Consider the following 452,103-nt stretch of genomic DNA (forward strand, 5'->3'; position numbering starts at 1 on the left):
GCCGCGATGGGGGCGGCGAGGTGCGCGGCGTCGCCCGCCAGGTACAGCCGCCCGTACGACATGGGTTCCACCACGTAGTTGTGCATGTCCAGGACTCGCTTCTCGATCAGTGGCCCCTCGGTGAGCGGCGGCGCTCCCGCCACCGTGAGGCGGGCGTGCAGCTCGGACCAGACGCGCTCGTGCGGCCAGTTCTCGGGGTCGTCGCCGGGCGGGCACTCCAGGTAGTAGCGGGTGACCTGGGGGCTGCGGGCCATGTGGGCCGCGAAGCCACGCGGATGGAGGCCGAAGACGACGCAGTCCGATGACGGCGGGGCCTGGGCGAGGAGGGCGAGCCAGCCGATGCCGTAGTCGTGCCGGGCGACGGTGGCCTGCTCCGCCGCGGCGTAGGTGCGCGTCACGCCGCGCGCGCCGTCGCAGCCCGCGATGGCGTCGCACTCGATGCGTGTGCGCTCGCCCGTCTCCGGGTCGGTGTACGACACCGAGGGCTGGTCCGTGTCGATGCCGTGCAGCTCCACGTCGCGTACGCCGAACCGGATGTCGCCGCCCGCCCGGTCGGCGTAGGCGCCCACCAGGTCCGTCACCAACAGGGGCTGGGGGTAGACGAAGTGGCGGTGCCCGGAGAGCTCTCCGTACGCGAAACGGTGGCGCTCCCCCGCCCAGCGGAACTCGCATTCGCCGTGCGTCTGCGCGTGGGTCAGGAGACGGTCGGCCAGACCCCGCTGTTCCAGGGCGCGCACGGCCCATTCCTCGATGAAGCCCGCGCGGGGCCGCTGCTCGATGAACGCCCTGCTCTCCGTCTCCAGGACCACGCAGTCGACGGAGGCGGCACGGAGGATGTTGGCGACGGTGAGGCCCGCCGGTCCGGCTCCCACGACGACGATGCGGGCACGCCGTCGGGGCGCGGAGGGCTCGGGAGCCGAGGCGAGGTTCATCCGGAAATTATGACGCGGACACGACGAGCGGGAGACCACCGGGCAGGAGACCGCCGGTCAGGTGTCCGTCCGGGCCGCGACCGTCGGATGGGGTGCGACAATCTGCCCGGGACCACGCCCGTGCCCGAGCTCCGGCGCGTCGTCCCGTTGCGGGAAGCGCCGGTCACGGACGTCCCCGGGGCAGCGGCGCCCCGGCGGGCCGGCGGTGGGGAGGAAACGATGGTCGTGGAGTGGCGGTACATCGCCAAAGGCGTGCGGGTCGTTCCCGAACCTGTGGCCACGCCCTTCATCTGGACGGGAGCCTATGCGGGCGCCTTCGTGCTGGTGACGGCGCTCGATCTGCTCGGTGCGCTCGACCGGACGGGAATCGCGCTCGCGGCTCTTTCGGTGCTTGCCGCGCTCCTGGGGGTGCGGGGCCGTTTCGTCGCGGCGCCGGGGACGGCCCTGTTGTGCTGGCTGCTTCTGAACTTCTTCGCCGCGCATCCCATCGGTGAGATCTCCTGGGCCGGACACCGGGACCCTGAGTGGATCACGTGTCTGCTGGCCGCGGCGCTCGTCGGTACGACGGCGGGCCGGGTGCTCCACGCGCGGGCCGCCTACCGACGCGTCGGCCCGTACGACAGCACACGCTGACCGGGCGAATCGCGGACGACACCCGGGACGAGCCCGACGAAAACCGTTTCCGGTGTCGCGATGTGGCTCCTACCCTGGCGCGGTGACCACTCAAGTGATCGTTCTCAATGGCGGTTCCAGCTCCGGGAAGTCCGGCATCGCGCGGTGCCTGCAGGCGGTGCTGCCCGATCCGTGGCTGGCATTCGGCTGCGACACACTGGTCGACGCCATGCCCGCGTCCATGCGGACCGGTTCGGAGGGAATCGAGTTCGCCGACGACGGCAAGGTGGCCGTCGGCCACGAGTTCCGGACGCTGGAGGCGGCCTGGATCGAGGGAATCGCGTCGATGGCCCGCGCCGGAGCCCGGATCATCGTCGATGAGGTCTTTCTCGGCGGTCCGGCGTCGCAGGAGCGGTGGCAGAAGGCCCTCAGGGATGTAGGGGTGCTGTGGGTCGGCGTCCGCTGTGACAGCACGGTCGCCGCGGGCCGGGAGACGGCACGGGGCGACCGGGTCGCCGGAATGGCCGCGTCCCAGGCCGCATTGGTCCACCACGGCGTGCATTACGACATGGAAGTGGACACGACGCACACCGAATCCTTGGAATGCGCCCGGACCATCGCCGCACGCGTCCGCTGAGCGAAAGCACCGGTGGACATGAATTCGGCCGGGATGGTCCCTCCGCGTACACCCGCATAAACGCCTGATGGCGTCCGAGGCATGAGGTGCCTCGGACGCCATCGTGTCAATGGGGCGGAATGTTCACGCCACCGCTTCGGATCAGTGACCCGGGCCGAGGCCGCCGTAATAGCCGCCGAGCTGGTCACGGTAGGCGGGGTCGCCCAGGTGCTTTTCCTTGTCGAACTCGGGAGCGTCCTTGATCTGCTCCTTGGTGCGCGAGACGAGGATCTTGCGCGCCTCGTGGTCGATGGCGGTGACGGTGCTCGCAGGCAGGAGCACCTCCTTGCCGAAGATCCACACTCCGGTGTCGACCACGATGTACTGGTTGGCGACCTCGTTCGAGTGCTTGTCGACCTTGCCGATGGCGCCGTCGGCGGCCTCGACCTTGTAACCGGTCAGATCGGCGTCCGGGCCGTGCCCGGCGGTGGGAGCGTAGCTCCAGATTTCGTTGCTCATCGAGAACTCCTCAATTCGTTTTCCCCGAGACGCGGGGATTCACATAGCGGGAGGAGATGATCAACCTCCATCGCATCGGGTGCCCTGCCGTTCAGAGGCCAAACAGAAACTTCCGGCCGTCTCACCGCGGCTCATTCAGCCGTGGTGTCACAACAAGCGTGGTGTCACAGCAAGTCGCGGGGCACGGTTTCATTCCAGGTACGCGAGAAAACCCTCCGGTCACCCTCGTAACCGTCCAGGGTGGCGTCCACCCGGAAGGTGTCCTCGTCGCAACTGAGAACCGTGCGGGTCTCCACCCGTACGTCCCAGTCGTCGCGCTTGAAGGACATCGTCCAGGCCGACTCGCCGGCCGCGGAGGTGAAGTCCTCGGCCCGGGAGGTGTAGCGCTCGTAGGCCCGGCGCCCGACGTCGAGGTTGATGTCCTCGAGGCGCACAGTTCCCCGGTCCTTGACGATCTCCAGCTCGGCGGCGTAGTCGACCAGGTCACGCTTGACCTGCCAGCGCTCCTCGGGGGCGGACAGCTGGACGGGAGACCTCGGCCGCGTGCCTTCCGGCTCACCGAAGGGCTGCTCCGGCAGTGCGTCGGGCTCCGACACCGGGCGGACGGGGAGCGTCAGGGTGCTCGACGTCTCGTACACGGTCAGGAGCACCGGCTTGGGCGGCGGCCAGGCCAGCGGCCAGTACGAGGTGGACAGGGACACCCGGATGCGGTGACCCGGCGGGAACGCCTGGGCGACACCGTTGAGCGGGATGGCCGCGCGGTAACGGCGCCCGGGTTCGAGGGGACGCGGGTCACCGTGGGCCTCGCTGCGGGTGAGGTTGAGCAGGCCGTAGCTGACACGGGTGGCGCTGCCGTCGGGCGCCACGTCGGACAGCCGGACCGCGACCATGGCCACGGGTTGGTTGACGCTCAGGTCGAGTTCGACGCTGGGCGAGCCGAGGATCTCCGTGCGCTCGGTCAGCGGATCGGTCTCGAAGACCAGCGAGCCGCCGTCCTCCTCACGCTGGTCGTAGGGCAGGTCGGGGGGCGCGTTGTAGGAGGCCCACTTCCCGCCGAACTGGCCTACGGACAGCGGTGATTGGACGGACATTCCCGCCTCCGCACCCACCGGCTCCCCCTCGGGGGAATCACGGGACCCGGCGGTCCCCGTGATCGGCTCGGAGAGACCGTGGCGGGTGAGGCGCCGCACGACGGGCGTGATGTGCGGGGACGGCCAGGACGGCTCCCCCACCCAGCGTCCCGGACGTTCCTCGTACGACGTGGAGGGCGGCACGCTGTCCTGCATCCACGTTCGCAGCATCGGCCCGTCCATCACGCCGTTGTCGACGCCCTTCAGCCAGTGGTCCCACCAGCGCACCACTTCCTGGAGGTAGCCGATGGCGGGGCCCGGCTGACCGAGATGCGGGAACTTGTGGGACCAGGGGCCGATCAGCCCCTTGCGCGGCACGTCCAGATTGCCGAGCAGTCGTGTCACGGCGTTCGAATAGCCGTCCGCCCAGCCGCTGGAGGCGAGGACGGGGGTGCGTACGGCCTGGTAGTCCTCGCAGACCGAGGCGTGCCGCCAGTAGTCGTCACGGCGCTGGTGCTTGAGCCATTCGAGCACCCAGGGCCGGGTGCCCTCCATGCGCTCGTGCCACATGTCGCGCCACCGGTCCCCCACCATCATCGGGTCCGGGGGCATGGTGCCGTAGGCGAACATGGTGCCCGCCTCGGCCAGATTGTCCGACAGGAGGGCACCGCCCATGTAATGCATGTCGTCGGCGTACCGGTCGTCGGTGAAGGACGCGATGACGATGGCGCGCAGGCTCTCCGGCTGCCGCGCGGCGACCTGGAGTGCGGCGAAGGCGCCCCAGGAGATCCCCATCATGCCGGTGTTGCCGTCGCACCAGGGCTGGTCGGCGAGCCAGGCCAGGATGTCCTCGGCGTCGGCCTGCTCCTGTTCCAGATACTCGTCCTTGAGCACCCCCTCGGAGTCGCCGGTGCCACGCAGGTCCACACGGATGCAGGCGTAACCGTGCCCGGCGATGTAGGGGTGGTGGATGGAGTCGCGCTCGGCGGTCAGGTCACGCTGACGGTAGGGGATGTATTCCAGGACCGCGGGGACGGGTTCCTGGTCGGAGGACGTCGGCCGCCAGATGCGGGCCGCGAGGCGGGTTCCGTCCGCCACGGGGATGGTGACGTTCTCCTCTTCCTTGGTCTCGTACGGAAGGTCGCTCACGTAGCGCAAGCCGAGACGCTCCTTCGTGTTGCGGGGTGCTTCGGTGGGGGGTGTTTCGGTGGGGGTGTTCGCCGTTCAGTCGTTCTTCGTGTCGCGGCCGCCGGGCTTCGCCTCGTCGAAGGTCAGGCCGAGGGCCGCCACGCACTGGTCGTACTTGGCCCGCATGTCCTCCTCGCTCTCCCCGCCCGTGAAGATGTGAGCCAACTCGTAGCTGTAGCTGTCCTGTTCGGACGCGTCGGACAGCCGCTGCCCCTCCTCGACCAGCACGTCGACGCGCACGCCGGGGATACGGCGCTCGATGGTCTCGATGTCCTTGCGGGAGGGGACGTTGTGCACGGTGGCGTCGGCGAACCAGCGGTAGTACCACTTGGCGGCCGTGGCGTACTCGCCCTGGCGGTGGGGCAGTTGGGGGTCCTTGCCGAGGGCGAGGCTCAGCATGCAGTGGTGGTTGGGCACGCCGTCGACGTACTCGAACATCTCCGCGTGCGACTGGGAGTGCCGCGGGTTGATCTCCAGGAGGTTGATCGCGTCGGTCCGAGGGTCGTAGAAGTACTCGATGCTGAAGGTCGCCGCGTCCATGCCGATCTGCCGCATCACCCGCTCCGACACGTCCCGCAGCCGCTCGAGGACGGGCTCGGGGAGGGTGGAGGGGTACTGGTGGCGCAGGAAACACGGCGAGTCGGGGTACTGGATCGAGTCGAGGATGCCGTAGATGGTGACCTCGCCCTCGTGGACGTAGCCCTCGATCGCGACCTGGATGCCGTTCAGCGCGCCTTCGGCGAGGCACACCTGGCCGCCCACGTCGGCCATCTCCGGGGGCAGATCGACGCGGGCGAGGATGTCCTCGAACGGGCGCCCGATGCGTCCCATCCCGTTGCGGATACGGTCGGCCGCCTCGGTGAACTCGGCCTGGTCACCGACGCCGTAGGCCAGCTCCGACGAGTAGGACAGCGCGGGCTTGAGCCACATCGGGAAGTCCATGCCCTCGGGGGGCTTGGGGTCGGCGCTTTCCATGTCGACCCGCCCGAACGGCGGGTGCGCGTCGGTGACCCGCCGCTGTTCCAGGCGGCTCCAGTACTTGTGCTCGCACTTGACCACGGAATCCAGACTGGTGCTCCGCGTCCCGTAGCGCTCGCTGAGGATCGGCACGAGCGTGCTGACGGGGAAGTCCCAGTAGCCGACGATCGCGTCGATGTGACCGTCGAACGCGTCGAGTATTCCCTCCGCCTTCTCAAGGAGCGCTGGGACGGACACCTCGCCACTCTGCAGCTCGTCGACTGTCAGGAGGGGGTGGAAGACGTAGTCCTGCGCGTCGGGGACCGCGCGCAGCGTCGGCAGGTTGGCCTCGTCGAGGCCGAGTACGAAGATATTGAGCGGCATGGCGCCCTTTCTGTGTTCGGGGTGCCAGCGGCTGTTCCGCTGAGTGGCTGAGAAGGCCGCGTACCCAGGTCGCAGTGGCGCAATCGCGCCCCTTCCCCACGTCGGGCCTCGGATCACGTCTTCGGTGGCTCCCGGCGGCCCGCACGTGTGCGCCCCGGTTCGCAGGGCACCTGGGAGATCGACAGTCGCGGGAGCGAGCCCCGAGCAGCCGAGGAATCCATGAGGCCAGAGAGACACCCGGTCGGTTCGATTCGTCACTGTGCGTCACCACCCGAGTGGTGGCAGGTGCGGGAACAGCGGAGTGTGGTGAGAGGGCCGGTCCAGGAGGGGCATCGTCCGACCGGCCCCGCAATCACCGGAGGTGCGTGATGGTCGTCGATACAGCCGCTGGTGCGGCCCCGGGACGCCTGATGACCCTTCCCGGGGTCTATGCGCCGCAGGACGACACGGGTCTGCTCGCTCGCGCCCTGGGCCGCGAGGCCATCGGCCCCGGCACGGAGCTACTGGACCTGGGCACCGGCAGCGGCGCGCTCGCCGTTCACGCGGCGCGGCTCGGCGCCCAGGTGACGGCGGTGGACATAGCCCGGCGTGCCGTCCTGACCGCCCGTCTCAACGCGCTGGCGGCACGGCAGCGCATCACCGTCCTGCGGGGCGACCTCACGTCCGCCGTCCCTGGGCGGTCCTACGACTTCGTGGCGAGCAATCCTCCGTACGTGCCCTCCCCTTCCGGCCGGCTGCCGCGGCGCGGCGCGGCGCGTTCCTGGGACGCTGGACGGGACGGCCGCGCGTTGGTGGACCGCATCTGCGACGCGGCGCCCGCGGTGCTGCGCCCCGGAGGTGTGCTGCTCATGGTCCATTCGGCGCTGTGTGACACCGACGCCACGCTGTCCCGGCTCTCCAAGGCCGGTTTGGAGGCCTCGGTGTCCGACCGCGCGCTCATTCCGTTCGGGCCCGTCCTGCGCTCACGCCAGGCCTTCCTGCGCGGGCAGGGGCTGCTTGGCGACGAGGACATGGAAGAACTGGTGGTCATCCGTGCCGAACGCACCTGAATCCGCGCCGGCCGGGACGGACCGGCTGCCGCGTGACCCGCGGCCGCGTCGCGTGACGATCGACCCCGAGGGACCCCTGCTCGTCGAGGGGCCCGTCGAGGTCGTCGCCGAGGACGGCAGCGTCATCGCTTCCCGGCGCTTCACCACCGCGATCTGCACCTGCCGCCGCAGCCGCGCCTACCCGTGGTGCGACACGAGCCACCGCCGCCGCGTGAAGCCTGAGGACACCGAGCGCGCCGAGAACGCCGAGAACGCCGGAAAAACCGACGGCACCGACGAGCACACCAAGGGGGAGGAAGCACCCGATGCCCGCTGAGAACCAGACGCTCTCGGACGCTCTCCGCGAGTCACGCCACACGAGCCCGGTTCTGCCGGAGCCTCGCGGCGTGCTGTCCGAGCTCGTCGTCAACACCCTGCGTGAGGGCGGGAGTTCGGGGCCGCTGTCCCTCGACACGCACGACGCCGACCCGTACGGGGACGACCTCCAGCTCGCTCTCTACACGCTCTACGAGCTGCACTACCAGGGCTTCGACGGGGTCCGCGAGGACCTCGAATGGGACCCTGAGCTACTGGGCCTTCGCCGCGCGCTCGAAGGACGCTTCCTCGGCGCGCTGCGCGCCAACTGCCGCTCCACCGACAGCGCCGAACGCGCCTTGGCCGATCTGCTGCTGGAGCCGATCGGCCACGTCCCGACCAGCGTCAGCCACCATCTGCAGCGTGACGGCGAGCTTTGGCAGATCAGGGAGTACGCGGCGCTGCGCTCCCTGTACCACCTCAAGGAGGCCGACCCGCACGCCTGGGTGATTCCCCGGCTGCACGGCCGGGCCAAGGCGGGCATGGTGGCCGTCGAGTTCGACGAGTTCGGGGCGGGCCGGGCCGAGGACATCCACGCCCGGCTCTACGCCGACCTCATGCGGGACCTCTCCCTGGAGACCGCGTACGGCCACTACCTCGACGCGGCCCCGGCGGAGGCGCTCGCGACGGTCAATCTGATGTCCCTGCTCGGCCTGCACCGGGCGCTGCGCGGAGCCCTTGTCGGACATTTCGGCGCCGTCGAGGTGACGTCGTCCCCGGGTTCGCGACGGCTGGCCAAGGCCATGCGCAAGTGCGGTGCCGGTAAGGCGGCCGAGCGGTTCTACGACGAACACGTGGAGGCCGACGCCGTCCACGAACAGGTGGTGCGCCGCGAAGTGATCGGCGGCCTGCTCGCGAGCGAACCCGGCCTGGAGTCCGACGTGGTCTTCGGCATCGAGGCCACGGACTTCCTGGAGGAGCGCCTGGGCGCACGCCTCTTGGCGGCCTGGCACAACGAACGAAGCGCACTGCGCACACCGCTGCCGACTGCGGGCTGAGGCCCCAGGGCGCCCCGGGTCTCAGCCGTCTCCCCCGTCCGACCGCGACGTCGCCAACGCCCTGCGTTCCAGGCCGACGCCCCGCCCAGGCTGGCGGCCCCCAGCGCCGCCGGCAGCAGGCTCACACCCCCGGGGCCCCACGCCGTCCCCTGGTCAGCCGCGGTCTCGCCGCGGGCCCTGCCAATCCGAGTCAACGCGCCCCATCGTCTGGCGGACCCAAGCACCGCCGCCGCGGCAAGCTGACACCCCTGAGACCTCACGCCGTCCCACGGCCAGCCGTGGCTCCGCCGCGCACCCTGCCGATCTGAACCAACGCCCTAGCGCAGACTGGCGGGCCCAGCCCCTGCCTAACGGCTGACGGGCGGCGGGTGGCACACGAGGCGTCACGCGATCGTGCGGCCGGTCGCGGCGCCACCACGCACCTCGCCAAGCCGACGCCCCGCGCAGGCTCGCGCCTCTGGGGCTTCACGCCGTCCCGTGGTCGGTTGCGGTCTCGGCGCGGGTCCTGGTGATCTGAAACCAACGCTCCAGCACAGGCTGTTGACTGGCGGGCCCAGCCCCCTGCGTAAGCGACTGACGCGCAGCGGGTGGCACCCGAGGCGTCACGCGATCGTGCGGCCGCTCGCGGCGTCACCACGCACCAAGCCGACGCCCCGCGCAGGCTGGTGCATCTGGAGCTTCACACCGTCCCGCGGTCGGTTGCCCTCTCTCCGCGGGTCCTGGTGATCTGGGACAGCGCCTCGTGCAAGGTGGTGGGGCGTAGTGCGCCGCGTACCGTTGAGCCCGCCCAGCCGGGGCCGGCCAGCATGACCGTGGGGCGTCCGCGGGCGCCTCGTACCCCCCAGCGGGTCTCGGCGATGTGGCGGGCCAGTGGGACGCTCGCGGTCGAGCGGGCCTGTGCCCACAGGACCACGACGGCCGGGCCCGTCCTGCGCACGGCGGACGAGACCGCCTCGACCGGCACGGCGGCGCCGAACATGCGCTGCGGGACGCCCAGTTCGCCCAGTGCCGCGCTCAGCGCCTCCAGCGGGAGCGAGTGCTGTTCGCCCGGTACGCAGGCCAGCACCAGCGGGGCGTTCGGCGCGGCGGGAGCCGTCGGCGCCATGGAGCAGCGGTGCAGGGTGCGCGAGACGTGCCACGACAGCAGGTGCTCCACCTCCACGTAGCGGTCGCCGGCCTCTTCCCACTTGCGGCCCACGGCGTGCAGCGTCGGCACCATCACCTCCTGCCACGCGGTGACCAGGCTGTGGCTCTCCACCGCGTCGTCCAGCAGGTCCTGCATGGTGGGCGCGTCGAGCCGCACGGCGGCGCGCGACAGGCCCCGCTGCCGACGGACGAACGTGTCGGGGGACAGCCGCGCCTGACGTGCCCGCCGTCTCGGCCGCGGTACGGAGGCGGGGCCTGGCGCGGTCCCGGAGGCCACGTCGGGATCGAGCAGCTTCAGCGCCTGGTGAGCGGCCTCGGCAGGTGGCACCCCCGAGGAGGTGAGGCGGCCCATCTCCTCCACCATGGCGACATCACGCTCGGACCAGCGGCGATGGTGACCGGGATCGCGCCGGGCAGGACCCAGGCCGTACCTGCGGTCCCAGGTCCGCAGCGTCGTGGGTGACACCCCCAGCCGCCGTGCCAGAGCGCCGGTGGTGACTCCGGTGCCCGCCGATTCGCTGCCCTGACCGCGGCGTTTCCCCTCGCTCATCCGGCCACGATACGACGCACAACCGATGCGAGTTGCCGTGCCGGAGCAGCTGTTCCCAGGATGACCGGATCGCGGCCACAGCGACGGCGCGACTGCCCGATTCCGTTCGTTCGTACGGCGATTGCGATCGCCGGAAGGAGCTGACGACACGCCGATGAGCAAACTGGTGCCACAGCCGGTGCGAGCCCCCGTCAGGGAGCGGACCACAGACCTGGCCCGAGGCCTCGCCGGTGGAGACGAGGCGAGTCTCACGGCGGTGTACCGCCGGTGGGGGCCGCTGGTGCACGCCCTCGCCCAGCGCGCACTCGGCGACAGCCGGGAGGCGGAGGACATCACGCAGCAGGTGTTCTTCGCGGCATGGCGCGGCCGGGACGGCTACCGCCCCGAACTCGGCACTCTGGGCGCCTGGTTGACGGGAATCGCCCGGCACAGGATCGCGGACGCGCTCAGCGCACGCACCCGGCGGGCGGCGCTCGTCGAGGGCGCGGTGGCGCAGTTCGCCACGATGGATCACGGCGTCCACGAGGGCATGGACTCGACGGTCGACCGGGCGCTGCTGACACAGGAGTTGGCAAGGCTCCCGGGCCCCCAGCGGACGGTGTTGCGCCTGTCGTTCTACGAGGACCTGACCCATCCGCAGATCGCGGATCACACCGGGTGGCCGCTCGGCACGGTGAAGAGCCACGCCCGGCGCGGCATCCACAGTCTGCGCCTGCGCCTGGAGGACGTGCAGGAGGACTGCTGAAAAATCTTGGTACCTGGTGCATCCGAGTGCCCGGTCGCGACGGAAGCAGTAGGTAGCTCGCCGTGACCGTCATTGTGCCTGAGGTCGGCAGGACCGCCCGGACCCTGCTCCCTGTTCGGCCTCAGCGGAGTCGGTGCCGCTGAGGCTGTCGCCGTCACCCCCGAGACGGCGGCCGAGCGGACTGTGGGTGGCGCATGTGTCGGTGGCGCCACCCACAGTCGTCGCCTCGCGGCACTCGGCTCGCGGGACTCGGCTCGCGGGACTCGGCTCACGGCTTTCGGCTCGCGGGACCCGGCTCACGGATCAGGCGGCGTACCCCTTCGGCGGGATGAGGGTGGCGAGCTGATCGAAGGAGAGCCAGTAGATCTGGTTGCCGCCGAAGGAGGCGGGGTCGGCGATGAGGACGCTGCGGTTCGCGTCGTCGTAGCCGATGACCGTGAAGTAGTGGTAGATCGTCTGGTCCGAGGGGTAGCCGGGCGGCTGGTTGCCGGGCGGGGCCACGATGTTGGTCACCAGCGGGTAGTTGTTGTCGATGTCCAGGACGATGTCGTTCCACAGCAGGTCCTTCTGGGCCTGGGTGGGCGGGTCGTTCGGCATCTCCTTGGTCTCGTACCAGCCGGTGCCGAGGTTGGCGTTGAGCACGCCGGTCACCTGACTGATGTGATCGGTGCCCGCCTCGGTGGTGCCGAGCTGCGCGGCCAGAGCGCCCTGGCTCGGCGGGGCGATCCGTGCGGACAGGGCGATGCGGGTGGCGGCGGGTCCGCACCAGTAGCCGGTCTCCTGGACCTGGTAGTCGACCGGCAGGGTGTGTGCGCTCCTGGTCCGCGCACCGCCGATGCTCAGCCGGGTGCCGGGTTCGTTCTGTCCGCTGACGACCGCGGTCCCGGCCTTGGAGCCTTCGGCGAGGACGGAGACGCTGTGCGGGTGTGCGGGTTCTGCCTGGGCGACGGCCGGGGTGACGAGTGCGCCGACGGCGGCGACGGCGATCGCTGTGGAGACAAGTCTCTTGCGCATACGGACTCCTGACGTGAGGGGTTGTGCGGGAGCAATGGGGGCGCTGGCGTGCGGGTCACGGGATCGGCGGGACCGTGGGCCCTTCCTGGGCGAGCAGATCGCGGGCGAACTGCTCCCACTGCGCGTACCGGTCGGGGTAGGCGGAGACCTGGACCGCCTGGCAGACGTCACCCGGGGGCATCGTCTGCCAGCCGTCGATCTGGATCAGGCCCGGGTTGCTGCCGAAGGGAGCCACTCCGAAGAAGGACTTGGACGAGGTGGCGACATCGGTGATCTGCTCCGGGGTGCCCCAGCCGGTGCTCGGACGCTGTTGGAAGATCCCCAGGGAATCGTGGTCCACCGGCGTCAGGTAGTTGACGAACTTCGATTCCTGCATGGCGGTCATCAGGGCGATGACCAGGCCCTGTTCGGGGATCTGCGCACCCTTGCCGACACCGATGACGGTGCGTGCGTTGGCGAGTTCCTCGGGCCCGAGGTCGGCCGCCGTCCGGAACGTGCGGCGCAGTTCGGCGTCGGGCGCCTGCCGCAGGGCTCTGGCGGTCGCGCCGTCGACCGAGCCGGTGCGGGGCAGGCCGTGGCGCTCCTGGAACCACTTCAGGCCGTGCCCGGAGGAGGCCGCGGGCGCCTCGTGCTCCGTGGGCGCCGCGGCGGCCTGGGCTATGCCGGGTACGGCGCAGAGGGTGCCGGCCAGGGCGAGCGAGGCGGCCACGGCCGCCCGGCGGGTGAGAGGGAGGGTGGAGGTGAGGGTACGAGTAGTGCGCAACGCCACTCCTTCATCGGATCGTCGAGGCGTCCCGGCGTGCCGTGCGCGGAAGTTCACACGTGGACGCGCGTTGAACGGCGCGCAGGGCGGGGTGTCGGAACGCAGGACGGTGGGGGGATGCGTGGGCAACTGCTCGGTCAGCTTCCTTGCATGCCCATGCCAGACGCAATCGATGAAAGCCCAGACTTACGACCCGCAGCTGCGCAGCAGCGCGCGCCCCTCCGCGGTGGCGACATGAAGCGACCGCCCCTCCCTGCGGACGGTGGTCAGCAGGCCGGCCGCGCGCAGCACCTTGACGTGCTGGCTTATCGCCGGGTGGGTGACCGCCAGCAGACGGGCCAGCTCGACCGTGGAGGAGCCGGTGCGCGCCGCCTTGAGGACAGCGGCCCGCGTATGTCCGACGAGCGGCCCGAGGGCGCCGTCGTCCGGACGGTCGGCGACGCATGCGGGGTGGGCCCAGTCCATCGCGTGGTCGATGGGATACACCAGGACGGGCGGCAGGTCACCGTCGGCGAGCGTGACGGGCGTGGGCCAGCAGAAGAACGAGGGCTGCAAGGTGATTCCCCGGCCGTCGAGGCGCAGCTCCTGATCCACCGGATAGTCGGCCTCCAACACCGGCGGGCGCCACCGCAGTTGCGGCCCGAGGCCCGCGAGCAGACCGTCGGTCCCGCCGTCGAGGAGGCTGTGCAGGCGGATGATGCGGTCGGCGTCGATCTGGGCGTGGATGCGGGGCCAGAACGGCGCGAGCGCCTCCAGGTGGTACGTGTGCAGAGCTCGCCCCAACTCCCGTAAGGCGGCCGCGTCTCCTTGCGCGAGCGACTCCGTCCAGCCCGGCAGCCGACGCGAGGCGGCCACCCGGGTCAGATCGGTGCGCAGGCGCGGCCGAGGGGTGCGCACCAGGGTGTCGACCGCCGCCTGGAGCGTCTCGCCCTGCCCATGGGTGGGCGTGAGGAAGTCCGGGGAACAGCCGTGTGGCGGCAGGAGGGGTGACAGGAGGCGGCCGCTGTCCGAGAGGCGCGGCCTCGCCCAGCGGCGCCACTGGCCGAACACCCGCGCCCCGTCACGCCGTTGGAGCGTCTGGACGCTGTTGCTGATCTCCCAGAGGAAGTCCGGCCCCGATGCGACCCGCACCCGCGCCAGGTCCTCGGCCGTGAAGTGCACCCGCAGCATGGCCCTCTCCCCCTGTGCCCCGTGCCCGGTTCCGTGGCCGCCGCGTCACCGCGCGGCAGGGCTCAAGGCCAACGCCGTGGGGTGGTTGCTGTCAAGGGAGTCGAGTGGTGCCCGAACCCTCAAGTCTTGCTCTGAAGGGGCGCGGAAGAGGGGTGCGCGCTCCCGGTGTCGGGCACCACAGGCGAAAGACGGGGTGTCCGAAGGGGGCGGGGGCATGCGGGTGTATTTCAGGCGGGCCACGACGGCGGCGGCAGCACGACGGGCCCTTGGTGCGTACGACATCGCCTATCTGGCGGGTGGGCCGCGACGCGTGGTGGAGTGCGCGGTGATCGGGCTGGCCGAGCGCGGGCTGCTCAGGCTGCGGGCGTCGCGGGTGTGCGCCGTGGGCGATGAGACACCCGAGCACCCGGTCGAGCGTGCCCTGCTGGCGGCGTGCCCCAGCAGCCGGGGCTCTGCCTCGGTGTGCGCGGAGGTACGCGAATCCCCTGAGGTGGAGGAGATCGGCGACCGGCTCGCGGAATGGGGCCTGGTGACCAGGTCCCGGCACCAGCTGACCCGCGTCGGCAGACAGCGGCTTCAGGCGGCCGAGGAGGAGGGAATCCTCCCCGGCCACGTGTTCGCCGGGCCCGACGTGCTTCCGAAGGGCACGGTCCGGCGCGCCGTCACGGAGGCGCAGTTCGTTCCGTCCGGTCTCGGCCGGGCCATGATCCGCTTTGGCAACGCCCTGGAACGCGAATCGGGCTCCGATCACGCGGGCTCCAGTTGCGGGGGCGGCGGAGGCGGAGGCGACTGACGGGGCGAGCAACGGACGGAGCGGGCCCGCGCGCGAGGGTGACGCCTTGTCAGCCCCCACTCACGGGCCCGCACTTGATGCGCTCCGCGCCTAGCGCAGGGTGCTTCCGAAGAGTGCCGCGGCGTCCGGGGCCCCGACGTCCTTGGGGCCGAACGCGACGGAGTGGGTGGCGGTCAGGCCGGTCGAGGTGCCGCGCAGCGACCAGATCGCGCCCGCTTGGGCGTTCTCCCGTACGGAGGACACCGCGAGGTCGCGGTGCCCGTCTCCCGTGACGTCCAGCAGCGCCGATGCCGCACCGAACTGGTCGTTCGCCTCGGCCACTCCGGGGATGCCCGCGGTGTCCTGGTGGAAGGCCTGGGCACCGGTGCCGGTCACGCCGTTCGCACTTCCGTGCACCAGCACGACGGCGCCCGCGTCGCCGACGGTCTTGACATCCTCGCCCACGACACCGATCGCGATGTCAGCGAAGCCGTCGCCCGTCACGTCGCCGACGGAGACGGAGCTGCCGAAGCGGTCGCCCGTCTCCTCGGCTCCGGGGATACCGGGCAGGTCCTGGTCGATCTTCTGGACCTCGGGCTTCAGACCGTCCGCCGAACCGTAGGCGACCATGACCTGGGCCTCGGTTTCGCCGTAGTCGCTCTCGCCGACGACCAGGTCGTCGTAGCGGTCGCCGTTGATGTCGCCGATGCCGAGCTGCCCCCTGGCCCCCGCCGCCTCACCGCGCTTGAAGCCGGTGGGGCTGCCGTACAGGATGCTGTTGGTCCAGGTGCCGTCGCCGGTGTAGTCGTTGACGGCGATGTCGGAGCGGCCGTCGCCGTTGATGTCGCCGACGGCCTCCGGAATCACCGGGCCTTGGACGGAGAGCGGTCCGTCGACGCAGATCTCGGGCTTCTCGCGGCAGCCCGGGTAGGGACGCTCCTCGCTCTCGTAGCTCCACCACTCCGACTTGTCCATGAAGTCGAGGGTGGCGGCCGGGGCGCCGGTGCGCGCGATGGGGCCCTTCCACAGACGCGCCTTCTGCTCCACCGGGTCGTCGCCGTGATACCCCACCAGGTCGAACAGCGCCAGGTCGGTGGTGCCGTCCCCGTCGAAGTCCCCGGCCTGCGGGGCGAATCCGAAGGTGTTGACGGCGGTGCCGCCGGTCGGGCCGCTCGCGGAGCCCCACAGGATCACCGAGCCTCCGCCGACGACACCGGTGCCGACGACCAGGTCCGCGTACCCGTCCTGGTCCAGGTCGGCCTTGGTGAAGTGCCTGCCGAACTCCTGCTTGGCGGTGGCCGCGCCGGGCACGCCGCTCGTGGAGCGGCTGATGATCTTCTTGTTGGCGGGGTCGAGTCCGTCCTTGGAGCCATACGTCACGACGACGTACCCGGCCTTGGCCTTGCCGGAGACGGTGGCGCCCGGGGCGCCGACGACGAGGTCGGCGTAGCCGTCGCCGTTGAGGTCGTCCGTCACCTTCGCGGCGGCGGCGCTCACACGGCCGGCATCGGCGTCCGTCGTGGCCGCCCAGGCGCTGCCCTGCCCGATGGCCAGGGCCGAGAGGCCGCTGCCCACGAGGAGGGAAGCGGCCATCAGGGGCAGGGCGCGGCGGGCGTTGCGGCCGACGGCGTGCTGTTTGGCTCGCGACATACAGGTTCCCTTGGTTCAGAGTGCGGTGGGGTGGCCGCCCGGCGGATTTCACCGCCGGTTCATGCCGACCGAACACTTGACCCCTCACGTCCACCAAAGGTTGTACGACGCCCCACGGCGCCCAGGGTTACTGAGGCACGTTCAGGACGAAGTCGAAGTCCGCCTCCTTCGCGTTTCCGACGGTGCGTACGTTCATGAGCAGCCGTGCGTCGAAGATGGGGTCGGTGTTGTTGCGCGGTTCGCCGGGGAAGTACAGCTGGGTCGTGAGGACCGGGCGCCCCGGGGCCTGCACCTTGACGTGCAGGTGCCGGGTGCGGCCCGGGTAGAGTCCGGGCACGACCGTGGTGAGCCTGAACGCGCCGCTCGCATCGGTGAATTGGTGGCCCCGGAAGCGGAACCCCGTGTTGTCGTACGTCCCGTAGGTGTCGGCCTGCCAGAAGTCCAGCAGGACCCTCGGTATGGGCCGGCAGGCGCTCCCGAAGACGTAACCGGTGACGGTGAGGCGCACACCCGGGGTGCCGGGCTGGAGGAGCGAGGTGCGCCGGGGCGAGTTGGGTTTGAAGTACGGCCCCTCCATCTGCGGGGGCGTCGGGTCGTCACCGTCGTCGCAGGCAGGGGTCGCCTCCGGCGCCACCCCGCGTTCGCCCGCGGTCCTGGCCAGGGCGGGGACCCCCATCAGGGCCACCGGCAGGGCCATGCCCACCGCGGCGGCCGCTCTCAGGACGGTCTTGCGACTCGGACCGTCGCCGCGCTGTTCCTCGGCCGGGCCGGCTCCGTCGTCGTCACGTATGCCGTCCCCTGTCGTGCCGATCTCGTGCTCCATCGCTCCTCCTGAAGGGGTGGGGTGAGTTCCGGATCGGCTCCGAAGTTATGCGGGCGGCAGGGCCCGGGCGATGGACTCAAGTCGGTGGTCGTGGTGAATATCGCCCTCGCCGCGCCGGAAGTCCCCGGGGCTCGCGCCGGTCTCGCGGCGGAAGAAGCGACAGAAGTAGGCGGGGTCGCCGAAGCCGACCCGGGCCGCGACCTGACGGACCGACAACTCCGTACGCAGCAGCAGGCGTTTGGCCTCGTGCACCCGTGCCTGCCGGATCAGTTCGCCGGGCGTGCGGCCGGTGGACGCCTTGACCGCCTCGCTGAGGTAGCCCTCGGAGACACCCAGATGCCGTGCGCATGCGCGCACCGACCGCAGGGGGCCCTCCGGGCTGCCGAGCAAGGTCACGAACCGCGCTGCCACGGAGCCGGGCCGGGTGCGCGGAGCGGCCGGGAGCCCGGCGGACCGGCGTGCGGGCAGCCGCGCCGCCCGCACCACCAGGACGTGCAGCAGGGCCCGCAGCACGCCCTGGAATCCGTCGGCGCCCGCACGGTACTCACCGTCGAGGTCGGCGACGAGGCGCGCGGTCCGGTCGGCTTCCTCGTCGGGGAGTTCGACCCAGGAGCGCTGTCCAAGGCCGCGCAGCGTGTGGCGGTCGGCGGGATGGTCCAGGAGGAAGTCGTCGGTGAAGAGGATGACGCTCCCCTCCAGGCCGGTGACGTTCTCCCAGTGGTGGACCTGGCCGGGGGCGATGAAGCACAGGTTCGGCGGCCGCAGGGCGAAACGGGTCAGGTCGACGACATGTCCGCCGGTGCCGCCCGTGACGTGGACGATCTCGTGGAAGGTGTGCCGGTGCGGGAACGACGCCCGCGACATCGGTCCGATGGTGTCGAACGTGCCGATGGCGAACGGCAGCGCATTGGGCATGGGCACTTCCAGGCGGTGCGTCGGCATGCCCTCCTCGCCGGGTAACCCGCTGTTCCCCTCGCCGGGCAAGACCGTTGTGCCGCGCATGCGTACGCTCCTCACCTGACCGGAGACTGGTCCAGACCAGCCGACTCCCCCACCATGGCACGCCCGGCCGCCGCCGGGCAGGGGCGGCGCCCCCGGCCCGCCACTGAGCCGGGAGCGGCTCACGGCGTGACAATGGTCTTGCGGAACACGCCCGCCGCAGCGGAGAGGCAACTTACAGATGCCCTACATCACAGTCACCGCGCTGAGCCATCCCGGGCTCGTACGCGACCACAACGAGGACAGCCTGGCCGTCGGCCCCTGGACGCTGTGCGGGACGATGACCGAGAACCCGCAGACCCTGGGGTTCCCGCTCGGCAATCCCCTCGTCGTCGCGGTCGCCGACGGCATCGGCGGTCAGCCGGGCGGCGAGGTGGCCAGCGGCCTCGTCGTACGACGGCTTGCGGCGCTCGGGTCCTTGCTGGACAGCGAAGAGGCTGTGCGTGACGCGCTGAACGCCTGCAATCACGCCGTGTACGAGGCCGCCGAGCGCGACCCGGAGCTGGCGACGATGGGGACGACGGTCGCGGGTGTCGTGCTCCTCGGGCAGGAACTCCTCGTGTTCAACGTCGGCGACAGCCGAGTGCTCGACGTCGGCCGCGTCGGCGTGAACGGCACGCTGCGCCAGGTGAGCGTCGACGACAGCCCGCCGCCCGCGCCCGGCCGGCGCACCACGTCGATCGTCACGCAGGCGCTCGGCGGCGCCCTCCGGTTCAGCGCGATCACACCGCATGTCAGCACGGTGCCGCTCGTCGGGGGTGAACGTTTCCTGGTGTGCTCCGACGGCCTGACCGACCCCGTGCCCGAGGAGACCCTGGCCGAGCTGCTCGCGGCCCACGACGGAGGCCGGGCGGTCTTCGAACTGTGGAAGGCCGCCATCGAGGCCGGCGGCCCCGACAACATCACGCTCGCGCTGATCACGGTCGTCGACGACGACTGACCCACGTCACGTGGTTCGGCTGCGCCCCGTGAGAAGCCCGGTTCCGCTGAGGCGATCACGTAGGCTCGGCGGATGGCGAAGTATTTTGACGTGCACCCCGACAACCCCCAGCAGCGCAGCATCAGCACCGTGGCCGACAGCATCCGCTCCGGTGCGCTGATCGCTTATCCGACGGACTCCTGCTTCGCGCTCGGATGCCAGCTGGGCAACCGCGACGGTCTCGACCGGATCCGCAAGATCCGGAACCTCGACGATCGCCACCACTTCACCCTGGTGTGCCAGAACTTCGCGCAGCTGGGTCAGTTCGTGCACGTCGACAACGACGTGTTCCGCGCGATCAAGGCAGCCACGCCGGGCAGCTACACCTTCATCCTGCCCGCGACGAAGGAAGTGCCGCGCCAGCTCCTGCACCCGAAGAAGAAGACGGTCGGCGTCCGGATCCCCGACCATGTCGTCACGCAGGCCCTGCTCACCGAGCTCGGTGAGCCGCTGCTCTCCAGCACGCTGCTCCTGCCCGACGAGGAGGAGCCGCTGACCCAGGGCTGGGAGATCAAGGAACGCCTCGACCACGTGGTGGACGCGGTGGTCGACTCCGGCGACTGCGGCACGAGCCCGACCACGGTCATCGACTTCTCCGGCGGCGAGGCGGAGATCGTGCGCCGAGGCGCGGGCGACACCTCGCGCTTCGAGTAGCCGAGCGGCCCGGTCCGCTCAAGCAGCTCGGTCCGCTCGTTCAGCCGGTGAGGCCGGTGACCCGCATCGTGATGTTCAGGCGGCCCGAGGCCAGGCCGGTGGCGGGGTCCGCGGTGCCTTCGTGCACCTTGGGCACGCCGTGGAAGATGTGTCGCGAGGGGCCGCCGAAGACGAACAGGTCGCCCGAGGCCAGTTCGATGTCCGTGTAGGGCTTGGTACGGGTCTCCGTGTTCCCCACGCGGAACACGCAGGTGTCGCCGATGGACAAGGACACCACCGGGGCCGACGACCGCTCGTCCTTGTCCTGGTGCATGCCCGTCCTGGCCTGCCCGTCATAGAAGTTGATCAGCGCGGTGTCCGGCGTGTAGTCAGTCGCGGCCGACGCGTCTTCGTAAGCCGTCGTGAGCGCCCGGCGGCCGAGCGCGACCATCCAGTCCGGGAAGGCGGCGACCCGCCGGCCGTTCACGTCACCGGCGGTCCGCGTGTACCGGTACGGCTGCCAGTGCCAGCCGACGCACACCGTCCGCACGGACATGACGCCGCCGCGCGGCAGCTGGGTGTGGCGGATCGGCACGGGTCCGGTGGCCCACTCACGGCACGCCGTGACGAGTTGGCACTGCTCGTCCAGGGTGAGCCACTCCGGCACGTGTACGGCGCCAGGGGCGATCTCCCGCATGGGCCTGGGGATCAGGGCGCTCACGAGTTCACTTCCGCGGACAGGTGGGTGGTGACCCAGCGGTGGCGTACGTCCCAGGTGTCGCCGTCGGGGGTGGCGCCGCGCAGGCCGTGCAGTACGTCGTCCCCGGCCAGCGCGGGGACGCGGGAGTCCCGCAGGGAGGCGAAGGCGTAGGTGCGGGCCGGGTCCCAGTCGGTGGAGTGGCGCAGGCGCCGGGCCAGCTGGGCGAACCCGAGGGGCGCGGCGGCCATCACCCAGGCGTCCGGGAGCTCCGCGGTCAGCCGGTGCGCGGGGCGCAGCCAGGACGCGGCGGTCTCCGGCCAGCTCACCGTGGCGAGTACGGTGCCGCCGTGGGCGGTCCACGCGGCGGCGAGGGCTTCGGCGGCGGCTCGGGATGCCGGGTCGCGGCTGTGGCCCACCGTGACGGTCTCGATCCGCGCTTTCGGCAGGGTCAACAGGCCGACGAGGGCGGCGAGTTCGGCTTCGGTGTGCGCGGCGGGCGCGGGGAGGTCCGCGTGGGCGGCCAGCTCGGTGCCGCTGACGAGGGGCGAGCGGGAGGCTTCCCGCTCCTTGAGGATGCTCATGATGTGCCGGTGCTTTCTGGGTCTGCTTTCCAGCGAGCGTACTGAGCGGGCAGGCAGACCGCACAGGGGCGGTATCCGGCCTTGATCGCCGCGGCCTCGTCGGGGAAGAACACCCGGTGGGTGACGTACGGGCCGCGGGCGACGGCCCGCAGCTCTCTCCCCGGCGGGGAGGGATTCGACAGGTTCACGCAGCGTCGTGGAAGACCAGGCCGAGCGTGTGCCTGCGCCCGGAGCGGACGGTGCTCACGCCGTGCCGCATCGGCCCGGTCGACCAGCCGCGCTTGGAGGCCACGGGGCGGTCGCGGGTCGTGAAGACGAGCCCGTGGCCCTGCGGCAGGGTCGTGGCCGAGCCGCGTGACTGGGCGCGGGGGCGCTGCTCGGTCATGATGAACTCGCCGCCGGTGTAATCGGATCCCGGGGCGTCGAGCCCGATGACGACCTGGAGCGGGAAGAGCATGTCGCCGAAGACGTCGCGGTGCAGGGCGTTCCAGTCGCCGGGCCCGTAACGGAGCAGGATCTGGGAGGACTTGGCCTGTCCGGCCGCGTGGCACATCTCCAACCACTCCCCCAGGCTGTCGGGCCAGGGGGCGGGCTTGCCGAGTCTGGCGGCCCAGTCGCGGGCGACGGGAAGCAGCCGAGGATAGAACGCCTCACGCAACTCCCGTACGACATCAGGCAGTTCGTGGTTGAAATACCGATACTGGCCCGAACCGAAGCGGTAACGGGCCATGTCGATGGTGCTGCGGAAACGGTCGGTCTCGTCGTACAGGGCGGCGATGTCACGGCAGGCTGCCGGGTCCAGGAGCTGACCGGTGAGGGCATGACCGTACTCGTCGAGCTCGGCGGCCAGCGCGCCCCAGACCTCCGCCGCGACGCGTTCGCCGACGCGGGTGGCTGCGGCCGGTTGAATGGTGTCGATCATGGTGAGAGCCCTTTGCGTTGGTACAGGTGGTGCGGGTCGTCCGAGTCGTGCGGGTCAGAGGAGGGCGGGTTGCAGGGCGCCCTCGTGGGTGAGGAGCTGGACCTTGCGCTCCGCGCCGCCCGCGTAGCCGCGCTTTCCACCTCCAACAGTGGGGTGCAAAGGAAGCGAGTGCTGGCGGGAATCGGACGTCGCACTGATGTCGCAGCGGGCGTTGCTAGAGGGTGATCCTCACTCCGCAGGGTGACCGCTGTGCCCGAGCAGGCCCAGCGCCGTCAGCACAGTGACGCTGAGTGTCATCCAGGCGATGAAGGCGCCGCCTCCATACAGCACCGCGCCGGCCGGGGGCACCCCGGCCTCGCGCGAGAGCAGTCCCGCCACCACTGCCACCAGTAGCGATGACACGAGGGACAAGAGCGTCAGAAGTACCTGCGCGGGAAATGTGAGCCTCACCAGTCGATCCCTTCACGAGGGTGGTCGACCAGTCGGCGGGCAGCCTCAGCTCGACCACCGATTGCGATGGCCTGCTGAGGCTCTGCGACGATTAGAGACTCATGGTGCTCATGATCAGCCGAGATGGAAGCACTGTCCCCCATCGGACACGTCGCCAGTGCTTGTGGCTCTCGGATGAGCAACACGAAGCCTAGCGACAGGTGTTGGGGATCGCTAGGGCCCTACAGGGTGGTCACGACCTAGTCGCCGTCGTTGATCCCGGGCTCGATGATTTCGTCCAGGACCTTTCGGACTGCCTCGTACGCGACGGCGGAGGTTCTTGCCCTCGAGGCTTCGGTCGCGTTTTCTGCTTCCGCTCTGTCGGACTGTGTCTTCCAGTGCTGCTCCTCCTGCTGGGCCCAGGCTCGGGCCCGCTGGATGCGGCGCAGCAGTTCGTCGGAGTCCACGGCATCAGTCATGCGGGGAATGTACCCACGGATCCCGGGCGCCAGCCGGATGACTCGAAGGTTCCGGGATCTTCGCCGACGGTGTGGCCGGGGTCCGCTTCCGATGGCGGGTCATGCTCACCCCGATGAGTACGACCGCCATCCCCGCCGCCACCCGGAAGCTGAATGCCTCGTCCAGCACGATGGCACCCAGTGCCACGGAGACCACCGGCAGCAGGTACCCGACCGTCGCGGCGTTGGTCGCGCCTTCGTCCGCGATGATCCGGTAGGTGAGGTGGAAGGTGATGCCGGTGGCGAAGATGCCTAGGATGGTGACGGCGATCAGGGTCGTGGGGGCGATGTCGATCGCCTCCAGGCCGCCCACCGGCAGAGCCAGCGCCGTCAGGCCCGTCGCCGCCATGAGCTGGGCGGCGGAGAGGGACAGGGTGGGCATGCCCTTGCCGACGAGGTGGTGCCCCATGTATGTGAAGCCGACGGCGTAGCTCGCCGCCGCTCCCACGATCGCGAGGGCGCCCCAACTCGTCAGCCCCGACTGCTGCCATGGGGCGAAGATCAGCGACGTACCCGCGAAACCGAGGAGGAGCCCGGCGAGACGGACGGGGCGCAGCCCGCGTTCCGTGCCGATGCCGAGGCCGATCAGGACGGACCACAGCGGAGTCGTCGCGTTCAGCGCCCCGGCCACCCCGGAGTCGACCGTCTGCTGCCCGACGCTGAAGAGCCCGAAGGGCAGGGCGTTGCAGAAGAAGGCTGCGATGACGATGTGCTTCCACGTGGCGCGCCCCCGTGGGAGGCGGTTGCGCGTGGTGAAGAGCAGGACCGTCAAGGTCGCTGCCCCGAGCGCGCAGCGCAGGAGCGTGACCTGCACGGGAGAGAAGCCTTCCAGGGCCAGTTCGATCCACAGGAAGGTCGATCCCCACAGGAGGGCGAGCACGCCCACCCTTGCCGCTGCCCACGTTCTTGCGGGAACGCCGTTCACTGTTGATCTCCCTGTCCTGGCCGGGCCGTTGTCACTGCACGAAACGATGCCGCCGCCGACCTGAAAGGACAAGCAACAAGTTTTGAAGTATCGTTAAGCTGAGCTACATACGCTGAGCTGCCTACGTGGTGACCGCGGGCCCACAGTCGCCTCAGCGCCGCCTCACGACACTGATGCCGTTCGCCGTCACGATCGCCGTGATCGCCAGCCACTCCACCCAGACCAGGGACTGCCCCAGGACAGCCATGCCCACCAGGGCCGCGAGAACCGGGTTGACGCTCATGAAGATCCCGAAGAAGCGGGCTTCGACCCGGCGCAGGGCGAGCAGGTCGGCGAGGAACGGGACCGCGGAGGAGAGAATTCCGGCGGTTGCCGCGCAGGCCAGGGCGGCGGCCGTCGGCGGGTTATGGGCGAGCACCACGATGCCGACCGGCAGATAGAGGAGTCCGGAGATCCCCGCCGCCGTGGCCGAACCCTCGACACCGGGGAGCCGGGCTCCGACCGTACGGTTGAGCAGGATGTACGAAGCCCAGCAGGCCGCGGCGAGCAGCCCTAGGCCGATGCCGACGTAGTCCGTGCTGGGCTGCGGACGAGCCAGCGCGACCACCGCCGTCCCCGCGATGACCGCGCACCCGAGGTCCACCGCACGGCGCGAGGCGGCCAGCGCGACCGTCAGTGGGCCCAGGAACTCCAGGGTCACCGCGAGACCGAGGCCCACGCGGTCGATCGCGGTGTAAAGAGAGAGGTTCATGGTGGCGAAGACCGCCGCCAGGCAGAGCAGTGGCCACCATTGGCGCCAGGTGAAGGCGCGCACCTTGGGCCTGCCCACCGCCAGGAGGACGACTCCCGCGACCCACTGCCGTATGGCCACGACACCGGCGGGGCCGATGACGCCGAACGCCAACGCACCGGTGGCGGCGCCGACTTGATTGGACAGACCGCTGCCGAACATCATCGCCATGCCGGCGAGGCGGCCTTGTGAGCCGTTCGCCGGATCGGTCGACTTCTCCGGGATGCCCTCGGCGAGGACGGGCACGGCCTGACTCTGAGTCGTTCGCATGCACCGCAGGATGCGCCCCTGGCACACATTCGAAAAATGCATGCGAGCCACCATGCATACGCTCTGGTTATCCATGGCCGACGGTCATCCCTACACTGCGGACATGGATCTGGAACTACGGCATCTGCGCTGCCTGGTCGCCATCGTGGACACCGGCGGCTTCACCGATGCCGCCGCCGAGCTGGGCGTCTCCCAAGCGGCCGTCTCCCGCACCCTCGGCGGTCTTGAAGAGGTGCTCGGGGTGCGGCTGCTGCACCGCACCAGCCGGAGCATCACACCGACGACCGCGGGAGTCCAGGTGCTCGCCAGGGCCAGGCATCTGCTCGCGGAGGCCGACGACCTCATCCGGGAGGCGACCACCGGACACACCCGGCTGCGCATCGGCCACGCCTGGTCGGCGATGGGCCGCCACACGGCGGAGTTCCAGCGCCGCTGGGCCGCCGGACACCCCGACGTCGAGCTGTACCTGATCCGGACGAACTCCGCGACGGGCGGCCTCGCCGAGGGCCTGTGCGACCTGTCCGTCGTGCGCACCACCTTCGACGAGACCCGTTTCGCCAGCGCCGTCGTCGGTCACGAGCGGCGCTTCTGCGCACTGGCGAGCGACGACCCGTGGGCCAAGCGGCGCTCCGTACCGCTGGCCGACATACGGGACCGTACGCTCCTCATCGACCGGCGCACCGGCACCACCACCGCCGAGTTGTGGCCTGAAGAGGCCCGTCCCCCGGTGGAGTACACCCAGGACATCGACGACTGGCTGGCGATCATCGCGTCGGGCCGCTGTGTCGGCCTCACCCCGGAGAGCACCGCCAACCAGTACCGCCGTGACGGCGTCGTGTTCCGCCCGCTGCGCGACACCGAGCCCATCGCCGTCCATCTCATCTGGCGCCGCCACGACCCGCACCCCATGACGCACGCCGCGGTGGCGCTCCTGACCGATCTCTACCGCAGGTGATGCGCCGGGCCGTCGCCGTACCGGCCGCACAGCGTGTGACCGGCTCGTCGCCTCACGCACCCGACCCCAACACCCCATGCTCAAGGTGATGTTGCTGTGGCAGACTGCGGCGACCAAGCGTCTCGCAGCAACGGAGTACGTCATGACCGCAGGTGCGCCCAAGCCGACGATCGACACCAGCAAGCCGCATCCCGCGCGTGTCTACGACTGGTTGCTCGGCGGCAAGGACAACTACCCCGTCGACGAGGCCGTGGGCGAGAAGCTGCCGCCCGAGGCGAAGGACGCCGCGCGGCAGAACCGCGCGTTCATGAATCGTGCGACCGCCTGGCTCGCCGCCGAGGGCGTGGACCAGTTCCTCGACATCGGCACCGGCATCCCCACCGCGCCGAACCTGCACCAGATCGTCCAGAAGGCGGTGCCGTCGGCGCGGGTCGTCTACACCGACAACGACCCCATCGTGCTGGCCCATGCGGAGGCCCTGCTGGTCAGCAGCCCCGAGGGGATGACCGACTACATCCAGGCGGACGTCCGCGAGCCGCTGGAGATCCTCGGGCACGCCCGCGGCCTCCTCGACTTCGACCGTCCGATCGCCCTCTCCCTCATCGCGCTCATGCACTTCCTGCCCGACGACCAGGAGCCGTACGGCATCGTGCGCACGCTGGTGGACGCCCTGCCTTCCGGCAGCCACCTGGTGCTCTCGCACGCCTCATCCGACATCTTCCCGGAGCTGGCCGAGCAGGTCACCGCCGAGTACGCGAAGGGCAGCATCAAGCTCGGCTTCCGCAACCGGGCCGAGGTGGCCCGGTTCTTCGACGGTCTCGACCTCGTCGACCCCGGCCTGGTGACGGCCACGGAGTGGTTCAAGGGTGACGCGCGGCCGGAGGCCGAGGACAGCGGAATCTACGCGGCAGTGGCGCGCGTCCGCTGAGAGAAGGGCCCTGGCCAGGGCCCTAGTTGCCGGCGAACAGGTCGAGCAGGCCCTGCGGGGCGTCCTGGCGGAAGCAGCGTACGAGACTGTCGGCCGACTCGGCGGCGGTCTTCTCGCTGCGCGGGAACAGCGCCTCTTCATAGGAGGCCAGAGCCGCTTCGACGTCTCCGGGGCGTGCCGCGAGGGCCGCCGCGAGTTCGGCTCCGTCGAGCATGGCGAGGTTGGCGCCCTCCCCCGCGAAGGGGGACATGAGGTGCGCCGCGTCGCCGAGCAGCGTGACGCCCGGGACGCGGTCCCAGCGGTGGCCGATCGGCAGGGCGTGGATCCGGCGGGGGATCAGCGCTCCGTCGGCGTCGGCGACGAGTGCCTGCAGGCTCTTGTCCCAGTCGGCGAAGTGTTCGAGCACGGAGGCCTTGGCGAGGCCCGTGTCGTCGGCGGTGAAGTCGATGGTCGAGATCCAGTCCTCGGGGGCCCTGAGCGCGGTGTAGATGTGCAGGCTGCCGTCGGACTCGCGGTGGGCGAGGAAGCCCTTGTCCTCGCCGAGCGCGAAGAGCATGCCGCCGCCCACGACCGCGGCGCTGTCCGGGTGGCGTACGTCGGCGTCGAGGAGGTCCACCTCGACGAACGAGATGCCGGTGTAGGCGGGCACGGCGTCGGAGACCAGCGGGCGGATCCGGGACCAGGCGCCGTCCGCACCGATCAGCAGATCGGTGGTGAAGGCGGAGCCGTCGGCGAGGGTCACCTCATGGCGGCCGCCACCGAGCGGACGCGCCCCGGTGATCTTCGCGCCCCAGTGCACGGCACTGTCGGGCAGCGAACCGAGCAGCAGGTCACGCAGCTGGCCGCGATCGACCTCGGGTCGGCCGCCGTGGCCGTCGTCCGCCTCCTCCATGCGGACCACGGCGTCCTTGTCGAGGACGCGCATGGCCTCGCCGCCCGGGTGGATGAGCGCGCGGAACTCCTCGTACAGACCGGCGGCGTGCAGGGCGGCCTGCCCGGACTCCTCGTGGATGTCGAGCATGCCGCCCTGGCCGCGGGCGGCAGGTGAGGCCTCCAGGTCGTACAGGGCGGCCTCGATGCCGTTGACGTGCAGGACGCGCGCGAGAGTGAGGCCTCCGAGGCCCGCTCCGACGATGGCTATCGGGTGGTGTGTGGTCATGGTGGTGCTCCTCGTACGTGGCGTGCGGGTGGTGGTCTCGCTGTCAGGCTTCGACCGCGCGAGGGCTCAGCCCCGGGCGCCGTCGACCGGGACGGGCGTGCCGAGGATGCCGTGGATCAGCGTCCGGAAGCCCCAGGAGATCCGGTCCTCCGGCCGGCCCGACACGAGTTCCCCGGCGAGCCGGGCGACGTGCGGGTGCGTCTGGTCCGACGCGTCCCGCAGGGCTCCGGCGAGCGCGTCCCACTCCTCCTGGGCGCCGACGGCCTGATCGGCAGGTGAATGCTCGGCGGCGGTCGCGGTGGCGTACTGCAGCAGCAGGTCGACGCCCCATGCAGCCTGGCCGGGCGGGACCTCGCCCTCGTCGAGCAGGGCGAGCAGGGTCTCTACGAGACGCAGATAGTGCTCGCCCCGGGGCCGCGCCACGAGCGCGGCCTTCGCGAGGCCTCGGTGGCGGAAGAGCACCGCGGTGTAGGAGGTGAGGACCCCCTCCAGGCGCTCCCGCCAGTCACCCCCGGCCCGCGGTGCCTCGACCCCTGCGAGGAGTTCGTCCAGGATCGCCGCGTGCAGCTCGGCGGTGTTGCGGACGTAGACGTACAGGGAGGCGGGCCCGGTGTCGAGCTCCTGGGCGAGGCGGCGCATGGTCACCTTGCCCAGGCCCTCGACGCGCATGATCTCCACCGCGGTGGCCACGATCCCGGCCCGGGTGAGGGCGGGCTTCGCGGGGCGCTCGCGGCGGCTGCGCGGGGCGTCGGAATGAGCTGTCATACGACCAGTGTAACGAACATGTTCGTTACGAGCGCGTTCGGAGCGAACATGTTCGCCCACCGCAGGTCGCAGCCCCGGCAACGGCCCGGGTGACAGCCCGCCGACAGTGCCGACAGCTCCACTCCCAGGCACTTGGTTGGCGATCAGCAGAGGCGGGCATGACCGTGGGACAGCACCGGCCGCGCATGACAGGGCGTGGCCCCGGCAGGCGGAAGTCGCCGCGAGTACGCCGGTTGTCCCAGGGGAGGGAAGTGAGTTGCCATGCGTGCGCACCAGCGCGCCCATCGGCACGTCGCCCGCGTTGAGTACGCATTGCCGCAGGAAGCCGCATCGGCCGGGCGGGCGCGGAGGCTGACCTCCGCGTTCCTCACCAGGCCGCGACGGCAACTGACGAATGTGGACGCCGAACGGGTGGACGATGCCACGCTGATCGTGTCCGAACTCGTCGCCAACGCCACCCAGCACGGCCGCAGTCCCTGCCGTCTGCGCCTCGAGGTGTCCGACGACCATGTGACGGTCGAGGTGCACGACTCGAGCCCCGACGGCCCACGCGTGCTCGCGCCGAGCACCGAACGGGACAGCGGGCGCGGCCTCGCGATGGTGCGTCACCTCGCCGCGCGGCTTGAGGTCGTCGGCAGCGGCAGGCGCGGCAAGGCCGTCCGGGCGATCCTCGCCTGACGACGGACACGGACACGGCCGCCAGCCGCATAGGCATCCACATCCGCATCCGCATCCGCATCCGCAACGTCCTCGCAACGTCGCCCGGAGTTGACTGGGCGCCAGTGACAGCGACGGTGACGTTGACGGCGACCAAGGAGCGGCAGCCCATGACCGATACTCCACGCGTGGAGCTGACCCCTGCCGCCGCCGATCTGGTGCGGCGGCTGCGGGACCTGCACGGCCCGCTGATGTTCCATCAGTCCGGCGGATGCTGCGACGGCAGTGCGCCCATGTGCTATCCGGAGGGCGAGTTCCGTACCGGCGGCTCCGATGTGCGCCTGGCCTCGCTGGCCGTCGATGGCGTGGCGGAACCGGTCGGCTTCTGGATGTCGAGGAGTCAGTACGACGTGTGGAGCCACACCCGGCTGATCGTGGACGTCGTGCCCGGCCGCGGCAGCGGCTTCTCCCTCGAAGCCCCCGAAGGCGTACGTTTCCTCATCCGTTCCCGTTTGGTCGGCACCTAGCCACCGGCCCTGCACCCGTCCGGCGCTGCCCTCTGGTGCACTTTCTGACCGACCCTCAGACTGGTGCGATTGGTCGGCAGGAGACTTCAGGGGGCATGGGTGGCAGCTCGACACCAGCACATCGTGGGACGGTTCAGAACGGCGAGAGCGGCGCTCTCGGCCATGACGGCACTCGGCACGCTGGCCGGTGCGGCTCTGATGGGAGCGGCACCGGCCGGCGGCGTGGAGGCGGACGGGAAGCCGGCCGCCTCACGGATCGCGCCGGGCGTGGAGTACCGGCAGTTCGACATCGCGGCCTCGCACGGCAAGGCTCGCGCGCACCTACTGGACGTCGACCTGAGCAACAAGAGCACGAGCGTCGGCCTGCTCTACCCGGGCGCAGTGGGCGCCCGCTCCGTCGTCTCCGCGCTCGCGGACGGGGCGGGGGCGGTCGGCGGGATCAACGGCGACTTCTTCAACATCTCCGAGACCCAGCATCCGGGCGTCGAGCCCACCGGCGCGCCCGTCGGCCCCGCGGTCGCACGCGGCCGGGCCCTCAAGGCTGCGGTGCCGAACGGGCAGCGCTTCGGACCCGCGATGCCTCCCGGAGTGACCACCGAGGCCGTGCTCGGCGTGGGCTACGACCGGCGGGCCCGCCTGGACAGCCTCCGCCTCGACGGTGAAGTGCGCACCCAGCAGACCCGGCTGCCGCTCGGCGGGCTCAATCAGTACGCCCTCCCCGTGGGTTCCGTCGGCGCGTTCACCAGCGACTGGGGCAGCACCTCGCGGGTGCGCTCCACCTGCGGCACCGACACCAACCGCGGCGCTCCCTGCAGCACGGACACCCATGAGGTGACGTTGCGCGACGGCCGTGTCGTGGCGTCCGCGGCGACACCCGGCAGCGGTCCGGTGGCCGACGGAACCACGGTCCTCGTCGGACGCGAGGCGGGCGCCCAGGAACTGCGCAAGCTCTCCATCGGCCAACGGGTCGGCGTCAAGCACCGGCTGGTGGCGGCCGAGTCACGCAGCCCGTTCCGCTTCGCACTCGGCGGCTACCCCGTCCTGCGCGACGGCGCACCGCTGCCCGGCCTGGACACCGCCACCTCGGCCGTGCGGACGGCCGCCGGGATCTCCGACGACGGCCGGCGCCTCCTGCTCCTGTCCCTGGACGGCTCCCCCGAGTTCCGTACGGGACTGACCATCGCCGAAGTCGCGGACACCTTGCGGGGGTTGGGCGCGCAGGACGGTTTCAGCCTGGACGGCGGCGGTTCCTCCACCCTGGTCTCCTCCGCGACGCTGGTCGCGAAGCTCCCGGGCGCGGACGAAGTGACCGTACGCAACAACCCCAGCGGCGGCGTGGAACGCCCGGTGCCGAACGGCATCGGCGTCTTCTCGGGCTGACCGGCGCCGGGGCCCCGAGGGTTCAGTCGGTGTCCCGTACCGCCACCAGGCCGTTGAACACGCCCACGTACGCCGTGCCGTCCGGGCCCAGGGTCACCGGGGCCCAGTTGTTGTCGTACGCGATGCCCGTGCCGGCGAGGCGCTTCCACTTGGTCTCGCCGGTGCGGAAGTCGACGGCCGTCAGGTACCAGGCGTCCACGCCGAGGCTGTTCGGCTCCTTCGTGTAGAAGTACAGGAGTCCGTTGGCGGTGGACAGTTTGGGCACGTTCGACGGGGCGCGGACGTCGCTCTCCCACACCGTGTCGCAGCCGCTGCCGTCCTCGCGTACGTCGATCCTGCTGACTCCGCCGACGACGCTGCGTCCGAAGGTGAGCGAGGTGATGTTCTCGTAGCCGTAGTTGTTCTCGACGACGAGGCTGTTTCCCCAGGTGATCAGCGAGTTGTCGGTGGTGGACGCGCCGGAGCGGAAGACGGGGACCTTGCAGACGAGACGCTTGTCGTCGGCGATGCCGTCGCCCCTGCGGTAGACGAGGACGTTCATGCGGTCGTCGGCGTTGTCGGTGATCGCCACGTAGTCGTCGTCGCCCTTGCCGAAGAGGTCGGGCGTGGTGCCCGAACCCTGGTTGACCGAACCGGGCTTGGTGCCCGTCCCCCGGTCGTACGTCTGGCGCCAGACGGCCTTCGGGGTGCCGTCCGCTGCGGCGCGGAAACTGTAGAGCGCGTGGTCGGAGACGATCGACACGCCGTCATCGGCGACGGAGAAGGAGTTCTGGATCTCCTCGCCGTCGAGGCGGACGGAGCGGATGGCACCGGACGTGGGGTCCACCGTGCCGACGCGGCCCTGCCGGGTCACCCACCAGATGCGGCCCTCCCAGTCGGGCATCACCGAGGTGACCGGGTCGCATTCGCCGCTCGGGTAGAGATTCGACCAGGTCACGCAGTCGTGCGGGACGTGCGCCGTCAGGTCCCAGTCCTTGTCGACGACGAAACGCCAACTGCCGTCCGCCGCCTGCTCGTGCGCGAGTCTGACGATGTGCTGCCGGGAGTCGGCGAGGACGAGCCGGTCCTCGTTGTCGAGGTAGGAATAGGCACCGCCCGAGGTGTCCTTGAAGATCTTGGCGAAGTCCAGGCGCGTGATGGCCTCGACGGTGGAGGGCCGCTGCGGGAGCTTGTACTCGGCGAGCGTGTCCATCGTGTCCGGGTCGAGGAGCTTGACCAGGAAGCCGGTGAACGTGCCGCAGACGGTGACGATGCGGCCGGCCTTGTCGAAGGTGACGGTGGCGCACTCACCGCCGAGCGCCGCCATCTTCTCGCTGCTGACCTGGGGCTTCTTCCCCAAGGGCCCGTTCCACGGGTATGTTCCGCTGCCCGCCGCGTCCGCGTGCATCCCGCTGCGGCCGTTGGCGGCCATGTACGGGTGCTGGGGCGGCTGTTCGCCGGGCAGCGGGCGGGCGTCGGCGGGGGCACCGGTGTACTGGTCGACGAGCCGGTGGCCCGGCGCCTTCGGTATGTCGTCCGCCTGGGCGGCGGGCGCGAAGGACGCGGCCGAGACCGTGAGAGCGGTCAGGGCGAGGGCACTGCTGAGGGTTCTGCGACGCGGCATGGGCCGAAGCTAGGGGCCGCGTCTTGAAGTGTCCATGGAAACGTGACAGTTGTTCATGAACACGCAATGACCATGGCGGGACGGTCAGGGCTGCAGGCCGCTGACGATGTCCGCTGCTGCCGTGACGCCGTTGTGGATGGTCGGCGCCATGCTCGAACTCGCCAGATAGAAGCCGAGCAGCGCACAGACCACCGCGTGCGAGAACTTCAGCGCGCCGTTGCGCAGAAAGACCACTGCCAGGATCACGAGCAGCAGCACCACAGAGACCGAGACGGCCATGGGGACAACCTCCTCCGCCACGTCAACATCGCGGCTTTGGGCCGAGTGTGGCGCAGCGGAGGGACCGTCCGGGCGACCGGCATGTCCTCCGAACGGGTGCTATGTGCCGGGACGTTGCTTCGGCCGGGCCGGGGCCTACTGCCCGTGGGCGTCCAGGAAGGCCTCGAGCCCCGCCAGGTCGTCCGTGTTCAAGTGGTCGACACCCGCGGCGAGGAGCTCGCCCCACACCGCGTCGCGCGCCGGACCGGCGAGGTCGGGCGTCGCCCAGAAGCGGACGCGCTGACCACGCTTGTGCGCGGTCGAGACGATGCCGCGCAGCTTGGCACGCTCGGCGGCGGGAATCGCGCCCACGCCTTGCCAGCTGAAGTTGAGCGTCCAGTTGTCGCTGATCAGCGGGATGAGCGAGGCGGGCGCCGCGCTGCCCAGGTCGGCGAGGCGGCCGTCGTAGAAGGCGCGGCGCACGCGCTGGGCCTCCATGGGGGCGCGGGCGGCCCGGTCGCCGGATATCACTGCGGTCACGGGGCCGCGGCGCACCTTGCCGTGGGAGTACGTGGTGAACAGGTGCCGGTAGCGGCGCAGCTGCCGGTCGAGTTCCAGGTACGTCGCCGCGCCCTCGGTCTTGATGTCGATCAGGAGCTGGAAGGGGGTGCGGTGGTAGCCGCGGTACACGGAGCCGTGGTGGGCGCGGACGCGGGCCGCCAGGGGGCCCAGATAGAGCGACTCGAGGGTGCGGGCGGGGTCGAGGTCGATCGGGTCGTGCGCGACCAGGAGCTGTCCGTCGACGAGGTAGATGTCGGCCTCGACGCTGCCGAAGCGGTGCTCGAGCGCGTCGAGCAGCGGCCGGGGGTGCTCGTAATCGTTGTGCGCGTGGGCGCGGATGAGGGGGCGTGGGTGATGCCCTCGCTCGGTGGCCTGGGCGTACGCGGGAACGGCGGCGGTGCCGGCGAGTGCGGCGCCGATGGTGAGGGCTCTACGACGGGTGATGAGTGCCACGGAGACTCCCGGGGAGGACGAGGACGACGGGCGGGCCTCAGTGAGTATGAGGCCATGCTCGCGTCAAGAAACCCCTTGGCGACGGGAGTTGGCGCTCTCGACGGCCCGCGTTCATTGCGAACGCCTCACGCGCCCCGTGGAGTCTCCCGAGGGGTCTCCCCCGCCAGTTCGGTCCAGTGGACGGTCCGCTCGCACCACCGCTCGAGGAGCACCCGGTCGTGGCCGACCGCGAGCAGTCCGGCGCCGCTCTCGCGCCGGTAGGCCTCCACGGCGTGCACGAGTGCCGCCGTCGTCGAGGCGTCGAGCATCGCCGTCATCTCGTCACAGATCAGCCAGCGCGGGCGGAGCACCAGGGCGCGGGCCAGGCAGGCACGCTGCAACTGACCGTCGCTGACCTCGTGCGGCCTGCGGCCGAGGAGGTCCTCGCCGAGGCCGACCGTGGCCGCCAACTCCCGTACCCGCGCGGTGGCTTCGCTTCCGCGCCCGGCCGCGCGCAGCGGCTCGGCGATCAGGTCCGTGAGGGTGAGGCGGGGATCGGCGGAGAGGCGGGGCTGCTGGAAGACGACGCCGAAGGCGGTGCGCTGGGCGCGCGGGGCGCGGTGCCGCCAGCCGCGGGCGGGCTCACCGTCGATGACGACGCGGCCCGCGTCGGGCTTGTGCAGCAGCGCGGCGACCCGGGCCAAGGTCGACTTGCCGCAGCCGCTTGGGCCGAGGAGACCGACGGAGGCGCCGGGCGCGAGCGTGAGGTCCACGCCGCGCATGACGGGGGCGCGGCGGTCGTATCCGGCGGTGATCGACAGGAGTTCAAGCACGGGGTGCCTCCAGCACGGCCGCCGCATGGGGGTGGTGGCAGGCGACCCCGGCCACGGCCTGCGGCACGGTTTCGCAGGTCTCGTCCGCCCCGGCGCAGCGCGCGGCGAACGCGCATCCTCGCGGCAGCGCGGAGAGTTCGGGCGGCATGCCGGGGATCGGTGTGAACTCCCGCTCGGGGAGGGCGTTCAGGAGGCCGCGGGCGTAGGGGTGCCTGGGCCCGGGGGTGCCGAAGAAGTCCTCGGCGTCGGCGAGTTCGACGATGCGGCTCGCGTACATCACGGCGACGCGGTCCGCGATGCGCTCGGCGGCGGCCAGGTCGTGGGTGATCAGGAGCAGCGCGCGGTCCTCGCCGACGTGCTTGCGCAGCTCGTCCACCGTGCGGTCGACGAGGTCGCGGTCCAGGCCCGTCGTCGGCTCGTCGGCGAGCAGCAGCGGCGCGTCGCCGATGAGCGCGAGCGCGGTGGCGGCGCGCTGGGCGAGCCCCCCGGAGAGTTCGTGCGGGTAGCGGTCCAGGTGCCCGGCGGGGAACGCGGCGCGCTCGGCGGCGGCTTCGGCGGCCTTGCGCAGCTGCGGGCGGCGCACGTCCGCCAGCTCCCGCAGGGTCTCCTCCAGCTGGGCGCGGACCGTGCGCACCGGCGTCAGGTGCGCGGCCGGGCTCTGCGGTACGAGGCCGACGCGCCGCCCGCGGACCGTGCGGGCCAGGGTGCGCTCGTCGGCGGTCAGCAGGTCGACGTCGCCGATGAGCGCGGACCCGGCGGTCTCAGCGTTCTGCGGAAGCAGCCCGAGCAGCGCCGAGGCGAGCACGGACTTGCCGCAGCCGCTCTCGCCGACGAGGGCCAGGCACTCCCCCGCCGCGAGGTCGAAGTGGGCGTCGGTGACGGCGGAGACGAAGGTGTCGCCGCGCATGCGGAACCGTACGGAGAGTCCTCGTACGGAGAGCACCGGGGACGAGACGGGCTCGATCGCGGTCTCGGTCTTGGTCACGGCGGTCACAGCATCAGCTCCGATCGGCGCCGGGGATTGATCCGTTCCCGCCAGGCGCCCGCGAGGCCCGCGATCGCCAGGGTGGGCACGATGATGAACAGGCCGGGGAAGAGCGTCGGCCACCAGTCCCCGGCGAGGAGCGAGCCGCGCGCGCTCTGCACGAGGGTGCCGAGGCTCGCCTGGTGGGTGGGCAGACCGAGTCCGAGGAAGGACAGCGCGGACTCGTGCCAGATGGCGTGCGGCACCATCAGGACGGCGGCGAGTCCGGCCTGCGGGAGCACGCCGGGCAGCAGATGGCGCACGATCACGCGCATCCGTGACGCGCCGCCGGAGATGGCAGCGTCGACGTAGGGACGTGACCGCAGCGAGAGCACCTCGGCGCGCACGATGCGGGCCGTGGACAGCCAGTGCGTGAGCGCCACCGAGACGACCACCGGCCAGACACCCGGCCGGAACATCGCCACGATGAAGATGCCGAGCAGCAGGTGCGGCACGGACGAGAAGACGTCCACGAGCCGCATGACGATCCGGTCGACCCAGCCGCCCGACGCGGCGGCGAGCGCGCCCACGGCGGTGCCGATGACGGTCGCGACGACAGCCGCCACCACGCCCACGAGGAGCGAGACCCGCAGCCCGTACACGCAGCGCAGGAGCAGGTCGCGTCCCACGTCGTCGGTGCCGAAGGGGTGCTCCCGGGAGGGCGGTTGCAGCTTGGACGCCAGGTCGACGGCCTGTTCGTCGAGGTTCACGAGCGGCGGTACGAGAAGCACGGCGAGCACGATGGCCGCGACGATCACCGCCGAGGAACGCACCCGCCACGCGCGCGTGGAGCGGCTTTTGGAGGCACTCCCGAGGGAGGCACGCCACGTAGTCGTCTCAGCCATCGAATCCCACCCTCGGGTCGGCGAGGCCGTACAGCAGGTCGGCCAGGAGGTTGCCGAGGAGCACCGCGGCCGTGGCGAGGACGGTGAGGGCGGCGAGCAGCGGGAAGTCCACGGCGGTCGCCGCCGACACGGTGGCCGCGGCGATGCCGGGCCAGCTGAAGACGGTCTCCACCAGGAGCGCCCCGGTGATCAGTTCGGGCACGCGGGAGCCGATCAGCGTGAGCACCGGCAGCATGCCCGAGCGCAGGGCGTGCCCGAGCAGGACGGTCCGTTCTGCGAGGCCACGCGCGCGTGCACCCCGGACGGGGTCGTCGCCGAGCGCGTCGCCGACCCCTTGGCGTACGTAGAGGACGAACCACGGCAGCTGCGAGATCGCCAGGACGGCGGCGGGCAGCACGAGGTGGCTGGCGACCTGCCCGGCGGTCACGGCCGAGCTGGCGGTGTCCGTGAGCCCACCCGATGGCAGCACCCCCAGCTTCAGGGCGAACAGCCAGACGGCGAGCAGGCCGATCCAGAACGGCGGGGCGGCTTCGAGCGTGTACGCGAGCGAGGTCACGGCACGGTCGAGCCAGCCGCCGGGGCGGCGCGCGGCGAGGACACCGAGCAGGGTTCCGACGAGGATCGCGAGCAGGAACGCGGTGGCGGCGAGCAGCACGGACCAGCCGATGCGTTCACCGATGACGTCGGAGACGGGCTGGCGCAGGGTGCTGGAGTCGCCCAGGTCGCCGTGCACGGCCGACGTCAGCCAGTCCCACCAGCGCTGCGTGAGCGGCTGGTCGACGCCGAGGTTGCGGCGCAGCTGGTCGAGGTTCTCCTGCGACGCGGTGAGCCCGGCCGTGCCCGCGTACGCCTTGACGGGGTCGAAGGGGGACGCGGCGGCGATGGCGAAGACGCCGAAGGTCACGGCGAGCAGGACCGGGACGGCGAACAGGGCCCGCCGTCCCGTCATGCGCGCCATCGGCCCCCAGGGGAGCTTCTGGAGCGCGGACATCACTGCTTCGGCTGCCAGTCCTCGACGTTCCACCACGGGCCGGACGCCAGACCGTGGTCGTGCGGCTCGATCTGGGTGGTCAGGTCGCCGAAGCGCTTGTCGACGACGTAGAGGTGGTCGATGTGGGTGAGGAAGGTGTAGCCCGGGTTCTTCACCAGCTCACGCTGGACGGTGTCGTACGCGGCCTGCCGCTTGGCGTGGTCGCCGCTCTCGCGGGCCTCGTCGAGGGCCTTGTCGACCTTGGGGTTGTCGTAGTGGGCCATGTTGTTGAAGCCGTCACCCGCGAGCGAGGACTTCAGGAGGGTGTACTGGTCGAAGTCCGGGTCGGCCGGGGAGCCGCCGCCCGCGAGGACCGCGTCCTTGGGCATGCGCGGCTCGATGACCTCCCACGTGCCTGCCTGCACCTCCACCTTGATGCCGATCTTCTTGGCGTCGGAGGCGTAGGCGAGGGCGTGGTCCTGGCGGAGCTTGTCACCGGAGAGGTACCAGAGCGGGAACGTCGCCTGGACGCCGTCCTTCTCGCGGATGCCGTCCTTGCCCGGCTTCCAGCCCGCCTGGTCGAGGATCTTCTTGGCGGCGGCGAGGTCGTGCTTGCGCTCGGTGCCCTTGGTGAACCAGGGGCTGTCGGTCGGGACAGGCCCGTAGGCCTCCTTGCCCGCCCCGTCCAGGATCGAGTCGACCATGGCCTTGCGGTCGACGCCGGTGTCCAGGGCGCGCCGGATGTCGGTGTCGCCGGCGACCTTGTTGCCGGTGGGCAGGGTCACCACGCGGTAGTCGAAGGTCGTGGCGGCGTACGACTTCTTGTTGCCGTCGCTCTCGTACTTCTTGGCGAGGTTGGGCGGCAGGATCGCGCCGTCGAGCTCACCGGCGTCGAGCCGGGTGGCGCGGATGTCGTCATCCTTGATGATCGCCATGGTGAAGTTCTTGACCTTCGGCGCGCCGCCCCAGTAGGCGGGGTTGGCCTTGAAGGTGAGCTTCTCGCCCTTGGACCACTTCACGAGCTTGTACGGGCCCGTGCCGACCGGCTTGGTGGTGAACTCACCGGTGTTCACGTCCTGCTTGCCAGCTATGTGCTGAGGCGCGATCGGCAGGACGGTGCGCTCGGCGAACGGCGCGTAGGGGTACTTGAGGTGGAAGACGACGGTGTCGTCGCCCTTCGCCTCGACGTTCTTGACGGCGTCGAGCTCGGTCTTGGCGGCGTTGTTGGTCTTCTTGTCGAGGATCGTCTCGTACGTGAAGACGACGTCTCTGGACGTGAAGGGCTTGCCGTCGCTGAACTTGACGCCCTTGCGCAGCTTGAAGGTGTAGCTCTTGCCGTCGTCGCCGACCTCGGGCAGCTCGGCCGCGAGGGCGGGCTTCAGCTTCATGTCGACGTCGTGCGTGAGCAGACCGTCGAAGATCTTGGAGTTGCCGTCCTTGCCGTAGCCGAGGAGCGGGCTCAGGGTGTCCGGCTCGTACGCGATGCCGACGACCGCGGAGTCCTTGGCACCACCGGCGTTCTTGCCGTCGCCCGGCGCCGAACAGGCCGATGCGGCGACCGCCAGTGAGGCGGCCGCCGCTACCGCGCCCGTACCCCGTATCGATCGGGCCCTCATGCTCCACACCCCTACTGAAGATCAAACGTTATTGCGAGTGGGTCGCAATTATGCCTCATGTAATGGGTGGGTAAAACGTGCGGTCCATACTCAGTGGATCACGGCGTTCGGGCCGCCGGAAGGGGTCAGGGAGCCGGCAGATGGGCGCGGGCGGCCAGCTCCTCCCGGTGGCGCCCCACCGTGCCGAGCGCGATCGAGTCGGCCTTGGCCCGCTTGAGGTAGAGGTGGACGGGATGCTCCCACGTCATGCCGATGCCGCCGTGCAGCTGGAGCGCTTCCTCGGCGACGTGCACCGTGGCCGGCGAGGCGTAGGCCTGCGCGAGAGCCGCCGCGACATCGGCGTCCTCGTCTCCGGCGGCGAGGGTGTCGGCCGCGTTGCGGGCGGCGGCGCGGAGGTTGACCACCTCCAGCCAGAGCTGGGCCAGGCGGTGCTTGAGCGCCTGGAAGGACCCGACGGGCCGGTTGAACTGATGCCGCTCCTTCGTGTGGCGGACCGTTTCGGTCAAGCACCAGTCCGCGAGGCCCAGTTGCTCGGACGCCAGGAGCCCGGCCCCTGCCCGGAGCCCTCGCCGTACAGCAGGCGCGGCCTCCGGGCCGACCACACGCGCGCGTGCCGCCTCGAAGGTGACGGTGGCCAGCGGCCGCGTCAGGTCGAGCGAGGTCTGCGGCGCGACGCTCACGCCGGTGTCTTCCGCGTCCACCGCGTACAGCCCCGCGCCCGTCGGCACGAGCAGCACATCGGCGGCGACGGCGTCGGCGACCCCGGTGACGCTCCCGTGCAGGGCGCCGCCCTCCACACGTACGTCGGGCAGGGCGCCGCCAGGAGCGGTGGTCAAGGGCACGGCGAGCACGCCGACCGTGCGTCCCGAGGCGAGCGCGCCGAGGAGTTCTCTCGCCGCGTCACCGTCGCAGGCCAGCAGCGTCTCGGTCGCGATGACGGCACTGGTCAGATAGGGCACGGGCGCCACCGCGCGGCCCAACTCCTCCAGGACCACGGAGGCTTCGCGGTGCGTGGCGCCCTGACCGCCGAGGTCCTCGGGCACGAGCAGGCCCGCGAGCCCCATGCCGTCCGTGAGCGCCTTCCACAGCTCGCGGTCGTGCGGCTCGGCGGTCTCGGTGCGGGCGAGCACGGCGGTGGCGTCGCAGTGGTCGGCCAGCAGGCCGCGCACCACCGAGCGCAGCGCCTCCTCCTCTTCGGAGTACAGCAGGTCGCGCTGGGCGGGCTGCGAGATCTGTGAGGGCTGCGTACTCATCGGGCGAGGTCCTTCCAGGCGACGTCCTTGTCGGTGCGCGGCTCGGAGGGCAGTCCGAGCACGCGCTCGGCGACGATGTTGAGCAGCACTTCGCTCGTGCCGCCCTCGATGCTGTTGCCCTTGGCCCGCAGATAGCGGTAGCCCGCGTCCCGGCCGACGAAGTCGACCTTCGCGGGCCGCCGCATCGTCCAGTCCTCGTACAACAGCCCTTCCTCGCCGAGGAGTTCCACCTCCAGGCCGCTGATCTCCTGGTTCAGACGGGCGAACCCGAGCTTCATGCCCGAGCCCTCCGGGCCGGGCTGCCCCGCGACGAGCTGCTGCCGCAGGCGCTCTCCGGTGACCCGGGCGACCTCGGCCTCCACCCACAGCTTGAGGAGCCGCTGGTGCAGGTCGTGCGTGCGCAGCTCGGGACGGTCGCGCCAGGCCTCGACGACCGGGCCGATCATGCCGCCCTCCCGCGGGATCCGGCTGCCGCCGATGGACACGCGCTCGTTCATGAGGGTGGTCTGCGCGACCTTCCAGCCGTCGCCGATCTCACCAAGGCGGTGCGCGTCCGGGATGCGTACGTCGGTGAGGAAGACCTCGTTGAACTCCGCCTCGCCGGTGATCTGCCGCAGCGGCCGCACCTCGACGCCCGGGTCGGTCATGTCGCAGACGAAGTAGGTGATGCCGCGGTGCTTGGGCACCTCGGGGTCGGTGCGGGCGATGAGGATGGCCCAGCGGGCGGCGTGCGCGCCGGACGTCCACACCTTCTGCCCGTTGACGACCCAGGTGTCGCCGTCACGGACGGCACGGGTCCCCAGAGCTGCGAGGTCGGACCCTGCGCCCGGCTCGCTGAAGAGCTGGCACCACACCTCGTCGCCGACCCACAGCGGCCGCAGGAAGCTGCGCTTCTGCTCGTCGGTGCCGAAGCGCAGGATGGTCGGCGCGGCCATGCCGAGGCCGATGCCGATGCGGCGCGGGTCGTTGTCGGGCGCTCCGGCGGCCTCCAACTCGGCGTCCACGACGACCTGCAGAGAACGCGGCGCTCCAAGCCCGCCGAGGCCCTCCGGGTAGTGCACCCAGGCGAGTCCTGCGTCGAAGCGGGCCTTGAGGAAGGCCGCACGTTCCGTCGTCGCCGGTGGGCGCGCGGCGAGGAACTCCTGGGTGCGGCTGCGCAGTTCGGTGGCATCCGTCATGCGGCGCCTCCCTCGGGGACCACGGCCACCCGACCCGTGGTGACGCCGTCCGCGACGCGCTGGACGGCGGCGGCCGCGTCACTCAGCGGCACGCGCTCGCTGATCAGCGGCTTGATGGCACCCTTGGCCGCGAGCTGAGTGAGCTCCTCATGGCAGCGGAGGATTGCCTGCGGGTCCTTGGCGTTGTAGAGACCCCAGTGCAGTCCGAGGACCGCGTAGTTCTTCACCAGGGCGTGGTTGAGCGCGGGCGTCGGGATGACACCGCTCGCGAAGCCGACGACGATGATCCGCCCCTCGAAGGCGACGCACTTCGTGGACTGGGTGTACGCGTCGCCGCCCACGGGGTCGTAGACGACATCGGCGCCACGGCCGCCGGTGGCTTCCTTGACGGCGCCGATGACGTTGTCCGTACGCCGGTCGATGACGACATCGCAGCCGAGCTCCCGCGCGACCTCGGCCTTCGCCGCGCCCCCGACGACGCCGATGACCTTGGCGCCCGCGGCCTTGCCGAGCTGGACGGCGGCGCTGCCGACACCACCGGCGGCCGCGTGCACCAGGAGGGTCTCGCCCGCCTGGAGGTGGGCGCGGCGGTGGAGGCCGAACCAGCCCGTCTGGTAGCCGATGTGCAGCGCGGCGGCCTCGGCGTCGTCCAGGGCGTCGGGCGCGGGCAGCACGGCCGCCGCGTCGGCGAGCGCGTACTCGGCGAAGCCGCCGTACGGGAGGGCGGGGTTGGCGATCACGCGCCGCCCGTCCTCGGTCTCGCCGCAGATCTCCACGCCGGGTGTGAACGGCAGCGGGGGCGTGACCTGGTACTGCCCGCGGCAGAGCAGGGCGTCGGGGAAGTTGATGTTGGCGGCGCGGACCTTGAGGAGCAGCTGTCCTTCGCCGGGCACCGGCCGGTCCACGTCCTCGAGGCGCATCACCGCGCTCGGCTCGCCGTTCTGGTGCACTTGCCATGCCTGCATGCGGGGCCTCCACGGGGCTTTCGTAGACCGGGCTCCGTCGCATACTAAGCGGTCGCTTGCAGGCAGGGGAACCGTCTCGTCAGTCCGTTTCGCGCTTCTGCCGGCCGGGCCGCGCCCGTACGTGCATCCGCTCGCCCTGCGGTCCGAACAGGCTGAGGAATTCCGCGGGCCCCTCCCCCGTGGACCCGAACCAGTGCGGAAGCCGCGTGTCGAACTCGGCGGCCTCGCCCGCCGTGAGGATCACGTCATGGTCGGCCAGCACGAGCCGCAGCCGACCGGACAGCACATACAGCCACTCATACCCCTCATGGGTCTTGAGATCGGGCTCCGAGGAACGCTGGGGCTCGAACACCTTGTACGCCTGGAGACCGCCGGGTTGGCGAGTCAGCGGCACCATCGTGCGGCCGTGCCGGACGATCGGCTTGGCCCGCACCCGCGGGTCGCCGACGGGCGGGGCACCGACCAGCTCGTCCAGGGGGACCTGGTGGGCACGGGCGATGGGGAGCAGGAGTTCGAGGCTGGGCTTGCGCCCGCCGGACTCCAGGCGCGAGAGGGTGCTCACGGAAATCCCGGTGGCGTCGGCGAGACCCGCCAGCGTCGCGCCGCGCTCCTTGCGGATTCTGCGCAGGCGGGGCCCTACTTCGGCGAGAACGCCGTCGAGATTCGCGCTGTCGTCATCATTCTCTGTCGCGGTCATCTCTCTATTGCAGTATCGGCAAACTTGATTGTCAATCCGGCATGGCCGATGCAGTTTGCGTGCCGACATGACGTCCCTGCGGCCATGGAGCTTTGAAGCGATACGCGGTATCGATGCCGCCATGACGGACGACGCGAACGAAGGGGTCCTGCCGGGGCTCCCTGCCCCTGCCCCGCCGGGCGCGAGCGCCCTTCCCGAGGGGACGTACGACGGAACGGTCGTCCTCGTGACCGGCGGCGGCAGCGGGCTCGGCAAGGCGATCGCCACGGAGTTCGCGCGACTCGGGGCGGACTTGGTGATCGCCGGCCGCAAGGAGGAGCGGCTGAAGGCCGCGCGGGACGAGCTCGCGGGCCTTGGCGGGCGGGTGGCGGCCACCCCGTGCGACATCCGTGACCCGGACCGCGTCGCCGAGGTCTTCGACGCGGCTCAGGACGCGTACGGCCTGCCGGGTGTCCTGGTCAACAACGCGGCGGCGAATTTCCCCGTGCCCGCGGAGGACATGTCCCCGAACGCCTGGCGTTCGGTCGTGGACATCACGCTGAACGGGACGTTCTTCATGACGCGGGAGTTCGCCCGCCGTCACCTCGCGGCGGGCACGCCCGGCTCGGTCATCAACATCGGGGCGTCGTACGCGTGGACGGGCGGCCCCGGCTTCGCACACAGCGCGGCGGCCAAGGCGGGCGTGAAGAGCCTCGTCGAGAGCCTGGCGGTGGAGTGGGGCCCGTACGGGATCCAGGTCAACGGCCTGGTGCCGGGTCTGATGCCGCACGAGGACATGACCGCCGACATCCGCGGCAACCTCGACCGGGCCGCGACCACGGAGGAGCGTGAACCGGGGCCTCATAGGCGGGAGTTGGACTCCCGCCAGCCCGCCCTGCGCGTCGGCGCCCCGCGCGAACTGGGCTGGGCCGCGACGTTCCTGGCCTCGCCCTACGCCCGCTTCATCACCGGCCACACGCTGGTGGTCGACGGCGCGAACTGGCAGCGGCGGGGGTTGGTGAGCCCGGAGGTGGTGACGGTGCGGGAGCAGATGGGGCGGGGTCGATTCGGGGGATAGCGAGCTCCCAGCGGACACGCGGGACGGAATGGGGGCGCCTCGCCTCCCCGCGCCCCCGGCCGCGCCCTGCGCGGCCCTGCTCTCTTCGCAGCCCTGCTCCCTTCGCGGCAGCGGTGGCGGTTACTTGCCCTCGAACCGCGCTGTCCGCCGCTCCCCCTTCGCCGCGTACCCGGCGCGCGAGTCCTCGGACGTCAGCGTGATCGCCGCGTTCATCGCGACCCGGTCGAGAGCCGCGTCCATCCCCGCGTCCGCGTACGCGTCGATGCCGCGCTTGATGCCCTGGACGGCCAGCGGGCCGTTCGCCGCGATCTCAGCGGCGATCTCGCGGGCCGTTTTCGTCATCTCGTCCACGGGCGTGACCAGTTGGACGAGCCGCAGCCGTTCGGCCGTGGCCGCGTCGATGCGGCGCCCGGTGAGCGAGAGCAGCTTGGCCCAGCCCGCACCGGCCTCGCGCGCGATGCGCAGATCGCCGCCCGCGTCCACCGCGACACCGATCTGCGCCTCCGGAAGCGCGAACACCGCGTCGTCGGATGCGATCCGTACGTCCGCCATCAGCGCGAGCTCGAAGCCGAACCCGAGGCAGTACCCCTGCACGGCGGCGACGATCGGCTGCGGAAGGCCGGCGAAGGTGCGGAAGCGCTCATGGACCCAGCGCAGGGCCTCGTAGTAGTTGCGCGTGCGCTCGGAGCCCGAGCGGCCTTCGATGACGCCGCCGACGTGCGCGGTGATGTCGATCCCCGCGCAGAAGGCCCGTCCCTCCGCCCGCAGCAGCACCGCCCTGATCGAGTCGTCGAAACGGATCCGGTCGGCGAAAATGCCCAACTGGCGCGTGGACTCCCAGCTCCACGCGTTGAGCTTCTTCGGGTGGCAGAGGGTGAGGATGCCGAGGCCGTCCTCGATGTCGAGGCGCAGCCGCTCCTCACCCTCCGGGATGTCCGTGCCGATGGTGTCGATCATCCAGCACCAGCTCCTGCCTACGTCTCTGACGGCACGTCAGGGAATTGACGTGCCGTCAGCGTAGTGGCGGTGGCTCAGCGGCTGAAGACCTCGAAGGACACGGCGGGCTTCCCGCCGAAGCGCGGCGCCACGCTCTGTGCGTTGCCGGTCAGGAACTCCCGGCAGTACTTCTCGGGGTCCTCCTGGGTCAACCCCTCGATGTACGTGCGGTGTTCGAGGAGCGAGCGCATGGAGCGTTCGAGCCCTGCCGTGGCGTCGGCGGCGTGCGTGGGCGAGGAGGAACCGGCGACGGCCACCCAGCGCACGCCGTTCCAGGGTTCGAGCGCGTCCTCCTCGATCAGCTCGGGGAAGATCCAGCGGTTGCCCGCGTCGGCCACGGCGTCCAGGGTGGCACGGCCGACGGCGACGTGGTCCGGGGTGTTCCAGGCGACGCCGCCCCACGTGTCGCGGTGGTTGAGCGTGATCACGAGCTCGGGCCGGTGCCTGCGGACCGCGGCGGCGATGTCCCGGCGCAGCGCGATCCCGTACTCGATCACGCCGTCCTTGTGGTCGAGGAACTCGACGGTCGACACGCCGACGACGGCCGCGCTCGCCCGCTGCTCGCGCTCGCGCAGCGGTCCGCACGTGGCGGGGTCGAGCGTGTCGATGCCCGCCTCGCCGCGGCTGGCCAGGAGGTAGGCGACCTCGCGGCCGCCGTCCGTCCACCCGGCGATCGCGGCCGAGCATCCGTACTCCAGGTCGTCGGGATGGGCGACGACGGCGAGGGCCCGCTGCCAGTCCTCGGGCATGGGAGTGAGCTGGTCGTTCTCGTTCAACGGCTCTGTCATGCCCGCAGCCTAGCTTCGCGGGACCCGGCCGCTAAGGGCTCAGGCCTCGCCCCTGGCGAGGGCGAGGAGCCGGTCCAGGACGCGCGGCGAACCCACCCGGAGCCCGTCGTGCTCGTACTCGTCGGTGACCCAGGTCCGCAGGCCGCGGATGGAACGGGCGGTGCGCAGCGAGTGGCCGGTGTCGACGTACATGTCGTCGTGGTAGATCGCGGCGGCGGCCGGCACCTCGTTCGCGGCCAGGCGCACCGTGTCGTACAGAGGTGCCCAACCGGTGCGTGCGGCGAGCAGTTCGGCGGTCTCGCGCAATGGCCGCAGGGCGGGGTCACAGTCGAACTGCCAGCGCTGGACGGCTTCCCCGGTGAAGAGGAGCGGCGCGTCCCCGGCGAGCGCCTTGCCGGGGTCGAACTGCGGGAACTCGCCGCGCATCCGCTCGGCCGACCAGTCGGTGGGGTGCTCGCCCTGGCCGTAGATGGTCTCGTGCAGGAGGGCGAAGAGCGGGTGCGCGCGGTGCGAGAGGGCGGTCTGCACGGCTTCCCGGAAGGCGTCGGAGAGCGTGTGGCCCGCCGGGGTCCGCACGAAGGCGTCTTCGAGCAGGTAGTGGAGGCGGTGGCTGCCGTCGCCCGTGCCGAGCAGCATGCCGAGGGACTGGAACGCCTCGACGGTGAGCCGGTAGCCGCCGTCGAGCACCGGCTCGTGCTCGGCGAGGTGAGCGGCGATGCGGCGGGCGCGCTCGATGTCCTGGGGGTAGCGGGCGTAGTGGGCGCGGGTCTTGCGCTCCATGCGCGGATAGGCGGCGCGGTAGACGTCGTCCGCGTGGCCGTCGAGTGCGGGCAGGCCGCCGGTGATGATGGCGGTGTGCAGTCCTTCGGGGGCCGCCGACAGGTAGTGGGTCGCGCAGAAGCCGCCGAAGCTCTGGCCGAGGACGGTCCAGGGGGCGCCGCCGGTCAGCTCGCGCCGGATCAGCTCGCAGTCGCGGACGATCGAGTCGGCGCGGAAGTGCGTCAGGTAGTCGGCCTGGTCGCGGGGTCCGCCGCGCAGCGGGAGCGTCTGGCGCGTCGCCGGCGTCGAGCTGCCGGTGCCGCGCTGGTCGAGGAGCAGCACCCGGTAGTCCTGCAAGGCCCTGCCCAGCCAAGCCTCCTTGCCCACGAACCGGTTGGCCCCGAACCCCGGGCCGCCCTGGAGGTACACCAGCCACGGCAGGTCAGCCCCGCGGTCCCCGTGCGCGCTCGCCACGGCCTCGCGGGCGAAGACCTCGATGCGCTCCCCCGCCGGGTCGTCGTGGTCGAGAGGCACGGAGAAGCGGTGGTCGGTGAGGACGACGCCGGGCTGACGGTAGGAGGCGGTGGCGCTGGCGGCGGGGGTCAAGAGGGCTCCTGGGCGACGTACGTGAACGGGACGGTTCGCCCCAGTCCAGCACACCCGCCCCAGGGGCGGTCAGCGGGCCCCGGAGGCGCTCAGCGGGGCGTCAGGCTGGATCGGCGCACCACGAGCTCCGGCTGGAGCACCACGCGCCGGTGATCATGGTCATCGGCGTCGGTGTCCGCCTCGGTCTCCTCCAGGAGGAGTTCCGCGGCCATCGCGCCCATCTTGATGGCGGGCTGGCGGACCGAGGTGAGCGGGACGACGGCCGCGGCGGCGAACTCGATGTCGTCGTAACCGACGATGGCGATGTCCTCCGGCACGCTCACCCCTGCCGCGTACATCGCCTGGAGCACCCCCAGAGCGAGCAGGTCGTTGGCACAGAAGACGGCGGTCGGCCGCTCGGCGAGGCCGAGAACACGGGCGCCCGCGTCCCGCCCGGCGGCCACGTCCAGGCGCTCGGTGGGCAGTTCCCGCAGCGCCGAAGCGGGCAGACCGGCCTCGGCGAGGGCTTGCAGCGCCCCTTGCCTGCGGTCCTTGACCTGGTTGAGTCCGGGCGGGCCGCTCACGTACGCGATGCTGCGGTGCCCCGTGTCGAGGAGATGGCGTACCGCGAGCGCCCCACCCAGGACGTCGTCCACGGAGACGGAGCACTCGGTGGCGCCCTCGGCGACCCGGTCGACCAGGACGAAGGGGATGTCGTGCCTGCGGAAGGCCTCGATGTTGCGGCCCGTCGCGTCGGCCGGGGTCAGCAGGACACCGCGTACCCGCTGTTCGGCGAAGAGCGCCAGATATTCGGCCTCTTCGGAGGGGCTCTGTCCGCTGTTGCACATCATGACGCGCAGCCCCGCGTCGCGCGCGGCCCGCTCGGCGCCGCGCGCGACGTCCACGAAGAAGGGGTTGCCCATGTCGAGCACGAGCAGGGCCATGATGCGGCTCTGGCCCGCCCGCAGCTGCCGCGCGGACTCGCTGCGGACATAGCCGAGCCGGTCGATCACGGACTGCACCCGGTGGCGCGTCTCTTCGGAGACGACGTCCGGGCGGTTGATCACGTTCGACACGGTGCCCACCGACACGCCGGCGTGCTTCGCCACGTCTTTGATGCCGACCATGCGTCCCCTTGTTCCGTTGCGCGTGCGGTGCATTGTGCACCGCCGCGTGCGATCCCCTCAGAATTTGTACTGGTCGATGTTCTTCTTGTCGAAAACGGTCGGTTCGCCGAGATCGACGACTCCCTTGTCACCGATGGTGAAGCTGCCGAGGTCTCCGGCCTCGAACTTCTCGCCCTTCTTGCCGGTGATCTGGCCGGACTTCAGGGCCACGGCGGTGTGCGCGGCGAGCGCGCCGAGCTTGGCCGGGTCCCACAGCTCGAAGCCCTCGACGGTGCCGTTCTTCACGTACTGGCGCATGTCGTTGGGCGTGCCCAGGCCGGTGAGCTTCACCTTGCCCTTGTATTTCGATCCCGAAAGGTACTGGGCGGCCGCCTTGATGCCGACGGTCGTCGGCGAGATGATCCCGGCCAGCTTCGGGTGCTCCTGAAGCAGACCCTGGGTCTGCTGGAAGGACTGCTGGGCGTCGTCGTTGCCGTAGGCGGTCTTGACCAGCTTCATGTTCTTGTACTTGGGCTTCTTCAGCTCGTCCTTCATGTAGCGGATCCAGGTGTTCTGGTTCGTCGCGGTCTGGGCGGCGGAGAGGATCGCGATGTCGCCCTTGTAGTCGAGCTGTTTGCCGAGCAACTCCACCTGGGTGCGGCCGAGCGCCTCGGCGCTGGACTGCGAGACGAAGACGTCACGGCACCCCGGGTTGGTGTCGGAGTCGTACGTGACGACCTTGATGTCGTTCTTCATGGCCTGCTTGAGGGCGGTGCACAGGGCGCCGGGGTCCTGCGCGGAGACGGCCATCGCGTCGACCTGCTGCTGGGTGAGCGTGTTGACGTAACTGACCTGCCCGCTGGTGTCGGTGGCGCTGTTGGGGCCGGTCTCCTTGTACGAGGAGCCCAGTTCCTTGAGCGCCTTCTCGCCGCCCTTGTCGGCGACGGTGAAGTACGGGTTGTTGACCTGCTTGGGCAGGAAGGCGACCGTGAGGCCCTTCTTGGTCGGTGCGTTCGGGTCGGCCTTGGCGTTCGAGGCCTTGGCCGCGTCGTCGTCCTTCGAGGACTCCTTGGTGGTGCCTCCGCAGGCGGTGGCGGTGAGGGCGAGCGAGGTGACGGCTGCCAGGGTCACGCAGGCGCGGGTGAGGGCGGAGCGGCGGACGGAGCGGCGGGGAGATCGGCGGGGAGAGAGCATCGTTGGTCCCTTTCGGACGTGCGGACGGTACGAGGGGTCAGCGGGCGGGAGCGGCGGCGGCGCGGCGGCCCGCCCTGGCGACGGCGATCTGGCGGGCCACGCGCGGCCCGAGGACGGACACCACGAGCAGCACTCCGGTGACGACGATCTGCGACTGGGCGGAGACGTTCAGCAGGCTCATCGCGTTCTGCAGCGCGCCGAGCAGGAAGACCCCGGCGATGGCCCCGCCGAGGGTTCCCTTGCCGCCGTCGAAGTCGATGCCGCCGAGCAGGACGGCGGCGACGACGGACAGTTCGAGGCCGGTGGCGTTGTCGTAGCGGGCACTCGCGTAGTGCAGGGCCCAGAAGATGCCCGTCAGCGAGGCCATGAGGCCGGTGGCGACGAACAGCCACAGCTTGTGCCGCTTGACGCGGACCCCGGCGAAGCGCGCCGCCTCCTCGTTGGCGCCGATGGCGAAGAGCGAGCGACCGAAGGGTGTCGCGTGCAGGACGAGGACGGCGATCGCGAGCAGCGCGAGGAAGGGCAGGAACGCGTACGGCAGGAAGGTGTCGCCGATGCGTCCGGCCGCGAAGTCCAGGTACTGCGAGGGGAAGTCGGTCACCGCGTCGGAACCGAGGACGATCTGCGCGATGCCCCGGTAGGCGGCCATGGTGCCGATGGTCACGGCGAGCGAGGGCAGCCCGAGCCGGGTTACCAGGAGGCCGTTGACCAGGCCGCAGAGGACTCCGATGAGGAGCACCAGCGGAATGATCGTCTCGATGGCCATACCCGCGTTCCACAGCGCGCCCATCACGGCTCCGGAGAGCCCCGCCGTCGAGGCCACCGACAGATCGATCTCTCCGGAGACGACGAGAAGGGTCATCGGCAGGGCGATCAGCGCGATGGGCAGCGTGTTGCCGATGAGGAACGACAGGTTGAGCGCGTTGCCGAAACCGTCGACAAAGGAGAAGGACATCAGGAGCAGCACGACAAGGAGAGCGCCGACAACGGTGTCCCAGCGGACGGCGCGCATGACGGTGAGCCGGTTGGAGTCAGCCATGGCGGGCGTTCCTCTTCTTCAGGGCCTTGGCGACGCGCAGGGCGACGATCCGGTCGACGGCGATGGCCAGGACGAGCAGCACGCCGTTGATGGCGAGCACCCACACGGAGCTGACGCCGAGCGCGGGGAGCACGCTGTTGATGGACGTCAGGAGCAGGGCGCCGAGCGCCGCTCCGTAGACGCTGCCCGAGCCGCCGGTGAAGACGACGCCGCCGACCACGACGGCGCTGACGACGGTGAGTTCGTAGCCGTTGCCGGTGGCGGAGTCGACGTTGCCGAAGCGGGCCAGGTAGAGCGCGCCCGCGAGTCCGGCGAGTGCCCCGCACGCGGTGTAGGCGGCGAGGATGCGCTTGCGGACCGGGATGCCGGCGAGCCGGGCGGCCTCAGGGTTGGAGCCGAGGGCGTAGAGCTCGCGTCCGCCGCCGAAGTGCCGCAGGTAGTACGCGACCACGACCAGGACGGCGAGCGCGATCAGCCCCAGGTAGGGCACCGCCGAGATCCCGCCGGAGCCGAAGTCGACGAAGCCGTCCGGCAGGTCGGACGCAGTGATCTGCCGGGAGCCGACCCAGATGGAGTCGATGCCCCGGATGATGTAGAGGGTGCCGAGCGTGACGACGAGCGCGGGGACTTGACCGAGGCTGACGAGCGCGCCGTTGAGCAGACCGCAGCCGACGCCGAGCGCGACCGCCAAGAGGATCGCGAGTGTCGAGTTGCCGCCGCCCTGGAGGTAGTTGCCCGCTGCGAAGGCGCTGATCCCGAGTGTCGAGCCGACCGACAGGTCGACGTTGCGGGTGATCACGACGAGGGCCTGGCCGGTGGCGACCAGGACGAGGATGGTCGCGTTCAGGAGCAGGTCCTTGATGCCCTGCTCGGAGAGGAACTCGCTGTTGCCTGCTTGAGTGATGCCGATCATCACCAGGAAGACAAGGAGGATGGCGAGTTCGCGCATCTTGAAGACGCGGTCCACCAGGCGGGTGCCCGCGGCCTTCTCGGGGTCCACGGCGGGTGCCGGGCTCTGGGTGGTCACGCTCATGCCGTCCTCCCGGTGGCGGCCGCCATCACGGACTCCTCGGTCGCCCGCGCGCGCGGGATCTCGGCCGTGAGCCTGCCTTCGTGCATGACGAGGACCCGGTCGGCCATGCCGAGGATCTCGGGCAGGTCGGAGGAGATCATCAGGACGGCGACCCCGTCGGCGGCGAGTCCGGACAGCAGGCGGTGCACCTCGGCCTTGGTGCCGACGTCGATGCCGCGGGTCGGTTCGTCCACGATCAGCACCTGGGGCCGGGTGGCGAGCCACTTGGCGAGGACGACTTTTTGCTGGTTGCCGCCGGACAGGGTGCCGACGGCGTCGGCGATGCGCGCGTACTTCACCTGGAGGCGCACCGCCCAGTCGAGGGAGCGGCTGCGCTCGGCGCCGCGGTCCATGAGGCCCGCGCGCACCGTCGTACGCAGCCCGGTGAGGCCGATGTTGCGCTCGATCGACATGTCCATCACCAGGCCCTGGGCGCGCCGGTCCTCGGGGACGAGCGCGAGGCCGGCCGCCATGGCGGTGCTGGGGGCTCCGTTGATCAGCTCCTTCCCCTGCACCTCGACCGTGCCGGCGTCCCACCGGTCGACGCCGAAGACGGCCCGTGCGACCTCGCTGCGTCCGGCGCCGACGAGCCCCGCGAGCCCGACGATCTCTCCGCGCCGCACGTCGAACGAGACATCGGTGAAGACGCCCTCGCGGGTCAGCCGCCGGACGCTGAGGGCGACCTCGCCCACCTGGGTGTCCTGCTTCGGGTAGAGCTCGTCGAGGTCACGGCCCACCATGCGGCGCACGAGATCGTCCTCGGTGAGGCCTTCGAGCGGCTCGCTCGCGATCAGGCCGCCGTCGCGCAGCGTGGTGACGCGCTGGCACAGCTCGAAGATCTCCTCCAGGCGGTGCGAGATGAAAAGGACCGCGGCGCCCTGTTCGCGCAGGGTGCGGACGACGCCGAAGAGACGGGCCACTTCGCTGCCGGTGAGCGCGGCGGTCGGCTCATCCATGATCAGGACCCGGGCGTCGAAGGAGAGCGCCTTGGCGATCTCGACGATCTGCTGGTCGGCGATGGACAGGCCGCGCGCGGGCTGTTCGGGGTCGAGGTCCACGGCCAGGCGCTTGAAGAGCGCGTCGGCCGCGCTGTGCACGGCCTTGTGGTCGACGCGGCCGAGCGAGCGGCGGGGCTGGCGCCCCATGAAGATGTTCTCGGCGACGGAGAGGTCGGGGAAGAGCGTCGGCTCCTGGTAGATGACGGCGACGCCCGCGTCCCTGGCGTCCCCCGGGCCGTGGAAGACCACCGGGGACCCGTCGAGCGTCAGCTCTCCCGCGTCCGGCCGGTGGACTCCGGCGAGGGTCTTGATGAGGGTGGATTTCCCTGCGCCGTTCTCGCCCGCGAGGGCGTGCGCCTCACCGGCGTACAGCTCCAGGGAGACGTCGTGGAGGGCGCGCACGGCCCCGAAGGACTTGCTGAGGCCCTGCACGGCAAGGACGGGGGGCTCTCTCATAGGTAGCACCGATCGGTCACGAAGGGCATGCGGCTTCTGGCATGGGGGCTCGGGGGCTCAGGCGTCGGGCGTCGGGCGTCGGGCGTCATCGGGAGTCACCCACCGGACACCCGGCGTGAAAGGTTTCAATCAATTTTCGAGGAAGCTAAACCCGAGCCAACTGCGGCGTCAATGGGCAGGACTTGAAAATCCTGTCGCGGCTTGGTGCAACAAGGGGCCAGCCACCCAGAGCCCTTGACAGCGGGCGGCACGCTCCCTAGCTTCGCCTCTCGTGAAACGATTCATCGTCGAGTCGTTACGGAGTCGAGTTGTGATCAGCAGAAGACGACTGCTCAGCACCACCGCCACGGCCGCCCTGGGAACAGCGATGGCCGCCGGGCCCCTACCGACGGCCCATGCCGCCCCTTCCGCAGGGGGCCGCGCCCTACGCGTGACCAGACCGACCGTGGAGTACGTGAGACACCCCCTCGGTCTCGACGTGCCGCGCCCGAGGCTGAGTTGGCCTCTGGCGTCAACCAAGGAGGGCCAGACGCAGAGCGCGTATCAGGTGCGCGTGGCCACCGCCGCGAGCCGCCTGACCGAGCCAGACATCTGGGACAGCGGCAAGGTCGCGTCCGGCGACTCCGTCCTGGTCCCGTACGCGGGCCCCGACCTCAAGTCGCGTACGCGCTACTACTGGTCGGTCCGCGTCTGGGACAAAGCGGGCAAGGCCTCCGACTGGAGCGAGGCCTCCTGGTGGGAGACCGGACTCGTGGCGGCGAAGGACTGGACGGCGCGCTGGATCGGCGCGCCCGCCTCCCTCGTCGGCGCGCCCGCCCTGGACGACACCTCCTGGATCTGGTTCCCCGAGGGCGACCCCGCGACCAGCGCTCCGGCTGCCACCCGCTGGTTCCGCGGCCGCGTCGATGTCCCCGAAGGGGTGACCCGCGCGCGGCTGGTCATGACAGCCGACGACGGCTACACCGCGTACGTGAACGGCACGCGCGTGGCGCACACCGAAGCGGACAGTGCCGCCGACAACTGGCGCCGTCCCGTGGTCGTGGACGTGACCGGCCAACTCCGCGCGGGCGCCGCGGTCATCGTCGTGTCCGCCACGAACGCCACCACCGGGCCCGCCGGACTGCTCGGTGCGCTGGAGTTGACGACCGCCGACGGCGTGCGCGTCCTGAGCACCGACGGCACGTGGAAGACCACCGACAAGGAGCCCGTCGGCGAGTGGCAGTCGACGGGATACGACGACGCCTCCTGGTCGGCGGCCAAGGTCGCCGCAGCCTGGGGTTCGGGCCCGTGGGGGAAGGTCGCCCCCAACCACTGCCCCGCCGCTCAGTTGCGCCACGAGTTCCGCCTGCGGCCGGGGAAGAAGGTCGCCCGGGCCCGGCTGTACTCCACGGCCCTCGGCCTCTACGACGCCTGGCTGAACGGCGAACGGGTCGGTGACGACCGTCTGGCGCCGGGCTGGACCGACTACGACAAGCGGGTCCAGTACCAGACGTACGACGTCACCAAGCAGCTCAAGTCCGGTGCCAACGCGCTCGGCGTGACGGTCGCGGTCGGCTGGTACGCGGGCAACGTCGGCATGTTCGGTCCGCACCAGTACGGCGAACGCCCTGCGCTGCTCGCCCAGTTGGAGGTCACGTACACCGACGGTTCCACCGACCGTGTGCTGTCCGGCACCGACTGGCGCGCCGCCACGGGCCCGGTCACCGCCGCGGACCTCCTGTCGGGCGAGGACTACGACGCCCGCCTGGAGACCGCGGGCTGGACGCGTGCCGGGTTCGACGACTCGAAGTGGGTCGCCGCTGACGCCGTCGACAAGGTCAAGGCCGCCGTCGTGGCCCAGATCGACGGGCACACGCGCGTGGAGAGCGAGATCTCCGCCCGGAAGGTGAGCGAGCCGAAGCCCGGCGTCTTCGTCTTCGACCTCGGTCAGAACATGGTCGGCGCGGTCAGGCTGAACGTGTCCGGGAAGGCCGGTACGAAGGTCCGGTTGCGCCACGCGGAGGTCCTCAACTCCGACGGCACGATCTACACCGCCAATCTGCGGTCCGCCGGCGCCACCGACACGTACACGCTCAAGGGCGGCGGCAAGGAGACGTTCGAGCCGCGGTTCACCTTCCACGGCTTCCGCTACGTGGAGGTGACGGGCTACCCGGGCACGCCACCGCTCGACGCCGTGACGGGCCGCGTCATCCACACCTCCGCGCCCTTCACGATGGACTTCGAGACGAACGTCCCCATGCTCAACCAGCTGCACAGCAACATCACCTGGGGCCAGCGCGGCAACTTTCTCTCCATCCCGACCGACACCCCCGCGCGCGACGAGCGGCTCGGCTGGACGGGCGCGACATCAATGTCTTCGCGCCGACCGCCGCCTATACGATGGAGTCGGCGCGCTTCCTCACGAAGTGGCTCGACGACCTGCGCGACGGGCAACCCGAGGACGGCGCGTTCCCCGATGTGGCCCCGTTCGTCGGTACCGTCGGCAAGGGCGTGGCCGGCTGGGGCGACGCAGGCGTGACCGTACCCTGGGCGCTGTACCAGGCCTACGGGGACAAGCGCGTCCTGGAGCAGTCCTGGTCCTCGATGCTGAAGTGGCTCGACTACCTGGAGAAGCACAGCTCCGGATATCTGCGTCCCGCCGAGGGCTACGGAGACTGGCTCAACATCCAGGACGAGACCCCCAAGGACGTCATAGGCACCGCCTACTTCGCCCACAGCGCCGACCTCGTGGCGCGGGTGGCCGAAGCGCTGGGCAAGGACCCCGCCCCGTACAAGAAGCTGTTCGGGAGCGTCCGTGACGCCTTCCGTGCGGCGTACGTGACCGGCGGCGGGCGGGTGAAGGGCGACACACAGACCGCGTACGTCCTGGCCCTGTCCATGGAACTGCTCGACGACGGCGACCGCGCACCGGCGGCCGCCCGCCTGGTGGAGCTCATCAAGTCCAAGGACTGGCACCTGTCGACGGGCTTCCTCGGCACACCACGCCTGCTCCCCGTCCTGACGGCCACCGGCCACACGGACGTGGCCTACCGCCTCCTCGTCCAGAAGTCCTTCCCCAGCTGGGGCTACCAGATCGACAAGGGCGCCACGACGATGTGGGAACGCTGGGACTCCATCAAGCCGGACGGGAGCTTCCAGGACGCCGGCATGAACTCCTTCAACCACTACGCCTACGGCTCGGTGGGCGAGTGGATGTACGCCAACATCGCGGGCATCGCACCGGCCGACCCGGGCTTCCGCAAGATCCTCGTCCGTCCGCGGCCCGGCGGCGGTGTGACCGAGGCCCGAAGCAGCTTCGACGCGCTCTACGGCCCTGTCAGCACCCACTGGAAGACGGACGACGAAGGATTCCGTCTCACCCTCACCCTGCCCGCCAACACCACGGCGGAGGTGTGGATCCCCGCCGACAAGCGCACTCAAGTGACGCATGGCGCGGCGGAGTTCCTGCGGATGGAGGACGGCTGCGCCGTCTTCGCCGCGGCCTCCGGCACGCACCGATTCTCCAACTGACCCACCTCGACCGCTCTTTCGGAAGGCTGCGCGATGACCGCCGGAACCAGCAAGGACGCCGTGAAAGCGGCACTCACCACCCAGGCCCTGGAGACCCCGTCCTGGGCGTACGGCAACTCCGGTACGCGCTTCAAGGTCTTCGCGCAGCCAGGTGTCCCCCGCACGACCCGGGAGAAGCTGGACGACGCCGCCCGCGTGCACGCCCACACGGGCGTGGCGCCCAGGGTCGCCCTGCACATCCCCTGGGACAAGGTCGACGACTACGCGGCGCTCGCGGACTACGCCGCCGAGCGCGGCGTGACGCTCGGCGCGATCAACGCCAACGTCTTCCAGGACGACGACTACAAACTCGGCTCGGTCACCAACCCGGACCCGACGGTCCGGCGCAAGGCACTCGACCATCTCCTCGAGTGCGTGGACATCATGGACGCGACGGGCTCACGCGACCTGAAGCTGTGGTTCTCCGACGGCACCAACTACCCGGGCCAGGACGACCTCCGCAGCCGCCAGGACCGGCTCGCGGAGGCCCTGCGGACGACCTATGACCGGCTCGGCGACGACCAGCGCATGCTCATCGAGTACAAGCTCTTCGAGCCCGCCTTCTACGCGACGGACATCCCGGACTGGGGCACTGCCTACGCGCACTGCCTGAAACTCGGTCCGAAGGCCCAGGTGGTCGTGGACACCGGCCACCACGCGCCCGGCACCAACATCGAGTTCATCGTGGCGACCCTCCTGCGCGAGGGCCGCCTGGGCGGTTTCGACTTCAACTCGCGCTTCTACGCGGACGACGACCTGATGGCGGGCGCCGCGGACCCCTTCCAGCTCTTCCGGATCATGTACGAGGTCGTCCGGGGCGGCGGCCTGGACTCGGACATCGCGTTCATGCTCGACCAGTGCCACAACATCGAGGCGAAGATCCCCGCGATCATCCGGTCGGTGATGAACGTGCAGGAGGCCACAGCCAAGGCCCTGCTCGTCGACGCGGACGCGCTGGCCGAGGCGCAGCGGACCGGCGACGTGCTCGCCGCCAACGCGGCCTTGATGGACGCGTTCAACACGGACGTCCGCCCCCTACTGGCAGAAGTCAGGGAGGAGTCGGGGCTCGACCCTGATCCCATGAGGGCCTATCGGGAGTCAGGCTGGCAGGAGCAGATCGTCAAGGACCGCGTGGGCGGCGAGCAGGCCGGATGGGGGGCATGAGCGACATGACACAGCACGCACGGATCACCGAACTTCTCGACCGCGCCCACCGCTTGGGCGCCGACCCGCGCAACACCAATTACGCGGGCGGCAACGCGTCCGCGAAGGGCACGGCCCCCGACCCGGTCACGGGCGCGGACACGGACCTGATGTGGGTCAAGGGTTCGGGCGGCGACCTGGGCACCCTCACCGAGGAAGGCCTCGCGGTCCTGCGCCTCGACCGCCTCCACGCCCTGAAGGAGGTGTACGCGGGACCGGACCGTGAGGACGAGATGGTCGGCGCCTTCGACTACTGCCTGCACGGCAAGGGCGGTGCGGCCCCCTCCATCGACACCGCGATGCACGCTTTGGTGGACGCACCGCACGTGGACCATCTGCACCCGGACTCGGGTATCGCCCTGGCCTGCGCCGCGGACGGCGAGAAGCTGACGGCAGAGTGCTTCGGCGCCGCGGTGGCCTGGGTGCCCTGGCGGCGCCCCGGCTTCCAGCTCGGCCTGGACATCGCCGCGGTGCAAGCGGCCAACCCCGACGCCATCGGCTGCGTCCTGGGCGGGCACGGCATCACGGCCTGGGGTGCCACGGCGGAGGAGTGCGAGCGCAACTCACTGCACATCATCCGCACGGCGGAGGCGTTCCTCGCCGACCGTGGCAAGCCCACCCCCTTCGGCCCGGCCCTGGAGGGGTACGGCCCTCTCCCCGCCGCCGCACGCCGCGACCGTGCGGCCGAACTGGCCCCGCACATCCGCTCGCTGGCGTCGCGAGACCGCCCCCAGGTCGGCCACTTCACCGACACGGACGTCGTCCTGGACTTCCTGTCCGCCACGGAGCACCCGCGTCTGGCGGCCCTGGGGACCTCCTGTCCCGACCACTTCCTCCGCACGAAGATCCGGCCGCTGGTCCTGGACCTGCCGCCGACCGTCCCGCTCCAGGAGGCCGTCGCCCGCCTCAAGGTGCTGCACGCCGCCTACCGCGAGGAGTACGCGGCGTACTACACCCGCCACGCCGACCCGACCTCTCCCGCCATGCGCGGCGCCGACCCGGCCATCGTCCTCGTCCCGGGCGTGGGCATGTTCTCCTTCGGCAAGGACAAGCAGACAGCCCGAGTGGCAGGCGAGTTCTACGTGAACGCCATCAACGTCATGCGAGGCGCCGAGGCGGTCTCCACGTACGCCCCGATCAACGAGTCGGAGAAGTTCCGCATCGAGTACTGGCCGCTGGAGGAGGCCAAGCTGCAACGCCTCCCGAAGCCCAAGCCTCTGGCCACCCGCGTCGCCCTGGTGACCGGGGCGGGCAGCGGCATCGGCAAGGCGATCGCGCACCGCCTGGTGGCGGAGGGCGCCTGCGTTGCGGTGGCGGACCTCGACGCGGAGAACGCGGCCGCTGTGGCGGACGAGCTGGGCGGCCCGGACAAGGCCGTGGCCATCCCCATGGACGTCACGTCCGAGGAACAGATCGAGGCCGCCTTCAAGTCGGCGATCCTGGCCTTCGGCGGAGTCGACCTGGTGGTGAACAACGCGGGCACCTCCATCTCCAAGCCTTTGCTGGACACCACGGCCCGGGACTGGGACCTCCAGCACGACATCATGGCCCGCGGCTCCTTCCTCGTCTCCCGCGAGGCGGCCCGCGTCATGCGGGACCAGTCGCTGGGCGGCGACATCATCTACATCACGTCGAAGAACGCCGTGTTCGCGGGCCCGAACAACATCGCGTACTCCGCCACCAAGGCGGACCAGGCCCATCAAGTGCGGCTTCTGGCAGCCGAGTTGGGTGAACACGGCATCCGCGTGAACGGCATCAATCCGGACGGGGTGGTCCGCGGCTCGGGGATCTTCGCGGGCGGCTGGGGCGCGCAACGCGCGGCGATGTACGGGATCGAGGAGGAGAACCTGGGCGAGTTCTACGCCCAGCGCACCCTCCTCAAGCGCGAGGTGCTCCCCGAGCACGTGGCCAACGCCGTCTTCGCCCTGACGGCAGGCGATCTGACCCACACGACGGGCCTGCACATACCGGTGGACGCGGGCGTCGCGGCGGCCTTCCTCAGATAGCCCGCGTACCTCAGGTAGCCCGCGCCCCCTCCGACCACCGAACACCTGGACCCACCCTCAACCCTGCGAGCCACCATGCCCCACTCCCGCCCGCGTCCCCGCACCCACTCATCCCGACTTTTCGCCGCCGTCGACCTCGGGGCCTCCAGCGGACGCGTCATGGTGGCCGAGGCAGGGCCCGACACCCTCACTCTCCAGGAGGCACACCGCTTCCCCAACCGCCCGGTCCGGACTGCCGGCACCCTGCACTGGGACGTCCTGTCCCTGTACGCCGGGGTCCTCGAAGGTCTGCGCGTCGCAGGATCCGCTGCCCCCCTCACGTCCATCGGGATCGACAGCTGGGCAGTCGACTACGGCCTGCTCGACGCGGACCGCACCCTTCTGGGCAACCCGGTGCACTACCGCGATGCCCGCACCGAGGGCATCGCGCCCACAGCGTGGACGACCGTCCCGCCCACCGAGCTCTACGCCACCACAGGCATCCAGTACGCCCCCTTCAACACCCTGTACCAACTGATCGCCGCACAGGAGACGGCTCAACTGGCAGCGGCCGAACACCTGTTGCTGATCCCGGATCTGCTCACGTACTGGCTGACGGGCGAGCTCGGCACCGAGCTGACCAACGCCTCCACCACACAGCTCATGGACCCCGGCACAGGCAACTGGGCACACGAGGTGGCGACGCGCCTCGGCGTCGACCTGGCGCTCTTCCCACCGTTGCGGCATCCGGGCTCCCCCGCAGGACACTTGCTCCCTCACGTTCTCGAAGACACCGGACTCACCTCGCCCGTCCCGGTGACGACCGTCGCCTCGCACGACACCGCGTCAGCCGTCGCCGCCGTACCCGCCACGACCGACAACTTCGCCTACATCTGCACCGGCACCTGGTCCCTCGCAGGCCTGGAGCTGACCGCTCCCGTCCGCACCGAGGAGAGCCGAAAGGCCAACTTCACCAATGAGCTCGGCATCGACGGCACGGTGCGCTACCTGCGCAACATCATGGGCCTGTGGCTGCTCCAGGAGTGCCTGCGCACCTGGAACGCGGGCCCGAGCGCCCCCGGCCTGGAAGCGCTGCTGCTCGAAGCCGCCGCCGTTCCCGCCCTGCGCTCCCTCGTCGACGCGGCGGACCCCGCCTTCCTGCCTCCCGGCAACATGCCGCACCGCATCGCCGACGCCTGTCGGGCCACCGGACAGCCCGCTCCCGCCACCCCCGCCGAGACGACCCGCTGCATCCTCGACTCGCTGGCCCTGGCACACCGACGGGCCATCGAGGACGCCCAGCGCCTCGCGGACCGCTCCGTGGACGTGGTGCACATAGTCGGCGGCGGCGCGCGCAACGCTCTCCTGTGCCAACTGACCGCGGACGCCTGCGGGCTGCCCGTCGTCGCGGGTCCGGCGGAGGCGGCGGCGCTTGGCAACGTACTCGTCCAGGCCAGGGCGCACGGCCTGGTGGGCGATGACCGCCACGAGATGCGTGCCCTGCTGGCCCGCACCCAGTCCCTGGCGCGCTACGAGCCGGCCAGAGACCCGGCGAGCCGTGCGGCGTGGGACGCGGCGGCACGACGCGTCCCGGCGTCATGACTCCCGCACAGCGCGCGTAGCGCTTACGCTGCATCCATCCGATGATCGACGAGGAGGAACCCGCGATGCGTGTCGCTCTGTTCCTGACCTGTGTCAACGACACGCTCTATCCGGACACAGGCCGAGCGGTGGTGAAACTGCTGACCAGGCTGGGAGTTGAGGTTGACTTCCCGATGGCGCAGACCTGCTGCGGGCAGGCGCACTACAACACGGGCTACCGTCACCAGGCTGAGCCACTCGCCCGTCATTTCTCCGATGTCTTCGGCTCGGATGAGTACGACGCGATCGTGACGCCGTCGGGTTCGTGCGGGGCGATGGTCCGCGAGCTGTACCCCCGCATGGGAGAACGGGCGCGTTCGGAGGGCCGCGGTGGAGGCCTGGCGGCGACGCTGGCGCCCGTCGTGCCCAAGACGTACGAACTCACCGAGTTCCTGGTGGACGTCCTTGGTGTGACGGACGTCGGGGCGTACTACCCGCACACGGTGACCTACCACCCGACCTGCCACGGTCTGCGCAGTCTGGGCCTCGGCGATCGCCCCACGCGACTGCTCCAGGCGGTCAAGGGCCTGGAGCTGCGCGCGCTCCCCGGCGCCGACGAGTGCTGTGGATTCGGCGGCACCTTCGCCATGAAGAACTCCGATGTCTCGTCGGCGATGGGCACGGACAAGGTGCGCACTGCCGAGTCCACGGGCGCCGATGTCCTGTGTGCGGCGGACAACTCCTGCCTGATGCACATCGGGGGCACCATGACCCGCCTGAAGAGCGGCCTGCGCCCGGTCCACATCGCGGAGATCCTGGCGAGCACGGAAGAGGAGCCCCTGTCATGAGCGGCCTGAGCGGCACGAGCGGCACGTTCGTGGGCATGCCCGCCTTTCCCGTCGCGGCCCGCGAGGCCGTGGCCGACAAGACCCTGCGCGCCAACCTCCGGCACGCCACGCACACCATCCGCGACAAACGGGCTCGCGCCGTCGCGGAGTTGGACGACTGGGCGCAGCTGCGCGAGGCCGGAAAGCAGATCAAGGACCACACCCTCTCCCGTCTCGACCACTATCTGGACCAGTTGGAGGAGTCGGTCACGGCGGCGGGCGGCATCGTGCACTGGGCCGCCGACGCCGACGAGGCCAATCGCATCGTGACCCGCCTCGTCCAGGAGACCGGCGAGTCGGAGGTCGTCAAGGTCAAGTCGATGGCCACGCAGGAGATCGGCCTCAACGAAGCGCTCGAAGAGGCGGGCATCCATGCCTACGAGACCGACCTCGCCGAACTGATCGTGCAGCTGGACAAGGACCGCCCGTCCCACATCCTGGTGCCCGCCATCCACCGCAACCGCGGCGAGATCCGCGAGATCTTCGCGCGCGAGATGAGCGAGTGGGGCCGCCCCGCCCCGGACGGCCTCACCGACACCCCCGCCGAACTCGCCGAGGCCGCCCGTCTCCACCTCCGGGAGAAGTTCCTGCGCGCCAAGGTCGGCGTCTCCGGGGCGAACTTCATGGTCGCCGAGACGGGCACCCTGGTCGTCGTCGAGTCGGAGGGCAACGGCCGCATGTGCCTGACGCTCCCCGAGACGCTGATCTCGGTCGTCGGCATCGAGAAGATCGTGCCGAGCTGGCAGGACCTGGAGGTCTTCCTGCAGACCCTCCCCCGCTCCTCGACGGCCGAGCGGATGAATCCGTACACGTCGATGTGGACCGGCACCTCGGAGGAGGACGGCCCGAGCACCTTCCACCTCGTGCTCCTCGACAACGGCCGCAGCGACACGCTCGCCGACGAGGTGGGCCGCCAGGCGCTGCGCTGCATCCGCTGCTCGGCCTGCCTCAACGTCTGCCCGGTGTACGAACGCGCGGGCGGCCACGCGTACGGCTCGGTCTACCCCGGCCCCATCGGGGCGATCCTCAGCCCTCAACTGCGCGGCACGCAGAGCGAGATCGACGCCTCACTCCCGTACGCGTCGTCCCTCTGCGGGGCCTGCTACGAGGTGTGCCCGGTGGCCATCGACATCCCCGAAGTCCTCGTCCATCTGCGGGAGCGGGTGGTCCAGGGCGGCGAGGTGACCCGGCACGGTTCGAAGGTGACGCTGCGGCCCGCGAAGGGGCACGCCGCGGAGCGGGCGGCGATGCGCGCGGCGGGCTGGGCATTCGGTCGTCCCGGGGCGCTGCGGGCCGGACAGCGGCTGGCGTCCGGGACCCGGCGCGTCCATCCGCGCACGCTTCCCGGGCCGGGGCGGGCGTGGAGCGGGACACGGGACCTGCCGAAGGTGCCCGCGGAGCCGTTCCGCGACTGGTGGCGGCGTACGTCCGGCGACCGGGCGGAGAAGGGCGGCGGGAAGTGAGCAGCAGGGACCAGATCCTGGGCCGCGTCCGGCGAGCACTGGCTGACGTACGCGATGGCGACAGCGCCCCTGTCCCACGCGACTATCTACGCGAACACGGCCACCGCACCACCGACCAGACCGTCGAGCTGCTCGCGGAGAACCTCGCCGACTATCGCGCGCTCGTGCACCGCTGCGCGGACGCGGAGCTGCCGGATCTGCTCATGCGGTTGCTCGCGGAACGCGGTGCGCGGACCGTACTCGTGCCGCCCGGTCTCCCGCCGCACTGGCTCAAGGCCTCCGACACGACCCGTGTCGAGGACCGTGCCGAGAGCACTCCGCACGAGCTCGACGCGGTCGACAGCGTCGTCACCGGCTGCGCGGTCGCCGTCGCCGAGACCGGCACGATCGTCCTCGACGGCGGACCCGACCAGGGCCGCCGGCGCATCACGCTCGTCCCCGATCACCACATCTGTGTCGTACGCGTCCGGGACCAGGTGGTCTCCTCCGTCCCGCAGGCACTCGAACGGCTCGACCCGGCCCGCCCGCTGACCTGGATCTCGGGACCGTCCGCCACCAGCGACATCGAACTGGACCGGGTGGAGGGCGTGCACGGCCCGCGCACCCTGGAGGTGGTGCTGGTGAGCGGAGTGTGAGGGCCACGGTTAGCGTGAGTGCATGATCCGGTTCGAGCAGGTGAGCAAGCGCTATCCGGACGGCACGATGGCTGTGGACGATCTGTCCTTCGAGGTCGCCGAGGGGGAACTGGTCACCCTCGTCGGACCGTCCGGCTGCGGCAAGACGACCACGATGATGATGGTGAACCGCCTCATCGAGCCGACCGCGGGCCGCATCTTCGTGAACGGCGAGAACATCGCGGACGTCGACCCGGTCCGGCTTCGCCGCCGTATCGGCTATGTCATCCAGCAGGTGGGGCTCTTCCCGCACCGGACGATCCTCGACAACACGGCGACCGTGCCCGCGCTGGTGGGCTGGAAGAAGGCGAAGGCACGGGCGCGGGCGGCCGAGCTGCTCGACCTGGTGGGCCTCGACCCGAAGACGTACGGCTCCCGCTACCCCGAGCAGTTGTCGGGCGGGCAGCGCCAGCGCGTGGGCGTGGCACGCGCCCTGGCCGCCGATCCGCCCGTACTCCTCATGGACGAACCCTTCGGGGCGGTCGACCCGGTGGTGCGCGAGCAGTTGCAGGACGAGTTCCTGCGGATGCAGGCGGCGGTCCGCAAGACGGTTCTCCTGGTCACGCACGACATCGAGGAGGCGGTCAGGCTCGGAGACCGGATCGCGGTGTACGGGCAGGGACGCATCGAGCAGTACGACACGCCCGGCGCGGTGCTCGGCACCCCGGCGACGCCGTACGTCGCCGGGTTCGTGGGCGCCGACCGGGGCCTGAAGCGGCTCTCGGTCACCGAGATCCAGCCGGACGACCTGGAGCAGCCGACGGTGGTCCGCCTCGACGAGCCCGCCGCGCACGCGGCGGCCCTGTTGCGCGCGGAGGACGCCCGCTGGGGCGTCGTCCTGGACGCGGGCGGAGATCTGCACGGCTGGGTCGGCATCGACGAGGTGGCGCTGGCCGGCGAGGGCGGCAGGGTCGGCGATCTGGCCCATCGCATGAAGGCGTGGGTCCCGGTGGGCGCCCCGCTCAAGCAGGCGTTCGGTGTGATGCTCCAGCACGACGCGGGCTGGGTCGCGGTCCTCGACGGGGCTCGCTTCCTCGGCGTGCTGACCCCGGCGAAGCTGCACGAGGCCCTGCGCCGCTCGGTGGACGCGGACGCGCAGGGCGTGCCCCGGGATCAGGTGGAGTTCGACTCGGTGGCCGACGCCTGAGACCGCACAGCCCGCATCTGACCCCGCGCGGCCCGCGTCACAGCAGCCCCTTGTCCTCCAGGTAGGTCCGCGCCACGTCCTCCGGCAGCCTGCGCCAGCTGTCCACCTGTTCGTTCATGGAGGCCAGGTCCGCCGTCGTCAGCACGGAGTTGAGGCGGCCGAGTGCTTTCGCGACGCCCTCGCTGCCCGCGCGGGAGCGGTTGACGACCGGGACGATGTAGTCGGCGTTCTGGAGTTTCTTGTCGTCGTTCAGCAGGACGAGGCCGAAGTTGTCGAGCGTGGCGTCCGTGGATGTGGTCAGGACCATCTGGTCCTGCCCGCTCTGCACGGCCTTCTTGGCCTGTGTCGTGCCCACGCCCTTGGGGTCGACGGAGGTGATGTCGATGCCGTAGACCTTCTTCAGACCGGGTTCGCAGTACGGGCGTTGCACGCATTCGTCGCCCGCGGCGAGGCGCACCTTCAGGCCGGACTTGCCGAGGTCGCTCAGGGTCTTGAGGTGGTGCTTCCTCGCGAAGGACTCCGTGACGGCGAACGCGTTCTGGTCCACGGCTTTCCCGGCATCGAGGACGGTGAGGCCGCGTGGGGTGGCGAGGTCGCGCAGGGCCTTCATCGTGGCGTCCAGGTCGGGCGAACCGACCGGCTTCGCGTCCGCGCCGTTCTTCTTGGCGTTCAGCCAGTCCGCGAACGTCGCCGCGTACTCGGGGACGACGTCGATCTGGCCGGACTCCAGGGCGGGTTCGTACAGCTCGCGGTTGGCCACGGAGAGGATCTCCGCGCCGTATCCGGCCTTCTGCAGGAGCAGGGAGTACATCTGGGCGAGCAGATCGCTCTCGGTGAAGCCCGCGGAGCCGACGACCAGGTGATGGCTGTCGCCGGGTGGCGCGGTCACCTCGCCCTGGGTCTCCAGGGACGGCCCCGAAGAGCACCCGGCCAGCAACAGGGCGACCCCGGCAGCAGCCGCCCCACCACGCACCGCGCCCCGCCTCATCCCGTCCGTCCTCTCCCGCGCGCCCAGCCGGGAGCGAGCCGTTCGCCGATCTCGAAGAGGCCCTCGACGATCAGGGCGAAGACGGCGACAAGGACCGCCCCCGCCACCACCTGCGGGGTGCTCGCCAGGTTGAAGCCTGCCGTGATGATCCGGCCGAGTCCCCCGCCTCCCGCGAGGGCCGCGATGGTGGCGGTGGCCACGAGCTGCACCGCCGCGATCCGCACCCCGCTCAGGACCAGCGGCATCGCGAGCGGCAGTTCGACCCGCCACAGCATCTGCCGCCCCGTCATCCCCATGCCACGGGCGGCCTGGACGACGCTGCGGTCCACCCCGCGCATCCCGACGTAGGCGTTGGTGAGCAGAGGCGGCACCGCGAACAGGACGAGCGCCACCACCGTGGGTCCCTCGCCCCACTGCCCGATGGGGGTGAGGAGCAGCAGGACGAGCACCGCGAAGGTCGGCACCGCGCGCCCCACGTTGGAGATGTTGACCGCGAGCGCGCCGCCCTTGCCGAGGTGGCCGAGGACGAGTGCGACCGGCAGCGCGATCAGGCAGCTCAGGATCAGGCACACCACGGTGAGCACGAGGTGCTGGGTGAGCCGGTGCCAGATGCCGTCGTCGCCGGCCCAGTGTGCCGAGTCGGTGAGCCACTGCCAGGCATCGCTGATGGTGTTCATGAGCGGACCGCCCTCGTCCACGGGGTGAGGATCCGCTGCACGCCCAGGAGCAGCAGATCGGCCAGTACGGCGATGACGACGCACAGCACGGACGCGGTCAGGACCTGTGCCTTGAAGTAGGTGTTCATGCCCGCGTAGATCAGGTTGCCGAGCCCGCCGAAGCCTACGATCGCGCCGACCGTGACGAGGGAGACCGCGGAGACGGTGGCGATGCGCAGGCCGGCCATGGCGGCGGGCAGCGCGAGTGGCAGTTCGACGGTGAGCAGGAGGCGGATCGGGCCGTAGCCCATGCCGCGGGCGGCCTGCCGCGTGTCCTCGGGGACGGCGCGCAGACCGGCCAGGATGTTGCGGACGAGCAGCGTGAGTGAGTACAGGACGAGTCCCGCGACCACCAGGGAGGCGGAGAGGCCGTACACGGGAAGCAGCAGCGAGAACATCGCGAGCGAGGGGATCGTGTAGAGGACCGTGGTCAGCGCGAGGACGGGACCTGCGGCGAGGGCCCAGCGGCGGGCGACGACGGCCAGCGGTACGGCGATGACGAGCGCGATGAGGATGGAGACGGCGGTCAGCTCCAGGTGCTGGAGGACCGCGTCGACGATGATCTGGCGGCGGGTGCTCAGATACTCGCCGCAGATCCACTCGTTGCGCGCGAGGCAGTCGTCCGGGGGCGCGGTCACTCGTCCATTCCAGCGGGCGTGGCGTGTGACGGCGCGTTCTGGTCCCCCGTACGAGCAGTGACCGGAAGCTCACCATTCACCCACGACTACGCATAAAGAAAAAATAAGCGCAGAATGGATGTGCGCGACATTCCGCCGCGCGAGGTCATCAGGCCTGCACCAAGCAGAGGAGACGAGTCTCATGGCCGACGTCTCACACAGGGGAGACATAGCCGCTCACCCTGACGTATCCGAAATGCGGGATCGATACGCCCGCGTGCTCGGTGGGAAAGATGTGGCGCTCGTGGACGGACCTGTGTTCCTCACGGGTCTCTTCTGTGCCATCTCCCCCTGGGTGGTCCACTTCACCACCAGCCAGCCAGTCCTCACGACGCACAACCTCATCATGGGCATCGCGATCGGCCTGCTGGGCCTCGGATTCACTGTCGCGCCTGCCAGGATGTACGGCCTGAGCTGGGCCATGTGCGCCATGGGCGTATGGATGATCGTGTCGCCGTGGGTCGTCGGCACGAGCCCTGACATGGGCGTCATCCTCACCAACATCATCATCGGCGGACTCACCCTCCTCCTTGGCCTCGTGTGCATCGGCGCGGCGGCGAAGGAGGGACGCAAGGTGAACACGACCTGACACGGGAAGGCAGAGCCACACAAGCGCGGCGGCCCCCGGATCGGCGGAGAGCCGGGAGCCGCCGTCAGCCGTGCGTGCGCGTCAGGCCGCGCGGCTCACCCGCCCCTGGTGGCCGCGGATGATGTCGGCATAGCGCAGACCGCTGCCCTTGACGGTGCGGCGCTGCGTCTCGTAGTCGACGTGGACCAGGCCGAACCGCTTGTCGTAGCCGTAGGCCCACTCGAAGTTGTCGAGCAGGGACCACGCGTAGTAACCGGCCAGGGGCGCTCCCTTGCGGGCGGCGCTCGCGCAGGCGGCGAGATGCCGGACCAGGTAATCGGTGCGCTCCGGGTCGTCGATCGTTCCGTCGGGGCGTACGACGTCGGGGTAGGACGAGCCGTTCTCGGTGACGTACAGCTTGCGCGCCCCGTATTCGTTCGTCAGGCGCAGCAGGAGCGTCTCGATGCCGCTCGCGTCGACCTCCCAGTCCATGCCGGTACGGGGGACTCCCTCGCGGCGCACCTGGTGGGCGTAGGGCGCGGGGCCCGCGGGGTCGTCGGAGACCACGGCCGGGAAGTAGTAGTTCAGGCCCAGCCAGTCGAGCGGCTGCGCGATGGTCGCCAAGTCGCCTGCGCGCTCCGGGAGTTCGACGCCGTAGACCTCCTGCATGTCGGCCGGGAAGCCGCGGCCGTGGACCGGGTCGAGCCACCAGCGGTTGGTGTGGCCGTCCACGCGGCGGGCGGCGGCCACGTCCTCGGGGCGGTCACTCGCGGGCTCGACCGTGGAGAGGTTGTTGACGATGCCGATCTGCGCGCCGGGCGCCGCGGCACGGATGGCCTGGGTGGCGAGACCGTGCCCGAGCAGCAGGTGGTACGAGGCGCGCACGGCGGCGGTCAGGTCGGTCAGGCCAGGTGCCATCCGCCCTTCGAGGTGGCCGATCCAGGCCGAGCAGAGGGGTTCGTTCAGCGTCGCCCACTGGGTGACGCGGTCGCCGAAGCGCTCGGCGGCGATGGAGGCGTAGGCGGCGAAGTGCTCGGCGGTCTCCCGCTCGGGCCAGCCGCCGCGGTCCTGGAGCACCTGCGGCAGATCCCAGTGGTAGAGGGTCACTGACGGCGTGATGCCCGCGTCGAGCAGGCCGTCGATCAACTGGTCGTAGAAGTCGAGGCCCTTGGCGTTGGCCGGTCCGTCGCCGCCGGGCACGATGCGAGGCCAGGCGAGGGACAACCGGTAGGCGTTGGTGCCCAGTTGCTTCATCAGCGCGATGTCCTCGCGCCAGCGGTTGTAGTGGTCGCAGGCCACATCACCGTGATCGTCGTTGTCGATCTTTCCGGGGGCGTGCGAGAAGGTGTCCCAGATCGAGGGGGAACGGCCGTCCTGGGTGACGGCCCCCTCGATCTGGTACGCCGATGTGGCCGTGCCCCACGCGAAGTCGTGCGGAAGTGCGGCAAGGTCGATGAGCTCGGACACAGACGTCCTTTCAGACGGGGCGGCGGCAGTGGTGGCCGGGGGATGGGTCACTTGACGGCTCCGGCGGTGAGGCCGGCGACCAGATAGCGCTGGAGCAGGAGGAAGCCCGCGACCACCGGCACGCTCACGACCAGCGACGCGGCCATGATCTGGTTCCAGTAGACGTCGTTCTGGGTGGAGTAGCCCTGCAGGCCGATGGCGAGCGTGCGGGTGGCCTCGTTCGTCATGACGGAGGCGAAGAGCACTTCTCCCCATGCGGTCATGAACGCGTAGACGGCGACCGCGACGATGCCGGGGATCGCGGCGGGCACCACGACCCGGAAGAGCGCACCGATCGGACCGCAGCCGTCGACGAGCGCCGCCTCGTCCAGGTCGCGCGGCACCGAGTCGAAGTACCCGATCAGCATCCAGATCGAGAAGGGCAGCGAGAAGGTCAGATAGGTGATGATGAGCCCGGCCCGCGAGCCGAACAGGGCGATCCCCGTGGCGTTGCCGATGTTGACGTACATCAGGAAAAGCGGGAGCAGGAACAGGATGCCGGGGAACATCTGGGTGGACAGCACCGTCACCGTGAAGACGCGCTTGCCGCGGAACTGGTAGCGGCTGACGGCATAGGCGGCGAAGACGGCGATCACCACCGAGCAGACGGTGGCCGCACCCGCCACGATCAGCGAGTTCATGAAGTAATCGGCCAGCGGGACGGTGTTCCAGATGTCGATGTACGGGCGGATCGTGAGCCCGCTCGGCATCCAGCGGAACTTGCCCGACACGTCTTCCAGTGGCTTGAGCGAGCTGGACACCATCACGAACACCGGAAGCAGCACGAAGCCCGTGAGCAGCGTCAGGAAGATCCGCCGTGACCAGAGGAACGAGCGGGGCGCCGCCATCGGCGACCGGGGCTTCGCGGCCCCGCGGGGCCGCACGGCCATGCGAGCGCTAGACATGAGCGGACTTCCTCTCGCGTGACGTGACCCACAGATAGACGCCCGTCACCACGAGCAGGAACAGCAGCAGCAGGACGGACATGGCGGAACCGGTGCCGAAGTTCCAGGTGACGAACGAGGACTGGTAGATGTGGATCGAGACCAGGTCCGCGGCCTCGGGCGCCGACCTGCCGAACAGGACGTACGGCGTGTTGAAGTCGTTGAACGTCCACAGGAACAGGACGAGCACGAGGACCTGGTTGACGGGGCGCAGGGACGGCAGCGTGATGCGGCGGATCTGCTGCCACATGCCGGCGCCGTCGAGCGCCGCCGCCTCGTACATGTCCTTGGGGATGTTCTGCAGCCCCGCCATCAGGATGAGGAAGGCGAACGGCCAGCCCTTCCACACCGAGACGGTGAGCAGCGCGACGAAGCTGTTGTCGCCGATGAGCCAGAACGGTGCGCTGTCGGTGAGGCCCAGCTGATCGTGCAGGACGTGGTTGATGAGGCCGTTGTCACGCTGGAACATGAAGCCCCAGGTGATCACCGCGGCGTACACGGGCAGTGCGTACGGGATCAGGAAGAGCGCCCTGAGGAAGCCCCGCCCCTTGAACGTCTCCTGCAGATAGATCGCGGCGGTCGTCCCGATCAGCCAGCACAGGCCGACCGAGAGCACCGTGAACGCGCAGGTGACGAGGAACGAGTGCAGCAGCCCCTCGCCGACCGGCGCGTCGAAGTCCACCGCGATCTTGTAGTTGTCCAGGCCGGACCAGGGCGCGGCGCCCCAGTCGCGGATGAAGAACTGGGTGAGCTCCTTGAAGCTCATCGTGATGCCGATGACGATCGGCAGCAGATGGACGAGGACTTCGAGCAGGAGGGCCGGCAGCAGCAGGAGGTAGGGCAGGCCGATGCGGCGGAGCCGTCCGGGACGGCGGCGCGGGCCGCGCTCCGTGTCCGGGGCGGTCGCGGACGGCTCCTTGAGGCCCTGCACGACGGTCGTGCTCGTGGTGGTCACGGACGTGTCGCTCACTGCTGGGACATCTGCTGCTGAGCCTTGGACAGTTCGGCCTTCACCGACGCGGTGGTCACCTCACGGCCGGCGGCGGCGTTCGCGAAGAGATTCTTGACGGCGGTGCCGACCGCGGTCTCGAACTGCGACTCGTTGGCCACCTGGGGCAGCGGCGCGGCGCTCTTGGCGAGGGTGTCGCGCAGGACCTTCAGCTCGGGACGGTCGAAGGCGGCGTCCTCCTGGGCGGCCTTGACCGGCGGCACGGAGCCGTAGGACTTGCAGAGGATCTTCTGCTCGGCGTCGCTCGTCATGAACTTCACGAACTTCAGCGAGCCGTCGATGTTCTTGGTGTTCTTGAAGACGGCCATGTTGATGCCGGCGACCATGGAGTTGGTGGCCTTGCCCTGACCCGGCGCGCCGGACTCGACGGGCACGGGCGCCACGCCCCACTCGTCGTCGCTCATGCCCTGCGACTTGAAGGTGGTGGCCGCCGCCTGCCACAGCACCATCGCCGTCTTGTCCTTGGCGAAGTCGCTCAGGGACTGGTTCTGCGCGTACTCGGCGTTACCGGGCGCGATGATCTTGTCCTTGCCCATCATGTCGACGTACTGCTTCACGGCCGCGACCGCGCCGTCGGAGGTGAAGTCAGGCTTGCCGTCCGGGGTGAAGAAATCGGCGCCGTGCTGCTTGCCGAGCGCGAAGACCTGGTGGATGTTGTTGGAGAGGTTCGCCCCCTCAGCGCCCAGGGCCCACTTGCCGCCCTTGGAGATCTTCTTGCCGTCCTCGACCAGCTCGTCCCAGGTGGCGGGCGGCTTGTCTATGCCGGCCTCCTTGAACATCTTTTTGTTGTAGTAGAGGGCGTACGCCATGGAGTACAGCGGTACGGCGGCCGGGTCCTTGTCCGCCGCCCCCGCCGAGCCGAGCGCGGACTCCACGAAGCGGTCCTTGCCGCCGATCTTGTCGAAGTTCTTCTCGTCCCAGGGCAGCAGGGCTCCGCTGGCCTGCAGGGACGCGCTCCAGGTGTTGCCGATGTTCAGGACGTCCGGCCCCTGACCCGACGTCGTCGCGGTCAGGATCTTGTTGAGCAGGTCCGACCAGGGGATGACCTCGAGCTTCACCTTGATGCCCGTCTTCTTCTCGAACTTGTCGAGTTCGGGCCTGAGGATCTTCTTGTCGGCCTCGATGTTGGGGCCTTGGTTCGACGCCCAGTAGGTCAGCGTCTTCGGCGAGTCGTTGGACCCCTCGCCACCCGTCGTCGAACCGCCTCCGCAGGCGGTCGCGGTGAGGGCGAGCGAGAGGGTGACGGCGCCGACGGAGGCGGCGGCTCGGAATCTGCGCATGGCTCCAGGTGTCCCTTCCGGAGGGAGTCATGGGGAGGACGGCTGGCCCAGCGCCGGGTCGAGCAGCGCCGCGTTCAACTCTTGAATGCCCTCATGACTTAATTTAGGACGTGAGTTAAACCGGCGGGGAAGATACCGTCAAGGGGTCACACAGAACCAACTTCGAGGCAGGACAGGCCGGAAGGAACCACATGGCTGGGCAGCGCAACGGGCGCACGGTGCACGACCTGCGGCGGGAGAACCGCGCCGCCGTACTGCAGCGGTTGTACTTCGAGGGACCGATGAGCCGCTTCACGCTCGGCCCCGCCACCGGACTGAGTTCAGGTTCCATCAGCAACGTCGTGGCCGAGCTGGTGACGGAGGGGTGGGTGGAGGAGGCGGGCAGCGTGGAGTCCGACGGCGGACGCCCGCGTACGCTGCTGCGGGTCGCGCCCGGCCGTGGTCAGCTGATCGGCGTGGACGTCGGCGAGACCCGCGTACGCGTCGAGCTCTTCGACCTCTCTCTGTCCGAACTAGCCCGCGCCGAGCGACCGTTGACCCTGAAAGGCCACGACGTCGGCGGCATCACGGAACTCATCCGCGACGGGATGGGAGAGGTGCTCGGCGCCGGGGGCGTCACGGAGGAGGGCCTGCTGGGCGTCGGGATCGGCGTACCCGGGATCGTCGCGCGCGACAGCGAACTCGGCGCCGTCGTGCACGGCCAGACCATCGGCTGGAACGCGGTCCCGCTGGAATCCCTGCTGCGGGAGACCGGCCGGGGTGGCCTGGGTGGGTCCCAACTCCCGGCTTCCGTACCGTACTTCATCGACAACGGCGCCAAGACCCTCGGTCAGGCGGAGATGTGGTTCGGCGCGGGGCGTGGGACGCGCAACGCTGTGGTGGTCCTGTTCGGTTCGGGTGTCGGCGCGTGCGTCGTCACCGAGGACGTGGAGCAGGGCCGCGCCCTTGAGTGGGGGCATCTCACGGTGCGGGTGCAGGGCAGACGGTGCCGGTGCGGGGCCCTGGGGTGCCTGGAGGCGTACGCGGGTGCGGAGGCGCTGCTCGAACGGTGGCAGGAGGCGGGCGGGCTCCCGCCGAAGAACACCGACGAGGAGAGCGCGCTCACCGCCATGCTCAACGCCGCCTACCCCGAGGGCGGAGGCGCGGCCGACCCGACGGCGCTCGCGGTGCTGGAGGAGACCGCCGAATACCTGGGCGCGGGTCTCGCCGACCTGATCAACCTCTTCCAGCCGGAGCGGATCCTCGTCGGCGGTTGGGCCGGCCTCCAGCTCGGGCAGCGCTTCCTGAGCGCGGTGAAGCGGTACATCCCGACCTACGCCCTGGCCTACCCTGCGGGGCGCGTCGCCATCGACCTGGGCCGTCTCGGCCCGGACGCGGTGACGGTCGGTGCCGCGACACTCCCGCTGGCCGACTTCTTCGCCCGGGGCGGACGGCGGGCCGCACCGGTACGCGAGGCCGAACTGCCGGGCTGGCAGACGGCGTTGGAGGGGCGCACTCCCTCTTAGGACTGCCCTCCGAAGCCGTGGGCCGCACCCGGTCGGTCCGCGTCTTGGGGGAGGCGGCCGTCGGCCCACTGGCCGTCGGCGCGCGGGTGGTCCTCGGCGGTCGCGCCCTGCCCGAGGAGGGTCACGGCTTCCCTCGACGGCGAGCCTGGCTCGGTGACGGCGAGCACCAGGTGCTGGTCCTGCGCCTGAGGGAGGTGAAGGCTCTGCTGGGTGACGGTGAGGGTGCCGACGAGGGGGTGGCGCATCTCGTAGCGGGCGAAGTCACAGGGGTGCACCCGGTGGCCGGTCCACAGTGCGGCGAACTCCGGTGACTTGACGGTGAGTTCCCCGATGAGCGAGGTCAGCAGCGTGTCGTCGGGGTGGCGCCCCGCGACCATCCGCAGGTTCTCGACAACGGCCCTGGCCTTCGCCGTCCAGTCGGCGTACAACCCGCGGGTGTGCGGGTCGAGAAAGAGCATCCTGGCGAGGTTGGGGCGCTCGGCAGGCCGCTGGGGGCTGTCGAAGCTCAGGTGCGACGCGAACAGTGCGTGGCCAAGGCGGTTCCAGGCGAGCACGTCGGTGCGACGGCCGCTGACCAGCGCCGGAACGCTCTCCAGGGTGCTCAGCAGATGGAGCGTGGTGATCCCCGCCTGCTCGGCCCGCGGTCGGCGGGCCGGAGTCCGCCTCCTGCCTGCGTCGGCGAGGTCGTGCAGATGCCGCCGCTCCGACTCGTCGAGGCAGAGGGCCCGCGCCACGGCGTCCAGGATCTCCGGGGAAGCTCCCACCGACTGCCCCTGCTCCAGCCGTGTGTAGTACGAGGCGCTGACCCCGGCGAGCAGCGCCAGCTCTTCCCTGCGCAGGCCCGCCACGCGCCGCCGGTCGCCGTAATCCTTGAGCCCGACGTCCGCGGGACGCAGCTGTGAACGTCGTGCGTACAGGAAGTCGCCGAGCCGGCCTCGTTCGCTCATGTCCCCCAGTCTGCATCGGCCCCCGCGCGGCAGCCTGACCCTGTCCGGGGTAGGCAGCGGCGGGTCTGGCTGACCTGCGCGGACCCGGCGACGGTGGTGCTCCGACACCCGTACCGGCCCCGGAGCACCCGATGGACCAGATAGACCAGATCGACCAGATCGACAGCATCAGCCATGCCGACCAGACGCATCAGATCGAACTCGGAAACGTCAGCGTCACCCGCGTCAAGGAGTACTACGGCCCCGTCGACATGGCGCCCGGCCAGTTCCTCCCCACTGTCCCGGAGGGCGCCTGGCGCGAAGGCGTCGCCTGGCACCCGCCGCACTTCCTCGACCCGCGGACGAACATCGTCAACTCCGCGGTCCAGAGCTGGCTGCTGCGCAGCGAAGGGAAGACCATCCTCGTCGACACGGGCGTCGGCAATCACAAGGAGCGCCCGTATTCCCCGGTGTGGAGCCACCTGCGCACCGACTTCCTGGCCGGCCTGGCCCGGGCAGGCGTCACACCCGAGGACGTCGACATCGTGATCAACACGCATCTGCACGTCGACCACGTCGGCTGGAACACCCGCCTCGACGGCAGGGACTGGGTTCCCACGTTCCCGAACGCCACCTATCTGCTGCCCAAGGACGACTACGACTTCTGGAATCCCGAGAACGGTCACAAGGCGCTGCTCGGCCGCGGCAACCAGAACGTCTTCGAGGACAGCGTCACCCCCGTGCACCGCGCGGGGCAGGTACACCTGTGGGAAGGAAGCCACCGGATCGACGCCGCTCTGCGCCTGGACACAGCACCCGGCCACACCCCGGGGTCGAGCGTTCTCACCCTCGTCAGCGGGACGGACCGAGCGGTCTTCGTCGGCGATCTGCTGCACAGCCCCGTCCAGCTCGTCGATCCGGACCACAACAGCTGCTTCTGCGAGGACCCCGTCGGCGCGCGCACCACGCGCCGACGGATCCTGGGCTGGGCCGCGGACCACAACGCGCTCGTCGTTCCCGCGCACCTTGGAGGCCACGGCGCCGCCGAGGTCGAACGCACGGGCAGCGCGTTCGCCATCAAGGGGTGGGCGCCCTTCACACCGTACGAGCGCACGGACGGGGTGACGACGGCATGACCACCGAGCACCGCCCCGGGCCCCGTCCCAGCCACGGCCACGGCACCAGCACCACCGTGGTCACTGCGCAAGGAGCGGTGGCCGGCGCACGGCACGGGGGCTTCACCGTCTTCCGCGGCATCCCGTACGCCGCTCCCCCGGCCCGCACCGGCCGCTTCGCCGCGCCTCAGCCGCACGCCCCGTGGGAGGGCGTGCGGGACGCGACAGCGGCTGGGCCGACCGCGCCGCAGGCCGAGCGGAATCTGGGCGCCATCGACATGTCGCCCTACTTCGGGCCAGGTTGGGTCTCTGGGGAGGATTACCTCACCGTCGACCTTTGGGCTCCCGAGCATCCCGTCCGCCGAGGGCAGGCCGCCCTGCCGGTCATGGTCTTCGTGCACGGCGGAGGCTTCGTGGCGGGTTCCACCCGGGCCGGCTTGTACGACGGCACCGCCTTCGCGCGCAGCGGCGTCGTCCTGGTGACCGTCAACTACCGCCTGGGCATCAGCGGTTTCCTCGACCTGCCGGGAGCGCCGCGCAACCGCGGCCTTCTGGACGTGCTCGCCGCCCTGCGCTGGGTGCGGGAGAACATCGCCGCGTTCGGGGGCGACCCCGACCAGGTGACGCTGTTCGGCCAGTCCGCCGGTGCCACCCTCACCGGTGCCGTCGTCGCCGCCCCGGAGAGCAGGGGACTCGTGCGGCGCGCCATCGTGCAGAGCGGCAGTGGCCTCGGCGCCTTCTCGCCCGAACAGGCCGCCCGCGTGACGAAGGCGGCAGCGGCGGCCCTGGGCATCGCGCCCCGGGCCGACGCCTTCGAGGCCGTCCCGGACGCGCGCTTGGTCGACGCCATGGCCGGTCTCGGCGGGATCGACCTGCGGACCCCGACCGCGTACGACCCGCTGATCGGGCTCAGTCCGTTCAGCGTGGTCGCGGACCGTCAGCCCGCTGACGCCGTCGCCGCCGGAGCCGGGAGCGCCGACGTCGATCTCCTCATCGGCACCAACGCGGATGAGGGCAACCTCTACCTCGTCCCCTCCGGCGCCTACGCCGCATCGACGGCGGCCGATGTCCATGCCGCGGCCCAACTCTCGCACCCGGACCCGGACTTGCTCGTCGACACCTACCGCGCCACGCACCCCGGGGCCTCCCCCGGACAGCTGCGCTCGGCCGTCATGGGCGACGCGCTGTTCGGCAAGGGGAGCTGGGCCCTGGCCGACGCACACGCCGAGCGGTCGTCCGGCGCCACGTACAGCTACCGGTTCGACTGGCGCTCCCGTGCCTTCGACGGACTGCTCGGGGCCACCCACACGACGGAACTCCCCTTCGTCTTCGGCCTCGACCGGGCCCGACTGGCTCAACTACGGGGCCCTAACGCCCTGTTCGACCCCGGCAGCCCACCTGCCGACCTGGCTCCCCGCATGCACGCCGCCTGGATCCGCTTCGCCCGCGACGGCGATCCCGGCTGGGCTCCGTACGACACCCGACGCCGGATCACGACGGTCATCGACCGCCGCTGGACGGTGCAGGAAGATCCCCGCGGTGACATCCGCCGGGCCTGGAGGCGGTGAGCGGCCGCCGCACGCGGGTAGGGCGGCGCCCCGTACCTGCCGAAGAGAGGGTATGAACTCATTGCTCGACCGGGCCGCCGCCTTCCTCTTCCCCGACACCGAGGGTCACCACGGCGTACTGCCCCCGCTACTCGTCGTGCTGACCTTCGTCACGGGGCTTGTCGACGCCGTCAGTTATCTGGGCCTCGACCGTGTCTTCGTCGCCAACATGACCGGCAACGTGGTCTTCCTGGGCTTCGCGCTCGCCGGTGACGTGCAACTCTCGGCGACCGCGTCACTCCTCGCCGTCGGCGCGTTCGTGGCGGGCGCGTGGACGGGGGGCCGGATCGCGCCACGGGTCGCGCGGCCGCTGCGGCTGTTCGCGCTCCTGGTCGGCGCGCACGCCGCGCTGGTGGCGGCGGCGCTGCTGCTCGACCTCGCGGCCGACGCCCGGCACGCCCTGATCGTGCTGCTCGCGCTCGGCATGGGGGTGCAGAACGCCGTGGTCGGCAAGCTCGCCGTACCCGACCTGACCACCACCGTCCTCACGCGCACCCTGACCGGCCTGGCCTCCGACCGGCTCGGCCCTGCGTCCGTACGCAGGTCCGTGTCCGTCGCCGCCATGTTCGCAGGCGCCCTCGTGGGCGGGCTGCTGCAGATCCATCACGGCACGGTCGCCGCCCTTGCGCCCGCGCTCGTGCTGCTGGCCGCGGTGACCGTGGCGGCGGCCCTGCCCGGCGCGACCGCGCCGCGTGCGGGCTGAACCGCTATCGCGCCTTCTCGACGAGCCGGGCGAGGTTCGCCAGCGCCATGCGCGTCCCCGTCTCGTTGTCCGCGGCGGGAACACTGTCGGGGATCCCGTCGTGCAGGATCTGGATGTCGGTTCCGCCGTCGTCCGCGTCGGTGAGCGTGGTCGTCATCGTCATCGTGCCGCCCATACCGGGGTCGTCGGTCTCGAACGCGAGCACCTCGACCACCTGCTCGTCCGGTACGAGCTTCGCGAAATGGCCGTGGTACGTGTCGGTGTGCGAGGCCGACTTGCCGGTGCCCGACTGCCCGTCGTAAGTGAGCGAGACGCGGAAGCGCCCGCCCTCGCGGGCGTCGAAGGTGTGCACGTGACTGCTCATGCCGTCCGGGACGCGCCAGCGCGCGATGGCGTCCGCGTCGAGGAGCGCCCGGTAGACGGCCGCGCGCGGGGCGTTCACATGTCCGGACACCTGTGTCGAGTACATGCGGGCCAATCTAGGACGCCGACCGCCCGCGCGGGAGGCCGTCCTCCTCCGGAAGCCTGCGCCCCAGGCGGGCCAGCGGGGACAGGGCCATGAACAGCGGGGACAGCGCCAGACAGACGGCGGTCAGGAGCAGACTCGTGCGCAGGCCCCACGCACCGGCCAGGAATCCGCCGAGCAGCGATCCGACGGGCGTCAGGCCCATGCCGACGAAGTTGATGGTCGCGACGACGCGTCCTTGCATCGCCACGGGCGTGATGGCCTGGCGTACGGCCATGAGCGTGACGTTGACCAACTGGCCGAAGACACCGAAGACGAAGTTGATGGCCATGAGCGCGCCGATGGTGACGGCCGTGGATCCGTGCAGGGCCGGCACGCAGAGCATCACGCCGTCGGCGAGGACCGCCGAGGCGACCACGACCCTGCCGTATCCGAACCGCTCCGAAAGCCTCGCCGCGAGCAGCGAACCCACCACGGCGCCCGGTCCCATGGCGGCGAGCGCCAGGCCGACCGCCAGGCCCGACAGGTGCAGTTCGCGTGGCAGGAAGAGCAGGTAGACGGTCATCACGGCCGCGAACGAGAACTGGAAGAGGGCCGAGGCGAGCCCCACCGACCGCAACGACGGATTGCCGACGACGAAGCGCAGGCCTTCCTGGATCTGTCGCCGGACACGCGGAGGACTGTCGAACGGAGGCCTGTCGGACGGAGGACTGTCGGACGGAGCCCGCAGCGGCAGCACCTCTCGGCGACGGATGCGGCGGATCGACACGAAGGACACCGCGAAGGCGAACGCGGCGGCCAGGGTGGCGACCGGCGCGGAGAACAGCGACACCAGGGCGCCGCCGAGCGCGGGCCCCCCGATCTGCGAGGCGGATCTGCTGCCTTCGAGCGCACTGTTGCCGCGCAGCAACTGGTCGCGCCGCAACAGCCGTACCAGCGACGCCTGATAGGCAACGTCGAAGAACACGCTGAGGACACCGACGAGGAAGGCGACCACGAGGAGCGCCGGAATCCCGAGCACTCCGAGCAGGTACGCGAGGGGGACCGCGGCAAGGGCGACGGCGCGGCCGGCGTCCGCGACGACCATGACGTCGCGGGCGCGCCGCCGGTCCACCCAGGCCCCGGCGAAGAGCGAGAAGAGCAGGATCGGCGCCTGTTCCACCGCGCGGAGGACGCCGAGCTGACCGGCGCCGACGTCGAGCGCCAGCACGGCGACGAGCGGCAGTGTCACTTGACCGGCCTGCGCGCCGAGCTGCGAGGCGGTCTGCCCCGACCAGAGTCTGCGGAAGTCGGCGTCACGCCACAGGCTGAACCGATGGCGCGCGGGAACGGCACGGGGAGCGGACGGCACAGAGAGCCCCTTGAGACAGGGAAGGTGGCGCGGTGCCGCAGCTCATGGGCGGCACGCGATGACGGGTCGATGGCGACCCAAGGCGTCAACGCGCGCTTCAGCGACCGGGCATCTCAACTCTCAACGGGGTAGGCGGTGTTGGCAGGCTACCCGTCGGCCACGCCGCCATGGAAACACTTTTTACGGGGCCCGCGTACCCTCGGCGCATGACCCGCCGCACGCCGCCGCGCCCCCTGGACGTGGAGCGGCTCTTCCCCGAGGTCGTGCGCTTCAAGAAGGAGGCGGTGCGGCTCCACCCGCGCGCGGGCGACCCGACGTACCGAGAGAGTTCCGTCGGCGGTCCCTTGCTCTGGCCCGCGCGGGAACCGTGGCCGGTGTGCGACGAGCACGGCGGGGCGCCGATGGTGGCCGTCGCACAGATCTACCGGGCCGACGTCCCGGACGTCGTCGCCTTCCCGGCGGGGTGCGACGTGCTCCAGGTGCTGTGGTGCCCGCGGCAGCACAGCGGCGGCCCGTGGGTAGTCCCCCTCGTCCACTGGCGGGCTGCGGACGAGGTGCGCCAGGTGCTCGACGCTCCGCCGGTTCCCGCACAGCGGCACGAGCGCTACGTGCCGCGCCCCTGCGTCGTGCATCCGGAACGGGTGACGGAGTACCCGAGCTGGGACCTCGCGGACACGGTCTGGGATGCCCTGGAGGGGCGGTTCGAGCAGGTGGAGAAGGAGACCGGCTGGGACTACCAGTCCCACCTCTCCACGGCTCCCGGCACGAAGCTGGGCGGGTATCCCGGCTGGGGCCAGGACCCGCAGCCCGCGTCCTGCACGCGGTGCGGCCGGCCGATGGAGCACCTGCTGACGTTCGAGAGCTCCGAGGGCGACGCCGAATCCTCGCGGGCCTGGACTCCTGTCGAGGATCGCGAGGTGCGCCACGAACACGCGGGGATGATGTTCGGCGACATGGGCGGGGTCTACCTCTTCGAGTGCCTCACCTGCCCAGGCCGCCCGAACACGTACCGCGTCGACTGCGCATAGCCCCGACCGGGCGGACCCGGCCGGGCGCAGCGCGGGCGTCAGGCAGCGGCGGGCGTTGCCTGCCGGGTGAGGTGGGCGACGACCTCGGTGAGGGCCGTGACCACCTCGGTGTCGTCGGCCGGGTGGATCTCGGCGAAGCGGGTCAGGGAGGCGGGGATGGACAGCTTGACGTCCTCCACGACGACGCCGCCCGCGATGCCCGCGGCCTTGCGTGCGTCATCCTGCGCCCACACGCCGCCGTACTGGCCGAAGGCGGTGCCGACGACGGCGACCGGCTTGCCGGAGAGCGCACCGGCGCCGTACGGGCGGGACAGCCAGTCGATCGCGTTCTTGAGCACGGCGGGCATGGTGCCGTTGTACTCCGGCGAGAAGAGGAGGAATGCGTCGGCGCTCCCGGCGACCTCGCGGAGGCGGGCCGCGGCGGCCGGGACGCCGCCCTCGACGTCGACGTCCTCGTTGTAGAAGGGCACGTCCGCGAGGCCCTCGAACAGCTCGACGTCCACACCGGCGGGCGCGTGCTTGGCAGCGGCCTCGGCGAGCTGGCGGTTGTGCGAGCCGGCGCGGAGGCTGCCGACGAGGGCGACGATGCGTACAGACATGGCGGAACTCCTGAAAAGTGGGGCGGGACTCACAAACGGGCTACGAAGCAAGCGGACCGGGGTCCGTTTAAAGTTGTACCACCTATCCGGACCGCGGTCCACTTAGCGGCTCGGGGCGCTACGCTGGATCCATGACCGGCTCCGTTCTCCCGCCTCCCCCCTCGCCCGACGGACCGGGCGGGTCGACCGAGCTCGCCCTCACCCCGGTCGGCGAGCCGCCGTCGCTCAGGGCCGACGCGGCGCGCAACCGCACGCGGCTCCTCGAGGCCGCCTCACAACTGATGGCGTGCTGCGGCGCCGCGCAGCTGACCATGGACGCGGTGGCCACGGCGGCAGGAGTCGGCAAAGGGACCGTCTTCCGGCGCTTCGGCGACCGCACCGGGCTCCTGGTCGCCCTGCTCGACCACCGGGAGCAGCAGCTCCAGGCCGCTTTCCTCTCAGGACCCGCCCCGCTGGGCCCCGACGCCCCGGCCCTGGAGCGCCTGCACGCGTTCGGGCCCGCCCTGATCCGCCACGAGCGCGACCACCACGAACTGATCCTGTCCTCACGGACCGACCCGCTGCGCGCCTACGCCGTCCCGGCGAACCGGCTGCGGCTCACGCACGTCACGATGCTGCTGCGCCAGGCGGGCGTCGCGGGCGACGCCGAACTCCTCGCGCACACCCTGCTCGGATCGGTCGACGGTGTCCTCGTGCACCACCTCACCGTCGAGCGCGGCATGCCGCTCGACCGCCTGGACGCGGGGTGGCACGACCTCGTCACCCGGCTGGTGACGTCCCCGTCCTCTCCCGCCTGATCCCGCCTGATCCCGCCTGACCTCGCCGACGGGCAGAGGCGGGCATCCTCTGCGTGGCGGGGGCTCGTCTATACGCCGATCGCGCCGTCGATCCGCTCGCGGAGCAGGTCGGCGTGGCCGTTGTGCCGGGCGTACTCCTCGATCATGTGGAGGAGCACCCAGCGCAGCGACACCGTTCCGCGCCAGCCGTCGTCGCCCTCGATGTCGAGGTCGGGCGCTTCGGCCACCAGGCGGTCGGCGAACGCCACCTCGGCACGCCAGGCCTCCCACGCGGCGGCGATGACGGCAGGCTCGGGGACGGCGCCGTCGAAGTCATGGTCAGGGTTCGCGTCCGAGCCGAAGAGGAGCGGCGCCTCCCGGCCGGCGAGTACGCGCCGGAACCAGCGGCGCTCCACATCGGCGAGGTGCCGGACCAGGCCGAGCAGCGAGAGCGTGGAGGGTTCCACGGACCGCAGGGCCAACTCGGCCTCCAGGCCCGCGCACTTCAGCTCCAGCGTCGTGCGCTGGGCCGCGAGGAACCCGACGAGCATGCGCCGCTCGTCGCCGGTGGTGGGTCCGGCAAGGCGGCCGTCCCGCTCCTCGTCCACGAACAGTTCCGCACGTCTGCGCCCGCTGGTCATGCCCGCCATCCAATCCCGGGTGTCATGTCCGGGGCCAGCCCTTTTCGGCGGCCGTGCGGTCGTGAACGGTGCGGTCGTGAACGGTGCGGTCATGCCGTCGTGGCGAGGAACTGGGTCGCCGCCAGTTCCCCGTACAGCGGGTCGGCCGCCACCAACTCCTCGTGGGTGCCGGACGCGCGGACCCGGCCCGCGTCCATCACCACGATCCGGTCGGCCAGCGTCACCGTCGACAGGCGGTGCGCCACGACGAGGACCGTCACCTCACGGGAGACCTCGGCGACCACGTCACGCAGGGCCAGTTCGTTCACCGCGTCGAGCTGCGAGGTCGCCTCGTCGAGGAGCAGGAGGCGGGGCTTGCGCAGGAGCGCCCTCGCGATGGCCACGCGCTGGCGTTCGCCGCCGGACAGTTGGGAGCCGCGGTGCCCGACCAGCGTCTGAAGACCGTCCGGCAGCCGGTCGACGAGTGCGTCGAGCCGCGCGCGCACGAGAACGTCCCGTATCTCGTCGTCGGTCGCGCCCGGCGCCCCGAAGAGTAGGTTCTCGCGCAAGGTGCCCGCGAGGACGGGCGCGTCCTGCTCCACATAGCCGATGACGGAGCGCAGTTCGGCCAGTGGCCACTCCCGCACGTCGCGGCCGTCGACCAGTACGCGGCCGCCCGTGACGTCGTAGAACCGTTCGAGCAAACCGAAGACGGTGGTCTTGCCCGCGCCCGAAGGGCCGACGAAGGCGGTCATGCCGGGGCCCGGGATGTCGAAGCTCACGCCGTGATGGACGTACGGGAGGGACTCCCGGTAGCGGAAGGTCACGTCGTCGAAGGTGACGGCGGCGGGACCGCGTTGCCCCGCGTCCGCGGCAGGCGCGGTGACGTCCTCCGTCTCCAGGCGTTCGGCCCGGACGATCCGCGCGATGGCCGCGGAGCCGACCTGGTACTGCGAGACGCCTTCGACGAGCCGGGAGACCGGGTCGATCAGGTAGAAGAGGAAGAGCAGGAAGGCCACGAGCGTCGAGACCGAGATCGCGCCGGACGCGACGCGGGCGCCGCCGATGCCCAGGACGGCGAGGAAGGAGACCTGCACCGCGAAGCCGACCGAACTCCACGCCACCGCCTGCCACTTGGCGGAACGCACCCCGTGCCGCCAGGCCTCCTCCGCGGCGGCGCGCACGGCTGCGGTCTCGCGCTCCTCGGCGCCCGACGCCTTGAGCGTGCGGAACGCGCCGAACGCCCGCTCCAGCGCGGTCGAGATCGTGCCGACCGCTTCCTGGGCCCGCTCGGTCGCCCGCGCGATCTTCGGCATCACCAGGGCCACCGCGCCGCCGATGAGCACGATCACGCCCAGGGTGACGCCGAGCAGGACGACGTCCATGAGGCCCATCATCACGATCGTCGCGATGAAGGTGAGACCGCCCGCGACGGCGGACACCACGGATTGGGTGGTGACCGCGCGCAGCAGTGTCGTGTCCGAGGTGATCCGGGACATCAGGTCGCCGGGCTGGGTGCGCTCCACCTCCGGCAGGCGCAGTCGCAGGAGGCGTCCGATCAGGGTGCGCCGGGCCGCGAGCACCACGGATTCGGCGGTGCGTTCAAGGACGTACGCGCCGATCGACTCGACGGCGGTGCCAAGGACCACGAGCGCGGTGAGCAGGACGATGATCCCGGTGATCGAGTCGTCGCTGCCGAGCCGGTCCACCAGGGCTTTCGCGGCGAGCGGCTGGGCGAGGCCGGTCGCGGCGCCGATCAGCGTGCACAGGGCGCCGAGCGCGACGACCCAGCGGTGCGGGCGGAAGTAGCGGTACAGCGCACGCCAGGTCTCCCCCGCGGAAAGCCGCTCCTGCCTCTGGTGGGCCGGCTGCTCCGGCTCGTTCTTGGTCACGTGGGACAGGACGCCACTGACGGCTGATCTGCCTGAGCGGCCGCCCGGACCTTCGCCCCGTGACCCGCCCCGTAACCCAGATCGGGACACGGAGTTAGAGGATCTGGCGAATTCATTGCAGAAACGATTCTGCAAAGCAGTGTGGCGCGGGGCGGGCGGCAGGGCTCGCGGCAGGGAAGGGCCCGGGCATGAAGGGGATGACAGGGCGAGTGCGTGTGCGCGGGGGTGGCCTCGTTGGCCGGGCCGATGAGCTGTCGGGACTTCGCCGCTTGCTGGCCCGGAGCAGGCTGGTGACGGTGACGGGCGGCCCGGGTGTCGGCAAGAGCGCCCTCGCCGCACATGCCGCGGCGGCGGTGAGCAGCCAACTGACGGACGGCGTGGTCATCGTGCGCTGGTGGGACGGCGCCCCCGCGCGGGGGCAGTCGGTGGCACGGACGGTGATCGAGGCCATGGACGGGGAGCCGGGCGGGATGCCGGGCGAGACGCCGGACGAAGTGCCAGACGGGGAGCCGGGCGACGTTCCGGACGGGAAGCCGGCCGGATCGCCGGGCGACGTGCCGGACAGGATGCCGCGCGGAGTGCCGGGCAGGGAGCCGGGCGGGATGCCAGGCCAGACGCCGGACGAAGTACCGAGCCGGCTGCCAAGCGAGACGCCGGGCAGAGAGCCGAACGGACAGCCCGACAGGATGCCAAGCGAGGCGCCGGGCGGAGAGCCAGGCCAGACGCCGGACGAAGTGCCAGGCGAGGCATTGGACGGAGAGCCAGGCGGAGAGCCGGACGGGTTGCAAGGCGGAGAGCCGAGCGGGATGCAAGGCGGAGTGCCGGACGGAATGCCGGGCGAGGCGTCGGGCGGAGAGCCGGGCGAGGCGTTGGGCCGCGTCGCGGATGTTGTCGGTGCGGTCTCTGTCGGAGGTGGGGAGGGCGCGGGGGTCCAAGGTGGGGGCGGGGAAGCCGAGCTCATTGCGCGGCTTCAAGATCGGCGGGTGCTTGTCGTGCTGGATGACTTCGATCCCGTACGTGACGAGTGCGTACGGCTCGTGCAGGCGTTGCTGCTGCGTGCGCCCGGCGTGCGCGTTCTCGCCGCGGGGCGGCAGCCGCTGGGCCTCGGCCAGGAGTTGGTGCTGCACCTCAGGCCGCTCCCGGTGGGCGCTCCCGGCGCGGAGGAGGGGCCGGGGCCCGCGGTGGAGCTGTTCATGGAGCGTGCGCGTGGTGCCCGGCACCGGACGGACACGCGGCCGACGTCGGGCGCCCCCCACTCCCCGCCCCCTCCCGCCGCACCCGACGAAGCCGAACTGCGCGCCGTGGGTGAAATCTGCGCACGGCTCGAGGGCGTACCGCTCGCGGTGGAGCTCGCCGCGGCGCAGACCGTCCTGCATCCGCCGGCGCGTCTCGCGCACATGCTGCGGCACGCCCAGGGCTGGCTCGGCAGGCCGGAGGCACCCGTACGGCGTCACCGGTCCCTGCGGGCCGCCGTGGGCGCGAGTTACGCGCTGTGCGGACGGGAGGAGCGCAGCGTCTGGGCGCGGCTCAGCGTGTTCCCGGGCGAGTTCGACGAGGACGCCGCCGTCCACGTGTGCGCGGGCGGCGGCCTTGACCTGTCGCGGGTGGCGTCCTGTCTGGCCCGCCTCGTCCTGGCCTCGGTGCTTGAGCCGGTGCGTGACCCCGGTGGCGTGCTGCAGCCCCGCTACCGGCTGCCCGCGGCGGCCCGCGGCTTCGGCGGCGAACGCCTGGAGTCCGCGGGCGAGTCCGCCGCGGCGGCAGCCCGCCACCTCGACTGGTACCGCACCGTCGCCTCCACCGCCCACCATTTGTGGAGCACCGGACGGCACGAGCAGGCGACCCTGCTGCTGCGCGACGAGGAGCCGAACCTGCGGTCCGCCATCGAGTGGGGACCGGACAGCGCCGACCGGGGTGCGACCGCCCTCGGCATGGTCGTGGACCTGTGGTTCTGGTGGGCGGTCTGCGGACACGCCGCCGAGGGGCGCGCGCATCTGCGGCGACTGCTGCCGCTCGGGCGCGCGGACACCGTGGGCCGCGGCCAGGCCCTGTGGCTGGCCGGCTGGCTCGCGGCCTGCACGGGCGCGCCGGAGGCCGAGGAACTTCTCGGCCAGGCCTGGCGGGCCGCCGTGCTCTCCGGGGACGACGCGACCATCGGCCGGGTCGCCCACGTACAAGGCGTCATCGCGCTGCGCGACGGCGAGACCGAACGCGCCATCGAGCACTTGCGGGAGGCCGCTCACACCGTCCCCGTCCACGCCGACCACGGCCCGCCCGCCGCGGTCAGCTGGGCCGGGCTCGCCGTGGCGCAGGCGCGCGTCCGCCCGGCCGACGCCCTGCACAGTGTCCGCCGCGCGTCGGCCGGCACGCAGACACGGCACGACATATGGGCGCGCTCCATGACGCAGTACGCCCACGCCCTCGTCGAGCATCTGCGCGGTCGGCACAGCAGTGCCTGGCGCCGGGCGCACAAGGCGCTCGCCGGAGTCGTCTCCGTGGCCGGGCCGCCCGGTGCCGCCTCGGTCCATCAGCTGATCACCGCGATCGAACACGGCCCCGCGCTCGGCGCGGTCGAGTGGACGCCGCCGTGCGGGTGGGATCCGCCGGGCACGTGAGGCACTTGGGTCAACTTACCGAAAAGACACCTGTTCATCTGATTCGTTCATCTTCACGCGGTCTACACATGGTTCGACCAGGAAGCGAGCCCCGCGCAACCGGGTCCGAGCGGGTAACCAACGGACAGATGGAGACAAGAAGTTGACCGTGAACCGGTTGAAGCTGAAGTACGCATCGGTGAAGTACACGGCGGTGGCGGGAATCGCGGCTCTGGCCGTTCTGGCTGGTCCCGCGGCGCCCGGTGCCGGCGCCGTGAGCCCGCACACCTCTCCCGCACCCGGAGCCGCCGCGACCGCGGCCCCGCGTCCGACACTGACGGCGAAGTCGACCACGGCCAAGGTGCGCGCGTGGCAGAACTTCTACATCTACGGAGTCGGCCGCTACATGAAGGCCGGTACGCGCGTCACGCTGCAGCAGAAGCAGGGCAAGCGGTGGGTGTCGCTGCCCGCGTCGGTGAAAACCGCGCGCAACGGGACCTACAAGATGCGGGTCAAGCTCGGCCTCAAGGGCCGCAACGCCCTGCGCATCGTGGGCGGCCGCGCCATCTCGCCCGTCGTCTTCGTGCGGGTGCGCTGAGCCCCGGACGCACGCGAGACGGGCCCTCCCACCGAACGGGAGGGCCCGTCTCCGCTCAGGTCAGGGCCGCACTCCGCTTCCCGAGACCGGTCCTCGGCGCGAGCGCGAGCACGCCGACCTTTCCCGTGTGGCGGTTCGTCTGGACGAGGCGGGCGGCCTCGGCGGTGTCCTGGAGGCCGTACGTCACCGACAGGGCGGGCCGGATGTGTCCGAGGTCGAGGAGGCGGGCCACAGCGGCCTGTTCCTGGAGATTGGCGCCGTGGCTGCCGATGACGCGCTTGAGGCGCATCCAGAGGTAGCGGTTGTCGAACTCGTGCAGATAGCCGGTGCTCGATCCGCAGGTGACGACGGCGCCGCCGCGGCGGACGACGAAGACGGAGACCCCGAAGGTCGCACGGCCGACGTGCTCGAACACGATGTGCGGGTCCTCCCCCACTGCGGCGCGGATCCGCTTCCCGAGCCTCTTGCCGACCGCCGCCGGATCGGCCGGAGCGGTGCCGGTCAGCCCGATCTCGGCGCGGTTGATCACCGCGTGACAGCCGAAGGCATGGGCGCGCTCCGCCTTCTCCTCACTGCCGACCACGCCCACCGCGATACCACCGCCGTTGCGGACGAGCTGCGCCGCGTACGCGCCGAGGCCGCCTGCCGCGCCCCAGATCAGCACGACGTCGCCCTGGGTCATCCGCGCGCCGCGGTCGCTGACCAGCATGCGGTAGGCGGTGCCCGCGCACAGCGGATTGGCGGCCGCCTCCTCCCAGGTCAACCGGTCCGACTTGGGGAGGAGTTGACTGGCGCGGGCCACGCAGTAGTGGGCGAGGCCGCCGAAGTTGGTCTCGAAGCCCCAGGCGAGCTGCGCGTCGCCCAGCATGCCGTCGGCGTGGGTCGCCGGTTCCTCGTCGTCCACGTAGGCGGGGCTGACCACGACCTCGTCGCCGATGCTCCAGCGGCGCACTCCGGCCCCCGTACGGACGATGACACCGGCCGCGTCCGAACCCACCACGTGATAGGGCCGGTCGTGCCGCTCCGCCCATCCTCCTTTCGCACCGAAATGCCGCAGGAAGGAGAACGTGGATAACGGCTCGAACATCGCCGACCACACGGTGTTGTAATTTATCCCGCTCGCCATGACGGCCACCAGGACTTCGTCCGGGGCGAGTTCCGGCATCGGCACCGGGCCGACATGAAGCGTCTTTCGGACATCTTTGTCCGCGACCCCCGTAAAACTCTCCACGTCCTCCCTCCGCAGATGCGCGGCGGTGAATTCGGCGGGTACGGGAAGCCGGCGCAGCTCGTCCGCCTCGGCTCCCGCGACGACCGCTTCTGCGAGCACATCCATGAGGTTCCTCCTTCGGCACAGTTGTCCAACGGGTTCATACAGTGCGGCGGAACACCTGCTCTCCACAAGCAGATCGACCGCAATTCATCGGGATCGCTCATCCGACCAAGGTCCTGTCATCACTTTCCGAGTAGAGGCCTCCACAATTCCGTCGCTAACGTCCGGCTCACCCGCACTGAAAGGTGAGAAAATCTCATGGAAGAAGTGAGTGTGAACGCCGCTCGGGGCGAACGCATGGGCACAGCGGACCGGGTCGTCGTGGGGGTGTTCGTCGGAATTCCCTTCGTCGCGGTGATCGCGTCCGTCGTCGTGCTGTGGGGGTGGGGGGTCACCTGGCACGACCTGGTGATCGGCGCGGTGATGTACGCCGTCGCCGTGCACGGCATCACCATCGGCTACCACCGCCTGTTCACGCACAAGGCGTTCAGAGCCGCCCGTCCCCTCAAGATCGCCCTCGCGGTGGCCGGGACACTGGCGGTCGAGGGCGACGCGATCACCTGGTGCGCCGATCACCGCCGCCACCACCGGTTCGCGGACCAGCCGGGAGACCCGCACTCCCCCTGGCGGTTCGGGACCTCCGTACGCGCCCTGCTCAAGGGCATGGTCTGGGCGCACGTCGGATGGACCTTCAACAACGACAAGACGGACCAGCGCAAGTACGTCCCCGACCTCCTCGCCGACCGTGACCTGGTCCTGGTGGCGCGCTGGCAGCCGCTGATCGTGCTGCTCTCGTTCGGCGCGCCCGCGGTGGTGGGAGGTCTCTGGGGTGAGGGCGCCTGGGACTCCGGCGCCGCCTGGTCCGCCTTCTTCTGGGCGGGTCTCGTCCGCATCGGTCTGCTCCACCACGTCACCTGGTCGATCAACTCGATCTGCCACATCAGCGGGGACCGCCCTTTCCGGGTCCGGGACCGCTCGGGGAACGTCTGGTGGCTCGCGCCCTTCTCCGGCGGCGAGTCCTGGCACAACCTCCATCACGCCGACCCGACGTCCGCCCGCCACGGAGTGCTGCGCGGCCAGCTCGACTCCAGCGCCCGGCTGATCCGCCTCTTCGAGCTGGCCTCGTGGGCGAGCGCGGTGCGCTGGCCCGACGAGCGGCGGCTCGCCCGCCTCTCCGCTGACGTCAGGACGCCCGCGGGGGAAGCCCAAGGCCCGCCGCCAGCGTCGGCCAGGAAGCCTTGAACTCCCGCTGCCAGGACGGCCAGGCGTGCGAGCCGCCGCGGTAGAAGTTGACCGTCGCCGGGACACCGGCACGGTCCAACTGCCGCTCGAACGCGTGCGCCTGGCTCCACAGCGTGCCCTCCAGGATCGCGCCCTCGAGGTTGCCGAAGTCACTGCTGGGGATGCCACTGCCCTGTGAGACGTAGAGCCGGGTGCCGGTCAAGTGCTTGGCGAGGGCGGCGGGGTTGTGGCGGTTCCAGTTCTCGCGGTGCAGGAAGGGGCTGCCCCAGAGGGCGGAGGGCAGCTGGAGCTCCCGGGCGACGATGGCGTTCATCACCGTCGGCATGCCGAGGGCCGTGGTGTCCAGGACGCCGCTGTACGAGGCCGCCGCGTCGAAGGTGCCGGGGTGCCGGGCGGCGAACGCCATGGCGCCGTAGCCACCGGTGGAGACTCCGGCGACGGCGCGGGTGCCGTTGGCCCGGTAGGTGTCGCGCAGAAGTCCCGTCAACTCCTCGACCTGGAAGGTCTCGTAGTCGGGGGCGGTGGGGCTGCCGTGGTTCCACCAGTCGGTGGGGATGCCGGTGGGGCCCGACGCGGGGATCACGGTGATGACGTCCTTGTCGGCCAGGAACTCCTCGACGTCCGTCTCCCGGGTCCAGGACGTGTAGTCGTCGTGCGCGCCCTGGAGGAGGTAGAGCACGGGCCAGGTGCGGTCCGGCTGTTCGTCGAAGTGGGCCGGCAGGATGACGCGTACGGGGAGCTGCTTGCCCACGGCGGGTGAGTCCACGGTGAGGTCGACAGTGCGGGAGTCGATCCACTTCTCGCCGACGACGCGCGGGCCGTCGGCGGCTCGGACTGCCGCCGGGGCCGCGGTGGGCGCCCCCAGGGCGGTGGAGGTGCCCAGGGCTCCGCCGGTGGCGAGGAGCGCGGTGGCCGCGGCGAGGGCGGCCAGCTTCTTGCGTGGTCTGCGGTGTTTCTGCGGCATGGGAGCGGTCCTCTTCTCGGGCGGGAAGGCGGTTGGAGGTGCGAACGGTCAGGTGTCACGCAGGTCGCGGGTCAGGAGTTCCGCGAGGGTGTCCACGACCGGCGGGTCGAGCAGGGCGAGGTGGTGTCCCGGCAGTGGGGTCACCGTGAGGTCGGCGCAGTGGGCGTCCCACCCGAGTGCTTCGTCGTCGCGCTCGTAGCGGACGTCGCGCACGGTGTGCGGGGCCGCTTCGGTCGCCCGGTAGAGGAGGGTCCGGCCCTCGTAGGGACCGGGCCTGTGGCGTTCGCCGCTGCGGAGGTCGAGGGCCGAGGTGCGCTGATGGTCGAGGACCGCCTGGGGGAGGTCGACGGCCTGTTCCAGGAGTTTCATCACGAGGGCGATCTGCTCGGCGTCGTCCCGGCGCGCCAGTTCCTCGTAGGGCAGGGGGAGTTGGGCGCGGTAGGTGCGCTCGATGTACGCGGCGAAGTCGGCGTAGCGGCGGTGTGCTTCCTCCACCGGGGTCAGGCCCGGCGGCACGGGCAGAGGCAGTACGGAGTCCAGGAGCACCAGGGCGCGGACGGTGCCGTGCGGCGTGAGGAGCCTCGCCGCCTCCTGGGCCAGCAGCCCGCCGTAGGACCAACCTCCCAGTAGCCAGGGGCCGTTGGGGCACATGGCGCGGATACGGTCCGCGAACTCCGCCGCACGGGGCTCGACGTCCTCCGGGGTCGTCAGCCGGTCGAAGCCGTGCACGGGGCGGAAGGTGGACAGGCGGTCGGCGAGGCGTGCGTACACCTCGGAGGTGCCGCCCGCGGCGTGCGCCAGGAAGAGGGGGGTGCCGTTCCCCGTGTCGGCCAGCACACGGAGGGGGCCCTCCTCGCGCCTCGGCTTGGGTTCTGCCCGAACCTCCCCGATACCCCGCCCCTCCGGCAGCAGCTCCGCGACCCCTCTCAGCGTCGCCTGCCGCAGCAGTACGCCCGGCTCCAGCTCCACCCCGAACTCCCGCTCCACCGCGGTCCGGATGCGTGCCGCGCTGAGCGAGTCGAGCCCCAGGTCGGTGAGGGGGGTGTCGGCGTCGATGCGGTCCGGGGTGTAGCCCATGACGTCGGCCACACAGCCACGGAGACGGTCGAGCGGGCCCGTGACGCGGGCGGGCGCGGGTGCGTGGCACGGCGTCTCGTGCGGGCCGGGTGCCTCCCCCGCCCAGAAGCGGCGATGCCGCCAGCGTGGGGTGGGGACGTCCACGACGCGTGCGCCGGGATGCAGTTCCTGAAGGCGCGCGGGTCCGCCGACACCTCGTACGAGGAGCGTGGCCAGCGAGGTGCGGAAGGTGAGCGCGTCGTCGGTGCCGCGGCGCAGGGTCGGAACGATGAGCGGGTCTTCGGCGCCCGCTTCGCGCAGCGTCTCGGTCAGCGGGTGCAACTGCGTGGGATGCGGCGCCACTTCGACGAACAGCCGGTGGCCGTCATCGGCGGCGGCGCGTACCGCCTGTGTGAAGCGGACGGGACGCCGCAGGTTGGCGACCCAGTAGTCGGCGTCGCAGGGCGCCGGGTCGCGCGGGTCGGCGAGGACCGTGGAGTAGCGATGGCAGCCGGGCCGTGCGTGGCGCACGGTGCCGAGCTCCCTGGCGAACTCGCCGAGCAGCGGGTCGACATGGGGCGAGTGTCCGGCGCCGGTGACGTGCAGGGAGCGAGCGAACCCGCCTTCCCCGGTGACGTGGTCGATGAGCCCGCGCACGTCGTCCGCGGAGCCGGTGACGACGCTCTGCGCGGGGGACGCGTGCACGGCGACCTGGAGCGTGCGGAAGTCGGCGGCCAGGGCTTCGATGTGCTCGCCGGGGCGGTCCACCACGGCCATGGCGCCGCCCGTGAGCCCGGCGAGGAGCCGCGAGCGGATCGCCACGACGCGCGCGCCGGTGGCCTCGTCCAGGGCGCCGCTGACGACGGCCGCGGCGATCTCCCCCAGGGAGTGGCCGATCACGGCGGCGGGTTCGAAGCCGTAGGACCGCCACAGCGCGGCCAGGGCGACCTGCATCCCGTAGAGGGCGGGCATGACGACGGCGGGCGAGGACAGATCGGCGCCGTAATCCATGCAGTCCCGCAGCGAGATGCCTGCCTGGTCACGCAGCAGCGGCTCCAGACGGTCGACGGTGGCTGCGAACTCCGGTTCCGTGGCGAGGAGTTCACTGCCCATGCCGGGCCATTGCGACCCGTAGCCGGAGAACACCCACACGGCCCCGGGGTCGGTCGACGACGCGCCGGGCGTGGATGCCGCAAGGACCAGCCGTGCGTCGGGCTCCCGCCCGGCCAGATGCGCCAGTGCCGTGCTCAGCTCCTCCCGGTCGCGGGCGACGACCGCCGCTTTGTGGCGGCCCCTCCCCACCCGGCCGCACAGGGTGCGGGCCAGGTCCGCGGGGCGGACGGAGCGGCTGTCCGGGCCCGCCAGCCACTGGGCCAGCTCACCCGCGTACGCGCGGACGCGGTCCCCGGTGACACCGTCGAGCAGGGCGACGGCCACGCCGGTGGCCGCTGGGCGTGGGCCGCGCGGCACGCGATGCTCGGCGAGGACGACGTGCGCGTTCGTGCCGCCGAAGCCGAACGCCGAGACGCCCGCGCGTGCGGTGCCCGAGTAGCGGGGCCACGGCTCGGGCCCCGTGACGACGCGCAGGCCGAGCGCGTCGAGGTCGGCGTGCGGGCCCGGGGCGGTGAAGTGCAGATGGGGCGGTATCTCGTCGTGGTGCAGGGCGAGCACCGTCTTGATGAACCCGGCGATGCCCGCCGCCGCCTCCAGGTGACCGATGTTCGTCTTCACCGAGCCGATGAGCAGCGGCTGGTCGGCGGCCCGCCCCTGCCCCGCGCCGAGCGCGGCCGAAAGGGCGGACGCCTCGATCGGGTCGCCCAGTGCCGTGCCGGTGCCGTGTGCCTCGACGTAGTCCACCGAGGCGGGCGAGGAAGCGGGCGAGGCGGCATGGCACTGCTCCAGGAGCGTGCGCTGGGCATCGGCGTTGGGGGCGGTGAGTCCGTTGGAACGGCCGTCCGAGTTGACGGCGGTGGACTCGATGACCGCGAGGACGCGGTCCCCGTCGCGTTCGGCGTCGGCGAGACGCTTGAGGACGACGACTCCGCAGCCCTCGCCGCGCACCATGCCGTCGGCCGAGGCGTCGAACGCCTTGCACCGCCCGTCCGCGGCCAGCGCGCCCGCGCGCTGGAAGCCGAGCGTCACCGCCGGGGAGAGCAGCAGGTTCACCCCGGCGGCGAGTGCCGTGTCGCTCTCCCCCGCGCCGAGGCTGCGTACCGCGTGGTGCACGGCGACGAGCGAGGAGGAGCACGCCGTGTCGACGGCCATGCTCGGGCCGCGCAGGTCCAGGAGGTAGGAGAGGCGGTTGGCGGCCACGCTCAGGGCCGCGCCCGGCGGGGTCCAGGCCCCGACCGACTCCGGGTCCGCGGTGGTGAGATGGGCGTATTCGTTGCCGCTGATGCCCACGAAGACCCCGGTACGGGTGCCCGCGAGGGACGGCGCGGGTAGTGCCGCGTGGTCGACGGCTTCGCGGGTGACCTCCAGGAGCATGCGCTGCTGCGGGTCCATGGCGGTGGCTTCGTCCGCGCCGATGCCGAAGAACTCGGCGTCGAAGCCCGCCACGCCGTCGATGGTTCCGTCCCCGAGGACGCCGCCGTGCCTGCTGAGGTCGTCCGGCAGGCTCCTCCCCGCCCGGACGAAGGGCGCCCAGCGGTCCTCGCCGACCGTGCCCACGGCGTCTCGGCCCTCGCTCAGAAGCCGCCAGAAGGAGGCGGGCGAGGTGACCGCGCCGGGCAGCCGGCAGCCGACGCCGATGACCGCCACCGGCACGCCGCCCTGCGCGGGCAACGCACCCGCACCCGTACCCGCACCCGTCTGCTTCGACGGCACACCACCGTGCTCCGGTTCGCCGCGCGCCACCCGCTCGGTGAGCGCACCGATCGTGGACGCCTCCCAGAGCAGCGTCGCGGGCAGCCGGGTGCCGGCCAGGTCGCTGAGCCGTGCCGTCAGGACGACCGCGTCGCGTGAGGTGAGGCCAAGCTCCGCCAGCGGGCGGTCGTCCGCGATCTCCTCGGCCGCGAGGCCGTACCAGGCGCTCAGGCTCTCGACGATCGCGGTCCGGATCTCCGCCTGGCCCGCCTCCCTCATCGCGTGTCCTCCGCGCCGCTCCTGCCGCCTTCGCCGAAGGCGCCGAGCAGATGGCGTGCCCGGGCCGCGGCTCTGGCCACCTTGCCGCTGCTGGTCCTCGGCAGTGAGCCCGGCGGGATGAGGAGGAGTTCGGCGAGGCGCAGTCCGTGCCGTGCCGAGACGGCGGCCGTGGCGGTGCGCAGGGCGGCGAGCACCTCCTGTTCCGTGGGTACGGCGCCGCGCCGGTGCTCGGCGACGACGACCAGGACATCGGTCTCGGTGCCCGTCCAGGGGACGCAGAACGCGGCGAGACGGTCCCTGCGCACGAGGTCGACGGCCGACTGAACGGTCTCCTCGATGTCCTGGGGGTAGTGGTTGCGGCCGTCCACGATGATCAGGTCCTTGAGCCGGCCCGTGACGTAGAGCAGTCCGTCGTGGAGCGCGCCGAGATCGCCCGTGCGCAGCCATCCCGCCTCGCTGTCCTCGCCGCCAGGAGTGCGGAAGCCGAAGACCTCCTCCGAGAGGCCGTTCCGTTTCCAGTAGCAGAGGCCGATGTTGGGGCCGCGCAGCATGATCTCGCCGACCTCGCCCGGCTGGAGTGCGGCGCCGGTCACCGGCTCCGCGATGCGCAGCTCCTGCCCTGCCGGGGTGCCGCAGGCGACCAGGCGCGTCGCGTCCGGGGCCGGCAACTCCACTGTTTCCAGGCGCCCTTCGGAAAGGGCGAGCGGATCGCATGCCACGACGGTGGGCGGCGCGTCGAATGCGTCGGTCGTCACGAACACGGTGGCCTCGGCGAGGCCGTAGGCCGGGCAGTGCGCCGCGGGTGCGAGTCCCGCGTCGGCGAACGCGTCGCGGAAGCGGTCGACGGTGCCGGGGCGCACGGGTTCGCTGCCGTTGATGAGGACCTTGACCCGATCGAGGCGCAGCTCGGCGGCCTCGTCCCGGTCGACCCTGCTCGCGCAGTAGTCGTACGCGAAGTTGGGGGCCGCGCTGATCGTCCCGGGATAGGCGGCGAGCAGCCGCAGCCAGCGCACCGGGTGCTCCAGGAAGGCGACCGGGTCCATGAGGACCGAGGGGAAGCCGCCGACGACGGGTGCGGCCACACTCAGGACCAGGCCCATGTCGTGGAAGAGCGGCAGCCAGCCGACCGTCGTGTTGCCCGCCGCGTCGGCCGCGAAGGCGTCGATGGCCTGGCGGGCGTTGGCCACCACGTTGGCGTGGCTGATCACGACGCCCGCCGGGCTGCGTGTGGAGCCCGAGGTGTACTGGAGGTAGGCGATGTCGTCCGGTTCGGGCCGTTCGGGCAGGGCTGCCTGAGCCGTCTCACCCGGCCGGTCCACCAGGACCACGGGGACCGGCGGCAGCTTCTGCTCGGCCATGAACCGCTCGACCCCCGCCGCCGTAGCGGCGTCGGCCAGCACGCACGCGGGCTCGCAGTCGGCGAGGACGGCCGCCAACCTGCCGCCGTGTCCCGGGAGTGCAGGGCTGAAAAGCGGTACCGCGATAACCCCGGCGTAGAGGCAGCCGAGGAACGCCGCCGCGTAGTCGAGACCCTGCGGAAGCAGCAGGGCCGCCCGCTCACCTGGGCCCGCGCTCGCCGCGACGCGCCCGGCGATCGCGCGGGCCCGCACATCGAGCCCCTGCCAGCCGAGGGTGTGGTGCAGACCGGGGGACGACGGTTCGGGGAACTCCACGTAGGTGAAGGCACGTTGGTGCGTCCGAGCGGCGGCCCAGTGTGCCAAGTGGTCGGTCAGCAGCGGGCCTTCGGGCGGCTGGAGGGTCTGCGTGGTGGACATGGCGGCTCCAACTGGACGGCGCGGGGGCCGGGGACGGGCCTCGCGGGGACCGGGACGAGCGACGTGCGGGACCGGACGAGTGACGTGAGAGACCTGAACGAGCGACGTGCGGGAGCGGGACGAGCGGTGCACCAGGTTCCGCCCGGATGTGACCCGTGAGTAAGACGGGCTGCTGACAGATCGTCTGACAACCTCTGTCACTTCACTGACAAGCCGCCGCACCCGATTCGGCGTCGCGGGCAGCAGCGACGGCCGCCGCGGGCCCGGAGAATCCCCCAGCGGAACGGCATCGCGACCGAGGGGAGCCGCACGTGGGACGTGGCAGGCTGACCGCTCTGCTGGCGATGCTCGCCCTCGCGGGTTTCATCACGACGCTCGACAACACCGTCATCAATGTCGCGCTGCCCACCGTGCAGCGTGACCTCGGCCTGAGCGTCACGGACCTGGAGTGGGTGGCCACCAGTTACGTGCTGAGCTTCGGCTCGCTCCTGCCGGCCGGTGGCAGGCTCACGGATCTGCTCGGCCGCCGGGTGGTCCTCGCGGCGGGGATCGTCGTGTTCACCGTGGCCTCGCTGGCGGCCGCCCTCGCGGACAGCGGCGGGACGCTCATCGTGGCGCGCACCGTGCAGGGTGTGGGCGCCGCGCTCGTCATCCCGGCCTCGCTCGCGGTGGTCGCCGCCGATCTGCCCGCCCGCAAGCGCGCCATGGCGGTCGGTCTGTGGACGGCGGCGCTCGCTGTCGCGCTCGCGCTCGGGCCGGTGGTGGGCGGCTTCGTCACCGAGCGGTGGGACTGGAGCTGGGTGTTCCTGCTCAACGTCCCCTTCGGTGTCCTCGCCCTGCTGCTGGTGCCCGCGGTGCCCAAGGCCGTCACGCGCGTGCGCCGCGGCCTGCTGCCGCTCCTCGACCTGCCGGGCGTCGCACTGTCGACGACCTCGCTCTTCCTCCTCACGTACGGCCTGGTCAGGGGCGGGGAGCACAGCTTCAGCACGCCGCCCGTGCCGCTCTGCCTCTGGCTGTCGGCGGCCACCGGGATCGCCTTCATCGTCGTCGAGTCGCGTACGTTCCTGCCGCTGGTGGACCTGCGTCTGCTGCGCAACCGCTCACTGAGCGGGGGCGCGGCCGCTCAAGTGTTGTGGGGCATCGGCGTCAACGGCGTGTTCTTCTTCACCGCGCTCTATCTCCAGCGTGTGCTCGGCTTCTCCCCCACCAAGGCGGGGCTCGCCTTCCTGCCGCTGGCGGGCGCGCTGCTCGTGACGACGCCGTTCGCCGAGCGTGCGGCGAAGGCGGTGGGGGCGCACTGGTCGATCGCCGGCGGGCTCGTCCTGGTCGCGGGCGGGCTCGTCTGGGTCTCGGGGACGGGGCTGCACGCGCAGTACTGGGATCTGCAGCCGGGGCTGCTCCTGATCGGCGCGGGGTCGGCCCTGACGACTCCGCTGACGGTACGTTCCGTCGCCGATGTCCCCGCGACTCGCACCGGCATGGCTTCGGGCCTGGTGAGCGCGGCCCGTGAGATCTCCGGGGTCTTCGGGGTCGTCCTGGTCGGCGTGGTCCTGACCCGGACGGAACGCACGGCGCTGCGGGGCGGCGCCGATCCGCGCAGCGCCTTCCTGGACGGCTACGACACCGGGCTGCAACTGGCCGCCCTGTGCGTCCTGTTGGGAGCCGTCGTCACCGCGGTCACCCTGCGGCGGCCCGCCAGGCACCGGCGGCCGGGGGCTCCTTCCGGTGTCAGGCGGGACCGACGTCCGGTGCGTCAGTGAGAGGCTGACCAGCAGTCAGGTTCCGGTCGGCGGTGACGTACCTATGCAGAAGGCCCGCTGCGGCCAGCATGGCCGTCGAGCGCGTGGCGACGCCCGCGAGGCGCCCCGCGATGGCTTCCCGGAGCGCGTCGGGGCTGCCCGTCTCGCGCAGCCCGTCGAGCACGGCGTGGATCTGCGGCAGGGGGTAGTGACCCTGCCGCAGGATGCTGACGATGCGGGCGTCGCGTACGTCGACGGGGCTGAACCAGCGGTAGTGGGTGCCCGGTTCACGCCGGGGTTTCAGCAGGCCCGCCGACTCCCACACCCGTAGCGCGGAGGTGCGCACGCCGAGGCGGGCGGCCACCTCGCCGATGCGCAGGTGCGGTGGCGTCGCGGGCAACGCGGGGTCGTCCGGCGTCTCCTTCGCGACGGCTTCCAGGGCCTCGCCCGCCGCGCTGAGGGAGAGGCGCTGCCGGTGCAGGTCGGCGTGACCGGCGTCGACGAGGGATAGGGCCAGCGGGAGGTCACCCGCGTGGACGGCCCGCATGACCGCCTGGGCGGTGTCGAGGCCGTACCCGGGCACGAGCGCGCGATAGGTGAGCAGGGCGTCGCGGTGGCGTGTGTCGAACCTGCGGTATCCGGCGGGGCTGCGCGGCGTCGGCGGCAGGATGCCCGCGTCGGCGTAGTTGCGGATCTGCTGGGTCGAGACACCGGCCGCGCGCGCCAGATCGACGGGGCGCAGTGCCGTCTCGGCTCGACTCATGAAGGGCCCTTCCCTGACTTCCGACGGCACCTCGGAGTTGAAGGTTAGCCGAGCCGGCCCACGGGGAAACTGGCCTTCCTCGCGTAAAAGTCTCAACAAGCACTTCAATGGAACACTTGAAGGCATGGATGCCATCACAGCCAAGGCCGATGCGATCCGCGTCAAGGGCGCACGCCTGCACAACCTCAAGAACGTCTCGCTCACCATCCCCAAGAACCAGCTCGTCGTGCTGACCGGCCTCTCCGGCTCCGGCAAGTCCACGCTCGCCTTCGACACCCTGCACCGGGAGGGCCAGCGGCAGTACCTGGAGTCGCTCGGCCTGGTCACCGCCTTCGCCGGAAAGCCCTCGGTCGACTCGATCACCGGTCTGTCGCCGTCGATCAGCGTCGATCAGCATCTGACCAACCGCAGCCCCCGGTCGACGGTCGGCACGGTCACCGAAGTCTTCACATATCTGCGTTTGCTGTGGGCGCGCATCGGCCACCGTCCGTGCCCTGCGTGCGGTCAGGACGTCCCGCCCGCCTACCACGTGAGCGGCGACGAGCTCTGGGACGACGAGCCGGCCGGGACCGAACCCGCCGCCGACGTCCCGCCTGACGACGACCGGCCCGCACTCCCCTGCCCGCACTGCGGGGCGGCCGTGCCGGGCATGGTGATGGGCACGTTCTCCTTCAACAAGCCCGCCGGTGCCTGCGCCACCTGCACCGGCATCGGCACCGTCTTCCAGGCCGATGTGCGCCGCCTGGTCGACGAGGACCTGAGTGTCGCCGGGGGCGCCGTGCTCGGTTGGCTCCCCGCGCTGACCGAGCGCAACCTCACGGTCCTGCGCGCCGCCGGTGAGCACTACGGCTTCACCTTCGACGCCGCGACTCCCGTACGCGAACTGACCGCCCCGCAGCGGGACTTGCTGATCCACGGTGTGGACAGCGATCAGTTCCGCCGCCACTTCCCGGACGCCGCACCACCGGCGACGGTCGGCCGCGGCCGCTTCGAGGGCGTGGTCACGAACGTGCTGCGCCGGTACGCCGAGCGCATCGATGACGCCGCCTATCGCGAGAAGACGGAGAAGTTCCTGGTCAATGACGTATGCCCGGACTGCGACGGCACCCGTCTGCGCCCGGAGAGCCGACGGGTCATCGTCGCCGGGCTGACCATCGTCGACGCCTCGCGCCTGCCGCTCGACGAGCTCGCCGGGTGGATCGCCGGTCTGCGCGAGCACGTCACGGACAGCGAGGCCTGGCACGTCACCGAGCCGATCGTGGACGACCTGCAAGAACGCGTGCGCCGCCTCGTCGACGTCGGCGTCGGTTACCTGACCCTGGAGCGCGCCACACCCAGTCTCTCGGCGGGCGAGACCCAGCGCCTGCGCCTGTCCGCGCTGCTCGGCTCGGGCCTGACCGGGGTGCTGTACGTCCTGGACGAACCGACCATCGGGCTGCATCCCGCGGACACCGCCCGCCTGATCGACGTCCTGCGCCGCCTGCGGGACCTGGGCAACACGGTCCTGGTCATCGAGCACGACCTCGACGTGCTGCGCGCGGCCGACCACGTCGTGGACGTCGGACCCGGCGCGGGCCGCGCCGGCGGGCACATCGTGGCCGCCGGTACGCCCGACGCGGTGGCGGCGACCACTGGTTCGGTCACCGGCGATCATCTCTCCGGGCGCCTGACGATGCCGCTTCCCGCACTCAGGGCGCCCGCGTCCGGTGCCGAGCTCGTCGTCCGCGGGGCGCGGGCGCACAACCTCAAGAACGTCACCGCGCGGTTGCCGCTCGGGCGGCTCGTCGCCGTGAGCGGCCCCTCGGGCTCGGGCAAGTCGTCTCTGGTGCTCGACATCCTGGGGCGTGCCGCGCGGCAGCGTTTCCACGGCGCGAGCGACACCCCCGGCGCCCACGACGGGATCGAGGGCTGGGAGCACGTCGACAAGGTCGTGACCATCGACCAGCAGGCGATCAGCCGGGTGCCCCGGTCGAACGCGGCGACGTACGCGGACGCGTTCACGCCGATCCGTGAGGCGTTCGCGGCGAGCGACGGCTCTCGTCGACGGGGGCTCACCGCCGGGCACTTCTCCTTCAACGTGGCGGGTGGCCGCTGCGAGCGGTGCACGGGCGCCGGGGTCCTCACGGTGCAGATGCACTTCCTGCCCGACGTGGAGGTGCGCTGCCCCGCCTGCCGTGGCCGTCGCTTCAAGCCCGACGTGCTCGCCGCGCGGTACGGCGGCCACGACATCGCTCAGGTCCTCGACATGACGGTCGACGAGGCTTTGACGGTCTTCGAGGCCGTGCCGGGGGCGGCTACGCGGCTCCAGCGGCTGTCCGACGTCGGCCTCGGCTACCTCCAGCTCGGCCAGCCCGCGACCACGCTCTCCGGAGGTGAGGCTCAACGAGTCAAGCTCGCCAAGGAGTTGGGGCGACGCACCACGGGCCGCACCCTCTACCTCCTGGACGAGCCCACGACCGGCCTGCACGCCGCCGACACGGCACGTCTGCTCGGCGTCCTGCAACGCCTCGTCGAGGCGGGCAACACCGTCATCACCATCGAGCACAACCTGGACGTCATCCGCGCCGCCGACTGGGTCATCGACATGGGCCCGGACGGCGGCGAGGCGGGCGGCGAGATCGTGGCCGAGGGGACACCGAAGGAGATCGCGCGGGCGAGCGGCTCACGGACGGGGGCGTTCCTGGAGGTGTGACGCCGGGGCCGGGTCATCCCCGAAGCCCCCGGCGCCCGGACCGCCGATGACGGTCACATAGCCGTCCGGGCCCAGCACCGCGATGTCGCCCGTACGCAACCACCCGCCCGGCAGCAGCCGCCGCGCACTCTCCGCCGGTTCGCCCCAGTAGCCCGCGCACACCTGCGGCCCCCGGACCAGGAGTTCACCGGCCTGCCCCGGGGGTAACTGCACTCCGGGGGCGCCCTCCTGGCCGATGCGGACCTCCGTACCGGGCAGGGGCAGGCCGGAGGCGCCGGGGCGGGCGTTGGCTCCGCGCGGGTTGGCGAGGACGGCGCCCGCGGCCTCCGGGATGCCGTAGCCCTCGACGAGCACTGCGTCGACCGAGGCCCGGACACGGTCGGCGGTTTCGGCGTCCAGCGTCCCGGTCAGCCAGGTCCGCACCGTGCCGAGGGCCTCCAACTCATGGACGGGGCGGCGGAGAAGACGTCGGCAGTCGGCGGGTTCGGCCGCCAGGAGGGTCGCTTTCCGGCGGCGCGCCGTACGCAGCAGTACCTCTGGGCCGGGGTCCGGCAGGAGGACCGTACGCGCCCCGGTGAGCAACGGGGTGATCAGGCCGAACAGCATCCCGTGCGGACGCCAGAGGGGCGTGACGGCCAGCGCGGTCTCCCGGTTTTCACGCAACTGCGGCTGCCACACCGCCTGTTGATGAGCAGCTGCGACCAGGTTGGCGTGCGTGAGCATCGCCACGGGCCCCTCGGCGGTGACATGGGCGAGGACGGCGAGATCGCCGGGAAGCGGCCCCTCGCCTGCCGCCGTCGGCCGGGCCGGCTTGCGCACACGGCCCCGCCCCGGCCACTCCCCGTCGACCGGGACGGTGATGACATCCCGTACGAACGTGTCGCCGCGGACGGCGTCGAGCCGCTCCCTCGCCGTTGCGTCCGCGACAGCCAACACCGCTCCCGAGTCGCCCAGTTGCTGCCTGAGTACTTCGCGGGATGCCGCCGGGTCAATCGCCACCACCACCGCCCCGAGCCGCAGCACCGCGTGCCACGCCACCGCGAACCAGCCGCAGTTGGGCAACACCAGCGCCACCCGGTCGCCGTGCCGGATGCCCAGCGTCCACAGCGTGTCGGCACGCTCGCCCACGGCACGGTGCAGCCCCCGGAAGCCGGACCGGCCACCGTAACGCCGGGCCGCGGCGTGGAGCAGAGCCGGGAGCGTGACATCGGGGACATGCAGACGGTGCGGTACCCCGGCGGCGTAGAAGCGCAGCCACGGCCGCGGGTCCTTGGCGGTCACCTGTGGCTCGGTCATGCCCTGATCGTCGCGCAGGAGGGCGTGGCGCCACTTGTCCCCGGCGCACAGTTCCGGTCCGGCGGGCTGTGGCTCCGCTGACTATCTGCGCCGGATTACCGCTCCGTAACTTCACGGCGTGCACAGCTGTCCGCCCCGTCCGCCCCATCCCCCCCTCGAAGCGAACTCGAAACGAAGGAGCACCCGTGCGCAGGCCAAGAGCGAAACGTAGGAAGAGACTACTGGCGCTGACCTCGGCCGTCGCCCTGGCGGGCCTCGGCCTCGGCGTGCCGACCCTGACGGCGGGCGCCGCCGCGGCCCCGGACACGTCGGCGGCATGCGACGCCCCGGACGAACGGATCTACCAGGTACCGGGATCCGTCCCGAGCGATCCCGGCAGCGTCATCGCCTGCCGGGCGACCGCGCTCCCACACGTGCCGGGCAACGTGCCGATGCGCGCCTGGAAGGTCCAGTACAGCTCGAAGGACAACACGGGCAAGCCGGTCGCCGTCTCCGGGACCGTCGCCGTGCCGGAGGCGGAATGGAAGGGGCGGGGCAGCCGGCCCGTAGTGGCCTTCACCCCCGGAACGCTGGGGCTCGGTTCACAGTGCGCCTTCTCCAAGCAGCTCGCGGGCGCCTACCAGGACGAGTACGAGGGCGAGAACATCGCGGCGCTCCTGAAGGCCGGCTACGCCGTCGCCGCGACGGACGGCGCCGGCTACCTGGACGGCCAGACCCACCCGTACGTCTCCGGGACGGACGCCGGGCACGCGCTGCTCGACATCGCGCGCAGCGCCCCCGCGATTCCCGGCAGCGGCCTCGGCCCGAAGACGAAGGTCGGCCTGTGGGGCTACTCCGAAGGCGGTGCGGCGAGCCTGTGGGCGGCACAGCTCGCGGCTTCGTACGCCCCTGAACTCGACATCGTGGGCGACGCGTCCGGCGGCGTGCCCGGCGATCTGAAGGTGGTCGCCAAGTCGCTGAACGGCGGCCCGTTCGCGGGTTTCCTGGTCGACGCCGTTCTCGGCCTGTCGTCCGCCCACCCTCGGATGCCGTTCGAGGAACTCCTGAACGACCAGGGCAGGGAGTCCGTCAAGAAGGCCAGGTCGCACTGCCTGGCAGGCACGATCTCGACCCTCGCGGGCCAGAAGCTGGAGAACAACACCAAGGGCGGCCTCACCTTCGAGCAGCTTTACGCGCTCAAGGGCACGGACGGCAGGACGTGGGGCCAGGTCGTCGACGCGCAGAAGCTCGGCGTCGGCATCGGCCGCCCGGGGTCCGGAGCCAGGTACGAGATCGACTTCCCGGTCCTGCAGTACCGCGGCGCGCTGGAGGAAGTCGTCCCGATCGAGACGGAGGACGCGACGCGCAAGGCGTACTGCAAGGCGAACATCACCACGCAGTGGAGGGTCTATCCGGGCGAGCACCTGACGACCGACCAACTGGCGAAGGACGACACGGTCAAGTGGCTCGGCGACCGGTTCGCGGGCAGACCGGAGTTCGGCAACTGCCTTCTCACGTGAGCTAGTTCGCACGCGCTGCCTCTTGTCACGGGGGTGACGGGAGGCAGCATCATGTCTGTCCGTCCACGACGGGCCGCCACGACCCGTGGCGGCATCTTCACCACACCTTTGTACCCCCGCGCGCAGAGGGAGCACCCCATGGTGAACGGTTCGACGCTGCCCGGCGGCATACCCCAGCCAGCCGCCCCCGCACCCGCGGGCACCCCGGCAGAGGAGTCGTACGCCGCGTTCAGGGCGTTCCCCTCGGGGCTCCACGACCACGTGAGGCCGTTCCTCGACGACATCACCTCGGAGGTGGTGCGGGCGATCCGCACGGAGATACCGGAGTACGCACGCCCGACGGACGACACGTACATGCATGTCGTGAACCGGGGCGTGGAACAGGCCCTTGAGGGGTTCCTCGCCCGGATGGCGCACCCGGACACCGACTGGGTCTCAGTGAAGGCCACCTACCAGAACATCGGCAGGGGCGAGGCGGACGAGGGCCGCAGCCTCGACTCCTTCCAGTCCGCGCTGCGCCTCGGCGCGCGCGTCACCTGGCGCCGGGTCAACGCGCTGGTCGACGCCGACCTGCTGCCGCGGCACGTGCTCGCCGCCTTCGGCGAGGCCCTCTTCCTGCACCTGGACGAAATGGCCGCGGCGACGACCGCGGGCTACACGGAGGCCAGGCTGCACGCCGCGGGGGAACTCCAGCAGCGCCGCGCCCGCCTCATCGACCTGCTGACCGCCGACCCTCCCGCGTCGGCGGAAGCCATCGCCGATCTCGCACAGGCCGCCCAGTGGCCCATCCCGCGCGAGGTGGCGGTGGTCGTCATCGACCACACCCTGACCCCGGAGACCGTCAGCCCCATCGTGCCCCCGGAGTTCCTCGCGCGCTTCTCCGAGCAGCCCGGCCGCATCGTGGTGCCCGACCCGGAGGGGCCGGGGCGGGCCCGTTCGATCGCCGCCGCGTTACAGGGCCTGCGTGCGGTGATCGGCCCCACCGTCGCGCTGCACGAGGGCGCACGCTCGCTGCGCTGGGCGCTGGCCGCCCTCGATCTCTCACGGCGCGGCATCCTGCCCCGCGCGGGCCTGCTGCACTGCGCCGACCACCTGGCGACACTGCTGCTCTTCCACGACGAGGCGCTGATCGACGCGCTCGCGCAAAGGCATCTGCTGCCCCTGGAGGAGGTGCGCTCACCGCAGCGCGAGCGCCTCGCCGAGACCCTGCTGTGCTGGCTGCGGTGCGGGCACAACGCGAGCGAGGTCGCCACGCGGTTGGCCGTGCATCCGCAGACGGTCCGCTACCGCCTGCGGCAGTTGGACGAGGTGTTCGGCGACCGGCTGCACGATCCGGTGGCCCAGTTCGAGATGCAGTTGGCACTGCACGCGTTGAGCCTGCGGCCGGCCGCGGGCGAGGGGAGCGCGGTGCGCTGAACCGGCGCGTGCCGCTCCTTTGCGAGTCTCATCTCGTACGTCACCCGGACGCGCCGCGAGGGTGGCCGCTAGCGGCCGTTATCGCACCGTAATGTCCCCTTCGCCCCAACTCCCAGGCGAAGGAGAGTTCTTACGTGCGTGCCCGCCCCATGGCCGTACCAGACCTGACCGTCGTACCCGACGTGACCGTCGTACCCGACGCACCAGCCGTGCCCGCCTCCCCGGCGACGCAGCGGACCCCCCGGATCCCCCCGCGGCTCCTCCCCCGCCTCGTCGTCCTCTTCCTCCTCCCCCTGCTCACCACCCTCAGCGGCACCCTGCTCGCCCCGGCGCACGCCCACGCGGACGCCCTGGTGCGGCCCGCCCCCTCCGCCACCAGCCTGCTCGCCCCGCCCCCCGCGTCCGAGGAGCCGTGCACCAGCAAGGACCAGGCGGTTTGCCTGATCCGGCAGATGAGCCCGGAGGAGCGGGAGCGGGCACGTGAGGTGCGGCTGCGCTACCACCAGCTCCTGGACACCATGGAGCGCGTGGCGGACCGTATGCACGAGGAGGGCCGCTCCGACGAGGAGATCGCCCGCGTCCTCGTCGACATGCGCAACGAGGCCAAGGACATCACCCGCGCCGGGATGACCCCCGAGGCGGTGGAGGCCCTGGAGCGGCGGAACATGAAGAAATACGGCAATCCCCTGGGCCCGACCGCCGACCAGCAGTTCGCCAAGTACGGCAGCTGGGCCGCGGTCATCGAGGCCGCGACCCGTACCAGCGCCGCCGTCGACCAGGAGCTCGGCATCCCGCCGCGCTCGTGATCGCCTGACGTCCATGCTGCTCAAGGACTACGACCACCACGGCCGGACGTGGGCCCTCGACCCCCGCACGGGGCTCCTGTCCCCCGCGTCCGGCCGCTGCCACGGCTTCGTGCACGCCGGCGAGGCGGGGACGGCGGCGCTGTACGCGGACCCTTCCGACGAGGCGGCGACCTTGTGGCTCCAGTTCGGCCGGCGCCGCTGGGACTGCGACGCGGTGACCGTCCGGCAGTCCACGGGCCCCGACGCCACCCGCCGCTTCTCGGTCGAGGACGCGCGGGGCACGGCCCTCGACCTCCTCTACCCCACTCCGGACCCCGGCCCCTTCGACCCGGCGTACGACTGGATGGACGCGGAGGCGGACGACTTCTTCCTCTGGGCCGCGGGCCGTCTGACGGACGCGGACACATCGGCGCGTACCACACTCCTGGCGCACTTCCGGACCGGTTTCACCCCCACCTGAGAACACAAGTAGCCTCTCCGAGCGATGAGTTGAGCTGCCGTACGGGGTCTTGACCCACACAAGGAAAAACCGAGCAGAGACCGGGCCGCGCGCAAGGTTCGCGACCCCCACCCGGAGGTACACCATGTGCGCCCACCAGCCCCAGTGCCCGCCCGCCGGCAGCCCCGACCACCTCGCGGCCAGGCTCCTCTCCGCCCACCCGGAACAGGGCTGGAGCCTGCTGTGCAACGGCACGATCGTCTTCGACGACACCGGTGAACTGCTGCCCGACGGACGCGTGGTGGCCGCGGCGAGGCCACTGGCCATGGCGGCCTGACCGCGATCACTCGCAGGACCACCGGTCCGGTACGTGCCACCGGCCCCTCAGGGCGCGATCGCGCCAAGCAGCGCCCTCGCGCACAGATCCCGTACCTGCTCGCGAGGCAGCAGTTCCGGTTCCTCCAGCCACTCCAGGCAGACCGTCACCATGAAGGCGAGCCAGCCGCGCACGGCCAGGCGCAGGGTGGGCAGTTCGTGCGGGGTGGACGCCGCCTCGGGGTCCGCGGCGAGGGCCTGGAGGATCTGGTCCTCGTGGGCCGCCAGGCCTTCGCGGTAGATCCTGCGGACCGTGGCGTCGCCCGTCTCCTCGGCCCGGTGGAAGGCGCGAAAGCCTTCGGCGTGCGACTCGACGTACGCGAGGAACGTGTCGAGGCCCGTGCAGATCTGATCGCGGACGGGGACTCCGGGAACGGCCGCGGTCAGGCGCAGCATGCGCCTGCTCTCGCGCTGCACCACGGCGGCGAAGAAATCGCTCTTGGTCGGGAAATAGTGGTACAGCAGACCGCGCGAGACGCCGGCGATCTCCGCCACGCGCTCGACCCAGACGTCGTCGTACGGATTCTGGGCGAAGAGCCGCGCCCCTGCCGAGAGGAGCTGCTCCCTGCGCTCCTCGGTGCTGAGTCTGCGGCGCGTGCGCTCCTGCGGGTTCGCGGCCATGGGAGCACCTTACTTGACGTGGATTCAATAGCGGCAGCAGACTGATGGCCCTTATTGAATCCGCGTACAACAGGCTCAACGGGTCTGCGGCTCAAGGGAGATGGCACACATGGCTCAGGTGTCGCAGACATCGCAGGTGGGGAAGGGGCCCGGAACTCCCCCCAAGGGGTTTCGCAGCGCCGAGCTCGGGTGGCCGCGGCTCGACCTCATACCGCATCCGCCGCGCCGCCTGCCCCTGATCGGCGACGTCCTGGGCGCTAACGTCCGGACGCCGGTGCAGGATTCGATGCGCATCGGCAGCGGCCTCGGGCCCATCTTCCGCCGCAAGGCGTTCGGCAAGGAGATCGTCTTCGTCTGGGGCGCCGGGCTCGCCGCCGAACTGGCGGACGAGTCGAGGTTCGCCAAGCATGTGGGTCTCGGCGTCGCCAATCTGCGGCCGGTGGCCGGTGACGGACTGTTCACGGCGTACAACCACGAGCCCAACTGGCAGCTGGCGCACGACATCCTCGCGCCGGGCTTCAGCCGCGACGCGATGGCCGGCTACCACCCGCTGATGCTGGACGTCGCCCGGCAGCTGACCGCCCGCTGGGACGCGCGCGAGGAGTCCGGCAGGTCGGTGGACGTGCCCGGCGACATGACCAAACTGACCCTGGAGACGATCTCCCGCACCGGGTTCGGGCACGACTTCGGCTCCTTCGAGCGGTCCCGTCCGCACCCCTTCGTGTCGGCCATGGTCGGCACCCTCTCCCACGCCCAGCGCCGCAACGTCGTGCCGCCCGCGCTCGCCCCGCTGCTGCTGCGCGGCGCCACCCGGCGCAACGCCGCCGACATGGCCCATCTCAACCGCACCGTCGACGACGTGGTCGCGGCCCGCCGCGCCGCTCCGGGCCCCGGTGACGGCGACCTGCTCGACCGGATGCTGGAGGTCGCCCACCCCGAGACCGGCGAGCGGCTCTCCGCCGAGAACATCCGCCGCCAGGTCATCACCTTCCTGGTCGCGGGGCACGAGACGACATCGGGCGCACTGTCGTTCGCCCTGCACTACCTCTCGCGCTCCCCCGACGTCCTGGCCCGCGCCCAGGCGGAGGTCGACGAGGTCTGGGGCGACGCGGCGGAACCCGCGTACGAGCAGGTCGCCAAGCTTCGCTACCTGCGGCGCGTCCTCGATGAGTCACTGCGGTTGTGGCCGACCGCACCCGGCTTCTCGCGCCAGGCCCTGCACGACACGACGATCGGCGGTGTGCACCCGATGCGCGAGGGGGCCTGGGCGCTCGTCCTCGCCACGCTCCTGCACCGCGATCCGGCGGCGTGGGGCGAGCGGCCCGAGGAGTTCGACCCCGACCGGTTCGCCCCTTCGGCGGTACGGGCGCGGCCCGCCCATGTCTTCAAGCCGTTCGGCACGGGAGCGCGGGCCTGCATCGGCCGTCAGTTCGCGCTCCACGAGGCGACGTTGGTGCTCGGTCTTCTCCTGCGCCGCTACGACCTGCACGCCGACCCCGCCTACCGCCTGCGGGTCGTCGAGCGCCTCACGCTCATGCCGGAGGGCCTCACGCTGCGGCTCACCCGCCGCGCCAGGGCCGCCTAGAGCCCGATTGTCAGACCCGTGCGCAAGAGTGGAGGGTCCACCGGTGCGAGCCACCGGCCCTTGTGACCCCGCGCAGAGGAGCTCTCGACATGACCAGCACGCCGACCCCGGAACTGGCCGCCGCCCAGGCCTGCTTGCGGCTGCTGCACACCGCACGGGCCGCGCTGTCCGGCCCCTCACCGGCAGCGGCGGCCTCGCTGCTCGCCGGGCCGATGGCGGAGGCGGACGAGGCGCTGCGCCGCGCGGGCCTGACGGGCAACGAGGCCGCGCTCCTGAACAGGATCTACGACCTGGAGCCCGACCGCCCCGATCCCCTGGCCTGCCCCGCGTCGGCTAGTTCGGCTCCCTCGATTCCCTAGGTTCTCCGGGTCCCGTCAGGCTCTCCGGGTCCCGGGTCCTGTCAGGCTCCCCGGGCACCGTCAGGCTCCCCGGGCCCCGCCGTCTCCTTCGGTTTCCAGGTGAACTTGTCGCCGCCCACCCAGCGCACCTGATCCGGGTCGTCCACGTCGTGCACGACGTGACCCGCCTGAGCGGCCACCTCCAGGACGTCGACAAGCTCCCTGGCCTTGCCGACCACCTCGCCGTCGAGCTCGACGATGCGAAAGGGCGGCCGGCCGGGGTTGACGCCAAGGACCGTGATCCGAGGGTTCGCCATGTAGAGGTATGCGCTTTCGGTCATGGGTGGAGGCTTCCACGCTCCGGCTCCCTCATGACCATCACGACCTGCCCGTTCGGCCGCTCGGGCTACGGACCGGTCGCTTCGGGGCGCCCGACGAGCCGCTCGGCCGCCGAGCGCGCCGAGGCGAGGGCTCCCTTGCGGTCCGCGCCGCGCTGTCCGAGGGCGACACGGGTGCTCAGGCCGTCGAGAAGGGCGAGAAGTTCGCCTGCCCGCCCCGCGGCGTCGTCCACCGCGAAGGCGTCCCTGGCCGCACCCTCGGTGAGCAGGACCTCCAGATCCGCCTGCCAGCCCCGGTCCAGGTCGTCCTGGGCCGTGCGGAGCGGTTCGTTCGCCCCGGCGCGTGCCCACAGCTCGATCCACAGCATCCAGCGGGGGTCGCGCGGCCCCTTGGGCAGATACATCCGCAGGAACCGGTCGAGCTTGCGGGCGGGTGCCGCGCGGCCCGCGAGCAGGACGCGCCGCTCCTCGCTCAGCGCGGCCTCGCTCCAGGTCAGCGCCTCGAGGAGCAGGCGGTCCTTGCTGCCGAAGTAGTACAGGATGTGGCCGCCGCTGGTGCCGAGCCGCTCGGCGAGCGCGGACATGGTGAGCGCGGCGAGGCCGTCCTCGGCGATCGCCGTCATCGCCTCCTCCAGCATCCGGTCCCGGGCGACCTGCCCGTCCCGCCGTCGTGCCACGCCTGCTCCCGTTCCGGTCCTCGCGTCCTGCTCCACCCGCCGACCCTATCCCCGCCGCCCGCGACGGATTTCCCGCAGGGTCTTGACGGCGCCGAGGACCGTGGCGCATTTTGAATGCCGTTCTAGGTCATAGAACGGCATTCAAAGTCTGGGTGCCGGAGAGGGAGGTCGCCCGCATGACGCAAGAGGCCCCGGTTTCCCCCGGGACGACCAACGGGAAGCCCACCGGAACGACCACCACCGGGATCAGCACCGGCGTCACCAGCGACGAGGTGTTCCGGGTCGAGACCCACGGCATCGACCCGATCCCGGACGAGGACAGACACGGCAGCGCCAAGGACCTGTTCTGGCTCTGGTTCGGTTCCAACCTGACCTTCACCTACGTCATCAACGGCACCCTCGCCGTCAGCTTCGGCCTCAGCTTCTGGCAGGCCACCGCCGTGGTCGTGATCGGCGGGCTCTCCTTCTTCGTCATCAGCGCGGCCGGGCTCAGCGGCATCCGCACCGGCACCGCCACCCTCGTCATCTCCCGCGCCGCCTTCGGCGTCCTCGGGAACTTCCCCGCCGGGCTGCTCAACTGGGTGGTCTCCATCGGCTACACCATCGTGAACACCGTGGTCGGCACGCTGGCACTCGAAGCCCTCTTCGCCGACCTCGGCTGGGCGGGCGGTGAAGCGGCACGTGCCCTCGCCCTCGCGGTGACCCTCGCGATGACCTTCGCCGTGGCCATGTGGGGGCATGCCACCGTGCAGCTCGCCGAGCGCTGGATGGCGTACGTGCTGGCGGCCGGCTTCGGGGTGCTGCTCGTGTTCGTGCTGCCCGACGCGGAGTTCGGTGCGGCGGCGGGCGGTGGGGCGGGCTTCTCCGGCTGGACGCTCGCGTTCGTGGTGATGCTCGCGGGGCCGTTCTCGTATCTGCCGATGCCGGCCGACTACACCCGCTATCTGCCCCGGGACACCTCGCTGCGGTCGGTCACCGTCGCCGGCGCGCTCGGCGGTCTCGTCTCCTCCGTGGCGCTCGGTGTCGCGGGCGTCGCGGCCGCCACGCAGGCCGACATGACGGACGCGGTCGCGGGTGTGGAGGGGCTGCTTCCGGGCTGGTTCCAGCCGGTGTTCCTGCTGCTCGTGCTCGGCGGCTCGGTCACCAACTCGATCCTCACGCTCTACTCCTCCAGCCTCAACCTCCAGGTACTCGGCATCCCGTGGAGCCGCGCCAAGGCCATCGTCATCAGCGTTGTCGTGACGGGGCTCGGCTCGCTCGGCGCGCTGTTCCTGACCGACTTCACCGAGTCGCTGCTCAGCTTCCTCTCGCTCCTGATCATCGTGTTCGCGCCGTGGGGCGGAGTGTTCCTCGCCGACATGCTGCTGCGACGCTGCCGGTACGACACCGGGGCGCTGCACATCACCGGCCGCGAGGGGGCCTACTGGTACCGGGCCGGATTCCACCCCGCCGGGATGGCCGCCCTGCTCACCGGGATGGCTTTCGCCGCGCTGACCTGCGACTCGGAGCTGTGGACAGGGCCGCTGGTCGCGCCGCTCGGCGGCGGTGACCTCACCCTGCTCGGCTCGGTCGTCGCCGGGCTCACGTACTGGGCGCTGGCCGGCCGCAGCGTACCAGCGTCCCCGCAGGCCTCAGCCTGAAGCGCCCTCCGCCCCTCCCTCACCACACGAACCACCCGTACCGCACCAGTACCGCCCGAGGAGTTCACCTCTCATGACCAGCACCACCCCCAGGCCCGCGGATCTCGTCCTGCGCAACGCCCGCATCCACACCGTCGACCCGGACCTCCCATCCGCCGAGGCACTCGCCGTCCTCGACGGGCGCATCGCCTGGCTTGGCCCCGACGCGGAGGCGGCCGCCTGGACCGGCACGGGCACACGGGTCGTCGACGGCGCCGGTCGCCTGGTCCTGCCCGGCTTCATCGACGCGCACAATCATGTGCGCCTCGGCTCCGACGACGCCTGCGTACAGCTCGCCGGTGCCCGTACCCTCGACGAGATCCACGCCCGTATCCGCGCCTGGCGTGCCGCGCATCCGGGCGCCGAGTGGATCGAGGCCGAGGCGTTCGACTACTCCGCCGTCCCGGGCGGCCGTATGCCGGTCGCCGCCGACCTCGACCCCGTGACCGGCGACACCCCGGCCTTCGTGCTGAGCTACGACGTCCACACCGCCTGGCTCAACACGGCCGCGCTGCGCCGGCTCGGCGTCGACCGCGACCGTACGTCGCTGCCGTTCGGCCGTGCGGAGACCGACCCGGAGACGGGCGAACCCACCGGCTTCATCAAGGACTTCGCGATCAAGGGCCTCTCCCGCGACGGGCACCGGGCGCTGCGCGAACTCGGTCTCCCGTGGGCCTCGCCCAACCGGCAGTACGGGCGCCTCGCCAAGAGCCTGGACGACGCGATCGGCTACGGCATCACCACGGTCGTCGAACCGCAGAACTCCCTGGACGACCTGGAGCTGTTCACCCGCGCCCGCGCGGAGGGGCGGTTGCGGTCACGCATCGTGGCGGCGCTCTTCCATCCCCGCGGCACGTCCGACGCGGACCTGGACGACTTCGCCGCCGCCGCACGGCGGTTCGCGGACGACCGACTGCGGGTCGGCCCTCTGAAGCTCTACATCGACGATGTCGTCGAGCCCCGCACAGCCGCGCTCCTGGAGCCCTACTCGGGGTGCGGGCGCCACCGGGGCGACACGTTCTACCCCGCTGACGAGTTCGCGGAGCTGCTCGCGAAGCTGGACGCCCGCGGGTTTCAGTGCTTCGTGCACGCCACCGGTGACCGGGGCATCCGCACGGTCCTCGACGCCGTCGAGCACGCCCGCGTCCTCAACGGCCCGCGCGACGCCCGCCACCAGGTGGTGCACGTCGAGTGCCTCGACCCCGCCGACACCCCGCGCTTCGCCGAACTCGGCGTCGTGGCCTGCATGCAGCCACGCCACTGCGCCCCCGAGATCGCGGGCCCCGGCCAGGACTGGGCCGAGAACATCGGCGCCGAGCGTTGGCACAAGGCCTGGCCGATGCGGAGCCTGCACGAGGCGGGGGCGGTGCTCGCGCTCTCCAGTGACTGGAACGTCGCCGAAATGGACCCCATGGCGGGCATCTACACCGCGCTCACCCGCCGCCCCCTCGGCGGCGGCGAGGCCTGGCAGCCGGACGAGACGCTCGACGTGGAAACGGCGGTACACGGCTACACGATGGGCTCCGCATACGCCAACTTCCTTGAAGACGAGCGGGGTTCATTGACGGTCGGCAAGCTGGCCGACTTCGTCGTCCTGTCCCGGGACATCCTCCGCGTACGTCCCGAGGACATCCCCGGCACGAAGGCCGAGGTCGTGGTGGTGGGCGGGGAGGTGACGGTGGAGTAGCCGAGCCGAGCGGACACCGTTCTCAGTCGTGCTCCACGGCCAGTGGTTCGAAGGCGATCCGGGTCACGGAGCCGTCGTCCGTCCACCGCACCTCGATGGAGTCCCGCGTCGCGCTCACCACCGTGGCCGTGTCCGCCAAGGGCGTGGGATCCGGTTCCGCTGTGAGCGTGGCCAGGGCCGCGTATACCGCCGTGCCCTCCGCTTCGGCCGTGAGGCGTGGGAGGTGGGCCCACCGGGTGAAGGCCGTGCCCTGGGGGGCGCGTTGCTCGTCGTGGTCGGTCCAGCCGTGCAAAGGGTGGAGCGCCGAGACCAAGGTCTCCTCGGGGCCCGTCGCCCAGCCCGTGTGGGTGACGCGGGCCCCGTGAGGCGCGCCGACGACGCGGTGCACGCGCAGTTCGTGGCGCCCCTTGGCCACGGTGACGCTCTCCACGCGCAGCCCCGGCACCATGGGTGCGCCGCTCACGAAGGCGGGGGTGTGCCGGGACGCCGCCCACCCCCAGCCGTCGCCCTGACCGGCGCCCAGCGGATGGATGCGGGCACGGGCGCTGCGTACTCCCGCCACTTCCAGCGCGACATGGTTGTCCGGGATGTTGCCGCGTGCCGTGGGGCCGGTCCGCGTGGAGTAGGCGTGGCGGGCGTAGAGCGGGTCCTCGTGAGCCGCGACCTCGGCCTCGTGCGGGCGGGCGTGGTCGCTGCCGTGGTTGTGCAGCCGTACGATCCCGTCGGCGCGGGTGCTCTGTACGAGGAGGCCGGGCGCGGGCAGCGCGCGGACCGTGTCGCGGCTCTCGCTGGGGGCCGGTTCCTCCGTGGCGGTCCACAGTGGATGGGTGGCCGGTGCCAGGAGGCCGACGAACGCCTTGGACGCCCAGTACGGCGACGCGGGCCCCGAGTAGGTCTGGAGGCTCGCGTCGTGCGGGCCGTGCCAGCCGAGGCTGAGCAGTCCGTCGGCGCCGACGGAGCCGCGGTCCAGGAAGTAGCGCAGTGATCCGCTGAGGAGCCGCCGCGAGGTGCCGGGGCTCAGGGGCGTGTGACCGGTGAGCGCACCGAGGGCCACGGACGCACCCGCGGCGAAGCGGTAGGTCAGGGAGCGGCCGAAGTGGATCGGTGCGCCGTCGGCGCCGAAGAGGAGTCCGAAGCTCTCCAGGTGCTCGCGCAGGCGGGCACCGTGTCGGCGCAACTCGGCCGGATCGGAGGACAGTTGGGCGTCCAGTGTCGGGTACAGGTGCAGCGCCCAGCCGTTGTAGTGGTCGAAGGCCCGGCCGTCTCCGTCGGCGTACCAGCCCTGGCCTCGGTACCAGGCCTCCAGCAGGTCGAGTGCTCGCTCACGTGCCCTGGCCGTCGCCGCGTCACCGCGGCCCACCGACTCCAGGAACCCGGCCACGGTGTAGGGGAAGAGGTACCAGTTGTTGGGCGCGGGGACGTGACGGATCGCGCCGCGCAGCCACTGCTCCGCCCGGTCCTGTACGTCGGTGTCGAGCCGGTCCCACAACCAGGGGCGGGTCAGCCGCAGGCCGAGGGCGACGGACGCGGACTCGACCATCGGCTGGCCCTGGATGTGATGGTCCAGGATCACCGGCCATGACTCGGTGTCGTCGCGGCCGGGTGTGCGGGTGCCTGCCGCGAGCCCTTCCGCGTACCGGTCGAGCCAGCCGTGCGGGTCCTTTCCCTCGGCGCCCGCCACGCGGAACGCGGCGGCGAGGAAGGTGCGGGCGTACCCTTCGAGGCCGTCGGACCGTACGCCGGACGCGGAGGGGCGTCCCGGCAGGTCGAGCAGGGCGCCGCGCGGGGTCGCCCACTTCCGGGCGGCGCCCAGGAGACCGTCGGCGGCTGCTTCCCAGTGCTCGCGGGTGTAGCCGGTGTGGGGGCTCAACTCCCGGTTGTCTTCAGGCAGTCCGAGGATGCTCATGCGAGGTAGGCCAGCCTTTCGCGTCGTACGGCATGGGCGAGACCGTCGCCCGCGGCCCAGCGGCCGACCTCGGCGACGGCGAGATCGGCGAGGCGTCCCCACTCGTTGCCCTGGGAACCCGCGAGGTGGGGGGTGATCATGACGTTGTCGCACTCCCACAACGGGTGGTCGTGGGGCAGGACTTCGGGGTCGGTGACGTCCAGGACGGCGCGGACACGGCCGGCCAGCGCGGCTTCGGTGAGGGCGTCCTGGTCCAGGACGGCGCCGCGGGCCGTGTTGATGAGTACCGCCTCGTGGCGCATCGCGGCGATCAGCTCACGGCCGACCAGACCGCGGGTGGCGGGCAGCAGCGGGGTGTGGACGCTGACGACATCGCTGCTCGCGAACAACTCCCGGATGCCGACGGGTCGTACGCCGAGCGTCTGGGCTTCCTCGTCGGACACGTACGGGTCGTGCAGCAGCACCTGGAGGTCGTAGGGGCGCAGGAGTTCGATGACTCGGCGGCCGATCATCGAGGCGGAGAGGACGCCGACCGTACGGCGGTAGTTGCCCACGCCGTGCGACAAGCCGAGCCATTCATCGCGGCGCCGGGTGGCCTTGAACTCCCGGGCCCGCTCCAGGACGCGCTTGCCGCTGAGCAGGATCATGGCGACGGTGTACTCGGCGACGGGCAGCGCGTTGGCCGCGGCCGCCGACGACACCTCGATGCCACGGTCCCAGCACTCCGGGGTGATGTGGCCGCGTACCGACCCCGCGGTGTGCACGACGGCCCGCAGCCGGGGCGCCGCCGCGAGCGCGGCGGCGTCAAGCGGCGGACAGCCCCAGCCGGTGACCAGGACCTCCACTTCACGGAGCACGGCGCGTGCGCGCTCCGTGGTGAAGTCGTCAAGGACGGTGTCCGGCACCAGATCGCAGACGCTGCCGAGTGCGGCCAGGGCATCGGGGCCGAGCACGGCCTTGGCCGCGTCCGGGGCCATGGCGAGCGCGGTACGCGGATGGCGACTGCCGTTCTTCAACACATTCCCTTTCACATGGTGCACGTGGCTCACATGGCCCGCATGGCTCACTTGACCGAGCCCGCTGTCAGACCCGACTTCCAGAAGCGTTGCAGCAGAACGAAGGCGAGGATCAGCGGCAGCACCGCGAGGAGCGAACCAATGATCACCACGGGGTAGTACTCGGGCGAGACGGTGGCCGAGCTGTTCCAGGTGTAGAGGCCGAGGCTGACCGGGTAAAGCTTCTCGTCCGAGAGCATCACCATCGGCAGGAAGAAGTTGTTCCAGATGGCGGTGAGCTGGAAGAGGAACACCGTGACCAGACCGGGGCCCAGCATCCGCAGGGACACGCGGACGTAGGTGGTGAGCTCCCCCGCGCCGTCCACCCGGGCCGCTTCGAGTACCTCGTCGGGCACGTATCCCTGGCTGAAGATCCGCCCCAGATAGACGCCGAACGGGTTGAAAAGGACCGGGATGAACACCGCCCAGAAGGTGTCCACGACGCCCGTGGCCGAGGCCATCAGGTACAGCGGCAGCGCGAGCACCGTCTGCGGCACCATCACCGCGGCGAGCACCAGACCGAAGACCTTCTCCTTGTGCGCGAAGCGGTACTTGTCGAAAGCGTAGCCGCAGGCGACGCTGACCAGGGCACTGATCGCGGCGCCCAGGACGGCGTAGAGAAGGCTGTTGGTGTACCAGCGGCCGTAGAGCCCGCCGTCCATCGCGAAGAGGTCGCGCAGGTTCTGTACGAGGGAGAAGTCGGCCAGCGAGAAGAAGTTGCTGCTGAACAGCGCGTCGCGGTTCTTGGACGCGGCGAGCACCAGCCACAGGACGGGCAGCAGCGTGTAGAGCACCGCGACGCCGACGACGGTGTTCACGACGGTGCGGCCCAGGAGGCGGGGGCGGTGCGCGCTGAGGGTGTCGGCGCTCATCGTGCGGCCTCCTTCTGGGAGCGGTTGGTCCAGCGGGTGACGCCGTAGGAGAGGGCGACCGTGCACAGGAGCAGGATCACCGAGGCGGCGGCTGCCAGGCCGTAGTTGTTGCGGGTGAAGGCCGCGTCGTAGATGTACATGCTGGGCGAGAAGCGCGAGTTGACCATCGGGGACGACTGGCTGAGCAGCATCGGTTCGGTGAACAGCTGCATCGCCCAGATCAGGGTGAACATCGCGACCATGACGATCGAGGAGCGCACCAGGGGCGCCTTGACCTGCAGTGCGGTGCGCACCGGTCCGGCGCCGTCGACCACGGCCGCTTCGATCACTTCGCGGGGCACGGCCTGCAGGGCGGCGTAGAAGATGACCATGTTGTAGCCGAGGTTGCTCCACAGGGCGATGTTCACGATCGACGGGAGCACGGTGTTCACGCCGAGGAAGTCGATGTGGATGTCGCCTTGGGAGAGCACGTCGACGACCGGGCTGAGACCGGGCGTGTAGAGGTAGAGCCAGATGAGCGCCGCGATGATGCCCGGGACCGCGTGCGGCAGGAAGAGCCCCAACTGGGCCCAGGCGCGCAGCCGTACGACGCCCGAGTCGAGCAGCAGTGCCAGGCCGAGGGCGCCGGCCACCATCAGCGGGATGTAGATCAGGCAGTAGAGGGCGACCAGACCGAGGCTGCCGAGGAAGGTCGGGTCGGTGAGGACGGCCGTGTAGCTGCGCAGGCCCACGAAGACCGTGCGTTCCGGGCCGAAGCCGAGGCCCGGCTGGTCGTCGCTGAAGAAGCTCAGCCAGACCGCGGTGCCGACGGGTATCAGGAAGACCGTCAGGAGCAGGATCAGGAAGGGGGTCATCAGGACGCCGGCCGCCATGTGTTCGCGGCGTCGCGCACGCGCGGGGGCGCGGCGGTCGGCGACGGGGGCGTCGGCGGTGCGGGTGGCGCGGGCCGGGGGTGCGGTCGTGGTCATCGGGGGTCACCTGCCTTTCTGCTGGTGCTCTGGTGGTCGACGGGGTACGTGGGCCGCTGTCGTGCCGGGGCGTGGGGGCCGGTCATGTGCTGTGCTCGGTGGTGGCGAGGCCGAGGGCCTTGAGGTCCGGCATGGTGCCGTCGTGCGCCGCGCGCACGGCGTCGAGCAGGGAGCCCTTGCCGCCGCCCGCGCGGGCGAAGCCGTCCTGCATCACCTTCTGGGTGGCGGTCATCCGCGGCCCCCAGACCCAGCCGTCGCGGATCGTCTCCGCCTGCTTCTCGAAGAGGCGGTAGATGTCCTGGCCCGAGTAGTAGGCACGGTCGAAGGCCTTGCGGCCCACGGAGACCAGGTCGGGGACGGCGGGGTACTGGCTGCTTGTGCCGCTGGAGAGGCGGGCGCGCAGGGCGTCGGGGTGCGAGACCTGCCACTCGATGAACTCCATGGCGGCCTCGGGCTGCCGGGAGTCCTTGGTGACGGCGAACGTGGAGCCGCCGTGGGTGCCGACGACGGGGTTCCCGGGGTCCCATTGCGGGAGCGGGGCTATGGCCCATCGGCCCTTCTGGCCCGGTCTCGCGTTCATCTGGGCGCCCGCGTCCCAGGCACCGCTGAGCCGGGCAAGGACCAGGCCTTCCGCGAGCTGGGAGTCGTAGTGCCTGCTCTCGGAGGCGTTGACGAAGAGCAGTTCCTCGTCGATGAGGCGTTGCCAGTACGCCGCGACCTCCCGGGTGGGGCGGTCCGTCAGGGAGACGTTCCAGGCGCCCTCACGGGTGTCGAACCACTGGGCGCCCGCCTGCCACGCCCACGCGGCGAACTGGGTGCCGCCGTCGGTGGGGAAGAGCGCGATGCGCCGGTCGCGCGCCTTGCCCCGTACGGCGCGGGCGGCTTCGGTGAACTCGCTCCAGGTGCGCGGGACTTCGATCCCGTACCGGTCGAACAGGTCGGAGCGGTAGTGCAGCACCATCGGTTCCACGTCGAGCGGCACGGAGTAGATCCGCTTCTCGAAGGTGGTGAGGCCGAGGGCCTGCGGCAGCAGCTTGGCGCGCAGCCGGTCACTGACGAGCGAGGTGATGTCCCGGGCGACGCCGTCGATGGCATAGCCGGGGACCTGGGGGTATTCGAGGGTGGCGACGTCCGGGGCGTTGCCGGCCCGGGCGGCGTTGCTGAGCTTGGCGTATCCGCCCATGGCGCCGGACGGGATCTGCTGGAACTCGACCTGGATGCGGTCGTGTGTCTTGTTGAACGCGTCGACCACTTCCTGGCTTCCGCGCAGTGCGGACCAGAACGTGATGCGTGTGGTGCCGCCCTTGCTGCTCGATGTACGGCCCGTGCTGCCCGAACAGGCGCTGAGCGCACCTGCCATGGGAACGGCGGCTGTCACGGCGAGCAGGGACCGGCGGCTCGGTCGACCAGGCATGGGTGCCTCCCGCGGCTCTTGTTCGGGACACGGGAATCCTGATCGCGTGAACGATGCCGGTCAATAGATCGATCAAAAGAAACTGAAGCGGTCAAACGATCCCTACACCGGTGGCGGATCCCCGGACCTTGAGCTCCGGCAGAAGCTCCACGCGCTGCGCGGGGACGGCGCCGGGACCCGCCAACTCATCGAGCCTGCGCAGCAGTAGGCCCGCCGCCGTGCGCCCCACCTCGTGCTTCGGCGGGGACACGGCGGTCAGCGGAGTGCTGCCGAGCGCGGCCACCACGTCGTCGTACGCCACCACCGAGCAGTCCTGCGGCACCCGCACCCCGCGGTCCATGAGCTGTTGCACGAGCATCAGCGCGTCGACGTCGCCGTGCAGCACAGCGGCCGTCGCCCCGCGCTCGCGCAGCCGCGCCGCGAGGTCGAGCGGCTCGCGCGCCCGGCCGGGGCCCGCGCCCTCGGCGCTCAGCATCACGCTCCAGTCCTCGACCTCGCTCCTGGCGGCGGCGATCTCGGCGAAGGCCGCGCGCAGGGCGCGGGCCGTCGGGCTGTCGTCGCGCGCGGCCAGGACGATCCGCCGGTGGCCGAGCCCCACGAGGTGGTCGACGGCGAGGTGGATGCCGTACCAGTGGTCGGTGCAGACCGAGTCCATGGCGTGCAGCGCACTGCCCGCGCGCGGGCGCCGCTCCATCAGGACCGTGGGCACGCCCGAAGCGGCGAGCCAGGCGTAGTCCGCCTCCTCCTCGGCCTCGGTGCGCCAGCGCGGGGCGATCAGCAGACCCCGTACGCCTTCGGTCAGCACCCGCTCGACCAGCGGCCGTTCGGCGCCCTCTACCTGCGGCGCGATGTGCAGGGCGACCCGGATGCCGGCTTCGTTCAGGACGCCTCGGGCGCCGTGCATCGTCTCGTACAGATAGGTGTGCCGCTCCGGCACCATCAGCGCCACGGCGCCGCCGCTCGCCACGGGTTCGGCGGGCGCGACGCCGCGCTCCACGGGACCGATGGACCGCGCCACGCCGTGCCCGCGCCGCAGCCTGCCCTCCTGGGCCAGGTCCTCCACGTCCCGGCGCACGGTGATCACCGAGACCTCCAGATCGTCGGCGAGATCACTCAGCCGCGCCTCGCCACGCGACTCCACGACCGCGAGTATCCGCTGCCGCCTGACATCCCTCGGCTCCCGCATGCTGCCGGCCCCCTCGCGACGTACCCGTCAGGTGTTCGTTTGAGCGTTTCGCTGGAGGATATCGATCGTCGCCCTGTCTGTGTCCAGGTCGACGATGTTCGTCACTGGCGGCTGAGCGAGCGGGTGATGCCGGCCGCGACCGTGGTGACAAGGACCCACCCCGTGGCGACAAGGAGATACGAGAGCCACTGGTACCAGCCCTCCGGCGCGTACGCCTGCTCCTGGCCGAAGCCGATGATCGGGATGAGCAGGTCGAGGGTGTAGAAGACAGGGTTGAAGTCGGGGGCCTCGTCTGACTTCAGGGCGGGCGGATGGTGCAGGGCGAAGGTGAGCGCACCGGTGAGCAGCAGGACGAGCAGCCACCCGGCGGCGCGCATCGGCCGAAATCCATAGCCGACGGTCACATCCTGAAGATGCCCCCAGATCCTGGCGTACGGGGGCAGGGTGCGCCGGTGGCGGCGGAGCTTGGCCAGCTGCACGGTGCGGGCGGCGGCCTCGTCGCCCACCGTGCGGTACGCGGCGGCCAACTGCTCGTAGCCCTGCGGGAGATAGCCGCCCGCCTCGCGCTCCAGGAGCGGAAGCCGCTGCTCGGCGGGCAGGTGCGGGGCGAGCCGCTGGTAGGCGAGGCCGTCGAGCTTCACCGCGCCCGGCCACACCTCGGGAGGGACGTGCAGCAGGTCGAGCTGGGAGCGGCGCAGGTTCACGGTGCCCTGGATCGGAGCGGCTTCCCGCAGCCACAGCTCGCCGATGACGCAGCTGCTGGCGCGCAGGGCCGACCCGCCGGGGTGGGAGAGGCGGGCGTAGGCGAGGTTGACGTGCCGCGGGATCCTGGCGCCGCTGAGGTTGAGCGTGCCGTGGGCGCGCAGCCGCATGGCCCGCAGGTCGGTGCCGACCGACAAGGTCTCGGCGTGCAGGGCGACTTCACCGGGGACACTCAGCTCGGCGTCGTCGAGATTGACCTGGCCTCCCACGGTGGCGCCGTTCAGCCGGACCTGGCCGTGGGCCACCAGACCCACGGCCCACAGATCGGTGCCGATGTCCGCGTGGTTCAGCTGCAGCACCGCTTCGTCCGCCACCGCGGGGTCCGGTGCGGCCGGCTCGTCGGGGTCGGGCGGGGTGCCGAGCTCCGCGCCGTTGGCGAAGAAGGCCCCGGCGATTTGCGCGCCCGCGAGCCGTACGGGCCCCGCGATCCGGCAGCAGGTGATCCGCAGGACCAACTCCACCCGCAGGGTTCCCGCCCTCAGCCCCGGAAGGACGGAATCGCTCAGCACCAGGGCGCGGACCTGGGCCCCGTACAGGTTCGGCGTGCCCTCGAAGTGGCAGGACCGCAGGCGTACGGGGTGCTCGACCGTTCCGTACCTGAGGTCGAGCCGCCCGGTGATGCGCGCGCCCGCCAGCTTCATGCCGGCCGTCTCGCCGTCCCGCGTCGGGCCGTTGAGCAGCAGCGCGCGCAACACCTCGGCGCGTACGGTCCGTTCGGGTCCCCAGGAGCCGCCGGCCCGGGGGTCGTCGTCGGGGCTTTCGCTGCCGGGGCTTTCACGGAAGTCGACGCCCTCGCCGAGCGGGAACGCCTGCCAGACGCGGTGCTCCGCCGGGGTCAGGTCGGTGATCTCCATCGCCGGGATGCTGTCGCGGCCGCGTCCGGACTGTCAACCACGGTCCTGCCCCACGGACTCAGGCCCCGCTCGGAACGGACTCGACCTTAATTCGAAATGGGACCCATTTTCATATAGCCTCGGGGTCGCACCGCCGAGAGAGGACCCGAACCCATGGCCGTACCCAAGCGGAAGATGTCCCGCAGCAACACCCGCCACCGCCGCGCACAGTGGAAGGCCACCACCCCGCAGCTCGTGCCGGTCACCGTCGACGGCTCCGCCTACCTGGTGCCCCAGCGGCTGGCCAAAGCGTACGAGCGCGGCCTGCTGCGCCCCGAGGGCTGACCGCCGCTGGCCTCCCGAGCCGGAACCGGCCATCTTGTCCCGGCAGGCAGCAGAGCGGGCGCGGAGACGTCACGCGAAACGTGCCCGCTCTAGGCGGGCACGTTCACGCTTCCCTCTTCGTCGTCCGGCGTTTCGAGGGCGGCGGGCATGCTGTCCAGGACGGTGAAGCTGCGGTCGAGGCGGGTGATGTGCAGCACCCGCCAGACGCGTGAAGTGCTGCGAACCACGCGCAGGGTGCGCCGCTTCGCGACGGTTCGGCCTTTGATGCGCACCAGCAGCCGCAGGCCGCCGGCGTCCAGAAACGTGACCTGTCGCAGGTCCACCACCACGTCAGCGCCCGGCCGGTCCAGTAACTCCGCTATGCGCGGCGAGAGTTCCAGATCCGCCCAGGCGTCCAGTTCGCCTCGGAACGTCAGAACGAGCGATCCGTCGACCACATGGTGGTGCAGCCCAAAGCCCGGGTCGGGCGTGCCCATGGTCCACCCCCCAATTTCCTACACCCCGCATACGAAGAGTAACGAAAACGCGAGCGGCGCGGCCCTGACGCCGGCGCCCGACGCCGCCGGGGTCTGGGGCGGCACCGCGAATGGCACCTACATCTTGCCCGCTCAGGGCCAGTTCATACCTCCTAGGGGCATCCCCGGCCATACCGCGGCGCATATTCGCGGCCGATTCACCGCAGTTACTCTCCGTATTGCACGCGCTGTGCGCGACCCCGATCGCGCACCGCATCAAGGGGCACGGACACTCGCCGCCACGATCACGCGCACGAGGAGGGCCTGCTGGCGGCCGCGACGGTGCCGGTGGTGCGGGCCGGCGCTTCGGCGGCGTCGGCTCGGTGGTCAACCAGTGGGCGCCACCAGGGATTTCATCCGTCAGCGCGAGGCCGACGCGACGGCGCCGGTACGGCGGGATGCCCGTCGCACGGATCGCCGCGTCGGGGCCGAGCGGGGTGACGGTGAGCTGGAGGACACCGCCGGCGGTGTGATGAAAACTGAACGCCAGGAGCCCGTTCGGGGTCCGGCAGTCGGCGGCCGCATGCGCGGGCGAGCCCCGCGCTGCAGGCTGTCAGAGCGATGACGGAAACCGTGCCGAGGATCGAGGTCGGCAGGAAGAACGGCGTGAACCAGCCGGGTGGTGGGCCCGGCACCCCGCGTTGCACGGAACGCAACCCGAGATGCACCCCTTGATCGTGGGGACTCTGGGCATCACGCTGTCTGCCACACGCGTCACCACCGACACATGAGGAGCGGACATGGCGGCAGGGACGGCAGGGATGAACACCGGGTCCGGCGGTCGGCCCGAGGCGGACGGCTGGGGGCGGCGCGGGTTCATAGGAGCCGTCGCCGCCACCGCTGCCGCCGCGGTCGTCGCCACGCCCGGGTCCGCCTCCGCGTCCTCCCTGTCCCCCGTACGACCGCCGCGCCGCGACCGGCAACTGTTCCTCGGCACCTACACCAGTCAGCCCGACGGCGGCGAGGGCCTCGGTCTTGCGACGTACGACGAGACGACGGGGCGGATCACGGCCACCGGCACGCTGACGGGCGTGCCCGATCCCTCCTACCTCTGCCTCCACCCCTCGGGCAAAACCCTCTATGCCGTCAATGAGCGCGATCAGGGCGGCGTGACCGCGATAGCGCTCTCCTCCGCGGGGCCCGAGGTCCTGGGAACGCGTGGCACGGGTGGCGGCGGGCCCTGCCATCTGTCCGTGCACCCGGGCGGTCGCTGGCTGCTCAGCGCGAACTATCTCTCCGGGAGCGTGGCCGTCCATCCGGTCCAACCATCGGGCGCCCTGGGTGAGTTGAGTGACGTGGTCACCCACTCCAGCCCTCCTCCCGGCCCGGGGCAGGAGGGGCCGCACGCCCACCAGATCGTGACGAGTCCGGACGGTGGGCATGTCCTCGCCGTCGACCTGGGCAACGACACGGTCTACAGCTACCGCCTCGACACGAAGAAGGGGAAACTCACCCAGGTCTCCTTCGCCGTCCTGCGACCGGGCGCGGGTCCGCGTCATCTCACCTTCCACCCCTCCGGGCGCTTCGCCTATCTGGCGAACGAGGTCGACAACACGGTGGTGGTCTGCGCGTACGACCCGGCGAGCGGGCGGCTCACGCCGAGCGCCCCGCAGTCCACGGGTACAGGCGAGGGCACCAGCTATCCGGCGCAGTTGCTCGTCACACGGGAGGGCACCTTCGCCTTCCTCGCCAACCGCGGACACAACAGCCTCACGCGCTACGCGATCGAAGCGGGCGGCGCCCGGCTGCGGCTGCTCGACACGGTCCCCGTCGGCGGGGACTTCCCCCGGCACATCGCCTTCTCGCCGTCCGGGCGCCTGCTGTTCGCGGCCAACCAGAAGTCGAGCTCGGTGAGCGTCTTCCAGGTGGGAAAGGGCGGCCAACTACGCCTGGCCGGAAAGCCGTTCGCCGCCCCGCTCGCCGTGTGCGCGCTGCCGCTCTAGGCCCCGCACATCCGGCTGTCGGCCGCGCCCCGCGCGCGCCCCATGGAGTCCCGTAAAGTCCCGTCGGGACAGGTGTCCCAGTGGGACATGACGGGTGTACAGTCGAAGACATGAACAAGGCGAAGGAGTCCGGTTCGGGAGCCCCGGCCACGGACCCGGGCGGCGAGGACCGCAGGCAGCGCAAGGCCCGGCAGACCCGGGAGGCGCTCGCCGACGCGGCCATCGACCTGATCCTGGAGCACGGCCTCGCTGCCGTCACCGTGGAAGCCGTCGCCGAGCGCGCCGACGTCACGCGCCGCACCTTCAGCCGCTACTTCGGCGGCAAGGAGGCGGCGGCGCTCGACTTCACCCGCGCCGACGGCGACCGCATCAACGCGGCCCTGCTCACCCGCCCCGCCGACGAGCCCCCGCTGGCCGCCTATCGCGCGGCGGTGCAGGACTGGCTCGCCGACCCGGACTCCCCCGGCCCGCACCGCCGGGCCCGGCGGCGGGCGCTGCTCGCGCTCGTCGACACGGAGCCCGCGCTGTTCGCCGCGTACGAACGCGTCCGGGTCGACGCCCAGGACGAGTCCGTCCGGATCATCGCCGACCGGCTCGGCACCGACCCCGCCCGGGACCAGCGTCCTGCCGTCGTCGTCGGTGCCGCCGCCGGAGTGCTGACCGCCGCCCTGCGCAGCTGGGCGCGCGGCGGGCACGCCAACGACGCAGACCTCGCCGCACATGTGGAGCAGGCCTACGCCGTCTTGACCGGGGAGGCAGCAAGCGCCGCCCCGCACATCGGATGAGGAAAGTGAAGAGCACCATGAGCACCACCCCCACCACCCCCACCACCCCCACCACTCCCGCGACCGCCCTCGTCCCCGACTACGCCACCGAGTTCGCCGGCAAGACCGCCCTGGTCACGGGCGCCGCCTCCGGCATCGGCCTGGCCACCGCCCGCCGCCTGGGTGCGGGCGGCGCGAATGTCGTCATCGCCGACTACAACGCCGAGGGCGCCGAGAAGGCCGCCGCCCAGCTTCTCGCGGAGGGCGTCAAGGCCGCCGCGGTGGCCGTGGACGTCACCGAGCCCGCTTCGGTCGAGGCAGCGGTGCAGTCCGCCGTGGACACGTTCGGCGGGCTCGACCTCGCGGTCAACAACGCGGGCATCGGCGGGGAGAGCAAGCCGACGGGCGCGTACGACATCGACGTCTACAACCGCGTCATACGCACCAACCTCGACGGCGTCTTCTACTCGATGCGCTACGAACTCCCGGTCCTGGAGGCCGCCGGCGCGGGCGCCATCGTGAACGTCGCCTCGATCCTCGGCTCCGTCGGCTTCGCGGGCTCCCCCGCCTACGTCGCCGCCAAGCACGGCGTCGTCGGCCTCACCAAGACGGTCGCCGCCGAGTACGCCGCGAAGGGCATCCGCGTGAACGCGGTCGGCCCCGGCTTCATCGAGACGCCGCTCCTGCAGAACATGGACAAGGAGGCGTACGACGCGCTCGTCTCCCTGCACCCGGCGGGCCGCCTCGGTCACTCCGAGGAGGTCGCCGAGCTGATCGTGTTCCTGCTCTCGGAGCGGGCCTCGTTCATCCACGGCAGCTACCACCTGGTGGACGGCGCGTACACCGCCCGCTGATCCCCGGTCACCGCCTGGCCTACGGCTTGGTGAAACCGACGTCCTGGGCCCTCGCGACGACCTCGACCTCGTCGCCGAGGGCCCATTCGGCGACCCGGGACACCGTCGCCGCCGGGATCACGTCGCTGATGCCCTCGGCGGCGGGGATGTCCTGCGTCGCGTGCGCGTCGTGCGGAAGGACCACACGGAAGTCCAGCTCGAGGGCCGTACGCGCGGTCGCCGACACGCACATCTCGGACATCACACCGCAGATGGCGAGGTCGCTCACGCCGGATTCGATGAGGAGTTCACGCAGCTGGGTCCCCTCGAAGCCGTCGTCGACGGTCTTGCGGATGGCCACCTCGCCGCGGTCGGCGTCCACCGGCAGGTAGATCTCCCAGCCGGGGGTGCCCGGTTCGTCGTCGGACCCCGGCTCGCCGTCGTTCTGCAGCTGGACCACCAGGGCGCCGGCGGCACGGGCCCGGGTGATCAGGTCGGTCGTCCGGTCGAGGACCCGGGCGGCTTCGGGGACGGCGGTCTCGCCCGTGACGAAGGCGGTCTGCATGTCGACCACGATCAGCGCCTGGACGGGGGATATGGGGTGTGAGGCTCTTTCACTCATGGTCCACCATCTTGCCGTTCGCCATGATCAGCCGTACATCCCCGAGGGCCACCACGTCCGCGAGCGGGTCGCCGTGCACCGCGATCAGGTCGGCGCGAAAGCCCGCGGCCAGGCGTCCGACATGGTCGGCGATGCCCAGGGCGTCGGCGGCCTCGGTGGTCGCCATGTCGATGACGCGGTGAGGCTCGATCCCCAGGTGCTGGTAGAAGCCGAGGCTCTGGGCCAGGCCGTCACAGCCCGCGCGCTGGACTCCCGCGTCCGTCCCCGCGATCAGCCGCGCGCCGTGCTCCGCCATCGTGCGGACCTGGTCGAACATCGCCTTGGCCCGCTCGGCGCCGAAGAACATGGGCAGCATCCGCCAGTTCGGGCTGATCGTCGGGCAGATCCGGATGCCCTTGTCGACGATGGCGTCCAGGACGTCCTCACGCAGGTCGAACCCTTTGCGCGTCATCCAGGTGCAGTGCTCGATGGTGTCGACGCCGGCCATCACGGCGGCCACGATTCCCGCCGTCCCGTGCCCGTGGGCGGCGACCGGCAGTCCCGCCCGGTGCGCCTCACGGACGATCACACGCAGCTCGGGGGCGTCGAACTGTGCCTGCCAGGTGGCGGGGCCGCCCTGGGTGAGGCCACCGCCGGTGGCCATGACCTTGATGACGTCCGCGCCGAGCTCGGCGTTGCGCCGGACCAGGGCCCGCATCTCGCTCTCGCCCTCGACCTCACCGCCGAGGAACCAGCAGTGGCCGCCCTTGGTGGTGAGCGGTGTCGTGGCGGCGACGATGCGCGGTCCGGGCACCCGGGAGGCGGCGATCTCCTCGCGCAGGCGCAGGGTGAGGCGGCCGCGGTCACCCAGGTCGCGCACGGTGGTGACGCCGCTGCGCAGGAACTGCAGCGCCCGCTCCTCCATGGCCGCCATGAGCGTGGTGTCGCTGTGCGCGTCCAGGACCGCCACGGGGTCCTTGCTCGCATCGAAGACCAGGTGGACGTGGGCGTCGATGAGGCCGGGCAGCACTGTGGCGTCGGGCAGTGCGTACCGCCGCGACACGCCGCGTGCCAGCGGCTCGACCTCGGCGCGGGCGCCCGCGGCGACGATGTCGGCGCCCTGCGTCAGTACGGCGCCGTCTGTGACGTACTGGCCACGCGGCCCTGTCAGAACCCGCCCTGCCGTGAGCAGCGTCTGGCTCATCTGGCTCATCTCTGCCTTTCCGGGAAGGAGTTCGAGGAGCTGGCGGTGATGCTGTGAAGCCAGTCTCCATGGTCCGTCACCGGAAGGCAGGAAGTCCGTCACGCGAAAGCGCTGCGGGATGTTCGCGCGGCGCCCCGCGGGTACCCATAGCCTGGGCCGAGTGCCCGCACAGGACATCGCAGGAAGTGTCAGGACGGAGGTCAGGGTCTGATGAGCACGGAAGTCACGGTCCTCCTTGTCGGCGGCGCGATTCTGGTGGTCGCGACCCTTGCGGTCGCGATCGCGCTGCTCGTACGTATGGTCCGCACGCGGCGCACCCTGCGCGCGGCGGGGCTGCCGGTCGAGCGCCAGTGGGTGTTCTGGGGGGCGGTCGCCTATCTCGTCCTGCCGGCCGATCTGCTGCCTGACCCGGTGTTTCTCGATGACATCGGTGTGCTCGTGCTCGCGCTGCGGTCCATGAAATCGGCGAATTCAGGCGTCGGGGGGCGTGGGGCGCAGTAGGGGGCGGCGCAGGTGCCGGGCTTTGGTGAGCAGGACGTGCATGCGTTCGGTCACCTGGGCGAGGTCTTCGACGGGCTCGTCGAAGTCGAGCCGGACGTCCGCCTGGCTGCGTGCCTTCTCCAGGCGCAGCGTCAGGGCGTAGCGGTCGATGGCGAGCGGGCGTACGCGTACGACGCCGTGCAGGCTGTCCGCGCACACGAGCCTGGTCAGCTGCTCGACGGCGTCCTCGTGCGCGTCGGCGAGGTGGGTGAGCAGCCGCGCCTCCGCCTCGGCCAGCGGGTCGGGGGCGGCCAGGGCGAGTTCGTCGAGGTCGATGCCGACGCGGCCGCCTGCCGAGTCGTGCAGCACGGCGCAGGTCGGCGCGAAGATGAATCCCTCCCCGTCGGGTACCAGTGATCCCGAGAGCCACAACCGGGCCCGGATCCGGTCCCTGACCGGTACGGGGGCGACGTCGGCGAACTCGACCAGCGTGGACGGTTCGCCGCGCGGCGCGCAGATCATCGCCGTGGCCAGCGCGCTGTCCGGGGGCGGCGACAGCAGGAGGATGCCCTCCGGCGTGACGCTGTGCGCGCCGACGAGTTCATCCCTGCCGATCTCCGTGGTCACCGCGCAGGACCAAGCGGTGGTGAGCAGTGAGCGAGCACGTGCCGCTGCAGTGGGCACGGTCGTGCTGGCGTGACGGACACCCATCCTTAAACCTCCATTAGGTAAGCCTTGCCTAACTTATCGGAGATCGCGGGGCAGGGCCAGTACGCGAAAGGCCCCGCGCGGTGAACCACGCGGGGCCGAACAGATGCGGGTCGTACGGTCAGTGACCGCGGGCGATCCACTCCTGAAGGTGCGGCGCCTCGGCGCCGACGGTCGTGCTGTCACCGTGTCCGGTCCGCACCACCGTCTCGGGGGGCAGTGTGAGGAGGCGGTCCCTGATCGAGTCGACGATCGTCGGGAAGTCGCTGAACGACCGGCCCGTCGCTCCGGGGCCACCCGCGAAGAGCGTGTCGCCGGTGAAGACCGTGGCAAGGGCGGGCGCGTGCAGGCTGACGGCGCCCAGGCAGTGCCCCGGGGTGTGCAGGACCTTCAACTCCACGCCCGCCACGGTGAGTTCCTGCCCGTCGGACAGCTCGCCGTCGGGGGCGCGGTCGGGGTGGGTCTGCTTCCACAGCTCCGCGTCGGCGGGGTGCAGCAGGATCGGCGCGCCCGTACGGGCGGCGAGCGCCGGGGCCGCGTCGATGTGGTCGTCGTGGGCGTGCGTGCACACGATCGCGACGACCCGGCGCTCGCCGACCGCCGCCGCGATGGCGTCCGCGTCGTGGGCCGCGTCGATGACGACGACCTCGCTGTCGTCCCCCACGATCCATACGTTGTTGTCGACGTCCCAGGTGCCTCCGTCGAGGGAGAACGTGCCCGAGGTGACCAGGTGATCGATGCGCGCGGCCATCAGAGGACCACCACCGAACGCAGGACGTCCCCATGGTGCATGCGCTCGAACGCCTTCTCCACGTCGGCCAGGGCGATCGTCTCCGTGACGAACGCGTCCAGGTCGAGGCGCCCCTGCCGGTAGAGGTCGATGAGCATCGGGAAGTCACGTGAGGGCAGGCAGTCGCCGTACCAGCTCGACTTGAGCGCGCCGCCACGCCCGAAGACGTCGAGGAGCGGCAGGTCGATCCGCATGTCCGGGGTCGGCACACCGACCAGGACGACCGTGCCCGCCAAGTCACGGGCGTAGAAGGCCTGTTCGTACGTCTCCGGGCGGCCGACCGCCTCGATGACGACGTCGGCGCCGTTGCCGTCGGTCAGCTCACGGACCGCCTCGATCGGGTCCGCCGAACGGGAGTTGACGGTGTGCGTGGCGCCGAGGCTCTTCGCGGTCTCGAGCTTCTTGTCGTCGATGTCGACGGCGATGATCTTCGCGGCTCCGGCGAGGCGCGCGCCCACGACCGCCGCGTTGCCCACGCCACCGCAGCCGATGACGGCGACCGAGTCACCGCGCCCCACGTTGCCGGTGTTGATGGCGGCGCCGATACCGGCCATGACCCCGCAGCCGAGGAGTCCGGCCGCGGCGGGCGAGGCGGCCGGGTCGACCTTGGTGCACTGCCCGGCGGCGACGAGGGTCTTCTCCGCGAAGGCCCCGATGCCGAGCGCGGGCGACAGCTCGGTGCCGTCCAGGAGGGTCATCTTCTGCTTGGCGTTGTGCGTGTCGAAGCAGTACTGGGGGCGGCCCCGCAGGCACGCACGGCACTGGCCGCACACCGCACGCCAGTTGAGGATCACGAAGTCGCCGGGCGCGACCTCCGTGACGCCGTCGCCGACCGCCTCCACGACGCCCGCCGCCTCGTGGCCGAGCAGAAAGGGGAAGTCGTCGTTGATGCCGCCCTCGCGGTAGTGCAGGTCGGTGTGACAGACCCCGCAGGCCTGCACCTTCACCACGGCTTCCCCGGGCCCCGGGTCCGGCACGACGATCGTCTCGATCCGTACCGGCTCGCCCTTCGCGCGCGCGATCACGCCCTGTACCTGCTGCGCCATGAGGTCAGCCCTTCTTTCTTCCGGTCTTGCTCCCGGCGTCACTTGCTCGTCAGGCAGCACATGTTCCTCCCCGCATCCTCACAGACCGGGCCCGCTCGCGACGACCCCGGCCGCACGAGTTCCGATCACCGGCGCGGCGTGCTGCCGAATGAGTCCTAGGGTGGGCGGGTGCGTGATCTCGCTGCTCAGGCCCTGCTGCCGGTCAACGCGACGCTCGGCGTGGTGCTCCTCGTCCTGCTGCTCGTCGCCGCCACGGCCGCCGCCGTGTTCCGCCTCTCCCCCGACGGCACGTACGGCAGGGCGCGGGAGATTCTGGTGGCCGGGGTGCGGGCGGCCGTGCAGCTCGGAGTGGTGTCCCTGGTCATCGGCTGGGTGATCCACCACGTCGTGGCGCTCTTCGCCTTCCTGCTCCTGATGTTCGCCGTCGCCGCACGCACGGCGGGGCGGCGCGTCACCTCCAACGGCACCTGGTGGTGGGCGGCGCTGCCGATCGCGGTCCCTGTCGTCCCGGTGGTGGCGGCGCTGACCCTGGCCGGCCTGCTGCCGGTGAAGGGCATCGCCATGATCCCCGTGACGGGCATCCTGATCGGCGGCGCGCTGACCGCTACGGTGCTCGGCGGGCGCCGCTCCCTGGACGAACTCCACTTCCGCAAGGGCGAGTTCGAGGCGGGCCTGGCCCTCGGCATGCTCGACCGGGACGCCCGCCTGGAGGTGATCCGTCCCGCCGCGTCGGACGCCCTGCTCCCCGGCCTCGACCAGACCCGCACGGTAGGCCTCGTCACCTTGCCCGGCGCCTTCGTCGGCATGCTCCTTGGCGGCGCGTCACCGGTCCTCGCGGGCGCGGTGCAGCTGTTCGTCCTGATCGCCCTCATGGCGGTCCAGACGATCGCGGTGGCCACGACCGTCGAACTGATCGCCCGGGGTCAGCTGAACCGGACGAAGATAACCTCGAAGTGACGAGGGGGGACCATGTCGCTTGCTGACCAACTGCCCGCACTGATCGGTGTCGTGGTGGGCTCCGTGGGGTCCTACGCGGCCCAGAGCCTGACCGAGCGGCGCAAGTGGAAGATCCAGAAGCTGGAACGGTGGGACGAGAAGCGGTTCGAGACGTACATCCGCTACGGGAACGCCCTCAAGGTGCAGCTCCGGATCGCTCAGCGCATCGGTGCGGCCATGGGGTACACGGACGTGACCGATCCGCTGGAGCCGAGCCACGGGTTCACCGAACTGGCCGAGGCCGAGTCCCATCGCGCGGCCGAGTGGGAAGCGATGCTGCTGGTCGGGGACGCGGCCACGATCGCGGCGGCCAGGAAGTGGCATGAGGCCGTGTGGACCATAGAGCTCCTCGTACGGGAGGGCGTCAGCGCGTCGACCGACTGGGCCCGAGCACATCAGATAGCAAGCGCCGCACGCGATCACTTCTACGAGAGCGCGCGCGGCGACCTCGGCATCGGCGGGGCTCCCCCGCCCTCGGGAGAATGGCCGCGTCAGTGGCGCGCCGAGCTGTCGGAGCCAACGGAGCCGCGCCCGTAGCAGGCACTGTGCCGGTCTCCCCGCGGGTGCGCGCCGGCCGGAGCGTAGGCTCCGGACCATGTCTGTCTATGACGCGGTAAAGATCGAAAGCCTGCAGGGCGGCCCGGCGAACCTGGACCAGTACCTGGGCAAGGCCGTCCTGATCGTCAATGTCGCCTCCAAGTGTGGGCTCACCCCGCAGTACGCGGGCCTGGAGCGCCTGCAGGAGAAGTACGCGGGGCGTGGCTTCACGGTGCTCGGCGTGCCCTGCAACCAGTTCATGGGCCAGGAGCCCGGTACGTCCGAGGAGATCGCCGAGTTCTGTTCGGCGACGTACGGCGTGACGTTCCCGATGACCGAGAAGGTCGACGTGAACGGCGACGACCGGCACGCGCTGTACAAGAAGCTCGTGGACACGGCGGACGCCGAGGGCCACACCGGCGACATTCGCTGGAACTTCGAGAAGTTCCTCGTTTCCCCGGGCGGCGAAGTGGTGGCCCGGTTCGCCCCGCAGACCGAGCCCGACGCCCCTGAGGTCGTCGCCGCGGTCGAGGCGAACCTGCCGAAGTAGCGTCAAGCGCACCGACAGGGCGCGGCACACCGGCGGTCGCCGGCGGGCCGCGCCTTCGTCGTTCAGTGGTCGTGGTGACCGGCCCGCGCTTCCGCCCGTGGTCTTCAGGGCGTCCATGCCGTGATGTCCCGTACATCCAGTAGGACCAAGCTGACCTGCGGGCTTCGGGCCTCGCTCGTACGGTGACTGAATGGTCATCAGGTACCTCCCGCGCTCCTCATCCGTCCGCACCGCGGCCCTCGCGGCAGCCGCTCTGGTCCTCCTGCCCACACCCGCCACCGCGGCCGGCGAGGAGCCCACGCCGCCCAAGCCGGGCCCCGTGTACTCCTCGAACCTCCTCGACCGGCCCGGCGTCCAGGTGCGGCCCGATGCCGGGGCCCCGGCCGTGCCGAGCGACGTCTCCGCGCTCTCCTGGCTGGTGGCCGACGCCCGTTCGGGCGAAGTGCTCGCCGCCCATAACGCGCACCGTCAACTGCCGCCCGCGTCCACCCTGAAGTCGCTCTTCGCCCTGACGGCCCTGCCCCACCTCGATGCCGTCGCCAGGCACCGGGTCACCCAGAGCGAGCTCTCCGAGGTCGGGGACGGCAGCAGCCTGGTGGGGGTCGAGGCGGGGCGCAGCTACACCGTCGCCGACCTGTGGCGCGGCGTGTTCCTCAGTTCCGGCAACGACGCCGTGCACGTGCTGGCCAAGCTCAACGGCGGCTGGCAACAGACCGTCCGTCAGATGCGAGCGAAGGCTCGCGCCTTGGGCGCACACGACACCCATGTGGTCTCGCCCGACGGATACGACGCGGCAGGTCAGGTCTCCTCGGCGTACGACCTGGCGATCTTCGGCCGGGCGGGGCTCGCGGACCCGCAGTTCGCCCGGTACTGCTCGACGTCGATCGCCAAGTTTCCGCACGGCAGCTGGTCCTACCCCATCCAGAACACCAACCGGCTGCTCACCGGGGCTGACGGTGTGGGCCGCTACCCCGGCCTGTTGGGCATCAAGAACGGCTACACCAGCCACGCGGGCAACACCCTCATCAGCGCGGCGCAGCGCGGCAGCCGCACCCTCGTCGTGTCGGTGATGAACCCTCAGGCGAGCGGCGGGTACCGCGTGTACGAGGAGACCAGGGCGCTGCTCGACTGGGGGTTCAAGGCGGCGGGGCATGTACGGCCGGTCGGCTCGCTGGTCCCCGAGAGCGAGAGGCGGGGCACGGCGCAGGGTCCCGCGCCCGCTGCCGAGCCCGCCGCCCACATGATCGGCTCGGGCGGCCCGGTATGGACCACGGTGCTCTTCTTCACCGCGGGGTCGGCCGCTCTGGTGGCGGGTGCGACGCTGGGGATCCGGCGGCGGCGAGCGGCGCGCGCCCACCGCTTCTCGGAGGGCCCGTAGCCGAGGGCCTCCGCTCAGACGCCGCCCAGCAACCGGTCGAGATCCTGGTCGAGGCCGAGCTCCTCGGTCTCGCGACCCGCCCCCACGACGGCATACGCACGGAGCAGGAACCGCCGCAGCACGGCTCTGTCGAACTGCACCAGGGCCAGACCCTGCGGCGCGTGGAACTCGAGGACCGTGCGCGCCCGCCCGCACGGCCAGATGTGCACGTCACCGCCGCCTGCGGGTGCGCGAAGTCCCTCCTCCAGGAGCTGCCGGGCGAAGATCCACGTGACTTCCGCGCCGTCGAGGGAGGCCTCCGGAGGGAAGACGATCTGCACGGCCAGCGGATCGGCAGCCACATAGCGCAGGGTCACGGGGAGCGCGCGTTCGCGGCCGTCGCGGGTGACCAGGCGGGCGCGGGCGGGCTGCTCAAGGGTGACGGCCATGATCGGACTCCTGTTCTGGCGCAGCTGCCGCTGCTCGCACTGCTTTCTTCTGTGCCTGTTCGAGTCCGGTAAGAGGTGATTCATTACGCGACACACGAGGCAAAATGTGTGACCTGCGCCACTCCCGCCAGATCCGAGGCGTTCGCGCTCGGACGCCGGACAGGCTGCTTGCACCGCGTTTCAGGAAGGGCGACGACCGGGGAAAGGAGAACGCATGCTCCTAGCCCGCCTCGCACACGTTTCCGCCACCGTGGCCACCACCCCCGCCAGGTCCCAGAAGATCGCGCTCCTCGCCGATCTCTTCCGTGCGGCCACGCCCGCCGACGCCCCCATCGTCATCCCGTATCTCGCGGGGCGCCTCCCTCAGGGGAGGCTGGGCATCGGGTGGAGTCTCCTGAAGGAGGCGCCTGCGCCGGCCGTCGAGCCCAGCCTCACCGTGCAGGCCACGGACCAGGCCCTGAGCGCCATCGGCGCCGTCTCCGGGCAGGGCTCCCAGGCCGAGCGCAAGCGGCTTGTGGCGGAGTTGATGGGCGCGGCCACCGCGGAGGAGCAGCGGTTCCTTGTCGGCCTGCTGACGGGCGAGGTGCGGCAGGGCGCGCTGGATGCCATCGCCGTGGAGGGGCTCGCCCGTGCCACCGAGGCCCCGCCCGCCGCCGTGCGCCGCGCGGTGATGCTGGCGGGGGCGGTGACTCCGGTCGCCGAAGCGCTCCTCGCGAGGGGGCCCGGCGCGGTGGAGGAGTTCCGGCTCAGCGTCGGGCGGCCCGTCCTTCCGATGCTCGCGCACGGCGCCGTCTCCGTCACCGAAGGCGTCGGCAAGCTGGGCGGGCCGTGTGCCGTCGAGGAGAAGCTGGACGGCATCCGCGTCCAGGTCCACCGGGACGGAGATGACGTACGCGTCTACACCCGCACCCTCGACGACATCACCGACCGGTTGCCCGAACTCACCTCTGCCGCATTGGAGTTGGCGGGCGACACCTTCATTCTCGACGGCGAGGTCATCGCGCTCGACGGTGACGGCAGACCCCGGCCCTTCCAGGAGATCGCCGGACGCGTCGGGTCCCGCCTGGACGTCACCACCGCCGCCGCGGGACTGCCCGTGTCCCCCGTCTTCTTCGACGTCCTGTACGCCGGAGGACAGGATCTGCTCGACCTGCCGTTCGCGGAGCGGCACACCCATCTGGCGCGGCTGGTCCCGGAGCCGATGCGAGTGCGTCGCGCCGTCGTCGCGGACCCCGCCGACCCGGCGGAGATCGGCGCCGCGGAGGAGTTCTTCGCCGACACGCTGCACCGTGGCCACGAAGGCGTCGTGCTCAAGGCCCTCGACGCCCCGTACATCGCCGGGCGCCGCGGTGCGAGCTGGCTGAAGGTCAAGCCGGTGCACACCCTGGACCTCGTCGTGCTCGCCGCCGAGTGGGGGCACGGCCGGCGGACCGGCAAGCTGTCCAACCTGCACCTGGGTGCCCGGCGCGAGGACGGGACGTTCGCCATGCTCGGGAAGACCTTCAAGGGCATGACCGACGTGATGCTCGGCTGGCAGACCGAGCGGCTGCGTGAGCTCGCGGTCAGCGACGACGGCTTCGTCGTGACCGTACGCCCGGAGCTCGTCGTCGAGATCGCCTACGACGGTCTGCAGAAGTCCACCCGCTATCCGGCCGGCGTCACACTCCGCTTCGCCCGCGTCGTCCGCTACCGCGAGGACAAGTCGCCCGCGGAAGCCGATTCCGTCGAGACGGTGCTGGCGGGACACCAGCCCTAACCCCGGAGCGGGACCTCTACCACCAAGTTCTGGCAAAGAACGGGCCGATAGGGTGACCTTAACGCCGCATTGACGCCCATCAGCCAATCAGCAACTAGGGGAAGAGCTGTGTCCGCTTCACGTCTCAGCCAGACGCCACTCCCAGGCATCGGCATCCGGTACGACCTGACCACCCGAGAACACCGCAGGGTCTCGGTCGTCGCGCACCGGGACGGCGCGCGCACCCTCAGTGCCTACCGTGCCGACGACCCCGACGAGTGCGCGCTCTCGCTGCGACTGAGCTCGGGTGAGGCGGACGCGCTGATCGACGCGCTGATGCCCTCGCACCACAGCCCCAACCTCCTGCACACCACCGATCTCGGCCTGGTCGCCGAGCGCATCGAGGTGGCCGGCTCCTCGCACTGGAACGGACGGGTGCTCGGCGAGACCCAGATGCGCACCGAGACCGGCGCGTCCATCGTGGCGGTGCTGCGCAGGGCCGAGGCGATCCCGTCGCCCGCGCCCGACTTCCGCCTCGCGGGCGGGGACACCCTCATCGTGATCGGCACCCGCGAGGGTGTGGAAAGCGCCGCCGCGATACTCGGGCGGGAGTGATTCGATGCACTCCGCTGTCTTCCTGATCGAATTCGGCGCGATCATCCTCGCGCTCGGGCTGCTCGGCAGATTCGCCGGACGGTTCCGCTTCTCCCCCATTCCCCTCTACCTGCTCGCCGGGCTCGCGTTCGGCGAGGGTGGGCTGCTTCCGCTGGGCGCCAGTGAGGAGTTCGTGGCGATCGGCGCCGAGATCGGCGTCATCCTGCTGCTGCTCATGCTGGGGCTCGAGTACACCGCGAGCGACCTGGTCAGCAATCTCAAGACGCAGTACCCGGCCGGTCTCGTCGACATGGCGCTCAACGCCGTGCCGGGCGCCATCGCCGCGCTCCTGATGGGCTGGGGACCGGTGGCCGCCGTCGTGCTCGCGGGCGTCACCTGGATCTCCTCGTCCGGCGTCATCGCGAAGGTCCTGAACGACCTGGGCCGCCTCGGCAACCGCGAGACACCCGTCATCCTCAGCATCCTGGTCCTCGAAGACCTGGCGATGGCGGTGTATCTGCCCATCATCACCGCCCTGTTGGCCGGTGTCGGCTGGGCCGCGGGCAGTCTCACCCTGGGCATCGCGCTCGGGGCCGCCGGTCTGGTCCTGTTCCTCGCCGTGCGCTACGGCCGCGTCATCTCGCGCTTCGTGTCGAGCGACGACCCCGAGAAGCTGCTCCTGGTCGTCCTCGGTCTGACCATCCTGGTCGCCGGGATCGCGCAGCAGCTCCAGGTCTCCGCCGCCGTGGGCGCGTTCCTGGTCGGCATCGCGCTGTCCGGTGAGGTCGCCGAGGGCGCGCACAGTCTCCTCGCGCCGTTGCGGGACCTGTTCGCCGCCGTCTTCTTCGTCTTCTTCGGCCTGCACACCGATCCGGCGAGCATCCCGCCGGTGCTGCTTCCCGCGCTCGTGCTCGCCGTCGTGACGGCGTGCACGAAGATCGCCACCGGGTACTGGGCGGCCCGCCGCGCCAAGATCTCCGTCAAGGGACGGTGGCGGGCGGGCGGCGCGCTTGTGGCCCGCGGCGAGTTCTCCATCGTCATCGCGGGTCTTGCCGTCACCGCGGGCATCGAGCCGTCGCTCGGCCCGCTGGCCACGGCGTACGTCCTGATCCTGGTGATCGTCGGCCCGCTGACCGCACGCTTCGCGCAGCCGGTGGCCGCACGGCTCTCCCGCAGCCGCAAAGCCACGGCCACGGTGTCCCTGCCTCCTCAGCGGGAGCCGGTCCCGGCCACGGAGGACTCGCTCGACGGGCAGGGCACGGGCGGCCGTTCCTGATTCCGGCGCAGGGTGGGCGCCGGGGCCCGGCCATGGCCCGATCATGTCGAGCATTGGCCGTCCACCCTGCTTCCAAAGCCGAAACCGCCGTCGAAGATGAAGCTCCGAAGAGTCCGATCCAGGAGGAACGATGGCGTTGGAGATGCGGGACCGTTGCGAGCGCTGCGAGAAGGCGGCCCTGCCTCTCGACGCGCCGGCGCGTATCTGCTCCTACGAGTGCACGTTCTGCGAGCCGTGCGCCGTCGGCATGCAGCATGTCTGCCCGAACTGTGGCGGCGAGCTGGTGCGCCGCCCCACACGCGCACCGGCCTGAGGGCACCGCGGGGCTGAGGGCACCGCGGGGCTGAGGGCACGCGCCCCGGAAAGGCTCCGGCCGGGCTCGGGCGGAGCCTTTCCGGGGCGGGCGTCTCACCGCCCCACGGCGTACCCCTGCATCCCGCGCGGGTTGGCCGCCGCCGAGAGGACCCCGGTCCGCGGGTCCCGCGCCACCGCGCACAGCCGGCCCTCCGACCAGGGCTCGCCCACCGTCACGTCGTGCCCGCGCCGCCGCAGCTCCTCGATGACCGCTTCGTCCATGCGGGACTCGACCGTGACGCTGCCCGGACGCATGCCGCGCGGGTAGAAGGAGCCGGGGAAGCTGTCGTTGTGCCAGTTCGGGGCGTCGATGGCGCCCTGGAGGTCGAGGCCTCCGCGTACGGAGTCGCGCAGCGCGACCGCCAGGAAGAAGTGCACCTGCCACTGGTCCTGCTGGTCCCCGCCGGGCGTGCCGAACGCCATCACCGGTACGCCGTCCTTGAGCGCGAGGGACGGTGTCAGGGTGGTGCGCGGGCGGCGGCCTGGCGTCAGGGAGTTGGGCAGGCCCTCCTCCAGCCAGGCCATCTGGAGCCGGGTGCCGAGCGGGAAGCCCAGCTCCGGGACGACCGGGTTGGACTGCAGCCAGCCGCCGCTCGGCGTGGCCGCGACCATGTTGCCCCAGCGATCCACGATGTCCAGGTGGCAGGTGTCGCCGCGGGTGGCGCCGTCCGCCGAGACGGCCGGTTCACCGGGCACCGGTGAGGTGCCGCTCTTGGCGACGGTCGGCTCACCGGCTCCCGCTCCGGGCAGGCCGAGCGCGTCGAAGCCGGGCTCGCCCGCGGCCACGGCGCTCGCGTGGGCGGATATCTTCGGGGTACGCCCGCCGGGGCTGCCGGGGCGCAGGTCGTGCGACGCCTTCTCGCCGATGAGCGCGCGCCGCTCCTCGTTGTACCCATCGGACAGCAGGTCGGCGACAGGAACCGTGCCGGCGCCGTCCGCGTCGCCGTACCAGGCCTCGCGGTCGGCCATCGCCAGCTTGCAGCCCTCGATCAGCAGGTGGACGTAGTCGGCCGAGCCGTAGGCGGGCAGGTCCGCGAGCGCCGAGGGGAGCACGGCGAGCTGCTGGAGGAAGGCCGGGCCCTGGCTCCAGCCGCCCGCCTTGCACAGCGTCCAGCCGTTCCAGTCGTACGTCGCCGGGGCCTCGTAGGTCGCCTCCCAGCCGGCGAGGTCCGCTGCCGTCAGCGTTCCGGTGTGCCGGGATCCGCTGGTGTCGATCGTGGGGCGGCCGGACTGCCGGATCAGCGCCTCGGCGATGAACCCCTCGCTCCAGATCCTGCGCGCGGCGTCGATCTGTTCGACGCGAGAGCCGGTGCCTGCCTCCTCGATCACCCGGCGCCAGGTCGCGGCGAGCGCGGGGTTGCGCAGGAGTTCGCCGGGCTGCGGGGCCTGGCCGTCCGGCAGGTAGATCTCGGCCGACGACGGCCACTCGGTCTCGAAGAGTTCGCGCACCGTCTCGACGGTCTCGCCGACGCGCTCCACGGGCGCGTGGCCGTCCTCGGCGTACCCGATGGCGTACTTGAGGACATCGGCCAGGGACTTGGTGCCGTGGTCGCGCAGGAGCACCATCCACGCATCGAAGGCGCCCGGCACGGCGGCAGCGAGCGGACCGGTGCCCGGCACCAGTTCGAGGCCGAGCGAGCGGTAGTGGTCCACGCTCGCTCCGGCGGGCGCGACGCCCTGCCCGCACAGGACCCGCACCTCACCGTCGGCGGGAGCCAGGATGATCGGCACCTCGCCCGCCGGGCCGTTGAGGTGCGGCTCGACGACGTGCAGGACGAAACCGGCGGCGACCGCCGCGTCGTAGGCATTGCCGCCGTCCTCCAGGACGGCCATCGCGGACTGCGAGGCGAGCCAGTGGGTGGAGGACACCATGCCGAAGGTGCCTTGCAGGGTCGGCCTAGTGGTGAACAAGAGTGCTGCTCCTAGCGTGCGGTGCGGGTACTGGGGATCGTACGGAGGGTCGGGGCGGCGGCCGCGTCCGGAGCGGTGCCGTCGTCGGCGACCAGATGGCAGGAGACCTCGCGCCCGCCCTCTCCGGGAAGCGCCTCTCCGGGAAGCAGGCGCAGTTCCGGCACCTCGACGCGGCAGCGGTCGACCGCCAGCGGGCAGCGCGTGTGGAAACGGCACCCCTGCGGCGGGGCGAGCGGGCTCGGCAGTTCACCGCTGAGGACGATGCGCTCGCGGGTGCGCTGGAGCGCCGGGTCGGGCACGGGCGCGGCGGACAGGAGCGCCTGCGTGTAGGGGTGCTTGGGGTCGGCGAACAGCTCGGCGGTCGGCGCCTGTTCAACGATCTGGCCGAGGTACATGACCGCGATGCGGTCGGCGAGGAACTCCACGGCGGCCAGGTCGTGCGTGATGAACAGGCACCCGAAGCCACGGTCCCGCTGCAGGTCGGCGAGGAGGTTGAGGACGGAGGCCTGCACGGAGACGTCGAGGGCCGACGTGGGTTCGTCGGCCACCAGGAGGTCCGGGTCGACCGAGAGGGCGCGGGCGATGGAGATGCGCTGGCGCTGCCCGCCGGAGAGTTCGTGCGGGTGCCGGTCGGCGTGTTCGGGGCGCAGGCCGACCTGGCCGAGGAGTTCGGCCACGCGCGCGCGTGCCGCGTCCCCCTTGGCGAGGCCGTGCAGGCGCAGGGGTTCGGCGATGATCTGCCCGACGGTCATGCGCGGGTCGAGCGAGGAGGAGGGGTCCTGGAAGACGAGGTGGAAGTCTTTGCGGAGGGGCCGCAGGGCGCGGCGCGAAAGGCGGGTCACATCCGTGCCGTTGATACGGACCGTGCCGCCGGTGGGTTCGTCGAGCCGTACGGCACAGCGCCCCACGGTCGACTTGCCGCTCCCCGATTCGCCGACCAGCCCGACGACTTCGCCCTTGCCGACGGTGAGCGTGACGCCGTCGGCGGCGCGCACGGAGCCACCGGGTGAGGCGAAGTGCCGCTCCAGGTCGACCAGTTCGAGCACCGGTGCCGTCGTATCGCTCTCGCGGGTCTGCGTGGGGATCACTGTCCGGCCTCCTGGATGGTGGGCGTGAGAACGGCGGCGTCCTGCGGGTGCCAGCAGGCCGCCCGGTGCGCGGCATCGGCACCTGCGTTCCGTGACACCGCCTTGAAGCCGGGCCTGCCCGTCGTGCACCGGTCGTCGGCGTGCGCGCAGCGCGGGGCGAAGGTACAGGCGTCCGGTTGCGTGTCGAGGCTCGGCACGAGGCCGGGGATCTCGGGCAGCCGCCGCTTGCCTTCGCCTCCGGGGCGAAGGACCGCGCCGAGCAGACCGCGGGTGTACGGATGGCGCGGCTCGGCGAACAACTCGTCCACCGGCGCCTGTTCGACGGGGCGGCCCGCGTACATGACCAGGACACGGTCGGCGGTGTCGGCCACCACGCCCAGGTCGTGGGTGATCAGCACGATCGCTGTGCCGAGCCGTTCCCGCAGGGACTGCAGGACTTCGAGGATGCCCGCCTGGACGGTGACGTCGAGCGCGGTGGTCGGCTCGTCGGCGATCAGGACGGACGGATCGCAGGCGACGGCGATCGCGATCATGACGCGTTGCCGCATGCCACCGCTGAGCTGGTGCGGATACTCGTCGACACGCTGGTTGGGGGCGGGGATGCCCACCAGGTCGAGGAGGTCGATGGCACGCGCGCGTGCCTCCTTCCTCGACAGGCCCTGGTGGCGGCGGAGCACCTCGCCTATCTGCCGGCCGATCGTCAGGACCGGGTTGAGCGAGGTCATGGGCTCCTGGAAGATCATCGCGATGTCCTTGCCGCGGACCCGGCCGAGTTCCTTCTCGCTCGCTCCGGCGATCTCGGCGCCGCCGAGCCTGATCGACCCCTCGATGTGCGCGGTGGGCGGCAGGAGCCCCATCACGGCCATCGCGGTGACGGACTTGCCGCATCCCGACTCACCGACCACGGCGAGCACTTCGCCCGGTGCGACGTCGTACGACAGGTGGTCGACGGCGTGCACGGTGCGGGTGTCGGAGCGGAAGGAGACCGACAGGTCGCGCACGCTCAGTACGGGATTGCTGACGGGGTGGCTCATCGGGTGGCTCCTCGGGGGTCGAGGACGTCCCGCAGGCCGTCGCCGAGCAGGTTGAACGCCAGGGTGGCCGCGACGATCGCGAGGCCGGGAAAGACCGCCATCCACGGCGCGGGCGCGAGGAAGGACTGGGCGCCGGAGAGCATCACGCCGAGCGACGCCTCCGGTGGCTGCACGCCCAGGCCGAGGAAGCTGAGCAGCGCCTCCCCGATGATCGCGGCGGGGATGCCGACGGTCGCCTGGACGGTCAGCGCGGAGGTGGCGTTGGGCAGGATGTGCCGGAAGAGGACGGTGGCGTCACCGCCTCCGTTGGCGACGGCGGCGGCCACGTAGTCGACGTGCCGCAGCCGCAGTGTCTCCGCGCGGGTGATGCGGATGACGGCCGGGATCTGCGAGATCCCGATGGCGATGGTGGCGTTGGTGAGCGAGGGGCCGAGCACGGCGGCGAGCCCGACGGCGAGCACCAGGAAGGGGAAGGCCAGCATCGTGTCGGTGAGCCGCGAGACCACGCTGTCGGTGAACTTGCCGTAGTAGCCCGCGAGCAGGCCCAGCGGCACCCCGACGACGAACGCGAGCGCCACCGCGACCACGCCCACCTGCATGGAAGCCCGCGCCCCGTACACGACCCGGGACAGTTGGTCGCGGCCGAGGTCGTCGGTACCGAGCCAGTGCGACCAGCCGGGCGCAGCAAGGGCGTTGGCGAAGTCGGGGCGCGCGGGGTCGTACGGCGCGACCAGCGGAGCGAGGAGCGCCGCGAGGACGAACACGGCGGCGATGACGCCGCCGGTCATGGCGAGTCTGTTCCTGCGCAGGGCGCGCAGCTTGCCGCTGCCGCCGCCCGCTCCGGCAGAACGTTTCCGCCCCAGTCGTGTGAGCACCGCTGTCGTCACCGGGCACCTCCGAGCCGGATGCGCGGGTCGATGACCGAATACGCCACGTCGACCAGCAGGTTGATGAAGATGTACGCGGCGGAGGTGCACAGCACCACGCCTTGCAGGGTCGCGTAGTCGCGGGTGAAGACGGCATCGATGGTGAGCTTGCCGAAGCCGGGCAGGACGAAGATCTGCTCGGTGACGACTGCGCCCGAGATCAGGTGGCCGAGCTGGAGTCCGAGCACGGTCACGACGGTGACCAGGGAGTTGCGCAGCGCGTGCCCGCCGATGACCTCGCGCCGGGACAGGCCTTTGGCCCGCGCGGTACGGACGTAGTCGGCGGAGAGCGAGTCGAGCATCGCCGCCCGCGTCTGGCGCATCACGACGGCCGCGAGCCCCGAGCCGAGGACGATCGCGGGCAGCACCATGCGGCGCAGGTTGTCCAGCGGGTCGGTGCCGAAGGGCACGTATCCGGAGGCCGAGAAGACCGGCACGGCGATGGCGAAGCCGAGGACCAGGACCATGCCGAGCCAGAAGGTGGGGACGGAGAGCCCGAGGAGGGCGAGCGCGTTGGCGAGCCACTCCTCGGGCTTTCCGCGTCGCACGGCGGCGACGATGCCCGCGCCGATGCCGACCGTGACCGCCAACAGCAGGGAGATGGCTGCGAGTTCGAGGGTGATGGGCAGGGCGGCGGTGATCGCGTCGGAGACGGGGAGGCCGGTGCGTGAGGAGGTCCCCAGGTCGCCGGTTATCGCATGGCCGATGAACCGCCCGTACTGGACGACGATGTTGTCGTTCAGGCCGTAGCTGTCGCGGATGGCGGCGAGCGCCTCGGGGCTGCGCTCCTCACCGGCGAGCGCGAGCGCCGGGTCGCCCGGCAGCGCGCGGATACCGGCGAAGACGACCATGCTGACGAGGACGAGCGTGATGAGGGACTGCCGGACGCGGGTGAGCAGATAGGACGTCATGGGGCTCATCGGGTGTACCCCGCAGTCGAGACGCGGACCAGGCCGTCTCCGTAGACGCGTACGCCCGCGACGTCCTTGCCGGCGACGATGTAGTTCTTCTGGCGGTAGAGGTAGATGAGCCCGCGTCGCTCCTGGGCGCGGCGGGTCAACTCCCCGTAGATTTTGGTGCGTCCCTCCGGGTTGGCCTCGGCGCGGCCGCGCTCGACCAGCCGGTCGATGTCCGGGTCGGAGAGCCCGTAGGCGTTCATCGCGCCGCGTGTCTGGAGGAAGCTGGCGATGTTGCCGTCCGGGTCGAGCCGCCCCGACCAGCCGCTGGTGAAGGCGTCGTAGTGCCCGGAGTCGGTCTCTTCGAGCATCGTGGCGTACTCGGTGGGGCGCAGCGTGACCGCGAAGCCCGCCTCCTTGGTCATGGCCTGTACGACCTGCCCGATGCGGCTGGATTCGGGCGTCGTGGACACCTTCAGTTCGATGCGCAACGGAGTCTTCACCCTGGCTTCCCTCAGGAGCCGCTTGGCCTTCGCGACGTCCCGCCGGGGGCATTCGGACGCCTTGACGCCCGGCGCGATGGCGGATTCGGGCGAGACGGGCCCGCAGGCGGGCTCGTACATGCCCTGGAAGACGACCTGGTTGATGAGGTCACGGTCGATGGCGAGCTCGAAGGCCTCACGGACCCGTGGCTCACGCGCGAGGGGTGTGTCGACGCGCCCCGGCTTCTCGCCCAGGCCCTTGACGTTGCCGACGTTGAAGCCGATGCCCTGATATCCGAGCGAGGGGGAGTTGAACAGCTGGAGGTCGGGCTCGGTGAGCGCGCTGCGTACGTCGACGGGTGTCATCTGGTCGCCCACCTGGATGTCTCCGGAGCGGAGGTTGGCCAGGCGTACGTTGCCGTCGGGTATCGGCTTGTAGATCACCTTGTCGAGGTGGACCTTGTCGGCCGCGTAGTAGTTCGGGTCCTTGGCGAGCACGATGCGGTCGCCGCCGACGCGCTCCACGTACTTGAACGGGCCGACGCAGGAGGGGTGGTTGGTGAAGTTCTTGCCGTACCTCTTGAGCGCGGTCGGCGACATCACCATGCCGGAGCGGTCCGCGAGGACGGCCGTGAGCGGGACGTAGGCCTGCTTCAGCGTGAGCTTCACGGTGTACGGTCCTGTCGCCTTCGCCCCGGCGAGCGGGGCGAGTTCGGTGGCGCGCGCGGAGCCCGCCAGGTCGCGGTGGCGCAGCAGTGAGGTGACGGCGGCATCCGCGTCGAGCTTGGTGCCGTCACTGAACCGCAAGCCCTTGCGCAGGCCGAAGGTGACGGTGCGGCCGTCCTTCGACGTCTTGGGCAGGGCCCTCGCCAGCTGCGGGATCACGGTCCCGTGCTCGTCGATGTCGTAGAGCTTCTCGCACATCCCGGCGAAGACGGTGCGGCCCACGAGGGTCTGCGCGAGGGTCGGGTCGAGCTTGTCCGGGTCGGCGTTGAGGGCGACGGTGAGGGTGCCGCCGTCCCGCACGGGACGGTCGTCGGTCATGCGCTCACCGCCGACCTCGGTGGCCGAGGACTGCAGGGAGCCGCAGCCCGCCGTCAGGGACATCACCAGGGCAACTGCCGCGAGGGCAACCGTTTTTCGGCGCACGGGTAGGTACCTCCGCCAGGGTGGTTCCGGGCTGATCGTGGACGATCAAGGAATACGGCAGAACGTATTTCGCATACAGTCCGCACACAAGAGGTCCGTCCGGATGCCGGACCGGATTTGATGAAGATTGAATAACCGAGCGCGACAAATGGCTGCACGCTACATGCAGCGGACTTTCCGTCCATCAAGGGACGACGTCCCGCATGCCCGTCGCGTCCCCGCACGCCCGGCCGCTCGCCGGGCCGATGTCAGTGTCCCGCGCTAGTCTCCGCGCTACTGACCGTTCCACCCCGTTCCGGGAGGTTTTCATGGTCTCGCGACTCAACCCGTATCTGAGCTTCGGCGGCGACGCCCGCCAGGCCCTGGAGTTCTACAAGGAGGTCTTCGGCGGCGAGCTGGCCCTCAACACCTTCGGCGAAGCCGGCCAGCAGGACACCCCGTCCGCCGACAAGATCATGCACGGCATGCTGGAGGCACCGAACGGCTTCACCCTGATGGGCGCCGACACCCCGCCGGGCATGGATTACACCCCGGGCAACAACTTCTCCGTGAGCCTCAGCGGAGACGACGAGGCCGAGCTGCGCGGCTACTGGGAGAAGTTGTCCGCCGGCGGCTCGGTCGCCGTGCCGATGGAGAAGCAGATGTGGGGCGACGTGTTCGGCATGTGCACGGACCGCTTCGGCATCCCCTGGATGGTCAACATCAGCCAGCCGCAGAGCTGACCCCCCTCCTCACTGCTCGACGGCTCCGCGACCGGAGCCGCGCAACGCCCCGGTCGCGGGCTCTGAGCAGCGCGTCTACGGTGTGACGGGGATGTCTTGAGAGGCGGGGACGTCTGGAGGCACCGATGGACCGCTCGCCCGCGCCCGAGCCCTTCCAAGCGGGGCAGACCGCAGGATCAAGCGCCTCCGCTCCCCCACATCCCAGCGGCGGAAGCCACGAGCACCGCTGGCTCATCCTCGGCATCGTCGGCATCGCCCAGCTCATGGTGGTCCTCGACGCGACGATCGTAAACATCGCGCTGCCCTCGGCCCAGCAGGACCTCGGGTTCAGCGACGGCAACCGCCAGTGGATCGTCACCGCGTACGCGCTCGCCTTCGGCAGCCTGCTGCTCCTCGGCGGACGCATCGCCGACCTGGTGGGCCGCAAGGCCGTCTTCCTCGCCGGACTCGGCGGCTTCGCGCTCGCTTCGGCCCTCGGCGGCGCGGCGTCCAGTTTCACCATGCTGGTGGTGGCCCGCGCCCTTCAGGGCGTGTTCGGCGCGCTCCTGGCGCCCGCCGCGCTGTCCCTGCTCACCACGACGTTCACCGACCCCAAGGAACGCGCCAAGGCGTTCGGCATCTACGGCGCCATCGCGGGCGCGGGCGGCGCGGTCGGACTGCTCCTCGGCGGCGTCCTGACCGAGTACCTGGACTGGCGCTGGTGCCTGTACGTGAACCTGATCTTCGCGGTGTTCGCCATGCTGGGCGGCACCCGGCTGCTGCACGGCGGCAGGCCCGCAGACCGGCCGAAGCTGGACGTCCCCGGCACCCTGCTGGTCTCCGCGGGACTCTTCTGCATCGTCTACGGCTTCTCCAACGCCGAGACGCACGCCTGGAGCGACGTGGACACATGGGGCTTCCTGGTGGTCGGTGCCGTGCTCGTGGCGGCCTTCGCCTGGTGGCAGACGCGGGCCGCGCATCCGCTGCTCCCGCTGCGAGTGGTGCTCGACCGGGACCGCGGGGCTTCGTTCCTCGCGATGTTCATCTCCGGCGCGGGCATGTTCGGCGTCTTCCTGTTCCTGACGTACTACCTGCAGCAGATCCTCGGCTACACGCCGGTCAAGACAGGGCTCGCGTTCCTGCCGATGGTCGCCGTGATGGTGGTGATCTCGGTCGTCACGACCAACGTGCTCGTGCCGCGGTTCGGCGCGAAGCCGATCGTGCCGCTCGGCATGGGCCTTGCGGCCGCCGCGATGGCCTGGCTCACCGCACTCGACGTGCACAGCGGGTACGCGGCCCACGTGCTGCCGCCGCTGCTCGTCGCCGGTCTCGGACTCGGCCTGGTCTTCGCACCGGCGATGAGCATGGCCACCGCCGGGGTCGCCGCGCATGACGCCGGAGTGGCGTCGGCGATGGTCAACACCAGCCAGCAGGTGGGCGGTTCGATCGGCACGGCCCTGCTCAACTCCCTGGCCACGAGCGCCGCGGCCAACTACCTCGTGGGCAAGGATCCGACGCCACAGGTGAAGGCCCGGTCCGCGATGGAGAGTTACTCGACCGCGTACACATGGTCGGCGGTCTTCTTCGCGGTCGGGCTCCTCGTTACGGTCGTGCTGTACCGCAGGGGCGCTCCGGTCCACTCGGACGCGGGCGGCAGCGGGGTGCACATGTAGGACGGACGTGCACAGGTAGAACGGACGGAGGGCGATGGCAACCGCATCCGAGGCTTCAGCGACGGAAGACGCCGACGGAGGCGTCGCGCTGGCCTCGGCACGGGGCCGCTGGGTGCTCACCTGCGCCGTCCTCGCCTCAGGGATGGCGATGCTGGACGGCACGGTGGTGAACGTCGCCCTGCCCACCCTCGGCCGGGATCTGGACACCTCGCTCGCGTCCCTGCAGTGGGTCGTCAACGCCTACATGCTCACGCTCTCCGCACTGCTGCTGCTCGGCGGGGCGCTCGGCGACCGGATCGGGCGGCGGCGCACCCTGGTCATCGGCGTCGTGTGGTTCGCCGTCGCCTCGGCCCTGTGCGGGCTCGCGCAGAACGCGGGGATGCTCATCGCGGCACGGGCGTTGCAGGGCATCGGCGGCGCGCTCCTCACGCCGGGGTCGCTCGCCCTGGTGCGGACGTCGTTCCGGCCGAAGGACCAGGCACGCGCGGTGGGCGCCTGGTCGGGGCTCGGCGGCGTTGCGGGCGCGGTCGGGCCGTTCCTGGGCGGCTGGCTGATCGACGGGCCCGGCTGGCGGTGGATCTTCCTGATCAATGTGCCGCTGGCGGCACTCGTCCTCTTCGCGGTCCGCCATGTCCCGGAGAGCCGGGCCGAAGGCGCCGCCGAGAAACCGTTCGACGTGACGGGGGCGTGCCTGGCGGCGCTGTTCCTCGCGGGCATCAGCTTCGCGCTGATCGGCGCCGCGGGAGACGCGTCGAAGGCGGCGGCGCTCCTGCCGGGGCTCGGCGGGCTCGCCGCCGGTGTCGCCTTCGTCGTGGTCGAGCACCGCCGCCGCAACCCGATGCTGCCGCTCTCCCTCTTCCGCTCCCGTCTGTTCAGCGCGGCCAACGTCATGACGCTGTGCCTGTACGCGGCCATCGGCGGGCTCTTGTTCATACTGCCGGTGCAGTTGCAGACGACGCTGGGCTACGACGCGCTGCAGGCGGGCACGGCGACGCTGCCGATCACGGTCCTGATGCTGCTGCTCTCGGCCGCCGCGGGCGATCTGGCGCGACGGGTCGGGCCCACCTTGCCGCTGGTCGCGGGGCCGTCGATCGCGGCCGCCGGGGCGCTCCTGATGCTGCGGATCGAGCCCGGGGCCGCGTACGTCACCGAAGTCCTTCCCGCGGTCGTGGTCCTCGGCCTGGGGATGAGCCTGTTCGTGGCTCCGCTGACCGCCACGGTCCTCGCCTCGGTCGACGCCGGGCGCGCGGGTCTGGCGAGCGGCGTCAACAACACCGCGGCGCGGGTGGCCCAGATGCTGGTCGTCGCCGCGCTGCCGCTGGCGGTGGGCCTATCCGGCACGGCGTACGCGGACCCCGACGCGCTGAACTCGGCGTTCGGCAAGGCGGCCGTGGGCTGCGCGGGCCTGTTCGTCCTCGCGGCGGCAGCGGCGGCGGTCTTCATCCGGCCGCGCCCTTCCTCCTGGCACGAGGACGCGGGGAACACACCACGCTGCAAGTCCCATCTGGGCGTCGAGGCACCGCCGTTGGAGCCGGGCAAGGACTGCGCGGGGTAGCGGCGGAGGTGTCCGTCAGACCGCCGCGTCCGGTGCCTCGCGCACGAAGAGGGTGACGGTCACGCTCTCCTTGAAGCCGTTGCGTCGCATCAGCGTGGCGGAGGCGGTGTTGCGCGACTCGACGTCGGTCACCACGGCGGAGGCCCCGGCGGCGGTCAGCGTCGCGCAGCAGGCCTGCACCAGATGGCTCGCGACACCCTTGCCCTGATGGGCGGGGGCGCTGGCGATCCACTCCAGGTTCCCCCAGTCCGCGCGCTGGTCGAACCCCATCGAGCCGAGGACGAACCCGGCGAGATCGTCACCGTCGAGCGCCACCCAGCAGGAGGAGGCGTCGGCGTCCAGATGCCGGGCGATCGCCGAGAGCGACCAGGAGGTGTACGGCTTCACCGAGGTGTCGTACAGCTCACGTCCCAGGGCCAGTACGTCGGCCAGATGGGTGGGGGCCATGCGTTCGAGAACGATCGGGGACCGCTGGTGTGCGGCGGCGGCTGACATGGAACCTCCCGGGTGACGGACGCCGGGACCCGCGCAGGGGCAGGACGGTGACCGGCTGCTTCTCACGCTATGAGGGCTGAGGGCGGCGCGCACGCCAGGGCCGCCCTGGCCTACCGGCCCGCAGATGGGTTGCGGAGCCCTTTAGCAGACTGGCGTGGGAAGCGCCTATCGTGGTGCGCATGTCCGCTCCTGAGCTGATCCGCATCGTCTCCCGTTCCTCCCCCATGGCGCTGGCCCAGGTGGAGCGCGTACGCGCCGAACTCGCCGCGCTGCACCCCGGGATCCGCACGGAGGTCGTGCCGGTCACGACCTCCGGGGACCGCTGGATGGGGGACCTCGCGAAGCTCGGCGGCAAGGGCGCGTTCACCAAGGAGGTCGACGCGGCGCTGCTCGCCGGCGAGGCGGACCTGGCAGTGCACTGCGTCAAGGACGTACCGGCGGACCGGCCGCTTCCGGCGGGCACCACCTTCGCCGCGTTCCTCAAGCGCGACGACATCCGTGACGCGCTCATCCACCCCGGCGGGCTCACCCTGGACGAACTGCCCGCGGGAACCCGCATCGGCACGTCGTCGGTGCGCCGTATCGCTCAACTGGCCGCATCGCACCCGGAGTTGGAGTGTGTCCCGATGCGCGGGAACGCCGGCCGCCGGATGGAGAAGCTGGCCGCCGGAGACGCGGACGCGCTGCTGCTCGCAGTCTCGGGCCTTGAGCGCATCGACCGTATGGACGTGGTCACCGAGGTTCTGTCGGTGGAGACGATGTGCCCGCCGATCGGCGCGGGCATCCTGGCGCTGCAGTGCCGCGAGAAGGACACGCGGACCATCGACGCCGTGTCGGGCCTCGGCGACCCGGAGGCCTGGCGGGAAGCCACCGCCGAGCGCATGTTCCTGCACGTACTGCAGGGGCACTGCAACTCCCCCATCGCCGGGTACGCGCGCTGCGAGCGGGGCGGCGACCTCTCGCTGCGCGCCCGGGTCTTCACCCCGGACGGCAAGACTGTCCTCAACGCCCACGAATGGGCCGGGCCGCTCGACCCGGCGACGCTCGGCACGTCCGTGGCGGTCACGCTGCTGCGCCAGGGTGCGCGCGAGCTGATCGACTCGATCGCGCACTGACACTCTCTCGACCGGGGGTGCTCACGCGACGGTGAGCGCACACCGACGGCGGCGATGGCGTCCAGCTCACCCCCGGCCGCTCCGACGCCGGTCACGAGCGTGTGCACGCCGCCCGTCAGGCAGATCCTGGCGAACGTCGCCCTGCCGGTCTTGGTGTGGTCGGCGAGCACGACATGGGCCGGCGGAGCCCTTCGCCGGCCATCGACCGAACGAAAGTCTCCGATGCACCGCCCGTACCACCTGTTGCGCTCGCGTACTGCCCGGCTGGCCGCCTGCGCAGCCACCCTCCTCCTTGCCGCTGCCGCCTGCACCACCGACGACGGCGGCAATGACACCCCGGCCACGGACCGGTCGGACGCCGTACGCGCACCGGAGGCCGACGCCGTCTTCGACTACCAGCTCGGCGGCGCCTATTCGCCCGGCGACGCCGTAGAGGCGGTGTCCCGCGACCGCTCCGCCGAACCGGCCGACGGCCTCTACAACGTGTGCTACGTCAACGCCTTCCAGACCCAGCCGGGCAAGGCCATCACCTGGTGGAAGAAGAACCACCCCGCCCTGCTCCTGAAGGACGACGAAGGCTCCTTGGTGGTCGACGAGGACTGGGATGAGCCGCTCCTGGACATCTCGACGCCCGGCAAGCGCCGGGAGCTGATGGACATCGTCGGGCCGTGGATCGACGGTTGCGCCACGTCGGGGTACGACGCCGTGGAGCCCGACAACCTCGACTCCTACGAGCGTTCCGACGATCTCCTCACGACCGAGCACGCCGCCGCCTTCGCCGAGCTGCTCGCCGAGCGGGCGCACAGCCGCGGCCTGGCCATCGCCCAGAAGAACACCACCGACCTCCTCCCCGAGCGCCGTCGAATCGGTTTCGACTTCGCCGTGGTCGAGGAGTGCGCGGCGTACAAGGAGTGCGGCGACTTCGCCGACGCCTACGCCGACAAGGTCTTCGCCGTGGAGTACACGCGCGAGGACTACCGCAACGCCTGTGACCCCTGGGGCTCTCGTCTGTCCATCACCCTGCGCGACCGTGATGTCAGCCCCAGGGGAGCGAAGGGGTACGTCTTCGCGCAGTGCTGAGGGCTGAGGGCTGCTGAGGGCTGAGGGTTGAGGACTGAGGGCCGCTGTGGACGGTCTCCGCTTCTGACCGTTTGTCCCTTCGTCGTGCCCGAAGCCCGCTCCCACGGTGCCCGAGTCGCCTCAACCTCCCCTACGGGCACAGGAATTCGAGATTCCAGCCACGGACGTGGGGCCGGAGCCACTACACAGGATGGTGATGTGCCCACGCCAGATACGGAGGTATCCCTATGGCGATACGGAACACACGCCCCAACCGCTTGTCGGGGGCCGCGCTCGCGGTCACCACCGGCCTGGTCTGCACCGTCTCGACCCAGTCGGCAGGCGCCGACGAACCGACCGGAGCGGACGAACCGACGGCACGACACTGCGTCCTCGACGCGACCACCGGACAGCAGGCCTGCTACGGCACGTTCGCCGAGGCCATGGTCCGAGCCGGCGACGGCAGCGTCACGGACGCACCGGCCACCCCACGGGCCGCCGTCAACTCGTCCTCGTTCCGCGCGCAGGCCGGGGACGTCATCCAGGGAACGTTCTTCAGCGATCCCGGCTTCTCGGGTGACTCGCTCACCATCAGCGGTCCCTCGCTGTGCGAGAAGGACGGCTGGGTCAACTGGCAGTACGACCTCGGCGACGACTGGAAGAACCGCATCTCCTCCGTGCAGCCCTGGGGCAACTGCGCGATCTGGCTCTACCCCGAGCCCAACCTCGGCGGTGACCGTGACGGACCGTTCGACGAGAACACCTCGGACGTCGGCCAGATGATGAACGACCGCACCCAGTCGATCGGCTTCAGCTAGATCCCTGCCGCGCTCGCGTGCGCGTTTCCCCCCACCGGCGTCACCTTCCCCCCACTGGAGATCACACATGATCACCCGTACCCGTCTGACCGTCCTGCTGGCGGCGATGACCACCTCAGGCGGCCTCGCCCTCGCGCCCGCCGCACAGGCCGACGAGGAACCCCCCACCATCCGTGAACTGCTCGACAAGTGCGACAACGGCACCGACTCGTGCGTCTTCCACCCCGAAGGCCCCGGCACCGATTCGATGGGCGAGGCGCACCAAGTGGGTGACAGCGCCTACAACTGCACGCCCGACCTGCAGCGTTCCAGCATCTCCTGGGCGGACACGACCGGCGAGTCCAACAGCGTCGGAGTCTCGCTCAGCGCGGAGTACGGCTTCGCCGAGGTGTTCAAGGTGAGCATCGAGACCTCGTACGGGCACACCTGGGAGAGCTCGCACACCGAGACCGCCACGACCAACGTCGACGTCCGCCCCGGCGAGGTCGGCTGGGTCACGCGCGAGTCGCAGATGCAGCGCGTCAAGGGCACCTACGAGCTGCACTTCGAGGACAAGTTCCACGGCCACTACATCTGGTACGCACCCTTCGACGCGACCGGCCCGAAGCCGGACGCGCCGAGCACCAAGACGCAGCACACCCGCCCCATGACGGAGCAGGAGAAGGCCGAACACTGCGCCTGACGCGCCGCCGGCTCACCCAGATGTGGTGGCCGGTCAGCTTGGGTCCCTTGGGTCCCTTGGGTCTGTGACGCGCAGACCTTACGTCAGAACCAGTGCAGGCAGTGCGGCGCCCGCTCCGTGCGAAAAAGTGTGTCCGCGAGGGCGGTGGCGTCCGGGTGGTGAGCCCGGATGTGTCCCGCGCGCACAAGCGTGCTCGGGGCGGTGCCACCCAGGTAGAGCGAACTCAAGTCACGTACGTCCAGGGACAGGTCGGGCCGGCGGTCCGTGGGGACGCAGGTGGCTTTGCCCTCGCGGACCGTCAGCAGATAGCGGCCGTGCTCACCGAGGAACGGGTCGTCGACGTCGAGGACCAGCTCACCGTCGGTGAACCAGCCGCGCGCCATCAGGGCACGCGGGACATCCAGGAGGCGCACCCACAGCCAGTCCGTGTGGTCGCCGACCGTTCCTGCCCGGAAGTCGACCAGTTGCCAGCGCAGCGGGTGCTCGGGTGGGACGTGCCGGAACACGACCTGCGAGACCAGGTCATGGCCGGACACGAACCGGGCCAGGGCGGTGAAGACCGCGTCGTCGGCGGCTATGGTCTCGTCGACCGTGAGGGTGTTGGGTTCGCCGACGGAGTAGCTGGCGTATCCGTCGGCCGTGCCGTCGGCGTCCCGGTGGACGGCGACGTAGCGCGGCGCGGGCGAGACCGGCGGCTGTCCCGCTCCCAGGGCCCACCAGCGGTGCGGCCGGGACAGCGCGCCGGGCTGGGCGCGGCGGTACCGGTCGTAGACCTCTTCGAGGATCTCGCCGCACTCGGCGCGCCGCAGCACCTCGACCGACCCGCTGCTCGTAGGGGACACCGGTGCGTCGGACGTCGCACGCGCCCGGGGAGCCGCGAGGGCGGCTTGGTGACGCGGCACCGTCAGCCGGGCGGTGTAGGTCGCCGGGCCGTAACCGAACCTGCCGTAGATCGGCGCCTCGGAAGCGAGGAGCACCGAGAGGAACTCGCCCCGGGCCCGCACGTCGGTGAGCTGTCGCCGCATCATCGCGCTGAGCACGCCGCGTCGCCGGTGTGAGGGCAGGACGCCGACCGCGCTCACTCCGGCGACCGGGGCGGTGATCTGACCGGGCAGGGTGAGGTCGAAGGAGTACGCGGCCGCGGTGCCCACGGGCCGCCCGTCGGCTGTCAGGGCCAGGAGACCGCGGTCCATTTCGAGCGCCGACCACCAGCGGCCGCCACCCGCGACCGGGGTTTCCGGGAACTGCCCGAATGCCGCGTGGACCGTGTCGACGAAGACGTCCAGGTCCTCATCGGTCGTGGGACGAATCTGCATCGTTGTCGCTTTCTTCTCGAAGTATCAGACGCCGATGGTCACCGCGCCGCGGTACCTCCGGCGAGATGCCCGACATCGCGTCGAGCGACGGGTCGGGGACAGGCAGGAGATGGGCGTCGACCCAAGTGTCAGGTCCGCGCCTCGGCGCCTGGGGGAAAACCCCCAGGCCAGACGGAGGAAATCCGCGTTCCGGCGGCCCGCGGCGGGGGCCTAACGTGAGGTTGTCCGGCCGTACCAGGTCTGCAGCAGGAGTTGTGATGACGGAGACGCGAGGTCTCACCGAGCGGAGCGGGTCGACGGTCCGGCCGCGGGTCGGCGGCTCCACCACCTCCGGTGCGCCGGAGCGCCCCGGGACACCAACGGGCGCGCGAAGGGCGCGCGCCCTCGTGCGAGCCGTGGGGCGCGCCCCGCTCACCCGGCGGGCGTGGGCCGAGGTGGCGTACTGCCTGGTCGGGCTTCCGTTGGCTCTCGTAAGCGGCGTGCTCCTCGCGGTGGTGCTGGCCCTCGGCGCGGGCTTCACCGTGTCGGTGCTGTTCGCCGTGCTGGGGGCGCTTCTGTTCATCACGGGGCTGCAACTGGCCCGTGCGCTGGGCGGGGCGCATCGTCGCCTTGCGGCCCTGTTTCTCGGGGACCGGACGCCGGCACCGCCGCCGCTGCGTCCGCAGGGGCGGTGGGTCAATCGACTCGACGCGCGGCTGTCGGACGGGGTGGGCTGGCGGTCGGCTGCCTATGTCCTGGCGAAGCTACCGGTCGGCTGCCTGGGGGCGTACGCCGTCCTGTGGTGGCTCGCGGGGCTGATCAATCTCACGGCGCCGCTGCGGTGGGTGCTCTTCGGGCAACGTCCCGAGCCCGGCTCTCCCGAGGGCATGCCGGTGCTCACTCCGTTCTTCTTCGGCGGCCCGGACGCGGACACCTTCGGCGGCACGTTCCTCGCGGTCGCCGTCGGTGCGGGGATTCTGCTGTGCGCGCCCTGGGTGACCCGTCTGGTGACCGAGGCGGATCAGTGGCTGATCGGCGCGCTGCTCGGGCCGGGGCAACTGGCCGATCGGGTACGCGACTTGGAGGAGACGCGGGCGCTCGCCGTGGACGACTCGGTGGCGCTGCTCCGCCGCGTCGAGCGCGATCTCCACGACGGGGCGCAGGTCCGCCTCGTCGCGGTGGCGATGAGCCTCGACATGATCAGGCAGCGGCTCGGCGAGAGCGAGGCCGCCGGCGAGGGCCAGGACGGCGGCCGAGGCGTCGTGCCCCTGGATGTCGCCCGTCTGCGTCAACTCGTCGACGGGGCACACCATCACGCCACCGAGGCCCTCACCGAGCTGCGGGACCTGGCCCGCGGCATCCATCCCCCGGTCCTGGACGACGGGCTGCCGGACGCGCTCACCACGCTCACCGCACGCAGCAGCATCCCCGTCGACCTGGTGACGGAGATACCGGAGCGGCCGACCCCGGCCATCGAGACCATCGCGTACTTCTGCGCGGCCGAGCTGCTCGCGAACGTCATCAAGCACAGCGGAGCCCGGCGGGCCGCCATCACGGTGGCCCAGCTGGACGGGCGGCTCCTTCTGCAGGTCGGTGACGACGGGTGCGGTGGTGCGGACGCCGACGCGGGCAGCGGTCTCACGGGGCTTCTTCAACGCGTACGTACGGTCGATGGGCGGATGGATGTCAGAAGTCCCGAAGGCGGGCCGACGGCGGTCACCGTCGAGCTGCCGCTGCACGCGTGAGAGCATGCCGCCATGCGCGTCGTGATCGCTGAGGATGCCGCCGTACTGCGGGAGTTGCTGGGTCAGATGCTCCAGGAGCGCGGGCACGAGATCTGTGCGTCCGTGAGCGACGGGGACATGCTGCGGGCCGCGGTCGCCGAGCACCGTCCGGACGTCGCGGTGACCGACATCCGGATGCCTCCGACGCACACGGACGAAGGGCTCCGCGCGGCCATCGACATCCGCCGCGACCACCCCGGCACGGGCGTGCTGCTCTTCTCCCAGTACGTGGAGACGAAGTACGCCACGCGGCTGCTCGCAGCGGGTTCGGCGGGCGTCGGGTACCTCCTCAAGGACCGTGTCGCCAACGTCGCGGAGTTCACCGACGCCCTGGAGCGGGTGGCCGCCGGGGGTACGGCTCTGGACCCCGAGGTGGTCACGCAGCTGGCCGGGGCCGGGCGTCGCGCGGAGGAACTCGCGCCGCTCACCGACCGGGAGCGCGAGGTGCTCTCGCTGATGGCCGAGGGTCGGTCCAACGCGGCGATCGCGCAGAGTCTCGTCGTCTCGGCGGGGACCGTGGAGAAGCATGTGGCCGCCGTCTTCGACAAGCTCGGGCTGCCCGCGTCACATGACCACAACCGCCGTGTACTGGCCGTTGTCCGCTACTTGCGCGGGTGATCGGGATCGCGCCACCGGAACATATCGTTCCGAAGGACACAGACATATGCCACATGCAACCACGCGTCGTGTGTTGCCAAATCCCTTACGAGCCACCCCCCGCTGTGCGAAAGTCATTAGCGGTCCATCCCGCCCGTTTGGTCGCACCGCATCCTCAACGGAGCACCTCATGCCGTCCCATGTCTTCGCGGACCGCCCTTCCGCCCAGCCGCCCGAGCGCGGCCCGGTCGAGGCGCTGATCACGCAGACACGTCGGCTCCGCGGCCAGGTCGACGCCGTACGCCGAGATGCCGTGCCCGACCAGAGTGATCCGCAGGGGCGCTGGCAGCGGGCCCTGTGCGACCTGGCGGTCCACCAGCTCAACGACTTGGACGACCACCTCGCACTGTTGCGGGACGGACCCGCGCGTCCGGCCGTCGAGCCCGCCGCTCCGGCCGTTCCCCCGCCGCTCGAACCGCAGCACGGTTCACTGCTCAGCCGGGTCGGCAGCGCGGAGTGGAACCTCCTGAACGACGAGGCGAGTTGGTCGGGCGAGCTGTACCAGATCCTCGGGCGGGACCCGGAAGCTCCCCCGCTCTCCCTCGACGAGCTGCCCTCCCTGGTGCACGCAGACGACCAGCCGATGCTGACGGCCATGGTCACGGACTGCCTGATCGACGGGAAACCGATCGACGGCGAGTTCCGTGTCGTGCGCCCCGAGGGCGGAGTCCGACAGGTGCACATGATGGGCGAGCCCGTGCTCGCCGCTGATGGCAGCACCGCCTCGATGTGGGCGGTCTTGCGGGACGTCAGCGAGCTGCGCCGCAGCCAGCGAGTGGTGCGCGAGACCCGTGACTCGTTGCAGCGCCAGCGGCACATCGCGCAGACAGAGCACCGGCTCGCGGTCGAACTGCAGGAGGCGGTGCTGCCGCCGTGGCGCGGCTCCCTGCGGTTCCCGCACGGCGGACCCGCGGCACTGGACCTCGCCGCGCACTACCTCCCCTCCTCCACGAGCTCACTGATCGGCGGCGACTGGTACGACGCGATGGAGCTGCCCGACGGCCAGTTCCTCCTCAGCGTCGGCGACCTCACGGGACATGGCGTCACCGTCACGTCGGGCATGGCGATGCTGCTCGGCGCGGTGCGCGGCATGGCCGTCGCCGGGGCCCGGCCCGCCCAACTGATGGGCTGGCTCAATCAGTTACTGGACAGCACCGCGCAACCGGCCCTCGGCAGCGCCGTCTGCTGCCAGTACACCCCCGCCACCCGCACCCTCAGCTGGGCGCAGGCGGGACACCCCGCCCCGCTGCTGTTCCGCGACGGGACGGGGTGCGCGCTGACGCCACCGGGTGGAGTGATCCTCGGGGCGACCTCCGGAGCCACGTACGAGCAGGCCGAGGTGCAACTCGCGCCCGGCGACCTGCTGTTGCTGCACACCGATGGGCTGGTCCCCCGGCGCGCCAGGGACGCGGCCACGAGCCGGCTGCTCGCGCTCGCGCCGCGTTTCACGGACACGCGGGGTGCGCAGGACTGTGTGAGGACGGTCGTCGAAGAGTTCGGCGTGGCCCCACGTGAGGACGACGCCTGCCTGTTGGTCGCCCAGGTGGGTTCCTGACCCCCCGAGCCGTGCCGGGTCCTATGCGCGGACCCGGCTGCCACCTCCGGTCTTGGCCGATGCCTTGGGCAGGGCCAGCTTGATCTCCTCGCGCAGGTCCTCGATCTTCGGGTAGCCGGAGTACTGGGCCGTCAGGCGGTACATCTCGCGCAGCCGGTCCCACGTACGCAGCGAGGAGTTCGACCCCATCGACACCAGCGCCAACCGTGCGTACCGATCGGCCTGTTCGGGGTCGTCGGCGATGAAGCAGGCCGATGCCAGCGAGATGTAGTCGAAGATCTGCGAGCGGTCGCGGCCCTTGGCCCGCAGGTCGATGGCCTCCCGTGCGTGGCGCTGGGCGGTGTTGGCGGCGGACGCGTCGTGGTCGGCGAGGGTGCGGAAGGCCAGGGCCTGCATGCCGTGCATGTCTGCCTCGTCGAACATCTGCATCCAGCTGGGCGGGGGTACGTCCCCCTTGTCGGAGACGAAGAGATCCTCCGCGATGCCGAGTGTGCGGCGCATCGCCTGGCCCTTGCCCATCGACGCCTGTGCCCAGGCCTCGATGGTGTAGAGCATGGCCTGCGTGCGCGGCAGCATCTCCTCACCCGAACCCGACTGGGCGAGCTTCATCAGGTCCAGGGCGTCGTCGGGACGCCCCAGATGCACCATCTGGCGCGCGGCCCGGGACAGGGCCTCACCGGCGCGCGGTCGGTCGCCGCCCTCGCGGGCCGCGTGCGCGGCGATCACGAAGTACTTCTGTGCCGTGGGCTCCAGGCCGACGTCGTGCGACATCCAGCCCGCGAGGACGGCGAGATTGGCAGCGACGCCCCACAGGCGGCGCTGGAGATGGTCGGGGTGTCGGTAGGCGAGCATGCCGCCCACTTCGTTGAGCTGCCCCACCACAGCCTTGCGCTGCAGCCCTCCGCCACGGGAGGCGTCCCAGGCCCGGAACACCTCGACGGAGGTCTCCAGTTCCTCGATCTCCTGCGACCCGATGGGGGCGGCCTCGTAGCGGTCGAACCCAGCGGGGTCGGCGTGCAGGGGATGGGCGGTCCGGGAAGAGTCGGCAGCAAGGGCCGGATCGGTGTGCAGCCAGTCGTGCATGGCGCCGGTCAGTGCGGAGCCGGCGGCGAGCGCGGCACCCGCGCCCACCAAGCCGCGTCGGTTGAGCATGAGGTCCATTCCCGTGAATTCGGTGAGGACCGCGGCTGTCCGTTCGGGCGCCCACGGCATGCCGTCGGGGTGCTCCACACTCCCGTCGCCACGCTGCTTCCCCACGCGCCCGTGCCGGACCAGACCAAGATCCTCAATGGTCACGACACGGCCGAGACGCTCGGTGAACAGAGCCGCCAGCACCCGGGGCACGGGATCGCGCGGAATTTCTCCCATGTCGATCCAACGCCGTACCCGCGAGGTGTCGGTGGCCAGCTGCGGATGGCCCATGGCCGCCGCCTGCCGGTTCACCATTCTCGCGAGCTCCCCCTTGGACCAGCCTGCCAGGCCGAATAGGTCCGAAAGACGGGTGTTGGGTTGTCCGTTCACGTCAAGCCCCCAGGTTCTCGGCTGAGTTGACAGTAACCCTCTGTCAGTTGCTGGGCGACTATTCGCCAGGGTTCGCCAGGGTGCGCCACATGGTGTGCCAGGGGACGCCGGGTGTCAGGTAGGAATGCGCCACCCCGACCCGGCCCACCGCGGGACATTCCCCAGGGTGCTCCCAAAGGGGCCGGGGACGGGAGGCGCCGCAATTCGCAGGCACACGAAGGGATCTGTATCGCCCATGTACACAGCATCGTCCTCCGTGTCCGCCCCGCCCCGGCCACTGCACAGCCGACAGCCCGGCAGCGGCCCGTATCTGGAGCCCGCGCGCCCCGCGGCCGGGTCGCTCGGCGCCGGCCGGACGCGACGCGTTCCGGGGCCCGGCACGCAACCGCTCAGCGGGAGACTCGACTTGTCAGGCCCCCAGGGGGCGCAACTGCGCACCGCGATCGCCTCGGTGCACCGCATCTGTCCGGAGTTCAACCCGGTACAGGTGCTCCGCCGCAGCGGACGCACCGTACTGCTCGTGGGAACCACAGGACGCAGCACCGCGATCGCCAAGTGTTTACTCGACCACTCGACCCTGTGGACCGAGCGAATCCAGCACGAGATAGCGGCGTACCGCTCGTTCGTCCGGCACCGTCCTCCGGTCCGGGCGCCGCGCCTCATCGCCGCGGACCCCGAGGACTGCACGCTGGTGATCGAGCGGATGCAGGGACGCGTCGCCGCCCTGTCCCGCCACCCCGTGGAGCCGCCGCCCCGCGCGGACGTGCGCCTCGCGCTCAACTCCATCCGCCACCTCAACCGGTGGCGTCCACCGCAGGATCTGTTCGGCAGACCCATGGACTACGGCAAGCGGATCAACCGCTTCCATGAGCTGGGGCTGCTGACCGACCGGGACATGGGCGACCTGCAGAAGCTGCTGCACGGCATCGCGCACTCGGCCGGACCGCACGGCACGTGGCAGTTCTGCCACGGTGACGCGCTCCTGTCCAACATCCTGCTGTCCCCGGCCGGCCCGGTGTTCGTGGACTGGGAGCACGCGGGCTGGTATCTGCCGGGCTATGACCTGGCGACGCTGTGGTCGGTGCTCGGTGACGCACCGGTCGCGCGGCGCGAGATCAGTCAGCTGGCGCAGGAGCAGGGTCCGGCGGCGCGTGACGCGTTCCTGGTCAACCTGATGCTGGTGCTGACCCGGGAGATCCGTACGTACGAGATGGCCGTACAGCGATCCATGCACGACGCGTCGCCTGCGGCACCGGGGCCGGCCCACCCCGGCGCCGCATCATCCGGTGAGGAGCAGCGGCTGCTGCTGAGGCGGTTGCACGACGACTGCCAGCTGGCCCGCCGGGCCGTGCGCGCAGCCGTCGGCACTCGCTGACCGGGGGGAGAAGGGTCCGCAGTGCGTCTTGGAAAGTGGCGCACTGCGGCCCTCTCTATGCCCCCGGCGACTCCCGGTGGCGACTTCCGGGTGACTATGACGTGGTGAACTGCACCGCGTCCACGTCGAAGGAATTATTCTGTGGCGACTTGAAGACCACGTACAGCTTGTGGGTGCCGGCCAGGGCTTCGACCGGCACGTCGGGTGTGGCCTGGTAGGTGTCCCAGCCCCCGGTATTGGGGACAGGCGTGGTGGCGAGCAGCTTGCCGTCGGGGGCGTCCGCGCGCAGTTCGATCGTGCCGACGCCGTACGGCGAGGACAGCTTGTAGCTGACCTTGCTGACGCCTTCCACGCTCATCGGGCTGTACGCGATCCAGTCGCCGTCACTGACGTCACCGATGCGCTTGCCGTTCTCGGCGCCCTCCTGGGAGACGATGCGGGTCCCCGACTGGTCGTCGTGGTATTCGGCCTGCTTGTGCTTGGGGTGCATGACGGAGCGGCCGTAGCCGGTGAGCGCACTGACGCCGTCGCCGCCCTTGTCGGTGTACTTGGCGTTGAGGACGTACGTGAGGTCGGCGCCCTCGGGGTGGCCGCCCAGGTCACCGGTGTCCACGGTGCCCTCGCAGCCGGCGATGTCGGTGGTGGGGTGCTCGTGGTCGTCGTGGCCGAGGGCCGGGTTGACGGTGACCTTGGAACAGTCGATCGTGCCGTCCTCGGGGTCGGTGACCGTGACCTTGTAGGGGATCTTGTCGCCGAACTCGATGAGCTTGCCGTCGACCGGGGTCTCGACCTTCACCTTGGGTGCCGTGTTGCCCGCCGTGACGGGCACGTTGGCGTAGCCGGACTTTCCGGTGGAGTCGGTGACCTTCAGCTGGGCGTTGAAGTCTCCCTTGGTGTCGTACGTGTGGGAGGGGTTGGCGTCGGTGGAGTCGTAGGTGCCGTCGCCGTTGAAGTCCCAGGCGAAGGTGAGCGGATCACCGTCCGGGTCCTTGCTGCCCTCGCTGGAGAAGTCGACCTTCAGCGGGACCGGGCCGTTGGTGGCGGACGCCTTGGCCTGGGCGAGCGGGGTGCGCTGACCCTGGGCGTAGTCGATGCGGTAGAGCCCGGAGTCGTTGTTGCCGCCGCCGAACTCGCTGCCCCACTCCAGGACGTACAGCGAGCCGTCGGGGCCGAAGGTCATGTCCATCGGCTTGGCGAACTTCGCGGACTTCAGGAAGTCGTTGATCTTCAGGAGCTTTCCGTCCTTGTCGAAACGGATCTCCTTGACAGAGTCGCGGGCCCACTCGTAGAAGAAGCTCGCGCCCTCGAAGTAGGCGGGGAACTTCGTCTTGGAGGGGTTCTTGGCGTCGTAGTGGTAGACGGGGCCGCTCATCGGCGCCGAACCGCCCGCGCCCATCTCCGGGAACTCCTTGGACTCGCCGTAGCCGTACCAGATCTCGGGTTGCTGGAGCGTCGGCAGGTCCTTCAGGCCGGTGTTGTTCGGCGAGGGGTTGGTGGGCTTGGCGCAGTCGAACTTGGCGCCGACTTCCTGGGTGTCGGGGTTGTAGGGGGCGTACGCCTGGTTGTTGCCGTGGCAGAAGGGCCAGCCGAAGTTGCCCGCCTTCTTGATGACGTTGTACTCGACCAGGCCCTCAGGCCCGCGGTCGGTGGTCGGGGCGCCGCGGTCGGGGCCGTAGTCGGAGGCGTGCACGTAGCCCGTCTTGGGGTCGACGGTGAAGCGGAAGGGGTTGCGGAAGCCCATGGCGTAGATCTCGGGGCGGGTCTTCGCGGTGCCCTTGGCGAAAAGGTTGCCCTTGGGGATGGTGTAGCCGCCCTTGTCCGTCGGCTTGATGCGCAGGATCTTGCCGCGCAGGTCGTTGGTGTTGCCGGCGGTGCGGGCGGCGTCCAGCATCTGCTTGCCCTCGCGCCAGTCGAGCGGCGCGTAACCCTGCCAGTTGGGGTCGAGGTTGGGCGGGACGTCGTCGCCGACGCCGAGGTAGAGCGTGCGGTTCGGGCCGAACTCGACGGCGCCGCCGGTGTGTCCGGGCTCGGGGAAGGTGCGGTCCCGGTAGGCGGGGACGTCCAGGAGCTTCTTCTCGCTCGCGAGATCGAGGGTGTTGTCCTGCTTGACCGTGAAGCGGGAGAGGCGGTTGACGTCGTCCTTCGCCGACGCGGGCGCGTAGTAGAGGTAGATCCAGCGGTTGGTGGCGAACTTGGGGTCGAGTTCCATGCCGACGAGGCCGTCCTCGCCGCCGGTGTAGACGTCGAGCTTGCCGGCCGTGGACGTGGAGTGGCTCTTCGGGTCGAAGATCTTCACCTCGCCGCTGCGCTGGACGTAGAAGACCTTGCCGTCCTTGGCGACGTCCAGCTCCATCGGGTCGGCGGTGTTGTCGTCCAGCGCGGTCTTCTCGTAGCCGGACCAGACCGTGCCGCCGCAGTCGCCCGGCTTGTTGCCGGCGGCCCACTGGATGCCGCCGAGCACATGTTCACGGAAGGCGGGCTCGCTGTACGACGCCTTGTCGTGGCCCATGGCGGTGGCCCAGACCTTGCCGCCCTCGGCGTTGCGGCACCAGGAGATGGGGTGGTCGGCGCCCATCTTGGAGCCACCCGGGTCGTACGTGGTCTCGTCGGCGGTGACCAGGACGTGCACGTCACCGCGGGGGTTCCTGTCGAAGTTGTACCACTCCTCCGGGCGCTCCCAGCGCTCGGGAAGGCCCTTGGTGGAGGGGTGCGCGCGGTCGGCGACCTTGGCGGTGCCCTTCAGGACGCCCGGCGAGTGGGCGGGCATGTGCGCACCGGCGTTGATGAGGTCGTCCCACCAGGGGAAGGAGTCCTCGACGCCCATGTCGAGGGTGTTGTGCAGGGCCACGACTCCCTTGCCGCTCTTCACGTACGCCTTCATGGCGTCGCGCTGGGCTTCGGTGTCCCAGACCATGCCGGAGTTCTGCAGCATGATGATGACGTCGAAGTCCTTGAGCTTCGCGTCGTCGAAGACCGTCGCGTCGTCGGTCTGGACGACCTCGAAGTTGTTCGCCTCCGCCTGCTCCTTGACCATCTGGACGCCGGCCGGGATCGAGTCGTGGACGTAGCCGACGGCCTTGGTGAAGAGCAGGGCGCGGAAGGCGGGCGCCTTGTCGGCGGCGCTGGAGGTGGCGGGCAGGAAGCCGACGGCGAGGAGCAGCGCCGCCACCATCGCGATCACCGCTCTTCGTACGCTCCTCGGATCGCGCAGTCTCATGTCACGCACATGACAGTCCATGGGGTGGTCCTCTCTGCTGGTCTGCTGGGAAGGACGGACGGACGTGCGGGATTGCCGGATGTCTGTGGGGTTGCCGGAGGTCAGAGGGCGGCCACGGCCCGGCGCAGGAAGCCGAGTCCGTCGGTGGCAAGGGCGTCCTGGGTGGGCGCGAGGGGTCGCCAGACGGAGGCGGCGACGGCGATGGCGTCGTTGTGGGCCGTGAACGACTCGATGCAGAGCGGCCCTCGGTAGTCGGCCTCGCTCAGCGCGCGCAGGAAGCCGGGCCAGTCGAGATGGTCGGCGCCGGGCGCGCCACGGTCGTTGGCGCACACCTGTACGTGCGCGATACGCCCTGCCGCCGAGCGGACCGCCTCGGGCAGGGAGTGCTCCTCGATGTTCTGGTGGTAGGTGTCCAGGGCGACGCCGATCGCTTCCTCGGGCAGGCCTTCGAGGCCCTCCAATGTCTGGGCGACGGTGTTGAACAGGCTCGTCTCGTAACGGTTGAGGGGTTCGACGGCGATACGGACACCGGCGCGGGCCGCGTAGTCGACGACCGGGGTGATGTGCTCGCGCCACTCCTCGTACGCCGATGCCCGCGCCGCCCGGTCCATCCGCCAGGTCCGGCCGACCGCCGCGTATACCGGGCCCGCCACCACGGGGGCGCCGATCGCGTGCGCCGCGTCGACGCAGCGGCGGAGGTAGTCCTGGGTGGCGCGCAGGGTGCCCTGGTCCGCGCGGACGAGGTTGCGCTCGTCGGGCATGACGGCGACGACGGCCGCGGGCGCCAGGCCCGTGGCGTCGAGAAGCTTGACCACCGCGGCGGGTTCCCAGTCGTCAGGCTGCTCCAGGGGCAGCTCCACGCAGTCGAAGCCCCAGCCCGCCAGGCGGGGCAGTGTCTCGCCGAGCACCTCGGTGGTGACCGGAGAGTTCCAGATCCAGGGGTTCGCACCCAACTGCCAGGCGGTGTACGTCACTTCTTGCCTCCCCAGTCTCCGGGGAAGCCCGGCATGTCCTGGCAGCCGCACATCGCGTAGTGCAGCGGCGGCATGCCCTCCTGGAGGTACGCGTCGAGGTTGGCCTGCGTGACCGTGGGCTGCGGCAGCTTCCACTCCTTGGGTACCTCTTTCCCGTCCAGGATGCGCAGGGCCGCGATGACCGGCGTGCGCCACTGGAAGGTCGGATAGGTGGGGGCGATCGCGGTGAGCTTCTTGTCCTTCCACGCCTGGAGGAAGTCCTGCTGGTCCTCGCCGGTGATCGGCGGGACGTCGACGCCCGCGTCCTCGAAGGCCTCGACGGCTGCGACGGCCGTGGCTCCGGAGTCCATCCAGACACCGTCGATGGAGCCGTGCCGGGAGATCGCGTCGGAGACGATCGACTTCGTCTTGGCGGGGTCGCCGTCGGTGAACTTGGCGTCCACGACGTCCAGTTCGCTCTTGTCGAAGGCGAGCTTCGCCGCCGACCAGCGGGTCTCCAGGACGTCCACGCCGGGCGAGATGCGCAGGGCAAGGATCTTGCCCTTGGGCTTGACCTTGTCGACGAGGAAGTCGGCGGCGACCGCTCCGTAGCCGTAGCCGCCGATGGGATTGACGAAGGTGACGGCGCAGTCAGTCTCCACACCCCGGTCGAAGACGATCACGGGCAGCTTGCCGCAGGCCTCCTTCACCGCGGGGGTGAGCGTGGCGGTGGTGTTCGGCGAGACGATGAGCGCGTCGCAGTCCTTGTTGCCCGCGAGCTCCTGGATGTCGGAGATCTGCTTGTCGTCCTTGCCCTGGGCGTCCAGGACGGTGAAGTCGTCGATCTCCTTGTGCAGTTTCACCTCGGCCTTCATGTTCTTCAGGCCGACCTGGCGCCAGGGGTTGAAGACACCGGCGTTCGAGAAGCAGAGGTGGGTGCCGCCCGAGCCCTTCTTCTTGTACTGGGCGGTGTCGGTCATCTCCGGTTCCAGCATCTGCTCCCAGGGCTTGGCTTCCGGACCCTCGGGGGTCTTCTTCCCCAGCTCCAACTGACGCTCGTACTCGGCCTGTTCGAAGAACTTGGAGGGTTTGTCACCGCCGCCGTCGGACCCGGCGGACTGCGAGGCAGCGGCGGGTGAGTCGGGCGGTGTGTCGCTGGAACAGGAGGCGAGCAGGGCGCCCGCGAGAAGAGCGGCGGCAGCGGGCGTGAGCGCGCGCCTGCGGTTCACACGGATGTTCATCACGAGGGTCTGCCTTCCGAGGAGGGGGTACGACGGCGGCGCAGCCGGGACCAGTCGGCGGCCCCGAGCCCGACCGCGGCGATGACGATGACGCCCTGGACGGTGGACTCCAGGGCGCCCGATACGCCCTGCAGATTGAGCAGCGTGAACAGGGCCTGCAGCGAGAAGGCGCCTGCCATCGCGGCGACCACGCTGCCCCGGCCACCGCCGAGCACGACTCCGCCGAGGACCACGGCGGTGATCGCCTCGAACTCGTAGCCGCGGCCCGCCTGCGCGGAGACCCCGGAGAAGCCGCCGACGAGCACCGCGGCGAGCGCCGCCGCCACGCCGGACAGGACGAAGGCGATGACGCGGGCGCGGTGCACACGGACTCCCGCGAGGGCGGCGGCCCGTTCGCTGTCCCCGGTCGCGATCAACGTACGGCCGAAGTCTGAGCGCATGAGCAGGACGGCGACGGCGCCGGCGACGAGGCAGGCGAGGACCGCCCAGGGCAGCCAGCCCATCGCGGCGCCGCGGCCCATCTGGCGGAAGCCTTCCGACAGTTGACCGTGCGGCGAACCGCCCGTCCAGAAGAAGACGGCGCCCTCCAGGATCAGCATCATGCCGAGGGTGGTGATGAACGAGGGCACTCTCAGGCGGGTCGTGATCAGCCCGCTGACGAGGCCGGTGATGGCGCCCGCGAGCAGCAGGCCCGCCGTGATGAGTGGCCAGGGCGCCTCCGGGAACGAGCCGTAGACCTCGGCCGCCGCGACGACCCCGGCAGTGACGATGGCACCGACCGACAGGTCGAACTCGCCGCAGACGATGACCAGATACTGCCCGGCGGCGAGGATCACCAGGGGCGCGGCGCGCTTGACGAAGGCGAGGAAGCGGTCGGGTTCGTAGAAGCCGGGGTCGGTGGCCGCGAGCGCGACGAGCAGGATGACGAGGAGTGCGTAGACGGGTGCTCCGGTGCCGAGCGAGCGGGCCACCCGCTTGTACGGGGTCACGGTCCGCTCCGGCTGAGCTGTCCGGCTGCTCATGCGGACCTCCTGCTGCCGCGGCGGGCGTAGATCGCGACGGCGGCGATGATGACGACGCCGCGTACGACGTTCTTGAAGAACGGGTCGACGCCGAGCTGGTTGAAGACGGAGTCGAGCACAGCGAGCACCAGGACCCCGCCGAGGGTGCCCGCCACTCCCCCGCGTCCGCCCGCCAGGATGGTGCCCCCGAGGACGACGGCGGCGATCGACTCCAGGTCGTAGCGGGCCTCGGTGCCGGCCCAGGGGGCGCCCGCGCCGAGCCGTGAGGCGAGGAAGAGGGCAGCGGCGCCGACGCAGAGCGAGCACAGGACGTGCGCGGCGATGACCGTGCGGCGGGTACGGACGCCGGAGAGCCGCGCCGCGTGTTCGTCGCCGCCTGTCGCGTACAGGTGATGCCCGAAGCGGGTGCGCCGCGTGATCACCCACATCGTGGCGGCGACGACGGCGAGCAGGAAGATCGAGACGGGGATCGGGCCCATCCGGTCGTAGCCGAGGTGCTGGAAGGAGGCGGGGACCTTGCCCGCCGGGCCCGTGTAGTTGTCCTCGATCCAGCCGCGCAGGATGAACGCGGTGCCGAGCGTCGCGATGAACGCGTTGACCTTGAGCCCGGTCACGATGAGGCCGTTGGCGAGTCCGACGGCCGCCGACAGGGCGAGGACGGCGAGCACCGCGGTGACGACGCTGCCGTCCTCCATGGTAGTGGCGGCGACGAGCGTGCCGAGGCTGATCAGGTACGCCACCGAGAGGTCGAGGGAGCCGGTGAGGATGACGGCGGTCTGCCCCACGGCGACAAGTCCCAGGGCGACGCAGTTCTGCAGGATGCCGACGACGTTCGAGAGCGTGAGAAAGTCACCGCCGCGCGCGGCGACCACGATCCAGCCGAGCACGGTGACGACCCCGGCAGCGAGCCAGACGCCGACGGCGGGTTCGGTGAGCCTGCTGCGGCTGGGGTCACGGGTCTTCAGGGAAGCGGGCGGTGGGGCGAGGCTGGTACCGCTCACGCGACGGAATCCTTTCCGGACGGGGCGCTCGGGTCGCCGTACGGGGCGCTCGTGGCCAGGTGCATCACGTCCTCCTCGGACGCCCCCGCCGGCAGTTCACCGGCGACGCGGCCCTCGGCCATGACGAGAATGCGGTCGCTCATGCCGATGAGTTCGGGCAGTTCCGAGGAGACGATCAGGACGGCGATGCCCTCGCGGGCGAGTTCGCGGACGAGGGTGTGGATGGCGGCCTTGGCTCCCACGTCGACGCCCCGGGTCGGCTCGTCGAAGAGCAGGACGCGGGGGTGGGCGGCGAGCCACTTGGCGATGACGACCTTCTGCTGGTTGCCGCCGGAGAGGTAGCGGGCCTCCTGGTCCTCGCCGCGCGCCTGGAGCCGTACCCGTTCGAGGAGTGCGGTGAGTTCGCGGGCTGCGGGCGGCTCCCCACGGGCCGGTACGGCGCGCGTGACGAGCAGGGCGTTGTCGCGCACGGACTGCCGCAGGGCGAGCCCCTCGGCCTTGCGGTCCTCGGTCACCAGGGCGATCCCGGCGCGGATGGCCTGCCGTGGGTTTGTGGGGCGCAGGGCTTCGCCGCTCACCGTCATCGCGCCGCCGGTGAACGGGGCGGCGCCGAACAGGGCCCGCGCCAGGGAGGTGCGGCCGGAGCCTTCCAGGCCCGCGACGCCGGTGATCTCCCCGGCGCGCAACGTCAGGTCGATGCCGGTCAGCCGGTCGTTGCCGCCGCCCGTGACGGTGAGGCGTACCTCGCCGATGTCGTCGGGGGCGGCGCGCGGCGGGTAGTAGGCGCTCAGCTCCCGGCCGACCATGGCGCGTACGACCTGGTCGGTGTCGGTGTCCCGGGTGCGTATCGTCGAGACGTGACGGCCGTCCTTCAGCACCGTGATCCGCTGCGAGAGTTCGAAGACTTCCCGCAGGCGGTGGGAGATGTACAGGATGCCGAGGCCACGGGCCGCGAGGCGGCGTACGAGGTCGTGCAGGAGGCCAGCCTCGTGGTCGGCGAGCGGCGCTGTCGGCTCGTCCATGACCAGGACGCGGACGTCGGAGGCGAGCGCCTTGACGATCTCGACGGTCTGCTGCCGGGCGACGGACAGGTCGCGGATGTACGTGCGGGGCGTGATCCCCGCTACGCCGACCTCGGCGAGGAGCTCCGCCGTGCGGGCCTCCATCGCGCGGCGGTCGACGAGGCCGTAGCGGGTCGGCTCGCGGCCCAGGAAGACGTTCTCGGCGACCGTCCGGTGCGCGAGCAGCGCGAACTCCTGGTGGATGATGCCGATCCCGGCGGCCTGGGCCTGCGCCGGATGGCTGAAGGAATGCTCCGTTCCGTCGAGCACGATGCTGCCCTCGTCCGGGATGTGTTCGCCCGCGAGGACCTTCATCAAGGTGGACTTGCCGGCGCCGTTCTCGCCGACCAGGGCGTGCACCTCGCCCGCGGCGAGGTCGAGCGACACGCCGTGCAGCACTCGCACTCCGAGAAAGCTCTTGGACACCCCGCACATCGCCAACATCTGTTGCGTCGCCTGCATCGCCTGCACCCTCGGCTCCTTCGGCAGCGGTCTGCAGAGCAATGTGATGAGGGAGCTTTGACCTGTCAAGGGCCCAAGCAGCTTTCTCCACAAGCAAGTTGACGGCTACTTAGGTCGATCGTCGAACAGCATCAGCCTTGTGAGCAGCCAAACTCGTCCCTAAGGTTGCTGCCATGTCTGGAGCGCCGGATCACCCCGTTTCCATACCGTCGACACCCGGCGAAGTCCTCGCCCTGCTCCGTACGGGGGCGGTGGAGACCCGTGCCGACATCGCCCGGATGACGGGGCTCGCACGGTCGACGGTGTCCCAGCGGGTGGACGCGCTGATCGCGCACGGCTTCCTCACCGAGGAGGCGGACGGCGGCTCGACGGGCGGCCGGCCGCCTCGCCGACTGCGGCTGCGCACCCGCGAACACGCCGTCGCGGGCGTTGACTTGGGCGCTTCGCACTGCCGGGTCGCCCTCCTGGACATCGGCGGCGAGATGCTCGCCCTGCGCGAGGACCCGATCTCCATCTCGGACGGCCCGCAGGAGGTCCTCGGCCACGTCGAGCGGACGCTGCACACCCTGCTCAAGGAGACCGAACGCGACGCCGCGTCGCTCCAGTCCATCGGGGTCGGGGTGCCCGGGCCCGTGGAGTTCTCGACGGGCCGCCCGGTGGATCCGCCGATCATGCCGGGCTGGCACCAGTTCCCCATCCCGGAGTTCTTCGCCGAGAGGTTCGGGCCCCGGGCCCTCGTCGACAACGACGTGAACGTGATGGCGCTCGCCGAGCAGCGCCGCGCCTTCCCCGACACGCGCTATCTGCTCTACATCAAGGTGGGCACGGGCATCGGGTGCGGCATCGTCGCCGATGGCCGGCTGCACCGGGGCGCGCAGGGCAGCGCGGGCGACATCGGGCACATCCGGGTGGGTGACATCGAGGACCCCTGCCGGTGCGGCAACTCCGGGTGCCTGGAGGCGGTGGCAGGCGGCGCGGCCATCGCCCGGAAGCTGTCCGACCTGGGCCTGCAGGCGACCTCGGGCAGTGATGTCGTACGCCTGGTGAAGTCCGGCAACCGCGACGCCGTACGGATGGTGCGCGAGGCCGGCCGTGCGGTGGGCGAGGTGCTCGCGGGCCTGGTGAACTTCTTCAACCCGGACACGGTGGTGGTCGGCGGGGCGCTGGCCGCCGTGCACGACCAACTCCTCGCGGGCGTACGGGAAGCGGTGTACCGACGGTCGCACCCCTTGGCCACCCATGTGCTGCGGATCGAACCGAGCCGTACGGGCGAGAACGCGGCGGCGATCGGCGCGGGCATCCTGGCCGTGGAACACGCGCTGTCCCCGCGCCAGGTGGACCGAGCTCTGTCGGGCGCGGCCCGCTGAAAGCCGTCGGCGCACGGCAGCGCACCCCGGCCCGCGATGACCGGACAGGCGACGCGACCCTCAGATCCCGTCCTCCGAGGTGAGCTCCTCGCACTCCTCGCACAGCGACCAGACCGCTTCGCGCGTACGGGGGTCCTCGGCGAAGTCAGGCCACGGGACCCGGCGGCAGTTGGCGTTGAAGTAGGCGCCGGTGATGCGTGCGACCTCCGGGCTCGTCGCCAGGTGGATACTGGACCTGGCGGGCTTGACGAGATCCGCGAGCAGGATCGGGCCCAGCAGCCGGACGAGGGGCGCGGCAGGGCGGTAGGCCCAGGGGAACGCGCTCATCGGGGTGGCCTTGTTGCCCGGGGTGTAGGCGTGGCCGGGATAGGCCACGTTGATCGTCACCGTGCTGCCCTCCGTCCGCCGAGCGTGTTCGTAACTCATCGCCATCAGCGCGGCCTTGGTGTGGTTGTACTGGCCGAAGGTCCAGCCGACGAAGGCCTTCTGTGCCTGGAGGTTGCCGGGGTCGACCGGGCCGCGCGGGATCCCGCCGGTGAGGTTGATGACCCGGGCGGCGGGCGCCTTCTCCAGCTGGGGCATGAGGCGCCGGGTGAGGACGAAGGGCGCGAGGACGTTCGCGGCGAAGGCCGTCTCCACTCCGTCGGCGGTCAGGCGACGAACGGGCGGGTTCATGCCGAAGTTGTTGACGAGGACGTCGAGTTGGTCGTGTCGGGCGCTCACCTCGGCGACCACCCGGTGCAGACCTTCACGCAGCGTGAGGTCAGCCGCTACCGTCTCCACAGAACCACTCCCGGCCTCGCGCGCGATCTCGCGCGCCGCCTGAGCGGCCCGTTCCGGGTCACGGCCGACGAGGATCACGTCGGCTCCGCGCCTGGCGAGTCCACGGGCCGTCTCCTTGCCAATCCCTCCCGTGCCGCCGGTGACCAGTGCAGTCTTGCCGCGTAAGGACGTCATACCGCCTCCTGGATGAGGTGCATTCTCAGAACACGTCACTCGGTGACACATTAGGCATCGAGTGAAGCAAAGTAAACTCCGGTGCATGGGAAGCGGAGAGAGTGCAGAGCATTCGGAGGAGGCCGGTGGGCTGCGCGCTCGCGCCCGGCGCGCCATGCGAGCCGAACTCGCCTCACTGGCACTGGAGTTGTTCGCCGAGCGAGGCTTCGACGAGACGACCGTGGAGGACATCGCGCACGCCGCGGGCCTGTCGAAGCGCAGCTTCTTCCGGTACTTCCCGTCGAAGGAGGACGTCGTCTTCGGCACCGTGGAGGCGATGGCGGACGAGGTCGCCGACGAGGTACGCCAACGGCCCGACGGTGAGGAGCCCTGGGACTCCCTCCATCACGTGCTTCGCGCCTGGCAGGAGCGGATCCACTCCTCCGGACGGCAGTTGGCCGAGCTCACCCTCATCGACGCGACGCCGTCGCTGCGCGCGCGGCTGCACCAGAAGCGGGACGCCATGCGGGCCCAGGTGGCCGAAGCCCTCGCGGAACGGCGGGGCGCGAAGCTGGACATGTTCGGCGCCGACCTCCTCACAGCTGCGGCCACCGCGGTGCTCGACGCGGCGGACCGGGAGTGGCTGCGCTCGGGCGGCACGGCGGACCGCGGCGCCCTTGTCGACCGGGCGTTCGCGTCGCTGCGGCCGTAAGGCAGACGCCCATCCCGGCGCGCATCCCGGCGCCCGTCCCAGCGCGCATCCCCCGAACAGGTGGTGGACCGGACCTCTGAACCCCGGACGGTCCGTCCACCCCTCGGCGGGGTGTTCGTGTTACTCATTGGTCCAATCCACTGACGCGCCGCAGGCCGTGTGGCCTCCCGGGGCGAAACCCGCCCGGACCGGCGCTGACATGGGAAATCCGCTCTCCTGGGCATGATTGACGGATCGTCGGAGAGCCGGTACCACTGACGCACGCCCGGCCCCGCACGCCCCATCACGCTTCACCGTCCCAGGAGGCTGCATTGCGAGGATCCCCCACCGCCCGTACCCCTGCCGCGCGCAGACGCGCCGTCAGGGCCGCGGGCGCCCTTGTCTCCGCCGGCCTGCTGCTTCCGCTGCTCGGTGCCGCCCCGTCCGCCCCGTCCGTCTCGTCGCCGGGCGCTTCCGGGGCGGGCGGTGAGTTGCAGGGCGCCTTCGCTGCTGCGGCCGCCGAGTACCGCGTACCGCAGAGCGTGCTGCTCGGAGTGTCCTATCTGCAGTCCCGCTGGGACGCCCACGGCGGCGCGCCGAGCGTGACCGGCGGGTACGGCCCCATGCACCTCACCGACGCGCGCACCGCGGTCGCCGGCGCCCCGCACCACAGCGAGGGCGAGGAGGACCCGCGCGGCGACGCGTCAAGGGGAGTCCTCAAGCCGGAGGAGTTCACGGCCGAGGTGCCCAAGGACTCCGAGCTGCCCGCCCGGCTCAAGACCCTGCGCCGCGCCGCCGAGGTCAGCGGTCTTCCCGCCGAGCGGCTGCGCACCGACCCCGCCGCCAACGTACGCGGCGGCGCCGCCCTGCTCGCCGCCGCGCAGAAGAAGCTCGGCAAGCCCCTGAGCGACGACCCGGCCGACTGGTACGGCGCGATCGCCCGCTTCTCCGGCGCGGACGACCAGGCCACCGCGGCGACGTACGCCAACGACGTGTTCGCCGTCATCAACGACGGGCAGTCGCGCACCACGGACGCCGGCCAGCACGTGGCTCTCAAGGCGGTCGCCGGCCTGAAGCCGGATGCCGCGCAGGTGCGGGGCATGGGGCTGCGCAAGGCCCCGAAGGGCGAGACCGAGTGCCCCTCGACCGTGTCGTGCGAGTGGATCCCGGCTCCGTACGAGGAGTTCAAGGACCCGAACGGCAACGACGACTACGGCAACCACGACCTGGCGGACCGGCCCAAGAGCCAGAGCATCGACACGATCGTCGTCCATGACACCGAGGGCCGCTGGGAAGGCGTCCTCAACATGGTGCAGGACCCCACGTACGTCTCCTGGCAGTACACCCTGCGCTCCACCGACGGCCACATCGCCCAGCACGTGAAGGCCAAGGACGTCGCCTGGCACGCGGGCAACTGGTACGTGAACTCCAAGTCGATCGGGCTGGAGCACGAGGGCTTCCTGACGGCGCCCGACACCTGGTACACGGAGGCGATGTACCGCTCGTCGGCGCGCCTGGTGAAGTATCTCGCCAAGAAGTACGACATCCCGCTGGACCGCCAGCACATCATCGGCCACGACAATGTCCCGGGCACGCTGCCGTCGACGATCGCGGGCATGCACACCGACCCGGGTCCGTACTGGGACTGGCAGCACTACTTCACGCTGATGGGCAAGCCGTTCAAGCGCACGGCGGGCCCGAACGGCGGCCTGGTGACGGTGGCGCCCGAGTACTCCAGGAACCGGCCGGAGTACACGGGCTGCGTCAAGCCGGGCGAGAAGTGCGTGCCGCACGGCTCGGCAGCGGTACGCGTCCACACCGAGCCCCGTGACGACGCGCCGCTCGTCAAGGACATCGGCCTGCGGCCCGGCGGCGGCGACTCGACGATCGGCGTCAATGACACCGGCGCGCGCCTGTCCACCGGCCAGCAGTACGCGGTCGCCGAGCGCAAGGGCGACTGGACCGCTGTCTGGTACCTGGGCCAGAAGGCGTGGTTCAAGAACCCGAAGAAGCAGCCGACGGCCGTCGACGCGAAGGGGCTCGTGGTGACGCCGAAGGGTGACGCCACGGAGGTCCCGGTGTACGGGCGCGCCTACCCGGAGAAGGAGGCGTACCCGGCGGGCGTCCCGGTACAGGCGGTCACGCCCCTGCCGTACAAGCTCCTCGCGGGACAGAAGTACGCGATCGGCGGCAAGGTGCCGGGCGAGTACTTCTACGCGCCGACGTTCGACACGACGCCGCACAAGGTGGTGCGCGGCAAGGACATGTACTACGAGGTGCAGTTCGGGCACCGTGTGGCGTACGTCCGGGCGGCCGACGTGAAGGTGGTGCGATCGGGCTCCTAGAGCGCCGATGACGGTCAGGGCGGGGTTCGCGTGGGGGCGGGCCCGGCCCTGACGGCTGGACGGGCGGGTGCTCAGTCGAAGACGTATCGCTGTCCGGCCCGCGCCTTGAAGGTCTTCTCGCCGCCCCTCAACAGGTCGCTGCGCACGGTGAGTTCGCGGGTGCGGGTGGCGGTGAGGACGATGCGGGTGGCCCGGCCGCCCGACCACTCGACGTCGAGACGCGCCCCGCCGCGTGCCCGCAGGCCGCGCACCGACCCCTCGGGCCAGCTCACGGGCAGCGCGGGCAGCACCTCGATGACGTCGAACTGGCTCTGCAGGAGCATCTCCACGATGCCCGAGGTGGCTCCGAAGTTGCCGTCGATCTGGAACGGCGGATGGGTGTCCCAGAGGTTCGGCAGCGTCGAAGTCTTGAGTTGCTCGCCGAGCATCTTGTGCGCGTGGTCGCCGTCGCGAAGCCGCGCCCAGAAGTTGACCTTCCATGCCTTGGACCAGCCGGTGCCGCCGTCGCCGCGGGCGGTCAGGGAGACCTTCGCGGCGTCGGCCCACTTGCTGCCTGGCTGGATCCGGCGGCCGGGATGCAGGGCGTAGAGGTGGGAGACGTGCCGGTGGTCGTCGCTCTTGTCGTCCAAATCGGCTTTCCACTCCTGGAGCTGTCCCCAGGAGCCGACGCGCAGGCCGGGGTCGAGCTTGCCGAGGGTCGTTTCGAGCTCGGCACGGAAGGCGGCCGAGTCGCCGAGCACCCGGGCGGCCTCCAAGGTGTTGGTGAGCAGGTCGTGCACGATCTGCTGGGCCATGGAGTCACCCGCGGTGAAGTCGCCGTGCTCCGGCGAGTAGCTGGGGGTGACGACGAGCGTGCCGTCGCGCGGGTCGGTGCGCAGGTTGTCGAGCCAGAACTCGGCGGCCTCCTTCATCACCGGATAGGCGGTGGTGCGCAGGTACTCGGTGGAGCCGCCGAAGCGGTAGTGCTCGTAGAGCTGCGCGGTGAGCCAGGCGGCCGCCTCGGGGAACCAGAAGGAGGTCGACCAGTCGTGAACGCCGGTGAAGCCGTACGGGTTGGTCTCGTTGTGCACCACCCAGCCCCGTGAGCCGAACATCTCCTTCGCCGTGCGCCGCCCCGGGGCGCGCAGTGCCTCGACGAAGCGGTCGTAGGGGGCGGTGGTCTCGGGGAGGTTGGCGGCCTCGGCGAGCCAGTAGTTCATCTGGAGGTTGATGTTGGTGTGGTAGTCGGCCGACCAGGGCGGGGTGGTGCTGTTGTTCCACACGCCCTGGAGGTTGGCGGGCAGCGAGCCGGGCCGTGAGGAGGCGATGAGGAGGTAGCGGCCGTACTGGAAGAAGAGGGCTTCGAGGGCTCGGTCGGCGGCGCTCGCACCTGCCCCGTATCCCTTGAGCAGCTGATCGGTGGGCACATCGGCGGGAGCGGCCTGGCCGATGTCGAGGGTCACGCGGCCGAACAGGTCGCGGTGGTCGCGCAGATGGCGGGCGCGCAGCGCGCCGTGCCCGCGGGCGACGGCCTTGTCGACGGCGTCGGTGACGTGTGCGTGCGGGTCGTCCCCTCGGTAGTCGGGGTAGGTGTCGGCGTAGTCGGTTCCGGCGGCGAGCGCGAACCAGACGTGGTCGGCGCCGGTCACGGTGACGCTGCCGTCCGCGTTCGCCGTGCGTGTGCCGCCCCGGTGCACGACTCGTAGCTGAGCCTCGAACTTCAGGCCATTGTCGGCGAGTTCACCGAGTACGACGATCCGGTCGCCGTCCGCCTTCGCGGTGAAGTCGGCGCGGGGCGAGGTGTAGCGCAGGGTGCAGGTGACGCTCGCGGGGCGGTCGGCGGCGAGGCGGCCGACGAGTACGCCGTCGGGGTAGGAGGCGAAGAACTCCCGCTGGTGGCGCGCCTGTTCATGCGTGTACGTGACGGTCGCCAGGCCCGTGCGGAGATCGAGGACGCGGCGGTAGGTGGCGTCGGGCCCGGCCGGGGCGCCGGGCATGTCGAGGTGCAGATCGCCGAAGGTCTGGTGGGCGCCGTAGCCGCGGCGTGACTGGCCGAGGTCGGCGGCGACGGCGTCGGGGGCGAGCCTGCCCTTTTCCTCGAGGTCCTTCTGCACCGCGGCGAGGGTGCCGGGTCTTGCCTCGCGCCAGTTGCCGTGGTCGTAGCCCTCGCGGGAGCCGGGGCCGCCGGTCCACAGGGTCTTCTCGTTGAACTGGAGCCGCTCGGAGGCGGGGCTGCCGAAGATCATGGCACCGAGTGCGCCGTTGCCGATGGGGAGGGCCTCGCGTTCCCAGTCAGCGGCGGGCGCCGCGTACCAGAGCAGCGATTCATCGGAGGTGTCGAGCGCGTCGGATCGTTCCTCGGTTCGCCCCTCGGCCGCCGCCGCAGGACCGGCGAGCACACCTCCACCCGATGCCAGTACGGCCGCTCCGCCTACGGCGGACTTCATCGTGGTTCTTCGCGAGATCCCGGGAGTCATGACCGGTCACGTTAAAAGTCCGATGACTTGCCTGGCAAGGCGCATGACAAAACCCACCCCTCCGGCCGAAGGGGTGGGCAAGGGGTCCGCGATCGTGGCCGGGCGTGTCAGCCCTGCTGGAAGAGCTCCGCGGGCAGCGGCTTCAGGAGGGCGTACAGATCGTCGGTGATCGGGCGGTCCCAGGCGGCGATGGTGACCAGGACGCCGTCGCTGCGGTCGAACTGCACGCAGGAGATGCGGCTTTCCGAGAGCTTGAGCCGGCGCACGATGAGGAGGTTGTCGCCCTGCATCACCGGCATGTCCTCGGTGGTGACGACGGTGACCTCCTCGTCGTTCTCCAGCGCGAGCAGCAGCTGGGCCACCTCGAAGGGCACCTCGTCGTCGGCGATCTCACGCGCCGGGGAGCCTTCGGGCAGATTGCCGATGATCATCGCGGGGCCGCGGCCGCCGAAGAGGTCGTAGCGCAGGAAGACGCCCTGACAGCTGCCGTCGGGGGCGGGCAGCAGGCCCGCGCCGAGATTGCCGGGCCAGTCACCCGGGTCCATGGCCAGGACATCGAAGTCCGGGCCAGCGGGAGTGGCGGAGCTGCGGCGGCGGAGGAAGGACATGCGCCAATGGTACGTGGCCCGCGGTGCTTGTCGGCCCGGGGGCGGCGCCGCTGCGCGCGAGGCGCGCGGGGGCGGGACGGTGTTCGGCGCGAGGTCAGTGGGGGTGGTGGGGCGCGAGTGCGGCGGCGAGACCGGAGCGATCCGTTCCCACTTTCCGTTAGACCGCCGAGAGCAGCCGGACGACCCCGGCTCGTCGGTGCGCAGCTCCTCGGTGACGCGGGCGGCGGACTCACCGCGGATGGTGAGCGCCGCGGCGGTGCGCTCGCGTGCGGTGAGCGTGTCGGCCTCGGTGCTGTGCAGCAGGCGGGGGCGCGGTCCTGCCGCCGCCAGCTCGTCGCGGGCCTGCTCGACCGGGCCGTCGGCGCCGCACTGGACGGCCGCCTCCAAACCCCGGTAGAGGGGGTCGGCGGCGTCCTGGGGCGGCCGGCGCGTCGCGGTTCGGCGCCGAGGCGGACCAGCGCACAGGCGAGTTCGTACGCCGCGGGCGAGCGCTCCAGGTGGCTGACGGACTCCTCCAGGAGCTTGATGCGCGCGGAGCCCGACGCGACCTCGGCGGTGATCCGCGGCGCTTGCCCGACCGCCGATGCGGTGGCGGACCTGCGGGCACGCTTGCCGCGCCACGTGGAAGGCGGCCCGCTGCTCCTGGTCGCCGCCGCGGGCCGGGGCCACGGTGCAGCCCTTGGCGACGGCGCGGCGCCGCGCGTCGGCGAGCAGGGAGGTCTTGCCGAGGCCCGCTCGCCCCGCGAAGGCGATGAGGGCGCCGCGGAGCCTGTCCGGCGGCTCGGAACCGCCCTGCGAAAGGCCGCACAGCTCGCTCAACGCCTGGTCGACCGCCGCGAGTTCACTCTCACTCGAGAAGGATCCGCTTGCCGTGGATGACGTGATGCACCATGGGACACCCCACGCCACGGTGGTGCGCCGGGCGCTTCTCGCGGCGCGGGCCCTGGATTTCAGGCACCTCAGGTTACGCCCGTGGGGCCCGCCGGGAGCCGATTCGGCCACAGCGGTGCGGTTGGCCATGGTCGTCCACTCCGACGAAGGGACCCACACGTGACGTTCGGCTCCGAGAACGTACTCAACTACTGGCACGGCGGTTTGAGCGACATCCCCGCCGAGGTGTGGCACCACCCGTCCCTGGAGGTGCTGCTCCTCCCCGACAACGCGCTCACGCGCCTCCCCGCCCGGATCGGCACCCTGACCTCGCTGCACACACTGGACCTGGGCCACAACTCCCTGACCGAGCTACCGCCGGAGCTGGGCGATCTGACCGCCCTGAGCCGCTTCCTCTACCTCCACGACAACCGCCTCACGTCGCTGCCGGACTCTCTGGGCAACCTGAAGCGGCTGACGTACCTCAACGTGGGCGAGAACCGGCTGACGGCGCTGCCGGATTCTCTCGGCTCACTCGACGCCCTGGTGGAACTGCGCGCCCAGCACAACCGCCTCACCGCGGTCCCGTCATCACTCGGCGAACTGACGGCCCTGCGGGAACTGTGGCTGCGCGGGAATCGCCTCACGTCGCTGCCCGCCTCGGTCGGTAGTCTGGGCGAGCTGCGCGAACTGGAGCTGCGGGAGAACGAGTTCGAGAGGGTTCCCGAGGCCGTGCGGGGACTGCTCTTCCTGCGGAGGCTCGATCTGCGGGCCAACCGCCTGCGGGAACTACCGCCCTGGATCGGCGACCTGCCCGCGCTGGAGAAGCTCGACCTGCGCTGGAACGAGGTCGCCGTGCCGGAGGAGTTGCTGCGGAGGCTGGAGGGGCGGGGGTGTGTGGTGCTGCGGTGAGGGGGCTCAGTGCCGGGGCCCTACCGGGATTCCGGAGGCACCACTGCCACCGCGCCCTTCGCGTGCAGCAGCACCGCGTTGGTCACCGATCCCATCAGCCGCCCCAGCGACCTCCGGCTGTGGTGCCGTCCCACCACCACGAGCTCCGCCTCCCGCGAGGCGTCCACCAGGAGACCCGCCGCGTCCCCCGGCAGGACCTCCCTCTCGACGCGCACGTGCGGATACCGCTCCTGGAAGGGCGCGAGCTGGTCGCCCGCCAGCTCCGTGTACTGCGCCGCGGTCGCCGCGTCCGCCTCCGCCGAGGTCACGAAGTCGCCGGTGGCGGTGTAGACGAGGACAGGTCCGGGATAGGCGCACACGACCCGGAGCACCGCGCCGCGCAGAGCCGCTTCCGCGAAGGCGAAGCCGATCGTGTACTCGTGCGGGGAGAGCGCGTCCAGGCCGAGCACCACGCACGGCTCGGCCCCCGCCGTGAGCTCCTTGTCCGGCCGCACCACGACCACGGGGCACGCCGCTTCGCGCGCGCACGCGATGCCGTTCGAGCCGAGGAGCAGGCTGGCGAATCCGCCGCGCCCGCGTGACCCGAGGACGAGGAGCCGCGCCGCGTCGCCGAGCCGGGGGATGTCCCGCCCCGGGGAGCCCTCCATGACCTCGACGGTCAGCGGGGGCAGCTGCGCCCGTCCCTCCAAGGCCGCGCGCACCCGGTCGACGACCGGGTCGGCGTCCGGGCGGTGGTCGATGGGCGGCATGTACGGACCGTCGGCGAGCGGCAACGCGTACTGCCGCACGTGCACGATCCGCAGCGGCGCGTCCCGCAGGCGTGCCGCGGTCAGGGCCCATTCCAGGGCGTGGTCGCTGCCGGCCGACCCGTCGACGGCCACGACGACAGGTCCGTCGGCGGCCGCGACAGGTTCAACGGGGGCGTCGTCACTCATGGCTTCCTCGTCTCCGGCGCAAGGCCAAGGTCGACCGGCTCCGCTGCCGGTCCCCGCCCCGTTCGGGATGCGGGCCTGCGGCGGAATCCGAGGTCACCAGGTCAGCACGGCACGAGCCGCGAGCGGTCGCGACAGCCGGAGACGAGGGGTCACAACGCCCCACACGGCCTACGTCAGGTCGAACTCCCCCGCACGCGCGCCGTGCACGAACGCTCCCCACTCCGCCGGAGTGAAGATGAGGGACGGGCTCTCGGGACGGCCTGCGTTGCGCATCGCGATGAAACCCTCGACAAAGGCGATCTCCACATCACCCCGCCCGTCGCTGCTCGATTGCCAGTCCGCTGTGCTGAGGTCGAGCTCCGGCTTGTCCCAGCCCGTGAGCGGGCGCTGCTGACCTGCGAGCGGATGCTGCTGAATGGTGCCTTCGGCCACGTCCGTGCTCCTCCCGATGCGTCGTCCGCCCGCCAGCCTAGCTTTCGGTTCCGGCGCCGGACAGGCCGCGGCGGGAGGACACCCGCCCGTCCGGCGCGACACACCCGTCACGTCGTGGGCGGCTCCGCGCCGACCAGCCACATGGAGAAGAACTGCGAGCCGCCTCCGTAGGCGTGTCCGAGCGCCCTGCGGGCCCCGTCGATCTGGTGCTCGCCGGCCTGGCCGCGCACCTGAAGTGCCGCTTCGGCGAAGCGGATCATGCCCGAGGCACCGATGGGATTGGTGGAGAGGACGCCGCCCGACATGTTGACGGGCAGATCGCCGTCCAGCTCCGTCACACCCGACTCGGTCAGCTTCCAGCCCTCGCCCTCCTCGGCGAAGCCCAGGTTCTCCAGCCACATCGGCTCGTACCAGGAGAACGGCACGTACATCTCGACGGCGTCGATGTCGCGGCGCGGATCGCTGATGCCCGCCTGCCGGTAGACGTCGGCGGCACAGTCCTTGCCCGCCTGCGGCGACACGAAGTCCTTGCCCGCGAAGAGCGTCGGCTCGCTGCGCATCGCGCCGCCGTGCATCCAGGCGGGCGGCCTCGGCGAACGGGCCGCGCCCGCACGGTCGGTGAGGATCATCGCGCAGGCCCCGTCGGACGACGGGCAGGTCTCGGAGTAGCGGATCGGGTCCCAGAGCATCGGCGAGGCCTGGACCTTCTCCAGGGTGATGTCCTGTTCGTGCAGGTGGGCGTAGGGGTTCTTCAGGGCGTTGCGGCGGTCCTTGTACGCGACGAGCGAGCCGACCGTGTCGGGGGCGCCGGTGCGCCGCATGTACGCGCGCACATGCGGGGCGAAGAAGCCGCCCGCGCCCGCGAGGAGCGGCTGCTGGAAGGGGATGGGGAGGGACAGCCCCCACATCGCGTTGGATTCCGACTGTTTTTCGAAGGCGAGGGTGAGGACGGTGCCGTGGACGCGGCCCGCGACCAGGTTCGAGGCGACCAGGGCCGTGGAACCGCCGACGGAGCCCGCGGTGTGGACGCGCAGCATGGGCTTGCCCACCGCGCCCAGCGCGTCGGCGAGGTACAGCTCGGGCATCATGACGCCCTCGAAGAAGTCCGGCGCTTTGCCGATGACCACGGCGTCGATGTCGGCCCACGTCAACTCAGCGTCTGCGAGCGCCTGTTGGGCGGCCTCTCGGACGAGACCCGCGATCGACACGTCCCGCCGGGCGGCGACGTGCTTGGTCTGGCCGATCCCGACGACGGCCACGGGCTCCTTGCCCACCCCGCTCAGCCCACTCACCCCACTCATGACGACTCTCCTTCGAGGACGGCGACCAGGTTCTGCTGCAGGCACGGGCCTGATGTGGCGTGCGCGAGGGCCCGGTCCGACTCACCCCGGTGGATGCGGGCGGCGGCCTCGCCGAGCCGGATCAGTCCGGCGGCCATGACGGGGTTCGCGGCGAGGGCGCCCCCGGACGGATTCACCGCCACGTCGTCGCCCAGCTTCAGCGCCTTGCGCAGGACGACCTCCTGGGAGGTGAACGGGGCGTGCAACTCGGCGGTGTCCACGGGCCGTTCGAAGGCACCGGCGCGCTCGGCGGCGAGGCGGCTCGACGGTGAGTCGGTGAGGTCGCGCACGCCCAGGCTGTGCGCCTCGATCCGATGGTCGATGCCGCGGATCCACGCGGGCCGTTCGCAGAGTTCGCGGGCCCGGTCCCCCGCCGCGAGGATCACGGCGGCGGCGCCGTCCCCGATGGGCGGGCAGTCGCCGGTACGGAGGGGGCGTACGAGGTAGTCGCCCTGCGGCACCGCTCCGCGCAGCTGCGCGTGCGGGTTGTCGGACGCGTCCCGGCGGCTGCGCGCCGCGACCCCGGCGAGCGCGGGCTCGTCGGCGTCGCCCGCGTCGATCAGGGCCTGCGCCTGGAGTGCGGCGAGGGCGACCGAGTCCGGCCACAGGGGCGCCACGTAGTACGGGTCGAGCTGCCGGGTCAGTACGTCACGCACCGATCCGGGGGACGCCTTGCCGTAGGAGTACACGAGCGCGGTGTCGGCGTCGCCGGTGAGCAGCTTGGTCCACGCCTCGTACAGCGCCCAGGCGCCGTCCATCTCGACGTGCGACTCGGAGATCGGCGGCCAGGCGCCCACGCCGTCGAGCGCCATCGTGAAGGAGAAGGCGCGGCCTGCGAGATAGTCCGAGGAGCCCGAGCAGGTGAAGCCGATGTCGCTGGTCTTCAGGCCGGTGGCGGCGAGGACCTGGTGCAGGACCGGCATGAGCATCTCCACCTCGGAGAGCTCGTCGGTGGAGCGCAGGTGGTCGGTCTGGCCGAAGGCCACGATGGCGATGTCCCGGACGGGCCGCATCACCGACGACCTCGCGGACGGCTTGGCGGACGGCATCTACACCAGCTCCTTGTACGTGTCGTAGTCGGCGTCCGGCTCGCCCGTGGGCCGGTAGTGATCGGGGAAGCGGGCGCCCTCGGTCCACACCGGCTCGACACGCAGACCCATCCGCACCTGGTCGTAGGGGATGCCCGCGATGCGTGCGTGCAGGGCGAGGTCGGCGCCGTCGAGGGCGATGTGCGCGTAGACGTAGGGCACTTCGATGTCGAGGTTCTTCGCCTTGATGTTGACGATGCAGTACGTGGTGACGGTGCCGCGCGGCCCGACCTCCACCCGCTCGGCCGTGGCGACTCCGCAGGTCGGACAGGCGCCGCGGGGCGGTACGTAGACCTTGCGGCAGGAGGGGCAGCGCTCGCCGACGGTCTTCTGGTCGGAGAGTGCCTTGATGTAGGCGGTCTGCGCGCGGCCCGGCGCGTAGGTGTAGTCGAGGCGCGCGGCGGCGACGATGCCGGTGACGGGATCACTGAACTCGCCGCTGTGCGGACTCGCTTGGCCCTCATCGCCACCTTCGTACGCCTCGAAGCAGGCGATGTCGGTGATGGCGCCGACGCGTTCACCGGCCCAGCGGATCCGGACGCGCATGCCGGTCCTGACGGCGTCGGGTCCCGGCGCGTCCAGGGCGTGCAGCAGGGCGGTGTCGGCGCCGTCGAGCTTCACCAGGACCCAGGCGAAGGGGCGGTCCAGGGGCTGCCCCCTGCGGGGTTCGTGGTTCCAGGCCCAGGTGGTGACGGTGCCGGTGGCGGCGACCTCGACCAGATCGCGTATCTCGTCGGCGGTCACCGGGTCGTACTCGACGGGCGGCACGAGCGTGCGCCCGTCAGTGGTCTTCACCCCGAGCACGGTGCGCTCCCGCAGCCCGGTGAGAAAGGCTCTCTGCACGGGCCCGAGGGACCGGGTGAAGGGAAACTCAACAACAAGGGGCGCACGCAGCACTTCGGGGGAGGGAGCGGATGCCATGAGCAGAACTCCGTTTCTAGGCGAGGGGCGCCGGTAGGAGCGCCCCGACAGGGGCGCGGGGGCGGCAGGGCCCCGTAAGGGGCGCGGGGAACTGCGCGACCAGCCCCCACCGGCCCGCGGGCGAAAACAAGACCTACGCCCGCCGAAACTCCGGGGGCCGTTTCTCGGCAAAGGCTCTGGAGCCCTCCTTCGCATCGGCGGTGTCAAAGATGGGCCACCCCCGCTTCAGCTCCGCCGCAAGGCCGTCCGCCTCGGACATCTCGGCGGCCTCGTACACGGACGCCTTGACCGCCTCGACTGCGAGCGGCCCGCACGCGTTGATCTGCTCGGCGATGGCGAGGGCCTTCTCCAGGGCGGTGCCGTCCGGCACGACCTGCCCGACGAGACCGATCGACGCGGCCTCGGCCGCCGAGTAGGGCCGCCCGGTGAGCAGCATCTCCAGGGCGTGCGTACGAGGAATCTGCCGCGGCAGTCGCACGGTCGAGCCACCGATCGGGAACAGCCCCCGCTTGACCTCGAAGAGCCCGAACGTCGCGGACTCGCCCGCGACGCGGATGTCGGTGCCCTGGAGGATCTCCGTGCCGCCCGCGACGCAGTACCCCTCGACGGCGGCGATGACGGGTTTGCGGGGGCGGTGGTGGCGCAGCATCGCCTTCCAGTGCAGATCGGGGTCGGCCTTCATGCGGTCGCGGTACTGCTCACCGTCCATGCCCTTGCCCGCGAGGGCCTTGAGGTCCATGCCGGCACAGAACGCGCCGCCCGCCCCGGTGAGCACGACGGAACGGATCGCGTCGTCCTCGTCGGCGGCCACCCACCCGTCGTAGAGGCCCACCAGCATCGGCAGCGAGAGCGCGTTCTTCGCCTCCGGCCGGTTGAGCGTGAGTACCAGTGTGGCGCCTTCGCGCTGCACAGCGAGATGTTCCGTCCCACCCATGGCCGTGCTCCCTCTTCGCCTGCTGTCGGCTTCGGACCTGGAACAGGTTGCAGTAGGCAGGGAGCCAGTTCAATAGTTTTCTGACAGTCAGTCAGATTTCTTCAACGGGGACCCTTCACACTTGTGGGCGCCTCTGCTCTGATGACCGCCAGAAGACGAGCAGTCCAGAAGACAAGAAGAGATGACGCCGGGGTCAGGAGGAGCGGTGGAGTACAACCTTGCCGACCTGTTCGAGTCGGTCGTCGACGTGGTCCCCGACCGCGAGGCGCTCGTGTACATCGATCACCCCGGCACCGGGGCGGAACGCAGGCTGACGTATGCCGAACTCGACCGGGCCGCCAACCGCATCGCACACCACCTGATCGACAGCGGGCTGAAGCCCGGCGAGCATCTGGGGCTTCACCTCTACAACGGCGTCGAATACCTCCAGACCGTCCTCGCCTGCCTCAAGGCACGTCTCGTTCCCGTCAATGTCAACTACCGTTACGTGGAAGAGGAGTTGGTCTATCTCTATCGCGACGCGGACCTCGCCGCGCTCGTCTTCGACGCGGAGTTCACCGAGCGGGTCGCGGCCGCGTTGCCGCGCACCGAGAAGCTGCGGCATCTGGTGCGGGTGGGGACCCCGCCGGACGACGCGCCCGCGCTCGACGTGGTGGCCTTCACCGAGGCGGAGGCGGCGGGTTCGCCGGAGCGCGGCTTCGGTCCGCGCTCGGCGGACGACCTGTTCATCATCTACACCGGCGGCACCACCGGCATGCCCAAGGGCGTCATGTGGCGCCAGGAGGACCTGTTCTTCGCCGGGCTCTTCGGCGGCGAGCCCGCGGGCTCGCCGGTGAAGCGGCCCGAGGAGCTGGCGGAGCGTGTAGCGGCGGGCGGGCCCGGCATCACGTTCTTCCCCGCTCCCCCGCTGATGCACGGCACGTCGACGCTGACGTCGTTCATCGCCTTCAACTACGGCCAACGGGTGGCCATTCACCGCAAGTACGTCCCCGAGGAGCTGCTGCGCACGATCGAGCGGGAGAAGGTCTCCAGCGTGTCGCTGGTGGGCGACGCGATGCTCAGGCCGCTCATCGACGCCCTGCACGGACCGCTCAAGGGCACCGACCTGTCGTCGCTCTTCAGCGTCTCGTCCTCCGGGGCGATCATGTCGGAGACGGTGCGGGCGCAGTTCCAGGAGCTGGCCCCCAACGTCCTGCTCCTGAACAACTTCGGCTCATCCGAGTCCGGCTCCAACGGCAAGGCGACGGATGACTCGGGCCCGGAGAAGGGCTTCCGCCTGGAGGTCAACGAACGTACGCAGGTGGTGGACCTGGCCACCCACGAGCCGGTGCCGGTGGGTGTGGTGGGCCGCCTGGCCCAGCGCGGCCACGTACCGCTCGGCTACTACAACGACCCGGCGAAGACCGCCGAGACGTTCTTCCAGAAGGGCGAGGAGCGTTGGGTGCTGCTCGGTGACATGGCGACGGTCGACGAGGAGGGCATAGTCACCGTCCTGGGCCGGGGCTCGCAGTGCATCAACACGGGTGGCGAGAAGGTGTATCCGGAGGAGGTCGAACAGGCCCTCAAGTCCCATCCGGACGTGTACGACGCGCTGGTCGCCGGCGTCCCCGACGAGCGCTGGGGCAACCGCGTGGCCGCGGTCGTCCAACTACGCGACGGCGCCCCACCACTGGACCTCGAAACCATTCAAACCCACTGCCGCACCCACCTCGCCGGCTACAAGATCCCCCGAGCCGTGGTCTTCACCCCCGAAATCCAACGCTCACCGAGCGGCAAGGCGGACTACAGGTGGGCGAAGACTGTGGCTGCGGGGGGCTGAGGAACACCCACCCCTTGTCACCGCGGGGCGATCGGGTGGGCGGGAAAGAATCCGGCGCGAAGCGGCGGGCCAGAAGGGCGTCAGGCCGAGCAGACGGACGGAAGCGCTCGCCCCAGAGCCACGACGTGCAGCGCGTCGAGCTGCCGCTCGCCCCGCACCCGTACGCCCGCCACCGCCACAAGCCCCCGGCAGGACGGCGCCGTCCGGGCAGAGGCAGACGCGGCGATCCCCCGCACCAACTCCCCGTTCACCCGGTTGATCTCCTTGCGCACCTCCGCGAGATCAGGCCGCTCCTCCGGCGTCGGCGCCTGCGCGGGGTCCGCGTCCCACCGCTGGTGCAACTCCCGCTGCACCACCTTGTTGGCCTCGATCTGGTCCCGGAAGACCCGCACGGTCGCCTCGGGATCGGCGCCAAGATCCCGCGCCTGCCGCGCGACGTCGTCGAGCACCTGCTTCTCGCGCGCCGGGTCGTCGATGGGGCTGCCCGTGCCGTACTTCGCGGCAGCGACGAGATCGGCGGTGGCCAGGCGCTGGGCGGCGAGATCGACCAGGGAGTGGAGCCGGGCGTACGAGGACACGGCGGGCCGCGGCGTCGGGGAAGCGGCGACCGCCACCCCACCCCCGCCACCGGCGAGCAGAGCCGCCGTGACGACCCCGGCAGCAAGCAGACGCCTCACGGACGAGACAGGACGCACGGCGATTCCCCTGAAGGTCGGCATGGAGGTGATCATCACATCCCACGCCGCATTCGGACAACGCTGCGAGGCCCTCGCGCCGCAGCTCAAGGCCACCCTGCGCGATCTCTTGACGGCCGCCTCCGTGACTGGATTACTGACCTTGACGGAAGATCGACGACCGAATGATCGGTCGCCCGTTTGGGACGGGAGAAACCGCATATGACGGCCATGCTGGACGCGGCGGAGCGCCTCGGGCGCGAGGAGCTGGAGGCACTGCAGCTGGAGCGCCTCCAGGACACCTTGCTGCACGCGTACGAGAACGTGCCCTTCTACCGGGCCGCGTTCGACAAGGCGGGCCTGCGCCCCGACGACTGCCGCACGCTCGCCGACCTCGCCCGCTTCCCCTTCACGGCCAAGACCGACCTGCGGGACAACTACCCCTTCGGGATGTTCGCGGTCGAGCAGTCCGAGGTACGACGCCTGCACGCGTCCAGCGGAACCACGGGCCGGCCCACGGTCGTCGGCTACACCGAGCAGGACCTGACGATGTGGGCGGACGTCGTCGCCCGCTCGATCCGCGCTGCGGGCGGCCGCCCCGGCCACAAGGTCCATGTGGCGTACGGATACGGCCTGTTCACCGGCGGACTCGGCGCGCACTACGGGGCCGAGCGGCTCGGCTGCACGGTCATTCCCGCGTCCGGCGGCATGACGGCACGCCAGGTCCAGCTGATCCAGGACTTCCGCCCCGAGATCATCATGGTCACGCCCTCCTACATGCTCACTCTCCTGGAGGAGTTCGAGCGCCAGGGCGTCGACCCGCGCACGACGTCCCTGAAGGTCGGCATCTTCGGCGCCGAGCCGTGGACGGAGGAGATGCGCCGCGAGATCGAGGAGCGGTTCGCGATCGACGCGGTCGACATATACGGGCTCTCGGAGGTCATCGGCCCCGGAGTCGCCCAGGAGTGCGTGGAGACCAAGGACGGCCTGCACATCTGGGAGGACCACTTCTATCCGGAGGTGGTGGACCCGATCACCGGCGAAGTCCTGCCGGACGGCGAGCGCGGCGAGCTGGTCTTCACCTCCCTCACCAAGGAGGCCATGCCCGTCATCCGCTACCGCACCCGCGACCTGACACGCCTCATGCCCGGCACCGCACGGGTCTTCCGCCGGATGGAGAAGATCACGGGCCGGTCGGACGACATGGTGATCCTGCGCGGAGTGAACCTCTTCCCCACGCAGGTGGAGGAGATCGTCCTGCGGACGCCGGGCGTCGCCCCGCACTTCCAGCTGCGCCTCACCCGCGAGGGCCGCATGGACGCGCTGACGGTCCGGGCCGAATCCCGCGCGGACACCACTCCCGAGCGGCGCGAGGCGGCGGCCCGGGAGATCGCGTCGGCGGTGAAGGACGGCATCGGCGTCTCGGTGAAGGTCGAGATCGTCGACCCGGAGACCATCGAGCGGTCGGTGGGCAAGTTCAAACGGATCGTGGACCTGCGCGACAAGTAACCACGAGGCCCCGGCAGCTACGACGCGCTGAAGCGGTCCCGCAGCTCCCGTTTGAGGATCTTCCCGCTCGCGTTGCGCGGCAGCTCGTCCACGAAGAGGACCCGCTTGGGCGCCTTGAAGTGGGCGAGCTTCTCGCGCGCGTGCTCGATGAGTTCCGCTTCGGTGACCTCTCCCTGCTCTCCCTTGCGTACGACGACCGCGGTGACCGCCTCGATCCAGCGCTCGTCCGGCAGCCCGATCACGGCGGTCTCCGCGACGCCTTCGTGGGTGTAGAGCGCGTCCTCCACCTGGCGCGACGCGACGAGGACACCACCGGAGTTGATGACGTCCTTCACCCGGTCGACGACGGTGAAGTATCCCTCCTCGTCCCGCACGGCGAGATCCCCGGAGTGGAACCATCCGTCCCGGAACGCCTCCTTGGTCTCCTCCGGCTTGTCCCAGTAGCCCTCGCACAACTGCGGTGAGTGGTAGACGACTTCGCCCTGGGTGCCGTCGGGCACCTCAAGCCCTCGCTCATCCACGATCCGCGCCTCCACGAAGAGCACGGGGCGCCCGCAGGAGTCCATCCGCCCCTCGTGCTCGTCGGGCCCGAGGACCGTGGCCAGCGGGCCGATCTCGCTCTGCCCGAAGCAGTTGTAGAAGGCGAGCGAGGGCAGTCGTTCGCGCAGGCGCTCCAGGACGGGGACGGGCATGATCGACGCCCCGTAGTAGGCCTTGCGCAGGCCGCCGAGGTCACGCGTGGCGAAGCCGGGGTGCTGCGACAGGCCGATCCATACGGTGGGCGGCGCGAAGAGGCTGTCGGCGCGGCCCGCCTCGACAAGATCGAAGATCCGCTCGGCGTCGGGCGCGTCGATGATCGTGTTCTCGGCGCCGATCGCCAGATAGGGCAGCAGGAAGACGTGCATCTGCGCCGAGTGGTAGAGCGGCAGGGCGTGGACGGGCTTGTCGGTTTCCCTGAGGCCCAGGGCGGTGATGGCGCTGACGTACTCGTGGACGAGGGCGCGGTGGGTCATCATCGCGCCCTTCGGCAATGCGGTCGTGCCGGAGGTGTAGAGCAGTTGGGCGAGGTCACCGCTGTGGTCGGGACCCAGGAGGAAGACGGCTTCGCCCTCGCGCCCCCGGGTGTGTTCGAGCAGCGAGCCCGTGGCGTCCCGCAACGGCATCGCGCGCACGCCGCCGGGCAGCCGGTGCTCCAGGTGCGGGTCGACCAGGACCGCCGAGCTGCCCGACTGCTCGATGATGTAGGCGAGGTCCTCGCCCTTGAGGTTGTGGTTGATGGGCACGTGCACCAGGCCCGCGCGGGCACAGGCCAGGAAGCCGATGACGTACGCGTCGGAGTTGTGTCCGTAGGCACCGACCCGGGCGCCGTCCCTCAGCCCCTCCCGATGGAGGTACGCCGCCGCATGGGTCACGGCGTCGTCGAGTTCGCGGTAGGTCCAGACCCGCTCTCCATAGCGCAGTGCCACCCGCCCCGGCACGCGCCGCGCACTGCGTCCCAGGACATCGTCGACCGTATTGCTGCGTACACCCGTCATGGCGTGATCCTGTGCCGCGTGCGTCGCGGCGGTCAAGGCTCCGTGCGGGCCGCGGACCCGATCCGTGCTGGGTGCGGACGAGTTCCGTACGGGCCGCGAACCCGACCGGTCGCGCCACTCGATCAAGTGACATACCGCTTGGTACGCTCAACCGCCCCTTCCCTCACCTCTGTTGGGAGGCACCATGCGTATGCGTACCCGCACCAGACGCCTCACGGCCCTGGGCATCAGCCTGTTGACCGCCGCGGCCTTCCTGCCGTCGTCCGCCGCCACCGCAGGCGCGGCGGAGGACCGCGACGCCCGCCCGTCCGGCGGCGGTCTGTCCGCCACCCTGCGCTACACCCAGTACGGCATCCCGCACATCCTCGCCAAGGACTACGAGAACCTCGGCTTCGGCACCGGCTGGGCGCAGGCCGCCGACCAGGTGTGCACCCTCGCCGAGGGCTACGTGACCGTACGCGGGGAGCGGTCACGCCACTTCGGCCCGGACGGGAAGCCCGACGGCTCGCTGTCCTCGGCGACCACGAACCTCGCCAGCGACCTCTACTTCGGCGGTGTCCGGGACACGCGCACGGTGGAGAAACTCCTCAAGCAGCCCGCCCCGGCGGGCCCGAGCGCCACGTCGAAGAAGCTGATGAGCGGCTTCGCGGCGGGCTACAACGCCTGGCTGAAGCAGAACCGCGTCACCGACCCCGCCTGCAAGGGCGCCAAGTGGCTGCGCCCGATCACCTCCCTGGACGTGGCCCGCGAGGGCTTCGCCGTGCAGGTGCTCGGCGGTCATGGACGCGGCATAGACGGCATCACCGCCGCGCAGCCGCCGAGCGCCACCGCTCCGGACCGCGCACCGGACCCCGAGCGCACGGCGAAGGCGGCCCGCGACCTGTTCTCGGCGGAGGACGCCGTCATGGGCTCCAACGCCGTCGCGTTCAGCGGGAAGACCACCGCGAACGGCAAGGGCCTGCTTCTCGGCAATCCGCACTACCCCTGGCAGGGCGGCCGGCGTTTCTGGCAGTCGCAGCAGACCATCCCCGGCGAGCTGAACGTCTCGGGCGGTTCGCTGCTCGGCACGAGCGTCATCAACATCGGCTTCAACGACGATGTGGCGTGGAGCCACACGGTGGCGACCGGCGTGACCCTCAATCTGCATCAGCTCACTCTGGATCCCGCCGACCCGACCACCTATCTGGTGGACGGCAAGCGCGAGAAGATGACGAAGCGGACGGTCGAGGTGCGGGTCAAGAACGGCCCGCCGGTGACCCGCACCCAGTGGTGGACCCGCTACGGCCCGGTCACCACCGACCTGGGCGCACAGCTTCCGCTGCCCTGGTCGGCGAAGACGGCGTACGCCCTGAACGACCCCAACGCCACGAACCTGCGCGGCACCGACACCGACCTCGGCTTCGGCAAGGCCCGCTCCACCGACGGAGTGCTCAAGGCGCTGCGCGACACGCAGGGACTGCCCTGGGTCAACACCGTCGCCGCGGACCGCAAGGGCCACTCGCTGCTCAGCCAGTCGCAGGTGCTGCCCCGCATCACCGACGACCTGGCCGAGCGCTGCTCCACGGACTTGGGCAAGGTGACGTATCCGGCGTCGGGCGTGGCGGTGCTTGATGGTTCGCGTGGTGACTGCGCCATCGGTTCGGACAAGGACGCCGTCCAGCCGGGGATCTTCGGCCCGTCGAAGATGCCGACCATCAAGGACGCGCCGTACGCGGAGAATTCCAACGACAGCGCCTGGCTGACCAATGCCGAGCGGCCGATCACCGGCTACGAGCGGGTCTTCGGGACGATCGGCACGCAGCGCTCCATGCGCACGCGCGGCGCCATCGAGGATGTCGCGGCGATGGCGAAGGAGGGTGACCTGACGGTCACCGACCTCCAGAAGCAGCAGTTCGCGAACCGTGCCCCCGCGGGCGACCTGGCCGCCGACGACGCGGCGCGTGCGTGCGCGGCGCTCCCGGGCGACAAGGCAACGGGCAGCGACGGCAAGGCGGTTGACGTGCGCAAGGCCTGCGCCGCCCTCAAGGCGTGGGACCACAGCATGGACACGGACAGCAGGGGCGCCCTGCTCTTCGACCGGTTCTGGCGCAAGCTGGTCGCCGCAGTGCCGAACGCCCAGCTGTGGAAGGTGCCGTTCTCCGCCGCCGATCCGGTGCGCACGCCGAACACCCTCAACACGGCCGCGCCGGGCTTCGCGACCGCGCTGGCCGACTCGGTGGCCGAGCTGCGCGGGGCGAATATCGCGCTCGACGCGCCGCTGGGCAGGAACCAGTTCGTCGTACGCGGCTCGGAGCGGCTGCCGATCCATGGCGGCACGGAGTCGATCGGCGTGTGGAACAAGGTCGAGCCGGTGTGGGACGCGAAGGGCGGCGGCTACACCGAGGTGGCGCACGGTTCGAGCCACATCCAGGCGGTCGGCTGGGACAAGAGCCACTGCCCGAAGGCACGCACGCTGCTCACCTACTCGCAGTCGTCCAACCCGAACTCGCCGCACTACCGCGACCAGACGCGGCTGTACGCCGACGAGCGCTGGGTCACCTCGCGGTTCTGCGAGAAGGACATCATGCGGGACCCGAAGCTGAAGGTGGTGAAGGTGCGGGGGGCTGCCGTGCCGCGTTAGCGGGAACAGGGCCACCCCGCGTCCTGCCCGACGCGGGGTGGCCCTGTTCTGTGCCGCACCTTCGGTCGGTGGGGGCTGAGCACACAGTTCCCCCGCGCCCCTGACGAGACGCGTCTACAGCGCCCGCTCCCGCCCCTCCCAATACGGCTCTCGCAGCCTTCGCTTGTAGAGCTTGCCGTTCGGGTCGCGCGGCATGGTCTTGATGAAGTCGACGCTCTTCGGGCGTTTGTAGCCGGCCAGTTGGCGTTCGCAGTGGTCGAGGATCTCGGCGGCGAGCGCGTCGCCCGCCTCGTGGCCTTCGGCCACCTCCACCACTGCCTTGACCTGCTCGCCCCACTCGTCGTGCGGGATGCCGAACGCGGCCGCGTCCGCGACGGCGGGGTGTGTCAGCAGCGCGGACTCGATCTCGGCCGGGTAGATGTTGACGCCGCCCGAGATGATCATGTCGATCTTGCGGTCGCGGAGGTAGAGATAGCCGTCCTCGTCCAGATAGCCGAGGTCGCCGACGGTGAAGAAGTCGCCGATGCGGTTCTTCTTCGTCTTGGACTCGTCCTTGTGGTACGAGAATCCGCCGGTGCTCATCTTCATGTAGACGGTGCCGAGCTCACCGGGCGGCAGCGGGTTGCCGTCGTCGTCGAACACGGCGAGTTCGCTGATGGGCCAGGCCTTGCCGACGGTGCCGGGCCGCTTCAGCCAGTCCTGTGCGGTGGCGAACGCGCCGCCGCCCTCGCTGGCCGCGTAGTACTCCTCGACGCACTCGCCCCACCATTCGATCATCGCCCGTTTGACGTGGTCGGGGCAGGGCGCGGCGCCGTGGATGGCGTGGCGCATGGATGACACGTCGTACGCCGCCTTCGTCTCGTCCGGCAGCGCGAGGAGGCGGTGGAACTGGGTCGGCACCATGTGGGTGTGCGTGCACTTGTACGTGTCGATGAGACGCAGCATCTCCTCGGGCGTCCACTTGTCCATCAGGACCAGCGGATGGCCGATGTGCAGGGCCGCGCCCGCGAACTGGAGGACCGCGGTGTGGTAGAGCGGCGAGCAGACGAGGTGCACGTTGCCGTCGAAGGGTTTGACGCCGAAGATGCCGAGGAAGCCGCCGAGGTAGGACTCCTCGGGGAGTTTGCCGGACAGTGGGCGCCGGATGCCGCGCGGGCGTCCCGTCGTGCCCGAGGTGTAGTTCATGACCCAGCCGAGCGTGCGGTCCTCGGGCGCCGACTCTGGTTGCCCCGCGAGGAGTTCGGGGTAGGGGTGGAAGCCGGGCACGTCACCCACGGCGTACCGGTGCGTGGCCGGGAGCTTCGCCTCGTCGGCGGCGTCGGTCGCCGACCGCCCGAACCGCTCGTGCGCGATGAGCACCTTCGCCCCGGAGTCGGCGACGATCCAGGCGATCTCGGGCCCGACCAGGTGGTGGTTGACCGGGACGAGATAGAAGCCCGCCTGGGATGCCGCCAAGTACGCGGTGAGGAACTCGACGCCGTTGGGCAGCACGACGGCGAAGGCGTCGCCGCGCTCCAGGCCGGCGGCGCGCAGCCCGTGGACGAGTTGGTTGGTCGCCGCGTGCAGGCGCCGCGCGGTCCACTCCTCTCCGTCGGGCGCGGTCAGGACCACGCGGTCCGGGTCCGCCTCGGCCTGCGCCCAGAAGCCGTTGGTGGGCGTGCTGCCCGGCATGCTGCTCATAAGGACCTCTCCTCCGTCTCGTCGGTCGTCAGGCGTCAGGCGTCAGTCGCGTCCGGCGACGCGGTTCACGCGGTCGATGGCGCGCTCGAACCCGCTGGTCAGGTCGTCGAACACGGCCTGGACGCTGCGTTCGCTGTTCATGCGGCCGACGATCTGCCCTACGGGTGTGCCGAGCAGCGCCTGGACCTCGTACTTCTGGATGCGCGACACCGCCTCGGCGACCAGCAGCCCCTGCAGCGGCATGGGCAGCGTGCCGGGTCCGTCCGGGTCGTCCCAGGCGTCGGTCCATTCGGTGCGCAGCTGCCGCGCGGGCTTGCCTGTCAGGGCGCGTGAGCGGACCGTGTCGCCCGAGCCCGCCGCCAGGAGTTTCTCGGTGAGCGCCCGCGAGTGCATGTCGGCCTCCGTCGTGGTGAGCCAGAGGGAGCCGAGCCACACGCCCTGCGCACCGAGCGCGAAGGCGGCCGCGATCTGGTCCCCGCTGCCGATGCCGCCCGCCGCGAGCACCGGCAGCGGCGCGACGGCGTCGACGGCCTCCGGCGTCAGGACCATGGAGGCGATCTCGCCGGTGTGGCCGCCCGCCTCGTAGCCCTGCGCGACGACGATGTCGATGCCCGCGTCGGCGTGCTTGCGCGCGTGGCGAGCGCTGCCCGCGAGTGCGGCGACGAGTACGTCATGGTCGTGGGCGCGCTGAATGACGTCGGCGGGCGGTGAGCCGAGAGCGTTGGCGAGGAGTTTGATCGGGTAGTCGAAGGCGACATCGAGCTGATTGCGGGCGACCTGCTCCATCCACCCGGTGATGCGCCAGCCCGACGCCTCCCCTTCGGCCAGTTCGGGTACGCCGTGTTTGCCGAGGGTGTCCTTGACGAACTGCCGGTGGCCTTCGGGGATCATCGCCTCGACGTCGGCCTCGCTCACCCCCTCGACCTTCTTCGCGGGCATCACGACATCGAGTCCGTAGGGCCGGTCGCCGACGTGCTCCTGCATCCAGTCGAGATCCCGGGCCAGCTCGTCGGGCGCCGTGTAGCGGACCGCGCCGAGCACGCCGAATCCGCCCGCCCTGCTGATGGCGGCGGCCACCGCCGGGAAGGGCGTGAAGCCGAAGATGGCGTGCTCGATCCCCAGTTTCCTGCTCAGGTCTGTCTGCATGGGCGCAGGATGCCGCAGCCGCCCGGACGACGGAAGAGATTTTCTGATGCGGTGTCAGATCTTTGGCAGGCGCCCGTGGTTGACAGAGCCCGGCACTGACATGAAAGTTTCAGCAGTCTCTTGTGATCCCGAAAGATAATTTCAGCTCAGGAGAGTTCCAGGAGCGTTCCAGGAGGGGGCACGGTCATGGCCGAGGACAACGGGGCGGCGTCCGACAGAGCGGGCGGCGGGCTGAGCAGACGCCAACTGGGAGCGCGCGTCGTGGCATTGGGTGGGGCGCTGGCACTGGTGCCGTTCCCCGCGGGCCCTGCCGCGGCGGCGGGATCCGCGGCCGAGGCCAAGCGTCCGACGCTGCGGCCCGGCAGCCCCGAGCGCGCCGGGCTGCTCGCCGGACATCTGCGGCAACTGGTCGTCGACGCCGAGCAGTTCCTCGGCCCCTCCCCCAAGCACCCGTGGTACGCGGGCGCCGTCCTGCTCGCGGGCCGCGGCGGTACGGTCGCCCTGCACCAGCCAATCGGCAAGGCGGTGCGCTACGCGGCGTACGACGAGAAGACCGACACCGGCGTCGAGCTGCCGGCCGACCGGCAGATCCCGATGGCCAAGGACACGGTCTTCGACCTCGCCTCCGTCTCGAAACTGTTCACCTCGCTGCTCGCGGTGCAGCAGATCGAGCGGGGCAAGCTGGAGCTGGAGGCGAAGGTCGCCTCGTACCTCCCCGTTTTCGGGGGCGCCGGCAAGCAGGACGTCACCGTCCGCCAGCTCCTCACCCACACCTCGGGGTTCCGTTCCTGGATCCCCCTCTTCAAGGAACCCACGCGGGAGGGTCAGCTGCGCCTCATCTGGAACGAGGCACCGCTCAACCCGCCCGGCACCAAGTACCTCTACTCGGACCTGAACCTGATCTCGCTCCAACTGGTCCTCGAAGAGATCACGGGTCGTCAGCTGGACGCACTGCTCCACGACGAGATCACTGCTCCACTCGGGATGCACCGCACACGCTTCAACCCGCCCGCGTCCTGGCAGCCGAAGATCGCCGCGACCGAGGACGCCCGCCTGCCCTGGTCGGGCCTCGACCGCGGCATGGTGTGGGGCGAGGTGCACGACGAGAACGCCTTCGGCCTCGGCGGGGTGGCCGGACACGCGGGGGTCTTCTCCTGCGCCTGGGACCTCGCGATCCTCGGCCGCACACTGCTCAACGGCGGGGTGTACGGCCGCTCCCGTATCCTCTCCGCCGAGTCCGTGCAGCTGATGTTCACCGACTTCAACACGGCTTTCCCCGGTGACGAGCACGGCCTGGGCTTCGAGCTCTACCAGCACTGGTACATGGGCGCGATGGCCACGCCGCGCACCGCGGGCCACACCGGATTCACCGGCACCTCCCTCGTCCTCGACCCGACGACCGACTCGTTCCTCGTCGTCCTCGGCAACTCCGTCCACCCGGTGCGCAGTTGGCGCTCCGGCTCGGCCCCCAGGGTGGCAGCGGCGAACCGCATGGCACGCGCCGTCCCGGTACGTCCCGCACGCGGGCGCACCGCGTGGTTCTCCGGCATGGCGAACGCGGCGACGGCCACGCTGACCCTGCCGCCGCTCACCCTGGCCACCGACCGGGCGAAGCTGCGGTGCGAGCTGTGGTGGGACACCGAGCCGGGCTCGGACGCCCTGCGCCTGGAGGCCTCGCGCGACGGCGGCACGACATGGCAGCCGGTTCCGTTCACCACTGAGCACCGGGGGACGCCCCCTCGGGAGCACCCTGACGGCACGGCGTCCGGCTGGTCGGGGCGCGTCTGGCACCGCCTCACCGCGGACCTCTCCTCCTGGCGGGCCGAACGGGTCCAGCTGCGCTGGCGGTACGCGACGGACCAGCTGTACGTGGGGCGCGGCGCGTACGCCGACGGGCTGCGGGTCGAGGACGGTGCCCGCACGGTCTTCGACGAGGCTCGGCCCGCCGACGCGGCCCGTATCGAGGCCGTGGGGTGGGCGCCTTCCGCCGACTGACGACGGTCCGCACCCGGCCGAGCGCTACTCCCCCCGCTACTCTCCCAACGCGGCCATCGCGGTATTGTGCCCGGGAATGCCGCTGACCCCGCCGCCGCGTACGGCGCCCGCCCCGCACAGCAGGACGTTCGCGTGCCGCGTCTCCACGCCCCAGCGCCCGGTGTCCTCCTGGGCGTAGGGGAAGGCGAGGTCGCGGTGGAAGATGTTGCCGCCGGGCAGGCGCAGGTCGCGTTCCAGGTCCAGCGGGGTCTTCGCCTCGATGCAGGGGCGGCCTTCGGCGTCGGTGGCGAGGCAGTCGGCGAGCGGCTCGGCCAGGTGCGCGTCCAGCTGCGCCAGGGTCGACTTCAGGAGCTCGGCGCGTACGGCCTCGTTGTCCTGGGCGAAGAGACGGGCGGGGGTGTGGAGCCCGAAGAGGGTGAGGGTCTGGCAGCCGCGCTCCACCAGTTCGGGGGCGAGGATGCTGGGATCGGTCAGGGAGTGGCAGTAGATCTCGGAGGGCGGCGCAGCGGGCAGCTCACCGGCCGCGGCCTGGGCGTACGCCGTCGCCAACTCCCCGTAGCCCTCCCCGATGTGGAAGGTCCCGGCGAAGGCCTCATGCGGGTCGACCGATGTGTCGCGCAGCCTCGGCAGCCGTTCGAGCAGCATGTTGACCTTGAGCTGGGCGCCTTCGGCCGGGGCGGGCGGGGCGTCGCCCACGAGGGCGGCGAGCTCCTGGGGTGAGGCGTTGACCAGGACGTGCCGGGCGGCGACGGTGGCCTCGCGCTCGGGCGTACGGTACGTGACCTCCGCGCTCTGTCCGTCCGACTCGATGCGGGTGACCTCGTGGCCGGTGGCGAGCTCGGCGCCGGCCGCGCGGGCGGAGGCAGCGAGGGCTGCGGTGAGGGCGCCCATGCCGCCGACGGGGACGTTCCAGTCGCCGGTTCCGCCGCCGATGACGTGGTAGAGGAAGCAGCGGTTCTGCCGCAGGGACGGGTCATGGGCGTCGGCGAACGTTCCGATGAGGGCGTCGGTGAGCACCACCCCGCGCACCAGGTCGTCGGCGAAACGCTCCTCGATGGCGGCGCCGATCGGCTCCTCGAACAGCGCGCGCCAGGCGGCATCGTCACCGATCCGCTCGCGCAGGGCGTCGCGCGTGGGCAGGGGCTCGGTGAGCGTGGGGAACACCTGCTCGGCGACGTGCCCCGTCATCGCGTAGAACTCCCGCCAGGCCTCGTACTCGCGCGGCCCGCCGGTGAGCCGCTCGAACGCGTCCCTGGTGCGCGCCTCGCCGCCGCCCACGAGCAGTCCCGTCGGCGCGCCGTCGCGCTCGGTCGGGGTGTACGAGGAGACGTTCCGGGTGCGCACCCGGAAGTCCAGGTCCAGGTCCCTGACGATCTTCCGCGGCAGCAGGCTGACCAGGTACGAGTAGCGCGAGAGCCGGGCGTCGACACCGGCGAAGGGGCGGCTGGACACGGCGGCCCCTCCGGTCCCGGAGAGCCGCTCCAGGAGCAGGACGGAGCGTCCGGCGCGGGCGAGATAGGCGGCGGCCACAAGTCCGTTGTGACCACCGCCGACGATGACGGCGTCGTATCGATCGCGAGGAGACATAGCCCTTGTTAGCACGTGGAGCGCCCCAAAGGGGCGCGAGGAACGGCGCGACCAGCCACACCAACGCCGACAGCCGACCATCCACCGGGCGAAAAGCGCCGCAAGGGGGCGCGGGGAACTACGCGACCAGCCACGACGCGTCAGCAGTCGACCATCCACCGGGCCGAACGCGTCCCAAAGAGGCACGGGGAACTACGCGACCGGCCACGACGCAGCGGTAGCCGACCACCCGCCCAGGCCGCCCCGCACGACGCGGCCCGCGCCCCGCGCACAAATGCCGCCGGTCAGGATCGCGTCCCGAAGGGGCGCGGGGAACTGCGCGACCAGCCACGACGCGTCAGCAGTCGACCATCCACCGAAGTCGCGCAGCGAAAGGCGCCCCGCGAGTCAATGCCCTCCCGTAGCCCGCCGCTGGCGCAGCGCCGCCACCCGGCGGTACAGCTCGACCGCCTCCGTGCCGCGGCCCAGTTGCTCCAGGCAGTGCGCCTCGTCGTTGCGGCTGGCCAGGGCGTCGGGGTGGTCGGCGCCGAGGACCTGCTCGCGGGCGGCGGCGACCCGGCGGTACTCGGTCAGGGCGTCGGCCCAGCGGCCGAGCCAGCCGAGCCCCACGGCCACCTCGCGGCGGCTCACCAGGGTGTCCGGGTGATCGCCGCCGAGGACACGTTCGCGGATCGCGCAGACGTCGCGGGCCTCGGCGAGGGCTTCCTCCCAGCGGCCCTGACGGCCGAGGTTGACGCCGAGGCCGTGCCGGGCGCGCAGCGTCTCGGGGTCGGAGGGGCCGTTCACCCGGGTGCGGTCGTCGATCAGGTCGCGGTACAGCTCCAGGGCCTCGCCGCTGCGACCGAGCCTGCCGAGGCTGATGCCCACCTCGTAGCGGGCGGCGAGGGTGTCGGGGTGGTCGGCGCCCAGCGCCCGTACGCGTGCGTCGGCGACCTCGCGGTACGTCTGGAGGGCCTCGGGCCAGCGGCCCAACTGGCCAAGCGCGTAGGCGACTTCGTACCGCGTGACGAGGGTGTCGGGGTGCGTGGCCCCGAGGACCCGCGCTCGGGCCAGCGCCACCTCTCGTGCCAGCTGGTAGGAGTCCTCCAGGCGGCCGAGCCTGCTGAGGTTGTACGCCAGGTTGTGCCGGCAGCGCAGGGTGTCGGGATGATCGGCGCCCGCGGTCCGCTCCCGGACGGCGAGGACCGACGTGTAGACCTGGTGAGCCTCGAAGTGCCGCCCCAACTGCCCCATGACGTACGCCATTTCCTGCCGCGCGGCCAGCGTGTCCGAATGCTCGGGGCCCAGCGTGCGCTCCCGGCCCTGGGCGACGCGGCCGTACTCCCGCAAGGCGTCGGCCGCACGCCCGGTGCGGCTCAGCGTGAAGCCCACCTCGTACCGGCTGGCGAGCGTGTCCGGATGGTCGGGGCCCAGCGCGTGCTCCCGCTCGGCGGCCACCGCGCGGTGCACCTCGCCCGCCTCCGCCCAGCGGCCGAGGCGCCCGAGGCTCAGGCCCGCGTTGTGCCGGCTGACGAGAGTGGCGACCACCTCGGGTGACGGCGTGGGCCGTTCGGGCCGGCGCGGGGCGGCGGCCCGGCGCGCGTCGGCGCGCGGAATCCACTCACCGGTCAGGCCCGCCGCCGCGTCGGGCGGCGTCGTCCGCAGCTCGGAGGCGCCGTTCGCCTTGTGCCCGGTGGTCATTCCGCGGGTCCACGAGGGCAGCCGGGGCTCGCGCGAGGGCGGCTGCTCCGGGCGTCGCACGGGCGGGGTGACGACGGTCGGGACGTACGAAGGGACCGTGCGGCCGGTGATGATGCGGCGCCCCAGTTCGCGTGCGTCGCTGGGGCGCTCGTCCGGTTCCTTGGCGAGCAGGTCCAGGACGATCTTCTCGAAGTACTCGGGCAGCTCGTCCCGGTGCCTGCGCGGCGGCTCGGGAGCCGTGTCGCGGTGGCCGACGAGCACCGCCCAGGCGTCCTCCAGGTCGAAGGGCGGCGCCCCGGTGGCGATCTCGTAGAGGACGCACCCGAAGGAGTAGAGGTCGCTGCGCTGGTCGACCTGGGCGCCGCTGATCTGCTCGGGCGACATGTAGTGGGGCGTGCCCATCGCGATGCCCGTGCCTGTCAGGCGCGAGGTGAAGCCGATGTCGTGGCCGAGCCGGGCGATCCCGAAGTCGCAGATCTTCACCGTGCCGTCCGTGAGCCGCATGATGTTCGCGGGCTTCAGGTCGCGGTGCACGATGCCCTGCTCATGCGTGTACGCGAGCGCGGCGGAGACCTGGTCGGCGATCTCCACGACGTCCGCGACGGGCAGCGGATGCTGTTTGTTGTCCTCCAGGAGCTGGCTGAGGTTGCGTCCTTCGAGCAGTTCCATGACCAGATAGAGGACGCCGTCGTGCTCCCCGAAGTCGTGGACGACGGTGACGCCGCGGTGCTGGAGCGCCGCCGCGACCCGCGCCTCGCGTCGGAACCGCTCACGCAGCACGCGCGTGAAGGACTGGTCGTGCTGGGGCCCCATCGGCTTGAGGCACTTCACGGCGACCCTGCGCCCGAGTGACTCGTCGCGGGCACGCCACACCTCGCCCATGCCGCCGCGCCCGATCAGGTCCAGTAGCCGGTACCGGCCCTGGATCAGCCTGGTGTCCGCCATCTCCGTCCGTCGCCCCCGTTGCCTCGCCTCGCCCTCCCCGGCTCGTCCAGTATGGCTGTCAGACTGTCGAGTTTGTACGGGGCAGGCCGGGCGCCGGGCCCGAGCCTGGCCATGGCCCGCAGAATGTGCTTCGGGGGAAGTTGCCAGCGTAGACGTGCGGGAACGGTGCGCAGGATGGTGCCGGTGGTGCCGAGCCGCCGGGTCACGGTGGCGGGCGGCGGGGCCGCCCTGCCGTACAGCTCGTGGGCGTACGGCGGCAATGAGGCGTACGCGAGATTCGCCACGCGCCGCCACAGGAGGGCGCGCGCCGGGATCAACAGGGGGTGGGTCGGCGGCCGTTGGAGGAAGTCGTCGACGTCACGCGCCTCGGGCCCGGCGGCCAGTTCGGGCCGCACGCGCTCGAAGTACGCGGCGAGCTCGGCGGTCGTCGCCGGGACGCCGTCGGGGTCGAGGCCGACGAGCCGGGCGCTCTCCCGTTGTTCGGCGACATACCGGTCGGCGAGTTCGCCGGTGAGACGGAACCCCGACCGGCGCGCGACGTGCAGATAGGAGTCGATCTCGGCGCAGTGCACCCACAGCAGCAGCTCGGGCTCGTCGACGCCGTACCGCTCCCCCGTGTCGGGATCGGTGGCTTTTATCATCGTGTGGATCTTCCGCACGCGTGCCCCCGCGTGCTCGGCGACCTCGGTGGTGCCGTACGAGATCGTGCCCACGAAGTTGGCGGTCCGCATGAGGCGGCCCCACGCGTCCTTGCGGAAGTCGCTGTTCTGCATGACGCCGCGGACCGCGCGGGGGTGCAGCGCCTGCAGATACAGGGCTCGGATCCCGGCGACCCACATCATCGGGTCGCCGTGCATCTGCCAGGTCACGGACGAGGGACCGAAGAGCCCCGGGTCCGGTGCGGTCGGGCGCCCCGATGAGGATGCCTCGCGCATACAACCACCTCCTGGCCGCAGGCTACGCCTCCGGGGGCGCCCTCAACTCCCCTGTGCGGGCGGCCGATCCGAGGTCAGGTAGGAGATGACCATGTCCCCCAGCATCGTCCGGTAGTGCGCACGGCGCGAGGTCTCGGTGAGATCGCGGCCGAAGAGGGTGCGGAAGGTGTGCCGGTTGGAGACGCGGAAGAAGCAGAACGAGCTGATCATCGCGTGCAGGTCGACGGCGTCCACATCGGCGGTGAACACGCCCTGCTCGCGCCCGGCTTCGAGGATCGAGGCGATGACGTCGATCGCCGGTGAGCTGAGGGAGCCGAGGCTCGGCGAGGCGCCGATGTGCTTGGCTTCGTGGATGTTCTCGATGCTGACGAGGCGGATGAAGTCCGGATGCGCCTCGTGGTGGTCGAAGGTGAGCTCGGCAAGGCGGCGGATGGCGGACACCGGGTCCAGGTGCCCGACATCCAGCTGCTGCTCCTCGTGCCGGATGACCTTGTACGCCCGCTCCAGGACCGCGGTGAACAACTGGTCCTTGCTGCCGAAGTAGTAGTAGATCATCCGCTTCGTGGTCCGCATGCGGGCGGCGATCTCGTCCACCCTGGCCCCCGCGTAACCCATGCGGGCGAACTCCTCGGTGGCCACGTCCAGGATCTCCCCCTGTGTACGGGCCGCGTCCCGGGTGCGTTTGACGGGCGGGGGCGACGGGGGGACGGCGGCGGCCATGCGGCTCCTCTGGGCGGACTCATCGGCGCCGGTCAGTCTAATGCTGGTGCAGATTCTGGGCCGCGAGCCGTACGCCCGCGTTCTGGGCCCCGTACCCCCGGTAGCCGCCCGTGCGCTGCACCAGCTCGAAGAAGACGCGCCCGACCGTGGCGGTGTAGCAGTGCAGGAACTCCCCGTTCTCGTCACGGTCGTAGAGGATGCCCAGCTCCGCGAGGGTGGCCAGGTGCTGCGGCTCCAGTTCGTGGCGGGCGTCGAGGTCGTCGTAGTAGTTGGCGGGGATCGGGAGCAGGCTCGCGCCGCTCTCGCGGACGCGCCGGGCGGCGCGGACGATGTCGTCGGTGGCCAGGGCGATGTGCTGAAGACGGGCGCCCTCGGCGTCCGGCGCCGGCGCGACGTTGAGGACGATGCGGACACCGCCGTCGGGGGACGCGACGGCCCGGCTGCGCACGAGGCCGTAGGGGTCGGCCAGATCGAGGCTGTCGTCCGCCTCCAGGCCCAGCACCCCCCGGTGGAACAGCGATGCCTCGTCGAACTGGTGCCAGGGCTGGGTGAGGGCGATGTGGTCGATGCGGCGGACGGTGCCGGTTGGTTCGCCTGCCCCTTCCCCCGGCAGCGCGCGCGACGCGACGCCGGTGAAGTCGCCCGTCCAACTCGGGTGGTCGGACTGCTCCGTGCGGCAGAAGAAGAACTCCGTGCCGTCGGGTGCGGCGACCGCGTCGAGCGGGGCGTCCTGCGGCGCCCTGCGCCTCGGTACGACAGGGGCGAGCACCTCCTCGGCACGCCGTGCGGCCCGGTCCGGGTCGGGGGTCTCTACGCCGACGGCGGTCAGCGCGGGGTCCTGACGGCGGCCGCTGACACCGGTGTTGAGCAGGATGCGGGCCTCGCCTTGTTCCCACAGTTCGACCGGTTTCCAGTGGTGCCGTGCGGTGTGGGCGAAGCCGAGTGCCTCCAGGACTCCGCGCAGCGGTTCGATGTCGGCCGCGGTCAGCTCGGCGAAGGCGAAGCCGGAGGGGACGGCCGCGGCGGGGAGCGTGGACAGACCTGCCTCCTCCTCCAGGAGAAGCAGCGAACGCAGCGCGTCAACAGCGGTGGAGGCCGCCCCCGCCTGCCGGAAGACGTCGTTGAACACCTCGAGGGAGAGGGGCCCTTGGTATCCGGCCCGCACGGCGGCGGACACCAGGGCGGCGACGTCGAAGCCGCCCTGGCCGGGGAAGCAGCGGTAGTGCCTGCTCCACTGGAGGACGTCCATCGCCATCAGGGGCGCGTCCGCGAGCTGCAGGAAGAAGATCTTCTCGCCGGGGATGTCCGCGATGCCCTTGGGGTCGGAGCCGCGGGAGAGGATGTGGAAGCTGTCGAGGCAGGTGCCGAGAGCCGGGTGATCCGCCTGTTCGACGATCCGCCAGGCGTGGTCGTACGTGCTGACGTGCCGGCCCCAGGCCAGGGCCTCGTAGGCGATGCGGATGCCGTGGTCCGCCGCCCGGTCGGCGAGCAGCCGCAGTTGTTCGGCGGCGAGCGCGTCGTCGTCGACGGAGTCGTGGGCGACGCTGGAGCAGACGAGGAGCAGGTCGGCGCCCAGCCGCTCCATGACGTCGAACTTGCGTTCCGCGCGCCGCAGATTGCGGGCGAGTACGTCGGCGGGGACGGCCTCGAAGTCGCGGAACGGCTGGTAGAGGTCGATGCCAAGGCCGAGGTCCGCACAGCGCAGCCGTACGTCCTCGGGGCTGAGCGGGGCGCCGAGCAGATCGTTCTCGAAGATCTCCACGCCGTCGAAGCCGGCGGTGGCGATGGCGGTGAGCTTCTCGGAGAGCGGGCCGCTGAGCGAGAGGGTGGCGATCGATTTACGCATGGATGTCTCCTGTTCAGGCCGGGAAGGCGGCCAGATCGCCGAGGTCGGCGAGCATCGGTCCGGTGTGCGGTTCGAGCCCGGTGAAGAGCCGGAAGGCGTCGGCCGCCTGGAAGACGGCCATGCCACCGCCGTCGAGGGTGCGGCAGCCGATCGTGCGGGCCTCGCGCAACAGCTCGGTCTCCAGCGGCCGGTAGACGACTTCGGCCACCCAGAGTCCGGGCCTGAGCAGTGCGGCCGGCAGGGGCAGGCCCGGGTGCGCGACCATGCCGGTCGGGGTGGCGTGCACGAGCCCGTCCGCGGCGGCGAGGCGCTCGGCCGTCGCCCCGGTGGGCGCGGAGGCCGCACGTCCGGCGCCGAAGCGTGAGGTCAGCGCGGTGGCGAGGGCGGCGGAGCGGGCCGGGTCGGTGTCGATGAGGGTGACCCGGTCGACGCCGAGGTTCAGCAGGGCGTGCGCCACCGCGGCGCCCGCGCCACCCGCGCCGAGCTGGACGACGTCACCTGTCGGCGCGTCGGCCAGGCCGCGGGCGAAGGACTGGGCGAAGCCGGTGGCATCGGTGTTGTGTCCGATGGCCCGACCGTCTCTGAAGACGACGGTGTTGACGGCGCCGAGCTCGGCGGCGTCGGGGGCGAGCTCGTCCAGGTGCTCGATGACGAGCTGCTTGCAGGGGTGGGTGATGTTCAGGCCGTCGAAGCCGAGGCGCATGGCGGCACGCACCAGCTCCCCTACGGCTTCGGGCGCGACGTCCAGCACGTCGATGTCGAGGGTGCGGTAGACGAGGCGGACACCGTGCCGGTCCGCCTCGCGTTCGTGCAGGGCGGGGCTCAGGGAGGGGCCGATGCCGGAGCCGATCAGGCCGGTGAGGTACGAGGTCATCGATGCTTCCTGTGGGTCGTCTTGGCACGGTCGTTCACGAGGGCGCGGTCAAGGCGCGGCCGGTTCAGAGGGCGGCCGCCTCGGGCGTCACCGTCGGCGCCTTCGCGTCCCCGGCACGTACCCCCAGTTCGGCGGTGGGCACGCGGTGCGTCTCGCGCCCGGTGGCCACGGCGATCGCGCAGATCACGCAGAAGGCGGCGGTGAAGATCGCGACGCCGACCCAGCCGTCTCCGTCGGGGCCGTCGATCTGGGCCGCGAAGGTCACCGCGAAACCGGCGATGGCGAAGCCGATCTGGGTGCCGATGGCCATGCCGGAGAGCCGGACCCTGGCGGGGAACATCTCGCCGTAGAACGAGGGCCAGATGCCGTTGGCCGCGCTGTAGACGACGCCGAAGAGCAGAACGCCGGTCACGAAGACCAGGGGGTAGCTGCCGGTGGAGATCGCCCACAGGTAGACGAAGATCATCACTCCGCTGCCGATCGCCCCGACGAGGAAGACGGGCTTGCGGCCGATCCGGTCGGAGAGCCTGGCCCAGAGCGGGATGGCGAGCAGCGCCACGGCGTTGGCGCTGCCGGCGACCCAGAGCATGCCCGTCTTGTCGAGGCCGACCGCGTCGCTCGTGGCGAAGGAGAGGGCCCAGACGGAGAAGATCGTGCTGACCGTCGCGATCAGCGCGGCGGCGACCACCCTCAGCACGTCGGCCCAGTGGTTCCTGAGCAGATCCGCCAGCGGCATCTTGGCCACCTCCTGGTCGGCGGAGACCTGCTGGAAGACGGGGGTCTCGTCGAGGGTGCGGCGGATGACGTATCCGGCGACGGCGACGAGGGCGCTCAGCAGGAACGGGATGCGCCAGCCCCAGCTGTAGAGCTGCTCGTCGGGCAGTGCGGCGACCGGCAGGAACACCAGGGTCGCCAGGAGCTGACCGGCCTGGGTGCCGTTGAGGGTGAAGCTCGTGTAGTAGCCGCGCCGGTCCTCCGGGGCGTGCTCCAGCGTCATCGCGTTGGCGCTGGCCTGCTCACCGGCCGCGGACAGGCCCTGGAAGACCCGCATCAGCACGAGGAGCACCGGGGCGATGGTGCCGACCTGGGCGTACGTGGGCAGACAGCCGATGAGGAAGGTGGAGAGCCCCATCAGGATCAGCGTCCAGACCATGATCTTCCGACGGCCGAGCCGGTCGCCGAAGTGGCCGAGGACGAGAGCACCGAGGGGGCGGGCGGCGTACGCGACGCCGAACGTCGCCAGGGAGATCAGGGTGGCGGTGGCCGGGTCGTCCGGGTCGAAGAAGACCTTGGGGAAGACGAGGGCGGCGGCACTGCCGTAGATGAAGAAGTCGTAGTACTCCAGCGCGCTGCCGATCCAGGCGGCGAAGGCGGCCTTGCGTGGCCTGCCCTGGGGCGGCGCGGCCGGTGGCTGATCGGCCTGCGGGTGAGCGGACACGTGAACTCCTCGGGGAGAGCGGCCTGGCCACGAGGGGGAGGCAGGCCGCGAGGGGACGTAGTTAACGCACTAGATAGTTAATTAACTTGGGTGAGATGCTCGCCCGCCCCTCGGGCCGTGTCAATACATCGGGCGTCAACAGATGGCCGGCACGCCTGAACCCGGATCGGTGAGCTTCGACCGATCGGCTCACCCGCGCTGTCACCGTGCCGTACGCTGCGGCGCTAGGCCGAAATGACGAAAATGGGGAGCTGTCACGTGGCTGAACAGGGCAGTGCGGTCGAGCTGGTGGGGTTGCTGTCGGCCAAGGGGCGGGATCTGGCCGGCGAGTGGGTTCAGCAGGTGTCGGGCACGCTGAAAGGCCGTGTGAGCATCGCCGAACTGAGCCGTGAACTGAACGAGTTGCACGAAGCGCTGGTGGAGGCACTCGGCCAGGGCGCGAGCGATGTGCACGGCGAACAGATGTCGGAAGTGCGCGCCCTCCTGATGGAGTTGTCGCGGAACAGGGCCCGGCAGGGTTTCTCGCCCACGGAGACGGCAGTGAGCGTCTTCGCGCTGAAGCAGGTCCTTGAACCCGTGCTCCAGGACGGCTCCGTCGAGGAGATCCGCGCCTTCGGCCGTCTCAGTCGCGTGCTGGACGGCCTTGGCCTGTTCACGATCGAGACGTACACCCGGACCCGTGAGGAGCTCATCTCCGCGCAGTCCGAGCAACTCATGGAGCTGTCCACGCCCGTGGTGCGGCTGTGGGACGGCGTCATCGCCGTGCCCCTGGTGGGCACGCTGGACTCCGCACGGACCCAGGTCGTCATGGAGAAACTGCTCCAGGCGCTGGTGGACACCGGTTCCGAGCAGGCCATCATCGACATCACCGGCGTACCCGCGGTGGACACGCAGGTGGCGCAGCATCTGCTGAAGACCATCGTCGCGGCCCGCCTCATGGGCGCCGAATGCACCATCTCCGGCATCCGCCCGCAGATCGCGCAGACGATCGTGGCACTGGGAATCGAGTTCGACGGCATCGTCACCAAGGCGAGCCTCGCGGACGCGCTCAAGCTGGCCCTGAAGAGGTCGGGCGTCGAGATGGTCTCCCGCAAGGCCGCGCAGCTGTGACCGAACGGGTACCGATCCTGCGGATCGGCGACGTGCTCGTGGTGTCCATCCAGTTCGACCTGGAGGACCAGACCGTCCTGCAGTTGCAGGAGGATCTGGCCGAGCAGATCGTGAACCGCTCCGCTCGGGGCGTCATCATCGACATCACCGCACTGGAGATCGTCGACTCCTTCGTCGGGCGCATGCTGGCGACGATCGCGGACATCTCCCGCATGCTCGACGCCCGGACCGTGGTGGTCGGGATGCGTCCCGCCGTCGCCATCACGCTCGTGGAACTCGGACTCTCGCTCGGCGGAGTGAGCACGGCACTCGACCTCGAGAAAGGCCTGGCGCGGCTGCGGCGCTCCTCCTCTGCGGACGAAGCGTGACAGCGCCCTGGCTGCCTGACGAGGCGCCGCAGGTCTACTCCGTCACGCACAACAGGGACGTGGTGGGCATCAGACAGAGCGTCCGCGTCCTGGCACAGCGGTGCCGCCTCTCGCTCGTGGACCAGACGAAGATGATCACGGCCGCGAGCGAGCTGGCGCGCAACACCCTTGTGTACGGGGGCGGTGGGTCCGTCACGGCGGGAATCGTCGAGAGGGACGGCCGCCGGGGAATCGCGGCGCTCTTCAAGGACGACGGGCCCGGCATCGCGGACGTGGCGCAGGCGATGACGGACGGCTGGACATCGGGCGCCGGTCTGGGCCTGGGGCTCAGCGGTGCCCGGCGCCTCGTCGACGAGTTCGAACTCGTGACGGAGGTCGGCGTGGGCACCACGGTGACCATCATCAAGTGGGCCCGGTGAAGAACCGGATCATTCTGGCCAGCCGGGACATGAGCTGGTTCCGGGACGGCCCGTCCCTGTCGGCCTCGGCACGCGGGGCGGCGGCCGCGCTGGCCCGACGCATCGGTCTCGACACGCATCGTGCCGCGGAGGTCGCCCTGGCCGTCACCGAGGCCGCCACCAACATCCAGCGTCACGCCACGGACGGTGCGCTCCTGCTCCGGACGCTGCACACGGATGAGGAAGCAGCGGTGGAGTTCGTCACCGTCGACTCCGGGCCCGGCATGGTCGACGTGACCGCCGCGATGGCCGACGGAGCCTCCAGCGCCGGCACGCTCGGCATCGGGCTCGGCGCCGTGGCCAGGCTGGCCGACCACTTCGACATCCACTCCGTGCCCGGCAAGGGAACGGTCACGGCGGCACAGTTCTGGTCGCGCCGGGCGGACGACCAGGGCGTGACGGCCGCCATGACGGCCGGGCGGCCGTGCGTCTCCGGTATCACGCGGCCCATCAGTGGCGAGATGACCTGCGGTGATGCCTGGAGCGCCCGACTCGACACCGGAACCGGAGCCGGAACCAGCCCCCACCACCCCGCCGTTCTCGTCATGATGTGCGACGGCCTGGGGCACGGCCCGCTGGCGGCCCGCGCCAGTGCGGCGGCCGTGCACGCCTTCCACGACACTTCCGCCACCGAACCGGAAGACATCATGAACGCGGTCCACCACGCGCTGCGGGGAACCCGGGGTGGCGCGGCGGCGGTCGCCCGGATCGAACCGGCGGACGGACGGGTGCGGTACTGCGGCATCGGCAACATCAGTGGCTTCCTCATCGGCCACGCCACCCGCAGGACACTGCTGTCGGTGCCCGGCATCGTCGGCGCGAACATGCGTCGTCTGCGGACGTTCGAGGAGAAGCTGCCCGAAGGCGGGGCCCTGGCCATGCACTCCGACGGGCTCACCGAGCGGTGGGATCACACGGCTCTCCCCGGTCTTCTGCAGCATGCGCCGCTCGTCGTGGCCGGGCAGCTGTTGCGTGAAGCCGGCGTACGCCGCGACGATGCCAGCGTGGTGGTGGTGAAGGGGGTCTGGTGACCAGCGAAGGGCGGGACGGACGTGCCTGCTGACTCTCCCCGGCACATCCCCGGAGGTTGCGTCGCCGACGTGAGCCACGAGCCGCACACGGTGGCGTCCCTCGGCCTTGCCTCCGCGCAGGACGTGTTCCGGCTCAGGCGCGGCGCGCAGCGGGCGGCCGCGGCGCTCGGCCTCGAGAACCAGGACCAGGTCCGACTGGCCACCGCGCTGAGCGAGTTGGGCCGGGACCGTCTCAGCTGCGGTGCGAGCACCGTCGCCTTCCGTTCCGAGTCCGGCGAGCAGCCCACTCTCGTCGTGACGCTCGAGTGGGTCCGCGGCCGGGAGCCGACGCCGGAAACCCTGCAACTGGTCTCCCGGCTCGTCGTGAGCGAGTTCGCGCCCCATGAGTCGGGCGGCCGCGTCACCGTCCGACAGCCGCTGCCGGTGAACCACCTCACGGGCATCGAGATGAACGAGCGCCTGACCCAGGCCCTGGGCCAGGCCGGTGCGACCACGGAGACCGACTGCCTCAGGACCCAGACACGCGATCTGATCACGACGCTGGAGGAGACCCGGGCCCAGCGCGAGGAACTGCGCCGTCTCAACGAGGAACTGCGCCGCCTCAACGAGGAGTTGGAGGAGACCAACCAGGGGGTGCTCGCCCTCTACACGGAACTCACCAAGGAACTTGAGACCACCAACATCGGTGTACTCGCCCTGCACTCGGAGCTGGACGAGAAATCCCGGCAGCTCCGAGAGGCCAGCGAGGCCAAGACCCGGTTCTGGACCAACATCAGCCACGAACTGCGCGCACCGATCAATGCCGTCGTCGCCCTGGTCCGCCTGCTCCTTGACCCTGGTTCGGAACCGTTGACGGCGGAGCAACGCCGACAGATCACGTTGATCGAGGCGTCGGGGCAGACGGTCCTGTCACTCGTCAGCGACCTCCTCGACGTCGCCAAGGCCGAATCGGGCCTGCTCGACGTCCAGCACGCGCCGGTCGACCTGCGTCTGCTCGTGACCCAGCTCAGCGCCACGTTCGAGGGCACCTACGGAGGCAAGGGCATCTCGGTCGTCACGCCGGACCTGAAGGTTCTGCCCACGGTGGTCACCGACGAGAAACTCCTCACCCACGTCCTGCGCAACCTGATGTCCAACGCCTGCAAGTTCACCGAGGAGGGTGAAGTGCGGCTGGACATCAGCGTGAACGACGAGCGGGCGCCGTCCCTGCGCGTCACGATCACAGACACGGGTGTCGGTATCCCGGCAGAGGAACTCAGCCGCGTCTTCGAGGAGTTCTACCAGGTCCGAGGACCTCACCAGAGCGGGCATGCGGGCACCGGACTCGGACTGCCCTACGCCCGCACCCTCACCGAACTCCTCGGGGGCACGCTCGGGCTCACCAGCACGCTCGGGGTCGGCACACGGGTGGAAGTGCTCGTCCCGGTTCACACACCTGACAGACACGGCGAGGAAGCCGGCGGAGGCGCACAGTGATCGACAACTCTCAGGACGCCACTCATGCCAGCATCCTGGTCGTCGAGGACAGTGAGACCAGCCTGTACCTTCTCACCAGCTGGCTGGAGCGTGCGGGACATGAAGTGATCGGCGCGAAGAACGCGGGTGAGGGCCTCAGCCATCTCACCGCGGCGGACAAGCCCTTGCCGGAGATCGCCATCGTGGACGTGCGCCTGCCGGACATGAGCGGCTTCGAGCTGAGCGAGAAGATCAAGAGCAACGCCGGCACGGCCGCCCTGCCCGTCATCCACATCTCCGCGTCGGCCGTCAGCGCGGAGGATCACGCCGAAGGGCTGCGGCGAGGTGCGGACACCTACCTCAACCAGCCGCTCGATCCCGATGAGTTGCTCGCCACAGTCACGGCCACGCTGCGCTACGCCAGAGCACGGCGCCGAGCGGAGCAACTCGCCGAGCGGCTCCTCACCCTCAACGAAGCAACCATGTCCGTCTACAGCGCCATCGGCTTCCACTCCTTCGCCTCGGCGGCCACCGGGGGCGCCGCACGGCTCCTGTCGTCCCCGGCCAGCGCGGTCTTCCTCTCGCCCGAGGGGCAAGCGGTCCACAGCACGAGCGACGGCCGGGCCGCGGCGACCCGAACGTACGCGGCACGGCCGGACGTGCTCGACCGGCTGCTCCAGCAGAGCCTGGGCGACGGGACCGGTGCGGTGATCGCGCAGGTCTCACGGGGACAGTGGCAGGCGTTGTTGCGCGCTGACCACCTCGACGGCGGACACATCGCCATGGCGGTGGCGCGGACCAAGCGCGGACGCCCCCCTGTCTGCCTCGCCGTCCCCTCCGGCGCACTCACCGGAACGGACGACGAGCATCTCCTCCAACAGCTGGCCCACGCCTGTGCGCTGGCACTGGAGGCGCTGCGCACCTACAACGAGGAGCACACGCTCGCCCTGGCGCTGCAGCGCTCCTTCCTGCCGAGCGACCTGCCCACGGTCGACGGCATCGACCTGGCCTTCCGCTATCTGCCCGCCTCCGAGAACGCGGAGATCGGCGGGGATTTCTACGAAGCGATCCCCACCGCCGATGGCCTGTTGCTGGCGATAGGCGATGTGCTCGGCCACTCGCTCAGGGCGGCCACCGTGATGGGCGAGTTGCGTCACGCGCTGCGTGCCTATGCCTTCGAAGGGCACCCGCCCCAGCAGATCCTCGGCCACCTCGAAACACTTCTGGCCCACTCGCAGCCGACCGTGACGGCCACCCTCTGTCTGGTCCTCGTCGAACCAGGGGGGCGGCGTCTGCAGGTCGCCAACGCCGGCCACATCCCCCCGCTCGTCGTCGGCCCGGACGGCCACGCACGGTTCCACACTCCCCACGGACCGATCCTCGGACTGCGTGCGCCCCACCCGGCCCCGACGGCCTTGTCCACCCCACCGGGCACCCGGCTGCTGCTCGTCACCGACGGACTGGTCGAGGTGCGCAACATCTCCCTGAGCGTCACGCTCACCGCCTTCATGGAGGCGGTCACGGCCGGCCCGCCCGGACTGCAGGACCTCAGCGACCATCTCCTGGACAGGTTCGGGAGGGGGAAGGACGACGACATCGCGCTGCTCGCCGCGGATCTGCACTGATCAGGAGAGAATCCGGTCAGGGGGACCGGTCACTTGTCGAGGGCTTCGCCGAGTGTGGGGAGGATGTCGATGAAGGTGTCGATGCCGACGATCTCCAGGGTCCGGATCACGGACTCCGCGGGGCCGGCAAGACGCAGCCAGCCGCCGGCCCCGGTGAGATCCCGGTGGGCGGCGATGAAGACGTTGATGGCGCTGGAGTCGATGAAGGTGACGCGTCGCAGATCCACCACGGCGCGGGGACGGGGCGCCGCGACGGCTGCGAGCGCCCGGCGTACGTCAGCGCTGGTGTCCAGATCGATCTCACCGGCCACCGTCAGGACCGTGACGTCGTCGAGAGGCGTGACGACGACCGAGAACTGCTCGGTCCGCCGGGCTCGTTCGCTGCCAGCCATTCGTTCCTCAGCCATGCTGACGATGCTTGCACATTTGGAGCCTCGTGTGTCGGGCCGACGGTAACGTACACCCGATGCCAGTAGGCCGGAGGGGCCGGTTGAGGCCGTGGGGAAGGGTAGTTCGGGCCGACATCGCGGGCACGGGTGTGCCGGCACGATCGGAAAAGGGTCCATGGGACGAATGATCTGCGAGGCACGCCGTGGATGACGACGGCAGGCGGCGGGAGGACCCGGCCGCGGAGACTGTGGAGTTCACGCGGTCTGTTGCGGCCGCGGAGAGCGCCGAGTCCACGAAAGCCACGACATTCTCCTTCGAGCTGGACGGGACGGTCCCGTGCATCGCCCGGGCGCGGCAGCTGGCCGCCGAGTTTCTCGCCCGGATGCGGGCCGACCACGGTTTCCCCGTCTCGCGGCGCGCGAAGGATCTGACTCAGTTGGTCATCAGCGAGTTGGTGACCAACTCCCTCAAGTACGCCCCCGGCCCCGTCCTGGTGAACCTGCGGATCACCGGTGGGGCGATCGAGGTGGTGGTCCGCGACTCCGTGCCGGTCCTGCCGCGGGCCCGCCCCGCCGACGCGGGCCGGGTGGGCCAGCACGGGCTGGAGATCGTGCTGGCCGTGGCCCAGGTCTTCGAGACGCGACAGGAGGAGTCGGGCAAGAGCATCACCGTCACCATCGCGCTGCTCGACGACCTGAGCAGCACCTGATCCTCGGGGCACGGCGTCAGCGGCGCACCCTTGGCATCCCCAGGCCGATCCAGGAGATGATCTCGCGCTGGATCTCGTTGTTGCCGCCGCCGAAGGTGAAGATGACGGCGCTGCGGTAACCGCGTTCGAGTTCGCCGTGGAGCACGGCGCCCGCGGAGCCCTCCTTGAGCGAGCCCGCCGAGCCGACCACTTCCATGAGCCAGGCGTACGCGTCCCTGCGCGCTTCGGAGCCGTACACCTTCACGGCGGAGGCGTCCTGGGGGGTGAGGGTGCCCTCCTGGACGGCGTTCACCATCTGCCAGTTGAGGAGCTTCATCGCGTCCAGCTTGGTGTGCGTCCTGGCCAGGCGCTGACGGACCCAGCCCAGGTCGATCACGCGGCGGCCGTCGGCGAGCTTGGTGTCGGCCGCCCAGCGCTGCACGTTGTGGAAGGCGCGGATGGCCATGGTGCCGTGGGCGGCGAGCGTGACGCGTTCGTGGTTGAGCTGGTTGGTGATGAGCCGCCAGCCCTTGTTCTCCTCGCCCACGCGGCGCGAGACGGGGACGCGGATGTTCTCGTAGTAGCTCGCCGTGGTGTCGTGCGAGGCGAGGGTGTTGATGATGGTGCAGGAGTAACCGGGGTCACTCGTCGGCACGAGGAGCATGGTGATGCCCTTGTGGGGCGGGGCGTCCGGGTCGGTGCGGACGGCGAGCCAGACCCAGTCGGCGGTGTCGCCGTTGGTGGTCCAGATCTTCTGCCCGTTGACGACATACTCGTCGCCTTCGCGGACTGCCTTGGTCTTCAGGGCGGCCAGGTCGGTGCCCGCGTCCGGCTCGCTGTAGCCGATCGCGAAGTCGAGTTCGCCGGAGAGGATCTTCGGCAGGAAGTACGCCTTCTGTTCCTCCGTGCCGAACTGCATCAGCGTCGGCCCGACGGTGTTCAGGGCCATCAGCGGCAGTGGGACGCCGGCCTGCGCGGCCTCGTCGAAGAAGATGAACTGCTCCATCGGCGAAAGCCCACGGCCGCCGTACTCCTCGGGCCACCCGACACCGAGCCACCCGTCACCGCCGAGCCGCCGGATGGTCTCCCGGTAGAACTGCTTCTGAGTGGCGGGATCGGCGTAGCGCGCGTACGCGTTGTCGGGCACCAACTCGGCGAAGTACGACCGCAGCTCGGTACGCAACTGCCGCTGCTCAGGCGTGTATTCGAGGTGCACGACCCCTCCTGCTTCCGCTGTCTCCCCGGGCGTGGGCTTGACGGCGCACACAGTAGAACGCGTTGCAGAAATAGGGAATGGCTGACGGCAAAGGCCTCTGGCCGGCGGAGGGCTGGCCCTGCGCCCTCTCGGGGTGACCGCGCCTCTTGGCCAGGTCTTGGCCAGGTCCTAGTCTGGCTTGAAAGCCCGGTGCATCAGGAACACAACAGCCGTCCCACCATGCCGACTCGGGCCGGACCACCATTCATCGGCCAGCGCGTCGACAAGGATGAGGCCCCACCCATGGGCTTCCATGGCCTGGGGTGTACGCAGGCGGACGTGGGCGGGACAACCGGGATTGTGCACGTCCACGCGCAGCGTTTCACCCAAGCGATACCAGCGCACGCGCACCCTCCAGGGCTCGTCCGCTTCCCCGTAGAGGATGGCGTTGGTAACCAACTCCGAGACCATCAGCACGCAGTCATCGATGGAGCAGTCGAGGTGGTGCGGCTCGGTGAACTTCCTGAACCAGCGGCGAGCCCGCCCGACCGACTCCGGGAGGGGATAGAGGGTCATCCCGCCGAGTGGTTGGAGTAGGCCATCGTCGCCGGAGTTGCCGTCGGTGCGCGTCATTGCGCATCCCCTTCCGGTAGGTGGCTAAGACCACTTACCGGATAGTGGCATTGGCCACTTCGGGCAGCAAGCGATTCCGGAAAACCTCCGTCCTCCACTCACCCCAACGGGTACCCCTGCTCGAACGCCCAGCGCCCCGGCGGATAGACGGCCTCCGCGAACTCCAGCGGACGATCCTGCAGGTCGTAGACGGCATGGTGAACTACCAGGACGGCAGCGGGCAGTTCGAGCCCGAGCTCGTCACCCTCCTCCGGAGTGGCCAGTCGGGCGCAGACACGGTCTTCGCCGTAGCTGCCGCGCCGCCCGGTGGCTTCCTCGACGTACGAGACCGTCCCCTCCCGGATCCGCTCGGGCTCCAGGAGCCGGGGCGCCCGGCGGCCCACCTCGGCCGGGAACCAGGACGTGGACACCTCGACAGGCGCGTCTGCCGAGTTGGTCACGCGCCGCCGCTGAACAGCCGCCCGATCCTTGCCGAGTTCGAGCGCTTCGGCCACGTGATCGGGTGCCTCGGCGTACCCGGCCGACGCGATGACCGCGTACTCCCCCGGCCCGTAGATCACCCCGGCCTGCCGCGCCCGCCCATAACGCTCACGCGCCCGCCGATGCACCTGCTGATCACGTACGTACGTCCCCGAGCCCTGCCGCTTCTCCACGAGCCCCTGATGCCGCAGCGCCTCCAGGGCGCGGGCGCTGGTGGGCCGGGAGACGTTCCAGTCGAGGGCCAACTGCCTCTCGGATGGCACCTCTTCACCTGGCTGCAAATCCCCACGCAGGATCTGATCGCGCAGATGCTGGGCGATCTGCAGGTACTTGGGCAAGGCCTCAGCGATCTCGGGCAACGCGACTTCCCTTCAACCGACTACCAGCTGGCTAATACCAGTAGCCACTATAGGTGCGCACGGAAGGGACACACAGGACGCACCGATACCCTGTTCTCGTGAAGCGGCTCATTGTGGCAGCCGGAGGCGGCGGCGACGCGGTAGCGGCGGCGATGCTGCACGCCGCCCTGTACGGGGACGACGACGGGCCGGCGCTGATCCTGACCTACTCCTGGGACCGCCTGATCATCGACCCGGTCCCGGGCCCGCGCTCCCCCTCCGACTTCACCGGCCTGTACCAACTCACCCCCCACGTCTGGGCAGTCCCCGGCACCGCAACCCTGAAGCCACCGCACGCGGCGACACTCCCCCGCCTCGCGGCCGAACTCCCCCACACCTTCGCGCTGATCAACCCGTACACCGGGACAACGGGCATCACCCGCCAACTCAACGAACTGATCGCCCACTTCGCCCCGAAGACGATCGACGTACTGGACGTCGGCGGCGACATCCTGGCCCACGGCGACGAACCCACCCTGCGCAGCCCCCTGGCCGACGCCCTCACCCTGGCCGCATGCGCACAGGCCGACGCGCCCGTACGCCTCCTCGTGGCGGGCCCAGGCCTCGACGGCGAGCTCCCCGCGGACATCCTCCGCCCACGCCTTGGCCCCCTGATCACGACTTTCACGCCCGAACACGCTCAGGCAATCGTTCCCATCCTCACCTGGCACCCCTCCGAGGCAACGGCCCTCCTCGCCGCCACAGCGCTGGGCGCCCGAGGTCTGTGCGAGATCCGCGACGCCGGCCTCCCGGTTCCTCTCACCGCCGAAGGCCCCACCGTCCACCAGGTCGACCTGGCAACGGCGTTCGCCGCAAACCGCCTCGCCCAAGCCATCACCGCCACGACAACGCTCGACGAAGCAGAGAAAGCCTGCCGCACCGTCTGCGGCACCTCCGAGATCGACTACGAACGCGAGAAGGCACGCGGACTGCTGCTCCGGCAGCAGGAAAACCCCACCACCCCGCACGACCTACTGACCCAAATCAAGGAATTCGAGAAGGCCGCAAGTACACGAGGAGTCACACACACAACAGTCCGCCGCCTAGCCGAGGCCCTGGGCCTCACCAACGAAGCACTCCCGCACCTCACCCAACTCAACGCCGCGCGCCACGGCCACCTACCGGCATCGGTATGGAAGATCCACCACAGATGAGTTGCAGGATGCGCAGGAAGCCCAACACGGTCCTCACCTGTGCAGAGCCCCTCATTGGGGTTACCGACCCAAAGGGCTGTCCCGTAAGCACGGCCCTTCCCCTGAGCGAGGGGCCTCTCCGCGCTCCCCCGATCAGCCGAAGGCGAGCTCGACGTCCTTGTCCACGCAAAACCGCAGGACGGTGATCAACCGGCTGATGTCTTCGATGCGCCGTCGAAGGACGGGGTCGCCGTCGTCAGACTGACGTTGGTCGAGAATCGCTTCCAGCCGGGGCAACATGGCCGCGCATTGAGCGGGTGCGAGGTCAGGGCCATCGTCGTCTGGATGGTTGAGCAGTGGCGCCAGCGTGCTGGAGACGCTGCACCACTGGCGTTCTCCGCCGAAGCCGTCCATCTCGGTGAGGGTGAGCCCCTCGGCCTGGGCCAACCAGCTCCTGAACATGCTGAAGCCGGTGTAGGACCAGGAGATGTCCGGGCTCGCCACGTCGTCGTCGCCGGGAAAGAGCATCAATCCCACCTTGTCCCCCTTGGTTGCTCGTAGCCCAGGATCGCCGTGAGGAAGGGTGTCGGCAACTGAAATGATCTCCGGATGGCTGGTGTGATCACGGCGTTCGATCCGTCCTGGATAGCCCCGTTCACCGGGCTGAGCCCGCGTTGCTTCGGCCAGTTACTGACGGCCGTGCGCCACCAGACTGTGACAGAAGCGCATCGCGGGCTGCCCTGGGGGCTACCGCTGGAGGACCGCGTCCTCCTGGTCACGGCATATCGGCGCACGAACTTGACGATGCGCCAGATCGCCCCGCTCTTCGGTGCTTCGAAGTCGGCAGCGGGCCGGGTCATCGACCACATCGGCCCGCTCCTCGCGCTCCAGCCGCGCCAGCGGTTCGCGAAGGACATCGTGCTCATCGACGCCGACACCCGCTTGGTCGCCGTGGTCGGCCGACCCCTGCCCGGAAACCGCCACGACTCCCGCGGCTGGGTGGAATCCGGCGCCAAGGACGCCGTCGGCAAGACCATGACCATCGCTGACGCGGCTACCAGGGCACCAGCCTGGTCATCCCGCACCACCGGACCAAGGGCCAGGACCTCCCGGCCTAGAAGGAAGGACACAACCGCTCCCACAAACGGGGCCGAGCCCGTGCACACCTTCGCCCGGAGGAAGAGCTGGAAGATCCGGCGCGACTGCCGTTTCAAGGGCGACGGCGTGCACCACGCCAAGCTCGCCATCGCCCGCCTGCACAACCTCACCCTCGCTGGATGAGAGGCGAGTTCGTAGAGCAGTCGTCCGCATCAACACCTCACCCTAGATTGCTTACGGGACACCCTTTAGCCCTCTTGGCCTCGCTCTGGGCCAACACAGCGAGGCCCGTCACGGTTTCCGTCTAATTCAGCTCCGTTCACGGTCATTCAGACGACCGAAGGCGGTGGCCGCTCCCGCGACCGGCCGAGCATGAACGAACGTGAACGCCCCTGCACGCACACCCACGCAGCACCACCACAGTTGGAAAGCGTGCTCCTGCTGTAGGCACGGGAGGGAGCCGTGCGCGGTCGGCTCTGGCAGGTCATCCGCTGGCCGTCGACGAAGCCTGACCGTCGGTTGGGTCCCGGACGATTCTCCGGGCCGCCCCCAGACAGGTCGGGGATGCAACCATTCCCTTCAGAGTTGGAACCCCCGGTAGCCGACCGCGCGCTTGAGACCCTAAAGGTAGGCCCTGACAACGACTCTGCGTAGGACGGGCCGTCGAGCGGTGAGTGTCTAACTGCGTGGCAACGCCGACGAACAGCGGCGGACGAGCACGAACTTTTGCGGACCGTCAGCGCAGGTAAGGGGCGCGCCCATGGCAATGGTCCCGCCCAAGCGCTTCGGGACGAAGTGGTCATCGCGCAAGGTGCCACCCGCGCGTTTCCGCGGCCAAGCGCTGCCCGTAGCCTGAACCTGTGTCGATCGGTCAAAGGTCAGTGAGCACTCTCCAGCTGAAATGGCAACTGGTGGGACGTGGTTGGGCAACCTGCCACCTAGCCGATGGATCTCAGACGGCCACACTGACCGCCAGCTACTGCACTGACGCGTTGGCGGACCTCGTGGCAAGCACCGGAGGGCTCTACGGGCAGCAGCACTCAGCCCGGTTCTTCTTCGACGGCGAGCCCCAAGAGCTCCGCTGGGCGCTCCGAAGTACGAGTGACGCGGTCGAGGTGACCATCTACGAGTTTCCCGACATCGCCGTCAGCCTCGACTATCCAGACTCCGATGGCACCGTGTTCTGGCAGTCGACCCATCCGCGTAGGGCGTTCACTCACGCTGTCTGGGATGCCGCCAACCCTGTGCTCAGGGAACATGGCGAGACTGGGTATCGCGCCAAGTGGGTGATGCATCCATACCCCTTCGGACTGGTCCAGGACCTCCGTAGGCTGCATATCCGGGACGACGTCTGCCACCTGCCCCACGACCTGCCATGCTCGTAGACAGCGCGGCCAGCCGTCTCAGTTTCCGTCCCATTCAGCCACGTTCACAGCAGATCAGATGGGAGCAGGGCCAACCTCGGCCCACACAGAAAACAACCGCCCATGAACACAGGTGAACGGCTCCGTCCGGGTAGCAACCCGCCTAGCGGTCCAACGCTATTAACGATTCCGCCATGCAAGCTGAGCAACCATCCATAGATCACCTCAGTTTGCCGAGCTGAGGTAGTAGCCGCGGCACGGTTCCCCAAGAGCCATACAGTGTCGCCATGTTCGAGACGATCCGTTGGCGTTGCTACGCGCATGTGGGCGACCGCCGTGGTGCCGAGCGTGTGGTCGACCGCATCGGAGAGCTGTTGCCGCACACCATCGAGATCGAAAGTTACGAGCGGTACTGGAAGTTCCCAGAACTGGCCGAGCTGCGGTTCGCCTCTCCTCTCTGTTGCAGCACTCCGGAGGACGCACTCCTGACCACCCTTCAGTGGGCATGGAAGGTCGCGACGCCCTGGAGCCTCAGCGGCCCGGAACCAGGGGTACGTCATGAGTTCTGGGGCATCGCGTCCTCTAATGTCGGTGCCAGTTTCAGCGTCGCCGGCATCGAGTGGATGGAGTTCACCATCACTGATCGCCAAGAGAAGCCCTGTGTGGACAGGGCGAGCTGACTCCACTAGTGGCATACCGTCCCGAGGGATATCGCCGGCCCTTGCCCGGAAGACCGGGTGAAGCATCTGCTTGCGGAGATGCACGAGACGCACCGGGAACTGACCGCCCACGACGGTGCCGAGGCCCGGCAGGCGGGCGCCCCGCCGGAGCCACCCTCATGGCTGAGGGGGCAGGCAGCAGCGGCGTGAGGCCTTGCGTCACCCGCCATAAAGGCCGCCAGGGCGCCGTAGGCCGTGAACACAGATACGGGGCCCCGGTTCGTGTCCACGCGGACGCAGGTCCGCCCCGGTGGGATGGTTCCCACCGGGGCGGACCTGTGTCAGCCGGAGTTGCGTCAGCCGAGCAGGGCCAGGGCCTTGTTCAGGGTGGCGGACGGGCGCATCACCGATGCGGCCTTCGCCTCGTCGGGCTGGTAGTAGCCGCCGATGTCGACGGGCGAGCCCTGGACGCCGTTCAGCTCGTCGACGATCGTCTGCTCCTGCTCGACCAGCGTCTTGGCCAGCGGGGCGAACGACTCCGCGAGCTGCGCGTCCGCGGTCTGCTTGGCCAGCTCCTGGGCCCAGTACATGGCCAGGTAGAAGTGGCTGCCGCGGTTGTCGATGCCGCCGACGCGGCGGGTCGGCGACTTGTCCTTCTCCAGGAACGTGGCCGTCGCGCGGTCCAGGGTGTCGGCGAGCACCTGGGCGCTGGCGTTGTCCGTGGTCTGCGCGAGGTGCTCGAAGCTGGAGGCGAGGGCGAGGAACTCACCCAGGCTGTCCCAGCGCAGGTAGTTCTCACGGACCAGCTGCTGGACGTGCTTGGGGGCGGAGCCGCCCGCGCCCGTCTCGAAGAGACCGCCGCCGTTCATGAGCGGAACGATCGACAGCATCTTGGCGCTGGTGCCGAGCTCCAGGATCGGGAACAGGTCCGTGAGGTAGTCACGGAGCACGTTGCCGGTCACCGAGATGGTGTCCTCGCCGCGGCGGATGCGCTCCAGGGAGAACGCGGTCGCGTCCACCGGCGACATGATCTCGATCTGCAGGCCGTCGGTGTCGTGCTCGGGCAGGTACGCCTTGACCTTCTCGATGAGCTGCGCGTCGTGCGCGCGGGTCTCGTCGAGCCAGAACACGGCCGGCGAGCCGGTCGCGCGGGCGCGGTTGACGGCCAGCTTGACCCAGTCGCGGATCGGGGCGTCCTTGGCCTGGCACATCCGGAAGATGTCACCGGTGGAGACGGCCTGCTCCAGGACGACGTCGCCGGCCTCGTTCAGGACGCGCACCGTGCCGGGCGCGGCGAGCTCGAAGGTCTTGTCGTGGCTGCCGTACTCCTCGGCCTTCTGCGCCATGAGACCGACGTTGGGCACCGAGCCCATCGTGGACGGATCGAAGGCGCCGTTGGCGCGGCAGTCGTCGATGACGACCTGGTACACGCCGGCGTAGCTGGAGTCGGGCAGCACAGCGAGGGTGTCGTGCTCGCCGTCGTCCGGACCCCACATGTGGCCGGAGGTGCGGATCATCGCGGGCATCGAGGCGTCGACGATGACGTCGGAGGGCACGTGCAGGTTCGTGATGCCCTTGGTGGAGTCGACCATCGCGAGCTCCGGGCCCTCGGCGAGCTCGGCCTCGAAGGACGCCTTGATCTGCTCGCCCTCGGGAAGCGCGTCGAGGCCGTTGAGGATGCCGCCCAGGCCGTCGTTCGGGCTCAGGCCCGCGCCGGCAAGCGCCTCGCCGTACGCGGCGAACGTCTTCGGGAAGAAGGCGCGCACGACGTGGCCGAAGATGATCGGGTCGGAGACCTTCATCATCGTGGCCTTGAGGTGCACGGAGAACAGCACGCCGTCGGCCTTGGCCTTGGCGATCTGCGCGGTGAGGAACTCACGCAGCGGACCCACACGCATGACGGAGGTGTCGACGACCTCGCCCGCGAGGACCGGTACGGACTCGCGCAGCACGGTGGTGCTGCCGTCCTCGCCGGTGAACTCGATGCGCAGCGTGTCGGCCTCGGCGATGGTCGCGGACTTCTCGGTGGAGCGGAAGTCGTCGACGCCCATGGTGGCGACGTTCGTCTTCGAGTCGGCCGTCCAGGCGCCCATGCGGTGCGGGTGCGCCTTGGCGTAGTTCTTCACCGAGGCGGGGGCGCGGCGGTCGGAGTTGCCCTCGCGCAGGACCGGGTTGACGGCGCTGCCCTTGACCTTGTCGTACCGGGCGCGGATGTCCTTCTCCGCGTCGGTCTTCGGGTCCTCCGGGTAGTTCGGCAGCGCGTAGCCCTGCGACTGCAGCTCGGCGATGGCCGCCTTCAGCTGCGGGGTCGAGGCCGAGATGTTCGGCAGCTTGATGATGTTCGCGCCGGGCGTCTTGGCCAGCTCGCCCAGCTCGGCGAGTGCGTCTTCGATGCGCTGGCTCTCCTCGAGGAACTCGGGGAAGAGAGCGATGATGCGCCCCGCCAGGGAGATGTCACGGCTCTCCACGGCGACCCCGGCCGTCGAGGCGTAGGCCCTGACCACCGGCAAGAACGAATAGGTCGCGAGGGCCGGGGCCTCGTCGGTCTGGGTGTAGATGATGGTCGAGTCAGTCACCGGGTGCTCCGCTCCACGTCTGCAACATTGCTCGACATCAAGATATCTCGTGATCGCCCGCTTCCACGAAGCGGCCCCGCATTGCGGGCGTTACAGCCCGTAGCCTTGTCACGGTCCGTGCTCCGGGCCGCCACGGACGGTTGCTGTCCGGTTCCCACAAGGTCCGGTCCCCTGTTCCTGGCGGTCACAGGGCCTCTGCCGCCGGGCCTCCGCGACGAGGATGAGCGAGTGATCACTCCCCTGGATCCCGCGGACCCCGCCTTCGCACGCGACCCGTACCCCTTCTACGCGCGCCTGCGTGACCAGGGGCCCGCCGTGCGGGTCCCGCTCGCCAACGGGACGTACGCCTGGCTCGTCACGGGGTACGAGCGGACGCGGGCCGTCCTCGCCGACCCCCGCTTCTCGAACGTGCCCCCTCGGGACGCCGGACGTCCGAAGGAGGACTCGCCCGCGCGGCACGCCCGCGCCTGTCTGGCCCGGCACATGCTGAACTCCGACGCCCCCGACCACACCCGGCTGCGTCGCCTGACCACCGCGGCGTTCGCCCCGCGCCGCGTCGACGCGCTGCGGCCCCGGATCGAGGAGCTGACCGACGGCCTCCTGCAAGAGATGGCGCGGCAGCTGCGGCAGGAGGGGAGCGTGGACCTCGTCGACGCCTTCGCCTTTCCGCTGCCCGTACTGGTCATCGGCGAGGTGCTCGGGGTACCGGAGGCCGACCGGGCGGATCTGCGGGACTGGACCTACCGGGTCGGCTCGCCCGCCGACGCGCTGGAGCCGGGGGCCGTGGACGAGGCATGGACCGGTCTGTACGGCTACTTCACCGCGCTGATCGCCCGCAAGCGGCGCGCACCGGGACCCGACCTGTTCAGCACGCTGACGCGGGGCGTCGGCTCCGGCCAGGAGGGCGGGCTCGACGACGGGGAGCTGCTTGCCATGGCGTTCCTCCTCCTCTTCGCGGGTTACGAGACCACGATGAACCTGCTGGCATCGGCGTCGCTGCTGCTGCTCACCCACCCCGAGGAGCTGGCCGCGGCCCGCCTCGATCCCGCGCGCTGGCCCGCCGTCGTCGAGGAGACACTCCGCCACGCCAGCCCGCTGGAGGGCACGACGTGGCGGCACACGACCGAGGAGGTGGACCTCGGCGAGGGCGTGGTCATACCCGCGGGCGCCTCCGTTCTCGCGGTACTCGCCGCCGCCAACCGCGACCCGCGGCATTTCCCCGACCCGGACGCCTTCCGCCCCGGCCGCCACCTCCCGGACGAGTCGCCCGAAGGAACCCGCACGGCGCCCCACGCCGCCTTCGGCCACGGACCGCACTTCTGCGTCGGCTCACGCCTCGCCCGCCTGGAGGCGACGATCGCACTCCCTCGGCTCCTGACGGCCTTCCCCACCCTCCGCCTGACGGCCGGCCCGGCCCAACTTCCCTACCGTCCGGGCCTGTTGGTACGCGGCCCCAGCCGCCTCCCCGTCAGCGTGTGAGCAACAGCGCGTCGCCCACCGGGCGTTCAGAGCCGTCCGACGGGGTGTTGACGACCTTGCCGTTCACCGTCATCGTGACGGAGCCGCCGCCGTCCAGGGCCATGGCGTGCACCGCGCCGAGCGACTTCATCAGTTCCGCCCCTTCGCCCAGGCCGAGACCGTCGCTGAGGCCGGGCTGCCGGCCGTCCGCGCCCACCAGGAGCAGGCGCCCCTTCCGGTCGACGCCGATGAGCATGCGCGGGTTGCGCTTGATGCCCCAGGTGTACGCGAAGGAACGGTCACCGGCGCGCACGATGCCGTCGGCGCCGTAGTTGACCGCGACCTTGCCGCCGCGCACCAGCTCGGGGCCGCCGTTGACGATGTCGTCCTGCGGACCCAGCGGACTCCTGGATCGCGTAGGGACACCTGCGGGCACATGGGCGCGCCTGCGGGCGCAGGCGCGGAGCGCTCGGAACGCGCGTCGACACGCAGTGAACGCGAGCGCGCGGACGGCGGTCGATCCCAGGAGTGAATACCAGAAGTCCGGCCGGAAAACAGGCCCCGCGCCCGGCATTTGAGCGCTGATTCAGGCGCGCAGGACCCGCGCCCGGTGCCGGCGGACCGCGTCCCGGTTGGCGCACCGCTGGGAGCAGTAACGCTGCCGCCCGGTGCGTGAGGTGTCGGCGAAGATCGTGACGCACTCGGTCACGGCGCACCGCCGGAGCCGGTGCATCCCCCGCCCTGCCAGGTGCAGCGCCGTGCCCACGGAGATCAGTTGATGGAGCAGGGCGCCGAGCGGCTGCTGTTCCTCGCGATAGTGCAGGTGCCAGCCCGAGCCCGCGTGGTCGGTCAGCCGTGGGTGGGCGGTGGACGCCGCCAGCATCTGATTGAGCAGGTCGGCACGCTCGTCCTCCTCTGCGGCGTCGACGACCTTCTCCCACTGGTCCAGCGCGTGGTGCGCGCGGTCGAGGTCCCCCGGCGTGACGGGGCGCTCCAGGACGAGCCCGGCGGCGCGGCAGCGGTCCGCGAGTTCACCGGCGGTCTGCGGGCGCCGGTTGGCGAGGGCGGCGGCCAGATTCACGACCTCCTCGCCGTAAGGGTTGAGGTGCACAAGACCATTACATCAGGCTGATCGTCATGTCACGACGCACCGAAGACCGCACCCCCGCACGCCCCTCCACCAACCCAGCGGCGCGCCCGGCGACGCTGGACGACATCGCGGAGCTCGTACGTCTGCGGGCGCTGCTGTTCGAGGATCTCGGCGGCGCGTACTTCAGCCCGCCCTCGGCCTCGGGGGCCACCGACTGGCAGAACGACCTGGCCGCGGTCCTTGAGGACCACATGGCCACGGAAGGCATGCGGATCCTCGTCGTGGACGGCGTCGGGGGCGCCGGGAACGGAAGGGGCCTGGCCGCCTGCGCCATCGGCTCGGTCGAGCAGCGGCTGCCCGGCCCGCATCTGCGCAACGGCCGGGTCGGCCTGGTGATCGGCGTGGTCACGGACCCGGCACACCGGCGGCGGGGCCACAGCCGCACGCTGATGCGGGACCTGCTGGCCTGGTTCCGGGAACGCGAGGTGACCCGCGTGGACTTGTATGCCTCCCCCGAGGGCGCCCCCCTCTACCGCGACCTCGGCTTCGTCGACCACCCCGACCCGGCCCTGTACTGGCGCCCTTGACGACGGTCGCGGGCGGCTTCGTGCCAACCGGCCCCGCTCGTGTGGCCGAACCGGCCCCGGCGGGCCACGGTGAAGCAGTACGAGGTGTTGCCGCGAGCGCGGCGGGTAGCCGCGCCTGCGCAGCGGAAAACGCCGTGAGACCGCGCGGGACGAAGTGACAAGGACTGGAGGGAACGCCGTGAGCGAGGAACTGCCCGAGACCCGGGGCGAGGACGAGACACCCGTGCCGAGGGATCTGCCCGATCAGCAGGCGTCGGACGAGGAGGACCACTGGGAGCCGGACGACGACGCGGCCACCACGGGCAACGCCCCGGACGCCGACGACGACGTACCGGACACCGACGAGGCGGGCACCGGTCGGCGTGGAGCGCCGCACTCGGGCGGCGTCCGCCCGGACCAGCCGGTGCCGGACGAGCCCTCCGGCTGAGCGGGAGTCGCCGCGCTCAGCGAGACACCCTCGGCTCGGCGGACACGGCAAGGGTGAACGAGTGCCCTGCCGGGTCGCTGTAGGTCCGGGTGTCCCGCGGGCCGGAGTTGTCCTTGGTGTCCACGGGCCGGGCGCCCAGGCCGACGGCCTCGCGCTCCGCCTCGTCGATGTCCCCGCGGTCCACCAGGATCCTGAGGTGCGCCTGCTGGGAGTCCTCGGGGCGCGGCCAGCTCGGAGGCGCGTAGCCGTAGTCACGGTGGATCGCCATGCACAGGCCCTGCTCGTCGTACACCTCGACGTAATCGGGGTCGGTGCCCATGCCGGCCGTGCCTCCGAGCAACCCCGCGTAGAACTCCGCGAGCTCCTCGGGTTTCGCGCAGTCCAGGACGATGACGGCAGTCTTCTTCACACCCATGGGGTCCCTCTTCGGTCGGCATCAAGTCAGCATGGTTCGGAATGGAGACGGGCGGCCGCTCGGGCGGCCGCCCCACGGCTGTCCGAGTGCCCCGCACCGGCCGCCTCAATCGGCGTGCGTGTGTGGGCCGTGGGGCGTCACGGCGCGGGCGACACTGGTGGCATGCGCCTCGTAGACCCATGCCAGCCCCCGTCCGCCTACGGCCGTCTCCACGTCGAGCGGCACGACCTCTCGCCCGCCCGCTGGCTGGAGCAACGCCCGCCCCACGACGACGGATTCGGCACGGTCGCGGGGGTCTGCGCCCCCGGCTTCGACGCGTACGCGCGGATCCTGCACCCGGCCTGGCTCGGCACGAAACCGGTGCGGTGGGACGAAGTGGCCGCCGTGTACGGGCGGCCGGTGTCGGCGGGGACGCGCTGGCACGAGCTGATCGGCCTCGGGGGCGACCGGCTTCTCTACCGCAACGAGGACACCCCGGCCGTTCCCGGCGTCTGGGACGAGCATCCCGACGAGGGCCCGACCCCCGCTTCCGTGTCCCGCGCCCTGATCTCCGTGCTGTCCGGGCACACCCGCACCCCCGACCGCTGCTGGTACGGGCTCTGGGAGGGGTACGGCCAGTACAACTGGGACGGGTATCCCGTGTTCCGCACACCGGGCCGCCACGAGATCCTGCTCTCCGGCCCCCTTGACGACGCCGACTCACCCGCGTTCCCCGTTCGCGGGGGCGAACCCGATGAGGCGGCACCCGAGCTCCCCGACCTCTGGTGGCCCGAGGACCGCGCCTGGTGCGTGGCCGGAGACGTCGATCTCGTGAGCACGTACGTCGGCGGAACGGCGGCCTGTGTCGCGGATCTCCTCGCGGCTCCGGGGCTGGAGGCGTACGAGATCACCGAGACCTCGCCGGTCGACTGATCCGCCGCCTCATCGTCGCCGCAAGGAGTCGCCGTAGTGTGGCGCCGTAGAGTCGAACTCCATTATCACGGCGCCGTGTTCGAGGGGTCAGATCGCGACGAAAGCCCCTTCGGGGCGGCCTGTTCCGCCTCGCTGTCCTCGGCGCTCCGCGGGGTGACTAGCATGGCGCGATGTGTGGTCCGGAAGATCGCCGTCCTCTTGGCGTTCCCGCCGGGCCCGCGACCGATGCGTACATCGGTCGGCTCGTTGCTTACCTGCACTCAAGGACCGAGGGACCGCTGAATGCCCGTGCCTGCTCCTCCCAGCCCGCACCGAATAGCGAAGGCGCGCCGGCCCGCGTCGACCCTGCCCGTGGTCGTGCTGGTGGTGACCGCCGTGGCCGGTGCCGTGGCGGGCGTCATGGCACCGGACAACGCCCGGGTCTGGACGGTGGCTTCGGTCCTGGCCGGCTGGCTGTGTCTGGCGATCGCGCTTGTGACGACGTCCCTGCACGTCAAGCGGGTCCGTGCGGCCGCTGACGCGGACCACGCCGAGGCCGCCGCCCTCAAGGCGCAGATCGCGCGTCAGGGTGCCGAGTCCGCGCACCTGCTGACCGTCACGCTGCCGACCGTGATGAAACGGCTGCGTGACGGGACAAGCGCGAGCGAGACCCTGGCGCAGACGGCGCCGCCGTCGGATCCGCAACTGCGCCAGATCGTCCACGAGTTCGCCTCCGTGGTGGAGGAGACCGTGCGGCACGCGGCCGACGTCGACTCGCGGCGCGACCAGGCCCAGGGTCAACTCGCACAGGCCGCGGCGGAATTGGACCAGTTGACGGCGGTGACGCTGCCCACCGCGATCGAGCGGCTGCGCGAGGGCGCCTCCGCCGACACGGTCCTCGCCGGCCTCGACTGGCCGCGCAATCCCCTGCTGCGGGTACCCGCTGAATCGTTCATCCGGGAGCTCGCCTACAGCGAGCGGCGCGCCGCGGCGGCGCAGGCCGCCTCCGCCAAGGCGCTGAGCCGCGTGCAGGCCAAGTCCGTGAGCATGCTCGCCGACCTGCGCGACATGCAGGAGCGGCACGGCGTGGAGGTCTTCGGCGATCTGCTGCGCCTGGACCACAGCACCTCGCAGCTGGGTCTCATGACCGACCGTCTCGCCCTGCTGATGGGTGGCCGTTCCAGCCGCGCCTGGAACAAGCCGATCGTCATGGAGAGCATCCTGCGGGGCGCGGTGGGCCGGATCTCCGCGTACCAGCGGGTGCGGCTGCACTGCTCGACGACTGTGGCCATCGCCGGATTCGCCGCCGAGGGCGTCATGCACGTCCTCGCCGAACTCATGGACAACGCGGCGAACTTCTCCCCGCCCATCGACGAGGTGCACGTCTATGTGGAGGAGCGCAGCGCCGGGATCGTCGTGACGATCGAGGACAGCGGCCTGAAGATGGCCGACGCGGCGATGCGCCGCGCGGAGGAGTCGGTCTCCGGGAACATCACGGACCTGGCCTCGCTGCAGGGGACCCGCCTCGGTCTCGCGGTGGTCGGGCGCCTCGCCGCCAAGTACGGCATGAGCGTCAACTTCCGCCCCTCCTCACGCGGCGGCACGGGCGTCGTGGTGCTGCTGCCCCCGCAGCTCCTGGCCCAGCAGCGCGACCCCGCTCCCCAGCAGCTCGCCCCGCGCGGCGTCGAGCCGGCGCCAGCGCCGCTCCCGGCGGCCCCCGCACCGCCGGCCCCGGAGATCCCCGCGGCCCCCGAGCAGCCCGCCGCCCCCGCACAGCCCGCGGCCGCTCCGGCGGAGCCAGGGCCGGCGCACGCACGTCCCGCGGCCGCCACACCCAACGGCCTGCCCGTGCGCGCCCCCGGACGCACCATGGCCGAGGCGGAGCGCGAGCGCGAGCAGCGCAGGGCGGCGTCCGACGCAGCGGCCGGATCCGGGGCGCTCTCCGGCGACGCGGGGCTGCCGCCGCGCGACGCCGGGTCCCGTTTCGGTGCCTTCCACCGCGGGCGGCGGGCGGCGGGCGACGTGCCCGGCTCCCCCGCGGCGCCCGAGTCCCCCGCCGAATCCGGGCCGCCGCCCGCCGAGTAGACCGAAGCCACCCGCACGGCGCCCGGGCTCTGGCGCCCCCTTCCCCGCTCGTAATTCGTGAGATTGGAGGGACGGGCAGGTGACCGGACGACCCGCGCATCTCGCCCCGCCTACCATGCAGACCACTGACAACAGCCTGACCTGGCTCCTGCAGAGCCTCCTGAAGCGCACCCCCGGTACGCGGCACGCCCTGGTGCTCTCCCGGGACGGCCTGAAGCTGTGCTGGAGCGAGCATCTGACGCTCGACCAGGCTGACCAGCTGGCGGCGATCTGCTCCGGTATCCAGGCGCTTGCCCAGGGCGCCTCCATGGAGTTCGGCGACGGGACCGGCGGCGTCCGGCACTCCATGACCGAGTTCCACGGCGGGCTGCTCTTCATCGTCGAGGCCGGCCAGGGAGCGCACCTGGCGGTGGTGGCGGAGGAGAACGCCGATCCCGGAGTGGTGGGGCATCAGATGACCGAACTGGTCGAACAGATCGGTGAGCACCTGCGCGCCGAGCCGCGCGCCCAGACCGAAGGCAGCGGCTCCTCGTGACGCCGCGCAGGCCCGTGGACATCGGTGATCCGGACCGGCTCTACACGGTCACCGGCGGTCGCAGCCGCGCCGACGACGATTCGTTCGACCTGGTCACGCTGGTGGTGAGCGAGTGCGAGCCCACTGCCGGGATGCAGTCGGAGCACGTACGGATCCTCGAACTGTGCCGGCATCCGACGGCCGTGGTGGAGATCGCGGCGGAGATGAAGCTGCCGATCACGGTGGTGCGGATCCTCCTTGGTGACCTGCTCGCGATGGGCCGGATCACCGCCCGCCACCCCCGCGCGGCCGGCTCGGCCGCCTCGATCCCCGATTCCGCCCTTCTCAAGGAGGTGCTCCATGGGCTCCGCAACATCTGAGCTGCCCTCCCGGACGCCGCTGTCCGACACTGCCGAGACCGGCCTGAAGATCGTCGTCGTGGGCGGCTTCGGGGTCGGCAAGACCACGCTGGTCCGCTCGGTCAGCGAGATCCGTCCGCTGAACACCGAAGAGGTGATGACGCAGGCCGGTGTCGGCGTCGACGAGACGGCCGACGTGGCCGCCAAGACCACGACGACCGTGGCGTTCGACTTCGGCCGCATCAGCCTCAACGAGCGTGTGGTCCTCTACCTGTTCGGCGCTCCCGGGCAGGAGCGCTTCTGGTTCCTGTGGGACCGGCTCTTCTCCGGCACGCTCGGGGCGGTCGTCCTGGTCGACACACGGCGGATGGACGACTCCTGGTACGCCATCGACCGGCTCGAACACCACAAGACGCCGTTCGTGGTGGCCGTCAACCGGTTCGACGACGACACCTCGACCCATTCGCTGGAGGAGATCCGGCAGGCGCTCGCGCTGCCCGACCACGTGCCGCTGATCGACTGCGACGCACGGGTGAGGTCGTCGGGCAAGGACGTCCTGATCACCCTCGTGGACCACCTCTACGCACTGGCCATGGCCCAGGAGATGACAACGTGACCGAGCCGACCGGATCCCCCTTCGAGCAGAGCCCGCCGCCCGGGTGCCCGGCGCACGCGGGTACGGGCGCGGTGCGCCTGGGCGGTCTGGAGTACCAGCAGACGCCGTCGCAGCTCTACCGCAGCCTGCGCAGGGAGCACGGCGCGGTGGCGCCGGTGCTCCTCGACGGTGACGTGCCCGCGTGGCTGGTGCTCGGCTACTCCGAGGTCAGTTATGTGACGGGGCACGACGAGCTGTTCGCCCGTGACTCGCGGCGCTGGAACCAGTGGGAGAACATTCCCGCCGACTGGCCGCTGCTGCCGTTCGTCGGCTACCAGCCCTCGGTCCTGTTCGCCGAGGGCGAGGAGCACCGCAGGCGGGCCGGGGTCATCACGGAGGCCCTCGAAGGGGTCGACCAGTTCGAACTCGCCCGGGACAGCGCCCGGATCGCCGACCGGCTGATCGCCGAGTTCGCCGGCAGCGGCCAGGCCGAGCTGATGGACGCGTACGCGCACGCGCTGCCCATGGTGGCCGCGGTGCAGATGTGCGGCATGCCGGAGGCGAGCACGGACACCCAGCAGCTGGTGGACGACCTGCGGATCTCGCTCGACGCGCACGAGGGCGACGACCCCGTGGCGGCCTACACGCGCGTCGCCGAGCGCATCCAACTCCTGGTCAAGGAGAAGCGGGAGAAGCCCGGCGCCGACGTCACGTCGCGGATGCTGACGCACTCGGCGGGCCTCACCGACGAGGAGATCGTCCAGGACCTGATCTCCATCATCGCGGCGGCCCAGCAGCCGACGGCCAACTGGATCTGCAACACGCTGCGGTTGATGCTGACCGACGAGCGGTTCGCGCTCAACGTGTCCGGCGGGCGGCTGAGCGTGGGCGAGGCGCTCAACGAGGTGTTGTGGCTGGACACGCCGACGCAGAACTTCATCGGCCGCTGGGCGGTGCGCGACACCCAGCTCGGCGGGCGGCAGATCCGTGCGGGCGACTGTCTGGTGCTCGGCCTCGCCGCGGCCAACACCGACCCGCAGATCTGGCCCGAGTCGCACGTCGGCCCGGAGAACTCCGCGCACCTGTCCTTCAGCCACGGCGAGCACCGCTGCCCGTACCCGGCCCCGCTCCTCGCCGACGTCATCGCGAGGACCGCGGTCGAGACGCTCCTGGAGCGGCTGCCCGACCTGGTGCTCGCGGTGGAGCCGCACGAGTTGACCTGGCGGCCGTCCATCTGGATGCGCGGTCTGACGTCACTTCCGGTGCAGTTCACGCCTGTGGCGCACTGAGCCGGTGCCGGGGCGCCGCCTTCGGGCGGCGCCCCGGAGCGGTCAGGCGGTGGCGGGCGTGAACTCCACCGGAAGCGACTGCGGCCCCCGGGTGAACACACCCTGCTCCACGGGGTCGAAGCCCTTCGCGAGCCGCACGTCCGGCATCGCGTCGAGGAGTTGGTCGACGCCGATCTCCACCTCGGCCTTGGCGAGCAGCGCGCCCACGCAGAAGTGCCGGCCGAGAGCGAAGGACAGATGGTCGGCGGCGGCGGAGAACGCGGTCGTCGTGGTCAGGTCGTCGCGGAAGATGTCGAAGCGGTCCGGCTCGCGGTAGCGCTCCTCGTCACGGTTGGCCGAGCCGATCAGGCAGGTGACCGTGGCGCCGGTGGGGATGGTGCCGCCGGTGACCTCCACGTCGGTCGCGGACTGCCGCATGATCATGTGGACGGGCGGTGTGTACCGCAGGGTCTCGGCAAAGGCGCGGGCGATCAGGCTGCGGTCCTGCCGGACGGCTTCGAGCTGCTCGGGGTGCATGAGGAGGTTGGCGAAGATGCTGGCGATGGCCTTGTCGGTGGTCTCGCCGCCCGCCGCGAGCAGCAGGCTGCAGAAGGCCTTGATGTCCTCGTCGCTCATGCGTACGCCGTCCACCTCGGCGGCGCACAGCGTGGAGAGCAGGTCGTCGCCGAGGTTGTCGCGGCGCTCCCGGATGATCGGGATCATGTAGTCGGCGAACTCCACCCGGGTGCGTTCACCGGCCGCCGCGACCTCGGCGTCGCCCGCCAGGTTGCCGAGGAAGGCGATGACGGTGGTGTACCAGCCGTGGAAGCGGGCGTGGTCGGACTTGTCGAGGCCGAGCATGTCGGCGATGACGTTGACGGGGAAGCGGGTGGCGTAGCCCTCGACCAGGTCGACGCTGCCGGTGTGCCGGAAGGTGTCGATGAGTTCACGGGAGTTGCGTTCTATGACGGGCAGGAATTTCTCCTGCAGGTCACTGCCGCGGAAGGCCGGTGCGACGAGCGCGCGCCGCACGGAGTGCTCGCGGCCACTGAGCTGGAGGATCGTCTTGCCGTGGACGGGCTCGATCTGCCAGTCGTAGTTGTCGGTGGTGAACTGCGAGGCCTTGTCCTTGAACACGCGCTCGACGTCCCCGTACCGCGAGATGATCCAGCTCTGTGTCGCCTCGTGCCAGAAGAGCGGCGCGTTCTCCCGCATCGCCTGGTAGGCCGGGTACGGATCCTTGGCGAACTCGGGCGAGAGGATGTCAGGGACCTGCTGCGCGGTGGACATGTGGCTCCTAGGTCGGGAAAGGCGACGCGCTCCAGGCTATTGATCACTTACGGAGCCAACCAGCCCCTCCCGGCCGATCGTTGAGCACTACACTAATGTTGGCCGAAAATCGCCCCTCGCCCCATCGGGTCGAAACCGATGGAGCGAGGGGGAGCACGGGCCCGGCGGCCGGGGCCGTCAGCAGCTGAGCTTGTCGCCCGGGGCGACGCCGAGGATGCCGGTGAACTTCGTGTAGTTGTTGACGCGGCTCTGCATCTGCCCGGGGTTGGCTCCGTCGCATTCGAGGGTTCCGTTGATGCTGCGGATCGTCTCGCCGAATCCCGCGCCGTTGACCATGGCGTTGTGCGGCGTCATGGTTCCCGGGCCGTTCTGCGTGTTCCAGTACCAGAGGCCGGTCTTCCATGCCACGGCCGGATCGTTCTGCACGAGGTCGGGGTTGTTCAGGAGGTCGATGTTCAGGGCGTCGCCCGCCGCCTTGTAGTTGAAGTTCCAGCTGAGCTGGATCGGGCCGCGGCCGTAGTACTTGTCGTTGCCCGCCGGGCAGCCGTAGGGCTGCGAACTGTCGCAGTAGTGCGGGTAGTTCGCGGTGTTCTGCTCGACGACGTGCACCAGGCCGCCCGTCTCGTGACTGACGTTCGCCAGGAAGGCCGCGGCCTCCTGCTTGCGTACGGTGTCACTGCCGGTCTCGGTGAACTCGGGGTAGGCGCTGAGCGCCTGGGTGAGCCCGCTGTAGGTGTAGAAGGAGTTCCGGTTCGGGAACATCTCGTTGAACTGGGCCTCGCTGACGAGGAATTCCGCCGCGGCCCGCTCCCCCGGTGCCGCCTTCTCGGCGGAGGCGTTGGGTGCGAGGGTCAAGAGGGCGAGTGCGGCGGCGGACGCGGTCGCGGTCAGCGCGGCAAGGACACGAGGACGCATGAGGGATCACTCCTTGGCGGGTCGGCCCATGCGTGCGCACGGCCACCCGTCACGTGGTGGGGGGGGGAGGGATACAGGTCCGTCTCTTGAGCGCGCGTGAGGGGTGGGAGGCGCGAAGAGACGCGGCAGGATCCACCGGTGATCACACCGGAGCACCGGGAGCTGCAGCTCTCCGGAATGGCTCCTACCGTTGGACTAGACCATACCGAGTGACGCGTCCGCGTCAATAGTCCTTCAGGTGTCCACAGTGGAAAGCGGCGAACGCGGGGCACATTCCGGTCTGTCCGCGGCGAACCCGCACGGCCGTACAATGAAGCGGTGTCGGGCAGGCCCCTGCTCCGCCCGGCCACCTGTGCTCAGCCCTCCACGGCCCAGAAGGTCCCCAGCGACCGGTCGTGCGGCCCGCAGGTAGCGTCCCCGGCCGTCCTGGCCCTTCGGCCGCACGCAGATATCCCCCTGTGGGGCCCGCTCGCCTTACGCGTATCACCGCGGATTCCGGCTCGCCGCCGCCCTGCCCCTCAGGCCGGGCGTGCGCGGTGTGCCGCGGACCGCCTTCGAGGGGACTGTTGTGAAGCTCAGCGCATTGCTCGACGGGCACGACCACCACGTTCTGCACGGCGACCCGGAAGTTCCGGTCACCGCGGGAGTGACCTTCGATGCCGGACAGGTGACGTCCGGCTCGCTCTACATCGCCGTTCCCGGCCATGAGGAGGGCGGACCCGGGGGCATCAGCCGGGCACTGGAACGAGGGGCGGTGGCCGTCCTCGCCGAGGACGGCGCGCTGCCGGACGCGGAACCCCCGGGGCGGGTGTGCGTGGTGCGGGTGAGCGACGCACGGGCGGCCGCCTCGCTCGTCGCCTCCCGGTACCACGGCGAACCCGGCCGGGCGATGGACGTCGTGGCGATCACGGGGACGAACGGCAAGACCTCCGTCTCGTACATGATCGAGTCGGCGCTCAGGCTGGCCACGGGCGCGAAAGTGGGAGTGATCGGCACTTCGGGAAGCCGGATCGGCACGGAGCGGATCCCGATGCCGCGGTCGGTCCTGAGCACCCCCGAGTCGCCGGACCTGCACTACCTTCTCGGCCACATGCGCGACCGGAACACCAGCAGTGTGGTGCTGGAGGCCACGTCCATGGGTCTGCTGCAGCAGCGCCTCGACCATGTGCCCGTGAGCATCGGCGTCTTCACCAATCTCACCCAGGACCACCTGGACGACCACGGAACGATGGAGCACTACAAGAACGCCAAGCTGCGCCTGTTCGCGGGGCTCTGCGACCGCGCGGTGGTCAACGCCGACGACCCCGTCAGCGCCGAGATCACCGCGATGATGCCGGGCTCGGTGACCACGTACGGCCTGGACGCGCCGGCGGACTACCGGGCGAGCGACCTGGTCGTGGACCCGGAGGGCACCCGCTTCACGCTCCACCACGACGGCCGCAAGTTCCCCGCCGCGATCCCGATACCGGGGCGCTTCTCGGTGTCCAACGCCCTGGCCACCCTCGCCGCGTGCCATCTGCTGGGGCACGAACTGCCCGCGCTCGTCGAGGCCTTGGACCGGATGCCGCTCACTCCGGGCCGGCTCGAACGCTTCACCACCGCGCGAGGGGCCCATGCCATCGTCGACTACGCGCACTCCCCTGACTCCCTGGAGAAGGTCCTCGCCACGATCCGCGGCTTCGCGACGGGGTCGGTGATCACCGTCTTCGGCTGCGGCGGCGACCGTGACACAACCAAGCGGGCCCTGATGGGCGAGATCGCCGGTCGTCACTCCGATCTGTGCGTCCTCACCTCGGACAACCCCCGCAACGAAGATCCCGAGGCCATCCTGGACCAGATCGTTCCCGGCCTGGTGTCCACGGGGACGCCTTTTCACCGCGAGGCCGACCGCCGCGCCGCGATCGCGCACGCGCTGTCCGTCGCCCGGCGGGGCGACATCGTGCTCGTCGCGGGCAAGGGCAGCGAGCCGCACCAGATAGTCGGCGAACAGCTCATCCCCTTCGACGACATGACGGTGGTCCGCGAACTCGACGCTCTGTAGGGGCGATCGCGCAGGTAGATGTGCGATTCATCCACCGGCCCGGCGCGCGCAGTGCGAATCGGGCACTGGTGCGCCGCGGCGCACGGCGTTTACGGTCCCTGCATTTCCGCCCCAGCACCTCGCGCGCCGCGGTGCCGCCGACCAGGGAGCCGCCTGTGCCCAAGGAGCCATCTCCGTCCGTCACCGAGGTCGAGACGCACGGAGTCGAACGCATCCCTGACGCGGACCGCACCGCGGGACCGCTCGATCTGTTCCGGCTCGCGTTCGGCGGCGCCAACACCTTCGCCACCTGCGTGCTCGGGGCGTTCCCGATCCTGTTCGGGCTCTCCTTCTGGCAGGGGCTCGCGGCGATGCTCCTGGGGCTGCTCGTCGGTTCGCTGCTCCTTGCCCCGATGGCGGTGTTCGGGCCACGCAACGGCACGAACAACGCCGTCTCCTCGTCGGCCCATCTGGGCGTGCACGGCAGGATCGTCGGCTCCTTCCTCTCCCTGCTGACCGCCGTGGCGTTCTTCTCCCTGTCGGTGTGGAGCTCGGGCGACGCGCTCATCGGCGGGGCGCACCGGCTGCTCGGCGTACCGGAGAGCGACGTGGCCTACGGCTGCGCGTACGCGGTCTTCGCCGCCCTCGTCCTCGCCGTGTGTGTCTACGGCTTCCGCTTCATGCTGCTCGTCAACAAGGTCGCGGTGGTGGCGGCGACCCTCCTTTTCGTGCTCGGCCTCGTCGCCTTCGCGGGAGACTTCGACCCCTCGTACGCGGGGATCTTCACCACGGACGCCGATCAGGCCACCCAGGACCTGTTCTGGCCCTCCTTCATCGGCGCCGCGCTGATCGTGCTGTCCAACCCGGTCTCCTTCGGCGCCTTCCTGGGCGACTGGGCGCGCTACATCCCCGCCGAGACCCCTCGCCGCAAGGTGATGGGAGCCGCCTTCCTCTCACAGGTCGCCACGGTCCTGCCGTTCGGCTTCGGCCTGGCGACGGCGGCGATCATCGCCGAGCGGGCGCCGAAGTACATGGACCCGGCCGCCCCCAATTTCGTCGGCGGCCTGCTCGCGATCGCGCCCGGCTGGTACTTCCTGCCGGTCTGCCTGATCGCCCTGATCGGCGGCATGTCGACCGGGACCACCGCGCTGTACGGGACCGGCCTCGACTTCTCCTCGGTGTTCCCGCGGCTCAGCCGCGTCCGGGCCACCGTTCTGATCGGCGTCCTGTCCATCACGTTCATCTTCGTGGGCCGGTTCGGCTTCAACCTCGTCCAGGCGATCTCCACCTTCGCCACGATGATCATCACCTGCACCGTGCCGTGGATGATCGTCATGATGCTCGGCTACGTCACCCGGCGCGGCTGGTACGACCCCGAGGCGCTGCAGGTCTTCACGCGCCGGCAGCACGGCGGCCGCTACTGGTTCGCGCGTGGCTGGAACTGGCGCGGCATGGCCGCCTGGTGGACCGGCGCGGTGACCGGCGTGCTGTTCACCAACATCCCCGGACAGTTCGTCGGGCCGCTCGGCGACCTCGCGAACGGCACCGACATCAGCCTCCCGCTGGGAGCGGCCGTCGCGGCCATCGTCTATCTCGCCCTGCTCGGGGCGTTCCCGGAGCCGCGCGGGGTGTACGGGCCCGAGGGGCCGCGCTGGGTGCGCGCGGCCGACACGCCGATCGCCCCGATCACCGGACCGCCCGGCGGCGGCACCACCGACGGGGCCGACCAGGCCGCCGCGCGGTCAACGAGCCGTCTCTAGCTCCCGCTTGAGGTTCTTCAGCGTCCGGTCGATGTTGCCGACCTGGAAGACCGCGAAGGTGCGGCCGCCCGTGGCCAGACGGTCGAAGGCGTTGGCCGCGAAGGTGGGCCAGGAACGCCTGTCGTCCGTCCACGTCTCGGTCACCTTGGTGCCGCCGTCGCTGTCCTCGAAGCGGTACTCCCAGGTGGCGATGGGGGCCCGCAGCCGGGGGCGCTTCAGCCCGATCGCGTGCACGCGGAAGGCGAAGCGCCGCCCCGGCTCGGCCTTGGTCACCGTGCAGCGGGTGGTCCAGCGGAACGGGCCGCGCTTGTTGTGCCCCTCGAAGACCAGGCCGACGGCGGCGGGCACGTCGCCTCCGGGCACGGTCGCGCCGAGGTTCTCGGGACTCCAGCGCCCCATCAGAGCGGGTTGGCTGACCTGCTCGTACACCGTCTGCGGTGACGCCTCGACCAGGATGCTGCGTGCCACTGTGAACGTGCGGGTCATGACAACTCCGTTCCTCGTCCCGCGACCTTACTCACCGGTAGCTTGAATGTCAGCCCCCACGCTCCCCCGAGGGCCCCGAGACGAGGCACCCGGGGGCGACTCAGACGAGGCCGGTGACCGTGACGGTGACCCGGGGCGTGCCCGGCTCTCCGGCCGCCGGCCCTTCAGTCGCCGGCCCTCCGGTCGCCAGCCGGACGGCCTCGGCCGCCGCCGAGCGCACCTCTCGGGTCACGTCCAGGGTCCGCCGCCCCCGGTGCAGGACGACGTACACCTCCACGCTCCAGCTCCGGCTGTCCTTCTCCCGCCGCACCTGCACGCCCGCGGAGCCCGCCGGGGTGCTGGGGAGACCGCGCCTCAGCACAGCGGAAGAGCGCAGGAGGTCCGCCAGACCCGGCCGCAGGAAGGCCACTCCCGGAGTACCGAGGACCGCCTCTATGACGGCGTTCGCCACCTCGCGCGAAACGTCTCGATCGCTCACCGCTGCCGCCCTTCCGCGCTGTCGTCCTCCGTGTCGTCGATGAGATCGCTGATCGTCACGTCGACGACCGCGATCCGCATCCCCAGTTCCTCGTCCACCGCTTCGAGGACCCGGCCCCGCACCCGATCGGCGACCTCCGGCAGGTTCCAGGGCAGCGGGACCTGCACCTCGATGCGGATCCTGACCGGCCCGCGCGCGAGGCGTCCCGCGGGCGCGGGGGCCTTCGCCTCGTCCAGCGGGCCGATGCGGCAGCTTCCCGCGCGCACGCCCGGCAGGGACTCCGCGGCGGCCCGCACCGTCCGTGCCGCCGCGGCCTCCACGATCCAGGCGTCCTCGTCCTCGTCGCCCAGGGGCAGCGTCCTGCCCGGCCGCAGTTCCAGCCGCACCACGTCCATGACACGGCCGGTGAGCGCGGAGGTGTCCTGCTCGCGCGGTGAGGTGTCGCGCGCCTCGGTGACGATCCCCTCCAGCTGCCGCAGGGCGTCCAGGGCCTGCGCGCAGTGCGGGCAGCCGTCGGCGTGGGGGTCGGGCACGCCCGCCTCCCACTGTTCCCACACCTGTGACAACTCGCGGCCACAGGGCAGCAGTTCATCCTCGGGAAGCATTCCGAAGCCCGCCTCCCGCTCGTCGTCCGGTACGGATTCCCCGTTCATCGCCATGCGGCCATCGCCTCCGTCAGATAGCGCCGCGCACGGAAGACACGGCCGCGGACCGCCTCCGTACTGATCCCGACCGTCTCGGCGATGGACTCGTACGACGCTCCGTCCAGCTCCCGCAGCACCCAGCACACCCGCTGCTCCGGCGAGAGGCCCTCCATCGCGCGCGCCAGGTCCGCCACCGCGGCGTGCCCCTCGGCCACCCGCGCGGGCGAGACCTCGTGCTCCGGAGCGGCCGGCTCGGGCAGCCAGTCGAGCGCCACGACGGGCCGCCGCGAGCGCAGCACGTTGAGGCAGCGATTGGTCACGATGCGGTAGATCCACGTGCCGAACTGCGCGTCCCTGCGGAACTCCGGCAGCTTGCGCCAGGCGCTGACGAAGGACTCCTGCACGGCGTCCTCCGCCTCCGGGCGGCTACCGAGCAGGCGCGTGGCCAGGCGCAGCGCCATCGGCGCGTGCCGGTGCACGAGGGCCTCGAAGGCCTCCTCGTCGCCTTCCGCCGCCCGGACCGCGAGCAGTCCGTCGGCACGTCTCGCGGACGCCTCCGCCTCGTCGGCTGTTCCGCCCCGGTCGCCCGGCACACGCGGCTCCTCTCATTTCGGTCGCGCTCGTACGACACACGCAGGGCCCACCGCGTTACGCGGCCCAGGAAAGCTACCTCCCGGGCGAGGAAATTCGCGTGAGGCGCGTAACGGACCGGGGGTACTCGGGTCGGAGCAGATGAAGAGCCCGACGACCCCTACGAAAACCGAACACCCCGACGATCCCCGAGGAGATGCCACCATGACGACGCAGGACCTCAGTTCGAACACAGGCACGCCCGGCACCGCCGAGAAGGAACTCACCGGCGAGGCCCGCAGGAGCGCCCCGGGAGCCATCACCGTCAGCGGTGCCACCGGCGCGGCCCAGCCGGCGGCGACGCGGGGCAAGACGACGATCGCCGATGTCGTGGTCGTGAAGATCGCCGGCATGGCGGCCCGCGAGATCCCGGGCGTGTTCGACATGGGCGGCGGCCTCTCGCGCACCATCGGCGCCGTGCGCGACCGCGTCCCCGGCGGGCGCCCCAACGTCGGACGCGGGGTGAAGGTCGAGGTCGGTGAGCGGCAGACGGCGATCGACCTCGACATCGTCGTCGAGTACGGCGTGCCCATCACGGACGTCGCCCACGACGTGCGCGAGAACGTCATCTCGGCGGTGGAGCGCATCACCGGCCTCGAGGTGGTCGAGGTGAACGTCGCCGTCAACGACGTCCATCTGCCCGAGGACGACAACGCGGACTCGGGCGCCGAGACGCGCGTCGAGTAGCACGCCGGTGGTCCAGGACGTTCCCTTCTGTGGTGTGAGGTGAGTGGTGAGCACAGCTCTGGTCGGCCTGATGGCGGGCATGGCCCTGGGATTCGCCGGTTGGTTCGGCGGCTTCGGCGCGTTCCTCCTGGTCGCCGCGCTCGGCGCGGTCGGCTTCGTCCTGGGGCGTCTCGTCGACGACGGCACGGACCTGCGCGCCTTCATCGGCGGGCGTGACCGGGAGCGCCGATGATCACGCCCGCGGCACAGCGCGGCACGACGACCGTCGCGGACCGCGCGGTGCGCCGCATCGCGGAACGCGCCGCGACGGAGGTACCGGCACCCGGCGCGGTCGAGGTCCGCAAGGGTTCGGCGGCCGTACGCGGCCGCCGCGCCCGGGTCGACGTCACCGTGGCCCTGCCCTACCCCGCGGTCCTCGACGAGTCGGGCGAGAGCGTGCGCTCGCACGTCGCCGAGCGCACCGGCCACCTCACCGGCCTCACTGTGTCCTCGGCGCGGATCCGCGTCCGGGGCCTTGCGCGCCGCGAGTTGTCCGCCGGGCAGCTCGCGGCGCCGGTCGAGGCCGCCGCGATGCGCGCACACCGGCCGTGGTCCCGACGCCGCCTTCCTGTAGGGGTGTTGGCGCTGCTCGCCACCGCGTTCTGCGGGGTGCTGCTGTACGACGTGGTGTCGGTGCACGCGGCCGGGAACGCTCCCGCGCGGTGGCGGACCGACGCGATGGAGTGGCTCTCCACGCATGGCCCGGACGGCGCCGCGACCACCGGTGTTCTCGCGGCGGTCGGTGCGTTCGCGCTCGGAGTGTGGCTGCTGGTCCTCGCCGTCACACCGGGCAGGCGCGGCGTCCTGCCGATGCGGCCGCCGCTGACGGGGGTGCGCGCGGTCCTGGACCGCCGGGCGGTCGCGATCCTGCTGCGGGATGCCGTGAGCGACGTGGCGGGCGTCGGCCGGGTGCGGGTCAGGGTCGGCCGCCGTACGGCGCGGGTGCGTGCCGGGCTCGGGTTCGGCGACCTGGAGGGTGCACGGCGGGCGGTGGCCGAGGCCGCCGAGGCGGCGGCCGCCGGGCTCGGACTCGCCCGGCCGCTGCGGCTGAGCGTGCGGCTGAGCTCGGAACCCGCCTGGCGCGCCCCGGCGGATGCCGGGGGTGGGCCCGGCGAGGTGGAGAGGAGCACGCCCGATGAGCCGACTCCGTAACAGCACGAACCGCTCAACTCTGTTCTGCGCGGCGGCAGTTCTCCTCTTCACGGGGGCCGTACTGGCGTCCGCGGCGGATCCCGTCCGTGAGCGGCTGCCGTCCGCAGTGCCCCGGGTCGGCGCGGACCGGGTGTGGCTTGACGAGGAGGCGCTCGGCCGCTGGCGCGATCACGGCTGGTGGACGCCCGTCGTGATCGCCGCCCTCGCGGTCGGCGCCGTCTCGTTCCTCTGCTGGGCCGTGGCCCAGATCCGCACCGGCCGCCCGCGCGAACTGCCGCTCGGGCAACCGGACGTCACCCTCTCGGCCAAGGCGCTGGCCTCCGTCATGGCCGACCGCGCCCGAGCGGTCGACGGCGTGGCCCGCGCCCACGTACGGCTGCTCGGGCGCCCCCGGCGGCTGCGCGCCCGCATCACGCTGGTCCTGGACCCCGACGGCTCCCCGGAGGCGGTGCTGCGCGAGGTCGCCGGGGGCACCGTTGCCGAGGCACGGGCGGCGGCGGCACCCCGCGTCCTGGAGGCCGATGTACGCCTCACGACCCGGGCGCACCGGGCGCGCCGCATCCACTGAGCGGACCGGCCGACTACAGGGCTTCCAGCGTGGTGCGCAGGTCCGCGGCGCGAGGGCGGTTGTGCGGAAGCCTGGCAAGGACGGCGGCCATGCCACAGGTATCGGTGACGGCGGAGAAGACCAGGCCGGCGCCGACACCCGCGGCCAGCCAGCGCGCGGGCTTGAATCGGGTGCCCGCGGCGAGGCCGAGCACGACCAGGGATCCGGCGGCGAGCCGCACCTGGCGCTCCATCGGCCAGGCCGTCGGCGCCCCCTGGGAAGGGTGCAGGGGGTGGCCCTCCGCGGCCCAGGCCGTGGTGCCGCCGGCGAGGGTGGCGGCGGGGATGTCGGCGGCGGCCAGCTCGTCGCACGCGGAGGCGGAGCGGTTCCCGGAGGCGCAGACCATCAGGAGCTCGCCGCGGGCGGCGGCGGCCTTGAGCTCGGGCAGCGCCATGTGCAGGTGGTCGACGGGGATGTTGTGGGCTCCGGGCAGGTGACCGGAGGCGAACTCGCCGGGGGTGCGCACGTCGATGACGGTGTAGCGGTCCAGGCGGGCGGCCGCCTGGGCGGGGGCCAGATCGGTGGGGGGAGTCATGTGGGGCTGTCCTTTCGTTGAGCCAAGGCTCTCACCCTCGCAGGCCGAACCGGCTGCGCGGGACGCGGGGACTGATCGTCGGCGTCATGCCCCCCCCCCGACGACGGAGCCTCCGCCGCCCCGGGGCAGGGCGGCGGAGGCGGTCGGGGCGGCGGTCCTCGTCAGCTCTTCGGCATCAGGACCGTGTCGACGATGTAGACCGTGGCGTTGGCCGTCGGGACGTTGCCGCAGACGACGTTCGACGTGTCGTTGACCTTGTACTCCGTGCCGGAGCCCGCGGTGGTGAGCTTGCTCTTCTCCAGCGTCTCGAAGGAGCCGTTCTCCAGCTGCTGCGGCGCCAGCTTCTTGCCCACCACGTGGTAGGTGAGGATCTTGGTGAGCTGGGCCTTGTCGTTGAGCACCTTGTCCAGGTCGGCCTTGGGGATCTTGGCGAACGCGTCGTTGGTCGGTGCGAACACCGTGACGTTCTCGGCGTTGTTGAGGGTGTCCACCAGACCGGCCTTCTTGACCGCGGTGACCAGGGTGGACAGCTCGGGATTGTTCGAGGCCGCCGTGGCGACGGGGTCCTTCGCCATCCCGTCGAAGGAGCCCGCGCCGCTGTCAGGAACCGACGAACAGGCCGGTCCGAACGGCTCGTTCGCCTTCATGGCGTCGTCCGACGTGGTCTCCTGCGCGCTGGGCGTGGAGTCCGCGGCCTTGGTGTCCTTGTCGCCGCTGTCCGAGCAGGCCGTCAGGGCGATCGGCAGCACCGCCGCGGCGGCGACGGCGACGGCGGCACGGCGGATTCGGGTGGAGTACATGGACATGGTCTTCTCCTTGCGTCATTGCGTGCATGGGGGTGGCCGGGAGCGGGCGCCGTCAGGGCACGGGCGCCACCACCCCCGCGCGCCGTCCCCACGTCATCCGTTCTTCGCTCACACAGGGAATTCGTCACGGAGCGGGCCGGGGATTGGTCGCAGATCCACATTCACCCGTTCGGGCACGCACGCCCTTCCGGTTGCCAGATGCCCCTGGGGCGGTCAGGCGTCTCGGGCCTGCTCGAAGCGGGCGCGCGCCTCCGCCAGCTCGACGACCGGATCGGGGTAGTCGAGATCCGCCCGGTCGCGGTCCGGGAGCTTCCACGGCTCGTGGATGTACCGGTCGGGAACCTCCGCGAGTTCGGGCACCCAGCGGCGTACGTAACTGCCGCCCGGGTCGAAACGCTTGCCCTGGATGACGGGGTTGAGGACCCGGTTGGGGCGGGTGTCGGTGCCGGTGCCCGCCGCCCACTGCCAGTTCATCTGGTTGTTGGCGACGTCGCCGTCCACCAGGAGGCTCAGGAAGTGCCTGGCGCCCACCCGCCAGTCGACGTAGAGGGTCTTGGTGAGGAAGCTGGCCACCACCAGACGCCCCCGGTTGTGCATCCAGCCCTCGTGGCGCAGCTGTCGCATCGCCGCGTCAACGAAGGGATAGCCGGTGCGCCCCTCGATCCAGGCGTTGATCTCCTTCTCGTTCGTGCGCCACCGGTCGCCGTGCGGGCGGTAGTCCCTGCCCGCGGCGTCCGGGCGGGCCGCGAGGACCTGGTGGTGGAAGTCCCGCCAGGCCAGCTGCCGGACGAACGCCTGCGCCCCCGACGAGCCTTCACGCTGCGCTCCGTGGATGACCTCGGCCGCCGACAGGGTGCCGAAGTGGAGGTGGGGCGAGAGCCGCGATGTCGCGTCACCGGCGACGTCGTCCTGGCCGTCCTCGTACCCCTCGACGCCGCCGGTCAGCCAGGCCCGCAGCAGCCGGCGTCCGGCTTCCTCGCCGCCGGTGCCGAGCCCGGGTGAGACGCCGGTGATCTCCGCACGCGGCAACACCGGGTCCGACTCCACGTCGGCGACCCGCACCTTGCGCGGGGCGGCCAGAATGTCCCGGATCCCTTCCGACGTCCAGCGCCGGAAGTACGGGGTGAACACCGCGTAGTGGTCCTTGCCCGTCGGGAGCACCTCCCCCGGGGCGACGGCCGTGATGACCGCGTCGTGCACGACCAGTTCGCAGCCGGTGCCTTCCAGCGCGGTCCGTAGTCGCTCCTCGCGCCGCGTCGCGTATCGGCTCACGCCTCCCGAGACGTGCAGCCGCTGTGCCCCGGTCTCCTTCACCACGCCGCGGACCTGGTCGGCGACATCACCGCTGCGGACCACGAGGCGGCCACCGCGCTTGCGGAGCCCCGAGTCGAGGTCCTCCAGGCAGTCGGCGAGAAAGGCTCGACGGTTGGGCACGGCGAAGCCGGTGGCCCGCACCCCCTCGTCGTACACGAACAGCGGGACGATCCGGTCCGATTCGTTCAGCGCCGCCCGCAGCGGTGGATGGTCGTGCAGGCGCAGGTCGGAGGTGAAAAGGACGATCGATACGGTCACTTTCTGCGGCTCCTCATGCCGTGGGGAAGTTCATCAGGGCCACCGGGTCGGACGTCGGCTCCTCGGAGCCGCCCGCCGGCTCGACGGTGATGCCGATGCCGGACGCCTGGTCCACCGGACCGTCCAGGAGCACCGCCTCGGTGCTGCGGCCCGGATTCATCAGGCCGGCCGAACGCATCGAACCGTCGTCGTTGAACCAGAGTTGGTAGACCTTGCCCGACGGCGGCTCGGGCATCCTGGCCGCCACGAAGGCGGCCTGGTTGCGGCTCTTGGCCACCACGACCGTGCCGGTCGCGCCGTCGGAGAGCTCCTTGGTCGAAGCCTTGGCGTCCGGTGCCGCGAGCACCTGGGCCAGCTGCTCGGTCTGGCGCCTGGCCTCCTGCTCGCGTTGGCCCGCCTCGTCGGCCCGCTCGTGCTGCCATACGGCGATGCCGCCGAACCCCGCGGCGGCGGCCAGGCACGCGGCGAGGGCGAAGCGGGACAGACGCCGTCCCGGGCCCGCGCGGCCGGTGGGCTTTGCGGGGGTGGGCGTGGGCGGCGGCTGCTGGCGGACCGTCGCGATGCGCCGCAGCACCTCTGCCCGCATGTCCGCGGGCGGGGCGACCGAGACGGCGCGGGCCAGACGCCCCGTCGTGGCGGCCAGTTCACGCACCTCCTGGGCGCAGGCCTCGCACACCTCCAGGTGCCGCTCGAACTCCGTGCGCTCCTCGTCCGAGAGGGCGTGCAGGACGTACGCACCCGTCAGCGTGTGCAGGTCGGCGGCGCTCACGCGCTCACCCCCAGGCAGTCACGCAGCCGGATGAGGCCGTCGCGCAGCCGGGTCTTGACCGTCCCCAGGGGCACGGAGAGCAGCTCGCCGACCTCCCGGTAGGTCAGGCCCCGGTAGTAGGCCAGGGTCACCGACTGGCGCTGCAGTTCGGTCAGGGTGCGCAGGCAGCGGCGCACCTGCTCGCGCTCAAGGCGCGTCTCGACCTGCTCGCTCACCTCGTCGAAGGCGGGGGTGCGTTCGAGCAGCGCGGCCTTGTGGTCGCGCTCGGCCGACGCCTGGACGGACCGCACCCGGTCCACCGCCCTGCGGTGCGCCATCGTCAGGACCCAGTTCATGACGCTCCCCCGCTCCTGCCGGTAGCGGGCGGCCGATCGCCACACCTCCACCAGCACTTCCTGGGCGACCTCTTCGGACTGGGCCGGGTCGCGCAGCACCGTGCGCACGAGCCCGAGGACGGGAGAGCAGATCACGTCGTACAGCGAGGCGAAGGCCTGTTGGTCGCCGCGCGCCACCCTGCTGAGCAGCTCAGCCGGATCGGGTCCCGCGGAGGGAGCCCCGCTGATGTGTGCCACTTCGTTCACCCGGTGATCCTCCTGGACGCTGGTCGCCTTCAGAGGTGATTCGGAGCCGTTGCGCCGCCGGATTGCCCGCGGGTCACGATTTCCGGGTGATTTCGGCGGTGCGCTGTTCGGCCGTACGTGTGATGTTGCGGGCCATGCCGCCGAAGACGAGCGCGTGGAACGGCGACACGCTCCACCAGTACGCGTGGCCGAGGAGGCCGTGCGGGTGGAAGAGCGCCCGCTGCCGGTAGCGGGTGCGGCCCTTGTCGTCCTCGTCCGCGCGCATCTCCAGCCAGGCCAGGCCCGGCAGCCGCATCTCGGCCCGCAGCCGCAGCAGCCGTCCCGGTTCGATCTCCTCGACGCGCCAGAAGTCCAGCGAGTCCCCCACCCGCAGCCGCTGGGCGTCGCGGCGTCCCCGTCTCAGCCCGACCCCTCCGACGAGCCGGTCCAGCCAGCCGCGCACCGCCCAGGCGAGCGGGAAGGAGTACCAGCCGTTGTCGCCCCCCACGCCTTCCACGACGCCCCACAGGGCCTGCGGCGAGGCGTTCACGGTGCGTTCCCTGCGGTCGGAGTAGAGGCTGCCGCCCGCCCAGTCGGGGTCGGTGGGCAGCGGGTCGCTGGGGGCGCCGGGCACCGACGCGGACGACCAACGGGTGCTGACCTGGGCGTCCTTCACGCGTTCGAGGGCCAGGGCGAGCGCCCTGTCGAAGCTCATCGGGACGCCGGGCGCGTCGGGCACGTACCGGGCGATGTCGTGTTCGTGGCAAATGACCTCATGCCGCAGGGACTCCGCGAGCGGCCGGGCGATCGAGGCCGGTACGGGGGTGATCAGACCGACCCAGTGGCTGGAGAGCCCCGGGGAAAGCATGGGCACGGGCAGGATGAGGCGGTGCGGCAGCTTCGCCACGGCCGCGTACCTGCCCATCATGTCGCGATAGGTGACGACGTCGGGGCCGCCGATGTCGAAGGTGCGGCTGACGTGGTCGGGCATGGTGGCGCTGCCCACGAGATAGCGCAGGACGTCGCGCACGGCGATGGGCTGGATCCTGGTGCGCACCCAGCTCGGGGTGACCATGACCGGCAGGCGTTCGGTGAGGTAGCGCAGCATCTCGAAGGACGCGGAGCCGGAGCCGATGATCACGGCGGCGCGGAGCACGGTGACCGGCACGCCGGACTCCATGAGGATCCGGCCCACTTCGGCCCGTGAGCGCAGATGCGGGGAGAGGTCCTTCTCCGGGATGCCCTCGGGGGTCAGACCGCCCAGGTAGACGATGCGCCGTACGCCCGCGGCGCGGGCCTGCTCGGCGAAGATCCGGGCCGCTTTGCGGTCCGTCTCCTCGAAGCCGGATCCGGTGCCGAGCGCGTGGATGAGGTAGTACGCGACGTCGATGTCCCGCATGGCATCGCCGACCGACTCGGCGTCGGAGGCATCGCCCCGCACCACCTCGGCCCGCCCGGCCCAGGGGTGGTCGCGCAGCTTCCCGGGCGAGCGGGCCATGCACCGCACCTGGTGCCCCGCGTCGAGCAGTTCGGGAACGAGCCGCCCCCCGATGTATCCGGTCGCCCCGGTCACCAGGCAGCGCAGCCCTTGCGCACCCTTGCCGCTACCGCCGCTGCCCTCACTGTCGCCGCCGTTCATGGGAGCCTCCGGCCTCGAACGATGTCCTCGCCTCCCCACCTTCCCCCGGAATCAGCGGGAAGGCGTGCGCGCGGGCGGCCGTGCGGTGCTCTCGCGCAGGACGAGCCGCGTGGGCACCAGCGTGGTGCCGCGCTCCGGGGCGCTCTGCCGCATCTGGCGCAGGACTCCCTCGACGCAGCGGCGCCCGACCTCGGCGAAGTCCTGGTGGACGGTCGTCAGGGGAGGCAAGAAGGAACCGGACTCGGGGATGTCGTCGAAGCCGATGACACTGACGTCCTGCGGCACCCTGCGGCCGCGCTCGTGCAGGGCACGCAGCAGGCCGAGCGCCATCTGGTCGTTGGCCGCGAACACCGCCGTGCAGTCCTCCTGATCGGCGATCCCGAGACCTGCCCGGTAGCCCGACTCCGCCGACCAGTCGCCGCGCACGAGGGGCGGCACGGCACATCCGGCCGCTTCGAGTGTCGCGTGCCAGGCGTCGGCGCGGCGTTGCGCGGCGTAGGAGTCCTCGGGCCCCGCGAGGTGCCAGACCGTCCGGTGGCCGAGGTCGAGCAGGTGCCGTACGGCATCGCGGGTGCCGCCCGCCTGGTCGGTGTCGACCACGGTGTAGCGGTCCCCGGCGTCCGAGTCGGCCACGACGACCTGGACATGGGGCGGCAGCGAGAGGGCCGCCGCGTCGAGGAGGTGCTTCTCCATGATGACGATGACGGCGTCCACGGCGAGTTCCCCTAGCCGCGAGAAGGCCCCGCGCACCTCGTCCTGGGTGGGGACGGCGACGGGGAGCAGGGTGACGGCGTACCCCTCCTGTGCGGCGGAGGTGGCGATCGCGTCGATGGTGCGTACGTTGCCGGTGGTGGAGAGGGTGAAGGTGATCAGGCCGATGGTGCGGAACTCGCCGCGTTTGAGGGCGCGGGCCGCGCTGTTGGGCCGGTAGCCGAGTTCCTTCATGGCGGCGAGCACCTGCTGCCGGGTCTCTTCGTTGACGCCCGGGAACCCGTTGGAGACGCGGGAGACGGTCTGTGAGGAGACGCCTGCGAGCCGCGCCACGTCGGCCATGGACGCGCTCTGCCCGCGGCGCGCGGCCCGCTCCCGTCCGCCCGGGGTGCCGTTCGCCGAAGTGTTCCGTGTTGCTTCCACTGTCTCCCTCGCCGCGTGTGTCCCGGACTTCCCGGACGACCCTTGACCGTCGCCATCGGGGCAGTGTAGACATTCCGCCACCGAATGTTTACGTAAACATAACACCTCGCCCTGCTTGGCTCACGCCCTTGTCGCAGCGCGATGTTTACGCAAACATCGTGCCACGTGACGCCTGCTCCGAGATGGACGAGTGAGATGGACGAGCGAGGAACGACATGACGACGCTTCACCTGCAGCGGGCCGCGAAGCGGCGTCCCGCCCGGCCCCCGTCACCCGGGACCCGCCGTTCCTGGACGGGCTGGGGATTCATCGGCCCCTTCGTGGCGGTGTTCGCCCTGGTCTTCCTCGCCCCCCTCGCCTACTCGGTCTATCTGAGCCTCTTCCGCGACCAGCTCATCGGCGGCACCACGTTCGTGGGCCTCGACAACTACCAACAGGCCCTGACCGACGGCCAGTTCTGGGCGTCCCTGGGCCGGGTGTCACTGTTCCTCGCCGTGCAGGTCCCGATCATGCTGGGCATCGCCCTGCTGGTGGCCCTCGCCCTGGACAGCGGGCGCCTCTACGGCAAGGACTTCTTCCGGATCTCGGTCTTCCTGCCCTACGCCGTGCCCGCCGTGGTGGCCTCGCTGATGTGGGGCTTCATGTACGGCACCCGCTTCGGCCTCGTGGGCGACATCAACGACGCCCTGGGCGTCTCGCTCCCCGACCCGCTCTCGCCCGACCTGGTCCTCGCGTCGATCGGCAACATCGTCACCTGGGAGTTCGTGGGCTACAACATGCTGATCTTCTACTCCGCGCTGCGCGTCGTCCCGCACTCCCTGTACGAGGCCGCGGAGATCGACGGTGCCGGTCAGCTCCGCGTGATCACGGCCATCAAGCTCCCCGCGATCCGCGGTGCCCTGATCATCGCGACGATCTTCTCGATCATCGGCAGCTTCCAGCTGTTCAACGAGCCGAGCATCCTGCAGAACCTCGCGCCCAACGCCATCACCACCGACTACACCCCGAACCTCTACACGTACTCGCTGTCCTTCTCCGGCCAGCAGCAGAACTACTCCGCGACGGTCGCCATCGTCATGGGCCTGATCACCATGGTCATCGCCTACGTCGTCCAACTGCGCGGCATGCGCAAGGGAGCGTGACCCGATGACCGGACCGAGCAGCCCCGTCACCACCGCTCCCCCGACCGCCTCCGCACCCGTCCGCACCCCGGGCGCCGCACCCCGGCTGCGGACCCCGCGCGCCCGCACCGCCCGACGGCACACCGCGGGCCGGCCACGGCGCAGCGTCCTGCTCACCGTGCTAACCGGCCTGGTCCTGCTCTACAGCGTGATACCGCTGCTGTGGCTGGTCATCAGCGCCACCAAGACCCAGGAGGGGCTCGCCGGTTCGTTCGGCCTGTGGTTCGGCGGGGACTTCGCGCTGTGGGACAACATCAGCGCGACGGTCACGTACGACGACGGCGTCTTCACCCGCTGGTTCCTGAACACCCTGCTCTACGTCGTGGTCGGCGCCGGGGGTGCCACCTTCCTCGCGGTCCTGGGCGGCTACGCCCTCGCGAAGTTCGACTTCCCCGGCAAACGAGCCGTCTTCGCCGTCGTCATCGGCGCCGTCGCCGTGCCCGGTACGGCTCTGGCGGTGCCCACCTTCCTGATGTTCAGCAAGATGGGCCTGACCGACACCCCCTGGGCCGTCCTGATCCCCTCGCTCATCTCGCCCTTCGGCCTCTATCTGATGTGGGTCTTCGCCACCGAGGCCATCCCCGCCGAGCTGATGGAGGCCGCCCGCATCGACGGGGCGAGCGAGGTGCGCACCTTCTTCCAGGTCGCCCTGCCGTTGCTCGCACCCGGCACCGTGACCGTCCTGCTCTTCACGATGGTCGCGACCTGGAACAACTACTTCCTGCCGCTGATCATGCTCAAGGACCCGGACTGGTACCCGCTGACCCTGGGCCTCGACAGCTGGAACGCCCAGGCCGCGACGGCGGGCGGCGATCCCGTCTTCCACCTCGTGATCACCGGTTCGCTGATCACCGTCCTGCCGCTGATCGCCGCGTTCCTGCTGCTCCAGAAGTACTGGCAGTCCGGGCTCGCCGCCGGAAGCGTCAAGGAATAGCGCTCGCACGTCAGTTGCCCCCGCGCCACCCATGTCCGCCCGTTCGCCCTTTGTGGACCACGAAGAAGTGGAAGCATCGCCATGCCCCAGAACACCCGCCGCCTGCTGCGCGGCATAGGTCTCGTCTGCGCCCTCTCCTTGGGGGTGACCGCTTGCGGTGGCTCCGACGACGACGGATCCGACCAGAAGCAGGTCTCGTCGGCGGACATCGAGGCGGCCCTGAAGAAGGGCGGCAAGGTCAAGGTGTGGGCGTGGGAGCCCACCGTGAAGAAGGTCGTCACCGACTTCGAGAAGGAACACCCTGCCGTCGACGTCGAGTTGGTGAACGCGGGCACCAACAAGGACCAGTACACGGCCCTGCAGAACGCCATCTCGGCGAAGAAGGGCGTCCCCGACGTCGCCCAGGTCGAGTACTACGCGCTGGGACAGTACGCCCTGACCAAGGACATCACCGACCTGACCCCCTTCGGCGCGGACAAGCTCGCCACGTCCTACTCGCCGGGCCCCTGGAACGCGGTGAAGTCCGGTGACGGGGTCTACGCCCTGCCGATGGACTCCGGCCCCATGGCCCTCTTCTACAACAAGAAGGTCTTCGACAAGCACAGGATCAAGGTGCCGACGACCTGGGACGAATACCTCCAGGCGGCCCGCAAGCTGCACAAGGCCGACCCGAAGGCGTACATCGCCAGCGACACGGGAGACGCGGGTCTGACCACCAGCCTGCTGTGGCAGGCCGGTTCGCGTCCCTACACGGTCGACGGCACCAAGGTGGGCATCGACTTCTCCGACAAGGGCGCCCGCGCCTACACCGAGACCTGGCAGAAGCTCATCGACGAGAAGCTGGTCGCAGAGATCAACCCCTGGACCGACGAGTGGTACAAGTCCTTCGGTGACGGCACCGTCGCGACCCTGCCCACCGGCGCCTGGATGCCCGCCAACTTCACCTCCGGCGTGAAGGAGGCAGCAGGCGACTGGCGCGCGGCTCCCCTCCCCCAGTGGACCGCGGGCGACAAGGCGAGCGCCGAGAACGGCGGCAGTTCACTCGCCCTGCCGGAGCTCGGCAAGAACAAGGAACTAGCCTACGCCTTCGTCGAGTACGCCAACTCCGGCAAGGGCGTGCAGACCCGCATCAAGGAAGGCGCCTTCCCGGCGACCACCAAGGACCTCGAGTCCAAGGCGTTCCAGAACACCGAGTTCCCGTACTTCGGCGGCCAGAAGGCCAACAAGGTCTTCGCCGAGTCCGCGGCGAACGTCGCCGACGACTGGAACTACCTGCCCTACCAGGTGTACGCCAACTCGATCTTCAACGACACCGCGGGCAAGGCCTACGTCTCCGGCACCCCCTTGTCCAAGGGCCTGAAGTCCTGGCAGGACGCCTCCGTCAAGTACGGCTCCGAGCAGGGCTTCAGCATGCAGAAGTAGCGCGGACCGGACCGCACCCCGTACCTCACGATCGCCCCCGAGCACCACACCGGAAGGACCACCATGCCCCCCACCCTCCCGTCCCGGCTGCTGCGCGGACCGGACGGTGACACCTCCCCCCGGCTCGCCTACGGCGCCGACTACAACCCGGAGCAGTGGCCGCGCGCGGTCTGGGAGGAGGACGTCCGGCTGATGCGCGAGGCCGGCGTCAACATCGTCTCCGTGGGGATCTTCTCGTGGGCCCGCATCCAACCGGACGCGGGCACCTGGGACTTCGCGTGGCTGGACGAAGTCATGGACCTGCTGCACGCGGGCGGCATCGGGGTCGACCTGGCCACCGCCACCGCGTCCCCGCCGCCCTGGCTCACCGCGGCGCACCCGGAGATCCTCCCGGTGACCGCCTCCGGTGAGACGGTGTGGCCGGGGGCGCGGCAGCACTGGCGGCCTACATCGCCCGTCTTCCGGGAGCACGCGCTGCGCCTGGTGCGCGAGATGGCCACGCGCTATGCCGGTCATCCGGCCCTCGTGGCCTGGCACGTCTCCAACGAGCTCGGCTGCCACAACATCTACGACTACTCCGACGACGCGGCCCGCGCCTTCCGCGACTGGCTGCGTGACCGCTACACCACCCTCGACGGCCTCAACCACGCCTGGGGCACGGCGTTCTGGGCCCAGCGCTACAGCGACTGGGAGCAGATCCTGCCGCCGCGGCTCGCGGCATCCCACCCCAACCCCACGCAGCAGCTGGACTTCAAGCGGTTCTCCTCGGACGCCCTCAAGGAGTACCTGCGCGCGGAGCGTGACGTGCTGCGCGAACTCACGCCGGAGGTGCCCGTCACCACGAACTTCATGGTGATGAGCGGCACCAAGGGCATGGACTACGCCGACTGGGCCGGCGAGATCGACTTCGTCTCGAACGACCACTACGTCGTACCGGGACCGCAGGCGCGGGACGAGCTGTCCTTCTCCGCCAACCTCACCAGCTCCGTGGCGGGCCACCGCCCGTGGTTCCTCATGGAGCACTCCACAAGCGCCGTCAACTGGCAGCCCGTCAACCTCGCCAAGCGCCCGGGTGACCTGGCCCGCGACTCCCTGCTGCACGTCGCGCACGGCGCCGACGCGGTGTGCTTCTTCCAGTGGCGCCAGTCGGCGGCCGGTGCCGAGAAGTACCACTCGGCGATGGTGCCGCACGCCGGCGCCGACAGTGAGGTGTTCCGAGCGGTGACCGCTCTGGGGCAGACCCTGAAGGCGCTGAGGCCCGTCGCGGGGGCCGCGCGCGAACCGGCACGCGTGGCCGTCCTCTTCGACTGGGACTCGTGGTGGGCGAGCGAGCAGGACTCCCACCCCACATCGCGGCTCGACTACCACCAGGAGGCGCTCGACTGGTACTCCGCGCTCCTGGCCCTCGGCATCCGCGCCGACGTCATCACCACCCGCACCGACGTCACCTCGTACGACGTCCTGATCGCGCCCGTACTGCATGTGATCCCCGAGGCACTCGCCAAGGAGCACACGCGTTACGTCGAGGGCGGCGGCCACCTGGTCACGACCTACTTCTCCGGCATCGTCGACGAGAACGACCACATCTGGCTCGGCGGTTATCCGGGAGCGCTGCGCGAGCTGCTCGGCATCCGTGTCGAGGAGTTCGGGCCGCTGCTCGCCGACGACACGGTCACGCTGGACAACGCCACCACGGGCACGGTGTGGACCGACCGGATCACCGTCACGGGACCGGAGGTGGAGGTCATCGCCCGGTACCGCACCGGTGCGTACGCCGATCGTCCCGCCGTCACCCGACGCGCCGCGGGCCGGGGTTCGGCGGCGTACGTCTCCACCCGGCTCGGCGCGGACGGCCTCACCGTCCTGCTGCCGGAGCTGCTCGCCGCGGCCGGTGTCGGGAGCGAACTGCCCGCTCCCGCACGCGGTCGCGTCGAGCTGGCCGTGCGCCGTGACGCCGAAAGCCGCTATCTCTTCCTGGTCAACCGGACCGACGAGACCGTGCCGCTGCCCGGCCTGACCGGAGACGTCCTCATCGGCGCGACCCCGGAGGCCGCCGACAGCGGTCTCGTCCTGCCGCCGAGGGATGTCGCCGTCCTGCGGCAGCCCGGCCGCTGACACGCCCTCCTCGAACACCACCCGTTCCTGTACAGCGCCACCCCGTCACCTACGTTGGGAGCACCCGTTGGCACCCCGTACCCGCACGAGAACCCGTACAAGGCGACTCATCGGCGTCGTCGGCACCACCGCCCTGGCCACCGGGGCAGCCCTGCTCACCGTCCCGTCGCAGACGGCCGCGGCGGCCTCCGAAGCCGTGACCGTCCGGCCCGACCCCTCTTATCAGCACGAGAAGTTCGAGGGCTGGGGCACGAGCCTGGTCTGGTTCGCGAACGCCACCGGCGACTATCCGAAGGAGATACGCGAGAAGCTGGCGCAGCTGCTCTTCGGTGACGAGGGGCTCGGCCTCAACATCGCCCGCTACAACATCGGCGGCGGCAACGCCCCCGACGTCAAGGACTATCTGCGCCCCGGTGGCGCGGTCGAGGGCTGGTGGAAGGCGCCGGCGGGCACCACGCGCGAGGACACCGACTGGTGGAGCGCCACGGACCCGGCCGACTGGAACCCGAAGGCGGACGCCACCCAGCGCTGGTGGGTCGACCGGATCAAGGACGACGTCGACCACTGGGAGACGTTCAGCAATTCGCCGCCCTGGTTCATGACCAGGAGCGGTTATGTCTCGGGGGGCTTCAACGCGAGCGAGGACCAGCTCAAGTCCGAGTCGGTCGACGACTTCGCCTCCTATCTGGTGGGCGCGACCAAGCGGCTCGAGAAGGCGCACGGCATCAAGGTCGACACCCTCGACCCGTTCAACGAACCCAACACCGACTACTGGGGAACCCGCCTGGGAACCGACGGCGAGCCGGTCGGCGGCCGTCAGGAAGGGGCCCACATCGGTCCCGAGCTCCAGCAGAATGTGATCAGCGCCCTCGGCCCGGTGCTCAAGAAGTCCCGCAGCGGTACGGAGATCGCCGCCATGGACGAGACCAACCCCACCACCTTCACGCGGAACTGGAACTCCTACCCGCGCGAGGTCAGGGACGCCGTCGGCCAGATGAACGTCCACACCTACGGCACGGACGGCCGCACCAGCGTGCGCGACCTGGCCAAGGCCGAGGACAAGCCGCTGTGGATGAGCGAGGTCGAGGGCGACTGGGGCGACGGGCAGGACTTCGACGACATGCGGCCGGGCCTCGGCATGGCCCAGCGGATGGTCGACGACCTGCGCGAACTGGAGCCGACGGCCTGGGTGTTCTGGCAGCCGGTCGAGGACTACGACAACATGAAGCCCGGCGGTGAATCCGCCAAGGGCGGCAACTGGGGCAGCATCCAGCTGCCGTTCAGCTGCACCGCCGAGGACACCCTGGAGACCTGCCCGATCCGTACGAACACCAAGTTCGACACGGCCCGCAACTTCACCCACTTCATCAGGCCCGGCGACCGGCTGGTCAAGGTCGACGACACCTCGAGCGCCGCCGCCGTGACCCGCAAGGGCGACGGGGCGACAGTCGTCCACGTCAACAGCTCGACCGCCGCGCGTACGGTCACGGTCGACCTCTCCAAGTTCGGCCACGTGAGCGGCAAAGCCACCGTCACGCCCGTGGTGACCAGCACCGAGGGCAAGCTCGAACGGCATGCCGCCGTCGACGTCCGCGGCAAGAAGGCCACCTTCGAGGTGCCCGCGCAGTCGGTGACGTCCTTCCTCGTCAAGGGTGTCTCCGGAGTGGCGAAGGACGCCGCCCTCCTGCGGAAGAACCACACGTACGAGCTGACCGGCGTCCAGAGCGGCAAGGAAGTCACGGTCGCCGAAGACGGCACCGGCCTCGTCATCAAGTCGTCGGCGGACACGGCGGACCGGCGCTGGCGGCTGCGGCAGATCAGCGGCGACACCGGAAATCAGCGGCGGTACGTCTTCACCAGCCCCGCCGAAGGCAAACGGCTGGCCGTCCGTGACGGCGTCCCGGTGGCCGAGCCCGACACCGGCCCCCGCGGCAAGGCCGCCCAGTGGATCATGTCCACGACCGGTGACGGCACATGGACGCTCGTCAACGCCGCCACGGGCAGGCTTCTGGAGGTCGGCGGTCAGGCCACGCACGACGGAGCAGCCGTCACGACGTGGACACCGAACTCCGGCGCCAACCAGCGTTGGCGGGTGACCGACGTGACCTGAGCTCGACACCGGGCCCCACCTGGCCTTATCACCCTCCGAAACTGTTCGATATGCGCAGGGTCACCGGGCGTGTCACGCTGGAAAAGACCAATCCGCCCTCACCAGGAGTGAACTCATGGGCAAGCAAAAGCGGTCCGCCGACCCGTCCCGTCAGGCCCCCGCCCGGCAGGAGCCCCCGCAGCGGGGCCGTCGCGACCAGGACCCCGCGCAGCCGGGCCAGCACCGTCAGCAGGAGCGTGAGCAGGGCGACGAGCGCGCCCAGCGTCGTCAGGGCATGGACGACGACCTGGTCTGACGCACGGACCGCGCATGGCCCCGAGGGGCGCACCCAAGCGCTTGGGTGCGCCCCTCGGCAGCGCGTGCGACGCGTACGCGCGACCACTGAGACCCCGCGCCGGGGGTACTCGTCCGCGTCAGCGTCGTGATGACCACGTAGGAGAAGACATGACCAGGCAGCACCGGACAGTCGACGAGTCGTACTGGATCGCGACCACGCCCAGTACCGGATACCCGGCTCCCGAGGCGGATCTGTCGGCGGACGTCGCGGTCATCGGCGGTGGCATCGCCGGGCTCTGCACCGCCTGGGACCTGGTCCGCGCCGGTCTCGACGTCGTCGTCCTGGAGGCCGACCGGATCGCCGCGGGCGTGAGCGGCTACACCACGGCCAAACTGTCCGCCGCGCACGGCCTCATCTATGCCGGCCTGGAGGCGAAACACGGCGCCGACGACGCCCGGCTGTACGCGCTCTCGCAGCAGGAGGCGGTCGAGCGGACCGCGGCCCTGTGCGCCGAGCTCGACATTGACGCGGAGCTGGAACGCGCCCCCGCCTTCACCTACGCACAGGACCCCGCACGCGTCGACGAGCTGCGGCAGGAGGCCGACGCGGCGCGCCGGGCCGGACTCGACGCGTCCTTCGTGGCCGAGACGGAACTGCCCTTCGAGGTCGCGGGGGCGGTCCGCGTGGAGGGCCAACTCCAGTTCCACCCACGGAAGTTCCTCCTTGGCCTCGCCGAGAACATCACCCGCGCCGGAGGGCGCATCTTCGAGCGGGCCCGGGTCACCGCGCTGCACGACGGCGCCCGCTGCCGGCTCACCACGGAGTCCGGGATCACGGTCGACGCACGCGACGCGGTCATCGCCACGCACTACCCGATCTTCGACCGCACCCTGCTCTTCACCCGGATCAAGCCCCGGCGCGAGCTGGTGATCGCGGCGCCCGTGCCGTCGGACGCGGCGCCCGAGGGCATGTACATCACGCCCGAGGGCGGGACCCGTTCGCTGCGCAGCGCCCCTTATGACGACGGGCGCCGGCTGCTCATCGTCACCGGCGAGTCGTTCACCCCGGGCACGGGCGGCGTCAGCGAACGGTTCGACCGGCTGGAGGCCTGGGCACGCGAGCACCTGCCGCACTTCGCCGAGAAGGGCGAGGCCTACCGGTGGGCGGCGCAGGACAACGACTCCGCCGACCAGCTGCCTTACGTCGGCCACGCCCACCCCGGCACCCAGCACGTCTTCGTCGCCACCGGCTTCGGCGGCTGGGGCATGAGCAACGGCGTGATGGCGGGGCGCCTGCTCACCGCCCACATCGCGGGCGGACCACGACCGGCCTGGACCGACCTGTACGACCCGCGGCGGCTGCCCCCGATGCGCGACGCCGGGCAACTCGCCTCCTATCAGGCGTCCGCGGCGAAACACTTCGTCGGCGACCGGCTGCACACCAGCCACGTCGACTCCCTGACCGACATTCCGCCCGGGAGCGGAGCCGTCGTACGCGTGAAGGGCAAGCGGTGCGCGGTCTACCGCGACGAGAGCGGCCATGCCACCGCGCTCTCCGCCCGCTGCACCCATCTGGGCTGCCTGGTGCAGTTCAACGACGCGGAACGCGTCTGGGAGTGCCCCTGCCACGGCTCGCGCTTCGCGACGGACGGCTCGGTCCTGCACGGCCCCGCCACGCACCCGCTGGAACCGCGCGAGACCCCGGCCTCCCCGGACTCCCCGGACTCCCCGGCTTAGGAGAGGTGGTCGCTTTGGTGGCTTTGGACGGATTCACCGACCGGCTCGACTACCCGATGTACGTGGTGACGGTGGCGGGCGACGACGGACCGGCCGGCTGTCTGGTCGGCTTCGCCTCGCAGTGTGCGCTGGAACCGCCGCGCTTCGTGGTCTGGCTGTCCCGGGCCAACCACACGTATGAGGTGGCCCGGGACGCGGCGTTCCTCGGCGTGCATCTCCTCAGGCGCGATCAGCATCATGTGGCGCAGTTGTTCGGCGGCGAGTGCGGCAAGCGCGTCGACAAGTTCGCCCGGGTGCGGTGGGAGCCGCGCGCGGGCGGGACTCCCGTACTCACGGACTCCTGCGCCTGGTACGTCGGCAAGGTCGAGCGGCACGCCGACTGGGGAGATCACGTGGGCTTTCATCTCACTCCGGTGGAGGCGGGCGCGGACCCGCCGCCGCACGAAGAACTGCTCCGCCTGAGTGACGTCTCCGACCTCTCCCCCGGCCATCCCGCGTGAAGCCGGGATCGCGCTCGGGCAGGACTATCCTGGAGCTTGTCAAGGACCAACGGCAGCCTGCGCCCTCAGCTGCTGGAGGCGGCCATGAAAGGCGAACATCCCGGCCGTCGCGGGCACCCGCACCCGGACACGCACCGGGCCCATCGCCTGCGCCACCTGCTCACGTACCTCTACACGCCGCTCTTCCTGGCCCTCGCCGTGCTCTTCGGGGTGTGGGCGACGCGTTCCCTCAGCGGCGAACCTCCCAGCCCCTGGGCCTTGGCGGGCCTCGCGCTCCTCTTCGCGATCCTGGCTCTGCTGGCCCTGGCCGCCCTCACGGCCCTGCACCACCGCCACCGGGACCACAACGGCCCACAGCACTGAACCAGGAAGGGGAGACATGGCCGGCCAGAAGGCTGTGATGCGGGAACTGCTCAGGACATCGGGACAGACGTACGCGGCGGAGGCGGGCATCAAGCCGGCCGACAGCCCCCAGCCGCTCTATCGCACGCTCGTCCTGTCGTGCCTGCTCAGCGCCCGGATCCGGGCATCCGTCGCGGTGGCGAGCACCCGCGCGCTGTACGAGGCGGGGATGCGCGGTCCGCGCCAGATGGCCGACGCCACCTGGCAGCAGCGGGTCGACGCCCTGGGGCGCGGCGGCTACCGACGCTACGACGAACGGACCGCGACCCAGCTCGGCGACGGTGCCCGCCTCGTGCTCGACGAGTGGGGCGGGGACCTGCGCCGGATGCGGGAGAGGGCTGACGGCGACGCGGCGGCCCTGAAACGGCAGCTCCAGAAAGTGCCGGGCCTCGGGCCCACCGGCGCGGACATCTTCCTGCGCGAGGTGCAGGACGTGTGGACCGAGTACGCGCCCCGCTTCGACGCCAAGGTGCTGCAAGGAGCCGAGCGCCTCGGGCTGCCCCAGGACACGTCCGCACTGTTGCGGCTCGCGGGCGACGAGAAGCCGGGGGTGATGGCCGCGGCACTCGTCCGGGCCGCCCTCGACCGGAAGCTCGCGCAGGCCGCCCGCGACTCCGCCTGACGCGCCTCGTCACCCCGGCCCCGGGATGCGGTGAGCCACCCGCCGGTGTGCCATGAGGGGAGACGGAAAGGGGTGACGCAGACATGGCGCGTCCGGTATGGAGCGGAACCGTGACGTTCGGCCTGGTCTCCCTGCCCGTGCAGATGTTCACCGCCACGGACAGCCACACCGTCCGTTTTCACCAGCTGCAGCGCGGCACGTCCGACCGGGTGCGCAACAAACGGGTGAACGAACGCACCGGCGACGAGGTGCCCCTGGACGAGATCGTCAAGGCCTTCGACGACGGCGACGAGTACGTCCTGGTCGAGCCGGACGAGCTGGACGACATCGCGCCGGGGCGCTCCAAGACGCTGGAGATCACGGGTTTCGTCGACCTGTCGGAGATCGCGCCGGTCTTCTTCGACAAGACGTACTACCTGGGCCCCAAGGGCAAGGAGTACACCAAGGTCTACGCCCTGCTCGAGAAGGCCCTCGCCGAGGCGGACAGAGCCGGGATCGCCACCTTCGTGATGCGCAACCACCAGTATCTGGTCGCGGTGAAGGCCGAAGGCGGCGTCCTGACGCTGCACACCCTCCACTGGGCCGACGAGATCCGTGACCCGCGCGAGGAGATCGACGACCTGCCCGGGAAGACGAAGGTCACCGACCGCGAGCTGAAGATGGCACGCCAACTCGTGGACACGCTCCACATCGACTGGAACCCCGACGACTTCCACGACACCTACCAGGAGCAGGTGACCGCCCTCATCGACGCCAAGCGCAAGGGCGAGGAGGTCGAGAAGGCGGAGCCCCCGGCGAAGTCGACCAACGTCGTCGACCTCATGGACGCCCTGAAGGCGAGTGTGGACCGGGCCAATAAGCCCCGTTCGTCGCCGCGTTCGGCTGCCGGAACGTCCTCCGATGCCTCACTCGACGATCTGACCAAGGCCGAGCTCTACCGGCAGGCCACTGACGCAGACATCCCCGGCCGCTCGTCCATGAACCGGAAAGAGCTGATCAAGGCGCTTCGCGGGACACAGCGGCGCAAGGCGTCCTGAGGCTGTTCGCTCTGGCGGAGGTTCAATCCTGGCAGAGGCAGAAGGGGTGACCCGCCGGGTCCGCGTAGACCCGCCAGCCCCGCTCACCGCCCTGGTCGTCGAGGTCGAGCGGTGTCGCCCCGACCGCGAGCACCTCGTCGTGCGCCTTCTCCATGTCGGAGACGGTGAAGTCGAGGTGCAGCTGCTGCGAATCCGACTCCCCCTGCGGCCACTTGGGCGGGCGGTGGTCCGGTGCGCGCTGGAAGGAGAGCCGGGCGCCGCCCGTGGCGTACAGGTCGTACCAGTCCTCGTCGTACTGCCGGATCTCGCCGCCGAGCACCGCTTGGTAGAAGCGGGCCAGCGGCTCGGGCTCGGGGCAGTCCAGCGCCACCAGGGTGTAGGTCGCGATCGCCATGGGCGGTTCGCCTCCCGCGTCTCGACGTGCAGAGGGGAATCGGGTTCCCCAGGGTTTCACCGTAAACCCACCGCTTTCCCAGTGCCTCTCACGGCCGCACGCGGCGCCCGCGGGGAGATCGCGGAGCCCCCGTCAGCCCGCCGACGGGGGCTCCCCCTCTCAGCGGTTCCGGTCCCGCGCCTCACGCTGTCGTGCCACCGCACGCCGTACCGCCGCGTCGATGGCGGGAAGCGACGACTCCAGGTCGCTGAAGACGACGTACTCGACCGTCGCGACCGCGTGCAGCCCGCGGACGAGGAACGCGTACTCCTGCCCCTCCTCCAGGAGCAGCACGATCGGTTTCTCGAAGGCGCTGGCCCAGCCCATCTCTATGTGCGTGCCGGGCGAGGCCGGGAGCCCGGGGAAGGCCACGAACACGTCGGCCTTGCGGATCTCCTCCTGGTCCAGCGGGGTGCACTGGTCGGGGGACATCAGCTCCGCGCCCCATGCCTCGCGGCGGTGCGCGTTGTGGACGCTGAATCCGTGCCCCTCGAAGTGCTCTATCAGGGAGGCGAAGGGCGCCCGCGTCCCCGACGGCATCTCACCTGTGGAGGGATCGAGCAGCTGGAGGAAGGGCCCCGCGAGGAACAGGGTGTCGACGCCGAGCTCACCGGCGAGCTCACGGGCGGGTGTCATCGTCATGCGGAGACCTCCTGGTCGGCAGCGGTGCGGGGCCAGCGGGACAGCATCATGCGGCGGTACAGGGGCGGGAGTTCGTCGAGCAGCTCACGGTCCGTCTCGCGCTCGAAGGTCAGTTGACGGTGCAGCTCGAAGAGCCCGGTGACGTCCTGCCAGTAGCGGGGCAGGTCGAGGGCGCGCAGCGCGGCGGGGCCGAGCCGCAGCCGGTCGGTGCGCAGTTGTGCCTCGATCCGCAGCACGGCGCGCACGTGCGGCCAGTTGTCCCCGGCGGGCATCGCGGGGAACGGCTCCGGGTCCGGGTGGTCCGCGCCCTCCCGCAGGACGCGTTCCACGAGCGGGGCGTCACTGTCGTACACATGCAGGGAGCCCACCTGGTGGACGTAGCTCCCGACCCCGACACCCAGCTGTCCGGCGAGCATCTCCAGGAGGAAGGTGAAGGAGAAGACGTCGCTCACCATGCCGCGGTAGGCGTCGTTAGCGCGCATGTAGCCGACGGCGTGCAGCTTCCCCTCGCGGAGCATGAACTGCAGGGCGAGGGTGCACGCGACGTCGATGTTGCCCGGTTCGCGCAGCTCGCCCGGGTGGAAGATCTGCACGACCGCGCGTTTGCTGTCGGGGTCCTCCGTCAGTACGTCGATGACGCTGCGCCACTGGTCGAGCCCTGTCCCCCGGTAGTCGAATATCCGTGGCCCGTAAGCGGTGCCGGTCAGGGTGGCGCCGTCGGACGAGTACGTGCGGATGCTCGGCGCGTAGTGGGCGACGCGCTCCAGGTCGGCCGAACCGGACAGGTACCAGAGGGCCTCGGCGAAGTTGAAGACCAGGTTGGACCTGCGCGCCGGCAGCGCGACATGCCGCTGGACGGGGCGGCGGACCAGGAACCCGGCGCCCAGTCGCTCACGGCTGGGAAAGCCGCGCGGGGCGTTGCGGAAGGGCGCGCCGAGGTAGGTGCTCCGCAACTCCGTCAGGTAGGCGTCCTCGACGGTTTCATAGGTGCTGTGCACGTGACCCCCGTCAGTCCTTGTAGAAGCACTGGATGTACGCGTCACCCGAGGTGCCGTAGGTGTACTCGGTGGTGTCGTACGCGGTGTACGGGTGGCGCTCCACGCGGATGGTGCGGAAGTGCTTGACGTACTGCCACCGCAGCTCGGGCTTGGTGCTGAAGAAGGGGATGAACACCCCGCCGGGGCGCAGGGCGCGGACGACCTCCGGCATGGCCTTGCGCCACAGTTCCTCGTCCTTCCACACCTCCATGTCGAGCGCGGGGTCGAAGAACATGCCGTCGATGCTCTCCGTCTCCAGATCGAAGACCCGCTCGAAGAAGTTGCCCCGCTCGACGGAGAGCGTGTCGGGCAGTTGCGGGTGCTGCTCACGGAAGAGGTCTTCGACCTCTCCGAAGAGTTCGAGGACGGTGTGGCTGCGGGTGGCGGGGTTCTCGGCGATGCGCAGGGCCGAGAACCCGAGGCCGAGGCCCACCTCGTAGAAGTCCTTGCCGTGGCGGCAGAGCAGGTCGGCGCTGGCCCACATCAGGTCGCGTTCCCAGGCCTGCATGGCCTGTTCGCCGCCGATGCTCAGGGTCACCTCGCCGTCGTGGTCGATGAGCTGGATGTCCGGTGCGGGGGTCGTGCCCTGGCTCTTCTCGGGGGTCTTCTCCATGACTACCGTCCTTCGTCGTGGGGGTGCCGGGGTGGTCGGGGCGCCTTTTCAGTCATGGCCCGGGACGACTCCGAAGTGCCGCCGGGCGGTCGAGACAGCGAGGTCCTGCACGGCGAAAACCGTGAAGTAGTAGGCCTGCGGGGCGGTGCCTGGCGCGAACCGCACCGTGAACACGACGTCCTTGGCGCGGTCGTCGGAGCCCCGCACCTTGATCCGTTCCGGTTCCACGGTGGTGTCGTCGCGCAGATAGCTAGGCAGGAACAGACCGAGCCGTACGGGGCCGGGGCGGGCGGCGGTCAGAGAGGCGCGCACTTCGAGCACGCCGCCCTGTGCCACCTCGTCGGCGGCGTAGGCGAGCAGCTGGGGCGCGTCGGGGACGCGGAAGGTGACGTCGCCGCAGCGCATGCACACCACGCAGAGGGTGTCGAGGATGTGCGGGAGCAGTCCTCTGCGGGCGAACTCCTGGGCGGGGCGGCCGCAGTGGCAGATCACCTCGTGGACGTCGGGGTCCAGTGAGCTGCGGTCACCGAAATGGGCGGGGTAGTTCATGATCTCGTTCTCGGGGTTCTCCGAGACCTGCCCGGCGATCACATGGTCGAGGGACTGCAGGTCCGCCGAGAGGGACGAGCGGATCTCCTCGGGCGACTGGTCCGCGAGGTGGGTGGGGCGGGCCACCAGGAGGTCCACCTTGCGGGCGAGTTTGCCCAGGCGCGGGCGCAGGCTGTGGTTGTGCGGCAGCAGGTCCGACGTGAGCAGCGCGGAGAGCCGGCGGCCGACCGTGAGGACCAGCGGGTCGGGCGCGTGGTCGGAGGGCGGTGGCGGTGCCGGGGTGTCGTCCGGCTGTCCCGGCAGCCCGAAGCGCATGAACGCGGGGTAGGGATGCGAGCCCGCCAGGCTGGCGTTGAGGGTGTCCACGGAGTCCGCTCCGGTGGCGGCGGCGCGCATCCAGGCGACGTTCTCGGGCCGGTCGGAGTCGTGCACGGAGACGGCGGACACGATGGTGCGTGCAGGGCTGTCGAGGGCGTTGAGCAGGAGTTGGTACTTGGGGTCGTAGAGCGCGAGGTCGGCGAGCGGGCCGCTGTTGCAGGCGCTGAGGACCAGCTCCGCCGCCTCGACCTTGTTGAGCGGGACGAGCTTGTCCTCGGGTTTGTAGCAGGGCAGTCCGTAGGCGCACCGAGGGGCCAGGACACCGGGCTCGGCGGTCGCGGTCTCGTTCAGGCCGCAGATGGTGAACTCGCCGAGGTTGATGCTGTCGTCCTTGCCGTGGCCCTGGAAGACGACGCGGCGCCACCGGGTGCCGAGGATCTCGGCCTGGATGTCGTGCCGTTCGAAGTCGCGGTCGTCGAAGACCCTGACCCCGGGGAGCCGCGGCGGCCGGTCGGTGTCCGTGAACAGGCCGAGCGCTTTGAGGTCCGCGGGGATGTGGGCGTACTGCTTGGCGATGTTCCACGCCACGGACGTCCCGTCGCGGCCGCTCAGCAGGGACAGGCCACGCCGGGCGTCCCGGTAGGTGGCGAGGAGCAGCGGGCGCACCGGGTCGAGGTTGAGCCGGGCGTAGGTGCCCACCAGCAGGAGCGTGCCCGGAGGCCGGTCGTGGAAGCCGGCGAGGTCGTCCTCGGTGAGCCACTCGCGGGCGAGCGGGCGGGCCAGATCGACGACGGCGTCGGCGAGTTCGGCCGGGCCGAGTACGACGCCGAAGTCCAGGGGGGTCGGGCGGCGCACACCGGAGTAGAGGCGCGACGCCAGTGCCACGCTGTGGACCAGGTCCGCCCGGTCGTCGACCGGTACGGGGATCGGCGTCCGCTCGGGTGCGTCGAGGAACTCCCGTACGGCCGACGCGAGATCGGCGTACTTCACCGGACCGAACAGCGCGCTGTCGGGCTCTGGTCGCGACGGCTCGTGGCTCTGTCGGGAGACGGCGGATGTCATGAAGCGTTACCTCGTGTTCTTACGCTGACCTGCGTTTGTACGCTGACCGGCGCTTTCTTGCGCCGACCCTGCGAGGAGTGACGTGTGGGGCGGATGACTGTCCGGGCGGTGCGGGGCCGCCGGAGGCGCGCGGGCCGCTCCTCGTCCGGTCACCGCTCCCCGCCCGGTCACCGCTCCCCCGCTTCCGTGGGCACGCGGACCGCTGCCGTGCGCCCCATCAGGCCCCGGCAGGCGAAGGCGACCAGGGCGGCGACGAGTGACGTGCCGAAGGCCGCGGCGAAGACGCCCCGCGGGCCCGCCGGTTCCATGAGGAGCCCGCCCGCCTGCTGGCCGAGGGCGTCCCCCACCACCGTGGCCAGGGATGCCCAGGTGAACGCCTCGGTGAGTGAGCCGCTGTCCGCAAGGAGGCTGACCAACGACATCTCGCTGGCGGAGACGAGCGCGATGGGCACGCTGCCGACCGCGAGCGCCAGCGCGAGGGTGAGCTGGGAGGTCGCGAGCAGCGGAAGCCCCGTGCCGATGGCGAAGGCGAGCACCAGGCGCGGGAAGCGCAGGTGCACCGCGACCTCGGACTGGGAGCGCCCAAGCCACAGGGCTCCCAGGGCGCTGCCGATGCCCCAGCACGCGTACACCAGGCCGGTGTTGCCCCGCGAACCGTGGTCGTCGACGAAGGCGGGGATGGCCAGTGTCATCAGGCCGACGGGCACGGCGCTGAGTGCCATGACGGCAGTCAGCGCGAGCATCGGCGAGGAGCGCAGCGGGCCGAGGAGACCGCCACGGCCGGTCGCTCCCCCCGCTTCCCTGGGCGTCGCCGTCTGGTCATCGGCGTCCGCGGGTACGCGGGTGAAGGCGAGGCCGATCGCCCCGATGCCGCCGATCACCGAGACGGTGGTCAGCGCGGCCCCGGCGGATCCCGTCAGCATGAGGGCGGCGAGCATCAACGGCGCCCCGATCACCAGGACTTCGGTGAGCAGCGCCTCCCACAGGTAGGCGGTCTCCCGCTCGTCGTCCCGCAGCGGCAGGCGCGCCCACAGCGACCGCATGCAGGCGTTCGCCGGGGGAAGCGCGATGCCGGCGAGCACCGCCAGTGCCGGCTGGGCCCAGTCGCCCGGCTCGGTCGCCCACACCAGCGCGGTGAGCGCCGCCGGGTAGCCGACGCCGGTCAGCAGTAGCACGGTCCTGCGGCCGTGCCGGTCGACGCGGCGGGCGATGAGCGGGCTGCCGAGCGCCATGCCGAGGGTGTAGAGCGCCGAGACCAGACCGGCCTGGGCGTAGCTGCCGCCCTGTTCGCGCACGAGGAGCACCATCGCGAGGGACATCAGGTAGACGGGCAGCCTGGAGACCACGCTCCACCAGGCGGGTCCCGCGATCTGGCGGCGTGTGAGCAGGGCGGCGAGACGGCGGGCAAGACCGTTCGGCTTCGATTCCATGGTTCCTGTTCCGTGGTGGCCCGTGCGGGCCGGTGAGGAGGGTGGCTCAGCGCTGCAGCGTTCTGGCCGCCGGCGTCTGGGTGATCACGTCGATCGTGAAGGCGTCGAGTACGCCGCGCATGCGCCTTTCCACCTCGGCGATCGACCCTCCGGTCACGTGGACGTAGCCGGACGCGTTGTGCGAGGCGCGGCGTGCCTCCACAAGGTCCCCCTCGCGGTAGCGGAGGACGCTCTTGACCACGCCGGGCAGGCGCAGCAGTTCCTCCTCGGCGGTGATGCGGTGCACGGCCCCCGAGCCCGGCAGCGGCAGCAGCAGGTCGCCCGCGCAGCAGCGCCTGGAGTAGTCGAGGAAGGGGTGGCGTCCGAGGTATACGTCGAGCGTGGCGCCGAACACGTCGAAGCCGTAGGCGTATCCGTGGTTGGCGGTGATCTCGCAGCCCGCGAGCCGGATCCCGATCTCCCCCGCGTACACCTCGCTGCCGACGACGAAGAACTCCATGTGTGCGTACCCGTGGTCGATCCCCATGCCGGTGACGATCCGCTGGAGCATGCCGCACAGGTCGAACGGCGGGCCCTCGTCGGTGGCGACACTGATGTTGGCGTTCATCGCGCCGTCGACGATGTCCAGCGGACGGCACGGCATGGCACTCGGCCACGCGTCGAGCACCTCGCCCGCGTGGATGAGCGCGCACACCTCCCACTCGGTGCCGCCCAGATGCTCCTCGACCAGCCAGGAGCGGCCTTCCAGGGCCACGTCGGCCAGTTCGTCGGGGCCGGTGAGCCGGAAGGTGTCCACGCAGGCGAAGGAGTCCACGGGCTTCAGCACGACGGGCCAGCCGCACCGCACGGCGAACTCCCCGATCTCGGCCTCTGTGGAGACCCGCGCGTACCGGGCGGTGAGCAGGCCCAGCTCACGGAACTTGTCCTTCATCGCCGCCTTGTCGCGCACCCAGCTCACCTGACGCTCCGTCATGTGCGGTAGTCCGGCCAGGGCGGCGAACCGCTGGGCGATGTCCTGGCGCGGTTCGGAAGGGTTGCAGAACCGAGTAGGTGCGGCGGGGAGTTCCGCGGCCCAGGCGCGGTAGCGGGCCGCCTCGTCCTCCAGGGGGAGGCGCTCGTTCACCCAGAACGCGGGGACGTGCGCGGTTTGCCGTACGTACGCCTCCGAGAGGTCCTGGCGTGCGGAGGCGAAGCGCAGCAGGGCGAGCCGGCCGGGCAGGGCGTCCACGGCGTACCGGGTGAAGGAGGAGGCGCGGTCGTCCGCCATCAGGAGCACCGGCGGCGCGTTCACACGCTCTCCAGCGCCTGGCGGACCGCCTTGACCGCGAGGACCTGCTCGGCCTCGGAGAGCTCCGGCGAGAGCGGCACGCACAGGGTGCGATCGAGGAGGTCCCTGGTGCGGGCGAACCCGTCGCGACTGAGGGCGAGCGGCTGCTCGGGGGCCAGGTTCCAGGGGAAGCCGTCGGCGTAGAGGGAACGCCGTCCGGCGACCACGGGGTGGTCGGGCAGCAGATACTTGCTGAGCGTCCAGTTGGCGATGCCCCGCTCGGTGAGCGCGGACACGGCGGCGTCACGTAACTCCCGGCTCTCGCAACGGAATCGCAGGCTGATCTTCACGTCACCCGCCGCTCTGGGCAGGATGTCGAGTCCGGTGCGCTCCGGCAGCTCCTCCATGGCGATGGCGTGGTGGCGCTCCAGGCCGGAGAGCACCTCGTCGAGGTGGCGGAACTGCTGGTACTGGATGGCCGCGACCTCCTCGCTGGTGACCAGGTTCTCGCCGTAGTAGGCGTCCTCGTTCCAGGTGGGATAGCGGCCCGGCACCCGTGCGGAGCCGTGGTCGTGATAGCAGCGCATGGTCTCCCAGGCGGCCGGGTCGTTCGTGACGAGCAGCCCGCCCTCGCCCGAGGTAAGCACCTTGTTGTGGTGGAAGCTGAAGGTGCCCGCGTACCCACGGGTTCCGGTGTGCCTGCCGTCGGGGAACGTGGCGCCGAGTGCCTGGGCACTGTCCTCGATGACGTACGGGACGCCGTCGGGCAGTGGCGCGACCGTGCCCTCCATGTGGGCCACGATGGCCCGTTGGGCGCCTTCGGGGACCAGTGCGGTGTCCATGGAGAGCGACTCGTCGACGTCCACCAGGACCGGGATGAGGCCGCTGGACAGGACGGCGCCCGCCACGGCGACGAACGTGACCGCGGGTATGTGCACGACGTCACCGACGCGCGGGCGGGTGGAGACCAGGGCGAGCCGCAGCGCCTCGGTGCAGTTGTGCACCGCGAGCACATGGCCGGCGCCGAGCCGCTCCCCGACCCGCCGTTCGAGGCGGGAGGCGACGCTCTCGGTCTCCGTCTGGTAGCGGAAGAGGACCCCGTGCTCGATCGCGGCACGCAGCTCGTGCATGTCGGACCAGTCGAGGTAGTTGGCGCCGTAGGGGAGGAAGCGCAGTCCGAGCCGTTTGTCGAGGGTCATGTCGCGTCAGCCTCCGTGATGGGGTGCACCGAGGCGTCGACGACCATCTCCTGGCCTCGGTAGTTGCGGAGCAGCAGGCCTTCGGGCACACGGGAGAAGTACGGCTGGGCGATGGGGATCTTGCCGATCTTCGTCGTCAGTACGTACTGCGGTACGCCGAAGCCGGTGGTGTGCCCCTGCAGGCCCTCCATGATTTCCCAGCCCTTCTCGATGGAGGTCATGAAGTGGGACACGCCGGTGACGTTGTCGCAGTGGTAGAGGTAGTACGGCCGGACCCTGATGCGCAGGAGTTCGGTCATCAGCGTGCGCATCGTCGTGACGTCGTCGTTGACGCCGCGAAGGAGCACGGTCTGGTTCCCCACCGGGATGCCGTGGCGCAGCAGCCGGTCGACCGCGGCCGCGGACTCCGGGGTGATCTCCTTCGGGTGGTTGAAGTGCGTGTTCAGCCAGACCGGGTGGTAGCGCGCGAGCATCTCGCAGAGCTCGTCCGTGACGCGCTGCGGCAGCAGGACGGGGAAGCGGCTGCCGATGCGGATGATCTCCACGCTGGGGATCGCCCGCAGGCCGGAGATGATCTCCTCCAGCTTGCCGTCCCGGTACGAGAGCGGGTCGCCGCCGGTGAGCAACACGTCCCGGATCTCGGGGTGTTCGGCGATGTAGCGCAGGTCCTCCTCGAAGGACTCGCCCTCGTTGTCCCGGAAGTAACTGCCGTCGACGTCGGTCGTGTGGAACTTCCGGGTGCAGTGCCGGCAGTACACCGGGCAGGCCTCGGTGATCAGCATGATCACGCGGTCCGGGTACTTGTGCACCACCCGGTTGGTCTTGCGGTAGAACATGTCGCCCACGGGGTCGACCTCGGCACCGCTGAACTCCGCGAGCTCGCCGAGCGCGGGTACGGCCTGCTGCCGGATCGGGCAGGTGGGGTCGTCCGGGTCCATCAGGGACGCGTAGTACGGCGTGACGCTCCAGCGGTACTTGCCCGCCGATTTGTCGATGGCTTGTTCCTCGTCGGCGGTGAGGTTGATCCACTGCCGTGCCTTGTCGACGTTGGTGACACGTTTACGCATGTGCCAGCGCCAGTCGTTCCACTCCGCCTCGGTGATCCCGGGGATTCCCGGCCGGTCCGGTACGGGGTGGCGGTCCGCGTCTGTGGCTCCAGGAGTGCGGGGCATGGTGTCTCCAGGTTCGGCGGGTGAGTGACCTGTCACAGGGGTGCGAGGGAGAGCTGGCGCAGGGTGCGGGCGACGCGCTGCGCCCCCCGCAGGTCGTCCGCGGCGCCGTCGAGCGCGGACCACGGGTCCGGTGCGCCCGGCTGCCCGGGGGACCAGAGGGACGGATCGCGGGGATCGGTGGCCACGGGGACGTCGACCGCGCGGGCCACGCGTCCGGCGAGGTCGCGCTGTCCGTCACCGAGCGGTGGCAGGAAGGCGAGCGGCGCGCGGCGGGCCTGGGCGAGTGCCAGCGCGCCCAGGGTGGGGGCGGCCAGGAGCAGTTCGGTGTCGGCGTGCAGGGCGTCGACGTCGGTGTCGGCGGCGCGTCGGACCCGTACGCCGTCGAGCCCTTCGAGCGCGTCACGCGCGTTCTCGACGCGGGTGTCGCAGACGACCTCGCATCGCTGCGTGCGGCGCACCGCCTGCGCGGCGAGCTCCCGCAGCGGCCCGGAGGTGAACGCGTCCGCTTCCCCGGCCGGTACGCCCCACAGCGAGAGCAGCAGCAGACTTCCGCTCCGCTGCCGCCCCCGAGCCGTCCGTACGGGGGCGAGCGCCCCGGTGGCGCGTGCGCCGCCCGGAGTCGCGGGCCACGGCCCCGGGAGCCATCCCGGGCGGTGCACTCGGTGCAGTGCGCCGTCGGTCACGGGGTCGACGGCGGCCCGGTGTCCCGAGCGCAGCCGCACCACCGGCACGCCGAGGTGGAGCAGTCGGCGGGTGGCGGCATCGTCGTCGCAGACCAGGGCCACGTCCGGTGGCGGACCGTCGCCCGCGGTGGGCTCCAGGTCGGTCAGGTGCGCGGCGATCCGTCGCCCGGCGAGCAGCGAGTCGAGCTCCTCGTCCCGCGTCACGAGCAGCACCCGGCGCGGGGCGGGCCCTGACGGCACCGGGGCCGGGCCGCCGGGGCTCAGTACTGCCACGGTGCCGCCACCCCGAGCCGTGCGACGTCGTCGCTGTAACCGGCGGCCGTGGTGGAGCAGCCGCCGCACATCTCGGGCCCCCGCTCGCGGAAGAAGTCCGCGTGGCTGCGGAAGACCGGGGTGTCCAGGTGGATGGCGCCGCCTTCGCGCAGCGGGGCACCGCCCAGGTCGTCCCCCTCCCGGTGCGGGAGGCAGCTGCAGGCGTACATGCGCCCGTACTTGCCGTCGATGTAGATCACGTCGTCGACGACATGGCACAGGGGCTCGGAGGCGCGCGGGGTCAGTGATTCCGCGAAGTAGCGGCCCTGCTCCTCGCGGGTGTCCCCGTAGAAGCGCTTGCCGAGGGGCACGAGGTGGGTGGCGGGGTCGGCGTCGTAGATCGGGTCGCAGACCGCGCGGACGTGATCGGGGTCGGGATAGGTGATGGTGCGCTCCAGCTTCAGTGCGGAGAGTTCCCACTGCTTGACGCCTGCGTCGGTGAGGACCTTCTGCAGCTGCGGCATCTCGGTGTAGTTGTGCGGCCCGACCACGGTGTTGACCCGGGGCAGGACGCCGAGGGCCGCGGCGTCGCGCAGCCCTTGCAGGCCGTTGTCGAACATGCCGGGGGAACGCCGGTAGACGTCATGTGTCGCGGCCGATCCGCCGTCGAGGCTGACGATCACCTGGGCGAGGCCCGCTTCCGCGAGGCGTGCGGCCTTCTTCGGCAGCATCATCCCGTTGGTGATCATGGACATCTTCATGCCGGCGTCCGTGCCCGCCCGGACGAGGTCGACGACGTCCCGGTGCATGAGCGGTTCGCCGCCGGTGAACCGTACGTATGCCACTCCGGCCGCGCGTGCCTTGGGCAGCAGGTCGGCGAAGTCCTCCGGCGAGAAGCGGAACGTGTCACGGGAGAGCGCGAACTCGCACATGAAGCAGTCCGCGTTGCAGGCTTCCAGGATCCTGATGAAGAGGTAGCGCTGACGTTCAGTCATGTACGTCGATGCCTTCCTGGACGGTACGCGGAGCCGAAGGTCCGGCGGGACCGTACAGCGGCTCCCTGTCGAGTACGCCGAGCAGGGCGTCGGCCACCTGGGCGGCGCCGCCGATGCCGACGTGAGCGGCGAGTCCTCCCCACACGGCGCCCTCCGACGCGCGCCCCAGGGCCTCGAGCACGCCGTCGCGCACGGCGGTCACGCTGCCTCGCACCTCGCGCGCCCCGGCAGCGGCGGTGATCCCCCCGTAGATGACGCGCAGTGCCGCGTCCTCGCCCTGCGACCGATGGGCCAGGACCTCGCTCTCGGCGAGGACCGACGACGGCCAGACGACTCTGACGTCGGCGAGCACGGCCCGGCTGTGGAAGCGGCCGTTGAAGATCTGGCTGAGGTTCTGCGGGGGCAGGCAGACCGTGGGCACCGAGAGACTGCCGGCCTCAAGGAGGGTTGTCAGACCCGGCGAGGTGAGCAGCAGGTCGCAGGCCGCGAGCCGGTGGAGGAACTCGCCGTGGGAGAGGGGGCCCGCCGTGACGCGCAGGTCCGCGCCGCTCGCCGCGCAGAGCCGCTCGGCCAGATCGGCAGGCAGATTGCCGGCCACATGCGCCTCACGGACCCCGTACGTCGCGAGGGCCTCCAGCACCGCGGGCACGACGATCTCCGGATAACGCGTCCAGTCGGCGAGGCCGGGGGCGCGCAGGCCGCCCAGGTTCACCAGGGCGCGCCGGAAGGGCTGCGACCGGCTCAGCCGGGGCGCCGGAGGGTCGGGGGGAGCGCCGATCACGGCCTCGACCCAGCGCAGTTCGCGTACGGAGGCCAGTACGCCGAGGCACTCCTGCGGCAACTCGACGCACTGCTGCGCGCAGTAGACGGAGACCTTCAGCGGAAGTTCGGGCAGGTCACCCTCGGTCCACAGGAACGGCAGGCTGTCCACGAACACGGTCGGCACACCCGCTGCCTCCAGGGCCATGGCCGCAGGACCGTCGAGCACGACGACGGCGGCATCGATCCGCTCCGCCTCCACGACCTTCGCCACGGCATCGGCGCTCTCCCCCGCGGGACGCCCGACCGGCAGGTCGTACCAGCGGTCGACCCCGTGCCGGGCCAGCAGCGGCCGTCCGAGGGAGGATGCGAGGCCGACGAACCTCAGCGGACGGGCGGACCGTTCGTGCAGCGCGGCAAGCACGGCGCTCAGCTTGCCCGAGCTTCCCCAGCCGAACTCGGCGCCCGCGACGGCGACGGTGGCCGGTTCGGCAGCGGTGGTCGTGGTGGGTGCGCCGGGGGCGGGGGCGGGTTTCTCCCGGACGGCCGGCGGGTCCGGAGGGCGTACACCATGCATCGTTTGGTCCAACTCCCTTGCCGGGGCCGGGGTGTGGCCCCCGTCGGGTGAGTGCGGGGAGGGAATGTCACATCGGGATGTCGGGTGCATTCGGGCCGCACCGCGGCGGTCGACCACGATGGCCCTGGCGCAGAGGGAGCCCCTCCGCTTCCCACACGATCACCCCTGTCCCCAGGCGACGCAAAGGCCCCCCTGTCACCTTCTGGCCATCAATAAGTAGTTGCGCATCGATTGCAATAAGACGCTCACGCGCCGCGCCCGGACTCACCCGAATGACACGTTCCAACACCGGCATCCCAAGGGGGATCGGAGCACTCACGTGACCGTGGAGACACCCGACACCCTCTCCAACAAGCCGTTTTGGCGACCGGAGACGGTCAGGGGGACGAGCCGGAACAACGGCCGAAAGAGGCCACTGGCACATGCCGCGCGATGGGCACCCCGTAACCCTCTTCCGCACGGCTGACAGGCACCTTCGTCCGAGCTTCGCGCATCTTTACGCCACTGCCTTGATACTGACCTCGGGACTTCGGGTCCCAGCGACACCCAGCCTTGCCGATGTCACCAGGAGGTACCCGTGAAGATGCTGATCAACGTCGCGGAGACAGTCGTAGCGGACGCGCTGCGAGGCATGGCGGCCGCGCATCCCGACCTGACGATCGACGTGGAGAACCGCGTGATCGTGCGCAGGGACGCCCCCGTCGACGGGAAGGTGGCCCTCGTCTCCGGCGGGGGCTCCGGACATGAGCCGCTGCACGGCGGGTTCGTGGGGCCGGGGATGCTCTCCGCCGCCTGCCCCGGTGAGGTGTTCACCTCACCCGTGCCGGATCAGATGGTGCGGGCGGCGGCCGCCGTGGACAGCGGGGCGGGGGTCCTGTTCGTCGTGAAGAACTACACGGGCGACGTCCTCAACTTCGACATGGCCGCGGAGCTCGCCGAGGACGAGGGCATCCAGGTCGCCAAGGTGCTCGTCAACGACGACGTGGCCGTCACCGACAGCCTCTACACGGCGGGACGTCGCGGCACCGGCGCGACGCTCTACGTCGAGAAGATCGCGGGAGCCGCGGCGGACGAGGGCATGCCGCTGGAGCGTGTCGAGTCGATCGCCAGGCAGGTGAACGAGAACGCGCGGAGTTTCGGGGTCGCCCTGAGCGCCTGCTCCACCCCCGCCAAGGGCAGCCCGACCTTCGATCTGCCCTCGGGCGAGCTGGAGTTGGGCGTCGGAATCCACGGCGAGCCCGGACGTGAGCGGCGCCCGATGATGACGTCGAGCGAGATCGCCGAGTACGCGGTGAACGTGGTGCTCGACGACCTCAGCCCCCGCAACCCGGTGCTCGTGCTCGTCAACGGCATGGGGGCCACTCCCCTCCTCGAGCTGTACGGATTCAACGCCGAGGTCCAGCGTGTCCTCGCCGACCGCGGGGTCGTCGTGGCGCACACACTGGTCGGCAACTACGTGACCTCGCTGGACATGGCCGGGGCCTCCGTCACGCTGTGCCAGGTCGACGAGGAGCTGCTGCGGCTCTGGAACGCCCCGGTGCGTACGGCGGGGCTCCGCTGGGGTATCTGATCCGTACCGGTGCCCCGCCCTCACCACGTACCGCTCACGCCACTCAGACCACTCGTACCAATCTGCCCAACTGTTCTACCGCGCAAGGAGTTTCCGTGCTCGATGCCGCATTCTTCCGTCACTGGCTGACCTCGGCCGCCGCACTCGTCGACCGGGAGGCGCAGCGACTCACCGAGCTGGACTCGCCGATCGGCGACGCCGACCACGGCAGCAATCTGCAGCGCGGGTTCGCCGCCGTGGTGGCCACGCTGGAGAAGGAGGCGCCGACCACGCCGGGGGCCGTGCTCACCCTGGCGGGACGGCAGCTGATCTCGACCGTGGGGGGCGCTTCCGGGCCGCTCTACGGCACGCTGCTCCGACGCACCGGCAAGAGCCTCGGTGACGCCGCCGAGGTCAGCGAGCAGGAGCTCGCCGACGCGCTGCGCACGGGCGTGGACGCCGTCAGCGCGCTCGGGGGCGCGGCGCCCGGCGACAAGACCATGCTGGACGCCCTCGTCCCCGCGGTCGACGCGCTCTCCGAGTCGTTCGCTGCGGCGCGCACCGCGGCGAACGAAGGCGCCCTGGCCACGACACCGCTGCAGGCACGCAAGGGGCGGGCCAGCTATCTGGGCGAGCGCAGCATCGGGCACCAGGATCCCGGGGCGACCTCGTCGGCGCTTCTCTTCGACGCGCTCGCGCAGACCGCGGAGGCCGGCCGTGACTGACGACAAGCTGGTCGGCATCGTCCTTGTCTCGCACAGCGGCCCCGTCGCCGAAGCCGTCGCCGCCCTCGCCACGGGGCTCGCGGGCGGCGGGTCGACCGCGCCCGTGGCCGCCGCGGGCGGCACCGAGGACGGCGGCCTCGGCACGAGCGCGGAGCTCATCTCCTCGGCCGCCGCGAAGGTGGACGGCGGCGCGGGCGTCGCGATCCTCACCGACCTGGGCAGCGCGGTCCTCACCGTGAAGGCGCTGATCGCCGAGGGCGACGAGCTCCCGGAGGGCGCCCGCCTGGTGGACGCCCCCTTTGTGGAGGGCGCGGTCGCGGCGGTGGTGACCGCGTCGGCGGGCGCCGACCTCGCGGCGGTGGAGGCCGCCGCGGCGGAGGCGTACTCCTACCGGAAGGTGTGAGGCCAGGAGGTCAGTTCTGGCTGACGAACTGCCGGGCCAGCGCGTCACCTCGGGTGACCGCGGCCCGGTGGCTCTCGATGGGGGACGCCTTGGGACCCTCGAAGACGATGTAGGTGACACCCGCGCCGGTGCCGCCCGTCCTGGGGTCGGGGTTGATGCCGAGCGCCTTCGCCGTCGCGTACGAAGCCTCGCCGATGAGATCGGTGGGCCCGGTGTCGCCGACGACGGCGTACAGGACCTTGTCCTGATGGATCACGGCGACCACCGAGCCGCCCGTGATGCCGTGCTTCGTGTAATCCCAGCGGCTGCTCGGGCCCGGCACGACGACGTAGGGAAGGTACTCCGCGCTCAACTGGCGGCCGTTGGATTCCTGGAACGCGGTGGTGTCCTGGAACAGCGGGTCCGTGCGCCGGTTGCAGGCCTTGCTCGGGCGGCCGTCGCAGTCGATGTCCATGTCGGCCTTCCAGAACACCGCACCCCGCTTGCCGCAGACGGGGATGTCCGCGCGGGCTCCGGCGTCCGTACGGTACTTGTCCCGCGAGACCTGTTCGCAGGTCGCCACCTTGGCGAGGAGCTCGGCGGCGGACACGGAGCCCTCCTGGGCCGCCGGATCGGCTGAACTCCCGCTGTGGTGCGTGGACTTGCGGTCCGGTCCGCTCTCCTGGGGATGCGCCGCGGCGGGCATGGACGCGGGGGCGATCAGGGTGGCGACGGCGGCGACGGCGAGCGCCGGAATTCTGGTGCGCACGAGAAAGGGCCTTCCGTGAAGGGGGACTGACGGCCGGTCGGACGGGAGGGGCCGACAGCCTGGAGCACGTGACCAGACATCCCAATCTGTCCCGGGTCCTACACCTCGGCCACCGCCGAGCCACGGACGGCGCACGCCGGACCCCTTGATGTGCACCCGACAGACCTGTCAAATAGGTCCGGACCAATGCCGCCCGAACGGAAGGCACGACCGTGCGACGGACCCCCCACCTGTCCGCCCTCCTGGCCGTCACCACCTGCGCCCTCACCGCCTGCACCCTCACGGCCTGCGCGTGGGGCGGCGACCAGGACGCGAAGGACGTGCAGCCCCCGGCCGCGCCCCGCGGCGTCACGGTCCAGGCGGGCAGCGCCACGACGGCCCACGTCATGTGGAACCAGGCGACGGACGACACGAAGGTCACCGGCTACGACGTCTACCGGGGCGCCACCAGGGTCGAGCGCGTGCCCGGCGGCAAGCACATGGTGGACGTCGTCGGCCTGAAGCCGTCGACCTCCTACACCTTCACCGTCCGCGCCCGGGACGCCGAGGGGAACGTCGGACCGGCCAGCAAGAAGCTGACGGTCACCACACCCGCCGCGGCCTCCGCCGACCGCGAGCCGCCTTCCCGTCCAGGCTCCCCGCGGGGCACGGTCGAGGGAAGCCGGGCGGTGACGTTGTCCTGGGGGGCTGCGAAGGACGACAAGGGCGTCGCCTCGTACGAGATCTACCAGGGCTCGTCGAAGATCCACAGCGTGGGCGGGAACGAGCGCAAGACGCTGGTCACGGGGCTGCGGCCGGGCACGGCCTACCGCTTCACCGTCAAGGCCCTGGACGCGGCCGACAACGCGTCCCCCGCGAGCCGCGTCGTCCGCCTCACGACCGCGGCGGGCCGGGACGACGGGAGCGGCACGGCACCGACGGACTTCCGCGCGACGACACGCCTGGACGACGGGGCGTACTACATCGACCTGGCATGGACGCCGCCGCACACCGGCGGCGCGGTCGCGGAGTACCAGATCCATCTCGACGGGAAGAACGCCACCTCGCTGGTGTTCGGCGGTACGGCGCCACGGGGCAAGGCCAAGCACAGCTTCTACGTGGGCAAGAAGCCGGGCGACACCCACCGCGTGAAGCTCCGGGCCAAGCTCCCCGACGGGACGTGGGGCGGCTACTCCCCCGAGCGGACGGTCACCACGGGCCCGCGACCTTGACGCCGGGTCAGCCGTCGGGTGAGCCACCGGGTCAGCCGTCGGCCGGAGCGCCGCCTGTCGGCCGTACGAAGGATTCCGTCACCTGCCCGGTGGCTGTCCGCATGCGGCCTTGCCGGATGGCACGTTGGCTCATCGGCAGGTAGCACGGGCGCTTCCCTACCCTCGGCGGCGCACGGGATGTACCGCCTCCCGTGCCACCGGAGGGCAGACTCATGCGCACACTTCAGATATTCGTCCGCTCCGGCCTGACCATCGCCGCCGCGGCTGCGCTTCCGATGGCACTGACCGCTCCGTCGGCGTTCGCCGCCCCCGGAGGAATCACGGTCACCGCCAAGGGATCGACGGTCACGGTGACCACGGCGGCGTGCCCCGACGGAGGCAACGCCTCGCTGATGAGCAACGGCCAGGCGAGCTTCGCCCAAGGCAGGCAGATGGAACTGACCGGCGGCAGCGCCTCCTGGCAGAACGTCAGCACCGGCCTGCATACGGTGGCTGTGATCTGCGAGGACGGCACGACGGCCGGTTCCCAGACGGTCACCGTCGGGGCGTCGCCGACCACCGCGTCCACGACGGCGCCCGCGCGCGGCGTCCGGGGCGGTCTCGGCGGCGGCAGCGAGGACTACGGCACGACCACCCTCGTCGCGGGCGGGGCCCTCGTGGTCCTGGCCGCGGGCGGTGGCGGCGCCTGGTACCTGCGTCGCCGCGGTGCGCAGCACCGGCTCTGACCTAGGGCCACGAAAAAAGCGGCTGCCGCCGGTCCCGGCTCAGGTCGGGCCGGCGGCGGCTGTCGTTCGCCTGGGCCTCAGGGTCAGAGGTCAAGCGTCAGGCGTCAGGCGTCACGTGACGTGTCGGGCGCGCCGAGCTCCTCCAGGGTCCGCTCCAGCCACTGCGTCCAGAACGTCTCCAGGTCGATCCCGGCCCGCAGCACCACATGCCTCAGGCGGTCCTCCACCGCGTCCTTGCCCGGCGGGAAGTCCCGCTCCTCGATCTCCTCGTACTCGGCCAACTGCCGCCTGTGCAGGGCGAGATGACGAAGCAGGTCCGCCTCGATGCCCTCCGTGCCGACGACCGCGGCCGCCCGCAGGCGCAGCAGGAGTGTGTCCCGCAGCGGCTTGGGGTCCTGGCTCGCGGCCGTCCAGCGGGCCAGCTCGGCGCGGCCCGCGGGCAGGACCTCGTACTCCTTCTTCTGGCCGCGGGTCGCCTGCTGCTGCTCAAGCGCGCGGATGGCCCCGTCCCGCTCCAGTTTTCCCAGCTCGCGGTAGATCTGCTGGTGCGTGGCCGACCAGAAGTAGCCGATCGACTTGTCGAACCTGCGGGTCAGCTCAAGCCCTGAGGAAGGCTTCTCTAGCAGGGCGGTGAGGATCGCGTGCGGGAGTGACATGGCGGCCATCCTAGGTACGGCGTCCGGAGCGGTCGCCCGGGGTCACAGGGCAGCTGCGTCACAGCGCCGCGGCCAGCTCCGTGCCCTGCTTGATGGCGCGCTTGGCGTCCAGCTCGGCCGCCACGTCCGCGCCCCCGATGAGGTGCGCGCTGTGCCCGCCGGCGAGCAGCTCTTCGTACAGGTCGCGGCGCGGGTCCTGGCCGGAGCAGAGGACGACCGTGTCGACGGGGATGACCGTGGACTGTCCGTCGACCGTGATGTGCAGGCCCGCGTCGTCGATGAGGTCGTAGCTCGCGCCCGCGACCATCGTGACGCCGCGGTGGCGCAGCTCGGTGCGGTGGATCCAGCCCGTGGTCTTGCCGAGCCCCTGGCCGACCTTGGAGGTCTTGCGCTGCAGGAGGTGGACCGAGCGCGGCGGGGTGGGGCGGTCGGGCGTGGTCAGGCCGCCGCGGTCCTTGTAGTCCATGTCGACGCCCCACTGACGGAAGTACGTCGCCGGGTCCAGGCTGGCCTTGTCGCCGCTGTCGGTGAGGTACTCGGCCACGTCGAAGCCGATGCCGCCCGCGCCGATGATCGCGACGCGCTCCCCCACGGGCGCGCTGTCGCGCAGCACGTCGAGGTAGCCGACCACGCTGGGGTGGTCGATGCCGGGGATCTCGGGGGTGCGCGGGATGACTCCGGTGGCGACGACGACCTCGTCGTACTCCGCCTTCGCGAGGCCCTCCGCGGTGGCGCGGGTGCTCAACTGGGCCTCCACGCCGCGCAGTTCGAGCTGGGTGCGGAAGTAGCGCAGGGTCTCGTCGAACTCTTCCTTGCCGGGGACCTTACGGGCGACGTTGAGCTGGCCACCGATCTCGGACGCGGCGTCGATGAGCGTGACGTCGTGGCCGCGTTCGGCCGCCGACACCGCGAAGGCGAGTCCTGCCGGGCCCGCGCCGACGACCGCGACACGCTTCTTGGTGCGGGTCGGCGCGAGGACGAGTTCGGTCTCGTGGCAGGCGCGCGGGTTCACCAGGCAGGAGGTGATCTGCAGGTTGAAGGTGTGGTCCAGGCAGGCCTGGTTGCAGCCGATGCAGGTGTTGATGGCATCGGACCGCTCGGCCTTCGCCTTGGCCACGAAGTCCGGGTCGGCGAGCAGCGGGCGGGCAAGGGACACCATGTCGGCGGCGCCGTCGGCGAGCAACTGCTCGGCGATCTCCGGGGTGTTGATGCGGTTGGTGGTGACGAGCGGCACGGAGACCTGGCCCATGACCTTCTTCGTGACGAAGGTGTACGCGCCGCGCGGCACCGACGTGGCGATGGTGGGGATGCGCGCCTCGTGCCAGCCGATGCCGGTGTTGATGATCGTGGCGCCCGCGGCCTCGATCTCCTTGGCGAGGTGGACGACCTCTTCGAGGGTCGAGCCGCCGGGGACGAGGTCCAGCATGGACAGGCGGTAGATGATGATGAAGTCCGTCCCGACACGCTCGCGTATGCGCCGGACGATCTCGACGGGGAAACGGATGCGGTTCTCGTAGGCGCCGCCCCAGCGGTCGTCGCGCTGGTTGGTGGGGGCCGCGATGAACTCGTTGATCAGGTAGCCCTCGGAGCCCATGACCTCGACGCCGTCGTAGCCCGCGAGCTTGGCGAGTTCGGCGGCGCGCACGAAGTCCTCGATGGTCTGCTCGACCTCGGCGTCCTCCAGGGCGCGCGGCACGAAGGGGCTGATCGGCGCCTTGATCGCGCTCGGCGCGACGAGGCCCTCGTGGTAGGCGTACCGCCCGAAGTGCAGGATCTGCATGGCGATCTTGCCGCCCTCGGCGTGCACGGCGGCGGTGATGCCCGCGTGCTCCTCGGCCTCCGCCTCGGTGGTCAGCTTGGCACCGCCGTCCCAGGGGCGGCCGAGCTCGTTCGGGGCGATGCCGCCCGTAACGATGAGGCCGACACCGCCGCGCGCACGGGTCGCGTAGAACTCCGCCATCCGCCGGAAGCCGTCCGGCGCCTCTTCCAGGCCCACGTGCATGGATCCCATCAGGACCCGGTTGGGCAGGGTGGTGAAGCCCAGGTCCAGGGGGTTCAGCAGGTTCGGGTAGCGGCTCATGCGGGCCCTCCGTACGCGATGTGTCGTCGGGACAGTTCTAGAGGACGCCGCCTCCTTGTGCAACTAGTTGCATAAAGACGTGGCGGGCGCCACTTCGACCCGGTCGACGCCCGGTGGCCGTTTTGCCGCTTTCGCCGGAAGATTCATCGTGCGCAACAGGGGATTGACCATTCAACGAAGCGCTCCTACGCTCCTCGCACCCCCGCAGGTATATCGATTAACCCCTGGTTGTCATCGCCCTGGTTGGAGTCATCCCGCTGTGCGCTCAACGATGAGTCGGCGCGGCTTCCTCGCCGCAGGTTCAGGCCTGGCCGCCGCCACCACCCTGCCCGCCCTCGCCGGCTGTTCCACGCTCGCGTCGGCGGATTCCGATCCCGACACGCTCGTGGTGCACAGCCAGCTCGGCACCACCGCGCCGGGCTCGCCCACGTACCTGTCCGCCCTGAACACCTTCCGGGACGAGAATCCGGGCCTGAAGGTGAAGAACCTGGTCAACGGCGACGATCTCGCGCAGGTCTACGAGACCTCTCGGCTCGCCCGCAAGGAGCCGGACGTCGTCATGGTGAACCTCTACGACAAGACGCTGGCCTGGACCGATGTCGGGGCCACCGTCGACGTCAAGGGGTACATGGACGACTGGGGGCTGCGAAAGCGCGTCCTGCCGGTCGCCCTCGACGCCTGGACCGACGGCAAGGGACGGCTGCGTGCCTTCCCGTACTTCGCCACCAACTGGCCGGTCGCCTACAACACCGCACTGCTCGACAAGGCCGGTGTCGACGCGATCCCCACCACCGGCGACCAGCTGATCGCCGCGGCCCGCAGGCTCCGCGCCAAGGGCATCGCACCGGTGACCGTGGGCGGCAACGACTGGACGGGGCAGAAGCTCCTCGCCCAGATCATCCAGACCTTCCTCTCCCCCGACGAGGCGCAAAAGGTGTTCACGAGCGGCGACTTCAGCGCCAGCCGTGGCGCCCGCGACGGCATCGAGTACTTCACCGCCCTGCGCGACGCGGGCGTCTTCGCCGACAAGGCGCAGGGCCTGACCTCCGACACGATGACGACGCAGTTCAACACCGAGGCCGCCGCCATCGAGTCCGCGATGTCGTCGGCGCTCGCCAAGGTCCCGGAGAAGGTCGCCCGGCACACCGAGGTCGGCGGCTGGCCGCTCGCGCCGGACGCCGCGCACGAGAAGCCGACGATTCTGCGCACGTACACCCTGATCGGTTTCTGGATCAGCCCGAACGGCACGAAGAAGCTGGACGCGGTCGAGAAGTTCCTGCGCTTCATGTACCGCCCCGACACCGTCGCGCGCTTCATCAAGGAGTCGGGCCGCGACATGGCGCTGCGCTCCGACACCCTCAGCACGGACTTCCCGCTGGTCGCCGCGGCGCAGAAGCTCGGCACGGACGTCAGCCAGGCCCTGCTGCCCGACATCTACGTCCCGCCTGCCGCGACGCAGCCGCTGATCACCGCGACCAGTACGGCGTTCACCCGCGGCACGAGCCCCGCCAAGGTGCGCTCCGTGCTCGAAGCCGCGTACCGCACCGCATGAGCCGCCCGCCCGAGCAGCCTTCTGGGAGTCACCCGAGATGACGACAACGATGTCGACGCCGGGCGGGACCGAGGTCCGCCCCGCACCTTCCGAGCCACCTGTCCGCAAGCGCCGCCAAGAGAGCGGCACGATCCTCGCCGTCCCCGCCCTGGTCTGGTACCTGGTGTTCATGGTCGGCCCGATGATCGCGATCTTCGTGATCGCGGCCCTGCACTGGCCGGGCATGCTCCAGCCCGTCTCGTTCGCCGGGTTCGACAACGTCCGTACGGTCTTCGACGACCCGGTGTTCTGGGACGCCGTGCGCAATACGGCGGTCCAGCTCGCCGTCGCACTGCCGATCATGATCGTGTGCGCGTACATGCTGGGCTATTACGTGGCGCAGAAGCCGCCGGGCCACCGCGTCCTGCGCTACCTCCTCTTCATCCCCGGCCTGATCTCCACCCCGGCCAAGGCGATGGTGTTCTACGCGGCGCTCTCCCCCGACGGCCTGGTCAACGGCGCGCTGAAGTCCGTGGGCCTCGGCTCGGTCACCGACGCCTGGCTCGCCTCGCCGTCGACGGCGCTCGCCTGTCTGATCGTGCTCGACGTCTGGGGCGGCATCGGCTTCACCGCCGTCCTGTTCGCCGCCCGGCTCGGCAGTGTGCCCGAGGAGCTGGGTGAGGCGGCGCAGCTGGACGGCGCCGGGCACTGGCGGACGATGTGGCGCGTGCACTTCCCGGTCATCCGCGAGTACGTGGGCGTGGTGACGATGCTCCAGTTCCTCTGGACGTTCTTCGGGTCGGCCCAGCACGTCCTGCTCCTTACCCAGGGCGGTCCCGGCAGTTCGTCGACGACGCTGTCGTTCCTCGTCTACCAGAAGGCGTTCATCGCGGCTGACCTCGGCTACAGCCAGACCGTCGGCGTGATCCTCTTCCTGGTCGGCCTCGTCGGCCTGCTCACCATCCGCCGCGCTTTCCGCCAGAACTACTGACGCCGCCAGACCCCTGATTGGAGCCGGTCACCTTGAAGCACGGAAAGTCCTGGCTGCCCGCGCACATCCTGGCCTGGGCGTACGCGGCACTGCTCGTCGTCCCCCTCTACTACCTGCTCGCCTCCGCCTTCAAGACGAACGAGCAGATCTTCGCAAGACCCTTCTCCCTGCCCACCTCGCTGTCCTTCGGCAACTTCGGCACGGCCTTCGAGAGCGCCGACCTGGGGCTCGCGGTCGTCAACTCGGCCCTGGTGACGGTCTTTTCGCTCGCGCTGACGCTGGCGCTCGCGATTCCGGCGGCGTTCGCGATCGCCCGTGCGACGGGCCCGCTCGGCGCCTTCGTGGAGAAGGTCTTCTCCCTCGGCTTCCTCATCCCGACGTTCGCCGCGCTCTTCCCCACGTTCCTGCTCGCGGCGGCGACCGGTCTGTTCCACACCCGCATGTTCATGGTGCTCTTCCTGCCCGCCACCGCGATGCCGCTGTCCGTCGTCATCCTGGTGCAGTTCATGCGGACCATCCCCAAGGAGATGGAGGAGGCGGCACGGATGGACGGCGCGTCGACATTCGCGGTCCTTCGGCACGTCTACACCCCGATGTGCCTGCCCGGCATCGCGACGGTGCTGCTCCTGAACTTCCTGACGTTCTGGAACGAGTACCTGTACTCGCTCGTCATCGTCGGCCCCGACCCGTCCCAGCGCACCGTGCAGGTCGCCCTGCCCACGCTGAAGTCCCTGACGGGCACGGATTACGGGGTGCTGACCGCCGGTACGGTACTGACTCTCGTACCGGTATGGGCCGTCTACACGGTGCTGCAGAAGCGGATGCAGCAGGCCCTCGTCAGTGGGGCGGTGAAGATGTGAACGGGTCGATCACGTCGGGCAGGGACAGCGGCGGGCGTCCGACGATCAAGGCGGTCGCCGCGGCGGCCGGGGTCTCCACGGCCGCCGTCTCGCAGGCCTTCAACGCCAAGGGCCGCATCTCCGAGGCGACCCGGCGCCGCATCCTGGACGCCGCCGCCGAGCTCGGCTGGTCGCCCAGCGCCACGGCCACGGCGCTGCGCAGCGCGCGGACCCGCACGCTCGCCCTCGTCGTGCGCCGCCCCACCGACGTGCTCGGCGCCGACCCGCACTTCAGCGAGCTGATCACCGGTCTTGAGGGTGAACTGGCGCCGCGCGGCTACGGCTTGCTCCTTCACCTGGTCACGGACGTGGCCGAGGAGAGCGCGCTGTACGAGCGCCTGGCCGCAGAGGGCCGCGTGGACGGCGCCGTCCTGACCGACGCCCGCGCCGACGATCCGCGGCCGCCGCTGCTGCGCGGCCTGGGGCTGCCCGCCGTGCTGCTCGGCGCGCCCCACCCGGACGCGCCCGTGCCCACCGTGGGCCTGGGCAACCAGGGCGCCGGCATACACGAGGCCGTCGACCACCTCATGGCACTCGGCCACCGGCGCATCGCCTATGTGTCGGGGCCCGGCGAACTGCTGCACACCGGGCTGCGCCGGTCGGTCTTCGAAGAGACCTTGCTGCTCAAGGGAGTTGAGCCCGCCGCCGTACTGAGCACCGACTTCTCCGAGGCGGCGGCGGTCGCCGCGACGGAGGAAATCCTCGGCATGGCGGAGCGCCCCACCGCCGCCATGTACGCCAACGACTCCATGGCGGTGTGCGGCATCGGCGCGGCCCAACGCGCCGGCCTGCGCGTCCCGGACGACCTGTCCGTCGTCGGCTACGACAACCTGCCGATCGGCCGCTGGCTGCACCCGCGTCTGACGACCGTCGACCAGCAGGTGCAGCGGGTCGGCGCCGCCGCAGCGCGCGCACTGCTCGCGCAGTGCGGCGAGGACGTGCCGCCCGTGTCGCTCGACGACCGGCCACGGCTTGTCGTCCGCGAGTCGACGGGCCCCGCCCACTGACCGCCGCTTCTGATCACCTCTCCACCCCCGTACGGAAAGACCTGAGTACCACCATGCGACGCCACAGCGCCCAGCTCACCCATGACTCCGCCGTCCTGCCCTGGATCGGCGCCAACTTCTGGTCCCGTACCGGTGGTCCGCTGATGTGGCGGAACTACGACCCGAAGACGGTCCGCGAGGAACTCTCCGGCTTGCGTGAGCACGGCCTGACGATGACCCGCTCGTTCTTCTACTGGCCGGACTTCCACCCCGAACCGCACCGGATCGACGAGGAGTTGTGCGACCGCTTCCGTGACTTCCTCGACGCGCACACCGAGTCGGGGATGGGCACGGTGCCCACCTTCATCGTCGGGCACATGTCCGGCGAGAACTGGGACCCGGCGTGGCGCGGGGACCGCGACCTGTACGAGGACGTGTGGCTGGTCGGCCGCCAGGCGTGGTTCGTGTCGCAGATGACGCGCCGCTTCAAGGACCACCCGGCCGTCACCGGCTGGCTCATCACCAACGAGATGCCGGGCTACGGCCGCATCTACCAGGTCGACCCGCCGTCGAGCGATGTCGTCACCGCCTGGGCCCAGTTCATGTGTGACGCGGTGCGTGCGGCGGGCGGCACCCAGCCGGTGTCGCTCGGCGACGGCGCGTGGGGCATCGAGGTGACGGGCCGCGACAACGGCTTCTCGCTGCGGGACACGGCCGAGTACGTCGACTTCGTGGGGCCGCACGTCTACCGCTCCGACACGGACCGCGTACGTCAGCACTACCGCGCCGCGTTCGAGTGCGAGCTGGCCGGTGTCACCGAACAGCCGGTGATCCTGGAGGAGTTCGGCCTCTCCACGGACACCGTGTCGGCCGAGAACGCGGGCATCTACTACCGCCAGACGCTCCACAACTCCCTCCTCGGCGGCGCGACCGGCTGGATGGCCTGGAACAACACCGACTACGACGACCTGTGGGACCAGTCGCCGTACGACCACCACCCCTTCGAGATGCACTTCGGCATCACGGACAGCACGGGCACCCCCAAGGCACCGCTCCACGAACTCGCCGCGTTCTCCGCCGTGTTGAAGCAGGTCGACTTCGCCCGCTGCCGTCGCTCGGACGCGGAAGCGGCGCTCGTCGTGCCCGCGTTCCTGGAGCGCGGCTACCCCTACAGCCGCCCTGCCGACCGGCCGCTGATCTTCACGTCCCTGCACCAGGGGTACGTCGCCGCGCGCGGGGCCGATCTCCCGGTGGGCCTCCTGCGCGAGGCGGACGGCCTTCCCGGCGACGCGGCGCTGTATCTCCTGCCGTCCACACGGCAGTTGACCACCCGCACCCGGCGCGAGCTCGAGCGACGGGCCCGGGAGGGCGCCACCGTGTACCTGTCGTTCTGCTCCGGTGAGCACCCAGGGACGCGCGGCCCGTGGTTCGACGACCTGGACGGCCTGTTCGGGGTCGAGCTCCAGCTCACCTACGGGGTGGCCGAGCCCATCGAGGACGATGTGCTCGAGATGACCTTCACCGAGGAGTTCGGGGGTATCGCAGCGGGCGAGACCCTGCGCTTCCCGGTGGCCGGCAACGAGGACAGCCGCGCCTACCTGCCGGTCGTGCCGACGGGGGCGCGCGTCGTGGCGAAGGACGCGCACGGCCGCCCGGCGCTCCTCGTCCACGAGACGGGCCGGGGCCGCACGGTCCTCGCCACCTACCCCCTGGAGCACATGGCCGCGCGCACGGCCCGCGTCAACCCCGAGCAGACACACCGGCTGTACGCGGCCCTGGCCCAACTCGCTGGCGTGCGGCGGCCGGTCACGGTCGACAGCCCTTACATATCGGCGGACGCCCTGGTGCACGAGGACGGGCGGCGCTTCGTGTGGCTGGTCAGCCAGTCGGACGACGAGCTGACGGCGCGTCCCGCGGTGGACGGTTCGCTGCACGACCTGGACACCGGCGAGGCGGTGGAGGAGGTGCGGCTCACCCCGTTCGGCGTGCGCGTCCTCGAACAGCGATGAGCGGGCCGCTGTACCGGAAGGCAGACGCCCCGGTAGCCGACCGAGTGCGCGATCTGCTTTCCCGGATGACGCTCACCGAGAAGGTGGGCCAGGTCAATCAACGCATGTACGGCTGGGACGCCTACGAGCGCACCTCGGGTCCTCGGGGAGGCCACCGCCTGACGGACGCCTTCCGCGCCGAGGTCGCCGCGTTCGACGGGATGGGCGCGCTGTACGGCCTTCAGCGCGCCGACCCCTGGTCGGGAGTGACGTTCGAGGACGGCATCACCGCGGCGGACGCGGCGCGGGTGGCCGACTCGGTGCAGCGGCACGTCATCGCCGGCACGCGGCTCGGCATCCCCGTCCTCCTCGTCGAGGAGGTCCCGCACGGGCACCAGGCCCTGGACGGCACGGTCCTGCCGGTGAATCTCGCGGTGGGCGCGACCTGGGACCCGGAACTGTACGAGGCCGCGGCGGCGGGCGCGGCGGCCGAGCTCCGCGCCCGGGGCGGCCATGTCGCCCTCGTCTCCGCGCTCGACCTGGTCCGGGATCCGCGCTGGGGCCGCGCGGAGGAGTGCTTCGGCGAGGACCCGTATCTGGCGGCGCGCTTCACGGAGGCGCTCGTGCGGGGCATGCAGGGCGGCGGCACCTCGTACGCACCGGACCGGGCGGCGGTCGTGCTCAAGCACTTCGCCGGGCAGGGCGCGACGGTCGGTGGCCGCAACAGCGCGGCCACGGAGCTCGGCCCGCGCGAACTCCACGAGATCCACCTGGTCGCGGCGCGGGCGGGAGCACGCGCCGGGGCGGCCGGCGTGATGGCCGCGTACAACGAGTTCGACGGTCTGCCGTGCGCGGCCAACCGCGAGCTGCTCACCGGCCTGCTGCGCGAGCGCTGGGGGTACACCGGTCTGGTGATGGCCGACGGGTGCGCGCTCGACCGTCTCGTGCGCCTCGTCGGTGACCCGGTCGCCGCGGGCGCGCTCGCTCTGGACGCGGGCACCGACCTGAGCCTGTGGGACGGCTGCTTCCCGCGGCTCGCGGAGGCGGTGGAGCGGGGGCTGGTCTCCGAGGACGCCCTGGACGCTGCGGTCGCCCGCGTCCTGACGCTGAAGTTCCGCCTGGGCCTCTTCGAGCGGCCCTACGTCGGTGCGGAGACCCGTGAGGACGCGCACGCCATGGAGGAGTTGAGCGAGCGCCTGGCCCGGGAGTCCGTCGTCCTCCTCAGCCATGACGGGACGACCCTCCCCCTGGCGGCCGCCCCCTCCCGCATCGCCGTCATCGGCCCCAACGCCGACTCGCTCCCCCAGCAGCTCGGCGACTACACCGCGCCGCAGCGCCCCGGCACCGGCCTCACCGTCCTCGACGGCATCAGGGCGGTGGCTCCGCCGGAGGTCGAGGTGACCTACGCGCGGGGCTGTGAGCTGGTCGGCGACGACCGCGCCGGGGTCGCGGAGGCGGTGGCGCTCGCCGCGGGCGCGGATACGGCCGTGCTGGTGCTCGGCGGGTCGAGCGCGCGGGAGGCCGGCACGCGCTTCGACAGCAACGGGGCGGCCGTCATCGCCTCGGGCGGCCCGGTGGGCATGACGTGCGGCGAAGGGGTCGACCTTGCCGAACTGAGGCTGCCGGGTGGCCAGTCGGCGCTGCTCGATGCCGTGGCCGCCACCGGTACGCCCGTCGTCGTGGTCCTCGTCCAGGGGCGGCCGCATGCCGTGCCGGAGCTGTCCGCGCGGGCCCGTGCCGTGCTCTGCGCCTGGTATCCGGGGCCGTGGGGAGGCCGGGCGGTGGCCGACGTGCTCTTCGGGCGCGCGGAGCCCCTGGGACGGCTTCCGGTCTCCGTGCCGCGCTCGGCCGCGCAGCTGCCGGTGTTCTACAACGCCAAAGATCACGGTTATCGGGGTTATGTCGACCAGCCCGCCACCGCGCTGCACGCCTTCGGCCACGGGCTCTCGTACACGACCGTCGAGTACGGGGAGCCCCGGCTCTCGCGCACGCGGGCCCCGGTCACCGATCCCACGCTCACCTGCACCGTCGCGGTCACGAACACGGGCGCGCGGGCCGTGCGGGAGACCGTGCAGCTCTATGTGCGCCGCCTCTCGGGGTCCTGCTCCTGGCCGCGCGTCCGTGAGCTGCGCGGTTTCGCCCGCGTGGACCTGGCCCCCGGCGAACGGGCCGAGGTCGCCTTCGTCGTCGAGGCGGATACCCTGTTTTCGCTGGACCGCGCCCTGGAGTCCGTCGTGGAGCCGGGCGAGCTCCTCCTTGAGACCGGACCTTCGTCCGACCGCACGAGCGGCGCCCGTCTGACCCTGACTCCCTCACTCGTCTGACCCTGACACCCTCATGAGCGCCACGTCCGAATCCCGCCAGCCGCGCGCTCCCGCACCCCGCAGAATTGGGGACGTCACCGGGGACAGGTCGCCGGGGTAAGAGGGAGCATCTGATGAGCAAGGTCATGACCAAGGCCGTCTACACGACCGTCGAGAGCCCGCTGGGCGAGCTGCTGCTGGTCGGCGAGGAGTCGGCCACCGCGCGCGGCGGCACCGCGCTGACGTCGCTGTCCCTGCCGGGGCAGAAGGGCGGCGTCGTCGTCCAGGACGGGTGGGTGCGCGACGACGAGGCCTTCGCCGTGATCGCCGGGCAGCTGCGCGCGTACTTCGACGGGACGCTGACGCGTTTCGACATCCAGTACGCGAGCGGCGTCGGCACCGACTTCCAGCGGCGGGTCTGGCAGGCCCTCGACACGCTCCCGTACGGCACGACCACCACGTACGGGAAGCTCGCCGAGCAGCTCGGCCTCTCGCGCATGGCGGTCCGCGCGCTGGGCACGGCGATCGGGCGCAACCCGCTGCTCGTCGTCCGCCCCTGCCACCGGGTCATCGGCGCCGACGGCTCGCTGGCCGGGTACGCGGGCGGGCTCGAGGCCAAGCGGCGGCTCCTGGACCTGGAGTCGGGAAGCTAGGGCCGTAGGCTGGGCCGGGTCGCTCAGCGTGCGCCGCGGTGACCCAGGCGCTCCGAGAGGTCGCCCGCGCCCTTGGCGGCGAGCTCGGCCAGTTCCTGTTCGCGCTGCTCGCTCCAGCGGATCATCGGCACGGAGATGGAGAGCGCCGCGACGACGTGACCCGCACCGTCACGGACCGGGGCGGCCACGCAGCTGACGTCCGGGTTCGACTCCCGGTGTTCGGCCGCGACACCGCGCGCCCGGATGTCGGCGAGCGCGGCGAGCAGCGCGTCCGGCTCTGTGATGCTGTTCTGCGTCATGGCCACCAACTCCCGTCCCGCGAGCCGGGATTCGAGCTCCGTCTGCGGCAGTGAGGCGAGCAGCATCTTGCCGACCGACGTGCAGTGGGCGGGCAGCTTGCGGCCCGCGGCGGAGACCATGCGCACGGCGTGCGTGGAGTCCACCTTGGCGATGTAGATGACGTCCGTGTCCTCCAGGACCGCCACGTGGACCGTCTCGTCGCAGGTCTCGGCGACCTCGCGGGCCACCTGCTGGCCCTCGGCGGCGAGGTCGAGCTGCTCGGCGTACCGGCTGCCGAGCTGGTAGGCGCGTACGCCGAGGCGGTAGCGGCCCGTCTGGTCCGGTATCTGGACAAGGTACGAGCGTGCGGCGAGGGTGGTGAGCAGTTCGTGCACGGTGGTCCGCGGCAGCCGGAGCCTGCGGGTGACCTCGGGGGCGGACAGTGTCCCGTCGCCCTCCAGGAACAGTTCCAGTATGTCCAGCGCCCTGGTCACCGCGGGAACGAGTCGTCCCATGGTCGGCCTCCCACCCGTGCGGCCGAAATCGCGTCCACGTCAGGCTTGCAGATGCGTCCGAAACTTCGGTCAACGATCGATATGACGAACACAGGCTAGACACAGCGACGTTCGGTGCGCAACGGCCTGCGGGTCACGGGTCGGCCCAAGACCGTTTCGCGCGACCCATTGACACCCTGCCGCCTGCGTGAATACGGTCACGCCAACATTTCGAACGTGTGACGAAATACCGAACAACCAAGGGGCAACTGCCTTGCGTATTACGGGAATCAGCACGCACGTGGTGGGAACGCCGTGGCGCAATCTCACCTACGTCCAGGTCCACACCGACGAAGGGCTCACCGGCGTCGGCGAGACCCGCATGCTCGGCCACACCGACGCACTGCTCGGCTACCTCCGCGAGGCGGCGGCCAATCACATCGTGGGGTCCGATCCGTTCGCGGTCGAGGACCTCGTGCGCAGGATGAAGTACGGCGACTACGGCCGGGCCGGCGAGATCGTCATGTCGGGCATCGCCTGTGTGGAGATGGCCTGCTGGGACATCAAGGGCAAGGCGCTCGGTGTGCCGGTCTGGCAGCTCCTGGGCGGAAAGGTCACCGACAAGGTCAAGGCGTACGCGAACGGCTGGTACACCACCGAGCGCACTCCGGAGGCCTACCACAAGGCCGCTCAGGCCGTGATGGAGCGCGGTTACCGCGCCCTGAAGATCGACCCGTTCGGGACCGGGCACTTCGAGCTCGACCAGGCGGGGACGTCGTACGCGGTCTCGCTGATCGAGGCGGTGCGGGACGCGATCGGTCCGGACGCCGAGCTGATGCTGGAGATGCACGGCCGGTTCAGCCCGTCCACGGCGGTGCGCCTGGCGCGGGATCTCGCGCCGTTCAAGCCGGCCTGGCTCGAGGAGCCGGTGCCGCCGGAGAACCTCAAGGCCCTGGAGAAGGTCGCCGCCAAGGTGGACATGCCGATCGCCACCGGCGAGCGCATCCACGACCGGATCGAGTTCCGCGAGCTCTTCGAGTCGCAGGCCGCCGACATCATCCAGCCGGACGTCGGCCACATCGGCGGCATCCTGGAGACCCGCAAGCTGGCGGCGACCGCGGAGACGCACTACACGCTGGTCGCCCCGCACAACGTCGGCGGCTCGGTGCTGACGGCGGCATCGCTGCAAGTCGCCGCGTGTACGCCCAACTTCAAGATCCTGGAGCACTTCAACGACTTCGCGGACGCGGAGATCAAGAAGGTCGTCAAGGGCGCTCCCCAGGTCGTCGACGGCTACTTCGAGGTGTCGCACGAACCGGGCCTCGGCGTCGAGCTCGACACGGACGCGGCGGCCGAGTTCCCGCAGCAGCAGGCGCGGTTCGACCTGTGGGCCGAGGGCTGGGAGAAGCGCGCCCCCAAGGCGGCCGGCGCGTGAGCGGCGACTCACGCGCGATCGTCGTCGACCGGCCGGGCACGCACAGGCTCACGGCCGGGGCGCGACCCGAGCCGGGACCCGGCGAGGTCCTGGTCCGGGTGGCGGCGGCGGGGATCTGCATGAGCGACCGCGAGGTGTACGACGGTCACCGGGACCCCGCCTACGTGCGCTATCCGGTGACCCCCGGGCACGAGTGGTCCGGCACCGTCGAGGCCACCGGCGAGGGCGTCGACCCGGCGCTCGTCGGACGGAAGACCGTCGCCGAGGGGTTCCGGGCCTGCGGCACCTGCGAGCGCTGCCGCGAGGGCGAGACGAGCCTTTGCGGCGGCGGGTACGCGGAGACCGGCTTCACCGAGCCCGGCGCCTTCGCCGACCACGTCGTCGTACCCGCCCGGCTGTTGCACCTCCTGCCCGCCGACGCGGACCTGGCCGCCGCGGCCCTGCTCGAACCCGCCGCGGTGATCGCGGGCGCGGTGCGGACGGGGCGGCCGAGGCCCGGCGAGCGGATCGCGGTGGTCGGTGCGGGCACCCTCGGGATGCTGGCGGTGCAGCTCCTTGCCGCGGCGTCGCCCGGCGAGCTCGTCGTGATCGACCCGCGGGCCGAGCGCGGCCGCCAGGCCCTGGACTTCGGGGCGAGCGAGAGCCTGACGCCCGCCGAGGCGGAGGGGTACCACGGCCGTTTCGACCTCGTGGTGGAGACCGCGGGGGCGCCGACCACCGCCGCCTCCTCGTGTCTGCTCGCGCGCAGGGGCGGCCGGGTCGTGCTGACCGGCATGTTCACGCCCGGCGCGGTCGGCATCGATCCGGTGCATCTCTCGCTGAGTCAGCTGGAGGTGCGCAGCGTCTTCGGCGCGCCGTCCTCGGCCTGGTCGGACGCGGTGCGCGCGTTCGGGCTCGGACTGCTCGACCCGGCGCCGCTCATCACGCACGAGTTCCCGCTGGAGCAGTTCGGCGAGGCGGTGGCGCTGGTCGGCGGCGACGACCCGAAGACCGGAAAGGTGCTGCTCCGCCCCTGAGACGTACCCACCGAACCGACCAACGTGCGAAATACCGAACACAGCAGAGTTCACAGCAGCGTTCACAGCGAAGTTCACAGCAGCATTCACCGCGTATGGGAGTCCCGTGACCAGCCCGTCAGCACCCCGCCGCCCCGGCGTCGACGCCCTCGCCCGCATCGGGCACCCCGTACCCGCCGTCGATCCCGCCGACGCGTCCCCGCACACGTTCCCCGACGGCGGCACCTGGCGCACCGAGATCCCCTCCGTGGAGGGGCCCGAGGCGCTGGCCGTCGTCCTCAAGGAGAGCTCGCGGCTCGATGTGCCGATCCACCGGATCAGCCAGGGCAGCGGCATCTGGATGCTCTCCGACGTCGAGATCACCGAGATGGTGGAGGCCTGCGCCGAGCGGGACATCGAACTGTGCCTGTTCACCGGGCCGCGCGGCAGCTGGGACATCGGTGCCGCGACCCGCACCGACTCCGGTGGCGCGGGCCTTCGCTCGCGCGGCCATGACGCGCTCGCCGGATGCGTCGAAGACGCCGTGCGCGCCACCGAGTTGGGCGTGAAGTGCCTGCTCGTCGCCGACGAGGGCGTGCTGTGGACGCTGCACCGGCTGCGGGTGGCCGGTGTGCTGCCCGTCGACACCACGTTCAAGGTGTCGGCCCTCATCGGCCCGGTCAACCCGGCCTCGTACGCGGTCTACGAGCGACTCGGCGCCGACTCGCTCAACGTCCCGTCCGACCTCACCCTGGACCACTTCACGGAGATCCGCCGGACCAGCCGCGCCCCGATGGACCTGTACGTCGAGGCACCCGACGACCTCGGCGGTTACATCCGGATGTACGAGGCCGCCGAGCTGATCCGGCGCGGCGCCCCGCTCTACCTCAAGTTCGGCCTGAGCAAGTCCCCCGGCATCTACCCCTACGGTGCCCACCTGCGTGACCGCACCCTGGACACCGCCCGCGAGCGGGTCCGCCGTGGCCGTCTCGCCCTCGACCTGCTCGCCCGGCACGGCGCGGACGGCGGGATGTCTCCGCTCGGCTCACGCCTGCCCGGCGAGCTCCAGCGCTTCCCCGTCCCGGAAGGGGACTGATCCATGAGAACCCGCATATCCCGCCTGCGGCTCACCGCCGCGGTGGCCGCCGTCGTACTCCTCGGCTCGCTGACCGCCTGCGGCCAGGAGGCCAAGGGCGGCAGCCGCTACCAGCCGGACGAGGGCAAGGGCAGCACCATCGGTCTCGCGATGCCCACCAAGTCCTCCGAGCGGTGGATAGCCGACGGCAACAACATGGCCGAGCAGTTCGAGAAGGCCGGCTACAAGACCGATCTGCAGTACGGCGACGACAAGGTCGAGAACCAGATCGCCCAGCTGGAGAACATGATCACCAAGGGGCGCAGTCTCCTGGTGGTCGCCGCCATCGACGGCTCCGCGCTCACCGAGGTCCTGCAGCGCGCGGCGGACGCGAACATCCCCGTGATCTCGTACGACCGCCTCATCCTCGGCACGGAGAACGTCGACTACTACGCGTCGTTCGACAACGAGCGCGTCGGCCGCCTGGAAGCCCAGTACATCGTCGACAAGCTGAAGCTGGGCAAGCCCGAGAAGGGCGGCGACGCGAAGAACATCGAGCTGTTCGCCGGTTCGCCGGACGACAACAACACCAAGTACTTCTGGAACGGCGCCATGAAGGTGCTTGAGCCGTACTTCAAGAGCGGTCAGCTCACCGTCCGCAGCAAGCAGACGAAGATGAACCAGGCGACCACGCTGCGCTGGGACGGCGGCACCGCGCAGAAGCGCATGGACGACCTGATCAGCAAGAACTACGGCTCCGCGAAGGTCGACGCGGTCCTCTCGCCGTACGATGGGATCTCGATCGGGATCATCTCCGCGCTGAAGAGCGCGGGTTACGGCTCCAAGAGCCAGCCCCTGCCGGTCATCACCGGGCAGGACGCGGAGCTCGCGTCGGTGAAGTCCATCATCCGCGGCGAGCAGACGCAGACGGTCTTCAAGGACACCCGCAAGCTGGCCAAGCAGACGGTGGCCATGGGTGACGCGGTCCTGAACGACAAGAAGCCCAAGGTCAACAACACCAAGGACTACAACAACGGCAAGAAGACCGTGCCGTCCTTCCTCCTCGACCCGGTCAGCATCGACAAGTCCAACACCCAACTCCTGGTCGACGAGGGTTACTTCAAGGCCGGGCAGCTCTCATGAGCGGGCCCGTACTGGAGATGCGCGGCATCACCAAGACGTTCCCCGGCGTCAAGGCGCTCTCCGACGTGAACCTGACCGTGGGCCCCGGGGAGATCCACGCGATCTGCGGCGAGAACGGCGCGGGCAAGTCGACGCTGATGAAGGTGCTCAGCGGCGTCCACGAGCACGGCAGCTACGACGGCGAGATCCACTTCGAGGGCCGGCAGATGGCCTTCAAGGACATCCGCGCCAGCGAGAAGCACGGCATCGTGATCATCCATCAGGAGCTGGCGCTCGTCCCGTATCTGTCCATCGCCGAGAACATCTTCCTCGGCAACGAACAGAGCACCCGCGGCTTCATCGACTGGAACGACACGCTGCGCAGGGCGAGCGCGCTGCTCAAGCGGGTCGGCCTGAACGAGAAGCCGCAGACCCCGGTCGCCGACATCGGTGTGGGCAAGCAGCAGCTGGTCGAGATCGCCAAGGCCCTGTCGAAGGAGGTGAAGCTGCTCATCCTCGACGAGCCGACCGCCGCCCTGAACGACGAGGACAGCGCCAAGCTCCTCGACCTCATCCTGGAGCTGCGCGACCAGGGCATCGCCTGCATCATCATCTCGCACAAGCTGAACGAGATCAGGGCCATCACCGACTCGGTGACGATCCTGCGCGACGGACAGACCATCGAGACCCTGACGGTGCGTGAGACGCCGTCCTCCGAACCGCAGGTGGCGGAGGACCGCATCATCCGCGGCATGGTCGGCCGCGACCTCGACCACCGCTTCCCCGACCGCACGCCCTACGAGGGCGAGGACGCCGGATCGCTCGCCCTGTCCGTCGAGGGCTGGACGGTGCGGCATCCGGTCGATCACCACCGCAAGGTCGTCGACGACGTGTCGCTCACCGTGCGGCGCGGCGAGATCGTCGGCATCGCGGGCCTGATGGGCGCGGGCCGCACCGAGCTCGCGATGTCCGTCTTCGGACGCTCCTACGGCCAGTACGTGACGGGCACGGTGGCCGTCGGCGGGCGCCAGGTCCTGACGAAGAACGTGCCCGCCGCGGTCGACGCGGGGATCGCGTACGTCACCGAGGACCGCAAGCAGTACGGCCTCAACCTCATCGACAACATCAACCGCAACATCTCCCTGGCCTCGCTCTCGGGCATGCGGCGCAAGGACGGCTTCGTCGACGAGCACAAGGAACGCTCCGTCTCCGAGCGCTACCGCAAGTCGATGAACATCAAGGCCCCCACCGTCTTCGAGCAGGTGGGGCGGCTCTCGGGCGGCAACCAGCAGAAGGTCGTCCTGAGCAAGTGGATCCACGCCGATCCCGAGGTACTGATCCTCGACGAGCCGACGCGCGGCATCGACATCGGCGCGAAGTACGAGATCTACACCGTCATCGACAAGCTGGCGGCCTCGGGCAAGGCGGTGCTGTTCATCTCCTCCGAACTGTCCGAGCTGCTCGGGATGTGCGACCGGATCTACACGATGGCCGAGGGCCGGCTGACCGGTGAGGTCGACCGCGCGGACGCCACCCAGGAACTCCTGATGCGCCACATGACCAAGAACAGAAGCTGAGGCATCCGCCATGACCACCACGACCACACCACCACGTGACGCGTCGTCCACGCCGTCCGCCAAGGAGTCCACGGGTGCTCTGCTGCTGCAGAGCGTGCGCTCCAACATGCGCCAGTACGGCATGCTCGTCGCCCTGGCCTTCATCGTCATCCTGTTCCAGATCTGGACCGACGGCACGCTGCTCCTGCCGAACAACGTGTCCAACCTGATCCAGCAGAACGGCTACATCCTCATCCTGGCCATCGGCATGATGATCGTCATCATCGCCGGCCACATCGACCTGTCCGTCGGCTCCCTGGTCGCCTTCGTCGGCGCCATGTCGGCGGTGATGATGGTCAAGCACGACATGCCCTGGGTGCTCGCGCTCGTCCTCTCGCTCCTCATCGGCGCGGTCGCGGGGGCGTGGCAGGGCTTCTTCATCGCCTATGTCGGCATTCCGTCGTTCATCGTGACCCTGGCCGGGATGCTGCTCTTCCGCGGTCTCACGCAGATCGTCCTGGAGGGCCAGTCGCTCTCGCCGTTCCCCGAGGGCTTCCAGAACATCGCCAAGGGCTTCATCCCCGAGATGGGCCCGTACACCCAGTACCACAACCCGACGCTGGTGCTCGGCTTCGTGACGGTCGCGTTCCTGCTGTTCCGCGAGTGGCGCAGCCGCAAGCAGCAGCTGGCCTACGACCTCGACGTGATGCCGACGGGCCTGTGGGTGACCAAGCTGGTGGCGGTCTCCGCCGCCGTCATCGCCTTCACGCTGACCCTCGCGAGCTTCCACGGCGTACCCGTGGTCCTCCTCATCATGTGCGGTCTGCTCATCACCCTCGGCTATGTGATGCGCAACGCGGTCGTCGGCCGTCACGTCTACGCGCTCGGCGGCAACAAGGCGGCGGCGAAGCTGTCCGGCGTCAAGGACAAGCGCGTCACCTTCCTGATCTTCGTGAACATGGGCGTCCTTGCCGCGCTCGCGGGCTGTGTGTACGCGGCACGCCTGAACGCGGGCACCCCGCAGGCGGGCCTGAACTTCGAACTCGAGGCCATCGCCGCCGCGTTCATCGGCGGTGCGTCGATGAGCGGCGGCGTCGGCACGGTGATGGGCGCCGTGATCGGCGGCCTGGTGCTCGGCGTCCTCAACAACGGCATGTCCCTGGTGAACATCGGTACCGACTACCAGCAGGTCATCAAGGGGCTCGTGCTGCTCGCCGCGGTCGGCTTCGACGTCTGGAACAAACGCAAGGTCGGTCGCTAGTCCTCTCCCCAACCTCCCTGTCTGGAGCCGCACATGGAAACGAGCAGACGCACCGTCCTCGCCTCGGCCGCCGCCGTGGGCCTCACTGCCGCCGGCGCGGGCACCTCGTACGCGTCACCGGGTTCCGGCCGTACGCCCACCAAGGAACTCTTCGGCAAGCTGGCCGACGGCACCAAGGTGTACCGCTGGTCCCTCGCCAACGGCGGCACCCGCATGAAGGTGCTCTCGTACGGCGGCATCGTGCAGTCCCTCGAACTGCCGGACCGCCGCGGCCGGTACACCAACGTGTCCCTCGGTTACGACACCATCGAGGCGTACGTCGCCGGGACCACCTTCTTCGGCGCGCTCATCGGCCGCTACGGCAACCGCATCGCCAAGGGCCGCTTCACCCTGGACGGCAAGACCCACCAGCTCTCCGTGAACGACGGCGAGAACAGCCTGCACGGCGGGGCCAAGGGCTTCGACACGCGGGTGTGGGACGTGGAGCCGTTCGTGGACTCCACAGGCGTGGGCGTTGTCCTGCGGTACGTGAGCGTCGACGGCGAGATGGGTTATCCGGGCACCTTGCGCGTGAAGGTGACGTACACCCTCACCGCTCGCGGTGACTGGCGCATCGACTACGCGGCGACCACGGACAAGGCCACCGTGGTGAACCTGACCAACCACACGTACTACAACCTCGCGGGCGAGGGCAGCGGCGACATCATGGGTCATGAACTCGCCCTGGCTGCCTCCCGGTTCACGCCCACCGACGCCGGTCTCATCCCGACGGGCGAGCTGGCGAAGGTGGCGGGCACGCCCTTCGACTTCCGGCGCGCGAAGACGGTCGGCGAGGACATCCGGGTCTCGCACCCTCAGCTGGTGACCGCCAAGGGCTTCGACCACAACTGGGTCCTGGACAAGGGCATCACCAAGCACCCCGAACACTTCGCGACGCTGCGGGACCCGGAGTCGGGACGCACCCTGAAGATCGCCACGACCGAGCCGGGCGTGCAGTTCTACTCCGGGAACTTCCTGGACGGCACCCTCACCGGGCCTTCGGGGCGCACCTACCGGCAGGGCGACGGCATGTGCCTGGAGACCCAGCACTTCCCGGACTCCCCCAACCAGCCGAAGTTCCCCTCGACGGTGCTGCGCCCCGGCCAGACCTACCGGTCCAGCACGGTGCACACCTTCTCGGCGCGCTGAGCCGTGCGCCCGAGAATTCTGATCCCGCTCCTGGCCCTGATGGCCGGTCTGCTCACAACGCCCGCGCACGCGGAGCCGGCCCATGCCAAGCAGAAGTACGCGGGCTACCTGTTCAGTTACTTCACCGGCGAAGGCACCGCGGACGGCGAGCAGATCCGCATGGCCCTCAGCCACGGCAACGACCCCACGCGGTACCGGGAGTTGAACGGCGGCAAGCCGGTGCTGACCTCGCAGCTCGGCACCAAGGGGCTGCGCGATCCGTTCATCATCCGCTCCCCGAAGGGCGACAAGTTCTACCAGATCGCCACCGACCTGCGGATGTACGGGGGCAGCGGCGGAAGTTGGGACCAGGTACAGCGCACCGGCAGCAGGTCCATCATGGTGTGGGAGTCCACCGACCTCGTCCACTGGACCGACCAGCGCCTGGTGCAGGTCGCCCCGGACACGGCGGGCAACACCTGGGCCCCGGAGGCGTATTACGACGAGAAGCAGAAGGCGTACGTCGTCTTCTGGGCCTCCAAGGTGTACGCCGCCGACGATCCGGACCACACAGGGTCGACGTACAACAAGATGCTGTACGCGACGACGAAGGACTTCCGCACCTTCAGCAGGACCAAGGTCTGGAACGACCCGGGATACTCGGTGATCGACTCGACGGTGGTCAAGGACGGCCGCGACTACTACCGCTTCACCAAGGACGAGCGTGACCCGGCTTCGGGCACTCCCTGCTCGAAGTTCATCACCGCGGAGAGGTCGCGGAGCCTGACGGACACGTCGTACGACTTCGTGGCCGACTGCATCGGCAAGGGAGTGATCGACCGGGGTGAGGGGCCCGCGGTGTTCAGGTCCAACACCGGGGACAAGTGGTACATGCTCATCGACGAGTTCGGCGGGCGCGGTTACGTCCTCTTCGAGACGACGGACCTCGCGTCGGGCGAGTGGACCGAGACGAAGAACGCCGGTCTGCCCCCGGGGGCCCGGCACGGCACGGTCCTGCCGGTGACGCGGGCCGAGTACGACCGGCTGCTCGGCACGTAGGCATCCGCGCTCCTGACAACGGCTCTGCGGCACGGCCCGATGTGGGCCCTGCCGCAGAGCCGTGCCGGCTACTTGTAGCTGATGTCCGCCGACGTGAACCTGCAGTGCTTGCCGTCGGGGCCCGTGCCTGTCTTGGGGGGTTCGGCGCCGGTGTCGTTGCCGGTGAAGCGGTCGCACGTGGCGATCTTCTTGCCGCTGTCGCCGTGAATGCGGATGTTGCGCAGCGCGGCCGTGTCACCGTAGTTGGTGTTGATGCCGACGATCGACTTGCCGGGAGCGGTGATGTCGACGTCGTTCACGATGATGTTCCGCTGGTACTGCTTGGAGCAGTTGCCGCAGGCCCGCACCAGCTTGCCGAAGTCGGAGACCTGGAACTTGGTGACGATCAGCTTGCCCGCGCCGTTGAACTGGAAGACCTTGTCGTCGGCCTTCTTCGCGCCACCGCCGTAGACGGTGTACGTCGAGCCCGCCGACGCCCCCTTGAAGGTGGCCGCGTCCTCGCCGACGTCCTCCCACCACACGTTCTGCAGCGTGCAGCTGCCCGAGCAGTGGACGCCGTCCGCGGCCGGGGAGCCGAGGATGACGTTCTTGAGTGTCGCGCCGTCCTTCAGCTTGAAGACCGGGTCCTGGCCCTCGTCCTGGCCGTCGCCGCCCAGGTCACCGGTGCCGTAGTGGCGCTTGAGGCCGCCGTCGTAGGTGCCGGAGACCTCGATGGTCTTGGACGTCGGCTTCTGGCCCTTGGCCTCGGGCCAGGCGGTCGCCGCGCCGGCGGTCGACATCATGGTGGTGGTGAGGAGGGCGGCGCCGGTCATGCCGAGTGCGGCGATGCCGCCGACGACGGCACGGCGCTTGGTGAGACCTCGGCGATGACGGACGCGCTTGTTCGCTCGTGGGGTCATGTTCCCGGATCATTCCTTCGGTGAGGGTCGGCTTACATGTCCCTGTCGCCGCCGCTCGCCGAAGGGTTGCCGCCCAGGTCCGGCCAATCCGCCGCCGTCCGCACCTCGAAGGGGCGTGCGCTCCCTTCCACCGTGACCTTGACCTGCGCGCCGTCCCGTGCGGCGCGGAAGACGGCCGCGGGCCGGCCCGCCAGATCCGGCACGGTGATCTGCGTGCCGTCCTGCATGTCCGGAGTGACCAGGAGAGTGAGGTCCTGGAGCCAGTCGCCGTCCGCGCGCTGGTCGTCGGAGCCCAGCGGGAGCAGCGCGCCGGGGCGCACGTACAGGGCGAGGCTGTCGAAGCCGTGGGTCTCCCGGCGCCAGCCCGGACCCTGGACCGTCTCGCCGGTCAGGAGGTGGGTCCAGGTGCCTTCGGGCACGTAGAACTCGACGTCGCCCTCGGCGGTGAAGACCGGGGCGACCAGGAGGTCGGGGCCGAGCATGTACTGGCGGTCCAGGGTGCGGCACGCCGGGTCGGCCGGGAACTCCAGGAGCATCGGGCGCATGACGGGGACGCCCGTGCGATGGGCCTCGACGGCGGCCGCGTACAGGTAGGGCATGAGGCGGTGCTTGAGCCGCGTGAACTTCCGGGCCACCTCGACGGCCTCGTCGCCGAAGGCCCACGGCACGCGGTAGGAGACGTTGCCGTGCAGCCGGCTGTGCGAGGACAGCAGTCCGAAGGCGAGCCAGCGCTTGAAGACCGCCGGGTCCGGAGTGCCCTCGAAGCCGCCGATGTCATGGCTCCAGAAGCCGAAGCCGGACAGCGAGAGGGAGAGGCCGCCGCGCAGCGACTCGGCCATGGCACCCAGCGAGGCGAAGCAGTCGCCGCCCCAGTGCACGGGGAACTGCTGGCCGCCGGCCGTCGCGGAGCGGGCGAACAGGACGGCTTCCCCCGGACCGCGCTCCTTCTCCAGGAGTTCGAAGACCGTGCTGTTGTAGAGCTGCGCGTAGTAGTTGTGCATGCGTGCGGGATCCGAGCCGTCGTGCCAGACGACGTCGGTGGGGACGCGTTCGCCGAAGTCCGTCTTGAAGCAGTCAACTCCTTGGTCGAGCAGGGTGCGCAGGTGGCCCGAGTACCACTCGCGGGCGGCCGGGTTGGTGAAGTCCACGAGGGCCATGCCGGGTTGCCAGAGGTCCCACTGCCAGATGTCGCCGTTCGGCCGCCTCACGAGGTAGCCCTCGGTGGCCGCCTCGGCGAAGAGTGCGGACTTCTGCGCGATGTACGGGTTGATCCACACGCTGACCTTCAGGCCGCGCTCGCGGAGCCTGCGCAGCATGCCTTCGGGGTCGGGGAAGACCTCGGGGTCCCAGCTGAAGTCGGTCCACTGGTACTCGCGCATCCAGAAGCAGTCGAAGTGGAAGACACCGAGCGGGATGTCGCGCTCGGCCATGCCGTCGACGAAGGCCGTGACGGTCTCCTCGTCATAGGGCGTGCAGAAGGAGGTCGTCAGCCACAGGCCGAACGACCAGGCGGGAGGCAGCGCGGGGCGGCCGGTCAGCGCGGTGTAGCGGCGCAGGACGTCCTTGGGGGTGGGTCCGGCGATGACGAAATACTCGATCGACTGGTCCTCGACGCTGAACTGGACCTGCCCGACGGACTCGGAGCCGATCTCGTACGAGACCTTGCCGGGGTGGTTGACGAAGACGCCGTAGCCCCGCGAGGACAGGTGGAAGGGGATGTTCTTGTAGGCCTGCTCGCTGCTGGTGCCGCCGTCGGCCTGCCAGATGTCGACGTTCTGGCCGTTCTTGACGTACGGGGTGAAGCGTTCGCCGAGGCCGTAGATGTACTCCCCGACGCCCAGGGCGAGTTGGCCGATCATGTGGTGGCTGCCGTCGGGTGCGGTGGCGAAGCCGGTGCCCCTGCGCTCGACGGCCGTCAGCCGCCGCCGGTCGGCGTCGAGGAATTCGAGCCCCCAGGGTTCGTCGCTGTCGAGGCGTACGGTGAGCGGTCCGCTGGTGAGTTCGGTGACCGTGCCCTCGCGTTTCACGCGCCCCGCGCCTTCGGTGGAGTTCAGGCCGAACTCCGGTCCGTGCGCCGCCTTTCCCGCGTGATGTGTCGCCCGTACGCCGATCACGCCCTCGGCGGGCGAGAAGCATTCGACGGTGACGAGCGGCGTGTTGAGGGTGTCGCCGCGCTCGCGGACCCGGTGGACGGCGGCGTACGCGGTGAACCGTCCCTCACCTTCACGCACCTCGCGCACGTCGGTCGCGTACGAGGCGCGCACCCCGTCACGCATCAGCCAGAAGCCGTCGGTGAACTTCATGCGGTCTCCCTCGGCCGGGCGGTGGTGCCGGTGGTGGCGGTGAAGGTGAGCCGGGCGAGCCGCAGAGGGCCGCGCAGCCGCACGCGCAGATCGCGCACTCCGGAGACGGTGAAGCCGGAGGTGAGCGTGGCGTAGTCGTAGGTGCCGCCGGTCGCGGGGACGGTGACGGTGGTGGCGGTGCTGCCTGAGATGAGGTCGACGGCCCCGGACCCCGCGGCCTCGACCGACACACTGCTCACTCCCTCGCCGAAGTCGCAGGCTCGGAAGAGGAGTTCGCCCGTACCGTCGTCCAGTGACCGTACGGCGTCGCCCGACGTCCTGGCGCGGTCCACGATCTCGGTCCCGTGCTGTACGTCGTAACCGGTCGCCGCGAGACCCGCACCCCGCACCGGCCTCGCGGCGATCGGGGCGCCGTCGACGTCCACGGTGGCGCTGAGCCGGATGTCGGCGCTGGAGGCCCCGGCCTGGATCTCGTACGCGCCGGGCGCCAGGGCCCAGCGGTCGTGCCGCACATCCCAGAACCCCAGTTCGGCCAGGGGCAGTTGGAACTCCAGACGGCTGGAGGCTCCGGCCGCGAGATGGACGCGGCGGTGCCCGGCGAGCTGCCGGTGCGGCAGGGCGAAGAGCGAGGCGGCCTCCCGGGGCGCCCGCGTGTAGAGCTGGGCGACCTCGTCCGCGGCGCGGGACCCGGTGTTGGTGACGGTGAACGCGACGTGCAGCCGCTCCCCTTCGCGGGCGACCACCAGGTCCTCGTACGCGAAGGAGGAGTAGCCCAGGCCGTGCCCGAAGGGGTAGAGCGGGGTTCCGTCGAAGTAGAGGTAGGTCTGCCGGGAGCCGATGATGTCGTAGTCGAGCAGGTCCGGCAGGTCGGTGTCCGCGGCGTACCAGGTCTGGGGTAGGCGCCCGGCCGGGGACACGTCACCCGCGAGCACCCGGGCGAGCGCGGCGCCCGCGGCCTGGCCGCCGTGCGCGGTCCACAGCAGTGCGGGGAGCTGGGTGTGGGCGTCGGCGACCGCGTACGGGTAGGCGGAGACCAGGGCGAGGGCGGTGCGGGGGTTGGCGGCGCGGGCGGCGCGCCACAGGCGTCCCTGGTGGGGCGGCAGGGCGAGCGTGGTGCGGTCCTCGGTCTCGCGGCCGTTGATGTGGGGGTCGTTCCCGGCGACGACGATCACCGCGTCGGCCTCCGCCGCCGCACGGGCCACGGCGTCCTCGCCGCGCTCCAGGTAATCGACGGTGAAGACCTGCGGCTCGTCGGCAACCTTCACGCCGTCGGCGGCGACAGAGACGTACCCACCCGTCCCTGTGTGCACGATGAGGTACCCGTCCCCGTGGCCGACCAGCGCGAATGTCTCCTGTACGACCCAGCCACCGGGCTGGTCCGCCGACGCGCGCACGAAGCCGTCGTCGGCGACCGAGAGGTAGCGGCCGTCGGGGGCGCGCAGGGTCCAGGCGCCGCCTCCCCAGTCGACGAGGGCGAACTCGGTGGGCTCGGGGCCGCAGGTCAGCGGGGGCAGGTCGGTACGGCCGGCGAGCAGTGCCGGGTCCAGGGCGATCCCGGCGCCGCCGGTCCGCTCATCCTCCGCGTGGTGCGGCACCTGGAGCCAGCCGGCCGCGCATTTCAGGCGCACCCGGTCGACGCCTTCGGTGGAGGTGACCCTGTCCGCGCCTTCGGCGCCGAAGCGCTCGCGCAGCCCGTCGAGGGGGGTGCTGCGGTGGATCAGGGTGCCGCTGTACCAGTCGGTCTTGCACTCGTCGGCGAGGAGTCCGACGACCGCGATCCGGGTCCCTTCGTCCAGCGGGAGCAGCCCGTCGTTCTTCAGAAGGACGACCGCCTGCTCGGCCGCCTCCTGGGCGAGCGCGCGGTGTCCGGGGGTGTCGAAGGCGTGCGACGCCGGGTCCGCGTACGGTCCCTGGCCGGGGTCGAACTCGCCGAGCCGGAAGCGGACGGACAGCTGACGGCGGACCGCCGTGTCGATGTCCTTCTGGGTCAACAGGCCCTGCTCCAGGGCTCTTTGTATGCGTCCGGTGATGATGCTCGCGTCGGTGCCGTGGTCGGTGAAGCTGTCCACGCCCGCGACGAGCGCCGCCGCGGTGGCCTCCTCGTGGGTGTCGTAGTACTTCTCGGAGTCCACGAGGTTGCTGGGCGCGCCGGCGTCGGAGCAGACAAGAAGTTCCTGGTCGGTCCAGGTGCGCAGGTGCTCGCGGAGGTAGGGCGAGAGGTGGTTGGGGCGGCCGTTGACCAGGTTGTACGCGGGCATCACCCCGGCCACGGAGCCCGCCTCGACGGCGGCACGGAAGGCGCGCAGGTCGTACTCGTGCAGGACGCGTGGGCGCACGGAGGCGGACGACGTGTCCCTGCGCGTCTCGTTGTTGTGGGCCAGCCAGTGCTTGAGCACGGGGGCGGTGCGCCAGTGGTGCGGATGGTCGCCGCGCAGGCCTCGGGTGTACGCGACGGCCATCGCGGAGGTGAGCCGGGGGTCCTCCGAGTAGCCCTCCTCGTTCCTGCCCCACAGCGGGTGGCGCAGGAGGTTCACGGTGGGCGCCCACAGGTTGAGGCCGACGCGGTCGTCCCGCGCGCGCATGGCGCGCGCCTCGGTGGCGACGGCCTGGCCGACGCGGCGGACGAGGTCGTCGTTCCAGGTGGCGCCGAGCCCGACGGCCTGCGGGAAGACGGTGGCGGGGCCCATCCAGGCGACGCCGTGCAGGGCCTCCTGTCCGGTGCGGAACGGGGCGATGCCCAGTCTTTCGACGCCGGGCGTGAACTGATGCAGGAGCGCGACGCGTTCGTCGGTGGTCAGCCGCGACAGCAGGTCGTCCACGCGCTGGTCCAGGGGCAGTTCGGGGTCACGGAAAGGCTGCGGGCTTGCGGTCACGTGCGGATCCCCTTGGCGAGCGGCGGGCACGGTGGAAGTGACTCGTGGTCATTCTTCGGCTTGTTCTTCGGCTTGTTCTTCGAAGCGCTTCGATGCTCGGCGCAGCTCAAGCCGATGTCAAGGCGGCATTCGCGCAACACCTCTTGTTACAGCCCAGGCCTTCACTTAACCTCGCAGCAATATCGAAGCGCTTCGAAAGCCGACCGGCGGTGACCGCCGTGTGTCCGGGCACGCGCCACGAAGGGTTGACGCAATGACGCCGAACTCCCTCTCCAGCAGCTCTCGTTCGAGCCGGAGATCTTTCCTCGCCTCCTCGGGCCTCGCCGCGATCGCGGTGGCCGGCGGAGCGCCTCTGCTCGCGGCCTGCGGAGGCAGCGGGTCGAAGAACGAGGGCACCACGACGGGGAAGAAGCTCAAGGACCTGCTCCCCGCGTACACCGCGTCGCAGCTCGTCAGCCCGGACATCCCCGCCAAGAACGGCTCGGCGGCAGGCTTCACCAAGGCCCTGCCAGCGGCGCAGCTGAAGACGTCTGTGCCGCAGAAGCTGGGCACGGGCGGCGAGTTCACCGTCATGGCACCGATCTGGGGGAACGTCCCCAAGCAGGGCAACCCCTACTGGACGGCGATGGACGAGGCGGCCGGTGTCCGCGTCAAGTGGCAGAACCAGCAGGGCGACACGTACGGCCAGAAGTTGGGGGCCGTCCTCGCCTCCAGTGGCGTCCCGGACGCCGTTGTCGTGCCCGGCTGGGAGCTGACCGGCAAGATACCGAGCGCCATCGCCAACAAGTTCCTCGACCTCGGGCCGTACTTGAGCGGCGACAAGGTCAAGGAGTACCCGAACCTCGCGGCGATCCCGAGCGGCGCCTGGCAGCGCTCCATCTTCGGCGGCAAGCTGCGCGGCCTGCCGATGCCGTCCGCGACCACCCCGAACATCGCGCCGTTCTACCGGAGCGACCTCTTCGAGAAGGAGGGGCTCGAAGCACCCACCAGCGCCCAGGAGTTCTACGACCTGTGCAAGGAGCTCAACGCCCCCAAGAGCAAGGTGTGGGCGTGCGGTGACATGTCCTGGGCCGCCTGGAACGTCTTCGGGGTGCTGCCCGAGAAGCCGTACTACTGGAAGCTCGTCGACGGCAAACTGGTCAACCGCTACGAGACCGACGAGTATCTCGAAGCCCTGGAGTGGTCGCGCAAGCTCTACTCGGCGGGCTTCGTCCACCCCGACGCGAAGGCCGAGACCGGCAGCATCGGCGACCTGTGCGCCGCGGGCAAGGTCTGGATGTACTGCCAGGACCTCTCCGACTGGTACGGCAAGGCGGCCGTGCAGCGCGTGGACAACAAGAAGTTCCGGATGGAGGCCTTCGACTACTTCGCCGCCGACGGCGGAGCACCGACGCTGTACGCGCGGCCGCCGGCCGACATCTGGACGTTCATCAGCGAGAAGGCCGACGAGAAGACCGTTCGCGACATCCTCGCCCTCGCCAACTTCACGGCCGCGCCCTACGGCTCCAAGGAGCAGCGCCTTCGCATGTACGGCGTCGAGGGTGTCCACCACACGTACGAGGACGGTGTCCTCACCAAGAACGGCAAGGGCAACAACGAGGTCTTCTCGACGTACGAGTACCTGGCGTCGCCCGCGCCCTTCGTCGCCTATCCCGATCTGCCGGACGTCACCGAGGGCATGGTCGGGTGGCAGCAGCGCCAGGGCGGGCACACGAAGAAGCCGCTCTTCCACGGCATGATGATCATCGAGCCGACCCGGTACACCGAACTGAACGCCGAGTTCGAGGACCTGGAGAAGGACATCGTGCGGGGCCGCAAGAAGGTCTCCGACATGCAGCAGGCGGCTTCGGACTGGAAGTCGGGCGGCGGCGACAAGCTGCGCGACTGGTACAAGAAGCTGCTCGACGAGACCGGGGCGACCGGCGACTCGGCGTCCTGACATGGCACAGAGCACCGCTCACGCGCGCGACGAAACCCGGACGGCGCCCGAGCCGCCGACCGAAGCCGCGCCCCCCGCCAAGAAGAAGGCGCCACCCCGCGTCCCGCTGCGGCACCGGCTGCGCCGCGACCGCGTACTGCTCCTGATGGTGCTGCCCGCGCTGCTGCTCCTCCTTGTCTTCAACTACGTACCGCTGATCGGCAACGTCGTCGCCTTCCAGGACTACGACCCCTACATCGCCGACAACGCGTTCCAGGCGATGACACAGAGCCCCTGGGTCGGCGTCGAGCACTTCCGGCACATGGTCGAGGACCGGCTGTTCTGGCAGGCGGTCAGGAACACCCTGGCGATCTTCGCGATCCAGCTGACGCTGTTCTTCCCGCTGCCGATCGCGCTCGCGCTGTTCATCAACAGCTTCGTGCGCCCCCGGGTGCGGGCGGTCGCGCAGGCGATCCTCTATCTGCCGCACTTCTTCTCCTGGGTCCTGGTCATCACGGTCTTCCAGCAGATGTTCGGCGGCGCGGGCCTGGTCGCGCAGGTCTTGCGGGACCACGGGCACGAGGGCTTCGATCTGATGACCGACCCGGGCCTGTTCAAGTTCCTGGTCACCTTCGAGATGGTCTGGAAGGACGCGGGCTGGGGCGTCATCGTCTTCCTCGCCGCACTCGCCGCCGTCAGCCCCGACCTGTACGAGGCCTCGGCGATGGACGGCGCGAACCGCTGGCGGCGCATGTGGCACATCCAGCTGCCCGCCCTGCGCCCGGTGGTGGCTCTGCTCCTCGTGCTCCAGGTCGGCAACGCGCTCACGGTCGGCTTCGAGCAGATCCTGCTCCAGCGCACCGCCGTGGGCCCCACGGCATCCGAGGTCCTCGACACCTATGTGTGGAACACCGGCTTGGACAACGGCAACTTCGGATACGGCGCCGCCATCGGCATCGTCAAGGGCGTCTTCGGCCTCCTTATGGTGCTCGGCGCCAACAAGGCCGCCCACCTCATGGGCGAGCAGGGGGTGTACAAGCGGTGAGCGTGCTCAACTTCGGCATCAAGCCGGGCAGCAGGACCGGTCTGCGTCCGGTGTGGGAGGAGCCCCCGACACGGGCCGGCCTCGCCACCAAGGGCGTGACACTGACCCTGGTCTGTCTGGCGGTCCTCTTCCCGGTGTGGGTGGTGGTCGTCACCAGCCTCTCCTCGGTCAGGACGATCACCGAGACCGGCGGCCTGGTGGTGATCCCCCGGGGTGTCACCTTCGTCCACTACCAGGAGCTGCTCGGCGGCGGCCAGGTGTCGCGGGCCACGCTGGTCAGCGTGGGCGTCACGGTGGTCGGCACGCTCTTCAGCATGGTGGTGTCCGTCCTGTGCGCGTACGGCCTCTCGCGCCCGGGGTCGGTCCTGCACCGCCCGATCCTGCTGCTTGTCGTCGCCACGATGTTCTTCGGCGCCGGGCTCATCCCCACCTACCTGGTGGTGCAGGGCCTCGGGCTCACGGACACCTATCTGTCGCTGATCCTGCCGAGCGCCCTGAACGTCTTCAACATCCTCGTCCTTCGCGCGTTCTTCATGGGCACGGCCCAGGAGCTGATCGAGAGCGCCCGCATCGACGGGGCCGGTGACCTGCGCATCCTGTGGCGGATCGTCATGCCCCTGTCCCGCGCGGTCATCGCGGTCATCACCCTGTTCTACGCGGTGGGCTACTGGAGCGCCTGGTTCAACGCGTCGATCTACCTGAGCGACCCGGACATGATGCCGCTGCAGAACGTCATGCAGCAGCTGGTGATCAAGCAGCAGCGGCCGACGGGCCTGAGTCAGGCGATCAACACCGGACATCTGTCGCCGCTCGCCATCCAGATGGCTGTGATGGTCCTCGCGCTGCTGCCTGTCGCCGTCCTCTCGCCGTTCGTGCAGCGGCATTTCAAGCAGGGCATGCTCACCGGCGCAGTGAAGGGCTGACCTCACCGATGCCTTCCCTCGACGACACCACCCGCGGCCGGATCCTGTTCGGCGGCGACTACAACCCCGAGCAGTGGCCCGAGGAGGTCTGGTTCGACGACGTACGCCTGATGCGCGAGGCCTCGGTCAACTCCGTCACCGTCGGGGTCTTCTCCTGGGCGCGTCTCGAACCGCGCCCAGGTGCACGGGAGTTCGGCTGGATGGACCGGCTGATGGACCTGCTGCACGCGCACGGCATCGGCGTCATCCTCGCCACCCCGACCTCCGCGCCCCCGCCCTGGCTCGGCCGACTCCACCCCGAGACGCTGCCGAGGGACGAGAACGGGCAGATCGAGTGGTGGGGATCGCGCCAGCACTTCGCACACTCCAGCGCCGTCTACCGCAGCTACGCCGCCGCGATCACCGAGGACCTGGCGGCACGGTACGCGCACCACCCCGCGCTCACGATGTGGCACATCAACAACGAGTACTGCACCTACGACTGGGGCGACGAGGCGGCGGCCGCGTTCCGCCGCTGGCTCCGGGCGAAGCACCCCTCGATCGACGCGCTCAACTCGGCCTGGGGAAGCGCCTTCTGGGGTCAGGGTTACGGCAGGTGGGCGGAGATCCTGCCGCCCCGCCGCGCCCACTACCTGAAGAATCCCGCCCAGGTGCTCGACTTCAAGCGCTTCACGTCCGATGCCCTCCTCGAATGCTTCCACGCCGAGCGGGACATCGTCACCGCGCACACCCCGCACCTGCCGGTCACCACCAACTTCATGCCGATGTGGTCGGGGCAGGACGCGTGGACGTGGGCCACGCAGGAGGACGTCGTCTCCGTCGACATCTACCCCGACCCCAAGGATCCGCTCGGCGCCCAACAGGGCGCCCTGGTACAGGACATGACCCGTTCGCAGGCGCGCGGCGGCCCGTGGATGCTGATGGAGCAGGCGGCGGGGCCGGTGAACTGGCGCGGCGTGAACCATCCCAAGCCGCGCGGCCTGAACCGCCTCTGGTCCTGGCAGGCGGTGGCACGCGGTGCGGACGCCGTCTGCTACTTCCAGTGGCGCCAGTCCCGGCAGGGCGCGGAGAAGTTCCACTCCGGGATGCTGAGCCACGCGGGCGAGCACGGCCGCACCTTCCAGGAGGTCAAGGAGCTGGGCGCCGAGCTGGCCCGGGTGGGCCCCGAGGTGGCGGGCAGCCGCGTCATCGCCGAGGTGGCCGTCCTGCACGACTGGGACTCCTGGTGGGCGAGCGGCCAGGAGGGCCGTCCCTCTTCCCTGGTCGATCACGCGCAGGTGCTCGGCGCCTGGCATCGCGCGCTGTGGGAGGCGAACACCCCCGTCGACTTCGCCCACCCCGAGCACGATCTGACCCCGTACCGCCTGGTCGCCGTGCCGCACCTCTATCTCCTCACCGACGCCGCGATCGACAACCTCCTGACGTACGTGCGCGACGGGGGCACCCTCGTCTGCGGCTTCCTCACCGGCGTCGCCGACGCGGACGACCGGGTGCGGCCGGGCGGGATGGACGCCCGGCTCCGCACACTGTTCGGCATCCGCACCGTGCACGAATGGTGGCCGCTGGAGGCCGGGGAGAGCGTGGACTGCGGGGAGTTCACCGGCACCCTCTGGTCGGAGGAGCTGCAGGCCGACGACAACGCGAAGACGATCGCCGCCTACCGGGGCGGCGAACTCGACGGTCTTCCCGCGCTGCTGCGCCGCGACCGCGCCTGGTACCTGTCCACGCTCCCCGAGCCCGAGGCCCTGCGCGAGCTGCTCGCGCGCGTGGCCGCCGAAGCAGGCGTACGGCCCCCTCTCGCAGGCCTCCCCCGCGCGGTGGAGGCCGTACGCCGTGGCGACCTCCTGTTCCTTCTGCACCACGGCCGCGAGCAGGTGACCGTGCCCCTGCCCGGCCCGCACCTCGATCTGCTGACCGGCCGCGCGGCCGAGGGTGCGATCACCCTGGGCCGCCACGGTGTGGCCGTCCTGCGCCCCACCGTCCAAGACGACCGCGGTTCCGCCCCGGACCCACGGCGCTCCCCCCACCCTGGAGACGACACATGACACGACACCCCCGCCGCACCCTCACCCGCCTGCTGCTCGCCCCCGCCCTGGCGGCGGGCGCGGTGCTCGGCATGGCTTCCGCCCCCGCGCAGGCCGCCGTCTGGAGCTCCTGCGACCAGTGGGGCAACACCAGCCTGAACGGCTACACCCTCTACAACAACATCTGGGGCTCGGGCGCGGGCAGCCAGTGCATATCGGCGGACTCGGGCACGAAGTGGAGCGTGCGCGCCGACCACCCGAACACCAGCGGCATCAAGTCCTACCCGAACTCCAAGAAGGTCATCGGCAAGCCCGTCGACTCGCTGTCCTCGCTGAAGAGCTCGTACGACGTCAAGGTCCCGTCGGCGGGCGACTACAACTCCTCGTACGACATCTGGGACACCGACTACGACTACGAGATCATGCTCTGGGTCAACTACAACGGGAACGTCGGCCCCCTCGGCACCGCCCAGGGCACCGCGAGCCTGGGCGGTCACACCTGGGCGGTCTACAAGGGCACCAACGGCGCCAACGAGGTGTTCTCCTTCCTGCGCACCTCCGACTCCTCGTCCGGGTCCGTCGACATCCTCCCGATCCTCAAGTGGATCAAGAACACCAAGGGCTGGATGGGCAACGAGACCATCGGCGACGTGCAGTTCGGCTACGAGATCAGCGGCTCGGCCGGCGGCCTCGACTTCACCACCAACTCCCTTACCGTGTCCGGCGGTTAGCCGGGGAGCTCGTCGCCGACCAGGGCGAGGTTCTGGATGGCGGCGAGCCCGAACAGCGCGGTCTCGTTGGTGTTGATCCGCAGGTTCTCGTATCCGGGCTCCAGGACCGCAGGGCCCTCCAGGTCCGTCTTGGCCCAGCTCATCGCCTTCGTGTAGCCGTCGCTTTCGTGGAACTTCTGCCAGGCGCGTGCCGCGAGCTTCTCGTCCTCCAGCTGAGAAGCGGCGTACGCGTCCTGGCGGGAGTGCCCCTGGAAGAGCAGCAGGCTGCCGAAGTCCTTGCCGTAGCGCTCCTTCTGCTCGGCCTTGGTGGCGTTGAAGTAGCGGCAGTAGTCCAGCCACGCCTCCTTGAACTTCGGCTGGTCCACCAGGTCGATGAGTTCGGCGCACATCTCGACCAGGCCGAACATCGCCGACAGGTGCGAGACGTTCACGGCGGGCTCGGCGGCCACCGCGAACTTCCCGGTGTCCAGGTCGTAGAGGCCACTGCCCTGGACGAAGCCGTTGGGTTGGGCGGCGATGGTCTCCATGGTGGAGCGCAGACGGGTCTCGGCCTTGGCCGCCTTGGGGCCGCCGCGTTCCCATTCCGTGAGCCAGGCCGCGGCGAGGCCGCTCCAGTCGGTACCGAAGCCGATGGACAGGGCGTTGCGGTCAGGTTCGTACGGCTCGGTTCGGATCTTGCGCAGGGGGTCGAGGACGAGGAACGTCTCGTCGGAGTCGACCAGGGAGTGCATCAGGTCGCCGACCCGCTCGTCGGCGGTGAGGAAGTAGTAGGGGCGGCGGTAGACGGCCGTGGAGATCCGCTGCTGCTTCGCACTGTCCGCGAAGTGCTGCACGCCGTGCCGGGTGCCCAGGCCCGCCCACTTGCCGAGGTGGTAGGAGTCGACCTCGCCGGTGTGCCGGGTCATGGCCTCGGCGAAGCGGAAGATGTCGGCGCGGCCCGAGCGCAGGTAGGCGTACCAGAGCCACAGGTCGGGCGAGAGCTCGGAGTTGTCCCAGGCGTAGCCGCCGACGTCGTACCGCCACTGGTGACGGTCCTCGTCGTAGGTGTGCATGATGTCGCCGTAGTCCCAGAAGCCGTACCAGCGGCGCTGCTCGGCCTGGTCCTTGTAGTACGTGAAGAGGAAGTCGAGGTGGTCCTCGATCGTCGCCTTCGCGGGCGTGGAGCGGTCGACGGGCGAGAAGAGACCGCCGAAGACGCCCGTCTTCGTCACGTGTTCGGGGGCGGCGGCCAGCTGGGGCGGAGTACGGACGGCGGCGGCCTGGTCGACGAGGGTGGCCGCCGAGGGCGTGGCCGCGTTCGCCCAGAACATCAGCTCGCTGGTGCGGGCGATGCCGTACGGGGTACCGAAGCCGGGTTCGTAGTCCTCGTAGGTGATGTTGAGGCCCTCGATCTGCTCGGGGTAGGTGTCCTGGCCCATGCCGTCGTGGTACGTGCGCAGGTCCATCGGCTGCGCCTCGGGCGACCAGAGCCAGAGGGTGACCTCGGCCTCGTCACCGGCGGCGCCCCGGATGTCGAGCTGGGCGGGGTGCTTCTCCCAGAAGTCGCGCAGGCCGAAGGAGAACCCGCCGCCGGCCCCGCCGACGTACCCGAATCCGCTCGCCCGACCGCCGCCTCCCGCCGTGATCCAGGTGTGCCCCGGCTTGGTCCGCTTGCGCAGGGTGAACCCGTCGGCGGAGAGCTGGGCGAGGGTGTAGTCGCCCCAGGTGGGGATGTACTGCAGGCGGGTGGTGACGCGCTGGTCCCAGGTCGCCGGGTCCGGCAGCTTCTCGCCCTTGACCTGGGCGGTGCGGATCGCGGCGCCCGGGTCGCGGCGCAGGCCCGTGATCCCTTTGACCGCTTCGGTCAGGAAACCCTTGCCCTCGCCCGCGATGCGGATGTGCCGGTCGTACGCCGCGTCGCGCATCGGCACGCTGAAGCGGACACCCAGACCGCGGATGAAGTCCTTCTCCGCGTCGCCGTCGTAGGTGATGGTGTGCACCATGCGGAAGGAGTCGGCGCCCGCGTAGAAGTAGAGCCGCACGCTGAAGGGCAGCCAACTGCGGCTTCCCCTGCGGTGCTTGCCGTCGATGCGGACCACGGCGCGTACCGGACCGTCCTGCTCGGCCTTGGCCCCGCTGATCTCACCGTCGAAGCGGTCCCACTTGGCGTTGCCTCGGTCGCCGTCGTCCAGGTCGCCCTGCCGGAGCAGAACGAGCCGCCCGTCGGTGGCGATCTTCACGCCGTCGCGTGTGACGGACTCGACGAGCCGCTCGCCGTCCTTGGCGATGACGGCCTTGATGACGCCGGTGTCGACGGTGATCGCCCGACGGGTCTCGGTGACCTCGACCTTCTTGTCCGGTGCGGCGGAAGCCCCCGCCTTGAGGGTGAACTTCTCGGTGCCTGCCGCCGCCGGGCCCACCGCGTGGGCGCTCCACTTGAGCGAGCCGTCGGGCCAGTGGGCCGTCTCCCAGGTCTGTACGGGAACGTCCTTGCCGTCGGCGGTGGCGAGGGCGAACTTCTGCCCGGCGGGGTGGGCGCCCTTGGGCCACGGGACGCCGAAGGTGGAGCCCGGCGCGGCGCCGAGCCCGCCCTTCTCCAGCCAGCCGATGCCGACGGGCCCTTCGTCCGCCACCGCACCGGGTGCCGCCTCGGCGTCGCCACGGCCGAGCACCCGGCTGAACTGCGCGGCGGCACCGGCCACGGCGGCGGCCTTGAGCAGGGACCTGCGGGGGATCGGAGACATGGTGGTCCTTTCTCGTTGCATGGCTTTGCATGGGCATGACAGATGCAGGTGTGCGGCCGGGACGGGATCAGCTGCGGAACGCGGGCGTCAGGCCGCCGCGCCACGCCGCTCGACGGCCAGAGCGGCCGCCGCGACCATCCCCAGGGCGGGTGCCGCGAGCGGCAGTGCGAACCACGCGGACGCCACGACCACGGCGAATCCGCACACGATCACCAGCGAACCGGCGGGGTCGCACAGCGTGCGGCGCACCGCTCCGGTCAGGAGCGCGCGCCACGACGCCCCGGGGCCCCAGGTCGCGGCCGCCCGCAGCCCCGCGACGACGAGGACGAACAGGGCGACGACCCCGACCGCGCCGACGAACGCGCCGCCGGGAAGCCCCGCCCGTACGAACGCGATGTCGGCGAGGAGCAGGGCGAGCGCCGCCCAGCCGGCGAGGCCCACCAGCCAGCCGCGCCGGGCCGCCGCGCGCAGATCCGCGGTGAACTCCCGCCAACCGGAGGTCTCGTGGGCCAGGTGCCGGTTCAGGTGGCGGGACCCCGCCGCGAAGGCGGCGGGGAGTGTGACCAGGGGCAGGGCGGCGAGCGCGATCCACACCCCGGTCAGCAGGCATTCGGCGAAGGCGCCGAAGCGGTCCATGAAGACGGACCTTCTGATGGTTGTCCCGCTCACGCGGCCTCAGCCCTTCAGACCTGACGTGGCCATACCGTCGATCAGGTAGCGCTGGAAGGCCAGGAAGAACGCGAGGACGGGCAGCAGCGCGACGAGGGACATGGCGATCATGCCGCCGTAGTTGGCCAGGCCCTCCTGGTCGACGAACATCTTCAGGCCGAGCGAGACGGTGTACTTCGAGGGGTCGTTGAGATAGATCAGCGGCCCCATGAAGTCGTTCCAGGAGTTGATGAAGGTGAAGATCGCGCTGGTGATGAGCGCGGGCCTGCACAGCGGAAGCACGATCGACCAGTAGATCCGCAGATGCCCGCAGCCGTCGAGCCGCGCCGCCTCGTCCAGCTCCTTGGGCAGGTTGCGCATGAACTGCACCATCAGGAAGACGAAGAAGGCGTCGACCGCCAGATACTTGCCGAGCAGAAGCGGCGTATAGGTGTTGATCAGGCCCATCTTCTGGAACAGGACGTACTGCGGGATCAGGAGCACGTGGTACGGAAGGAGCAGGGTGCCGATCATCAGGGCGAACAGCAGATTGCGGCCCGCGAACTTGATCCGCGCGAAGGCGTACGCCGCGAGGGAGCAGGAGAACAGCACTCCCACCACCGAACCGAGCGCCAGGTACAGGGAGTTGGAGAAGAAGGTGGCGATGGAGATGTCGGCGATCCCGTCGGCAAGACCGGCGTAGTTCGCGACGATGGGGTCGGCCGGGAACAGGTCGAGGCTGCCGACGATCTCGTCGTTCGGCTTGAACGAACCGCCGAGTGCCCAGATGACGGGGTAGAGGACCACGGCGAGGACCGCCAGGGACCCGATGTGCCAGGCGAGCGAGCCGGCCGAACGCCGTCGCCGGCCAGACCGCGGTCGGGGAGCGGGCCCCGGATGTGGGGCCGGCCTTGCTGCGTGCGACGCGGTCATCGGGCGCCCTCCTCGTAGTGCACCCAGCGCTTCTGGGACCAGAACAGGACCGCCGTCACCAGCGCCACCGCGAGCAGCAGCATCCAGGCCATGGCCGACGCGAGGCCCATCCGGCTGTTCTCGAAGCCCTGGACGTAGAGATAGCAGGTGTAGACGAGCGAACCGTCCGCCGGGCCACAGGCGTTGCCGCCCGCTCCGCCGCCGACGATGTACGCCGAGGCGAAGATCTGGAAGGAGTGGATGGTCTCCAGGAGGACGTTGAAGAAGAGCACCGGGGAGATCATCGGCAGCGTGATGTTCCAGAAGCGACGCCAGTTGCCCGCGCCGTCCACCTCAGCCGCCTCGTACAGCTCGCGCGGCACCTGCTTCAGGCCGGCCAGGAAGATGACCATCGGTGCGCCGAACTGCCAGACGGTGAGCGCCACCAGGCTGTAGATGATCCACTGCGGGTCGCCGGTCCAGCCGCCGACGTCCATGCCGAAGATCGCCCGCTGCGTGCGGTCGACGATGGCGTCGTCGGAGAAGATCGCCTTCCAGACGACGGCGATCGAGACGCTGGCCCCGATCAGGGAGGGCGCGTAGAACGCGGCCCGGTAGAAGGCCTGGCCGCGCCGCTTCTGGTTGAGCAGCAGCGCCACGCCGAGGGCCGCGGCCAGCTTCAGCGGGGTGCCGACGACGACGTACCAGAGCGTCACCTCCACCGACTTGCGCCAGCGCGGGTCGCCGAACATCTCGGTGAAGTTGTCGAGGCCGATCCACTTCGGGGCGTCGAACAGGTTGTAGTCGGTGAACGCGAAGTAGAGCGAGGCGACCATGGGCCCTGCCGTGAGCAGCAGGAAGCCCGCGAGCCACGGCGACATGAAGAGGAACCCGGCGATGTTCTCGCCCCGCCGTCGCCGCCGGGCGGCCTCGGGGAGGCGTCGGCCGCCCGGCGGCGAGGGCTTCTCGGAGGCGGGCGGGGCCACCGAGGCCTGGAGGGACGTCATCGTGCCGCCCATCAGGAACCGAGCGCGGTCTTGCACTCGGTGAAGAACTGCTTCACCGCTTCGTCCACCGACCGCTCCCCCAGTGCCAGTTCCTCCGCGATGCGCAGGAACGCCGCCTCGCAGACGTCCGCGCCCGCCGGGTGCGGCGTGATGGTCTCCAGGACACCGGAGTCGACCAGCTGCTCCTCGTACGCGGCGATCTCCTTGTTGACCGAGGCGATCACCTTGTCCTTCTCCTCGGCGGGCTTGTACGCCTCGTACTGCGCGGTCGTGGTGGGCACACCGCGGTCGTATCCCATGATCTTGGCGACCTCGGGGTCGTGCACCATGAAGTCGATGAACTGCGCGACCTCCTTGGGGTGTTGCGTGCGCTTGGAGCCGCTGAGCATCAGCGAGCCGAGGTACTGCCCCGTCTTCTTGCCGTCGGTGGTCGGGAGCGGGGCGAGACCGTACGTGCTCTTGCCCTCGGCGCTGTAGCGGACGGTGAAGTTGTCCCAGGTGAACTCGGACGCGGCGATCTCGGCGGCCACGGCCGACTTGGGCTTGATCTGGGCGACCTTCTTCGGGTCGGCGTAGATCCCCGACTTCACTCCGGCGTACCCCTTGGTCCACCACTCCTTGAGGTCGGCCTCGTCGAAGCCCAGGCCGTCCTTGGTGAAGAAGGCCTTGCCCTGCTGGCGCAGGTAGGGGTCGTAGAGGTACATGACGCCGTAGAGTCCGCTGTCGCCCGCCCTGCCCTGCTGGTGGATCTTCTCCATCGCGGTGCGGAAGTCGTCCCAGGTCCAGCCCATCTTCGGGGTGACACCGGCCTTCTCGAAGACCGGCTTGTCGATCACCAGGGCCATGGAGTTGCTGCCGACGGGAACGCCGAGCAGCTTGCCGTCGACCTCGCCGAACTTCTCCAGGCCCGCCCGGAAACCGTCCAGGCGCAAGTTGCCCGCCTTGGCCTGCGCGTTCAGGTCGAGCAGCACATTGCGCTGGTCGTACTTGCGCAGGAAGCCGATGGCGTTCTGGAAGACGTCGGGCGGATTCCCGCCGGACGCCTGGGTGTTGAACTTCTTCCAGAAGTCGAGGTAGGGCTGGAAGTCCGTCTTCACCTTGATCTTCGGGTGCTTCTTCTCGAAGAGCTCGATGGTGCGGTTGATCCGCTTGGCGCGGTCGTCGGAGCCCCACCACGCGTACCGGATGGTGACGGTCCCGTCCCCGGATCCGCTGCCGCCGCCGCAGCCCGCCGCTGTCAGCCCGAGGGCCGCCAAGGAGCCACCGACCAGCTTCAACAGGCCACGCCTGTCAACTTCCCCATTCGTCGGCACAGTTCGTCCTCCGCTACGCGATTGAATCGTTTTAGGAAAGCGCTTGCCGGGACAAGGTAGGGAGCCGTGATGAGTACGTCAACGGTTCGTGCGGTAACAGTCGAAGCGCTTCGAGCAGACGGGCTCCGACTCCGATATTTCGAACGAGTTTTCTTGCGCGAAACGTTGACGCGGGCCGGGCGGCGTCCTAGCTTCATCGCGTCGTACTTCGTACGTCATATATGAGACGCGATACGTGATGACTGCACGACGGCCCTGAGCGGTGACCGCACGACGGCCGCACGACGACTGAGAGCATCGATGAACTTTGCGCCCCACCCCATCCCCTCGCGCACGCAGTACGTGCTCGAGGCGATCAAGCACCGCATCCTCACCGGGCAGTTGGCGCCCGGCCAGCCCCTCGTCGAGACCGAGCTCGCCGCCCAGTTCGCTGTCTCCAAGACGCCCGTACGGGAAGCGCTGAAGACGCTCGCCGGGACCGGCCTCGTCGTCATGAGCCAGTACAAGGGCGCCACCGTGCGCACGGTCGACGCAGCCATGGCGCAGGAGGTCTACGACGTACGCCTGCTCCTCGAACCGGAGGCCCTGCGGCGCACCGTCCGCAGCGGCGCCCTCCTGGAGGAGGCACGCGACGCACTGGAGCGTGCGGACTCGGCCGCCGATGCGGCCGAACGCTCGCTGGCCAACCGGGAGTTCCATCGCGCTCTCTACGTCCCGTGCGGCAACCCGCTGCTCTCCCGGATGCTCGACGACGTGCGTGACCAGGCGGCCCTGGTCTCCGCCGTCGCCTGGGCGACGCTGCCCTCCTGGGAGCGGGAGGCGGCCGAGCACCGGGAGATCCTGCGGCTCGCGCTCGCCGGGGAAGCCGACGCGGCGGCTAGCGGACTCCATGACCACATCGCCTCGTTCGTGCGGCGGGCGTTCCCGGAAGGGGAGCTTTCATGACCGGCCCGACCCCCGACTCCCGCTTCTCCCGTTTCGGCGAGCTGCGTTCGGCGCTCGCCGATGTGGTCGCGATCCCGGTGACCCCGTTCGCCGAGGACGGATCGGTTGAGCAGGACACCTACCGCGCCCTGGTCAGGCGGCTCACCGACGGGGGCGTGCGCACGCTCACCCCGAACGGGAACACCGGCGAGTTCTACGCGCTGAGTCCCGAAGAGCGGCTTCTGGTGACCGAGTTGACCATGGAGGAGGCGATCCGCAGCGGCGCCTTCGTGCTCGTCGGCGTCGGCCATGATCTGCCGACGGCGATCACCGCGGCCCGGCATGCGCGGGACGCCGGGGCGCACATGGTGATGGTCCATCAGCCCGTGCATCCGTACGTGTCGCAGGACGGCTGGGTCGACTACCACCGCGCCGTCGCCGACGCCGTGCCCGAGCTGGGTGTCGTCCCGTACATCCGCAATCCGCGCCTCACCGGCGAACGCCTGGCGGATCTCGGGGACTTGTGCCCCAACGTGATCGGCGCGAAGTACGCGACTCCGGACGCCGCCGCCTTCGCCGCGTTCGCCCGGGACGCGGGGCTCGACCGGTTCGTGTGGGTGGCGGGGCTCGCCGAGCTGTACGCGCCCGCCTACTGGGCCGTCGGCGCCACCGGCTTCACCTCGGGTCTGGTCAATGTCGCGCCCGAGGTGTCGCTGGGCATGCTCCAGGCGCTGCGCGCCGGGGACTATCCGGCGGCCATGGACGTCTGGGAGCGGATCCGCCGCTTCGAGGAGCTGCGCGCCGCCGACCAGTCCGCGGACAACGTCACGGTCGTCAAGGAAGCCCTTGCGGCGCTCGGTCTGTGCCGCCGCGAGGTGCGCCCGCCGAGCCGGGAGCTGCCCGAGGAGCGGCGCGACGAGATAGCTGCCCTGGTGAAGGCGTGGTCGGCATGAGGCCCGACGAACTGCGCAGCCACCAGTGGTGGGGCACGGACGGCCTGCGGTCCTTCAGCCATCGGGCGCGCACCCGGCAGCTCGGGTATCTGCCCGAGGAGCATCTGGGCAAGCCCGTCATCGCGGTCCTCAACACCTGGTCCGACATCAACCCCTGCCACGTCCACCTGCGCGACCGCGCCCAGGCGGTCAAGCGCGGGGTGTGGCAGGCGGGCGGCTTCCCCCTGGAGTTCCCCGTCGCCACGCTCTCGGAGACGTTCCAGAAGCCGACGCCGATGCTCTACCGGAACCTCCTCGCCATGGAGACGGAGGAGCTGCTCCGGTCCTACCCGGTGGATGGCGCCGTACTGATGGGCGGCTGCGACAAGACGACGCCCGCCCTGCTCATGGGCGCCGCGAGCGTCGACCTGCCGACGGTCTTCGTACCCGCGGGGCCCATGCTCCCGGGCCACTGGCGCAACGAGGTGCTCGGTTCCGGCACCGACATGTGGAAGTACTGGGACGACAAGCGCGCCGGCCTCATAGGTGACTGTGAACTGGCCGAGCTGGAGAACGGCCTTGCCCGCTCCCCGGGGCACTGCATGACCATGGGCACCGCCTCCACGCTGACCGCCGCGGCCGAGGCCCTCGGCGTGACGATGCCCGGTGCCTCCTCCATCCCCGCGGTGGACTCCGGGCACGACCGGATGGCTGCCGCGTCCGGCATGCGGATCGTCGAACTCGTCCAACGGGACCTGAAGTTGTCGCGGTTCCTCACCTCCGACGCCTACGCGGACGCGGTCGCCACCGTCCTCGCGCTCGGCGGCTCCACCAACGCGGTGATCCACCTGATCGCCATGGCGGGCCGCAGCGGCGTACGGCTCACGCTCGACGACTTCGACCGGATCGCGCGGACCGTGCCGGTGCTCGCCAACCTGCGCCCCGGCGGGCAGTACCTCATGGAGGACTTCCACTTCGCGGGCGGACTCCCGGCGTTCCTGGCCCAGTTGACCGACGTTCTGCACCTGGACCGGCCCACCGTCGCCCATGACAGCCTGCGCGAGCAGCTCGCGGGTGCCACCGTGCACAACCCCGAGGTCATCCGGCCCCGCACCAAGCCCCTGGCCGACGAGGGCGGTGTGGCGGTCCTGCGCGGCAACCTCTGCCCGGACGGCGCTGTCATCAAGCACATCGCCGCCGAGCCGCACCTGTTGCGCCACACCGGCCCCGCGGTCGTCTTCGACGACTACCGGCAGATGCAGCGCACCATCAACGACCCGGAGCTCGGCATCACCGCCGACCACGTCCTCGTCCTGCGGGGCTCGGGTCCCAGGGGCGGCCCCGGGATGCCCGAGTACGGCATGCTCCCGATCCCCGATCACCTGCTCAAGCAAGGGGTGCGCGACATGGTGCGGATCTCCGACGCGCGGATGAGCGGCACGTCGTACGGCGCGTGCGTCCTGCACATCGCGCCCGAGTCGCATGTGGGCGGGCCGCTCGCCCTGGTGAACACGGGCGACCTGATCACCCTGGACGTCGAGGCGCGCTCCCTCAGCCTCGACGTGTCCGACGAGGAGCTGGCGCGACGACGGGCCGCGTGGACACCGCCGCCCACCCGCTTCGGACGCGGCTACGGCGCGCTCTACGACGAGCAGATCACGCAGGCCGACACCGGGTGCGACTTCGCGTTCCTGGCCCGCGACGGCGAGGTCCCCGACCCGTACGTGGGCTGAGCTCCCGCAGCTCTCCTCACCCGCACTCTTCCGCATGCCCTCGTGTACGAGATATCGAACAACGTCTGCGAAGCGCTTCATCTCGCGGACCGTGTGCCGCCCCTGAGAACGGAGAAGCAGACATGGCCTCAGCTGTGGCGAAAGCGCCACCGCAGCCACCGCCCCGGCGCCGCATGCCGGGTGCGCACCGGCGCCGAACGGGAGCGACCCCGCGCCGGCTCCCGTATCTGCTGATCGCGCCGGCCGGACTCCTGATGGTGGGCTTCATCGCCTACCCCGTCATCAGCGTCTTCTACTACAGCCTGCGCCACCACAACCCGACCAAGCCCTGGCGCGACGGCTTCGCGGGCTTCGACAACTTCGTCACCGCGTTCACCGAGGACCCGCAGTTCTGGCAGACACTCGGCTTCAGCCTCCAGTGGGTCGTCGTCGAGGTCGTCCTGCAACTGCTGCTCGGCCTCGGGCTCGCGCTGATCGTGAACCAGACGTTCATCGGCCGCGCGATGGCCCGCGCCATGGTCTTCTCACCGTGGGCCGTCTCCGGCGTGCTGACCTCGACGATCTGGCTGCTGATCTTCAACTCCCAGACGGGCATCACCCGTTACCTCGCGGACATGGGCATCGGCTCGTACGGAACGTCCTGGCTCTCGGACACCAGCACCGTCTTCCCCGCCGTCGTCGTCGCCGAACTCTGGCGCGGCGTCCCCTTCTTCGCGATCCTCATCCTGGCCGACCTGCAGTCCGTGTCGAAGGACCTGTACGAGGCGGCGGAGGTGGACGGCGCGAGCCGCTTCCGGCAGTTCCTGCACATCACGCTGCCGCACCTGAAGGACGCGATCATCCTCTCCACGCTGCTTCGCGCGGTCTGGGAGTTCAACAACGTCGACCTGCTCTACACCCTCACCGGCGGCGGGCCCGCGGGCGAGACGACGACCCTGCCGCTGCGCATCGCGTCCATCGCCGTCGACTCGCACGACTTCGGTTACGCCTCCGCGCTGACCTCCATCGCGTTCGTGATCCTCCTCTTCTGCTCGATGGTCTATCTGCGGCTGAGCAAGTTCGGAGGTCAGGACAAATGACCACCACTCAGCACCTGGACAGGGAAAGCGCCATGGCGGACATCACCGCGACCGCCGAGATCCGCGGCGGTGGCGCGCGCACACCGAAGCGGCGCCCCTGGGACCAAGCCCCCCGCTGGCAGATCTACCTGCCGCTCGGCCTCTACCTCCTCTTCACGCTCATCCCCTTCTACTGGATGCTGCTCTTCGCGATCCGCCCGGCGGGCTCGACCTCGCTGCTCCCCTGGCCGATCACCTTCGAGCACTTCGACAAGGTGTGGACCGAGCGCAGCTTCGGCCTCTTCTTCCAGAACAGCCTCATCGTCGGCGTCCTCTCGATGCTGATGACCACGGTCGTCGCCCTGGCCGGCGGCTATGCCCTGGCCCGCTTCGACTTCAAGATCAAGCGCGGCTTCATGCTGGCGTTGCTGTGCTCGCAGTTCATCCCCGGCGCACTGATGCTGGTGCCGCTCTTCCAGATCTTCGCCAACCTGCAGATGATCAACTCGCTCGGCAGCGTCATCATCGCCGAGGCCGTCTTCCAGCTGCCCCTCTCGATGATCCTGATCAGCGGATTCATCAAGAACGTGCCCTACTCCCTGGAGGAGGCCGCCTGGGTCGACGGCTGCGGACGCTTCCGCGCCTTCTGCGCCGTCGTCCTGCCGCTGTTGCGGCCCGGTCTGATCGCCGTCGGCTCCTTCGCCTTCGTGCACAGCTGGAACCACTTCCTGTTCGCCCTGATGTTCCTCTCCAACCAGGACAAGCAGACGATCCCGGTCGGCCTCGCCACCCTGATGGGCGCCGACAGCGTCGACCTCGGCGCGCTCGCGGCCGGCGGCGTCATCGCCGCCCTGCCCGTCGTGATCGTCTTCGCGTTCATCCAGAAGTGGCTGGTCACCGGGTTCAGCGCCGGGGCGGTGAAGGGATGAGCGGTTTCACGTCGCGTCTGAGGCACCGCCTCGTCCTTCAGCCGACCGCCGACGACGGCTCGGCGGCGACCGGCAACGGGAGCGGCGGCAGCAGCGGCACGACTGGAGGCGCCACCGCCGCCAAGTCGTACGCGTACGGCGCCGGCGCGGGGAGAATCCGATGACCCCAGGCCCGGGGCCCGCGGCGCCCCGCACCCCGCTGCCGCTGGTCCTCGCCGGTGCGCGCGGGCATGGCAGATGGCACCTGGAGAACATCCGGCGTCTCCAACAGGCCGGGCTTGTACGCCTCGTGGGGATCTGTGAGCTCGCACCACTGAGTGATGCCGAACTCGACGGGCTCGGTGAGCCCACGCAATCCGCGGACTTCGCGGGACTGCTCGACGCCACCGGAGCCGCCGTCGCCGTCATCTGCACGCCCATCCCCACCCACGCCGACCTGGCCGTGGCCGCCGCCGAGCGAGGCGTGCACCTGCTCCTGGAGAAGCCGCCCGCCCCTTCGTACGCCGCGTTCCGGCGAATCACCGACGCGGTGACCGCCGGGGGCGTGGCCTGCCAGGTCGGGTTCCAGTCGCTCGGCTCGCACGCCGTGCCCGCCATCCGCGCCCTGGTCGCCGAAGGCGCGATCGGGGAGCCGATGGGTGTCGGCGCGGCGGGCGCCTGGGCCCGCGACGAGGCGTACTACCGGCGCGCGCCCTGGGCGGGGCGGCGCCGCCTGGACGGCGTGGATGTCGTGGACGGGGTCCTGACCAACCCCCTCGCCCACGCCGTCGCCACCGCCCTGGCGGTGGACGGGTCCACGCGGGCCGAGGACATCGCGCGGGTGGACACGGAGTTGTTCCGTGCCAACGCCATCGAGTCGGACGACACCTCGTTCGTGGGGATCAGCACCGCGCGCGGCGGCCGCGTGAGTGTTGCCGCGACCCTCTGCGCCGAGCGTCCCGACGAGCCGTACGTCATCGTCCACGGCACCCGGGGCCGCATCACGTTCTGGTACAAGCAGGACCGGGTGCTCGTGCAGCGCGCCGGGCACGGGCCCGAGGAGGTCCTTCACGGGCGGACGGACCTCCTCGAGAATCTTGTCGGCCACCTCGCGGGCCACGCCGAGCTGCTGGTTCCGCCGGTGTCGACGGGCGCCTTCATGAAGGTCGTCGAGGCGGTCCGCACGGCGCCCGACCCACTCCCCCTGCCGGTCGAGGCCTGGCGCGTGGTGCCCGGCGAGCACGAAGGCGTGCGGCGCCGGGTCGTGCACGGCGTCGACGGGCTCGTCGCGGCGAGCGCCGACACGCTGTGCGGCTTCGCGGAGCTCGGCACGTTCTGGGCGCGCCCCGGCCAGCCCGGCCCCACACCGTCCACCGCTCACTCCTCCCCCGCCGAGACCCCACCGAGGTGAGTACGCCATGAACAGAACCGCGACCGACACCGCGCTCATGCTGCGCTGCTCGGGCCGCCCCGTCGGCCGCTACGTCATCCACCCCACGGCGGGCCCACGCCTTGCGCCCCGCCCCTATCTCCACCCCGTCCGCACCTTCGGCGGCCTCCCCGTCACCGAGTACGGTCCGGCCGACCACCCGCACCACTTCGGCGTGGGCGTCGCCGTGCCCGACGCGGCGGGCCGCAACTTCTGGGGCGGGCGCACCTTCGTGCGCGACCAGGGGCCCACCGAGCTCGACAACCACGGTGAACAGCGCCATCTGGAGTTCAAGCTGCGCGACCCCGACGGGTTCGTCGAGGAGATCGGCTGGCTCGACGGCGAGTGCGAGCTGCTGCGCGAGCGGCGCACCGTCGCCGTCACGCCCCTCACCCCGTCCGCCTGGGCCCTCGACTTCACGTTCTCCCTCACCAACCCGGCCGCGGCGGAGGTCTCGATCGGCAGCCCGGCCACCAACGGCCGCCCCGGCGCCGCCTACGGAGGCTTCTTCTGGCGTGCCCCCAAGGAGACGCGGCCCCCCGAGGTGTTCACCGCGGACGCTGACGGCGAGGCCGCCGCGCACGGGGCCACGGCCGACTGGGTGGCCCTCTCCGGACAGGGCTGGACGCTCGTCTTCGCCGGGGCCACGCCCGAGACGCGGCGTGACCCGTGGTTCGTGCGGACCGCGGAGTATCCCGGCGTCGGCTCCTCGCTCGCGCACACGCGGCGCCTGCCGATCGGCCCCGGCGAGACCGTCGTACGCCGTGTCATCACCGTCGTCTCCGACGGCCACCCGAGCCGGAGCGAAGCCGCGGGGCTCGTCCGCAAGGCGGTGACGGCGTGAACGCGGCGGGGGCGATCAGGCCGGGTGACCTCGGCGACGGGACCTACCGCAATCCCGTCCTCGCCGCCGACTGGTCCGACCCCGACGTCGTCCGGGTCGGCGACGACTTCTACCTCACCGCGTCCAGCTTCGGGCGCGCCCCGGGGCTGCCGCTCCTGCACTCCCGCGACCTGGTGAACTGGACCCTGACCGGGCACGCCCTCGAGCGCCTCGAGCCCGCGGAGTCGTTCGCCGCGCCGCGGCACGACTGCGGGGTGTGGGCGCCGTCGATCCGGCACCACGAGGGACGGTTCTGGATCTTCTGGGGCGACCCGGACCACGGCATCTTCCAGGTCAACTCCCCTGACATCCGGGGACCTTGGAGCGCGCCGCACCTCGTCAAGGCGGGCAAGGGCCTCATCGACGCCTGCCCGCTGTGGGACGAGGAGCGCGGCGAGGCCTATCTCGTGCACGCCTGGGCCAAGTCGCGCTCCGGGATCAAGAACCGGCTCACCGGTCACCGCATGAGCCCGGACGGCCGTGACCTCCTCGACGAGGGGCGGGTGTTGATCGACGCCGACCGGCTGCCCGGCTGGTTCACGCTGGAGGGCCCCAAGCTGTACCGCCACGACGGCTGGTTCTGGATCCTCGCCCCCGCCGGCGGGGTGGAGACCGGCTGGCAGGGTGCCTTCCGCTCCCGGACCTTCCACGGCCCCTACGAGGAGCGGATCGTCCTGGAGCAGGGCGACACCGACGTCAACGGCCCGCACCAGGGCGGCTGGGTGCGCACCCCGTCCGGCGACGACTGGTTCCTGCACTTCCAGCAGCGTGGCGCGTACGGCAGGGTCGTGCACCTCCAGCCGATGCGCTGGGACACCGACGGCTGGCCGGTGATCGGGGACGGCGGCGCCCCCGTGGCCGTACACAAGAAGCCCGACCTGCCCGCGCAGCCCGTGTCCGCGCCCGCCACCGACGACGACTTCCCCGGCGGGCGCCACGGCCGCCAGTGGCAGTGGTCCGCCAACCCCGGCGAGGGGTGGGCGACTTCGCACGGGGCGGACGGACTGCGGCTGGCCTGCGTCAGGTCCGCCGAAGTCCACGACCTGCGCCGCCTGCCCCACGTCCTGACCCAGCGCCTTCCGCTCACGCCGTGCACCGTGGAGGTCGGGCTGCGGCTCGACGGCTCCGCGGACGGCGCCAGGGCCGGGCTCGCCGTGCTCGGCGACGCCTTCGACTGGATCGGCCTGGAGCGCGACGACGACGGCACGGTCCGCCTCGTGCACCGGTTCGCGGAGCCGGTCGCGGAGCACGAGCGCGACGCCGAGTACCCGCGCCTCGTCCCCGACGGCACCGCCCGGCTGCGGATCGACGTCGCGGAGGGCGCCCGCTGCCGCTTCTCCGCCGACACCGGCGACGGCTTCCGCCCCTCGGGCCAGGTCTTCGCCGCGACGCCATGGCGATGGGTGGGCGCGCTCCTTGGCCTGTTCGCCGCCGCCCCCACGGGCCGGAACGGGGCCGGGACAGCCCTGTTCACGCACTTCCGGATCACCTGAAGCCCCGTAAACCGCACCCTCAAAGAAGAGAGCCGACCATGAACATCACCACCCGTGGAAACAGAGACAGAAGCGGAAACCGCGGCAGAAGCCGTCGCGCGGTGGCCGCCGTCGCCTTCACCGCCGCGTTCGCGCTGACCGCCACCGCCTGCGGCGACGACGGCAGCGGGGCGGGCGGCGACAAGGGCCAGGAGGGCTCGGGCAAGGGCGAGATCACCTTCTGGGACAACAACGGCGGTGTCCGCACCGACGTCTGGAAGGAGATCATCAAGGACTTCGAGGCGAAGAACCCGGACATCAACGTCAAGTACGTGCCGATCCCCGCCGAGAGCGTCCAGTCCAAGTACGACACCGCGATCCAGGGCGGCGGCCTGCCCGACGTCGGCGGCGTCGGTGCCGCGATGCTCGCCGGGATCTCCGCGCAGAACGCCCTGGAGCCGCTGGACGACCGGCTCAGCGGCAGCTCCCTGGAGGGCAAGCTGAACCCGGGCATGGTGGACAGCGTCCGGGCCGCGGGCGGCGGCAACCGGCTCTTCACGATGCCGACGTCGGCGAGCAACGGCGTCCTGTACTACCGCACCGACCTGTTCAAGGCCGCCGGCCTGGAGGCTCCCACCACCTGGAGCAAGTTCTACGAGGCGGCCGACAAGCTCACCGACAAGGACGCGAACAAGTTCGGTTACACCATCCGCGGCGGCGAGGGTTCCATCGCGCAGGCGCTCGACGCGGCCTACGGCCAGTCCGGCATCGGTTCGTTCTGGGACGGCGAGAAGACGACCGTCAACGACCCGAAGAACGTGGAGGCGCTGGAGAAGTACGTCGCGCTCTACAAGAAGAACACCCCCGAGGCCGACGTCAACAACGACTTCAAGAAGATGAACGCCCAGTGGGACACGGGCCAGATCGGCATGCTCAGCCACAACCTCGGCTCCTACGCGGATCACGTGAAGGCGCTCGGTGAGGGCAAGTTCCGCGGCCTGCCCAACCCGACGACCGACGAGGGCATCCGCGTCCAGGTCTCCAACCCCGTCGACGGTCTTGGCCTGTTCAAGTCCAGCAAGAAGAAGGCGGCGGCCTGGAAGTTCATCGAGTTCGCCGCCTCGCACGAGTCCAACAGCAAGTGGAACAAGTCCGCGGGAGCCATCCCCGCCAACACCGCGGCCTCCAAGGACGCCTGGGTGAACGAGGCCGAGCCCACGAAGCTGGCCGCCGCCGCGCTCAACGACGGCTCCCTGAAGATCGTGCAGCTGCCGTACTACCTGCCCGACTGGAACACCATCAGCAAGGCCGACAACGAGCCGAACTACCAGAAGGTCCTGCTCGGCAAGATGTCCGCGAAGGACTTCCTCGACAGCCTCGCCGAGCAGCTCAACAAGGCTCAGGCCGAGTGGAACGAACAGAACAAGTGACAGCGCGCCCCGCGCACGGCGTCGGCCGACGCCGTGCGGTCGCGGCCCTCGCGAGCCTTCCGCTCGCGGCGGCCGCGGCCCCGGCGGCGTTCGCCCGCCCGGTGGGCACCAGGCCCACCCTCTACATTGCCGGAGACTCCACCGCCGCGCAGAAGTACGCGGACGCGGCGCCCGAGACCGGCTGGGGCATGGCCCTCCCCTTCTTCCTGATCGACCGCCTGCGGATCGCCAACCACGCGATGAACGGCCGGAGTTCGAAGAGCTTCGTCGACGAGGGCCGGCTCGCGGCGATCCTGGAGACGATCAGGCCCGGTGACCGCCTCCTGATCCAGTTCGCGCACAACGACGAGAAGAGCGCCGACCCGACCCGCTACACCGAACCCTGGTCGACGTACCAGGACTACCTCAGGCAGTACGTCGACGGGGCTCGCTCCCGTGGCGCGCGGCCGGTGCTCGTCACCGCCGTGGAGCGCAGGAAGTTCGACGCGGACGGCACCGCCCTGCCCACCCACGGCGCGTACCCGGCGGCGATGCGCGCGCTCGCCGCGGCCGAGGGCGTGCCGCTGCTCGACGTGCAGACCCAGTCCCTCGCGCTGTGGCAGAAGCTCGGCGTCGAGGCGACCAAGGCGTACTTCAACTGGACCGCCACCGAGCAGGACAACACGCACTTCAATCCGCCGGGCGCGATCGAAGTGGCCCGCCTGGTGGCTGCCGGACTGCTGCACCACAAGGTGCTCGCGCCGCGGGACGTGCGGCGGCTGAACGCCGCGATACCCCCATCCTGGATCACCTGGCCGGAAGGACCGTGACGATGAGGACGACGAGAACTACGACCAGAGTGGCCGCGCGCAGATCCCTCGCGGCGCTCGCCGGATGTACCGCGCTGGTGATGGCGGTCACCAGTGCCCCAGCCTCGGCCGCCGGCTCCAGGCACGACGTACTGCCGCCGCGCGACGGGTGGGCGTCGGCCGACGGCGGGACCACCGGCGGAGCCGGGGCCGACGCGGCGCACACCTACACCGTCAGCACCTGGGAGGAACTGCGGGCCGCGCTCGCGGACGACGCGGGCGCTCCCCGGGTCATCAAGGTCAAGGGCACGCTGAACGCGACGGCCGAGGGCTGCGCCGCGTTCGAGGCCGACGGCTACGACTTCGACCGCTATCTCGCCGACTACGACCCCGCCGTGTGGGGACGTGACACGCCGGTCAGCGGCGCGCAGGAGGACCTGCGGGCCGCGTCGGCGACACGGCAGGCCGCGGCGATCAAGGCGTACGTGCCCGCCGACACGACCATCGTGGGCGTCGGCAACAACGCGGGGATCGTCGGCGGCAGCCTGCAGATCCAGGGCGTGGACAACGTCGTCGTCCGCAACCTCACCTTGGAGAGCCCCCTGGACTGCTTCCCGCAGTGGGACCCCACGGACGGGGACAGGGGGGCCTGGAACTCCGAGTACGACAGCATGGTCGTGTACGGCTCGACGCATGTGTGGGTGGATCACAACACGTTCACCGACGGCGAGCACCCCGACAGTTCACTGCCGTCCTACTACGGCGAGATCTACCAGCAGCACGACGGCGAGCTCGACGTCGTACGCGGGGCGGATCTGGTCACCGCCTCCTGGAACGTGTTCGCCGATCACGACAAGACCCTGATGATCGGCAACAGCGACAGCGCGGGCGCCACCGACCGCGGCAAGCTGCGGGTCACCCTGCACCACAACATCTTCAGGGACATCGTCGAGCGCGCGCCGCGCGTCCGCTTCGGTCAGGTCGACGCCTACAACAACCACTACGTGGTCCCCGCAGGCGGCTATCAGTACTCGTTCGGGATCGGCCAGGAGTCTCAACTCGTCGCCCAGAGGAACGCGTTCACCCTCCCGCGCGGGGTCAGCGCCGCGAAGATCCTCAAGAAGTGGAAGGAGGCACCGGTCACCGCCGACGCCAACTACGTCAACGGCAAGCGCGTCGACCTCATCGCCGTGCACAACGCGGAGTTCCCGGAGGACACCCTCCAGTCGGGTGCGGGCTGGACGCCGAGCCTCCGGACGCGGGTGGACGACCCGCGCAAGCTGCCGGGACTGCTGGCGCGCCACGCGGGCGCCGGCAAGCGCCGCTGAGCGGCATTACGCCTCCCTCCTGCCTCACCTCACCACTTCTCACCTCTCCTGACCGCACGGCGAAGGAGCAGCCATGCCCTCGCACCACTCCCCTGACCGCCTCAACCCCCCTGTCGGCAGGCGTACGTTGCTCGCAGCAGGCGCGGGCGCCGGGGTCGCTCTCGCCCTCGGCAGCACGTCGCCCGCCCGCGCCGCCGAGCGGCGCCCCTCCCGCCGGACGCTGTACGTCGACCCGGCGGGCGGCGGCGACCACACCACTGTCCAGGCCGCGGTGGACGCCGCTTCCGGTCCGGGGTGGACGCTGGTCCTCGCTCCGGGCACGTACCGCGAGACGGTGACCGTCCCCGAGACGAGCACGGGGCTCACGCTCATCGGGGCGAGCGGCGACCCGCGCGACACGGTCATCGTGTACGACAACGCGGCGGGCACCCCGAAGCCCGACGGGTCCGGCACCTACGGCACCAGCGGCTCGGCCACCACGACGGTAAGGGCGGCCGGTCTCACCGCCCACGCGATCACGTTCGCCAACGACTGGCTGCGCGCCGACCACCCCGAGTACACCGGAACGCAGGCCGTCGCCCTCAAGGTCATGGGCGACCGCTCGGCGTTCTTCCGCTGCCGGTTCCTGGGTCACCAGGACACCCTCTACGCCGACACCGTGGACCTGGGCGTCTTCGCCCGCCAGTACTTCCGCGACTGTTACGTGGAGGGCGACGTCGACTTCGTCTTCGGCCGGGCCACCGCCGTCTTCGAGCGCTGCCACTTCCACACCCTCACCCGGAGCGACCTGGCGGCGGCGCCGTACGGCTTCGTCTTCGCGCCGTCCACCGCGGAGGCCAACCCGCGCGGCTACCTGGTCACCCGCGGCCGGGTGACGAGCGGCGCCCCGGACGCGTACTACAAGCTGGCCCGCCCCTGGGTCCCCAGCTCCGACACGACGGCCCGCCCCATGCTCACGGTGCGCGACACCTTTCTGGGGCCCGGCATCGACGCGGTGGTCCCGTACGCGAACATGCGTGACGCCCACCCGTGGCAGGCCCAGCGGTTCGCGGAGTACCGCAACACGGGTCCGGGCGCCAAGGTCACGGCCCCGGCCGACCGCCCCCAACTCACGCGCACCCAGGCCCGGTCCGCGACCCGTGGCGCCTACCTGACGGACTGGACACCTCGGCTCCGCTGAGAGCACTGACGGCAACGGACCACCAGTGACCGGAACTTGGTCACTGGTGGTCCGCTGTGACGGCTACTGGTAGCTGATGTCCGAGGCGCTGTACTTGCAGTACGTGCCGTCAGGGCCGCTGCCCGTCTCCTTGGGCTCGTCACCCGAGCTGTTGCCGGTGTAGCGGATACAGGGCTTGATCTTCTTGCTGGAGTCGCCGTGGATGCGGATCTTGCCGAGGGTCGCCGTGTCGCCGTAGTTGGTGTTGATGCCGACCAGGGACTTGCCGGGTGCGGTCACGTCCACGTCGTTGACGGTGATCGTGCGCTTGTACTGCTTGGAGCAGTTGCCACAGGAGCGCACCAGCTTGCCGAAGTCCGACACCTGGAAGCCGCTGATGTTCAGCTTGCCCGCGCCGTTGAACTGGAAGACCTTGTCGTCGGCCTTCTTCGCGCCGCCGCCGGTGACGTTGTACGTCGAGCCGGACGAGGTGCCCTTGAAGCTGGCCGCGTCCTCGCCGACGTCCTCCCACCACACGTTCTGGATGGTGCAGGTGCCCGAGCAGTGCACGCCGTCGGCGGCGGGCTTGCCAAGCACGACGTTCTTCAGGACCGCGCCGTCCTTCAGCTTGAAGATCGGGTCCTGGCCCTCCTCCTGGCCGTCGCCGCCGAGGTCTCCGCTGCCGTAGAAGCGCTGGAGTCCACCGTCGTAGGTGCCGGACACCTCGATGGTCTTGGTGACGGGCTTGTTGCCGGTGGGGGTCGGCCAGGCGGCGGCCGTGGTCGCCGCTCCCGCCGGGGAGAGCAGCGCGCCGGCGCCGAGCATGGCGCCGGTCAGGAGGAGCGCGCCGCCCGCCGCTCCCGCGGCGCGACGGCGGGTTAGGCGGCGCTTACGGCTCCTGCGCAGTTCGGCTCGTTGCGGGGTCATGGGGACCGCTCTTTCGCTGGGGGATGACCTTGCGGACCTTGCGTCTGCTGGTCTCCGCCCGGGTGCGGAAGGTTGCCGCCCTGCGGGGATTTCTCTAGGAGGTGCGGGCGAAGTCGCCGCGCACCGCGGCCATCTGGCCCGACGCGGACGCTTCCGCCGCGAAGGAGTCCTCGCCCGCGTCCCTGCCGCCTTCGGCGTGGTTGTACTGGCCCGCGAAGACGTGTTCGCCCTCCGGGACGGTCCGGCCCGCCCTCAGCGTCCAGCGATAGACCAGCTCATCGCCCTCCTCGCGTACGGAGACGGTGAAGTCGTCGGCGGGCAGGGAGCGCCAGTTGCCCGTGTCGGTGACTCCGCCGGTCTGCGCGACACGCAGTTCGACGCTGAGCGCGGTGAGCGGCTTTCCGGTCTTGAAGGTGAGGGTGCTCTGCGCCCAGAAGTCGTTGCTCTGCGGGTCGACGGAGCCGTCACTCCAGAGGTAACCGTCCTCGACACCCTTGGCGTCCGGCGCCAGGCGCCGCGTGGAGGGCGGCGGGTCGGACTTCTTCGGCGGCCGTTTCGGGTCCGCGTCCTTGCCGGGCGTGCCCTTCGTGGCCTTGCCCGACGGCTGCGCGGGCTCCGCCGGGGAGCTGGGTTCGGCGTTCTCGTCGTCCGGCGCGGAAGCGGAGGGGCTCGGCCCGGCCGGGGAGTCGGGGGCGGCGGGCGTGCCCACGGTGCTCGGCGGCGGGTCCTCGCCCTGGACGACCGAGGCGACGGCGTATCCGCCGAGCGCGAAGACCCCGGCCACGGCGGCGGTCGCGCCCGCGATCCGCAGCCAGGGGGCGGTACTGCGCAGCCTCCCGCGGGAGGTGGCACCGAGGTCGACGGCGTCACGCTCCATGCCGCGCTCGACGCGGGCGAGCATCCGTTCCCTGTCGGGTCGGTGCTCGGCCGCGGCATCGCGCAGCTGCTTGCGTACGTCGTCCATCACTGCCTCCCTCCCACGAGTTGCGACGCGGCCCGATCGCCCAGGAGCCGTTGCAGCTCCGCCATTCCCTTGGACGTCTGGCTCTTCACCGTACCGACCGATATCCCCAGCGTGAGCGCGCAGTCCTTCTCCGACAGGTCGAAGGCGTGCCGCAGGACCACACAGGCCCGCTTACGGAACGGCAGCGTACGCAACGCCTCCTGGACGTCGACGACAGCGGGTACGTCGGGGTCGTCGACGCCCTCCGCGCGCTGCCCCCAGAACAGGGCCACGCGGCGGCGTTCCCGCACGGCGCTGCGGATGCGGCTGCGGGCCATGTTGGCGACGACACCACGGGCGTACGCGGCCGGGTGATCGGCGGCCCTGACGCGGTCCCAGCGGTTCCAGAGCGCGACCAGGGCGTCGGCCGCCAGGTCGTCCGCGGCGTCCTTCTCGCCGGTCAGCATGTGCGCCAGGCGCGCGAGTTCGTTGTAGTGCCGCTCGAAGAAGTCGTGGAACTCCGCGGCGGCGGCGTCATCGACGGCTGTCCCCACGGGTGACCTCTTTCTGTGCTTGCGCGGCTCTGCCCGCGCGCTGGGTGGCCCCCGTGCCGCCGAAGCGCGGTGCGCGAGCATAGCAACGTCCGTGCGAGACATCGAACAACGTCCGGAATCCCAGGCAGGTCTGAGCCAGGCGGTATGGGGTCATCCGGCACGGTTCGGGTACTGCGGGACCGGTGCCGCGTCGGTGCCGGTGCCCCGCGTGAGGCCGTAGCGCACCACGCCGCGTGCGGGGTCCGGAGGTTGGGTGATATCCGCGGTCACTTCGGCCCACCCCGTGGGCTGCACGACGGGGTTGTGGTCGGCGCCTGGCTCGTTCTGACGCAGAGTCACCTCGCCGCCGGGTGTGTGGACCGATCGGCGGCCGTCGGTATCTGGTCGTCCATTGGGCGAGCCCTCCGTCGGGCCTGAAGTGGTACAGGCGGCAACCTTCTGTACCCCCCGCGGCGACTGAGTCGAGGCACGGTCCCTCTCCCCGCACTCTCCCCCCGCCGTCTCCCCCGCAGGAGCCCCCGATGCCCGAGCACCCGTACACCGAACTCCGCCGAGGCCGAAGCCGAAGCCGAAGAGCACGCCGGGCCCGCGGCCGGGTCCTGCTCACCGCCGTTGTCGCGGGCGCACTCGCCGCCGGAGGGCTCATCGCCCTGTCGTCCACCTCGTCCGCGGCGACGACCCGCCAGGCCGAGGCACTGGACCGGGGCGTGGTCAGCGTGCACACCGACGCCGGGAACCTGGTCAGCTGGCGCTGGCTCGGAACCGATGACGACGACGTGGCCTTCAACGTCTACCGAGGCGGTACGAAGGTCAACTCCTCCCCGGTCACCGGCTCGACGAACTACTTCCACGCGGGCGCCCCGAACAGCGCCGACTACACGGTGCGCGCGGTGGTCGACGGCACCGAGCAGGGCGACTCCGTGCACGCGGTGCAGTTCCGCGCCGGGTACAAGGACGTGCCGATCACGCCGCCCGCCGGGGGCACGACCCCGGACGGCGTGGCGTACACGTACGAGGCGAACGACGCGTCCGTGGGCGACCTCGACGGGGACGGCGCCCTGGACTTCGTACTGAAGTGGCAGCCCACCAACGCCAAGGACAACGCGCAGTCCGGCTACACCGGCAACACGATCATCGACGGGATCAAGCTGGACGGCACCCGGCTGTGGCGGATCGACCTGGGCCGGAACATCCGCTCGGGCGCGCACTACACGCAGTTCCAGGTGTACGACTACGACGGTGACGGCAGGGCCGAGGTCGCCACGAAGACGGCGGACGGCACGAAGGACGGCGCGGGCAAGGTGATCGGCAGCTCCTCGGCCGACCACCGCAACTCCGGCGGTTACGTCCTGGCCGGACCCGAGTACCTGAGCATGTTCGACGGCCGCTCCGGCGCCGCGCTCGACACGGTCGACTACGTCCCCGCACGCGGCACCGTGTCGAGCTGGGGCGACAGCTACGGCAACCGCGTGGACCGCTTCCTCGCCGGGACCGCCTACCTCGACGGCAGCAGGCCCTCCCTGATCATGGCGCGCGGCTACTACTCGCGGTCCGTCATCGCCGCCTGGGACTTCCGGAACGGGGCCTTCACCCGGCGTTGGACCTTCGACACCAACTCCTCGACGAACACCGGCAAGGGATACGACGGCCAGGGCAACCACAGCCTGTCGGTCGCGGACGTGGACAACGACGGCAAGGACGAGATCGTCTACGGCGCGATGACCGTCGACGACAACGGCAGCGGCCTGTGGACGACCAAGCTCGGGCACGGCGACGCCGGGCACGTCGGCGACCTCGACCCCTCCCGCACGGGCCTGGAGTACTTCAAGGTCTCCGAGGACAGCTCCAAGCCGGGCTCCTGGATGGCGGACGCCCGCACGGGTCAGCGCCTGTGGACCACGGCTTCGGGCTCCGACAACGGCCGGGGCGTGTCCGCCGACATCCACGCCGGTTCGGCGGGCGCCGAGTCCTGGTCCGCGGCCGACAACACCCTGCGCTCGCCATCCGGGGCATCGGCCGGCCGTGAGCCGTCCAGCATCAACTTCGTGAACTGGTGGGACGGCGACACCACACGTGAACTCCTCGACGGCACCCGGATCGACAAGTACGGCACGGCCGGCGAGACCCGCCTCCTGACCGGCGCGTCGGTCTCGTCCAACAACGGCACGAAGGCGACCCCCGCCCTCTCCGGTGACATCCTCGGCGACTGGCGCGAGGAGGTCGTGTGGCGCACGTCGGACAACAAGGCACTACGGATCTACTCCACCCCGCACGAGACAAAGATGAAGATCACCACCCTGCTCCACGACATCCAGTACCGCACAGCGCTGTCCTGGCAAAACACGGCCTACAACCAGCCCCCACACCCGAGCTTCTTCATCGGCGCGGGCATGGCCAAAGCACCGCGCCCAGCGGTGTCCACTCACTGAGGAGGCCCGGTCAGCCCTTCACAGGGACCGGCCCCGAGCTGCTTCGTATCGTCAACTCCGGGGACAGCAACGTGACTTCGTCCATGTCCTGCCCCCTCAGCTTCGCGACCACCCGCTCCACCGCCTGGCGTCCCATCTCCTGTGCGGGGATGGCCACGGAGGTGAGGCGCACCGACGCCTGGGTGGCTACCTGGTCGGGGCAGACGGCGATGACGGAGACGTCTTCCGGTATGGCGCGGCCCTGTTGGCGCAGGAGGCTCAGGAGGGGTTCGACGGCGGATTCGTTCTGTACGACGAAGCCCGTGGTGCCGGGGCGTTCGTCGGAGATCCGGGCGAGGGTCGCGGCGAGCGCGTCGTACGTCCCCTCGCAGGGCCGGTGCAGCACCCGCACGCCGAGCTCTCCGGCCCGCGTGCGCAGCCCTTCCAGGGTGCGCTCGGCGAAGCCGGTGTGCCGTTCGTACACGGCGGGTGCTTCGCCGATCACGGCGATCTCCCGGTGGCCGAGCCCGGAGAGGTGCTCCACGCACTGGGCGCCCGTCGCCGTGAAGTCGAGGTCGACGCAAGTCAGGCCCGTGGGGTCGGCGGGGAGGCCGATGAGGACCGTGGGCCGGTCGGTCTCGCGGATCAGCGGGAGCCGCTCGTCGTGCAGCTCCACGTCCATCAGGATCATGGCGTCGGCGAGCGCGCTGCCCTCGATGCGGCGGACCGCCTCGGGGCCCTCCTCACCGGTCAGGAGCAGCACGTCGTACCCGTGGGTGCGCGCCGTGGTGGCGACGGCGATGGCTATCTCCATCATCACCGGCACGTACATGTCGGTGCGCAGCGGGACCATCAGCGCGATGATGTTGGACCGGCTGCTGGCCAGGGCGCGGGCGCCCGCGTTCGGGTGGTAGCCGAGCTCGCGGATGGACCGCTCGACGCGGTCCTTGGTGGAGGCGGAGATGGACCGCTTGCCGCTGAGTACGTAGCTCACCGTGCTGGCCGAGACTCCGGCGTGGTGGGCTACCTCGGCGAGGGTGACCATGCGGCTCTCCTGGGCAGGTCTGGAGGCGGTGGCGAAGCGCTTCGACGTGGGGCCTTCTTGACCTTAGAGGGACACCCATGTGCTGTCCATAGATCCGTCGAAGCGCTTCGACTGGTCATTCAGCGGCGGGAGTTGTCCCCGTAAACGATGCCACGACCGTTCGTGGCCACGTACACCCGCCCGAAGATCCGCGGATCGCCGGTGATGGCCGCTCCTGTCCACCCCCATTGGTGGACGTCGTCGTTGACGCGCACCCAGCTCTCGCCGGCGTCGGTGGAGCGGAAGATGCCGCGCACCCCGTCGATCTTCGCGCTGGTGAAGAGCGTCTGGTGGCCGGAGCCCGGCGCGGCCTTGCCGAAGCCGATCGTGTCGGCCTCCTCGACGCCCTGGACGCGGGTGAAGCTCGCGCCGAAGTCCTTCGAGTGCCACAGGCCGTAGGCCCCGCCGGCCTTGCCGCCCGCGAGCCAGATGTCCCCCGCCTCTCCCGGAACGGCCTTGAAACGCGCCGCCCCTTCGGCCGGGAGACCGGCGGACGCCTGCGCGGTGAAGGTCGCCCCGCCGTCCCTGCTGACGTAGAACGTGCCGGACTTGAAGCCGTAGAACGTCTTCGGGTCCTCGCGGTCGGACTCGACGACGGCGCCCTGTGGGATGCCGGTGGCCGCCGTCCACGAGGCGCCTCGGTCACCACTGGTGTGCACGCCCGCACCGTCCGGGCTCCACACGAAGCGGCTGCCGTCGGCGGAGGCGGCGACCGTGCCGCCGCCCGAGACCCCCGAAGGCTCCTTGCCCGCCGACCAGGTGGTGCCGTTGTCACCGGAGAAGGCGATCCGCGGCCCGCTGTCGAGCTGGCCGACCCGCACCACGGTGTCCGGGTCGGACTCGGCGTGGTCGATGCTCGTCGTGGTGGTGAAGTTGGGCTCGGTGTACATCAGGGGCGGCACCTTGGTGACGTCCGTGTGCCGGAAGCCGCCGATGTCGCCGAGTGCGCTGAGCAGGGGTGCCCCAGATGCCGGTGCGGCGAGGTCGTTGACTGCGGTCTCCTCCAGGCCCTTCACCATCGGGGTGACGGTGAACTTGTCTCCGCTGTCCCACTGTTGGAGGTTCCTGGTGCCGTAGACGGTGGCCCCTGTGCCATACATCATCCGGTCGGAGTCGAAGGGGTCGATCTCCAGGGCCTCGGTCATCCAGCCCAGTTTCGGAGACTGTTCTGGTGGCGCCGGGTTCGCGCCCCAGGACAGCCAGGGCACGGACGAGATGTCCATGGTGTAGCGGTTGGTGCGCTCGGGATAGGCGCCGTAGTTCCATGCGCCGGTCCAGCTGCCGCCGCTGTCGGTGGAGCGGAAGATCTGGGTGTCCGGGTGCCAGGAGCTGTACCCGGTGACCATGACGGTGCCCGGACGCTGCCGGTCGACGCTCAGTCCGCTGTAACCGTAATAGGTGTCGGCGTCGGTGGCGGGGCTGATGTTCTTCCACTCGCCGGTACGGGTCGCGTACCGCCACACCTGGCCCTTGCCTCCGTCGTAGGGGCCGCCCTTGTCGCTGTAGGCGAGGTAGAGGTAGCCGTTCTCGGCGTCGAGCACGCCCTTGTGGGCGAGGAGACCGGTGGGCTGGCCCGCGAGCCGGGTCCAGGTGGCGCCCGCGTCCGTCGAGCGGTAGACGGCGTTGTCCTTGTCGGCGACGCCCACGTAGAGGGTCTTGGTGCGCGCACCGGATGCCCCCGTCGACTCGTCGAAGGTGACCCAGGCGATGCCCTGGTTGTCGGAGGCGTAACCGGTCGTGTCCGAGGGGTCCTGCTGGTAGTTGCCGGGGTTGGGGAACGCGGTCACCTCCGACCAGGTTGCCCCGGAGTCGGTGGAGCGCCACAGGCCGTGGCCGCTCGGCGCGCCCAGATACAGCACGCGGTTGTCGTGCGGGTCGACGGCGAGGCGCTCGCCCATGCCGCGGCCCGGCATGTTGCCGCCGAGCTTGAAGGGCAGGTCGGCCTTCTTCCAGGTCCTGCCCCGGTCGGCCGAGCGCATGACGGCGCCGTTTCCGGGGTCCCAGTCGTTGGTGTACGTCCCGACGGCGGCGTACACCTTGTCCGGTTCGACGGTGTCGGAGGCGAGGCTGACGACCCCGGTGTGGCCCCAGTCGTCCCAGCCGACGGAGTCGAGCAGCGGGGTCCAGGTCCGGGACTTCTCCTGCCAGCGGTAGGCGCCGCCGATGTCGGTACGGGCGTACGCGAGGTTCTTCTCGGCACGGTTGAAGACGATGCCGGGGACGAAGCCGCCGCCGTCGATGCGGACGTTCTTCCAGGTGTACGCGGCCGATGGCTTCTTCTTGGTGGCGTCGTCGGCCCCGGAGGACGGGGCGGCCACGAACAGCAGACCCGGGATCAGACCGAGGGCGCCGAGCAGTTTCGCGCCACGCGTCATCCGGCCGGTCATCGCGACCCCGTCCCAGGTGCGGGGTATTGGGACGGCTGGTCGTGTTCGGGGGTGTACGTGGCTGGTTTCGCCGCAATTTCGACAATGAGGGTTTCGACGGAGTGGGAGGGAATACCGTCCGGCGAGAAATACCCGTTCGCGGAATCGGGGATCTTCGCGTACGGGCCGAGGAAGCACTGTTCGTACTCGGTGGCCGCGGGCGCGGCGTGGGCACTGTGACATGCGGGGTTGAGGGCCACGACGACCGGTGCCGGCGCGGCTCCGGCGCCGAGGGCCGGCAGGTTGCGGCGGCTGATTTCCGGTCTGGAGGGGCCGGAGCGGGGGGATGGGGGGAATGCGGACATGCGGGGAAGTCTCCTGACGGCTCGTTGGGGGGGGCGGCTCCGCAAGGGGAGCCGGGTAACCGGTTTGAGCACCAGTGGGAGCACAAATGGGAGCGCTCCCAAAATTCAGCCGTACGGGCTCGATGTCAAGAGCCCGCACACGAAAGGGAGTTGTCGAATGAATTCGACGGCGGCGATCCGAAGAATCTGAAAAAGCCGCCAACCTTTCCGTTCCCGGCGGCGACTTCCTGCTAGCTTCCACGGCAACAGTGGGAGCGATTCCGGTTCCGTCCGAGGAGTCGCTCATGCCCCGTCCCCACGTCTGCTCCGGGCCCTCCCCCCATTCCAAGGAGACCGGAGTGAGCCGCACCCCCAACCGCACCCCCGCCGCCTTCCGGCGCAGAGCCCTCGTCGCCCTGACCGTCGCCGCCCTGCTCGCCCTCGTCCCGAGCAGCGCGACCGCCTACCCCGACCCCGGTCAGGTCACGGGCGACATCGTCGTGCACGACCCGACCCTGGCCCGCACCTCAGCGGGCAAGTACCTGCTCTACTCGACCGGCGACGGCCTGCAGCTGCGTACCTCCACCGACCGGATCGCCTTCGGCCGCAGCGGCTCCGCCTTCCCCACCCGGCCGGGCTGGTGGAACACCTACAACTCCACCGGGGACGTCTGGGCGCCCGACATCTCGTTCCACGGTGGCAAGTACCTGATGTACTACTCCGTCTCGTCGTTCGGCTCGAACAAGTCGGCCATCGGCCTCGCGGGCTCCGCCACGGGTGAGCCGGGCTCATGGACCGACTACGGCGCCGTCTACACCTCGACCACCTCGAGCGACTACAACGCGATCGACCCGAACCTCTTCGTGGACGACGACGGCAAGTGGTGGCTGTCGTTCGGCTCCTGGTGGACCGGCATCAAGATGATCCGGATCGACCCCGTGACCGGCAAGCAGTACACGGGCGACACCGCCCGCCGCTCGCTCGCCTCGCGCCCCACCGGCACCAAAGCCGTCGAGGCGCCTTTCATCGTCAAGCGGGGCGGCTATTACTACCTCTTCGCCTCGTACGACACGTGCTGCGCCGGCACCAGCTCCACGTACAAGATCAAGGTGGGTCGCTCGTCCAAGGTCACCGGGCCGTACGTCGACAAGAACGGCGTCGGCATGATGAACAACGGCGGCACACCGGTCCAGGAGAGCCACGGCCGGTACATCGGCCCCGGCGGCCAGTCGGTCATGAAGGACACCGACGGCGACCTGCTCGTCTACCACTACTACGACGGCCAGGACAACGGCACCCCGAAGCTCGGCGTCAACCTCCTGAACTGGAGCTCGGGGTGGCCCGTCGCCTACTGATCCGGGCGTGATGGCTCAGCCCAGGCGGATCACGTTCCAGGACAGCGGCTCCAGTACGGCGCTCAGCGTGCCGTCCTGGAGTGCCGTCCCGCTGATGCCGTGCGGGGTCACGCGCTCCGGCTCCGCGAGGGTGTTGCGCGCGTCGGGGTCCGCGTCGGCGAGGGCGCTGTGCTCGATGACGTCCACCAACTCAAGCCCATGCAAAGCGACTTCGAGGGGCAGCGACTCGCTCTGGCTGCGGTTGACCGCGAAGACGGTCACGGTGCCGTCGTCGGCGCGGACGGCCGTGGCGTGCAGCAGCGGCACCTCACCGAACTTCCGCGTCCCGTGCGCGGGCGAGTCCACGCGTACGTCGAGCACCCGGCCGCGGCCGTGCCGTGAGGCCTGCGCGAAGGGGAAGAAGGTGGTCTGCCGCCAGGCCGGGCCGCCCGGCTCGGTCAGGATCGGCGCGATGACGTTGACCAGCTGGGCCAGGCAGGCGACGGCCACCCGGTCGGCGTGCCGCAGGAGGGCGATCAGGAGCGAGCCGACGACGACCGCGTCGGTGACGGTGTAGTTGTCCTCCAGGAGGCGCGGCGCCTCGGGCCAGTCGCGCAGGCTCTCCTCCACCTCGGGGTGCGGCCGGGACTGGTACCAGACGTTCCACTCGTCGAAGGACAGATTGATCTTCTTCTTGGACTTCAGGCGGGCGCCCACGTGGTCGCAGGTGGCGACGACGTTCTCGATGAAGGACTCCATGTCGACGGCGGAGGCGAGGAAGGAGTCCCGGTCGCCGTCGGTCTCCTCGTAGTAGGCGTGCAGGGAGATGTGGTCGACGAGGTCGTAGGTCTCGGCCAGGACCGTGGCCTCCCACGCGGCGAAGGTCTCCATCGACTGGCCGGAGCTGCCGCAGGCGACCAGCTCGACGTCCGGGTCCGCCTGGCGCATCGCGCGCGCGGTCTCGGCGGCCAGGCGCCCGTACTCCTCGGCGGTCTTGTGGCCGGTCTGCCACGGCCCGTCCATCTCGTTGCCCAGGCACCACATGCGGATGCCGAAGGGGCTCTTGTCGCCGTGCGCGGCGCGCAGGTCCGACAGAGCGGTACCGGAGGGGTGGTTGGCGTACTCCTGGAGTTCGAGGGCCTCTTCGACGCCTCGCGTGCCGAGGTTCACCGCCATCATCGGTTCGGCCTGCGGGCCGATCTTGCGCAGGAACGCGATGTACTCGGAGAGCCCGAAGCGGTTGGTCTCCGTGGAGTGCCAGGCCAGATCGAGGCGGCGCGGCCGCTCGTCGGCGGGGCCGACAGAGTCCTCCCACTTGTACCCCGAGACGAAGTTCCCGCCGGGGTAGCGCACGGCGGTCACGCCGAGCTCGCGGATCAGGCCGAGCACGTCGGTGCGCAGCCCGTCCTCGTCGGCCGCGGGGTGGCCCGGCTCGTGGATGCCGGTGTAGACGCAGCGGCCGAGGTGCTCGACGAAGGAGCCGAAGAGCCGCGGGTCGACCTCACCGACCGTGAAGGCGGGGTCGAGGGTGAAGCGGGCGGTGCGGGGGGCCATGCGGAACCTTTCGACGGGGCTGCTGTGCAGGGGTACTTACGGGGCTCACTGGCCGGCCAGGCCCGTGTGGGCCACGCCGCTGACGATCTGGCGCTGGAAGAAGACGAAGACGACGATCAGGGGCAGGCCCGCCATGAGGCCACCCGCCATGAGCTGCGCCCACTGGATGCCGTAGGAGTTCATGACGGTCGCGATGCCGTTCGGCATGGTCATCAGGTCGGGGTTGTTGGTCACCATGTACGGCCACAGGAAGTTGTTCCAGGACGCGATGAACGTGAAGATCCCGACGGCCGAGAGCGAGGGCCTGGACAGCGGAAGGACGATCGTGAAGAAGACCCGCCAGCGTCCGGCGCCGTCGATGTACGCGGCCTCCTCCAGCTCGTGCGGGATCGACTGGAAGAACTTGTAGAGGATGTAGACCATCGCGGCGGGCGCGCACTGCGGCAGGATCATGCCCCAGTAGGTGTCGACCATCCCCATGGACTGGACCGTCGTGAAGAGCGGTACGCCGAGCACGGCGGGCGACACCATCAGGCCCGCCATCACGAGGCCGAGGAGCACGTTCTTGCCCCGGAACTCGGTGCGCGCGAAGCCGTATCCGGCGAGCGCGCTGACGAACACCACGATGAAGGTGACGCAGACCGAGACGACGACCGAGTTCACGAACCAGTTGGTGATGTTGCCGCTCTCGAAGAGTGCCTTCCACGCCTGGCCCGTCCACTCCTCGGGCACCCAGTGGGTGGGCACCTCGACGGCCTCGGTCTCCGACTTCAGGGAGGTGAACAGGGCCCACACCAGTGGCGTCATCCACAGCGCGGAGACGAGGACACCGAGCGTGGTGAGCACGATCTGGCTCGGGGTCCACTTCTTCCTGCGGCTCTTCGGGACGGTGTTGGGTACGGTCTTCCGTACGACGGCCGTGCTCATCGCACGCCCTCCTCACGCTTGCGCAGGAGCCACATCCGGCCGAGGGCGACGGCCGCGATGAGCACGAAGAAGATGATGGAGATCGCCGAGGCGTAACCCACGCGGTAGGCGGTGAAGCCCTCTTCGAGGGTGTACTGGACGAAGGTCCGGGTGCTTTCCTCCGGCCCCGGACCGAAGTCCTGCATGACCACGGCCTGGTCGAAGACCTGGAGCGAGGCGAGTATCTGCAGCGTGATCACCAGGCCGGTGATGTTGCGCAGCATGGGCAGGGTGATGTGCACCATCCGCTGCCAGGCGCCCGCTCCGTCGAGTTCGGCGGCCTCGTACAGATGGCGCGGGATGTTCTGCAGGGCCGCGAGGAAGAGCAGGAAGCTGAAGCCGACCGTCCACCACAGGGTGGTGATCACGACGGCGAGCATGGCGGTGGACTTCTGGGTCAGCCAGGGCGTGTCGAGGCCGAAGACGTGGTTGATCATTCCGGTGCCCGGGTTGAACAGCCACTGCCACAGGTTGCCCGCGACGGTCGACGGCAGCAGGAAGGGGGCGAAGAAGCAGAGCCGCCACAGCCACTTGGCGCGCTCGATGTGGTGGGCGAGCATCGCGAGGAGGAACGCGAGGGCGACGATGCACGGCACCACGAGCAGGGTGAAGTACGCGCTGTGGCCGAGGGAGTCCCACAGGAGGGGGCTGTCGAGTGCCTCGCGGTAATTGTCGAGGCCCACGAAGCGTTCGCCGGTGCCGGAGATGTTGGCGTCGGTGAAGCTCAGCCACAGGCCGCGGCCGATCGGGAGCAGCACGAACAGGGCGAACAGGACGAGGAACGGGGCGACGAACCAGCCGCCGTGCTGGACTCGACGCGTCAGGCGGGCCCGCAGCGAATCGGCGTCCGCCGCCGGTGCAGCCCGTACGGCGGCCGGTGCGACCGCGGTGTCGACGGCGCTCATGCGGCGGACCCTCCCTCGGTGGCGGCTCTGCCTTCCATCGGGTTCTTCATCGCGACCAGCTTTTCGAGTACGTCCTTCATGCGCCGCGCGGTGGTGTCGGGTTTGACGGATCCGACGTTGGACGAGGCGATGACGGGGCCGATGCGCTGGGCGAGGAGGCCGGTGGATCCCGCGAACCAGGCGGGCGGCTCGACCGCCATGTGGTCCATCGCGGAGACGTACTCGGACTGTGGCTCGAGGGCGAGGTACTTCTTGTCGTCGAGGGTCGGCAGGTAGGCGGGGATGTGGCCGCCGCGCGCCCAGGCCGTCGCGTTCTTGACGACGTACGCGGCCAGTTGGTGCGCGCCCTCGTTGGTGGCGCCGCCGCGCTGCGACTGGTGCGGCAGGACGAAGCAGTGCGACTCGGTGTGGGTGGCGGGCCTGCCGAAGACGGGCGGCAGCGGGGTCGCGCCGTACTTCAGCTTCGCGCCGCTGAAGACAGGCACCGACCAGTTGCCCTCCCAGGTGAAGGCGCCGCCGTTGACGAAGGCCTCGCCGTCGGCGATGCCGATCGCGGTGGAGTAGCCGTCGGTCAGGTGCCGGCGCAGGAACTCCAGGACCTGGGTGGCCTTGTCGGTGTCGAGGGTGACGCCTTGGCCGTCGGCGCTGAGGACGGTGCCGCCGAGCTGGGTGTAGAAGGACAGGAAGAACCACCAGGAGAAGTTCGGCTCGTCCGCCTTGATGCCGATGGTGTGCACGTCGCCCTTGACGGCCTTCTTCGCGGCCTTGAGCGCCTTGAACCAGTCCTCGGTCGAGGTGACCTGCGCCAGGTCGCCGCCCGCGTCGAGCAGCCCCGCCTTCTCGCACACGTCCCGGCGGTAGAAGCAGAGCTGGGCGTGGATGTCGAGGGGCAGGCCGTAGAGCTTGCCGTCGACCACGGCGCGCTTCCACAGCACCGGGTCGAAGTCCGCCTCGCGCACCCCGTACCGGGCGAGCAGCCGCACGTCCCAGGGGTCGAGGAGCCGACCGGGCGCGAACCCGGGTATGCGGCCCAGGTGCATCACCGCGAGGTCGGGGGCGCGATTTCCCGAAGCGGCCATGGCGAGCTTGGTGTAGTACGGGTTGCCCCACTGGAGGGTCGAGTCCTTGACGTCGACGCGGGGGTTCGCGGCGCGGAAGGCGTCCAGCATCGCGATCATGTTGGCGCCGTCGCCGCCGGAGAACAGATTCCAGTAGCGGACCCGTACGTCCGCGTCCGACGCGATCGCGGACGCGCTGCGATTCGCGGCGGCGAGTCCGAAGCTGCCCGCGACGGCGAGCGCTCCGATACCGCCGAGCACACCTCGTCGGCTCGGGAGGGGTGGTGACATTGCGGCTCACTTCTGTTCGATATCTCGAATGCTGCTCGCAACTTCGAACGGGACCGTAAGGTCGAACTCGGGGCCAGTCAACGGTTCGGACAGAGCCGACGGCGAAGTCCCCCGAATTTCCAGGCAGTTGTTCGAGATCACGAACCCCGGAAGTTCACCTGGGCCACTTCCTGCGCGATGCGTTGACGCGCCGCCCCCCGCTCTCTAAGTTGCCGTTCGACCCACTGATCAGCGTTCGAAATACCGCACACATCGCACAGGACTGGGGTACGCATGGCACGCAGACGATGGAGACTCGGGCTCACCCTGGGCGCCCTGCTCGCCGGAACGCTCGCCGCGGGCCCCACCGCCGCGGCCGAACCCACCGACTACACCATCGACGTCGACACGGCCCGCACCGGCGCGAAGATCGACGACTCGATGTACGGCGTCTTCTACGAGGACATCAACCGCGCGGCGGACGGCGGCCTCTACGCCGAGCTCGTCCAGAACCGCTCCTTCGAGTACTCGACGGCCGACAACACCGCCTACACGCCGATGACTTCGTGGGACACGTCCGGTTCCGGTTCCGCGAAGGTGGTGAACGACGAGGGCCGCCTCAACGCCCGTAACCGCAACTACCTGTCGTTGGGCGGGGGTTCGTCCGTCACCAACTCCGGCTACAACACCGGCATCGCGGTCACCAAGGGCAAGCGCTACGACTTCTCGGTGTGGGCCCGCACCAGCGGTTCGGGGGGCGGCGGGTCGGGCAGGGCTCCCCTCACCCTCGCCCTGCGCGACGCCTCCGGTGAGCTGGCCCCGGCCCGCCGTGTCACCGCGCGTGGCGGCTGGGCGAAGTACAAGGCGACCTTCACGGCGGGCCGCACCTCCGCCACCGGCCGGCTCGCGGTCACCTCCGGTGCTCCCGTCGCGCTCGACGAGATCTCGCTCTTCCCGCGCGACACCTACAAGGGGCGCGCGAACGGCCTGCGCAAGGACCTCGCCCAGAAGATCGCCGACCTGGACCCCGGCTTCCTGCGCTTCCCCGGCGGCTGCCTGGTCAACACCGGCTCCCACGAGGCGTACGACGAGAAGTCCGGCTGGCAGCGCAAGCGCTCCTACCAGTGGAAGGACACCATCGGGCCGGTCGAGCAGCGCGCCACCAACGCCAACTTCTGGGGTTACAACCAGAGTTACGGGCTCGGTTACTACGAGTACTTCCAGTTCGCCGAGGACACCGGCGCCATGCCGCTGCCCGTGGTGCCCGCCCTGGTGACCGGCTGCGGCCAGAACAAGGCCACCGACGACCCGGCCCTCCTGAAGCGGCACATCCAGGACACCCTGGACCTCATCGAGTTCGCCAACGGCCCGGTGACCAGCGAATGGGGCAAGAAGCGGGCGGCGATGGGCCACCCCAAGCCCTTCCGCCTCACCCACCTGGAAGTCGGCAACGAGGAGAACCTCCCCGATGAGTTCTTCGCCCGCTTCAAGGAGTTCCGCGCGGCCATCGAGGCGAAGTACCCCGACATCACCGTCATCTCCAACTCCGGCCCTGACGACAGTGGTTCGACGTTCGACAAGGCCTGGCAGCTGAACCGTGACGCCGACGTGGCCATGGTCGACGAGCACTACTACAACAGCCCGCAGTGGTTCCTGGAGAACAACGACCGCTACGACTCCTACGACCGCAAGGGCCCGAAGGTCTTCCTCGGCGAGTACGCGTCACAGGGCAACAAGTTCTCCAACGCGCTGTCCGAAGCGGCCTTCATGACCGGCCTTGAACGCAACGCCGACATCGTCAAGCTCGCCTCGTACGCCCCGCTGCTCGCCAACGAGGACTACGTGCAGTGGAAACCGAACATGATCTGGTACGGCAACGACCAGTCATGGGGCTCGGCCAACTACGAGGCGCAGAAGCTCTTCATGCGCAACGTCGGCGACGAGGTCGTGCCGTCCACGGCTTCCGGCACCCCCGCCACGTCCGGTCCGATCACCGGCGCCGTCGGCCTGTCCACCTGGGCGACCAGCGCCGCGTACGACGACGTGAAGGTCACCGGCGAGGACGGCAGGACGCTCCTGACCGACGACTTCTCCAGCGGTGACGAGCAGTGGAGCAAGGCTGCGGACAAGGGCACGTGGACCGTCCAGGACGGCGCGTACGTGCAGTCCGACGAGGCCGCGGAGAACACCCTGGTCACGGCGGGCGACAAGAGCTGGCAGAACTACGACCTGAACGTGCGGGCCACCAAGAAGTCCGGCAAGGAGGGCTTCATGGTCGCCTTCGGGGTCAAGGACACCGGCAACCACTACTGGTGGAACCTGGGCGGCTGGAACAACACCCAGTCGGCCGTCGAGAAGAGCGTCGACGGCGCGAAGCAGACCATGGTCCAGGACACGACGACCATCGAGACGGGTCGCAGCTACGACCTGCGCGTGGAGGTGCGCGGGCGTCAGGTGACCCTCTTCCTCGACGGCAAGAAGTGGGGATCCTTCACGGACGACAAGCCGGCCGAGCCGTTCCGCCAGGTCGTCACTCGCGACAAGGCCACCGGTGACCTCATCGTCAAGGTCGTCAACGCGCAGGGCTCGGATGCCCGTACCAAGATCGCCCTCGGCGCGGCCAGGAAGGTAAGCCCGAGCGCCAGGGTGACCACGCTCGCCGCCGACCCGACCGCGGAGAACTCGAAGGACGCGACGCCGGTGAAGCCGGTGACCTCGACGTTCAGGGGCGTGTCCGAGACGTTCTCGTACACCTTCCCGGCGAACTCGATCACCTTCATGAGGGTAAAAACCGGCTGAAGAAGATCGTTTCGCGCGGCGTCCGCCCTGGGCGCAAACGCCGTCATGCCTGGTCAAACGGGTTGAGGCGGGCTCTTCGGGGGGTTCGGTTGGCGGGTGGGGACAGGGCAATGACAGGATGAGGACCATGACAATCAAGGCTTATTTCGACATCACCATCGACGGCAAGCCCGAAGGCCGCATCACGTTCAACCTCTTCGACGACGTCGTGCCGAAGACCGCGGAGAACTTCCGCGCGCTCGCCACCGGCGAGCAGGGCTTCGGTTACGCGGGCTCGAAGTTCCACCGCGTCATCCCGGACTTCATGCTCCAGGGCGGCGACTTCACCGCCGGCAACGGCACCGGCGGCAAGAGCATCTACGGCGCGAAGTTCCCCGACGAGAACTTCCAGCTCAAGCACACCAAGCCGGGCCTGCTCTCGATGGCCAACGCGGGCCCGAACTCGAACGGCTCGCAGTTCTTCATCACCACGGTCGTCACGAGCTGGCTCGACGGCAAGCACGTCGTCTTCGGCGAGGTCGCGGACGAGGACAGCATGGCCCTCGTCAAGAAGATCGAGAGCTTCGGCTCGCAGTCGGGCGCCACCAAGGCCGAGATCGCCATCTCCGCCTCCGGCACCCTCTAGCACCCCTGGCACCTGGTGCATGAGCCCCCGCCCCCACCGGGCGGGGGCTCACCCATGCGCGCCCTTCAGCCGCTGCCGGTCACATACCGCAGGCCGCCCAGAAGGTGGTCGCGGAAGACCGGGTCCGCGTACGCCTCGTCGGCGTGGCCGAGGGCCGTGTAGAACATCGGGCCGCCGCCGTGGTCGTGGCACCACACGAGGGGGTGGTCGGTGCCCATGCCGCCTCCCTCGTACGAGGTTTCGTCGGCGGACGCCAGGACCCGCACCGCATCACGCGGCGAGGCCCGGAAGTCGTACCACTCGTCGGTGAACTCCCAGGTCGCGGGGAGGTGTTCGGTGGCGGGGTGCGCGTGATCCTCGATGATCAGGAGGCCGGGCTGAAGCGCGGGGTGGCGGGCGAAGCGCGCGCCGAGCAGCTCTCCGTAGTACGGCCAGTCGTACTCCGTGCAGGCCGCGGCGTGGACGCCCATGAAACCGCCGCCCGCCGCCCGGTGTGCGCGCAGCGCCGACCGCCCGGCCGGGGTCAGGACGTCGCCGCTGGTGGAGAGGAAGACGATCGCCGCGTAGGCGGACAGGTTCTGCTCGAAGGCGGCCGGGTCCTCGGTCGCGTCGGCCGTGCAGCCGATCCCGGCGGCGAGCTCGCGCAGGGCGGCGACCCCGGCGGGGATCGACGCGTGCCGGTAAGCGGTCGTTCGGCTGTAGATCAGCAGGCGAGGGCTCATGGCCCCCGATCGTAGGAGCCTCGACCGCGGCCAGGCGTGAGGGAAAGTGCCGGATGCGGACGACTGCTCCCCCGGGCCCCGCGGCCCACGGTAGCGTCTGCGCCAGTAGCAGATGTCCGAACGATATTCTAGATATCGAACGCACATGGCATCGAGGAATGGCACGTATGCCCGATCTCACGCCCTCGCCCGCACATCAGGGACCTCATGAGCCCCAGGGCTCGCAAGGGCCCATCCGTCTCCGCACCCACGCCCACACCACCCTGCGCCCGGCGGCCACCGCTCGGATCACCGGCGGTTTCTGGGCCGCCCGGCGGCACACCAACGCCTCGGTGAGCATCCCGCAGGGACCCGAACGCCTCGAACAGGCCGGCAACCTGGCCAACCTGCGTGCCGCGGCCCAGGGTGCGGGAGCTTTTGCCGGGGACTTCCCGTTCCAGGACTCCGACGTCCACAAATGGCTGGAGGCCGCCTCCTGGCAGCTGGCCGACCAGCCGGGCCCGCCAGCTCTCGCCGCGGACGTGGAACGGCTGACCGCGCTCGTCGCCGCCGCCCAGGACGCCGACGGATACCTCCAGACGTACTACCAGCTCGCCCAGCCCGACCGGCGCTGGAGCGAGCTCGGCTGGGGCCACGAGCTGTACTGCGCGGGCCATCTGATCCAGGCGGCCGTCGCCCACCACCGGGCCACCGGACGCCGCGAACTCCTGGACGTGGCCGTCCGGTTCGCCGCGCACATCGACTCCCTCTTCGGACCGGACGCGACGAGCGAGGGAGGCGAGAAGAACCACGGGATCTGCGGGCATCCGGAGATCGAGACCGCCCTCGTGGAGCTGTACCGCGAGACCGGTCAGCGGCGCTTCCTCGATCTCGCGGGCCACTTCACCGACCGCCGCGGCCACGGACTGCTCGCCCAGGGCATCGACCGCGCCCGCGATCCGGGCCCGGCGTACTGGCAGGACCACCTGCCCCTGCGGGAGGCGCCCACCGTCACGGGGCACGCCGTGCGTCAGCTGTACCTCCTGGCCGGGGCCACCGACCTGGCCATGGAGACCGGCGACGTGACCCTGCGCGAGGCCCTGGATCGGCTCTGGCACTCGATGGCCGGCACGAAGACGTACCTCACCGGCGGTGTCGGCGCACGCCACGAGGGCGAGGCGTTCGGTGAACCCTTCGAGCTGCCGCCGGACCGGGCGTACGCGGAGACCTGCGCGGCCATCGCCTCCGTGCAGTGGTCCTGGCGGATGGCGCTGCTCACGGGCGAGACCCGCTACTCCGATCTCGTCGAGCGCACCCTTTACAACGGCTTCCTTTCCGGGGTCGCCCTTGACGGCGACCGCTGGCTGTACGTCAACCCGCTCCAGGTGCGCGACGATCACGAGACCGGCACCGGCGACCAGGCGCCCCGCCGCACACCATGGTTCAGCTGCGCGTGCTGCCCGCCGAACGTCATGCGGCTGCTTGCCTCGCTCCCCCACTACGTGGCGAGCGGCGACGCGGACGGCCTGCAACTGCACCAGTACGCGACGGGCTCGTACACGACATACACGACGAGCGCGACCGACGGCCCGGACCCGGCCGGGGTCGGTGGAGCGGTCACGGTGGAGACCGACTACCCGTGGAAGGGCCGCGTCACGGTCACCGTCGACACGGCACCGGCGGACCGTGACTGGACGCTGTCGCTGCGCATCCCCTCCTGGTGCACCGAGTTCACGGTGGCCGCACCGGACCGGCAGGACCGCACCGACACGGACCGGGGCTGGTTCCGGATCCGGCGCCGCTGGCTCCCGGGGGAACGCGTCGTACTTGACCTCACCCTCGACGTACGCCTCACCGAGCCGGACCCACGGGTGGACGCCGTGCGCGGCTGCATCGCCATCGAGCGCGGACCCCTCGTGTACTGCCTGGAAGGCGCTGATCAGCCGGTGGGCCTGCGCCTGGACGCGGTGACTCTGACACCCGACGTGCGCACCGTCGCCGAGCATCGCCCGGACCTCCTGGGCGGTGTCACGGTCGTCACCACCACCGGCCACCACCGCTCGGACGGGACACCGACCCCGCTGACGGCGGTGCCCTACTACGCGTGGGCGCACCGGGAAGAGGGGGCCATGCGGGTCTGGATTCCACGGAGCTGACGGATGAGCGCACCCCCACCCGCGTACGTATGAACGGGAGACACCACCCTCCCCCATCCGGAGTCCTCCCATGGCAGACGCGGGCAACGTCACCGCCCTCTTCCGCGCGTCCACCGCGCACAGCCCCTCGTACTCCGCGCTGAACAGGGCGGCGGCGGACAGCGGGCGGCCGCTCGTCGACTTCTGCATCCCGTGCAATCCGTACTTCCCCACGCCCGAGATGTACGAGGAGCTCGGCGTGCGGCTGCGGGACATCCTCACGTACTACCCGAGCGGCGCCGACACCATCGCCGCCGAGCTCAGTGCCGTGCTCGGGCTCAACCCGCAGACCGTCGTGATGGGCAACGGCTCGACCGAACTCATCACCTGGATCGACCACTTGCTGGTACGCGAAGCGCTCGCGGTGCCCGTACCGACGTTCGGGCGGTGGACCGATCAGTCGATGGAGACCGGCAAGCGGGTCGACATGTACCTCCTTCCGGAAGCCGACGGCTTCGTGCTCGACCCGGCGGCCTTCGTCGACTTCGTGCGGGCCCGCGGCTCCCGCACCGCGGTCATCTGCAACCCCAACAACCCCGACGGAGGCATGCTGCCGCGCCGCTCGGTGCTCGCACTGCTCGACGCACTGCAGGACCTCGACCTGGTCGTCGTGGACGAGTCGTTCCTGGAGTTCGCCGACGCGGGACCGGAGTCGAGCGTCGCCGACGAGGCGGTCCTGCGGCCCAATGTCATCGTGCTGCGCAGCCTCGGCAAGAACTTCGGGCTGCACGGCGTGCGCTTCGGCTATCTCGTCGCCAACCCGGGCCTCGCGGGCCGGGTGCGCGCCGCGCTGCCGAAATGGAACCTCAACTCCTTCGCGGAGACCGTGGTGTTCATGCTGAGACAGCACCGCCATGCCTATGACCTGAGCCTGCGTCAAGTGCGCCGCGACCGCCAGGAGATGATCTGGCACCTTGGCCGGCTCCCCGGACTCACCAGCTATCCCTCGCAGGGAAACTTCGTGTACGTGCGGCTGCCCGACGGGGTCGACGGAGCGGTCCTGCGGGACCGGCTGCTCGCGGAGCACGGCATCCTGGTGCGCGAGTGCGGCAACAAGATCGGCAGCTCAAGCCGCTTCCTGCGCCTGGTGGTCCGCCCACCGGTCGACGTACAACCCCTGATCGCCGGCCTGGAACAGGCGCTGTACGCGACCGGCGGCGCCAACCCCGGGCTCCTGCCGGTCCCCTACGCCTCGGGGAACCCCGCGGTGGACCGGCTGGTGATGCGGGCCTGATGCCGCCGGCCCCGAGCCGTAAAATCGTGACCATGGAAACAGCGGGGGCAGGCGCGGACAGTGGGCGACCCACGACCACCGGCCGGGACGGCACCGTGGGCGCCGTGACCAACTGGGCCGGGAACATCACCTTCTCGGCGCGTGAGCTGCACCGGCCCGCGTCGCCGTCCGCCCTGCGGGCGCTCGTCGCGGGCAGTCGGCAGGTGCGGGTGCTCGGCAGCGGCCATTCGTTCAACCGGATCGCCGACGTGGACGGTGACGCGGCGGGCGCGGCCCTGATCTCCCTCTCCGCTCTTGAGCCGTCCATCGAGGTGGACACCTCGGCGCGCTCCGTGCGTGTGTCAGGCGGTGTGCGGTACGCCGAACTCGCCCGGTATGTGGCCTCGTTCGGTCTCGCGCTGCCGAACATGGCCTCGCTGCCGCACATCTCCGTGGCCGGTTCGGTCGCCACGGGGACGCACGGCTCCGGCAACGGCAATCAGTCGCTGGCGGAGATCGTGCGGGCGGTGGAGCTGGTCACCGCCGATGGGGAGACGGTCGTACTGAACCGTGGCGACGATGGGTTCGACGGCTCCGTCGTCTCGCTCGGCGCGCTCGGCGTGGTCCTCTCGCTCACTCTCGAACTGGAGCCGGATTTCCGGGTGAGCCAGCATGTGTTCGGCGAACTTCCGCTGGATCGGCTCGACTTCGAGGCGGTGACGTCGGCGGCGTACAGCGTGAGTCTGTTCACCGATTGGCGCGGACCGCGCTTCGACCAGGTGTGGCTCAAGCAGCGCGGCGAGGCGCCCGTTGACTTTCCCTGGGCAGCGGCCGCGACCGCCCCGCGGCATCCGGTGCCGGGGATGCCCGCCGTCAACTGCACCCAGCAGTTGGGCGTTCCGGGCCCGTGGCACGAGCGGTTGCCCCACTTCCGGGCCGAGTTCACGCCGAGCAGCGGTGCCGAGCTCCAGTCGGAGTATCTGCTGCCGCGCGAGCACGCCCCGGCGGCCCTGCATGCCCTGGATTCCCTCAGGGGTGAGGTGGCGCCCGTCCTTCAGGTGTGCGAGGTGCGCACGGTCGCCGCCGACACCCAGTGGCTCAGCCCCGCGCACGGGCGCGACACCGTGGCGTTCCACTTCACCTGGGTGCCTGACGCGGCAGCCGTGCTCCCGGTGGTCACACGCGTCGAGGAGAGCCTGGCCCCGTTCTCGCCCCGGCCGCACTGGGGCAAGGTGTTCGCCGCCGACCCCGCCGAGCTGGGCGCCCGCTATCCGCACGCGGCCGATTTCGCCGCGCTCGCCGATCGCCTCGACCCGGCGGGGAAGTTCCGCAACGCCTTCGTGCGGCGTTTCCTCGGGCCGCTGCTCTAGGACGCGGCGTCGGCGACCGGGATGCCGAAGTCCGGTGTGCCGTCCGCCTTCCAGCCGAACTTCTGGATGCGGGTGTGCCGGTTGGGGTCGTTCAGGGGGTCGCCGACGATGTCCTTGTACTGGCGGGCGTGGTAGACGAGGACGTCGGTGCGGCCGTCCTCGGCCACGGTGAAGCAGTTGTGGCCGGGACCGTACTGCTTGGTCGTGTCGTTGCTGGTGAAGACGGGGGTGGGTGACTTGGACCAGGACGCGGGGTCCATGAGGTCACTGCGGGCGCCTGCGGTGAGCAGGCCCATGCAGTAGTTGGCGTCGGTTGCGGACGCCGAGTACGTGAGGAAGACGCGGCCGTTGCGCTGGATGACGCTGGGTCCTTCGTTCACCTTGAAGCCGACGCACTCCCAGGCGTACTCGGGTGTGGTCAGGCGTATCTGAGGCCCCGTCAGGGTCCATGGGTCGGCCATGCGGGAGAGGAAGACGCCGGTGTTGTTGTCCATGCCGGGCTCGTACTGCGCCCAGGCGAGGTAGCGGCTGCCGCGGTGCGTGAAGGTGGTGGCGTCGAGGGAGAAGGTGTCCCACGCCGTGGTGAGCTGCCCCTTCTCCGTCCACGTCCCCTTGAAAGGGTTGACGTTGGCGTTCTCCAGGACCCAGATGCGGATCTTCCACACGTCGTCGGCGGGGGCCGCGGCGAAGTAGATGTACCACTTGCCGTTGATGTGGTGCAGTTCCGGCGCCCAGATGTGCGAGGCCATGTCTCCGCTGGTGTGCCGCCGCCAGATGACGGACTCGTCCGCGCGCGTCAGGCCCCGCAGGGTGCGCGAGCGGCGCAGGATGATGCGGTCGTACTCGGGGGACGTCGCCGTGAAGTAGTAGTGGCCGTCGGTGTGGCGCTGGATGTGCGGGTCGGCGCGCTGCTCGACGAGCGGGTTGCGGTAGGCCGGGGCCCGTGAGGCCGCGTGGGCGGGCGCCTGGGTGAGGGCGGGTGCGGCGGCTAGAGCCCCTGCGGCCAGCGTCCCCCTCAACACGGTTCTGCGACTGGGTACTTCACTGTGGCTCATGCGGCTCCCCTAGCGCCGACGTTCGTCATTTCGAACGCCATCTGATACTCCGAACGTCGAAACGGTAAGGGGGTGTTGGGGCAAGGTCAACGGTTGCGGCGAGATGTGACGAGATGGGCCCGCAGGCGACTTGGCGGGTATCCGCGGGCGCCTGCGCGGCCAGCTCTCGAGCCCCTATTCCGCCCGCCCGAGCGCCTCCCCGCACGCCTTGATGTACGCGGCCACCAGCGGGCGCCGGTCGTCACCCACGCGCCAGGCCAGGGCGAACCGGCTGGGCGTGATGCCGCGGACCGGTCGCGTGACGACGCCGCCCAGCGTGATCAGGGGTGCGTTGCCAGCGGCGACCAGACAGACCCCGCGGCCGTCCACCAGCGCCTCGTACGTCTCGTCCGTACTGGCGATCTCCGCACCGATGCGCGGCGGGCGGCCCGCGCGGGCGTCCAGGGCAAGCCAGTAGTCCCGCAGCGCGCCCGCGCTTTCGGGCAGCGCGAGGAAGGGTTCGTCGAGGAGGTCGGCGAAGTCGATCTCGTCCCGGTCCGCGAGGCGGTGCGTCACGGGAAGGGCGACATGGCGCGGCTCCTCGGCGACCACCACCCAGCCGTAGCGCTCCAGGTCCGGCAGCGGAAGCCAGACGAAGGCGACGTCCGCCGTGCCGTCCGCGAGACCAGCGCTGGCATCCTCCCAACTCACCTGCCGAAGGCGGACAGTTGCCTGCGGATGGGCGTCGCCGAAGCGGGACCGTACGGCAGGCAGGATGCCCCCGCGAGCCGGTCGCGTGCTCATGCCCACGGAGAGCGTCGCCCGCTCCTCGGTCTTGGCGTGCTCCACGGCGCCGACCGCCGCATGCCAGTGCTCAAGGACCTGTTGGGCGTACGGCAGGAGCACCGCACCCACGCGGGTGAGGCGCACGCCTCGGCTCTCGCGTACGAACAGGTCGGCACCCAACTGCCGTTCCAGGGCCCGTATCTGCTTGCTCAGCGCGGGCTGCGAGACGAAGAGCCGCTCGGCGGCCCGCGTGAAGTGCAGCTCCTGCGCGACCGCGACGAAGTAGCGGAGGTCCCTGCCGTGTACGTCTCTGCCGTGTAGGTCTCTGCCGTGTAGGTCTCTGGCGTGTAGGTCTCTGGCGTGCAAGTTCATAACCATCAGCTATCACGTCAGATCTTGGACGGGCCACCCGATTCTGCCGCAAGCTGATCCACAGAGCCGGAGAGGAGTGAACCGGCCGACATGAAAAGGGAGTTCGGCATGACGAAGGTATGGCTTGTGACCGGCGCGAACAGCGGCTTCGGCCGGGCGATCACCGAGGCGGCCGTCGCCGCGGGCGGCGTGGTCGTGGCCACCGCCCGTAACGCGTCCTCTTTGGACGACCTGGTTGCCGCCCACCCCGACCAGGTCGAGGCCCTCACCCTGGACGTGACGGACACAGCGGGCATCGAGGCCGCCGTGCGGGACGTCACCGACCGGCACGGCCGCATCGATGTCCTGGTGAACAACGCGGGCCGCAGCCACGTCGGCGCCCTGGAGGAGGACTCGGACGCCGAGCTGCGGGCCCTGTTCGACGTGCACGTCTTCGGTCCCGCCGCGCTGACCCGCGCCGTCCTTCCGCACATGCGGGCCCGGCGCTCGGGGGCGATCGTGCAGATGAGCAGCATGGGCGGGCAGATGTCCTTCGCGGGCTTCTCGGCGTACAGCGGCACGAAGTTCGCCCTTGAGGGCATGTCGGAGGCGCTGGCCGCCGAGGTGGGCCCGCTCGGCATCAAGGTCCTGGTCGTGGAGCCCGGCGCGTTCCGGACCAGCCTGTTCGGCAACACCAGCGCGAGTGCCGTGGAGATCCCGGACTACGCACGGACGGCGGGCGCCACCCGCACGATGGTCGCGGGCGGCGACGGCGAGCAGCCCGGCGACCCGGCGAAGGCCGCGGCGGCGATCATCACCGCGCTCGACGCCGACGAGACTCCGCTGCGCCTGCCCCTGGGTGAGGACGCCGTGGACGCGGTCGTCGGTCACCTCGACTCGGTCCGCGCGGAGATCGCGGTCTGGGAGAAGGTGACCCGCGCGACCGCCTTCGACGCCTGAGGCGAGCGATGAGGGACGCCCCCGCGAGAGGGGGTCAGCGGTCGCGCTTGACCGCCCGCAGGATCACGAACTTGGGGTTGCCCGCGACGACTTGAGCGTTGCCGAAGAGCTTCCGCAGCTTCACGTGGTAGTCGAGATGGCGGTTGCCGACCACCCAGAGCTCGCCGCCGGGGCGCAGCGCGGCGCGTGCCCCGCTGAACATCCGCCAGGCGGTCGCGGCGGAAGTCGCCTGGTGGGTGTGGAAGGGCGGGTTGTTCAGGACGAGGTCCACCGTACCCGCGGGTACGGCCGCCAGCGCGTCGCCCGCGATGAATTGCGCACGCGCGGCCTCGGCGGCGTTGGCCCGGAAGGTGGCCTCCGCCGAGGCGACGGCGGGATACGACTCGTCGATGAAGGTGACCGTGGCCTCGGGGTCGGCGACGGCGGCGGCCGTGCCGAGCACGCCGTTGCCGCAGCCCAGGTCCACGATGTGCGCGCCGCTACCCTCGGCTCCCCTGCCGGTCGGCAGATGCTGCAGAAGGAAACGCGTGCCGATGTCGAGCCGTTCGGCGCAGAACACACCGGCGTGGTTGACGGCCGTCAGTCCCGCTCCCGCCCCGGAGTCGTCGTCGAGGACGTAGCTGCGCGGCCAGGGGCTGGGTCCGGCGTCTCGTTCCGGGTCCGGTGTGCTGAAGATCAGCCGCGCCTTCTGCCGGGCCAGCGATGTCCGCGTAGGCCCGATGATCCGCTCGAAGAGGTCGAGCGTCGAGGTGTGGATCTCGGTGACCATTCCGGTGCCGACGACGACCGTGCCCGCGTGCAGGGCGGGCGCGAGCCGGTGCAGCTGGTCCTCCAGGAGCGCCAGGCTCTTCGGCACGCGGACCAGGAGTACGTCGATCCGGCTCGGCGGGGCGTCACCCGTCGTCGCCAGGCGTACCTCGTCCGGCGCGAACCCGGCGCGCGCCACGTTGGCCCGCGTCGCCTCCCGCGCGAGGAACGAGTCGGTGATCAGCGTCGGCCCGTGCTCGGCGAGCGCGGTGGTCAGCGCGCCCCAGCGGTCGCCGACGACGGCCACGGTGCCGGAGAGGTCGACGGGCTTCGCCGTCTCCTCGGCCCCGACGGGCCCGCCGTCCTCGCCCGCGAGGTGGCGCAGCAGGTAGGCGTCGGCGGCGGACCAGGCGCGCAGCGGGTCGCGAGGGTCCTCGGGAAATCGTGTGAGGTCGTACGCGCCCCATGACGTGCTCAGCCGGTTCATCGTGCCTTCAGGCTAACGGAGTGGGAGGGCTGCCCCGATCAGCGGCTCCTGTGGTGCGCGTGCGGACGGTTCTCCATAGCGTCCATTGGTGGAGCACCCGCGCATCCCATCCTCGAGGAGCCGTCATGCCGGAGCTGTTCATCGGCGGAACATGGACCACTGCCGTGGACGGGCAGACACGGGAGATCCGCTGCCCGGCGGACAACACCCTGGTCGCCACCGTCGACGAAGCAGGGCCGAAGGACGCCGCGGCGGCGATCGCCGCCGCGCGTGAGGCCTTCGACGCCGGGCCGTGGCCCGGCACCCCGGCGGCCGAACGCGGCCGGCTGCTGCTGCGCGTGGCCGACCTCCTGGAACGCGACAAGGACGCACTCGCCCGCGCCGAATCCCTGGACACCGGGAAGCGGCTCGTGGAGAGCGAGTACGACATGGACGACATCGCGAACTGCTTCCGCTACTTCGGCAACCTGACGGCGGCGGGCGGCACCGACCGGGTCGTCGACGCCGGCAGCGCGGAGGTGGACAGCCGGGTGGTGCACGAGCCGGTCGGGGTGTGCGCGCTGATCACGCCGTGGAACTATCCGCTGCTCCAGACGGCCTGGAAGGTCGCCCCGGCGCTCGGCGCGGGCAACACCTTCGTCCTCAAGCCCAGCGAGCTGACCCCGCACACCGCCATCATCCTGATGCGTCTGCTCACCGAGGCCGGGCTGCCCGGCGGGGCCGCCAACCTGATCCTGGGCGCGGGCCCCACCGCGGGCGCCCCGCTCAGCGAGGACCCGCGGGTCGACATGGTGTCGTTCACCGGCGGGCTCGTCACCGGGCGGCGCATCATGGCCGCCGCGGCCCCCACGGTGAAGAAGGTCGCCCTGGAGCTTGGCGGCAAGAACCCCAACATCGTCTTCGCCGACGCCGACTTCGAGGCGGCCGTCGACTACGCCCTGATGGCGATCTTCCTGCACTCGGGCCAGGTCTGTTCGGCCGGAGCGCGGCTCCTCGTCGAGGACAGCCTCCACGACAGGTTCGTCGACGAGGTGGTCGCACGCGCCCAGCGGATCCGGCTCGGCGGCCCCTTCGACGACGACGCCCGCACCGGACCGCTGATCTCCGCGGCACACCGCGACAAGGTCGAGGCGTATGTGGCGGCGGGCGTCGCCGAGGGCGCGGTCCTGCGGTGCGGCGGCGCGCGCCCCGACGACCCGGCCCTATCGGACGGCTACTACTACCCGCCGACCGTGCTCGACGAGTGCACGCCCGGCATGTCCGTGATCACCGACGAGTCGTTCGGCCCGGTGCTCACCGTCGAGCGGTTCCGGGACGAGGACGAGGCGGTCGCGCTCGCCAACGACACCGTCTACGGGCTCGCGGGCGCCGTCTGGACGCAGGACGGCGGCAAGGCGCACCGGGTGGCGTCCCGGATGCGGGCGGGAACGGTGTGGATCAACGACTTCCACCCCTACGTGCCGCAGGCGGAGTGGGGCGGCATGAAGCAGTCCGGCTTCGGGCGCGAGCTGGGACCGGCCGGTCTCGCCGAGTACCAGGAGGCCAAGCACATCTGGCGCAACCTCGCCCCGACACCACAGAGGTGGTTCGAATGAGCACGGATCCCGGCAAGGGCGCCGAGGCCGCCGACGCCGCCCGGCAGCAGCACCAGGACGACGACGACGCGCTCGGCAAGCTCGGCTACCGGCCCGAACTCAAGCGCACCCTGGGCAACTTCCACACCTTCGCCGCCGGGATCAGCTACATCTCGATCCTGACCGGCACCTTCCAGCTCTTCTACTTCGGTGTGAGCTTCGGCGGTCCCGCCTACTGGTGGTCCTGGCCGATGGTCTTCGCCGGCCAGCTGATGGTGGCCCTCTGCTTCTGCGAGCTGGCCGCCCGCTTCCCGGTCGCGGGGTCCGTCTACAACTGGGCCAAGCAGCTCGGCGGCAAGCACGTCGGCTGGCTCGGCGGCTGGATGATGCTGACGGCCACCATGGTGTCCCTCGCGGCGGTCGCCCTCGCGTACCAGATCACGCTCCCGCAGATCTCCGACACGTTCCAGTTCATCGGGGACGGCAGCGGTACGACCGACGCGGCGAAGAACGCGGTGCTGCTCGGCTCCGTGCTGATTCTGTTCACCACCCTGGTCAACGCGTTCGGCGTCAAGCTGATGGCCCGGATCAACTCCGCGGGCGTGCTCATCGAGCTGATCGCGGCCGTCGTCCTGATCGTGCTCCTCGCCGCCCACATCACGCGCGGCCCCAGCGCCATCACCGAGACCGGCGGCCTGGGCCAGGGCCAGAACCTCGGCTACTTCGGGGCGTTCCTGACGGCTTCGCTCGCCTCGGCGTACGTGATGTACGGCTTCGACACCGCGTCCTCGCTCGGCGAGGAGTCACTCGACCCGAGCCGCAACGCCCCGCGGGCGATCCTGCGGGCGCTCGTCTTCTCGTTCCTGATCGGCGGGCTCATCCTGCTGTTCGCGCTCCTGGCCGTGCCGGACCTGCACGCGAAGGAACTGTCCGTGGACGGCCTGCAGTACGTGGTCCTGAGCACGCTCGGCTCCACGATCGGCGAGATCGTGCTCTGGTGCGTGGTCGTCGCCATCACGGTCTGCGAGCTCGCCGTGCAGGCGGCGGGCATCCGGCTCGCGTTCGCCATGGCCCGCGACGGCACGCTGCCCGCTTCCTCGCTGCTCGCCAAGGTCAGCCCGCGTTTCAAGACCCCCGTACTGCCCGCGATCGTCATCGGCGTCGTCGGCGTCGCCATCCTGGTGATCAACATCAACCAGCCACAGATCTTCTCGGTGATCACGAGCATCGCGATCATCATGATCTACCTGGCCTATCTGCTGGTCACCCTGCCGATGCTGATCAGGCGTCTGCGCGGCCAGTGGCAGCCCGTCGAGGGCAAGTTCTCGCTCGGCAGGTTCGGCCTGCCGGTCAACATCATGGCCGTGCTCTGGGGCGCGGCCATGTCCCTCAACCTGGCCTGGCCCCGCGCGGAGGTCTACAACGCGACGGGACCGCAGCACTGGTACCTGCGCTGGGGCGCGTTCCTCTTCATCGGCATCGTGGCCTGCGGCGGCTTCGCCTACTACTGGTTCGTGCAGCGGCACAAGGCGGGCGTACTCGCCGAGCACCGCTTCGAAGAAGAGGCCGTCGACCCCACCACTCCCCCGTCGCCCCCGGCCGCCCCCTGAACCCACCGCTGATCTGGAGTCACCATGCCCGCAGAGAGCCCCAAGGCCGAGTACGACTACGTGGTGGTCGGCGGCGGTACGGCAGGCGCGGTCGTCGCCGCGCGGCTGACCGAGGACCCGGACGTCAGCGTCTGCGTCCTGGAGGCCGGGCCCTCGGACGTCGGCGACGACAACATCCTGCGCCTGGAGGGCTGGATGGCCCTCCTCGAGTCCGGTTACGACTGGGACTACCCGGTGGAGCCGCAGGAGAACGGCAACAGCTTCATGCGGCACGCCCGCGCCAAGGTGCTCGGCGGCTGCTCCTCGCACAACTCCTGCATCGCGTTCTGGGCCCCGGCGGAGGACCTCGACGAGTGGGGCTCGCTCGGCTGCACGGGCTGGAGTGCCGCGGACTGCTTCCCTCTGTACCAGCGCCTGGAGACCAACGACGCGCCCGGCGACCACCACGGCCGCTCGGGCCCGGTCAACATCATGAGCGTCCCGCCGAACGACCCGTGCGGATCAGCCCTGTTGGAGGCGTGCGCGGCGGCGGGCATCCCCACCACCCCCTTCAACACCGGCAAGACGGTGAAGCGCGGCGCGCACTGGTTCCAGATCAACTCCCGCCCGGACGGCACCCGTTCCTCCGCCTCGGTGTCGTATCTGCACCCGATCCTGGGCAAGCGGCCGAATCTTGAGGTGCGCACCGGTCTGCAGGCCAGGCAGTTGCTGTTCGACGAGAACCGGCGCTGCACGGGCGTCGAGTACCTGGAGCCCGACACCATTCACAGCGGCAGCGTCAGCGCGCGCCGCGAGGTGATCGTGGCCTGCGGGGCCATCGACTCGCCGAAGCTCCTGATGCTGTCGGGCATCGGCCCCGCCGGGCATCTGCGGGAGTGCGGCGTGGACGTACGGGTGGACTCCCCCGGCGTCGGCTCCCACCTCCAGGACCACCCCGAGGGCGTGATCATGTGGGAGGCGAAGCAGCCGATGGTCACCTCCTCCACTCAGTGGTGGGAGATCGGCATCTTCGCGGACACCGAACCGGGCCTCGACCGGCCCGACCTGATGTTCCACTACGGCTCGGTGCCCTTCGACATGAACACCTACCGGCGCGGCTACCCGACCACCGACAACGCCTTCTGTCTCACCCCGAACGTCACCCGGGCCCGCTCGATGGGCACGGTCCGGCTGCGCACCCGCGACTTCCGGGACAAGCCGAAGGTCGACCCGCGCTACTTCACGCACGAGCACGACATCCGCGTCATGACGTACGGGCTCCGGCTCGCCCGGGAGATCGCGGCGCAGGCCCCCATGGCGGACTGGGCGGGCGCCGAACTCGCTCCGGGACCGGACGCCACGACCGACGACGAGCTCTTCGCCTACATCCGCCAGACCCACAACACCGTCTACCACCCGGCGGGCACCGTGCGGATGGGCGCGGCCGACGACGCGGACTCGCCGCTCGACCCGCAACTCCGCGTCAAGGGCGTGACTGGGCTCCGTGTCGCCGACGCCTCGGTCATGCCGTTCCTGCCCGCGGTCAACCCGTGCATCACCACCATGATGATCGGCGAGAAGTGCGCCGACATGATCAAGGCGAGCTGAGCCGGCCCGCGGCGCTCGTCAGCTCCGGTCGAACCAGGTGGGCTGGTCCTCCGCCATGGCCTGCTTGATCCGGAAGACCCCGAACTCGTGCAGGTCGGGCAGTTGGTCCAGCGCGAACCAGCCCACTTCGAGTGACTCGTCGTCGTTGACGCGGGCCTCGCCGCCGGTGGCGCGGCAGCGCACCGTGATGTCCATGAACTGGCAGGTGTCGCCGTTCGGGTAGGTCACCGGCTCCAGGGCCTCGACGAGCACGACGCGCTCGGGCACGCAGTGCACCGCCGTCTCCTCGAAGACCTCGCGGACGGCGCACGCGGCGGGCTGCTCCCCCGGGTCCGGGATGCCGCCGATGACCGACCACTTGCCGTTGTCGGAGCGCCGCCCGAGGAGCACTCTGCCGTCGTCGTCGAAGACGATGGCGGTGACGCCGGGGAGCCACAGCAGCTGGTGGCCGGCGTCGGCCCGGATCGTGCGGATGAAGTCAGGAGTTGCCATGCCGTCGACCCTAACGGGCCTGGCGGGCACGCCTGGCCCGTACGGCGCCCGTCACCGCCCAGCCGAGACCGCCCGCGGCGATCAGCACGAGGATGCCCTCGGGCAGGGTGCCGAAGCGGGTGGCCGGGGTCTGCGAGGAACGCAGCGGCACCTCCTCGACCAGTGAGTCGGCGGTGAACCACTTCGTCTTCTGCGAGACATGGCCGTCCGGCATGATGATCGCGCTGACGCCGCTGGTCACCGGGACGGTGACGGTGCGGCTGTGCTCGACGGCGCGGATCCGCGACATGGCCAGCTGCTGGTACGTCATCTCGCTGCGGTCGAACGTCGCGTTGTTGCTGGGCACCGAGATGATCTGCGCGCCGTGGGTGACGGTGTCGCGCACGGCCCAGTCGAAGGCGGCCTCGTAGCAGGTGGCGAGGCCCACCTTCGTGCCCGCCATGGTGAAGACGCCGGGCTCGGTGCCGCGGCTGAAGTCCTGGCGCACCATGCCGACGTCACTGCTGAAGAAGCCGACGACGTCGCGCAGCGGGATGTACTCGCCGAAGGGCTGGATCTGGCGCTTGTCGTAGGTGTCCGTGGGGCCCTTCTTCGGGTCCCACAGGATCTGCTCGTTGAAGAGCTTGCCGTCCTTGGACTCGACGACCCCGCCCACCGAGATGGGGGCGCCGATCGCCTTGACCGCGCGCTCGATGGCCGCGTGGGCGTCCGGGTTGGTGAACGGGTCGATGTCGGAGGAGTTCTCCGGCCACAGGACGAAGTCCGGCTGCTTCACCTTGCCCGCCTTCACCCGGTCCGCGAGCCGCTCGGTCTCGCGCACATGGTGGTCGAGCACGGCGCGGCGCTGGGCGTTGAACTCCAGGCCCGCCTGCGGGACGTTGCCCTGGACGGCGGCTACGGTCGCGGTGCCGTCCTCGGCGTCGTCGCTGACGAGCGGGCGTGCGGCGAAGGCTCCGGCGACCGGGACGACCACGCTGAGCAGGGCCGCTGCCGCCGCGCCACGGCGTACGGCGCGGGTGCCGCGCGCGGCGTGCACCTGGCGGACGATCTCGTACAGGCCGAAGCCGCACAGGACCACCGCGAACCCGAGGACCGGAGTGCCGCCGAGCGCGGCAAGCGGCAGGAAGACGCCGTCCGCCTGCCCGAAGGCGATCTTCCCCCAGGGGAATCCGCTGAACGGCACGCGCGCGCGTGCCGCCTCACCGGCGATCCACAGGGCGGCGGCCCAGAGCGGGTATCCCGGCACCCGGGAGACGGCGGCGATGGCCGCTCCGACGAGGGCGACGAACATCGCCTCGATGGCGGCGAGCGCCAGCCAGGGCCCTGGCCCGACCTCCACCCCGGTCCACACCAGGAGCGGCAGCAGGAAGCCGAGGCCGAAGAGGTAACCGAGCCCGAGACCCGCCTTCCAGCCGCGGCCGTGCAGGCACCAGGCGAACACCGCGAAGGCCGGCAGGGCCAGCCACCACAGGGTGCGTGGCGGAAAGCTGACGTAGAGCAGCACTCCGGAGAGTGTCGCCGCGGCGGCCGGGACGAGCGCTCGCAGGAAGCGGGCCTTGCGCGATACGGGCGCGGGCTGCGGTCCGAGCTGCTCCGACTCGTCTACGGAGGTGGTGGTGGCGGTCACTCGGGGAGTCTACGGCGCGTCGCTTGGACAAGGACAGGACGGTCGTGCCCGGTCGCCGGGGTCTTGTCCACGCGTTCGCCGGATCGTTCCTGCGCAAGACGTCCACATTTCACGGTTCCAGCGACTACGGTGTGCCCGAGTCCCTGACCTGCGGCCGGATCGAGCCACAGCGTTCGGGGCGCCGTCATACGGCGGGGGGCGACGGGGTGGGGACAACGGGGATGGCCGCTACGGCCGGGCCGTCAGGGGCATACGAACGGCGCAGCGCGTCCGACGCGACGGGCTGCGCGCTGCTCGGCGTGTGCGCCGCCTGGACCTTGATCACATCGGGGGTGCACGGGGGGCAGCCCGAGGGCGTGCTCCTCGCGGTGCTCGCCGTGGCCGCGGGCTACGCGGGCGGGCGCATCTGCGGCGCGCTGCTGCCGGTCGCCGCGCCCTGCGCAGGTGCGCTGGCGGGAGTGGGCCTCGCGGCGGCGGCCCCGCAGCTCTCGCCGGGTCCCGTCAGCGCGGCGCCGCTCGGCCACACGGGTGCCACGGCCGCGCTCCTGATCCTGGCCTCGGGGGCGGCCTGCTCCGCGGCGTGGGCGGCGCACAGTGCGTCGACGCGGCTGGCGATGCGGTTGCTGGCCGTGGGGATCGTGGTGGCCGCCGCGGCACTGGGGTCCGTGGCCGGTGTCGTTGCCTGCACCGGGATCCTGCTGTGTTCGCTGGCGACCGCGCTGATGCGGCGCAGGGTGCTCGGCCTCGCGGGGCTGGCCCTGGCGACGGCCGTGGTGACCGGTCTGACCTGGGCGATCGCCGATGACGTACTGCCGGAGGGGCTGAGCGCGTCTCTGGAGGGTCAGCTCGACGGGCACCGGGTCGAGCTGTGGCAGGACGCGCTGACGCTCGCGGGCCAGGAACCCGCGGTGGGCGTGGGCCCCGGCCGGTTCGCCGATTCCAGCCCGACGGTGGCCGAGCACCTCCTGACCGACGGCAAGCCCCACTCGGCGCCGTTGCAGCAGGTGGCCGAACAGGGACTGGTGGGGGTGGTCCTTCTCGCGGCGGTCTTCTGCTGGCTTCTGTACGCCCTGTACCGCTCGCCGCGCTCCACCCAGGTCGTCCTGTCGGCGGGCTCGGCCCTGACGGCGCTGGCCGCGGTGGCGTCGGTCGGCAACGCGCTGAGCCTTACGGCAGTGACGACGGGCGCGGGCTATCTCGCGGGCATCGCCACGGCGCGACCGCTGGGCGATGAACCGGCGCAGGTCAGGCCGCCCGGCGCCCCGCCATGGACAGCCGGTGGCGGATGATCCGCACGGCCGCTTCGGCGTCGTCGACGGTGACCGTGAACTTCCGGCCGTCGCCCAGGCTCAGGACCAGGCCCTCACCACGCCTGACGACGACGGCGGTGCCGAGCTCGGGCCGCGAGCGGTAGCCCCAGCCGCCCCACTGTCTGGGGCAGACGACCTGCGCGAACTCGGCCCCCACCACGTGGGAGAGGAGGATGCGGCGGCGCGGCAGGCCCATGTGCCCGCAGCGCACTTCCAGGCAGTCCTTGTCGACCGTCACGGCGACGTGGACGAAGGCGAGGGTGCCGAACAGGATCAGGAGCCCGGCTGCGATGCACCCCACGACGGACATGGCGAGGGCGGCGATTCCGGACGTCCACATGCTGTCGACGGCCAGCTCGATCCCCAGCGCCAGGCAGAGAGCGCCGGCCAGAGCCAGCAGCCACTGCACGCGGTTGGTCGCGCTTCCGGTCCAGACTTCCGGCGGGGCGTCGGCTGTACTGCCCCGCTCGCCGTGAGTGTGGTCCCTCATGCGACCGAGAGTACCCACGATCCGGAGGGAAGGCACCGCGTCGCGGAGCGTTACCACCGCGAGGCGGCCGCCACCCGTGGCGTTCAGGCCTGCGGGGCCGGGACTCAGCGTGCGGGAGTGGCCGCCGCGAGGAGCCTGCCTTCGGCGTACGTGTGGGCGGCGAGGGGCAGCTCGGCGGCGCGGCCACTGAGGATGACCGTGAGGCCGCCCTCCGTGCCGGTGCCGGGGCCGGGAAGCTCCCCGGCCCTGCGCAGCGCCTGGGCGGCGACCGCTCCGGCGGAGCCGTGCAGCACCAGGGGCGGCAGTTCGGGCTGCTGGAGGGCGGCGCGGATGCGCTCGCCGACCAGCTCGTAATGGGTGCAGCCCAGGACGACGGCCCTTACATCACGCGGGGTGAGTGCCGCCGCCGCGGCGACCGCCCTGTCGATGGCCGCCTCGTCGGCGGACTGCACGGCGTCCGCCAGACCGGGGCAGGGCACCTCGGTGACGCCGACGCCGCCGGCGAACTCCTCGATGAGGCCGCGCTGGTAGGGGCTTCCGGTGGTGGCGGGGGTGGCCCAGATGGCGATGGGGCCACCACCGGCCACGGCCGGCTTGATCGCCGGTACGGTCCCGATGACGGGCAGGTCGGGCTCGAAGCGGGCGCGCAGGGCGGGCAGGGCGTGCACGGACGAGGTGTTGCAGGCCACGATCAGCGCTTGGGGGTGGTGTGCGGCGGCCGCCTCCGCGATGGCGAGCGAGCGCTCCGTGATGTCCTCGGCGGTGCGCGGCCCCCAGGGCAGTCCGTCGGGGTCCGAGGAGAGGACGAGATCAGCGTCCGGCCGCAGACGACGCACCGCCGCCGCGGCGGGGAGCAGGCCGATACCGGAGTCCATGAGCGCGATCTTCACCCGGTCACCATAGTCGATCGGCCTCCTGAGCCCGGCGGCGTGGGGCAGACTGCGGCGGATGAGCGCCGTTGTGTGGACCACCGCCGCATCGCTTGCCGCCTGGCTATGGCTGCTGTTGGGGCAGGGCTTCTTCTGGCGCACGGACCTGCGGCTGCCGCGGCGCCGTGAACCGGACGTCTGGCCCTCGGTCTGCGTCGTAGTCCCCGCCCGTGACGAGGCCGCCGTGCTGCCCGAGAGTCTGCCTTCGCTGCTCGCCCAGGACTACCCGGGGCAGGCCGAGATCTTCCTTGTCGACGACGGGAGTTCGGACGGCACCGGCACGCTGGCCCGGTCCCTCGCCGACCGGCACGGCGGCCTGCCGCTGACGGTGGGTTCACCGGGAGAGCCGCCGCCGGGCTGGACCGGCAAGCTGTGGGCCGTACGGCACGGCATCGGCCTGGCACGCGCGCGTGCCCCCCGCTATCTGCTGCTCACCGACGCCGACATCGCTCATGAGCCGGTCAGTCTGCGGCAGTTGGTCGCGGCGGCGGAGACGGCCGGATTCGACCTTGTCTCGCAGATGGCGCGGCTGCGCGTCGCGAGCATGTGGGAGCGGCTCGTCGTCCCGGCGTTCGTCTACTTCTTCGCGCAGCTGTATCCGTTCCGCTGGATCGCGAAGAAGAACTCGCGCACGGCCGCGGCCGCCGGCGGCTGCGTCCTGCTGAGCACGGCCGCCGCCGAGCGCGCGGCGATCCCCGACTCCATCCGGCACGCGGTGATCGACGACGTGACGCTGGCCCGGGCCGTGAAGCGTTCGGGCGGCCGCATCTGGCTGGGGCTCGCGGAGCGCGTCGACAGCGTGCGCCCCTACCCCGGGCTCGGGGACCTCTGGCGGATGGTCTCGCGCAGCGCCTACGCCCAACTCCGCCACAACCCGCTGATCCTGCTCGGCACGGTCCTGGGGCTCGCCCTGATCTATCTGCTGCCCCCGGTCGCGCTGTTCGGCGGGCTGGCCACGGGCAGCGCGGGGCCGGCGGTGCTCGGCGGCGTCGCGTGGCTGGTGATGACGGCGACATACGTCCCGATGCTGCGCTACTACCGGCAGACTCTCTGGCTCGCTCCCCTGCTGCCCTTCACCGCTTTCCTCTATCTCCTCATGACGGTGGATTCGGCGGTGCAGCACTACAGGGGGCGTGGAGCGGCATGGAAGGGGCGGACGTACACCCGCCCCGATCCCGCTCCCGAGCAGAACTGATACGCCCTGGCCCCCTCTACTTCCTGTCTACTTCCTGCCGGGCGTCCAGTTCATGCCCCAGCCGTACGCGTAGTCGATGGTGCGCTGCGGGCTCACGCCACGCTCCGGCACCAGGTAGCGGGCCTCGCGCTGGACGAAGAGGTCGCCGTTGTTGTTCGTGAGCAGCGCGAGCGCGCACACCGTGGAGGGCACCGTGCACTCGTCCAGCGAGAAGTCGATGGAGGCGCCGTGCTGCGGCTGCAGGGTCACCGTGGCGTTCAGGTCGGCGAAGCTGCGCGCGCCTTCGTAGATCGTCACGAAGATGACGATGCGCTTGAAATCCTTGATGTGGTCGAGGTTGACCGTGAGGTTCTCGCCGCTGGCCACGGCTCCGGTGCGGTCGTCGCCGTCGAGCAGCAGATACGGGGGCTGGTCAAGGGATCCGAAGGCGTTGCCGAGCGCCTGGACGACGCCCTTGCGGCCGTCGCTCAGTTCGTACAGGGCGCACAGGTCCAGGTCGAGGTCCGCGTGCATGGCCACGGCCCGGCCGAGCTTGCTGGCCCAGCCCTTGAACTGCTTGCGCACCTCCCAGTTGAGGTTCACGCGCATCGCCCCGGACGTGCCGCCCTGCTTGGTGAGCGAGACGGACGGCGCGTCCTTGGTGAGCGTGACCTTCGTCAGGCGCACGGGCGGGCCCGCGGGTGCGGGGGACGCGGCGGGCGGCGGCGGGGCCTGGACGGGGGCAGCGGGAGCCACCGGGGCCGGAGTCGGAGTCGGCGGAGGCTGCACCGCGGCCGGGGCGGGCGCCGGCGCCTGCTGCGGTTCGTCCACCGAGATCCCGTAGTCGGTGGCCAGGCCCTGGAGTCCGCTGCCGTACCCCTGCCCGACGGCGCGGAACTTCCACGCGCCCTGGCGGCGGTAGAGCTCGCCGAGGACGAACGCCGTCTCCACGGTCGCGTCCTCACTGTCGTAACGCGCGATCTCGGCGCCGTTCGCCGCGTCGACGACGCGGATGAAGAGGCCGGGGATCTGCCCGAACGTGCCGCCGTCCGTCGAGGCGGCGAGCACCACGGTCTCCACGGCGGGCTCCACGCGCGCGAGGTCCACCACGAGCGCGTCGGTCACCCGGCCGCCGTCGTTCTTCTTGCCCTCGTGGCGCACCGCACCGGAGGTGTGGACCGCCTGGTTGTAGAAGACGAAGTCGTCGTCCGAGCGGACCTTTCCGGAAGCGGCGAGCAACAGGGCCGACGCGTCGGCGTCCGGCACCCCGGCTCCTGAAGCCCACCCCAACTCGACGCGCACGGCAGGTGCCGGCACAGGAACATTCGAACCTTTAGGCATTGTCATGTCCGCCCCCATCGCAAGTCGCCACGTCCGGCCAGGCCGCCGTCCCGTTCATGACCAACCTATTACCCGGACCCCCGAGAGGCCCATGTCCCCCGTCGACACCCTGCCGCACGACCCTCACGTCAACCGTGCGTCAACCGCCGGTAACCCGTACGGAGCTTGGCTTTTACAGGATCCCTACGCCGCTGCGCGACCGATTTTTCCCAAGTTCGCTCGGATTGGGGACGTCCGGTCACTACCGACACGTAAAACAACCCTCTTATCGGTCTCCCCAACCAGCACATCAAGGGCTTAACTTATGTGTCATGACCTCCCCCCGCTCCACCTATGGCGGCGGTTACTACTCCGCGCCGTCCTTCCCGGACACTCCGATCTACGACTCCCTTGTCGCCGAGCGGGGTACTCCTCAGATCGCCCCGATCCGGGTCCCCTCCGCGTACGACACGGGCAGTCACCTGCCCGCGCTGCAGTCGGCCCTGCCCGCGCTGCCCGCAGCCCCGTCCCACCACAACCCCTCGTACGGCTACGCGCAGCAGCCCGCTCCGCTGCAGCAGGCGCCCGCGCCGTACATCCCGCAGCAGCCGTCGGCGCCGCGCGGCTACCCGGGCCCCCAGCAGCAACAACAGCGTCCCCCGGCCGGAACGGGCTACGAGGCCATGCGCCCCGCGGCACCGCGCCCCGCCCCGGCGACGTACGAGGACCCGTACAACCGCCCTTACCGCGGCTACTGATTCGACCGCCCGCGTCCCTGTCAGTGGCTGCTGGCAGGATGGCGGCATGCCGAATCCAGCGCTGCACTCGATCCACTTCTACCCGCTCAAGGCGGTCGGGGGACACGCTCCGCGTGAGGCCGTCGTCGAGCCCTGGGGGCTCGCGGGTGACCGACGGTGGGTCCTGGTGGACAGCGACGGACGCGTCATCACGCAACGACCGCATCCGAGGCTGGCGTTGGCCGCCGCCGAGCTCCTGCCCGGCGGCGGCATACGCATGTCCGCGCCCGGCCGGGAGCCGCTGACGGTCGCCGTGCCGCCCCCCGGCGAGACCGTCACGGTGAACATCTGGAAGGACATGGTCGAGGCGGTGCCCGCCGACGCGGCGGCGCACGCCTGGTTCAGCGCCTATCTGGACACGGACGCCCGGCTCGTCCACCTCGACGACCCCGCGACCAAGCGCCCCATCGACCCGGCGTACGCCAAGGACGGCGAGACCGTCTCCTTCGCCGACGGGTATCCGCTGCTCCTGACCACGCTCTCCTCCCTCGACGCGCTTAACTCGCTCATCGCGCAGGGCGACCACTCCGACGAGGGGCCGCTCCCCATGAACCGTTTCCGGCCGAATGTGGTCGTGGACGGGTCGGCGCCCTGGGCCGAGGACGACTGGTCGCGCGTCGCCATCGGCGAGGTCACCTTCCGGGTGGCCAAGAGGTGCGGCCGCTGTGTCGTGACCACCACCGACCAGCTCAGCGCGGAGCGCGGCAAGGAGCCGCTGCGCACACTCGCCAAGCACCGCCGCTTCGGTGACCAGCTGGTCTTCGGCCAGAATCTGGTGCCGGAGACGACCGGATCGATCCGGGTCGGCGACGCGTTCACCGTCCTCGATTGAGAGTCGCCCGCTCGGGAACTCGAAGACCCGGCGCGGTCGTTGAGCGTAGATGAGAAGAGTGATGTGCCTCTCTCTTCTTCCCGCCGGTGCGTGGGCCGTGCCGCATGTGGTTATGACGGACGCGGAAGGGGGTGCAGGACTGTGCGAGCACTCGTCGGGCTGTGGCGCTGGCGGCACAACCCGCTGCGCCGCAAGACCGACGTCGTCGAAGCCTGGGTGGCCCTCGTGACCGTCCTGCTCATCGCCATGGCCGTGCCGCTGGCCGGCTTCGCGGTCGGCGGCCTGACACGGGACGCCCTGCTCCAGTCGGTGCGGGAACAGCGCGAGGTTCGGCACGCAGTCGCGGGCACGGTGATCAAGAAGGTTTCGAGACCCCCGGTCGACCCCGACCCCGAGACGTCCTCCGCGCGCGACAGGCACAGCCGGGTGCTCGCCGAATGGACCGCCCCGGACGGCACGGCGCACACCGGCACGGTGGTGGCCGCCCTGGAGTCCCCCGACCCGGGCGACCGCTTCCGGCTCTGGACGGACGAGCACGGCCAGGTGGTCGGCCGCCCGCTGGACGACGCGACCGCGAGCACGCATGCGGCACTGGCCGGGATCGGCGCCGCCGTGGCGGTCGCCGGACTCGTCGAGGGAGCCCGCCGGATCGTCGTCTGGCGGATGGTGGTGCGGCGTCACGACCGCTGGGACCAGGCCTGGGAGAAGGCGGGGCCGGACTGGGGACGGACCGGAACCGGCTCGTGAAGCCCTGTTCGAGGCACCGGCACGGACTTCCGGGTCCGGTGAGAGAGCGGCGATGACCAGGTGAGAGCCTGGCGATCGGGTCAACTCGCCCTCGCCGCGCGCGCTACGGTGGACCGGCCGAACTCTTCGGCGCCTTGCGCGAGGTCGTGAGGACCCGCGTACGACAAGGTGGGGGCAGAGCAACTCCATGGCACAGGGCACGGTCCAGGTGACGCACACCGGAACCTCGCGGTGGCGGCGCCGCACGGGTGAGTACGCATCGCTCGCTGCCGCCTTGGAGGCCGCGAGCGACGGGGACGTCCTCACCATCGCCCCCGGCACGTACCGCGAGAATCTTGTCGTCCAGCGGGCGGTGACGCTGCGCGGCCCCGAGGGCTCCCCCGGCTCCGTCCGCATCGCACCCTCCGACGGGGTGCCGCTCACCGTCCGGTCCTCCGCCGTGGTGCAGGACCTGCATGTCGAGGGCCAGGACTCGGCCGCGCCCGCGCTGCTCGTCGAGGACGGGGCGCCCGAACTCATCGACGTACGCGTGGTGACACGTTCCGCCAGCGGCATCGAGGTGCGCGGCGGAGCGCGCCCGACCGTGCGGCGCTGCACGGTCGACAACCCCGGCGGCATCGGCATCGCCGTACTCGACGGCGGGGGCGGGGTCTTCGAGGAGTGCGAGGTCGTCTCGGCCGGGCAGTCGGGCATAGCGGTGCGCGGCGGCGCGCACCCCCGTCTCGAGCGCTGCCGGGTGCATCACGCGTCAGGTGCGGGTCTCTCGGTGACCGGTGAGCACTCGGGCCTTGAGGCGATCGGCTGCGAGGTGTACGAGGTCAAGGGTTCGGGCGTGCAGATCACCGGGCGGGGCGCGGCGCATCTGACGGACTGCGACGTGCACCGCACGACGTCGGACGGCGTCACGCTCGACACGGACGCGGTCCTCACGCTCGCCGACTGCCGCATCCACGACATCCCGGAGAACGCGATCGACCTGCGTTCCCGCTCGGTCCTGACCCTCACGCGTTCCACCGTGCGGCAGTTCGGGCGCAACGGCCTCTCGGTATGGGACCCCGGCACGCGCGTGGACGCCAACCAGTGCGAGATCCACGACAGCACGGGCGACTACCCCGCGGTGTGGGTCAGCGACGGCGCGACGGCCGTCCTGGAGTCCTGCCGGGTGCACGACGTGCCGGACGCCCTGTTCGTCCTGGACCGCGGCTCGCGCGCCGACGTCGTCGACAGCGATCTCTCCCAGGTGCGCAACACGGCGGTGTCCGTCAGCGACGGCGCGACGGCGCAGCTGGACGACTGCCGCATCCGCGATGCCGCCACCGGCGCGTGGTTCCGCGACCACGGCAGCGGTGGCACCCTGGCCAACTGCACGGTCGACGGCGTCCAGACGGGCGTCATCGTCACCAAGGGCGCCGACCCCACCCTTGAGCGCTGCACGGTCACTTCACCCGCGGAGGCGGGCTTCTACGTCTCGGCGGGCGGCCGCGGCAGCCTGCACGGCTGCCGGGTGACCGACAGCGGAGGGTACGGCTTCCACGTCATCGACGGCTGCCGTACGACGCTGAAGAAGTGCCGTACGGAGCGGTGCGCGCGCGGCGGCTTCGAGTTCGCGGAGGACGGGCCGCTCGTCGAGGACTGCACGAGCGACGAGAGCGGCGGGGTACGGACCGCGGCGACCGCGGCTTCGGCAGCGCAGGAGGCCGCCCCGCAGACGGCCAAGCAGACCGTGGGGCTGCTCGGTGCGATCCCCGGTCAGCGCACGGATCTGGCGCCCGCGACAGCCACGGCCCCCGAGCCGCCGTCCCGCTCCTCCAAGGACGTGCTCGGTGAACTCGACACGCTGGTCGGCCTGGAGAGCGTCAAGCGCGAGGTGCGCGCCCTCACGGACATGATCGAGGTGGGGCGGCGCAGGCAGCTCGCCGGTCTCAAGGCCGCGTCCGTGCGCCGCCATCTGGTGTTCACCGGCTCCCCCGGCACCGGCAAGACGACCGTGGCGCGGCTCTACGGCGAGATCCTCGCCTCGCTCGGCGCCCTGGAGAGCGGGCATCTCGTCGAGGTGTCGCGGGTCGACCTGGTGGGCGAGCACATCGGGTCGACGGCGATCCGTACGCAGGAGGCGTTCGACCGGGCGCGCGGCGGTGTGCTGTTCATCGACGAGGCGTACGCCCTCTCGCCCGAGGACTCCGGGCGTGACTTCGGCCGGGAGGCCATCGACACGCTGGTGAAGCTGATGGAGGACCACCGCGAGGCCGTGGTGGTGATCGTGGCGGGCTACACGGCCGAGATGAAGCGCTTCCTCTCGGTCAACCCCGGTGTGGCCTCCCGCTTCTCACGGACCATCACCTTCGGCGACTACGCCCCCGAGGAGCTGCTGCGGATCGTCGAGCAGCAGGCCGAGGAGCACGAGTACCGCCTCGACACGGGGACGGGCGAGGCCCTCCTGAAGTACTTCACGGCGCTTCCGAAGGGTCCCGCGTTCGGCAACGGCCGCACCGCGCGCCAGACGTTCGAGGCGATGGTGGAGCGGCACGCGGGCCGGGTCGCCCAGTTCGATGAGCCGAGCAAGGACGACCTCACCCTGCTGTATCCGGAGGATCTGCCGGAGCTGCCGTGACCGTCGTGGCGCGTACGGGGGGCTTCTCCTCGGCCTGGGGGCGCGGGGCCGGAACGGCGGGCTTGAGCCGGGCGAGCAGCCGTGCGCGCTCCTCGGCGAAGGCGGGGTCGGCCTGGTAGTCGGAGTGGCCCAGGATCGGGGCGGGGAGCGGGTGTTCCTCCGTGCGTCCGTAGACCAGGGGGTCCTTGAGGGCGTCGTGGTCGACCTTCGGTCCTTCGCCCTCGGGCTGAACCCGGACGGGGCCGCCGATCGGGTCGGTGCTGCGGTACAGGTTGCGCCAGCAGTCGACCTCGCGGTGCAGGGAGCCGAGGGCGGCCGGGCCGAAGTGGGCGGGGAACCACCGGCCGTAGAGGCGCTCCAGGGGTGAGCCATAGGTGAGGAGGGCGACCCTTTTGCGGACGGAGGGCCACAGCTGCCAGGCGGCCGCGGCGGCGAGAACGCTGCCCTGCGAGTGGCCGGAGATGACGAGCCTGCCGCCGGTGGCGCGCGTCGCGCGGGTCCAGGTGTGCATGCGCCAGGTGAGGTCGGGGACGGCACGCTCGGCGTAGCAGGGTGGGGCGAAGGGGTGGGCGGCGCGCGGCCAGAAGGTGCCGACGTCCCACAGGATGCCGATGGTGCGCCGTGCGGAGGCGTCGCGGTAGGCGCGGCGGCCCCACGTCACGAACAGTATGAAACCGAAGCCGATCAGCCAGGAGCCGAGCGCCTGCGAGGTCTCGGCCGCGCCCTCGAAGAAGAGCGGCAGCCCTCGCGCGGCCTTGCTCGGGACTTCCTCGGTCACCCATGCGCCGACCAGGGCGCCCGCGCCGAGCAGCAGCGTCACCGCCGAGGTGATGCCCACCAGAAGGGGGGCACGGTCGGTGAGGGCGGCACGCGCGCGTGTGCCCGCGATGCGGCGGCTGCGGGCCGCGTCCTTCGGTTCGCCGGGGTATTCGAGCGGGATGTTCTCCCGGTCGCGGCGTGCCCTACGCCAGGTGCGGACGCCGAGCCAGCCGCAGAGTGCCGCCACGACCACGAGGAGGGGCGGGATGACCGATGCCTGCCAGGTCAGGAGCACGGGTGGGCCGTCGATGGTGCCGCCGGAGCCCGGCTCCCCCGTGCCGTCGAGCCAGTCGGCGACGCGCTGGGCGCCGCCTCCGGACATCACGCCGCCGAGCGCGCAGGCGAGCATGGCGACGGAGGGGCCCGCGAAGCCCCGCAGGGCGGTGCGCGGGTCGGGGGCCGTGCGGTAGAGCGCGCGGGCGACCACCGCGAGCGCGAGGACCAGGAGTCCCTGGACCAGGGCGATGCCGCCGAAGGTCGCGTTGCCCGGCAGCCTGCCCTCGGAGGTCCATTCGGGGCGTGACCATCCCGCGTACAGAAGCGTCAGGACGAGCAGGGCGAGCGCGCCGAGGGGCAGCCTGCGGATCAGTTTCTCGTCGAGGTGCCGGTCGAGCCTGGTCTCGCTGCGCCCCCTGCGCCAGACCACCAGGGCGACGAAGCCGCCTCCCAGGAGCAGCGTCACGACGAGGATCCAGCCAAGGGCGTCGAGCAGCGCGGGGCCGCCGGACCGCCGGTCGTGGCGCGCGGCCGCGACGCCGACCGCGGCGGCCACCGTGAGGAACCCGGCGGCCGTGTGCGCGGCACGCAGCCGCGCCACGAGGCGGCGCCCGTACCAGAAGCCGGGCTTGCCGAGCGCGGTGCGGCCGGCCTCCTCCTCCGGGTCGTCCTGGTGGGGCAGCGGCGTCTGGGACTCGTAAGCGCTCCAGGTGCGCTGGGACAGATACCAGAGCAGCCCGGTGAGCGCGGCCGGCAGCAGGGCGGCGAAGGCGAGACGCCGTCCCGGCTGGCTCCACCAGCCGCCGTGTCCGGAGGCGTCGCTCGCGAGGAAGCCGAGCCAGGAGCGCTCGGCGGCGCACTCGGGAGTGCCCGCGCACTGCCAGGCGATCAGGTCGATGGCGACCTCACAGGCGGCGGCGACCAGCAGCACGGTGAGGGTGAGTCCGGTCAGGCGCACCAGGAGGCCGTACGTCCGGACGGTCTTGCGCATGCGCCGTGAGGTGGGGCGCATCCAGTGCGCGAGGTTGACCACCATGAACGGGAGCAGCAAGAGCCACAGGGCCCGCGAGCCGTTGCCGGAGGTCAGATTGCACCAGACGTACGCCTCCGGAACGGGCTTGCCCCGGTAGTCGTCCGGGCGTTTCTCGGCGTCGGCGTCCTCGGTGCGGCGGAACACGGCCGCCGTCTCGTCGCCGGAGATGCGGACGGTCCGCGGATCGCCCAGCATCTCTTCGGGTGTCGTGCCCCCCACCCCGTGGACGAGGAGTTCGAGAGCCGTCTCTTCTCTGTGGTCAGCTGCCACTGTTCGCTTCCCCCGATGTGCGCGTGGTCAGGGGAGAAGGATCTCCACTCCTGACCCCGTCCACACCAGCCATCACGTAATCTCCCCGTTCCGGGTGACCAACGCGCGATCGGGCGGTGGACCTCCTGTCGGTCGCCCGTGCGAGGATGAGGCAGCGTGATGGACGGGCGCAACGGGTGTGACGAGGCAGAAGGGCCGGGACGGACGTGAGTGAGAATCAGAACCTCCTCGCGGAGCAGCGCCGCGCCTTGATCCTCGATGAGGTCCGCCGCCGTGGCGGGGTCCGTGTCAATGAACTGACTCGCAAACTGGGTGTGTCGGACATGACGGTCCGCCGCGATCTCGACGCCCTCGCCCGCCAGGGTGTCCTGGAGAAGGTGCACGGCGGCGCGGTCCCGGTGGTGGAGGCGAGCACGCACGAGCCGGGGTTCGAGGCCAAGTCGGGCCTCGAATTGAACGCCAAGGAGGACATCGCGCGCACCGCGGCCTCCCTGGTCGCTCCCGGCACGGCGATCGCGCTCTCCGGCGGCACGACGACGTACGCACTGGCCCATCATCTGCTCGACGTGCCGGACCTGACGGTGGTGACGAACTCGGTGCGGGTCGCGGATGTCTTCCACTCCGCGCAGCGCACCTCTGGCCGGCGCCAGGGAGCGGCGACCGTCGTCCTCACGGGCGGTGTGCGCACCCCGTCGGACTCGCTGGTCGGCCCGGTCGCCGACCAGGCGATCGGCGCGCTGCACTTCGATGTGCTCTTCCTGGGTGTGCACGGCATATCGGCGGAGGCCGGTCTGTCCACGCCCAATCTCGCGGAGGCGGAGACCAACCGGCGTCTGGTGCAGTCGGCGCGCCGCGTCATCGTGGTCGCCGACCACACCAAGTGGGGGACGGTGGGCCTCAGTTCGTTCGCCGGCCTGGATCAGGTCGACACGCTGGTGACGGACGCGGGGCTGCCCGCGGAGGCCCGGACGGAGATCTCCGAGCGTCTGCGTCGCCTGGTGATCACGGGTGAGCCCGGGGAGGCGTGGGCCGACGAGCGGGCCGGAGACGGCGTGGACGTGGGGCGGGCGGACAACGCCGGGGGCACCGCAGACATCTGACGGCCTGCCAGCTAAGGTGTCGGTGCCCGGTCAATGTCCCGATGCGCTTGGGGGCTTAGTTCATGGCACGCCGACTGAAGCCCGTGGGACTGCGGTTCGCCGAGTCCGCTCCGTTGCGTCTGGTCTTCGCGCGTGAGGTGAGCGCGCCCCCGGAGGCGGTGTACCGCGCGCTCGCCGACGACATGACCGCCTGGCCCGAGTGGTTCACGGCAGTCACGCTGTGCCGGCCCATCGACTGCGCGGACGGCGGCAAGGGCCGTGAGGTCCGCCTCAAGGGCGGCACGCGTTTCTGGGAGACGATCGTCGCGGCCGAGGCCTCCGAGCGGTACGCCTACCGGGTCGACGAGACGAACGCCCCAGGGGTGCGTGCCCTGTTGGAGGAGTGGCGGCTCACCCCGGCCGGGACCGGCACCCGCGTGCAGTGGACGTTCGCCGCGGACGGGGTCGCGCCGTTCCGCCTCGCGCTGAAGCTCGGCAAGCCGGGCATGGGCCGCGCCTTCCGCGACGCCGTCACCGCCCTCGACCGGCGCCTGACTTCCGCCAACGCCTGATCCACGCACCGGAGTTGAGGCCGACTAGGTCCAGGTCCCGTTCGCCAGTAGCGACTTGATCGCGGCGGAGTACGGCGCGATGTCCATCCCCTGTTCGGCCAGCCACGCGTCCGAGTAGTACTTGTCCAGGTAACGGTCGCCCGGGTCGCAGATGAGCGTGACGACGCTGCCCGTGCGGCCCTCGGCCACCATCTCGGCGACGATCTTCAAGGAGCTCCACAGGCCGGTGCCGGTGGAGCCGCCCGCCTTGCGGCCGATCGCCTGCTCCAGGGCGCGCACGGCGGCGACGCTCGCCGCGTCCGGCACCTTCATCATGCGGTCGATCGCGCCGGGCACGAAGCTCGGCTCCATCCGCGGCCTGCCGATGCCCTCGATGCGGGACCCGCAGTCGCTGGTGGCGTCCGGGTCGTGGTGGGTCCAGCCGTCGAAGAAGCAGGAGTTCTCGGGGTCGGCGACACAGAGCCGGGTGTCGTGCTGCATGTAGTGGACGTAGCGGGCGATGGTCGCCGATGTGCCGCCCGTGCCCGCCGTGGCGACGATCCACGCGGGTTCCGGATAGCGCTCCAGCCTCATCTGCTGGTAGATCGACTCGGCGATGTTGTTGTTGCCCCGCCAGTCCGTGGCCCGTTCCGCGTAGGTGAACTGGTCCATGTAGTGGCCGCCGGTCTCGACGGCGAGGGCGGCCGACTCGGCGTACATCGTGCGTGAGTCGTCCACGAAGTGACATCGGCCGCCGTGGAACTCGATCAGGCGGCACTTCTCGGCGCTGGTCGTGCGGGGCATCACCGCGATGAAGGGCACTCCGATCAGCTTGGCGAAGTACGCCTCGGAGACGGCCGTCGAGCCGCTGGACGCCTCGATGACCGGCCGTCCCGGCCGGATCCAGCCGTTGCAGAGGCCGTAGAGGAAGAGCGAGCGGGCGAGGCGGTGCTTGAGGCTGCCGGTCGGGTGGGTCGATTCGTCCTTGAGATACAGGTCGATGCCCCATTGTTCCGGCAACGGGAAGCGCAGCAGGTGCGTGTCGGCGGAACGGTTGGCGTCAGCCTGCACCTTGCGCACGGCTTCTTTGAGCCAGGCCCGGTACTCCGCGTCGCTGCGGTCCACGTCGAGCGTGGTCATCGGCTCGTCGGCTCGATCCTGCTGTGTGGTGCTCACCGCGCGGCTCCTTGACGTCAACCCGGCCGCGCTCGGAGCGGCCAGGACACCTCGATCATAGGCACCTTCCGCACGCTTCTCACCTGCATAAACACACCTTTGAGCACCTCAAAGGCACACCTGGCACAGTGGGCTGACGCAGGGGCACGGCACACTGGGGAGAGGATGTGGTCCAGTTGTGCCCACGTCTTCATACGCACTGGTGCTCGACGTCAGGTGCGTGCAGACTGCACCGCACGGGAAGGCGGTCCCGTACGGAACGAGATATCGAAGCGCTCAAGGGGGCGGAACGTCATGGCGGAGCCGGAGTTCACGGCCACAGGCGTGCGGATCGGACGACGGCTGCGCTCCCTCACCCGGGCGGGTCAAATCCGTATCACCGACGGCAGGTTCGAGCTGCTGACCAGTTATGGCAGGGAGATCGACAGCGCCCCCGTGCAGACGGTGCGAGCCGGCAAGCCATGGTTCGCCGCCGACGACCGGGCCCTTGCCGAACTGAACGGCACGCGCTATCGCCTCACCCTCGCCGATCATGATCCGGCGCCCGGCAAGGCGGGGCCGCCCACGGTCCGCAGGTTCATCGACGCGGTACGCAGGGCCAAGGGCCACAGGGCAGCTGCCTGATCGTCTGACACCTGCCTGATCGCCGGGCACCTGCCTGATCGCGGGGCAGTGCCGGAGGAGCCCGCGCGTCCCCCGGCCGGGACGGTGCGAGTTGCACGCCCGCACCCCCTGAGTCACTCTGGTCTCACATCACTCTGGGTTCATCGGCGATAACGCTGCGAACCAGCCCGCCGGTCACATACTGCGACCGGCAGACCCCGCGGCCGCTGCTGGATCCGATCGTCGTCTTCTTCCGGACCACAATTCGGGGAGCCGCAGTCGTGATCAGCCAGCCAAGCAGACATTGCACGGTGGAGCTTCAGGCTCTGCCGTCGCGGATCGGCCAGGTCCGCAGAATCGTATCGGCGCAGTTGCGCTACTGGCATCTCGATCCGTTGATAGACCAGGCCGCGCTCGGGGTGACCGAGCTCCTGACCAACGTGCACCGGCACGCACAGCCGGACAAGGTGTGCACCGTGGAGATCGAGCTGCTGCTCGACCGTCTCACGGTCTCCGTGCACGACCACGATCCCCGCCTCCCCGAGGTCAACGACGCGGAGCCGTTCGCGACCTGTGGCCGCGGGCTCGCCATGGTCGCCGCCGTCAGCGAGAGCTGGGGGGTGCGCGCCCACGGCGACACCGGCAAGGTCGTCTGGTTCACCCTCCCGGCCCCTACGACCACCGACGCGCTGCCGTCCACCTGTCCGGCGTACGGCGCGGCCGCCGCGGGTCCCTTCGCGGACCTGGGTGCGGGGCCGCGGTCCCTCGCCGACGGGCACGCGCCCGGACATGCTCCCGCCCGGTCGGCCGTTGTCGGCTGACCGGGCGGTGACAGGCTCCGTGGAGCGCGCGTCCTACGTCACTCGGTGGCGATGGCACGCAGCACGTCCAGGCGTGCGGCCCGCCGTGCCGGACGCAGACCCGCGAGGGCTCCTGCCGTCAGGCCCACCAGGACGACCACCGTCAACTGCACGGGTGGCACCGCGAACGCGAAGGCACTGCTCGTCGCGCCGTCCGAGGCCTTGACGAGCACCCAGCCGAGGAAGCCGCCGAGCACCAGGCCGCCGGCCGTGCCGAACGCGGCGACCAGCACCGACTCCCAGCGGACCATGGCCCGCAGCTGCGCCCTGGTCTGCCCGACGGCACGCAACAGGCCCAGCTCACGGGTCCGTTCGTGGAGGGCGAGGGTCAGCGTGTTGGCGATGCCGAGCAGGGCGATCAGGACGGCGAGCGCCAGCAACGCGTAGACCAGCGTGAGCATCATGTCGATGCCTCCCGCCGCGGACTGGGCGTATTCACCACGCGTCTGCACATCCGGATTCCCGTACTCCCGGGCGACCTCGGAGACCGCGGCCCTGCCCTCGTCCGCGCTCACGCCCGCCTTGAAGCTGACGGAGACGAGACTGTCGGCGTCCTGCATGCGGTGCGGCGCCCAGGCCTCGCGGGTGATGACGTAGTCCCCCGCCAGCTCGGAGCGGCCGTACAGCGCCCGGACGGTGAAGGTGGCCTTCTCGCCGTCGGCGAAGGCGAGCTCGGTCCTTGAGCCGACCTTCAGGTCCTGCTTCTCGGCCTCCTCCCGGGTGATCGCGACGCCGTCGGCGCCGAGGCCGTCCAGCGTCCCGTCGACCTTGCCGAGGTCGAAGGACTTGGCGAAGGGACCCGGGTCGGTGACCGTCAACGCGCGGCCTTCCCCGTCGACCTCCGCCGCGCCCTTGCCGAGGCCGACCGCGGTCGCCACCTCCGGCCGCTCGGCGAGCGCGGGGGCCAGCTTGGGGCTGAGTCCGCTGCCGCCAGCGCCGAAGCCCGGGGTGCTGATGGCGAGGTCACCGGCGAAGGAGCGGTTCACCGTCTGGTCCATGGTCGCCTTCAGGGAGGCGCCGAAGACCGTGAAGAGCGAGACGACGGCGACGCCGATCATCAGGGCGCTCGCGGTGGCGGCCGTCCGCTTGGGGCTGCGCAGGGCGTTGCGCCGGGCGAGTCCGCCCGTGACACCGCGCAGCCGGTCGAGGGGCCCGCCGAGCACACGTACCGCCCGCGAGGATGCCACCGGCCCCAGCACCACGAACGCCACGAGCGCGAGGACGGCCCCGGCCCCGGCCAGCCACACGGACGGGCTGACGAGGACGCCGACGAGCGAGACGCCCACGGCGGTGAGCGCGAGGACCGAACCCGCGACCGCGCGCCCCCGCGACGCCCCGGAGTGGTCGACCGCGGTCTCGCGCAGCGCGGCCAGGGGCGCGGTGCGGCCGGCGCGCAGGGCGGGCAGCAGGGCGGAGCCCAGACAGACCACGATGCCGACGGCCAGCGGCAGCAGCATCGACAGGCCGCTGATCACCAAGTCGCCCTCGGGGAAGGGGAATCCGATGGCCGGGAAGAGCGCCTGGAGCCCGGCCGCGATACCAATGCCACCCGCGAGGCCCGCGACGGACGCGACCACGGCGACCAAGCTCGCTTCGACCAGGGTGGCCGCGGTGACCTGCCGGCGCGAGGCGCCGAGCGCGCGCAGGAGGGCGTTCTCGCGGGTGCGCTGGGCGACGACGATCGCGAAGGTGTTGTGGATGCTGAAGGTGGCGACGAGCAGCGCGACCCCTGAGAAGACCAGTAGGAAGCTGGTGAAGAGCGTCAGGAACTGGCCGGAGATGTTGTCCGTGTTCTCCGCGGCCGACGCCTCACCGGTGATCGCCTCAACTCCCTTGGGCAGTACGGGGTTCAGCACGTCGACGAGTTCGCGCTCGCCCACGCCGGGACCGGCCCGCACCTGGATGGTCGCGGCCTCGCCGGGCTTGGGCGTCAGGTACTTCTCGGCGTCGGCCTGTGTCATGCCGGTGAAGGTGGTCTGTGCCATGCCGTCCTCGCCACCGAAGGTGGCGAGGCCCACGATCGTCACCTGGACGGGGTCGGGGGTGCGCAGCGTGGTCGTGTCGCCGATCTTCAGGTCGCCGGATTCGGCGGCGCCGCGGTTGACGACGACCTCGCCCGACTTGTCGGGGGCGCGGCCCTCGGCCAGTTGGTAGGCGTTCAGCTCCTTGTCGTCGATCCAGTTGCCGGCGAGCGTGGGCGGGCCCTCGCCGCCGATGGGCTCGCGGTCCTTGCCGAGGAGTTGGCCCGCGCCCTGGATGGCGGGTGCTGCTGCGGCGACACCGTCGGTCCGCTCGATCTTCTCCACGAGCGAGGTCTTGACGGGCTGCCGAGTGCCTTGGGTGTCATCGGGGGTGGTGATGGCGTCGGCGCTGCGCACGACGGCGTCGGTGCCGCTCGTCGCGTTGCCGAACATCGTGTCGAAGCTGGCGCGCAGGGTGTCGCCCATGACGAGCGTGCCCGCCAGGAAGGCGACACCGAGCATGACCGCGAGGAACGTACCCGCGAAGCGACGCTTGTGGCCGCGCAGCGAGGCCAGGCTGATGCGCGTGGTCGGGCCGACGGAACTCATGACAGAGGTGGAACTCATGACGTTGGTGCCCCCTTGGCATCGAAGGCCTTGAGCCGGTCGAGGACCCTGTCGGCGGTCGGGTCCGCCATCCGGTCCACGAGGCGGCCGTCGGCCAGGAAGACGACCTCGTCGGCGTGGGCCGCGGCCACCGGGTCATGGGTGACCATGACGACGGTGCGGTCCATCTGCCGCACGGCGCGGCCGAGGAGGCGCAGCACCTCTTCACCGGAGCGCGAGTCGAGGTTGCCGGTCGGCTCGTCGGCGAAGACCACGTCGGGCCGGCCCGCGAACGCCCGTGCCACGGCTACGCGTTGCTGCTGCCCGCCGGAGAGTTCTGCGGGCCGGTGATGCAGCCGGTCGCGCAGCCCCACCACGTCGATGAGAGCGTCGGTCCACTCCGCTGATGCCCCGTCACGCTGCTTGCCCGCGAGGTCCATCGGGAGCGTGATGTTCTCGGCGACGGTCAGCGTCGGCACCAGGTTGAAGGCCTGGAAGACGAAGCCGATGCGGTCGCGGCGCAGGAGGGTGAGCCGCCGGTCGTCGAGCGAGCCGAGCTCGGTGTCGCCGATGTGGGCGGCTCCCGAGGTGAGGGTGTCCAGGCCCGCGGCACAGTGCATCAGGGTGGACTTGCCGGAGCCCGACGGGCCCATGATCGCGGTGAAGCGCCCGGCGGGAAAGCCGACGCTCACCCCGTCCAGGGCCCGTACGGCGGTGTCGCCGCTGCCGTAGACCTTGACTGCGTCGGTGACACGGGCGGCGTCGACGGTGTCGGCGCCGCTGCGGTGTCCGGTTGCAGCGGTCATGCCGCACCGCCCTTGGAGGTGCGTCCGAACTCCTCGTTCAGGACGGACAGGCGCCGCCAGTACTCGTCCTCGTCGATCTCGCCGGAGGCGAAGCGGCGGCCAAGGACGGCGATGGGCGAGTTCTCGTCGATGCGTACGCCTCGCTCGGCGCCGTTCCGCTGCCACGGTGCGCGGCGGCCCCGCCAGACGGTGCGGCGGAGCAGGGTGATGCCGCCGATCACGACGGCCGCCCAGATGAGCGGGAAGAACAGGATCCACGGGCCGGGCCCGCCGTCGAAGTGAGCCAGGGTGTTCATGATGTCCATCTCCTCGGGAGCGATGCCTGCGGTGTGCGCTGCTTTGACCGGTGCTTTCCGGTGTCTTGAGGCTCGCGCTCCGAGGGGGTCCACGTCGTCGTACGGCCAGCGGCAGTGCGTGTACCACTGCGGGAGTATGTGGGGGCTGGGGAGCTGCTCCCGGGGTGGGGCCGGGTGGGCACGCTGCATGGGTTAGGCCGAACAGCGCAACATCTGTACCTACTAGTATGTACAGTAGATCCATGAACACCCCGGAGCGTCTGATCGAGTCCACCCGCGAACTGCTGTGGGAGCGCGGATACGTCGGCACGAGCCCCAAGGCGATTCAGCAGCACGCGGGCGCCGGACAGGGCAGCATGTACCACCACTTCGCGGGGAAGCCCGACCTGGCGCTCGCCGCGATCAGGCGTACGGCGGAGGAGATGCGCGCCGCGGCCGAGGGCGTGCTCGGCGGCACCGAATCGGCGTACGAACGCATCGAGGCGTATCTGCTGCGCGAGCGCGACGTACTGCGCGGCTGCCCGATCGGACGGCTGACGATGGACCCGGACGTCGTCACGAGCGACGAGCTGCGCGCACCCGTCACCGAGACGCTCGACTGGCTGCGGGACCGCATCGCGGGGGTCGTCGAAGAGGGCAAAGAGCGGGGCGAGTTCGCGGCAACCCTCGACGCGCAGGCGATCGCGGCGACGGTTGTCGCGACGGTCCAGGGCGGATACGTGCTGGCCCGCGCCTCGGGTTCACCCGAGGCATTCGACACCGGAGCACGGGGTTTGCTCGCCCTCCTGTTCACGGCCACCAGCCCTACACCGTAGGGGGCTTGGGGGCCTGGGGGACTTGAGGGCGGAAACGAGTATTTGGCGATTCGAGAACCAGGAGCGCAGCACCATGCACGCGATGCAGTACGAGATCACACTTCCGGCCGATTACGACATGGGCATCATCCGCAAAAGGGTCGCCACCAAGGGCCACTTGCTGGACAACTACCCGGGTCTCGGGGCCAAGGCGTACCTGATCCGCGAACGCGGGGTCGGCGACTCCCCCGTCAACCAGTACGCACCGTTCTACCTCTGGAACACCCCCGAGGGCATGAACTCCTTCCTCTGGGGCCCCGGATTCCAGGGCATCGTCGACGACTTCGGGCGGCCAGAGGTGCAGCACTGGACGGGGCTGGCGTTCGCGGAGGGGGCCGCCTCGGACGCCGCGTCGTCCGCGAGGGCGGCGATACGACGCCGCCAGCGCATCCCGGCCCGCACCCACCTGGGCGGCTTCGCAGGCGAACTGGCAGCTGAAGCAAGCCGGTTGGCGCGGCAGGAGGGCGCGCTCTTCGCAGCGACGGCCATCGACCCACGCGCGTGGGAGGCGCTGCACTTCTCCGTCTGGGACCACGAGTCACCCAAGGGGGAGGGCGATGTGTTCCAGGTGTTGCACCTGTCCGCGCCGGAGCGGCACGTACTCCCCAGGGGGCGACAGTGGTGAGCGCGGACCGCACGGCGGGGGCGGCAGGTGTGGCTCGTACTCGTACGGTCCGCGAGGGCCGGACAGCCCGAACGGCCCGAACGGTCCGAACAGTCCGAACGGTCCTCGGGGACGTAGATCCGGTAGAACTCGGCACGTGCGACGCCCATGACCACCTGTTCCTGACGAGCCCTCAACTCCCGGGTCAGGAGCTGGACTCGCCGGCCGCGTCGGCCCAGGAGCTCGCGGCCTTCCGGGAGGCCGGTGGCGAGAGCCTGATCCAGTGGACACCGCACGGCATGGGGCGCCGCTCCGGCGACCTGCCCGAGCTGTCCCGGACGTCGGGCGTACGCATCGTCGCGGCGACGGGGCTTCACCAAGCAGCCCACTACACAACGGAGTTGCTCGAACGTCTCCATACCGACGGACTTGCGGATCTCTTCGTACGGGAGATCACCCAGGGGATCGCCGACACCGGCGTGCGGGCCGGGCTGATCAAGGTCGCGGGCGGGTTCCACGGTCTGGACTCGCACGCCCGCTGGACGATGGAAGCGGCGGCCGAGGCCCACCACGCGACCGGCGCGCCCATCGCCGTCCACCTGGAGCTCGGCACAGGCGCACTGGACGTACTCGACTTGCTGTGCGGCGAGTTGCTCGTCCCGCCCGATCGCCTGATCCTCGGCCACCTGAACCGCGCCCCCGACCTCGCGATCCACCGCCAAGCGGCCGAAGCCGGCGCGTACCTCGCCTTCGACGGCCCCTCCCGCGCCCAACACGCCACAGACTGGCGCATGCCGGAAGCGGTACAGACCCTGACCGAGGCAGGCTTCGCCGACCAACTGCTCCTGGGCGGCGACACGACAACGGCCGGAGCCCGCGCGGTGAACGGCGGGCCAGGCCTGCCGTATCTGCTGCGCAGGGTGCGCCCGCGGCTCGAACTCGCCCTGGGGGAAGAACTGGTCGGAAACATCCTGCGGGACAACCCGGCACGGGCGTTCGCGGTGGACTGGGCGTAGGAACCGGCACGTCCCGTCAGCTCAACCGTTCTTCCGCCACGAAGCCCGCCGCCAAGTGCGAGAGCAGCCGTCCAGGTGTGTCCTCCTGGATGGTGTGGCCCGCGCCGTCCACCCAGATCAGTTCGGCGTGTGGGATTCGCGTGCGCAGGTACTCGGCGAACTCCGTTGGCAGCAGGAGATCTTCGCGTCCCCAGATGATGCGGGTCGGCACGGCCACCAGGCCGAGGAGGGGCTCGAGCTCGTCCGTCTGGGACTGTTCGAACTGGCGGTACTGGCGGTAGAACGCCGCTTGGCCTTCCGGGCCCCGCCACGGGTCGAGGTAGGCGTCCAGTACGCCCGGCCGGTAGCCGGTGTGCGTGGCGTGGCGGAGGTGGCTTGCCACCAGTGCCTCGTGGGCGTAGTCGGGGAGTTGCTCGAAGACGTGCGCGTTCTCGCGGATGAGTTTGAAGTAACCCGTCCCCCACGCACCACCGCCGACCGCGTCCACCAACGTGAGGTCTCCGTACTCCGCGCCCTCCAGGAGCAGCGCCCGCAACGCCACCGCCCCGCCCACATCGTGCGCGACGACGCCGGGGCGGGCCAGGCCCCAGTGCGCGAGCAGCCGGGCGAAGATCCTCCCCTGCACCACCAGACCGACGTCCTGCCCCTCCCGCCGCTCCGACTGCCCGAAGCCGAGCAGGTCCCAGACATAGACCTTGCGTGTCCGGGCGAGGGCGGGGGCGATCTCGCGCCAGATGTACGACGAGAACGGCGAGCCGTGCAGGAGGACCACCGGGTCGCCTTCCCCGAACGATGTCCACCTCACGTAGCCGTCCGGCGTCTCGAACTTCTCTGCCAAGTGCCACTGCACCAGGTACCTCCCGCTGGTCGCAAACCGCTCTGTCTTCGCGTCCTTCGCGTCTTTCTCGTTCTTCTCGTTCTTCTCGCTCTTCTCGCTCTTCTCGCTCTTCTCGCTCTAGTGATCGACGTTACTAGTAGATCTCTTTAAGCGGTAACCCCTGCCCGCGTATTGCACTGAGCGTTCCAAAACTTGTACTGTACCGACATGGCCCGACCGAGAACCTTCGACGAGGAGCGGGCCCTGGACGCGGCGATGCGCGCCTTCTGGGTGAATGGCTACGAGGCCACCTCGACCCAGGATCTGTGCGAAGCCACCGGCCTGGGCCGCAGCAGCATCTACAACACCTTCAGCAGCAAGCACGAACTGTTCCGACGAGCCCTGGCCCGCTACATGGACTCCATGACGTCCGTCCAGGTCGAGATTCTGGATGACGTGGGACGCTCCCCGATGGAGCGCCTTCGCGCACTGTTCGAGCGCGTCATCGACACCGAGTACGAGTGCCGCGAGAACGGGCACAGCATCGGCTGCCTGACCGTCAACACGACGGTGGAGCTGGCCGGGCGCGACCCCGAGGCCGCCGAGATGCTCGCCGGCGACCTCGCGGTGCGGCTGGCCGCCATCAGCGCCGTCATCCGTACAGGGCAGAGCGGTGGTGACGTCACATCCACGCGGGACGCGGGCGAGCTGGCCCAGTTCCTGAACGCCGTCATCGGCGGAATGCGGGTCTCCGCCCAGGGCGGCGTCGACCGCGCGGCCCTGACGGCCATCGCCGAGACCGCCTTGGACGCGTTGATGTCTTGATGGCTTGACGTCCTAATGGCTTGACTCGTTGGCAGGTCGGCGTGTCGTTTCGCGGCCCGTCAGCCTCTCCCTTCGCCCCAGGGCTGCCTCTGCATGCCGCATGCCCTTGTTTTGTACTGATCAGTTCATAACCGACCCGCCACCCCACCCCCGACAGGAGCCCCCATGCCCCGCGCCGTCTATCTGCTGGCCCTCGGCATCTTCGCCATGGTGACCAGTGAGTTCGTGGTCGCCGGTCTGATGCCGCAGATGGCCGACAGTCTCGATGCCACGGTTCCGGAGATCGGCTACCTGATCACCGCCTTCGCCACGGCGATGGCTCTCGGCGGGCCCTTCCTGACGATCGCCCTGCTGAAGGTGCGTCACAAATCGGCCCTGATGGTCCTGTTCGGCGTCTTCCTGGCAGGCAACGTCCTAGCCGCCCTGGCCCCGGACTATCGCACCATGCTGGTGGCCCGCATCATCACGGGCATCGCGTCGCAGGCCTTCTTCGGCGTCTCCATCTCGATGTGCTCAGAGCTCACCCGTCCCGAAGTGCGGGGCAGGGCCATCGCGGTGGCCCTCAACGGGCTGATGCTCGGCACTCTCCTCGGGCTGCCTCTCGCCACCGTCATTGGTGAACACCTGGGCTGGCGCGCCGCGTTCTGGGCCATCACCGGCCTGACCGTCATCGCCGCGCTCGCCACCTTCGTCGGAGTGCCCCGCGTGGAACCCGCCAGGGCCGAAGGTGTGGGTGGTGGCAGTGGTGTCGATGGTGGCGAAGGTGTCGGCAGCGGGACAAGCCTTAGCCTGCGCCAGGAACTGGGCGCCCTCCGCAACCCCAGGCTCTGGCTCACGCTCACCACCAGCACCTTCGTCATCGGCGCCACGTTCTCCGCCTTCAGCTATCTCAACCCGATCCTCACCGAGGTCACCGGCTTCTCCACGGGCACCGTCCCGCTCCTGCTCATCGCGTACGGAGCAGCCACGGTCATCGGCAACACCGTCGTCGGTCGGTTCGCCGACAAACACACCGTGCCGGTCCTGCTCACCGGCCTGTTGCTCAACCTCGCGTTCCTCGCCGGTTTCGCAATATTCGCCCAACTGAGCCTGGCGGCTGTGGCGTTGATGATGGGCATCGGCCTTGTCGGGGTCACCATGAACCCGGCCCTGGTGACCCGCGTACAGCGCACGGGCAACGCCCGGCCGCTGGTGAACACCGTCCACACCTCGTTCATCACCCTCGGCATCATCATCGCGACGTCCGTAGGCGGGCCCGCCATCGATACGTTCGGCCTGCGGGCCCCGCTCTGGATCGGCGCCGCCCTCGCGGTGTTCGGTCTCCTCACCCTGTTGCCCGACCTGAAGCGGCTGCGTGAGAAGCGAACGGAGGAGCCAACCACAGCCGTCCTGGGTGGAGTTGAGCCCCATGACCCAGCCGCCGGGCCCCAGGGCGCGGCTCCCGAGAACCCGAAGGAGAACGCCCGCGCCTAGGGCCTTCTGGCGGGCAGCCCCAACAGGGCCTTAACCCAACGCCCCGAGGGGGTCGTCGAGCACCGGCTGCCAGGCCAGTTCGGCGGCCCCCACCAGGCTGTTGTGGTCCAGCGTGCAGGCAAGGATCGGTACGCCGCCGCTGCGCCCCCACAGGCTCCGGTCGGCGACGACGGCGCGCAGCCGCTCGGGGTCGGCCTCAAGTAGTGCGCGATGCAGGCCGCCCAGGATGATGCGGTCCGGGTTGAGGATGTTCACCAGCCCCGCGAGCCCGAGGCCGAGGCGGTCGATGAGCTCCTCGGCCGCCGCACGGACCGCGGGATCCCCGCCCCCGTCACGGAGCAGTTCGCGGGCCTGCAGCAACAGCCCTTCGGGGCCCGGCTCGCGGCCCGCCGCCGTGAGGAAGGCCAGCGGGTCGGTCTCGACGTCCAGACAGCCCCGGCTGCCGCAGTGGCAGGGGCGGCCCTCCGGATTGACGGTGAGGTGGCCGACCTCGAGCGCGAGGCCCGAACTCCCGGTGTGCAGACGCCCGTCGAGCACAAGCGCGCCGCCGACCCCGCGGTGTCCTGTCGCGACGCACAGCAGATCGCGTGCGCCACGCCCGGCGCCGTGCCGGTGCTCGGCGAGCGCGGCGAGGTTGACGTCGTTGGCGGCGAACGCGGGTCCGGCGATCCCCGCGTCCCGTACGCAGTCGGCGAAGATCTGGCGGACCTGCGAGCCCGCGGGCCACGCCAGGTGCAGCGGGTTGAGCGCGGTGCCCTCCGGTTCGGCGACGGCCGATGGCACGGCGAGGCCCGCGCCCACGCACCGCCTGCCGGTCTCCCGCAGCAGTTGCGCACCCGCGTCGATGACCGAGCCGAGTACCTGCGCGGGGTCGGCGTCGATCGTCTCGCAACCGGGCGCGGTGGCGACGATCCGGCCGCCGAGCCCGACGAGCGCGGCCCGGAAACCGTCGGAGTGCACCTGCGCGGCCAGCGCGACAGGTCCGTCCTCCGCGATGGAGAGGCCGTGCGAGGGACGGCCCTGCGAACCGGCGGGCGCACTCGGCCTCGCGTCGATCCTGATCAGGCCGAGCGCCTCCAGCTCGGCGGCGACGGCGCCCGCGGTGGCGCGGGTGACGCCGAGTTCGGCGGTGAGTACGGCACGGGTCGGGGCGCGCCCGGTGTGGACGAGCTCAAGGGCGGGCCCGAGCGCTCCGCGCCCTCGCTCCAGGCGCGTACGCGTGGACAGATCCCCCTCGACGCGGGGGGCAGCCTTGCCGTTCATGAGGGCGAGTCTCCCATGATCCGTACGCCGTCTTGCCGTTCAGCCGTCATCTGCCCGTACACCGCCCGCCCACTTCCCTTCCCCTGCCGCAACGAAATCCCACCCAACACCGGTCCGCCGACCTGCGAACCGGGAATCTTCTGCATCTCGACGACCGGACAGCATTCGCTCACCCGCGAGCCTCCCGCCACTGATGCCCCACCACCCCCACCACCCACGGGTGACCGCCACCTCACACCAACCGTCTTGTACACCACGGGGGCACACCTCTACTCTGACTTTGTGCCGCTAGTAAACAAAACCACGTCCGCAGCGTCGCGGGCCACTCCCCCGGGCCTTGTCCGGCTCCGTGTCGCACTCACCGTCTTCTTCGCGCTCGACGGCTTCATCTTCGCCGGATGGGTCGTCCGCATCCCCGCCATCAAGGAACAGACCGGCGCGTCGGCCAGCGACCTCGGGCTCGCGCTGCTCGGCGTCTCCGCCGGTGCCGTGATCACGATGACGCTCACCGGGCGGCTCTGCCGTCGCTTCGGCAGCCATCCGGTCACCGTGGCCTGCGGAGTCCTGATGCCGCTGAGCATCGCGCTGCCGCCGCTGACCCATTCGGCACTCGCGCTCGGGCTCGTGCTCCTGGTGTTCGGCGCCGCGTACGGCGGGATCAACGTCGCCATGAACAGCGCCGCCGTCGACCTGGTGGCCGCCATGCGGCGCCCGATCATGCCCAGCTTCCATGCCGCGTTCAGCCTGGGCGGCATGGTCGGCGCGGGGGTCGGCGGGCTGATCGCCGGGTCCCTCTCCCCCACGCGCCACCTGCTCGGCCTCACCGTGATCGGCCTGCTCGTCACCGCCGTCGCGGGACGCACGCTCCTGCGCCTCGAACCTCCCGCCCCGCCCGCGGACCAGCAGGCGCAAAAGGACACCCCGCGGCGCCTGGACCCCCGTACCCGCCGCCTGGTGATCGTCTTCGGCTTCATCGCCCTCTGCACCGCCTTCGGCGAAGGAGCACTCGCCGACTGGGGCGCCCTCCACCTCGAACAGGACCTCGCCGCCCATCCCGGCATCGCAGCCGCCGGTTACTCCTGCTTCGCCCTCGCCATGACCATCGGCCGCCTCAGCGGCACCACCCTGCTCGAACGCCTCGGTCAGACCCCGATACTCGTCGCGGGCGGCACCACAGCCGCCGCCGGCATGCTCCTGGGCGCCCTCGCCCCCACCGTCTGGCTCGCCCTGATCGGCTTCGCCGTCACCGGGCTCGGCCTCGCCAACATCTTTCCCGTGGCCGTCGAGCGCGCAGGCGCCCTGGCAGGCCCGAACGGCGTCGCCACCGCCTCCACCCTCGGCTACGGCGGCATGCTTCTCGGCCCGCCCGCCATCGGTTTCATGGCCGACTGGTTCACTCTGCCGACAGCCCTCACCAGCGTGGCGGTTCTCGCAGCCCTCGCCGCGCTGATCGGCTACACCACCCGCCGCTGACCCTCCTGGGCAGGCGAGCACGGTCGTACGCCTTCTCCGGCGGGCGTCGGCTCGAAGGGACCGCGCCTGCCCTCGAGCCCACTTCATCCGGCAGAATCCCGCCCATGGAGATCTCGGAGCACCTTGAAGTTCTTGACGCGGAAGGCAAGTTGCTGACCCGTACCGCCGAGGCGGCCGGGGCAGACGCCAAGGTGGCCACCTGTCCCGGCTGGGCGGTGCGCGATCTACTGGGGCACACGGGCGCGGTGCACCGCTGGGCCGCGGCATTCGTCGCCGACAAGCAGACCTCGCCGAGCCCCATCGGCGAACCGCCGGAGCTCGACGGCGCCGCCCTGCTCGACTGGTACCGGCAGGCGCACGCCGACCTGGTCGCGACCCTTCGTGCCGCCGCACCCGACGTACAGTGCTGGGCCTTCCTGCCCGCGCCGTCACCGCTCGCCTTCTGGGCGCGGCGACAGGCGAACGAGACGACGATCCATCGCGTGGACGCCGAGTCCGCGCGCGGGGGTGCGCCGTCGCCGATCGGTACGGAGTTCGCCGCGGACGGGATCGACGAGCTGCTCCGCGGGTTCCACGCGCGCGAACGCAGCAGGGTGCGTACGGAAGGACCTCGTACTCTGCGGGTGCGTGCGACGGACGCGGACGCGGTGTGGACCGTACGTCTCTCGCAGGAGCCGCCCGTCACCGAGCGGGGCGAGGACGGCCGGGCCGACTGCGAGGTGTCGGGGCCCGCGGAGCGCCTCTATCTCGCGCTGTGGAACCGCGCACCGTTCCCGCAGGTCACCGGCGACACCGCGCTAAGCACGTTGTGGAGCGAGACGTCGGGCGTATAAGAGGGCGGGCACGAGTGGGCTAGTGGGGGTCCGGCCCCGCCAGCATCCGCTCAAGTACCGCACGCTGCAACGGCCGTACCTCCGTGTGCAGCCGGCGCCCCTTGTCGGTGAGTACGACCCGCACCCCGCGCCGGTCCTCACTGCACATGGCGCGCTCCACCAGGCCGTCCTTCTCCAGGCGGCCGATGAGGCGGGACAGGGCGCTCTGGCTCAGATGGATCCGGCCCGCGATGTCCTGCACGCGGTAGGCACAGTCGCCGTCCGACGCGGCGCCCTCGGACAGCACGTCGAGGACCTCGAAGTCGCTCGCCCCGAGGCCGTGCTCGCGCAGGGCGCTGTCGAGTTCACACAGGGTGCGCGCGTGCACCGCGAGGATGTCGCGCCATTGGTCCACGAGCCCTTGCTCGGCCTTTTTCGCCGCCATGACATCGCACGGTAGCAGAGAATCCGCTCTTTGTTGCATCGGAATTAAATGCACTTGCAGTCAATGCACATGCATGTACCGTGCTCCGCATGACTTCTCCGCTCACAGCTGCCTCCGCGTCCCCGGAGCGCTGGTCCCCACGGCTGTGGGGCACTCTTCTCGTGCTCTGCGCCGCGATGTTCCTCGACGCACTCGACGTATCGATGGTCGGCGTCGCGCTGCCCTCCATCGGCTCCGAACTGAACCTCTCCACCTCGACCCTCCAGTGGGTCGTGAGCGGCTACATCCTCGGCTACGGCGGCCTCCTGCTGCTGGGCGGCCGAGCGGCCGACCTGCTCGGGCGGCGCCGCGTCTTCCTGATCGCGCTCGCCGTCTTCGCCCTCGCCTCGCTGCTCGGCGGGTTCGTCGACTCGGGTCCGCTGCTGATCGCCAGCCGCTTCATCAAGGGCCTGAGCGCCGCGTTCACCGCGCCTGCCGGCCTTTCCATCATCACCACGACGTTCGCCGAGGGCCCGCTCCGCAACCGCGCGCTCACCATCTACACCACCTGCGCCGCCACCGGCTTCTCCATGGGCCTGGTCCTCTCGGGGCTGCTCACCGAGGCCAGCTGGCGCCTGACGATGCTGCTGCCCGCGCCCATCGCCGTCATCGCGCTGATCGCCGGGCTCAAGCTGATCCCGCGCAGCGCCCGCGAGAAGAACGTCGGCGGCTACGACGTGCCGGGTGCCGTCACCGGCACGGCGGCGATGCTGCTGCTCGTGTTCACCGTCGTCGAGGCACCGGAGGCAGGGTGGGCGTCGGCCCGCACCCTCCTGTCGTTCCTCGCCGCGGCCGTGCTGCTCACCGTCTTCGTACGCATCGAACTGCGCTCGGCGAGCCCGTTGATCCGCCTCGGCGTCCTGCGCTCGGGGTCTCAACTCCGGGCACAGATCGGTGCGATGACGTTCTTCGGCGGCTATGTCTCCTTCCAGTTCCTGGCCACGCAGTACTTCCAGACGCTGCTCGGCTGGTCCGCCCTGGAGACCGCTCTCGCCTTCCTGCCCGCGGGCGCCCTGGTCGCCCTGTCGTCCACGAAGGTCGGCTCGGTGATCGACCGGTTCGGCACACCGCGGGTCATCGTGGCGGGCTTCGTCCTGCTCGTCGCCTCGTACGTGCTGTTCCTGCGCGTCAGCCTCACCCCGTCGTACGCGTCCATGGTGCTGCCGTCCATGATCCTGCTCGGCTTCGCGTGCGCGCTTGTCTTCCCCTCGCTCAACATCCAGGCCACCAACGGCGTGGACGACGATGAGCAGGGCATGGTGTCGGGCCTGCTCAACACCTCGATCCAGGTGGGCGGCGCCATCTTCCTCGCCGTCGTCACGGCCGTGATCACCGCGGCCTCGCACGGCTCCGACGCCTCGCCGCAGGCCGTGCTCGACAGCTACCGGCCCGGCCTGATCGTGGTGACGGCCATCGCGGTCGCGGGCCTGCTCATCACCCTCACCGGGGTGCGGGCGAGGCGGACGCGGGAGACGGTCGTCGTCACCAAGTCGGCGCCCCAGGCAGCGGCGGAGAAGACGGTGGAGAAGGAGCCGGTCACCGTCAACGACTGACCGCGCGCCCCATCAACAGGTCGCTCCCGGCGTGCAGTTGCTTGCCCGCCGGGAGCCCGCACCGCACACTTCGAAGATGGGGCGAAGGACGCAGGCCGAGCGGGACGCGAACACTGTGGAGATCGGTTTCGCGCTCTTCGCCGCGACGTCCCTGGCGGGCGCCACGGTGCTGGCCGTGGCATCACCGGCGTTCTTCTTCGGCGTGACGTCCCCCAGCCAGGGCACGCTGGTCCTGGCCGGAAAGATCGTGGGGATCGTCGTCTTCGTCGCGGTCCTGGTGACGATCCTCTTACGCCACCGGCGCGCGCCGCGTCAGCCGAGCCAGCCGGGGCGTACCAGGCCCGACTCATAGGCCAGGACGACCAGTTGGGCCCGATCACGCGCGCCGAGCTTCACCATGGTGCGGCTGACGTGCGTCTTCGCGGTGAGCGGGCTGACCACGAGGCGGCGGGCGATCTCCTCGTTCGACAGGCCGATGCCGACCAGCGCCATCACCTCCCTTTCCCGCTCGGTGAGTTCATCCAGCGGCTCGGCGCCCGCGGGCTCCTTGGAACGGGCCGCGAACTCGGCGATGAGGCGGCGCGTGACACCTGGCGAGAGCAGCGCGTCGCCGTGGACCACCGCGCGGACGGCGCGCAGCAGTTCCTCGGGCTCGGTGTCCTTGACGAGGAAGCCCGAGGCCCCGGACCGGATCGCCTCGAAGACGTACTCGTCCAGCTCGAAGGTGGTCAGCATGACCACCTTGACGTCATTCAGGTCCGGCTCGTCGGTGATCTTCCGGGTCGCGGCGAGACCGTCGAGCAGCGGCATGCGGATGTCCATCAGGACGACGTCCGGGCGCAGTTCACGCACCTTGCTTACGGCTTCCTCGCCGTCCGCCGCCTCCCCCGCGACCTCGATGTCCCGCTGGGCGTCGAGCAGCGCCTTGAAACCGGCCCTGACCAGCGACTGGTCGTCGGCGAGCAGTACGCGGATCACTGGTCCTCCTGAGGTGCCGTGCGGGTGGGCAGTACGGCGGTGACCCGGAAGCCCCCGTCCGAGCGCGAGCCCGCGTCGATCGTGCCATTGAGGGCGGCTGCGCGCTCCCGCATTCCGGCGAGTCCGTTGCCGCTGCCGCCAGCGTCGGCGCCGGTGGCCGGGCCGTCGTCGTCGACCCGCAGGGTGAGCGCCGCGGCCTCGTACCGCACCAGCACGCGCGCGTGCCGTGAGCCGGAGTGGCGTACGACGTTCGTGAGGGCCTCCTGGACGATGCGGAAGGCGGCGAGATCGACGCCGGGCGCCAGCTTTCTGCGGGTCCCTTGCGTGTCGACGTCGACCGTGAGTCCCGTACTGGCGGCCTGTTCCACGAGCTCGGGCAGCCGGTCGAGCCCGGGGGCCGGGGCGCGGGGCGCGTCACCGGGTGTGCGGAGGGTGTCCAGTACCTGGCGGACCTCCCCCAGGGCTTCCTTGCTCGCGGCCTTGATGGTGGTCAGGGCGGTGCGGGCCTGCTCGGGATCGGAGTCGAGCAACGCGAGGCCGACGCCCGCCTGGACATTGATCACGGAGATGCTGTGCGCGAGGACGTCGTGCAGCTCGCGGGCCATCCGCAGGCGCTCCTCGTCGGCCCGCCGCTTGGCGGCCTGCGCGCGCTCCGCACGCTCCTTCATCCACTGCTCGCGTCGTACGCGGGCCAGTTCGGACACGGCGATGATGGCGACGACCCAGACGGCGACGACGGTTTCCTCGCCCCAGGTCCGTTCGTTGTCGCCGTCCGGCGGCAGCCACTCGTAGAGCCAGTGCGCGACCAGCAGATGCCCTGCCCACAGCATCCCGACGGCGCCCCACGCGGCACGCCGGTGTCCCGAGACGACCGCGGCGAAGCAGCCGACGGCGACGGTGATCAGGACGGGGCCGTACGCGTACCCGGCCCCTAGATAGAGCAGGGCGGTCCCGGCCGTGACGTACGCGACCGGGACCGGGTGGCGGTGCCGCAGCAGGAGCGAGGCCGTGCCCGCGAGCAGGATCAGCCGTGCGTAGACATCGAGAGGCTGCCGGTCGAGCTGGCCCTCCGCTGCGTACTTCGAGCCGATCTGCACGAACACGGTGATCGCCAGCGTCGTCAGCCACGGCAGCCTGCCGGCGTCCTCGGCGTCGTCCCGCCGGTTCCACCAGGGCGGCCCCTGCCGCCACATCGCCGGTCCGCCCCATGGCAGGGGCGGACCGCCGCGCCCGCGTTCGCGCTGCTCGTCCATGGCGGCAACGCTAGACCGAGAGACGGGCAGCGGGCGTCACCCCGACGTGGCGATCACGCGTACTCCCGTGGGAGTACCTCGGGGCCCTCGCTGCTCCCCGCGCCGCCTCGCGCGCCCCCGTCCTCGCCCCCGCCCACGCCTTCGCCCACGCCTTCGCGCAGACCGAAGCGCCGGTGCAGTCGGCGCAGCGGTCCCGGCGCCCACCAGTTGGCGCGGCCCGCGAGCCGCATGGCGACGGGCAGCAGGACCACGCGGATGAGGGTGGCGTCCACGAGGATCGTCAGGGCCGTGCCGACGCCGAGTTCCTTGAGGAAGACGACGCCTCCGGTCGCATAGGTGAGGAACGAGAGGGCGAGGATCCCGGCCGCCGCGGTGATCAGCGGGGCGCTCTGCCGGATCCCGGTCGCCACCGCCTGCTCCGTGTCGCCGACCCGCTCGTACTCCTCCTTGATCCGCGCCAGCATGAACACCTCGTAGTCCATCGACAGGCCGTAGGCGACGCAGAACATCAGCACCGGGATGCTCGGCTCGATCGACCCGGTGGGCGTGAAGCCGAGCAGCCCCGACAGGTGGCCCTCCTGGAAGACCCACACCAGGCACCCGAACATCACCGACAGGCTGAGCAGATTGAGCACGGTCGCCTTGGCAGGCAGGAGCAGGCTTCCGGTCATCAGGAAGAGGACGCCGAAGGTGGCGAGGAGGATCAGGGCGACGGCATACGGGAGGCGGTCCAGGAGGGTGGCCCGGAAGTCGGTGGTCTCGGCCGGATAGCCGCCCACCAGGACGGGCGCGGGGGCCGGGGTGTCGCGGACGGACTCGACGAAGGCGGGCACGTCGCCATACATCGCCGCCTGGGTCGGGACGACGGCGAATCGGGTGCCGTCTCGTCCTGGGGCGACCGTCGAAGGACCGGTGCGACGGCCGTCCTGGTAGCTGCCGGTGGGGGCGTCGACCTGGAACACTCCCTGGATGCGGGAGAGTTCGGCGGCGTACCGGCCCGTTTCCCGGGCGCTCGTCACCTCCCGGAGCAGGACCTGGACGGCGTCGGTCGGCTCGGCGGGGAACTCCTTGTGGACGGTCTCGGAGGTGGTGCGGGACGAGGTGCCCGCGGGCAGGGTCCGCTCGTCCGGCAATCCGAACCGCAGGCCGAGCAGCGGGGACGCGGCGAGCAGCAGGACCCCCAGCACGGCCGCGCCCGCGGCGATCGGGCGGCGCATGGCGGCGAGCGCGATCCGCTGCCACAGGCCGCCCGCCTCCACGCGCCGCGGACGCCCCGGGCGTTCGCGGCGTTCCCTGCGTTCCACCCGGTGACCCCAGCGGGCGAGCGCGGCGGGCAGCAGAAGCAGCGCCCCGGCCACCGCGGTCACGACGACGAGGACTCCTGCGTACGCGAAGGAGCTCAGGAAGAAGAACGGGAAGACCAGCAGCGCGCAGAGCGAGACCGCCACGGTGGCCCCGCTGAAGATCACGGTGCGTCCGGCGGTGGCGGTCGCGCGGACCACGGCTTCCCGCTGGACGTGCCCCGCCTGTCGTTCCTCGCGGTACCGGTTGATGACGAAGAGGCTGTAGTCGATGCCGAGCCCGAGACCGAGGACGAGCGCGAGGTTCGCCGCGAAGGTCGACACCTCGGTGACCTGTGCGATCGCCCGGAGCCCGGCGAGCGTGCCGACGACGGAGAGCAGCCCGACGCCGACGGTCAGGAGGGCGGCCACCGTGCGCCGGTAGACCAGGATCAGCAGGAGCACGACGGCGGGCAGAGCGAACATCTCGGCGCGCAGGAAGTCGGTACGGGCCTGCTCGCCGACCTGCCGGGAGATCTCCTCCTGGCCGCCGACCGACACCGTCAACTCGGGTGTGCTGCGGGCGAGTTCGGGCGACAGGGTGGCGAGGCGTTCGCGGGTGTCGGTGGCGTTGCCCTCCAGACGGATGAGGATCAGGGCGTGTTCGCCGTCGGAGGCGCGCAGGGCCCGGCTCTTGCCGGTCCAGTAGGCGTTGACGTCCGTGACGCCCGGGATGTCCCGCACTTCGGCGGCCAGTTGGCGGGCGGCGGCCGACGTGCGCGGTGAGTCGACGTCGCCGTCGCGGGCCCTCACGAGGAGCGCGAGGTTGGGGTTCCCCGTGCCGTACTCCTCGCGCAGGATGTCCGCCGCGCGCATGGACTGGGTGCCGGGCGCGTCCCAGCGCGCGAGGTCGAGGTCGGCCTGGGCGCCGGCTCCGTAGGCGCCGAGGCCGAGGAAGGCCAGTACGACGCCGATCAGTACGGCGCGGCTGTGCCGCACCACGAATCGGCCGAGCCGGGTCAGCATCGCTGTGTGCCTCTCTCCCGGGATCCCCGTGCGGGATCCGAGGCCGCCACGGTCGCGTCCGCTGCTGGAAGGCTCACTGGAAGGCCCGCTGGAAGATCCACTGGAAGGCGGGCGGACGGGTCCGGGTTACGCTCGGCTCATGGGTGGTGCGGGGTTGGTCACGGGGATGCGTTGCGAACTGCTGGGCCCGCTGCGGGTGTTGCGCGGCGGCGAGGAGATCCGGCTGGGGCCGCCGAAGGAGCGCGCCGTGCTCGCGGTACTGCTCCTCCAGGAGGGACGGCCCCTTTCGTACGAGGGTCTCGTCGACGCCGTGTGGGGCGACGAACCGCCCGTCCACGTGCGCAATCTCGTGCAGAAGTATGTCTCCGGGGTACGGCGGACCTTCATGGGCGGCGGCGCGGCGGGCCCGGCACTGGAGTGGACCGGCAGTGGCTACCGGCTCTCCGGCGCGGTGGCCGACGATCTGCGCGAGCGACGGCAGTTGATCGACGCGGCGCTCGCTGCGCGTGATGCCGGGCAGTTGCGGCGCGCGGGCGAACTCGTCGACCGGGCCGAGGCGTTGTGGCGCGGCGACTTCGTGGAGGGCCTCAACGCCCCGTACCTGGCGGCCGAACGGCTCCGGTGGCGCGAGAAGCGCCTCACCGTCGTGGAGGCCAGGATCGCCGGGGAGATCGAACTCGGCCGCTCCTTCGAGTACGTCCACGAGCTCATCCGGCTGGTGGCCGCCCACCCTCTGCGCGAGCGCCCGGTGGAACTCCTGATGAACGCCCTGTACCGCACCGGCCGCTCCTCGGACGCCCTGCTCGCCTTCGAGGCGGCACGGCGCCGGATCGCGGACGCCATGGGCGCGGACCCGGGCCCCGCGCTGCGGTCGCTGCACGAGCGGATGCTGCGCCAGGACCCGGAGCTGCTCGCCACGCGTCCTCAGGCTCCCGTGACGGCTGCCTGAGGACGGGCCTGCCTTTCCGGGCCTACTTCTGTTCCAGCAGCCCGACCCCGTGGGCGAGTTGCGTCGCCGCGTACGAGAAGAACTCCGTACGGTCCTCGATGACGCGGTTGAACTGCCCGAACACCTCGAAGCCGACGAGCCCGAAGAGCTGGGCCCACGCCGCGACCATCGCCGCGATCACCGCGGGCGGCAGGTCCGGCGCGAGGTCGGCGGCAATGCGCTCGGCCTCCGTGCGCAGCCCCTCCGGCAGCGGCTGTACGGCGACACCGCGCCCCCGGTGGGCGTCGCGCACTATCCCGATGAGCAGCAACCCGACGCGGGCGGCGGCTTCGATCGTGGTGGCGGGCGCGCTGTACCCGGGGACGGGCGAGCCGTAGATGAGGGCGTACTCGTGGGGGTGCGCGAGCGCCCAGGTCCGCACGGCGTCGCACACGACCGTCCAGCGCCGCACGGGCTCGGCCGACGCGACCTCGGCGTGCGCCGCCTCCGCGGCGGCGCCGAGTGAGTCGTACGCGTCGATGATGAGCGCGGTCAGGAGGTCGTCGCGGCTGGGGAAGTAGCGGTAGAGGGCGGAGGACACCATGCCGAGCTCGCGGGCGACGGCGCGCAGCGAGAGCTTGGACGCACCGTCGGCCGCCAGCTGTCTGCGTGCCTCGTCCTTGATGGCGGCGGTGACTTCGACTCGGGCGCGGGCCCTGGCCCCGCTGGTGGCGCTGCTCATAGAGGCAGTGTGCCACGAGTTCGGAGCAGTGCACCAAAACGTGAGCAGCGCACCGCGAAGTGAGCCCCGCACAAATTAGAGAGCACTGCTCTTGAAATGGAGCACCCATCTCGTGCACACTGCTCTTAAGCGAGAGCAGTGCTCTCGGAAACTCTCCGGACTCTGGCGGTCACCATGTCCCCCTCCGCTTCCTCCTCCGCTTCCTCCTCTTCGAACTCCCCCACCCCCTACTACCTCAAGGGCAGCCCGCTCGCCGTGCGGCTGAACAGCGTGATCGGCTGGCTGGCGCGGCACGGGATCAGCCTGATGGGATCGGCCGAGCTCTCCGTGCGCGGACGCAAGAGCGGCCAGATGCAGCGCGTCCCGGTCAACCCGTTCACGCACGAAGGCGCCCAGTACCTGGTCTCGGCGCGCGGCCACTCGCAGTGGGTGCGCAACATGCGCGCGGCGGGCGGTGGCGAGCTGCGCGTGGGACGCAAGGTGCGCGCGTTCACGGTCGAGGAGGTGCCGGACGCGCAGAAGCTGCCGCTGCTGCGCGGCTATCTGGAGAAGTGGGGCTGGGAGGTCAACCAGTACTTCAAGGGCGTCACCGCGAAGTCCACGGACGCGGAGATCGAGGCGGCCGCGGGCGACCACCCCGTCTTCCGCGTCACCATCACGAAGTGAGGCGGTGCGCCCGCGGACGCACCCCGACTACCGGTCGAAGGCGCTCAGGGCCCGTCCCGCCAGCGGATGGTTGCGCACCAGCTCGCCGAGCGTCGTCGAGCCGCGCGTGATCCTCGCGAACGCGTTCCACGCGGGCCGGAATCCGGTGATCGCCGCGTGCAGCGCGCCCGGACGGCGTTCGAAGACGGCGAGCATGCGCTTGCCCACGCTCATCTCGACACCGAGGCCGGCTTTGATGGCGAAGGCGTAGTTGAGGGCCTGGCGGCGGGCGTCGACCGCGTCGTGCGCCTCACCGATCCGCACCGCCCACTCCCCCGCGAGCCGCCCCGACCGCAGCGCGAAGGAGATGCCCTCGCGGGTCCACGGTTCGAGCAGCCCCGCCGCGTCACCGCACACCAGGACCCGGCCGCGCGAGAGCGGCGAGTCGTCGCTGCGGCAGCGCGTCAGATGCCCGGAGGAGATGCTCGGCTCGAAGCCCGCGAGCCCGAGGCGGGCGATGAAGTCCTCCAGATACCGCTTGGTGGCCGAGCCTTCGCCGCGTGCGGAGATGACACCGACCGTGAGGGTGTCGCCCTTGGGGAACACCCAGCCATAACTGCCCGGCAAGGGACCCCAGTCGATGAGCACGCGACCCGCCCAGTCCTCGGCGACGCTCTGCGGCACCGGGATCTCGGCCTCGAGGCCCAGGTCCACCTGGTCCAGCTTCACGCCGACATGTGCTCCTATGCGGCTCGCACTGCCGTCGGCCCCGACGACCGCGCGCGCCAGCACGGTCTCACCGCCCTGCAGGACCACCGCGACCGTCCGCCGGTCGGGCACCACGGAGCCGTGCTGCTCCACGCGCGCGACGGTGACGCCGGTGCGCAGCTCGGCGCCCGCCTTCTGCGCGTGCTCGACCAGTTGCTGGTCGAACTCGGGGCGGTTGATCAGCCCGAAGAGCATCTGCTTCGAGCGGCGCGTACGTGCGAACTTGCCGTCCAGGGAGAACGTCACCGCGTGCACCCGGTCCCTGAAGGGCAGCTCGAACCCCGGCGGGAGCGAGTCACGCGAGGGGCCGATGATGCCGCCGCCACACGTCTTGTACCGGGGCAGTTCGGCTTTCTCCAGGACGAGGACGCTGCGTCCCGCGACGGCTGCCGCGTAGGCCGCCGACGCCCCCGCCGGCCCTGCTCCCACCACGACGACGTCCCATACGTACTGCGCGTCGTCCGCTGAGTTCTCGCTGCTCACGTTGGTCTACCGCTCCCGATCCAGCTGTTGGCCGCGCTTTCCAAGGCATCCTACGGCGGGCACCCCGGGCACCCTGCTGTGGGAGGATCACCACACCCACGTACGTACAACGTCGCACCCGCGAGGAGCGTGCCCATGTCGCCGGATCCGATCACCGAGACCATCGCCTCACTCATGCCGAGGGCGAAGGCGGAGCTCACCGAACTGGTGGCCTTCAAGTCGGTGGCGGACTTCGAGCAGTTCCCCAGGAGCGAGAGCGAGGCCGCCGCGAACTGGGTGGCGGACGCGCTGCGCGCCGAGGGGTTCGAGGACGTGGCCCTGCTCGACACCCCGGACGGCACCCAGTCGGTGTACGGCCTGCTGCCGGGGCCCGAGGGCGCTCCCACCGTGCTGCTCTACGCGCACTACGACGTGCAGCCGCCGCTCGACGAGGCGGCGTGGACCAGCCCGCCGTTCGAGCTGACCGAGCGCGACGGCCGCTGGTACGGACGCGGCAGCGCCGACTGCAAGGGCGGCGTCCTGATGCACCTGCTCGCGCTGCGCGCCCTGAAGGCGAACGGCGGCGTCCCGGTGACCGTCAAGGTCATCGCCGAGGGTTCCGAGGAGCAGGGCACCGGCGGCCTTGAGCGCTACGCCGAGCAGCACCCCGATCTCCTCGCGGCCGACACCATCGTCATCGGCGACGCGGGCAACTTCCGCGTCGGCCTGCCGACGGTGACCGCCACGCTCCGCGGCATGACCCTGGTGCGCGTCCGTATCGACACCCTCGCGGGCAACCTGCACTCGGGGCAGTTCGGCGGCGCGGCCCCCGACGCGCTCGCGGCGCTGGTGCGGGTGCTCGACTCGCTGCGCGCGGAGGACGGCTCGACGACGGTCGACGGGCTCACCGGCGACGAGGTGTGGGACGGGCTTCAGTACGAAGAGGACGATTTCCGCAAGGACGCCAAGGTCCTCGACGGCGTACGTCTGGTCGGCAAGGGCACGGTCGCCGACCGCATCTGGGCGCGCCCCGCGGTCACGGTGATCGGCATCGACTGCCCGCCGGTGGTCGGCGCGACCCCGTCCGTGCAGGCCGCCGCACGGGCCCTGATCAGCCTGCGGGTGCCCCCGGGCGTGGAGGCGGCGGAGGCCACCAAGCTGCTTCAGACGCACCTGGAGACGCACACTCCATGGGGTGCGCAGGTGACCACCGAGCAGATCGGGCAGGGCCAGCCGTTCCGCGCGGACACCACGAGCCCGGCGTACGCGGCGATGGCGGCGGCGATGGGCGAGGCGTACCCGGGCGAGGAGATGCAGTACGCGGGTCAGGGCGGCTCGATCCCACTGTGCAACACCCTCGCCGCGCTGTACCCCCGTGCGGAGATCCTGCTGATCGGCCTGAGCGAGCCCGAGGCGCAGATCCACGCGGTCAACGAGAGCGTGTCGCCCGGGGAGTTGGAGCGGCTCTCGGTCGCGGAGGCACTGTTCCTCCAGAAGTACGCGGCAGCGGCCGGCTGAACCACCGGGCAAGTCGGCGCAGCTGAGCGGGGCCGCCGTGGAGAGGTACGCCGAGGGCTGATGCCCATGGGTCATTCGGGGCCGACCGGGACCCCCGCCTCCAGGTACAGGGGGACCCCGCGCTCCCGCGCGCGCAGGGCCCAGCGCAGCCGTTCGTAGCGCACGGAGGGCAAGAGGCGGGCCGCCTCCTCCTCGGTGACGAAGCGGCAGTCGCGCAGTTCGGGTCCCGGCAGCAGCATCTGGCGCGCCTCGGCGCCGTCGAGGCGCCCGCCGTCGAAGAGGAACCGCATGCCTCCGTAGCCGGGCGGCCTCGGCGGCTCCCAGTCGGCGACGAGGAGCCGGGGTGCGTCGGCGAGTTGGATGCCGGTCTCCTCGGCCACCTCGCGCATGCCCGCGCGCGCGGGCGCCTCTCCCGGTTCGACGACACCGCCGGGGAACTCCCAGCCGGCCTTGTACGTCGGGTCGACGAGCAGCACCCGGTCCCGCTCGTCGAAGAGCAGCACGCCGGCCGCGAGCGTTTCCGCGGTGGGCTCCGGGGTCTGCACGATGTCGCAGACGGCCGCCGCCCCGGTGCGTACGGCGTCGGCGATGCGCGCGGCGGTCTCGCAGGGGCTGAGCGCGCCGGTGTCGATGCGGTGGGCGTCGGCGCCGAGCCAGCCCGCGAGCGCGGCGCGGTACGGCTCGATGTGGGCGAACGACCACTGCCGTACGCGCGTATCACCCTCCGGCAGGTCCGGCACGGGGCGTCCTGATATTCGCTCGCGCAGGATCGTTTCATCCGGGGTCAGGACGACATGGCGTACGGCGATCCTGCGGGAGGCGAGGCCGCCGAAGATCTCGTCGCGGTAGTCCTGCCGGAGCAGGGTCATCGGCACCACGAGGACGCCGCCGACCTCGGCGAGCAGGGCTGCCGCCGTGTCCACGACGAGCCGCCGCCAGAGCGGCAGGTCCTGGTAATCGCTCACCTCGGCGAGGCGCTTGGCGGGCAGCAGTTCGTGCAGTTCGCCGCCGATCACCTCCGGGTCGAAGAGTGTGCTGTTCGGGATCAGCTCGATCAGTTCCCGTGCGGCGCTGGTCTTGCCCGCACCGAACGCGCCGTTGACCCAGACGATCACGGTTCCCCCTCTTCTGTTGGCCCCCTGTGGCTTGCCCGCAACACCCTGCCACGGAAACCAGGTCCTGATGAGGCCGCCATTCCCTGGACCGAAAAGAGCCCTAAACTGTCAAGCGATACGCATGTACTTCACCCCATCAGGTGGCAGTCACCCTGCATGAATCGTTCCCTCACCGCGGGGCAGGCCCTTCCCCGCTAGCGTGATCCGCCAGGCGCCCCAGCCCCTGGTGACCTCCTGAATCCGGCTCTTCCGATGCGCCAAGCGCCCCGCTGACGCGAGGATCCGGTCGATGCTCGACACTGGGGGACTCGTGCAACTCGATGCACTGAACGAATTCGCCTACGAGGACTCCGATCACCAGCCCCGCGTGTACGGCCACAACGGCGCGGTCGTCGTCGAACTGCACGGCGAGGTGGACCTGTTGGCCTACCAGCGGATTGTCCCGCTCCTCGACCCCATCACCGGCGGCACAGCGACCACAGTGGTCATCGACCTCACCCACACCACGTTCTTCGACTGCTCCGGCCTCGGCCTGCTGGTGCGAGCGCGCCGCCGCACGAGGGCGAGAGACGCCCGCCTCGCCGTGGTCTGCACCGACCCCCTGACGCTGCGCGTCCTGCGTCTCACGGGCCTCACTTCCCTGCTCTTGCCGGTGCCCACGCTGGAAGAGGCACTGCGGCAGAAGTGAGCCCGCACCAGAGGCCGCGGGCTCTCCGCGGCCTCTGGGGGAGCTCAGGGGTGCTGCGGGGTCCGGGCAGCACCAAGAGCCTGCCTCGCGGACGACGTCGCCGGGAGTGGGCGTGCAAGGTGCATATATGCATTCCGTTCACACCCCGTGTGAACGGGGCACTCACCGTGGCTTCGCCGCGGGCCGGGACGCGCGGGCACGGTTGGGCCACCTGGTCCGCGTGTAGGCGTGGAAGTGGTCGCCGGCATGGTCCTGCCCGAGGGTGCAGTGCAGGACGTCACCGGGCCTCTCGTCCCAGCACAAGCCGGGGATGTCGCGGGTGTGCTTCGGGGCTTTCATGCGGAGCGCTCCGTCTGCTGAGTGTCGTCGGTGGCCACGCCCCGACACTCTCAATCCCGCAGGCCGGCACGGGACATGACGGCCCATGACACGAACCGGGTCATGCGGACGGCTCACCCCTTGCCGGACCCCGGCGTCAGCCCCTCGCTGAAGTGCCGCCGCAGGGTCGGTGAAGTACTCGCCCGCGCGTCCTCCGTCAGCCCGGAATCCACGGATGCCGGCCCGGCCAGGTACGCTCAGCTCCCCACTGCGGGCCGCAGATCCGCGGCCCTTTCCTCCTGGCTGAGCGCGGCGGCCGCGGCCCCCACAAGACCGGCGTCCGTGCCCATCAAGGCCGGGGCCACGGTCAGTTGGCGTACGAACGAGAGAGTGGCGTAGTCCTTCAGGGAGCGCCGCAGCGGGTCGAAGAGCACGTCTCCCGCCTTGCCCACCCCGCCCCCGATGACCGCGACGTCGATCTCGACGAGCGTCGCCGTCGCAGCGATGCCCGCGGCGAGCGCCTGCGCCGCCCGCTCGAAGGAGGCGACGGCGACCGGGTCCCCGGTGCGCGCGGCGAGGGCCACCGCGGCGGCGGACGTGTCGCCGTCGGGTCCCGGCCGCCAGCCGCCCTCCAGCGCGCGCCGGGCGATGTTGGGCCCACTGGCTATACGCTCCACGCAGCCGCGCGCCCCGCACGGGCAGGGGTCACCGTCCAGGTCGACGCTGATGTGACCGATGTGCCCCGCGTTCCCGGTGGGGCCGGGGTGCAGCTTGCCCCCGAGGATCAGTCCGCCCCCGACGCCCGTGGACACCACCAGGCACAGGGCATTGTCATGCCCGCGGGCCGCGCCCTGCCAGTGCTCGGCCGCCGTCATCGCGACACCGTCCCCCACCAGCTCGACCGGAAGGCCGCCCGTGGCCGCGCGCACCCGCTCGACCAGCGGATAACCGCGCCAACCGGGAACGTTCACGGGACTGACCGTCCCCGCCGACGCGTCCACGGGGCCCGCGCTGCCGATGCCCACCGCGCGCGCCCTGCCCCACATCGGGGAACGCCTGAGCTCGCCGATGACCTCTTCGACCGCCCGCATCACGGTGTCGCCGTCCTCGCGCGCGGGCGTGGGCCGCTGGGCGCGCAGCAGGATCCGGCCGCGCCCGTCCACCAGGGCGCCGGCGATCTTGGTGCCGCCGATGTCGAGTGCGGCGACGAGGTCCGTGTGCATCAGTGTCAGATCTCCTGGTGAAAGGGCAGGCCGCTCTCCTGGTGAAAGGGCAGGCCGGAGAATGTGATGGACAGTCTCTCTTGCATCTGACAACGTTGTCCAGGTTCTATGCTCGACGCCACATCACTTAAGCACCACTTTCAGCTCACCTTCGTCGACGACAGGACAGCGCACCGTGGCCGAGACCGCCAGCCGACCCGAGCGACCCGAACCCCGCTACGGCAACCGTCCGACCATGAAGGACGTCGCCGCCCGCGCCGGAGTCGGCCTCAAGACGGTCTCCCGTGTCGTGAACGGCGAGCCGGGCGTCACCCCGGACACCGAACGCCGCGTGCAGGAGGCCATCGACGCCCTCGGCTTCCGGCGCAACGACAGCGCGCGCGTCCTGCGCAAGGGACGCACGGCCAGCATCGGCCTCGTCCTCGAAGACCTCGCCGACCCCTTCTACGGCCCGCTCAGCCGCGCCGTGGAGGAAGTGGCGCGCGCCCACGGCGCGCTCCTCATCAACGGTTCGAGCGCCGAAGACCCGGACCGCGAGCAGGAGTTGGTGCTCGCACTGTGCGCGCGCCGGGTCGACGGTCTCGTCGTCATTCCGGCCGGTGACGACCACCGCTATCTGGAGCCGGAGATCGCCGCCGGTGTCGCGACCGTCTTCGTCGACCGGCCCGCCGGGAAGATCGACGCCGATGTCGTGCTCTCCGACAGCTTCGGCGGCGCGCGCGACGGCGTCGCCCACCTCATCGCCCACGGCCACCGCCGCATCGGCTTCATCGGCGACCAGCCGCGCATCCACACCGCCATAGAGCGCCTGCGCGGGTACCGCGCCGCCATGGAGGACGCGGACATCGACGTCGAGGACGCGTGGATGTCGCTCGGCCCCACCGCCCCGGACCGTGTCGAGCAGGCCACCAGGACGATGCTGGGCGGCTCCGACCCCGTCACGGCGATCTTCGCGGGCAACAACCGTGTGACGGTGACCGTCGTCCGCGTCCTCGCCGGGCTCACCCGCCCCGTGGCCCTCGTGGGCTTCGACGACATCGAGCTCGCGGACCTGCTGCAGCCGGGTGTGACCGTCGTCGCGCAGGACGCCGCGCAGCTGGGCAGGACCGCCGCCGAGCGCCTGTTCCGTCAGCTGGACGGCGCGTCCGACGCCCCGGAGCGCATCGAACTCCCGACGCGGCTCATCAAGCGCGGGTCGGGCGAACTGCCGCCCGCGGGCTGACGGCCGGCGGGCAGGGTGCGGGCGCGGTCAGCAGACGGGAAGGCCGGGCAGCGGCTTGTCGTTGTCGCCGCCCTTGATGTAGACGTCGCTGATGAAGACGTCCCGGTTGCCGCTGTCGTCGTCCGTCCTGGCCCACCAGACGTTCGTCCACTCGCCGTGCGTCTCGCGTCGGCCCAGGTTCTGTTGGCAGTAGAAGTAGTTCGTGCCCGCGTTCAGTACGCCCGCCTCGGCGCCGGACGCGGTGTACGACGTCGCCGTACGCCAGACCGAGCAGTCGTACTTGCCACCGCCCGCGGCGTGGCAGGCGGCTTCGGGGGCCGGATCGTCCCCGCCACCCGTGGTGCCGCCGTCCCCGGTGGGCTGGGAAGTGGGCTTGGTGGAGGGCTTGGGGCGGGTCGCCGGTCTGTCCGTGGACTTGGGGTCGTCGTCCTTGCCGGAGGAGGACTCCTTCGTGTCAGGCTTACGGGACTTCTCCTCGCCCTGCTTCGAGGGCTTGGGGCCGTCCGTGCCCTCCAGAGCGCCGCGGCTGTTGTCGGCTTCCGGCTCGGCGGCTCCCCCGGAGACGGCGGCTCGCCCGGCCCGACTTCCGCCGTCCTCTTGGCCGTTGAGCAGAGCGACGGTGACGCCGGCCGCCGCGAGGACGACGACCACGGCCACCGCGGCGAGCAGCGCCCGGCCGCGGCGCGGACGACGCCCGGGGGATGTGGCGGCGGGCGGCGGCACGGGCCCGGAGGGCACCGCCCCGCCGGTGAGCGGCGGCCCGAAGCCCGGCGGTGGCCCACTCGGGATGCTCCGCTCCGTGGCCTCCCTCGGCGGCCGGGGCGCGGGCTCGCGCAGGGCGGCCGTGACCACGCCTTCGGCCGCGTCGGCGAGTATCCGCGCGGCCTGCTCCGCATCGGGGCGCGCTTGCGGGTCCTTGTGCATCAGCTGCCGCAGCACAGGTATGAGGGGTCCCGCGCTCTGCGGCTCGGGAAGCGGGTCGGTGACGATCGCGGTGAGCGTGGACCAGGTCGACGTACGACGGAACGGGGACGCGCCTTCGACCGCCGCGTACAGGGTGGCACCCAGGGCCCATACGTCGGATGCGGGGCCCGGGTCCTGCCCCTGGGCGCGCTCGGGCGCCAAGTAGTCCAGGGAGCCGACGAGTTCGCCGCTGCGGGTGAGGTGGGTGGCGGAGCCGTCGCCCGGGTCGTCCATCGTGGCGATGCCGAAGTCGGTCAGGACGACGCGGCCACCGGTCTCCAGGAGGATGTTGCCGGGTTTGACGTCGCGGTGCAGGACTCCGGCGCGGTGGGCGGCGGCGAGCGCTTCCATGACCTTGGCGCCGATGGCCGCCGCTTCGCGGGGGTCGAGGGTGCCGCGCTCCCGCAGTACGTCGTCCAGGGAGGGGCCGTCGACCAGCTCCATGACGATGAGGGGCCGCCCGTCGACCTCCGCCACGTCGTGCACGGCGACCACTCCGGGGTGGCGCACCCGGGCGGCCGCGCGGGCCTCCCGCTGCATCCGTACGCGCAGGTCGGCCAGTTCGGGCCCGGCCGCGTCCGTGTACGTGCGCAGTTCCTTGACGGCGACCTCGCGGCCGAGCACCTCGTCGACGGCGCGCCAGACGACGCCCATGCCGCCACGGCCGAGCTGAGCCACCGCGCGGTAGCGCCCGGCAAGGAGTCTGCCTGCCCCACCCGTCTGTTCCTGATCCCCCGAAGTCACCGCTGCCCCGTTCCTGTGACACCACTGTGCGTGGATCACAGACTACGGGGCAGGGGTGACAGCGCGTGCCGGAAGTTACTTGCCGTGGGGCGTGAGGTCCCCGCGGCGCGGACCCGAGAAGTGCTGCAGGCGGGCCAGCGTCAGGCCGGTGAGCCGGGTGACCTCGCCGACGTCGAGGGCGCCGCAGTCCAGGCCGCGCAGCAGGTATCCGGCGAGCGCCTTGGCCGACGCCGGCTCGTCCGCGACGTCGCCGCCCTCGCGGTGTGCGGCGTACGCGGACAGGCGCGCGGCGGCCTGCTCGAAGCCCTCGCGGTAGAAGGCGAACACGGCGGCGTAGCGCGTGGGGATGTGGCCGGGGTGCATGTCCCAGCCCTGGTAGTAGGCGCGGGCCAGGGCGCGGCGCGTGAGGCCGTAGTGCAGTCGCCAGGCGTCGTGGACCTTCTCGGTGGTGCCGATGGGCAGGACGTTGGTGGAACCGTCCGAGACGCGGACGCCGGTGCCCGCGGCGGCGACCTGCATGATCGCTTTGGCGTGGTCGGCGGCCGGGTGGTCGCTGGTCTGGTAGGCGGCGCTGACACCGAGGCAGGCGCTGTAGTCGAAGGTGCCGTAGTGCAGGCCGGTGGCGCGGCCCTCGGCGGCGCCGATCATGCGGGCCACGGTGGCGGTGCCGTCGGTGGCGAGGATGGACTGGCTGGTCTCGATCTGGATCTCGAAGCCGATCCGGCCCGGCTCCAGGCCGCGCACCTTCTCGAACTCCTCCAGGAGGCGCACCATCGCGGTGACCTGCTCGGGGTACGTGACCTTGGGCAGGGTCAGGACGAGGCCGTCGGGAAGGCCGCCCGCCTCCATGAGGCCCGACAGGAAGATGTCGAGGGTGCGGATGGCGCGGTCGCGCACGTTCTCCTCGAAGCACTTCATGCGGATGCCCATGTACGGGGCCGCGGTGCCGTTCTTGTACGCCTCGGAGATCAGGCGGGCCGCGCGGGCGGCGTCCTGGTCCTCGTCCGCGCCCTTGTAACCGTCCTCGAAGTCGATGCGCAGGTCTTCGACCGGCTCGCGCTCCAGCTTGGCGCGCACGCGGTCGTAGACCGGCGCGGCGAGGTCGTCCGCGAGACCGAGGACGGACGCGAAGGACGCGGCGTCCGGAGCGTGCTCGTCGAGGGCCTTCAGGGCCTGGTCACCCCACGTACGGATGGTGTCTGCGCCGAAGAGTTCACCGGGGACGTACACGGTGTGGACCGGCTGGCGGGTGCCCGGGTCTCCGGGGTAGCGGCGCTCGAGCTCCGCGTCCACCGGGGCGAGGGAAGCGCTGATGCCCTCGCTGACCGCGCCCGCGAGACTCGTCGCCACCTTCTCTTGCTGACCCATTCCTGCACCCTCCGCACGATCGGGACCACACACTCGGCCCACTCGATGTTTCCGCTTCACGGAATCAACAATCCGTATGGCGAAGTTATCCGCCGACCTTCCCGCTGGTCAACACCCTCTCGTCTGCCGGACCTCGTCCGTTCACCCCTGCCTCAGATCCTGCTTCCGCACTCGCGTGCCCGCACCTCATGCTGACCGCCACCCACTGAAGGAGACCGCGTGCCGAATGAGACCCGAGTAACGCGCCGCCTCGGCCTGCAGACCGCGCTCGCCGCGGTGGCCGTGCCCCTGTTCACCACCGCGCTGGCCGCATCGCCCGCCCACGCGGTGGAGCGCTCGGGGCGCCGCCTGGAAGTCATGTCGTTCAACCTCCGCTACGCGAGCACCACGCCGCCCAACACCTGGGCCGACCGACGCCCGGTGACCCGGGAACTCCTCCGCCGCGCGCGCCCTCATGTCATCGGCACCCAGGAAGGCCTCTACCAGCAGGTACGGGACATCGCCGAGGACCTCGGCCCGCACTACGACTGGATCGGCACCGGCCGGGCGGGCGGCAGCCGGGACGAGTTCATGAGCGTCTTCTACGACACCCGCAGACTCGCGCCGGTCGAGTACGACCACTACTGGCTCTCCGACACCCCGGACGTCATCGGCTCGAACACCTGGGGCGGCGGCTCCATCCGCATGGTCACCTGGGTCCGCTTCCACGACCTGCGCACGGACACCGAGCTGTACGTCCTCAACACCCACCTCGACAACGCGAGTCAGTACGCACGCGCGCGTGCCGCGAGTCTGATCACCGAACGGATCCCGGCCCTCGACCCGTCCCTGCCGCTCCTGGTCACGGGCGATTTCAACGTCGCGGCACACAAGAACCCGGTCTACGACACGATGCTGGGCGCCGGTCTCGTCGACACGTGGGACGCGGCGGACGAGCGCAGCAAGGCGTACGCCACCTTCCACGGTTACCGGCCGCTGGTGCCGGACGGCGACCGCATCGACTGGATCCTGGCGACGCCCGGTGTACGGGTCCACTCGGCGGTGATCAACACGTTCTCGCAGGGCGGTCAGTTCCCGAGCGACCATCTGCCGGTGCAGGCCTCACTGACGCTGTGACGCGGCGAGGCCCTCGCCCCGCTCTGCGCGGAGTGAGGGCCTCGTACGATCGATGAGCTTAGCCCTTGCGGGTGTTGACCTCTTCGGTGAGGGCGGGGACGACGTCGAAGAGGTCGCCGACCACGCCGTAGTCGACCAGGTCGAAGATCGGGGCCTCGGCGTCCTTGTTGATCGCCACGATCGTCTTGGACGTCTGCATGCCCGCCCGGTGCTGGATCGCACCCGAGATACCCGAAGCGATGTACAGCTGCGGCGACACCGACTTGCCGGTCTGGCCGACCTGGTTGGAGTGCGGGTACCAGCCCGCGTCCACCGCCGCGCGCGAGGCGCCGACAGCCGCACCCAGCGAGTCGGCGAGCGACTCGATGAGGTGGAAGTTGTCCGCACCGTTCACGCCACGGCCACCGGAAACCACGATCGCGGCCTCGGTCAGCTCCGGACGCCCGGTCGACTCACGCGGCGTACGCGCGGTCACCTTCGTACCCGTCGCCTGCGCCGAGAAAGACACGGCCAGCGCCTCCACCGCGCCCGCGGCCGGGGCAGCCTCCACCGCAGCACTGTTGGGCTTGATGGTGATGACCGGAGTGCCGGTCGAAACACGCGACTTGGTCGTGTAGGACGCGGCGAACGCCGACTGCGTGGCGACCGGACCCTCATCGGAGGCTTCCAGATCGACGGCGTCGGTGATGATGCCGCCCTTGATGCGCAGCGCCAGACGCGCGGCGATCTCCTTGCCCTCGGCGGAGGAGGGCACCAGCACGGCGGCCGGGGACACCGCGTCGTAGGCGGCCTGCAGCGCGTCCACCTTCGGCACGACCAGATAGTCGGCGAGCTCGGCGGCATCGTTGGTCAGGACCTTGACGGCGCCGTGCTCGGCCAGCGCGGCAGCCGTCTCCGCGGCGCCGTTGCCAAGGGCCACGGCGACGGGCTCGCCGATCCGGCGGGCCAGCGTCAACAGCTCCAGGGTGGGCTTGCGGACGGCACCGTCCACGTGATCGACATAGACGAGAACTTCAGCCATGAGACTTCTTCTCTCCTGCAAGTACGAGAAAGGGGGGGCGGATTTCAGGGGGTGGCTGAAGCTCAGATGAACTTCTGGCCCGCGAGGAACTCAGCGAGCTGCTTGCCGCCCTCGCCCTCGTCCTTGACGATCGTGCCCGCCGTGCGCGCGGGACGCTCGGTGGCCGAGTCGACCTTCGTCCAGGCACCCTCCAGGCCGACCTCGTCCGCCTCCAGGTCCAGATCCGACAGGTCCCAGGCCTCCACCGGCTTCTTCTTCGCCGCCATGATCCCCTTGAAGGAGGGGTAGCGCGCCTCGCCCGACTGGTCGGTCACCGACACCACCGCCGGCAGCGAGGCCTCCAGCTGCTCGGAAGCGGCATCACCATCACGGCGGCCCTTGACCACACCGTCCGCCACGGACACCTCGGAGAGCAGGGTCACCTGCGGGACGCCCAGACGCTCGGCCAGCAGCGCCGGCACCACACCCATCGTCCCGTCCGTGGACGCCATGCCCGAGATCACCAGGTCGTAGCCGGCCTTCTCGATCGCCTTCGCCAAAACCAGCGACGTACCCAGCGCATCCGTGCCGTGCAGATCATCGTCCTCGACATGGATGGCCTTGTCCGCGCCCATCGACAACGCCTTGCGCAGCGCGTCCTTGGCATCCTCCGGACCCACCGTCAGCACGGTGATCTCCGCGTCGTCCGCCTCGTCCGCGATCTGCAGGGCCTGCTCGACCGCATACTCGTCCAGCTCCGACAGCAGGCCGTCCACGTCATCCCGGTCGACGGTCAGGTCATCGGCGAAGTGCCGGTCGCCGGTGGCGTCAGGCACGTACTTCACGGTGACAACGATCCTCAAGCTCACGCCGGCTCTCCTACTGCATCGTCTTTACTGGGCTGCTGCCTTGCTCTGGCCACTGCCTTCTTGCAGGCAGCATAGGCGCCTGAAGAGGCGGATCCCGGTCGGGGCGGCCCGCGCTCCCACCAGAATATTACTCGCCAGTACACCCATTGCATTCCCACTAAGCAAGCGCTTTGAACTGTGACCTTCCCAACGCTCTGTAATCGGGCGCCGGGAAGGCCCGCCGGGAACTCTCAGTCGCGCAGAGCGTTGAAGCGGCCCTGGTGGTAGAGCAACGGCCGACCGGCCCCCGCGGGGTCGCCAAGCACCGCCTCCGCGAGGACGATCCGGTGGTCACCGGCGGGCACCCGCGCCGCGACCTTGCAGACCAGCCAGGCCAGCGTCCCGTCGAGTACCGGCACCCCCTCGGGCCCCTCGTACCACCGCGTGTCCGCGCCGAAGCGGTCGGCGCCGCTGCGCGCGAAGGTCGTGGCGAGGTCCAGCTGGTGCTCGCCGAGTATGTGGACCCCGACGTGTTCGGCCTCGGAGACCGCGGGCCAGCTGGAGGCCCCCGTACCGATGCCGAACGAGAGCATCGGGGGCTCGGCGGAGACCGAGACGAGCGAGGTGGCGGTGAAGCCGACGGGCCCGGAGGGGCCCTGGGCAGTGATCACCGCGACGCCGGCCGCGTGCTGCCGGAAGACGGAGCGCAGGAGGTCGGGGGAAGCGAGCTGTGGGGTGCGGAGATCGGGCGTGGCCGTCATGGAATTGTCCTTCTGCAGGAGGTACGAGCGGTTCCGTGGCTGCTCAGCAGCCCGGACAGCGCGCACTGGCATGACGGGCGAGGTCCACGTGAACGCGCTCGTAGAGAAGGAGCTCCGGAGGCATGGGAGCAGGCTGGCGATAGGTGCGGGGTGCAGTCAAGTCCGTTCCGCGATGTGAAAGACGTCCTCGGGTCATGGCCCTCCTCCCCCGTGCCCAGCGGTCTCACACGGCCTTGCCGATGCCGGCGATCACATCGGCCCTGCGCGGCTGCCCGGTCGCGCGCAGCACGATCTGCCCGTCCGCGTCGAGCACAAGGACGGTCGGGGTCTTGCTGATGCGCAGCTCTCGTACGAGATCGAGTTCGGCCTCGGCGTCGATCTCCACGTGGACGACGCCGGGCAGCATTCCGGCCACGTCGGAGAGGACACGGCGGGTCGCCCGACAGGGCTGGCAGAAGGCGCTGGAGAACTGCACGAGCGTGGCCCGCTCCCCCAGTTCGTGCCCCGCCCACGTGCCCGGTCCCGACGAGGCGATGCGGTCTCCCGCGTCGCGTATCCGCACGTCAGCCTCCCACCCCTGCGTCATGATCCAACTGTCCCCGACTTCAGCGCCCCGGCGCACGGAAACATTCCCGACGTGACGAGAATCTCGCGCCCGAGGGGCACGATGGGTGGTCAGCCGTCCGTTCTTGGGGCACGATCTGCGCAACGCCGAAAAACCTACGGCTGCGTAACTTCCCGCCGGGAACCCCCTCCCCAGGCAGAAACGAAGGGTCATCCCCTCCCATGGCAGAGCTTGTCTACCGTCCGGTCATCGGTGCCGCCAGAACGCTGTTCAAGGCGTGGGACCTGAAGATCGACTGCAAGGGGTCGGAGAACATCCCTCGCACCGGCGGCGCGGTGCTGGTCAGCAATCACATCAGCTATCTCGACTTCATCTTCGACGGCCTGGCGGCCCTGCCGCAGAAGCGTCTCGTGCGCTTCATGGCCAAGGAGTCGGTGTTCCGGCACAAGATCTCCGGGCCGCTGATGCGCGGGATGAAGCACATTCCCGTCGACCGCAAGCAGGGCGAGACGGCCTACCAGCACGCGCTCGACTCGCTGCGCGCCGGGGAGATCATCGGCGTCTTCCCCGAGGCGACGATCTCGCCTTCGTTCACGCTGAAATCCTTCAAGTCCGGCGCCGCGCGCCTGGCCCAGGAGGCCGGTGTACCGCTGATCCCGATGGCGCTGTGGGGCACTCAGCGGCTGTGGACCAAGGGTCAGCCGCGTAACTTCAAGCGCAGCCACATCCCGATCACGATCCGCGTCGGTGAGCCGGTCGAGGCTCCGAAGGACCAGTTCGCGGGCGCGATCACCCGGCGCCTTCGTGATCGCTGCCAGGAGCTCCTCGAAGCCGCGCAGCGCGCCTATCCCGTACGCCCCAAGGGCCCGGACGACACGTGGTGGATGCCGGCGCACCTCGGCGGCACCGCGCCGACTCCGGCCGAGGTGAAGGCCGCCGAGGCGAGCTGAATCGATTACTCCGGGCGCGCGATCGGTTATTCGGGTCGGTCGGACGCCCGCTCCGGCGCGTGGACGGTGAGCCGCGCGCCGGGGCTGAACTTCGCGAGCAGCTCGGCCAGTTCGGCGCCCGCTTCCTCGACGCCGGAGTCCGGCCCCATCCCCTCGAGCAGGAAGATGGCGTTGACCGTCTCCTCCGTGAGGCGGGTGCGCGGCCCCTGGCGCCAGTTCCAGCGGCGGCAGGTGACGCCCTCGTCGTCGCACCAGACGACCTCCCCCGCGTCCGGGTGCTCGACCGCCTGCTCCCCCGCGGCCATGGTGACGAAGTCCTCGGTGCCGTCGGCCCGCAGCAGGCGCATGCCGCCCTTGATGTGGTCCAGGTCCTCGCCGCCGACCGGGATCAGGTGGGCGACGCTGATCGCGTTGTAGACGTCGACGAGAGCGTTGATCCGCGGCAGACCGCCGTCGGCGAGCGCGCGCTTGGCGAGCGCCTCGGCGGAGTTGCGCGTACGGGACGGCTTCGCACCGAAGGCGGTGTAGGTCGCACGCCAGGCCACCATGTGCGGGTCCTCGTGCGGGGCGCGGTCTCCGAGCCGCTCGGCCAGGCGCCGCGCGGCCTCGTCGAGGAGGGCCGAGGTCTCGTCGGTGCTGGGCCCGTTGACGAGCCCGTGGGCCTCGATGGCGACGTGGGTGAAGCCGGGCGCGAGGGCGCGGACCTCGTCGGAGACGGTCAGGTCGATGGTCATGGTCCGTCGTGCCTCACAGTTCGTGCGTCACAGTTCTGAGGGGTAGATCTGCCAGAGGTGCGGCCGGTCGCCGGCTTGCCTGAGCGCGCCGAGCGCCACTGGACTCGGTTCAGCGTACAGGACCGGATAGTCCACTTCATTGGACTGTGGATGTACGGGCCAGGCCAGCCGTTCCTCGCCGAGACAAAACTGCGCGTCGACCCCGGCCGGGATGTTCCCGCGCGGGTCCTGTCGATGCCAGGCGCCGTCGAGGCGCACGGCGACGAGGCCGTGCAGGGAGTAGCCGCTGGTGTTGTCGTCCCGCAGGCGCTGGTAGCAGAACGCCGTGGGGATGTCTTCGGCGCGCAGCAGGGCAGCCAGGCCGTGGGACTTCGCCGTGCAGATGCCGGTGCGCTCCCGAAGGACGTCGGAGGCCCGCCAGGTGACCTCCATGCGGCCGGAGTCCTGCGAGTGCGGGATGGCGTCGCGCACGAACTCGAAGGCGGCGCGGGCGTACTCGTAGGTATCGGCGGATGACTTTGCAAGGACGGCCGCCGTCTCGCGGACCAGCGGGTGGTGGTGGTCGACCACGTCGTCGGCGGCCAAGTACGCCGACAGGTCAGGGTTTTCCTGGATCAGCTGCATGGCACGGGAGCATAGAAATGCGATCGACCGCACGTCAATGCTTTTACGGTCGATCGCATATCTATGCAGCTATGCGCCTACGCAGAGGTCACCGTCAGCGCGCCATCTCCTCCTTGAGGGCCGCGACGAAACCGTCCACGTCCTCCTCGCGCGTGTCGAACGCGCACATCCAGCGGACGTCGCCCGCCGCCTCGTCCCAGAAGTAGAAGCGGTACTGCTTCTGCAGCCGCTCGCTCACGTCGTGCGGAAGGCGCGCGAAGACCGCGTTGGCCTGCACCGGGTAGAGGATCTCCACGCCGTGGACGGCGCGCACCCCTTCGGCCAGGCGCTGCGCCATCTCGTTGGCGTGCCGGGCGTTGCGCAGCCAGAGGTCCTTGGCGAGCAGCGCCTCCAACTGCACCGAGACGAAGCGCATCTTGGAGGCGAGCTGCATGGACAGCTTGCGCAGGTGCTTCATGTGGCTGACGGCGTCCTGGTTGAGGACGACGACGGCTTCCCCGAAGAGCGCGCCGTTCTTCGTGCCGCCCAAAGACAGGATGTCCACGCCGACCGCGTTCGTGAACGTCCGCATGGGGACGTCCAGGGACGCGGCGGCGTTGGATATGCGCGAGCCGTCGAGGTGCACCTTCATGCCGAGCTTGTGCGCGTGGTCGCAGATGGCGCGGATCTCGTCGGGCGTGTAGAGCGTGCCCAGTTCGGTGTTCTGCGCGATCGAGACGACCTGCGGCATCGCCCGGTGCTCGTCGTCCCAGCCGAACGCCTGCTTGTCGATCAGCTCGGGCGTGAGCTTGCCGTCGGGCGTGGGCACCGTGAGCAGCTTCAAGCCGCCCATACGCTCGGGGGCGCCACCCTCGTCGACGTGGATGTGCGCGGACTCGGCGCAGATCACCGCGCCCCAGCGGTCGGTGATCGCCTGGAGCGCGACGACGTTGGCCCCGGTGCCGTTGAAGACAGGGAACGCCTCGGCCGTGGGGCCGAAGTGGCCGCGGATGACCTGCTGGAGGTTGGCCGTGTAGTCGTCCTCGCCGTACGCGATCTGGTGACCGCCGTTGGCGAGGGCGATGGCGGCGAGCACCTCCGGGTGGGCGCCCGCGTAGTTGTCGCTCGCGAACCCCCGTACGTCCGGGTCGTGGTGGCGGCGCGCGTCGGTCTTCGGAGGGTTCACGGCTTCTCTGTCACGGGTGTCGCGAGCGGTCACGGCTTCTCGGTCAGCCACAGGCGGGTTCCGTTCACTTCTCCGGCGGGCCGCTCCCAGACTCCGGCGATGGCCTCGGCCAGCTCCTTGACGTCCGTGAAGCCCGCGAACTTCGCGTTAGGCCGATCTTTGCGCATCTCGTCGTGCACCAACGCCTTGACCACCAGGATCGCAGCCGCCGATGACAGGCCCTGCTCGCCCCCCGCCTTACGGAAGGCATCGCCGAGGGCGAGGGTCCACGCCTCAGCCGCGGCCTTCGACGCGGAGTACGCCGCGTTGCCCGCCGTCGGCTTGGAGGCGCCGGCGGCGCTGATCAGGAGGTAGCGGCCGCGGTCGCTGCGCTGGAGACCGTCCTGGAAGGCGAGCGAGGTGTGCTGCACGGTGCGGATAAGCAGCTTTTCGAGCAGGTCCCAGTCGTCGAGTTTCGTCTCGGCGAAGGTGGCGCTGCCGCGCCAGCCGCCGACGAGGTGGACCAGGCCGTCGACCCGCCCGAACTCCTTCTCCGTGCGGGCGGCCCACTCCCGGGTCGCGCCGAGGTCCAGGAGATCGACCGTGTCGCCTATGACGGTCGCCCCGCCGTGCGCGTACCGCGCGGCGTCCACGGCCTCCGCGAGGCGGGCCGCGTCGGCGTCGGACGCCACCACCGTGGCACCGGCCTCCGCGAGGCTCAGCAGCGTGGCACGGCCTGCCGGACCGGCTGCTCCCGCGACCGCGACCACGGCTCCATCGAGTGCGGACATCGTCCTCGCCTCCTTGGTGCGGTTGCTCACGCGGCGACCTGCTCGACGCTCGCGGCGGTGATCCCCTTGGTTTCGGCGATCACTCGCTTGAGCTTCTTGGAGAGCGCCTCATAGAACATGCTGAGCGGAAACTCGTCAGGAAGCACGTCGTCGACGAGTTTTCTGGGCGGAAGCTGCACATCCAGCGCGTCGGGGCCCTTGGCCCAGCGCGATCCGGGGTGCGGCGCGAGGTACTGGGACACCAGGTCGTACGCGGCGAACCAGTGCACGAGCTTGGGGCGGTCGATGCCCGCGCGGTAGAGCTCCTCGATCTCGGCGCACAGCTGGTTGGTGACCAGCGGCGCGCGCTCCCAGTCGATCTTGAGCTTGTTGTCGGTCCAGCGGACGACGTCGTGCTTGTGGAGGTACGCGAAGAGCAGCTGGCCGCCGAGACCGTCGTAGTTCTTGACGCGGTCGCCGGTGACCGGGAAGCGGAACATACGGTCGAACAGGACGGCGTACTGCACGTCACGCGCCTGCGGGATGCCCTCGGCCTCCAGCTTCACGGCCTCCTTGAAGGCGGTGAGGTCGCAGCGCAGCTCCTCGAGGCCGTACATCCAGAACGGCTGCCGCTGCTTGATCATAAAGGGGTCGAAGGGCAGGTCACCGTGGCTGTGGGTGCGGTCGTGGACCATGTCCCACAGGACGAACGCCTGCTGGCAGCGGTCCTGGTCGCCGATCATCTCGCGGATGTCGTCGGGCAGGTCGAGCCCGAGGATGTCGACGGAGGCCTCGGTGACGCGGCGGAAGCGGGCCGCCTCGCGGTCACAGAAGATGCCGCCCCAGCTGAAGCGCTCGGGGGCCTCGCGCACGGCGATGGTCTCCGGGAAGAGCACGGCCGAGTTCGTGTCGTACCCGGCGGTGAAGTCCTCGAAGGTGATGCCGCAGAACAGCGGGTTGTCGTAGCGCGTGCGCTCGAGCTCGGCCAGCCACTCCGGCCAGACCATGCGCAGCACGACCGCTTCCAGGTTGCGGTCCGGATTGCCGTTCTGCGTGTACATGGGGAAGACCACGAGGTGCTGCAGGCCGTCCTCGCGGTGCGCCGCGGGCTGGAAGGCGAGCAGCGAGTCGAGGAAGTCCGGCACCTGGAAACCGCCGTCCGCCCAGCGCCGCAGGTCCACGCCGAGCGCCTGGTGGTACGCGGCGTCGTGCGGCAGGAGCGGGGCGAGCTGTTCGATCCCGGATATCACGCGGTCGACGGCGAGTTCGGCCACGGACCGCGCCGGGGCGCCCTCCGCGTCGAAGTCGATCGAGCCGTCCGCGGACTGCCACGGGCGGATCTCTTCCACGGCTTCCTTGAGCATCGGCCAAGCCGGGTGCTCCACGACCCTTCTCATGGGGGCACCCCCACTCGCGGGAGAAACCGCCTCTTCCGCAACCCTCTGCACAAGAATTTCCGTCACTTGTCAACCTCCACGGGAGAACCTCGCGTCAGAACACCGTATGTGTGCGAGGTTCTCCACCACAAGAGGGGGCTCGGGAGATTATCCTGTGACACCCCCAACATCACCGCTAATTTTCCTGCTGGACACCGTAGAGGCGACTGCTTCTGCCACTTCTGCCACCGCGGCCCGCGCATCGTCCAGGAGCTGCGGGAAGCCCAGGAACCCGTGGAACATCTCCGGATGGTGCCCCCGCGTCACCGGAACCCCTGCCCGACGCAGCCTGTCCGCATACGTGGCGCCCTCGTCGCACAGGGGATCGCAGCCCGCCGTGACGATGTGCGCGGGCGGCAGTGCGGCGACGTCCGCGCCCAGGGGCGAGGCGTAGGGGTGAGTGCCGTCGCCGTCCGGGCCGAGGTACTGCTCCCAGAACCAGCGCAGGTGCGTGGCGGTGAGAAAGTAGCCGGTCGCGTTCGTCGTGTACGAACCGCTGCCCTGCCCCGCGTCGAGCATGGGGTAGATCAGCACCTGGAGCGCCACGGTGGGCCCTCCGCGGTCCCGCGCCATCAGGGCCACGACGGTGGCGAGGCCGCCCCCGCCGCTGTCCCCGGCCGTCACCACGGCTCCCGGGTCGCCGCCGAGGCCGCCCGCCCCCGCCTCGGCCGCGGCCCAGCACAGGGCCGCGTACGCGTCCTCTGCGGCCGCGGGGAAGCGGTGCTCGGGGGCGAGGCGGTAGGCGACGGAGACCACGACGGCCCCGGACTCCACGCAGAGGGTGCGGGCGGTGGCGTCGTGGGTGTCGAGGCCGCAGAGGGTGTAGCCGCCGCCGTGGAAGAAGACGACGGTGGGGCGGGGGTAGGTCCGCCCTGGCGGGCGGTAGACGCGTACGGGCAGGTCAGGAGCTTCCGCGGGGCCGGGGATGCGCCGGTCTCCGACGGCACCCACCGTCGGCACGGCCTTCCCGGCGGAAGGCGTCGCGGCGAGGATGCGGCGGGCCTCGGCCGCGTCGGTGACGGTGCCGCCGAGATCGGGGAAGGCGGCACTGAGGGCGTCGACCAGGGGCCGCGCGACCGGGTCGAGACGGTCGCCGCCCGTGCTCGCCCCGGCCGAACTCGCGGCGTCCGTGCTCGCGGCGTGCGTCCTCGCCCCGACCGAACTCGCGGCGTCCGTACTCGCAGGGTCCGTGCTTGCCCCGGCCGTACTCGCAGCGTCCGTACTCGCGGCGTGCGTGCTCGCAGGGTCCGTGCTTGCCCCGGCCGTACTCGCGGCGTCCGTGCTCGCAGGGTCCGTGCTCGCAGGGTCCGTGCTCGCAGGGTCCGTGCTCGCAGGGTCCGTGCTTGCCCCGGCCGTACTCGCAGCGTGCGTCCTCGCGGCGCCCGTGTTCGCCCCGCCCGTACTCGCCCCGACCGTACTCACGACGTCCGTGCTCGCGGCGCCCATGCTCGCCCCGGCCGTACCCGCGGCGTCCGTACTCGCAGCGTGCGCCCTCGCGGCGCCCGTGCTCGCCCCGCCCGTACTCGCCCCGCCCGTACTCACGACGTCCGTGCTCGCGGCGCCCATGCTCGCCCCGGCCGTACCCGCGGCGTCCGTGCTCGCAGCGTGCGTCCTCGCGGCGCCCGTGCTCGCCCCGGCCGGCCTCGCAGCGTTCGTACTCGCGGCGTGCGGACGCGAGGCAGGTTCCCGGGGGTCGCCGTCCCCGCTCGCCGGCGTCATCCCGCCTCCTGGGCCCGGAAGTACGGGATGACCTTCTCGCCCCACTGCCGCAGGGTCTCCATACAGGCCTCCTGCGGGACGGTGCCCATCTGGATGAGGCACATGATCTCGTCGGCGCCCGCGTCGCGAAGCCGTTCCACGTACGCGATGGCGTCGTCGGCGGTGCCATAGGCGTGGTCGGCGTTGAAGGTGGCCGTGGAGGTGGGCCGTACCGGAATGTCGTGCTCGTGCAGCCGCGCGACCACCTGCTCGGCGGCCTCGCGCATCGCGGCCGCCTCGTCGGCGCCCTCGACCACGGCTTCGTCGGGGATGCCGGCGCCGCCGTACCAGTGCCCGATGGACTGCGCGAAGAACCGCTGTCCGCGGATACCGACGCGCCGGGCGGTCTCGCGGTCGTCGAGCACGATGGTCGGACAGAGCACGGAGAAGTGGTCGTTGACGACGCGGGACACGAAGCGCGCGTCGCCGCGGCCCGCGATCGCCGTGTCGTATGCGGCCCGCATCTCCGCGATCGCCTCGGGCCCGGCGAAGCCCATCACCAGGGCGCCGATGCCGAGTTCGGCGGCTTGCGTCAGGGTCTCGGTCCTGCTGCAGGCGAGGAAGAGCGGGGGGTGCGGAGTCTGCCGCGGCCGGGGCAGGATGGGGTGCGGAGCGATGTCCAGCAGCGCGCCGTGATGCTCCAGCTCCTCGCTCTCCCACGCCTTGCCGATGATCTGCAGCGCCTCCTCGACCTCCTGCGTCGTGCGTTCCTTGTCGACGCCGCAGAGCGAGGTCTCCTGGAGCGTCCCGCCGCGCCCCGCCCCGAGGTCGAGCCGCCCGCCGGACAGCAGATCGAGCATGGCGGCGCGCTCGGCGACCCGCGCCGGGTGATTGAAGGCGAACGGCATGCAGACCACGCCGTGGCCGATGCGGATGGTGCTGGTGCGCGCGGCGACCCAGGTCAGGAAGATCTCCGGGGCGCTCATGTGGGCGTACCACTTGAGGGAGTGGTGCTCGACGGCCCAGACGCGGTCGAATCCCATCTCCTCGGCCAGGACGGCCTGTTCGACGCTGTCGCGAATGAGTTGATGCTCTCGCTCGACGGTCGGGTCGGCGAGCTGCGCTTCGAAGATGACGGAGAACTTCACGTGCCCCCCAGGAAGTTGAGTCGCCGCACGATGGGCGCCCTTGTTTCGAATAGCCATATGACTAGTCGTCAGGTGTCGAACTTGCAAGAGGGCGACAGCACCACCAGCGCACAGCAATCCCCGGGAGGGCCGTTGCGGCCCTCCCGGGGAGGCATGAAAGGAAGCGTGACCCTCAGGCGCAGGGGGTCAGTTCGTGTTGAGCGTCAGGCCGTAGTACCGCAGCGTGTCGTCCAGCGGCTGGAAGTACGAGGAGCCCTGGTCGTTCACCCCGCCGCACGACTGGTTCGTCGGACCGCCCGAGGTCATGCCCTGGGCCTGGTTGCCCGCGATGTACGCGCCGCCGCTGTCGCCGCCCTCCACGCACACCGTGGACCGGCCGAGTCCGCTGACCACGGTGTCCGGACCGCCGTTGCGATCGGTGTAGGTGACGCTCACGTTGTACGCACCGACCCGTCCGCACGTCCAGCCCGTCGTCGAGCCCGACTTGCACAGGTTCGCGCCGACCGCAGCGCGCTGGCTGCCGCGCACCGGGACCGAGGCGCCGTTGCCCCAGGTGCCGACCGCCGTGGTGATCGAGGAGCCCGACTGGATCGTCGCCAGGCCCATGTCCACGCTGTTCCGGCCGAGCGCGAAGCGAGTCGTGGAGCCGGTCGCGAACTTCGAGCCGTTGAAGTAGAGACCCGGGTTGCCGACCACGCAGTGCCCCGCCGTGACGAGGTATTGCCGGCCTGCGGCGTTGCGTGCGCCGAAGCCGACCGAACACCACGAACCGGGCTGGTTGTTGATGTTCATCCGGCTGCCCGGGGAGACGGCCGCCTTCGGCTCCAGCTCCGGCCCGCCCTTGACCACCCGGACGGCGTTCCCGAACTCGCGGGCCTCCTTGAGGAAGGCGCGCGCCGCCGGGGTGGTGGAGTCGGCCACGGTGACCTTGACCGTGTCGGAGGCCAGGTCCGCCTCCCAGGAGGATATGCCGCTCGGGACTCGCTCGGCCGCCGCCTCGTCGAGGGCGGAGGTGACGCGCGTCAGCTCCGCCTCACCCCGGCTCGGTATGCGGGCGGTCAGGCCGGTGGCCTTCACCTGCGCCGCCGCGCGGGACGCGCCGACGTTCACGGTCAGTTCGCCCTTCGCGTCGAAGAACGCGCCGTCCGTCCGGACACCGTCCCGGTGCAGCCGGTCCAGTCTCCGCTGCTGGTCCGCCTGTTCGTCGAGACGCCGTACGGCGGCGGTCTCGCTGACACCGAGCGTGTCCGCCAGGGCCTCGATCATCTGCGGCTCGTAGCGCGGCGTCGGGGTTGCGTCGGCGTGCGCGCCGGTGACACCCGTCGTGACGGCCAGGGCCCCGGCTGCCGCGGCAGCGAGGAGGTAATGCCGAACATGCGCCATGGGAATGCCTTCCAAGGGTAAGTGGGGGGTGGCATATGGACGTTCGGTGCACCGGGGTGGGGTCAATTGGTGCACCGAACATCCATCGGCGCCGTACGCGGGATTTCCCGGACCGCGCCGCTGGGCGAAACCATCCCGTCACTTCGGGTGGCCGCACAAGGCATGGCGAGGCACCGGCCCTTAAGGCGAAAGGGGTAAACACTTAATGCGCGCCCACGGGCCGTGGAGTGTGGGAAGAAGGACCCCTCCACGCGCCCAGCGGAGCGCCCGGCGGCGGGAGTTGGCAGCGTCTGAGCTGCCCGGTGACAACACCCGTACGGCGCCTTTCCGATGGAAACCGGTGCCGGCCCGCCGATCGCTTCGAGGCCGATACGTGACGCGAATCGGCGTTACGGATATTGACGTACGCGGTCCGGCGGGGTTTGGTAGGCGAGGCGTCAGGCCGGGAATTCTTTTTGTCCGTCGCCGCCCGTGTCCGGCCATGCCCAGGCGTGACGCACAACGGCATTCATCGGGCAGATGCATCTGCTCCGGGAGTGCGGCTCGTCATCTGTCGTGCCGGGAGGCGAAATTCGTGACGGTCTCATCCGGGCTGACGTCGGACAACTCGGCATCCGGTACGGGGGCGGCCTTTTCGACGAATCCCCCCGCTCCGTTCGCCGTGGCTTTGCGCGAGGCGGTGCGCCGCCGCGGGCTCCCCCTGGACCGGATCTGTGAGCGGCTCACCGCCCGTGGCATCCGGCTCACGCCCGCGACCCTCAGCTACTGGCAGCGCGACCGTACCCGCCCCGAGCGCTCGGACTCACTGCGCGCCGTGGTCGCGCTGGAGAGCATCCTCGACCTGGCGCCCGGGGAGCTCTCCGGTCTTCTGCAACCCCAACGTCCGCGCGGGCGCCGTCCGGTCGTACGCGTCGACGAGCACGCGACCCGCCGTCTCTACGGTCGCGCTTCCCGGCAGGAACAGGCGCTCGGCGATGCCTTCCCGCGTTTCAACCAGGGGGTCGCCATACTCCTCACCCGCGAGGTCCTGCACCTGGACCGGCGGGGCTGCGTCAGCCGACTGACCATCAACCACCTGGTCCGCGCCGTCTGCGACGGTCCCGACCGGCTGATCAATCTGCACTTCCTGGACGATCCCGACGCCGGACCGCCTGAAGCGACCGTCCACTGCGGACAGCTGGAGTCGATGCGTCAGGACGCGGTCTCGGGCGGCGTGATGCTCCAGATCGGCTTCGGCCGTCCGCTGTCGTTCGGCGAGACCACGACCGTCGACTACGAGATCCGCACCGCGCCGCAGGGCCACCCGACGACGCTCCACGAGCGGGGCATACGCGGCAACCAGGACGCCTATCTCCTCCAGGTGCACTTCCCCCACGAGCGGCCGCCGGCGATCTGCCACTCCTACTACCGGGAGAACGCCTCCGCGCAGCAGCGCAAGGTTCGCCCCCTGACCGTGGACTCCTCCGGCTCGGCCCACCTGTACGCGGCGCAGTGCCGGCAAGGCATCTACGGCATGAGCTGGCAGTGGCCGGACGAGGACTCCTAGGCCTCTCCCGCCCCGCTCGCAGGCCGGGGCCCACACCCGCGTGGGCGTGGACCCCGGATCACGCACCGGCGTGCGTGCGCCCTGTGGCTCAGAGGCCGAACTCCTGCGGGGAGAGGCCGAGCGCCGCGCACGCCTCGCGCAGGACCTGCTCCTCGGCCGGGGCGATGTACCCGTCGGCGCCCGCGACGACGAAGCCGGTCTGCACGACCGCCTTGGCCTCAACCGGCTTCTTCGCCGCCTTGGCGATCTCCTGCATGACCTCCGTCTTGCCCTGCTGGAAGTTGAACGACAGCTGGTCGACGTGCTTGTTGAACCGCTGCTGCAGCTGCTCCGGCGGGAAGTTCTTCAGTACGTCGTTCTGCAGGATCAGCGACTCCACGTGCTGGCGCTCGGCCGGGTCGACCGAGCCGTCAGCGGCGGCGACGAGCGCGCACATCGCCATGCTCGCGTCGCGGTAGGAACCGCTCTTGAGCTCCGTCTTGAGGGAGGCCAGCTGGGACTTGAGCACGCCCACGAGCTGCGCCTTGGACCCGCCCGACCCCGACCCCGAACCCGGCCGTCCGTGACCGCCGGAGCTGCTGCGTCCGCCCTGCGACTGCTGCTGCAGACCCTTGGCCTGGTCCTTGATCCGGTCCCACATCGCCATGCGTGCCACCTCGGCTACCTGTTAGCTCGTCCGCGCGCGTTCCACGCGTCACCCTGCCAACGCCTCCCCGCCCCCCGAAGTTCCGTCAGGGATATCTGAGGGGACCAACTCGAACGCGCGACCCCAACCGCCGGGCCAACAGCCCCCGCAGACGGGCAGAACCCCCACGCAAGGCCCCGAGCGGCCGCACCTCGTCCACCCCGATCGCTGTCGCGGGCCGCGGCCAGCTCCAGAAGCGCCGCGGGCGGGGTGTGCGGGTTGGCGGCCAGCGCCTGCCAGACGAAGGGGTAGGGACAGTCCACGAGCCGGTGCAGGACGGAGCTGTCGCTCGCGGCACGCGCCAGTGCCAGGAGGTCGGCGGGCGTAGGCACGTGGCATGGCCTCTCAGGATCGTCGGGGCCGCCATCATGGCACCTGAGCCGTCGCCGGCGAGGTGAGCCATCCGCGCTCACGTGTCGAGGCCGCCCCGCTTCAACATGCGAACCTCCGCCCGCAAGGAAGCGGGCACCGGCCCCGATGCGGGCGGATACCTGATCCTGCTCGGCCTGGAGGTCCGAGCCGCCGCCCGGCTCGGTGAGCGCCATGGTCGCCCGGAGCTCCTCGGTGACCAGGACGTAGCAGGGCATGGAGACCGGTGTGCCGCATGACAAAGGCAAGGAGTGTTCGAACTCCTTGCCATGCTCAACATATAGCGCATGGGGGGCCTTGCGGCAAGGCCCCGGTCGTGACGCAGAATCAGCGATCTCCACCGGGAACCCAGTGAAATGAGAACAATGACTGACGTGATCGTGGTCGGCGGCGGACCGACCGGTTTGATGCTGGCGAGCGAGCTTCGGCTGCACGGTGTGCGCACCGTCGTCCTGGAGAAGACGGCGCAGGCCACCCAGCAGTCCCGCGGGCAGGGCCTGCACGCGCGCAGTGTCGAGGTCATGGATCAGCGCGGCCTCCTCGACCGGTTCCTCGCGGTCAACGAGAAGTTCCAGGTCGGTGGATTGTTCGGCGGCATCATCAAGCCGTGGCCGGAAAAGCTGGACACGGCGCACCCGTACGGGGTGGCCACTCCGCAGCCCGTCACCGAGCGGCTGCTCCACGAGCGCGCGGTCGAACTCGGCACCGACATCCGGCGCGGCTGCGAGGTGGTCGGACTCAGCCAGGACGAGGACGGGGTGAGTGCGGAGCTCGCGGACGGCACCCACCTGCGCTCGCGCTACCTCGTCGGCTGTGACGGCGGCCGAAGTGCCGTACGCAAACTGCTCGGCGTCGACTTCCCCGGCGTGCCCGCATCGGTCGAGACCCTCCTCGGCGAAATGGAGGTGACCGCGGATCAGGCGACCATCGACGCCGCCGTCGCCGAAGTCCACAAGACGCAGCTGCGGTTCGGCCTCAGCCCCGGCGAGAACGGCGTGTACCGCGTCGTCGTCCCGGCCGACGGGGTGACCGAGGACCGCGCGACCGAGCCGACCCTCGACGACTTCAAGGAGCAGCTGCGGGCCCACGCGGGGACCGACTTCGGCGTGCACTCGCCGCGTTGGCTCTCCCGGTTCGGTGACGCCACCCGGCAGGCCGAGCGTTACCGGGTCGGCCGGGTGTTCCTGGCGGGCGACGCGGCGCACATCCACCCGCCGACCGGCGGGCAAGGGCTCAACCTCGGCGTACAGGACGCGTTCAACCTCGGCTGGAAGCTGGCCGCGACGGTCAACGGCTGGGCACCTCAGGGACTCCTCGACACCTACCACACGGAACGGCACCCGGTGGGCGCCCGCGTCCTCGACAACACCCGTGCGCAGATCACGATGCTCGGGTCAGATCCGGGTGCGACGGCGCTGCGGGAGCTGTTCGCCAAGCTGATGGACTTCGAGGAGGTGAACCGGTACGTGACCGGGATGATCACCGCGGTCGACGTCAGCTACGACTTCGGCGAGGGCCACGAACTCCTCGGGCGGCGCCTGCGGGACGTGGAGTTGAAGCAGGGGCACCTCTACGGGCTGATGCACGAAGGCCGCGGGCTGCTGCTCGACCAGACCGGCCGGCTGTCGGTCGCCGGGTGGGCCGACCGGGTCGATCACGTCGTCGACGTCACCGAGGAACTCGACGCGCCCGCCGTGCTGTTGCGGCCCGACGGTCATGTGGCGTGGGTCGGTGAGGACCAGCAGGAACTGCTCGACCTGCTGCCCAAGTGGTTCGGCGCCCCGACAACGGCGTAGGCGTACGCGGTGGGCCGGCCCGGCCCTCAGCCGACCTGCGTGTGGAACTGCACGAGGCGTTGCTGGACGAGGTTCACCGTGCCGCGCTGACGGCCCGGCACACGGCGCCGCAACGCGACCAGGGCCGGGCCGAGTTCGCGGACGGTGTCCGGGTCGCGGACCTGCTCCCACTGATGGTGGGCCAGGTCCGCGGCGGCCTCGACATCGGGGGCGTCGGGGGCCTGGCCCGCGGTGAGCCGCGTGGAGGCCACGGCGAGCCAGATCTCGCAGCTGCGTCCCGGGTCCTTGGCGAAGATCGCCAGGTGTCCGCGGACCTCCATCCAGTGCACCACCTCGGGCGACGAGGGCCCGTACGTACGCAGCGCCTCCTGCTCCCAGGCCGCCGCCATGGCCGCGGCCTCGCCGTGCCGTCCCGCCTCCACGGCCTTGGTGATCGCCGCGTGCGGGTCCGCATCGGGCACCCGCGGCAGGCCAGAGGTCACGGAGGCGGGCGCCTGCTGTTGGGCGGGCACCGCCACTTGGTGGGCTGACGCCGGCGCACGGTCGCGCATGCCCCCCGGTCCGCCGGCGGGAAAGACCACGAGGGCGGGATCGGCACAGAGCAGCATGACGTCGGCCGCGCCCTCCTCCGCCGTCTGGGCCGCGACGTGCTGGTGCAGGTCCGGCAGCGGAGGCCGGTGCCCACTGCGCAGGACCGTCGCCAGCGCCTTCATGTACGAGGGCACCGCGACGGCACGCCTGCCCGGGGGCGGGGCGACGCGCCCGTACAGCGCCACGCCCGTTCCCACGTCCAGGGGGTGCTGCGCCAGTTGCTGCCAACTGTCGGCGTCGGCATGCAGATCGGCGACGACGGTCGTGCTGCCGGGCGGGCGCAGCCGCAGCTCCTGGGCGATCCAGTGCCAGGGGAATCCGGTGTAGCGCACCGTCGCCGCCGTGGTCCGCGCCAGAGCGACATGCTGCCGGCGCTGACGGCGGTCGAGATGCAGTTGTCCGATCAGGTACACCGTCAAAGGCCCCGGCGCCATCGCCGCCGCACGCAGCCGAGTCAGCACGGTCTGCGGGTCAAGCGGGTCCGCGAGCTCCACGACACTCGCGGTCGCGGTACCGGCGAGCACCGCCGGAGACACCGCGGCGAGCACGGGCAGCACGGAAGCCGCATCCACCATACGGGCCTTGCCGACCGGCGCCGCCGCAATCAGCAGCGCGGTCCCGGGCACCGTCCCCTCCCCATCAGTCACCAGAGCACCGTATCCGCTGCTCATCTCGGGGGCGGCAGCGGTGTTCACCAATTCACCTCGCCGACTCCCCCAAAACGGCCGCGCACTTGGGTTCTGGATTCGTGGCCGTGGGGGTGTCGGGGCATGCGAGGCGGGTAAGGAGGGTGTGCTCCGGCAGCGGACGGTGATGCCGGAGCCTGCGGCCGCCGCCGGTTTCGGCGGCGGCGGCCGCGGCGCTCCTGGGGGCAGGCTCCCCCTGGTACCCCAGGAGCGGGTGTCCGCACCGGCCGGCGCCCGGGGACCGCGGGAGTGGCCCCCTGACGCGACAGCCGGCGGGACGAGCCGGTGTCCATGCGTCCGCTGCAAGGAAGTACGGACCCGGCAGCCTGAGTTGCCGACGTGCCTGCCGCTCGGCGGCAGAGCGGGCGCCGAGCGGTCGGGCCGGTCCGGGGGCTGGGGGCTGGCCTCGGCGCCAGGGTAGCCAGGGTAGAACGAGCAGGCAGAGGCGGACAACGCCTTTCCGCCCTCCGGAACGACCTTGTCCTGGCTTCGGCGGGTCGCGTGGGAATGCTGTCGACCCGGGATCCGGAGGACGACCGATTACTTTTCGCGAGAGCCGAGGTCAGTACCCCCGTAACCGCGATGATGTAGCGGCGACCACGACCGGACTTCCAGGAGAACTGAAGATGCGTACGTTGATCAGCACCGCTTTCGTCTCGCTCGACGGTGTCGTGGAGGCGCCGGGCGGCGAGCCCGGTTACCGGAACTCCGGGTGGACCTTCAAGGACGTGGAGTTCCTCCCCGAGGCGTTCGAGATCAAGGGCCGGGAGCAGCAGGAGGCCACGGCGATGCTGTTCGGCCGGGTCAGCTATGAGGCGTTCAGCCCCGTGTGGCCGGGCATGGAGGAGTTCGCCGACTACAAGGAAATGCCCAAGTACGTCGTCTCCTCCGGCCTCGCCGAGGGTGACCTGGTGCCGGGCTGGGGCGAGACCACGATCCTGCGCTCGCTGGACGAGGTGGCCGCCCTGAAGAAGACCGAGGGCGGCCCGATCATCATGCACGGCAGTGCCACCCTGAACCGGAACCTCTCCGACGCCGGTCTCATCGACCGCTACCACCTGCTCGTCTTCCCGCTGCTGCTCGGTGCGGGCAAGCGCCTGTTCAGCGACACGGACAAGGACGCCCAGAAGCTGCGGCTCGTGGAGCACGAGGCCTACGCCAACGGCCTGCAGAAGAACGTCTTCGACGTCGTCCGCTGAGTCCGCGAGCCCCGACCGCCGTCTCCTCGGCCTCACTTGGACACGATGTGTCCGATCGGGTCGGGGCCGGTCGCCAGCGCTTCGCGCTCCGTCTGCCAGGCGAGGTCTCCGGGGTGGAGCGCGCTGCGGAGATAGGCGCAGGTGAGGCGCTGGACCGCGGACACGCGCGCGGGGTTCTCGTCCGTGGTCTCGGCGACGTCGTATCCGGAGATCCCGCCGAACCCGTGCTCCGCACCGAACAGGGTGAGCAGCGCCTTGGGGCCCGGCGCGAGGGTGTACGGATCGGCGTGCCAGTCCGCGCCCGCCACCGTCAGGTGGGTGGACTCGTCCTTGTCGCCCGCGACCACGAGTGTCGGCGCCGCCATGCCGGAGAAGTCCGTGGTCGAGAAGAAGGGGTAGCTCTTGGCCACCTCATCGGTGAGGGCGTCACCGCCCCTGCCGGGCGCACCGAGAAGGACGCCCGCCTTGACGCGCGGGTCGGCCAGGTCCACCTCGGTCCCGTCCTCCGGGTCGGTGAGCCGGGCGCCGAGCAGGAGGCTCGCGGTGTGCCCGCCCATCGAGTGCCCGGCCACGGCGACCTTGTCGCGGTCCACGCGCCCCTGGAGCTGCGGGACTGCGGACTCGATGACGTCGAGTTGATCGAGGACGCGCTTCATGTCCTCGGCGCGCGAGCGCCAGAACAAGGGCGCGCCAGGGGTGTCGGGGTCCAGGCTCAGCGTCCGCGAGCTCAGATGGGTGGGCTGGACGACGACGAAGCCGTGCGCTGCCCAGAAATTGGCGAGCGGAGCGTAGCCGTTCAGCGAGGAGAGGTGGTTCGAGAAGCCCTGCCCGTGCGAGACGAGGATGACCGGCAGGCTGCTCCCGTTCACGGGCGCGGTGACCCGGACCTCCAGGTCGACGGCCCGGTCGGGGGCCGGCAGGACCACGGGGCTGACGGAGAGGACGGGGCTGGGTGAGCCGAAGATGCCGGCGGTGTCAGCTGTAGCGGCTGTGGCGGCTGTGGAATTCGATGCACTCATGGTGCGGGTTTCCCTTCGGTGGCCTCCGTGCCGGCCCATGCGGGTCGGCGGTCAGAGAGGCGGGGAGGCAGACGGGGAGAACCGTCCCGCTTCGGATATGCTGCAAGTGGAACGTTGTTCCGATTACATCTGCACGATACGGAACGCTGTTCCGCTTTGTCAACGAACCCTGACCCGCGGGAAGGAGAGCGTGATGCCCGCCGCAAGCAACTCCGGAGAGGTACCGGCCCGGAGCGCGCCCCGGAGCAAGCGGGCCGACGCGCAGCGCAACGAACAGACGCTGCTGGCCGCCGCCGCGGCGGTCTTCGTGACCTCCGGCGTCGACGCACCGATCCGCGAGATCGCGGCCAGGGCGGGCGTCGGGGTGGGGACGATCTACCGCCACTTCCCGGCCCGGTCCGATCTGGTCGTCGCCGTCTACCGCCACCAGGTCGAGGCGTGCGCCGAGGCGGGCCCGGCCCTGCTGGCGGCTGCCGCATCCCCGTTGGCCGCGCTCCACCAGTGGGTCGACCTCTTCGTCGACTTCCTGGTCACCAAGCACGGGCTCGCCAACGCACTGCAGTCGGACAGCAGCGGCTTCGAGGCGCTGCACACGTACTTCCTCGACCGCCTGGTGCCGGTCTGCGAGCGACTGCTCCAGGCCGCGGCCGACGCCGACGAGATCGAGCCGGGCACCCGCGCCTACGAACTCATGCGCGGCATCGGCAACCTCTGCATCGGGCACGACAACGACCCCGACCGCTACGACCCCCGCCGCTTGATCGCTCTGCTCCTCCAGGGCTTGCGGCCACCGCAGCCGCGATGATCGGCATCTGGACGGACTTCGCCCGCACCGAGGGCCTCCTGGAAGGGAGTCGCCGGGCTGAGCCTCAGACGTTCCGGCCGTGCTCGCCCACCGCGACCCTGGCCAGTTTCGTCAGCATCATGCCGTTGCGGACGCCCATCACGTAGTCCACGGGGA

General features: G+C 70.7%; 401 protein-coding genes and 4 pseudogenes (2 of these 405 only partly in view). 194 read left to right on the plus strand and 211 right to left on the minus strand.

Annotated features, from left to right (window positions below; translation table 11 throughout):
• Positions 1–932, minus strand: the 5' portion of a protein-coding gene (locus ACZ5U5_RS02880) for a 4-hydroxybenzoate 3-monooxygenase (RefSeq protein WP_469015393.1). Its footprint begins 292 nt before the window's first position; 932 of the gene's 1,224 nt are visible here — the first part of the coding sequence; it begins with the start codon at positions 930–932; the stop codon falls past the left edge of the window.
• Between the two features lie 120 nt (positions 933–1,052).
• On the opposite strand from ACZ5U5_RS02880, the gene ACZ5U5_RS02885 reads away from it, so the two are divergent.
• Complete coding sequence (locus tag ACZ5U5_RS02885; protein ID WP_469015395.1) at positions 1,053–1,565, plus strand: hypothetical protein; 513 nt, start codon at positions 1,053–1,055, stop codon at positions 1,563–1,565.
• A gap of 82 nt (positions 1,566–1,647) precedes the next feature.
• Complete coding sequence (gene cpt / locus ACZ5U5_RS02890; protein WP_469015398.1) at positions 1,648–2,181, plus strand: chloramphenicol phosphotransferase CPT; 534 nt, start codon at positions 1,648–1,650, stop codon at positions 2,179–2,181.
• Positions 2,182–2,322: 141 nt separating this feature from the next.
• On the opposite strand, the gene ACZ5U5_RS02895 is transcribed toward cpt, so the two are convergent.
• From ACZ5U5_RS02895 to ACZ5U5_RS02905, 3 genes are all read right to left on the minus strand, one after another.
• Positions 2,323–2,679, minus strand: coding sequence for a PRC-barrel domain-containing protein (locus ACZ5U5_RS02895; RefSeq protein ID WP_469015401.1), 357 nt, complete (start codon positions 2,677–2,679; stop codon positions 2,323–2,325).
• A 164-nt stretch (positions 2,680–2,843) separates the two neighbouring features.
• Positions 2,844–4,907 carry a CocE/NonD family hydrolase gene (locus ACZ5U5_RS02900; RefSeq protein ID WP_469015403.1) on the minus strand — a complete coding sequence of 688 codons (2,064 nt, stop codon included), beginning with the start codon at positions 4,905–4,907 and terminating at the stop codon, positions 2,844–2,846.
• Between the two features lie 66 nt (positions 4,908–4,973).
• A complete protein-coding gene (locus tag ACZ5U5_RS02905; protein WP_469015404.1) occupies positions 4,974–6,278 on the minus strand; it encodes an ATP-grasp domain-containing protein in 1,305 nt (434 codons plus the stop codon).
• Positions 6,279–6,688: 410 nt separating this feature from the next.
• Between ACZ5U5_RS02905 and ACZ5U5_RS02910 the strand changes: the two genes are divergently transcribed.
• From ACZ5U5_RS02910 to ACZ5U5_RS02920, 3 genes are read left to right on the plus strand one after another with little or no spacing between them, the layout of a single operon-like run.
• Complete coding sequence (locus tag ACZ5U5_RS02910) at positions 6,689–7,327, plus strand: HemK2/MTQ2 family protein methyltransferase (protein WP_469015407.1); 639 nt, start codon at positions 6,689–6,691, stop codon at positions 7,325–7,327.
• Positions 7,311–7,643: a CDGSH iron-sulfur domain-containing protein gene (locus ACZ5U5_RS02915; protein ID WP_469015410.1), complete on the plus strand. Its 333-nt coding sequence runs from the start codon at positions 7,311–7,313 to the stop codon at positions 7,641–7,643. Before ACZ5U5_RS02910 ends, ACZ5U5_RS02915 begins: the two co-directional genes overlap by 17 nt.
• Positions 7,633–8,679: an iron-containing redox enzyme family protein gene (locus ACZ5U5_RS02920; RefSeq protein WP_469015413.1), complete on the plus strand. Its 1,047-nt coding sequence runs from the start codon at positions 7,633–7,635 to the stop codon at positions 8,677–8,679. The genes ACZ5U5_RS02915 and ACZ5U5_RS02920 overlap by 11 nt, the downstream gene beginning before the upstream one ends.
• 679 nt (positions 8,680–9,358) lie before the next feature.
• Here the strand turns inward: ACZ5U5_RS02920 and ACZ5U5_RS02925 are convergent.
• The gene (locus ACZ5U5_RS02925) at positions 9,359–10,375 is read right to left on the minus strand and encodes a MerR family transcriptional regulator (RefSeq protein WP_469015416.1); all 1,017 of its coding nucleotides are present in this window, start codon (positions 10,373–10,375) and stop codon (positions 9,359–9,361) included.
• A gap of 154 nt (positions 10,376–10,529) precedes the next feature.
• Here ACZ5U5_RS02925 and ACZ5U5_RS02930 point away from each other — a divergent pair, with 154 nt between their 5' ends.
• On the plus strand, positions 10,530–11,120 hold the full coding sequence (locus ACZ5U5_RS02930) for an RNA polymerase sigma factor (RefSeq protein ID WP_469015418.1): 591 nt from the start codon (positions 10,530–10,532) through the stop codon (positions 11,118–11,120).
• Between the two features lie 303 nt (positions 11,121–11,423).
• On the opposite strand, the gene ACZ5U5_RS02935 is transcribed toward ACZ5U5_RS02930, so the two are convergent.
• The 3 genes from ACZ5U5_RS02935 to ACZ5U5_RS02945 form a co-directional block, all read right to left on the minus strand.
• On the minus strand, positions 11,424–12,134 hold the full coding sequence (locus ACZ5U5_RS02935) for a C39 family peptidase (protein WP_469015420.1): 711 nt from the start codon (positions 12,132–12,134) through the stop codon (positions 11,424–11,426).
• A 55-nt stretch (positions 12,135–12,189) separates the two neighbouring features.
• Complete coding sequence (locus ACZ5U5_RS02940) at positions 12,190–12,825, minus strand: peptidoglycan-binding domain-containing protein (protein ID WP_469016884.1); 636 nt, start codon at positions 12,823–12,825, stop codon at positions 12,190–12,192.
• Positions 12,826–13,083: 258 nt separating this feature from the next.
• A complete protein-coding gene (locus tag ACZ5U5_RS02945) occupies positions 13,084–14,067 on the minus strand; it encodes an ArsR/SmtB family transcription factor (RefSeq protein ID WP_469015423.1) in 984 nt (327 codons plus the stop codon).
• A 214-nt stretch (positions 14,068–14,281) separates the two neighbouring features.
• On the opposite strand from ACZ5U5_RS02945, the gene ACZ5U5_RS02950 reads away from it, so the two are divergent.
• Positions 14,282–14,860 carry a TIGR04222 domain-containing membrane protein gene (locus ACZ5U5_RS02950; RefSeq protein ID WP_469015426.1) on the plus strand — a complete coding sequence of 193 codons (579 nt, stop codon included), beginning with the start codon at positions 14,282–14,284 and terminating at the stop codon, positions 14,858–14,860.
• Positions 14,861–14,950: 90 nt separating this feature from the next.
• Here ACZ5U5_RS02950 and ACZ5U5_RS02955 read toward each other — a convergent pair whose 3' ends face one another.
• The 3 genes and pseudogenes from ACZ5U5_RS02955 to ACZ5U5_RS02965 all read right to left on the minus strand — a co-directional run bounded on the left by ACZ5U5_RS02955 (position 14,951) and on the right by ACZ5U5_RS02965 (position 18,314).
• Positions 14,951–16,489, minus strand: a complete 1,539-nt coding sequence (locus ACZ5U5_RS02955; RefSeq protein ID WP_469015429.1) for an FG-GAP-like repeat-containing protein — start codon at positions 16,487–16,489, stop codon at positions 14,951–14,953.
• Between the two features lie 130 nt (positions 16,490–16,619).
• Positions 16,620–17,186: pseudogene (locus tag ACZ5U5_RS02960) on the minus strand (dioxygenase family protein); the annotation flags it as partial.
• 171 nt (positions 17,187–17,357) lie between these two features.
• On the minus strand, positions 17,358–18,314 hold the full coding sequence (locus tag ACZ5U5_RS02965; RefSeq protein WP_469015432.1) for a helix-turn-helix transcriptional regulator: 957 nt from the start codon (positions 18,312–18,314) through the stop codon (positions 17,358–17,360).
• 178 nt (positions 18,315–18,492) lie between these two features.
• Between ACZ5U5_RS02965 and ACZ5U5_RS02970 the strand changes: the two genes are divergently transcribed.
• Positions 18,493–19,251 (plus strand): PP2C family protein-serine/threonine phosphatase, encoded by a 759-nt coding sequence (locus tag ACZ5U5_RS02970; RefSeq protein ID WP_469015435.1) that lies wholly within the window; start codon positions 18,493–18,495, stop codon positions 19,249–19,251.
• Positions 19,252–19,323: 72 nt separating this feature from the next.
• Complete coding sequence (locus ACZ5U5_RS02975; RefSeq protein WP_365818036.1) at positions 19,324–19,944, plus strand: L-threonylcarbamoyladenylate synthase; 621 nt, start codon at positions 19,324–19,326, stop codon at positions 19,942–19,944.
• 40 nt (positions 19,945–19,984) lie between these two features.
• Here ACZ5U5_RS02975 and ACZ5U5_RS02980 read toward each other — a convergent pair whose 3' ends face one another.
• From ACZ5U5_RS02980 to ACZ5U5_RS03010, 7 genes are all read right to left on the minus strand, one after another.
• Positions 19,985–20,644, minus strand: a complete 660-nt coding sequence (locus ACZ5U5_RS02980) for an alpha-ketoglutarate-dependent dioxygenase AlkB family protein (protein ID WP_469015438.1) — start codon at positions 20,642–20,644, stop codon at positions 19,985–19,987.
• Positions 20,641–21,204, minus strand: a complete 564-nt coding sequence (locus ACZ5U5_RS02985) for a hypothetical protein (protein WP_469015441.1) — start codon at positions 21,202–21,204, stop codon at positions 20,641–20,643. Before ACZ5U5_RS02985 ends, ACZ5U5_RS02980 begins: the two co-directional genes overlap by 4 nt.
• Positions 21,205–21,388: 184 nt before the next feature.
• Positions 21,389–22,126, minus strand: a complete 738-nt coding sequence (locus ACZ5U5_RS02990; RefSeq protein ID WP_469015444.1) for a 2OG-Fe(II) oxygenase — start codon at positions 22,124–22,126, stop codon at positions 21,389–21,391.
• 228 nt (positions 22,127–22,354) lie between these two features.
• Positions 22,355–22,528: a hypothetical protein gene (locus tag ACZ5U5_RS02995; protein ID WP_469015446.1), complete on the minus strand. Its 174-nt coding sequence runs from the start codon at positions 22,526–22,528 to the stop codon at positions 22,355–22,357.
• Between the two features lie 287 nt (positions 22,529–22,815).
• A complete protein-coding gene (locus tag ACZ5U5_RS03000; protein WP_469015448.1) occupies positions 22,816–23,034 on the minus strand; it encodes a hypothetical protein in 219 nt (72 codons plus the stop codon).
• On the minus strand, positions 23,027–23,998 hold the full coding sequence (locus tag ACZ5U5_RS03005) for a DMT family transporter (protein WP_469015451.1): 972 nt from the start codon (positions 23,996–23,998) through the stop codon (positions 23,027–23,029). Before ACZ5U5_RS03005 ends, ACZ5U5_RS03000 begins: the two co-directional genes overlap by 8 nt.
• A gap of 151 nt (positions 23,999–24,149) precedes the next feature.
• Positions 24,150–24,959, minus strand: a complete 810-nt coding sequence (locus ACZ5U5_RS03010) for an EamA family transporter (RefSeq protein WP_469016887.1) — start codon at positions 24,957–24,959, stop codon at positions 24,150–24,152.
• 202 nt (positions 24,960–25,161) lie between these two features.
• Between ACZ5U5_RS03010 and ACZ5U5_RS03015 the strand changes: the two genes are divergently transcribed.
• Both ACZ5U5_RS03015 and ACZ5U5_RS03020 read left to right on the plus strand, forming a co-directional pair.
• Positions 25,162–26,013, plus strand: coding sequence for a LysR family transcriptional regulator (locus ACZ5U5_RS03015; RefSeq protein WP_469015453.1), 852 nt, complete (start codon positions 25,162–25,164; stop codon positions 26,011–26,013).
• Between the two features lie 142 nt (positions 26,014–26,155).
• The gene (locus ACZ5U5_RS03020; RefSeq protein WP_469015455.1) at positions 26,156–26,941 is read left to right on the plus strand and encodes an SAM-dependent methyltransferase; all 786 of its coding nucleotides are present in this window, start codon (positions 26,156–26,158) and stop codon (positions 26,939–26,941) included.
• Positions 26,942–26,963: 22 nt separating this feature from the next.
• Here the strand turns inward: ACZ5U5_RS03020 and ACZ5U5_RS03025 are convergent, their stop codons facing one another.
• On the minus strand, positions 26,964–28,100 hold the full coding sequence (locus tag ACZ5U5_RS03025; protein WP_469015457.1) for an FAD-dependent oxidoreductase: 1,137 nt from the start codon (positions 28,098–28,100) through the stop codon (positions 26,964–26,966).
• A 66-nt stretch (positions 28,101–28,166) separates the two neighbouring features.
• On the minus strand, positions 28,167–28,865 hold the full coding sequence (locus ACZ5U5_RS03030) for a TetR/AcrR family transcriptional regulator (protein WP_469015459.1): 699 nt from the start codon (positions 28,863–28,865) through the stop codon (positions 28,167–28,169).
• A 261-nt stretch (positions 28,866–29,126) separates the two neighbouring features.
• Here ACZ5U5_RS03030 and ACZ5U5_RS03035 point away from each other — a divergent pair, with 261 nt between their 5' ends.
• The 3 genes from ACZ5U5_RS03035 (at position 29,127) to ACZ5U5_RS03045 (ending at position 31,429) form a co-directional block, all read left to right on the plus strand.
• A complete protein-coding gene (locus tag ACZ5U5_RS03035) occupies positions 29,127–29,543 on the plus strand; it encodes an ATP-binding protein (protein WP_469015461.1) in 417 nt (138 codons plus the stop codon).
• 149 nt (positions 29,544–29,692) lie between these two features.
• On the plus strand, positions 29,693–30,049 hold the full coding sequence (locus ACZ5U5_RS03040) for a DUF779 domain-containing protein (protein WP_469015463.1): 357 nt from the start codon (positions 29,693–29,695) through the stop codon (positions 30,047–30,049).
• Between the two features lie 162 nt (positions 30,050–30,211).
• Positions 30,212–31,429: a phosphodiester glycosidase family protein gene (locus ACZ5U5_RS03045; protein WP_469016890.1), complete on the plus strand. Its 1,218-nt coding sequence runs from the start codon at positions 30,212–30,214 to the stop codon at positions 31,427–31,429.
• A 22-nt stretch (positions 31,430–31,451) separates the two neighbouring features.
• On the opposite strand, the gene ACZ5U5_RS03050 is transcribed toward ACZ5U5_RS03045, so the two are convergent.
• The 12 genes from ACZ5U5_RS03050 to ACZ5U5_RS03105 form a co-directional block, all read right to left on the minus strand.
• Entirely contained in the window at positions 31,452–33,032 is a 1,581-nt protein-coding gene (locus ACZ5U5_RS03050) for a hypothetical protein (RefSeq protein ID WP_469015467.1), read from the minus strand.
• A gap of 84 nt (positions 33,033–33,116) precedes the next feature.
• On the minus strand, positions 33,117–33,311 hold the full coding sequence (locus ACZ5U5_RS03055; RefSeq protein ID WP_363206092.1) for a hypothetical protein: 195 nt from the start codon (positions 33,309–33,311) through the stop codon (positions 33,117–33,119).
• Positions 33,312–33,446: 135 nt separating this feature from the next.
• On the minus strand, positions 33,447–34,304 hold the full coding sequence (locus ACZ5U5_RS03060; protein WP_469015469.1) for a phosphatidylinositol-specific phospholipase C/glycerophosphodiester phosphodiesterase family protein: 858 nt from the start codon (positions 34,302–34,304) through the stop codon (positions 33,447–33,449).
• 125 nt (positions 34,305–34,429) lie between these two features.
• Entirely contained in the window at positions 34,430–35,116 is a 687-nt protein-coding gene (locus tag ACZ5U5_RS03065; RefSeq protein ID WP_469015472.1) for an ABC transporter ATP-binding protein, read from the minus strand.
• Positions 35,109–36,023: an ABC transporter ATP-binding protein gene (locus ACZ5U5_RS03070; RefSeq protein ID WP_469016893.1), complete on the minus strand. Its 915-nt coding sequence runs from the start codon at positions 36,021–36,023 to the stop codon at positions 35,109–35,111. The genes ACZ5U5_RS03065 and ACZ5U5_RS03070 overlap by 8 nt, the downstream gene beginning before the upstream one ends.
• Before the next feature lie 83 nt (positions 36,024–36,106).
• A complete protein-coding gene (locus ACZ5U5_RS03075; RefSeq protein ID WP_469015474.1) occupies positions 36,107–36,985 on the minus strand; it encodes an ABC transporter permease in 879 nt (292 codons plus the stop codon).
• Positions 36,978–37,943, minus strand: coding sequence for an ABC transporter permease (locus ACZ5U5_RS03080; protein WP_469016896.1), 966 nt, complete (start codon positions 37,941–37,943; stop codon positions 36,978–36,980). The genes ACZ5U5_RS03075 and ACZ5U5_RS03080 overlap by 8 nt, the downstream gene beginning before the upstream one ends.
• Positions 37,944–37,975: 32 nt before the next feature.
• Positions 37,976–39,571, minus strand: coding sequence for an ABC transporter substrate-binding protein (locus ACZ5U5_RS03085; RefSeq protein ID WP_469015476.1), 1,596 nt, complete (start codon positions 39,569–39,571; stop codon positions 37,976–37,978).
• 125 nt (positions 39,572–39,696) lie between these two features.
• Positions 39,697–40,824, minus strand: a complete 1,128-nt coding sequence (locus ACZ5U5_RS03090) for an acyl-CoA dehydrogenase family protein (protein ID WP_469015478.1) — start codon at positions 40,822–40,824, stop codon at positions 39,697–39,699.
• Positions 40,821–42,002 (minus strand): acyl-CoA dehydrogenase family protein, encoded by a 1,182-nt coding sequence (locus ACZ5U5_RS03095; protein ID WP_469015481.1) that lies wholly within the window; start codon positions 42,000–42,002, stop codon positions 40,821–40,823. The genes ACZ5U5_RS03090 and ACZ5U5_RS03095 overlap by 4 nt, the downstream gene beginning before the upstream one ends.
• Positions 41,999–42,967, minus strand: coding sequence for an NADPH:quinone oxidoreductase family protein (locus tag ACZ5U5_RS03100; protein WP_469015484.1), 969 nt, complete (start codon positions 42,965–42,967; stop codon positions 41,999–42,001). The genes ACZ5U5_RS03095 and ACZ5U5_RS03100 overlap by 4 nt, the downstream gene beginning before the upstream one ends.
• A 79-nt stretch (positions 42,968–43,046) precedes the next feature.
• Positions 43,047–43,664, minus strand: a complete 618-nt coding sequence (locus ACZ5U5_RS03105) for a helix-turn-helix domain-containing protein (protein ID WP_469015487.1) — start codon at positions 43,662–43,664, stop codon at positions 43,047–43,049.
• Positions 43,665–43,785: 121 nt separating this feature from the next.
• On the opposite strand from ACZ5U5_RS03105, the gene ACZ5U5_RS03110 reads away from it, so the two are divergent.
• On the plus strand, positions 43,786–44,721 hold the full coding sequence (locus tag ACZ5U5_RS03110) for an SDR family oxidoreductase (protein ID WP_469015490.1): 936 nt from the start codon (positions 43,786–43,788) through the stop codon (positions 44,719–44,721).
• 120 nt (positions 44,722–44,841) lie between these two features.
• On the opposite strand, the gene ACZ5U5_RS03115 is transcribed toward ACZ5U5_RS03110, so the two are convergent.
• From ACZ5U5_RS03115 to ACZ5U5_RS03150, 8 genes are all read right to left on the minus strand, one after another.
• Positions 44,842–45,678 carry an enoyl-CoA hydratase/isomerase family protein gene (locus ACZ5U5_RS03115; protein WP_469015492.1) on the minus strand — a complete coding sequence of 279 codons (837 nt, stop codon included), beginning with the start codon at positions 45,676–45,678 and terminating at the stop codon, positions 44,842–44,844.
• Positions 45,679–45,752: 74 nt separating this feature from the next.
• Complete coding sequence (locus ACZ5U5_RS03120; protein ID WP_469015495.1) at positions 45,753–46,505, minus strand: PIG-L deacetylase family protein; 753 nt, start codon at positions 46,503–46,505, stop codon at positions 45,753–45,755.
• Positions 46,506–46,544: 39 nt separating this feature from the next.
• On the minus strand, positions 46,545–47,870 hold the full coding sequence (locus tag ACZ5U5_RS03125; protein ID WP_469015497.1) for an alpha/beta fold hydrolase: 1,326 nt from the start codon (positions 47,868–47,870) through the stop codon (positions 46,545–46,547).
• Positions 47,871–47,959: 89 nt separating this feature from the next.
• Complete coding sequence (locus ACZ5U5_RS03130) at positions 47,960–48,976, minus strand: LacI family DNA-binding transcriptional regulator (RefSeq protein ID WP_469015499.1); 1,017 nt, start codon at positions 48,974–48,976, stop codon at positions 47,960–47,962.
• Positions 48,977–49,033: 57 nt separating this feature from the next.
• Positions 49,034–50,149 (minus strand): rhamnose ABC transporter substrate-binding protein, encoded by a 1,116-nt coding sequence (gene rhaS / locus ACZ5U5_RS03135; RefSeq protein WP_469015502.1) that lies wholly within the window; start codon positions 50,147–50,149, stop codon positions 49,034–49,036.
• A gap of 37 nt (positions 50,150–50,186) precedes the next feature.
• Positions 50,187–51,188, minus strand: a complete 1,002-nt coding sequence (locus ACZ5U5_RS03140) for an ABC transporter permease (RefSeq protein ID WP_469015504.1) — start codon at positions 51,186–51,188, stop codon at positions 50,187–50,189.
• On the minus strand, positions 51,181–52,221 hold the full coding sequence (locus ACZ5U5_RS03145; RefSeq protein ID WP_469015507.1) for an ABC transporter permease: 1,041 nt from the start codon (positions 52,219–52,221) through the stop codon (positions 51,181–51,183). Before ACZ5U5_RS03145 ends, ACZ5U5_RS03140 begins: the two co-directional genes overlap by 8 nt.
• Positions 52,218–53,714, minus strand: coding sequence for a sugar ABC transporter ATP-binding protein (locus ACZ5U5_RS03150; RefSeq protein ID WP_469015510.1), 1,497 nt, complete (start codon positions 53,712–53,714; stop codon positions 52,218–52,220). The genes ACZ5U5_RS03145 and ACZ5U5_RS03150 overlap by 4 nt, the downstream gene beginning before the upstream one ends.
• 310 nt (positions 53,715–54,024) lie before the next feature.
• On the opposite strand from ACZ5U5_RS03150, the pseudogene ACZ5U5_RS03155 reads away from it, so the two are divergent.
• The 8 genes and pseudogenes from ACZ5U5_RS03155 to ACZ5U5_RS03190 all read left to right on the plus strand — a co-directional run bounded on the left by ACZ5U5_RS03155 (position 54,025) and on the right by ACZ5U5_RS03190 (position 66,203).
• Positions 54,025–57,224: pseudogene (locus tag ACZ5U5_RS03155) on the plus strand (alpha-L-rhamnosidase).
• 33 nt (positions 57,225–57,257) lie between these two features.
• Entirely contained in the window at positions 57,258–58,427 is a 1,170-nt protein-coding gene (gene rhaI / locus ACZ5U5_RS03160) for an L-rhamnose isomerase (RefSeq protein ID WP_469015513.1), read from the plus strand.
• A gap of 5 nt (positions 58,428–58,432) precedes the next feature.
• On the plus strand, positions 58,433–60,472 hold the full coding sequence (locus ACZ5U5_RS03165; protein ID WP_469016899.1) for a bifunctional aldolase/short-chain dehydrogenase: 2,040 nt from the start codon (positions 58,433–58,435) through the stop codon (positions 60,470–60,472).
• A gap of 75 nt (positions 60,473–60,547) precedes the next feature.
• Positions 60,548–62,053, plus strand: a complete 1,506-nt coding sequence (locus ACZ5U5_RS03170) for a rhamnulokinase (RefSeq protein ID WP_469015516.1) — start codon at positions 60,548–60,550, stop codon at positions 62,051–62,053.
• A 65-nt stretch (positions 62,054–62,118) separates the two neighbouring features.
• Positions 62,119–62,880: a (Fe-S)-binding protein gene (locus tag ACZ5U5_RS03175; RefSeq protein ID WP_469015519.1), complete on the plus strand. Its 762-nt coding sequence runs from the start codon at positions 62,119–62,121 to the stop codon at positions 62,878–62,880.
• A complete protein-coding gene (locus ACZ5U5_RS03180; RefSeq protein ID WP_469015522.1) occupies positions 62,877–64,382 on the plus strand; it encodes a LutB/LldF family L-lactate oxidation iron-sulfur protein in 1,506 nt (501 codons plus the stop codon). Before ACZ5U5_RS03175 ends, ACZ5U5_RS03180 begins: the two co-directional genes overlap by 4 nt.
• Positions 64,379–65,017, plus strand: a complete 639-nt coding sequence (locus tag ACZ5U5_RS03185; RefSeq protein WP_469015525.1) for a LutC/YkgG family protein — start codon at positions 64,379–64,381, stop codon at positions 65,015–65,017. The genes ACZ5U5_RS03180 and ACZ5U5_RS03185 overlap by 4 nt, the downstream gene beginning before the upstream one ends.
• A 22-nt stretch (positions 65,018–65,039) precedes the next feature.
• Complete coding sequence (locus ACZ5U5_RS03190; protein ID WP_469015527.1) at positions 65,040–66,203, plus strand: ABC transporter ATP-binding protein; 1,164 nt, start codon at positions 65,040–65,042, stop codon at positions 66,201–66,203.
• 37 nt (positions 66,204–66,240) lie between these two features.
• Here the strand turns inward: ACZ5U5_RS03190 and ACZ5U5_RS03195 are convergent, their stop codons facing one another.
• The 3 genes from ACZ5U5_RS03195 to ACZ5U5_RS03205 are packed head-to-tail and all read right to left on the minus strand — an operon-like array spanning position 66,241 to position 68,545.
• Positions 66,241–67,191 carry an ABC transporter substrate-binding protein gene (locus ACZ5U5_RS03195; RefSeq protein ID WP_469015530.1) on the minus strand — a complete coding sequence of 317 codons (951 nt, stop codon included), beginning with the start codon at positions 67,189–67,191 and terminating at the stop codon, positions 66,241–66,243.
• The gene (locus ACZ5U5_RS03200) at positions 67,188–67,868 is read right to left on the minus strand and encodes an ABC transporter permease (protein WP_469015533.1); all 681 of its coding nucleotides are present in this window, start codon (positions 67,866–67,868) and stop codon (positions 67,188–67,190) included. Before ACZ5U5_RS03200 ends, ACZ5U5_RS03195 begins: the two co-directional genes overlap by 4 nt.
• Positions 67,865–68,545, minus strand: coding sequence for an ABC transporter permease (locus tag ACZ5U5_RS03205; protein ID WP_363206120.1), 681 nt, complete (start codon positions 68,543–68,545; stop codon positions 67,865–67,867). The genes ACZ5U5_RS03200 and ACZ5U5_RS03205 overlap by 4 nt, the downstream gene beginning before the upstream one ends.
• A 181-nt stretch (positions 68,546–68,726) precedes the next feature.
• On the opposite strand from ACZ5U5_RS03205, the gene ACZ5U5_RS03210 reads away from it, so the two are divergent.
• Entirely contained in the window at positions 68,727–69,173 is a 447-nt protein-coding gene (locus ACZ5U5_RS03210) for an SPW repeat protein (protein ID WP_469015537.1), read from the plus strand.
• Positions 69,174–69,254: 81 nt separating this feature from the next.
• On the opposite strand, the gene ACZ5U5_RS03215 is transcribed toward ACZ5U5_RS03210, so the two are convergent.
• The 4 genes from ACZ5U5_RS03215 to ACZ5U5_RS03230 are packed head-to-tail and all read right to left on the minus strand — an operon-like array spanning position 69,255 to position 73,891.
• Positions 69,255–70,619 (minus strand): GH1 family beta-glucosidase, encoded by a 1,365-nt coding sequence (locus ACZ5U5_RS03215; protein ID WP_469015539.1) that lies wholly within the window; start codon positions 70,617–70,619, stop codon positions 69,255–69,257.
• Positions 70,620–70,666: 47 nt separating this feature from the next.
• Complete coding sequence (locus tag ACZ5U5_RS03220; RefSeq protein ID WP_469015542.1) at positions 70,667–71,563, minus strand: carbohydrate ABC transporter permease; 897 nt, start codon at positions 71,561–71,563, stop codon at positions 70,667–70,669.
• Positions 71,556–72,533 (minus strand): carbohydrate ABC transporter permease, encoded by a 978-nt coding sequence (locus tag ACZ5U5_RS03225; protein ID WP_469016902.1) that lies wholly within the window; start codon positions 72,531–72,533, stop codon positions 71,556–71,558. Before ACZ5U5_RS03225 ends, ACZ5U5_RS03220 begins: the two co-directional genes overlap by 8 nt.
• Positions 72,534–72,568: 35 nt before the next feature.
• On the minus strand, positions 72,569–73,891 hold the full coding sequence (locus ACZ5U5_RS03230; protein WP_469015545.1) for an ABC transporter substrate-binding protein: 1,323 nt from the start codon (positions 73,889–73,891) through the stop codon (positions 72,569–72,571).
• Between the two features lie 191 nt (positions 73,892–74,082).
• On the opposite strand from ACZ5U5_RS03230, the gene ACZ5U5_RS03235 reads away from it, so the two are divergent.
• Entirely contained in the window at positions 74,083–75,396 is a 1,314-nt protein-coding gene (locus ACZ5U5_RS03235) for an ROK family transcriptional regulator (RefSeq protein ID WP_469015548.1), read from the plus strand.
• Here the strand turns inward: ACZ5U5_RS03235 and ACZ5U5_RS03240 are convergent.
• A complete protein-coding gene (locus ACZ5U5_RS03240) occupies positions 75,393–76,343 on the minus strand; it encodes a helix-turn-helix transcriptional regulator (RefSeq protein ID WP_469015551.1) in 951 nt (316 codons plus the stop codon). The two genes, ACZ5U5_RS03235 and ACZ5U5_RS03240, sit on opposite strands and share 4 nt — an antisense overlap.
• 131 nt (positions 76,344–76,474) lie before the next feature.
• Here ACZ5U5_RS03240 and ACZ5U5_RS03245 point away from each other — a divergent pair, with 131 nt between their 5' ends.
• Genes ACZ5U5_RS03245 through ACZ5U5_RS03255 form a run of 3 tightly spaced genes read left to right on the plus strand, consistent with a single transcriptional unit; the run spans position 76,475 to position 79,747 of the window.
• Entirely contained in the window at positions 76,475–77,458 is a 984-nt protein-coding gene (locus ACZ5U5_RS03245) for an MBL fold metallo-hydrolase (RefSeq protein WP_469015554.1), read from the plus strand.
• Positions 77,455–79,005, plus strand: a complete 1,551-nt coding sequence (locus ACZ5U5_RS03250) for a carboxylesterase/lipase family protein (RefSeq protein WP_469015555.1) — start codon at positions 77,455–77,457, stop codon at positions 79,003–79,005. The genes ACZ5U5_RS03245 and ACZ5U5_RS03250 overlap by 4 nt, the downstream gene beginning before the upstream one ends.
• 52 nt (positions 79,006–79,057) lie before the next feature.
• Entirely contained in the window at positions 79,058–79,747 is a 690-nt protein-coding gene (locus tag ACZ5U5_RS03255) for a YoaK family protein (protein ID WP_469015557.1), read from the plus strand.
• A gap of 4 nt (positions 79,748–79,751) precedes the next feature.
• Here the strand turns inward: ACZ5U5_RS03255 and ACZ5U5_RS03260 are convergent, their stop codons facing one another.
• On the minus strand, positions 79,752–80,216 hold the full coding sequence (locus tag ACZ5U5_RS03260; RefSeq protein WP_469015560.1) for an SRPBCC domain-containing protein: 465 nt from the start codon (positions 80,214–80,216) through the stop codon (positions 79,752–79,754).
• 10 nt (positions 80,217–80,226) lie between these two features.
• On the minus strand, positions 80,227–81,564 hold the full coding sequence (locus ACZ5U5_RS03265; protein WP_469015562.1) for an MFS transporter: 1,338 nt from the start codon (positions 81,562–81,564) through the stop codon (positions 80,227–80,229).
• A 206-nt stretch (positions 81,565–81,770) separates the two neighbouring features.
• Between ACZ5U5_RS03265 and ACZ5U5_RS03270 the strand changes: the two genes are divergently transcribed.
• On the plus strand, positions 81,771–82,592 hold the full coding sequence (locus ACZ5U5_RS03270) for a DUF1963 domain-containing protein (RefSeq protein ID WP_469015564.1): 822 nt from the start codon (positions 81,771–81,773) through the stop codon (positions 82,590–82,592).
• Between the two features lie 38 nt (positions 82,593–82,630).
• Here ACZ5U5_RS03270 and ACZ5U5_RS03275 read toward each other — a convergent pair whose 3' ends face one another.
• Positions 82,631–83,191 (minus strand): NAD(P)H-dependent oxidoreductase, encoded by a 561-nt coding sequence (locus ACZ5U5_RS03275; protein WP_469015567.1) that lies wholly within the window; start codon positions 83,189–83,191, stop codon positions 82,631–82,633.
• A 131-nt stretch (positions 83,192–83,322) separates the two neighbouring features.
• Here ACZ5U5_RS03275 and ACZ5U5_RS03280 point away from each other — a divergent pair, with 131 nt between their 5' ends.
• A complete protein-coding gene (locus tag ACZ5U5_RS03280) occupies positions 83,323–83,988 on the plus strand; it encodes a TetR/AcrR family transcriptional regulator (RefSeq protein WP_469015569.1) in 666 nt (221 codons plus the stop codon).
• Positions 83,989–84,056: 68 nt separating this feature from the next.
• Here ACZ5U5_RS03280 and ACZ5U5_RS03285 read toward each other — a convergent pair whose 3' ends face one another.
• Positions 84,057–84,608, minus strand: a complete 552-nt coding sequence (locus ACZ5U5_RS03285; RefSeq protein ID WP_469015571.1) for a DinB family protein — start codon at positions 84,606–84,608, stop codon at positions 84,057–84,059.
• A gap of 89 nt (positions 84,609–84,697) precedes the next feature.
• Positions 84,698–86,479, minus strand: a complete 1,782-nt coding sequence (locus ACZ5U5_RS03290; RefSeq protein WP_469015574.1) for an ABC transporter ATP-binding protein — start codon at positions 86,477–86,479, stop codon at positions 84,698–84,700.
• A 197-nt stretch (positions 86,480–86,676) separates the two neighbouring features.
• Between ACZ5U5_RS03290 and ACZ5U5_RS03295 the strand changes: the two genes are divergently transcribed.
• Both ACZ5U5_RS03295 and ACZ5U5_RS03300 read left to right on the plus strand, forming a co-directional pair.
• Positions 86,677–89,091 carry an ATP-binding protein gene (locus ACZ5U5_RS03295; protein WP_469016904.1) on the plus strand — a complete coding sequence of 805 codons (2,415 nt, stop codon included), beginning with the start codon at positions 86,677–86,679 and terminating at the stop codon, positions 89,089–89,091.
• Between the two features lie 148 nt (positions 89,092–89,239).
• Complete coding sequence (locus ACZ5U5_RS03300) at positions 89,240–89,668, plus strand: hypothetical protein (protein ID WP_469015576.1); 429 nt, start codon at positions 89,240–89,242, stop codon at positions 89,666–89,668.
• Positions 89,669–89,723: 55 nt separating this feature from the next.
• Here the strand turns inward: ACZ5U5_RS03300 and ccrA are convergent, their stop codons facing one another.
• Positions 89,724–91,004 (minus strand): crotonyl-CoA carboxylase/reductase, encoded by a 1,281-nt coding sequence (gene ccrA, locus ACZ5U5_RS03305; RefSeq protein WP_469015579.1) that lies wholly within the window; start codon positions 91,002–91,004, stop codon positions 89,724–89,726.
• A 195-nt stretch (positions 91,005–91,199) separates the two neighbouring features.
• Between ccrA and ACZ5U5_RS03310 the strand changes: the two genes are divergently transcribed.
• Complete coding sequence (locus ACZ5U5_RS03310) at positions 91,200–92,183, plus strand: acyl-CoA desaturase (protein WP_469015581.1); 984 nt, start codon at positions 91,200–91,202, stop codon at positions 92,181–92,183.
• Here ACZ5U5_RS03310 and ACZ5U5_RS03315 read toward each other — a convergent pair.
• Genes ACZ5U5_RS03315 through ACZ5U5_RS03325 form a run of 3 tightly spaced genes read right to left on the minus strand, consistent with a single transcriptional unit; the run spans position 92,125 to position 99,062 of the window.
• A complete protein-coding gene (locus ACZ5U5_RS03315; RefSeq protein WP_469015584.1) occupies positions 92,125–93,147 on the minus strand; it encodes an alpha/beta hydrolase in 1,023 nt (340 codons plus the stop codon). The two genes, ACZ5U5_RS03310 and ACZ5U5_RS03315, sit on opposite strands and share 59 nt — an antisense overlap.
• A gap of 48 nt (positions 93,148–93,195) precedes the next feature.
• On the minus strand, positions 93,196–97,287 hold the full coding sequence (locus ACZ5U5_RS03320; protein ID WP_469015587.1) for a beta-ketoacyl synthase N-terminal-like domain-containing protein: 4,092 nt from the start codon (positions 97,285–97,287) through the stop codon (positions 93,196–93,198).
• Positions 97,284–99,062 (minus strand): fatty acyl-AMP ligase, encoded by a 1,779-nt coding sequence (locus tag ACZ5U5_RS03325; RefSeq protein WP_469015590.1) that lies wholly within the window; start codon positions 99,060–99,062, stop codon positions 97,284–97,286. Before ACZ5U5_RS03325 ends, ACZ5U5_RS03320 begins: the two co-directional genes overlap by 4 nt.
• 311 nt (positions 99,063–99,373) lie before the next feature.
• Here ACZ5U5_RS03325 and ACZ5U5_RS03330 point away from each other — a divergent pair, with 311 nt between their 5' ends.
• Complete coding sequence (locus tag ACZ5U5_RS03330; RefSeq protein ID WP_469015593.1) at positions 99,374–100,822, plus strand: MFS transporter; 1,449 nt, start codon at positions 99,374–99,376, stop codon at positions 100,820–100,822.
• Here the strand turns inward: ACZ5U5_RS03330 and ACZ5U5_RS03335 are convergent.
• On the minus strand, positions 100,791–101,564 hold the full coding sequence (locus ACZ5U5_RS03335) for a MerR family transcriptional regulator (RefSeq protein WP_469015595.1): 774 nt from the start codon (positions 101,562–101,564) through the stop codon (positions 100,791–100,793). The genes ACZ5U5_RS03330 and ACZ5U5_RS03335 overlap by 32 nt on opposite strands.
• 124 nt (positions 101,565–101,688) lie before the next feature.
• Here ACZ5U5_RS03335 and uvrA point away from each other — a divergent pair, with 124 nt between their 5' ends.
• Positions 101,689–104,256 (plus strand): excinuclease ABC subunit UvrA, encoded by a 2,568-nt coding sequence (uvrA, locus tag ACZ5U5_RS03340; RefSeq protein WP_469015598.1) that lies wholly within the window; start codon positions 101,689–101,691, stop codon positions 104,254–104,256.
• Here uvrA and ACZ5U5_RS03345 read toward each other — a convergent pair.
• Positions 104,227–105,552: an AMP-binding protein gene (locus ACZ5U5_RS03345; RefSeq protein ID WP_469015600.1), complete on the minus strand. Its 1,326-nt coding sequence runs from the start codon at positions 105,550–105,552 to the stop codon at positions 104,227–104,229. The genes uvrA and ACZ5U5_RS03345 overlap by 30 nt on opposite strands.
• Before the next feature lie 185 nt (positions 105,553–105,737).
• Here ACZ5U5_RS03345 and ACZ5U5_RS03350 point away from each other — a divergent pair, with 185 nt between their 5' ends.
• The 5 genes from ACZ5U5_RS03350 (at position 105,738) to ACZ5U5_RS03370 (ending at position 110,049) form a co-directional block, all read left to right on the plus strand.
• On the plus strand, positions 105,738–107,051 hold the full coding sequence (locus ACZ5U5_RS03350; protein WP_469015603.1) for a lipase family protein: 1,314 nt from the start codon (positions 105,738–105,740) through the stop codon (positions 107,049–107,051).
• 138 nt (positions 107,052–107,189) lie between these two features.
• Positions 107,190–108,467 carry a PucR family transcriptional regulator gene (locus ACZ5U5_RS03355; RefSeq protein ID WP_469015606.1) on the plus strand — a complete coding sequence of 426 codons (1,278 nt, stop codon included), beginning with the start codon at positions 107,190–107,192 and terminating at the stop codon, positions 108,465–108,467.
• A 134-nt stretch (positions 108,468–108,601) separates the two neighbouring features.
• Positions 108,602–109,273, plus strand: coding sequence for a hypothetical protein (locus ACZ5U5_RS03360; protein ID WP_469015609.1), 672 nt, complete (start codon positions 108,602–108,604; stop codon positions 109,271–109,273).
• A 13-nt stretch (positions 109,274–109,286) separates the two neighbouring features.
• Positions 109,287–109,733 (plus strand): hypothetical protein, encoded by a 447-nt coding sequence (locus tag ACZ5U5_RS03365; protein WP_469015611.1) that lies wholly within the window; start codon positions 109,287–109,289, stop codon positions 109,731–109,733.
• 124 nt (positions 109,734–109,857) lie between these two features.
• On the plus strand, positions 109,858–110,049 hold the full coding sequence (locus tag ACZ5U5_RS03370) for a DUF5999 family protein (protein ID WP_469015613.1): 192 nt from the start codon (positions 109,858–109,860) through the stop codon (positions 110,047–110,049).
• 47 nt (positions 110,050–110,096) lie between these two features.
• Here ACZ5U5_RS03370 and ACZ5U5_RS03375 read toward each other — a convergent pair whose 3' ends face one another.
• Positions 110,097–110,708: a TetR/AcrR family transcriptional regulator gene (locus ACZ5U5_RS03375; protein ID WP_469015615.1), complete on the minus strand. Its 612-nt coding sequence runs from the start codon at positions 110,706–110,708 to the stop codon at positions 110,097–110,099.
• A 100-nt stretch (positions 110,709–110,808) separates the two neighbouring features.
• Here ACZ5U5_RS03375 and ACZ5U5_RS03380 point away from each other — a divergent pair, with 100 nt between their 5' ends.
• Positions 110,809–112,293 carry a cytochrome P450 gene (locus ACZ5U5_RS03380; RefSeq protein WP_469015618.1) on the plus strand — a complete coding sequence of 495 codons (1,485 nt, stop codon included), beginning with the start codon at positions 110,809–110,811 and terminating at the stop codon, positions 112,291–112,293.
• Positions 112,294–112,382: 89 nt separating this feature from the next.
• Positions 112,383–112,652: a hypothetical protein gene (locus tag ACZ5U5_RS03385; RefSeq protein WP_469015621.1), complete on the plus strand. Its 270-nt coding sequence runs from the start codon at positions 112,383–112,385 to the stop codon at positions 112,650–112,652.
• Between the two features lie 41 nt (positions 112,653–112,693).
• Here the strand turns inward: ACZ5U5_RS03385 and ACZ5U5_RS03390 are convergent, their stop codons facing one another.
• Together ACZ5U5_RS03390 and ACZ5U5_RS03395 are read right to left on the minus strand one after the other, a co-directional pair.
• On the minus strand, positions 112,694–112,972 hold the full coding sequence (locus tag ACZ5U5_RS03390; RefSeq protein ID WP_469015623.1) for a hypothetical protein: 279 nt from the start codon (positions 112,970–112,972) through the stop codon (positions 112,694–112,696).
• 65 nt (positions 112,973–113,037) lie between these two features.
• On the minus strand, positions 113,038–113,607 hold the full coding sequence (locus ACZ5U5_RS03395) for a TetR/AcrR family transcriptional regulator (protein ID WP_469016906.1): 570 nt from the start codon (positions 113,605–113,607) through the stop codon (positions 113,038–113,040).
• Positions 113,608–113,822: 215 nt separating this feature from the next.
• On the opposite strand from ACZ5U5_RS03395, the gene ACZ5U5_RS03400 reads away from it, so the two are divergent.
• Both ACZ5U5_RS03400 and ACZ5U5_RS03405 read left to right on the plus strand, forming a co-directional pair.
• Complete coding sequence (locus ACZ5U5_RS03400) at positions 113,823–115,286, plus strand: purine-cytosine permease family protein (RefSeq protein ID WP_469015626.1); 1,464 nt, start codon at positions 113,823–113,825, stop codon at positions 115,284–115,286.
• A 73-nt stretch (positions 115,287–115,359) separates the two neighbouring features.
• Positions 115,360–117,012 (plus strand): amidohydrolase, encoded by a 1,653-nt coding sequence (locus tag ACZ5U5_RS03405; RefSeq protein WP_469015628.1) that lies wholly within the window; start codon positions 115,360–115,362, stop codon positions 117,010–117,012.
• Positions 117,013–117,034: 22 nt separating this feature from the next.
• Here the strand turns inward: ACZ5U5_RS03405 and ACZ5U5_RS03410 are convergent, their stop codons facing one another.
• The 7 genes from ACZ5U5_RS03410 to ACZ5U5_RS03440 all read right to left on the minus strand — a co-directional run bounded on the left by ACZ5U5_RS03410 (position 117,035) and on the right by ACZ5U5_RS03440 (position 126,029).
• A complete protein-coding gene (locus tag ACZ5U5_RS03410; RefSeq protein ID WP_469015631.1) occupies positions 117,035–118,918 on the minus strand; it encodes a DUF2264 domain-containing protein in 1,884 nt (627 codons plus the stop codon).
• Complete coding sequence (locus ACZ5U5_RS03415; protein WP_469016909.1) at positions 118,915–119,895, minus strand: hydroxyacid dehydrogenase; 981 nt, start codon at positions 119,893–119,895, stop codon at positions 118,915–118,917. Before ACZ5U5_RS03415 ends, ACZ5U5_RS03410 begins: the two co-directional genes overlap by 4 nt.
• Positions 119,896–119,981: 86 nt before the next feature.
• Positions 119,982–120,845 carry a carbohydrate ABC transporter permease gene (locus tag ACZ5U5_RS03420; protein WP_469015633.1) on the minus strand — a complete coding sequence of 288 codons (864 nt, stop codon included), beginning with the start codon at positions 120,843–120,845 and terminating at the stop codon, positions 119,982–119,984.
• Positions 120,842–121,813: a carbohydrate ABC transporter permease gene (locus ACZ5U5_RS03425; RefSeq protein WP_469015636.1), complete on the minus strand. Its 972-nt coding sequence runs from the start codon at positions 121,811–121,813 to the stop codon at positions 120,842–120,844. The genes ACZ5U5_RS03420 and ACZ5U5_RS03425 overlap by 4 nt, the downstream gene beginning before the upstream one ends.
• 82 nt (positions 121,814–121,895) lie before the next feature.
• Positions 121,896–123,227 carry an ABC transporter substrate-binding protein gene (locus ACZ5U5_RS03430; protein ID WP_469015638.1) on the minus strand — a complete coding sequence of 444 codons (1,332 nt, stop codon included), beginning with the start codon at positions 123,225–123,227 and terminating at the stop codon, positions 121,896–121,898.
• A gap of 91 nt (positions 123,228–123,318) precedes the next feature.
• Complete coding sequence (locus ACZ5U5_RS03435; RefSeq protein WP_469015640.1) at positions 123,319–124,413, minus strand: substrate-binding domain-containing protein; 1,095 nt, start codon at positions 124,411–124,413, stop codon at positions 123,319–123,321.
• A gap of 101 nt (positions 124,414–124,514) precedes the next feature.
• Positions 124,515–126,029 carry a membrane-associated oxidoreductase gene (locus ACZ5U5_RS03440; protein ID WP_469015643.1) on the minus strand — a complete coding sequence of 505 codons (1,515 nt, stop codon included), beginning with the start codon at positions 126,027–126,029 and terminating at the stop codon, positions 124,515–124,517.
• Between the two features lie 153 nt (positions 126,030–126,182).
• Between ACZ5U5_RS03440 and rpmF the strand changes: the two genes are divergently transcribed.
• Positions 126,183–126,353 carry a 50S ribosomal protein L32 gene (gene rpmF / locus ACZ5U5_RS03445; protein ID WP_160503106.1) on the plus strand — a complete coding sequence of 57 codons (171 nt, stop codon included), beginning with the start codon at positions 126,183–126,185 and terminating at the stop codon, positions 126,351–126,353.
• Between the two features lie 89 nt (positions 126,354–126,442).
• Here the strand turns inward: rpmF and ACZ5U5_RS03450 are convergent, their stop codons facing one another.
• Positions 126,443–126,829 carry an STAS domain-containing protein gene (locus ACZ5U5_RS03450; RefSeq protein ID WP_469015645.1) on the minus strand — a complete coding sequence of 129 codons (387 nt, stop codon included), beginning with the start codon at positions 126,827–126,829 and terminating at the stop codon, positions 126,443–126,445.
• Between the two features lie 779 nt (positions 126,830–127,608).
• Here ACZ5U5_RS03450 and ACZ5U5_RS03455 point away from each other — a divergent pair.
• From ACZ5U5_RS03455 to ACZ5U5_RS03465, 3 genes are all read left to right on the plus strand, one after another.
• Complete coding sequence (locus ACZ5U5_RS03455) at positions 127,609–128,811, plus strand: lactonase family protein (protein WP_469015648.1); 1,203 nt, start codon at positions 127,609–127,611, stop codon at positions 128,809–128,811.
• Between the two features lie 110 nt (positions 128,812–128,921).
• Positions 128,922–129,596, plus strand: coding sequence for a TetR/AcrR family transcriptional regulator (locus ACZ5U5_RS03460; protein WP_469015650.1), 675 nt, complete (start codon positions 128,922–128,924; stop codon positions 129,594–129,596).
• A gap of 17 nt (positions 129,597–129,613) precedes the next feature.
• The gene (locus ACZ5U5_RS03465) at positions 129,614–130,429 is read left to right on the plus strand and encodes an SDR family NAD(P)-dependent oxidoreductase (protein ID WP_469015653.1); all 816 of its coding nucleotides are present in this window, start codon (positions 129,614–129,616) and stop codon (positions 130,427–130,429) included.
• Positions 130,430–130,448: 19 nt separating this feature from the next.
• On the opposite strand, the gene ACZ5U5_RS03470 is transcribed toward ACZ5U5_RS03465, so the two are convergent.
• Positions 130,449–131,030 (minus strand): isochorismatase family protein, encoded by a 582-nt coding sequence (locus tag ACZ5U5_RS03470; RefSeq protein ID WP_469015655.1) that lies wholly within the window; start codon positions 131,028–131,030, stop codon positions 130,449–130,451.
• Positions 131,023–132,213, minus strand: coding sequence for an amidohydrolase family protein (locus ACZ5U5_RS03475; protein ID WP_469015658.1), 1,191 nt, complete (start codon positions 132,211–132,213; stop codon positions 131,023–131,025). The genes ACZ5U5_RS03470 and ACZ5U5_RS03475 overlap by 8 nt, the downstream gene beginning before the upstream one ends.
• Positions 132,214–132,423: 210 nt before the next feature.
• Here ACZ5U5_RS03475 and ACZ5U5_RS03480 point away from each other — a divergent pair, with 210 nt between their 5' ends.
• Entirely contained in the window at positions 132,424–132,714 is a 291-nt protein-coding gene (locus ACZ5U5_RS03480) for a YkvA family protein (RefSeq protein WP_469015660.1), read from the plus strand.
• On the opposite strand, the gene ACZ5U5_RS03485 is transcribed toward ACZ5U5_RS03480, so the two are convergent.
• From ACZ5U5_RS03485 to ACZ5U5_RS03495, 3 genes are all read right to left on the minus strand, one after another.
• Positions 132,685–133,404, minus strand: a complete 720-nt coding sequence (locus ACZ5U5_RS03485) for a DUF2470 domain-containing protein (protein WP_469015662.1) — start codon at positions 133,402–133,404, stop codon at positions 132,685–132,687. The genes ACZ5U5_RS03480 and ACZ5U5_RS03485 overlap by 30 nt on opposite strands.
• Before the next feature lie 118 nt (positions 133,405–133,522).
• Positions 133,523–134,152 (minus strand): MBL fold metallo-hydrolase, encoded by a 630-nt coding sequence (locus ACZ5U5_RS03490; protein ID WP_469015665.1) that lies wholly within the window; start codon positions 134,150–134,152, stop codon positions 133,523–133,525.
• On the minus strand, positions 134,152–135,237 hold the full coding sequence (locus ACZ5U5_RS03495) for an S-(hydroxymethyl)mycothiol dehydrogenase (RefSeq protein WP_469015667.1): 1,086 nt from the start codon (positions 135,235–135,237) through the stop codon (positions 134,152–134,154). Before ACZ5U5_RS03495 ends, ACZ5U5_RS03490 begins: the two co-directional genes overlap by 1 nt.
• Before the next feature lie 168 nt (positions 135,238–135,405).
• Between ACZ5U5_RS03495 and ACZ5U5_RS03500 the strand changes: the two genes are divergently transcribed.
• From ACZ5U5_RS03500 to ACZ5U5_RS03515, 4 genes are all read left to right on the plus strand, one after another.
• Positions 135,406–136,194 (plus strand): ABC transporter permease, encoded by a 789-nt coding sequence (locus ACZ5U5_RS03500; protein ID WP_469015669.1) that lies wholly within the window; start codon positions 135,406–135,408, stop codon positions 136,192–136,194.
• A gap of 12 nt (positions 136,195–136,206) precedes the next feature.
• The gene (locus ACZ5U5_RS03505) at positions 136,207–136,770 is read left to right on the plus strand and encodes a hypothetical protein (protein ID WP_469015671.1); all 564 of its coding nucleotides are present in this window, start codon (positions 136,207–136,209) and stop codon (positions 136,768–136,770) included.
• Positions 136,771–136,828: 58 nt separating this feature from the next.
• Positions 136,829–137,320 carry a glutathione peroxidase gene (locus ACZ5U5_RS03510; RefSeq protein ID WP_469015673.1) on the plus strand — a complete coding sequence of 164 codons (492 nt, stop codon included), beginning with the start codon at positions 136,829–136,831 and terminating at the stop codon, positions 137,318–137,320.
• A 190-nt stretch (positions 137,321–137,510) separates the two neighbouring features.
• On the plus strand, positions 137,511–138,698 hold the full coding sequence (locus tag ACZ5U5_RS03515) for a D-alanyl-D-alanine carboxypeptidase family protein (RefSeq protein ID WP_469015676.1): 1,188 nt from the start codon (positions 137,511–137,513) through the stop codon (positions 138,696–138,698).
• Between the two features lie 14 nt (positions 138,699–138,712).
• Here the strand turns inward: ACZ5U5_RS03515 and ACZ5U5_RS03520 are convergent, their stop codons facing one another.
• Positions 138,713–139,126, minus strand: coding sequence for an SsgA family sporulation/cell division regulator (locus ACZ5U5_RS03520; protein WP_469015678.1), 414 nt, complete (start codon positions 139,124–139,126; stop codon positions 138,713–138,715).
• A 214-nt stretch (positions 139,127–139,340) separates the two neighbouring features.
• Here ACZ5U5_RS03520 and ACZ5U5_RS03525 point away from each other — a divergent pair, with 214 nt between their 5' ends.
• From ACZ5U5_RS03525 to ACZ5U5_RS03540, 4 genes are all read left to right on the plus strand, one after another.
• Positions 139,341–140,882: an ATP-dependent DNA ligase gene (locus ACZ5U5_RS03525; RefSeq protein ID WP_469015681.1), complete on the plus strand. Its 1,542-nt coding sequence runs from the start codon at positions 139,341–139,343 to the stop codon at positions 140,880–140,882.
• 108 nt (positions 140,883–140,990) lie between these two features.
• Positions 140,991–141,476 carry a cation:proton antiporter regulatory subunit gene (locus tag ACZ5U5_RS03530; RefSeq protein ID WP_469015683.1) on the plus strand — a complete coding sequence of 162 codons (486 nt, stop codon included), beginning with the start codon at positions 140,991–140,993 and terminating at the stop codon, positions 141,474–141,476.
• Between the two features lie 4 nt (positions 141,477–141,480).
• Entirely contained in the window at positions 141,481–142,731 is a 1,251-nt protein-coding gene (locus ACZ5U5_RS03535; protein WP_469015686.1) for a cation:proton antiporter, read from the plus strand.
• Positions 142,732–142,861: 130 nt separating this feature from the next.
• On the plus strand, positions 142,862–143,044 hold the full coding sequence (locus tag ACZ5U5_RS03540) for a DUF1272 domain-containing protein (RefSeq protein WP_363308458.1): 183 nt from the start codon (positions 142,862–142,864) through the stop codon (positions 143,042–143,044).
• Positions 143,045–143,139: 95 nt separating this feature from the next.
• Here the strand turns inward: ACZ5U5_RS03540 and ACZ5U5_RS03545 are convergent, their stop codons facing one another.
• The 6 genes from ACZ5U5_RS03545 to ACZ5U5_RS03570 form a co-directional block, all read right to left on the minus strand.
• Positions 143,140–144,996: a gamma-glutamyltransferase family protein gene (locus tag ACZ5U5_RS03545; protein ID WP_469015688.1), complete on the minus strand. Its 1,857-nt coding sequence runs from the start codon at positions 144,994–144,996 to the stop codon at positions 143,140–143,142.
• Between the two features lie 11 nt (positions 144,997–145,007).
• On the minus strand, positions 145,008–146,084 hold the full coding sequence (locus ACZ5U5_RS03550; RefSeq protein ID WP_469015690.1) for an ABC transporter ATP-binding protein: 1,077 nt from the start codon (positions 146,082–146,084) through the stop codon (positions 145,008–145,010).
• Positions 146,081–147,118, minus strand: a complete 1,038-nt coding sequence (locus ACZ5U5_RS03555; protein ID WP_469015693.1) for an ABC transporter ATP-binding protein — start codon at positions 147,116–147,118, stop codon at positions 146,081–146,083. The genes ACZ5U5_RS03550 and ACZ5U5_RS03555 overlap by 4 nt, the downstream gene beginning before the upstream one ends.
• Entirely contained in the window at positions 147,115–147,936 is an 822-nt protein-coding gene (locus ACZ5U5_RS03560) for an ABC transporter permease (RefSeq protein WP_469016911.1), read from the minus strand. The genes ACZ5U5_RS03555 and ACZ5U5_RS03560 overlap by 4 nt, the downstream gene beginning before the upstream one ends.
• Positions 147,937–148,001: 65 nt before the next feature.
• Positions 148,002–148,955: an ABC transporter permease gene (locus ACZ5U5_RS03565; RefSeq protein WP_469016914.1), complete on the minus strand. Its 954-nt coding sequence runs from the start codon at positions 148,953–148,955 to the stop codon at positions 148,002–148,004.
• 5 nt (positions 148,956–148,960) lie between these two features.
• Complete coding sequence (locus ACZ5U5_RS03570) at positions 148,961–150,571, minus strand: ABC transporter substrate-binding protein (RefSeq protein ID WP_469015696.1); 1,611 nt, start codon at positions 150,569–150,571, stop codon at positions 148,961–148,963.
• A 308-nt stretch (positions 150,572–150,879) separates the two neighbouring features.
• On the opposite strand from ACZ5U5_RS03570, the gene ACZ5U5_RS03575 reads away from it, so the two are divergent.
• The 3 genes from ACZ5U5_RS03575 to ACZ5U5_RS03585 all read left to right on the plus strand — a co-directional run bounded on the left by ACZ5U5_RS03575 (position 150,880) and on the right by ACZ5U5_RS03585 (position 154,500).
• On the plus strand, positions 150,880–151,293 hold the full coding sequence (locus tag ACZ5U5_RS03575; protein WP_469015698.1) for a VOC family protein: 414 nt from the start codon (positions 150,880–150,882) through the stop codon (positions 151,291–151,293).
• A 125-nt stretch (positions 151,294–151,418) separates the two neighbouring features.
• A complete protein-coding gene (locus ACZ5U5_RS03580) occupies positions 151,419–152,945 on the plus strand; it encodes an MFS transporter (RefSeq protein ID WP_469015700.1) in 1,527 nt (508 codons plus the stop codon).
• A gap of 34 nt (positions 152,946–152,979) precedes the next feature.
• Positions 152,980–154,500, plus strand: coding sequence for an MFS transporter (locus tag ACZ5U5_RS03585; protein ID WP_469015703.1), 1,521 nt, complete (start codon positions 152,980–152,982; stop codon positions 154,498–154,500).
• Between the two features lie 15 nt (positions 154,501–154,515).
• Here the strand turns inward: ACZ5U5_RS03585 and ACZ5U5_RS03590 are convergent, their stop codons facing one another.
• On the minus strand, positions 154,516–154,995 hold the full coding sequence (locus ACZ5U5_RS03590; RefSeq protein ID WP_469015706.1) for a GNAT family N-acetyltransferase: 480 nt from the start codon (positions 154,993–154,995) through the stop codon (positions 154,516–154,518).
• A gap of 179 nt (positions 154,996–155,174) precedes the next feature.
• Here ACZ5U5_RS03590 and hemC point away from each other — a divergent pair, with 179 nt between their 5' ends.
• The 4 genes from hemC (at position 155,175) to ACZ5U5_RS03610 (ending at position 158,669) form a co-directional block, all read left to right on the plus strand.
• A complete protein-coding gene (hemC, locus tag ACZ5U5_RS03595; protein ID WP_469015708.1) occupies positions 155,175–156,110 on the plus strand; it encodes a hydroxymethylbilane synthase in 936 nt (311 codons plus the stop codon).
• Between the two features lie 222 nt (positions 156,111–156,332).
• Positions 156,333–157,190, plus strand: coding sequence for an endo alpha-1,4 polygalactosaminidase (locus tag ACZ5U5_RS03600; RefSeq protein ID WP_469015710.1), 858 nt, complete (start codon positions 156,333–156,335; stop codon positions 157,188–157,190).
• A 227-nt stretch (positions 157,191–157,417) separates the two neighbouring features.
• Entirely contained in the window at positions 157,418–157,987 is a 570-nt protein-coding gene (locus ACZ5U5_RS03605) for a hypothetical protein (RefSeq protein WP_469015713.1), read from the plus strand.
• Between the two features lie 67 nt (positions 157,988–158,054).
• The gene (locus ACZ5U5_RS03610) at positions 158,055–158,669 is read left to right on the plus strand and encodes a hypothetical protein (protein ID WP_469015715.1); all 615 of its coding nucleotides are present in this window, start codon (positions 158,055–158,057) and stop codon (positions 158,667–158,669) included.
• A gap of 83 nt (positions 158,670–158,752) precedes the next feature.
• Here ACZ5U5_RS03610 and ACZ5U5_RS03615 read toward each other — a convergent pair whose 3' ends face one another.
• Positions 158,753–159,985 carry a GNAT family N-acetyltransferase gene (locus ACZ5U5_RS03615; RefSeq protein ID WP_469015718.1) on the minus strand — a complete coding sequence of 411 codons (1,233 nt, stop codon included), beginning with the start codon at positions 159,983–159,985 and terminating at the stop codon, positions 158,753–158,755.
• 257 nt (positions 159,986–160,242) lie between these two features.
• Here ACZ5U5_RS03615 and ACZ5U5_RS03620 point away from each other — a divergent pair, with 257 nt between their 5' ends.
• The 3 genes from ACZ5U5_RS03620 to ACZ5U5_RS03630 all read left to right on the plus strand — a co-directional run bounded on the left by ACZ5U5_RS03620 (position 160,243) and on the right by ACZ5U5_RS03630 (position 163,960).
• Positions 160,243–161,709, plus strand: a complete 1,467-nt coding sequence (locus ACZ5U5_RS03620; protein ID WP_469015721.1) for a sensor histidine kinase — start codon at positions 160,243–160,245, stop codon at positions 161,707–161,709.
• 12 nt (positions 161,710–161,721) lie between these two features.
• Positions 161,722–162,366: a response regulator transcription factor gene (locus ACZ5U5_RS03625; RefSeq protein WP_365817726.1), complete on the plus strand. Its 645-nt coding sequence runs from the start codon at positions 161,722–161,724 to the stop codon at positions 162,364–162,366.
• 169 nt (positions 162,367–162,535) lie between these two features.
• On the plus strand, positions 162,536–163,960 hold the full coding sequence (locus tag ACZ5U5_RS03630) for a PP2C family protein-serine/threonine phosphatase (protein WP_469015724.1): 1,425 nt from the start codon (positions 162,536–162,538) through the stop codon (positions 163,958–163,960).
• Positions 163,961–163,981: 21 nt separating this feature from the next.
• On the opposite strand, the gene ACZ5U5_RS03635 is transcribed toward ACZ5U5_RS03630, so the two are convergent.
• Entirely contained in the window at positions 163,982–165,481 is a 1,500-nt protein-coding gene (locus ACZ5U5_RS03635) for a DNA-binding protein NsdB (RefSeq protein WP_469015726.1), read from the minus strand.
• 235 nt (positions 165,482–165,716) lie between these two features.
• On the opposite strand from ACZ5U5_RS03635, the gene ACZ5U5_RS03640 reads away from it, so the two are divergent.
• Positions 165,717–166,856 carry an aminoglycoside phosphotransferase family protein gene (locus ACZ5U5_RS03640; protein ID WP_469015729.1) on the plus strand — a complete coding sequence of 380 codons (1,140 nt, stop codon included), beginning with the start codon at positions 165,717–165,719 and terminating at the stop codon, positions 166,854–166,856.
• A gap of 94 nt (positions 166,857–166,950) precedes the next feature.
• Here the strand turns inward: ACZ5U5_RS03640 and ACZ5U5_RS03645 are convergent, their stop codons facing one another.
• The 6 genes from ACZ5U5_RS03645 to ACZ5U5_RS03670 form a co-directional block, all read right to left on the minus strand.
• Entirely contained in the window at positions 166,951–170,028 is a 3,078-nt protein-coding gene (locus tag ACZ5U5_RS03645; RefSeq protein WP_469016917.1) for a ThuA domain-containing protein, read from the minus strand.
• Positions 170,029–170,174: 146 nt separating this feature from the next.
• Positions 170,175–171,047: a sugar phosphate isomerase/epimerase family protein gene (locus ACZ5U5_RS03650; RefSeq protein WP_469015732.1), complete on the minus strand. Its 873-nt coding sequence runs from the start codon at positions 171,045–171,047 to the stop codon at positions 170,175–170,177.
• Positions 171,044–172,267, minus strand: a complete 1,224-nt coding sequence (locus tag ACZ5U5_RS03655) for a substrate-binding domain-containing protein (protein ID WP_469015734.1) — start codon at positions 172,265–172,267, stop codon at positions 171,044–171,046. Before ACZ5U5_RS03655 ends, ACZ5U5_RS03650 begins: the two co-directional genes overlap by 4 nt.
• On the minus strand, positions 172,267–173,289 hold the full coding sequence (locus tag ACZ5U5_RS03660) for an ABC transporter permease (protein WP_469015736.1): 1,023 nt from the start codon (positions 173,287–173,289) through the stop codon (positions 172,267–172,269). Before ACZ5U5_RS03660 ends, ACZ5U5_RS03655 begins: the two co-directional genes overlap by 1 nt.
• The gene (locus tag ACZ5U5_RS03665; RefSeq protein ID WP_469015739.1) at positions 173,286–174,290 is read right to left on the minus strand and encodes an ABC transporter permease; all 1,005 of its coding nucleotides are present in this window, start codon (positions 174,288–174,290) and stop codon (positions 173,286–173,288) included. Before ACZ5U5_RS03665 ends, ACZ5U5_RS03660 begins: the two co-directional genes overlap by 4 nt.
• Positions 174,287–175,795 (minus strand): sugar ABC transporter ATP-binding protein, encoded by a 1,509-nt coding sequence (locus ACZ5U5_RS03670; RefSeq protein ID WP_469016920.1) that lies wholly within the window; start codon positions 175,793–175,795, stop codon positions 174,287–174,289. Before ACZ5U5_RS03670 ends, ACZ5U5_RS03665 begins: the two co-directional genes overlap by 4 nt.
• A 191-nt stretch (positions 175,796–175,986) precedes the next feature.
• Here ACZ5U5_RS03670 and ACZ5U5_RS03675 point away from each other — a divergent pair, with 191 nt between their 5' ends.
• Complete coding sequence (locus ACZ5U5_RS03675; protein WP_469015742.1) at positions 175,987–177,180, plus strand: ROK family protein; 1,194 nt, start codon at positions 175,987–175,989, stop codon at positions 177,178–177,180.
• Positions 177,181–177,240: 60 nt separating this feature from the next.
• Here ACZ5U5_RS03675 and ACZ5U5_RS03680 read toward each other — a convergent pair whose 3' ends face one another.
• Positions 177,241–178,137 carry an SDR family NAD(P)-dependent oxidoreductase gene (locus ACZ5U5_RS03680; RefSeq protein ID WP_469015745.1) on the minus strand — a complete coding sequence of 299 codons (897 nt, stop codon included), beginning with the start codon at positions 178,135–178,137 and terminating at the stop codon, positions 177,241–177,243.
• 85 nt (positions 178,138–178,222) lie between these two features.
• Here ACZ5U5_RS03680 and ACZ5U5_RS03685 point away from each other — a divergent pair, with 85 nt between their 5' ends.
• Both ACZ5U5_RS03685 and ACZ5U5_RS03690 read left to right on the plus strand, forming a co-directional pair.
• A complete protein-coding gene (locus ACZ5U5_RS03685; protein ID WP_469015748.1) occupies positions 178,223–178,828 on the plus strand; it encodes a TetR family transcriptional regulator in 606 nt (201 codons plus the stop codon).
• 311 nt (positions 178,829–179,139) lie between these two features.
• Positions 179,140–181,152 carry an N-acetylmuramoyl-L-alanine amidase gene (locus tag ACZ5U5_RS03690; RefSeq protein ID WP_469015750.1) on the plus strand — a complete coding sequence of 671 codons (2,013 nt, stop codon included), beginning with the start codon at positions 179,140–179,142 and terminating at the stop codon, positions 181,150–181,152.
• Between the two features lie 71 nt (positions 181,153–181,223).
• On the opposite strand, the gene ACZ5U5_RS03695 is transcribed toward ACZ5U5_RS03690, so the two are convergent.
• Both ACZ5U5_RS03695 and ACZ5U5_RS03700 read right to left on the minus strand, forming a co-directional pair.
• On the minus strand, positions 181,224–183,578 hold the full coding sequence (locus ACZ5U5_RS03695) for a glycoside hydrolase family 95 protein (RefSeq protein WP_469015753.1): 2,355 nt from the start codon (positions 183,576–183,578) through the stop codon (positions 181,224–181,226).
• Between the two features lie 137 nt (positions 183,579–183,715).
• The gene (locus tag ACZ5U5_RS03700) at positions 183,716–184,216 is read right to left on the minus strand and encodes a hypothetical protein (RefSeq protein WP_367039047.1); all 501 of its coding nucleotides are present in this window, start codon (positions 184,214–184,216) and stop codon (positions 183,716–183,718) included.
• Between the two features lie 1,050 nt (positions 184,217–185,266).
• On the opposite strand from ACZ5U5_RS03700, the gene ACZ5U5_RS03705 reads away from it, so the two are divergent.
• Positions 185,267–185,998: a leucine-rich repeat domain-containing protein gene (locus tag ACZ5U5_RS03705; protein WP_469015755.1), complete on the plus strand. Its 732-nt coding sequence runs from the start codon at positions 185,267–185,269 to the stop codon at positions 185,996–185,998.
• 20 nt (positions 185,999–186,018) lie between these two features.
• On the opposite strand, the gene ACZ5U5_RS03710 is transcribed toward ACZ5U5_RS03705, so the two are convergent.
• From ACZ5U5_RS03710 to ACZ5U5_RS03735, 6 genes are all read right to left on the minus strand, one after another.
• Entirely contained in the window at positions 186,019–186,933 is a 915-nt protein-coding gene (locus ACZ5U5_RS03710; protein ID WP_469015758.1) for a universal stress protein, read from the minus strand.
• Between the two features lie 168 nt (positions 186,934–187,101).
• On the minus strand, positions 187,102–187,365 hold the full coding sequence (locus ACZ5U5_RS03715; protein ID WP_409055914.1) for a DUF397 domain-containing protein: 264 nt from the start codon (positions 187,363–187,365) through the stop codon (positions 187,102–187,104).
• Between the two features lie 107 nt (positions 187,366–187,472).
• The gene (locus ACZ5U5_RS03720; RefSeq protein WP_469016923.1) at positions 187,473–188,639 is read right to left on the minus strand and encodes a thiolase domain-containing protein; all 1,167 of its coding nucleotides are present in this window, start codon (positions 188,637–188,639) and stop codon (positions 187,473–187,475) included.
• A gap of 23 nt (positions 188,640–188,662) precedes the next feature.
• Positions 188,663–189,754, minus strand: coding sequence for a thiolase domain-containing protein (locus tag ACZ5U5_RS03725; RefSeq protein WP_469015760.1), 1,092 nt, complete (start codon positions 189,752–189,754; stop codon positions 188,663–188,665).
• Entirely contained in the window at positions 189,755–190,714 is a 960-nt protein-coding gene (locus tag ACZ5U5_RS03730; protein WP_469015762.1) for a Zn-ribbon domain-containing OB-fold protein, read from the minus strand. It abuts the gene before it with no gap.
• A gap of 133 nt (positions 190,715–190,847) precedes the next feature.
• Entirely contained in the window at positions 190,848–191,648 is an 801-nt protein-coding gene (locus ACZ5U5_RS03735) for a crotonase/enoyl-CoA hydratase family protein (protein WP_469015765.1), read from the minus strand.
• A 205-nt stretch (positions 191,649–191,853) separates the two neighbouring features.
• Here ACZ5U5_RS03735 and ACZ5U5_RS03740 point away from each other — a divergent pair, with 205 nt between their 5' ends.
• Positions 191,854–193,467 carry an acyl-CoA synthetase gene (locus ACZ5U5_RS03740; protein WP_469015767.1) on the plus strand — a complete coding sequence of 538 codons (1,614 nt, stop codon included), beginning with the start codon at positions 191,854–191,856 and terminating at the stop codon, positions 193,465–193,467.
• An 80-nt stretch (positions 193,468–193,547) separates the two neighbouring features.
• Here the strand turns inward: ACZ5U5_RS03740 and ACZ5U5_RS03745 are convergent, their stop codons facing one another.
• A complete protein-coding gene (locus ACZ5U5_RS03745) occupies positions 193,548–194,186 on the minus strand; it encodes a chorismate mutase (RefSeq protein WP_469015769.1) in 639 nt (212 codons plus the stop codon).
• A 177-nt stretch (positions 194,187–194,363) separates the two neighbouring features.
• Between ACZ5U5_RS03745 and paaK the strand changes: the two genes are divergently transcribed.
• Positions 194,364–195,650 carry a phenylacetate--CoA ligase PaaK gene (gene paaK, locus ACZ5U5_RS03750; RefSeq protein WP_469015772.1) on the plus strand — a complete coding sequence of 429 codons (1,287 nt, stop codon included), beginning with the start codon at positions 194,364–194,366 and terminating at the stop codon, positions 195,648–195,650.
• A gap of 17 nt (positions 195,651–195,667) precedes the next feature.
• Here paaK and ACZ5U5_RS03755 read toward each other — a convergent pair whose 3' ends face one another.
• Positions 195,668–197,185: an acyl-CoA synthetase gene (locus tag ACZ5U5_RS03755; protein WP_469015775.1), complete on the minus strand. Its 1,518-nt coding sequence runs from the start codon at positions 197,183–197,185 to the stop codon at positions 195,668–195,670.
• Between the two features lie 190 nt (positions 197,186–197,375).
• Between ACZ5U5_RS03755 and ACZ5U5_RS03760 the strand changes: the two genes are divergently transcribed.
• On the plus strand, positions 197,376–199,805 hold the full coding sequence (locus ACZ5U5_RS03760; protein ID WP_469016926.1) for a penicillin acylase family protein: 2,430 nt from the start codon (positions 197,376–197,378) through the stop codon (positions 199,803–199,805).
• A gap of 114 nt (positions 199,806–199,919) precedes the next feature.
• Here ACZ5U5_RS03760 and ACZ5U5_RS03765 read toward each other — a convergent pair whose 3' ends face one another.
• Entirely contained in the window at positions 199,920–201,476 is a 1,557-nt protein-coding gene (locus ACZ5U5_RS03765) for an acyl-CoA synthetase (RefSeq protein WP_469016929.1), read from the minus strand.
• A 51-nt stretch (positions 201,477–201,527) separates the two neighbouring features.
• Entirely contained in the window at positions 201,528–202,631 is a 1,104-nt protein-coding gene (locus ACZ5U5_RS03770; RefSeq protein WP_469015777.1) for an NAD(P)H-dependent flavin oxidoreductase, read from the minus strand.
• Between the two features lie 186 nt (positions 202,632–202,817).
• On the opposite strand from ACZ5U5_RS03770, the gene ACZ5U5_RS03775 reads away from it, so the two are divergent.
• Positions 202,818–204,626, plus strand: a complete 1,809-nt coding sequence (locus tag ACZ5U5_RS03775) for a serine hydrolase domain-containing protein (protein WP_469015780.1) — start codon at positions 202,818–202,820, stop codon at positions 204,624–204,626.
• A 36-nt stretch (positions 204,627–204,662) separates the two neighbouring features.
• Here ACZ5U5_RS03775 and ACZ5U5_RS03780 read toward each other — a convergent pair whose 3' ends face one another.
• The 7 genes from ACZ5U5_RS03780 to ACZ5U5_RS03810 form a co-directional block, all read right to left on the minus strand.
• Entirely contained in the window at positions 204,663–206,213 is a 1,551-nt protein-coding gene (locus ACZ5U5_RS03780) for a phytoene desaturase family protein (protein ID WP_469015783.1), read from the minus strand.
• Positions 206,214–206,600: 387 nt separating this feature from the next.
• Entirely contained in the window at positions 206,601–208,838 is a 2,238-nt protein-coding gene (locus ACZ5U5_RS03785) for a serine/threonine-protein kinase (RefSeq protein WP_469015786.1), read from the minus strand.
• Positions 208,820–209,773, minus strand: a complete 954-nt coding sequence (locus tag ACZ5U5_RS03790; RefSeq protein ID WP_469015789.1) for an oxygenase MpaB family protein — start codon at positions 209,771–209,773, stop codon at positions 208,820–208,822. The genes ACZ5U5_RS03785 and ACZ5U5_RS03790 overlap by 19 nt, the downstream gene beginning before the upstream one ends.
• 42 nt (positions 209,774–209,815) lie before the next feature.
• Complete coding sequence (locus ACZ5U5_RS03795) at positions 209,816–210,493, minus strand: TetR/AcrR family transcriptional regulator (RefSeq protein WP_469015792.1); 678 nt, start codon at positions 210,491–210,493, stop codon at positions 209,816–209,818.
• Positions 210,494–210,530: 37 nt separating this feature from the next.
• Positions 210,531–212,339, minus strand: coding sequence for a bifunctional sugar phosphate isomerase/epimerase/4-hydroxyphenylpyruvate dioxygenase family protein (locus tag ACZ5U5_RS03800; RefSeq protein WP_469015795.1), 1,809 nt, complete (start codon positions 212,337–212,339; stop codon positions 210,531–210,533).
• 13 nt (positions 212,340–212,352) lie between these two features.
• Positions 212,353–213,213, minus strand: a complete 861-nt coding sequence (locus ACZ5U5_RS03805) for a shikimate dehydrogenase (RefSeq protein WP_469015797.1) — start codon at positions 213,211–213,213, stop codon at positions 212,353–212,355.
• Between the two features lie 64 nt (positions 213,214–213,277).
• A complete protein-coding gene (locus tag ACZ5U5_RS03810; protein WP_469015800.1) occupies positions 213,278–214,651 on the minus strand; it encodes an MFS transporter in 1,374 nt (457 codons plus the stop codon).
• A 258-nt stretch (positions 214,652–214,909) separates the two neighbouring features.
• Here ACZ5U5_RS03810 and ACZ5U5_RS03815 point away from each other — a divergent pair, with 258 nt between their 5' ends.
• The 6 genes from ACZ5U5_RS03815 to ACZ5U5_RS03840 are packed head-to-tail and all read left to right on the plus strand — an operon-like array spanning position 214,910 to position 220,698.
• Entirely contained in the window at positions 214,910–215,761 is an 852-nt protein-coding gene (locus ACZ5U5_RS03815; RefSeq protein WP_469015802.1) for an STAS domain-containing protein, read from the plus strand.
• Positions 215,758–216,129 (plus strand): STAS domain-containing protein, encoded by a 372-nt coding sequence (locus tag ACZ5U5_RS03820; RefSeq protein WP_469015805.1) that lies wholly within the window; start codon positions 215,758–215,760, stop codon positions 216,127–216,129. Before ACZ5U5_RS03815 ends, ACZ5U5_RS03820 begins: the two co-directional genes overlap by 4 nt.
• A gap of 11 nt (positions 216,130–216,140) precedes the next feature.
• Complete coding sequence (locus ACZ5U5_RS03825) at positions 216,141–216,548, plus strand: ATP-binding protein (RefSeq protein WP_469016932.1); 408 nt, start codon at positions 216,141–216,143, stop codon at positions 216,546–216,548.
• Positions 216,536–217,618, plus strand: coding sequence for an ATP-binding protein (locus tag ACZ5U5_RS03830; protein WP_469015807.1), 1,083 nt, complete (start codon positions 216,536–216,538; stop codon positions 217,616–217,618). The genes ACZ5U5_RS03825 and ACZ5U5_RS03830 overlap by 13 nt, the downstream gene beginning before the upstream one ends.
• 45 nt (positions 217,619–217,663) lie before the next feature.
• A complete protein-coding gene (locus ACZ5U5_RS03835; protein WP_469016935.1) occupies positions 217,664–219,094 on the plus strand; it encodes a sensor histidine kinase in 1,431 nt (476 codons plus the stop codon).
• Entirely contained in the window at positions 219,091–220,698 is a 1,608-nt protein-coding gene (locus ACZ5U5_RS03840; protein WP_469015809.1) for a SpoIIE family protein phosphatase, read from the plus strand. The genes ACZ5U5_RS03835 and ACZ5U5_RS03840 overlap by 4 nt, the downstream gene beginning before the upstream one ends.
• A 29-nt stretch (positions 220,699–220,727) precedes the next feature.
• Here ACZ5U5_RS03840 and ACZ5U5_RS03845 read toward each other — a convergent pair whose 3' ends face one another.
• Entirely contained in the window at positions 220,728–221,105 is a 378-nt protein-coding gene (locus ACZ5U5_RS03845; RefSeq protein WP_469015812.1) for an STAS domain-containing protein, read from the minus strand.
• A 302-nt stretch (positions 221,106–221,407) separates the two neighbouring features.
• Between ACZ5U5_RS03845 and ACZ5U5_RS03850 the strand changes: the two genes are divergently transcribed.
• Positions 221,408–221,797: an ATP-binding protein gene (locus ACZ5U5_RS03850; protein ID WP_469016938.1), complete on the plus strand. Its 390-nt coding sequence runs from the start codon at positions 221,408–221,410 to the stop codon at positions 221,795–221,797.
• Positions 221,798–221,813: 16 nt separating this feature from the next.
• Here ACZ5U5_RS03850 and ACZ5U5_RS03855 read toward each other — a convergent pair whose 3' ends face one another.
• The 3 genes from ACZ5U5_RS03855 to ACZ5U5_RS03865 all read right to left on the minus strand — a co-directional run bounded on the left by ACZ5U5_RS03855 (position 221,814) and on the right by ACZ5U5_RS03865 (position 224,443).
• Complete coding sequence (locus tag ACZ5U5_RS03855) at positions 221,814–222,992, minus strand: acyl-CoA dehydrogenase family protein (RefSeq protein ID WP_469015814.1); 1,179 nt, start codon at positions 222,990–222,992, stop codon at positions 221,814–221,816.
• A 168-nt stretch (positions 222,993–223,160) separates the two neighbouring features.
• Positions 223,161–223,604: an ATP-binding protein gene (locus ACZ5U5_RS03860; RefSeq protein ID WP_469015816.1), complete on the minus strand. Its 444-nt coding sequence runs from the start codon at positions 223,602–223,604 to the stop codon at positions 223,161–223,163.
• Positions 223,605–223,702: 98 nt separating this feature from the next.
• Entirely contained in the window at positions 223,703–224,443 is a 741-nt protein-coding gene (locus ACZ5U5_RS03865) for a GntR family transcriptional regulator (protein ID WP_469015819.1), read from the minus strand.
• A gap of 98 nt (positions 224,444–224,541) precedes the next feature.
• Between ACZ5U5_RS03865 and ACZ5U5_RS03870 the strand changes: the two genes are divergently transcribed.
• Positions 224,542–225,636, plus strand: a complete 1,095-nt coding sequence (locus ACZ5U5_RS03870) for a DUF1152 domain-containing protein (RefSeq protein WP_469015821.1) — start codon at positions 224,542–224,544, stop codon at positions 225,634–225,636.
• Positions 225,637–225,768: 132 nt separating this feature from the next.
• Here the strand turns inward: ACZ5U5_RS03870 and ACZ5U5_RS03875 are convergent, their stop codons facing one another.
• A complete protein-coding gene (locus tag ACZ5U5_RS03875; RefSeq protein WP_469016941.1) occupies positions 225,769–226,143 on the minus strand; it encodes a hypothetical protein in 375 nt (124 codons plus the stop codon).
• Positions 226,144–226,224: 81 nt separating this feature from the next.
• On the opposite strand from ACZ5U5_RS03875, the pseudogene ACZ5U5_RS03880 reads away from it, so the two are divergent.
• From ACZ5U5_RS03880 to ACZ5U5_RS03890, 3 genes and pseudogenes are all read left to right on the plus strand, one after another.
• Positions 226,225–226,896, plus strand: a pseudogene (locus tag ACZ5U5_RS03880) (transposase family protein).
• An 809-nt stretch (positions 226,897–227,705) separates the two neighbouring features.
• Positions 227,706–228,098 (plus strand): hypothetical protein, encoded by a 393-nt coding sequence (locus tag ACZ5U5_RS03885; RefSeq protein ID WP_469015824.1) that lies wholly within the window; start codon positions 227,706–227,708, stop codon positions 228,096–228,098.
• 266 nt (positions 228,099–228,364) lie between these two features.
• Positions 228,365–228,757: a hypothetical protein gene (locus ACZ5U5_RS03890; RefSeq protein WP_469015826.1), complete on the plus strand. Its 393-nt coding sequence runs from the start codon at positions 228,365–228,367 to the stop codon at positions 228,755–228,757.
• Positions 228,758–229,092: 335 nt separating this feature from the next.
• Here ACZ5U5_RS03890 and ACZ5U5_RS03895 read toward each other — a convergent pair whose 3' ends face one another.
• Complete coding sequence (locus tag ACZ5U5_RS03895) at positions 229,093–231,312, minus strand: NADP-dependent isocitrate dehydrogenase (RefSeq protein ID WP_469015828.1); 2,220 nt, start codon at positions 231,310–231,312, stop codon at positions 229,093–229,095.
• Between the two features lie 228 nt (positions 231,313–231,540).
• Here ACZ5U5_RS03895 and ACZ5U5_RS03900 point away from each other — a divergent pair, with 228 nt between their 5' ends.
• Positions 231,541–232,791 (plus strand): cytochrome P450 family protein, encoded by a 1,251-nt coding sequence (locus ACZ5U5_RS03900; protein WP_469015831.1) that lies wholly within the window; start codon positions 231,541–231,543, stop codon positions 232,789–232,791.
• Here ACZ5U5_RS03900 and ACZ5U5_RS03905 read toward each other — a convergent pair.
• Together ACZ5U5_RS03905 and ACZ5U5_RS03910 are read right to left on the minus strand one after the other, a co-directional pair.
• Positions 232,781–233,206 carry a phosphodiester glycosidase family protein gene (locus tag ACZ5U5_RS03905; protein ID WP_469015834.1) on the minus strand — a complete coding sequence of 142 codons (426 nt, stop codon included), beginning with the start codon at positions 233,204–233,206 and terminating at the stop codon, positions 232,781–232,783. The genes ACZ5U5_RS03900 and ACZ5U5_RS03905 overlap by 11 nt on opposite strands.
• 150 nt (positions 233,207–233,356) lie before the next feature.
• On the minus strand, positions 233,357–233,881 hold the full coding sequence (locus ACZ5U5_RS03910; protein ID WP_469015836.1) for a CGNR zinc finger domain-containing protein: 525 nt from the start codon (positions 233,879–233,881) through the stop codon (positions 233,357–233,359).
• 26 nt (positions 233,882–233,907) lie between these two features.
• Between ACZ5U5_RS03910 and ACZ5U5_RS03915 the strand changes: the two genes are divergently transcribed.
• Together ACZ5U5_RS03915 and ACZ5U5_RS03920 are read left to right on the plus strand one after the other, a co-directional pair.
• Positions 233,908–234,447: a GNAT family N-acetyltransferase gene (locus tag ACZ5U5_RS03915; protein ID WP_469015839.1), complete on the plus strand. Its 540-nt coding sequence runs from the start codon at positions 233,908–233,910 to the stop codon at positions 234,445–234,447.
• Between the two features lie 178 nt (positions 234,448–234,625).
• Entirely contained in the window at positions 234,626–234,874 is a 249-nt protein-coding gene (locus ACZ5U5_RS03920; protein ID WP_363206270.1) for a hypothetical protein, read from the plus strand.
• A gap of 16 nt (positions 234,875–234,890) precedes the next feature.
• Here ACZ5U5_RS03920 and ACZ5U5_RS03925 read toward each other — a convergent pair whose 3' ends face one another.
• A complete protein-coding gene (locus ACZ5U5_RS03925) occupies positions 234,891–235,289 on the minus strand; it encodes a VOC family protein (protein ID WP_469015842.1) in 399 nt (132 codons plus the stop codon).
• Between the two features lie 162 nt (positions 235,290–235,451).
• Here ACZ5U5_RS03925 and ACZ5U5_RS03930 point away from each other — a divergent pair, with 162 nt between their 5' ends.
• From ACZ5U5_RS03930 to ACZ5U5_RS03955, 6 genes are all read left to right on the plus strand, one after another.
• The gene (locus ACZ5U5_RS03930) at positions 235,452–236,201 is read left to right on the plus strand and encodes a hypothetical protein (RefSeq protein WP_469015844.1); all 750 of its coding nucleotides are present in this window, start codon (positions 235,452–235,454) and stop codon (positions 236,199–236,201) included.
• A gap of 282 nt (positions 236,202–236,483) precedes the next feature.
• Positions 236,484–238,265, plus strand: a complete 1,782-nt coding sequence (locus tag ACZ5U5_RS03935; protein WP_469015847.1) for a sensor histidine kinase — start codon at positions 236,484–236,486, stop codon at positions 238,263–238,265.
• A gap of 115 nt (positions 238,266–238,380) precedes the next feature.
• Positions 238,381–238,800: a roadblock/LC7 domain-containing protein gene (locus ACZ5U5_RS03940; RefSeq protein WP_363206274.1), complete on the plus strand. Its 420-nt coding sequence runs from the start codon at positions 238,381–238,383 to the stop codon at positions 238,798–238,800.
• Complete coding sequence (locus ACZ5U5_RS03945) at positions 238,797–239,159, plus strand: DUF742 domain-containing protein (protein WP_361840052.1); 363 nt, start codon at positions 238,797–238,799, stop codon at positions 239,157–239,159. Before ACZ5U5_RS03940 ends, ACZ5U5_RS03945 begins: the two co-directional genes overlap by 4 nt.
• On the plus strand, positions 239,140–239,754 hold the full coding sequence (locus tag ACZ5U5_RS03950) for a GTP-binding protein (RefSeq protein ID WP_363206275.1): 615 nt from the start codon (positions 239,140–239,142) through the stop codon (positions 239,752–239,754). Before ACZ5U5_RS03945 ends, ACZ5U5_RS03950 begins: the two co-directional genes overlap by 20 nt.
• The gene (locus ACZ5U5_RS03955) at positions 239,751–241,022 is read left to right on the plus strand and encodes a cytochrome P450 (protein WP_469015851.1); all 1,272 of its coding nucleotides are present in this window, start codon (positions 239,751–239,753) and stop codon (positions 241,020–241,022) included. Before ACZ5U5_RS03950 ends, ACZ5U5_RS03955 begins: the two co-directional genes overlap by 4 nt.
• 42 nt (positions 241,023–241,064) lie before the next feature.
• On the opposite strand, the gene ACZ5U5_RS03960 is transcribed toward ACZ5U5_RS03955, so the two are convergent.
• Positions 241,065–242,291 (minus strand): cytochrome P450, encoded by a 1,227-nt coding sequence (locus tag ACZ5U5_RS03960; protein ID WP_469015854.1) that lies wholly within the window; start codon positions 242,289–242,291, stop codon positions 241,065–241,067.
• Between the two features lie 177 nt (positions 242,292–242,468).
• A complete protein-coding gene (locus ACZ5U5_RS03965; protein WP_469015857.1) occupies positions 242,469–243,206 on the minus strand; it encodes a chitinase in 738 nt (245 codons plus the stop codon).
• A 568-nt stretch (positions 243,207–243,774) separates the two neighbouring features.
• On the opposite strand from ACZ5U5_RS03965, the gene ACZ5U5_RS03970 reads away from it, so the two are divergent.
• A complete protein-coding gene (locus tag ACZ5U5_RS03970; protein ID WP_469015860.1) occupies positions 243,775–245,247 on the plus strand; it encodes a UDP-N-acetylmuramoyl-L-alanyl-D-glutamate--2,6-diaminopimelate ligase in 1,473 nt (490 codons plus the stop codon).
• A 155-nt stretch (positions 245,248–245,402) separates the two neighbouring features.
• Positions 245,403–246,986: a purine-cytosine permease family protein gene (locus tag ACZ5U5_RS03975; RefSeq protein ID WP_469015862.1), complete on the plus strand. Its 1,584-nt coding sequence runs from the start codon at positions 245,403–245,405 to the stop codon at positions 246,984–246,986.
• Here the strand turns inward: ACZ5U5_RS03975 and ACZ5U5_RS03980 are convergent.
• The 4 genes from ACZ5U5_RS03980 to ACZ5U5_RS03995 all read right to left on the minus strand — a co-directional run bounded on the left by ACZ5U5_RS03980 (position 246,969) and on the right by ACZ5U5_RS03995 (position 249,124).
• Complete coding sequence (locus tag ACZ5U5_RS03980; protein WP_469015865.1) at positions 246,969–247,472, minus strand: SRPBCC family protein; 504 nt, start codon at positions 247,470–247,472, stop codon at positions 246,969–246,971. The two genes, ACZ5U5_RS03975 and ACZ5U5_RS03980, sit on opposite strands and share 18 nt — an antisense overlap.
• Before the next feature lie 100 nt (positions 247,473–247,572).
• On the minus strand, positions 247,573–247,950 hold the full coding sequence (locus ACZ5U5_RS03985) for an Asp23/Gls24 family envelope stress response protein (protein ID WP_469015867.1): 378 nt from the start codon (positions 247,948–247,950) through the stop codon (positions 247,573–247,575).
• Positions 247,947–248,609, minus strand: coding sequence for an Asp23/Gls24 family envelope stress response protein (locus tag ACZ5U5_RS03990; RefSeq protein WP_469015869.1), 663 nt, complete (start codon positions 248,607–248,609; stop codon positions 247,947–247,949). The genes ACZ5U5_RS03985 and ACZ5U5_RS03990 overlap by 4 nt, the downstream gene beginning before the upstream one ends.
• Positions 248,600–249,124 (minus strand): RNA polymerase sigma factor, encoded by a 525-nt coding sequence (locus ACZ5U5_RS03995; protein ID WP_469016943.1) that lies wholly within the window; start codon positions 249,122–249,124, stop codon positions 248,600–248,602. The genes ACZ5U5_RS03990 and ACZ5U5_RS03995 overlap by 10 nt, the downstream gene beginning before the upstream one ends.
• 265 nt (positions 249,125–249,389) lie before the next feature.
• Between ACZ5U5_RS03995 and ACZ5U5_RS04000 the strand changes: the two genes are divergently transcribed.
• Genes ACZ5U5_RS04000 through ACZ5U5_RS04015 form a run of 4 tightly spaced genes read left to right on the plus strand, consistent with a single transcriptional unit; the run spans position 249,390 to position 251,670 of the window.
• Positions 249,390–249,911 carry an Asp23/Gls24 family envelope stress response protein gene (locus tag ACZ5U5_RS04000; RefSeq protein ID WP_469015872.1) on the plus strand — a complete coding sequence of 174 codons (522 nt, stop codon included), beginning with the start codon at positions 249,390–249,392 and terminating at the stop codon, positions 249,909–249,911.
• A gap of 46 nt (positions 249,912–249,957) precedes the next feature.
• On the plus strand, positions 249,958–250,143 hold the full coding sequence (locus ACZ5U5_RS04005) for a hypothetical protein (RefSeq protein ID WP_365821589.1): 186 nt from the start codon (positions 249,958–249,960) through the stop codon (positions 250,141–250,143).
• Positions 250,140–251,102 carry a DUF6286 domain-containing Asp23/Gls24 family envelope stress response protein gene (locus ACZ5U5_RS04010; RefSeq protein WP_469015874.1) on the plus strand — a complete coding sequence of 321 codons (963 nt, stop codon included), beginning with the start codon at positions 250,140–250,142 and terminating at the stop codon, positions 251,100–251,102. The genes ACZ5U5_RS04005 and ACZ5U5_RS04010 overlap by 4 nt, the downstream gene beginning before the upstream one ends.
• Positions 251,086–251,670 carry a hypothetical protein gene (locus ACZ5U5_RS04015; protein WP_469015876.1) on the plus strand — a complete coding sequence of 195 codons (585 nt, stop codon included), beginning with the start codon at positions 251,086–251,088 and terminating at the stop codon, positions 251,668–251,670. Before ACZ5U5_RS04010 ends, ACZ5U5_RS04015 begins: the two co-directional genes overlap by 17 nt.
• 13 nt (positions 251,671–251,683) lie before the next feature.
• Here ACZ5U5_RS04015 and ACZ5U5_RS04020 read toward each other — a convergent pair whose 3' ends face one another.
• The 7 genes from ACZ5U5_RS04020 to ACZ5U5_RS04050 form a co-directional block, all read right to left on the minus strand.
• The gene (locus ACZ5U5_RS04020) at positions 251,684–252,244 is read right to left on the minus strand and encodes a rhodanese-like domain-containing protein (RefSeq protein WP_469015879.1); all 561 of its coding nucleotides are present in this window, start codon (positions 252,242–252,244) and stop codon (positions 251,684–251,686) included.
• A 161-nt stretch (positions 252,245–252,405) separates the two neighbouring features.
• Positions 252,406–253,044: a fasciclin domain-containing protein gene (locus tag ACZ5U5_RS04025; protein ID WP_469016945.1), complete on the minus strand. Its 639-nt coding sequence runs from the start codon at positions 253,042–253,044 to the stop codon at positions 252,406–252,408.
• A 219-nt stretch (positions 253,045–253,263) separates the two neighbouring features.
• A complete protein-coding gene (locus ACZ5U5_RS04030; RefSeq protein ID WP_469015881.1) occupies positions 253,264–254,622 on the minus strand; it encodes a cryptochrome/photolyase family protein in 1,359 nt (452 codons plus the stop codon).
• A gap of 13 nt (positions 254,623–254,635) precedes the next feature.
• Positions 254,636–255,391: an anti-sigma factor gene (locus ACZ5U5_RS04035; RefSeq protein WP_469015883.1), complete on the minus strand. Its 756-nt coding sequence runs from the start codon at positions 255,389–255,391 to the stop codon at positions 254,636–254,638.
• On the minus strand, positions 255,388–255,972 hold the full coding sequence (locus ACZ5U5_RS04040; RefSeq protein WP_469015886.1) for a sigma-70 family RNA polymerase sigma factor: 585 nt from the start codon (positions 255,970–255,972) through the stop codon (positions 255,388–255,390). The genes ACZ5U5_RS04035 and ACZ5U5_RS04040 overlap by 4 nt, the downstream gene beginning before the upstream one ends.
• Positions 255,973–256,045: 73 nt before the next feature.
• Entirely contained in the window at positions 256,046–257,590 is a 1,545-nt protein-coding gene (locus ACZ5U5_RS04045) for an SDR family oxidoreductase (RefSeq protein WP_469015889.1), read from the minus strand.
• A 51-nt stretch (positions 257,591–257,641) separates the two neighbouring features.
• Entirely contained in the window at positions 257,642–258,643 is a 1,002-nt protein-coding gene (locus tag ACZ5U5_RS04050) for a LacI family DNA-binding transcriptional regulator (protein WP_469016948.1), read from the minus strand.
• Positions 258,644–258,939: 296 nt separating this feature from the next.
• Here ACZ5U5_RS04050 and ACZ5U5_RS04055 point away from each other — a divergent pair, with 296 nt between their 5' ends.
• The 11 genes from ACZ5U5_RS04055 to ku all read left to right on the plus strand — a co-directional run bounded on the left by ACZ5U5_RS04055 (position 258,940) and on the right by ku (position 271,060).
• Positions 258,940–259,866, plus strand: a complete 927-nt coding sequence (locus ACZ5U5_RS04055; protein ID WP_469015892.1) for a carbohydrate ABC transporter permease — start codon at positions 258,940–258,942, stop codon at positions 259,864–259,866.
• A 4-nt stretch (positions 259,867–259,870) separates the two neighbouring features.
• The gene (locus ACZ5U5_RS04060) at positions 259,871–260,839 is read left to right on the plus strand and encodes a carbohydrate ABC transporter permease (protein WP_469015895.1); all 969 of its coding nucleotides are present in this window, start codon (positions 259,871–259,873) and stop codon (positions 260,837–260,839) included.
• A gap of 81 nt (positions 260,840–260,920) precedes the next feature.
• Positions 260,921–262,261 (plus strand): ABC transporter substrate-binding protein, encoded by a 1,341-nt coding sequence (locus tag ACZ5U5_RS04065; RefSeq protein ID WP_469015898.1) that lies wholly within the window; start codon positions 260,921–260,923, stop codon positions 262,259–262,261.
• Positions 262,262–262,324: 63 nt separating this feature from the next.
• Positions 262,325–264,376, plus strand: a complete 2,052-nt coding sequence (locus ACZ5U5_RS04070; RefSeq protein WP_469015900.1) for a beta-galactosidase — start codon at positions 262,325–262,327, stop codon at positions 264,374–264,376.
• Positions 264,377–264,443: 67 nt separating this feature from the next.
• The gene (locus tag ACZ5U5_RS04075; protein WP_469015902.1) at positions 264,444–266,486 is read left to right on the plus strand and encodes a glycoside hydrolase; all 2,043 of its coding nucleotides are present in this window, start codon (positions 264,444–264,446) and stop codon (positions 266,484–266,486) included.
• Between the two features lie 115 nt (positions 266,487–266,601).
• Positions 266,602–266,781: a hypothetical protein gene (locus ACZ5U5_RS04080; RefSeq protein ID WP_363206299.1), complete on the plus strand. Its 180-nt coding sequence runs from the start codon at positions 266,602–266,604 to the stop codon at positions 266,779–266,781.
• Between the two features lie 149 nt (positions 266,782–266,930).
• Positions 266,931–268,499 (plus strand): FAD-dependent oxidoreductase, encoded by a 1,569-nt coding sequence (locus tag ACZ5U5_RS04085; RefSeq protein WP_469015905.1) that lies wholly within the window; start codon positions 266,931–266,933, stop codon positions 268,497–268,499.
• A gap of 14 nt (positions 268,500–268,513) precedes the next feature.
• Entirely contained in the window at positions 268,514–268,999 is a 486-nt protein-coding gene (locus ACZ5U5_RS04090; protein ID WP_469016950.1) for a flavin reductase family protein, read from the plus strand.
• A gap of 84 nt (positions 269,000–269,083) precedes the next feature.
• The gene (locus ACZ5U5_RS04095) at positions 269,084–269,362 is read left to right on the plus strand and encodes a DUF6343 family protein (RefSeq protein WP_469015907.1); all 279 of its coding nucleotides are present in this window, start codon (positions 269,084–269,086) and stop codon (positions 269,360–269,362) included.
• Between the two features lie 16 nt (positions 269,363–269,378).
• The gene (locus tag ACZ5U5_RS04100; RefSeq protein WP_469015910.1) at positions 269,379–270,023 is read left to right on the plus strand and encodes an HhH-GDP family DNA glycosylase; all 645 of its coding nucleotides are present in this window, start codon (positions 269,379–269,381) and stop codon (positions 270,021–270,023) included.
• An 83-nt stretch (positions 270,024–270,106) separates the two neighbouring features.
• Positions 270,107–271,060 (plus strand): non-homologous end joining protein Ku, encoded by a 954-nt coding sequence (gene ku, locus ACZ5U5_RS04105; protein ID WP_469015912.1) that lies wholly within the window; start codon positions 270,107–270,109, stop codon positions 271,058–271,060.
• A gap of 22 nt (positions 271,061–271,082) precedes the next feature.
• On the opposite strand, the gene ACZ5U5_RS04110 is transcribed toward ku, so the two are convergent.
• The 12 genes from ACZ5U5_RS04110 to ACZ5U5_RS04165 all read right to left on the minus strand — a co-directional run bounded on the left by ACZ5U5_RS04110 (position 271,083) and on the right by ACZ5U5_RS04165 (position 284,048).
• Positions 271,083–271,454: a VOC family protein gene (locus ACZ5U5_RS04110; RefSeq protein WP_469015914.1), complete on the minus strand. Its 372-nt coding sequence runs from the start codon at positions 271,452–271,454 to the stop codon at positions 271,083–271,085.
• Positions 271,455–271,613: 159 nt separating this feature from the next.
• Positions 271,614–272,135 (minus strand): nucleoside 2-deoxyribosyltransferase, encoded by a 522-nt coding sequence (locus ACZ5U5_RS04115; protein ID WP_469015917.1) that lies wholly within the window; start codon positions 272,133–272,135, stop codon positions 271,614–271,616.
• Complete coding sequence (locus tag ACZ5U5_RS04120) at positions 272,132–273,133, minus strand: thymidylate synthase (protein ID WP_469015919.1); 1,002 nt, start codon at positions 273,131–273,133, stop codon at positions 272,132–272,134. The genes ACZ5U5_RS04115 and ACZ5U5_RS04120 overlap by 4 nt, the downstream gene beginning before the upstream one ends.
• A 10-nt stretch (positions 273,134–273,143) precedes the next feature.
• The gene (locus tag ACZ5U5_RS04125; RefSeq protein ID WP_469015921.1) at positions 273,144–273,785 is read right to left on the minus strand and encodes a class I SAM-dependent methyltransferase; all 642 of its coding nucleotides are present in this window, start codon (positions 273,783–273,785) and stop codon (positions 273,144–273,146) included.
• A 48-nt stretch (positions 273,786–273,833) separates the two neighbouring features.
• Positions 273,834–275,714 carry a hypothetical protein gene (locus ACZ5U5_RS04130; RefSeq protein WP_469015923.1) on the minus strand — a complete coding sequence of 627 codons (1,881 nt, stop codon included), beginning with the start codon at positions 275,712–275,714 and terminating at the stop codon, positions 273,834–273,836.
• A gap of 167 nt (positions 275,715–275,881) precedes the next feature.
• A complete protein-coding gene (locus ACZ5U5_RS04135; protein ID WP_469015926.1) occupies positions 275,882–277,144 on the minus strand; it encodes an MFS transporter in 1,263 nt (420 codons plus the stop codon).
• Between the two features lie 46 nt (positions 277,145–277,190).
• Positions 277,191–278,435: an ATP-grasp domain-containing protein gene (locus ACZ5U5_RS04140; protein ID WP_469015929.1), complete on the minus strand. Its 1,245-nt coding sequence runs from the start codon at positions 278,433–278,435 to the stop codon at positions 277,191–277,193.
• Positions 278,432–279,610, minus strand: coding sequence for a DegT/DnrJ/EryC1/StrS family aminotransferase (locus tag ACZ5U5_RS04145; protein ID WP_469015931.1), 1,179 nt, complete (start codon positions 279,608–279,610; stop codon positions 278,432–278,434). Before ACZ5U5_RS04145 ends, ACZ5U5_RS04140 begins: the two co-directional genes overlap by 4 nt.
• Entirely contained in the window at positions 279,607–280,782 is a 1,176-nt protein-coding gene (gene blsG, locus ACZ5U5_RS04150; RefSeq protein WP_469015933.1) for an arginine 2,3-aminomutase, read from the minus strand. The genes ACZ5U5_RS04145 and blsG overlap by 4 nt, the downstream gene beginning before the upstream one ends.
• A gap of 32 nt (positions 280,783–280,814) precedes the next feature.
• On the minus strand, positions 280,815–281,738 hold the full coding sequence (gene blsF / locus ACZ5U5_RS04155) for a CGA synthase-related protein (RefSeq protein ID WP_469015936.1): 924 nt from the start codon (positions 281,736–281,738) through the stop codon (positions 280,815–280,817).
• Entirely contained in the window at positions 281,726–282,712 is a 987-nt protein-coding gene (gene blsE / locus ACZ5U5_RS04160; protein WP_469015938.1) for a cytosylglucuronate decarboxylase, read from the minus strand. The genes blsF and blsE overlap by 13 nt, the downstream gene beginning before the upstream one ends.
• Complete coding sequence (locus tag ACZ5U5_RS04165; protein ID WP_469015941.1) at positions 282,705–284,048, minus strand: hydroxymethylcytosylglucuronate/cytosylglucuronate synthase; 1,344 nt, start codon at positions 284,046–284,048, stop codon at positions 282,705–282,707. Before ACZ5U5_RS04165 ends, blsE begins: the two co-directional genes overlap by 8 nt.
• 577 nt (positions 284,049–284,625) lie before the next feature.
• Between ACZ5U5_RS04165 and dhaK the strand changes: the two genes are divergently transcribed.
• The 3 genes from dhaK to ACZ5U5_RS04180 all read left to right on the plus strand — a co-directional run bounded on the left by dhaK (position 284,626) and on the right by ACZ5U5_RS04180 (position 286,725).
• Positions 284,626–285,618: a dihydroxyacetone kinase subunit DhaK gene (dhaK, locus tag ACZ5U5_RS04170; protein WP_469015943.1), complete on the plus strand. Its 993-nt coding sequence runs from the start codon at positions 284,626–284,628 to the stop codon at positions 285,616–285,618.
• 95 nt (positions 285,619–285,713) lie between these two features.
• On the plus strand, positions 285,714–286,322 hold the full coding sequence (gene dhaL, locus ACZ5U5_RS04175) for a dihydroxyacetone kinase subunit DhaL (RefSeq protein ID WP_469015946.1): 609 nt from the start codon (positions 285,714–285,716) through the stop codon (positions 286,320–286,322).
• Positions 286,315–286,725: a PTS-dependent dihydroxyacetone kinase phosphotransferase subunit DhaM gene (locus ACZ5U5_RS04180; protein ID WP_469015949.1), complete on the plus strand. Its 411-nt coding sequence runs from the start codon at positions 286,315–286,317 to the stop codon at positions 286,723–286,725. Before dhaL ends, ACZ5U5_RS04180 begins: the two co-directional genes overlap by 8 nt.
• Before the next feature lie 10 nt (positions 286,726–286,735).
• On the opposite strand, the gene ACZ5U5_RS04185 is transcribed toward ACZ5U5_RS04180, so the two are convergent.
• Positions 286,736–287,473, minus strand: a complete 738-nt coding sequence (locus ACZ5U5_RS04185) for a glycoside hydrolase family 75 protein (protein ID WP_469015950.1) — start codon at positions 287,471–287,473, stop codon at positions 286,736–286,738.
• Positions 287,474–287,685: 212 nt separating this feature from the next.
• Here ACZ5U5_RS04185 and ACZ5U5_RS04190 point away from each other — a divergent pair, with 212 nt between their 5' ends.
• Together ACZ5U5_RS04190 and ACZ5U5_RS04195 are read left to right on the plus strand one after the other, a co-directional pair.
• Positions 287,686–288,684, plus strand: a complete 999-nt coding sequence (locus ACZ5U5_RS04190; protein WP_469015953.1) for a fibronectin type III domain-containing protein — start codon at positions 287,686–287,688, stop codon at positions 288,682–288,684.
• A 212-nt stretch (positions 288,685–288,896) separates the two neighbouring features.
• Positions 288,897–289,409, plus strand: coding sequence for a hypothetical protein (locus tag ACZ5U5_RS04195; protein ID WP_469015955.1), 513 nt, complete (start codon positions 288,897–288,899; stop codon positions 289,407–289,409).
• Between the two features lie 104 nt (positions 289,410–289,513).
• Here ACZ5U5_RS04195 and ACZ5U5_RS04200 read toward each other — a convergent pair whose 3' ends face one another.
• Both ACZ5U5_RS04200 and ACZ5U5_RS04205 read right to left on the minus strand, forming a co-directional pair.
• Positions 289,514–290,065 (minus strand): PadR family transcriptional regulator, encoded by a 552-nt coding sequence (locus tag ACZ5U5_RS04200; protein WP_469015957.1) that lies wholly within the window; start codon positions 290,063–290,065, stop codon positions 289,514–289,516.
• A 58-nt stretch (positions 290,066–290,123) separates the two neighbouring features.
• Complete coding sequence (locus ACZ5U5_RS04205; protein WP_469015960.1) at positions 290,124–292,145, minus strand: oxidoreductase; 2,022 nt, start codon at positions 292,143–292,145, stop codon at positions 290,124–290,126.
• Positions 292,146–292,404: 259 nt separating this feature from the next.
• On the opposite strand from ACZ5U5_RS04205, the gene ACZ5U5_RS04210 reads away from it, so the two are divergent.
• The 7 genes from ACZ5U5_RS04210 to ACZ5U5_RS04240 all read left to right on the plus strand — a co-directional run bounded on the left by ACZ5U5_RS04210 (position 292,405) and on the right by ACZ5U5_RS04240 (position 301,496).
• A complete protein-coding gene (locus ACZ5U5_RS04210) occupies positions 292,405–293,697 on the plus strand; it encodes an ABC transporter substrate-binding protein (protein WP_469015962.1) in 1,293 nt (430 codons plus the stop codon).
• A 37-nt stretch (positions 293,698–293,734) separates the two neighbouring features.
• On the plus strand, positions 293,735–294,667 hold the full coding sequence (locus ACZ5U5_RS04215) for a carbohydrate ABC transporter permease (RefSeq protein ID WP_469015965.1): 933 nt from the start codon (positions 293,735–293,737) through the stop codon (positions 294,665–294,667).
• Between the two features lie 32 nt (positions 294,668–294,699).
• The gene (locus ACZ5U5_RS04220) at positions 294,700–295,527 is read left to right on the plus strand and encodes a carbohydrate ABC transporter permease (RefSeq protein WP_469015968.1); all 828 of its coding nucleotides are present in this window, start codon (positions 294,700–294,702) and stop codon (positions 295,525–295,527) included.
• Complete coding sequence (locus tag ACZ5U5_RS04225; protein WP_469015971.1) at positions 295,524–296,573, plus strand: LacI family DNA-binding transcriptional regulator; 1,050 nt, start codon at positions 295,524–295,526, stop codon at positions 296,571–296,573. Before ACZ5U5_RS04220 ends, ACZ5U5_RS04225 begins: the two co-directional genes overlap by 4 nt.
• 53 nt (positions 296,574–296,626) lie before the next feature.
• Positions 296,627–298,561 (plus strand): cellulase family glycosylhydrolase, encoded by a 1,935-nt coding sequence (locus tag ACZ5U5_RS04230; protein WP_469015973.1) that lies wholly within the window; start codon positions 296,627–296,629, stop codon positions 298,559–298,561.
• The gene (locus ACZ5U5_RS04235) at positions 298,558–300,864 is read left to right on the plus strand and encodes a glycoside hydrolase family 3 N-terminal domain-containing protein (RefSeq protein WP_469015976.1); all 2,307 of its coding nucleotides are present in this window, start codon (positions 298,558–298,560) and stop codon (positions 300,862–300,864) included. The genes ACZ5U5_RS04230 and ACZ5U5_RS04235 overlap by 4 nt, the downstream gene beginning before the upstream one ends.
• Positions 300,865–300,977: 113 nt before the next feature.
• Positions 300,978–301,496 (plus strand): methylated-DNA--[protein]-cysteine S-methyltransferase, encoded by a 519-nt coding sequence (locus tag ACZ5U5_RS04240; RefSeq protein WP_469015979.1) that lies wholly within the window; start codon positions 300,978–300,980, stop codon positions 301,494–301,496.
• Between the two features lie 23 nt (positions 301,497–301,519).
• Here the strand turns inward: ACZ5U5_RS04240 and ACZ5U5_RS04245 are convergent, their stop codons facing one another.
• Positions 301,520–302,290, minus strand: a complete 771-nt coding sequence (locus ACZ5U5_RS04245; RefSeq protein WP_469015982.1) for an IclR family transcriptional regulator — start codon at positions 302,288–302,290, stop codon at positions 301,520–301,522.
• Between the two features lie 253 nt (positions 302,291–302,543).
• Here ACZ5U5_RS04245 and ACZ5U5_RS04250 point away from each other — a divergent pair, with 253 nt between their 5' ends.
• The 8 genes and pseudogenes from ACZ5U5_RS04250 to ACZ5U5_RS04285 all read left to right on the plus strand — a co-directional run.
• Positions 302,544–303,704 carry a mandelate racemase/muconate lactonizing enzyme family protein gene (locus ACZ5U5_RS04250; protein ID WP_469015984.1) on the plus strand — a complete coding sequence of 387 codons (1,161 nt, stop codon included), beginning with the start codon at positions 302,544–302,546 and terminating at the stop codon, positions 303,702–303,704.
• The gene (locus ACZ5U5_RS04255) at positions 303,701–304,720 is read left to right on the plus strand and encodes a zinc-dependent alcohol dehydrogenase (protein WP_469015987.1); all 1,020 of its coding nucleotides are present in this window, start codon (positions 303,701–303,703) and stop codon (positions 304,718–304,720) included. The genes ACZ5U5_RS04250 and ACZ5U5_RS04255 overlap by 4 nt, the downstream gene beginning before the upstream one ends.
• A 106-nt stretch (positions 304,721–304,826) precedes the next feature.
• Positions 304,827–305,795: a hypothetical protein gene (locus ACZ5U5_RS04260; RefSeq protein WP_469015989.1), complete on the plus strand. Its 969-nt coding sequence runs from the start codon at positions 304,827–304,829 to the stop codon at positions 305,793–305,795.
• 3 nt (positions 305,796–305,798) lie between these two features.
• The gene (gene chvE / locus ACZ5U5_RS04265; protein ID WP_469015992.1) at positions 305,799–306,917 is read left to right on the plus strand and encodes a multiple monosaccharide ABC transporter substrate-binding protein; all 1,119 of its coding nucleotides are present in this window, start codon (positions 305,799–305,801) and stop codon (positions 306,915–306,917) included.
• Positions 306,914–308,473 (plus strand): multiple monosaccharide ABC transporter ATP-binding protein, encoded by a 1,560-nt coding sequence (gene mmsA / locus ACZ5U5_RS04270; protein WP_469015994.1) that lies wholly within the window; start codon positions 306,914–306,916, stop codon positions 308,471–308,473. The genes chvE and mmsA overlap by 4 nt, the downstream gene beginning before the upstream one ends.
• Before the next feature lie 10 nt (positions 308,474–308,483).
• Entirely contained in the window at positions 308,484–309,713 is a 1,230-nt protein-coding gene (mmsB, locus tag ACZ5U5_RS04275) for a multiple monosaccharide ABC transporter permease (RefSeq protein WP_469015997.1), read from the plus strand.
• A 33-nt stretch (positions 309,714–309,746) separates the two neighbouring features.
• A complete protein-coding gene (locus ACZ5U5_RS04280; RefSeq protein WP_469016000.1) occupies positions 309,747–310,901 on the plus strand; it encodes an aldose epimerase family protein in 1,155 nt (384 codons plus the stop codon).
• Positions 310,902–310,940: 39 nt separating this feature from the next.
• A pseudogene (locus tag ACZ5U5_RS04285) lies at positions 310,941–311,930 on the plus strand (glycoside hydrolase family 43 protein); the annotation flags it as partial.
• Between the two features lie 77 nt (positions 311,931–312,007).
• Here the strand turns inward: ACZ5U5_RS04285 and ACZ5U5_RS04290 are convergent.
• Genes ACZ5U5_RS04290 through ACZ5U5_RS04300 form a run of 3 tightly spaced genes read right to left on the minus strand, consistent with a single transcriptional unit; the run spans position 312,008 to position 318,014 of the window.
• Positions 312,008–312,838, minus strand: a complete 831-nt coding sequence (locus ACZ5U5_RS04290) for a pectate lyase (RefSeq protein WP_469016002.1) — start codon at positions 312,836–312,838, stop codon at positions 312,008–312,010.
• 32 nt (positions 312,839–312,870) lie between these two features.
• Entirely contained in the window at positions 312,871–315,141 is a 2,271-nt protein-coding gene (gene yicI / locus ACZ5U5_RS04295) for an alpha-xylosidase (RefSeq protein WP_469016005.1), read from the minus strand.
• On the minus strand, positions 315,138–318,014 hold the full coding sequence (locus tag ACZ5U5_RS04300; RefSeq protein ID WP_469016007.1) for a glycoside hydrolase family 3 C-terminal domain-containing protein: 2,877 nt from the start codon (positions 318,012–318,014) through the stop codon (positions 315,138–315,140). The genes yicI and ACZ5U5_RS04300 overlap by 4 nt, the downstream gene beginning before the upstream one ends.
• 253 nt (positions 318,015–318,267) lie before the next feature.
• On the opposite strand from ACZ5U5_RS04300, the gene ACZ5U5_RS04305 reads away from it, so the two are divergent.
• From ACZ5U5_RS04305 to ACZ5U5_RS04325, 5 genes are read left to right on the plus strand one after another with little or no spacing between them, the layout of a single operon-like run.
• Positions 318,268–319,953: an extracellular solute-binding protein gene (locus ACZ5U5_RS04305; protein ID WP_469016010.1), complete on the plus strand. Its 1,686-nt coding sequence runs from the start codon at positions 318,268–318,270 to the stop codon at positions 319,951–319,953.
• Between the two features lies 1 nt (position 319,954).
• Positions 319,955–320,977 carry an ABC transporter permease gene (locus ACZ5U5_RS04310; protein ID WP_469016012.1) on the plus strand — a complete coding sequence of 341 codons (1,023 nt, stop codon included), beginning with the start codon at positions 319,955–319,957 and terminating at the stop codon, positions 320,975–320,977.
• Positions 320,974–321,900: a carbohydrate ABC transporter permease gene (locus ACZ5U5_RS04315; RefSeq protein ID WP_399387842.1), complete on the plus strand. Its 927-nt coding sequence runs from the start codon at positions 320,974–320,976 to the stop codon at positions 321,898–321,900. The genes ACZ5U5_RS04310 and ACZ5U5_RS04315 overlap by 4 nt, the downstream gene beginning before the upstream one ends.
• An 8-nt stretch (positions 321,901–321,908) precedes the next feature.
• Entirely contained in the window at positions 321,909–323,945 is a 2,037-nt protein-coding gene (locus tag ACZ5U5_RS04320) for a beta-galactosidase (RefSeq protein ID WP_469016016.1), read from the plus strand.
• Positions 323,942–324,655, plus strand: a complete 714-nt coding sequence (locus ACZ5U5_RS04325; RefSeq protein ID WP_469016018.1) for a glycoside hydrolase family 12 protein — start codon at positions 323,942–323,944, stop codon at positions 324,653–324,655. The genes ACZ5U5_RS04320 and ACZ5U5_RS04325 overlap by 4 nt, the downstream gene beginning before the upstream one ends.
• Here the strand turns inward: ACZ5U5_RS04325 and ACZ5U5_RS04330 are convergent.
• The 5 genes from ACZ5U5_RS04330 to ACZ5U5_RS04350 all read right to left on the minus strand — a co-directional run bounded on the left by ACZ5U5_RS04330 (position 324,652) and on the right by ACZ5U5_RS04350 (position 331,258).
• Positions 324,652–327,378, minus strand: coding sequence for an exo-rhamnogalacturonan lyase family protein (locus ACZ5U5_RS04330; protein ID WP_469016021.1), 2,727 nt, complete (start codon positions 327,376–327,378; stop codon positions 324,652–324,654). The genes ACZ5U5_RS04325 and ACZ5U5_RS04330 overlap by 4 nt on opposite strands.
• An 87-nt stretch (positions 327,379–327,465) precedes the next feature.
• Entirely contained in the window at positions 327,466–328,014 is a 549-nt protein-coding gene (locus tag ACZ5U5_RS04335) for a hypothetical protein (protein WP_469016952.1), read from the minus strand.
• A gap of 39 nt (positions 328,015–328,053) precedes the next feature.
• Positions 328,054–328,959, minus strand: coding sequence for a carbohydrate ABC transporter permease (locus ACZ5U5_RS04340; RefSeq protein ID WP_469016023.1), 906 nt, complete (start codon positions 328,957–328,959; stop codon positions 328,054–328,056).
• A complete protein-coding gene (locus ACZ5U5_RS04345) occupies positions 328,956–329,945 on the minus strand; it encodes a carbohydrate ABC transporter permease (protein ID WP_469016955.1) in 990 nt (329 codons plus the stop codon). Before ACZ5U5_RS04345 ends, ACZ5U5_RS04340 begins: the two co-directional genes overlap by 4 nt.
• A gap of 11 nt (positions 329,946–329,956) precedes the next feature.
• Entirely contained in the window at positions 329,957–331,258 is a 1,302-nt protein-coding gene (locus ACZ5U5_RS04350; protein ID WP_469016025.1) for an ABC transporter substrate-binding protein, read from the minus strand.
• A gap of 300 nt (positions 331,259–331,558) precedes the next feature.
• Between ACZ5U5_RS04350 and ACZ5U5_RS04355 the strand changes: the two genes are divergently transcribed.
• The 13 genes from ACZ5U5_RS04355 to ACZ5U5_RS04415 all read left to right on the plus strand — a co-directional run bounded on the left by ACZ5U5_RS04355 (position 331,559) and on the right by ACZ5U5_RS04415 (position 345,323).
• Positions 331,559–332,203, plus strand: a complete 645-nt coding sequence (locus tag ACZ5U5_RS04355) for a GntR family transcriptional regulator (RefSeq protein ID WP_469016028.1) — start codon at positions 331,559–331,561, stop codon at positions 332,201–332,203.
• On the plus strand, positions 332,200–333,135 hold the full coding sequence (locus ACZ5U5_RS04360; RefSeq protein WP_469016031.1) for a dihydrodipicolinate synthase family protein: 936 nt from the start codon (positions 332,200–332,202) through the stop codon (positions 333,133–333,135). Before ACZ5U5_RS04355 ends, ACZ5U5_RS04360 begins: the two co-directional genes overlap by 4 nt.
• Positions 333,132–334,847, plus strand: coding sequence for an L-arabinonate dehydratase (gene araD / locus ACZ5U5_RS04365; protein ID WP_469016033.1), 1,716 nt, complete (start codon positions 333,132–333,134; stop codon positions 334,845–334,847). The genes ACZ5U5_RS04360 and araD overlap by 4 nt, the downstream gene beginning before the upstream one ends.
• 122 nt (positions 334,848–334,969) lie before the next feature.
• A complete protein-coding gene (locus ACZ5U5_RS04370; protein WP_469016036.1) occupies positions 334,970–335,926 on the plus strand; it encodes a carbohydrate ABC transporter permease in 957 nt (318 codons plus the stop codon).
• 32 nt (positions 335,927–335,958) lie between these two features.
• Entirely contained in the window at positions 335,959–336,834 is an 876-nt protein-coding gene (locus ACZ5U5_RS04375; protein WP_469016958.1) for a carbohydrate ABC transporter permease, read from the plus strand.
• Positions 336,831–336,998 (plus strand): hypothetical protein, encoded by a 168-nt coding sequence (locus ACZ5U5_RS04380; RefSeq protein WP_469016038.1) that lies wholly within the window; start codon positions 336,831–336,833, stop codon positions 336,996–336,998. The genes ACZ5U5_RS04375 and ACZ5U5_RS04380 overlap by 4 nt, the downstream gene beginning before the upstream one ends.
• Positions 336,995–338,224 carry a Gfo/Idh/MocA family protein gene (locus ACZ5U5_RS04385; protein ID WP_469016041.1) on the plus strand — a complete coding sequence of 410 codons (1,230 nt, stop codon included), beginning with the start codon at positions 336,995–336,997 and terminating at the stop codon, positions 338,222–338,224. The genes ACZ5U5_RS04380 and ACZ5U5_RS04385 overlap by 4 nt, the downstream gene beginning before the upstream one ends.
• A 7-nt stretch (positions 338,225–338,231) precedes the next feature.
• Positions 338,232–339,086, plus strand: a complete 855-nt coding sequence (locus ACZ5U5_RS04390) for a DUF6807 domain-containing protein (RefSeq protein WP_469016043.1) — start codon at positions 338,232–338,234, stop codon at positions 339,084–339,086.
• Positions 339,083–340,618, plus strand: a complete 1,536-nt coding sequence (locus tag ACZ5U5_RS04395; RefSeq protein ID WP_469016045.1) for a glycoside hydrolase family 43 protein — start codon at positions 339,083–339,085, stop codon at positions 340,616–340,618. Before ACZ5U5_RS04390 ends, ACZ5U5_RS04395 begins: the two co-directional genes overlap by 4 nt.
• Before the next feature lie 38 nt (positions 340,619–340,656).
• Positions 340,657–342,027, plus strand: coding sequence for an ABC transporter substrate-binding protein (locus ACZ5U5_RS04400; protein WP_469016048.1), 1,371 nt, complete (start codon positions 340,657–340,659; stop codon positions 342,025–342,027).
• Entirely contained in the window at positions 342,024–342,836 is an 813-nt protein-coding gene (locus tag ACZ5U5_RS04405) for a rhamnogalacturonan acetylesterase (protein ID WP_469016050.1), read from the plus strand. Before ACZ5U5_RS04400 ends, ACZ5U5_RS04405 begins: the two co-directional genes overlap by 4 nt.
• A gap of 2 nt (positions 342,837–342,838) precedes the next feature.
• Positions 342,839–344,143 (plus strand): pectate lyase family protein, encoded by a 1,305-nt coding sequence (locus ACZ5U5_RS04410; protein WP_469016053.1) that lies wholly within the window; start codon positions 342,839–342,841, stop codon positions 344,141–344,143.
• Between the two features lie 73 nt (positions 344,144–344,216).
• Entirely contained in the window at positions 344,217–345,323 is a 1,107-nt protein-coding gene (locus ACZ5U5_RS04415; protein ID WP_469016055.1) for a pectinesterase family protein, read from the plus strand.
• Positions 345,324–345,386: 63 nt separating this feature from the next.
• On the opposite strand, the gene ACZ5U5_RS04420 is transcribed toward ACZ5U5_RS04415, so the two are convergent.
• The 4 genes from ACZ5U5_RS04420 to ACZ5U5_RS04435 form a co-directional block, all read right to left on the minus strand.
• The gene (locus ACZ5U5_RS04420) at positions 345,387–346,229 is read right to left on the minus strand and encodes a pectate lyase (protein ID WP_469016058.1); all 843 of its coding nucleotides are present in this window, start codon (positions 346,227–346,229) and stop codon (positions 345,387–345,389) included.
• A gap of 94 nt (positions 346,230–346,323) precedes the next feature.
• Positions 346,324–347,193, minus strand: coding sequence for a hypothetical protein (locus tag ACZ5U5_RS04425; protein WP_469016061.1), 870 nt, complete (start codon positions 347,191–347,193; stop codon positions 346,324–346,326).
• The gene (locus tag ACZ5U5_RS04430; protein WP_453690158.1) at positions 347,193–347,726 is read right to left on the minus strand and encodes a SigE family RNA polymerase sigma factor; all 534 of its coding nucleotides are present in this window, start codon (positions 347,724–347,726) and stop codon (positions 347,193–347,195) included. Before ACZ5U5_RS04430 ends, ACZ5U5_RS04425 begins: the two co-directional genes overlap by 1 nt.
• A 150-nt stretch (positions 347,727–347,876) precedes the next feature.
• A complete protein-coding gene (locus ACZ5U5_RS04435) occupies positions 347,877–348,065 on the minus strand; it encodes a hypothetical protein (RefSeq protein WP_469016064.1) in 189 nt (62 codons plus the stop codon).
• Positions 348,066–348,247: 182 nt separating this feature from the next.
• Here ACZ5U5_RS04435 and ACZ5U5_RS04440 point away from each other — a divergent pair, with 182 nt between their 5' ends.
• On the plus strand, positions 348,248–350,155 hold the full coding sequence (locus tag ACZ5U5_RS04440) for a rhamnogalacturonan lyase (RefSeq protein ID WP_469016067.1): 1,908 nt from the start codon (positions 348,248–348,250) through the stop codon (positions 350,153–350,155).
• 10 nt (positions 350,156–350,165) lie between these two features.
• Here the strand turns inward: ACZ5U5_RS04440 and ACZ5U5_RS04445 are convergent, their stop codons facing one another.
• The 3 genes from ACZ5U5_RS04445 to ACZ5U5_RS04455 form a co-directional block, all read right to left on the minus strand.
• A complete protein-coding gene (locus tag ACZ5U5_RS04445; protein ID WP_469016070.1) occupies positions 350,166–351,179 on the minus strand; it encodes a LacI family DNA-binding transcriptional regulator in 1,014 nt (337 codons plus the stop codon).
• Between the two features lie 119 nt (positions 351,180–351,298).
• On the minus strand, positions 351,299–353,605 hold the full coding sequence (locus ACZ5U5_RS04450; RefSeq protein WP_469016073.1) for a xyloglucanase: 2,307 nt from the start codon (positions 353,603–353,605) through the stop codon (positions 351,299–351,301).
• Positions 353,602–353,949, minus strand: a complete 348-nt coding sequence (locus ACZ5U5_RS04455; protein ID WP_469016075.1) for a glycoside hydrolase family 48 protein — start codon at positions 353,947–353,949, stop codon at positions 353,602–353,604. The genes ACZ5U5_RS04450 and ACZ5U5_RS04455 overlap by 4 nt, the downstream gene beginning before the upstream one ends.
• A gap of 338 nt (positions 353,950–354,287) precedes the next feature.
• Between ACZ5U5_RS04455 and ACZ5U5_RS04460 the strand changes: the two genes are divergently transcribed.
• Positions 354,288–355,283, plus strand: a complete 996-nt coding sequence (locus ACZ5U5_RS04460; RefSeq protein ID WP_469016077.1) for an arabinan endo-1,5-alpha-L-arabinosidase — start codon at positions 354,288–354,290, stop codon at positions 355,281–355,283.
• Between the two features lie 15 nt (positions 355,284–355,298).
• Here ACZ5U5_RS04460 and arfA read toward each other — a convergent pair whose 3' ends face one another.
• From arfA to ACZ5U5_RS04480, 4 genes are read right to left on the minus strand one after another with little or no spacing between them, the layout of a single operon-like run.
• A complete protein-coding gene (gene arfA, locus ACZ5U5_RS04465) occupies positions 355,299–356,816 on the minus strand; it encodes an arabinosylfuranosidase ArfA (protein ID WP_469016080.1) in 1,518 nt (505 codons plus the stop codon).
• A gap of 45 nt (positions 356,817–356,861) precedes the next feature.
• Positions 356,862–357,743, minus strand: coding sequence for a carbohydrate ABC transporter permease (locus ACZ5U5_RS04470; RefSeq protein WP_469016082.1), 882 nt, complete (start codon positions 357,741–357,743; stop codon positions 356,862–356,864).
• Positions 357,740–358,687, minus strand: a complete 948-nt coding sequence (locus ACZ5U5_RS04475) for a carbohydrate ABC transporter permease (protein ID WP_469016084.1) — start codon at positions 358,685–358,687, stop codon at positions 357,740–357,742. Before ACZ5U5_RS04475 ends, ACZ5U5_RS04470 begins: the two co-directional genes overlap by 4 nt.
• Positions 358,684–360,036 carry an extracellular solute-binding protein gene (locus ACZ5U5_RS04480; RefSeq protein WP_469016087.1) on the minus strand — a complete coding sequence of 451 codons (1,353 nt, stop codon included), beginning with the start codon at positions 360,034–360,036 and terminating at the stop codon, positions 358,684–358,686. The genes ACZ5U5_RS04475 and ACZ5U5_RS04480 overlap by 4 nt, the downstream gene beginning before the upstream one ends.
• A gap of 273 nt (positions 360,037–360,309) precedes the next feature.
• Between ACZ5U5_RS04480 and ACZ5U5_RS04485 the strand changes: the two genes are divergently transcribed.
• Positions 360,310–362,814: an alpha-L-arabinofuranosidase C-terminal domain-containing protein gene (locus tag ACZ5U5_RS04485; protein ID WP_469016090.1), complete on the plus strand. Its 2,505-nt coding sequence runs from the start codon at positions 360,310–360,312 to the stop codon at positions 362,812–362,814.
• Positions 362,815–362,941: 127 nt separating this feature from the next.
• Positions 362,942–363,439, plus strand: coding sequence for a peptidylprolyl isomerase (locus ACZ5U5_RS04490; RefSeq protein ID WP_367039216.1), 498 nt, complete (start codon positions 362,942–362,944; stop codon positions 363,437–363,439).
• A 65-nt stretch (positions 363,440–363,504) separates the two neighbouring features.
• On the opposite strand, the gene ACZ5U5_RS04495 is transcribed toward ACZ5U5_RS04490, so the two are convergent.
• Positions 363,505–364,161, minus strand: coding sequence for a ThuA domain-containing protein (locus ACZ5U5_RS04495; protein WP_469016093.1), 657 nt, complete (start codon positions 364,159–364,161; stop codon positions 363,505–363,507).
• Positions 364,162–364,328: 167 nt separating this feature from the next.
• Here ACZ5U5_RS04495 and ACZ5U5_RS04500 point away from each other — a divergent pair, with 167 nt between their 5' ends.
• The 3 genes from ACZ5U5_RS04500 (at position 364,329) to ACZ5U5_RS04510 (ending at position 368,918) form a co-directional block, all read left to right on the plus strand.
• The gene (locus tag ACZ5U5_RS04500; RefSeq protein WP_469016096.1) at positions 364,329–366,296 is read left to right on the plus strand and encodes a glycoside hydrolase family 127 protein; all 1,968 of its coding nucleotides are present in this window, start codon (positions 364,329–364,331) and stop codon (positions 366,294–366,296) included.
• A 70-nt stretch (positions 366,297–366,366) separates the two neighbouring features.
• Entirely contained in the window at positions 366,367–367,569 is a 1,203-nt protein-coding gene (locus tag ACZ5U5_RS04505; protein WP_469016099.1) for a pyridoxal phosphate-dependent aminotransferase, read from the plus strand.
• A gap of 32 nt (positions 367,570–367,601) precedes the next feature.
• Positions 367,602–368,918, plus strand: a complete 1,317-nt coding sequence (locus tag ACZ5U5_RS04510; RefSeq protein WP_469016102.1) for an FAD-binding protein — start codon at positions 367,602–367,604, stop codon at positions 368,916–368,918.
• Here the strand turns inward: ACZ5U5_RS04510 and ACZ5U5_RS04515 are convergent.
• Entirely contained in the window at positions 368,915–369,973 is a 1,059-nt protein-coding gene (locus ACZ5U5_RS04515) for a glycoside hydrolase family 43 protein (RefSeq protein WP_469016105.1), read from the minus strand. The genes ACZ5U5_RS04510 and ACZ5U5_RS04515 overlap by 4 nt on opposite strands.
• A gap of 174 nt (positions 369,974–370,147) precedes the next feature.
• The gene (locus ACZ5U5_RS04520; protein ID WP_469016107.1) at positions 370,148–371,104 is read right to left on the minus strand and encodes a LysR family transcriptional regulator; all 957 of its coding nucleotides are present in this window, start codon (positions 371,102–371,104) and stop codon (positions 370,148–370,150) included.
• Positions 371,105–371,218: 114 nt separating this feature from the next.
• Here ACZ5U5_RS04520 and ACZ5U5_RS04525 point away from each other — a divergent pair, with 114 nt between their 5' ends.
• Positions 371,219–372,049 carry an oxidoreductase gene (locus tag ACZ5U5_RS04525; protein ID WP_469016109.1) on the plus strand — a complete coding sequence of 277 codons (831 nt, stop codon included), beginning with the start codon at positions 371,219–371,221 and terminating at the stop codon, positions 372,047–372,049.
• A 34-nt stretch (positions 372,050–372,083) separates the two neighbouring features.
• Here ACZ5U5_RS04525 and ACZ5U5_RS04530 read toward each other — a convergent pair whose 3' ends face one another.
• On the minus strand, positions 372,084–373,283 hold the full coding sequence (locus tag ACZ5U5_RS04530) for a methyltransferase (protein ID WP_469016111.1): 1,200 nt from the start codon (positions 373,281–373,283) through the stop codon (positions 372,084–372,086).
• 125 nt (positions 373,284–373,408) lie between these two features.
• Here ACZ5U5_RS04530 and ACZ5U5_RS04535 point away from each other — a divergent pair, with 125 nt between their 5' ends.
• From ACZ5U5_RS04535 to ACZ5U5_RS04545, 3 genes are read left to right on the plus strand one after another with little or no spacing between them, the layout of a single operon-like run.
• The gene (locus ACZ5U5_RS04535) at positions 373,409–374,878 is read left to right on the plus strand and encodes an aldehyde dehydrogenase family protein (protein ID WP_469016113.1); all 1,470 of its coding nucleotides are present in this window, start codon (positions 373,409–373,411) and stop codon (positions 374,876–374,878) included.
• Positions 374,875–376,467 carry an APC family permease gene (locus ACZ5U5_RS04540; RefSeq protein WP_469016116.1) on the plus strand — a complete coding sequence of 531 codons (1,593 nt, stop codon included), beginning with the start codon at positions 374,875–374,877 and terminating at the stop codon, positions 376,465–376,467. Before ACZ5U5_RS04535 ends, ACZ5U5_RS04540 begins: the two co-directional genes overlap by 4 nt.
• 24 nt (positions 376,468–376,491) lie before the next feature.
• On the plus strand, positions 376,492–378,054 hold the full coding sequence (locus ACZ5U5_RS04545) for a GMC family oxidoreductase (RefSeq protein ID WP_469016118.1): 1,563 nt from the start codon (positions 376,492–376,494) through the stop codon (positions 378,052–378,054).
• Between the two features lie 18 nt (positions 378,055–378,072).
• On the opposite strand, the gene ACZ5U5_RS04550 is transcribed toward ACZ5U5_RS04545, so the two are convergent.
• Complete coding sequence (locus ACZ5U5_RS04550; RefSeq protein ID WP_469016121.1) at positions 378,073–378,546, minus strand: NUDIX hydrolase; 474 nt, start codon at positions 378,544–378,546, stop codon at positions 378,073–378,075.
• 10 nt (positions 378,547–378,556) lie between these two features.
• On the minus strand, positions 378,557–380,173 hold the full coding sequence (gene lnt, locus ACZ5U5_RS04555; RefSeq protein WP_469016124.1) for an apolipoprotein N-acyltransferase: 1,617 nt from the start codon (positions 380,171–380,173) through the stop codon (positions 378,557–378,559).
• 221 nt (positions 380,174–380,394) lie between these two features.
• On the opposite strand from lnt, the gene ACZ5U5_RS04560 reads away from it, so the two are divergent.
• Positions 380,395–381,462: an O-antigen ligase family protein gene (locus ACZ5U5_RS04560; RefSeq protein ID WP_469016961.1), complete on the plus strand. Its 1,068-nt coding sequence runs from the start codon at positions 380,395–380,397 to the stop codon at positions 381,460–381,462.
• Here ACZ5U5_RS04560 and ACZ5U5_RS04565 read toward each other — a convergent pair.
• On the minus strand, positions 381,419–381,973 hold the full coding sequence (locus ACZ5U5_RS04565) for a hypothetical protein (RefSeq protein WP_469016126.1): 555 nt from the start codon (positions 381,971–381,973) through the stop codon (positions 381,419–381,421). The genes ACZ5U5_RS04560 and ACZ5U5_RS04565 overlap by 44 nt on opposite strands.
• A 104-nt stretch (positions 381,974–382,077) precedes the next feature.
• Positions 382,078–382,863: a glutamate racemase gene (locus ACZ5U5_RS04570; RefSeq protein ID WP_469016129.1), complete on the minus strand. Its 786-nt coding sequence runs from the start codon at positions 382,861–382,863 to the stop codon at positions 382,078–382,080.
• Positions 382,864–382,921: 58 nt separating this feature from the next.
• On the opposite strand from ACZ5U5_RS04570, the gene ACZ5U5_RS04575 reads away from it, so the two are divergent.
• Positions 382,922–384,097: a glycosyltransferase gene (locus ACZ5U5_RS04575; RefSeq protein ID WP_469016131.1), complete on the plus strand. Its 1,176-nt coding sequence runs from the start codon at positions 382,922–382,924 to the stop codon at positions 384,095–384,097.
• Between the two features lie 27 nt (positions 384,098–384,124).
• Here the strand turns inward: ACZ5U5_RS04575 and ACZ5U5_RS04580 are convergent, their stop codons facing one another.
• Entirely contained in the window at positions 384,125–385,435 is a 1,311-nt protein-coding gene (locus ACZ5U5_RS04580; RefSeq protein WP_469016133.1) for a TerD family protein, read from the minus strand.
• 293 nt (positions 385,436–385,728) lie between these two features.
• On the opposite strand from ACZ5U5_RS04580, the gene ACZ5U5_RS04585 reads away from it, so the two are divergent.
• From ACZ5U5_RS04585 to ACZ5U5_RS04600, 4 genes are all read left to right on the plus strand, one after another.
• Positions 385,729–386,154 carry a DUF6643 family protein gene (locus tag ACZ5U5_RS04585; RefSeq protein ID WP_363206394.1) on the plus strand — a complete coding sequence of 142 codons (426 nt, stop codon included), beginning with the start codon at positions 385,729–385,731 and terminating at the stop codon, positions 386,152–386,154.
• 46 nt (positions 386,155–386,200) lie between these two features.
• On the plus strand, positions 386,201–387,025 hold the full coding sequence (locus tag ACZ5U5_RS04590) for an MOSC domain-containing protein (protein WP_469016136.1): 825 nt from the start codon (positions 386,201–386,203) through the stop codon (positions 387,023–387,025).
• Positions 387,026–387,166: 141 nt separating this feature from the next.
• Positions 387,167–387,772 carry an Rv1733c family protein gene (locus tag ACZ5U5_RS04595; RefSeq protein ID WP_469016139.1) on the plus strand — a complete coding sequence of 202 codons (606 nt, stop codon included), beginning with the start codon at positions 387,167–387,169 and terminating at the stop codon, positions 387,770–387,772.
• A gap of 187 nt (positions 387,773–387,959) precedes the next feature.
• Positions 387,960–390,383, plus strand: coding sequence for a right-handed parallel beta-helix repeat-containing protein (locus ACZ5U5_RS04600; RefSeq protein ID WP_469016142.1), 2,424 nt, complete (start codon positions 387,960–387,962; stop codon positions 390,381–390,383).
• Here ACZ5U5_RS04600 and ACZ5U5_RS04605 read toward each other — a convergent pair.
• Positions 390,343–392,721: a hypothetical protein gene (locus ACZ5U5_RS04605; protein ID WP_469016144.1), complete on the minus strand. Its 2,379-nt coding sequence runs from the start codon at positions 392,719–392,721 to the stop codon at positions 390,343–390,345. The genes ACZ5U5_RS04600 and ACZ5U5_RS04605 overlap by 41 nt on opposite strands.
• A 206-nt stretch (positions 392,722–392,927) precedes the next feature.
• On the opposite strand from ACZ5U5_RS04605, the gene ACZ5U5_RS04610 reads away from it, so the two are divergent.
• Positions 392,928–393,821, plus strand: a complete 894-nt coding sequence (locus ACZ5U5_RS04610; protein ID WP_469016147.1) for a DeoR/GlpR family DNA-binding transcription regulator — start codon at positions 392,928–392,930, stop codon at positions 393,819–393,821.
• 62 nt (positions 393,822–393,883) lie between these two features.
• Positions 393,884–394,372, plus strand: coding sequence for an SRPBCC family protein (locus ACZ5U5_RS04615; RefSeq protein ID WP_469016150.1), 489 nt, complete (start codon positions 393,884–393,886; stop codon positions 394,370–394,372).
• A 24-nt stretch (positions 394,373–394,396) separates the two neighbouring features.
• On the opposite strand, the gene cds1 is transcribed toward ACZ5U5_RS04615, so the two are convergent.
• Positions 394,397–395,491 carry an L-cysteine desulfhydrase Cds1 gene (gene cds1 / locus ACZ5U5_RS04620; RefSeq protein WP_469016964.1) on the minus strand — a complete coding sequence of 365 codons (1,095 nt, stop codon included), beginning with the start codon at positions 395,489–395,491 and terminating at the stop codon, positions 394,397–394,399.
• 330 nt (positions 395,492–395,821) lie between these two features.
• Here cds1 and ACZ5U5_RS04625 point away from each other — a divergent pair, with 330 nt between their 5' ends.
• Positions 395,822–396,151, plus strand: coding sequence for a hypothetical protein (locus ACZ5U5_RS04625; RefSeq protein ID WP_469016153.1), 330 nt, complete (start codon positions 395,822–395,824; stop codon positions 396,149–396,151).
• Positions 396,152–396,411: 260 nt separating this feature from the next.
• Entirely contained in the window at positions 396,412–396,951 is a 540-nt protein-coding gene (locus ACZ5U5_RS04630; protein WP_469016155.1) for an ATP-binding protein, read from the plus strand.
• Positions 396,952–396,989: 38 nt separating this feature from the next.
• Here the strand turns inward: ACZ5U5_RS04630 and ACZ5U5_RS04635 are convergent, their stop codons facing one another.
• From ACZ5U5_RS04635 to ACZ5U5_RS04645, 3 genes are read right to left on the minus strand one after another with little or no spacing between them, the layout of a single operon-like run.
• Positions 396,990–399,560: an ABC transporter permease gene (locus ACZ5U5_RS04635; RefSeq protein ID WP_469016967.1), complete on the minus strand. Its 2,571-nt coding sequence runs from the start codon at positions 399,558–399,560 to the stop codon at positions 396,990–396,992.
• A gap of 14 nt (positions 399,561–399,574) precedes the next feature.
• On the minus strand, positions 399,575–400,363 hold the full coding sequence (locus ACZ5U5_RS04640) for an ABC transporter ATP-binding protein (RefSeq protein WP_469016158.1): 789 nt from the start codon (positions 400,361–400,363) through the stop codon (positions 399,575–399,577).
• Entirely contained in the window at positions 400,360–400,659 is a 300-nt protein-coding gene (locus tag ACZ5U5_RS04645) for an SHOCT domain-containing protein (RefSeq protein ID WP_469016161.1), read from the minus strand. Before ACZ5U5_RS04645 ends, ACZ5U5_RS04640 begins: the two co-directional genes overlap by 4 nt.
• A gap of 242 nt (positions 400,660–400,901) precedes the next feature.
• Between ACZ5U5_RS04645 and ACZ5U5_RS04650 the strand changes: the two genes are divergently transcribed.
• The 3 genes from ACZ5U5_RS04650 (at position 400,902) to ACZ5U5_RS04660 (ending at position 403,133) form a co-directional block, all read left to right on the plus strand.
• On the plus strand, positions 400,902–401,474 hold the full coding sequence (locus ACZ5U5_RS04650; protein WP_469016164.1) for a TetR/AcrR family transcriptional regulator: 573 nt from the start codon (positions 400,902–400,904) through the stop codon (positions 401,472–401,474).
• Between the two features lie 73 nt (positions 401,475–401,547).
• Positions 401,548–402,138, plus strand: coding sequence for a DUF4865 family protein (locus tag ACZ5U5_RS04655; RefSeq protein WP_469016166.1), 591 nt, complete (start codon positions 401,548–401,550; stop codon positions 402,136–402,138).
• Positions 402,135–403,133, plus strand: coding sequence for a phosphotriesterase family protein (locus tag ACZ5U5_RS04660; protein WP_469016168.1), 999 nt, complete (start codon positions 402,135–402,137; stop codon positions 403,131–403,133). The genes ACZ5U5_RS04655 and ACZ5U5_RS04660 overlap by 4 nt, the downstream gene beginning before the upstream one ends.
• A 16-nt stretch (positions 403,134–403,149) precedes the next feature.
• On the opposite strand, the gene ACZ5U5_RS04665 is transcribed toward ACZ5U5_RS04660, so the two are convergent.
• Positions 403,150–403,983 carry an alpha/beta fold hydrolase gene (locus ACZ5U5_RS04665; RefSeq protein WP_469016171.1) on the minus strand — a complete coding sequence of 278 codons (834 nt, stop codon included), beginning with the start codon at positions 403,981–403,983 and terminating at the stop codon, positions 403,150–403,152.
• 195 nt (positions 403,984–404,178) lie between these two features.
• Here ACZ5U5_RS04665 and ACZ5U5_RS04670 point away from each other — a divergent pair, with 195 nt between their 5' ends.
• Positions 404,179–404,775, plus strand: coding sequence for a TetR/AcrR family transcriptional regulator (locus ACZ5U5_RS04670; protein WP_469016173.1), 597 nt, complete (start codon positions 404,179–404,181; stop codon positions 404,773–404,775).
• Positions 404,776–404,940: 165 nt separating this feature from the next.
• Entirely contained in the window at positions 404,941–406,248 is a 1,308-nt protein-coding gene (locus ACZ5U5_RS04675; RefSeq protein ID WP_469016176.1) for an MFS transporter, read from the plus strand.
• 30 nt (positions 406,249–406,278) lie between these two features.
• On the opposite strand, the gene ACZ5U5_RS04680 is transcribed toward ACZ5U5_RS04675, so the two are convergent.
• The gene (locus ACZ5U5_RS04680; RefSeq protein ID WP_469016179.1) at positions 406,279–407,511 is read right to left on the minus strand and encodes an ROK family protein; all 1,233 of its coding nucleotides are present in this window, start codon (positions 407,509–407,511) and stop codon (positions 406,279–406,281) included.
• A 282-nt stretch (positions 407,512–407,793) separates the two neighbouring features.
• On the opposite strand from ACZ5U5_RS04680, the gene ACZ5U5_RS04685 reads away from it, so the two are divergent.
• Complete coding sequence (locus ACZ5U5_RS04685; protein ID WP_469016181.1) at positions 407,794–408,984, plus strand: MFS transporter; 1,191 nt, start codon at positions 407,794–407,796, stop codon at positions 408,982–408,984.
• 104 nt (positions 408,985–409,088) lie between these two features.
• Positions 409,089–409,817: a maleylpyruvate isomerase family mycothiol-dependent enzyme gene (locus tag ACZ5U5_RS04690; protein WP_469016184.1), complete on the plus strand. Its 729-nt coding sequence runs from the start codon at positions 409,089–409,091 to the stop codon at positions 409,815–409,817.
• A 19-nt stretch (positions 409,818–409,836) separates the two neighbouring features.
• Here the strand turns inward: ACZ5U5_RS04690 and ACZ5U5_RS04695 are convergent, their stop codons facing one another.
• Positions 409,837–410,241 carry a MarR family winged helix-turn-helix transcriptional regulator gene (locus tag ACZ5U5_RS04695; RefSeq protein ID WP_469016187.1) on the minus strand — a complete coding sequence of 135 codons (405 nt, stop codon included), beginning with the start codon at positions 410,239–410,241 and terminating at the stop codon, positions 409,837–409,839.
• 89 nt (positions 410,242–410,330) lie between these two features.
• Between ACZ5U5_RS04695 and ACZ5U5_RS04700 the strand changes: the two genes are divergently transcribed.
• Together ACZ5U5_RS04700 and ACZ5U5_RS04705 are read left to right on the plus strand one after the other, a co-directional pair.
• A complete protein-coding gene (locus ACZ5U5_RS04700; protein WP_469016189.1) occupies positions 410,331–411,833 on the plus strand; it encodes an MFS transporter in 1,503 nt (500 codons plus the stop codon).
• Positions 411,834–411,909: 76 nt separating this feature from the next.
• On the plus strand, positions 411,910–412,185 hold the full coding sequence (locus tag ACZ5U5_RS04705) for a DUF6332 family protein (protein ID WP_469016191.1): 276 nt from the start codon (positions 411,910–411,912) through the stop codon (positions 412,183–412,185).
• Here the strand turns inward: ACZ5U5_RS04705 and ACZ5U5_RS04710 are convergent.
• From ACZ5U5_RS04710 to ACZ5U5_RS04720, 3 genes are read right to left on the minus strand one after another with little or no spacing between them, the layout of a single operon-like run.
• A complete protein-coding gene (locus tag ACZ5U5_RS04710) occupies positions 412,146–412,811 on the minus strand; it encodes a response regulator (RefSeq protein ID WP_469016194.1) in 666 nt (221 codons plus the stop codon). The genes ACZ5U5_RS04705 and ACZ5U5_RS04710 overlap by 40 nt on opposite strands.
• Positions 412,808–414,064, minus strand: coding sequence for a sensor histidine kinase (locus ACZ5U5_RS04715; RefSeq protein WP_469016196.1), 1,257 nt, complete (start codon positions 414,062–414,064; stop codon positions 412,808–412,810). Before ACZ5U5_RS04715 ends, ACZ5U5_RS04710 begins: the two co-directional genes overlap by 4 nt.
• Before the next feature lie 53 nt (positions 414,065–414,117).
• Positions 414,118–416,370: an MMPL family transporter gene (locus tag ACZ5U5_RS04720; protein WP_469016199.1), complete on the minus strand. Its 2,253-nt coding sequence runs from the start codon at positions 416,368–416,370 to the stop codon at positions 414,118–414,120.
• A 139-nt stretch (positions 416,371–416,509) separates the two neighbouring features.
• On the opposite strand from ACZ5U5_RS04720, the gene ACZ5U5_RS04725 reads away from it, so the two are divergent.
• The gene (locus ACZ5U5_RS04725; protein ID WP_469016202.1) at positions 416,510–417,319 is read left to right on the plus strand and encodes an AfsR/SARP family transcriptional regulator; all 810 of its coding nucleotides are present in this window, start codon (positions 416,510–416,512) and stop codon (positions 417,317–417,319) included.
• 22 nt (positions 417,320–417,341) lie between these two features.
• On the opposite strand, the gene ACZ5U5_RS04730 is transcribed toward ACZ5U5_RS04725, so the two are convergent.
• Entirely contained in the window at positions 417,342–418,040 is a 699-nt protein-coding gene (locus ACZ5U5_RS04730; RefSeq protein ID WP_469016205.1) for a TetR/AcrR family transcriptional regulator, read from the minus strand.
• Between the two features lie 174 nt (positions 418,041–418,214).
• On the opposite strand from ACZ5U5_RS04730, the gene ACZ5U5_RS04735 reads away from it, so the two are divergent.
• Positions 418,215–418,706, plus strand: a complete 492-nt coding sequence (locus ACZ5U5_RS04735; RefSeq protein WP_469016208.1) for a nitroreductase family deazaflavin-dependent oxidoreductase — start codon at positions 418,215–418,217, stop codon at positions 418,704–418,706.
• A 27-nt stretch (positions 418,707–418,733) separates the two neighbouring features.
• On the opposite strand, the gene ACZ5U5_RS04740 is transcribed toward ACZ5U5_RS04735, so the two are convergent.
• Positions 418,734–419,936, minus strand: coding sequence for a geranylgeranyl reductase family protein (locus ACZ5U5_RS04740; RefSeq protein ID WP_469016211.1), 1,203 nt, complete (start codon positions 419,934–419,936; stop codon positions 418,734–418,736).
• Positions 419,937–420,071: 135 nt separating this feature from the next.
• Between ACZ5U5_RS04740 and ACZ5U5_RS04745 the strand changes: the two genes are divergently transcribed.
• Positions 420,072–421,433 carry a M20/M25/M40 family metallo-hydrolase gene (locus ACZ5U5_RS04745; protein WP_469016214.1) on the plus strand — a complete coding sequence of 454 codons (1,362 nt, stop codon included), beginning with the start codon at positions 420,072–420,074 and terminating at the stop codon, positions 421,431–421,433.
• Positions 421,434–421,504: 71 nt separating this feature from the next.
• On the opposite strand, the gene ACZ5U5_RS04750 is transcribed toward ACZ5U5_RS04745, so the two are convergent.
• Positions 421,505–422,548, minus strand: coding sequence for an NUDIX hydrolase (locus ACZ5U5_RS04750; RefSeq protein ID WP_469016216.1), 1,044 nt, complete (start codon positions 422,546–422,548; stop codon positions 421,505–421,507).
• 289 nt (positions 422,549–422,837) lie between these two features.
• Here ACZ5U5_RS04750 and ACZ5U5_RS04755 point away from each other — a divergent pair, with 289 nt between their 5' ends.
• Positions 422,838–423,236, plus strand: coding sequence for an STAS domain-containing protein (locus tag ACZ5U5_RS04755; protein ID WP_469016219.1), 399 nt, complete (start codon positions 422,838–422,840; stop codon positions 423,234–423,236).
• A 162-nt stretch (positions 423,237–423,398) separates the two neighbouring features.
• Here the strand turns inward: ACZ5U5_RS04755 and ACZ5U5_RS04760 are convergent, their stop codons facing one another.
• Both ACZ5U5_RS04760 and ACZ5U5_RS04765 read right to left on the minus strand, forming a co-directional pair.
• The gene (locus ACZ5U5_RS04760) at positions 423,399–423,575 is read right to left on the minus strand and encodes a hypothetical protein (RefSeq protein WP_469016222.1); all 177 of its coding nucleotides are present in this window, start codon (positions 423,573–423,575) and stop codon (positions 423,399–423,401) included.
• Between the two features lie 236 nt (positions 423,576–423,811).
• Positions 423,812–424,777: an ROK family protein gene (locus ACZ5U5_RS04765; RefSeq protein ID WP_469016224.1), complete on the minus strand. Its 966-nt coding sequence runs from the start codon at positions 424,775–424,777 to the stop codon at positions 423,812–423,814.
• Positions 424,778–424,952: 175 nt separating this feature from the next.
• Between ACZ5U5_RS04765 and ACZ5U5_RS04770 the strand changes: the two genes are divergently transcribed.
• A complete protein-coding gene (locus tag ACZ5U5_RS04770; protein WP_469016227.1) occupies positions 424,953–425,999 on the plus strand; it encodes a LacI family DNA-binding transcriptional regulator in 1,047 nt (348 codons plus the stop codon).
• Positions 426,000–426,026: 27 nt separating this feature from the next.
• On the opposite strand, the gene ACZ5U5_RS04775 is transcribed toward ACZ5U5_RS04770, so the two are convergent.
• Both ACZ5U5_RS04775 and ACZ5U5_RS04780 read right to left on the minus strand, forming a co-directional pair.
• Entirely contained in the window at positions 426,027–427,706 is a 1,680-nt protein-coding gene (locus tag ACZ5U5_RS04775; RefSeq protein WP_469016229.1) for a serine/threonine-protein kinase, read from the minus strand.
• Between the two features lie 75 nt (positions 427,707–427,781).
• A complete protein-coding gene (locus tag ACZ5U5_RS04780; protein WP_469016231.1) occupies positions 427,782–429,074 on the minus strand; it encodes a DUF6986 family protein in 1,293 nt (430 codons plus the stop codon).
• Between the two features lie 219 nt (positions 429,075–429,293).
• On the opposite strand from ACZ5U5_RS04780, the gene ACZ5U5_RS04785 reads away from it, so the two are divergent.
• The gene (locus ACZ5U5_RS04785) at positions 429,294–430,190 is read left to right on the plus strand and encodes an endonuclease/exonuclease/phosphatase family protein (protein WP_469016234.1); all 897 of its coding nucleotides are present in this window, start codon (positions 429,294–429,296) and stop codon (positions 430,188–430,190) included.
• A 58-nt stretch (positions 430,191–430,248) separates the two neighbouring features.
• Here the strand turns inward: ACZ5U5_RS04785 and ACZ5U5_RS04790 are convergent, their stop codons facing one another.
• The 4 genes from ACZ5U5_RS04790 to ACZ5U5_RS04805 all read right to left on the minus strand — a co-directional run bounded on the left by ACZ5U5_RS04790 (position 430,249) and on the right by ACZ5U5_RS04805 (position 433,385).
• On the minus strand, positions 430,249–431,211 hold the full coding sequence (locus ACZ5U5_RS04790; protein ID WP_469016237.1) for an electron transfer flavoprotein subunit alpha/FixB family protein: 963 nt from the start codon (positions 431,209–431,211) through the stop codon (positions 430,249–430,251).
• A 62-nt stretch (positions 431,212–431,273) separates the two neighbouring features.
• Positions 431,274–432,059, minus strand: coding sequence for an electron transfer flavoprotein subunit beta/FixA family protein (locus ACZ5U5_RS04795; protein WP_469016240.1), 786 nt, complete (start codon positions 432,057–432,059; stop codon positions 431,274–431,276).
• A 230-nt stretch (positions 432,060–432,289) separates the two neighbouring features.
• Positions 432,290–432,799, minus strand: coding sequence for a flavin reductase family protein (locus ACZ5U5_RS04800; RefSeq protein ID WP_469016242.1), 510 nt, complete (start codon positions 432,797–432,799; stop codon positions 432,290–432,292).
• A gap of 223 nt (positions 432,800–433,022) precedes the next feature.
• Positions 433,023–433,385, minus strand: coding sequence for a thioredoxin family protein (locus tag ACZ5U5_RS04805; protein ID WP_469016244.1), 363 nt, complete (start codon positions 433,383–433,385; stop codon positions 433,023–433,025).
• A 200-nt stretch (positions 433,386–433,585) separates the two neighbouring features.
• Between ACZ5U5_RS04805 and ACZ5U5_RS04810 the strand changes: the two genes are divergently transcribed.
• Positions 433,586–434,314 (plus strand): lysophospholipid acyltransferase family protein, encoded by a 729-nt coding sequence (locus ACZ5U5_RS04810; protein ID WP_469016247.1) that lies wholly within the window; start codon positions 433,586–433,588, stop codon positions 434,312–434,314.
• Positions 434,315–434,340: 26 nt separating this feature from the next.
• On the opposite strand, the gene ACZ5U5_RS04815 is transcribed toward ACZ5U5_RS04810, so the two are convergent.
• The 6 genes from ACZ5U5_RS04815 to ACZ5U5_RS04840 form a co-directional block, all read right to left on the minus strand.
• Entirely contained in the window at positions 434,341–435,048 is a 708-nt protein-coding gene (locus tag ACZ5U5_RS04815; protein ID WP_469016250.1) for a B3/B4 domain-containing protein, read from the minus strand.
• A 27-nt stretch (positions 435,049–435,075) separates the two neighbouring features.
• Complete coding sequence (locus ACZ5U5_RS04820; RefSeq protein ID WP_469016252.1) at positions 435,076–435,672, minus strand: transglutaminase-like domain-containing protein; 597 nt, start codon at positions 435,670–435,672, stop codon at positions 435,076–435,078.
• A 94-nt stretch (positions 435,673–435,766) separates the two neighbouring features.
• A complete protein-coding gene (locus ACZ5U5_RS04825; RefSeq protein WP_351171461.1) occupies positions 435,767–436,837 on the minus strand; it encodes a threonine aldolase family protein in 1,071 nt (356 codons plus the stop codon).
• A gap of 29 nt (positions 436,838–436,866) precedes the next feature.
• The gene (locus ACZ5U5_RS04830) at positions 436,867–437,607 is read right to left on the minus strand and encodes an SDR family NAD(P)-dependent oxidoreductase (RefSeq protein ID WP_469016255.1); all 741 of its coding nucleotides are present in this window, start codon (positions 437,605–437,607) and stop codon (positions 436,867–436,869) included.
• A 26-nt stretch (positions 437,608–437,633) separates the two neighbouring features.
• Positions 437,634–439,049: a DUF6421 family protein gene (locus ACZ5U5_RS04835; protein WP_469016257.1), complete on the minus strand. Its 1,416-nt coding sequence runs from the start codon at positions 439,047–439,049 to the stop codon at positions 437,634–437,636.
• Positions 439,050–439,130: 81 nt separating this feature from the next.
• Positions 439,131–439,982, minus strand: coding sequence for an alpha/beta hydrolase (locus ACZ5U5_RS04840; protein ID WP_469016259.1), 852 nt, complete (start codon positions 439,980–439,982; stop codon positions 439,131–439,133).
• A 139-nt stretch (positions 439,983–440,121) separates the two neighbouring features.
• Here ACZ5U5_RS04840 and ACZ5U5_RS04845 point away from each other — a divergent pair, with 139 nt between their 5' ends.
• On the plus strand, positions 440,122–440,772 hold the full coding sequence (locus ACZ5U5_RS04845; protein WP_469016261.1) for a hypothetical protein: 651 nt from the start codon (positions 440,122–440,124) through the stop codon (positions 440,770–440,772).
• Here the strand turns inward: ACZ5U5_RS04845 and ACZ5U5_RS04850 are convergent.
• Both ACZ5U5_RS04850 and ACZ5U5_RS04855 read right to left on the minus strand, forming a co-directional pair.
• Entirely contained in the window at positions 440,738–441,868 is a 1,131-nt protein-coding gene (locus ACZ5U5_RS04850; protein WP_469016263.1) for an LLM class flavin-dependent oxidoreductase, read from the minus strand. The genes ACZ5U5_RS04845 and ACZ5U5_RS04850 overlap by 35 nt on opposite strands.
• A gap of 186 nt (positions 441,869–442,054) precedes the next feature.
• The gene (locus ACZ5U5_RS04855) at positions 442,055–443,251 is read right to left on the minus strand and encodes a S1 family peptidase (RefSeq protein WP_469016266.1); all 1,197 of its coding nucleotides are present in this window, start codon (positions 443,249–443,251) and stop codon (positions 442,055–442,057) included.
• A 574-nt stretch (positions 443,252–443,825) separates the two neighbouring features.
• Here ACZ5U5_RS04855 and ACZ5U5_RS04860 point away from each other — a divergent pair.
• Positions 443,826–444,797 carry an XRE family transcriptional regulator gene (locus ACZ5U5_RS04860; RefSeq protein ID WP_469016268.1) on the plus strand — a complete coding sequence of 324 codons (972 nt, stop codon included), beginning with the start codon at positions 443,826–443,828 and terminating at the stop codon, positions 444,795–444,797.
• Between the two features lie 88 nt (positions 444,798–444,885).
• Here the strand turns inward: ACZ5U5_RS04860 and ACZ5U5_RS04865 are convergent, their stop codons facing one another.
• Complete coding sequence (locus ACZ5U5_RS04865) at positions 444,886–445,443, minus strand: tellurite resistance TerB family protein (protein WP_469016271.1); 558 nt, start codon at positions 445,441–445,443, stop codon at positions 444,886–444,888.
• Between the two features lie 476 nt (positions 445,444–445,919).
• On the opposite strand from ACZ5U5_RS04865, the gene ACZ5U5_RS04870 reads away from it, so the two are divergent.
• The gene (locus ACZ5U5_RS04870) at positions 445,920–446,090 is read left to right on the plus strand and encodes a hypothetical protein (protein WP_469016273.1); all 171 of its coding nucleotides are present in this window, start codon (positions 445,920–445,922) and stop codon (positions 446,088–446,090) included.
• A 126-nt stretch (positions 446,091–446,216) separates the two neighbouring features.
• The gene (rox, locus tag ACZ5U5_RS04875) at positions 446,217–447,647 is read left to right on the plus strand and encodes a rifampin monooxygenase (protein ID WP_469016275.1); all 1,431 of its coding nucleotides are present in this window, start codon (positions 446,217–446,219) and stop codon (positions 447,645–447,647) included.
• 26 nt (positions 447,648–447,673) lie between these two features.
• On the opposite strand, the gene ACZ5U5_RS04880 is transcribed toward rox, so the two are convergent.
• Positions 447,674–448,864 (minus strand): hypothetical protein, encoded by a 1,191-nt coding sequence (locus ACZ5U5_RS04880; RefSeq protein WP_469016970.1) that lies wholly within the window; start codon positions 448,862–448,864, stop codon positions 447,674–447,676.
• 686 nt (positions 448,865–449,550) lie between these two features.
• On the opposite strand from ACZ5U5_RS04880, the gene ACZ5U5_RS04885 reads away from it, so the two are divergent.
• Entirely contained in the window at positions 449,551–450,123 is a 573-nt protein-coding gene (locus ACZ5U5_RS04885) for a dihydrofolate reductase family protein (RefSeq protein WP_469016278.1), read from the plus strand.
• A 32-nt stretch (positions 450,124–450,155) separates the two neighbouring features.
• Here ACZ5U5_RS04885 and ACZ5U5_RS04890 read toward each other — a convergent pair whose 3' ends face one another.
• Positions 450,156–451,142 (minus strand): alpha/beta hydrolase family protein, encoded by a 987-nt coding sequence (locus ACZ5U5_RS04890; RefSeq protein WP_469016280.1) that lies wholly within the window; start codon positions 451,140–451,142, stop codon positions 450,156–450,158.
• Positions 451,143–451,335: 193 nt separating this feature from the next.
• On the opposite strand from ACZ5U5_RS04890, the gene ACZ5U5_RS04895 reads away from it, so the two are divergent.
• Positions 451,336–451,947: a TetR/AcrR family transcriptional regulator gene (locus ACZ5U5_RS04895; RefSeq protein WP_469016282.1), complete on the plus strand. Its 612-nt coding sequence runs from the start codon at positions 451,336–451,338 to the stop codon at positions 451,945–451,947.
• Between the two features lie 64 nt (positions 451,948–452,011).
• On the opposite strand, the gene ACZ5U5_RS04900 is transcribed toward ACZ5U5_RS04895, so the two are convergent.
• On the minus strand, positions 452,012–452,103 hold the 3' portion of the coding sequence (locus ACZ5U5_RS04900) for an SRPBCC family protein (protein ID WP_469016283.1). 355 nt of this gene lie beyond the right edge of the window; 92 of the gene's 447 nt are visible here — the last part of the coding sequence; its start codon lies beyond the right edge, outside the window; its stop codon occupies positions 452,012–452,014.

The sequence above is a fragment of the Streptomyces sp. NPDC033177 genome, from assembly GCF_055577715.1.

Bases quoted from the DNA above. Each gene is read 5' to 3' on its own strand.
- ACZ5U5_RS03370 (WP_469015613.1), top strand. From the start codon at position 109,858: ATGTGCGCCCACCAGCCCCAGTGCCCGCCCGCCGGCAGCCCCGACCAC.
- ACZ5U5_RS04695 (WP_469016187.1), bottom strand. From the start codon at position 410,241: ATGGCGGCGAAAAAGGCCGAGCAAGGGCTCGTGGACCAATGGCGCGAC.
- ACZ5U5_RS03020 (WP_469015455.1), top strand. From the start codon at position 26,156: ATGACCGCAGGTGCGCCCAAGCCGACGATCGACACCAGCAAGCCGCAT.
- ccrA (WP_469015579.1), bottom strand. From the start codon at position 91,004: ATGGATGTGCTCGCAGAAGCGGTCGTCGCGGGAGCCGAGGCGGACGAG.
- ACZ5U5_RS03270 (WP_469015564.1), top strand. From the start codon at position 81,771: ATGACCCGCCGCACGCCGCCGCGCCCCCTGGACGTGGAGCGGCTCTTC.
- ACZ5U5_RS03200 (WP_469015533.1), bottom strand. From the start codon at position 67,868: ATGAACACCATCAGCGATGCCTGGCAGTGGCTCACCGACTCGGCACAC.
- ACZ5U5_RS03320 (WP_469015587.1), bottom strand. From the start codon at position 97,287: ATGAGGGAGGCGGGCCAGGCGGAGATCCGGACCGCGATCGTCGAGAGC.
- ACZ5U5_RS03755 (WP_469015775.1), bottom strand. From the start codon at position 197,185: ATGACGGGTGTACGCAGCAATACGGTCGACGATGTCCTGGGACGCAGT.
- ACZ5U5_RS03935 (WP_469015847.1), top strand. From the start codon at position 236,484: ATGCCCGTGCCTGCTCCTCCCAGCCCGCACCGAATAGCGAAGGCGCGC.
- ACZ5U5_RS04830 (WP_469016255.1), bottom strand. From the start codon at position 437,607: ATGTCCGCACTCGATGGAGCCGTGGTCGCGGTCGCGGGAGCAGCCGGT.
- ACZ5U5_RS03565 (WP_469016914.1), bottom strand. From the start codon at position 148,955: ATGACGTCCTATCTGCTCACCCGCGTCCGGCAGTCCCTCATCACGCTC.
- ACZ5U5_RS03435 (WP_469015640.1), bottom strand. From the start codon at position 124,413: ATGCGGGAGCCGAGGGATGTCAGGCGGCAGCGGATACTCGCGGTCGTG.
- ACZ5U5_RS03090 (WP_469015478.1), bottom strand. From the start codon at position 40,824: ATGAGTACGCAGCCCTCACAGATCTCGCAGCCCGCCCAGCGCGACCTG.
- ACZ5U5_RS03180 (WP_469015522.1), top strand. From the start codon at position 62,877: ATGAGCGGCCTGAGCGGCACGAGCGGCACGTTCGTGGGCATGCCCGCC.
- ACZ5U5_RS04330 (WP_469016021.1), bottom strand. From the start codon at position 327,378: ATGTCTCCGATCCCCCGCAGGTCCCTGCTCAAGGCCGCCGCCGTGGCC.
- ACZ5U5_RS02895 (WP_469015401.1), bottom strand. From the start codon at position 2,679: ATGAGCAACGAAATCTGGAGCTACGCTCCCACCGCCGGGCACGGCCCG.
- ACZ5U5_RS04385 (WP_469016041.1), top strand. From the start codon at position 336,995: ATGACCCCAGGCCCGGGGCCCGCGGCGCCCCGCACCCCGCTGCCGCTG.
- ACZ5U5_RS04340 (WP_469016023.1), bottom strand. From the start codon at position 328,959: ATGACCGCGTCGCACGCAGCAAGGCCGGCCCCACATCCGGGGCCCGCT.
- rhaS (WP_469015502.1), bottom strand. From the start codon at position 50,149: ATGCTCTCTCCCCGCCGATCTCCCCGCCGCTCCGTCCGCCGCTCCGCC.
- ACZ5U5_RS03055 (WP_363206092.1), bottom strand. From the start codon at position 33,311: ATGGCCGTCTCGGTCTCTGTGGTGCTGCTGCTCGTGATCCTGGCAGTG.
- ACZ5U5_RS03535 (WP_469015686.1), top strand. From the start codon at position 141,481: ATGCACTCCGCTGTCTTCCTGATCGAATTCGGCGCGATCATCCTCGCG.
- ACZ5U5_RS04375 (WP_469016958.1), top strand. From the start codon at position 335,959: ATGGCGGACATCACCGCGACCGCCGAGATCCGCGGCGGTGGCGCGCGC.
- ACZ5U5_RS03790 (WP_469015789.1), bottom strand. From the start codon at position 209,773: ATGCGCGAGGCATCCTCATCGGGGCGCCCGACCGCACCGGACCCGGGG.
- ACZ5U5_RS03025 (WP_469015457.1), bottom strand. From the start codon at position 28,100: ATGACCACACACCACCCGATAGCCATCGTCGGAGCGGGCCTCGGAGGC.
- ACZ5U5_RS04515 (WP_469016105.1), bottom strand. From the start codon at position 369,973: ATGAGCCACAGTGAAGTACCCAGTCGCAGAACCGTGTTGAGGGGGACG.
- ACZ5U5_RS03310 (WP_469015581.1), top strand. From the start codon at position 91,200: ATGGAAGAAGTGAGTGTGAACGCCGCTCGGGGCGAACGCATGGGCACA.
- ACZ5U5_RS04065 (WP_469015898.1), top strand. From the start codon at position 260,921: ATGCCCCAGAACACCCGCCGCCTGCTGCGCGGCATAGGTCTCGTCTGC.
- ACZ5U5_RS03070 (WP_469016893.1), bottom strand. From the start codon at position 36,023: ATGCGCGGCGACACCTTCGTCTCCGCCGTCACCGACGCCCACTTCGAC.
- ACZ5U5_RS03095 (WP_469015481.1), bottom strand. From the start codon at position 42,002: ATGACGGATGCCACCGAACTGCGCAGCCGCACCCAGGAGTTCCTCGCC.
- ACZ5U5_RS02905 (WP_469015404.1), bottom strand. From the start codon at position 6,278: ATGCCGCTCAATATCTTCGTACTCGGCCTCGACGAGGCCAACCTGCCG.
- ACZ5U5_RS03725 (WP_469015760.1), bottom strand. From the start codon at position 189,754: ATGCCGTCCGCCAAGCCGTCCGCGAGGTCGTCGGTGATGCGGCCCGTC.
- ACZ5U5_RS03405 (WP_469015628.1), top strand. From the start codon at position 115,360: ATGACCAGCACCACCCCCAGGCCCGCGGATCTCGTCCTGCGCAACGCC.
- ACZ5U5_RS02930 (WP_469015418.1), top strand. From the start codon at position 10,530: ATGAGCAAACTGGTGCCACAGCCGGTGCGAGCCCCCGTCAGGGAGCGG.
- ACZ5U5_RS04735 (WP_469016208.1), top strand. From the start codon at position 418,215: ATGTCCCCCTCCGCTTCCTCCTCCGCTTCCTCCTCTTCGAACTCCCCC.
- ACZ5U5_RS03385 (WP_469015621.1), top strand. From the start codon at position 112,383: ATGACCAGCACGCCGACCCCGGAACTGGCCGCCGCCCAGGCCTGCTTG.
- ACZ5U5_RS04000 (WP_469015872.1), top strand. From the start codon at position 249,390: ATGACGACGCAGGACCTCAGTTCGAACACAGGCACGCCCGGCACCGCC.
- ACZ5U5_RS04100 (WP_469015910.1), top strand. From the start codon at position 269,379: ATGGCCGGCCAGAAGGCTGTGATGCGGGAACTGCTCAGGACATCGGGA.
- ACZ5U5_RS04280 (WP_469016000.1), top strand. From the start codon at position 309,747: ATGGAAACGAGCAGACGCACCGTCCTCGCCTCGGCCGCCGCCGTGGGC.
- ACZ5U5_RS04805 (WP_469016244.1), bottom strand. From the start codon at position 433,385: ATGACGCAGGGGTGGGAGGCTGACGTGCGGATACGCGACGCGGGAGAC.
- ACZ5U5_RS03190 (WP_469015527.1), top strand. From the start codon at position 65,040: ATGATCCGGTTCGAGCAGGTGAGCAAGCGCTATCCGGACGGCACGATG.
- ACZ5U5_RS04425 (WP_469016061.1), bottom strand. From the start codon at position 347,193: ATGGACGACGTACGCAAGCAGCTGCGCGATGCCGCGGCCGAGCACCGA.
- ACZ5U5_RS04655 (WP_469016166.1), top strand. From the start codon at position 401,548: ATGCACGCGATGCAGTACGAGATCACACTTCCGGCCGATTACGACATG.
- ACZ5U5_RS04540 (WP_469016116.1), top strand. From the start codon at position 374,875: ATGAGCACGGATCCCGGCAAGGGCGCCGAGGCCGCCGACGCCGCCCGG.
- ACZ5U5_RS03785 (WP_469015786.1), bottom strand. From the start codon at position 208,838: ATGGCGGACACCAGGCTGATCCAGGGCCGGTACCGGCTACTGGACCTG.
- ACZ5U5_RS03730 (WP_469015762.1), bottom strand. From the start codon at position 190,714: ATGGCATCCGCTCCCTCCCCCGAAGTGCTGCGTGCGCCCCTTGTTGTT.
- ACZ5U5_RS04205 (WP_469015960.1), bottom strand. From the start codon at position 292,145: ATGAGCCGCTACCCGAACCTGCTGAACCCCCTGGACCTGGGCTTCACC.
- ACZ5U5_RS04725 (WP_469016202.1), top strand. From the start codon at position 416,510: ATGGGTGGTGCGGGGTTGGTCACGGGGATGCGTTGCGAACTGCTGGGC.
- ACZ5U5_RS04355 (WP_469016028.1), top strand. From the start codon at position 331,559: ATGAACTTTGCGCCCCACCCCATCCCCTCGCGCACGCAGTACGTGCTC.
- ACZ5U5_RS03930 (WP_469015844.1), top strand. From the start codon at position 235,452: ATGCGCCTCGTAGACCCATGCCAGCCCCCGTCCGCCTACGGCCGTCTC.
- ACZ5U5_RS03400 (WP_469015626.1), top strand. From the start codon at position 113,823: ATGACGCAAGAGGCCCCGGTTTCCCCCGGGACGACCAACGGGAAGCCC.
- ACZ5U5_RS04530 (WP_469016111.1), bottom strand. From the start codon at position 373,283: ATGAACCGGCTGAGCACGTCATGGGGCGCGTACGACCTCACACGATTT.
- ACZ5U5_RS04560 (WP_469016961.1), top strand. From the start codon at position 380,395: ATGGCCGCTACGGCCGGGCCGTCAGGGGCATACGAACGGCGCAGCGCG.
- ACZ5U5_RS03680 (WP_469015745.1), bottom strand. From the start codon at position 178,137: ATGACGTCCTTACGCGGCAAGACTGCACTGGTCACCGGCGGCACGGGA.
- ACZ5U5_RS04575 (WP_469016131.1), top strand. From the start codon at position 382,922: ATGAGCGCCGTTGTGTGGACCACCGCCGCATCGCTTGCCGCCTGGCTA.
- ACZ5U5_RS04490 (WP_367039216.1), top strand. From the start codon at position 362,942: ATGACAATCAAGGCTTATTTCGACATCACCATCGACGGCAAGCCCGAA.
- ACZ5U5_RS04640 (WP_469016158.1), bottom strand. From the start codon at position 400,363: ATGACCGCTGCAACCGGACACCGCAGCGGCGCCGACACCGTCGACGCC.
- ACZ5U5_RS03620 (WP_469015721.1), top strand. From the start codon at position 160,243: ATGACGGAGACGCGAGGTCTCACCGAGCGGAGCGGGTCGACGGTCCGG.
- ACZ5U5_RS03110 (WP_469015490.1), top strand. From the start codon at position 43,786: ATGACGGACGACGCGAACGAAGGGGTCCTGCCGGGGCTCCCTGCCCCT.
- ACZ5U5_RS03165 (WP_469016899.1), top strand. From the start codon at position 58,433: ATGACACAGCACGCACGGATCACCGAACTTCTCGACCGCGCCCACCGC.
- ACZ5U5_RS03960 (WP_469015854.1), bottom strand. From the start codon at position 242,291: ATGTCCACCGCGCAGCAGGTCCCTGACATCCTCTCGCCCGAGTTCGCC.
- ACZ5U5_RS03965 (WP_469015857.1), bottom strand. From the start codon at position 243,206: ATGCGTCCTCGTGTCCTTGCCGCGCTGACCGCGACCGCGTCCGCCGCC.
- ACZ5U5_RS04445 (WP_469016070.1), bottom strand. From the start codon at position 351,179: ATGGTCACCCTCGCCGAGGTAGCCCACCACGCCGGAGTCTCGGCCAGC.
- ACZ5U5_RS03130 (WP_469015499.1), bottom strand. From the start codon at position 48,976: ATGGTCGGCATCAAAGACGTGGCGAAGCACGCCGGCGTGTCGGTGGGC.
- ACZ5U5_RS03325 (WP_469015590.1), bottom strand. From the start codon at position 99,062: ATGTCCACCACGCAGACCCTCCAGCCGCCCGAAGGCCCGCTGCTGACC.
- rpmF (WP_160503106.1), top strand. From the start codon at position 126,183: ATGGCCGTACCCAAGCGGAAGATGTCCCGCAGCAACACCCGCCACCGC.
- ACZ5U5_RS04565 (WP_469016126.1), bottom strand. From the start codon at position 381,973: ATGAGGGACCACACTCACGGCGAGCGGGGCAGTACAGCCGACGCCCCG.
- ACZ5U5_RS04865 (WP_469016271.1), bottom strand. From the start codon at position 445,443: ATGGCGATGTGGGACCGGATCAAGGACCAGGCCAAGGGTCTGCAGCAG.
- ACZ5U5_RS03525 (WP_469015681.1), top strand. From the start codon at position 139,341: ATGCTCCTAGCCCGCCTCGCACACGTTTCCGCCACCGTGGCCACCACC.
- ACZ5U5_RS04455 (WP_469016075.1), bottom strand. From the start codon at position 353,949: ATGTCCGCATTCCCCCCATCCCCCCGCTCCGGCCCCTCCAGACCGGAA.
- ACZ5U5_RS04755 (WP_469016219.1), top strand. From the start codon at position 422,838: ATGCTCGACACTGGGGGACTCGTGCAACTCGATGCACTGAACGAATTC.
- ACZ5U5_RS03075 (WP_469015474.1), bottom strand. From the start codon at position 36,985: ATGGCTGAGACGACTACGTGGCGTGCCTCCCTCGGGAGTGCCTCCAAA.
- ACZ5U5_RS04195 (WP_469015955.1), top strand. From the start codon at position 288,897: ATGCGCACACTTCAGATATTCGTCCGCTCCGGCCTGACCATCGCCGCC.
- ACZ5U5_RS04745 (WP_469016214.1), top strand. From the start codon at position 420,072: ATGTCGCCGGATCCGATCACCGAGACCATCGCCTCACTCATGCCGAGG.
- ACZ5U5_RS03015 (WP_469015453.1), top strand. From the start codon at position 25,162: ATGGATCTGGAACTACGGCATCTGCGCTGCCTGGTCGCCATCGTGGAC.
- ACZ5U5_RS03990 (WP_469015869.1), bottom strand. From the start codon at position 248,609: ATGGCGATGAACGGGGAATCCGTACCGGACGACGAGCGGGAGGCGGGC.
- ACZ5U5_RS03415 (WP_469016909.1), bottom strand. From the start codon at position 119,895: ATGGCCCCGGACGCGGCCAAGGCCGTGCTCGGCCCCGATGCCCTGGCC.
- ACZ5U5_RS03470 (WP_469015655.1), bottom strand. From the start codon at position 131,030: ATGAGTGAAAGAGCCTCACACCCCATATCCCCCGTCCAGGCGCTGATC.
- ACZ5U5_RS04890 (WP_469016280.1), bottom strand. From the start codon at position 451,142: ATGAGTGCATCGAATTCCACAGCCGCCACAGCCGCTACAGCTGACACC.
- ACZ5U5_RS03580 (WP_469015700.1), top strand. From the start codon at position 151,419: ATGGACCGCTCGCCCGCGCCCGAGCCCTTCCAAGCGGGGCAGACCGCA.
- ACZ5U5_RS03510 (WP_469015673.1), top strand. From the start codon at position 136,829: ATGTCTGTCTATGACGCGGTAAAGATCGAAAGCCTGCAGGGCGGCCCG.
- ACZ5U5_RS03380 (WP_469015618.1), top strand. From the start codon at position 110,809: ATGGCACACATGGCTCAGGTGTCGCAGACATCGCAGGTGGGGAAGGGG.
- ACZ5U5_RS03045 (WP_469016890.1), top strand. From the start codon at position 30,212: ATGACGGCACTCGGCACGCTGGCCGGTGCGGCTCTGATGGGAGCGGCA.
- ACZ5U5_RS04110 (WP_469015914.1), bottom strand. From the start codon at position 271,454: ATGGCGATCGCGACCTACACCCTGGTGGCGCTGGACTGCCCCGAGCCC.
- ACZ5U5_RS03395 (WP_469016906.1), bottom strand. From the start codon at position 113,607: ATGCTGGAGGAGGCGATGACGGCGATCGCCGAGGACGGCCTCGCCGCG.
- ACZ5U5_RS04045 (WP_469015889.1), bottom strand. From the start codon at position 257,590: ATGAACGGCGGCGACAGTGAGGGCAGCGGCGGTAGCGGCAAGGGTGCG.
- ACZ5U5_RS03675 (WP_469015742.1), top strand. From the start codon at position 175,987: ATGTCTGGAGCGCCGGATCACCCCGTTTCCATACCGTCGACACCCGGC.
- ACZ5U5_RS04815 (WP_469016250.1), bottom strand. From the start codon at position 435,048: ATGACCATCGACCTGACCGTCTCCGACGAGGTCCGCGCCCTCGCGCCC.
- ACZ5U5_RS03655 (WP_469015734.1), bottom strand. From the start codon at position 172,267: ATGAACATCCGTGTGAACCGCAGGCGCGCGCTCACGCCCGCTGCCGCC.
- ACZ5U5_RS04870 (WP_469016273.1), top strand. From the start codon at position 445,920: ATGCGAACCTCCGCCCGCAAGGAAGCGGGCACCGGCCCCGATGCGGGC.
- ACZ5U5_RS03010 (WP_469016887.1), bottom strand. From the start codon at position 24,959: ATGGCGATGATGTTCGGCAGCGGTCTGTCCAATCAAGTCGGCGCCGCC.
- ACZ5U5_RS02970 (WP_469015435.1), top strand. From the start codon at position 18,493: ATGCCCTACATCACAGTCACCGCGCTGAGCCATCCCGGGCTCGTACGC.
- ACZ5U5_RS02965 (WP_469015432.1), bottom strand. From the start codon at position 18,314: ATGCGCGGCACAACGGTCTTGCCCGGCGAGGGGAACAGCGGGTTACCC.
- ACZ5U5_RS04680 (WP_469016179.1), bottom strand. From the start codon at position 407,511: ATGAACGGCAAGGCTGCCCCCCGCGTCGAGGGGGATCTGTCCACGCGT.
- ACZ5U5_RS04240 (WP_469015979.1), top strand. From the start codon at position 300,978: ATGAGCAAGGTCATGACCAAGGCCGTCTACACGACCGTCGAGAGCCCG.
- ACZ5U5_RS03280 (WP_469015569.1), top strand. From the start codon at position 83,323: ATGACCGGCTCCGTTCTCCCGCCTCCCCCCTCGCCCGACGGACCGGGC.
- ACZ5U5_RS04200 (WP_469015957.1), bottom strand. From the start codon at position 290,065: ATGTCACTCCCGCACGCGATCCTCACCGCCCTGCTAGAGAAGCCTTCC.
- ACZ5U5_RS04335 (WP_469016952.1), bottom strand. From the start codon at position 328,014: ATGGACCGCTTCGGCGCCTTCGCCGAATGCCTGCTGACCGGGGTGTGG.
- ACZ5U5_RS03365 (WP_469015611.1), top strand. From the start codon at position 109,287: ATGCTGCTCAAGGACTACGACCACCACGGCCGGACGTGGGCCCTCGAC.
- ACZ5U5_RS03555 (WP_469015693.1), bottom strand. From the start codon at position 147,118: ATGAGCCACCCCGTCAGCAATCCCGTACTGAGCGTGCGCGACCTGTCG.
- blsG (WP_469015933.1), bottom strand. From the start codon at position 280,782: ATGCCCCGCACTCCTGGAGCCACAGACGCGGACCGCCACCCCGTACCG.
- ACZ5U5_RS04645 (WP_469016161.1), bottom strand. From the start codon at position 400,659: ATGAACACCCTGGCTCACTTCGACGGCGGGCCCGGCCCGTGGATCCTG.
- ACZ5U5_RS04700 (WP_469016189.1), top strand. From the start codon at position 410,331: ATGACTTCTCCGCTCACAGCTGCCTCCGCGTCCCCGGAGCGCTGGTCC.
- ACZ5U5_RS04500 (WP_469016096.1), top strand. From the start codon at position 364,329: ATGCCCGATCTCACGCCCTCGCCCGCACATCAGGGACCTCATGAGCCC.
- ACZ5U5_RS04380 (WP_469016038.1), top strand. From the start codon at position 336,831: ATGAGCGGTTTCACGTCGCGTCTGAGGCACCGCCTCGTCCTTCAGCCG.
- ACZ5U5_RS03600 (WP_469015710.1), top strand. From the start codon at position 156,333: ATGCACCGCCCGTACCACCTGTTGCGCTCGCGTACTGCCCGGCTGGCC.
- ACZ5U5_RS04230 (WP_469015973.1), top strand. From the start codon at position 296,627: ATGCGACGCCACAGCGCCCAGCTCACCCATGACTCCGCCGTCCTGCCC.
- ACZ5U5_RS03765 (WP_469016929.1), bottom strand. From the start codon at position 201,476: ATGCCGGGCAGCACGCCCACCAACGGCTTCTGGGCGCAGGCCGAGGCG.
- ACZ5U5_RS03220 (WP_469015542.1), bottom strand. From the start codon at position 71,563: ATGTCTAGCGCTCGCATGGCCGTGCGGCCCCGCGGGGCCGCGAAGCCC.
- ACZ5U5_RS03085 (WP_469015476.1), bottom strand. From the start codon at position 39,571: ATGAGGGCCCGATCGATACGGGGTACGGGCGCGGTAGCGGCGGCCGCC.
- ACZ5U5_RS03940 (WP_363206274.1), top strand. From the start codon at position 238,381: ATGCAGACCACTGACAACAGCCTGACCTGGCTCCTGCAGAGCCTCCTG.
- ACZ5U5_RS04440 (WP_469016067.1), top strand. From the start codon at position 348,248: ATGCCCGAGCACCCGTACACCGAACTCCGCCGAGGCCGAAGCCGAAGC.
- ACZ5U5_RS03490 (WP_469015665.1), bottom strand. From the start codon at position 134,152: ATGGCCGCGCGCATCGATCACCTGGTCACCTCGGGCACGTTCTCCCTC.
- ACZ5U5_RS04050 (WP_469016948.1), bottom strand. From the start codon at position 258,643: ATGGCCGACGTGGCGCGGCTCGCAGGCGTCTCCTCACAGACCGTCTCC.
- ACZ5U5_RS04885 (WP_469016278.1), top strand. From the start codon at position 449,551: ATGCGTACGTTGATCAGCACCGCTTTCGTCTCGCTCGACGGTGTCGTG.
- ACZ5U5_RS04085 (WP_469015905.1), top strand. From the start codon at position 266,931: ATGACCAGGCAGCACCGGACAGTCGACGAGTCGTACTGGATCGCGACC.
- ACZ5U5_RS03425 (WP_469015636.1), bottom strand. From the start codon at position 121,813: ATGACCACGACCGCACCCCCGGCCCGCGCCACCCGCACCGCCGACGCC.
- ACZ5U5_RS04420 (WP_469016058.1), bottom strand. From the start codon at position 346,229: ATGACCCCGCAACGAGCCGAACTGCGCAGGAGCCGTAAGCGCCGCCTA.
- ACZ5U5_RS04080 (WP_363206299.1), top strand. From the start codon at position 266,602: ATGGGCAAGCAAAAGCGGTCCGCCGACCCGTCCCGTCAGGCCCCCGCC.
- ACZ5U5_RS02950 (WP_469015426.1), top strand. From the start codon at position 14,282: ATGCGGGTGTATTTCAGGCGGGCCACGACGGCGGCGGCAGCACGACGG.
- ACZ5U5_RS03250 (WP_469015555.1), top strand. From the start codon at position 77,455: ATGACCACCGAGCACCGCCCCGGGCCCCGTCCCAGCCACGGCCACGGC.
- ACZ5U5_RS04025 (WP_469016945.1), bottom strand. From the start codon at position 253,044: ATGTACTCCACCCGAATCCGCCGTGCCGCCGTCGCCGTCGCCGCCGCG.
- ACZ5U5_RS04720 (WP_469016199.1), bottom strand. From the start codon at position 416,370: ATGCTGACCCGGCTCGGCCGATTCGTGGTGCGGCACAGCCGCGCCGTA.
- ACZ5U5_RS02975 (WP_365818036.1), top strand. From the start codon at position 19,324: ATGGCGAAGTATTTTGACGTGCACCCCGACAACCCCCAGCAGCGCAGC.
- ACZ5U5_RS03100 (WP_469015484.1), bottom strand. From the start codon at position 42,967: ATGCAGGCATGGCAAGTGCACCAGAACGGCGAGCCGAGCGCGGTGATG.
- ACZ5U5_RS03860 (WP_469015816.1), bottom strand. From the start codon at position 223,604: ATGACGCGCACCGACGGCAACTCCGGCGACGATGGCCTACTCCAACCA.
- ACZ5U5_RS03000 (WP_469015448.1), bottom strand. From the start codon at position 23,034: ATGACTGATGCCGTGGACTCCGACGAACTGCTGCGCCGCATCCAGCGG.
- ACZ5U5_RS03760 (WP_469016926.1), top strand. From the start codon at position 197,376: ATGCGTACCCGCACCAGACGCCTCACGGCCCTGGGCATCAGCCTGTTG.
- ACZ5U5_RS02935 (WP_469015420.1), bottom strand. From the start codon at position 12,134: ATGCGCAAGAGACTTGTCTCCACAGCGATCGCCGTCGCCGCCGTCGGC.
- ACZ5U5_RS04165 (WP_469015941.1), bottom strand. From the start codon at position 284,048: ATGCATGGTGTACGCCCTCCGGACCCGCCGGCCGTCCGGGAGAAACCC.
- ACZ5U5_RS03575 (WP_469015698.1), top strand. From the start codon at position 150,880: ATGGTCTCGCGACTCAACCCGTATCTGAGCTTCGGCGGCGACGCCCGC.
- ACZ5U5_RS03670 (WP_469016920.1), bottom strand. From the start codon at position 175,795: ATGTTGGCGATGTGCGGGGTGTCCAAGAGCTTTCTCGGAGTGCGAGTG.
- ACZ5U5_RS03795 (WP_469015792.1), bottom strand. From the start codon at position 210,493: ATGGCCGCCGCCGTCCCCCCGTCGCCCCCGCCCGTCAAACGCACCCGG.
- ACZ5U5_RS04550 (WP_469016121.1), bottom strand. From the start codon at position 378,546: ATGGCAACTCCTGACTTCATCCGCACGATCCGGGCCGACGCCGGCCAC.
- ACZ5U5_RS03520 (WP_469015678.1), bottom strand. From the start codon at position 139,126: ATGGCCGTCACCCTTGAGCAGCCCGCCCGCGCCCGCCTGGTCACCCGC.
- ACZ5U5_RS03845 (WP_469015812.1), bottom strand. From the start codon at position 221,105: ATGGCTGAGGAACGAATGGCTGGCAGCGAACGAGCCCGGCGGACCGAG.
- ACZ5U5_RS04760 (WP_469016222.1), bottom strand. From the start codon at position 423,575: ATGAAAGCCCCGAAGCACACCCGCGACATCCCCGGCTTGTGCTGGGAC.
- ACZ5U5_RS04625 (WP_469016153.1), top strand. From the start codon at position 395,822: ATGGCGGAGCCGGAGTTCACGGCCACAGGCGTGCGGATCGGACGACGG.
- ACZ5U5_RS04810 (WP_469016247.1), top strand. From the start codon at position 433,586: ATGGCAGAGCTTGTCTACCGTCCGGTCATCGGTGCCGCCAGAACGCTG.
- ACZ5U5_RS03625 (WP_365817726.1), top strand. From the start codon at position 161,722: ATGCGCGTCGTGATCGCTGAGGATGCCGCCGTACTGCGGGAGTTGCTG.
- ACZ5U5_RS04510 (WP_469016102.1), top strand. From the start codon at position 367,602: ATGGAAACAGCGGGGGCAGGCGCGGACAGTGGGCGACCCACGACCACC.
- ACZ5U5_RS03410 (WP_469015631.1), bottom strand. From the start codon at position 118,918: ATGAGCATCCTCGGACTGCCTGAAGACAACCGGGAGTTGAGCCCCCAC.
- arfA (WP_469016080.1), bottom strand. From the start codon at position 356,816: ATGGCCCCCCGCACCGCCCGCTTCACCCTCGACCCCGCCTTCACGGTC.
- ACZ5U5_RS04070 (WP_469015900.1), top strand. From the start codon at position 262,325: ATGCCCCCCACCCTCCCGTCCCGGCTGCTGCGCGGACCGGACGGTGAC.
- ACZ5U5_RS03170 (WP_469015516.1), top strand. From the start codon at position 60,548: ATGCCCCACTCCCGCCCGCGTCCCCGCACCCACTCATCCCGACTTTTC.
- ACZ5U5_RS02990 (WP_469015444.1), bottom strand. From the start codon at position 22,126: ATGATCGACACCATTCAACCGGCCGCAGCCACCCGCGTCGGCGAACGC.
- ACZ5U5_RS03145 (WP_469015507.1), bottom strand. From the start codon at position 52,221: ATGAGCGTGACCACCCAGAGCCCGGCACCCGCCGTGGACCCCGAGAAG.
- ACZ5U5_RS03505 (WP_469015671.1), top strand. From the start codon at position 136,207: ATGTCGCTTGCTGACCAACTGCCCGCACTGATCGGTGTCGTGGTGGGC.
- ACZ5U5_RS03475 (WP_469015658.1), bottom strand. From the start codon at position 132,213: ATGAGCCAGACGCTGCTCACGGCAGGGCGGGTTCTGACAGGGCCGCGT.
- ACZ5U5_RS03925 (WP_469015842.1), bottom strand. From the start codon at position 235,289: ATGGGTGTGAAGAAGACTGCCGTCATCGTCCTGGACTGCGCGAAACCC.
- ACZ5U5_RS03035 (WP_469015461.1), top strand. From the start codon at position 29,127: ATGCGTGCGCACCAGCGCGCCCATCGGCACGTCGCCCGCGTTGAGTAC.
- ACZ5U5_RS04320 (WP_469016016.1), top strand. From the start codon at position 321,909: ATGCCTTCCCTCGACGACACCACCCGCGGCCGGATCCTGTTCGGCGGC.
- ACZ5U5_RS03040 (WP_469015463.1), top strand. From the start codon at position 29,693: ATGACCGATACTCCACGCGTGGAGCTGACCCCTGCCGCCGCCGATCTG.
- ACZ5U5_RS04715 (WP_469016196.1), bottom strand. From the start codon at position 414,064: ATGGACGAGCAGCGCGAACGCGGGCGCGGCGGTCCGCCCCTGCCATGG.
- ACZ5U5_RS03195 (WP_469015530.1), bottom strand. From the start codon at position 67,191: ATGAGGCGGGGCGCGGTGCGTGGTGGGGCGGCTGCTGCCGGGGTCGCC.
- ACZ5U5_RS04670 (WP_469016173.1), top strand. From the start codon at position 404,179: ATGGCCCGACCGAGAACCTTCGACGAGGAGCGGGCCCTGGACGCGGCG.
- ACZ5U5_RS04305 (WP_469016010.1), top strand. From the start codon at position 318,268: ATGACGCCGAACTCCCTCTCCAGCAGCTCTCGTTCGAGCCGGAGATCT.
- ku (WP_469015912.1), top strand. From the start codon at position 270,107: ATGGCGCGTCCGGTATGGAGCGGAACCGTGACGTTCGGCCTGGTCTCC.
- mmsB (WP_469015997.1), top strand. From the start codon at position 308,484: ATGACCACCACGACCACACCACCACGTGACGCGTCGTCCACGCCGTCC.
- ACZ5U5_RS02945 (WP_469015423.1), bottom strand. From the start codon at position 14,067: ATGCTGCGGGTGCACTTCACGGCCGAGGACCTGGCGCGGGTGCGGGTC.
- ACZ5U5_RS03770 (WP_469015777.1), bottom strand. From the start codon at position 202,631: ATGCAGACAGACCTGAGCAGGAAACTGGGGATCGAGCACGCCATCTTC.
- ACZ5U5_RS04060 (WP_469015895.1), top strand. From the start codon at position 259,871: ATGACCGGACCGAGCAGCCCCGTCACCACCGCTCCCCCGACCGCCTCC.
- rox (WP_469016275.1), top strand. From the start codon at position 446,217: ATGACTGACGTGATCGTGGTCGGCGGCGGACCGACCGGTTTGATGCTG.
- ACZ5U5_RS03255 (WP_469015557.1), top strand. From the start codon at position 79,058: ATGAACTCATTGCTCGACCGGGCCGCCGCCTTCCTCTTCCCCGACACC.
- ACZ5U5_RS03700 (WP_367039047.1), bottom strand. From the start codon at position 184,216: ATGTCCTTCCTCCGCCGCCGCAGCTCCGCCACTCCCGCTGGCCCGGAC.
- uvrA (WP_469015598.1), top strand. From the start codon at position 101,689: ATGGATGCCATCACAGCCAAGGCCGATGCGATCCGCGTCAAGGGCGCA.
- ACZ5U5_RS04780 (WP_469016231.1), bottom strand. From the start codon at position 429,074: ATGGGTCAGCAAGAGAAGGTGGCGACGAGTCTCGCGGGCGCGGTCAGC.
- ACZ5U5_RS03745 (WP_469015769.1), bottom strand. From the start codon at position 194,186: ATGCCGACCTTCAGGGGAATCGCCGTGCGTCCTGTCTCGTCCGTGAGG.
- ACZ5U5_RS03710 (WP_469015758.1), bottom strand. From the start codon at position 186,933: ATGAGTGACGACGCCCCCGTTGAACCTGTCGCGGCCGCCGACGGACCT.
- ACZ5U5_RS04585 (WP_363206394.1), top strand. From the start codon at position 385,729: ATGACCTCCCCCCGCTCCACCTATGGCGGCGGTTACTACTCCGCGCCG.
- ACZ5U5_RS03495 (WP_469015667.1), bottom strand. From the start codon at position 135,237: ATGGCGCAGCAGGTACAGGGCGTGATCGCGCGCGCGAAGGGCGAGCCG.
- ACZ5U5_RS04015 (WP_469015876.1), top strand. From the start codon at position 251,086: ATGAGCCGACTCCGTAACAGCACGAACCGCTCAACTCTGTTCTGCGCG.
- mmsA (WP_469015994.1), top strand. From the start codon at position 306,914: ATGAGCGGGCCCGTACTGGAGATGCGCGGCATCACCAAGACGTTCCCC.
- ACZ5U5_RS03140 (WP_469015504.1), bottom strand. From the start codon at position 51,188: ATGGCTGACTCCAACCGGCTCACCGTCATGCGCGCCGTCCGCTGGGAC.
- ACZ5U5_RS03230 (WP_469015545.1), bottom strand. From the start codon at position 73,891: ATGCGCAGATTCCGAGCCGCCGCCTCCGTCGGCGCCGTCACCCTCTCG.
- ACZ5U5_RS03645 (WP_469016917.1), bottom strand. From the start codon at position 170,028: ATGGTGGCGGCGCTGCTCCTCGCCGTCGGCTTCCTGCCCGCCACCTCC.
- ACZ5U5_RS03890 (WP_469015826.1), top strand. From the start codon at position 228,365: ATGTTCGAGACGATCCGTTGGCGTTGCTACGCGCATGTGGGCGACCGC.
- ACZ5U5_RS03455 (WP_469015648.1), top strand. From the start codon at position 127,609: ATGGCGGCAGGGACGGCAGGGATGAACACCGGGTCCGGCGGTCGGCCC.
- ACZ5U5_RS04245 (WP_469015982.1), bottom strand. From the start codon at position 302,290: ATGGGACGACTCGTTCCCGCGGTGACCAGGGCGCTGGACATACTGGAA.
- ACZ5U5_RS04505 (WP_469016099.1), top strand. From the start codon at position 366,367: ATGGCAGACGCGGGCAACGTCACCGCCCTCTTCCGCGCGTCCACCGCG.
- ACZ5U5_RS03120 (WP_469015495.1), bottom strand. From the start codon at position 46,505: ATGACAGAGCCGTTGAACGAGAACGACCAGCTCACTCCCATGCCCGAG.
- ACZ5U5_RS03610 (WP_469015715.1), top strand. From the start codon at position 158,055: ATGATCACCCGTACCCGTCTGACCGTCCTGCTGGCGGCGATGACCACC.
- ACZ5U5_RS03805 (WP_469015797.1), bottom strand. From the start codon at position 213,213: ATGACCTCGTACCTCACCGGCCTGATCGGCTCCGGCATCGGCCCCTCC.
- paaK (WP_469015772.1), top strand. From the start codon at position 194,364: ATGACGGCCATGCTGGACGCGGCGGAGCGCCTCGGGCGCGAGGAGCTG.
- ACZ5U5_RS03800 (WP_469015795.1), bottom strand. From the start codon at position 212,339: ATGCGTAAATCGATCGCCACCCTCTCGCTCAGCGGCCCGCTCTCCGAG.
- ACZ5U5_RS04705 (WP_469016191.1), top strand. From the start codon at position 411,910: ATGGGGCGAAGGACGCAGGCCGAGCGGGACGCGAACACTGTGGAGATC.
- ACZ5U5_RS04135 (WP_469015926.1), bottom strand. From the start codon at position 277,144: ATGGAATCGAAGCCGAACGGTCTTGCCCGCCGTCTCGCCGCCCTGCTC.
- ACZ5U5_RS03315 (WP_469015584.1), bottom strand. From the start codon at position 93,147: ATGCCGCAGAAACACCGCAGACCACGCAAGAAGCTGGCCGCCCTCGCC.
- ACZ5U5_RS03660 (WP_469015736.1), bottom strand. From the start codon at position 173,289: ATGAGCAGCCGGACAGCTCAGCCGGAGCGGACCGTGACCCCGTACAAG.
- ACZ5U5_RS04730 (WP_469016205.1), bottom strand. From the start codon at position 418,040: ATGAGCAGCGCCACCAGCGGGGCCAGGGCCCGCGCCCGAGTCGAAGTC.
- ACZ5U5_RS04390 (WP_469016043.1), top strand. From the start codon at position 338,232: ATGAACAGAACCGCGACCGACACCGCGCTCATGCTGCGCTGCTCGGGC.
- ACZ5U5_RS04690 (WP_469016184.1), top strand. From the start codon at position 409,089: ATGGAGATCTCGGAGCACCTTGAAGTTCTTGACGCGGAAGGCAAGTTG.
- ACZ5U5_RS04765 (WP_469016224.1), bottom strand. From the start codon at position 424,777: ATGCACACGGACCTCGTCGCCGCACTCGACATCGGCGGCACCAAGATC.
- ACZ5U5_RS03540 (WP_363308458.1), top strand. From the start codon at position 142,862: ATGGCGTTGGAGATGCGGGACCGTTGCGAGCGCTGCGAGAAGGCGGCC.
- ACZ5U5_RS04675 (WP_469016176.1), top strand. From the start codon at position 404,941: ATGCCCCGCGCCGTCTATCTGCTGGCCCTCGGCATCTTCGCCATGGTG.
- ACZ5U5_RS04485 (WP_469016090.1), top strand. From the start codon at position 360,310: ATGGCACGCAGACGATGGAGACTCGGGCTCACCCTGGGCGCCCTGCTC.
- ACZ5U5_RS03640 (WP_469015729.1), top strand. From the start codon at position 165,717: ATGTACACAGCATCGTCCTCCGTGTCCGCCCCGCCCCGGCCACTGCAC.
- ACZ5U5_RS04820 (WP_469016252.1), bottom strand. From the start codon at position 435,672: ATGCAGCTGATCCAGGAAAACCCTGACCTGTCGGCGTACTTGGCCGCC.
- ACZ5U5_RS04535 (WP_469016113.1), top strand. From the start codon at position 373,409: ATGCCGGAGCTGTTCATCGGCGGAACATGGACCACTGCCGTGGACGGG.
- ACZ5U5_RS02955 (WP_469015429.1), bottom strand. From the start codon at position 16,489: ATGTCGCGAGCCAAACAGCACGCCGTCGGCCGCAACGCCCGCCGCGCC.
- ACZ5U5_RS03605 (WP_469015713.1), top strand. From the start codon at position 157,418: ATGGCGATACGGAACACACGCCCCAACCGCTTGTCGGGGGCCGCGCTC.
- ACZ5U5_RS04115 (WP_469015917.1), bottom strand. From the start codon at position 272,135: ATGACGATGACACCCGCCCGTGAGCTCGCCGGTGAGCTCGGCGTCGAC.
- ACZ5U5_RS04325 (WP_469016018.1), top strand. From the start codon at position 323,942: ATGACACGACACCCCCGCCGCACCCTCACCCGCCTGCTGCTCGCCCCC.
- ACZ5U5_RS04235 (WP_469015976.1), top strand. From the start codon at position 298,558: ATGAGCGGGCCGCTGTACCGGAAGGCAGACGCCCCGGTAGCCGACCGA.
- ACZ5U5_RS03775 (WP_469015780.1), top strand. From the start codon at position 202,818: ATGGCCGAGGACAACGGGGCGGCGTCCGACAGAGCGGGCGGCGGGCTG.
- ACZ5U5_RS03235 (WP_469015548.1), top strand. From the start codon at position 74,083: ATGGCTGGGCAGCGCAACGGGCGCACGGTGCACGACCTGCGGCGGGAG.
- ACZ5U5_RS03735 (WP_469015765.1), bottom strand. From the start codon at position 191,648: ATGGGTGGGACGGAACATCTCGCTGTGCAGCGCGAAGGCGCCACACTG.
- ACZ5U5_RS03780 (WP_469015783.1), bottom strand. From the start codon at position 206,213: ATGTCTCCTCGCGATCGATACGACGCCGTCATCGTCGGCGGTGGTCAC.
- ACZ5U5_RS04545 (WP_469016118.1), top strand. From the start codon at position 376,492: ATGCCCGCAGAGAGCCCCAAGGCCGAGTACGACTACGTGGTGGTCGGC.
- ACZ5U5_RS02925 (WP_469015416.1), bottom strand. From the start codon at position 10,375: ATGAGCGAGGGGAAACGCCGCGGTCAGGGCAGCGAATCGGCGGGCACC.
- ACZ5U5_RS04215 (WP_469015965.1), top strand. From the start codon at position 293,735: ATGACGACAACGATGTCGACGCCGGGCGGGACCGAGGTCCGCCCCGCA.
- ACZ5U5_RS04475 (WP_469016084.1), bottom strand. From the start codon at position 358,687: ATGAGCGCCGTCGACACCGCGGTCGCACCGGCCGCCGTACGGGCTGCA.
- ACZ5U5_RS04310 (WP_469016012.1), top strand. From the start codon at position 319,955: ATGGCACAGAGCACCGCTCACGCGCGCGACGAAACCCGGACGGCGCCC.
- ACZ5U5_RS04010 (WP_469015874.1), top strand. From the start codon at position 250,140: ATGATCACGCCCGCGGCACAGCGCGGCACGACGACCGTCGCGGACCGC.
- chvE (WP_469015992.1), top strand. From the start codon at position 305,799: ATGAGAACCCGCATATCCCGCCTGCGGCTCACCGCCGCGGTGGCCGCC.
- ACZ5U5_RS04450 (WP_469016073.1), bottom strand. From the start codon at position 353,605: ATGACCGGCCGGATGACGCGTGGCGCGAAACTGCTCGGCGCCCTCGGT.
- ACZ5U5_RS04495 (WP_469016093.1), bottom strand. From the start codon at position 364,161: ATGAGCCCTCGCCTGCTGATCTACAGCCGAACGACCGCTTACCGGCAC.
- ACZ5U5_RS03430 (WP_469015638.1), bottom strand. From the start codon at position 123,227: ATGCCTGGTCGACCGAGCCGCCGGTCCCTGCTCGCCGTGACAGCCGCC.
- ACZ5U5_RS03260 (WP_469015560.1), bottom strand. From the start codon at position 80,216: ATGTACTCGACACAGGTGTCCGGACATGTGAACGCCCCGCGCGCGGCC.
- ACZ5U5_RS04130 (WP_469015923.1), bottom strand. From the start codon at position 275,714: ATGACATCCGCCGTCTCCCGACAGAGCCACGAGCCGTCGCGACCAGAG.
- ACZ5U5_RS03480 (WP_469015660.1), top strand. From the start codon at position 132,424: ATGAGCACGGAAGTCACGGTCCTCCTTGTCGGCGGCGCGATTCTGGTG.
- ACZ5U5_RS03245 (WP_469015554.1), top strand. From the start codon at position 76,475: ATGGACCAGATAGACCAGATCGACCAGATCGACAGCATCAGCCATGCC.
- ACZ5U5_RS03485 (WP_469015662.1), bottom strand. From the start codon at position 133,404: ATGGGTGTCCGTCACGCCAGCACGACCGTGCCCACTGCAGCGGCACGT.
- ACZ5U5_RS03345 (WP_469015600.1), bottom strand. From the start codon at position 105,552: ATGACCGAGCCACAGGTGACCGCCAAGGACCCGCGGCCGTGGCTGCGC.
- ACZ5U5_RS04400 (WP_469016048.1), top strand. From the start codon at position 340,657: ATGAACATCACCACCCGTGGAAACAGAGACAGAAGCGGAAACCGCGGC.
- rhaI (WP_469015513.1), top strand. From the start codon at position 57,258: ATGACCGCCGGAACCAGCAAGGACGCCGTGAAAGCGGCACTCACCACC.
- ACZ5U5_RS03980 (WP_469015865.1), bottom strand. From the start codon at position 247,472: ATGACCCGCACGTTCACAGTGGCACGCAGCATCCTGGTCGAGGCGTCA.
- araD (WP_469016033.1), top strand. From the start codon at position 333,132: ATGAGGCCCGACGAACTGCGCAGCCACCAGTGGTGGGGCACGGACGGC.
- ACZ5U5_RS02920 (WP_469015413.1), top strand. From the start codon at position 7,633: ATGCCCGCTGAGAACCAGACGCTCTCGGACGCTCTCCGCGAGTCACGC.
- ACZ5U5_RS03630 (WP_469015724.1), top strand. From the start codon at position 162,536: ATGCCGTCCCATGTCTTCGCGGACCGCCCTTCCGCCCAGCCGCCCGAG.
- ACZ5U5_RS03440 (WP_469015643.1), bottom strand. From the start codon at position 126,029: ATGGAGATCACCGACCTGACCCCGGCGGAGCACCGCGTCTGGCAGGCG.
- ACZ5U5_RS04615 (WP_469016150.1), top strand. From the start codon at position 393,884: ATGGCACGCCGACTGAAGCCCGTGGGACTGCGGTTCGCCGAGTCCGCT.
- ACZ5U5_RS03950 (WP_363206275.1), top strand. From the start codon at position 239,140: ATGGGCTCCGCAACATCTGAGCTGCCCTCCCGGACGCCGCTGTCCGAC.
- ACZ5U5_RS03460 (WP_469015650.1), top strand. From the start codon at position 128,922: ATGAACAAGGCGAAGGAGTCCGGTTCGGGAGCCCCGGCCACGGACCCG.
- ACZ5U5_RS04600 (WP_469016142.1), top strand. From the start codon at position 387,960: ATGGCACAGGGCACGGTCCAGGTGACGCACACCGGAACCTCGCGGTGG.
- ACZ5U5_RS03150 (WP_469015510.1), bottom strand. From the start codon at position 53,714: ATGAGAGAGCCCCCCGTCCTTGCCGTGCAGGGCCTCAGCAAGTCCTTC.
- ACZ5U5_RS03335 (WP_469015595.1), bottom strand. From the start codon at position 101,564: ATGAGTCGAGCCGAGACGGCACTGCGCCCCGTCGATCTGGCGCGCGCG.
- ACZ5U5_RS04370 (WP_469016036.1), top strand. From the start codon at position 334,970: ATGGCCTCAGCTGTGGCGAAAGCGCCACCGCAGCCACCGCCCCGGCGC.
- ACZ5U5_RS04415 (WP_469016055.1), top strand. From the start codon at position 344,217: ATGCCCTCGCACCACTCCCCTGACCGCCTCAACCCCCCTGTCGGCAGG.
- ACZ5U5_RS03515 (WP_469015676.1), top strand. From the start codon at position 137,511: ATGGTCATCAGGTACCTCCCGCGCTCCTCATCCGTCCGCACCGCGGCC.
- ACZ5U5_RS03080 (WP_469016896.1), bottom strand. From the start codon at position 37,943: ATGGCGCGCATGACGGGACGGCGGGCCCTGTTCGCCGTCCCGGTCCTG.
- ACZ5U5_RS03465 (WP_469015653.1), top strand. From the start codon at position 129,614: ATGAGCACCACCCCCACCACCCCCACCACCCCCACCACTCCCGCGACC.
- ACZ5U5_RS04800 (WP_469016242.1), bottom strand. From the start codon at position 432,799: ATGACGGCCACGCCCGATCTCCGCACCCCACAGCTCGCTTCCCCCGAC.
- ACZ5U5_RS04290 (WP_469016002.1), bottom strand. From the start codon at position 312,838: ATGACCCCACGAGCGAACAAGCGCGTCCGTCATCGCCGAGGTCTCACC.
- ACZ5U5_RS04145 (WP_469015931.1), bottom strand. From the start codon at position 279,610: ATGACCCTCGACAAACGGCTCGGACTGCGCTTCCTCCCCTACGGCGCC.
- ACZ5U5_RS03615 (WP_469015718.1), bottom strand. From the start codon at position 159,985: ATGCAGATTCGTCCCACGACCGATGAGGACCTGGACGTCTTCGTCGAC.
- ACZ5U5_RS03105 (WP_469015487.1), bottom strand. From the start codon at position 43,664: ATGACCGCGACAGAGAATGATGACGACAGCGCGAATCTCGACGGCGTT.
- yicI (WP_469016005.1), bottom strand. From the start codon at position 315,141: ATGAAGTTCACCGACGGCTTCTGGCTGATGCGTGACGGGGTGCGCGCC.
- ACZ5U5_RS02985 (WP_469015441.1), bottom strand. From the start codon at position 21,204: ATGAGCATCCTCAAGGAGCGGGAAGCCTCCCGCTCGCCCCTCGTCAGC.
- ACZ5U5_RS03915 (WP_469015839.1), top strand. From the start codon at position 233,908: ATGTCACGACGCACCGAAGACCGCACCCCCGCACGCCCCTCCACCAAC.
- hemC (WP_469015708.1), top strand. From the start codon at position 155,175: ATGTCCGCTCCTGAGCTGATCCGCATCGTCTCCCGTTCCTCCCCCATG.
- ACZ5U5_RS03375 (WP_469015615.1), bottom strand. From the start codon at position 110,708: ATGGCCGCGAACCCGCAGGAGCGCACGCGCCGCAGACTCAGCACCGAG.
- ACZ5U5_RS04345 (WP_469016955.1), bottom strand. From the start codon at position 329,945: ATGACGTCCCTCCAGGCCTCGGTGGCCCCGCCCGCCTCCGAGAAGCCC.
- ACZ5U5_RS03240 (WP_469015551.1), bottom strand. From the start codon at position 76,343: ATGAGCGAACGAGGCCGGCTCGGCGACTTCCTGTACGCACGACGTTCA.
- blsE (WP_469015938.1), bottom strand. From the start codon at position 282,712: ATGACTGAACGTCAGCGCTACCTCTTCATCAGGATCCTGGAAGCCTGC.
- ACZ5U5_RS03420 (WP_469015633.1), bottom strand. From the start codon at position 120,845: ATGAGCGCCGACACCCTCAGCGCGCACCGCCCCCGCCTCCTGGGCCGC.
- ACZ5U5_RS02910 (WP_469015407.1), top strand. From the start codon at position 6,689: ATGACCCTTCCCGGGGTCTATGCGCCGCAGGACGACACGGGTCTGCTC.
- ACZ5U5_RS03585 (WP_469015703.1), top strand. From the start codon at position 152,980: ATGGCAACCGCATCCGAGGCTTCAGCGACGGAAGACGCCGACGGAGGC.
- ACZ5U5_RS04125 (WP_469015921.1), bottom strand. From the start codon at position 273,785: ATGGAGAAGACCCCCGAGAAGAGCCAGGGCACGACCCCCGCACCGGAC.
- ACZ5U5_RS04360 (WP_469016031.1), top strand. From the start codon at position 332,200: ATGACCGGCCCGACCCCCGACTCCCGCTTCTCCCGTTTCGGCGAGCTG.
- ACZ5U5_RS03450 (WP_469015645.1), bottom strand. From the start codon at position 126,829: ATGGGCACGCCCGACCCGGGCTTTGGGCTGCACCACCATGTGGTCGAC.
- ACZ5U5_RS04055 (WP_469015892.1), top strand. From the start codon at position 258,940: ATGACGACGCTTCACCTGCAGCGGGCCGCGAAGCGGCGTCCCGCCCGG.
- ACZ5U5_RS03285 (WP_469015571.1), bottom strand. From the start codon at position 84,608: ATGACCAGCGGGCGCAGACGTGCGGAACTGTTCGTGGACGAGGAGCGG.
- ACZ5U5_RS03355 (WP_469015606.1), top strand. From the start codon at position 107,190: ATGGTGAACGGTTCGACGCTGCCCGGCGGCATACCCCAGCCAGCCGCC.
- ACZ5U5_RS04095 (WP_469015907.1), top strand. From the start codon at position 269,084: ATGAAAGGCGAACATCCCGGCCGTCGCGGGCACCCGCACCCGGACACG.
- ACZ5U5_RS03685 (WP_469015748.1), top strand. From the start codon at position 178,223: ATGGGAAGCGGAGAGAGTGCAGAGCATTCGGAGGAGGCCGGTGGGCTG.
- ACZ5U5_RS04480 (WP_469016087.1), bottom strand. From the start codon at position 360,036: ATGTCACCACCCCTCCCGAGCCGACGAGGTGTGCTCGGCGGTATCGGA.
- ACZ5U5_RS04580 (WP_469016133.1), bottom strand. From the start codon at position 385,435: ATGGGGGCGGACATGACAATGCCTAAAGGTTCGAATGTTCCTGTGCCG.
- ACZ5U5_RS04470 (WP_469016082.1), bottom strand. From the start codon at position 357,743: ATGAGCACGGCCGTCGTACGGAAGACCGTACCCAACACCGTCCCGAAG.
- ACZ5U5_RS03390 (WP_469015623.1), bottom strand. From the start codon at position 112,972: ATGACCGAAAGCGCATACCTCTACATGGCGAACCCTCGGATCACGGTC.
- ACZ5U5_RS03590 (WP_469015706.1), bottom strand. From the start codon at position 154,995: ATGTCAGCCGCCGCCGCACACCAGCGGTCCCCGATCGTTCTCGAACGC.
- ACZ5U5_RS03295 (WP_469016904.1), top strand. From the start codon at position 86,677: ATGACAGGGCGAGTGCGTGTGCGCGGGGGTGGCCTCGTTGGCCGGGCC.
- ACZ5U5_RS03875 (WP_469016941.1), bottom strand. From the start codon at position 226,143: ATGCTCTTTCCCGGCGACGACGACGTGGCGAGCCCGGACATCTCCTGG.
- ACZ5U5_RS04855 (WP_469016266.1), bottom strand. From the start codon at position 443,251: ATGGCGCATGTTCGGCATTACCTCCTCGCTGCCGCGGCAGCCGGGGCC.
- ACZ5U5_RS04525 (WP_469016109.1), top strand. From the start codon at position 371,219: ATGACGAAGGTATGGCTTGTGACCGGCGCGAACAGCGGCTTCGGCCGG.
- ACZ5U5_RS04895 (WP_469016282.1), top strand. From the start codon at position 451,336: ATGCCCGCCGCAAGCAACTCCGGAGAGGTACCGGCCCGGAGCGCGCCC.
- ACZ5U5_RS04410 (WP_469016053.1), top strand. From the start codon at position 342,839: ATGAGGACGACGAGAACTACGACCAGAGTGGCCGCGCGCAGATCCCTC.
- ACZ5U5_RS03275 (WP_469015567.1), bottom strand. From the start codon at position 83,191: ATGTCTGTACGCATCGTCGCCCTCGTCGGCAGCCTCCGCGCCGGCTCG.
- ACZ5U5_RS03050 (WP_469015467.1), bottom strand. From the start codon at position 33,032: ATGCCGCGTCGCAGAACCCTCAGCAGTGCCCTCGCCCTGACCGCTCTC.
- ACZ5U5_RS04020 (WP_469015879.1), bottom strand. From the start codon at position 252,244: ATGACTCCCCCCACCGATCTGGCCCCCGCCCAGGCGGCCGCCCGCCTG.
- ACZ5U5_RS03115 (WP_469015492.1), bottom strand. From the start codon at position 45,678: ATGATCGACACCATCGGCACGGACATCCCGGAGGGTGAGGAGCGGCTG.
- ACZ5U5_RS04635 (WP_469016967.1), bottom strand. From the start codon at position 399,560: ATGAGTTCCGTCGGCCCGACCACGCGCATCAGCCTGGCCTCGCTGCGC.
- ACZ5U5_RS03695 (WP_469015753.1), bottom strand. From the start codon at position 183,578: ATGAAGTCCGCCGTAGGCGGAGCGGCCGTACTGGCATCGGGTGGAGGT.
- cds1 (WP_469016964.1), bottom strand. From the start codon at position 395,491: ATGACCACGCTCGACGTGGACCGCAGCGACGCGGAGTACCGGGCCTGG.
- ACZ5U5_RS04650 (WP_469016164.1), top strand. From the start codon at position 400,902: ATGAACACCCCGGAGCGTCTGATCGAGTCCACCCGCGAACTGCTGTGG.
- ACZ5U5_RS03210 (WP_469015537.1), top strand. From the start codon at position 68,727: ATGGCCGACGTCTCACACAGGGGAGACATAGCCGCTCACCCTGACGTA.
- ACZ5U5_RS04590 (WP_469016136.1), top strand. From the start codon at position 386,201: ATGCCGAATCCAGCGCTGCACTCGATCCACTTCTACCCGCTCAAGGCG.
- ACZ5U5_RS03030 (WP_469015459.1), bottom strand. From the start codon at position 28,865: ATGACAGCTCATTCCGACGCCCCGCGCAGCCGCCGCGAGCGCCCCGCG.
- ACZ5U5_RS03175 (WP_469015519.1), top strand. From the start codon at position 62,119: ATGCGTGTCGCTCTGTTCCTGACCTGTGTCAACGACACGCTCTATCCG.
- ACZ5U5_RS04790 (WP_469016237.1), bottom strand. From the start codon at position 431,211: ATGGCTGAAGTTCTCGTCTATGTCGATCACGTGGACGGTGCCGTCCGC.